The organism is Nitrospira tepida (genome assembly GCF_947241125.1).
In the GTDB taxonomy this organism is placed as follows: Bacteria; Nitrospirota; Nitrospiria; order Nitrospirales; family Nitrospiraceae; genus Nitrospira_G; species Nitrospira_G tepida.
This window is the reverse complement of the sequence record NZ_OX365700.1, coordinates 2,746,492-3,207,864: the sequence shown is the minus strand read 5'-3', so window position 1 is coordinate 3,207,864 and position 461,373 is coordinate 2,746,492. Positions and strand designations below refer to the sequence as shown.

Genomic DNA, 461,373 nt, shown 5'->3' with positions numbered 1-461,373 from the left:
CATCGGGCTCAAGCGGCAGGGGTTTACCAACGACCAACTGGCCGTGCTCAAGCGGGCCTATGATCTGCTGTTCCGGTCCGGCCACCGGTTGGCCGAATCCGTCAAGCTCGCGCGCAAGGAATTCGCGAACCACAAACACGTGATGGAGATGACGGACTTCGTGGACGGCACGAAGCGCGGGCTCTGCGCGTCCGTCGGGCGCGACGAAGAAACGGATGAGTGACATGAGCCGCGAGGCTGGGTCCGCGACCGAGGCGCGGCGCATCGGGTTGATCGCCGGCAACGGGCGCTTTCCGGTGATCTTCGCCGACAACGCCCGTCGGTTGGGCTATCAGGTCTACGCGGTCGCGCATGTCGGCGAAACGGAGCCGGAGCTGGCCGACCATGTCGATCGCATCCACTGGATCAAAATCGGCCAACTCAACAAGCTGGTTCAGGCGTTGAAGAGCGAGGGCGTGACGGAAGCGGTCATGCTCGGGGGAGTGAAGAAGACCCACGTCTTCACGACCGTGCGGCCGGACTTCCGCACGTTGGCCATGGCCGCCCGCCTGGCGATCTGGCGGGACGACGACATCCTGCGCGAGTTCGCCGCCGAGCTGGAGCGCGAAGGGATCATGATCCGGGAGTCCACCTTCGGCCTGGAAGGCGTGTTGGTGGAGGAGGGCGTCCTCTCCAGCCGGAAGCCGACCGACAAGGAATGGGAGGACATTCGATACGGTTGGGAGGTGGCGCGCGACATCGGCCGCCTCGACATCGGCCAATGCGTGGTGGTTAAGGACCGTGTTGTCGTGGCGGTGGAAGCCGTCGAGGGAACGGACGGGGCCATTCGACGGGGTGGCGAGCTGGCCGCGGGCGGGGCGGTGGTCGTCAAGCGAAGCAAGCCGCAGCAGGACCTGCGCTTCGACCTTCCGGCCGTGGGGCCGCGCACCATCGAGGTGATGCGGTCGGTCAAGGCGAACGTGTTGGCGCTCGAAGCGGGGCGCAGCGTGCTGTTGGACCGGGCAGAGATGCTCCAGGCGGCCAACCGCGCGGGTATCGCCATTGTGGGACTGCGCGGGGACGTTCATCGTTAAACGTTATTCGTTAACCGAGAAGATACTCTATAAGACAAGCTTCGCCTTCACGGTTCACGGTTGACGCTTCACGATTAACGGAGTCTATGCCAAAGATACGCACTGGAGTCATCGGGGTCGGGCATCTGGGACAGCACCATGCGCGGCTCTACGCCGCTCTCCCGGAGTCGCAACTGGTCGGCCTGTTCGATGCCGATCCGGAACGGGCGCGACTGATTGCGGAGCGTCACGGCGGCCTGGTTTTCTCCCGGCTGGATGAGCTGATCGACTCCGTCCAGGCGGTCAGCGTCGCGGTGCCCACCACCGCCCATTATGAGGTGACCAAACGCTGCCTCGACCGCGGCCGGCATGTCTTGGTCGAAAAGCCGATCGCGGCCCGCCTGGCAGAGGCCCGGGAGTTGGTACGGCTTGCGGCGGAGCGCGGCTGCATCCTGCAGGTCGGTCACAGCGAGCGGTTCAATCCTGTCATGCTCGCCGCGCGGCCCCACATCGATGCCCCGTCGTTCATCGAGTGTCACCGGCTCAGCTCCTTCGGAGAACGGGGCACCGATGTGGACGTCATCCTCGATCTCATGATTCACGACCTCGACATGGTCCTCTCTTTCAATCCCGGCCCGGTGGAAGAGGTGCGCGCCGCCGGCGTGCCGGTGCTGTCGTCCCATGTCGATATTGCGAATGCGCGCATTCAATTCGGCGGCGGGTGCGTGGCCAACCTCACGTCGAGCCGCGTCTCGATGAACCGCATGCGGCGCCTGCGCGTGTTTCAACGGGACCGGTATGTCTCGGTGGATTATCAGACCAGGCATGCGGTGGTGTACCGGCGGCGGACGGATCAGGGCGCGAAGCCCCAACTCGACATGGAACAGCTCGTCGGCTCCGATGAGGAACCGCTCAAGCTTCAATTGCAGTCGTTTCTCGCCTCCGTCATGACCGGCGCGCCGGCCGCCGTGTCCGGAGAGGCGGGCACCGCCGCGCTGGCCCTCGCCTATCAGGTCCGGGAGGCGATCGACTCGTTCTTGCGCCGTCAGCAGCAGGCATCTCCGTCCGGCAGCGCGTCGCGCGGAGCGGACGCGTAGGACTGAGGAACTTCGTCAGGAACGGGTCCGAACCATCGAATGGCCTCGCGGATGGCCCCGATCGCATGTCTCGACTCTTCATCGTGACAGGAGAAGCGTCCGGCGACGCGCACGGCGCGAATCTGGCCAAGGCCCTGCGCGCGTTGCGGCCCGATTCCGAATTGGTCGGGGTGGGCGGGCATCGCATGGCCGAGGCCGGCGTCGAGCTGGTCACGGGACTCAAGCGGCTGGACCATATGGGCCTGCCAGGACCTTCCGTGCTCCTCGGCGCCTACCACAACTACCGACGGCTTGCCGGCATCTTGAACAGGACCCGGTTCGACGCGGTCGTCTTCATCGACCATCCGGGATTGAATCTCCGGCTCGCCCGCGTCGCCAAGGCGGCGGGCCAGCGGGTGGTCTATTACATCGCGCCGCAGATCTGGGCCTGGGCGCCGGGCCGGATCACGCTGATTCGGCAGGTGGTCGATCAGATGCTGGTCATCCTGCCGTTCGAGCAGGCGCTGTATCAGCAGGCCGGTGTCCCCTGCGAATTCGTGGGCCATCCCTTGCTCGATCAGGTGGCGCCTTCATACAATCCACTGGAGCTCCGGCACCGGTTCGGCCTGGAGGGAGGAGGCCCGGTCATCGGCCTGCTGCCGGGAAGCCGCGAATCGGAGATTCGCTCGCTGTTGCCGATCCTGCTTGAAGCCGCGACCCTCATACTCAAACAGGAGCCGTCGGCCCGGTTCGTCCTGGCTCAAGCCGGGTCCGTTTCCGACGAGCTGCTGGCCTCGCAGCTTCAGGGTCGGGAGGTCCCGGTGACCGTGGTGAAGGATCAGGCGAGTGAAGTCATGGCCTGCGCGGACGTCCTCTTGGTGGCGTCCGGGACCGCGACGCTCCAGGCCGCGATCGTCGGGACCCCGATGGTGCTCCTCTATACGACCGCCTGGCTGACCTATTGGATCGTCCGGCTCAAGATTCTTGTACAATGGATCGGCCTGGTCAATATCGTGGCGGGCCGGAGCGTTGTGCCCGAGTTGATCCAACAGGAAGCGACCCCCGATCGTGTGAGCAAGGAGGCGATGAAGCTCTTGCGAGATCCGGAGGCGGCCATGGCGATGAAGGAGGCATTGCGCGAAGTTCGTGAATCCCTCGGCAAGCCCGGGGCCTCATCTCGCGCCGCCGAGGCGATTCTGAAGGTGTGTCGGGCATGACCCTGTACCTCCGGTTGCTGAAATATCTGGGCTCGTACCGGATCAGGCTGGCGGGGGCGATCGTCTGCGCGGCCATGGTGGCGGCTCTTTCGGGCGTCTACGCCTGGCTGGTTCGTCCCGTCTTGGACGGGATTTTCATCAGCAAGGATTCGACGCTGCTGATGGTATTGCCGCTCGCCATCCTGGCGGTGGCCGTGCTGAAAGGCCTGTTCAACTACGGGCAAAACTATCTGATGAACTATGTCGGCTTCCGGGTCGTGACCGATATCCGGCAGCAGCTCTTCGAGCAGATGGTCCGATTACCCGTGTCGTTTCACGACGCCAACAATTCCGGCCGGCTGGTGTCCCGCGTCGTCAACGATGTGATCCTGATGTCGAACGCGGTGTCCGGCGTCCTCAAGGACATCTTCCAGCAGGGACTCACGCTCGTCGTGATGCTCGGCGTCGTGTTCTATCAAAACTGGAAACTGGCCACGATCTCCCTGCTTGTGATTCCCTTCTCGATCTATACGATGACCAGCATGGGGCGGCGGCTGCGCAAGCTCGCAAGCTTCGGCCAGGAACGGATCGGGGACATGGCCTCGACGATTCAGGAGACCTTGGGGGCCATCCGCGTCGTCAAAGCCTTCAACCGGGAGCAGGTGGAGCGCGAGCGCTTTCGAACGCATAACCGGGCGGTGCTGGAAAACCTGATGAAATCCATCCAGGTGTCGTCCCTGGGCTCCTCGCACATGGAGGTGATCGGCGTGATCGGCATTGCCGGGATCATCTGGTACGGCGGGTTTCTGGTCATCCAGGGAGACATGACGCCGGGATCATTCTTCTCGTTCTTGACCGCCATGTTCATGGCCTATACCCCGATCCGCCGGCTCTCCGGAGCCAACAACACGATTCAACAGGCGGTCGCGGCGGCGGAGCGGGTGTTCATGGTATTGGATCTTGACGACGAGCACAAGGTGGATCGGGGCACGTTGACGCTGGAACCGGGCCCCCAGTCCATCGAGTTCCGACGGGTCACCTTTCGATATCCGGGCCATGCCATCGCCGCGCTGGAAGAGATCGACCTGCACGTGGCGGCCGGGGAGGTCGTGGCCCTGGTCGGAAGCAGCGGCAGCGGAAAAACCACCTTGATCAGCCTGGTGCCCCGTTTTTACGCCCCGACCTCCGGGACGGTCCTGATCAACGGACAGGACATCGCCTCCTATACGTTGCGATCGTTGAGGAGCCAGATCGGCATCGTCTCGCAGGAAGTGGTGCTGTTCGACGACACGATCCGCAACAACATCGCCTACAGCCGGGACGGAGCCTCCGAAGAAGAGGTGATGCGCGCGGCCCATGCCGCCCACGCCCATGAGTTCATCTCGAAGCTGCCGCAGGGGTATCAGACTATCGTCGGGGAACGAGGCCTCAAGCTGTCGGGAGGGGAGCGCCAGCGCCTGGCCATCGCCCGCGCGATCCTGAAGGACCCGCCCATTTTGATCCTGGACGAAGCCACGTCGGCCCTGGATTCAGAATCTGAACGAATGGTTCAATTGGCGCTCTCGAACCTCATGAAAAACAGGACGACGTTGGTCATCGCCCACCGGCTGTCGACGATCCAGAAGGCCGACCGGATCGTGGTCATGAGCCGGGGCCGGATCGTGGAATCGGGCACGCACGAGCAGCTTCTGGCCCATAACGGCACCTATCGCCGGTTGCACAGCATGCAATTCCAGGATGCCGACGTCATACGCTGATCGTGAAGCGGTATTCGTTCACCGCGCATGTTCGGGAGGCGAGGTCTTGCGAGTCACGAATCACGGCGCACGTTGAACGAGATGGTGAACTGGATCAAACTGTCGCTCGTGCCGCCTGTCGGCGCCTTCATCATCCGGCTGCTCGGGGCGCTGATTCGGTGGGACCGAATCGGCGATGAGGTCATGCGCGAATATTACGCCGGCGGGCGGGGGATGATCTTCGCCTTTTGGCACAGCCGGCAGTTGATGATGCCGCTGGCCTATCGGGGGCGCCGGATCCATGTGTTGATCAGCCGGCACCGGGACGGCGAGATCATTGCCCGGTTGATCGGCCGGTTCGGGTTTCACAGCGTGCGCGGCTCAACCACCCGCGGGGGGATGACGGCGCTCCGCAGCCTGATTCGAGCCGGCGAAGAGGGCGGCGATCTCTGCGTCACGCCCGACGGCCCGAAAGGACCGGCCCAGGTCGCCAAACCGGGCGTCGTGCATCTGGCCAAGGCCACCGGCCTCCCGATCGTGCCGGTGACCTTCGGCTGCTCAAAAAAAAACTCTGCGCGAGCTGGGATCGCTTTCTGATTCCTCTCCCCTTTTCCCGAGGGCTCTTTCTCTGGGGACAGCCGATCCTGGTTTCTCCCGATGCCTCAGATTCGGAGGTGGAGGCCAAACGGCGGGAACTCGAAGCGGCGTTGAACGAGTTGACGGCCCGCGCCGATGCCATGGTCTCCGGCCGTCCGCGCGCCTGAGCGGAAGGGCTGCCTGAGCGAGGGAATTCATCGGACAGGCGGGAGAGGCATCATGCTGGTGGCGTTGTACAACATGCTCTTCCTGTTGGCCTCGCCGGCCATCTTGCTGATCCTCCTGGCCAAACGGCGCTGCCGCCGCGGGTTGCCGTTCCGCCTCGGGTTGAAGTTGCCGGTCTTGCCGGCGGGGAGCACGCCGGGGGCCGGCTCCGTGATCTGGGTCCATGCCGTGTCGTTAGGGGAGGTGGTGGCGGTGACGCCGCTTGTCAAATCGCTGCATGCCCGGTATCCCGGCCGGCCGCTGATCGTCTCGACTATCACCGAAACCGGGCGTGAAGCGGTCGAGCAGCGGCTGGCCGGCATTGCGTCCCATTGTTACGCGCCGTTGGACTACCCCTGGGCCGTGGCCAGGCTGATCGACCATCTGCGGCCGGGCCTGTACCTGTTCGTCGAGACCGAGCTGTGGCCGAATCTCCTGACTTCGCTCGCCGCGCGCGGGGTGCCGACCGTCATGTTGAACGGGCGCATTTCGACCCGCTCGTTTATCAGGCAGCAATGGCCTGTCGTGCGGCAGATCTATCGGTTCATCCTGCGCCGGCTGTCACTGTGCCTGATGCAGTCCGACCGGGATGCGCAACGGATCATCGCCTTGGGCGCGGATCCGGAAAGGGTCCTGCGCACGGGCAACCTCAAGTTCGATCAGCCGCCGGTTTCCCTGCAAGAAGACCGGCTCGCGCCCTTGATCGGCTGGATCTCCCGGCAGTCGCATCCGCCGGTGTTGGTGGCGGGCAGCACGCATCCCGGCGAAGAAGAACTTTTGATCTCGGCCTGTGAACAGATCCGCAAGGAACGACCGCTCGCCCTGATCCTGGCGCCGCGGCACATCGAGCGGACGGAGGAGATCGAACGGATGCTTGTACAACGGGGCTTGCCGTCCATGCGGCGTTCGCGGCTTGCCATGGAAGCGGCTGGCCTCCAGGGAGCCCCGGAACCTTGGGTGCTGCTGCTGGATACGAGGGGCGAATTGGGAGCGGTGTATCACTATGCCGCGATCACCTTCGTGGGCGGGACCCTGGCTCCCGTCGGAGGCCATAATCTGCTGGAACCGGCCGCCTGGGGAAAACCAGTGCTCTTTGGGCCCCACACGGACCACTGCGAGGAGATTGCCGAGCTGTTGGAATCGGCCGGCGGCGGGATCAGGGTGCGGACGGTCGATCAGATGGTTCAAGTCTGCAGGCAGTTGTTGGACAGTCCCGTTGACCTGGATCGAGTCGGGCAGCGGGCCCGGTCCGCCCTCCAGGAGAACCAGGGGGCCTTGGAACGGAGCCTCAACGCGATGGAGGGCTTTCTCGACCGTCGCCCTGTATGGAGCGATGCGATGCCGTCGCCGACCTGCCCGGGCCATGCCGGAAACGGTTCGAGGTAAAAAGCGGTGGGAGCCCCGCAGTCACTGATGAGGCTGTTGTCGCTACCCTATGAACTGGCCTCCCGATGCCGGGCCGCCTGCTATCGTGGGGGACTGCTGCGCACCAACCGGTTGCCCGTGCGGGTGGTCAGCATCGGCAACCTCACGGTCGGCGGAACGGGCAAAACGCCGATGGTGATCTGGACCGTGCAACAGTTGGTGGAGCAGGGCCGGAGGGTAGCCGTGCTCAGCCGCGGCTATCGACGCAGTAGCCAAGAGGCTCATCTGTTGGTGTCCGACGGGCACCATCTCTTGGCCAACCCGCTGGAGGCGGGCGACGAGCCGTTTCTGATCGCCCGTCGGTGCCCAAGGGCCATCGTCGCCGTCGGCCGGGACCGGTATGAGCTGGGCCGTTGGCTGTTGAATCGCGTTCCGATCGATGACATGGTCCTGGACGACGGATTCCAGCACCTGTCGCTCTGGCGGGACCTCAATCTGCTGTTGATGGACGCGACCGACGTGGAGGGGCTGAAGGGCCACTTTCCGTTCGGGCGTCTGCGGGAACCGTTGACCGCCGCGGCGCGAGGTTCGACCCTGATCATCACCCGCGCCAGCGAGGGGAACGGAGGACAGAGGGTGGTCAGGCTCGTGGAAGAGGCGCTGGGCCATCGAATCGTTCCCGTGGAAGTCGATTTCGTGCCGGAGCGCCTCGTCAATATCCGGCAGGGCGCCGAGATGGACGGAACCGCCGCCAAGGGCAAGACCGCCGTCGCGGTCAGCGCCATCGGCAATCCAGCCTCGTTCGAGCGGGTGCTTCGTGAGATGGGCCTGGAGATCGTCCAGCACGTGAAGTTTCGAGACCATCACGCCTATCGCGCCGCAGAAGTCGAGGCTGCCCAGAGGCGGGCGGAGGCTTGCGGCGCCGACCTCATCGTGACGACCGAGAAGGACGCCTGCAAACTGGCGGAATTGGTCGGTCTCGGCCATACCTGGTGGGCCGTGCGGCTGGAACCTCGGTTCAAATCCGGCGAGGCGACCCTCCTGGCAATGTTGAACGAGCGGTTCTTCTGATGCCTGCCAGGACCATGACGTATCGCGATGCCGCGCAGATCCTGCTTCGCGTCCCCAATTGGCTTGGGGATGCGGTGATGTGTGAACCGGCGATCAGAGCCCTTCGCCGCATCTCTTCGGAGGCTCGCCTGACGGTACTTGGCCGGCCTTCCATCGTCGAGTTGCTGGACGGCCATCCGGATGTGGCGGAGTCGATGGTCTACGACCACCGGGGCCGGCATCAGGGGCTCTGGGGAAAATGGCAACTTGCCCAAGAATTACGCGGCCGGAAGTTCGACCTGGCGGTCCTGTTTCAAAATGCCTTTGAAGCGGCCTTCATCACGGCCCTGGCCGGGATTCCCAGACGTTACGGCTACGCGACCGACGGGCGGGGATGCTTATTGACCACCGCCGTGCCGAAGGTTCGCCATGTGCCTCATCAGGTGTCCTACTATCTGGAACTGCTGCGGCAACTCGGCTGTGAAACCGAACCCTGCGCGCCGAGACTCTATCTCAAGCCTGAAGAAGAGGCGGCGGCTGCCGCCCGGCTGGCCGAGTTCGGTCTGCAGGCCGGAGCAACCTTGATCGGGCTCAACCCCGGGTCAACCTATGGCACGGCCAAACGGTGGTTGCCGGATCGTTTTGCTGAAGCGGCGTCCAAGATCGCCGCGTTCTGTCGCGATCGCACCGGCCGTCCGGCGCAGGTGGTGATTGTCGGCGCTCCAGGGGAAGAGGAGCTGGGTGAGGCCATCGCGCGACAGATCGAAGCCCCGACGATGGTCCTGTCCGGCCGGACCTCGGTTCGGGAGCTGATGGCGATCACGAAACGATGCCGGCTTTACCTGACCAACGACACGGGGCCGATGCATATCGCGGCGGCCTTCGGCGTCCCGGTGGTGGCGGTGTTCGGCCCGACGGATTGGCGCACGACCGCGCCGTTCGGCGACGGTCGCGCGGTGGTGCGGACGTCGGTGGAGTGCGCGCCCTGCCTGTTGCGCGAATGCCCGATCGACCACCGTTGCATGACCGGCGTGACGGTGGAGCAGGTCGTGGCGGTCGCTCGACAGGCGATGATGTCCTGCCCCCAGACTGGCGATGTGACCACTCAGCACCCAGCACTCAGCACCCAGCACTCTGGACTTGATCCTGCGCACTCAGCGCCCAGTACTCAGCATTCACCTCTCAGCACCCAGCACTCAGCACCCAGCACTAATCTTCTAACCGGCGTGACCGTCTTCCTCGACCGGGACGGCACGTTGAACCGGGACACGGGGTACCTGAATGACCCGGAGGCGTTTGAGCTATTGCCCGGGGTCGGGGAAGCGCTCGCGCGCCTGTCTGCGGCCGGCGCCACATTGATCGTGGTCACCAACCAATCGGGCGTGGCCAGGGGCCTCATCACGGGACAACAACTCAAGGCGATTCACAAACGGCTTGGCGACCAGTTGGCGCAGCAGGGGGCGGTATTGACGGGCCTCTATGTCTGTCCGCATCATCCGGATGACGGCTGTCGTTGCCGCAAGCCCGAGACGGGACTGATCGAGCAGGCCTGTCGCGAGCACGACCTTGATCGGACGAGCCTGTATGTCCTCGGCGATCGTGCGCGCGACGTCATAGCGGGACAGAGGGTCGGAGCCGGAACGGTGTTGCTGTTGTCCGGCGAGGACAGCCGGCACGATCTGGCTCGGATGCGCGATGAGGGTCGGCCACCCGACCATGTCGCCGAGAGCATGGCCGAGGCTGCGGACTGGATTCTGCGCGATCGGCTCAGCCGCCGCGACCTGGCGCTTCAGCTCAAAGGAGAAGGGGATCGCTCCGGTGCCTGAGTCCATGAGAGAAGTCTCCCTCCCCGATGTCCGGCGCCTGCTGGTGGTCAAGCCCAGTTCGCTCGGCGATATTGTCCATGCCTTGCCGGTCATCCCATTGCTGCGCGCGCGGTTTCCCCAGGCGGAGATTTCCTGGCTGGTCAAGGAGCAGTGGGCCGGCATTCTTGAGCGGGTGGAAGGGATCGATCGCATCTGGAGGGTCAAGGATCGATGGACCGGCTGGCTGGCGATGATGCAACGGCTCCGATCACACCGGTTCGACCTGGTGATCGACTTGCAGGGGCTGTTACGTAGCGGTGTTTTGGCTTGGAGGACCGGCTGCCCGGTCCGGATCGGCTTCGAGAGCGCGAGAGAAGGGAGTCCCTGGTTCTATTCCCATCGCGTGCCGGTCCCCGATCCTGATATCCATGCGGTGGATCGGTATCTCTCCGTGGCGAAGTATGTCGGCTGTGTCGTTCCGGACCGGGTTCGCGTTCCCTTTGTGTTCCAGCCGGAGGATGAAGCAACCGTGAGGGCGCGACTCTCTCAAGCCGGCTTGGGACCGCGGAGCCGGTGGGCAGCCATGAACGTTTCGGCCCGCTGGCCCACCAAGCGGTGGCCGCGCGGGTCGTTTGTCGAGGTTGCGAACCGGCTGATACAGGAAGGTTGGGACGGGGTCATCGTGATCGGCGGGGAGGAAGATCGAGCCGAGGCCGAATCAGTCGTTCAGGCGGTGCGGGGTCACGCCGCCAACCTTGCCGGCGAAATCCCGCTGCGTCTGCTCCCGGCCCTGTTGCGGGAAGCCGGTTGCCTCGTCACGAACGATTCCGGTCCCATGCACGTGGCTGCGGCGGTCGGAACACCGGTCGTCGCCCTGTTCGGTCCGACGAGCGAGGTCCGCACCGGCCCCTATGGCCTGGGCCATCACGTCTGTTCAATCACCCTGCCCTGCCGCCCCTGTTTCAGCAGGACCTGTCGCCATACGGTCCATCTCGAATGTCTGACCCGCATCACGCCGGCGGAGGTTGCGCGGCAGGTGGATCGCGTGACGAGCGGCTCGGCGGTCTCGCTCACCTCATGAAACTGTTTGTCCTTGAATCGAGCACGACGGTCGGCGGGCAGGAACTGGCCGTGATCCTCCATGCCGAGGGTTTGCGGAAGCGCGGGCATCAGGTCACGATGATCCTGGAGCCAGGCAGCCCGATCATGGATATGGCCAAACGGGAGGGCATTCCCGTCGTGGGGCTCTGCATGAGGCGGTGGCGCTATCCCTCCGCGATCCTGACGCTCCGCCGGCTGTTGATGCAGGAACGGCCGGCCATCGTGCATGTCAACAGCTCGCGGGACAGTTGGATCGGATCGTTGGCCGCCCGGCTGGTGGCGCCGCGCCCGCCGGTCATCAGGACCAGGCATATTTCGACCCCGCTCAACCGCAACCTGACCACCGGGCTTCTGTATCAGCGGCTGCTCGACCTGGTCATCGTCACCGGCGGAGAGCTGACCCGCCGCGGGCTGATTGAGCGGGACGGGCTGGCGTCCGACCGTGTCGTGGCGTTCCCGATCGGCATCGACGTGGGGGTCTTCAAGCCGGGAGCTTCCACGAAGGATCTTCGGGAGGAACTGGGGCTCCCACGGACGCACCTCCTGGTCGGATTGATTTCTTATCTGCGCTCCTATAAAGGACATGAATACTTCATCGATGCGGCGGCCCGGATCGCGGCGCGCGATCGGGATGTCACCTTCGTGGTGGTCGGACAAGGGCCGGAAGAGGCGAGACTGCGGGCGCGCATCCAGGAACAGGGGGTCGGGCATTCGGTGCGGATGCTGGGCTATCGGGACGATCTGTTGAACGTCTTCCACTCGCTCGATGTCTTTGTCATCCCGTCTGTAGAGGGGGACACGATTCCGCAGGTGCTCATGCAGGCGATGGCGGTAGGGCTGCCGGTCGTGTCGACGACGGTGGGTTCCATTCCGGATGTCGTGAGAAACGGAGAAACCGGGTTCGTCGTGCCGCCCCGTGATGCCGCCGCGCTGGCGGACCGGATCCGCCTGTTGTTGAACGACCGCGAGCTGCGGGCGCGGCTGGGCGCGGCGGGGCGATCCCTCGTCGAGCGGCATTATTCCCTGGATCGGATGTTGGACGAGCTGGAGCGGGTGTACCGCCGCGCGGCTGACATGGCCGCTGCCAGGTCATGATGGAAACCGCGTCGCCGAAGGTTTCGGCCGTCATCATGGCCTACAACGACGAGCCGAACATGCGGGCCTGCCTGGAGTCGGTGACGTGGGCGGATGAAATCGTCGTGGTGGATTCCTTCAGCACGGACCGAACGGCGGTGATCGCGAAGGAGTTCACCGACAGGATTTTTCAACACGAGTTTCGAGGGTTCGGCCGGCTCCGGAACGAGGCCACGGCCCGAGCCTCGCACGACTGGATCTTCAGCCTCGATACGGACGAGCGCGCCACGCCGGAGGTGCGCGATGAAGTGCGGCGCACGATGGTTTCCGGTCAGGCCGATGCCTATTTCATTCCGCGCAAGAATTTTTTTCTGGGCCGGTGGATCCGCCACTGCGGCTTCTATCCCGACTACCGGCAGCCGCAACTGTTCCGCAAGGGGAGCGTTCGGTACCGGGAGGGGGATGTCGTGCACGAAGGGTTCGACATCACCGGCAAGGCGGGGTATTTCACCCAGGCGATCTTCCAATACCCGTTCCGCAATATCGATCACTACCTGGCCAAGATGGACCGGTATTCGGACCTGATGGCCAGGCGCATGGCCGCGCAGGGCCGCCGGTTCCGCCCGCACCAACTGGTCAGCCACCCGCTCTTTACGTTTCTGAAGATGTACGTCGGCAGAAGCGGCTGGCGTGACGGGATGCCGGGGTTGATCCTCTCCGGCTTGTACGGCTACTACACCTTCCTGAAGTACGCGAAGTTTTGGGAGATTCAGGTGAGTGGCTCAAGTAAATGTTTAGCTTCAAGTGGGAAGGGGTGAAGGCCAGCAAGTAATGAAGGTCAGCGGGTTCACATTCTGTCGGAACGCGGTCAAATACGACTATCCGGTGACGGAGTCCATCCGATCCATCCTGCCGATCGTCGATGAATTCATCGTCAATGTCGGGCGGTGCGAGGACGGCACCCGCGAGTTGATCGAGTCCATCAACGATCCGAAGATCCGGATCATCGACTCGGTGTGGGACGAGACCTTGCGGCAAGGCGGGCTGATCTATTCGCAACAGACGAACATCGCCTTGTCCCATTGCCGCGGGGACTGGGCGTTCTACCTCCAGGCCGACGAAGTGATTCATGAGGACCATCTGCCGGGCATCGTCCGTTCCATGGCCAGGCACGTGAACAATCCGGCGGTGAAGGGCCTCCTCTTTCGCTACCTGCATTTCGTCGGCGATTACTGGTCCCTGAACCCCTGGTACTACCATAAGGCGGTGCGGATCATCCGCAACAACGGCGAAGTCGAATCCTGCGGCGACGCGGTCGGCTTTCATGAGAAGGCGACGCAGCGCTATCTGCAAAACGGGCCGAAGGAATGGCTCGCCTCATCCGGCGCCCTGGTGTTCCATTACGGCTGGGTCAAGGCTCCGGTGACGATGACGGCCAAGAAGCGGGAACAGACCGCCGTCTACCACGGGGACGCGCCTCCGCCGTCGGAGTCACGTTGGTTTACGTCCGAGGCGGCCGAGTTCGAGCACTATGACATCCTCAAGGATTTTCGCGGCCGCCATCCGGCTGTGATGCAGGACCGGATCGCTGCGGCCCGGCGCTTGAAACCGAGGGTCAATCGATGGCTCAACTGGCGTTTTTATAGGGAGATTGCGCAACGTGGATTCCGAGGGTAAACCGATGCCGGCGGTCACTGCGCTGGTCATCGCCAAGAACGAGGCGCACAACATCCCGGCCTGTCTGGAGTCCGTTCAATGGGCGGGCGAACAGATCGTGGTGGACGCCCAGAGCACGGACCGGACGGTGGAGCTGGCTGAACAGGCCGGCGCCCGTGTCTTCGTCCGGCCTTGGCCAGGGTACGGGCCGCAGAAAAATTTCGGGATCGAACAGGCAAGCAGCGAGTGGGTACTGATCGTGGATGCCGACGAGCGGGTGCCGGACGCCCTTGCGCGCGAAATCCAGACGGTCCTCGCCGCGGAAGTCCCGGCGGACGTGGCGGCCTTCGAGGTCCCCAGGCGCAACTTCTTTTACGGCCGCTGGATCCAAGGGGGAGGGATGTATCCGGATCATCAAATCCGGCTGATCCGGCGAGCCGCTTGCCGGTACGACGATACCAAGTTGCATGAGCGGCTGCTGTTCCAAGGGCGCGTCCTCCGGCTGTCGAATCCGATGGATCACCACACGATGCCCACGGTGGCCCACCACGCGCGGAAGGTCGTCGCCTATTCCACGCTCGGCGCCGCGGAGAAGCTCAAACGCCGGTCCCGCGTGACGGCGGCTCAGATCGCCGGCCATCACCTCGGCACGATCGCCAAGACCTATGTCCTGCGGGGCGGATGGCGTGACGGGGTGCACGGCCTTGTGGTCGCGCTGTTTGCCGGCATGTTCACGTTCCTGAAATACGCCAAGGCCTGGGAGTCGATCGCGGCCGGCGACGGGGGGGACCGGTGAGGGTCGGAATCTATGCGACGCCGGCGGTGCGGGACCGGGGAGGGATCGGGTGGTACGTCTATTACCTCCTGCGCGGGCTTCTGCGGTTGAACGAAGATTTCGAGTTGGTCTGTTATGTCGATCGCGGCTCGCTCGATCTCGGCAGGCTCGATGCCTGGGCTTCCGATCCACGGGTACGCTGGCGCGAGACCCCGCGTTGGGCGATCAAATTCCGGGCGCAGCGGGACGGGCTGGACCTCTACCATGGGACCAACTTTCGCCTGCAAACGGTCGGGCGGTACGGAGGGGTCGTGACGATCTACGACGGATGGCTGGACCGCCATCCGGAATATTCCACGCGATTGTTCGGCCAGCGCAGCGCGGCCTCCCGGACCAGCCGCGCGGTCTGGCGGGCGCGCAAGGTCGTGACGATCTCGCAATTCTCGGCGCGGGAAATCACGGAGCTGTACGGCCTGCCTGCGGAGCGGATCGAGGTGGTCTATTGCGGCGTCTCGGAGGAGTTCCGCCCGCTGCGCGATCCTGCGGCGATGGCGATGTTGCGCGAAAAACTGGCGCTCTCCCCTGACGAGGGATTCGTGCTCTTCGTCGGAGGCGCGGATCCGCGCAAGAATCACCGGGTGTTCCTACAGGCGGCGGCTGGGCAAGCTGCGCGGCTGGGGCGGCGCAAGCTGATCCTGGTTGGGGACCCAGTCCACCGGTTCGGGAATTATCTGGAGACCGCGAAGGCCGTGGGGCTGGAGGGTCGCGTCATCTGTCCGGGACGGGTGTCGGGGATGGAACTTCGGCTGCTCTATTCCCACGCGGATCTGTTTGTCTTTCCGTCCCTCTATGAGGGGTTCGGCATGCCGGTGTTGGAGGCCATGGCCTGCGGGGCGCCGGTGGTGACCTCCGACCGCTCGTCCCTGCCCGAAGTTGCCGGGGATGCGGCCCTGTTGGCGAACCCGGACGACCCCGCGGAGTTGGGGCAGGCTATGGCGCGGGCCCTTGAGGATCGCGCCTTGCGGGACTCTCTGGTCGCAAAAGGCTTTGAGCGGGCCAAGCTGTTCAGGTGGGAGGAATCGGCCCGGCAGGTCATGCGCGTCTATCGGGAACTCTGCCCTCCGGCCTGCTCCTCCGGTTCCTGTTCGTCCGGAAACGCCGCGTCCGGCGACCCCCACCAGCACCGGCCGCGCATCGTGAGCCAGTCTCTCGCACCGGATCGTTCCGTTGGGCCTGCTCTGGTGCCGCGCCCGATGTCGATGCGGAATATTCTGCTCCTGAAGCTGCGCTACATCGGGGATGTCCTGCTCGCCACCCCGATCCTGCGGGCTCTGCGTCAGGCGCTTCCGGATAGCCGTGTGACGGTTGCGGTGTACCCCGGGACTGAAGACGTGCTGCGGCACAACCCTGACGTGGCGGAGGTCCTGCTCGTCGATCGAAGCCGCTTCGGCACGCAGGCGCAGTTCTATCACGAGGTCCGGAAGCGAGGGTTCGATTGCGTGATCGACATGACCGGCAACGACCGGGCCGAATTCACCTGCCTGTTGAGCAACATTCCGGTCCGCATCGGATTTCGTGAATCGCGGCGGTGGCGGGGCTGGCTGGCCTACACGCACGAAGTCGATTCGCCTCCGGAGGGCACCCATCGAATCAGCCGGGATCTGGCGCTGCTGGCCCCGCTCGGGATCACGGCCAAGCCGGAACCTCCGACGGTGTGGTTAACGAAAGAGGAAGAGGAGCAGGGCGGGCGGTTGCTCCAAGAATTGGGCATCTCACCGGATGGCCGGCTTCTCGTCATGTTCCATCCCGGCGCCCGATACTGGTTCAAGGCCTGGCCGGCCGAGCGGTTTGCCCAGTTGGCCGATCGGCTCTCTTCGGAGGCCGGTTGTAGGGTCTTGATCGGCGGCGGCGCGCGGGAGCAGGCCGTGGCGGCTCAGATACAGGAACTGGCCCGCTGTCGCCCGATCAATATCACCGGACGAGTCGATCTCAGGCAGTTCGCCGCCATCGTGAAATGCTGCGCCCTATACATCGGCAACGACAATGGCTCGATGCACCTGGCCGCAGCCGTCGGGACGCCGGTCATCGGGCTCTTTGGGCCGTCTTCCCCCTCGGAATGGACGCCGTACGGGACGGCGGAGGTGACGACCATCTACAAGGGGCTGGATTGCAGGGACTGTTACCATCCCACCTGCATGCGCGGCGAGCAAAGCTGCATGAGGCAGATCACGGTCGACGAAGTGTTTGAGACGGCACGACGCCTGTTGTCCATGCCGTCAGGAAGCCGGGCACAATCCGTCGGCGACGGCTCACAGGAGCGATCCGCATGACGGTCCGGCGCTTCATTGACTTGTTCGGGTAACGGCGAGCCAACCGGCCAAGGCGTGATTGGTAAAGATGACCAGGGAGAGCGGCAGGCCGGTGGTTCTCGATCTTGGGTGTGGAAAGAACAAAGTCGAGGGAGCCTGGGGAGTCGATGTGCGAAGGGAACCCGGCATTCATGTCGTGGCCGATATCGAGCACCGGCTTCCGATCAAGACCAGCTCGGTCGACGTGGTCTGGATGAGGCATGTGATTGAACATGTGCGCGATCTGATCGGTTTGATGGAGGAGGTCTCCCGCATTTGCCGGCCTGGCGGGAAGGTGGAAATCGTCGTGCCCTACTACACGTCCCGCGGCGCGTTTCGTGATCCCACTCACGTGCGGTACATCACCGAGGATACCTTTCAATACTTCGAGCCCCCGACTGACTATGGAATCAGGACCGATTTCCGGGTTGAGCGGATTGCCTATGATGTGCGCAAGCCGTTCCGGTGGTTGCCGGCCTACATTCAGAAACGGTGCCGCCGCTATCTGTGGAATGTGGTCGATAACATGCATGTCACGCTTCGCGTGGACAAAGTCGGGACGCCCTGAACGACAGGGCCGCCGGAAACAGGGGGCGGCGGAGGGGACGAAGCGATCCGGAGCGAGGCGATGGGAAGGGTGAGGGACTTTCTGGTGAAGATCGGATTGAGAGCGCCGCGGCCGTCTCGGACGATCATGGGCAACAATCCCGACTACCAGGGGTTCTCCATCGGCGAATGGAGCTACGGCCATCCCCGAGTCCCGCGGGGCGAGGACGGCACCACCTTGACAGTCGGACGGTTCTGCTCCTTTGCCTCCGGGGTGACGATCCTGACCGGGTTCAATCATCGGACGGATTGGGTTTCGACCTATCCGTTCCAAGTCATGGTGGGCGACAAGATGCGCTTGCCTTACCCATCGGTCTCGAAGGGAGATGTGGTCATCGGGAACGATGTGTGGGTCGGAACCGACGCGCTGATCCTGTCCGGCGTGACCATCGGAAACGGAGCCGTGATCGGGGCGAGAAGCGTGGTTACGAAGAATGTGCCTCCTTACGCAATCGTGGCCGGTTCGCCGGCCCGGGTCGTGAAATATCGATTCGATCAGCAGACGATCGAGGCGTTGTTGGCGATCGCCTGGTGGGATTGGCCGCCGGCGAAGATTGAGGAGGCGCTGCCGCTCCTGATGTCCTCCGACCTGAAGGCCTTTATCCGGCGCTACGGGGTGCCGCAACCGTGAAATCTCCGGCCTTGTTGTCCCGGCCCCGCGAGGGGCGACACACGAAGATCCTCTTCGTCCACGGCATCGGCGAGATCGGCGGGGCCGAGCGGGAGCTGCTGGCCTATGTCGAGCACTTGGGATCGTTCGGGTATGTTCCGGCCGTGATTTGTCCGGAACGCGGCCCCCTGGCGATGGAGCTGAAGCAGCGCGGCATCCCGGTCCACGGCGCTGATTTCCCCGCCTGGAGAAAGATGTGGAGCTTCCCTCGCCGAAAGCCGGCGGTTCGCCTGTTGCGGCATCTCATCGAGGACCTCAAGCCCTCCCTGATCCATGTCAACGATCTCTGGTGGGTCCCGCAGACCCTGCGCGCCCTCCATGCCGCTCGCGTTCCGGTGGCGGCGCATCTCAGGCAGGACCTGGACGTGTCCAAGGTCGCCCAATATGAACTGGCCAGGTTGGACTGTGTGTTGGCGGTATCCACCCAGGTGGCCGGCACGTTGGAGGCGGGCGGCGTGAAACGGGACCGCATCCGTGTGCTGCACAGCGGACTCGACGGCCGCTGGGTGGGCGCGGAGATGGACGGAGCCGGGTCCGCTGTACGGCGCCGGCTGGGGATCGCCGACCACGCCGTCGTGATCGGCACCGTGGGCAACATTTTTCCGCGGAAGGGCTACGACATCATGCTCCGCGCGCTGCCCGAAATCCTGGCCGCAGTGCCGGATGTCCATTATCTGGTTCTCGGACAGGGCGATGAGGAACATGAGCGGAGCTTAAGGCTCCAGTGCCGCGATTTGGGCCTGACCGGCCGCGTCCATTTCCTCGGGTTCGAGCGGCAGGTCCGAGCCCTTCTTGACGCCATGAACCTGTACGTGCAGCCCTCCCTCATGGAGGGATTCGGCATTGCGGTGCTGGAAGCGATGGCGAGGGAAAGGGCGGTGGTGGCCTCCCGGACCGGGGGCTTGCCCGACATCGTCGTGAACGGAGAGACCGGGTTATTGGTGCCGCCCGGGGATGTCGGCGAACTGGCGCGGGCCGTCACGGCCCTGCTGAAGGACCCTGACGGTCGCAAGGAAATGGGACGGAAAGGCCGGCAGCGGGTGATGAAGCAATTCACCGTGGAGGCCATGATGAATGGCCTGTCCTCCGTCTATGCCGGGCTCATCCAGGGGCCGGTGGAACCGTCTTCCATCGGAGCCCCGCTGTGAACCCCGGCCCGGTGGTTGCCGGGGAGCCGTCCGCGACGGCGGGCTCCGGCCTGATGACCAGTCTGGTGATCCCGGTCTACAATCAGCTCGACTATACGCGCCGGTGTCTGGATTCCATTCACCGCTGGACCGATGTTCCTATTGAGGTGATCGTCGTGGACAATGCCTCGGCGGACGGCACGCGCGACTATTTGAAGACGGTGCCGGCGCAGGTGATCGCCAACGACAGCAACCTGGGCTGCGCCAAGGCCTGGAACCAAGGGGTCCGGGCTTCCACGGGCCAGGTCATCGGCATCCTCAACAACGACATCGTGGTGACGCCGGGCTGGTTGAGAGGCTTGCTGGCGTTCATGCAGAGCGGCCGCTATGGCATCGTGTCTCCATCGGCCCGCGAGGGGCCGCTCGATTATGATCTGGAACGGTATGCCGCGGAGTTTACCCGCCGGTGCGCCGGGGCCATTCGAAAGGAGATCTACGGGGCCTGCATGCTGATCGACCGCCGGGTTTTTGAGCAGGTCGGACTGTTCGACGAAGCCTTTACCTACGGCGGCTGCGAAGACGTGGATTTTCTCTGGCGCGCCCGTGAAGCCGGATGGCAGGCGGCGATGACCGGCTCGGTGCTGATCCACCACTTCAGCATGGTGACGCAGGACGCGATCAAGAACAAACAGAGCCGGACCTATCCGACCGCCAACCTGGCCCATTTCACCGCCAAGTGGAACCGGACTGTCCGCGGCAATTGGCTGGAGCGCCGCTGGACCGGCTTGCGGAGCGTTGTGACCGCCCGCTATGAGCGGCTGAGATACGGCCATGCCTTGATCGAAAAACCGACGCCGGCGGGCGCGTCGGCCTCAGGGATCAAGCCGACGCCGTAGCCGGTCGCGACGGGGATTTTCTCCATCATGAAAATCGTCATCGCCGCATGGCACGTGAGGGACTTCAACGTCGGGTTGGGCCGCTACGCGCGGGAGCTGATCGAAGCCATCGGCCGCGTCGATCGGGAGCACGACTATCTGGTGTTGATGCCGCCTTCGGCCTGTGCCTTCACGGCCCGTCCCAACATGGTCTATCGCACCGTCCGCATTCCGTTCTTCCGGCGGCGCGTGTGGGAACAGGTGGCGCCGCTGGCGGCGGGAACCTACGACGTGTTGCATTTTCCCTATGATTCCTGTATCGCATGGAAGCGCGGGAAGTTCGTCGCGACGATCCATGACTTGAAACCCCTGGTGCTTGCCCATCATCGTCCTCGGCCAAGCTTCAACGAGCGGCTGTTTTCTCTGGTGATCGGAGATCGTTGGGCCCGTCTCGACCACGTGGTGACCGATTCCCTCTGCTCGCAGGGCGACATTCTCCGCCTCCTCCCGGTTGAGGAGGACCGGGTGACGGTCGTCTATCCCGGCGTGGACCAGCAACGGTTTGCGCCGGCGGCGCGCTGTGAGGAGAGGGAAGGGGCGAAGCCCTATGTGCTGTGCGTCGCGGGAAAGGATCCGACCAAGAATGTGGAGACGCTCATCGACGCCTTCGCGCGTTTGCCCCAGCCGATCCGCCAGCGCCACGATCTCGTGCTCGCGGGAGATGTGGGAAAGCGCGCCGACGTGGTTGACCTCGTGACCCGATTGGGCCTCACGGACTGCGTGCTGTTTCCCGGACCCGTGTCGGACGACCGGCTGTTGCGTCTCTATCGGCAGGCGCGGCTTTTCGTCTTCCCCTCCCGCTACGAAGGGTTCGGCTTGCCGGTGTTGGAAGCCATGGCCTGCGGCTGTCCGGTGATCTCCTCCAACGCCTCTTCCTTGCCGGAGGTGGTGGGCGATGCGGGGGCGCAGGTGGACCCGGACGACGTGGAGGGACTGGCTCGGGAGATGCGCAGCCTGCTGAGCGATGAGAGCCGCTGGGAAGAGCTCCGGAAGCGCGGTCTCGTCAGGGCGAGGCAGTTCTCGTGGGATGAGACGGCCCGCCGGATGGTCGAGGTCTATCGCAAGGTGGCGGCTCAAGCGTAAGCCGTCCGCGGAGATGGCCGTCCGAATCGCGGCCGGCTGGTCTCATCCATGAGTCTGATCAAACTTCGAGGGGGAAACTCATGAAAGGCGTCGTGCTGGCTGGGGGGCTCGGAACCAGGCTGCTTCCGTTGACCAAGGTCACCAACAAGCATCTGCTCCCGGTCTATGACCGGCCGATGATTTACTATCCGATTCAAACCCTCGTGAACGCCGGCATCAACGAAATCATGCTGGTGACGGGCGGCAACAGCGCGGGAGACTTCCTGCGGTTATTGGGAAACGGCAAGCAGTTCGGCCTCCGGCATCTGAACTATACCTATCAGGAGGGCGAGGGGGGGATTGCCGATGCCTTGCGGCTGGCCGAGCACTTCGCTGACCGGAACCCGATCTGCGTCGTGCTCGGAGACAATATCATCGAGCGCAATATCCTGAAGGCGGCGGAGGCCTTTCGCGCGCAGCGGACCGGTGCCAAGATCCTCCTCAAGGAGGTCAAGGACCCCCAGCGGTTCGGCGTCCCGGCGCTGGACGGCGACAAGGTGATCCGGATCGATGAGAAGCCGAAACAGCCGGCCTCTCCCTACGCCGTGACGGGCATCTATTTTTACGATGCGCAGGTGTTCGAGATCATCAAGACGCTGAAACCGTCGGGACGGGGAGAGCTTGAGATCACGGACGTGAACAACGCCTATATCCGACAGAATGAACTCACCTGGGACAAACTGGAGGGCTGGTGGACCGACGCCGGGACGATCGAATCGCTGTTCCTGGCGAACCAGTTTGTCGCCCAGACGGGAGCCAACAGGATGGGATAGCCGCGCGTCCGCGGACAGAAGAAGAGGCGGGATGGTGGAACAGGCTCAGGCTGACATACGTCGGATCAGCGCGCCGGGCATCTTCGAGAAGGTCATCGAAATCCTGTCCGCCCGGGGACCGTTGGACGGCAAGAGAATTCTGGACGCGCCGGCCGGTGAAGGGGCCTTTGCCCAAACCTTGCTGCGGCGTCGGCTCGGGCTGGAGATCTCCTGCGGCGATCTCGATCCGCAACAGTTCAAGCTTCGGGAGGTCGCCTGTGCGAAGGTGGATCTCAACCGGACCTTGCCCTTTGCGGATCGCAGTTTTGATCTGTACACCTGTATCGAGGGGATTGAGCATCTCGAAAATCCCTTTCATCTGGTGCGCGAAGCCAATCGGGTCCTGCGGCCGGGAGGCAGCCTCGTGGTGACGACGCCGAATGTGGCCTCGATTCGGTCTCGGCTCCAGTATCTTCTCTATGGAGCACCCAACACGTTCGATTACATGGCCGGGCCGGCGTGGCACATCAATCCGGTCAGTTACATCGAGCTCAGACATATCCTGGAGAACAACGGCTTTGTGGTTCAGACGGTTGAGACCAACGAGCTGTCCAAGACCGGATCGTGGCTGCATCAATGTCTCAAGCCCTTGATCCGATCGCGGGGGAGAAGCTGGGTGAAGAACAATCCCAAGGCGGCCCAGGTCCGGTCGGTCCTGTTGGACGACAAGCTTCTGTTCGGCGACATCCTCATCGTGCAGGCCGTCAAGATCGATGCCGTCCCGGGATTAGTGGCGGAAAAGGGTATAGTCGCCTCGGAGGTCCATGTCAGCCCGCATGATTCACGGTAACTTCTACTGTATCCTCCGAAGATGACCCTGAACACAGATACGTGGAGGTTTGAAGTATCATCCGAGCAGTAGATTCCCTCTTACACACGCCATCCCGCCTAAGCCGCTGAGGATCTCCCATAACGGCCAAACGACCACGTTCGTCTATGACGGGGATGGTGGGCGAGTGAAGAAGATTGCGGGCACCACGACGACCCGCTACATCGGCAAGCTCTATGAGTGCGACAATACGAGCTGCACGCGATTCATCTTTGCAGGAAATACGCGCATTGCGACTGTGGCGGTCAATACCGGTGCCATCCATTATTGGCATCAGGACCATTTGGGTTCCAGCAGCGTCATCACGGATAACACGGGCGCTTTGGTGCAGAGGCTGGCGTACTATCCGTACGGAGCGACGCGCACGAATCAGAGCAGCGCCAATCCGACGGTGGATGTCCCGTACAAATACACGGGCAAGGAGTTGGACAGCACAACGGGGCTCTACTACTATGAAGCTCGTTACTATGACCCGACCCTGGGGCGGTTCATCTCGGCGGACACGATCGTTCCGAATCCCCGCGATCCGCAGGATTTGAATCGTTACACCTATGCGGGGAACAATCCATTCAAATATACGGACCCAACAGGACACTTCAAACTCAAGAAGTTCCTCAACAAGACGTTAGGGGACAAGGGAATCACTGCATTAGGGCTTGCCATCCAAATCTTTGGCGGGCCAGTGTTTTCCGCTATATTGCCTAGCACATGCGGAATGCTAAACAGTTGCGGTTTTGTAGTTGGCGGGGCAGTTCTTACTCAATCACGATCGGGAAGATATGTTCTCGCTGGTGAAATCGTAGCTGGTTCCATTATTGCCTCAATACAGTGCGGGGGGTGTGGAGCAGGTCTCGGCATGGCACTCGGATCGACACTGGGAGGAGGATTTGGAGGGTATAGTGCAACAAAGAGGGGTGGAGATCTTAGTAGCGGCATTCTATTCGGGGCAGGGGTCGGGGCTATAACGGGAGCGATCCAAGGGATGGCGTGGGAAGTACCTTATGGAGATAGTTTCTTTGACTTGCTAACCATTGCCGCTGTTGGGAACCGTATCGGAGCCGGTGCACTGGTAGGAGGAGGGATGGGCGCCACCGTTGGATACGGCGGTGGAGCCGGGGACTGGGACACAATCTCTGTCAGCGCATTACGGGGTGCCGCTACCGGAGCTTCTCTGGCGGCGCTTCTTTCTGGGGCAGAGTACTTTTTAGCCAATACGATTCCAGCTGGCGAACCAATTCTTGGTCCCGGTAACGTTCTGCAAATCGAGCCGTTAACGAAATCAAGCGGAAGCAAACTCGCACTTGGCATCCCAGGAATGCCGGAGGCCGCGTTGGCGGTCGGTTCGGGGATGGAAGTTATGGAAAGTACATTGTCGAAATTTCTTTCTCGGGAGATACCAAAGTTTTTTGAGAAAGGCTATCATTGTATCTTGGGTATAGACGGATCGAAGTGCAGAAGTGGTTCTGGTGCAGTTGTAAACAGTCCTCCCCAGCAAAGAGGCGAGCCATTCTAGCCTTCTTAGCAAGGTCAAGTCCCCCGCTTGCTGGAAATTGGTGAGCGGGATGCGGATTGAGTGACTCGATGTTTCTCCGTGAATTCCCGGTCGAGTTCCTCCCGAAGCGTGAGCAATTGTTTTCGCTCGAAGTCGGTGAGCGCCACCCGTTGCCACGTGCCGCTGGCTCGCTGGAGCGCCGCATACATGAGCTTCAGGACGGCGCGTTCGCCAAACGCATGCGGGATCGTGTGGCTGCGGCGGCGTTCCTCCAGAAACAGTCGTTCCAGTAAATTGGTCGTGCGGGTCGCCCGCCGGTGCGCCACGGGCAGACGCAAATAGGTGATGCACGCGGCAAAATCATCATCGAAACATTTCACGCCGCTGGGCAGCTCGTTCGCGTAGGTGTGCCGAAACTCGTCGGCGGCGAGCTCGGCGGTCTTCGGGCTCGAGGCGTGATAGGCGGCCAGCGCCATCGCCTTCACCTCGCGCCACCGCTCGGCCGGCACCTTCGTTTCAAGGTTTCTGAGCTTGTGCGCCAAACAGCGCTGCCGCAGGGCGCGCGGCAAACATTCTTCCACCGCGCGAATCAGCCCGGGCGCGCCATCGGTGACGACGAGCACGGGATCCGCGAGGCCGCGGGCTTTGAGGTCTCGCAAGAAGTCGCTACAGCACACCGTGTCTTCCTTGGTCCCCGGTTGCAGTCCCAGGAGCACTTTGGTGCCGGTCATCGTAATCGCCCAGGCCGCCAGCACCGCCTCGCGAGGTTGCCCGAGATGGAGTCGCTCGGCGACGCCGTCGATGAACAGATAGGCGACCTCGATGCCGGAGAGATCGCGGCGGGCAAACTCCTGATAGTCGGCCCACAAGGCCTCGCACACGCGGCTCGCGGCGGAGCGACTGAGCAGGCAGCGCCCATCGGCGCCCGTGAACGCCGCTTCGATATCGCGCATGGAGAGCCCGCGGGCATACATCTCTACGGCGAGCCGTTCCAGTTCCTCGCTCTTACCGCCCAGCGCCGCGCGAATCTCTGATTGCCAGCCCTCGATGCCGCGCACTTGCGGGACACCATACTCAATGACGCCTTCGGCAGTTTTCAGCCGTCCGACTCGTACCCCATTGCGATACCCGCGCGGGGTTCCGGGGGCCTCTGCCATCGGTCCGCGCTCATAATAGCCCCGGCTCAGGCGCTCACTGACTTCGGCCTCCAACGCTTCTTCGATCATCAGGCGGACGGCTTGCCGCACAAACACACTGGTGTCGATCTCGCCCGGGTCGCCTGCCAACATCTCTTTCAGCCTCTTGCGCGTGCCGACGCTGCTCGGTACTCTTGCCATGGGGATGCTCCTTGTTGGTTGTGATTCGAACGCCGCCAGACGTTCAAACCGGTGAGGATGCATCCCTCTCACTTTTCCAGCAAGTCTAAGACTTCACCCTTAGCAACTCAAAATGGGCTTAACAAATGCCTTCGCGACCTTATGTTCTTTAGTCCTACTCGAAAGCACAGCTTGGTCTCTTTATTGGGTACCGTTGTTCAATCATTGAGCCTCCTCAAGCCGATTGTGGCCTTGCTGGTCGCCGTGCTACTGATGTCTAGCCTAGGTTGCGTAGGAATAGTAAATTCTAGTCGCAGCGTGCCCCATGTAAGCGCCCAAGGCAAGAGTACAGGCGTTCTGTCCTGTTCATTGAAGCTCAACGTGATTCCGCTCAATGCTGAGGTGTTCGGAATGATGGGTCTGATTCTGCCTATTATTCCAATCTGGCACAATCATGCCCAAGATCATTTTTGGGTTCTGCTAACATTGAATTCCACGGATGGAGCGATTCGATTTGACCCGAAAGACATCGTCCTGGTCACCGAAGAGGATAGGCATTTGGTCGCTGTCTCAATGAGCGGCCCTCATCCAGTTCAGAAAGGTCGTCATACCTCGCTTGAGGCGCTCCTTGACATGAAGAATCCATCCTATATCGTCGACTCACTCATTATTTCGGAGGAGGTGCTGGTCGGCTTGATGTTTCAAACCCCAACACTCCCCCCAGATCGACAATTTAAAGTGATCATAGACAGAACTCAGCGCCATGACTGTGCACACGATCCAATCCTGATTTCATTTGAAAGGAGACAAAGTAGGGAGTTCTATTTTTCGATTCTCGATCCCGTTACCATTCGCAAAGAATGGGTGATAGAGAATCCGTAGCACTGGTGCTAGGAGCTTGTCCGACATTGACCTGAGCACAGCATGGGCATTCCGGTTAATCCCATCTACGCACAGCTACAGACGGATTGACCTGGCGACTTTCGACTACCCCTGGGTTTTCCGCTCCGCCTTCCGGCTTCTGCCCAAGGCCCGCAGCCCCTCGCCGGGGCGTTGGCGACGATGGCGCAGGGCAGTCCAGAGTTTGAGCACATTATGCGTGGTACAGATGAGCGCCCATTCCCCGCGCACCTGCCGCATCCCGCGCAACAAGAACTGTCGATAGCCGCGGCCCTGCTTGATCTGGCCGAAGACCGGCTCGACGATCGCTTTGCGCCGGGCGTAGAGTCGTCGTCCGCGTGTGGTCCGGAGGGTGCGGCGCATCCGATCCGCCACCGACAGGCCCGCTGGCGGTCGGCCCCGGGGCGCGGCGGGTATCGCCTGGCTGTGGCGGTGGCGATCCGGCGGGATGAGTGGCCGACACCCCAGCGCCGTGAGGGCCGTGACGTTCGCCTCGCTGAAATAGCCCGCATCCATACTCACGGTCCGCGGGACCTGACCGGTCTGGGCCAGTACCTGGGTCAGCATCGGCTGCGCTTGCTGCTTGTCATTCGCTTCATCGGTGACGTCGGCCGCGACAATGATCTGCGTCCTCGCATCGACGGCCGCTTGGCAGTTGTACCCTTGGACGACGCTCCCCTTGGCGTTCGACGCCGGCATAATCCGGCTCTCGGGATCCGTGAAGTTGCGCTGCGCCTTCGGATGGGGCACCGGGCTGGGGGGCTGCGGCGGCCGTCCCCGGCGCGGTCTTTCTGCCTTGCGCCCCTCGTGTGCCGCCTATGTGAGGGCGGCCTCCGCCTGGGCCTCCTGCTCCAGCACCGCCTTGGCCGCCCGAATGGTCTCCAGCCGTTGCTCCCGGCGCGCCAGTTCGGCGGGCAGTTCATCACCCCGCCGGTCAGGGCCATACGCCGCATCATCCCGCGCATCCGCCGCCTCGGCCTGCGTCAACAGCCGCTGGACTTCCGCCGTGAGCCGCGCCTCTTCCGTCACCATCCGTCCATAGCTCATCGCCTTATGCTTCGACGCATTCGCCTTGATCTTCGTCCCATCCAGCGCGATATGCCCCAGCTTGACCAAGCCCGCCCGCTGGCAGAGTTTCAGGACCTGCACAAACAGATCGGCCAGCGCCGTCAGATGCTGCTTCCGAAAATCACTGAGGGTCCGGAAATCCGGCCGCTGATTCGCCGCCAGCACTCGAAAGGCCACATCCTCCTCCAACTTCCGCGCAATCTGCCGCGAGGCCGGAATCCCCACGGCATAGGCATAGAGCAGCACCTTCACCAGCAGCTGCGGGTGATACGGTGCCGTGCCGCGCGTCACCCCACCATAGGTCGCCAGGATGGGTTGGAGATTCAATTCCTCCACCAGATCAGCCAGGAAGTACGCCAGGTGGTCTTCCGGCAACCAGTCGCGGGGTGACGGCGGCAACAGCCACAGCTCATCGGGATCATAGGGACGAAAGGTCCGAGTCGTCATCACGCAGCCTCCTCGCTCATCACGATGCTGCATGGCTGATACACGAGTCAGAGCCTGCACACAAGTGCGTTGGGGCTAATGTCGGACAGGCTCCTAGTGCGGGAGAAATAAGGAAGCGGGGGTCCGCTCAGGTCTTGTAATCACGCATTGGCTCGAAGTGGGGTGGACCCTTTCCCCTCTCCCTCCTTCCTGAACTTCTTAACGCCGTCTATCACCTGACTGGTCGCGGTCATGCTCGTCATGGGTACTGGTCACTAGACCAGACTCTGTATTATCCAGATTTCCCTGCGGCCGCTGTTCGTCCCTATTCTTCAGTCTTCGATCCAGCCAGCCTAGACGCCTGCATCAACCGTGCTACTCTTTTCTAGGTGATTGCCCGATAGAGGTGGGATGTGCTGTGCCACCAAGTAGTCGACTCCATTTGGAAACGTGTGGCCACGTGTGTTGGGAAATCGTTTCGTATGCTGACGTGGTGTCTCCCAATACGAATCTTCCGGTGCTGGGCATGGCTCGTGATGATGAGCCTAGTCCTGTTGTCCTGCACGACCAGTCAAGTCCGCATGGCGGAGGACCTTGCGGCGGCTGGGCAATGGGACGAAGCCGTGGCGATCTATCGGCAGGCGGTCAAAGCCAACCCCTACGATCGCGAGCTGGTCGCTCGATTGGATGAGGCCAAGCAAGAAGCCGCGGCCGCACACTATGAGGTCGGGCGAGAGTACCTGGCCGAGAGACAGTTGCCTGAGGCGCTGACCGAGCTGAAGATGGCGATGGGCTACGATCCATCCAACCGCGACTATCAAGCGGCGCTCGCCGACGCGCTGCGGCTCAAACAAGCGCAGGATCAACTGCAGCTCGCCAGAAAGTTTCAGGGCATGGGGCGAACCGATGAGGCCTTGGCCATCTATGAACGAGTAGTGGAACTGGACCCGTCTTTGATCGAGGCTCTGACGGGAATCACGACGCTCAGCACACAACAGCGCGCGGCCCAGTCTGTGGGGCAATCGACCAAGCCGATTACGATGCGCTTCCAGAATGCGAAGTTGAAGGAGGTGTTCGAGATCGTGGCGCGGACGGCCAATATCAACGTCGTGTTCGATAAAGACATCCGCGATGACCCGATCACGATCTTTTTGAAAGACATGTCGTTCGATGAAGCCCTCACCTTAATCCTCAATACGAACGGACTGGTCTCGCAGAAGGTCGGACCGGACACGCTCTTGATCCTGCCGAACAACAAACAGAAGCTCGCCCAATATCAGGATCTGATGGTCCGCACGTTCTATCTCTCCAATGCGAAGGCAAAGGATGCCGTCATGGGCGTGATCTGAAGTTACCCCCGTTTTTTGGACAGGTCGTGAAGCCAAGAAATTATGGTAGAACGACCGTCGCAAAAACCGGGAGACACCTATGGCCCCAAAACGGAAGACCCATTCGGAGGAGTTCAACGCGCGGGTGGCAGTGGAGGCGATCAAGGGGGTGCGGACCCTGAGTGAATTGAGTGCCGTCCATGGTGTGCACCCGACGGTGATTGCCCATTGGAAGCGACAGTTGCTAGACGGGGCGCCGGAGGTGTTCCGGCGAGGTCTGGCGGGCACGGGGCGTAGCGAGGAGGTGGTGACGGCCCCGCTGTACCAGGAGATCGGCCGCCTGAAGATGGAGCTGGAGTGGCTGCGAAAAAAGCTCTGAGCGTGCCGCGGGAGACCCGCCGCGGATGGATCCACGCCGACCCGGGTGCCGTGTCGATCGTGCAGCAGTGTGTGGTGGCGGGCCTGGCGCGCTCGACCTACTACTACGAGCCAGTGCCCGAACGGGCCGAGAATCTGACGTTGATGCGGCTGATCGATGAACTGTACTTGCAACGGCCGTTTTACGGAGTGCCCCGGATGACCGATTGGCTGCAGCGATTGGGCCACGTGGTCAACCACAAGCGGGTGGCGCGGCTGATGCGGGTGATGGGGTTGCAAGCGGTGCTGCCGGGCCCGCACACGAGCCGCCGGCAGCCCGCGCATCCGACGTATCCCTATCTGCTGCGGGAGCTGGCGGTGGAGCGGCCGAACCACGTGTGGTGTGCGGACATCACGTATGTGCCGATGCGGCGCGGGTTCCTGTACCTGGTCGCGGTGCTGGACTGGTACAGCCGCTACGTGCTGGCGTGGGCGCTCTCCAACACGCTGGACGCGCTGTTCTGCCTGGAAGCGTTGGAGAACGCGTTGGGGAGCGGGCAGCCGGAGATCTTCAACACGGATCAAGGGGCGCAGTTTACAAGCGACGAGTTCACGGGGCGGCTGGAGGGCGCGGGCGTCCGCATCAGCATGGACGGGCGCGGCCGGGCCTTGGACAATATCTTTGTGGAACGGCTGTGGCGGAGCGTGAAGTACGAGGAGATCTACCTGCGGGACGACGCCGACGGAGCCGAGGCCTGGGCCGGGTTGCAGCGGTATTTTCTGTTCTACAACACCGAACGACGGCACCAGAGCTTGGGCCGACGGACCCCGGCCGAGGTGCATTTTGGCTGAGTCGAGGGGGCTACTCCGGTATGGACCGACAGGCGATCGCCCCGTATAACCGATCCTGGAGCGAAGTGTTGAAATGCCCCTGCACCCAAACCACGCATTGACGGTTTGTGGCCCGCGCCTCTGGGGAAACAGGAGTCAGAAGAACTCTAAAAGAAAGGAGGGAAGGAGGGAAAGATCCATTAGCTTAATTCAGATGAAAACCTGTCCAAACAATGGGGGGAAGCTCAATCGGACGGGGCGCACTCGGGCCTGCCCGGCTGGAAGGGCAGACACGAAGGGGTCGCGTCATGGCGGGCCCAGGGCGAAGGACGGCTGAGATCGGTGCCGCCGCGACGGCGTGACGCTCCGGCGTCGCCTCACAGTCGCGGTGGCTCAGCGTACGCCCAGGAACGGCATCCTGATGCCATCGCATCATGACGCAACCTGGAGAGTCTGTCCTTCGTCAGCCGGGGTCATCGATTGCACTCACACGATTTCCGGAAGAGCCATTCTTTCTTTGTCCGCGCATCATCATAGGTCGCCACTTTGCCAGCGGTGTTGTCAGTGAGCGCAGAGATTCAATTGATCTTTAGCGCGGAGGCGTGTAACCTCCACATTTATAGCGAGAGGCGGCCATGACGAAAACGCATGAACAGGCGCTTTTAGACAAGCTCAGGAACTTGCCCCCGGAACGACTGGCCGAAGTCGAAGATTTCGTCGACTTTCTGGCGCATCGTCAGGCGGAAGAGCGAGGTTTAACACAGGCCGCCGGACAACTTGCCACAGCGGCCTTCACACGTGTCTGGGATAACCCCGCCGACGCCGCTTATGACCGGCTATGAGTTCGGGGATCTCGTTTTAGTTCCCTTTCCCTTTACGGATCAGTCAGCCACCAAACGCCGCCCTGCCGTGGTCGTCAGCAGCTCCGCCTATCATCGGGCACGCCCGGATCTCCTCATCATGGCCGTCACGAGCCAACAGCCCTCGACACTGTCAGTAGGCGAGGTTCAGGTCCAGGACTGGCGGGGCGCGGGGTTGCTCAAGCCATCCGTCATCAAACCGGTGCTCACCACCATCGATCCAGCTCTCGTGCTCAAGAAACTTGGACGACTCATGTCAACCGATCAAGCCGCCCTCCGACAGGCCTTCACCACTATTCTGGGATAGCCCACTCCTGATTGTCAGAGGACATGATGTTGGCTCTGGCTCGGCGAATGCTAGCGCGCATTGTTCATGAGCGCTTCTGCTGCAATCGCGGATTCGCCGCTGCGCCAAGCCGGCCATGTGTGTGATGCCGTTGATCAGGTCGTCGCTCTTGTCGCCAATCAGCGCTAAGCGGTGGGCGACTTCGCTCTCTTCGTTTTCCTCGTCCTCATCCGTCAGCTTGCTGGTGAGGATCCGACACAGTCTTTGAATGTGGCGGACCTCCGCGAGGAGGGTCTCGGCTGCACTATTACGGCACGCGCTACGACGACCCGGCCTTGGGCCGCTTCCTCTCGCCCGGCACGATCGTGTCCGATCCGCGGCGGCCGCAAGATCTGAATCGCTTCAGCTATGACCGCAACAGTCCCTCCCCCGATACTGACCCAACCAGCCATGAAGGAGAACAGGTCTGTCAGAGATCCTCCGAAATTCTGGAACGACCCGTAATCAGTCCCTTAACTCCCACCGGCAGATGTTTTCAACCATTGCCGCCGGCATCATCGGTGTCAGTTGTGACGAGGAGCATTATATTCCTTTCTGGGGCTCGGCATGCTTGGTAGGATCAACCCTCGTCTGAAATCAAACCCCATTCCAGCGCCTTCTTTCAGATCAGATCTTCGCGGCTGTCGCCATGGTTGCGTCATCTCGGTAGGCCAGTGCATCGGCCTGGAAATAATCCCGTGACGTGTCGGTCGCGAGGCTCTTCAGCCACAGGTAGGTCCGGGAATATCGCTTGAGCGCTTCATTAAAGTTGAAATAGTTGTCATTTATGTAGCGGATCGTCCGGACGATGGGATTGGGATATCGGTCCTTGCTGACTTCGATCGGTCCCGGCTGAGCAAGTAGCTGAACCTTATCTTGTTCTTGTTGTTGCTTCGCCTGTTGCCCGGTTTGTGATGCCTGGTCCTGGGTCGGGCGGTGGTCTGTCTGTTTCGACAGCACGGTCAGGATATTGGCTTGGCTGGCGCCGATCACGTCGTTCAAGCAGAGGCCGAGGATGATCCCTTCCACCGGCTGTGTCGGCAGGATTGTTTCCAGGACATTGGCGTAATCGGCGAGGTTATAACCGGTGACCGAGGCGTTGAGGATGCGCACATCTGGCCATGCCTGCTACAACCGAGAGGGGTAGGTGTCACCGCCGGCTCGGGCACAGACGTAGCGGCATTAGATACGCCAGGTGCCCGAGCGAGCTGTGTAGGAAGCCGGGGCGGTTCGGATCTTCTTCCCAGCGGGCTCATGTATGTGCTAGAAGGACCCTACTCGCGAGGCATCTTCCGGTTGACTGTTTCTCCGTTGCTGCAACGGGTGCACACCACGAATATCGTGAATCATGCGGGCTAGCAGCGCTGGTGAGTGGAGATCTGTGCCACACCTGCATATGGAGAGATCATGCGCATCCTGCTGACCGGCGGGGCCGGGTTCATCGGCTCGCATCTGGTGCGGCGGTTGCTGAAGGGCTCGGACGACCAGGTCGTCAACCTCGACGCGCTCCGGTATTCGGGGAACCTCGAGAATCTGGCCGACGTGGCCTCCCATCCGCGCTATACGTTTGTTCACGGCGATATGGCGGACGCCCCTCTCGTCCGGCGCCTGTTGCGCGAGCATCGCATCGAGGGCGTCATCAACTGCGCCGCGGAGACCCATGTGGACCGGTCCATCACGGACCCACTGGCCTTCACCAGGACCGACGTGATCGGAACCGCCGTGCTGCTGGAGGAGGCGAAGCAAGCCGGAGTCCGCCGGTTTCTGCAGGTGAGCACCGACGAGGTCTACGGCAGCGTGGAGCAGGGGCATTCCACGGAGGCGGACCCGCTGGCCCCGCGCAGCCCCTATTCCGCGAGCAAGGCCGGCGCCGACCTGCTGGTGCAGAGCTACTGGACCACCTATCAATTTCCCGTGGTGATCACGCGGGGCAGCAACACCTACGGGCCCAACCAATACCCGGAGAAATTCATTCCCCTGTTCATCACCAACGCGCTCGACGACCAGCCGCTCCCGCTCTATGGAGACGGCCGCTACCGGCGGGATTGGCTCTCGGTGCTCGACCATTGCGCCGGCATCCACCATGTGTTTCTCCATGGCAAGCCGGGCGAGGTCTATAACCTCGGCGGGGGCAACGAACGGGAAAATATCGACGTGGCCCGCGCGATCCTCCACCATCTCGGCAAGCCGGCATCGTTGATCCGTTTCGTCCAAGACCGGCCCGGCCACGACCGGCGCTATGCGGTGTCATGCCGCCGCCTGGAGGCCTTGGGCTGGAAGCCGTCGGTGCCCTTCGAGGAGGGTTTGCGGGACACGGTGCGCTGGTATCAATCTAACGAAGCCTGGTGGCGGAAGATCAAGTCGGGTGAATTCGCCGCCTATTACCGGCGCATGTATGAGCGGCGAATTCAAGAAGGGGCCGGCTTGCAGGCCGAGCAAGGGACATCGCGATGAAAGTCAGCGGGTTCACGTTGATCCGCAACGCCATTCAATTCGACTTTCCCGTGCTGGAGTCGATCGCCTCGATCCTCCCGATGGTTGATGAGTACGTCGTCAATGTCGGACGGTCGGAGGACGACACGTTGAACCTCATCCGGTCGATCGGTTCCCCGAAAATCAAGATCGTCGAAACCGTCTGGGACGACAGTTTGCGCACGGACGGCAAGCTCTTCGGCATTCAGCAGGACATCGCCCTCTCCCATTGCACGGGAGATTGGGCCTTTCTGCTCCAAGGGGATGAGGTAGTGCACGAGGACGATCTGCCGGTGATCCGGCGGGCCATGGAACAGTACCTGCCCCAACAGGAGGTCTTGGCCCTGGTCTTTCGCGTGCTGCACTTCAAGGGCGATTATTGGTCGCTTGATCCCTGGATGTACCACCGCGCCACCAGGATCGTCCGGACCGACGGCCGGGTGCGGTCGGCGATCGACGGGTTCGATTTTGAAGTGCCGGGCCTGCCCGGCGTCATCAAGAACGGCAACCTTGGGAAACTGATCAAGGCCCGCATCTTTCACTACGGCTATGCCAGAAACCCGGGCGCGCTGCGTGAAAAGCGCCGTTACCAGATCCGCCGCCACGAGGGCGACCGGCTGACCGAGGAGCGGATCGACGCCTGGGCCGCCATGGATGCGGAGTTTCCGGACTACGGCATGTTGAAGAACTATTCGGGCTCCCATCCGAAGGTGATGGAGCAGCGCATTCAGGCCGCCAGGCGGCTGCGCCCCTTTCGCAATCGCTGGCTGAGCCTGCAGTTCTATCGGACGGTCATGCAAAAGGGGTTCAGGGGCTGACAAGAGATTTCGCGAGGATACCATGACGAAACGCGCGCTCATCACAGGCATTACCGGGCAGGACGGGTCCTATCTGGCGGAGTTTCTGCTCGAACAAGGCTACGAAGTCCACGGCATCGTCCGGCGGATTGCGATCGAGGACCCTGCCCACCGCCTGTGGCGCATTCTGGCGATCAAGGACCGGCTGCATCTCCATGCGGCGTCGCTGGAAAGCTTGCCGAGCATCTATCGGGTGTTTCAGGCGGTCAAGCCGGACGAGTGCTACCACCTGGCGGCCCAGAGCTTCGTCTCCTATTCGTTCGAGGACGAATTCTCGACGCTCAACGCCAATATCAACGGGACCCACTACGTGCTCGCGGCGCTCAAGGACTGCGCGCCTGCCTGCCGCTTCTATTTCGCCGCCTCCAGCGAAATGTTCGGCAAGGTGGCAGAGGTGCCGCAAAGGGAGACGACCCGGTTTCATCCCCGATCGGCCTATGGGATTTCCAAAGTGGCTGGGTTCGACTTGACCAGAAACTACCGCGAGGCCTATGGCATTCAGGCCTCCTGCGGCATTCTTTACAACCACGAGTCGCCCCGCCGCGGCTTCGAGTTCGTGACGCGAAAGATCACCTCCCACGCGGCGAGGATCAAGCTGGGGTTGATCCGGGAATTGAAACTCGGGAACTTGGAGGCCAGGCGCGACTGGGGCCATGCGCGGGAATATGTCCGGGCCATGTGGATGATGTTGCAGCAGCCGCTGGCGGAAGACTATGTGATCGCAACCGGCGAGCAACATACGGTCCGGGAGTTTGCGGAGGTGGCGTTCTCCTGCGTCGGCCTGGATTATCGGAACTATGTCACGATCGACCCTCAACTGCTGCGGCCGGCCGAGGTGGAGACCCTGCTGGGCGATGCGAGCAAAGCCAAGCGGGAGCTCGGGTGGACCTCGAAAATCTCCTTCAAGGAGCTGGTGGCGGAGATGGTCGAGGCCGACATGAAGCATTTTGCTGCCGGGAATGAGAAATGAGGAATGAGAAATGAGCAGTGGGAAAGGACCGGCACGATGCGCGTGTTCGTGACCGGTGCGAACGGCCAGGTGGGGCAAGAGGTCGCTCGCGTGCTCAAAGGTGAATCCCTCTATCTGGCAACCCATGGGACAGACGATGTGTCGGACCGGCGGATTGTCGAGACCATCGTGCGGGAACAGCCCGACCTCGTCATCCATGCCGCGGCGATGACCGACGTCGATGCCTGCGAGCGAGATCCTGATGCCGCCTATCGCGTGAACGAGGAAGGGACCAGGCTGGTGGCGAGGGGTGCGGCCCAAGCCGGCGCCTTTCTCATCGCCATCTCCACCGACTATGTGTTTGACGGAGACAAGGGAGCCCCCTATGTCGAGTCCGATCGGCCGAACCCGATTAATGTCTATGGCCATTCCAAGTTGGCCGGGGAGCAGGCCGCGTTGAGCGAAACGGACCGGGTCTGTCTCGTGCGGACGGCGTGGGTGTTCGGCCTTGGGAAGCATCACTTCATCACGATGGTGCTGAACCGGTTGCGCCAGGGGGAGCCGGTGAGGGCGGTGATCGACAAATACGGGAGCCCGACCTTGGCCAAGGACCTTGTCGCAACGATGCTGCGGCTTGCCGAACGGAAGGCTACCGGCATTTATCACGTGGCAGGAGCCGGCTCCTGCAATTGGTTCGAATATGCGGAGCACATTCTGAAGTCGGTCGGACGCTCTCACCCATTGGAGCCGATTCAGTTCGCCGACCTGAACCGGCCGGCCAGGCGGCCGGCCAATACCGCCCTGGCGAGCGAGCGGCTGCCGGCGCTTGGACTCTCGATGCGCGGGTGGCGGGAGATGGTGGAGGACTATCTGCTGACGCACGAATCGACCGCCGCCGGCCCTGTCGCGACTTAACCCACATTATTCATGACAGTTCGTCGCGAAATTGCGGAGTCGCCACGCGAGACGGGCGCGCGGAGCCGCGAGGAAGGGAGGCAGACTTGAAACAGTCTGTTGACCGATCGAGCGGCGAGCCCGCCCGCCAACGGGCCGTCGAGGCCGCATGTTGGCTAGTCGCAGCGGCGAATCCACAATTGCAGCAGAATTGCTCATGAATAATGTGGGTTAAGATGGCCGCGCCCGTTTTGACGCATGCGGAACTGCTCTGGCGGCATCGGGTCTGGACCGCGCAGGGCATCGGCCTGGCCGTCCTCACGTTCCTGAATTTCATCCCGCCGGCTCATGGTCCCGCGCGGTACCTGTTTTTTTCGCTCCTCCTGATCGCGGCGGCGGCACGGTGGAAGGAAGGGGCCTCGCTCTGGATTCGGACGCCGCTCGACCTGCCGCTGCTGCTGTTTCTCGGGTGGATTCTGCTGAGCATTCCGTTTTCGATCGATCCGGCCTACAGTTTTCGGGAATGGCGCAAGCTGGCAGGGCAGGCGCTGGTGTTCTACTGGGCGGTGGCCGTGTTCCGGGCGCAACCGGACCATCGTCTGGTGAGGCACGTCATGATCGCCGTGCTGCTTGGGACCGTGACGAGCGCCGGTTACGCGATCGTCGAATTCATCCTGCAGGGCGGAACCTGGCGGGATCGTCACGTGCGGGCCGGCGCGCCCGGCTCGGACTACAATTGGCTGAGCACTTACATGGTCATGGCGATTCCGATGGTGCTGGCGGCGGCGGTCGTCGTGCGGACTCGATGGATGAAAGGGCTCTCGCTCGTAGTGGCCGTCGTGGCCTTGGCCGCCGAGGTCGTGGCCTATACGAGAGCCGGCTGGGCCGGGCTCGCGGCCGAGGGCCTCGCGGGCGGTTGGCTCTCCGGGCGGCGCTGGCTGTTGGCCGGAGTGATCTTGGCCTTGACGGCGATCGGCTTCGGCTTCGTCCTCGCCTCGGATAGGGGATTTCAACGAAGCACGGCGGATCCCTGGACCTTGGAGGCCAGGGTAGCCGTGTGGAAACTGGCGGCGGAGGACCTCGTGCACCATCCGCTCGTCGGGATCGGCTACGGCAACAGCAACTTTGTGAAACGGTATGCCGGACGGCCTGAATTGGAGAAGGCCTATGGGCCGCACAGCACGTTCGTCGTGGTGGGGTTGGGCAGCGGGGTGCCGGCCTTGGCATTCTTCGCCTGGCTGTTGATCCGGATATTCCTGATCCTGACTCGCGCGGTCGGAGCGCTCTCGGACGGCGCGTCCCGAGCAATACCGTTCGGCGCAGCCCTGATGGTGGTGGGATTCGCCGTGCGGAATGTATTCGACTACATGTTCATCGGGAGCCTGGCCAATCTGTTCTGGATTCTGGTTGCCACCGGTTTGTTCTGCGTGAGCGATCAAGACCGGGCCGAGCGTCTCGCGTCGATCCCTCAGGACTCTCCCGCGACGGTACGCGCCTGACAAAGTCTTCGCCCTACCGTCTTATGGCCTGGTCCACTTTCTTTACAAGCGACTGGACAACGGGATCACACTTCCGCCACAATCGCCCTCGGGGTCCATTCAACTGTCTTTATCGACACAGCCCATTCTCCCATTCGGTTGAGCGCGGCACCGACTGCCAGCCGGAGGCGAGCCATCACCACGGCATCGGCGGACAATGGGAGTTGTGCTTTGACTTTGGAAACCATGTCGATTCTGCATGGAGGCGCCTCGGTGGCGGCGGTCATGCGAAGCGCCAGTGACGGCGATTCGGACCTGGAGGAATCTGCCGATTTGATGTAGGATCGGCCGACCAGGGGTGTCTTGTTCGAGTTGGACTAAAGAGACCAACCTCGGCGCGGTTCCTCCTCCTCGGCGGCGGAGAGAGTTTTCCACCATCGGTCGGTGCACAGCGTCCTGCCGATTCGGCGAGTTCCCTCTATCCAACCTCGCGAGGAGACGCTAAGGTCTGCGACTACATGGAGATGAATTGCCGGAGGTAACCTGATGCAAGCAGCACCGCCCAACGAATCTGCCGCGCGCCGGCCGCGCATTGCGGTCATCGGGTCCGGCTACTGGGGCAAAAATCTCGTACGCAACATGCACGATCTCCAGGCCTTGGAGATGATCTGCGACACGCATGACGAGACACTGGCCTCGCTCGGCGCCCAATACCCCTCCTGCCGGCTTGTGCGGGCGTATTCGGATGTGTTGCGGGACAAGACCATTCGCGGCGTCATGATCGCCACGCCCGCGGAGACGCACGCCGGGTTGGTGCGGGAGGCGCTTCTTGCCGGAAAAGACGTGTTTGTGGAGAAACCGCTCTGCCTGTCGGTCTCGGAAGGGCGGGCTCTGGTGGATCTTGCCAGACACCAGAACTGTATTCTCATGGTCGGGCATTTGCTCTGGTACCACCCTGCGGTCCTTAGGATTCAGCAGCTCATCGGGGACGGAGAGCTGGGGCGCATCCAGTACCTCTACTCGAATCGGTTGAACCTGGGGAAGATTCGGCGTGAAGAAAATATTCTGTGGTCGTTTGCCCCCCATGACCTTTCGGTGATCCTCGGTCTTGTGAAGGAGATGCCTGATACCGTGCAGGCCCAAGGCGGCAATTTTCTGCATCCGGGGATCGCGGACGTGACGACGAGCTTGCTGTCATTCAAAAGCGGGATTCGCGCGCATATCTTCGTGTCCTGGCTCCATCCGTACAAGGAGCAAAAGCTTGTCGTCGTCGGCGATCGCAAGATGGCCGTGTTCGACGATACGGAAAAGAAGGACAAGCTGCTGCTGTATCCGCACTCGATCGACTGGAAGGACAACTTCCCGGTCCCCACCAAAGCCGAGGCGCAGACCGTCGCCTTGGATCTCCGCGAGCCGCTTCGAACGGAGTGCGAGCATTTTCTTGATTGCATCGAAACCAGGAAGACGCCCCGGACGGACGGCGAGGAGGGACTGCGCGTCCTCGCCGTGCTCCAGCAATGCCAGGAGGCCTTGGAGCGCAAGCAGCCCCCGGCACCGGCCGCGAAAGCCAAGCCGGCCTACTTCGCCCATGCCTCGGCGTTCATCGACGAGGGGGTGGACATCGGGGAAGGGACGAGCATATGGCATACCTCCCATATCCTGAAGGGCACAACGATCGGGAGGAATTGCAAGATCGGGCAGAATGTCGTGGTGGGGCCCAATGTGAAGGTGGGGGAGGGGGTCAAGATTCAGAATAACGTCTCGGTCTATGAGGGCGTGACCCTTGAGGATTACGTGTTCTGCGGGCCCTCCATGGTGTTCACCAACGTGTTTAATCCGCGCAGCGAGATTCCGCGGATGAACGAATTGCGTCCCACCCTCGTCAAACGCGGAGCGACCCTCGGTGCCAACTGCACCATCATTTGCGGGACGACCATTGGCCGGTATGCGCTGGTCGGGGCGGGTGCCGTGGTGACGCGTGAGGTGCCAGATCATGCCCTGGTGGTGGGCAGCCCGGCTCGTGTGAAGGGTTGGATGTGCCGTTGCGGCGTGAAGTTGCGCCTCAAAGCGGGGCGGGCGATCTGCGAGGCCTGTAGATCGGTGTTTCGCAAGACTCCCCACGGGGTGGTACCAGTATCAGCCAACGCAAAGCATGGAGAGCGATAATGACGATTCCCTTGCTCGATCTCAGCGCCCAGCATCAACCGATTCAGGCGGAAATTATGGCGGCGATCGAACAGGTGCTGTCGAGCCAAGCGTTCATTCTCGGACCTGAAGTGACGAAGCTGGAGGAGCGGGTCGCGGCCTATTCGCAGGCCCGCGCCGGCATCGGCGTCTCCTCCGGGACGGACGCATTGTTGGTGGCGCTGATGGCGCTCGACATCGGGCCTGGGCACGAGGTCATCACCAGTCCCTATTCCTTTTTTGCCACGGCCGGCGCGATCGTCCGGGTGGGAGCCCGACCGGTCTTCGTCGATATCGAGCCCGAGACCTTCAACATCGATCCGGTCAAAATCGAGCGGGCGATCCGACCGAACACGAAGGCGATCATTCCGGTGCACCTCTACGGCCAGTGCGCGGAGATGGCTCCGATCATGGCCCTCGCGAAACAGCGAGGGCTGCACGTCATTGAAGATGCCGCGCAGGCGATCGGAGCGGACTATGCCGATGGCCGGCGGGCCGGAAGCGTCGGGACGGTCGGGTGTTTCTCGTTCTTTCCCAGCAAGAACCTCGGGGCGATGGGCGATGCGGGCATGGTCGTCACGAACGACCTCGATTTGGCCGAACGGATTCGAGTGCTCCGCGTCCATGGGAGCAAGCCCAAGTACTATCACAAGCTGATCGGTGGCAATTTCCGGCTCGACAGCGTTCAAGCCGCCGTCCTGAACGTGAAATTGAATTATTTGGACGAATGGACCAGGCGACGCCAGGAGAATGCCGAACGGTACCGGACGCTGTTCCAACAGGCGGGACTCACGGACAAGCCGGGCGTCGTCCTTCCGGAAGCCCGATATCGGCGCGCCGGGGTGAAGCATCATCACATTTACAATCAGTTCGTGATTCGGGCGCCCCGGCGCGATGAGCTGATGGCGCATTTGAAGCAGCAGGGGATCGGCAGCGAGATCTACTACCCGGTGCCGTTCCATTTGCAGGAATGTTTCCGGCCGCTGGGCTACAAGGAAGGGGACTTTCCGGAATCCGAGCGCGCCGCGAAGGAAACGCTGGCGCTGCCGATCTATCCCGAATTGACGCCGGAGCAGCAACAACAGGTCGTGCAGACCATCCAGCGGTTTTATTCATCTTGAACCGTGCGGGTTCTCATTCAGCCCTCTACCTTCTGAGCCATTTCGGCCTGCTTCTGCGCATCTCGCGGACGGAAATGGCCGCCCGTTACGCCGGATCTCTCTTGGGTGTGGGATGGGCGCTGGTCGCCCCGCTGGCGATCCTGGCCATCTACGCGGTTGTCTACCTGTATATCTTCGCGGTGCGTCCCACGCAGATGTCTCCCCTGGAGTATGTGTTGTACATGTTCGCGGGGCTGGTCCCCTTTCTCATGAGCGGCGAAGCGCTCAACGGGGGCGTTTCGTCGGTGGTGGCCAACCGGTCGGTATTGAACAATACCGTCTTTCCGATCGATCTGGCGCCGGTAAAGCCCGTGTTGATGAGTCAAGCGGTGTCGATCGTGGGATTTGCGACGATCGTGCTGCTGTCCGCCGCGACGGGCCGCGTGACATGGGCCATTCTGGCATGGCCGCTGCTGTGGGGGCTCCAAGTGTTGTTCCTGGTCGGACTCAATTGGATTCTGTCCTTGATCCATGTCGTGTTCCGGGATCTCCAGTACGCGATGGGCATTGTGCTCATGATCATGTTGATCGCGTCGCCCATCGCCTATACTCCCGACATGGTGCCGCTCACGTTGAAGCCGCTTATCCTCTTGAACCCGTTTGCGTATTTCGTCATTGCCTACCAGAAAGTCTTGGTCCTGGGGCAGTTGCCGCACTGGTGGGAGTGGGCGGCGCTGGTGATCCTTTCCTGCGGAATATTTGTCAGCGGAGGGTGGATTTTCGCGAAAGGCAAGCGAGTCCTTATCGACTATGCCTGACGCAATGGCCATACGCATGGCCGGGGTGGCGAAGATGTACAAGATCTTCCCGTCTCGGGTCGACAATTTTCTTGATGCGATTGGTCTTCCCCGATGGGGGTGGCGCGGACGCAAGCGGTACAAGGAGTTTTGGGCTCTGAAGGGGATCGATCTTGATCTGCCGGTCGGCAGCCGGACAGGTATTCTCGGCCGCAACGGCGCGGGAAAGTCGACGCTGCTCAAATTGATCACGGGCAACATCCCGGCAACCGAAGGCACGGTGGAGGTGAACGGCAAGATCCAGGCGCTGCTGGACGCGGGCGCAGGCTTTCATCCCGAGTTCACTGGTTATGAAAATATTCACGCCTCGCTGACCTATCAGGGATTGACGACCGCCGAGATCGAAGCCGCCGTCGAGGACATTGTGGACTTCACCGAATTGGGGGACTTTCTGGCACAGCCGTACCGGACCTACTCGTCCGGAATGCAGGCTCGCCTGGCGTTTGCAACGGCCACGGCGATCAAGCCGGAGATCCTTATTATCGACGAGATGCTGGGCGCCGGCGACGCCTACTTTGTGGGCAAATCCGCGGACCGCATTCGGCAGTTGGTCGACGGAGGAGCGTCGGTGCTGCTGGTGTCCCATTCGCTGGATCAAATCGTGAAGCTGTGCGACCGGGCCATTTGGATCGAGCGAGGCAAAATCGTGTGCCGAGGGTCCAGTCTCGAAGTGGTAAAGGAATATGAACGATACATCCGTTTCTTGGACGACGAACGGCTCAAAGCAAAAAACCGCGTTGCGCAGGACCCGGGATTGCACTCTTCGCAGCGCGGAGAGACGCGCGATGCGCTGGACGTGCAATTCACGGCGACGGCCGGGTCGACGTGCGATATATGCGAGGTGACTCTGTTCAAGGGCGAGGTTGCCGGTGCGGGGGTTCGGGTGGGAGACGCACAAGACGTCAACACGTCGCATCTGGCCTATGTCAGTCTGGAGGGCGGACATTGGTCTGAACCCCAAGAGTCGGGGGGCGTGCTGTTTCGCAGCGTGACGGATGCTGGAAAAGGCGCTACTTCCGGCACGGTCGTCTGCCGCGCCTTTCATTTGTACCCGGAGGAACGGTATCGTTGCCGAGTGGGATATCGTACTCGGGGAGCAGGCGAGGTCTCGTTGACGATCCGTTGGAACGGGACCGTTCATGGCCATTATATTCTACCGAAGGCTCTGACGTGGGGAACACACGACGTGGAGGTCAAGCCCTTTTCCGTAGCGGAGGCGGGCGGCCTTGATAGAGGTCCGGTGTCCACTCAAGCATCTCTCGGGCCGACCGGCGAAGTGCGCACGGTGAGCCGGTGGCCCGGGGAAGGATCCTTGGCGATCCAATCAGTGCGGCTGCTCAACGCCGAGGAGAAAGAGCAGGCTGTCTTCGAACCGGATTGTGAGCTGCGGGTGCGGATAAGGTTTCTCGCCAAAGCCGCCGGCAGCTATCCGGTAATACCCGTCGCCGTGCTCTTCAGGCTCGACGGCGTGGTCGTTTCGACCCACATCGGACCCACGATGCATCTGGAACTGAACCAGGGCGAGACGAGGCAAGCCGATCTCGACTACGGACCGATTCGCCTGGGCAACGGTAGTTACGTGTTCTCGGTGGCGCTCTATCGTCAGCTCTCTTCGGTCGGACCGACGGAAGTGTACGACCTGCTCGACCGGAGCTACGAATTCGCCGTGGTTGGGAATCCGCCGCTGGAGAGTGGCATTATCCGCCATCTTGCCACGTGGAGCATCCGGTGAAGCACGACTATACTGAGTTTTGTATCTGCCCCGCCTGTCGAGGATCGCTCACAGCCTCGGCGTCCTCGTTGCAATGCGCGACCTGTTCCGTTCGCTACGAGATACGCGACGGAATCCCTATTTTTCTTCCGACCTACGGCGATGCCGAACGCAGCCGCTATCTGTGCTGTTATCAAGGGCTCGCGCAGGACGATCTGGCGGTTCCGCTCGAGGGCAGGCGGGAGGCGAGGCATTCGGTGCTCCTCGATTTCGTGGGAGACGTCCGCGGTAAGCGCGTGTTGGATATCGGGTCCAGCAACGGCATCTATCTGCGACAGCTCGATGCGGCGTTCAAGGTGGCCTTCGACCTGGCGTGGCCATTTTTGGCCGCCATTCCAAAGTCGGAAGGCATGGCGCCCGTCTGCGGCGACGCCGAAACGCTGCCGTTCAGGCCCGGGTTCTTCGATGTCATCATCATCTCGGACATTCTGGAACATCTGCTCAAGCCGGAGCGTCTCGTGGAGCACCTCAGGACCGTCTGTACGGATGACACGCGGCTGATCGTGCACGTCCCGTGGCGCGAGGACATTTCGCACTACAAGCAATCCAAATACGAATTCGCCCATCTCCGCAGTTTCGGACCCTACACCTTTGCGCAGCTCTGGACCGACGGGTTCCGCATCGTGAAATCCAAGCCGACCTATCCCTCGCTGGAAGAGCCGATTCTGTTCCACTTGGAGGAGCGCGTACCGACGTGGTTATATAGCCTGCTGGTCCGGCTGTATTACCACAGCGCCTACCTCAGCCAATACGAAGCACAGAGGCGATCGGTATGGATTCATGAAATTCCCAAACGAGAACGGTGGCTCCTGCGATGGTATCCGGCAAAGTTTAAGATGTTTGAACTGAGGCGCTATCATGGCTCCTTGACGGCGCGGCTGGTCGACCGACTCTTCTTCCAGAGCGGGATGCTGAAGCTGCACTAACCCTATATGATGGGTGACGAGTGATATGCGAACGCGAAAAGTTACTCTTGTTCACATGGGCGACTCGATCACGTTCGGACAGTATATCGACCCGGCCTTGCGGTGGACCTCGCTGATCGCCGACCGACTCCGCCGGCACGCCGTATCCCGATGCCTGGAGATCGATTCGCACAATCGGGGGATCTCGGGGGAAACCACTCGGATGGGGCTCGAACGATATCCCAAGGATGTCCAAGAGCTCAGTCCAGACGTGATGACCTTGCAATTCGGACTCAACGACTGCAATTGTTGGCAGACTGATAGGGGGGTGCCGCGCGTCTCCGAGTCGGCATTCAAGGCCAACCTGTTGGAGATGATCGTCCGCGCACGGCGGTTCGGCGCTCGGCACATTATCCTGTCCACCAATCATCGGACGCTTCGGCGAGATCCAATGATCAGCGGCGAGGTGTACGAAGAAGCCAATGCGCGCTACAGCGATCTGATTCGAGCGGTGGCGCGTGAGGCGGCGGTTACGCTGTGCGACATCCAAGCGGTATTCAAGCCGTTTTCCGACGAGGAACTTGCGCGCATGTTGTTGCCGGCACCCGACCAACTTCACTTGAGCGTCGAGGGAAATCGGGTCTACGCCGATGCAATCTGGCCTTTCATCCTCGCCGCAGTGGAAGCCGCCGCAGAGCAGCCAACGAAAGGAGATCCCCGGATATGAAAAGCGCGACGGATGTGCATTGGAACGAGCGGGCGGCCACGGTCAAGGACGATGTCGAAGTCAATATCATGGACATCTTCCAACGCGAGATTGAATATGACTATGTGTGCCGCTATCTCACCGCGGAGATGAGGTTGTTGGAGGTCGGCTGCGGGAACGGGTTTTCGACCGCTCGCTTTCGCCCGCTGGTGCGACACGTCGACGCGTTCGACTACGCCGAAAACATGATTGATCGTGCACGTGCCAGGGTGGGTGAGACCAACAACCGGTTTTTCGTTGATAATGTGCTGGCTCCGGCGTCGATGGGCAGCGCGTACGACGGAGTGGTCTGTATCCGCGTACTCATCAATCTTCGCAACCTCTCCGAACAGCGGGCTGCCCTGGAAAACCTGGACCGTGTCCTGAAGCCGGGGGGGCTCTTCATACTCGCCGAGGGGTTCCGCGAAGGATTCGCCGCCTTGAGCGAGCTTCGGCAACGCGTCGGCTTACCGCCGGTACAGCCCGCCAGTATCAACGTGTACTCCGCGCAGGAAGAGCTGCTGCCATTTTTCCGCGCTGGCTACGAGCCCGTGGACGAATTTCACCTGGGATCGTACGACTACCTGACGCGTATCGTGTATCCGCTGATCGTGGGAGCCGAGAACGCCAAGCACAACACCGTCTTCAGCGAAAAATGTGCCCAGTTGGCTCGGCAGCACAATCCGGAGTGCATGAAGGAGTTCTCTCGGATGCGAGGGTTCGTGTTTCGAAAGCGCAGGTAAACATGTCTGACGCGAAGTAGGTTCATCCTGATGTCTCTTGCCGATATCACAAGGCCGGCCCGGCGGTTGTCCATTCTGTTGCTCTGCGACGACGATCGCGGTCACGCGAATACGATCCTGGATCACGTGTCGGCGTTTGTGGACTACTCGCGCCACGAGATTCATCTGCTCAATCCCCGAGGGCTGGAGCGAATGGGTGCCTTGAGGCTGGAGCAATTCGATGTCGTGATCATCCACTACTCGCTGTGCGTGCTCTATGAGACCTACCTGCCTCGGGTGATGAAGGAGGCTCTGCGCCGGTTTACCGGCTTGAAGGTGCAGTTCATTCAGGACGACTATCGATGGGTCGACGGGATCTGCGCAGTCATGCGCGACATCGGGATCGACGTCCTGTTCACCTTGGTGCCCCCGGCGGAAATCTCCAGGATCTGGAACGAGAACCGTCTCCCGGGCGTCTTGAAAGTGACGACGTTGGCCGGATATGTGCCGGAGCGTCTTGTAGGTCTGGTGACTCCGCCCGTCGAAGCGCGGCCCATCGACATCGGGTATCGCGGACGGATGCTGCCGTTCTGGTTGGGGCGAATCGCTCAGGAGAAAGCGTGGATTGCGCAGGGGGTGCTTGCGCGAAGTGCCCAGCACGGACTCCGGTGCGACATCGCGTGGCGCGAGGAAGACCGCGTGTACGGGAAAACGTGGGATGAGTTTCTCAGCTCCTGCAAAGCAACGCTCGGAACCGAGAGCGGCGCCACCATTGCCGATTTCGACGGCTCCATCGAGGCGGAGGTGCGGGCGTACCTGAATCGGAAGCCAGAGGCCGATTTCGAGGAGATCTTCGATCGGATTCTGCACAAGTACGAGGGGAACGTGCGGATGAACGTGATCTCTCCCAAGATCTTCGAATCGATTGCCTTGCATACGACTCTCATCCTATTCCCCGGCGACTACTCCGGAATCCTGTCCCCGTGGGTGCACTACATTCCCCTCGAAAAAGACTATTCCAATATGGCCGAGGTCGCGGCGAAGCTTCGCGACGGAGAGTTTCTGCGCGAGATGACGACGCGAGCCTACGACGACATCGTGGCGTCGGGACGATACAGCTATCGGACGTTCATCGGTCAGTTCGACGATCTGGTGGATTCGTGGCCGAAAGTCGGACATGTGGCGGCCGAGCGGAGACAAGGGGCGGGCGCTCGCGCCGCGGCGCGGGGCACCCGGGCCGAGCGGCACGTCCGAATCCGGGTGACCCTCGCCTGCCGATGTCTGGAAGACTATCGGCCCTCTCGCCTCCAGGGGCGAATCGGGACATTCCTCTCTGAAATCATGGCGGGGTCCCACGGCGAAGCGTTGCTCGTGCTGCGCGCCTTGGGCGGCAGCGCGCCGCTCCGAAGAGTCGTCCTGAGTTATCTGCGCGGAGGTCAGCGGAGGACGACTGTTTCTCTTAAGGGGTTGCTAAAAGAGGTACTCTTGTGGCGGGCCTTACAAATAGCCTATCGTGAGAGACCCTCGGTGCGCCGGCCCTTTCGGGTGCGTGCAGACGTGAAGTTGGAGGAGGGAGAGGTGTCCTTCACGAGTGTCCCAACTGATCCATCCCAGGACGAATTCGATGGGTCCGCGGCAACCCTGACGCAGTCGCCGGACGACCGGTGGTCCGAGATCTGCAACGCCTTGATCGATGGACGACTGAAACGCGTATTGTGGGATCACTCGCCCATCGGCGTCTATATATCCTGCCGGGTGGGACCGTTGGTGTCGATCGGGGTCGGCGTAGGCGATCGGGGACAGCGGATCTTCACCAACATGATTGAGCTCACTCGCGGCGAATGATGATCGAGGGGTAGAGGGGGGATCGATGTGCGGAATTGCCGGTAGCATTCAGCTTCAGCGCGAACGCATTCCGGAATTGGGGAAGCGCCTCGGATTGATGAACGACCTCATTCGTCATCGCGGGCCGGATGGCGACGGCAAGTGGGAGCATCCCAGTGGGACCGTAGGATTCGCGCATCGCCGGCTCAGCATCATCGATCTGCAAACCGGCCAGCAGCCGATGCGCGACGCCGGCGGCAACTGGATCACCTATAACGGGGAAATCTACAACTACCTCGAGCTGCGCAAAGAGTTGGGAGAGGAACACTTCCGAACCCAATCCGATACCGAGGTGATTCTGCATGCCTACCGCCGGTGGGGCCGCGAATGCCTTCTGAAGTTTCGAGGGATGTTCTCCTTTGCGCTCTGGGACGAAGCGACTCAGACGCTGTTCTGCGCCCGGGATCGGTTCGGCATCAAGCCTTTCTATTACTGCATCGCCGATGACGTGCTGTATTTTGCCTCGGAGGTCAAGGCACTCCTGCCTTTCTCCTTGGAGATCGACACCGATCTGGAGGCATTCAAGGAGTATCTCTCATTCCAGTTGTGTTTGGGGGACAAGACCCTGTTCAAGGGAATACGCGAGCTGTCCCCGGGACATTCCCTGATCGTCCGCAACGGGGCGTTCCGCGTGGAGCAATACTGGGAGATTTATTATCACCCCGATTTCCTGCATACCGAACGGTACTTCGAGGAGCGCATCCACGCCTTGCTCGACGAATCCGTCGCGCTGCACCTGCGGAGCAACGTTCCCGTAGGGGCCTACGTGAGCGGCGGCCTGGATTCCAGCATCGTGGCGTCGCTGGCGGCCCTGCACCAGGGAGAGGGGTTCAAAGGATTTACTGGAAAATTCTCAGGTGGAGACGCTTACGATGAGAGTCGGTATGCTCGTGAGCTCTCGCGGTTTCGATCATTCGAGCTGCACGAAATCGACATCTCGGATCGGGATTTCGTCGACGAACTCCAGAACGTGATCTACCACTTGGACTTCCCAGTGGCTGGGCCGGGGAGTTTTCCGCAGTTCATGGTCTCAAGACTGGCCAGCCAGTACCGCAAAGTGGCTCTGGGAGGGCAGGGCGGCGATGAGATCTTCGGCGGGTACGCGCGTTATCTGATCGCCTACTTCGAGCAGTGTATCAAGGCCGCCATCGATGGGACCATGCACTCCGGCAGCTTTATCGTGACGTACGAATCCATCATCCCCAACCTGGCGGTCCTGCGAAGCTATAAGCCGCTGCTGCAGGAGTTTTGGAAAGAGGGATTGTTCGAAGACCTGGATCGGCGGTATTTTCGGCTGATCAACCGGGCGCCGGATCTTGGCGACGAAATCAACTGGGTGGCGCTGGATCGATTCTCGCCGTTCGAAACATTCCGGGACATCTTTCAAGGCAGGAATGTCCGGAAAGAATCTTATTTCGATCGAATGACCCATTTTGATTTCAAAACGCTGTTGCCGGCGCTGCTGCATGTCGAGGATCGCGTGAGCATGGCGCACGGACTGGAATCGCGGGTGCCGCTGCTCGACCATCCCCTGGTCGAACTGGCCGCCACGATTCCATCCAACATCAAGTTCAAGGACGGCCGGCTGAAGCACGTGTTCAAGAATGCCTTGGCTCGTGTGCTGCCCGAGGCCATCGTGAACCGGACGGACAAAATGGGATTCCCCGTGCCCTTGCAGGACTGGTTGCGGCAACCCGGTCAGGTGCGTAACTTTGTGCTTGATGTGCTGAGTTCCTCCAAGGCGGCGACCCGTCCGTTGGTCGACAACCGGCGGGTCATCGACGGTCTGGGACGGGAGCCGAGATTCGGCCGGAAACTCTGGGGCCTGCTGTGCCTGGAGATCTGGCAGCAAACGTTCCACGATCGGGCGGCTCATTTCCGACAACTCTTGAACGCGGAGGTGCCTTCATGAAAGTGCTGATCACCGGCGGGGCCGGATTCATCGGCTCCCATCTTGCCGATCGCCTCGTGGCCGACGGAGCAGAGGTCTGCGTGATCGATAATTACGCGACCGGACGGCGGGATAACCTGGCGGCGCATCCGCGCCTGACCGTCATCGAAGGCACCATCGCCGATGCGGATCTGGTCGCCCGCGCGTTTGGGTCGTTCCGGCCTTCGCACGTCGTGCATGCGGCGGCCGCGTACAAGGATCCGGACAACTGGACCGAAGACGCCCTGACGAACGTGGCGGGGACCGCCAATATCGTGCGGGCGTCGAAGACTGCCGAGGTGCGGCGATTGATCTACTTCCAGACCGCACTGTGCTACGGCTTGCGGCCGCTGGAACAACCGATTACGCTCGGCCATCCCCTGCGGCCGGACGGCAGCAGCTACGCCATCAGCAAGACGGCCGGTGAGCACTACGTGATGTTGAGCGGGCTGGATGCGATTTCCTTTCGCTTGGCCAACGCGTACGGGCCCAGAAATCTCAGCGGGCCGCTTCCCACGTTCTATCATCGCCTGACGAACGGGAAGCCCTCCTTCGTGATGGATACGCGCCGCGATTTTATCTATATCACGGACCTCATTGAGGTGGTGATGCGGGCTTTACACGGGAAAGGGGAAAAGGGCGCTTACCACATCTCGTCCGGTTCCGACTTTTCGATCAAGGAACTCTTCGATGCGACGGTGAAGGCGCTGGGCGTCAAGTTGGAGAAGGAGGTCGAGATCAGGCCTCGCAATCCGGACGATGCCTTTACGATTCTGCTGGATCCCTCCAAGACCAACCGGGATTTCGGATGGCGGACCTCCACGGAGCTGGAGCCGGGGGTGCTGGCCGCCATCGAGTGGTACAAGAAATTCGGGATCGCGCAGACCTATACCCACCTGAAGCCGCTGGAGAGCAAGGGATAGCGGTTTCCGTGCGTCGGCGGAGGCCGGCTTGTGAGGAGGAATTCGATGAATGTATGGAACAAGAAGGACGTGTTGGTGGTCGGCGGTGCAGGGTTTGTGGGCAGCAACCTCGTCAGGCGGCTCCTAAGCGAAGGGGTGGGTCGGGTCGTGGTCGTCGACAATCTTCTCTCTGCGGAGCGCGAAAATCTGCCCGATCATTCAGCGGTAGTCTTCATCGAGGGATCGATCGCTGATGATGCCGTACTGAAGCAGGTGACCGACGAGTTCGACTATGTGTTTCATTTGGCCACCTATCACGGCAACCAAAGCTCCATTCACGACCCTTTAGCCGACCACGCCAATAATACGTTGACGACCCTCAAGCTGTTCGACTGGATCAAGAATCACCGCCGGCTGATAAAGGTCGTCTATGCGTCGTCCGGATGCACGGTGGCGGAGAAGACGTTCGATCAGGCGAGAGCTACGACGGAAGAGGCGCCGGTTTCGCTGTATCTGGACAGCCCCTACCAGATTTCAAAGATCATCGGGGAACTCTACGGCAACTATTACTTCAAGCAATACGGGTTGCCGGTGGTGAAGGCGCGATTTCAGAACGTGTATGGTCCCGGGGAAGTGCTCGGTGCCGGGCGATGGAGGGGAACCCCAGCCACCGTCTGGCGCAATGTCACGCCGAGCTTCATCTTTCGCGCCATTCGGCGGATGCCGCTCATCGTGGAAAACGGAGGAGTGGCCACGCGCGATTTCATTTTCGTGGACGACATCGTGGAAGGCCTGGTGCGCTGTGCCTCGCATGCCGACCCCGGTGAGGTGTTTAACCTGGCGAGCGGGGTGGAAATCTCCATCGGAGAATTGGCCAAGCTGGTCAACGACCTGACTGGGAATCCGGTTCCGGTGGAACTCGGTCCGACGCGCTCCTGGGATCTTTCCGGAAAACGGTACGGCAGCGTCGAGAAGGCGCGTCTCCGATTGGGCTTCCTGGCGCAGGAACCGATCAAGCGGGGCCTCGAGCGAACCATCGAGTGGACACGAGCCAATCTGCCGTGGATCGAGCAGTGCATCCGCAAGCATCGCCCGCATATGCCGGACCTGACGGTATGAAGGCCGCGGGATGAAGGCACCGAGTCGCCCGAGCCATTCCCACACGCCGCTTCTCCTCCGTATTCTTGGTCAGGTTGTCGGATGAATGTGATGTCCATTGTGGGCGCCCGCCCGCAGTTCATCAAGGCGGCGGTGGTATCCCGGGCGCTTCGGCGGTCGTCCGTGCTGCACGAAACACTGGTCCATACGGGCCAGCACTACGATGACAACATGTCGGCGGTCTTTTTCGACGAGCTCGGCATTGCCGCTCCGGACCATCATCTCGGGATCGGGTCTCACAGTCAGGGCGTGCAGACCGCGCGCATGCTGGAGGCGATCGAGTCCTTGATGGTGAAGGCGCAGCCGGACCGAGTGTTGGTGTACGGAGACACCAACTCTACGCTTGCGGGAGCTCTGGCGGCGGCCAAGTTGCACATTCCCGTCGCCCATGTCGAAGCCGGACTCCGGTCGTTCAACCGCCGGATGCCGGAGGAGATCAACCGAATCGTGACTGATCACCTATCGACGATCCTGTTCGCGCCGACGACGACCGCGGTCGAGCATCTGCGCTGCGAGGGAGTTCCGGGGTCGGCGATCAAGCTGGTGGGGGACGTCATGTACGACGCCGCGCTCTACTATGCGGAGCGGGCCACGGCCAAGAGTGCGATCCTGTCCATATTGGGGCTGAAGCCGGGAGAATATTGTCTCGTCACCGTTCACCGCGCCGAGAACACCGACGCGCCCGATCGATTGCGGGCCATCGTGGAGGCCTTGGCGGAGGTCGCGGGGGAGATGCGGGTGGTGGTGCCCCTCCATCCGAGGACACGGCAGGCCTTGGCTCGGATCGACTTGTTGGCAAAACTGGAAGCCGCAGTCACCGTTCTCGATCCCGTCGGCTACCTGGATATGATCTCGCTTGAAAAGCACGCGCAGGTCATCGCTACGGATTCCGGGGGGGTTCAGAAGGAAGCGTTCTTCTACCGCGTCCCGTGCGTCACCCTGCGGGATGAGACCGAATGGGTCGAACTCCTGGATCTGGGATGGAATCGGCTGGCGCCGCCGTCCAGCCCGGCGTGCATTCGGAACGCGCTGTTGGCGCCGGATCTCCGCGCGCGCGGACGCCAGGCTCCCGTTGATTTGTACGGCGGCGGGGAAGCCGTGGCGCGGATCGTGGCATGTCTGGAAGTGGCCGAGGGCTGGTCGCGCCCGTCAGGGCGGCGTCGCGAGGATCTGTTCTGACGTGAAGCCCACCAAGTCGATGGGGATTCTATCCCTTTCCGACATCGCGAATGACCCGCGGGTTCGCCGACAGGGGGATGCGCTCCATCAGGCTGGTTGGTCGGTGTTCGGCGTCGGGCTTCCAGGCCGGCCCGCGCCGCAACCTGCTTGGAAGATTTTCACGGAACCCGAGCTATCGTACGACGCCGAGCCTCAGGTCCCTTCCAGCGGGGCTCGCCTCGCCGGCATGATCCGTCGGGTCCGCAGCCGGTTCAAGCGCGTCCCGTTAGCGCGGAAGCTGTGGTCCGTCGTGCGCGCGGCCAAACGGCTTGCCGACCTTCTGGCGATATGGTGGCGGCCCGAACATGCGCAACGGCTCTATTGGACCTGGCCGGAACCGCTCCAACTCTACCGAGCCTGCCAAGGCCGGACCGCCGATATTTGGCTGGCGAACGACTGGATCACGCTGCCGTTGGCGGCGCGCCTCGCGCGTGAGTGTGGAGGTGTCTACGTCTACGACACACACGAGTTGGCCCTCCATGAATACTCGGAGCGGCTGCAATGGAGATTGTTCAAGAGACCGGTCATCGCGGCCATAGAGAGGGCGGGAATCCAAGGAGCCAGGCACGTCTCTGCCGTATCGAACGGCATTGCGGCGACGCTGAAAGCGGAATATGGTCTGGCCCAGCTTCCGACCGTGATCCGCAATATGCCGAGCTACCAGGAGGCCACTTTCCAGCCGGTCGGATCATCCATCAAGGTGTTGTACCATGGAATCCTGGTCCCGAACCGCGGTCTGGAGGAAGCGATCGAAAGCGTCCGGAGCTGGCGCAGCGACTTGTGCCTCACCTTGAGGGGGCCCGGGAATGCCGCGTATCTGGATGCCCTGCGCGCGCGCGCGGACGCCTTGGGGGTAGGGGACCGGGTGATCTTTGCAGCCCCGGTGGCGATGACAGACCTGGTCAGTGAAGCGCGGCGATTCGATGTCGGATTCTTTGCGTTGCCGGGCCATTCGCGACATAACCGATACGCGTTGCCGAACAAGTTCTTTGAGTATGTCATGGCCGGGCTTGCGTTGTGCGTGAGCGATCTTCCAGAAATGAGCGCCCTGCTCAAAGAACACGACCTCGGCGTCGTCATCCCCGACACCTGTCCGGACACCATCGCCGCGACGGTCAATGCCCTGACTCCCGCGTCGATCGAAGGCTACAAGCGGAACGCCCTCCGCGCGGCCCAGGAGTTGAATTGGGACTGCGAATCGCGGAAGCTCATCTCCGCCTATGATGCGCTCGTTGACGACGTGCGTCGAATGGAGGTGTAGCAGTGTGTGGGATCTGGGCTTCGGTTGGCATATCGGTGGACTCGGCGGTCATCGATCTGGTGGCGCATCGCGGCCCCGACGGATGCGGGTGGAAGGTCTTCCCCGGCCCCCTCGGCCCGGTCACGCTCGCTCATCGCCGACTGGCGATCATCGACACAAGCGTCCACGCCGCACAGCCCATGTGCGATGCGGGCGGACGCTATTGGATCGTGTACAACGGCGAGGTCTACAACTATCGCGAACTCCGGTCCGAATTGGAGACCCTCGGCCGTCGCTTCGCCACGCAATCGGATACGGAAGTCATTCTGGCCGCCTACGCCGAATGGGGAGAGACCTGCCTCGATCGGTTCGTCGGCATGTTCGCCTTTGTCCTCTATGATTCGCAGATGCAGAGGATCTTCGCGGCGCGGGATCGCTTCGCGATCAAACCCCTCTATTACATGGTGCGGGGTGACGGCCTGGCTTTCGCTTCAGAGATCAAGCAACTCCTCAGAGTGCCGGGGTTCGTGCCCCGGATGAACCTGCCGCGCCTCTATGATTTTCTCTCCACCGGGATTACCGACCATACGGCGGAAACCACATTTGCCGACGTGCGCCAGCTTCGCAACGGCGAATGTCTCACGGCGGATTTGCACACGTTCCGCTGGACCGATCCCCTGCCGGTTCGACGATGGTACCGGTTGCCTCAATCCGGGACGATCGAATGCTCGGCGGACGAAGCGGCCCGGAGGTTCCGTGAGCTGCTGACGGACTCCGTTCGCCTGCATCTGCGCTCGGACGTGCCGGTCGGCTCGTGTTTGTCCGGGGGACTGGATAGTTCGGCGATCGTAAGCCTCATCGATCGGCAGTTTCGGCTCGACGGAAGCCAGGCCGCCGTTAATACGGTCAGCGCCTGTTACGAGGAACGCGCAGTCGATGAGCGCCCGTTCATGCGCGCCGTCAACGCCGCAACTCGCTCGGCGCCGCATTATGTGTTTCCCAAGCCGGAGGATGCGTTCGGCCGTGCCGAGCAGATCACCTGGCATCAGGATGAGCCGTACGGCAGCACCAGCATCTTCGCGCAGTGGTGTGTCTTCGAGGAGGCGAAGCGACAGGAAATCAAGGTGATGCTGGACGGCCAGGGTGCCGATGAGCAGTTGGCTGGGTACCACGGGGGATTCGGCTATCACCTGGCGAGTTTGCTGAGGAGCGGCCGCTGGATGGCATTGGCCCGCACGATGTGGGAACGACGGCAGTTTCACGGTGTGGCTCTGAGACAGCAGATTCGTGCTCTCGTCGGGCCGATTCTGCCGGGACGGTTGGCGGGACTGCTTGCGCGGTCCCGGCAGACTCTCGTCGAGCACGATTGGCTGGCGTCGGGGCGCTTTCGAGGGGACGCGTTCCCGGCCAACCCCTTCGGGGCGATGCTCCGGGCCGAGGGGCTTGGACCTATTCGCGACATCGGCGACTTGTGCGTGGCGATGACGCAAGCCACCAACTTGCCGATGCTCCTCCATTACGAGGACCGCAACAGCATGGCGCACAGCGTCGAGGCTCGTGTACCGTTTCTGGACCATCGTTTGGTGGAGTTCTCGATCGGGTTGGGCGCCCGGCACAAGATTGTTGGGGGCACGACCAAGTTCGTGCTCCGACAGGCGATGGCGGGTGTGATGCCGGACGTGGTGTGCCAGCGCCGGGACAAGATCGGATTCGCGACCCCCGAACTCGAATGGTTCCGGGGGCCGTTGCGACGATCGCTTGAAGTCGCGGTGGAGGATGTGCTCTCGGGATACCCGGGACTTCTGAACACCGGAGGCACGCGCCTGTTGGTGAAGGAGATGCTGGACGGCTCCCGTCCGATCGACTTCCGACTGTGGCGAATCGTGAATGTGGGCATTTGGGGCCGGGTCTTCAACGTGAACCTATGAGAATGACCCAAGACTTCAGGCATTGGCACGGCGGCCGGGCGCCGGATGCAAACGAACCCCCGGCCGGGGGGACGCGTTCTCCCTCCATGGACGCCCAGGGGAGGCCATAGCTACTTGCGCATTCTGATTGTCTCCTATGCCTTTCCGCCGTACAACGACATCGGCCATGTGCGAGTCGGGAAGACGGCGAAGTACCTGGCCAGGTTCGGCCACGAAATCCGCGTGCTCACCGCTCGAAACCAACCCCATCAGACCTCGCTTCCGGTCGAGATTCCAGCCGAGTGGGTGATCGCCACGGATTGGTGGAATGTCAACAAGCCGGCCGAGTGGGCCTTTGGAGGGCGCGCGGCGGTCGCGGACCGGGGCCTCGTCGTCAAGGGTCGCCTGCGGCCGGCCATCGAGGCGATCCGGGCGCTCTATCGCAGAGTCTACAAGCAAGGCGTGGGTTTCCCGGACGATCAGATCGGATGGTTCCCGTTCGCAGTCCGCGCGGCGTCACGGCTCATGGCGGAGTGGAAACCAGATCTGATCTACGCCAGCGCGATGCCCTACACGTCGCTGCTCGTCGCCTGGCGGGTTTCGCGGCGGTGTCATATTCCCTGGGTCGCGGAATTGCGGGACCTCTGGGTGGATTTCCACCGCTATCGATTCGGGGCGCTTCGAAAGAGGATCGAGCGCCGGGTGGAACGCATGGTGCTGTCCTCCGCCGTCGGATTGGTGACGGTTTCTCCGCCGTTGGCTTCGGTGCTGGAACGGAAATACCGGAAGCCGACCTTGGTCATGCTGAACGGATATGATCCGGACGATAGTGGCGAGCCGGTTGAAACCCTATGTTCGTCGCAGCTTCGCATCGTCTACACGGGCATGATCTACGAGGGAAGGCAGGACCCCGCGCCGTTGTTCGAGGCCCTGAGAAATCTGAAATGGCAACGCCACCAGGTCAGCGTGGAGTTTTATGGACGCTACCTGGAAGTGGCCCGCGAGTGCGCGCAAGCCTACGGAGTTGCCGACCTCGTGCATCTCATGGGGCAGGTGACCCATCAGGACGCCCTCAGAATTCAACGGGAAGCGGATGCGCTGTTGCTGTTGTTGTGGCAGGATACAGGCGAGAAAGGGATCTATACCGGCAAGCTGTTTGAGTATATCGGGGCCGGCCGGCCCATTCTGGCCATCGGGCCTTCGGACAATGTGGCCGGGGACTTGATCCGGGAGCGCGGCGCCGGCACGGTCTGTCAGGATGCCAAGGAGGTCGGCCGACAGCTTTCAGCTTGGATGGCGCGGAAATGCCGCGGAGAACCTGTGGCGGCTGTGCCGCGACAGGCTCGGACAGGATTGACGAGAGAAGATCAGGTCAGGCGATTGGAAACGTTTCTGATGGAACTCGCGCCTGCCCGCACGAGATGACCATGCATGTCGTGATCGTCAACGACTTTGCCCATGTCGAAGGGGGGGCTAGTCATGTGGCGCTGCTCGGTGCGATCGGGTTGGCTTCCCGAGGCCATGATGTGACGCTGCTGGCCGCGGTCGGACCCATCATGCCGGAACTGCGCGCAAGCCGGGTCCGGGTGGTCTGCGCCGCTCAGCATCAAATCGCCCAGGACCCGAAGCGCCTGCGGGCCATGGTTCAGGGATGGTGGAACCTGCGGGCCCGCCGGCTGATGGAATCCATTCTTGCCGACCGTGACCCGCGCACGACGATCGTGCATCTCCATGGCTGGACCAAAGCGTTATCTTCGAGCGTCGTGGGCCCCGTCCTTCGCCGGCAATTCCCCCTGGTCTGCACGCTGAATGATTATTTTACGGCCTGTCCCAACGGAGGGTTTTTCGTCTATCCGAAAGGGCATGTCTGCCGGCTGACTCCCATGACCTCGGCCTGCATCCTGACCCAGTGCGACAAACGTGGCTATGGTCACAAGCTGTGGAGAGTCGCCCGCCAGGGCGTCCAGCGGCGGTGGGGTATGATTCCGAAGGGGATACGGCATTTCGTCGTCGTTTCCGAATTCAGCCGGAGGATTCTGGCTCCGTATCTCCCGCACGACGCCGTATGGCACGACGTGCCGAACGTCATCGATGTTCCGAGAGCGACCCCGATCGCGGTCGAGCGCAATGCCACCTACGCGATGGTGGGCCGTCTCAGCCGGGAGAAGGGCGCGGCGTTGCTGGCGCAGGCGGCGGAACAGAGCGGGCATCCGCTGGTCTTCATCGGCGACGGGGAATGCCGCGACGAGGTCAATCGGGTCAATCCAAGGGCCGTCGTGACCGGCTGGGGTCCCACGTCCGAAGTGCTGGAGCGCCTGCGCCAAGCCCGCGCGCTGGTGTTTCCCTCTCTGTGGTACGAGGCCCAGCCGCTGGCGGTGCGGGAGGCGGCGGCGCTCGGTATTCCTGCAATCGTGTCGGATGGCTGCGCGGCGCGGGACGAGGTTGCCGACGGGGTCACGGGCCTGTGGTTTCGGAGCGGCGACGTCAACGATCTGGCCGCGAAAATGTCCGTGCTGAACGACGATGAGACCGTTCGACGTCTGGGACGAGCGGCCTATGAGCGCTATTGGGCTCACCCGGCGACAATGGACGACCACGTCTCACGTCTTGAGGCGGTCTATCGGCAGGTCCTTGAGAAGCGGATCTCGTGACCGGTGCTCCTGTGGATCTCACGATCATCATCGTGAATTACAACAGCCGGAAGGACTTGGAGCGTTGTTTGCAGTCGATTGAGGAGGCAGGGCTCTCCTGCCCCCATGAAATCGTCGTGGTGGACAATGCCTCGCACGATGGCAGTCAATCCTCCGTGCGCGACGCCTATCGAAAGGTCCGTTTGCTGGCCAGTTCGACCAATCTGGGATTCGGACGGGCCGTGAACGAGGCCTTCCGGCAGACTGTGGGCGCCTATGTCCTGGTGCTCAACCCCGATATCGTCGTGCGTCCGGATTCCATCGAGCGGCTGCATCGTTATATGGCATCCCATCAGGATGTCGCGCTCTGCGCGCCCAAGCTGCTCAATGAAGACGGGACCTTGCAGTACTCCTGCCGCACGGACTACAGCCTCGGGGTGTACCTGTTCCGGCGGACTCCGTTAGGGAGATGGTTGCCCGGCCACCGTATTATCAGCGATCATCTGATGACCTCCTGGGACCACGCCGCTCCCAGGGATGTGGATTGGGTGTTGGGAGCAGCCTTCATGCTCCGTCGCAGCGCCTTTCAGGACAGTCTCGTCATGGACGAGCGGTTCTTTCTCTATTTCGAGGACGTGGATCTCTGCCTCCGGCTGCGGCGGGCCGGCTGGCGGGTCGTCTACAATCCGGAGTCGGTGATGGTGCATGCGCATCAACGGGCCAGCGCCGGCGGGCTGCTCAGCCGGGCGAAGGTCGAGCATCTCAAGTCGTGGCTGAAGTTCGAATGGAAACATCGGGTGGCCGGGCGGTTGAGCGGTCCGCCGGATCAGGGCATCGTCCGGTACGGGGGAGCAGGTTTCCATGCTTAGGGAACACTCGCGATTGCTGATCTGGCGTTGCGTCCTGGTCGATATCCTCGCCCTCGTGTTGTCGTTCGAAACGGCCTATTGGATTCGGAGCCATATCCTGTCCTCGGTCTTCGACCAGTGGTTTCCCGCTCCGCTCATGTCCGCGATGAAATATGATTGGATGTACGGGTTTATTTTCCCGATTTGGCTGGGACTCCTGTACTCGGCCGGGCTCTATCACCCGGCCAGGTTGAACACCTTCCGGCGGATGCCGATTGACCTGATCAAGGTGAGCGGGACAGGCCTCCTCCTGCTCATGGGGGTGACTTATGTCCTGAAGGTTCCGGATATCAGCCGGGCCTTTCTGATTCTGTTTTCCGCGCTGACGGCAGTGACGTTGATGGCGGGGCGGCTGGCGGTCCGGGCCTGGCTGCGCCGCTCTGGTCGGGAGGAACTCCAGTGGTGCAATGTCATCGTCGTGGGCACGAATGAGAAGGCCCTGGAGTTCGCCCGGCTGGTCGCGACGAACCGGAAATGGGGCTTTCGTCTTCTGGGCCTGGTCTCGGAGAACCGCGTGGGACCCTATGATCAACGGGTCGGGGGCTACGAGGTGATCGGAACCCTCGACGACCTCGAGCGGATCTGCAACCAGCGCGTGGTCGATGAAGTCATTTTTGTCGTGCCGGGCAAGATCGTGAGCGAGCTCGAGGACGTCTTTCTCATGTGCGAGGAATTGGGCGTGAATGCGCGGATCGCCGTCGGCATGTTCCCGCATCTGATCGCGCGGGCGTCGCTGGACGAGTTCGTCCACATTCCCCTGTTGACCTTCACCACGAAGCCGACGAGCTGGTTTGCCCTGGGCGTCAAGCGGGTGATGGATCTGGCTATCGCCTGGACGACGGTCTTGGCGGGACTGCCCTTGTGGCTGTTGATCGCCGTGATCATTAAGGCGGATTCGAAGGGTCCGATTTTCTTCTGCCAGGAACGGTGCGGTCTGAACGGACGGCGATTCACGATGTATAAGTTCCGGTCGATGGTCGTGGATGCGGAATCGAGGCTCCAGGAAGTGGCCAAGTTGAACGAACTGTCAGGCCCCGTCTTCAAGGCGAGGAACGATCCCCGCGTCACGCGGGTGGGACGCATCTTGCGGAAGTGCAGCCTGGACGAGATACCGCAATTGCTCAACGTCATCAAGGGCGACATGTCCGTCGTCGGCCCGCGTCCGCCGTTGGCCGTGGAGGTGGACAAGTACGAGCGATGGCAGCGCCGCCGGCTCAGCATGAAGCCCGGGCTCACCTGCCTCTGGGCGATTCGTGGGCGGACCTTGATCCCCTTCGAGCAGTGGATGGAAATGGATCTGGAATACATCGACAACTGGTCACTGGCGCTGGATCTTCAGATCCTCGTGAAGACGGTCCCGGCCGTCTTTTCCGGACGCGGAGCCAGTTGACGCGCCCCGCCCCCGTTCGCCCGCTCCTACGGTTACCCGATATCGGTCCATCCCCGGTGCAAGCTCCCGTCCTTTTTATTGTCTTGCGCGGCACGCATTGTTAAGATCACATCGCGAGCCACATGAACTGAATACTGACGATCATCATGCCCCACGCGCGTTCGCGAACCCGTTCGCCCAGCCAGACCCTGCTCAGGTCCATTCGCCTGGTCGCCACCGATGTGGATGGCGTATTGACGGATGCCGGCATGTACTACACGGAATCCGGCGACGAGCTGAAAAAGTTCAACACGCGCGACGGGATGGGGATCAAGCTGCTTCAGAAGGCGGGTTTGATTACCGCGATCGTGACGCAGGAGCGCACCAAGTTGATGGCGAGGCGGGCGGACAAGCTGGCGATACCGGAGCTCCATCAAGGGGTGATGGACAAACTCTCCTGTCTCCGCGAGATGGCCCACAAGTACGGATTGACGCTCAAGGAAGTCGCCTATATCGGCGACGACGTTAACGATCTGGAGGCCTTGCGGGCGGCGGGCTTTTCCGCGGCCCCGGCCGATGCGCTGCCGCCGATCCGGAAATCCGTGCAGTATGTCTGCCGAAAGAAAGGCGGGGAAGGGGCCGTGAGGGAGATCGCGGACCTCATCTTGGCGGCTCAGGCCGCCAAAGCCGTGAAGCGGTAGTCGTTCAACGTGAATCGGTCGGCGACTCAACGCCTGGAGAGTGGTTGCGATTCACGAATCACGGTTCACGTCGCACGAATCATGGGAGTGTTATGAGCGCACATCTCTATGCCGTCATCCTCGCCGGGGGAAGCGGAACCCGCTTCTGGCCGCTCAGCCGCCACCTCTATCCCAAGCAGTTGCTGCGCATCATGGGAGACGACACCTTGATCCAGCAGACCATGCGGCGGGTGCTCGGCTCCGTGGACCCCGGCCGCGTGTTGATCTCCACCAACCCGGCCCAGGCCGAATCGATCCGCGTCCAACTGGGCGAATGGAAGGATCGATTGGAGGGAAATTTTGTCATCGAGCCGGAAGGCCGCAACACGGCCCCGGCGATCGGCCTGGCCGCGCTCGAAGTCGTGCGACGGGATCCGGATGGGGTGATGGTGATTCTTCCCGCGGACCATGTCGTCAAAGGCGAAGCCAGATTCCAGGCGGCGGTGCGCCTTGGAGCTACGCTGGCCGAGGCCGGACACCTGGTCACGTTCGGGATCAAGCCGATCAGGCCGGAGACCGGCTACGGCTATATCCAGCCGAAACGCGCGCCTCGGCTGGGGAAGGAAGGCAAGCTCGCCGGCTATCCGGTCGCCCGGTTTGTGGAAAAACCAGACGCCAGAACAGCCGCCCGCTATCTCAAGGCCGGCACGTTCTATTGGAACAGCGGCATGTTCGTGTGGAAGGCGGCGACGATCCTTGAAGAGATCGACAAGCATCAGCCGGCCTTGGGGCGCGGGCTGGGCCGGATCAAGCAATTGTTGGATGCCGGGGCCTCCCGCAGCGATATTGATGGGCTCTATCGCGGGCTGCCGTCGGTCTCGATCGACACGGGCGTCATGGAGCGGTCGGCCCATGCCGCGATGATCCCGGTCGATTTCCAATGGTCCGACGTGGGCAACTGGAGCAGCATCGAGGAGGTGGCGCCGCAGGACCAGGCCGGCAATGTCATCAACGGCAAGGTCGTCGATCTGGACAGCCGCAACTCGATCATCTACGCCGATCGGCGGCTGGTTGCGACCATCGGCCTGTCCGACATGGTCGTGGTCGATACGCCGGATGCCACCTTGGTCTGTCCGAAAGAACGGTCCCAGGATGTGAAAAAGGTCGTCGAGATCTTGCGCAAGCAGAAGGCGCCCGAGCAGCTCGAACACCTCACGGTCTACCGGCCCTGGGGGTCCTACACGATTCTTGAGGAAGGATCCGGCTACAAGGTCAAGCGCGTGACGGTCAATCCGGGCGGGCGCCTGTCGCTTCAGATGCACCATCAGCGCAGCGAACATTGGGTGGTCATCGCCGGGACCGCCCGGGTGACGAGGGGGGAGGAGATCTTCGATTTGGTCGTCGGGCAAAGCACGGCGATTCCGACCCAGACGCGCCATCGGCTGGAAAATCCAGGGCGGGAGATCCTCCATATCATCGAGGTCCAAAATGGCCCCTATCTGGGCGAGGACGATATTGTCCGGTTCCAGGATGACTATGGCAGGAATGTTAAACGTTAAATGTGAATCGTTAAACGAGAGTTCACCGGGATCGTGGCAGAGAAGAATGATAACACACTCAAAGACAGACGAGGTCCGATTAAGACTTTTGAAGATCTCGACGCATGGAAAATCTGTCGCAAGCTCAGGTTCGAGATAGCCAATTTGGCACGTAGCTTTCCACGGCACGAAAGATTTCGCTTGTCCGATCAACTGATCCGAGCCGCCCGCTCAGCCACGGCTAACTTGGCGGAGGGATATGGCAGGTTTCATTATGCCGAGAACGTTCAATTTGCCCGTCAGGCAACAGGTTCGCTCTATGAGGTATTGGACCATTTGACTGTGGCACTCGATGAGGGATTGATCAAGGACGATCAATTTAAGTCCGTTCGAGAAGATGTGATTCGAGCTGTTTTGATTGTCAATGGGTACATCCGATATTTGGTCGAAGCGAAATCTCATTCCTGTGCTTCTTGACGGTTCACGATTCACTTTTAACGGATAGCGCCATCCATGGGACTTTTCCGCGAATATGACATCCGGGGCATCGTCGGGAGCGAACTGACCGACGATCATGCCGAACAGATCGGGCGGGCGTATGCCACGCTGACTCGTGGCAAGGGCCTCAAGACCGTCACGGTCGGGCGAGATGGTCGCCTCAGCTCGCCGGCCCTTCGCGAACGGTTGGTGAAGGGGCTGACGGAGGGGGGACTTGATGTCGTCGATCTCGGGGTCTGTCCCACCCCGCTGGTGTATTTCTCGCTGTTCCACCTGCCGGTGGACGGCGGGATCATGATTACCGGCAGCCACAACGCGGCCGACTATAACGGGTTCAAATTGTGCGTCGGCAAGGAGGCGCTGCACGGGAACGGCATCCAGGAACTGCAGCGGATCGTGGAGCGGGGCCAGTTTTCGTCGGGACAAGGCACCGTCACGAGCCGGCCGATCATCCCGGACTATCTGGCCTATCTCAAGCAAAGCTTCTCCCATGTCCAGGCCGGTCATCTGCGGGTCGTCGTCGATGCGGGCAACGGGGCCGCCTCGCTGGTGGCGGGAGAAGCTGTCGCGCAACTGGGCTGTCAGGTCACGGAATTGTACTGCGATCTGGATGGACGGTTTCCCAACCATCACCCGGACCCGACCGTGGTGGAGAATCTCAAAGATCTGATCCGAAAGGTCCGGGAAACCGGCGCCCACCTGGGAATCGGATACGACGGGGACGCGGATCGGATCGGCGCGGTCGATGAAAAGGGCAACATCCTGTGGGGAGACCGTTTGCTGGTGATCTATGCCAGAGATATCTTGGCCGCGCAGCCCGGCAGCACCATCATTTCCGAGGTCAAGGCTTCGCAGAGCCTCTACGACGATGTCGCGAAGCGAGGCGGGAAGGCCATCATGTGGAAGACCGGCCATTCGCTGATCAAGGCCAAGATGAAGGAAGAGCAGGCTGCGCTGGCCGGCGAGATGTCGGGCCACATGTTCTTCGCCGACCGTTACTTCGGGTACGACGACGCCGTCTACGCCTCCTGCCGGCTGATCGAGATCCTGGCCAAGGGCAGGAAGCCGCTGTCCTCGCTGGTCTCGGACCTCCCTCCCTCCTGCGTGACGCCGGAGATCCGGGTCGATTGCCCGGATTCGGTCAAGTTTCAACTCGTGCAACAGGTGCGATCCAAGCTCGTGGCCACGGCCCAGTCCCAACAGCCGTTGGATCACACGGGTTTGACGATTCGCAATGTGGTCACGATCGACGGAATTAGAGCGGTCTTCGACGACGGGTGGGGATTGATCCGCGCGTCGAACACGCAACCGGCCCTGGTTCTACGATTCGAAGCCAGTACAGACGCTAAGCTCCAGGCTATCCGCGCCGCCATCGAAGGAGAGGTGAATCAGGCGCGCCAGGCCCTGAGGTTGTAGAGGGGATGTGGGCGATGAGGGGACCCGTCTCTCCGCGATGGCCTCGTATTATCCTGGGGCCGGGACTGTGGCTCGTGCTCCTTCTGCTGTCGGTCGTTTTTCCTTCCACGTTTCGATCCGATTCGCTGGCGGCCCCTGATCGAGCCCTTCATCCCTTCACGGTGGGCGAACACCTGACCTATCGGTTGTCCTGGCTGGGTGTGACGGCCGGTACCGCTGCCCTTGGAGTGGAGGGTTCAGAGCCGATCCAGGAACGGCCCGTCATCAAGCTGGTGACGACCGCGCGATCGAGTCCCTGGATCACTCGCTTCTATCCGGTCGATAATCGGGTGGAATCCTGGGTGGACGCGGAACGCCTCGTGCCGCAACGGATGACGTTCCGCCGGCGGGAAGGGAAGCGGAAGAACGATTTCGAGTATCGGTTCCGTCACGAGGAGGGGAAGGTCTCGGTCGTCAAAGACGGTCAGCCGGTGGAATTGGATATTCCCGTCGACACCCAAGATGCCCTCTCGTGCCTGTATTTTGCCCGGTCTTTCGTGCCGCTGGTCCCAGGCCGGACGGTGTTCCTGAACGTCCATCACGATAAAAAGAACTATCAGCTCGAACTCCGGGTCGAGGGGATCGATCGCTTGGAAGGGCCTTGGGGCAAACGAGAGGCGGTGCGGGTGCTGGCCGTCATGCCGTTCCAGGGCATCTTTCTCAACGAGGGGAACGTGCGCGTGTGGTTTTCCAACGATGATCGGCGGGTGCCCTTGATGATGAAAGCCAAGGTGATCATTGGATCGGTGGTCGCCGAGTTGGTCGAGGGATTCGGCCCTGCGGACCTGTCGTAATGCCGCCTTGCAAATTGGACCAAATGGCGCCTCCCCCTATTCTCCGGCTAAGCTCCCAACCGTGATGGACACGGAATCGGTCTGGACGCATGAGCAGCAGGGGACCGCATGGCATCAGCCTTGCGAGGTGATTCACCCAATGGGTGATTCGCCAACCAAGGAGGAGGTTGATGCCTGAGAAGCCGTTTGCGAGTCCTCGGCTGCCGTTCGAGATTGACGACCGCATTGATCCCCGTCTGGTCACCGCGCATGCGGGCGTGCCCTTGGTGATCGAGCTGTTTCGCCGCGTCGGAGCGGCGCAGGTCGTCGATGAGCAGGTCCGGATCAAACAGCGGCAGCGCGGCGTGACGTCGGCGCAGTGGGTGGAGACGCTGATCGCGCTGTGGGCGGCGGGCGGGGACCGCTGCCAGGACCTCACGACCCTGCGCGCCGATGCCGCACTGGCCGCCCTGCTGGGCTATGAGCTGCCCGCGGCCACCACGATGCGCGACTTCTTGGAGGCGTGTCATGTCGAGGATCTCCCGTTGCTGCGTGCTGGCGAGCAGACGGCCGTGCCCGAGGAGTCGGCGCCCTTGGCGGGCGTGGGGGCCGCGAACCGGCGCATCCTCGCCGCGGTGCAGCAGCAGATGCCGCAGCGCACCGCCACGCTGGATGTGGATGCCACGATCCTGGAAGCCCACAAGCGCACGGCGACGGTGACGTACGAGGGCACGTCGGGCTATCAACCCGTCGTGGTCGTCTGGGCCGAGCAGGACCTGGTCGTCCACGACGAATTCCGGGATGGGAACGTGCCGGCGGGCTGCGGCAACGTGCGCATCCTGGAGCGGGCCGTGGCGGCGTTGCCAGCCGGCGTGGAGCAGCTCTTCGTCCGGGGCGACAGCGCCCTGTATGAACAGGAGGTGCTGGCGTGGTGCGAGGAGCCGGCGCGAGGGATCGGCTACGCAATCAGCGCGGACATGAGCCCGCCGTTGCGGGCCGAGATCGAGCGGCTGCCGGGGACCGCCTGGCAACCAGACCGCGACGAGCCGGATATGATCCGCGAGTGGGCCGAGGTGCCCTCTGTCCCCGATGATAAGGACTACCGGAAGGGTCGGCCTTGCGCGCGGCGCTACTTGGCGATTCGCGTGCGACACCGCCAAGGCGAGCTGTTCGCGGATGGCAGCACCGCGAAACACTTCGCGATCGTGACCAACCGGGAGGGCGACGGTCGCTCCCTGATCCGCTGGCATCGAGAGAAGGCCGGGACGGTGGAGCATGTGCATCATGTCCTCAAGAACGAGTTGGCGGCAGAGGCCCTGCCCAGTGGGAAGTTTGGCGCCAATGCCGCCTGGTTCCGGCTCAACGTGCTCACGTATAACCTGCTCAGCGCGTTGAAGCGCCTCGCGCTACCCGGAGATTTCTCCGACGCCCGGCCGAAGCGGCTGCGATTTCTGGTGTTCAATACGGTCGGCACAGTCATCCATCATGCCCGCCGCACGCTCTTGCGCCTCACAGCAGCGGTCCAACAGACCCTTTTGGCCTTGGCGCGAAGCAAAATCCTGGCGCTCAGCCCCGCTTAGCCGGAGAATAGGGCCTCCTCTCTTTCATTGCTCGTCCCATCCGAAGTCGCTATAATGAACCCCTTACGACGGATTTTGTTCAGCTATGAGTCGGTTTCCGGTCACCCTGACTCGGCATATTCTGGAGCAGCAGGCCGCCCATCCCGGGGCTAAGGGAGATTTCTCCCTGCTGATGGCCCACATCGGTCTGGTCGGCAAGATGATCACGAGCAGCCTGCGGCGCGCTGGGCTGATCAATATCCTCGGCCTCAGCGGCGAAACGAATGTGCAGGGCGAGGCGGTCAAGAAGCTTGACGTGCTCGCCAACGAGACCTTTATCAAGGTCTTTCAGACCAACGGCTTGGTCTGCGCCCTGGCTTCCGAAGAGGAAGAGAAGGCGCTGGTGCTGCCCGAGGCTTGGACGCAGGCCAAGTACATGCTGTTGTTCGATCCTTTGGACGGTTCGTCCAACACCGATGTGAACATGCCGCTCGGTACGATCTTCTCGATCCTCCGCCACCACGATCCGCGGCAATCTCCCCAAGAAACCGATCTGATCCGGCGCGGACGAGAGCAGGTGGCCGCCGGGTACCTGCTCTATGGGTCCAGCACGATGCTGGTCTATACCACCGGACAGGGGGTCCATGGGTTTACCTTAGACCCCCAAATCGGCGAGTATGTGCTGTCGCACGAATCGATCAAGATGCCATCCCGCGGATCCATCTATGCGGTGAATGAAGGGAATTATCACAAGTGGCCGGCCGGCATGCGGCGGTACATCGATCAATTGAAGGTCAAGGACAAGTCTAAGGGGCGGCCCTATACGGGGCGGTATTCCGGCTGTCTGGTTGCTGATGTGCACCGTGTGCTGCTTTCCGGCGGCATTTATTTGTATCCGGCCGAGGTCGAAAGGCCGGAAGGCAAGCTCCGGTTGCTGTACGAAGCCAGTCCGTTGGCGATGGTCGTGGAGCAGGCCGGCGGGCTCGCCAGCACCGGGACGGAGCGGATCCTGGACCTGGAGCCCTTGACCCTGCATCAGCGGGTGCCGCTGCTGATCGGAAGTCGGGAGGATGTACTGGAGGCCGAGGCAGCCGTCAAGGCGACGGCATAGGATGCTTTTCAACTGGAACATCGGGGCTTCTGCGGAGGGTGAACCATGACTAATCGTGTAGCGGACATACTGAGCTGGTACGAAAGCGACTCACCGGGCACCAAGGCCAATCTGGCCCGGATGCTGAACCATGGACGGTTGGCGGGAACCGGAAAGCTGGTCATTCTCCCGGTCGATCAGGGATTCGAGCACGGCCCAGCCAGAAGTTTTGCGCCAAACCCCCCGGGCTACAATCCGCATTACCATTTTGATCTGGCGATCGAGGCGGGATGCAATGCCTACGCGGCGCCGCTGGGCTTTCTGGAAGCCGGAGCCGGACAGTATGCCGGCCGGATTCCGTTGATCCTCAAACTGAACAATCATGATGTGCTGCATGAAGAGAAGGATCCGCTTCCAGCCGTGACCGGCAGCGTCAAGGATGCGCTCAGGTTGGGCTGTTCCGCCATCGGATTCACCATTTATCCCGGTTCCTCCCATTGCACGCACATGTATGAGCAGCTTCGGGCGCTGGGAGAAGAGGCCAAGGCCAGCGGCCTCGCCGTGGTCGTCTGGTCGTACCCGCGCGGCTCGGCCCTCAGCAAAGAGGGAGAGACGGCGATGGATGTGGTCGCCTATGCCGCGCAGATTGCCTGCCAACTTGGCGCGCACATCGTCAAGGTCAAGCTTCCGACCGCCCATTTGGAACAGGCCGCTGCTAAGAAGGTCTATGAGGGCGAGCAGATTCCGATCAAGACGCTCTCGGAACGGGTGCGACATGTCGTGCAGAGTTCGTTCAGCGGGCGGCGGATCGTCATTTTCTCAGGGGGGGCCAAGAGCGAAGACAAGAACGTCTTCGAGGAAGTTCGCGCCATCCGCGATGGAGGTGGGTTTGGTTCGATCATCGGCCGGAATTCGTTCCAGCGACCAAAGCCCGAAGCGCTCAAGTTCCTTGGCACGGTCATGGGTATCTACGCGGGAGAGATCCCGTAGGCCCCCTCGTCACACATGGTGCAGGGGCGACCGCGGCGTTCCGAGAATTGGTTCTAGGACGAAGCCAAGGGCTCGCGTCCGGGTTTGCCCTTTCCCCGCCGGTTCCCGACCTTCCGGACATGTTGCCATCCAGGTCCGCCTGTACCGGATCCGGGACACGCGCATCTCGTGGACGCAGAGCCAGGCGCGTTGCGCGATCGGTGTGTCGGCGGGAAGTCGTCCATTGGGTCGGAGAGCAGGAGGGGGCCGGAGGACGGGTTGGATCGATTCGGTATAGGGGTGATCGCGACGAATCGGGAGGAGGTGAACGTATGGTCACAAGAACCATCTTCGTCCTTCTCAGCGGGGTAGCTGGATTAGCCCTGTTTACTCGAGGGGGCGAGTATCAACCAGCGAGCTTACTGGGTGGGTTTGCCATCGGCGCCGTCACAGGATTGATCATCCTGCTGAGCGAGTACGTCTTACAGAAATTATCGTTTGGGATCATCTTGGGCGGAACGGCGGGATTGGGCGTCGGATTGCTGTTGACCGGTCTCACCGAATGGGTGGGCAGCGCGGTCTTCGACGTGCAGACCGTGCTCTTTCATGTCGGAGGGTTGGTCTTTCTTCTCGGATTTCCCTACCTCGGCATGGTGCTGGGCGCGCAGTTCGGAAAGGAACGGTTCGTGATTCGGCCGGACGGTCCCGTGTCCCATACGAACGGCTCCAAAATTCTCGACACCAGCGTAATCATCGACGGACGGGTGTCGGATCTGTGCGAAACCGGCTTCCTTGAAGGCCCCTTCATCGTGCCGCATTTCATCCTGCAGGAACTGCAACATATCGCCGATTCGTCCGACACGTTGAAGCGGGCGCGGGGCAGGCGGGGGCTGGATATCCTCAACAAGATCCAAAAGATGCCGGATTTGGAAGTACGGATCGTCGAAGACGACTTCCCCCACATTCGGGAGGTGGACGCCAAGATCGTCGCCCTGGCCAAAAAGGTCCGCGCCAAGGTCGTGACCAATGACCTCAACCTGAACAAGGTGGCCGAATTGCAGGGCGTGCGGGTGTTGAATATCAACGAGCTCTGCAATGCCCTGCGGCCGGTCGTGCTGCCCGGCGAGGCGATGCGGGTGTTCGTGCTCAAGGAAGGCAAGGAACCGGGCCAAGGCGTGGCCTATCTCGACGACGGTACGATGATCGTGGTCGACAATGCCCGGCGCTGGATCGGACGGAATGTGGATGTGGTCGTGACCAGCGTGCTGCAAACCACGGCGGGCCGCATGATCTTCACCCGGTTGAAGGACGAGAACGAGCGGGAGGAGCTGCAAGTCGCGCGTGGATAGGCGGAAGGTCGTCGCGCTGGTTCCGGCCGCCGGCCGCGGCCTGCGCATGGGCACCAAGACTCCGAAGCAGTTTCTGGGGCTCGGCGGGGTCCCCCTCCTGGTGCATTCCTTGCGGGTGTTCGAGGCGTCGAGGGTCATCACGGAAGTCATCCTGGCGGTGCCGGCCGAGGACCGGGACTATTGCCGGGACGAGATCGTCGCCCGCCACCGGTTCTCGAAGGTCCGGCGGATCGTGGCGGGCGGCAAGCAACGGCAGGACTCCGTGCGGCATGCGCTGGCTGAAGTCGAGCCGGATGCCGAACTCGTGCTGGTCCATGACGCCGTCCGTCCCTTCGTCACCGAGGACATGATCGCCCGCGTCACCGACGCCGCCGACCGGCACGGGGGCGCCATTATCGCCATTCCCTCCCGGGACACCCTCAAGCAAGTCGGACCCGACCATATCATCGAACGCACCGTCGATCGCGCGCCGCTCTGGCAGGCCCAAACCCCCCAGGCCTTTCGGCGGTCCGTGCTGCAGAAGGCGCACGACCATGCCGTGATCAAAGGGTATGTGGGGACGGACGAGGCGGATTTGGTCGAGCGGATCGGCGTGCCCGTCGTGGTCGTCGAAGGGAGCGGGGAAAACATCAAGATCACCAGACCGGAAGATCTCATCATCGGGGAGGCCATTCTGGCGGAGCGCACGAGACGTGACACGTGAATCGTCAAACGTCCCACGTGAATCCTTGGCGAAATGGCCGCCTCATGGTCCGTCTTGGTCTCAAACGCGGAACGAATAAGGACAACAATCAACGAGGCTAGCAATGAGGATCGGCATGGGCTATGACATCCATCCCTTGGGAGCGGGGAGAAAATTGATTTTGGGAGGCGTCGAGATCCCCCACGACAAAGGCCTTCTGGGCCACTCGGATGCCGACGCGCTGGTGCATGCAGTCTGCGACGCGCTCTTGGGCGCGATGGGGGAGGGTGATCTCGGCCGACACTTTCCCAGCTCCGATCCGAGGTACAAGGATATTTCCAGCCTGACACTGCTGAAGGAAGTGGCGGGTCTCTTGGCACGGCGGCAGTACCGACTGGTCAATATCGACAGCACGATCATCGCGCAGGCGCCTCGCCTCGGTCCCCATCTGTCGGCCATGGCCAAGACGATGGCCGAGGTGTTGGCTGTCGATCCGAGCTGCATCAACGTAAAGGTCAAGAGCGGCGAAGGCCTGGATGCGATCGGGCATGAGCAGGGGATTGCCGCGCAGGCGGCCTGTTTGATCGAGGGCCTGCCCGGCAAGTAAGATAGCGGCATCGTGCCGCTCGGAGGGGCGGCTGGCATGTTCAGGACCATCCGGCAAGATTTACAGGCGGTGTTCGATCGGGACCCGGCCGCCACCAGCAGGCTGGAAGTGCTCCTCACCTATGCGGGCTTCCATGCGCTCCTGGCCTATCGGCTGGCCCACTGGCTGCGAGGCAAGGGTGTCCCGTTCATCCCACGGGCGATCTCCCAGGTCGCTCGCTGGCTGACCGGCATTGAAATCCATCCCGGCGCCAAGATCGGCCAGGGGTTCTTCATAGACCACGGGATGGGGGTCGTGATCGGCGAAACGGCCGAGATCGGCGATTTCGTGACCCTGTTTCAAGGGGTCACGCTCGGGGGCACCGGCAAAGAGCGGGGCAAGCGCCATCCTACCATCGGCAACCATGTGGTGGTCGGGGCCGGAGCCAAGATCCTCGGCGCCATCCGGATCGGCGACAACGTGAAGATCGGAGCCAACTCCGTCGTGCTGAAGTCCGTGCCGCCCCATTCCACGGTCATCGGCGTGCCGGCCCGCATCATCAAGATGGAGGGCGAACGGGTGCCCGAAGCCACCATGGACCACACCAACATCCCCGATCCCGTCATCGACCGCTTCGAGGCGCTCGAACAGGAGCTGATCGAGTTGCGCAAGAAGCTGGAGAACCCGACCAACCCGCGGTCCTGATCAGACCTTTTTTAGTAGTCCACGCGGACCAGGTACAATCCGTGTGCCGGAGCGGTTTTGCCTGCCGCGGACCGATCGCGGGCCGCGAGGCTGTTCTGAAGGCTTGCCTCTGTCCGTTTCCCGAGCCCGACTTCCACCAACGTTCCGACCATGGCCCGAACCATTTGCTTGAGAAACCGGTCGGCGTAAGCTTCGATCCGGATCAGGTCCGATTCCGCTCGGATCGACAATTGCCGCAGGTGGCAGACGGGGTTCTGGTTGTCGGTCGGCGAGCCTTGAAAGGACGAAAAGTCCTGCCGGCCGATCAAACACTCCGCCGCCTTCCGCATCGCATCCTGGTCGAGTTGTTTTCTCACGTGCCAGGCCCGGTCGCGATCCAGCGCGGACCGATGGGGCCGGTTGAGAATGCGGTATTCGTAGAGTTTGCCGACGGCGGAGTACCGGGCATGAAACTCGTCCGGCACGAACTCTACGGAGCGGACGCAGATATCGTCGGGTAGGAGGCCATTCAAGGCTCGCGACCACTCCTCGGACGAGAGCTGTCGCTCTGTCCGAAAACTAGCCACTTGTCCCAGCGCGTGGACGCCTGAATCGGTGCGCCCGGCCCCCACGACTGCCAGGGTGGCCTGAGCCACTTGTCCGATCACCAGCTCCAGGGCCGCCTGAATGGTCGGTTGATCGGCCTGCCGTTGCCATCCGGCGTAATGCGTGCCGTCATATTCCAGCGTCAGTTTGATCGTCTGCATGGGCGGCTCTTGCGCGCATGACGTGGTGGGAAGACAGGCCTGCGTCGATTGAATGGCGGGCCATGGATCGGGGCCGCGCCCGCTATCGGGAGGTTGGCAGGACGGGATCGAGATAGGACTTGATGCCCTGGAAGAGGGCTTCTGCCACGTCGTCGATAAAGGAACTTTGGCGCATCAACTGTTCCTCCGACGCATTGGACATGAACGCGATCTCCGCCAGGATGCTCGGCATGGCGGTATAGCGCAGCACATAAAACGGCGCGGTCTTCACCCCGTGATCGACCGTTTGGTATTGCCCGTTGAGGTGCTTGACCATCGCCTCCTTGGTTTGCCAGGCCAGTTCCAGCGACTCCTCGATGCGTTTTGTCGTGAGGAGGTCGGCGACCAGATATTCCCACCCCACGCCGTTGCCGTTGATCGGAGTGCCGTTTTCCCGAGCCGCCACCTCCAGGGCCCGTTGATCCTTGGCCTCTCCAAAATGATAGATCTCGATGCCCTTGACCGAGGGTTGGGGGTGCGAGTTGACATGCACGGAAATAAAGAGGTCGGCCGCGTTCGCATTGGCAAATTTGGCCCGCTCTCCGAGTTCGATGAAGTCATCCCGGTCCCGCGTCATCAAGACCCTGGCGCCGAGCCTGGCTTTAATGAGGTCGCGCAGCCGGAGGCTCACTTTCAGCGTAATGGCCTTCTCTTCCAACCCGCGCCGGCTGATCGTGCCTGCATCTTTGCCGCCGTGGCCGGGATCGATCACGATCGTCCGGATTTGGTTGGCCGTCCGACGTGGAGTGGATGGAGCGGCGGGAGCGTCCGCAGCCTGCGGCGAAACAGCCGGAGACGAGACCGGCGGCGGCGTTTTGGCATGATCGGTCGATGCAGAGGGGGACGAATCTTTCGACGCCGGTGAGGCCACTTGAACCGGGGTGAAATCCAGCACGAACCGATTCGGCGTGCCGAGAACGAAGTAATTGAACCGGCTGACCGCCTTGCGATTCAGGGACAGTCGGAGGAGCGACGGCTGCTGCTGCAGCGTGATCCGCACGGTCTGGGGAATCATGGTCGCCTGGACAAGCTTCTCCGCCGCGGTCTTGGTCAGTTTGGTGTTGAGGAGGTCGATGATGAGCCGTCCGGAACTCTTCTCGCGGCTTTGCGTCACCCGAATCTTGCGATCCAGATCGAAGACGAGGCGAAACGACTCGTTCTCCTGGCTAACCCGCAAATCCTGGACAATCGCGGAAGTCGACGCATAGGTTGGCAGACGCTTGGCCGGGATGGTGTGATGGGAGGCCGGGCGGGTCTGGCGCGTGGCCGAATCCGATTCCGCAGAACAGGGGATGGCGGAGGCTCCGACCGCCAGCAGTCCGACGGCCAGCCAGGCTGAGACGTGAACCATAAAGCGTCGCATACAGTGACCGTTGATGGTCGAGAAAAGGGGAGTCTGGCGGTTGCTGCCTGTCATTTAGTCCCAGAAAACGAGGCTTGTCAAGGGAAAGCGGCTCGGGATGGGGCCTTCTGCCGCCGGTTTGACTCGCCTGTGCCCGTTCGATAGGCTCACCTCATCATGGCGCAACATGTGATCGTGGACGGGTACAATCTGCTCGGGTTTCTGTACGCGGGAGCCGCGAAGCCGGCATTTGCCGGCGACGCGGTCCGTGAGGAATTGGTAGGAGACCTGAGCGCCTATCACGCTCGGAAAGGCCATCCGCTCACGGTCGTCTTCGACGGATGGAAGGAGGGCATGCCGGTCGAGCGGCGGGAGTTCCGAAGCGGCGTGGAAATCGTCTACTCCCGCCGAGGCGAGCGAGCTGACCAGGTCATTCAGCGGCTGGCGATGCAGTACAGGCGGGACTGCGCCGTGGTCTCCTCCGATCGGGAAGTATCGGATTGCGCGAGGCAGGCCGGAGCCTTTGTCATGGGGGCGGCGGAGTTTGCCGCGAGGCTCCGGACCGGAAAGCCGACCCCGGCGTTTTCAGCTTGGCAAAAGGATGGCGATGGAGATCAAGACGATCGGCGGCGGCGCCCCAACGAGAAGAAGGGGAACCCGCGCAAGTTGCCTAAGGCGGTTCGGGTCAGACAAAGAAAGCTCAGGGGATTTTGAACAGGCGCCGGGCGTTGTCCGAGGTTAGGCGAGCCACGTCTTCTATCGACCGCTGGGCATCACTGGGTAGAAGCGACGCCAGTTGGTCGGCGACGTATCTCACGAAGGCCGGTTCATTGCGCTTGCCTCGATGGGGGACAGGGGTGAGATAGGGGCAATCGGTCTCGATGAGCAGACGATCGGCCGGCACGGTTTTGGCGATGTCGCGGAGCATCGTCGCGTTCTGAAAAGTCAGGATGCCGGAAAACGACAGGTAGAATCCAAGGTCCAAGGCGTCCTTCGCCAGCCAGGCGTCCCCCGAAAAACAGTGCAAGACTCCCCCGACGACTGAGGCCTGTTCCTCCCTGAGAATCCGAATCGTGTCTTCCTGGGCTTCTCTTGTGTGAATCACCAACGGAAGGCGGAGTTCCTTGGCCAGGTTCACCTGTTCACGGAACCGACGCCGCTGCTCCTCCAGCGGTGAGTTGTTGTAGTGATAGTCGAGCCCGATTTCTCCATAGGCCACAATCTTCTTGTTGCCGGCCAGCTTTCGGAACTCGTCATACCAGTGGTCCTCGATATGCTTGACCTCATGGGGGTGAACGCCCACGGATGCATAGACGAACTCATAACGGCCGGCCAGATCCAGGGCGGCCCGGCTGGTCTCCAGGTCGCAGCCGATCGTGATCATGGCCTCGACGCCGGCCTCGCGTGCCCGGGCGATCATCGCGTCCCGGTCGTCGTCGTATCGCTCGTCGTCCAGATGGGTGTGGGTGTCGATCAGCATGAGGGCCGCATCCTAGCACGCGCATAACGGCGGTGACGAGGGCGTTTCAGACCCGAGGGCTGCTTGACAGGTCTTTGTCTGAAATGTTAAATGCAAGTGAATTGCAATTAGATCTTTGTCGGCGATGGCGATCTCAATTCTTGACAGGCTCAAGTCCGGCGGCAAGAAACTCACGAAGCCGAGGAGGGCCATTCTGAACATTCTGGATCAGAGCACGCTTCCGATCACGGCGGCCGAGGTCCATGAACGGCTGATGAAAGCCCGGGCGCCGGTTGACCTCGTCACGGTCTATCGGAACCTGTCCATGCTGCAAGAGCTTGGCCTGGTCAGTCCGGTGGCCTCGCCTGATGGGCAGATGCGCTACGAAGTTCGGCATGGCCGAGCGCACCACCACCACATTCAATGCCGTGGCTGCGGGCGGATCGTCGATGTGATGTTGTGCCCGCTGAGAAAACTGACGGATCTCGTCGAACGGCAGACGAAGTTTGCCGTGGACGACCATGTCTTGGAGTTCTTCGGATGGTGCCCCCAATGTCGCTAGCGCGCCGCGCCGCTTCGGGAAGCCGGTTAGTCCTGGCGGCTTCCTACGTGCTCTTGGTACTGACCCTCCAGCCGTTGCTCCTGGATCACGTCTTCGCAACCGGCTCATCCCACACGCACTCCGATCAGGATGTCTGTGCCTGGTTGGACCATGCGGCCAGTGCCGGCGTCCATTCCTTGACCCCACCTGTCGCCCTTTGCCAGGAAGGCGCCTGCGCCATCAACGTGTCTGCCTCGTTTGTCCGGCCGGTTGATCGATCCCACGACCCAGTCCGCGGTCCGCCCCACCTTGACTAGATAAGCACACACGCAATCTCCGGCCTCTGCCGCGTTTGCGGCCTTTGTTCAGAAGGATCAGGCTGTTGCCTGCTTGCCGCATTCATGGCGCAGGCGTCCAGGGTCATCACCCGTTGGTCATGGCGGCAGCCGTCCTGATCTATTTCTGTGGACATTGCCGGCCTGGCACCAGGTCAGTATCCGAGCAGAACAGGGAGGAAGCTATGGGCACAGATGTCATGACGCCGGTTCCGGTGACGGTCTTAACCGGATTTTTGGGAGCGGGCAAGACGACCTTGCTCAATCGCATTCTAACCACCGAGCATGGCAAGCGCGTGGCGGTGATCGTCAATGAGTTCGGCGAGGTGGGCATCGACCATCAACTCGTGATCGGCGCCGATGAAGAGATTTTTGAGATGAACAACGGCTGCATCTGCTGCACGGTCCGGGGCGATTTGATCCGCATCATCGGGAACCTGCTCAAGCGCAAAGATCGGTTCGATTATCTGGTGATCGAAACGACGGGCTTGGCCGACCCGGCCCCGGTCGCGCAGACCTTCTTTGTCGATGACGACATGAAGCGGCGGTTGGCGTTGGACGGGATCGTGACCGTCGTGGATTCAAAACATATCCGGGGACATCTGGACCAGAGTCCGGAGGCCAAGGAGCAGATCGCCTTCGCCGACGTGATCCTCTTGAACAAGATCGACCTCGTGCCTCCGGCCGACGTGGACCGGTTGGAGGCACGCATCCGGGCAATCAACGCGGTGGCCACGATCCACCGGACCAAGGATGCCCAGATGGAGATCACCCGCCTCTTGAACATCGGGGCGTTTGACCTGAGCCGGAAGCTGGAGATCGATCCGAATTTCCTCGGCGAAGCGACGCATCAGCACGACCCCAGCGTGTTCTCCGTGGCCCTCGTCGAGGACGACCCGGTCGACGAGGACAGGATGAACGAGTGGTTCCGCGAGGTGCTGTCCACGATGGGGACGAAGATCTATCGCATGAAGGGCATTCTCAACGTCAAAGGCCGCAACCATCGCTTCGTTTTTCAGGGCGTGCATATGCTGTTCGACGGACGGCCTGACCGCCCTTGGAAGACCGGTGAACGGCGGCGTAACGAACTGGTCTTCATCGGCCGGGATCTGGATCGGGAACAACTCGCCAAGGGGTTCCGTTCATGCCTCGCCTGATCCGCTCGGCACCGAAGGTGCAGTTGAAGGCGCAGGGCATCCTTCGCCTTCAGGACTATGTTCACCGGGCGGCGTTTTCGCCGGATGGGCGCCACCTCGCGGCCTGTTCGGCCTCCGGGCAGGTTGTGGCTTGGCACATGCCGGGGCGGGCGCGCGCCTGCGGTTTCAAGGGGCACGACGGTCCGGCCTTGACGTTCGCGTGGGATCGCCGGAGCAGCCTGCTCGCCTCCGGTGGACAGGATGGAACGGTTCGGATCTGGGACGTGGCCACCGGAGCGGAACGGGCTGTGCTGCCGGTCGGCGCTCAAGGAAACTGGGTCGAACACCTGTCTTGGGACAGCAGGACGGATCGCCTCGCCGCCTCTGCAGGCAAGGCGGTCCAGGTCTGGTCGCAGGGGGAGGGCGGATGCTTCCTGCCCCAGACAGAGATTCCGAGCCATAAGACGACGGTGTCCGCGCTGGCCTGGATGCCGCAGGGAGACGGACTCGTTTCCGCCTGTTATGGAGGCGCCTGGCTGTGGCGGATTGGAGAGGAGCAGCCACTGCGCACGTTTCCCTATGCAGGCGCAGTGCTCTCGATCGCCGTCACGCCGGACGGGCAGTACCTCGCATCAGGAAACCTGGATGCGTCGGCGCACCTCTTCAAGATCGCCGACGACCGCAACTGGCACATGTCCGGCTATCCCGTGAAAGTCAGGGCGGTCGCGTTTGACCGCACCGGGTTGAACCTGTGGACGGTCTCCGGCCCTTCGCTGATCGCTTGGAACATGAAGCGGTTCGAAGGGAACAGCGGCCGCCTGTTCAAGGGGCATCTGGGCTGGATTCAAGATCTGGCTTGCCATCCGACGCTGCCGACCGTTGCGACGGTGGGGGAAGACGGGTTGTTGTGCCTGTGGGCGGCGGAAACGACCAAACCGCGTCTGTTGCAAGAGGTGAACAAGACCGGGGGCCTCTCCTGTGTCGCCTGGAGTCCGGACGGAACGTGGCTGGTCACCGGAACGATGGAGGGGACTCTCTCCCTTTTTCAGGTCGAGGGTCTGCCATGAGTCTCTTCAAGGACCGCCCACGTCTCGATCTGGATCATGCCGCCAGCATCAAGGCCTGGGTACGAGCCCGCTGGGGCTTGTCCGAAGACACGACGATTATGGTGACGGAATTGGATTGCCGCGAGCCCGGCTGTCCTCCCATCGAAACCATCATCGTCGTGCTCGAAGGGCCGGGGAGGACCAAACGATACAAGATTCATAAGGCTGCCGCCGAGGTCACTGGACAGGACGTTGAGGGACTCACAGATGAAAGTCACGCCGACCGGCACTGAGAGGCGGCGGCCGGAAGGAGGAAAGAATGACCAAAGCTATTGCCGACAAGGCTGGCCTCAAGGATTGTCCGGCCTTGATGGACCACCCGGTAGCTCGGGCATTGGTGCGAGACGCCCATCACCGCATGTACAGGTGGCCGGCTGGATTTGCCGGTTATCGAGCCGACCTGACCCTCAATGACGAGGGCCGGATTCTGAAAGGAGCGGTCCAGTTGATCCCGCGGAAAGACACGACGGTTGAGCTCCCGGGCGCCGATCCCGCCAACCAGGAATGGGTCCGGGAGCGCCTCTGGACGCAAGGCATGCATCTGGCCCATACGACCTTCGAGGAGGGCGATGGACGCTATGTCCTGTCGTTCGATCCGGAAGAAGATCCGGCTGGTCTCCATCCTCGCGGTCGACGGGTCCTGTTGACCGGAGGCCGGCTCGATTCCTGGTATCGCATCAAGCATTGTCAGTATACGCAGATCGGGCGGATCACCCCCATGACCGAACGCCGTGTGAACACGATCGAACGATACGGTCAGGCTCCGGACGGCAGGCAATACTCAAGCCATTACGTGATGACCTATTTCACGCTGGATGGGGCGTCGGTCGTCGGGATGGAAAGCTACGTGAATGAATACAAGGATGTGCAAGGAGTCTGGTTGCCGCTGTGCCGACGCGTGTCGTTCGGCGAACGGGGATTGGTGAGGACGCGCGTGATCGAGCTCTCAAACCATGAGGTGCTGGCATGAATGCCGAGGAGAACCGGCCGGACGAGCCGTTGCGCGAGCTGGGCATCGCGCCGATAGAACATTCGGCGATGGAGGATGCCGAACCGGATTGCCCTCGCTCGGCGTCCATCGTGCCTTTGTTGGTGCTCTATCAGCAGGCGTGGAACTTGGCGCAGCAAGGCGAGGTCTCGCTTGAACAGCTCGAACATGCGGCGGAAGCTTCCGCCTTGGCCCGGGCCGTGAGCTGTCTGCTTGCAGAGGTTGGAGATCCGGTCGAGCAGACCCGTTGGGCGGTCCGAAGCTCCGAAGCCGGGCATCTGATGGCCGTGATTCGAGACGCATTGACGCAATCGGAAGGGACAGGCCCATGACCGGCGTTCACGCAGGGGGGACGGCGGTGGGGGTGGCCGTCCTCACGGTGTCCGATACCCGCACCCGGGAGACGGATACCAGTGGAGCCGCGATTGTCGATCGATTGCTGCAGGCGGGGCATCGCGTGGTCGATCGTAAACTCTGCCGAGACGAGTACCAGCAGATTCGGCGGATCATCTCCGACTGGGTGGGCGACCCGGCCGTGGAGTTCGTGATCGTCACGGGCGGGACCGGTCTCACGCAACGGGACGTGACCCCGGACGCCGTCCGGTCGCTGTTCACGAGGCCGATTCCCGGTTTCGGCGAGCTGTTCCGTTGGTTGAGCTACGGCGAGATCGGCTCGTCCACGATTCAATCCAGGGCCGATGCCGGGGTATGCGGCGATACGGTCGTATTCCTTCTGCCCGGCAGCACCGGCGCCTGCCGGCTTGGGATGGACAAGATCATCCTGCCGCAGCTCGATCTCAACCATCGGCCCTGCAACCTCGCTGAACTCCTGCCGCGGATTAAGCAGGAGCACCCGCCTCGCCGAGATGAGGGAGGGGGAGGCGGGTCCGTGAGCGAGGAGATGAAACGGCCATGAGTGGGTGGGGTCTTACGCATGGCGGCGCGATGCAAGGTCCGCCACAGTGAGTCTGCCCGGCGAATCGACTTGGTGGTTTGTGTTCTGGATGGGCCTGCTGGGCAGCCTCGGAGCCCTGTTGCCCGCCTGTCTGGTTCTCTTCATCCCGGACGGCTGGCGCCATCGGGTCATGCCCTATCTCCTGAGCTATGCGACCGGGACGATGTTGGCCACCGCGATGATCGGGCTCATCCCCGAAGCGCTGGAACGAGCCCCGGTTCACGAAGTCGGGATCGCCATGCTGGCCGGTCTGGTCCTGTTTTTCGTCCTCGAATGGACGGTGATCTGGCGGCATGCGCACCATGATGAATCGGGCTGCCCCCACGGGCATGGAGGTGATCATGGCATGGAGAACAAGGCCGGCATGCTCGTGTTGATCGGGGATGCGGTCCACAACTGCGCCGACGGGATTGCCATTGGCACGGCCTGCGTGGCCTCGCCGGCGCTTGGATTGGTGACGACCCTGGCCGTGCTAGGGCACGAAGTGCCGCAGGAACTCAGCGACTTCACTATCCTGCTGTCGAGCGGATTCTCTCGCGGCCAGGCGTTGTTCTGGAACACCCTGTCCGGTCTCGGAACGTTGGTCGGTGTTGTGGCGTCCTTCGGGGGATTGGCCTTCGCAGAGTCGATTGTGCCCTATGCGTTGAGCGTCGCAGCGGCCAGCTTTCTCTATATCGGATTGGCCGATCTGGTGCCTGGACTGCACGGACGAATGGGGGCTGCCAAGGGGGTCTGGCAGTTTGCCATGATGATCGCCGGTATGGTGACCATCGGCGCCCTCACCATGTTGCCTCACTAGGATGCGCGATGACGCCAAGGGATGAGTCTGTAGGACGGAGCGCACGGTTGGGAGAGGAGCGGATATCCCTCTTGGGACGGATGCCGCGCCCCGGCGATCGGCTTGTGGCCGACTTCGTGATCCCGCCCGCCCGCCTTGCACAGGAGCCCTTGACGGCCTCATGTCTTCGACAAGGCCTCGTCGTCGTGTCAACACTCCCCAATATTCAGAAGCAGGCTTGCATCGCACAGATCGTTGATCTGGAAGAACAGGTGCATGAACAGCGGCCGGCGCTCCGGATCATGCACGTCTCGGCCGATCCAGCGGAGTATTGGCACGAAGTCGATCAGTTCCATCCAAGCATCCGTGCGGCGGGGTATTCGCTCGATCGTGCGGATCCGATCAGTCGGGAGGCATTTGTGCAGGCCTTTGGCGTGGGGGTGGCGTCTCAGCGGCGAATCGCCCACGGTCTGTTCGGGTTGCAGGAAGGCGTCTTTCTAGCGGCGGAGATTCCAGACGATCAGATGCGGCCGGTCGGAGTGCAGGACTTTCTCACGGTGTTCATGCAGCGAATTGGGGCGTCTCCGTCCGGGACGCCCCGTCACGATCCTGAGCGGTAAGTGCTACGCGAGTCGAACGGCGCCATGGTCGTCGCAATGCGCACCATGTGCAAAATGCAGGTGACCGTTGACGAGATAATCGACATGGTCTCCGTGCGGCACTGCCTCATGGCCGCAGCCGGACCCGTGACGATGTCCGGCTTCATGGCCGCGACAGGCGTGGGTCGGCGTGCAGTCGGCGGGGTTTTCCGGCCCGACGGACAGCACGTGCTCGTCCACATGGTCTTCGTGCAGGTGGTGCAGATGACCATCGTGCAGGTAATCCTGATGGTCATCATGGTGGATGGCGCGGTGGCCGCAATTGGGTCCGTGCCGGTGCGTATGGGCGTCATGCACGTGATGAGTCGCCATGCAAGCCTCCGGGGTGAAAGGTCAAAAACATGAAAAAATTGTAGGGCGGTCGAGGGCTGGGAATCAATTACAAATCATCGGCCGGCGTGGCAGGATGCGTTGGCACGAAGACGGAAGGCAGCGTTCGATGCGGCCAACGGCGGTTTGCGGGCGGCTGATGGATGGCCGATCACCACATTGTCAAGGCAACCAGCTACACTGGGCGGACGGCCGGGCTGGCTGCCAGATCATGCAGCAGCGCTTCGGTATCGCTCCAGGAGAGGCAGGGATCGGTGATCGACATCCCATACGTCAGCGGCTTGTTGGGTTCCCAAGTCTGGCGGCCAGGCTGAAGATGACTTTCCAACATGAGGCCCATGATGGACCGCCGGCCCTGCTCGAACTGTGCGACGACCTCACGGGCCACTTCGACCTGGCGTTGATGGTTCTTGCCGGAATTGTCGTGGGAGCAATCGACCATGATCGGCCGGGCCAGTCCCTCCCCGGCGACGGCCGCCTCGGCGCGCGCGATGTCCTCGGCGCTGTAATTCGTCCGGCCGCCCCCTCCGCGGAGGACGATATGACGGTCGGGATTGCCGGTGGTCTTGATGATGGACGTGGCGCCGTCGGCGTTGATGCCGACAAAATGATGCGGTGTGCGGGCCGCCACCATCGCGTTAATCGCCACCTGGAAGCTGCCTTCCGTCCCGTTCTTGAAACCGATGGGCATGGACAAGCCGCTCGCCATCTCGCGGTGGGTCTGGCTTTCCGTGGTCCTGGCGCCGATGGCGGCCCAACTCACCAGGTCGGCAATGTATTGCGGCACGACTGGGTCGAGCAGTTCGCTGGCGCAGGGCATGCCGCGGTGGTTGATGTTCAGCAAAATCGTCCGCGCCAGCTCGATGCCCAGCGCGATGTCGCAGGTGCCGTCGAGGTGCGGATCGTTGATGAGGCCTTTCCATCCGACCGTGGTGCGGGGTTTCTCGAAGTAGGTGCGCATGACGATGAGGACCCGCTCGCGCAGGGCGTCGGCGACAGTCTTCAGCCGGTCGGCGTATTCGTAGGCCGCGTCCGGATCATGGATGGAGCAGGGGCCGACGATGACAAGCAGCCGCTCCCGGTCGATGCCGTGCAGGATGTTCCTGATGGCCTGGCGGGTTTCATATACCAGCGACGAGGCCTGCTCGGTCAACGGCAGCTTGGTTTTGACTTGCCTCGGCGAGGGAAGGGGTTTGATTTCGATGACGTGCTGGTTATCAACCGGCCTGAACATGGCTCACAGTCCTTTCTCGTTCATGAAGGCACCCGTGCAACGTGCCGAACCAGGCGCAGAAGAACAAAGATAGCGTCATGACTCTACGGGCGCCGGACATTCGGTGTATGGTGTATGATGCGGCGCCCGTATATGAAGGCCGAGACCCTCAATGAACGGGTTAGGATAGCGAAACTTTTCAAAGAAGTCCAACAACGGTGGGCCTTTGACTTCCTCTAACCCTGTGCACGGCGATCCTTGTCGTTCATGCCGATCTATGAATACATAACGGAAGAATGCCGGCTGGCCCCCCCTTGCGCCGGGCGCCGGGCGTTTTTGCAGGGGATCAACGACGCCCCCAAACAGGCCTGCCCCGAATGCGGCGCGCCGCTGAAGCGGGTGCTTTCTTCATTCGCGACGGGTGGCGAGCGTCGTGACCAACGGGCGGAGGGCGGCGGGACCCAGCGGTCAAGCCAGCCGGGACCCACAAGCCCGGCAGGCTCGGCTACCTCGAAGGGAGAGGCGGCTCCTCCCCCGACCATGAAGAATATCTTCGGCGGCGGACTCGGCATCTCCGGATGCGGACATTGACAGACCCATGGCGACTAGGTTACGGTCCGGCCCCTCGATGATTCCCTCGATCACGTCTCGTCCCCGTCCCTTGGGTCGTCTGGCTGCGGGCGTCACCGCGCATGCCCTCATTCTGCTGCTGCTGGCGATCATGCCCTTTGCAGCGGCGCTGGGCGTGCACCATGAGCTGGCCGCGGCAGATCACGATGGGCATGAACATTCCGATTCGGACCTCTGCCAGTGGGTTCAGCACCATACTGGACAATCGGTCCTCGCTGTCGTCTCCCCCGTTCAACGGTTTCTGGTTCCGTGCGAGGCAGTCGTCTCTTCCATCGCCGTCCATGTCGAGTCGGCGCTAATTGTCACCGCTTCTCCCAGAGCTCCTCCGGTCCTCTGATTCCCGTCAACACAACCCAGTCCATGCTGTCGAATTCAGGCCGGATCGCGTCGCGATCGACCCTGACTCGCAGTCGTCCGTTGTGGTCGGTGATGAGGAGGACATCATGCATCGTGCTGCCAGACGTTCGTTCGGGATGGTCACCGTCTGTTGCCTGCTGGCCGGGGCCGTCATTCCGCTGTTGCCTGTTCACGCCCAAGAGCAGGCGACCGGTCCGCAGATGAGTCAGATCAACGGAGTCGTCCAAAACCAGGATCTGCGCCGAGTGCCGCAAGCGATCGTGCAGGTGAGAGACCAGGAGGGCAATACCGTATCCAGTGCGGTGACCAATGATGCGGGGGAGTTTCAAGCGGAGATCCCCGAGGAAGGCACCTTTTCGGTCAACGCGGTACTCGATACCTATCGGAGCGAGTACGTTGTGGTGAAGATGGGGACGGCCTCTCCTCAACCGGTCGTACTCACGCTCGCGCAGACCAAGGAAATTGCGCTGGAGATCGTGTCTCCCCTGGCCCCGATTCAGTACAAGGCTTCCAGCGAGACCTATGCCGTCAGCCGGCGGGAGATCGAGGAACTGCCGCGCGGCAACAATAACGAGTTGCACGACGTACTCCTGACCATTCCCAGCGCGGCCTACGGCGCACTGAAACAGGTGCACATCCGGCAGGACCATGCCAATCTCCAATTCCGGATTGACGGCGTGCCGATCCCTGATACGGTCTCCTCGACGTTTTCCGATGTGATCACGCCGCGGGCCTGGGAGCGGGCGGACATCATCCTTGGGGGTATGGAGGCCCAGTACGGGAACAAGACGGCGGCGGTGATCGACATTACGACGAAGAGCGGCACCAAGCCGGGATTTGGGTCCCTCCAGATGTTCGGCGGTTCCAACCAGACGATCAATCCGTCGTTCGAGTATGGGGGCACGGTCGGCGAGAAGTTCCGCTATTACATTCTCAACAGCCATACAGCGACCAATCGCGGCATCGAGCCTCCCACGTTGGGCCATTCGATTTTTCATGGCCAGAGCGAGCGCAACCAAACCTTCTTTCGCGGCGACTATCAGATGGATAACAAGAACAACCTCAGCCTGGTGTTCTTGAACTCCATCGCCAAATACCAGATTCCCACCTTGCCGGGCCAGGAGGTCGATCCGAGCGGTGAGATCCTTCCCTTACTAGAGGCCAGCCGTCCAGGATTCGTGCCTGTGCCGTCGCAAGCCATCGACGAGAACCAGAAGGAAAACAATCAATACAGCCATCTGGTCTGGCGGCATGACGTCAACGCGAGCAATTTTTTCAGCCTCTCGACCTATTTCCGCCATACCAGAGCCACGTTCAAGACCGATCCGTTCAATCTGTTGGCCTACACGGCCGATCCGGAGGAGCCCTTTTCGGCGGCCGATCAGGATCGGATGGCCTATTCAGCCGGTGTACGGTTCGACCATACCTACATTCCGAATAAGCACCACTTGATCAAGGTGGGTTTTCAGATCGATCGGACGCAGGCGGTCAACAAGACCGGGATCTATGCGTTCGATCGCGATCCCGCCACCGGCGAGCCGATCGGCGATCTCCGGAACATCCGCTCCGACAACCGGCTGATCGGCTGGAGGCAGGAAGTCTGGATTCAGGACCAGTGGTCGCCGGATGATCACTGGACCTTCAATATCGGCGTCCGCGGCGATGCGGTCCAATACCTGGTCAGCGAAGGCCAGGTCAGTCCGAGGATCGGGGTCACCTATAAGGCCAATCAGGCCAATGTCTTCCATGCCTTTTACGGCCGGCAGTTCACGCCTCCAAATCTTGAGGCGATCTCCTTCGCAAGACTGGGAGTGTTGGGTACGACGGCTGAGCCGGAGAACCTGACGAACAACAACGTGCGGGCGGAGCGGGCTCATTATTTCGAAATCGGCAGTTACCATGCGTTGACCAAGTGGGCCACGTTAGAGTTAACCGGATACTATAAGTTAGCACGCTATCTCTCTGATGCAGGACAATTTGGGACGACCCCGATGCTGAACTTTTTTGCCTTCGAGCGGGGCTGGCAACGGGGGATCGACGGGGCCCTCAAGGTCAAGTTCACCGACAACCTCACCGGCCGCGGCAACGTGGCCTGGGGACAATGCAAGGGCTACGGGCTCCACTCGGGCCATTTCCTGTTGGAGCAGAAGGAGATCGACGACATCAACTCGAAGGGCGGGGTCTTCTGCGATCACACGCAGATGGTCACCAGTTCGGCGGTGCTGAGCTATCGCTTTTTGCAGCGGACGACTATCACAGGGCAAATGTTGTACGGGTCCGGCCTGCGCACCGCGGAGAACGAGGAGGCCAAGACCAATTCAACTCATGTGCCCTCCTATACAATCTACAATCTGTCCCTGACCCACACGATTCCGTTGCCCTGGGATCGCCAGAAGTTATTGTTGGGGTTCGACGTGATCAATCTGTTGGATCAGAAATATTTCATCAACCAGGGAGAAGGGAGCATCGGCTTGGGCGTGTCCCATGCCGGGATGCCGCGATCATTTTTCTTCCGCGCGCAATGGTTCTTTTAGTACAGTGCTGATGGCTGAGGGGACCGCGGAACGCTCAGTTCAGACGAGAGGCCAGAGACCAAGATTCCCTCCGGATAAAGGAGCGTAGGAGGTCATGGGAGAAAAGGATCTCACCTTGTTGGCAGCGACGATTGGGAAGCTCGTCCTTTGCTGTGTGGCGTGCGTCTGTCTGTGGCCGGTCGCCGCGGTGGCGGCGACCGGCGCCGAGGCCACGCACGAGACCGACCATGCCGAGGACATGGAAGTGCTTGAACTCCAGGAGGTGCATGTCCATGGCCTGCCGCTGAACAAGGATCAGCAGCTCGGGCCGGTCCCGAAGTTGACCCCTTGGCCGAAGATTCCACCCCAGCTCGACGGGAAAGTGATCGACGACTGGATGAAGGCGCGGTTTCTGGTCAGCAAGGATGCTACGGCCACCGTCGTGGTGCTGGAACCCTGCAAGCACCGCGAGCTGACGCAAGCGGGCCTCCAAGCCCTGAACCGGTGGACCTTCGATCCGCAAATGAAGGGTGATGAGCCGGTGGACGGGGAGATCACGGTTCGTATTCATTTCCGGACGCAGTGAACCAAATACACGTCATTCGTCATTGGTCAACCGTCAATCGCCTCCTCTCCCAGCCCTCAAGGGGGATGCCGAGGTCCGCGATGGATTGCATCCGACGTTTGACGCTTGACGCATGACGACTGACGACTGACGAATGAACTGGGACGCCGCACTGTTCTATGCGATCAACGGCCTTGCCGGCCGCTTCGAATGGCTCGATGCCGCCATGCGGTTCTTCGCGCATCCCAGCCCTGGCTATCTCGGCATTGCCGTCGCGGTGGTGTGCTGGGTCTGGTGGTCCTGGTGGGAGGCGATGTTCGCCGTGCCGACCGTCGCATCGGCCGTGGGGATCGCCGATGCGATCGGCGCACAGCTCAAGCATTGGGTCGAACGGTTGCGGCCCTGCGTGACCCTGTCTGATGTGCACCTCCTCGGCGATTGCGGACGGCTCTTCGGTTTTCCGTCCAACCATGCGATCAACACGGCCGCCATGGCGGCCTTTCTCCATGCGCTCTACCCCAGGACCGGCTGGATCAGTTGGCCGATCGTCGCGCTGGTGGGGCTGGCCCGGGTCTATACCGGCGTCCATTATCCGGGCGATGTGATGGGAGGCTGGCTGGTTGGAACGATCATGGGAGCCGGGGCTGCGTTCTTGCTACTGCGCTGGCATCGCTTCCGACCGATGGTGTCAGCCCGGACCGCGCCGGACGCATCCCACCCACATTCCAACGAACAAAAGGACGAGGCCCTGTCTGGGCCTGTCCGCTGATCGATTGGCTTACTGTGCCGCTTGCTGGATGGCCCGTAGGTGCGGGAGCAGGGCCTGGCGCCAGACTAAGGCGATCCTCCGATTGCCTTCCCCGTTGGGATGGATGCCATCCCACGTCATGCCGGCATGGTCGAAGCCGGTGAAGTGATCCACAGCTTCAACGGGAGATGCCACGGTGCGCGCGGTGGCGGCCAGGGCCGAGATGGCCCTATTGAGTTCCAAAACATCCGGCGGGCCGTCCGCCCTCATCGGAATAATCTGGGCGAGTAGGATATGGATGTGCGGGTTGACGATGCGGAGCCGGTCGATGATGGTCGTCAAATCCTGAACCACGTCCGACGGGGGTTGGCCTTGAGCCAGGTCATTGGTGCCGAGATGGATGAGCACGAGGTCGGGCCGTGCTGATCCGGCCCAGCGCTCGATGTTGGCTGCCACTTCATCGGCTCGCCATCCGGGATGGCCTTCGTGGTCCGAGTCGAACTCCTCTGGGTTGGACACCGCTCCTCCGATGCCGGTCATCGATCCAACGAAGTCCACGGCGAATCCTTCTCGCGTCAACTCCTGCCACAAGTAATAGCGATAGCTGCCGAAACCGCTGGAGGCCTCGGTAATCGAATCGCCGAGCGGCATGATGCGAATCGCGACAGATGGAGCGGACGCGACCGGCATCAGGGGCGTCGTCGCCGGGGAAGAATGTTCGTTCAGCCGCTCGATGGGACTGACCTCTGAGGCCGGCATCCCGATCTGGAAGCCGAGGAGAACGGACAAACAGACGCCGGCAGCGTGACCAGCGCGTAGGTGCATGGTGAGGCCTTCAATCCGCAGCCCGTTCGGGCGCGGGGGATTCCGCACAACCCAGCAAGGCGGTCCGGCAGGCCTCTTGGTCGTAGTTCCGGCCGATGAGGACAACCGCATGGGGAGGCTCGTCCAACAGATGAAGCGGCTCCACCTGGCTGACCCCTGGCGGCGCATATTGAAACTCCTGGAGCGACGGATCATCTGTGAACCGCAAGAACCCCTTGGCCCGTTCCAAGCCGATCGGAAGCCGGTCCATCCAATCGAGAAACTTGCGCCGGTTCACCGGACCGGGCAGCCGTACGGTCATGACTAGCGGATGATAGGCGGCGCGTGTTTTGGATTGGGTCGAGGGCGGATGGGCGTCGACTGTCACGTTCGGTGACGGTTGGTGCAATGGCGACCGTTCGCGCGTTCGAAGCAGCTCGTCCGGGTCGAGGCGGGCATGGCTGGCCTCCCAGAGCCGGGCATAGGGATTGCGGGCCACGATGGCCTTGGCCGACGCGTCCCACATCGTGCTGAGAAACAGATCGCGCTTGTTCAAGATGATGTCGTCGGCACACCGAAGCGAATGGGCGATCACCGGATCGCTGTAGGCCTGTTCCGGGTCCGCTGTCGGTTGGACCAGCGCGATGGTTTGGCGCAGGGTCACCATGCGGGAAACGAACGCGTCCGTCACCGCATCGATGACTTCCGCCGGGTTGGCCATGCCGGAACATTCGAGCACGATCAGGTCGGAACGGAAGTCGGTGATCAGTTGTCCGATGCCCCAGGCCAGATCGTCCTTCGTGTCGCAACAGACGCAACCGCCGGCGAGATTCACCACCTGGCCGGCGACGGCGCCGGCCCTCGGCCCATCGATGCTGACCTGGCCGGACTCGTTCATGACGACCCCGACGGTGCGGCCCTGCTTCTTCCAATATTCCAGCAGGCGCAGCAGCAGCGTGGTCTTGCCGGTCCCCAAGGGGCCGGCCAGCATGTAAAACGGAACGGGCGAGATCTGGTGCATGTGATCCTCGCTGGCACAGAACGCGACAGGTGATCTGTGACCTGCCGTGGCGACAGTCTACACAATCGATGGGCTTAAGTGTAACGCTGGCACGGCTCCGGCAGGAGTTGATATGCTGGCCGTCTCCGGGAGATAGCCGACCGTAGACTTGTTCAGACTCCCGGGGGAACACCGACGGAGACTTCGATGAGCGAACCGACCATCATCTGTCCCACCTGCAAGACGGAAATCAAACTCACGGAATCCCTCGCCGCCCCGCTGCTAGAATCCACCAAGCGGGAATATGAGAAACGGCTCGCCCAGAAAGATGCGGATGCGGCGAAACGAGAAGCGGCCTTGCGCGAACGGGAAGAGGCCGTTTCGAAGGCACAGCAGGCGATCGAGGAGCAGGTGGCGGAAAAGATGCGCCTCGAACGAACCAGGATCGCGGCTGAGGAAGCGAAGAAGGCCAAGCTGGCCTTGCAGACGGATCTGGACCAGAAGACGAGGGATTTGTCTGATCTTCAAGTGTTGATTCAACAGCGTGATGCCAAGTTGGCGGAAGCCCAGCATGAACAGGCGGAGCTGATCAGGAAACAGCGAGAGTTGGACGACGCTAAACGTGAGCTGGACCTGACGGTCGAAAAGCGTGTGCAAGAGGGGTTGGCGGCCACGCGCGAACAGGCCAAGCGGGAGGTAGAAGAGGGACTGAAGCTGAAGGTGTTGGAAAAGGAACAGACCATCGCCGCGATGCAGAAACAGATCGAAGAACTCAAGCGCAAGGCCGAACAGGGTTCTCAACAACTCCAGGGGGAGGTGCAGGAACTGGAGATCGAAGCCCTGCTCGGCGCCACGTTCCCGCGCGATACGATCCAGCCGGTGCCGAAGGGCGAACATGGCGGCGATGTGCTTCAGATCGTGACAGGCCCGCTCGGCCAGTCCTGCGGGACGATCCTCTGGGAGTCCAAACGGACCAAGAATTGGAGCGACGGGTGGCTGACCAAGCTGCGCGAGGATCAGCGGGCGGCCAAGGCGGAGCTGTCGGTGATCGTCAGCCAGGTCCTGCCGAAGGGAGTGGAGATCTTCGAACTCGTGGACGGCGTCTGGGTAGTCCATCCCAAGGTCGTGCTGCCGGTGGCGGTGGCGCTCCGGCAGATGCTCATCGAAGTGGCGTCGGCCCGGCAGGCCACCGAAGGCCAGCAGACCAAGATGGAAATGATCTACGAGTACCTGACCGGACCGAGGTTCCGCCATCGGGTCGAGGCGATCGTGGAGGCCTTCTCCACCATGCGGGAAGATCTGGATAAGGAGAAGAAGGCCATCACCAAACAATGGGCCAAGCGCGAAGAGCAGATCGAACGAGTGATGCAAGCCACCGTCGGCATGTACGGCGATCTGCAGGGCATCGCGGGCAAATCGCTCAAGGAGATCGAGGGGCTGGAACTGACGGCGATCGAGGGGCCGGCAAGCGAGGGAGTAGGTCCACCTGAAGACAGGCAATAAATGACGGCCCGACTTGATTCTGCTGTTAGACCTTTCCATGAGGGATAAGAAAGATTTATATTTGATCGACAAAAATAAAGTGCACTTTATATTAGTTTCATCGGAGGTGCTCTGTATGATCAGGACAAGCGGGGCTGGCGGTTTGTCTTATGCAGAAGTTCCGCTCGTAAGCTGCGTCAGACGGGCGCGAATCTCTTGCCGGGCCGCAGTTTCCTGCATCGGCTTTATCCTTTGACCTTGGTCGAACATCCTCCTCTGAATCGCCCTCCTGCTCATGCCGATTCACCGCTCCCATGGCCGGGCGCCTTCCCATCCGAGCCGCTCTTCCCGGCCTGGGATCTGGAGTCTCGCCTGGCTCACGGTGCCTTGCCGGGCATAGTGGCGAGCGACGAGCCGGATCGAATCGAGTTGCTCCGCGCCTACTCGCACATTCACCTGGAGGAAGAAATCCGGCGTGAGGCGTTGGTTCGGGACTGGGGCGCGTTCGTTCGCTTTCTACAGTTGGCCGCGCGGGAATCAGGACAGATCTTGAACTATGCCGCGATCTCGCAGGAGACGGGCATCTCTCAGCCGACGGTGAAGAGTTACTATCAGCTCCTGGAGGATATGTTCGTGGGGTTCCAGATTCGGGCCTTCGGCAAGAGCCCACGTAAGAATCTGGTGTCCACACCTAAATTCCTGTTCTTCGACCTGGGGGTTCGGCACACGGCGGCCGGATTGTCTCCTTCCCTGGACCTCGCCCGAGCCAACCCTGGCCCGCTGTTTGAGCAATGGGTGGGCATTGAACTGTGGATTCGTCTTCAGTATCTCGGCAAGGGGGGACTCTTCTACCAGCGGACGCGTGGCGGGGCCGAGGTGGATTACATTTTCGAGTACAAGGGGTGCCTCACTCCCATCGAGGTGAAATGGACGGAGCAGCCGTCGCTCTCGGACACGCGGCACCTGCTGACCTTTCTTGATGAGCATCCCCGGCAAGCAAGACAAGGCTATCTGATCTGCCGGTGTCCCCGTCCTCTGCGCCTGCATGACAAGATCATGGCTCTTCCATGGTGCTGTCTCTGAGGGTGCCCGTGCAGGCGTGGCGGCCTGCGTCATCAATCTCAGTGCGATGATCGGTGGGAAAGATCGGATGCATCATGCAGGCTGGGTCGGCATGTACGGCGATCTGCAGGGCATCGCGGGCAAATCGCTCAAGGAGATCGAGGGGCTGGAACTGACGGCCTTGAATCCGCCCACAGAGGAAGAGCAAGACCCGCTACGCTTAGGGTAATGCATGTTCGCGCAACTATTGCCTCTTGGTGCCCTGCTCTTGCCGGCGACAAGAGTCTCAATGGTCTCATTTTTCAGAACAGGCGCTTTCACCGACCTGTCGGAACTATCAGTTGCGGCAGGAGCTGTTACGTCGTATAGGTTGCAACAGAACGGGATCATGGAACCGTTCTGTTGAAGTATTAAAGAAGGATACGTCTCGCAACACGCATTCCAAAGGTTTGGGCAGGTGTGGCAAACCATTTAGGTTTGATTCCAGAGATATAACCGGGAGCGCGACTAAATTAGACACTGGGATATCGGAGTCCCGCCCCAGTGTCGTGAACAACACTCAACGCGGTGGTTTGATTTCAGGGAAGTACTCCAGTCAGTCAAACAGGAAAAATATTGAATAAGTACAGGGTGCTTGAGTAGACTTGCCCACGATGCGATTTCAGGTTACTGGGTACTGTTGCGTGGGAAGGCCCCATGCCGACTTATAGTTAGCTACTCCTTATGCCTTGGTGCGTATCATTCGAGATTTGGGGCGACGAGTTTCGACCGAGTCGAGTCCCATTCCAATTTACGGACCAGCACGATCCAGGCATCATCGCAACGAGTGGGCGTTACCGAGGGCAGCCCTTTCCTTATGGGCGAGCGAGTTATGTCGTTCCACCGTCGGTTCCCAACGCCGACAGGATCAGGCATGTTGTTCATACCTTTGAACCACTTCTTGCACACATCCGCGCGGCCGGTGCGACCGATTGGCACATCAGCATTGGCCGTTTCTACCACACCAGGAATGCTAGAAGTTCTCCCTTTCCTATAGTCTGTACCAAACCCATCGAGTACGCTAACTTATGAGATTCACAAGGTCGGGTAATACTCGAACGTCAAAGTTTAGTGCTAGAACTTTTCACCTGCATCACGCGCTGCCACGAACAGACTGAATGAGTGGAAGCCGAGCGCACGTTATTCGGAGAAAGAAATGGGGATGGCCGTCGCGAAACACTCCGCTACCTACGATTCGTGTTTTTATGCGACGCACATCACCGATGCACGTGCAGCGGCTCGGTGGCGTGGTCGGTGGTGAGGTGGTGGAGGTTGCAGTGGACCTCCGTCCCATGGCAGCACTGGGTTTCCATTTGGATCGTCAGGTGCTGGATGCCGAATTCAGAGGCCACTTTTCGGCGAATAGTATGCAAGAGTTCGTTGGTGAGGGTGGAATCGTCGCCTTCGACCATGACATGACAGGTCAGCATCACCAGGCGCGGTTCGACGGCCCAGATATGCAAATCGTGCACGTTCTTCACGCCTGGAACCTTTTCAATCGCTTCCACCACGTGCGCGGTCTTGATGCCGGGCGGCGTTGACTCCAGCAGCACCTCCATCGATTCCCGCAAGATCGGCCAGGCACCCCGCACGATCACCACGACCACCAGCAGGCTCACCATCGGATCGAGCACGGTCCAGCCCGTCAGCAAAATAGCCCCGCCGCTCGCCACGACGCCAAGCGAAACCCAGGCGTCTCCCAACATGTGCCAGAAGGCGCCCCGAATGTTCAGGTCTTCTTCCGCGCCGCGCTGCAGGAGCAGGGCGATGGTCAAGTTGGCGATGAACGAGAGGAAGGCGACCCCCATCACCCAGCCGCCTGGGACCGGCACGGGGACAAGGATGCGCTTGACGGCCAAGGCCGCGATCGCCAGCGCCGTCAGCAGCAGCACGGCCGAGCTCACGAATGCCGAGATGATGCCGGCCCGGTGATAGCCGAATGTGCGGGCTTCGGTCGCCGGTCGCGCGGCCAAGAGGTGCGCGTAGAGCGCAAGAAAGAGCGAGCCCTGGTCGATGAGGTTGTGGCCGGCATCGCTCATGAGCCCGATGCTGTTGAGCCACCAGCCGGCCCCAAACTCGGCCAGAATCACGACGGCGTTGAGGCCGAGCGAGAGATAGAGGCGTTGCCTGAGCTCCGAATATTGAGGATGTGCAATCGTCATCGCTTGTAGTGTCGCATGAGCAGCGTTGCGGAGCAAGAAACGGGAGTCTCTTGTCTCCACTGTGCCAATAGTAAGAGTCGGCATCCGGTCAAGGAGCGGCGGTCGGCACGAATTCCAAGAAGTACTGCTTGGGCAGGAACGAGTGTTCCTTGATCAGTCGGTAGCCGGCCTTGGTCATCTCCTCGATCGTCGTCTCGCGGGGGACCAGATGCCGTTTGGGGAAACCCAGGTCGCCTGAACGTTCGTCGTGGTAAAAATCCACGATCGCGATGCGGCCTCCCGGTTTCAGCGCCGATTTCAGGTTGGCGAAATAGACAACTCGGTCCTCCAGGTGGTGAAAGGTGTTGCAGACGAAGATCAGATCCACGGATTCGACCGGCAGTTTGGGGTTGTCCGGCCTGGCCAGAATGAACTCCGCGTTGAACGCGACGTGCATGTGCTCGACGCTCTGTTTGGCGTACTCCAGCATCTCCGGCTCGACATCCACCGCATAGAGTTTTCCGGTTTCCGTGACCGCTTCGACGAACCGTCTGGTGAAGTAGCCGGAGCCGGACCCAAGATCCGCGACCGCCATGCCGGGCTTGAGTCCCAGCGCCTCAACCACCTGCGCAGGCTTCTGATAGGCGTCGCGTTCGGGCCGCTCCAGGTGTTCGAGGTAGTCCTTGATGTCGCGCGGCTGGCGATGCTGATGTCCCTCTTGGGCCAGCGCGCCGGACGCCAGAAGACAGGCGGCAGCCAACAACCCTGCAAGAAAACCGCGACGCGTGAAGCAGACGCTGTTCATGGAACGCCTCCTCTGTCGGTGCCGCCATCCATGCTACAGGCGGATCACAGCGCGATAGCGGATGCGATTCGCCCGCAGTTGCCGGATGGCCTCGTTGACCTGGTTCAAGGGAAAGGGCTGGATGACCGGCAGAATCCGATGGCGCGCCGCCAGAGAAAGCGTCTCCTCGATCATGGCCCGGCCGGCCGTGGGGCTGGCCATGATCCGTCGGCGGTGCGACAGGAGCCGGTCGACGTTGATGGAGACATTCTCGGCAGGGGTGGCGGCGAAGGTCAGGGTCCCGTCCGTGGCCAACAGCCCGAGCAGCTTGTCCCAGGCGAACGAATAGGGGACGGTCACGATGATGAGATCCAGCGGCTCCGACGGCCTGGTCGTCGGGCGGCCTTCCTTCATCAGGACCACCTCCGCCGCTCCGAGCGACAAGGCATCGGCCTCCTTGCTCCCGCTGGTCGTGAACGAAGTGACGCGATTGCCCAACCTGGCGGCGAATTGAATGGCCAGATGCCCAAGCCCGCCGAGCCCGATCACGCCGATGTTCTGCCCGGAGGTCATGCCGGCATAGCGCAGCGCCGCGTAGACCGTAATCCCGCCGCAGAGCAAGGGGCCGGCCCGTTCCATATCCAACTCTCTCGGCAGAGAAAAACAGAACCGGCTGTCGATCACCAGATGGTCGGCGAACCCCCCGTAGCCGTCGGCGATCAGTGCGCCGGACTGCGAACAGAGGTTCTCGTTCCCGCGGAGACAATCCCGGCAGGCCAGACAGGCGCTCTGTTGCCAGCCGATGCCCACCCGGTCTCCCGGCTTGAACCTCGTGACCTGTGGGCCGCAGTCGGCGATCGCCCCGATCACTTCATGGCCCGGGACCAACGGATAGCGGGAACTGCGCCAGTCGTTGTCGATCATGTGCACGTCGCTGTAGCAGAGCCCGCAGCTCTCCACCTTGACGAGACAGTCGAAGGGCCCCAATGGCGAGCATTCCATGATCCAAGGGGTCAGGTCGGCGCCGCGGCTCAATGCGGCCATTGCGTGGATCTTCATCGGTTGGTCACGGCATCGGCGGAGCCCAGGCGCAAGGCCTGGACGATCTCGCTCGGTGAGTCCAACAGGCGAGCCGCGCCCATCGCCAGGACCGATGCAGCGAACGACGCCTTTTCTTCCGGTCCCTTGGGCCAAACCGCGGCCCAGAAGGTCATGCCGATCGCCCGCGCGGCCTCGGCGTCGAGCAGGGAATCTCCGATGTAAAGGGTTTCGCCGATTTCTCGTCCGAGCAGACTCACGGCCTTCAACAGACCTTCCGGGTCCGGCTTGGGGGTGGCGATGTCGCTCTCGGTCACGACCGCGTCAAACGGCACAAGTCCGGCTTGAGTCTCGGTAATGGCCCAGGCTTCCCGGCTCTTTCCGGTCACGATCCCCAAGACATAACGGTGTGTCCGCAACTCACGCAACATGTCCAGGATGCCGTCATAGGGACCATCGAAATGCGATTGGTGCAGCGAGCGGTACTGCGACAGGAACAACTCAAAGGCATCGAGCTGGGCTTCCGCACCCAGGAGGTTGCGCAGCAACCAGGTCTCGGAGCGAGGTCTGCGACCGAGCAGTTCCAGTGTTTCTGACCGGTCAAATGGTCGGCCGTAGCATTCCTCGAAGGTCCGTGTGTAGGCCTCCATATAAAGGCGCCAGGAGTCGATCAACGTGCCGTCGAGATCGAACAGGACAGAGGTAATCATGCGGGCGCGCCTTGACCTGAATGGGATTCGCTGAGAATGGCTTTCAACTCGTCGCCGGAGATGACTTCTTTGGACAGCAGCACCTGCGCGGCCTTCCGCAGCGTGGGCTCGTGCCGGCGGAGCACGGCGCGGGCCCGCTCGAATTCGGCGTCGATGATTTCCCGCACCTCGCAATCGATCTCGCGCGAGGTTTCTTCGCTGTAATCGCCCTGGGACGTTTGGCCGGTCTGAAGGAACAAGGGCTGCCGATCCCTCTCGAAACTGACCTGACCCAGCTTGTCGCTCATCCCGTAGGACTTCACCATGCTCTTCGCGATGTCGGTGGCCTTCAGCAGATCGTCCTGCGCTCCCGTGGAGACTTCCTGATAGATGAGTTCTTCGGCGGCGCGGCCTCCCAAGAGCACGGCGATCTTATTCTTGAGCTCGCTTTTCGTCATCAAAAAGCGGTCCTCGGTCGGCAGTTGCATCGTATAGCCGAGGGCGGCGATGCCGCGCGGGATGATCGAGATCTTGTGGACGCTGTCGGCGCCGGGAATCGACAGCGCCACCAGCGCATGGCCGACCTCATGGTGCGCCACCCGCTCCTTTTCCATCTTGTTCAACACGCGGTTCTTCTTTTCAAGACCGGCGATGACCCGCTCGACCGCCTCCTGCAGTTCGGCCAGCTCGACGACATCCTTGTTGCGGCGCACGGCCAGCAGGGCCGCCTCGTTGAGGATGTTGGCCAAGTCCGCCCCGACGAATCCGGGGGTCATGGCGGCGATGACCTCCAGGTCCTGCTCCGACTTGAGACGGATGTTGCGCGCGTGCACCTTCAAGATCGCGAGCCTCCCAACCTTGTCCGGCCGGTCCACCAGCACTTGTCGGTCGAAGCGGCCGGCCCGGAGCAGCGCTGGGTCCAGAATCTCCGGCCGGTTGGTGGCGGCCATCAGGATGACGCCGACCCGAGGGTCGAAGCCGTCCATCTCGACCAGCAGTTGATTCAGGGTCTGCTCTCGCTCCTCGTGCGCCATCGGGCCGATGCCGCGCGCCTTGCCGAGGGCGTCCAATTCGTCGATGAAAATAATGCAGGGGGCCCGTTTCTTGGCCTGCTCGAACAGATCCCGCACGCGGGCGGCTCCCACGCCGACGAACATCTCGACGAACTCCGAGCCGCTGATGGAAAAGAACGGCACGGCTGCCTCGCCCGCCACGGCCTTCGCGAGCAACGTCTTGCCGGTTCCCGGCGGCCCGACGAGCAGAATGCCTTTAGGGATCTTGCCGCCGAGGCGCTGGAATTTTTCCGGCGTTTTCAGGAACTCGATGACCTCCTGCAATTCCTGTTTGGCTTCGTCCACGCCGGCCACGTCGGCGAAGCTGACCTTGACCTCCCGCTCCATGTAGATCTTGGCCTTGCTCTGGCCGACAGTCATGAACGTGCCCTGGCCCTGTCCCATCCGGCGGAGAATCAGCCACCAGAGCCCGACGAACACGAGCGCGGGAATGACCCAAGAGAGCACGTCTCGCCAGAAGGTGCTCTCGATCACGCCCGTGACCGTCACATGGCGCTGCTCCAAATCCTCCAAGAGCCGCGGGTCTTCCACCCGGATGGTCTTGAAGAGATCGCCGCCGTCGCCGAGCGCTCCCTCTTTGGCCCTGCCATGGATGAGCGTCTGGGAGATGGCGACTTCAAGAATCTTGTCCTCCGCCACCGCCTTCTTGAACTCGGTGTAGGGCAGCTCCTTGGGGCCGATGAGCGGGGTCACGAAGGTTTGAATCAGCAGCATCAGCCAGATGGCGATGAAGACGTACCAGATCGAGAATTGCCGTTGTTTGGGATCCATCGGGGTTCCCTTCCTTGCTCGATGCGGAGGAGGCGGCTTACCGGCGTTGCGGGCGAAGCCGTTCCGACAGCACCGGGAACTTGGCTTCGCCCACGGCCATGTTCCCATCGGTCGCATGGACGGCCACGACCCGCAGCGTCAGGCCGTCCGGCGCGTCCTTGGGAGTGGGGACGAAGAAGGATGACTCGAAGAGTCCCTTCTCGCCGGAATAAAACATCTGGAGCCGTTCGGTCACCTGGTCGCCGACCACCACTTCCCCGTAAATGTGCACCTGGCGAGCGTCCCAGTCTCCATGGGGCCGCACCGGAGTGCCGGCGAGCGTACGGACCGATACGCGCAGCGGCTGATCCTCCTTCGCGATCAACGAGTCCCCCGCCTTGGGTTCCACGATCTGCACGATGTAGCCGTAGAGGTGCAAGACGATCCCGTCGCCCGTCATATGTTGGCCGGGAATCAGCCAGACCGTCTTGGATGCCCGTTGCGAAGCGGCCGGATAGGAGAGCGGGCCCTGCGCCGTGATCTCGACCTGCGTGGGGTGGGTCAGGTACAGGGTTGTCGAGTAGGAGGCGGAGGGGCTGGTGCTATAGAGCGGCTCGCGCATGTAGTGCGGCGTGTGCATGATCTGGTTTTGATCCCCTGCCTCGCCCTGTTGCAGTCCGGACGCGAGAATCCGACCGGTGGCAAGGTCGGTGATGGTGACTCGCGCGCCCCCGACCTCCCGTCCGAGCACGAGCGATCCGTGCCCGACCACCCGGACGGTCACATTCGTGGCGAGCGCTTCGTTCAGGGGCTGATCGGTGGGGGGAGTCCCTTGGGAGAACGCCTGCGGGGGATGAACAAGCCAGAGAACGAGCGCGCTCCAGAACCAGACGATCCAATAGCGGCCGGCGTTCATTTGACCTTCGTGCCGGGGTCCACGTCTTCGGCGATCCCGACGAGTCCCTTCACCTCCGCATCGCCCGCCGCCAAGACCATGCCCTGTGACTCGATGCCCATGAGCTTGGCCGGCTTGAGGTTGGCGACGATCACGATCGTGCGGCCGACCAGTTGTTCCGGCTCGTACTTCTTGCCGATGCCCGCGACGATCTGCCGCTGCTCCGCGCCGAGATCCACCTGGAGCTTGATGAGCTTCTCGGAGCGTGGCACCCGCTCGGCCGTGAGCACCTTGGCGGTCTTGAGCTGAATCTTCTGGAATTCCTCGATGGTGATCTGGGCCGGCGCTGCGGGAGCCACGGGCGCTGCAACCGGTGTCGCGGCGGGCGTCGTCGGTTGGGTCGTGGCGGCTGCTGGTGTCGATGAGTCGGTCACGGGCTTGGCTCCTGTGAGTTTGTTCGGTTCGATGCGCGGGAACAGAGGGTTGCCTTTGTTCACTTTTGTGTTGGCAGGGAAACGATTCCAGAATAGCTCGGTGACCGGAGTCTTCTTAAACTTGTCCTCGAAGCTAATACTGAGTCCGAGTTGGCGCGCCATTTCCTCCGCTGTCTGTGGCATGAAAGGATAGATATGAATGCAGAGAAGCCGAAGCGTATCAGCTGCTCGGTAGAGTACTCGATTGAGTTGGACCTTCTTGTTTTGATCCTTAGCGAGAACCCAAGGAGCAGTCTTTTCTATATATTGATCGCAGGCTTGCACAATTTTCCATATGAGTTCGAGAACGCGGTTGAACTCCAGAGAAGAGAAATGGTTATCCGAATAAGCATGTGCGTCGTGGCCTGCTAAGTTGAGGTCTTCGGTGAATTGGTCATCTGGGAAACGGCATTCTGGGACTTGTCCTTCGGAAAAGCGCTCAATAAGAGTCAATGTACGGCTTAGGAGATTGCCGAGGCCGTTCGCCAAATCGCTATTGATGCGCCCAACCATGGCCGCTTCAGAGAAATCGCCATCCTGCCCGAATGGCACCTCGCGAAGCAGGAAATAGCGGAAGGCATCCGTGCCGAACCGTTCGATCATGACATTCGGGTCGACGACGTTGCCGCGGCTCTTCGACATTTTTTCGCCGTCCACGGTCCACCAACCGTGCGCGAAAATGGTCTTGGGCAGGTCGAGGCCGAGCGCCATGAGGATCGTGGACCAATAGACCGCATGGGTTGTGAGGATGTCCTTGCCGACCAGGTGTACATCGGCCGGCCAGAAGTGGTTGCCGGCCGGTTTCTCCTCCGGGAGATACTCCAGCGCCGAAACATAATTCACCAACGCGTCGAACCAGACATAGGTGACATAGTCGGGGTCAAAGGGCAGCTCGATGCCCCAGGAGAGCCGTGACTTGGGGCGCGAGATGGAGAGGTCGCCGAGCTTCTGGGATTCGAGGAAACCGAGCACTTCATTGCGTCGGGATGTTGGAAGAATGAAGTCAGGATGTTGCTTGATGTGCGTGATGAGTCGATCCTGATACTGGCCCATCTTGAAGAAATAATTGCGTTCGCTCAGTTGTTCAACGGGCCGCTTGCAGTCCGGGCAGAGTCCGTCCACCACGTCCTTCTCCGTCCAGAACCGCTCGTCGAAGGTGCAGTACCAACCGGTGTATTGATCGCTGTAAATCAATTTCCTCTCGAACAATTCGCGGAGATATCGTTGAACGATCTCTTGGTGCTGTTTGTCGGTTGTGCGGATGAAGGCGTCGTTCGAAATGTTGAGGCGCTGCCAGAGTCGCTCGAATTGCGGCGCGAGCTTGTCGCAGTAGGCCTGCGGATCGATCCCGGCCTTGGCGGCAGCCTGCTGGACCTTTTGCCCATGTTCATCGACGCCGGTGAGGAAAAAGACCTGTCTGCCACGCAACCGGTGATACCGCGCCAGCACGTCGGCGGCAATGGTCGTGTAGGCGTGCCCGATGTGCGGCACATCGTTCACGTAATAGATCGGCGTCGTGATGTAAAACGGGCGGTCCATGTGATGGATGGCCCAAGATAGCAGGACCGTCCTCGCGAAAGCTAGCACGCTGGTTTATCGTTTGGCCGGCGTCCGAGGGGGAATCGCAGCAGGGCCGGACGGCGCAGGGGCAACGGCCTCCCGGAGACAGAGCAAGAGGTGTTCGAGCACCAGTTGCGCATTCAAGTTGCGGTTGCTGTTCCGTTGGAAGGAATCGATCTCTTGTAGCAGGTCCAAGAGCCGATGACTGTCCGCTCGTTTGGCGATGGTCTCTAGCAGAGGCCGATGGGAGGCATAGGTCAGAGATTCGGCGCGGCCGCCGATCCCCACCAGGACGAGATCGCGCACCCACCTGGACAGCCGGTCCAGGCTGTCGCTCAACCGTTCCTCCTTGGAGAGGGCTTCCGCGGCGGTCAGGATCGTTGTGGCGGAGCGCAGGGCTTGGGGGGCAAGCAATGTTGCGAGACCATCGTGCCGCTCCTGAATCGACGCGAGGTCGGTCATGAGCGCTTCTCCCAAACGGCCCTCGGTGAGGGTCGTCATGAGGGTGGCGTCCTGCTCCGACCAGCCGCGCAGGCTCATCAAATGGCGCACGCTCTGATCGAAGGGCGGCGGGGTCAGCCGAAGGCTCTGGCAACGGGAGCGGATCGTCACCGGCATCGAGTAGGGCCGGCTCGACACCAGAATGAGCAGGCCATAGCCGGGCGGCTCTTCCAGCGTCTTCAACAGCGCGTTGGCGGCGGACAGGTTCATTGCGTCCGCGTCGTCGATCAGGCAAAACTTCCGCGGGGCGATCAACGGGCGATAGATCAGCCGGCTTTCCAACTCCCGGATGTCCTCAATCTTAATTTGCGGGCTGGCTTGCTCAGGATCGGGCCGGATCAGCGACAGGTCCGGATGGGTACCCTGGTCGAATTGATGGCAGGATCGACATCGGCCGCAGGAGTCCGGTTCACCGGACGGCGGGGAGGCCTCACAAGCCATGGCCTGCATGAATCGCAGCGCCAACAGCCGCTTTCCGATGCGGTCCGGACCGTGGAACAGATAGGCATGGGCCACTCGCTCGTTAAGAATGGCCGAGCGCAATAAGCCCTTGGCCCGCTCATGTCCGATGACGTCAGCAAACGGCATGGAGCTTCCCGATGTGCGGCGTGTTGGTGGAGGCTGTTGGCCGTTTCATCAGCCTGTTCTTCCTATCAAGCGGCCTACGAGCCAGTACTTCGGTCACCAGGTCTCTCACGTCGGCATGGATCTTTTCCGGAGTCTTCCCGGAGGGGATCACCTGGATGCGGGAGCGATACTTTCGCGCCAGGTCACGAAAGCCTCCTCGGACGCGATTATGAAACAGCTTGGTTTCTTCGTCCAAACGGTTCGTCTTCGTCCCCTCTTCCCGGCGGCGGCGCAGCCCCACTGCGACCGGGACGTCGAACAGCAACGTCAAATCCGGCATCAGATTGTCGGTCACCTGCCGGTGCCATCGCAACAGCACGGAAGCCGGCAGCCCCCGGCCGTAAGCCTGGTAGGCCAAGGTGGAATCGAGATACCGATCGCACAGGACAATGGCGCCTCGTTCGAGCGCTGGACGGATCACCTGCGCGACATGCTGCGCGCGCGCGGCCAACACCAGCAGCACTTCAGTCCAAGGGGTCACTGGTTCATCTGTTGCGTTCAACAACGAACGACGCAACGCTTCTGCGAGCGGGGTCCCGCCCGGCTCACGGGTCCGGACGACCTCATAGCCTTGCTTGGTGAGCCATTCAGCCAGCCTGACGGACTGGGTCGTCTTGCCGCTTCCTTCGATCCCCTCCATGGAGATGAAGAGGCCGCTTCGGCGACGAGGCCTGAGGCCGGAACCGGACGATGATGTGCGCCTGGATTTAGCCACGGAAGAGTGGCCGGCATCCTAGTCCAAGTCGTTGAAATTAGCAAGAAAAGGCTTGCGACGGCTCTTTCGATCTGGGTATGATGACCAGTCATCCCGCTGATCCCCGATGAAACCAGTTAAGGCCGCGATCAAACGCTACTTTTTGACCGGTCTCCTCGTCATTACGCCGATCTGGGGGACGATCCTCATCCTCAAGACCCTGTTCGTCACCGTGGATGGGATTTTGGGCGATGTGCTCGCGCGGTTGGTCATGCCCCAGTCCTATGTCCCGGGCTTGGGGATCATCACGTTGGTGCTGCTCATTCTCGCCGTCGGGCTCTTTACGACCAACGTTATCGGGCGGCAGGTGGTGAAGTGGTGGGAGGGCCTGCTGAACCGCGTGCCCGTCGTGCGCGGGATCTATTCGACGATCAAATCCATGATGGATGTCCTGTCCGTGAGCGAACGGGGGCGATATAACCGGGTGGTGCTGATCCAATTTCCCAAGAACGGCCAGTATTGTTTTGCCTTCGTCACGGGCACGACCCAGGGAGAAGCTCAGTCCGTGACCGCGGAGCCGCTGTTGAACGTCTATGTGCCCACCTCGCCCAATCCGACGTCGGGCTATTTCCTGTTGGTGCCGGAGAAGGATGTGACGTCGGTCGATATCTCGGTGGAGGAGGCGATGAAGTTGATCGTCTCCGGTGGACTCTATTCGCCGGAACAGCCCGGCGGGCGGGCGGGAACCGATGGCGCCTGGTCGAAGGTGCGACAGCCCGAGATCGGAGTGCCCATCGGATGAAGCGAGCATCCCTTTCCTCTTATCGCGATGCAGGTTCCGCTGAGATGCGGGACCGGCCGACGGGCCCAGGCGGCGTCGGGGTCATCATCATGGCGGCCGGCTTGGGGAAACGCATGCAGTCGAAGGTCGTCAAGGTGCTCCATCCCGTTGCCGGGCGGCCGATGGTCTTGTACGCCTTGGATCTCGGGCGGCGGTTCGGAGACCAGGGCGTGGCCGTGGTGATCGGGCATCAGGGCGATCAGGTGCGGGCCCTGTTGGAGACGCAAGCGAAGGGAAGCCTGGGCCAACCGCGGCTGCACATTGTGGCGCAGGAAAAGCAACTGGGCACGGGGGACGCCGTCCGGCAGGCGCGTCCGGTCTTCGTCTCCGATCGAGCGAATACACCTTCGACCTTCTTGATTTTGAATGGCGACACGCCGCTCTTGACGGAGGAGACGGTCGAGGAACTGCTCCGCGTGCACCGCCAGGACGGGGCGACCGTGACCCTTTTGACCGCCGTACTTGATGATCCGACTGGATATGGGCGGGTGGTCCGGGCCTTGTTCGAGCGAGGCGCCACGCATTTGCGGAACCAGGCGGTGTTGCGCATTGTCGAGGATCGGGATGCGACGCCGGAGGAAGCCGCGTTGCGGGAGATCAACGTCGGGACCTATGTCGTCGACGGCTCGTTTCTGTTCGACGCGCTGGATCAGCTTCGCCCGCAGAATGCGCAAGGCGAATATTACCTGACCGACATCGTCGGCTTGGCGGTCGCGCAGGGCCGTCCCGTGGCCGCGGTGCCACTGCAACAGGCTGTCGAAGGACTCGGCGTCAACACGCGGGCGCAATTGGCTGAGGCTGAACGGACGATTCGTGAGCGGATTCGAGACAAGTGGCTGGCTGCGGGCGTGACGATGAAGGATCCCGCCACGACCTGGATCGACACCGATGTGAAGCTGGGGCGCGACACCGTGCTCTATCCGCACGTGACACTGGAGGGCGGCACCACCGTCGGCGAGGACACGGTCATTCACTCGGGAACCCGCATCACAGATTGCACGATCGGCAGTGGAGTGGAGATTCTGGATCACTGTGTGCTGCGCGAGTCCCAGGTCGAGGACGGGGCCCACCTCGGACCGTTCGCACATTTGCGGCCCGGCACGGTGGTGGGCCGGCAGGCCAAAGTCGGGAACTTTGTTGAAATGAAGAAGGCTGAATTGGGAGAGGGATCGAAGGCCAACCACCTCAGCTACCTCGGCGATGCGGTGATCGGAAAAGGCGTCAATATCGGCGCGGGCACCATCACCTGCAATTACGATGGGGTCAAGAAATACCGGACCGTCATCGAAGACGGTGTGTTTGTGGGCAGCGATACGCAACTGGTCGCGCCCGTGAAAATCGGTCGCGGCGCCTTGATCGCCGCCGGCACGACAGTGACACAGGATGTGCCGCCGAATGCGCTGGCCATCGGGCGGGCCTCCCAGGTCAACCGCCCTGAATGGGCCGTCAAGCGTCGCATGCTCGCGGAGGGCAAGGCAGTGAACGGCGCAGGGCCATCCCTCTCCGGATCCGGTTCAACGCCTCATCGCGCGAAGTCTCATGCCTCAAAGTCCCAAGCCTCGAAATCCGTCAAGAGGAGGTAGCCCATCATGTGCGGAATCGTCGGATATGTCGGTGACAAGGACGCGGTCCCGATTCTGTTGGGCGGGCTCAAGCGGCTGGAGTACCGGGGATACGATTCGGCGGGAGTGGCGGTGCACCAGGGCGAACGGATTGAGGTGCGCCGCAGCGTCGGCAAACTGATGAAGCTCGAGCAGGCGCTGCTCGGCAAAGAACTGCACGGGCACATCGGCATCGGCCATACCAGGTGGGCCACCCACGGCAAGCCGTCGGAACAGAACGCGCATCCGCATCGTTCGGAAGGCTGCGTGCTGGTACATAACGGGATCATTGAAAATTATGTGCCGCTCCGCCAGCAGTTGGAACGGGACGGATACAAATTCGAATCGGAGACCGACACCGAAGTGGTCGCGCACCTCATCAACAAGTTCGTGAAGAAGGGGATGCGCTTGGGTGAGGCAGTCCGGGCCGCGACCAAGGAGATCCGAGGCAGTTACGCGATCGCCGTGATCTCGGAGCGGGAGCCCGACACGATCGTCGCCGCCCGCTCCGGCTGTCCGCTGGTCGTCGGGAAATCCGAGGGCGCCGCGTTCGTCGCCTCCGACGTCATGGCCATGCTCGACCATACTCGCGACGTGTTGTACCTGGAGGAAGGCGACGTTGCGGAGGTCGGTCCCTCCGGCATCATGCTGACCGACTGCGAGGGGCGGGCTGTGTCCCGCCAGACCATGAAGGTGACCTGGGACGCGGCGGCGGCGGAGAAGAGCGGGTTCCCCCACTTCATGCTCAAAGAAATTTACGAGCAGCCCCAGACCATTCTCGACACGATGCGCGGGCGCTATTCGTTCGAAGAGGGCGAGGCGGATCTGCCCGATATCGGCTTGACGAACGAGCAATTCGCCGCCGTCGGCCGGATTTGGATCGTCGCCTGCGGCACGTCCTGGCATGCGGGGCTGGTGGGGAAATATCTGTTGGAGGAAATGGTCCGGACGCCGGTGCAGGTGGATATCGCCTCGGAGTTCCGGTATCGGAATCCGCTGGTCGAGAAGAACGATCTGTTTATCACGATCTCGCAATCCGGTGAGACCGCCGATACGTTGGCGGCGGCGCGCGAAGCCAAGCAGAAGGGTGCCCGAGTCGTGTCCATCGTCAATGTGGTCGGCAGCACGTTGGCGCGCGAATCGGACGGTATCCTCTACACCCATTGCGGGCCTGAAATCGGGGTGGCCTCCACCAAGGCCTTCACGGGACAGTTGACCGCGCTTTACATGCTGGCCCTGCACCTGGGCCGTGTCCGGGGGGTCCTATCCAAGGCCGACGGGAAGGCCTGGCTGGAACGGCTGGTGACGTTACCGACTCTGGTCAAGCGCATTCTGGCGCGGGAAGCCGAGGTGGTGGCGATCGCCAAGCGGTTTTACAAGAAACGCAACTTTCTCTATCTCGGGCGGGGCATCAACTATCCCATCGCGTTGGAAGGCGCGCTCAAGCTGAAAGAAATTTCCTACATCCACGCTGAAGGATACGCGGCCGGAGAGATGAAACACGGCCCCATCGCCTTGATCGATCGGGACATGCCCGTGGTGGTGCTGGCTCCAAGGGACCGGCTGTACGAGAAGACCGTGAGCAATCTCATGGAAGTCAAGGCTCGGCGGGCCCCGGTCATTGCGTTAGTGGCCGAAGGCGAGCGAGAATTAGGGATGACGGCCGATGCCGTCTTTACGGTCCCGGATACGCATCCGTTGCTGTCTCCGATTTTGTTCGCGATTCCGTTGCAGTTGTTGGCCTATCATGTGGCGATCCTGCGCGGGGCCGACGTGGACCAGCCGCGGAATCTGGCGAAGAGCGTGACGGTGGAATAATCCGCAAGGAACGAAAGGAACGGAGGGAGGCCGGACGGTGTCAATCACGACGGAACAGGTCGAGCATGTGGCGAAGCTCGCTCGCCTTCGCCTGAGCGAAGAGGAGAAGGCCTTGTTCGCGGGGCAGTTGAGCAAGATTTTGGAATATGTCGAGCAGCTCAAGGCCATCGGCACGGAGGGCGTGGACCACACGGCCTCGGGGCTCGACCAACCCGGACTGTTGCGCGAGGACGAGGTTCGGCCGTCGTTGGGCGCCGAAGCGGCGACGGCGAATGCACCGGAGGCGGAGGGGGGGACGTTTCTCGTCCCCAAGGTCATTCAGGAGCGATAGGGAAACCGAAGCGCCGGCCGGGGCTGTTTGGGAACCGGCCGCGAAAAAAAGGATAGACGCATGTTTCGACAAATGCTGCGGTCCAAGATTCATCGCGTGCTGGTCACCGATGCCAACCTCGAATACGAGGGCAGCTTGACGGTGGACGAAGACCTGCTCGAAGCGGCCGGCATTCTGCCCTATGAGTTCATCATGATCTCCAACCTGAACAACGGGGAGCGGTTCTCCACCTACGCCATGGCGGGAAAACGGGGGAGCGGCGAGGTGGTGCTCAACGGTCCGACCGCCCGCAAGGCCGTAGTGGGCGATAAGATCATCATTTTCTGCTACGAGTATTACGGCGAGGAAGAAGCCAAGCGGCACCATCCACGGATCATTCTCGTGGATGAGAAGAATCGCATCGTGCACAAGACGAAACCGTCATGACGCCCCTCCACAAGTTGACCCTCCAACAGCTCCAGGCCAAGTTCACGGGTGGCGACGTGAAGGCCCGGGAGATCGTCCGCGCGTATGACCTCCGGATCAATCACGTCGAGCCGAGGGTCCACGCCTATATCACCCGCGCCGGCAAGGAGTTTCTGGCGGCGGCAGCCGAGGCGTTGGATGAGAGCCTCAAAGGCTGGCGCAAGACCCAGCCGATGATGGCGATGCCCATAGCGATCAAGGACAATATCTGCACCGAAGGGATGAAGACGACCTGCGCCTCGAGGATGCTTGAGAACTTCGTGCCTCCCTACGATGCCACGGTCGTGGCCAAGCTGAGGGCGCAGGGATTTCTGTTGATCGGCAAAACGAACCTGGATGAATTTGCCATGGGGTCGTCAACCGAAAATTCGGCCTTTGGCCCCACGCGCAACCCCTGGAACCCGAAATGCGTTCCGGGCGGGTCGAGCGGTGGGTCCGCGGCGGCCGTCGCGGCCGACGAATGCGTGGCGGCCTTGGGGTCCGACACGGGCGGGTCGATCCGCCAGCCGGCGGCGCTCTGCGGCGTGGTGGGGCTCAAGCCGACCTATGGGCGCGTGTCGCGGTACGGGCTGGTCGCGTTCGCCTCCTCGCTGGATCAGATCGGTCCGATCACCAAGGACGTGGCGGACGCCGCCATTCTGCTCAACGTGATCGCCGGGCATGACCCGTTGGATTCCACCTCCGCCGCGGTGCCCGTTCCCGACTATACGCGGGTGTTCAAGCGCAAGGATTTGCGGAAGGTCCGCATCGGCGTGCCGATGGAGTATTTTGCGGAGGGGCTCGATCCTCAGATCGAGCAGGCGGTCGGTGTCGCGCTCGGCGAATTACAAGAACTGGGGGCGGAGATCAAGGAGATCAAACTCCCGATGACGGGCGCGGCCGTGGCAACGTATTATCTTATCGCGACGGCCGAAGCCAGCTCGAACCTGGCCCGGTATGACGGTGTGCGGTTCGGCCTGCGCGGCTCATCGAGCAAGGACCTGCTCGACCTCTACCTGACCACGCGCCAGGAAGGATTCGGTCCGGAGGTCAAGCGCCGCATCATGCTCGGCACCTATGCCCTCAGCGCCGGCTATTACGAGGCCTACTATGGCAAGGCCCAGGCGGTTCGCACGCTGATCAAGCAGGATTTTCAGGCCGCCTTCAAGGAGGTGGACCTGATCGTCACGCCGGTCACGCCGACGCCCGCCTTCAAACTGGGGGAAAAGACCGCCGATCCACTGCAGATGTACCTGTCGGACATCTATACGATCTCGGTCAACCTGGCCGGACTGCCGGCCTTGGCGCTGCCCTGCGGTTTGAGTTCCACGGGGTTGCCGATCGGCATGCAGATCATCGGACGGCCGTTCGAAGAGGAAACCATTTTCCGCGCCGGCTACGTGTACGAGCAGGCGACTCCGTGGCATACCAAGCGGGCGAACGTGCGGTGACCAGACCAGGCTGGCCGGCAGGGAGGATCAGATTATGAGCGGAGTTGAAGTGGCAGCCATCATCGCAGCCGTGGCGTTCGCCGGGTTCGTGGCGTTTCTCGTGCCGACGCTGCTGCAACTCCGGGAGACGGTGCGGGAACTCTCGCAAGTGTTGGTTCGACTCAACACGGAATTGCCGACGCTGCTGAGCGAATTGCGGAAGATGACGGAAAACATCAACCAACTGACGGAACAGGCGCAAAGCGGCGTCTCCCATGCCTCGACCCTGTTGCATGCCATGGGCGAAGTCGGTGAATCAGTGCAGCAGGTTCATAATCTGGTGCGGGGCTCCGGCGGATCGCTGCTTTCCAACGTGGCCAGTCTGGTCGCCGGGTTTCGGGCGGCAACATCGGTGGTGAAAGAGCGGTTGCATTCACAAGGAGGGAATCCCAATGGCGGATGATCGTGGACCGACAGCAGGGGCGGTGTTGTTGGCGTTTTTGACCGGCGCGACGATGGGGGCGGTGGCGGCCTTGCTCCTGGCCCCTCGTTCGGGACAGGAGACGCGGGATCAGTTGCGCACCTATGCCCGCCGGACGGAAGGGGAGCTGCGGGACCTGGCGGGAAAGGCCGGCGAGGCTCTGGAGGAAGTGGCCGAGAAGGGCCGGCATTTCGTGGAGTCGCAGAAATCGCTCTTGACGGAGGCCTTCCAAGCGGGACGGGATGCGATGCGGCGTGAACGCGAGCGGGTCGAGGGAGGGAAAGGGAGCGCGTGACCTACGAAGTGGTCGTCGGGGTCGAGGTCCATGCGCAGTTGCGGACCCGCTCCAAGATGTTTTGCGGGTGCGGCACCACGTTCGGCGCCGCTCCCAATACATTGGTCTGTCCGGTCTGCCTCGGGTTGCCCGGCTCCTTGCCGGTCGTCAACCGAACCGCGGTCGAAATGGCGATCCGGGCCGGCCTCGCGCTGAATTGCACGATTGAGACGGCCAGCCGATTTGCCCGCAAGAACTATTTTTATCCAGACCTGCCCAAGGGGTATCAAATCTCGCAGTATGAGTCGCCCATTTGCGCCAACGGCTGGCTCGACATCCAGACCGGGACGGCGACTAAGCGGGTGCGCATCCGGCGGGCGCATCTGGAAGAGGATGCCGGAAAGAACGTGCACGAGACCGGCACCGTATCCAGCCGGATTGACCTGAATCGAGCCGGCACGCCGCTTTTGGAAATCGTCACCGAGCCGGATCTCCGGTCGCCCGACGAAGTCGTGGCCTACCTCAAGGCGCTGCGCGACCTGTTGGTGTACCTCGAGGTGTGCGATGGAAATATGGAAGAGGGCAGCTTTCGCTGCGAGCCGAATCTCTCCCTGCGGCCGGTCGGACAAGCGGCCTACGGAACAAAGGTGGAACTCAAGAACATCAATTCCTTCAAGTTTGCGAAGGATGCGATGGAATATGAGATCAAGCGGCAGGCCAAGGTGCTCGACGAGGGAGGAACGATCCAACAGGAAACGCGGCTCTGGGATCTGGAACGGGGCCAAACAGCGGTCATGCGGAGCAAAGAAGAGGCCCACGACTATCGTTATTTTCCGGACCCCGATCTGCTGCCCCTGACGATCGATCCGGCCTGGATCGAAGCCCTTCGCGCCACCCTGCCGGAGCTGCCGGAGGCCAAACAGATGCGGTTCGTGTCGGACTACGGCCTTCCCGAGTACGATGCTCAGGTGCTGACCGGGTCCAAGGCCCTGGCCGATTATTTCGAGGCCTGCGTCAGATTGTTCCCCCAGTCCAAGACGGTCAGCAACTTCGTCATGGGAGAGCTGCTGCGGGAACTGAACCAGTCCGGGCTGTCCGCCGACCGTTCGCCGGTCACCCCGGATCGCCTGGCCGCTCTGCTGCAACTGGTGGAGCGAGGGACGATCAGCTTGAAGGTGGCCAGAGATATTTTTCCCGATCTCTATCGTTCGGGAGCATCGCCGGAACGGTTCGTGCAGGAAAAGGGGCTCATGCAGGTGTCCGATGAAGGGGCGCTCGGGCTGATCATTGACGAGGTGTTGGTGAAGAATCCTGCCCAAGTCGGACAATACAAGAGCGGCAAGACCCAGGTGTTGGGTTTTCTCGTCGGGCAGGTGATGAAGGCGTCGGGGGGGAAGGCGAATCCCGGCAAGGTGAACGAATTGTTGCGGGAGAAGCTGGCGGGATGAGAGGTATGAGATTGGGGGATGCCTGAACTCGCGTGTGTGCTCGCAGAGCCCGCACGCTCAGAAGGTGCTCGCTCCAGGCGCGCAGTAGACGCGAGTTCAGGCATCCCCCAAAAAGGATTCGAAGGACGCCAACTTCAAGAGAGAATAGAACGCTGGTCAGGAAGAGAAGAATGAAAGGAAAAGGGGAATGAGTGCCATTCGAGAGATCAAGGGGCGGCAGGTGTTGGATTCGCGCGGAAATCCCACGGTGGAAGTGGATGTGGCGCTGGAGAGCGGGGCGCGCGGGCGAGCGGCCGTTCCTTCGGGGGCATCGACCGGAGCCAAGGAAGCCATCGAGCTTCGTGATGGGGACAAGAAACGCTGGATGGGCAAGGGCGTGTCGAAGGCCGTCGCCAATATCAGCAAGCTGTTGGCGCCCAAGTTGTTGGGGATGGACGCGCTGGATCAGGTCGGCGTGGATCGAACGATGATCGAGATCGACGGCACGAAGAACAAGGGGCGGGTCGGCGCGAATGCCATCCTCGCCGTCTCAATGGCCGTCGCCCGTGCGGCGGCGCAGGAAACGGGGCAGCCGCTCTATCGCTATCTGGGCGGGACCAACGCCCGGGTATTGCCGGTGCCCTTGATGAACATCATCAACGGCGGAGCCCATGCCGACAATCGGCTGGATCTTCAGGAATTCATGATCGTTCCGGTGGGCGCGGATCGTTTCAGCGAGGCGCTGCGGATGGCGACCGAAGTCTTTCATACCCTCAAGGGCATCCTGAAAAAGCGGGATCTGAACACCGCGGTGGGCGACGAAGGCGGGTTTGCGCCGGACCTCGGCTCCAACGAGGAGGCGTTGGCCCTGATCGTGCAGGCGATCGAGGAGGCCGGGTATAAAGCCGGCAAGGATATCGCCCTGGCGCTCGATGCGGCGGCCAGCGAGTTCTACGACAAGGGCGTCTATCACCTGGCGGCGGAGAAGAAGCCCGAACGGTCATCGGAGGAACTGATCGACTACTATGCCAAGCTGGTCGATCGGTATCCGATTCTCTCCATCGAGGATGGGGTCAGCGAGCACGATTGGAAGGGCTGGAAACTCCTGACCGAAGCGCTGGGCCGGCGGGTCCAGTTGGTGGGCGACGATGTGTTCGTGACCAATGTGGAGATTTTCTCCAAAGGCATTCGCGAGGGCATCGCCAACTCGATCCTGATCAAGGTGAACCAGATCGGGTCGCTCACGGAAACATTCGACGCCATCGAACTGGCCAAACGATCCGGCTATACCGCGGTGGTGTCCCACCGTTCCGGTGAAACAGAGGATACGACCATTGCGGATATCGCGGTCGCCATGAACACAGGACAAATCAAGACAGGCTCCTTGTCCCGAACGGACCGAATGGCCAAGTACAATCAATTGCTCCGCATCGAGGAGGAACTGGGGGCTTCCGCGACGTACCTCGGACGACGGGCGATCCCGGCCGGTTTGTGACGCATGCACGTGATTAAGCGCAACCGCGGGCGGTCGGATCTCGACCGCCAACAACGCGCGTCGGAGTGGGGCAAACTCATTGCGGTGGCGGTGGGGCTGTTGCTCGTGATGTCGTTTTTCTTCGATGACATGGGCATTCCGCAATATTGGGCCATGCGCAACCAGGAACAGCAACTGGAGCGGGAGATCCGTGAGTTGAAGGTCAAGAATGCGGAGCTGCACCTGGAGGTCGACCGGCTTCGCTATGATCCCGAGCGGCTGGAGGAACTGGCGCGCGAGCAACTGGGGTTCGTGCGCAAGGGAGAAACGGTCTATCAATTGGCGCCGTCCGTTCCTTCGGTTGGCGCCGGAAGCGTCGTACCGCGATGAAGTCGGGCACCGTCGTCATCATCGGGCGGCCGAATGTCGGCAAGTCGACGCTGCTGAACCGGCTGCTCGGCGAGAAGGTGGCGATCGTCTCGAACAAGCCGCAGACGACGCGAACCAGAATCTTGGGCGTGGCGCATTTGCCGGAGGCGCAAATTGCCTTTCTGGATACGCCAGGCCTGCACCGGCCGCAGGATCGGTTGAACACCCGCATGGTGCAGACGACGCTGGACACGGTCGATGCCGGTGACGTCGTGTACGTGGTCGCGGATGCGGCTCGACGAACCGCCCACCTTGACCAGGCGGTGGTGCAGGAAGTCCGCCGGGCGCTGAAGAACCATGAGCGCCAGGTCCTGCTCGTGCTCAACAAGATCGATATGGTGCGCAAGCCGCTGCTGCTGCCGTTGCTGGATGCCTACAATCGGTTGTATCCCTGGACGGCCTTGATTCCCATTTCGGCTAAGACTGGCGACGGGGTGGACCGGCTGCTGGCCGCCACTGTCGAGGCGTTGCCGGAAGGCGAGCCTCGCTATGAGGCCGACATGTTGACGGATCAAACCATGCGGATGCTCGCCGCCGAGCTGATTCGCGAGCAGATCTTGCACGAGACCGAGGAGGAAGTGCCTCATTCGGTGGCGGTGGACATCGAGGAATTCAAGGAAGAAGGGGGGCTCGCGCGAATCGGAGCGACGGTGTTGGTCGAGAAGGACTCCCATAAGGGTATTTTGATCGGCCAGCATGGAGCCCGCCTGAAACGGGTCGGCACGAATGCCCGCCTGGGGATGGAACGGTTGTTTGGAATGAAGGTCTTTCTTCAACTTTGGGTGAAGGTGCGCGAGGAATGGCGGCAGGATGAGCGCCTGCTGGCCGAACTGGGTTATTAGCATCATGTCCACACTCCCGACCGAGAAAGACACGGTTCGAGACACGCCCGCGCAGTCCGGGCAGGGCCCCGGATCGTCTCCCGCTCGGGAGGGCGGGGAGCGAGGGCCATCGAAGTTTGACCTGCTGCTGGCCAGCGTACAGAAATTGCTGCGGCGCGGGGCGATCACGAATCTCACCCGGATGTTGGGGCGCATGCACTCGGCGGACATTGCCCGGGTGATCGGCCATCTGTCTTCGCCCAAGGACAAGCGAACGATCTTCGAATTGGTGCGAGGAGAGAAGCAGCGCGGGCTTGTCCTGAGCGAACTCGACGCCGATAGCATCAACGCAGTCGTGGCGGACTTGCAGGCCCCGGATCTTGCCTGGTTGTTGAAAGATCAAGAATCGGACGACGTCGCCTATATCTTGGGCGTTCTGCCGCCGGAGCGGGCCCAAGATGCCTTGGCGTTGATGAAAGCTGACGTGTCGACCGAGGTCGCCGGCATTCTTCAGTATCCCAAGGATACGGCCGGCGGCATCATGACCACGGAGTTCTTCTCCTTGCCGGAGGACGCGACGGCTCAGGAAGCCATCCGTCGGCTCCAGCAGGCCAGCGACGCCGAGAACGTGTTCTATATTTATGTAACCGACAAGGACGATCATCTGGTCGGAGTCTTGTCACTGCGGCAACTCTTGACGGTCCCGCCCGGGACCCCGCTCAAGAACATTATGACGCGGGATGTCATGAGCGTGATGGTCGATATGGACCAGGAGGAGGTGGCGCGGCAAGTCGCGAGTTATAACCTCCTGGCGATCCCCGTGGTCGATCGGGAACATGTGCTCGTCGGGATTATTACGGTGGATGACGTGGTGGACGTGATCCGGGAAGAGGCGACGGAGGATATGTTGAAAATGGCCGGGGCGTTGGAAGAGGACGTGTTGTCCAAATCATCCAGCCTGGCGGCGGCGAAGCTCCGGTTTCCGTGGCTGTTTACCAATCTGTTCGGTAGTCTCTTGTCCGGCGCGATCCTCTGGTATTTTCGCTACACCATTCAGGAAGTGGTTGCGGTGGTCAGCTTCATCCCCGTCATTGCGGCGATGGGTGGCAATGTCGGTCTTCAGTCATCCACGCTGATTATTCGGGGGTTGGCGACCGGCTTAATCGAGCAGGCCGACGCCTGGAAGGTGTTTTTTCGCGAGATCCGTGTCGCAATTCTGTTGGGATTGGCCTGCGGCCTCCTTTTGACGTTTGTCGGGTGGGCTTGGCATGGACAGGGATATCTCGGAATGGTCGTGGGGATGTCGTTGATCGTCGCGTTCCTGGTCTCCACCAGCATGGCGACGTTCATGCCGATTCTTCTCAAGCGGAGCGGCGTCGACCCGGCGGTGGCGGCCGGCCCGTTTGTGACGACTGCCAACGACATTACGGGGATCACCATCTATTTGACCTTGGCGACGCTCCTGATCGATTACCTGCGCTAAGTCCGCCCATGTGCTTGCACCGTCCGGCGACTTGTGCCTGACCCATGCCGCTTGTTGATACCCTGGCCATCGCGCTCAAGAGTCGAAAGTGGGGTGAGGCGGACCGAATCGTCACGTTCTTTACCCTTCGGGTGGGGAAAATTCGCGGCGTGGCCCGCGGAGCCCGCCGTCAAAAGAGCCAGTTCGGAGGCGGGCTTGAGCCGTTCGTCTTGTCCCGCCTGTCGCTGTTCGAAAAACCGAACGACGCGCTGTATCGCATTCGGCACGTCGATATCGAAGAGCCGTTTCTCGCCCTGCGGGAGAGCCTCGATCGGATGGCCGCGGCGGCGCGTCTGGTGAATATCGTGGCGGCGGTGACGGCGGAAGGAGACGCGGATGCGAGAATTTTCGAAGCGCTGAAGGCCGGGCTTCAAGCCGTCCAGTTGAGCCGGGATCCGATGATGATGGCGGTCCTCTTTCAAATCCGGATCCTCGGGCAAACAGGATTTCGCCCCCAGATCGATCTCTGTGCCGGTTGTGGCAGGCGGTTGGAGCAAGTCAGCCGCCACTTTTCCGCCCGGTCGGGAGGGATGGTCTGCGCGGTCTGTCTCGCTCGTCAATCGGCCCCGTGCCTGCTCCTTTCTGCGGGTACGCTCGCCTTGCTGCAACAGGCGGTCAGGCTGCCGATTCCGCTCATGTCCCGCTTGCGAGCGGAAGGAGGAGTCCGCGCCGAGTTGGAAGCCGCGATCGACACGTTTGCCACCGTGGTCGCGGGGAAAAGATTGCCGGCGCTCGATGCATGGAGGCCTCGTGTGTGAATGCGTTGTGAGAGAAACTTCACGCTCATCACCGTGCGTCGAATCGTCGCGGAGTAAATAGGAATCAGGCTATGAGCGCGCTGGCTCTGGAACCGCGAGACATGCAGTGGCTGGAAAAGGGCGTGCTCGGGATCGAGTGGACCGACGGCCATCACGGTGTCTATCCCGTTCGTTTCCTGCGGCAACACTGCCCATGTGCGGCCTGTGTCGACGAGTGGACCGGTGAACGGCGACTCCAGCCGGATGATGTCCCTCTCCTCATCATGTTGCAGGATGCGGAGCCGATCGGGCGCTATGCGTTGAAATTCACCTTTAGCGACGGTCACGAGAGCGGGATCTATTCGTTTTCGCTGTTGCGTCGATTATGCCAGTGCGATATTTGCCAGCCGGTGAAGCCCGGAGAACCAAAAAGTCGCCGACTGCTGTAAACGACTCGATCGCGCAAGGACGAAGGAATGACACGTCAGAGGCTCCATGGTCTGCGACTCCATCCGATATGTTGGGTCATGGTCTTGAGCGTCGGTTGTCTGGGCTGCAGCGGTCTGCCGTCAATGAGCGAGCAGCGGCGTCTCATCGTCGAAGGTGGGCTACCGGTGCACAAAGTGTCGCGACAGGCGGTGCTCTTCGAGTGGGGGCCGCCGACCTATCAATCTGTCCAGCCGACTCAGTTCTTCGTGTTGTCCGATGCGAGTTGGATGCCTCATTTTCGTGTGAAGGTCGGCGAGTCTCCCCCCAATTGGGACCTCTCGACGGTGTACGGGGACGCCATCTTTTTGGCTTATGAGGAGCGGGAGACAGTGCTCGGGTTTTATCAGGAGCGCCTGGTGTATCGTGAGTCACTGGGGAGGGATCACATCCGAGCAATGGGAAAAATTTGGCAGCGAGAGGCCTTGTTCAAAACTCGTTTGGAATCCTCCGCGCCCTAACCATCCATTTCTGCAGGCGGACAGGCCGACCCAAACCCAATGAATATTCTTATGGTGACATCGGAGGCGGTACCCCTTGCCAAAACCGGAGGGTTAGGGGACATGGTCACCGGTCTTTCGAACGAACTGGCTCGTCGGGGACACGATGTCAAGATCATGCTCCCGGGCTATGCCTCGGTGGACGACCATGCGGTTTCGAAAGAGCCGCTCCGCACGGTCGACATTCCCATTCTCGGCAAGACCCAATCCGCGACCATTGAGCGTCTCCTGGTTCGGCGAGAACGGGCGGGCGGAGTCCTCAGCCCCGATTATGTGGTGGTTGGTCACGACGGGTTCTTCAATCGCCGAGGGTTGTATCAGGAGGGCAATCGAGACTATCCCGATAATCTCGCTCGTTTCGCCTTTTTTTCCCGGGCCGCGGTTGAATGGGTGCGAGCCTCCGCGGAATCTTCCGGATGGGTGCCGGATATTATTCATGCGCATGATTGGCAGGCGGCATTGGTTCCCTTGTACCTGCGTGCAGACAGGAAGCAGCGGGCCGGGCTAACGGAGATCCGGAATATTCTCACCATTCACAATCTTGGCTATCAGGGGATTTTCCCTGCCTCGGAATATGCGGAGCTAGGATTGCCTCCGAAGTGGTTCAGCCCGGCGTGGCTGGAATTTTTTGGATCCGTCAATCTGCTGAAGGGCGGCATCGTGGCATCCGATTGGCTTACCACGGTCAGCCCGACCTATGCCCGAGAGATTCAACTGCCGGAACTGGGTTTTGGGTTGGATGGCGTGTTACGTGAACGACACGATCGCCTTCTCGGGATCACGAACGGAATCGATATCGATCTGTGGGATCCGTCACGTGATCCGTGGTTGCCGTCCCGATACTCCGCCCAGGACCATTCAGGGAAGCGATTGTGCAAGACCGCGCTGCAACAGGAGATGCAGTTGCCGGTTGGCGACCACCCCTTGATTGGAGTCGTATCGAGACTTGTGGAACAAAAGGGGATCGACCTCGTTGTCGATGCTCTAGAGGACATGCCGTCCATTGATTTTCAGTTGGTCGTGCTGGGGACGGGCGACCCTCTCTTGGAGCGACGGCTAAGAAACTTGGAGGAAGCGCGTCCGACCCGCGTACGTGTCCGGCTTGGATTCAATGAGGAATTGGCTCATCGTATCCAGGCCGGCGCCGATATCGCCTTGGTTCCTTCTCGGTATGAACCTTGCGGGTTGACCCAATTGTGCAGTTTACGATACGGAACTGTTCCGGTCGTCAGGAAAACAGGAGGGTTGGCTGATACTGTGGCCGGATATCCGGGTGACGACTCTCAAACCCCGACGGGTTTTGTATTTGACGAGCCGACTCCTGATGCGTTTGCTCGAGCGTTGGGTCAGGCCCTACAGGTTTACAGAGAATCGGACTGGAAGAGATTAATCGAATCGGGCATGAAAGTGCAGGTCGGATGGGAAGAACCAGCTCGGCAGTATGAGGAGCTTTACAGGAAGTTGTGCGCTATCTAACGTACAATGGGCAATGGGAGACAGCCCGTAAATGGGTTAGTTGGGAAAAGATGAGGGACGCGACTGGTCTGCTGTTGCCTGCAAATCCTGATCGATCCGAAGAAGTCCGAATCGTGCCGCGTCGACATAATAACGCAACTCAGAGTTCTGAAGGTCTCTTAAGACTCGGCCAAACATGTCCTGCGCGAGGATAATGTGTCCTTGCCGATAGGCAATTTGTCCGGTGTGGAGGAGGCAATCTGCATTCATAGCGTGGGGATCGACAGCCAGCCTGGTTTTGAGTGGCTGGATGAATTTCGTCAACGTCCCCTGTGAAACTGAATCGTGATCGCCAGTTAGTACACCGCGGTCCCTGTGAAGGATCATCTCTTCCACCGTCCGAGCATGCCCGACAAGCTCATCTAGCCTTTCAGCCGACCGGCATGCCTGATAGGTTCTCCACATCTCCGCAAAGCTTGATCGATGGAGGAAGCTTGGGTCGGACTGACAGCCGGCAATGACGCCTACGAGCGACGCTAAAACGATGCACTGTATCCACATCCATTTGGAATTCGGGATCATGAGGGAAGAAGTGAGCAAGGTTCAGGCCATGGTGGATCATTCACAAGCCATTGAAATTAAATGACAATAAATACAACTGGCGCTGGATTAGCAATAAAGGTGGTGCGTTTGAACAACAGGTGTGGTTTATCGGAGACGGGGAACGAGTTACGAGCGGAAAACTTGGGCGAGGATACCGGTACGGGTGGTGGAATTTGTTTTGCGCATAATATGTTTGATGTGTTCTTTAACAGTTTGCTCCGTAATATTCAGGGCATTGGCAATCTCTTTGTTGGTCCAGCCCTTTGCCAAATGCTCAACTACGGCGTGCTCCCGGTTGGTTAATTGAAACCGTTCCTTGGCTTGCTCCGTATTAAATTGTTGACGGCGCCCAATTTCTTCCATCGTGATAACAAGGCGGGCGCTAGTAATGCCGCCTCGATCCGGGAGCCCAAAACCCCGGAGGAGAATTGGTTGCTCGGAGTTTCCGGCTACACGCTTCACTTCAAACTGTTCCCAGTCTTTGGCTTCGGTGCGAACCGTCAGTGCCTTAATGATCTCGGAAGACAGCTCGGTGAGCGCTGAAGGAAGGACGCCTTGTGCTTGCTTGCTGTTCTGTTTGCCATGTTCTGCTTCGTTAATCTTCCGGCACAGCTCCGATGCTTGACGGTTCATGTGGAGTAATTGCATTGATGAGGACAATACAATTATTCCGGGACCGGCTCGCTGTTCTGTGATCGCATCAATCTGGGGCTGCGATGTAGCGTTGCCTGGATAATCCTCAGGGGCCATGGGGATATTTGTTTACATTCGTTGTTGAAATGGGTAAGTTCGACTCTATGCCGAACATCAAGCATCTGCAGTGCCAATGGAAATAGTATCTAACACTTTCGAGGTAGTCAACTTGCTACTTTCGTATAGAACGGTATACATATAGGTTATTGTGCAGGATTGCCCCAGATCATAGTGTCTCCAATGTTTGTTGCCGCTTGACTCACACTACCTAGAAACCACAGATCATTAACCGATCTGTGGTATTGTGCGAATTTACTTTTTATATTCAATAACTTGAAAGGCGTTTCCACAAACCGTATTCATAAAGCTTCAATCGCGTCGCCTTGTCGTTCGATGTTATTTGTCGCACGCTTCTTGCACATTAATCAAGTTTTTAGCCATTTAGTAGAGTTTAGAGTTTATTCATTTGGGGAACCAAGAGAAATTAGAGGGAGTTATAGGCGTGGCTGCTGGTGATTGGGATTGGACAATACAGGATAACAATAGAGACCACAGCGAGCGAGTCGCCCTTCTGAGGCCCATTTCTTATGAGATCACGGCGCCCCTCAACGTTTCTCATGAAGGTCTGGTGCTTCAGGGGAAGGCCCTCTCACTGAATATCAGCTCCGGGGGCATGCTCGTTCTCATGGATCGAGAACCTCTCCTGGACCAGGTCCTCAAAGTATATGTGCCTACTCCTATTACTCAGGCAGAAACACCCACGCTGGCAGAAGTGCGTTGGACGCGACGGATGCCTTTTAGTAAGTCAACCGGCAATGGGGCTTTCTTCGTGGGGCTGAAATTTATTTTTTGATCGATCGTAAGGTTCACGTGCTGAAGAAAATTTACGGTCTTGGTGAGTCCGGATGGCTTTACGAACAAGGGCGCTTCACTGGTCATGGTTTTAGGCTTAAGGACTGAGCAGATCATCTGTGAAGGAATGCTTTCCTGCAATCGAAAGATGGGCAGAAAATTAGTAGGAAGGCATGACGTGGGGGATGCAATGAGGCTTTTGACAAGCGGTTTGATTTTCTTATCCCTTGCCGCATTCTGCGGAGTGGCGCATTCTGAAACCGGAGGAACCGCAGCGGCTTCAACAAGCCAAGCAGATGCTAAAACGCGGCATGTGAATGCTACGGCCGAGAATTCACAATTGATTGTGACCCCTGACTATATCTTGGGACCTGAAGATGTTTTGGAAATCGCCGTGTGGAAGAACAATGATCTGTCGAAACAAGTCCAAGTGAGGCCTGACGGCAGAATATCATTACCTCTCGTCGGCGATGTTTCGGCTGTGGGGAAGACTCCTTCCCAGCTAACCGATGAAATCTCGTCCCGGCTCAAGGCCTACATGGAGAATCCCACCGTATCGATATTGGTAAAGGAAGTTAAGAGTTATCAAATCTATGTCCTGGGCGAAGTGAATAAACCGGGAAAATATCCCCTGACGAGTAAATTGACTCTGTTGCAAGCAATTACCGTTGCCGGTGGATTCACACAGGTAGCGGCTCGCAATAAAATTGTAGTCTTCAGATACGGTAAGGATACCGAAGCGCTTACTAAAATAAAGGCCAGCTACGATGATATGGTGATTCGCGACGGGTCGAATCAGAATATCGAGCTAAGGCCTGGTGATTTGATTGTCGTGCCTTCGGAAACCATGGTCGTGCTCCCAAGCCGCTGATCCACTGTTTTTGTTGAGATCCTGTGCCAGCAATCGTCAAGGAGCAAGAAATAAGGTGATGCGAGTCGTAGCTATGATGCGCCTATGTGGTGGTTTTCGAGCGTCATCCAGGCTCGATGGGAGAGACCGGTGGTGTATTGCCCAGGTGAGTCTGCTGGTATGGATGCTTGTGCTCAGTGGGTGCTCGGGGACCCAGGTTGAGTACCCGGTGAAAGGGGCTACCCCAACAGAATTCCTCATTGGACCTGAAGACGTCCTGATCGTGAATGTGTGGCGCAATCAGGAGTTATCCAAGGAAGTTATTGTCCGGCCCGATGGGAAAATTTCGTTGCCGTTGATTGGAGATGTCCAAGCGGCAGGAATGACCGCACAAGCGCTATCAAAACGCATTGCAGACGGTCTTGCCGAATATATAGCGAGCCCAACAGTTTCCGTTCAAGTGAAGGAAATCAATAGCTACTATATCTATGTGCTTGGAGAAGTATCTAAGCCGGGAAAATACACCCTGAAGTCTTTTGCCACCGTCCTGCAGGGTATCTCCTATGCCGGAGGATTTACCACATTTGCATCGAGAAACAAGATGCATGTGCTCCGGATGGTCACCAATGGTCATGGAGAGCCGAAGCAGATTCAATTTCCTGTTCCATATGAGGATATCGTGCTCGGGAAAAACTTGGAGGCGAACTTCATACTCAAGGCTGGTGATGTCATTGTGGTTCCGTAGGCCAGCCTGGAGGAGGGCCGGGTGGATAATCGTCATTCAGTGCTCGGTGGCCTTGGCGACAATGATCGAGGTAGCAAGCGTGTCTGCGGAGACACGTCTGATTCCTCTGATTTCAATCACCGAAACCTACGATTCAAATGTGTGGTACGCGCCCAAGGAAGCGCTTGCCCCTGGTTTGAAATTGGACGATTTCGTGACCCTGGCGAATCCTCAGCTCTTGTTGGCCCATACCGGAAGATCCTTTAACGGATCCTTAACGTTGGCCGGAGTCTTTGCGAAGTATGTAAACAATTCGCAACTCGATTATGCCGGGTTTAATGCATCGGCCATGATGGATTTTCTCCAGTTGGGAAAGCGGATGTCTCCAAGAGTGAAAGCCTTGAATGTGTACGGAAGCTACCAATTCACACCGAGCGCCTCTGCTTTCGGAGGTGGAGGAGTCGGTTTTGCAGGGGTAGGGTTCGGTACAACCGGAACCGTGGGAACCTTAGGTCCGTTCGACAGCGGACTTGTCACCAATCGAGTGAGAATCACGTCATATACTGGGACGGCAAACACGGCCTATGCCCTGACTCCTCGAACCGACCTTCAGATGAGCTATTCGTATTCGCAGATCAGCTTCGGCGGTCAATTCGGTGTATCCAGTCCTGATGTCCAGAATCAATTGTTCAATACCACCACTCACATGGGACAGGTTGGGATCAATACGCGGCTCTCTCCAAGGGATTCTCTGACCACAAACTATTCGTACTCCATCTTCCAGCAACCACCGCTTGATGATTTTGACCTTCACACAGCAAGTCTCACCTGGTCTCGGACCTGGACCAGACAGCTCACGAGCAGCGTCGGTGGCGGTGCTCAGCTCATTCCTGGTTTTACCGATGTGAGTAGCGGCCGTCCTATCACGACCAAAGCCACCATTGGTCCGACGGCCACTGCGCTGATCACATGGAGTTCCTTCTCTTCCACCCTCCGCGACATTGGCCCTTATGGGGCATCGTTTGGTAGCGGATTGTTCGGTGGCTTGCCTCCGGTGCCTTGGAACGTCGGACAAGGGGGATCATTTAGGCCTGGCCAATACGCAATTTCGTTGAGTTACAACTATGCCGTCTTCCCAAGCTTTGTCGCGCAAGCTGGTCCTATGCACAGTCATGTGGCGGGCGCCCAGGCTCAAGTCGGAGTCATGGACAGAATGACCTTACAAGTGGGACTCAACTTTGCCAGAAGCGTTGGAACTCAACAGGCGACCACCTTTGCGTTCGATACATACGGAACAACGGCCTCGCTCAACTACTTAATTACTCCATCCTTTAGAGCGGCTCTTACGCACACCTGGCTTGAATTTGCAGATAAAAGTCCCGTGGTTATTTCGGAGCAAGGATTGTTCGCATTCTCCAAGCATATGGTGATGGTTTCGCTTTCCTATGCCTTTACTCCTGCGAGAGGTTTTTTCAGAAGCGGGGCTTTTCAGGATGTGGGATCCGGTAGTTCTGGCGGATCCCAGCGAGATGGCTCTCAATCGTCTCCCGGAGGAAGCAGCGGAGGAGAAAAATGAATGCCCGCTTGCTGACTCCTCAAGATTACATAAGGGCGCTCGCCAGTCATAAATGGCTGATAGTCGGCTCGGTGATCATGTGTACAGGCATCGCATGGTTGCTTTGCTTGTATCTCCCCAAAAGTTATCGCTCCACTACTCTGATGCTGGTAGAAGAGCCGAAAGTGCTGCATGTCCGGGGAGTGGATTCAGCTACTGATGGTCCATCCGCAGATAAGCTGGCTGCCCTCCACGAGCGTGTAACGGCCATGCGTCAAATTCTACTCAGTCGTAAGTTTCTAGCCCAAGTTGCGCATGAGCTTCACCTTTATGGATATGATAAGAATCTCACGACACCGATGGCTGAAGACGGTGTCGTGAAGGGTATGAGAGGGCTGATCAAAATCGAACTGTCCAAAGATCGGTCATTTTTGAATCTCTCCTTTGCTGACGAAAATCCGAAGATCGCCAGAGATGTGACGGCTCGGTTGGCCGAACTGTTTATTGAGGAAAATTCGCGCACGAAGGAGGAGATCGCGGAAACTTCCACCGAATTCCTGCAGCAAGAACTCGATGCACTCAAGATACAACTTGAAGCCAGAGAAAAGGCCATAGCGGAATTCAAAAAGGCCAATTTAGGCGAATTGCCCGAACAACTTGAGAGCAACCTCCGTGCCGTGGACAGACTTGAGGCTGAACAAGTTTCGCAGCGTGAAATGGTCAAAAGTTTTACGCTCCGGCTGGCCTCCTTGGAAAAGAGCATCCGAGATTATGAGGAGCAGGATGGTGATGAGGCTGGTCCGAGGCGGATTCGCGATCTCCGCTTGGCCCGTATCAAGGAACTAGAGAGAAGCCTTGTAGGGCTGACTGCCGTCTATAAGGAGACATATCCAGATATTGTTCAGATAAAAGAGGAAATTAGAAAGTTGAAGTCTATGACGACCGAAGAATATGTCGGGCAACTTCCCGAAGGAGATGATGGGAAACCGGAATCGGTCGGCAGGAAAAAAGGCAAGGGCAGGATTTTGGACCAACATCATGCCGACTTGTTACGGCAACGGGATGAATTGCTTCAACAAATCGAAATGGCGAAGACCAGGGAATCGCGCATCGCAGCGGAGATTCAGCGTTATCAGGTGAGACTTGATCGAGCCCCAATTCATAAGCAGAAGTTAATGGCGCTGGAGCGAGACTATGAGAATTTGCAGAAGAATTATCAGGCGCTATTGGAAAAGCAGTTGCATGCTGGAATTGCGGGCAATCTGGAAAAACGACATAAGGGCACTCAGTTTACTGTTATTGATCCTGCTAACCTTCCTGTCCTTCCCGAAAAGCCCAACATTTTTATGATCATGCTAGGAGGGATTGGGATCGGATGCGCTCTGGGGATAGGTGGTGCGATTGGTCTCGAGTTGTTGAGAAGAGGATTTTCCTCGGCTGACGAAGTGGAGTTGGTATTGGGATTGCCGGTTCTTGTTTCGATTCCCACCTATGAGAGCGCTTTGGGCGGAACCGTTCAACAGGTGGGGGGGGTGCTTCGTCAGCGTAAGAATCAACCTCTCTTGCATCAGAGCGGAGCTAGGCCACTATTGACTCAATATAAACTTGAGGGAGAGATTAAGAATGGGAAAATAAAAGGAGATCCATTGGCCGCAAGCAGAAATTCCCCAGGCCTCGAGTTGGTTACGATGTGGCGTCCCAGATCTCTTGTCGCAGAGCAGTTCCGAGTAGCGGCTACTCGCTTAGAGCTTATGGTCGGAGAGAGGAAAACGACCGTCATTGTGGTGACCAGTGCGCTCATGGGAGAAGGGAAATCATGTACGTCTCTCAACTTGGCCTATATTCTTGCACGTGATCTTGATAAGAAGACGGTCCTTGTTGACTGTGACCTTAAACGGCCCATGCAACATGTCTATGTCGGGACGGAATCGCGGCCGGGGCTCGTTGAGCTACTACATGGCGAAAGTACGCTGGAGGAGTGCCTCAAATTTCAGGAGGGGCTCGGATTTTGGATTCTTCCATCAGGTGCAGTTGGCGATGGCCCTCCAGCCTTATCAAAAATGCAGCAACTAGCGGATCTTCTGACCAACCTGAGGTCACAATTTGAATACATCATCGTTGATGCACCACCGATTTTGCCGTTGGCAGATATGAATGTGCTCGCCAGTATGGCTGATCTCGTGACCTTAGTCATTCGAGCGGGAACTACCGGTCGAGACGCGGTGCAGAAGGCGCTCAAGACAATTGGAGAGCAGAATCCATTGGCGATTGTCTTAAATGGCGTGGAGGTCCAGGACACTCCTTATTACATGCAACAGATGTACTATCACGAAGCCCCGCATGAGCAACTCAAGTAAGTCGGATCAAGGGCTAGAAATAGTCTCGCCTGATCTTTCGCACTCGTATCTGCCCGTCCCTCTTCGCTGGCCGGCTGTGAAGCGACGTGTGCTGATCCTTGGGGTTGGTCAGCTTGCCAAAGACCTATGTCAAGTTCTGGTTTCACGGGGAACCTGGTTCACTGAGGTTGTAGGATTTCTCGCTAAAGATCAGACACATGTGGGGGAATGTTTGGTTGATCTCCGGGTGATTGGGACATTTGACCAACTCTTTGAGGTTACTGAGCGATATCAGATCGATACGATCGCCGTGTGTCTTGAAGATCGACGGACTGTATTGCCCGTGCAAACTCTCCTTGATATGAAAGCTATGGGGTTGGATATCGTTGATGGGCATCATCTGTACGAGGAAGAATCGGGACGTCTCTCCATCGATCTGTTAAAGCCAAGCACGTTGATCTTTTCCACGGGCTTCAAGAGGCGTGTTGTCACAATGACCTTGAAGCGCTCTTTGGATGTCATGGTTGCCATAATGGGACTCATTGTGCTGTTTCCACTCATGGTGCTGTTAGGTCTACTTATCCGGATAGATTCGCCGGGTCCCGTTTTTTATAGACAGATGCGCGTTGGGCTGCGCGGTCAGCCATATATGATTTGGAAGTTTCGTTCAATGTCTCAGGACGCTGAAAAACATGGGGCAAGATGGGCGTCAGAAATGGATCCTCGAATCTCGCGTGTTGGGAGATTTCTGAGGAAATGGAGACTCGATGAGGTGCCGCAGCTCATAAATGTTCTGAAGGGAGAGATGAGCCTTGTAGGACCCCGCCCAGAACGTCCGGTTTTTGTTCAGGATCTCAGAAACGTGATCCCCTATTATGATTTGCGTCATACTGTGCGACCAGGAATCACAGGATGGGCGCAAACCCAATTTCGTTACGGCGCCTCTGCTGAAGATTCTCATGTGAAGCTTCAGTACGACTTATACTATGTAAAGAATCTTTCCCTGATGCTTGATCTGCGCATACTTGCCGGAACAGTGAAGGTTGTCATTTTCGGTGAAGGGGCACGATAAAGATCCTACTTATATGCCGAAGGAATTCAGGCCAGTGCACTGTCTTTCGTTTGACATCGAGGAGCATTTCCAGGTGTCAGCATTCGAGTCGCCGATACGAAGGCACAATTGGGATCTTTTTGAGAGCCGCGTTGAGAGGAATACGGATAAGATTTTGGACTTGATAGAGTTTAAGGGACTCAGAGCAACCTTCTTTATTTTGGGATGGGTGGCAGAACGTTGTCCTGCGCTTGTCAGGCGAATCTGTGCAGGTGGTCATGAGATAGCCTCGCATGGGTATGCTCATGAGCTGGTTACTTCGCAAGCTCCTCAAAAATTTCGAGAGGATATCAGGAAGACTAAGGCTATTCTTGAAGATTTGACCGGGCAGCATGTGTGTGGATATAGGGCCCCAAGTTTCTCCATTACAAACAAAAGCAGTTGGGCGCTGTCCATTCTTTGCGAAGAAGGATATGGATATGACACCAGTATAGTCCCGATCATTCATGATCGATATGGCATGCCAGAAGCTCCGAGCGTCGTGCACCAGCTTAAGACGGAATCCGGAATTATCTGGGAAATTCCACCTTCAACCGTTAGTATCTGTGGAATGAGAGTCCCAATAGGGGGGGGAGGATATTTTAGGATTTTCCCGTATTGGATGTTCAAGGCTCTTTTTCAGAAGGCCGAAGGAACAAATTCTCCACTTGTCACATATTTTCACCCGTGGGAAATTGACCCCGACCAACCTCGAATGAAGGGTTCACGCCTGTCGCGCTTCAGACATTATACCAACTTACATCGGACACATGAACGGCTTACGAGACTTCTAGACGATTTTGCATTTGCTCCGATCAAAGAAATAATCATCCCGGTACGTGAGATCTATGCGCGTATGGCGAAGAGGAACGAACCTAAGGGAATGGTCCGAGGGGAGCGGCAAGAAAATGATACTCTGTCTAATGTGGGTGCGATTCTGTGACCATCAATTGGGCACATAGCGTATTCAAAGCCACAATACGGACACGCATCTAGAACGAGTTGGCAGAGTCGTCTGGTGCCTAAATCAAGAGTGAAGTGATCCAGCTCGGCATGCAATTGGTGCAATTCATGCGCGAATATCGGGCTGCTGTGTTGCCGGCTACCCCACAGCACACCGCCAAGTAGCTACTGTCGAATTCTTCTCTCATCCTCATAATAATGTGTCGTAATTCCTGCGAGGAGTGGCTTCAACCTCAATAGGCTCAAGGGGCTACCGTATGGAGAAGGTCGAAACAATGCAAGTGCCCACCGTAATCATCGAATCCAATAAGCGTGTTCTAAGCTTCGGACTTGAGTCGCTGTGGAAATATCGGGAGCTACTCTATTTTCTGGCTTGGCGAGACTTGAAGGCGCGTTATGCCCAGACGGCAATCGGATTAGCCTGGGCCGTTCTCCAACCGCTCATCATGATGGTTGTATATACGCTCGTGTTCGGACGGCTTGCAAATATGCCATCGGATGGGCTGCCCTATCCGCTCTTTGCATATGCGGCGCTGGTTCCCTGGAGTTATCTTGCGAAGAGCTTAGATAGGAGCGGTTTCAGCGTTGTGGCAGAATCGAATCTCATCACCAAAGTGTATTTTCCTCGTATTGTGGTCCCACTCTCTGCCACGCTCGGCGGCCTCCTCGATTTTGCCATCGCGTTTGCTTTGTTGCTTATTCTGATGGCGTGGTTCGGTATCACTCCGACATGGGGCGTGTTGCTAGTGCCGGTTTTTATGCTGCTGACAGTCGGGACCTCTTTGGCCGTTAGTCTTTGGCTATCTGCCTTGTATGTGCGATATCGAGATGTCGGCGCAGCCGTTCCACTTATCACTCAATTATGGATGTTTGCGTCTCCTGTTGTTTATCCGTCCAGTCTCATCCCTGAGACGTGGCGGACGTGGTATGCATTGATCAATCCGATGGTAGGCGTGATCGATGGGTTTCGCTGGGCATTGCTTGGAACGCATCCGCCCCATATCGGAATGCTCTTGGCCAATGTGAGCACCATCTTTGTCGTGCTCTTGGGCGCCACTGCATATTTTAACCGCGTAGAACGAACATTCGCTGACGTCATCTAGCCCGCATTATTCATGAACGCTTCTACTGCAACCGCCGATATGCCGCTGCGACGAGCCAGCATGCGGCTTGCAGCGCATGCTGGCGGGCAGGCTCGCCCCTCAAGGCCTCGACATACTGTTTCAAGTATGCCTCACCCTCGGTGGGGCTCCGCGTGCCCGTCTCGCCTGGCGTCTTGTCGGTTTCGTCACGAACCGTCATGAATAATGCGGGCTAAGATGGACAAGGCAGCAGAGAACCTACGTGAAGTTGCCGGAGCTTGGAACGAGCCGCGCATAGAGCTGAGAATGCTATCTCAGTTCGGACGAAGTGAAAATTTGGATACCATTATGAACCGATTTTGAACATGGGCCGCTAGAGACTGAAATGGGAAACATTGCTGTCAAGGCCGAACGCCTCTGCAAGAAGTATTCGATTACAGTAGGACACCGCGCTGACCAATCTCTCGCCGGCCGTCTCGCAGACAGTGTGCAGCGGCTGATCTCCTTTGAACGATCCAGCCGGAGGATACATTACCAGAGAGAGGATGTGTGGTCGTTGAGGGACGTTTCCTTTGAGATTGCCAAGGGCGACGTGGTCGGAATTATCGGCCGCAACGGAGCCGGCAAGAGTACCCTGCTCAAGATCCTGTCCCGTATCACTGAACCGACATCTGGGAGAGCTGAAATATTCGGGCGCGTGGGCACTCTGTTGGAGGTAGGAACGGGATTTCATCCGGATCTGACAGGGCGCGACAATATTTATCTCAGTGGCAGCATTCTTGGTATGGGAAAATCGGAAATCACGAGGAAATTCGACGAAATCGTCGCATTCGCGGGGATTGAGCAATATATTGATACGCCGGTCAAGCGATATTCCACTGGCATGTATGTCCGGCTGGCTTTTGCGGTCGGCGCGCATCTGGAACCGGAGGTGCTTATTGTAGATGAGGTACTCGCGGTTGGTGACATGCAATTCCAGAAAAAGTGCCTGGACAGGATGCACTATATGGGTGAGCAGGGGCGAACCGTGATTTTTGTTTCCCACAATATGCAGGCCGTGACAAGATTGTGTAGGCGGGTCTTATACCTTGAGAGAGGGCAGCTTGTCGGAGATGGTCCGACTCATCAGGTTGTTAGTTCATACTTGCATTCAGGAGTGGGAGCACGATCAAGCCGAGAATGGATCGATCAGCGATCGGCTCCCGGCGATGATCGTGTTCGCCTTCGAGGGGTTCGCGTCAGGCTCAGTGACGGACGAATTGACGATGTAGTCGATATAAGGCAGGGATTTGCGATCGAGATTGAATTTGAGGTATTAGAGGAGAGCCCAGCACTCACACCGTCGTTGAAGCTGATAGGGGAAGACGGCATAACACTGTTTGAGGCACTGGACCTAGACCCAGACTGGCGTCGGCGCAGTCGACCGCAAGGTCGATACGTGAGTACCGCGTGGGTACCAGGGAACTTCTTGGGTGAGGGAACGTTTTTTGTCAGCGCTTGGTGTCTCTCATTGGACCCATACGTCATTCACTTCGGGACAGAAGAGGTGATAGCGTTCCAAGTCATAGATAATCTGGAGGACGGTTCAGCTCGCGGTGATTACATGGGAGAACTTGAGGGAGCGATAAGGCCTATGCTGAAGTGGAGTACTCAGTTCTTTCCTGTCATTCACAGTTGAAATGGTGTGAAATTGAAATGGAACATCTGAGACCCGCCGTCGATAAAACTGCAGTCGTAGGATGTGATCCACCATCAACAGAGCAAGAGTATTACGCGAGGAGACTGTAAATGTCTGCGAAGCGGATCGTAAGGGGGATCATCGGCGGTCTACGAAGCTGGCTTACTGAAGAACTGCCTCAGGCCAGGCCTTCCACCTCAAACAGCGAGATTCCATTTGACAATAGCTATACATGGCTCTGGGGGACAATGGATCGGCTTATGAAGGATCCATTGTGTTGCAAACGGCCCGCATATATATGGGGTATTATGCAAGGCGCAGCGCTCAGCAAGGTTCTTGGGCTCGAGCGGATTTCCATTTTGGAGATCGGGGTCGCTGGTGGAGCCGGATTGGTGTCGATGGAACGAACGGCTGAACTCTGTTCAGATATTGTGGGAATTAGCATAGACGTGTACGGGTTTGATACAGGGGTTGGATTACCGAAACCGCAAGACTATCGAGATAATCCCTTTAAGTGGCGGGAAGGATACTATCCATGCGACAAGGACGAATTGCTTAGGAGACTAAAGCGGGCCTCACTCCGATTTGGATTGCTCAGTTCTACGGTTCCTGAATTCTTAACGGGCTCTCCTGCCCCAATGGCTTTTGTTGCGGTAGATCTAGGGATGTATACCTCAACTCGGGATGCCTTACGATTATTTGATGGACAGCACAAACATGTGATTCCACGCATGCCCTGTAGTTTCCGCTGCGCGGTTGGTAAAGATTTCAGTGAATTCTCAGGAGAGGGTCTTGCTATTACAGAGTTCAACGAAAGTCATGCGATGCGCAAGATTTCCGCTATCAAGGGCTTAGCTCATTATGTCCCGGCTCACTACCGTTGGTGGTGGACGGACCAGATGTATACTCTTCATGTCTTCGACCATCCGCTCTACAATGAGCCGGATGCCTATCAGCTTTCTGCCGTCATTGATATCAACGACAACGAAGTGTTTCAACGGTCCTGATCGAGCTAGTGCCCGGTACAAGGGGGGCGGATCATGAAAGCCGTCATTTTGGCTGGAGGAATGGGGACACGTCTCAGCGAAGAAACGCAGTTGCGCCCGAAGCCGATGGTGGAGATTGGCGGGAAGCCGATCCTCTGGCACATCATGAAGATCTATGCGGCCTACGGAGTGAGGGAATTTATCATTGCACTCGGCTACAAGGGTGAAATGATTAAGGAGTATTTTCTGAATTTTTACGCATTCAATAGCGACATCTCGGTCGACCTGGGGACTGGCCGGACAATTATCCAGGATTGCAAACGTGCAGAGGATTGGAACGTTCATCTGGTCGAAACTGGTTTGCACACCCAGACGGGTGGTCGCCTGAAGCGCTTGAAAAAGTGGCTAGGAGAAGACGAAACGTTTTTGTTTACCTATGGAGATGGAGTGTCGGATCTCGATGTCCAGGCGTCGATCAAGTTCCATAAGGCTCACGGCAAGTTGGCGACGGTGACGACGGTGCTTCCACCTGCGCGGTTCGGCAGGCTTCTCTACGAACAGGATCGAATCACTGAGTTCAAGGAAAAGCCTCATGGTGAAGAGGGGTGGATCAACGGGGGATTCTATGTGCTGCAGAGAGCAGCGATTGATTACATCGATGGGGATGAAATGGCATGGGAACGTGAGCCCATCGAGCGGTTGACCAAGGCGGGCCAGTTGATGGGATATCGGCACGAGCGGTTTTGGTCCTGCATGGATACGTTGAGGGAGAAGAATTACTTGGAAGAGTTGTGGGCCTCTGGAAAGGCTCCCTGGAAGGTCTGGTAGCGTCCGCGGTACTCGATGCACACACCTTTTCGGAGTAAGGCATGAAGACAAAGCGGCGTTTCAAGTGGCATCTGTCGTCGAACAATCTCTCGGAGCTGTCTGCTCAGGCACGAGTCTGGCTGGCTGACGATTGGATGCGGGTCGAGCAAGCCTTGGGCGATCAGGCCAGACAGTTGCAGGGGAAGCGGATCCTGCTGACCGGTGCGGCGGGTTTTCTTGGCTTCAACTTTCTGCATTTCTTCTCCTATCTAAACGGGCTTGAGAGGTCCGGGGAAAGAGGGAGGAGCAAGGCCATCCGCGTCGTGGCGGCCGATAATTTTCTTCGTGGATATCCCCGGTGGCTTGCGGAACTGGCCATGGCTGACGCCAACATCGAAATCCGCCGACGGGATATTGTGAAACCTTGGCTCAAACAGGACTCGCGTTTCGACTACATTATCCATGGTGCCTCTGTCGCCAGCCCGACGTTCTACAGGCAATATCCATTGGAAACGCTCGACGCAAATGTGACGGGCCTCAGGAACATGCTGGAGTTGGCACTGCGTGCCCACGTGGACAGTATGCTCTTTTTTAGTTCGAGCGAGATCTACGGTGATCCTCCTCCGGACGAAATTCCGACAAAGGAGTCGTACCGCGGCAATGTTGCCTGTACAGGGCCTCGTGCGTGCTATGACGAATCAAAGCGGCTAGGGGAGACGCTTTGCTATATCTATGCTGAAAAGTATCACGTACCGGTTAAGATCGTCCGTCCGTTCAACAACTACGGGCCTGGTCTCCGAATAAACGACCGGCGAGTGCTGCCTGACTTTTGTTCAGATGTTCTTGCCGGCCGCAATATCGCCATTTATTCTGACGGAAGCCCGACTCGGACCTTCTGTTATTCTTCGGATGCCCTCACCGGATATCTGCTGACGCTGCTGTCTGTATGTAGCGGGGAAGCCTTTAACATCGGAACAGACGGCCCTGAAATTTCAATGCGGGACCTGGGCCGCCTTGTGGCCAAGCTTGCCGGCGAGGATAGAGGTGTGGAATGTCGCACGAGTACAGACGCGGCCTACCTGAAGGATAATCCTCAGCGCCGATGTCCCGATCTGTCGAAAGCTCGCCAATTGTTGGGATATCAGCCTCAGGTGTATCTGGAAGATGGGCTCGACCGCTTGCTGCAGTGGTACCGACGGTTCCTTCCTCTTGAGGAAAGTATTCAATGAGAGGGGGACCTGATCAATCGGTGACCGGGATAATGGAAACAGAATGAATCTCTCGATAGTCGGGACAGGGTATGTGGGGCTTGTGACGGGGACGTGTCTGGCCGCTGCCGGCCATCGTGTGGCCTGTGTCGATGTACGGGCGAACATCGTAGAAATGATTAACAGTGGCCGACCGCCTATTTATGAGGCGGGGCTGGAGCTTCTGTTGTCGCAGGTCATCCGGGATGCGATGCTGACGGCCACGACCGACCTGGATTCCGCAGTGGCGAATAGCGATGTCACCATGCTGTGCGTTGGAACTCCCACGGTCAATTCCCAGACGGATTTGTCGCAGATTCAGCTGGCGTCTCAGTCGATTGGCGGCGCGCTTCGGAAGAAGACCGCCTATCATGTCGTGGTGGTTAAAAGTACTGTCCTCCCCGGTACGACGGAAGATCTCGTGCAGCCGTCCATCGAAAATGCCTGTCAACGAAAGCTTGGTGAAGGATGGGGTCTCTGTATGAACCCTGAATTCCTGCGGGAAGGCCAAGCCGTGGAAGATTGTCGATGGCCGGACCGTATTGTCATTGGTGTGTCCGACGACCGCGCTGCGGAAGTAATGCGCCAACTCTACGCGGGCTCGCACTGCCCACTGGTGGTGACGACCCCAAAGACCGCAGAAATGATCAAATACGTGGCCAATTCCTTGTTCGCGACTCTGATTTCCTTCTCGAATGAGGTGGGCAATTTATGTGCATCAGTGCCAGGTGTGGACGCGAGGGAAGTATGGCGAGGAGTCCATCTCGACCGCCGCTTGACGCCGATGCGTGCCGAGCCAGGTAAGCCAGCGGAGGTCGTTCATTATCTCTGGCATGGGTTGGGGTTTGGCGGAAGCTGCTTCCCCAAGGATGTGGCTGCACTCCGTGGATTCGGGAAGCGCAATGGAGTGGCCACGGGTCTTCTGGATTCTGTCCTGACCACGAATGAAACTCAACCTCTTCGGATGATCGATCTTCTTGAAAAGGAAATGGACGTGCCTAACAAGAAGGTGGCCGTGCTGGGGCTGGCATTCAAGCCCGGCACCGACGACCTGCGGGATTCGCCCGCGTTTCCCGTTATCAGGGCTTTAAAGAAACGAGGGGCGAAGGTCGTGGTTCATGATCCCGTTGCCATGCCGCTCGCACGGCGACACGATGAGCTGAGCGGCGTCGACTTTGCTTCCGATTGGCAGGATGCTTTGAAAGAAGCCGACGCCTGCTGCCTCGTAACCAGTTGGTCTGAGTATAAGGCGATCACGCCCGAACACTGCCTCCAATTCATGCGCCAGCCGGTGATCCTGGATGGGCGCGGATTCTTTGACCCCACGAGCTTTACACGGGCGGGTGTGATCTGGCGCGGTATTGGATACACGCCGATTGTACCGTTGCCGGCAGTGCCCAAGTGGGACTAGATTCAACGGCGAAGTTGTGAAGAAACATCCCGTGAAGGGGAAAAGTATGTCCCGATCCAAATGCCGTTTGTGTGCGTGTGATCTCGAGCACACATTTGTCGATTTAGGGATGTCGCCCTTGGCGAACAGCTATTTGCAGCCAGCTCAGTTGGGTCACATGGAGCGGTTCTATCCCCTGCATGTTTACGTATGTCAACACTGTTTATTGGTCCAGTTAGAGGAATTTCAAAGTCCCGAGGACATTTTTGGCGACTATGCATATTTTTCTTCCTACTCTGACAGCTTCCTCCAACATGCCAGATCCTATGTTGACACCGCCGTGGAGCGTTGGGGCTTAGCCGCCAAGAATCTGGTCGTGGAAGTTGCGAGTAATGACGGATATCTGCTCCAGTATTTTGTGGAACGGTCTGTGCCCGTGCTTGGCATTGAGCCAGCCGTCAATGTGGCTGCGGTGGCCATGCGAAAGGGCATTCCGACCGTGACGAAATTTTTCGGGATGGAGAGCGCCCGCCAACTCGCGGCGGAAGGCCGGCAGGGGGATCTGATTATTGCAAATAACGTGCTGGCGCACGTCCCACAAGTGAACGACTTTGTGGCGGGCTTGAAGATCCTGCTCAAACCGACCGGAGTGGTGACGGTCGAGTTTCCTCACCTGGCGCAACTAATGGCCCGCAATCAGTTCGATACGATCTATCATGAGCACTTCTCCTACTTTTCCTTCCTTGTGGTCGAGCGCTTGTTCGCGCAGCACGGCATAAAGGTGTTTGACGTTGAGGAAATCTGGACGCACGGCGGATCGCTGCGTGTCTACGGCTGTCATGCCGAAGACGATGCCAAGCATGTAAATGTCAGGGTGGACGAGTTGCGGTCACGAGAACGGCAAACAGGGTTCGCCGACCTTGCGCACTACCTGGCGTTCGGACCACAAGTTGAGGAAACAAAGCAGAAGCTCTTGTCGTTTTTGATTTCGGCGAAACGGGAAGGCAAGACGGTTGTGGGCTATGGGGCCCCGGCGAAAGCCATTACGCTTCTCAACTATTGCGGTGTACGGACGGACTTCATCGAATATACAGTTGATCGGAGCCCGCACAAGCAAGGCCAGTATCTGCCCGGGGTCCATGTTCCCATTTATGCCCCGGAGCGGTTGCGGCAGACGAGACCGCACTACGTGCTGATCTTTGCCTGGAATCTTCGGGAAGAAATCATGAGCCAGATAGCATACATCAGAGAGTGGGGTGGACAGTTTGTGGTGCCCATACCGGAAGTCGCGGTCTATTCCTGATCTGTGGGGGTGTTTCCGCGCAGGAAGGAAGAGGAGAGAAGTGTGAGAAATTGCGGATGTCCCGAGGGTCTCCGTGATCTCTTCGCTGTTGTTCCATGTCCCGAGAAAAGGTCAACACAAAGCCAGCACCGTCCGCTGCGGGGTATTTTCTCGACCTTGTCATGGTGCTGGCCAGTGTCGGCTGTGTTGGCCTGACATTCTATCTGGTCCTCATCCACGGCTGGACCGCGAAATATACGATCCTGATTGGAATCGCCGGTTTGTAGATCTGGGGAACTGAACTCTCCGACGAGCGAAAGGGAAATGTCGTCCTGCTTATGTTGTCTGTGGCGATCGCCTGTCAGTTGCCGAATCTTCTCCTCGCGTTTATTGATAGGACTGAACTTGCGGATCCTCCGACACGGTGGGTGTCTTCGCAGTCGGGGGAAGAACGGGAAGACCATGCAAAAGTTGCCTCGCGGTGGGGCGTGCCCTTCGACACACGCTCCAGGTTGGAGATCATGCAGGATCTTCGCAAAAGTGGCGTTGATGCATGGCCATCCGTTTCCCCTCGATTCTTAGTCAAGCGATGGTGGGAGCACTACTGGGGACCCACGCCGTTGTCGAATCCAGAGCTGGTCCTAAGCCTGAACGGACGGGAGGGAATTCCGATAGGAGGGATTTCTCACAGAGTGACCGTCTATTGCAACGAAAATGGAGAATATGTGACCTACTACAGTGGTGAACACGGATTCTCCAACCCGAAGGGGATGTGGAATCGGAATATTGACATCGCGGTTGTGGGAGACTCGTTTGTCCATGGGGCCTGTGTGCCTCTTGAAGCCGGCTTTGTCAGCCTGATCCGGCAGCGGTATCCCGGGACCATTAACCTCGGGAACGATGGTATCGGGCCGTTGCTGGAGCTGGGGATCGTCAAGGAGTATCTGCCCGCCTTGAAACCCAGGCTCGTCCTTTGGAGCTATTTCGAGGGGAATGATCTCCACGATATGAGCAAAGAGAAATATACCCTCGCTAAGCACTATCTTGAATCCAGCTTCACGCAGTGGCTCATCAACCAGCAGGAGGACATCGATCGGGCCATCATGGCGCATATTGAATTGGCGGTGGCGGCTCGAACATTGACCGCCAAGTTCCTCGCGTTTTCTGATGTGTTGCGCCATCCCCTTCGCCATCTCAGCACCTGGGAGCGCATCATCAAACTGTCCTATCTGTCTGATGCCGTGAAGGTTGCGCTGAGCCGGATCGATCGGCGCAGCGAAGGGCTTGGGCCGGACATCCCATACAATCCTTACATGAGCGAAGGGGATTTGGAGCTTTTCCGGCAGGTCTTGACTCAAGCCTATGAGACAATTCGTGGATGGGGAGGGACCATGGTGTTTCTGTATTTGCCGCAATATGAGCGATATCAGCCAAGTGTGCAAAAAGGTCAGCCCGATCGGGAGAAAATCCTTGAGATCGTACGTTCCTTGAATATACCCGTCATCGATATCCATGCGGCGTTTGAGCGACTGCCCGATCCCCTTGAAGTCTTCCCGTTTCGCCTTCCAACGCACTACAATCAACAGGGATACCAACTCGTGGCCGATGAAATCGTCCGATTTCTGGACCGTGCGGAGTTTCCCGCTGCGGAGGTAGAGGGTTTCGCTTCTCGCCTCTGAAGAGTGGCCTCATGCTCGAGTTACGTTCCGCGCATACGGATTCTCCCACTGGAGTCGGGCATGAAGCCTATGAGTTGATCCGTGAGATCTATCCCCTGTGCCGCAGTATCACCGGAGAGGGGGTTCGCGACACGCTGCGATCGGTTCAGCGCCGTATTCCGCTGACCATTGTTGAAGTGCCGTGCGGAACGCACGTGTTCGATTGGACCGTACCGCCGGAGTGGAATATCCGGGACGCGTATATCAAGAATCGGAGTGGAGAGCGCATCGTTGATTTCCGGCAGTGTAACTTGCACGTCATGAGCTATAGCGCTCCCGTGCATCGGACGATGACATTAGGGGAATTGAAGCCGCACTTGTTTACGATCCCCGAGCATCCGGAATGGATTCCCTATCGGACATCCTACTATCAAGAGAACTGGGGGTTTTGCCTCTCGCAGAAGCAGCTGTCGCAGTTGACCGATGGAGAGTATGAGGTCTGTATCGACTCGACCTTCACGCCGTCGGGGACATTGACCTATGGCGAGTGTTACCTGCCCGGAGCAACCGAAGAAGAGGTCCTGGTTTCGACCCATATCTGTCATCCATCCCTGTGCAATGATAATTTATCGGGAATTTCGGTCGCGGCCATGCTGGCGAAGACAATGGCCCAGCGCGAGCGGCGCTACAGCTACCGGTTCCTGTTCATTCCGACGACGATTGGATCCATCACCTGGCTGGCGACACACGAGGATGTCGTGCACCGTGTGAAGCATGGACTCGTGTTGACAGGACTGGGAGATAGGGGAAAGGTCACGTACAAGAAAAGCCGGCGGGGGGTAGCGGAAATTGATCGTGTCATGTCGCATGTTCTGAAGCATTCCGGGCAGGATCACGTGGTCGTTGATTTCATCCCCTACGGATATGATGAGCGGCAGTATTGCTCGCCGGCGTTCGATTTGCCCGTAGGAGTCATCATGCGGACTCCGCATGGAGCATATCCCGAGTACCACACGTCAGCGGATAATTTGGATTTGATCGATCCCCAGTCGTTGGCAGGAGCCTACGATCACTGTCTGATCGCATTCGACGTGTTGGAGCAGAACGGCGTCTATCAGAACCTCAATCCCAAGTGTGAGCCCCGGCTTGGCAAGCGCGGCTTGTATCGATCCATTGCAGGCCAACAGGAGAAGCAGAATCGTGAGCTTGCCATCTTATGGGTGCTGAACCTGTCGGATGGAACGCATAGCCTGCTGGATATTGCCGATCGAAGCGGACGGTCGTTTGAAGAGATCCGGCAGGCGGCCGACGCCTTGACCGCCTGCGGATTATTAAAAAACGCGGGGAGGTAGAATCATTCCTGACATGATGGAGGCACAGATGAATAACACCGTATACTACGATTCCCTCCTCTCAGACGACAGGCGACGTCAGGAGATTTTCCAAGGGCAATTGTTTGTGTATTCACCGAGACCGAGTACACTCGCATTCATCGACCATGCGCGCAAGCTCATCAAAGAGGCGTTTGCCCCGTTGGATCCTGAAACGGCCCAATATCAGATGTCGGTTGAGCAATATGCGGAGATATTGGGGAAGTTGAAGCCGGCCTTTATCCATCATCCGGATTCCAAGCGGCATATCCAGGCCATATTGACTGAAATGGGGGCCGATTTGAGCAAGACATACTTCGACGTGCCGAAGATGCGTAGCTCGACCAGCGATAATTTTCTCACGACTGGCATCGCATATGCTTGGCACCCTCACCGCGACACGTGGTATTCGGCGCCACCGTGTCAGGTGAACTGGTGGATACCCATTTACGACATTCAATCCGATAACGCGATGGCCTTCCACCCCAAGTACTGGAACCGCTACGTCAAAAATGATTCGAGCAGCCATAACTACTATGAGTGGAATAAGCAGCATCGGGGAGGGCATGTCTCCCAATTCCTGAAGTCGGATCCGCGTCCGCTTTCTCGGCCAACCGAGCCCATCGAGATGGATCCGCAGATTCGCCTCATCGTTCCGGCCGGCGGGGTGCTCCTGTTCTCTGCGGCGCAGATGCATTCGAGCGTGCCGAATACGTCGGGGAAAACACGGTTTAGTATCGACTTTCGTGTCGTGAATATCGAAGATGCGGCGGCACAACGGGGGGCGCCTCGGGTGGATGAAGCGTGCACGGGAACAACGATGCGGGATTATCTTCGCGGTACAGATTTCGTCTCGCGCATTCCCGAGGAAATTGTGACGTTGTATGACGATAATACGACGACCAAGGGCGACCTGATTTATCGGGGCGATCAGGGGGACTGACGCGGGGAATGGGCGAAAGAGGAGATTCGGTCCGGACATCGGTGAAGCTCGGCAAGCGAGAAGTTGTTGGGGTCATACCCGCAGCAGGTCGTTCCAGAAGGCTGGGATTGTTGCCCTGCAGCAAGGAGATCTTTCCCGTTGGGTTCTCCGCAGAGAGAGGAAACGCCCCGTCACGGCCGAAAGTGGCGGCGGAATATTTACTCGACAAGCTCAGGGCTGCGAATGTACCGAAGGCCTACATCGTCATTCGGGAGGGCAAATGGGACATTCCAGCTTATTTTGGCGACGGTCGGAACGTCGGGATGGATCTTGCCTATCTTGTCATCCCAGATTCCTGTGGCCCGCCTGACAGCGTGGATCGTGCCTACCCCTTCATAAGAGACCAGATTGTTGCTTTCGGCTTTCCCGATATTCTCTTGGAACCTGCCGATATATTCGGACCGTTATTGGGACAATTGAGGAAAGGTGGGTGCGACATCGTCCTGGGGCTGTTCCCAGTAATTGACGATTGTCGGGCGATGGACATGGTTGAATACGATGCGCATTCCCGGGTCAAAGCTGTGTTTCTGAAGCCGGACACGACGCATCTGCGATTCGCCTGGGCCTGTGCTGTCTGGACGCCTGTATTCACACGCTTTCTACATGAATTTTTGCGCTCAGACGACATGAAAAGAGAGGTCGGGCTGGGAGGTGAGCGGCGTCTTGATGCACAGGGCGATGTGCCGGTTGGAGCCGTGATCAAGTCGGCAGTGGAGCATGGGATGCACGTAGAATGCGTACCGTTCTCCGATGGCAGCTACATCGACATCGGCACGCCAAAGGATCTCGCAAGAGCCGCAAGGGGTTATCGATAAATGTCCGAACGGCACGTCTGGAAAGGGGGAACTGTGGCGCAATTACAACGGCCAGAGCTGGCTTACATGAACGGAAAACTAGTTCGCTGGGAAGAAGCTGTCTTGCATGTAGGATGCGAGGCCGTCACGCGCGGCCTGAACGTGTTCGAAGGGGTGAAAGCATATTGGCAACCGGATGGATCATTGAGTATTGCCATGCCTCGCCAACATTACGAGCGGCTTGCACGGTCGGCAAAATTGCTCCATCTGCCGTGTCCCGTGACGTACGCGGAATATGTGGGGGCTATCGATCAACTGGCCGGGGCCTTGGCCAAATCCGATCGGGACCTGTGGGCCCGAACTACCTTGTTCGGTGTCAGCGGGCATTGGGGAGAGGACACGGTCGCGGATCTTATTGTTACGGCATACCATCAGGATAAATCGCCTGCCTGTCCGATCCACATGGGGGTGAGTACATGGAGGCGGAGTGCCGACATAGCTCTTCCTCCGAGGATCAAGACGGGGAGCAACTACGAGGTCTCCCGGCTGGCGAGAATTGAAGGACGGGCACAAGACTGCGACGACATGATCCTGCTAAACTCGGCGGGGCGTGTTGCCGAAGCGACGGCATCCTGTATTCTCATGGTGCGAAAGGATACGGTCTACACACCGCCTCCTACAGAAGGAGCCTTGGAAAGCATTACGGTGGATGTGGTAGAGGCTTTGGCGGCATCCCTGGGCATTGCCTTTGTGCGAAGACCCATCGACCGCACGGAGTTATTGATCGCTGATGAGCTGGCTATCTGCGGAACGCTCCACGAAATCACGTTAGTGAAGTCGATCGAAGCGTCTCCTATCTACGGAAAAACACCAGTTCTCGGTGCGCTGCAGAATCGATATTTAGCCGCGGTGCGGGGGGAGCAGCCACATCCTGCGGTCGAGATGGTTGCGCTGGCATCCGTCAAGTCAGCGGCCACTTAATCTCCTTGAAGATTGAGCCTGCGGTGCAGGCCTATCGCCGATCCAAAGCGCTCCTCGTACGGGAGGGGGATCCCACTTTAGCGAGCGGCTTCCATTCCGGAGGAGAGGATATGAGCAGGAGCCGGCATCCTGCGGTATGCTGGCCCCCAATGTAGCTATGGGATGGGTGGATGAGGATGCGATGAAGAAATTGGTGACGATCGCGCTTCCGGTCTATAAGCGGCTGGATTACGTTGTCAGCGCGTTGCAATCAATTGCAGAGCAAGATTATCCCAATATTGAGTTGATTGTATCCGACAACGGTGAGAATGGTTCACTGGTCAAGGATCTGGCGGATCAGTGGTATCCGAGACCCTACCGCTTTCGCCAGAATCCGAGCACACTGCCTCTCCCCATTCACTACAATCAACTGATCGAGGCGGCGACCGGCGAGTACTTTGCCTTCTTGGACTATGACGACGTCATCAGTCCCAATTACGTGTCCGAGCTGGTTCGTATTCTCGACGATCATCCAGATGTTGCCGTGGCCTTGTCTCGAGAGGAAATTGTGGATCCGTCAGGGCGTATCCTGCGCGCATCATCGGCTGACATGCCGGAGCGATTCTCGGGACCGGATTTTCTCCGGTCGTGGACGATGTATGGGTACGAAAGTTATGCGACGGTGCTGGGGAGGACAGCCTATATCAAGGCAGATGGAGGACATCCGTTTTTTCCTGGCGGAACCTATACCGATGATGCCATCCTGATCAAGCTCTGTCTGAGAGGTGCGGTGGGGATCAGCCAGCGCTGTGTCTTTCGATGGCGGTGGAGTGAGATCAGCCATGGATGGTCGTTGAAATGCGCGAGTCTCGCCGAGGATACCAGACGGTTCCTACGGTTTCTCGACCGTGACCCCGCCATCTTGCGATACCAAGCGAAGGAGCCAAAAGAATGGCTCGACATCAAAAAGCATTTGTTCCGAATGGCCTGGCACACCTACTATGAACGCTGGGCAGGCCTGTATCGGGAGAGAATGCCCCCCGCGTCGTGGGTAAGAGCGGGGTTTGCTATGCCCTTCATCCGTGACTATTACGGTATGGTGAGCGAGGTCTTATGGTACGCCGTAAAAGGGAAGTGCATCAAATGCATCAAGCGCCTGGGGGTCGGCTCGCGGGGCATCGATCGGTCTGTTCAGTGAGCACCGTTTGTTTTCGGAAAAAAAAGAATGGGGCAGCATGGCAGCATGAGTATTGTTCAGAGGGGAGCATCTGATTGCTAAACGAAAAAACGGCGGCGGACTATGGAGGAGGCTCAATCATGAAACGAATATTGGTGACAGGGGCGGGCGGGTTCATCGGCCATCACTTGGTGAAATATCTGAAGGCGAATCGATACTGGGTGCGGGGAGTGGACATCAAGCTGCCCGAATATGAGCAGACGGCGGCAGATGAGTTTGAACTATTGGATCTTCGGCGATGGGCCGAATGTCTTCAAGCGGTGAGAGGGATTGAAGAAGTTTACAATCTCGCGGCGGACATGGGAGGAATCGGGTTCATCGAATCTCACAAGGCGCAAATCATGCACAACAGCGTGCTGATTAATATGCACATGCTGGAGGCGGCGCGTCTTCAAGGGGTCGGCAAGTTTCTGTTTACCTCTTCAGCCTGTATCTATCCCGGCTATAAGCAGAATTCTCCCGATGTGACGCCGCTTAAGGAAATCGATGCATACCCGGCTGAAGCGGAGGATGGGTATGGGTGGGAGAAGCTGTTCACAGAGCGGCAGTGTCGGCATTATTGGGAGGACTATGGGTTGAAGACGTATGTGGTCCGGTTTCACAACATTTTTGGACCCTTAGGTACCTATGAAGGCGGGCGGGAGAAATCGCCTGCCGCAATCTGTCGGAAGATCGCCATGGCGAAACCTGATGATGAGATCGAAGTATGGGGAGATGGGTATCAAACGCGGTCTTACTGTTATATCGATGATTGCGTCGAGGGCATCTATCGGTTAATGCAGTCGGATCTTCATGATCCGATCAATCTGGGACAGGACCGCTTGGTGAGCATCAACCAGTTAGTGGATATCGTAGCGGGGATCGCCGGGAAGCGGATCCGAAGGCGCCATGATTTGACCAAACCGCAGGGAGTTCGGGGACGGAATGCGGACCTCACATTGATGAAGCAGACCTTAGGATGGGAGCCGCGCATCAGCCTCGAACAGGGGCTGACGGAAACCTACAAGTGGATCCAACAGCAACTCCAGGCGCAAGGAAGGATTTAGTCATATACGTGCGCATCCATTCCATCGATTGAACGAGCGACTCTCGAACCCTAGGCATCGATCTCTCTGTCTTGGTTGTGTTCATCCATGAGGATCGTCCATGTCAGCACTTACGACCTCAAAGGCGGTGCAAGTATGTCAGCCTATCGCCTCCATCGTGGTCTTCTGTTGCATGGTCATGAATCCTCCATGTTCGTTCTTGAGAAGTCGAGCCAGGATGAGACCGTGATGAGATTTCATCCATCGATGGATGTGACAAGCCGACTGAGGAGGCGGTTTCGAAGGAAGAGTATCGCCAAGGCTTGGCGGGCGTATGCTGCCACAAGACCGTCGGGGTATGAATTATTCAGCCAGGACCGCACTCCGATCGGTGACGCACTTGCTCGCCAGCTTGTTCCCTGTGATGTTGTACACCTTCACTGGGTGGCAACATTTCTCGACTATGAAAGCTTCTTCACCGCTGTGCCCAGAGAGAGGCCGGTGGTGTGGACTTTGCACGATATGAATCTGGTGACGGGAGGATGTCACTATGATATGGAATGTGGGCGTTATCGGTCCGGGTGTGAAGCCTGCCCTCAACTCGGTTCTCGTCATTCCCATGACCTTTCCGCGGAAGTCTGGCAACGTAAGAGGAGGATTTTTGCCGAGGTTCCTCCCTCCCGCCTGTGCGTGGTAACCCCGAGTCGATGGTTGACGCAGGTCGTCAAAGACAGCCCGATCTTTTCTAGGTTTCGGGTCGAAACCATCCCGTACGGGCTTGATCTCGATGCCTTTGCTCCGCGGGATCGGCTGGCCGCCCGAGAGGTACTGGGGATTCCGCAAGATGCCAATGTCGTACTGTTCGTGGCAGAGATGATAGATAACAAGCGGAAAGGCTATACCCTTTTAATGGATGCACTGACGGGTTGCTTGAGAGAAAACCGGCGATTGTGGCTTTTGTCAGTAGGCCACCGGGCACCTCTCGGGCCGGGTTCCATGCAAGCAGTTCACATGGGATATGTAAACAACGAGCGATTCTTATCTCTTGTGTACAGCGCGGCCGATATATTTGTAATCCCCTCGCTTCAAGATAACCTGCCCAACACTGTGCTTGAAGCAATGGCTTGCGGTGTTCCGGTTGTTGGGTTTGATGTGGGTGGTATCTCGGATATGGTGCGAGAATGTCAGACCGGTTGTTTGGTCGGAGTGGGGGATGTCGTTGGATTGCAGCGTGCGATTAGTCGCCTCATGCAAGACCAAGAACTCCGGACAGTTATGTCTAAGGCCTGCCGTCGGGTTGCATTAGACGAGTACGGATTGGAGCGCCAGGCGCAAGCGTACAGTGATCTTTACAGAACGCTTTCTTAGAGAAAAGGTATGAAGACAGGGCGGATCACGGCAGAGTCTTGGTTAGGTCCGAGGTATCGGCCGGGTCTGAATTGGCGACTCTTCGCAGCCCTGTGCGGGTTGGAAAGTAGCCTTGTGATCGTCGTGTTGACACTGTATCGGTTGACATATAAGCAGACTTGGTCTGCCTTCTTATTGAGTCTCCCCGGTGTGGCCTTTTGCGGAGCCCTTGTAAGCGCGGCATTCTTCGGACGAGCGGCCATGCACACATGGAGCAGAGGCAAGCGTGAGGATGTTTCATCCGCATCATTGACGCTGCTCGTGCACAGCCTAGTGCTCTTCGTTGCGTATGCGACAGCGGAGTATACTCTACGATCACGGGCTGTCATTCAGATATGGGGAGAAGAAGTTCACGGTAGGCTGCTTCTGCCGAGAAGATGGAATGTGGTTGTGGAGCGCTACGTACGTATGCTGGAAAGTTTTGAGAAACGGCCGAGTTATTATCAGGAAGACCCTCTACTCGGGTGGTCGATTGGTGCCAATCGAGTTAGCCAGAATGGATTGTTCTATAGCAGCCCCGAAGGTTTCCGAAGCATGAGGCCAGCGGTTTCGTATGATCGGTCTGCTCCCTGTCGAGTCGCTCTGTTGGGAGATTCCTTTACCTTTGGGGAGGAAGCAAGGTTTGAAGACACGTGGAATTACTATTTGCAGCAGAGGCTCGGACCGAACTGCCAGGTCATCAATTTTGCTGTGCCCGGCTATAGTATCGGGCAAATGTACTTGCGGCTGGAACGTGATATTCTGCCACACGACCCGGACTTGGTCATTCTTGGTTTTACTGACGGAGCGCTTGATCGCACATTGGGAATCTATTGTTTTCTGATGGGGCTGGAATGGCCGGATTGCCCATGGGTGGCACCGCGTTTTGCTCTCAGAGATGGCGAACTTGTCGTTGTTAATGCGCCACTCCCGCATCCTCACGAAATTTATGCAACAAAGGCAATCTACGACTTACCGTTTATAGCCTATGATCGATGGTATCACACTGCTGAGTGGGAACAACGTCACTGGGAGCATTTATACGCCTCCTATGTGTTTCGCTTCCTCACAACTTTGTATCCCATTTATAACGTTGTCGATCCCGAAGTGTTCGATACAGCGCTCCATGACGTCAATAGCGCACTCTTTAGGGCTTTCCTCGATCTGGCGGATAAGAACAGCCTGCGCGTTTTGATAGTCTACCTCCCGATGATGGAAGACTACGGATACAAGGTTCGCTATCGCGCACCTGTAAGTCATGGCGTTTTAAAAGACGCCGGTATCGACTTCATTGACGGCACCACCTGCATTGCCCAGTTGGAAGAATCGCGGCGTTTCTTGGCGACGGGGTTACACTATACGCCAGAAGGTGAGCGTCACCTGGCCGAGTGCTTGTTACCACACGTTCTAAAGCAGTTGTCGGCAGTGCGCCCCACTCATGGTAAGCCTACGGTGACGTTACGTTGTCCTTGTGAATAGCGGTATCGGCAGTCCAAGTGACGTTGATCAGGTGCAATCACGTTGAAGCGCTGTTGAATGGGAAGCGTCTTCAAGCGGCGAGATTCAATTTTGACGCGTATGCCTTGTGAGCACCTATAAAAGGCCAGGGTGCATTTGTGAAGTTGTTATTCATTAGTGCGGCCTTTCCTCCGATGCGGGCAGGGGAGGCCGACCACGCCTACCATCAATGCCGTTACCTGGCAAAAAAGGGGATGGATGTGCACGTCTTGACCAGTGAGGCCAATCAGTGGACACAAGACGTTCCGTTTGCCGTCCATCCGATCATGCGGGACTGGTCCTGGAAAGATTTGCCGCGGCTTATGCGGTTCATCACCCGCTCCCGTCCGGACGCCGTATTGTTGTTCTATATCGGATGGGTGTATCACGAGCATCCCATGATCACGTTCGCGGCCACGATATGCCGGTCGCTTCTCAAGGGGAAGCGGTTCGTGAGCATGCTGGCCTATCCGAGCGGAAGCAATCCCGGCCGGCGCTCACAACTGAGTCGAGCCGTGAGAAAACTCGTTCAAGCCTGGGCTTCCCCGATGGACTCCTCCTACGAGTTCGGGACGCTCTTGCGGGATAGCGATCGGATCATCGTCATGAGCCATGGGCATTGCGCGATGCTGACCGATCATTATGCGAACATCGAGAAAAAGAGCGTGCTCGTGCCGCCTCCGCCGTTGCTTACCATGACGACCGCGGTGGACGATGAGGCTCGTGCCGCGACACGCGCGAAGTTGCGGTTGTCTCCTTCGGATTTCGCCATCGTGTACTTCGGGTTTATTTATCCGCCCAAAGGGGTGGAAACGGTCATTCATGCGTTTCATCGGGTGAGCCGCCGATATCCCCAGACAAGGCTGGTGCTGGTGGGAGGGGTCATCGCCCGGGAATTTCCGGGGCGGCCGCGATTCGCGGAAGAGATGCGCGAGCTTCCGAAGCAGTTGGGCATCGACGAGAAGGTGATCTGGACGGGGGAATATGAAACCGACAGTGACGAGGCCTCGCGCTATCTCTACGCCGTCGATGCCTGCGTCTTTGCGCATGATCTCGGAGTCGCGATGAACAACAGCTCCTTTGCCGCCTGCGCGGCGCACGGATTGCCCGTTGTGGCGACCAGAGGAGCCACGCTGGACGAACAGTTCGTCGAGGGGAACAATGTCCTGCTGTGCCCTCCCAAAGATGCGGACGCGATGGCCGCCGGGTTGGCACGAATAATAGAGGACGAGGACCTGAGACGACGGCTGCGGGAAGGCTCCAGGAAGCTCGCCTCAGAATGGTTTTCATGGGATCACGCGACCGACCGGATCGTCGAGACGCTCACCGGGACATAGGGAAAGATTCGTGGTCTTGTCCGCTCCCGAAAACGACACTCGTGTCGGCCTCGACGAAACGGAGGAACCAACCCAGACAACGGGGCGCCCTGCTCAGCCGCTGCCGCTGATCCTTGTTCTGAGCCAGACACCAGAGTACGGAGGAACAGAAAAACATGTCGTGGAGCTGGTCCGCCGGCTGGAAGGCCGGGCCCGCTGCATCATCGTCTGCCTGGCGGAGGATTGTTATAGTCGATTTCTGGGCCAGTGCCCGCATGTGCGCGTGGTCGCGCATGCCAGGATCACATGGGCCAAGTTCCCCCGATACTGGCGGATTTTTACTCGTTATCGGCCTGATGTGATCGTGTTCGCGAAAGGGATTCCGCACCTCTTCCCGCTTTCAGCCTATATCGCGGCGAGGCTGTGCGGCGCCAGGCGGCTGGTCTGTATTGAGCAATTGATGTGGGACCCTGCTCCGCAATCGGACGGAGGGAAGGGCCTTGGGTCTCTGATCAAGCGACTGCTTGGGTGGCGGACCAGATTCCTGCTAGCCAAACGACTACAAGGACGGCTGGCTCACGCCACGATCTGTGTGAGCGAAGCCCTCCGCCGGCGCTTAACCATGGAGTACGGCTATCCGGAGCACCGGACCATCACTATTCACAACGGAGCTGACCTCCGGTGCTTTGCGTCAGAACACGGTGGAAGGAGAAAGCCGGCGGTCGATGCCGCCGGCTCTGATTGCTTCACGATCGTATGTATCGCCCGGCTGTCCCAGGTGAAGCGAATCGATCTTCTGTTGGATGCCCTCTCGATGCTCTCTCGATCCCAGAGAGATTGGCGTTGTTTCATTCTCGGCTCAGGGCCAAAAGAGAGGGAACTGCGCGCGCAGGCGACGACATTGAATCTCGAGACCCTTGTGACGTTCGTGGGCCATGTTGATGATGTCAGACCCTACCTGAGAATGGCCGACGTGGTGGTCCTGTCTTCTGAGAATGAGGGGTTGCCCCTGTCGCTTGCCGAGGCCATGGCCATGGGAGTGCCCTGTATCGCGTCGGATGTAGGCGGGACAGGAGAGATCGTCTGCCATGGCCGAACCGGGCTGCTGTTCACCTCCGGATCGGTGGAAGAACTCTGCCAGGCTATCGGCTATTTGCTGATTCATGAAGAGGAGCGCCGGAGAATGGGGGAAGAGGCTAAGCAATGGGTTCACGAACGCTTTGATATCGAGCGGGTCATGACTCGCGTGTCCGACGTCATTTTGGCGTAAGCTCTGAGGAGCAAAAGGCGGTCCGCGCCGGTCCGTTGAGATGAGCATGAAGATTCTGATGGTCAGCAATCTCTACCCGCCTTTCTACCATGGAGGGTATGAAGTCCGCTGCGCCCAAGTGGCCGAGGCGCTTCAACGGGCTGGACATGAGGTTCGCGTGCTGACTTCCGTCTATGGGCTTCCAGTAGGATTCGGCACACGGTATCAACGAGCCACGGAAATGATCGGAGGGGTGCGGGTGGACCGCTGGCTGCATAACGATGCCTTCGGACCTCAGCAACCGTTTCGTCCGTGGGTGGTCTTCCAGGTCAAGAGAGAACTCGCCGATGCCCGTCGATTTGTGGAAATTCTGGGTGAATTTCGCCCGGACGTGATCAATTGGTGGAACATGAACGGCATCACCAAGTTGCTGTTGCCGTTGCCGGAGCGATGGGGCATTCCCGACGTCCATTGGATTGAATATCCGTGGATGGTGGACGAATACGGCGCGACCGGGGAAAAGGCCTCACGGTTCTGGCGGCAAGTGTGGGATGGCGCATGGGGTCCGCCGATGGTCCGCCCTTTGTTGCGACGGCTGACCCGATGGTGGGAGGCCCGTGTGGAAAGGGAAGGTCTGCCCACCAGGGACTTCCCGAATCGCCCCGGCCTGGTTTGTTTTGTCAGCGACTATCTGAGAACGCTCTATCGAGAAGGCGGCCTGGACTTTCCCCGGTCCCAAGTCCAGTTTGGTGGTGTGCCGGCGGAAAGGTTTTTTTGCCCTGTTGCGGAGAAATCTCCAATCCCTGGCGTGATGCGGGTGTTGTACGCAGGACAATTGACGGCCGATCGCGGGTTGCATACCGCGGTTGAGGCGTTGGGCCAAATGGCGGCGCCGTATCGGCAGAGAATTCGGTTGTCAGTGGCAGGGCCGACGGAGGGGGCCTACCGTTCCTATTATGAGCGCGTGGTCAGACGAATCGAAGAGCTGGGGATGGGCAAGATAGTCACCTTTCTCGGGAAGGTCGACCATGACCGGATGCCGGACGTCTACAAGAGTCATGATCTGTTGATCTTTCTGAGCACCAGAGAGGAGGGGCTTCCTCTTGTGATGGTGGAGGCGATGCTGGCGGGCTGTGCCGTGGTCACGACCGGGAGCGGGGGCGCCATTGAAATTGCCGAACTGGCCGATCTGCCGGTGATATCGAAGGGTGACTCGCTTGAGCTGGCCAGGAAGCTGGAAGGGTTGCTCGAACAACCCGAGACGCTTCGGAAGTTGGCTGAGCAGGGACAAACCATCGCCTTGCGCGAGTTCAGTCTGGATCGCATGATCGAGCGGTGGCAAGCCACATTGCTGCAATTGTGCCGGCAACGCCGCGAGCCGATGGGAAAGGGCCGGGATTGACCGAAAGCCGATGGTGAACACTCGTCTCAATCGTGTGCTTCTGGTGCTCCTCGGAGCCGGATGTCTAGACGCCTGTGGGCTGGAGACGCCGCAGGTGCGGAAGGCGACCTTCGATGCGGAATCCGTAGTTCGTGTCGGTCCGGCCGAGGTCGTGCTCGCAACGAAAGACAAACCGTACTCTTGGCCGGATGGAACGATCGGGATCATCCATGAGCAAGACGCCTATTCGTTTTTTGCAGCCGGGCCGGGCAGACCAATACGCACGGGCGGAACACTGGACAATCCGGTAGCCAACGGGGCGCAGATTCAGGAAATAGCCGGCCTCCGGAACGATTACCCCTATGCGGCGGGGGGCCGCATCTATCAGGATCCCAAGACGGGCAGCCTGTTGCTGTTCTATCATGCGGAGATCCATACCTTCCCGCCGGGGTATATTCCTTTCTTTAGTGAAATTGGGCTGGCGCACTCGACGGATGGAGGTCGATCTTGGCATGACTTGGGGCCGATTGTGCGGCCCCATACCCCAGTCTCTGCGTCATATTTCCAGAAGGGAGGAACGTGGGATGTGGGGTGGGGCACGTATGCATTGGCGGGCGAGTATTTCTATCTGTATTTCGCCGACCTGCTCCAGGATGGGGACGAGTATGCGCGCGTGAATTTTGCCGTGGCGCGAGCCAAAGTGTCCGATGTGATCGAGGCGGCGGTGAATCAGCGGCAGGCGTGGCCGTGGATGAAGTATTACGACGGGGCATGGACGGAGCCCGGCCTTGGAGGCCGATCCACGGCGCTGGTTGAGCAGGGCGAAGATTCCTTTATGCCGAGTGATGTCGCATTTAACGCCTGCGCAAGAAAATACACGGCGGTCATTCTTGGGACGCCATTTCCCGATGCGGATCTGTACTGGAGCGAATCCGCGGATGGTCTCACATGGAACCCGGTAAAAAAAATAGTCGGAGACGAGGGGGAGCAGATCTACGCGACCTTGATCGGGATGGGCGAAGACCCTCACCTGACCGGAAGAGAGTTCTTTATCTATTACATCGACTCCAAAGAGGGCGGCAAGGCCGGTGACCGCAATCAAGATGCGGTCTTGATGCGGCGTCGGCTGTCACTGGAGAATATCTCCTGCTTCGGGAGTTCGCATGAATCGTAGGCATGCGGTTGGGGACGTCACGTCGGTTCACGATCGACTAGCCGGGAAATGTGCATGAATATTCTGCTCGTCACGCCATTCTTTACGCCGCAGACGGGCGGGGTCGCCACGTACCTGGAAGACCTGCGCCGGTTCTTGGGACAACGGGGACACCAGGTGCTCGTCCTGCGGCCCGGCGAATCCGATACCATCGTGCGCTGTCCCCTCAATGACGACGACAAGGTGTATGAATTCTATATGAGGGGACCCTGGTTCCCTGAAGCGCCGCTGCGGGGCATGGTAGCCACGGGACTCTATTTCATTCCGACCCTCTTCAGGCTGGCCCGTTTTCTGAGACAGCACCGGATTGATCTGGTCTGCGCAGAGTATCCGCTCCCCTATATGATGTACTTCATTCTGCTGCGGCGCTGGTGTCGCATCAAACTGTTGGTCGGCCTGCACGGGGACGACGTCCTGTCGCTGCATCTGCTGTCCAAACTGGATCAAGCCGTGGTCCGAGCCCTCGTGCGGCGTGGTGATCGGGTATTGGCCCATTCGGCAAGCCTTTTGGAGCAGGCAGAGCAGGTGTTCGGCAAAGTGAAGGTCAAAGGTTCCTACTTGCCCTATGGGGTCGAATGTGAGCGCATCCGGGAGCGGGCCATGGCGTCCCGCCGCCGAGAAATCCTCCAGGAGCGCCCCTATATCCTGACCGTCGCCAAGCTGTATGAGCGAAAGGGGCTCGATATCCTGCTCGAAGCGGTTTCCCGCTTGAAGGCGCGGCTGGACGGCCATCGATTCCTCATTATTGGAGACGGTCCGGAGGAATCACGATTGAAGCGTCTTGCGGCCGATCTGGGTATCGACCAGCATGTGGCCTTGCTCGGGGAAGTGCCGAGCCGGGAGATTCCGATGTGGTTTCAGCATTGTGAGTTTTTTGTGCTGCCGTCAAGGTCCGAGCCGTTCGGCATCGTCCTGCTCGAAGCCATGACGCTGGGAAAGGCCGTCGTGGCGACCAGGGTCGGCGGGATTCCGGAATTCATCAAGAACGGGGACACAGGACTGTTGGTCGAATCCGGCGACAGTCAGGCGCTGTCGGAAGGCATTCTGCGTCTGCTCCAGGATCATGAACTGCGCGCGCGTCTTGGAAAGAACGGGCTGCAATCTGTCGAAACACGGTACGACTATCGCCAGCTTGTGCTTCGCTATGAGGAGCTGTTCCAGAGCCTCTGTTCCGGAACGGCATAGCGTCCCGACGGGAACAAGATCCGAGGTGTTGTTGGGCCGCCCACAGATCAGACAGGAAAGGTGAGCGATGAATATTCTCGGTATCTCAGCCTATTACCATGACAGTGCGGCGGCCCTGGTTCGTGACGGCGACATCGTGGCGGCGGCGCAGGAGGAGCGCTTCACACGAAAGAAGCATGACCCGGGGTTTCCGCATCGGGCGGTCGAGTACTGTCTACAGGCCGGCGGAATACAATTGAAAGACGTGCACTATCTGGTGTTCTACGACAAGCCGCTCGTGAAGTTTGAACGGCTTCTGGAAACCTACCTGGGGTTTGCGCCCAAGGGCATCCAATCCTTCCTCGCAGCCATGCCGGTCTGGATGAAAGAGAAACTGCTCTTACGAAGCCTTCTGGTCAAAGAGTTCCTGGTCCATGGGAAGGGGATGACGAAGACGGAGTTGCCGCCAGTGCTGTTTTCCGAGCATCATGAATCTCACGCGGCATCGGCGTTTTTTGCGTCGCCATACGAGCAGGCGGTGGTGCTCTGCATGGACGGCGTGGGGGAATGGGCGACCACGTCGGCCTGGAAAGGGGAGGGCAACCGATTGACGCCCCTCTGGGAGATCCCGTTCCCCCATTCATTGGGGTTGCTCTATTCCGCCTTTACCTATTACACGGGCTTCAAGGTGAACTCCGGCGAGTACAAGGTCATGGGGCTGGCCCCATACGGCGAGCCTAAATACGTGAAGGCGATCTATGAGCACCTGCTTGATCTCAAGCCGGACGGCACCTTTCGGCTCAACATGGAGTACTTCAACTACTGCACCGGCTTGACGATGACCGGGCGGAAGTTCGACGAGGTCTTCGGCGGGCCGCCGCGCAAGCCGGAGTCCAAATTAACGCAGCGCGAAATGGATCTGGCCCGGTCAATCCAGGAGGTAACCGAAGAGGTGATGTTGCGATTGTCACGGACCCTGCATCGGGAGACCGGCGTGGAGAATCTCTGTTTGGCCGGCGGCGTGGCATTGAACTGCGTGGGAAACGGCCGGATTCTCCGGGAAGGGCCCTTTAAGGGATTGTGGATTCAGCCTGCGGCCGGGGATGCGGGCGGGGCGTTGGGCGCCGCGCTGAGTGTCTGGCACCAGTTCGAAGGGCATCCCAGAGTCGCCGACGGCAAACGGGACAAGATGCGCGGGTCGTATCTGGGACCCTCGTTTTCCAATGAGGAGGTTGAGCGCTTCTTGAAAGAAAAGGGGGCGCCGTATGTGCGGCTGGACGACACGGCACTGGCGGAGCGGGTCGCGGAGGAGTTGGCCGCGGAGAAGGTGGTGGGATGGCTGCAAGGCCGGATGGAGTTCGGTCCTCGCGCGCTGGGAGGGAGAAGTATTCTGGGCGATGCGCGGAGTGCGAAAATGCAGTCCGTGATGAACCTCAAGATCAAATACCGCGAGTCGTTCCGGCCGTTTGCGCCGTCCGTTCTGCGGGAGCGCGTGGCGGACTACTTCGACCTGAATGCGGACAGCCCGTACATGCTGATCGTGGCTCCGGTTCTTGAGCGGCGGCGCCGTCCGATGACCAAAGCACAGAAGGAACTCTGGGGGATCGATCTCTTGAATGTCCCGCGATCGGACATTCCGGCCATCACGCACCTGGACTATTCGGCGCGGGTCCAAACCGTCCATGAAGACACGAATCCGCGCTATTATCGCCTGCTCAAGGCCTTTGAAGCCAAGACCGGCTATGCCGTGCTGGTGAACACGTCCTTCAATGTCCGCGGCGAACCCATCGTCTGTACGCCCGAGGATGCGTACCGGTGCTTCATGCGCACGGAGATGGACGTGCTGGTGCTGGAAAACTGCGTCTTAAACAAGGTAGATCAGCCACGGCTGGAAAAAGACACGGATTGGAAAAAGGAGTTTGAACTGGATTAAGCCCATGAGGAAGCCGGCTCACGTGCCTTCTCCGAAACAGGCGGGACGAGGCCGGGGTGCGCATAAACCGCTGGGTGCCCGGGGCTGAGATATGCGCGGCCTGGTTCCTCGTAGACTGCTGTTCTGGACCTGTTCCATGCTGGTCGTCTCGCTCGGCACGATGGTGGTGTGTGAGGTGATATTTCGTGTTCTGTTGTTTTCTGGAGCGGACTTCATGCAACGCTTTAGAAATCCTGATCTCTACGGCGCATGGGATTCAGATGATGATTATTGGAAGCTCTATTATCTCTTTGGCGGCAGGTTCAAGCCGCCGGAACATCCCCATCCTCGATTGGGCTGGATCGGGACCTTTTCCCCCGAAACCTATCTCCATAATAATGCGGGAGAGGTAGGAGACAAAATCCCAATTCTTCTGTACGGGGATTCGTTCGCAGAATGCTCGACGATCGCGAATAAAAACGAATGCTTTCAGGGTATTGTGAACAATGATTCTGAACTGGGTCGCCGGTTCTTTCTGTTGAACTACGGTGTGGGAGGCTATGGAGTGGACCAGATGTATCTGCTTCTGAAAGAGTCCCTTCCTCTCTACCGGAATCCATTTGTCATTGTGGGTATCATGACCCAGGATCTTGATCGAAGCGCCCTGGCGGTTAGAATCGGACAGAAGCCGTTCTTCAGCGTGGAGGACGGGGCGCTTGCGTTGAAAGGTGTGCCTGTTTCGCCACATCCGGCCGTCTTTTTCGCGGAGAATCCTCCTCGGATTGTGTCCTATCTGGCCCGCATGTGGGCGAATCGCGATGGTCGCTTCTACAGAATTAGACAGCTCATCCTTGGGACGGAAGACCAGGTGAGGATCAAAAAAATGGTGAACGAGAAGATTATCCTTGCGATGGTCGCGGAGCTGAATCGGCGAAACATCCCCCATCTGTTTCTTATCTTCTATCCAGACTGGATCTATAACGATCCCGCCGACTGGAGGGAAATGTTCCTGCGTAACCTGTTTGAAGAGCACCATATACCCTACCTTTCCACCAAGGAAATCATTCAGGAAGATGCCAGAAAATCCGGGAAACAACCCATCGAGTACTACGACGACAGCCATCCGACAGCCGACGCCTATCGACTTCTGGCCGGGGTCCTCAAGGCACATATCCTGAACAGTTCAGTAAACGGCGGCCAGTTCCTGAGGCTGTGAGCGCAATGGAGTCATCGTCCTAGAGGAGGAAGCGTGCCATGCGTATTTTGATCACGGGCGGAGCCGGATTTTTGGGCAGTCATCTAAGCGACATGTTGATCGGGAAAGGCCATGAGGTCGTCGCCGTGGATAATCTCATCACGGGTCGCGCGGAAAACATCGCGCACCTGATGGGACACCCTCGCTTCAGCTTTATCAAATACAATGTCTGCGACTACCTGCACGTGGATGGCCCGCTGGACGCCATCCTTCACTTTGCCTCCCCGGCCAGCCCGCAGGACTATCTGGAAATGCCGATCGCCACCCTGAAGGTGGGAGCGTTGGGGACCCACAAGGCGCTCGGCCTGGCCAAGGCGAAAGGGGCGCGGCTCCTGCTTGCGAGCACGTCCGAGGTCTACGGCGATCCGCTGGTCAACCCGCAACCCGAATCCTATTGGGGCAATGTCAATCCGATCAGTCCCCGGGGGGTGTACGACGAGGCCAAACGATTCGCGGAAGCCATCACCATGGCCTACCATCGCTATCACGGCTTGGATACCAGGATCGTGCGCATCTTCAATACCTACGGTCCCCGCATGCGGCCGAACGACGGCCGCGTCGTCTCGAACTTTATCGTACAGGCCCTTCAGGGGAAGCCGTTGACGATATTCGGAGACGGCACCCAAACACGAAGCTTCTGCTATGCCGATGATCTTGTCCGCGGCATCACGGACTTGCTGGTGGCGGACTCGGACAAAACGGTCGATCAGCGGACCGACCGGTCCACCTTTCTCACCAAATCCTCTCAGCCGCTCCCGGAAACCATTCATGATCCCGTCAACATCGGCAATCCTCGTGAGTTGACGGTGAAAGACATTGCGGAGCTCGTGCTGCGGCTGACCGGGTCCAAGAGCGCGATCGAATACCGCCCGCTCCCGGCGGACGATCCCAAGGTCCGGCGTCCCGATATCCGGCGCGCCAAGATGCTCCTGGGATGGGAACCTCAGGTTGAGCTTGAGGACGGCCTGCGAAAAACCATCGAGTATTTCCGCCAAGTGGTTTAAAGTCGAGTGGGAGCGGGCCTGCCCTGCGGAGGTAGTCGATCCGGTGGCAGGCCGGCCAAGCCGCCTGAGGGGCTGGTTGGACGTGCCTCTCATGAGGCGGCCTGTCTTTGCGACGCCCACGGACTAGCCTGAACCCAAGGATCAAGAAGGCCAACATGTGCGGTATCGCGGTCATGTGTGGAATGGCAGGCAGGCCTGTCGATGAGGCGGCGCTTGACCGGATGACCCGGAGCCTTGTCCATCGCGGTCCGGATGACAGCGGCCTATTCCTTGACGGTTCCGTGGGGCTCGGGTTCCGGCGCTTGGCCATTCTCGATCTCTCCCCGGCCGGCCATCAGCCCATGGTCAGCGACGACGGCCGATTCGTGCTCGTGTTCAACGGGGAAATTTTCAACTATGTGGAGCTGCGTCGCGAGTTGGTCGATCTCGGATATCGATTTCGGTCGACGGGCGACAGCGAAGTTCTGCTGAATGCCTACCGCCAGTGGGGCGCGGAGTGCCTGCCGAAACTGAACGGCATGTGGGCGTTCATCATCTATGACAAGGGGAATCGACGCCTGTTCGGGTCGCGTGACCGGTTCGGGGTCAAACCGCTGTTCGTCCACCGGCAACGGGAGTACGTCCTGTTGGCGTCCGAGATCAAAGCAATCCGCGCCTCCGGGTTGTACCGGGGAGGCGTCAATTGGACGATCGCGTCCCGCTTCCTGATCGAAGGTCACCTGGACGACCGCGGCGAGAGTTTCTATGACGGGATCGATCCGATTCCTCCGGGGTCGGCCTTCGAGCTGGATCTGGAAGGCAGGTGGAAATCATGGACCTATTGGGATTTGGACCACCTGCCGTCCGTCGACGTCCATGACCCGCCGGCGGCCTTTGCCGACCTGTTCGAACAGGCGGTGCGGCTTCGCATGCGGAGCGATGTGCCCGTTGGCGTGTGCCTCTCGGGAGGCCTCGACTCGACGTCGATTATTTGCGCCGCGGCCAGGCAGCGGAATGAAGGCGACCAATCGGCCTCGGGGCCGCTCCAGGCCTTTTGTTACATGGCCAAGGAGTTTGATGAATCGAAGTACATCGCCGATACCTTGGCCGAGACGAAAGCCCAGCTACGGGAACTCCAGACGGATCCGATGGACCTGTGGCAGAATGTCCGGCGGATGTTGTGGTATCAGGATGAGCCGGTCCACACGATGACCGCAACGGTCGGCTATCGATTGATGGGCCTGGTCGCCGGCCATGGCATTCGGGTCGTGCTGAACGGACAGGGGGCGGACGAGACGATCGGCGGCTACTTCAGTTTTTTTCTCGACCACTGGCGTGAGCTGCTCGGCGAGGGACGGTTCAACAAGGCCTGGGCGGAGATCCGCGCCTATACCGAGGTGCACGGAGGAAGCCCGTTCCACTCGTTCAAGGAGGCATCCGTGAGTCTCCTGATGACCGTGCTTCATGGGGTCCCCCTCTATCGCGCGTTATCGGACCGGCGGTACGGCCGCAAGATTCTGAACAATCCGTGGTTCACGAAGGAGCTCAGTTCGCGCGTTCCACACGGAGAGCGGGCACCTGGCCTCAATCGTCTGAATGACGTTTTAAAACGCGGGGTCACCAATGCGCCGCTTCCGCTGTATCTCCGGATCGAGGACCGGAATTCGATGGCGCATTCGGTGGAAACCCGGCTCCCGTTTCTCGATTATCGGCTTGTGTCGCTGCTGTTCGGCCTCCCGGCGGAATGGAAGGTGCGGGGACCCTGGAATAAATTCATCCTGCGCGAGGCCATGCGAGGGCGCATTCCCGAATCGGTGCGGGCACGGCCGGACAAGATGGGCTTTCCGACGGCGGGGCGGAAATGGTTTGCTCATGATCTCTATGAGCCCATGGCGGACTTGCTGGCCAGCCGCGCGGTTCGGGAACGCGGCATTTACCATGTCAGCACCGTCGTGAAGGATCTCGAACGGCACAAGCGGGGCGAGATCGATGTGCACCATGATCTGTTCCATCTGGCTGAATTCGAGATGGTCGCGGATCTGATGGGAGAGCAGGCCGTTCGGCCGGATGATGGGCCTGTTGCGATCCAAACGAGGGGGGCCGATGGAGGACATCCGCAGGCGGCCGTGCCGGCCTAGCCCGGAGAGGTGAATGGTTCCTTTCGCGATGCGTGTGAGTCGTCTATGTCTGTGAGGATCGTATGAAGATTGTCAGTGTCGTCGGAGCGCGGCCGAATTTCATGAAAATCGCTCCTCTCATCAGGGCCATGCGCAGGCGCTCCGGGATTCAGTCGATCCTGGTGCACACGGGGCAGCACTACGATGCGAGCATGGCCGGGCGCTTTTTTGAGGATCTGGAAATTCCACGGCCGGACGTCTCGTTGGAAGTCGGGTCCGGCACGCATGCCGTGCAGACGGCGGAGGTCATGAAGCGGCTGGAGCCCGTGCTGGAGCGCGAGCGGCCGGACCTGGTGCTCGTGGTGGGCGACGTCAATTCAACCATGGCCGCCGCCCTCACGGCGGTCAAGCTCAAGATCAAGGTGGCCCATGTCGAGGCCGGGCTGCGAAGCTATGATCGGTCGATGCCCGAGGAGATCAATCGGCTCGTGACCGACGCGGTGTCCGATCTGCTGTTTGTGACCGAGGAGAGTGGAGAGAAGAATCTGAAGGCGGAAGGCATCGCCCCGGACAAGATCTTTTTCGTGGGCAATGTGATGATCGATTCCCTCGAATCGTCACGCCGGCTCTGGACCCGTTCCAACATTGTGGAGCAGCTCCAGCTCAACAAGGCCCAGTATGGGGTGGTAACGCTCCATCGCCCTTCCAATGTGGACGATGTCAGGATTCTGGAGGGGCTCATCGAGGCCCTCTGCGTGGTCGCCCAACGGTGCCCGCTCGTCTTTCCGGTTCATCCCCGGACGATCGGAGCGCTGAAATCGCTGGGCCGGTTCCGTGCCTGTCTTCATTTCGGGGATGGACCAGCGCCGGCCACGGGCATCCGGTGCATGGACCCCATTGGGTATCTCGACTTTATGGCCCTGGTGGCGAGCGCGAGAATGGTGCTGACGGACTCCGGAGGATTGCAGGAAGAAACGACGGTGCTGGGGATTCCGTGTTTGACGCTCCGGGAGAACACGGAGCGGCCGGTGACCGTGACGCACGGAACCAATCGGGTGATCGGGGCGAACCCTTCCCGAATCGTGTCCGAGGCCGCCAAGGTCCTCGATCACCCCGTCCAACCCCCGGCTCCTCCTCCTCTGTGGGATGGTCAGGCCGCGGAGCGCATTGTTACGATCCTGCTCGATCAGTTCAGCGGGCGGTGAGGGATGGGTGTCCGCCGCGCCGGACGTCCACGGCGCGCTTCCCTGTCAAGAGAATCGGATGCAGCATCGGGTGAAGATCTGAGCAAAAGGGATAACAAAGCCATGGATAGAGCAGACTTTTACGGCATGTTGTGTTGTCCGAAATGCAAGGGCGACCTGACCCTGCGAAACGACGAATCGGCGTTCTCGTGCGCGACCTGCGCGTTCGTGTTCCCGATCGTCGACGGCATTCCGGTGCTGTTCCCCTGCAATGTCGAAGTCGAGATGAAACATCTCTTTACGCGCTATTGGGATGCCGAAGACAAGGCGCACCTGTACGATGCGAATGTCGAAGGGGCCGGCTCGATCTTCGGCATCTATAACCACGAATCAGAGATCTACGGACTGACCTACTATTTCGATCAGAACAAGCTGGGTCTGTTCCTTGATGCAGGATGCGGAAACGGACGCTTCCTGGAAACGCTGCCTCCGACGACCGTGTCGGTCGGCATCGATGCCTCGCTCAATCTCCTGCGAGCGGCGCAACGGCGGAAACGCGGACATTTTCACGTCTGCTGCGAGCTGGAGCACCTGCCCTTCAAAGACAATCTCTTCACCACGGTCATCAGTTGCCGGGTGATTCAGCATTTGAAGAAGCAAGAGGAGGCCGTCCAGGAACTCTGTCGCGTCACGAAGGTTGATGGAGACCTCATTCTGGAGCTGTACAATACGTGGAACCTGAAAACGATCTGGAAGGAAATCCGCATGTCCAGACTCCAGCCGGTCTTCAACGCGCCGTTCAAGTTGCTGTTCCGGTCCCTGTCGCCGTTCTCCGAGTGGGGGCTGAACTACGACAACTACAACCACTGGTTTGAGGTCAAGGGCTGGCTCAAAAAGAATCGCATGCGCGACTTGCAAGGCCGGGGGGTGGGATTCGGATTTCACAAGTATCTCTTCGACACGTTCTTCGTCAACGGAATTCTGGAAAGGCATGCGCCCGGCCTGCTGCGCACCTACTATGCGACCGCGTTTGCCGGTGAAAAACTGTTCGGCTCCATGATTCCGCTTCGCTATGTCATGGAAAAGATCGTGATGAAGTCGACCAAAGCCGCCTCCTAACCGGAGCCTCGTCGCCATGATTCAACGGGTGATCCAGGGCCTTGAGCATCGCGTGAAGGTTTCCAGGTTCTACAACCAGGAAGCGTATCAAGAACTGCGCCGGGAGGCGGAGCAACGCGGGGTCGTGGTGAAGGAGAACCGATTTCATCTGCGGGAAGCGGTGGAATGGATCAAGCGGGCCCAGGATGCCACGCCAGACCGGGGGGTGTCGCGGGCCTACAGCTCCGCCTGGCATCCGTTCTTCCGCGCAAAAGGATGGCAGCAATCGTATCCCGAAACGACCGGTTACATCATTCCGACGTTTCTGGATGCCGGCCGGTATCTGCAGGATCCGGATCTCAAGTCCCGCGCGCTCGCCATGGCGGATTGGGAAATCCAGGTGCAGATGCCGAACGGAGCGGTCATGGGAGGCGTGCTCAACCACCACCCGACCCCTGCGGTGTTCAATACGGGGCAGGTGATCCTCGGTTGGGTCGCCGCCTTTCAGGAAACGCAAGATGCCAGATACCTCGACGCGGCCAAGAGGGCGGGCAACTATCTCCTGGCGGTGCAACAGAACGACGGCGGGTGGGTGAAGGGGAACTCGGAATTCGCCAATCCCACCTCCACCACCTACAATTCTCGCGTGGGCTGGTCGCTGCTCCTTCTCGGTCAATGTGCCGGAGACCCGCGTTATGTCGAGGGAGGGGAGCGGAACATCCGATTCAGCCTCAGTCAGCAGAATGCCAATGGATGGTTTCGCAACAATTGTCTCACGGATTCTGCCGCGCCGCTGTTGCATACCATCAGCTATGCCATTGAGGGCATCTGGGGGGCCGGGGAACTGCTGAACCGCACGGAGTATCTTCAAAGCGCCAAGATGAGCGCCGAAAGGTTGTTGGGGACGCTCCGCGAGGACGGAAGCGTGCCGGGGAGACTGAACCATCATTGGCAGGGAACCGTGGCCTGGAGCTGCCTGACCGGCAATGCGCAACTGGCAGGAATCTGGCTGCGCCTGTTTTTAAAAGAGGGCGATCGGAGATTTCTCGATGGGGCTCGTCGGCTTCTCAGGTTTTTGAAGGCCTCACAGAACTGCGTGAGCGAGAACGGAGGCCTCCGGGGGGGCATCAAAGGATCGAGTCCCTTCGATGGAGACTACGGCCGCTTTGAAGTGCTCAATTGGGCGACCAAGTTCTACGTGGATGCGCTCCTTCTCGACGAGCAGGCGGAGGGGGCGGCAGATGGCTTGAAGATGAAAGAGGTCAAGACCGCCGTGGCCGGCTAGTTCCAGACGGCCGCAGGTCCGGCAGCGCCCGCCGACTTGACCACACGCCGGGAAGGACGGCAGCCTCTCGCGGTGGTCTTGCCCGATCGATCCCCCCATGAAGAACATCTTGATCATCGCCTATTACTTTCCGCCGGTGGCCGCCAGTGGGGCCATGCGTCCGCTCTCCTTCTGCCGGTATCTCGAATCCTGCGGGTGGCTGCCGCGCGTGCTCACGACCGATCCGGCCTCCGTGCATCCGCCTCACCCGGTGGATCGGCAACTGATGGCCAAGCTCCCATCTACCGTGAAGGTTGAGACGGTCCCGCATGGCAACCCCCTCCGGCGGTTGGTGGCCTGGCGGGATCGATTGCGGACCGCCATGAGTTCGAAGAAGGACGGGCAGCCCGAGGCATCACGAGTCCAAGAGTCGAACGGAAAGAGTCCGGCGGAAAGCGGATGGCTCGGGACGCTCAAGGATGTGGTCTTGGACCGGCTATTTGCATTTCCAGACCCGCAATGCGCCTGGCTCAAGCCGGCGGCGGCTGTTGCCAAGGGATGGCCGCAGTCGGAGATTCCGGACATCGTATGGGCAACGGGAGGACCATGGACCAGTCACCTGGTCGGTCAGCATCTCGCGCAATACTGGGGAATTCCCTATGTGGTGGATTACCGCGATCCCTGGACCAGCAACCCCTACATATCGTTTTCGTCCTCGTATCTTAACGGCTCAGCAAGGCGATTGGAGCGCTCTATTTGCCAGGGCGCGAGTAGGGTGATGACCAATACGCATGAACTGCGGGTGCAACTGGAACAGGACTATCCTGGGCTGGCCGGCAAAACCCTGACCATCACCAATGGCTTTGATCCGGATTCGTTTGCCGTGGGCTCCGCCGGCACGGGGACGGCCGGTCGAAGTCTCGGGGAACGGGCGAGGGGATCGAGGTTGGAACTCTGCCATTTCGGGACGGTATACGGGAAGCGCACCCCCGCGGTGCTCTTTCAGACCCTCGCTTATCTCCATCGGGAAGGGCGGCTGTCCGGTGAACGGCTGCGTCTCAGGTTCATCGGCGCCTGGGAGGTCGCGGAGCCGCAATGCGAAGACCTGGCACAGCGGCTGGAAAAAGTCGGGCTGCTCACGCGCGAACCGCCGGTGCCATATCAGGAATGTCTCCAACAGATGCGCGAGGCCGATGCCTTGCTCGTGATCCAGCCGGATTCTCCGCTTCAGATTCCGGGGAAAATCTATGAGTACCTTGCGACGAGACGCCCGCTGCTGCTGGTTGGAGGGGAGGGAGCGACCGCCAACCTCGTCCAGCGGCACCGGCTCGGCCTGGCCTGCCGCAACGATAGGGACGAGATCCGGCGCGTGATCACCGATTTGCTTGAGGGACGGCAAGCCTTGTCGCCCCCGCCTCAGGAAGAGATCGACCGATTCAACTATCGAAGCCTGACCGCGGATCTTGCGCGCGTCCTGGACGACGTGTGGAACGAACATCGGGACGGACATCGAAGGAATGCGGGCTAGCGCAGGCTGGACGTCGAGATACGATGGAATGCCGGATCGAAAATTTGGACAGGGATCAAGCGGCCGGCGGCCTCTGGGACCGCTATGTGCTCGATTCTCCCACCGCGACCGGCTATCACCTGGCCGCCTGGCGGCAGGTGATCGAGCAGACCTGCGGCCATCGGACCGTCTATCTCATGGCCCGGGATGGTCACGGGGAGATACGCGGCGTGCTGCCGTTGGTCCTGTTGTCGAGCCGGCTGTTCGGCCGGTTTCTGGTCTCGATGCCCTTTCTCAACTATGGCGGGGTAGATGCGGCTGATCGAGCGGTCAGGGAGAAGCTGCTGGAGGCAGCGGCCCAAGAGGCGAAAGCGCTCGGCGCAAGCCACGTGGAAATCCGGCAAGCTCAACCGCTGCCGATCGCATGGCGATGCAAGGACCACAAGGTCTCGATGCGGCTGTCGCTCCCGAGCGACTTCCAAACGCTCTTCAAGAGTTTCCCGTCCAAGCTGCGGAGCCAGATTCGCCGGCCCCAGAAGGAAGGGATGACGGTGAAGGTCGGCGGGGCAGATCTGTTGGAGGACTTCTATCGCGTCTTCTCGCGGAACATGCGGGATCTCGGGACTCCGGTTTATGGAAAAGGGTTCTTTCGAACCATCCTGGAGACCTTTCCGAAGGAAACCGCCGTCTGCTCGGTCTCATGGAACGGGCATCCGGTGGCGGCGGGCTTGGTCTATTCGTTTCGGGAGATGATGGAGATTCCCTGGGCCTCCTCGGATCGGCGGTATGATCGGCTGGCCCCCAACATGCTGCTGTACAGTTCGGTCCTGGAATATGCCTGCCAACAGGGGTGCAAGGTGTTCGATTTCGGGCGATCGACCCTGGACAGCGGAACCTATCGCTTCAAGGAACAATGGGGAGCGAAGCCGGTTCCGTTGTATTGGTATTACTGGCTCAAGGACGACAGGCCGCTGCCCGAGCTGAACCCCCACAATCCACGATACCGACTGGCCATCTCGCTCTGGCGGACCTTGCCGTTGCCGATTGCCAACCTGCTCGGTCCGCGTATCGTCAAATATTTGCCATGAAGATCCAATCCACATTGCCGCCGACCGCCGCGCCGGTTCCGCTTCGAGGGCTCTTCGCGGGATGCGCCGCGCTCCTGGCGGGAGGCTCCCATCGCAACCGGCTGGAGCATGAGCTGCGCGACATGTTCGGCGCCGACCATGTGTTTCTCCTCTCGTCCGGCAAGGCCGCGCTGGCGTTGATTCTGTCCGGACTCAAGCGGTTGTCGTCGAACCGCAAGGTAGTGATGCCCGCCTATACCTGCTACTCGGTGCCGTCGGCTGTCGTGAAAGCGGGGCTCGAGGTCGCGCTCTGCGATGTCACTCCAGCCACGCTGGATCTTGACTTAGCGCAACTCGCGAGGACGCTCGATGAGGACACGCTCTGCGTGCTGCCGACCCATCTGTTCGGATTGCCAGCCGATGTCGAAGGGGTCAAAGCCCTGTGCCGGCCGCGAGGGATCACGGTGGTGGAGGATGCCGCCCAGGCGATGGGAGGCAGTCGGCAGGGGCGATGGCTCGGCACGACCGGAGACGTGGGATTTTTTAGCCTCGGTCGCGGCAAGAACCTGTCCAGCGGCGGCGGCGGGGTGATCGTCACGAGGTCGGCTGCCATCGCCGCAGCCATTCGGGAGGGGTATGACCAGCTTCCAGAGGAATCGCGATGGACCGCTGCGGTGAAGCTGGCAGAGTTGATGGCGACCGAGGTCTTCATTCGCCCGCCGCTCTATTGGTTGCCGGCGGGATTGCCGTGTCTCGGGTTGGGGGAGACGCGATTTTATCGAGACTTTCCGGTTGAACAGATGGCCGAGGCGCGCGCCGCCACGCTCGTTGGGTGGCGCCATCGGCTTGACGAATCCAACCGGACGCGCCGCGAGCAGGCTGAGGCGTTCATTCAAGAGCTGGCCGCCCTTGCCCCGGAGGCGCAGGCCGTAACCGATCCGGAAGCCTCCTATCTGCGCCTTCCCGTGCTGGTGCGAGACCGTGCGGTGAAGCAGGCCCTGTGCGCGCGCGCGGCTGCGCTTGGGTTGGGGATCAGTGGGGCGTATCCCGGCACCATCCAACAGATTCCGGAATTGCAGGATCGGCTGGCGGTTCGCGAATATCCTGGTGCGATGGAGGTGGTGGAACGGCTGGTCACGCTCCCGACCCATCGGTTTGTGCGACCAGCGGACAGGGCCAGGCTGTGTCAGGTCCTACGAGATCTGAGTGTGGCTGGACGCAAGACTGACGGCGGACCGGAGGCTTCTCTTTCGTCTCCCGCCGTCCGAGCAACGTCCAGAGCTGAGTCCACGTGGGCGTCGTCCCCTCGTTCTCATCGGTAAGCCGGCCATGCTGATAGCATTGCTCTTTTGGCTCTCGGTCCTATTCGTGTGGTACGCCTATGTGGGGTATCCACTATTGTTGTGGTGTCTTGGCACGGTTCGAAGACAGGTCGTGCGAAAGGGGCTGATTCAGCCGTCGGTGACCTTCATCATCACGGCGTACAACGAGGAGAAACGGATTCGGGAGAAGATCGAGAATACGTTGACGCAAGACTATCCGAAGGACCGGTTGGACATCGTGATCGCATCGGATTGTTCGACGGATCGCACCGATCCGATCGTACAATCATTTCAGCCGTCCGGGATCCGGCTGGTTCGGCTGCCCCACAAGGGCGGCAAGGAGGCGGCCCAAAAATTTGCCGTCGAATCGACATCAAGCGACATCCTGGTATTTTCGGATGTCGCCACCATGCTCCCGCCAAATGGCATCAGTACGATCCTCAAGAATTTTGCCGACCCCAGCGTGGGTTGCGTCAGCAGTGTCGATTGTTTCATCGACCAGGACGGACGGGTGAGCGGTGAAGGGGCCTATGTGCAGTACGAGATGTGGCTACGACGGCTGGAAACGACCGTGAACAGCCTGGTCGGGCTCAGCGGGTCTTTTTTCGCCGCGCGCCGCGAGGTCTGTCTGGATTGGGCCTCGGATCTGCAAAGCGACTTCAATACCCTCTTGAACAGCGTCAAGAAGGGGCTGAGAGGCGTGTCTGACGAGGAGAGCGTCGGCTACTATAAGAACCTGGCGGATGAGCGCAAGGAATATGAGCGAAAGGTGCGGACGGTGGTCCGGGGGATTTCCGTATTTATGCGAAGTCTCGCGTTGCTGAATCCATTCAAGTATCATCTGTTCGCGTGGCAATTGATCAGCCACAAGCTCTGCCGTTGGATGGTGCCCTTCGCGTTGATCCTCGCATTCGTCACGAACGGCCTGCTGGCCCTCAATCCGGGCTGGTATCGGACGCTGTTCTGGGGGCAGGCGGCGTTTTATGGCCTGGCAGTCCTCTATCTGTGGTCCCAGCGGCTGCCGAAGGTCGCCATGTTGCGGTTGCCGTCGTTTTTTGTGATGGTAAACCTGTCGATCCTGGATGCCTGGTTCCGGTATCTGCGAGGGGATCGCATTCTCTCTTGGGATCCTTCAAAACGCTAGGGGTCATATATAAGAGAAAGGGTGTACGATGAACGAGCAGACTGATGTGAAGCAACTCCGCAGTTTCGGGCTCACGGTGGGAGGCGTGTTCCTCGTCATCGGCCTCTGGCCCCTGGTGTGGCGTGGCGAGGCCATGCGGCTCTGGGCGGTCATTCCGGCTTGCGCGCTGATCCCGCTTGGTCTCATCCTGCCCGGTGTCTTGGCCCCCCTGTACAAAGGCTGGATGGCGGTGGGACATGTGCTGGGATGGATTAACACTAGGATTATTCTGGGCATTCTCTACTATGGGCTCGTGGTGCCGATGGGACTGGTGATGAAAATGCTCGGCCGAGACCCGATGCGGCGGGCTTGGATTCCCGGAATGGACAGCTACCGGGTCGTCCGGGAGCCGCGGCCGCCATCGCATATGAAGAACATGTTCTAAGCAAGGGGGGGACAATGGGAGAATTTCTGACCGAACTCTGGGCGTTCATGAAAGAACGAAAGAAGTTTTGGCTGCTGCCGATCATCGTTGTGTTGGTGCTCTTGGGAAGCCTGATTGTCTTTACGCAAGGATCCGCGGTGGCGCCGTTTATCTACACGCTCTTCTAGTGTGCGCTTCCCCCTCACCGCCCCCCTCCTCACGGGGGAGAGGGTAAGGAGAGGGGAGAATGCCCTAGGCCGCAGCGAGATCAGCAGGCTGAAGACGATGGTTGGATCGAGGAGGCACGTGTTCACACATGGGGGCGGCAGGACTCAAGCGATATGTCTGGCGAAGGCTCGCGGGAGCCTACCACTGGTCTGGTGTCTCTCGGGCCCGACACAAAGGGACCGTCGCGATCCTGAACTATCATCGAGTCTTATCCGCTGAAGACCTCGATGCGGGCATCGTGCAATCCGGCATGTATGTGCGGGATGAGGTGTTCCGGATGCACATGGAGTACTTGCGGGAACGGTTCGAGGTCCTCTCGCTTTCGGAGTTGCTCGACCGCTGGCGAACCGGACGGTGGAAGGCCGACACAGCCGCCTGCGTGATTACATTCGATGACGGCTGGCTCGACAATTACCGGCATGCCTATCCGATCCTGAGGCGGTACAGGCTGCCTGCCACCATTTTTCTGCCGACGGATTTTGTCGGCACGTCGCGCTGGTTTTGGCCGGAACGGCTGGGCTATCTCCTGCGGACAGCCGATGCCCCGTCGTGCGCGCCCGAGCGGCGAACAGCCTTCTATCAGGCTCTCACCGAGGCTTTACAGACCCAGGAGAGGGGATCGGTCTTTCCATGGGACGTTGCTGCGGGACCGGACTCCTATGATCGCTTCATCGAGGCCTGTAAAGAGCTGGAAGCCGGCCGTTTGGAGCGGCTGCTGGCGAGCTTGAGCGAGATTCTGGGGATCACGGTTCCGGAAACCCGTGTCGTGATGAATTGGGATGAAGTGCGCGAGATGTCGCAACATGACATCTCATTCGGATCGCATTCCTGTTCACACCGCTTGATGACGCTGATTCCGGAAAAAGAGGTACGGCAGGAGGTGAACTCGTCGTACGAGAGGTTACGCGAGAGTGGAGCAGCCACAGTTCCCGTGTTCTGCTATCCCAATGGCAACTACAACGATCTCGTGCAACAAATCGTGAGAGAGGCGGGATACCAAGCTGCGGCCTCATGCGATCCGGGTCTCGAACGGGAGACGCCGGTGAATCTGATGGCGCTCAGGCGGATCTCGATCCATCATGACATCAGTGAGTCCCCGGCCCTCTTGGCACTGGCGCTGTCCGCTCTGCGGTAATGAAGGCCCGGGTATGGAGAAAGACGAGGGAGCCCATGTGAGGTGTCTCTCCGGCCAACATATTCAATGAGGCGAAGAAAAGGCGCCGGTTTTAGCAAAGGTCGGTGTGGAGGAACGATGAGCGTGCTGGTGACAGACGGCAATGAGCGGGCAGCGCTCGCCGTCACGCGCGCGCTGGGGCGAAAACAGATCGATGTGCTGGTCGGGTCGGAAACCGAGCGCTCCCTAGCCGGTTCATCGCGCTATTGCCGGCGTGCGTTTCGTTATCCGTCTCCATACGAAGATCCGAAGGGCTACCTCGATGTTTTGTTACAGATGGTGACCGATCGGCAAGTCGAGATGCTTGTGCCGATCTCCGATCTGGCGATGCACCTGATCGGGGAACGCAGGGCCCAGTTCGACGCGCGTACCAGAGTTGCCGCGCCCGCTCCGGCCGTCTATGAAACGCTATCGGATAAATATCGGCTGATGAGGCTCGCGCAACAGCTTGACGTGCCAATTCCCGACACTCTCTTCGTGGAAGAGGGTCGTCTTCCCCAGGACCTGCGGTCGGTGGGAGAATTTCCATTGATCGTCAAGCCGGGCCGATCGCGCATACCGATCGACGGCGCCTGGACCAACACCAGTGTACGCCAGGTGGTGAATCGGGAAGAATTGGAGCAGGTGTATCGACAGACCCCCTATCTCAAATGGCCGTCGTTGATTCAGCGGCGCATTGAGGGGGAAGGGCAGGGCATTTTCGCGCTCTGTGACCATGGCAGACCCGTTGCCTTGTTCGCCCACCGACGCCTGCGCGAAAAACCGCCGGCCGGGGGCGTGAGCGTCCTGCGGGAGAGCATCGAGCTGCCGAAGCCGATGGCCGACCACGCCCTGCGACTCCTGCACCATGTCGGCTGGCACGGGGTTGCGATGGTGGAGTTCAAAGTCGAGCGCCGGACCGGCATACCCTACCTGATGGAGATCAATGGACGTTTCTGGGGGTCGCTGCAACTGGCCGTCGATGCCGGCCTGAATTTTCCGTTCTTGCTGCATCAACTCATCTGTGGCCGCCCGGTGCAGGCGCCGGTCGGGTACCGCGTCGGGGTGAAATCCAGGTGGCTCTTGGGCGACCTCGATCATCTGTTGGCGAGACTGTTCAAGTCCGAGGAGACGTTGCGCCTTCCGCCTGGGGCTCCGTCGCGAATGCGATGCGCGCTGGAGTTTGCTCGGTTCTTCCAGAAAGACCTGCATTACGAGGTGGAACGGTGGGAGGATCTCGGTCCGGCGTGGCAGGAGCTGCGCGCCTATGTGAAGGCCATGGTGAAAGGACGAGCATGAGCGATGCCGGGTCCGCGGGCGTAAGAAGCACGGTCGGCCTCTACTTCCACGCCTTGCGCGCGGCGGCGGGCCATGTCTACCGGCGTCTCAAATTCCTGCGCCTGGCCTATGAGCAGGTCACGGCATCCAAAGTCTTGCCGCATCCGGTGAGAAGCGTGCTCTTCGTCTGCAAGGGAAATGTGTGCCGCAGTCCGCTGGCTGAAGCCTACTTTGCCGCCCAGGTGCGCAAGCAAGGATTGGCCATCTCGGTCTCTTCCGCGGGAATTGAGACAACCGCGGGAAAGCCCGCGCATCCTTTGGCGCAAGAGGTTGCCCGGCAAGGGGGGATCCTGCTGGCGCGGCACGCTACGACGCCGCTCTTTCAGGACCTCATGCAGCGATCGGATCTGGTGCTGGTCATGGAGGTGGCGCAGAAGGATCGGGTGGCCAAACTGTACCCGCGGGAGAGGCACAAGATCTTCGTCCTGGGTCGGTTCTGCAAGAAAGGACCGCTCGACATCGACGATCCCTACAGCGGCACGCCGGAAGACTTCAGGCTGTGCTTCGAGCGAATCCGCGAGTCCTGCGATCAGGTGCTCCGGCAGATCGTGGAGCGGAGCAAGGCCCAGGCGGCGAATGCGGATGCGGCGCAGCCATCAGCCAGGCCGGCCAACTAATCCGGCCGCTCAGCCCTTATGAACACGGTGTTGCACCTGTCGAGCAGCAGCGGACCCGGTGGGGCGGAGCGGATCGTCTGCGCACTGGCCGCCTCGCTGGACAGGAGCCGGTATCGATCGATCGTCGGGCTGTTCCGGCCCGGATGGCTGAAAGACCAATGCGAGAGCCGGGGACTGACCACCTATGTGCTCCCGCATGACGGGTTCATGCAGTGGAAATGGATGCGGGACTGTTATCGCTTGATCAAGCGGGAACGGGTGGATGTGATCCAGGCGCATGAGTTCGACGCCATCGTGCATGGGGCGCTGGTGGCGAAAATCGCAAGGGTGCCCTTGGTCGCCACCATCCACGGGAAACACTATTTCTGGGAAAAGCGCCGCCGCCGATGGGCCTATCGGTGGGTGAGTCGCTCCGCGCAGATGGTGGCCGTGTCGGAGGATCTCAAGCGGTTTGTGGTGGCCCGGACCGGCATCGCGGAGGATCGGATACAAGTGATCTATAATGGAGTCGACGAGGCGCCGGCAGCCGACCAGGACCAGGCATCACAGTACAAAAGGGACCTCGGACTCCCCGATGATGAGCTGGTCGTAGGGGTCGTGGGGAACCTGTACCCGGTCAAGGGCCATACCCACTTGCTCGATGCAATCCCGCTCGTGCTGAAGGACTGCCCCAGGACGACCTTTCTGCTGATCGGCCGCGGTGAGCTCGAAGTGCCGCTGAAAACGAAGGCCAAAACGCTTGGGATCGAGGAAAGGGTCCGGTTCCTCGGCCTGCGGCACGATGTCCCGAAGTTGCTGGCGGTCATGGACGTGTTCGCCATGCCGTCGCTGTCCGAAGGATTGTCGATTGCGCTGCTGGAGGCGATGGCGGCTGCCAAGCCGGTGGTGGTGACCCGCGTCGGGGGAAATCCGGAGTTGGTGGTGGAGGGGGAAACCGGGTACCTCGTTCCGGCCGGAGAGGCCCCCCCGTTGGCGAAGGCGATTCTTGCGCTGTTGGGCGATCCGAGCCGGGCGGCCCTGTTTGGGTCGCGAGCCAAGCAGCTTGTGGAGGAACGGTTTACGCTGCGGCTCATGGCCGACCGGTATGGCGCGCTGTACCAACAGGCGATCAGTCGGAAACCGGCGCGAGCTGTGGTGGCCGCGTGACGACGGCCATGGACTAAAGGAGCAACAAAGGATGAGCCTGCGTGATCGCCTGTACAACGTGTATTGGAAAGCCCGGGATATGATCGTCCCGGAGTTCGAGTATTCGCAACATGTCTATGAGGCGGTCTTGAAACAGCACGTCCAGGAAGACACGCGCTGGCTGGACCTGGGCTGCGGGCATACGCTCCTGCCGTTCTGGAGAAGCCGGGGCGAGGAGGAATTGACGACGCGCTGCCGGTCCCTCACGGGACTGGATTTTGATCTCCCGTCGTTGAAAGCCCATCAACGGCTCAGGCGCAAAGTCCGGGGGGACATCGGCAAACTGCCGTTTCCCGACGGAGCCTTCGATCTGGTGACGATGAACATGGTGGTGGAACATCTGGACGATCCCGGCCGGCAGTTCGGAGAGGTTCGGCGCGTGCTGGCCCCCAAGGGCCTCTTTATCTTTCATACGCCGAACCTGTTCGGCTATGGCGCGCTGCTGTCCATGCTGGTGCCGGAGTTCATCAAGGCGCCGCTGGTGGCCCTGGTCGAAGACCGGGAAGAGCACGACATTTTCCCGACGCATTATCGCGCGAATCGCGAGAAAACAATTCGAGCGTTGGCCGGGCAGCAGGGGTTCACCGTGGCGGAGTTCAAGCTCTCGGTCACCGACGCCATTTTCAAGACCCTGCCGCCGCTGTTTGTTCCCGAGTTGGTCTGGATTAAGCTGCTGATGACGCGGTCGTTGAGATCGTTACGAACCAACATCATCGCCGTCCTTCAAAAGATCGGATGAGCAGCGCAGAGTTTCCGCAAGATCAGCGAGTCCCAAAGCAGGACCTTCCTGTGACACAACCAGATGCCGGGGATCATTCCCCATCGTGAGGGCTGGAGTGCGAACGGTCGCGGTTGATGCGGCTCAAAACAGAACAGGGCTTCAGGCTCGTAGTGCACAAGTGAGCAAGGGAAAGGGACCCTTCACCATAATCCTCCTGGCGCTCCTGTTCGAGTTCGGCCGTCCTCAGGAGATCATCCCGGGGATTAAGGTGATCCCCTTCGCGTCGTTGCTGGATGGCCTGCTGATCCTCTCCGTCCTCAATGCCGGGAAATTCAACCTGGCCAAAAAGCAAACCAAGTTCTGGGTGGCCCTCTTTGCCCTCATGGTGGTCCATGTCCCAATAGCCGTCAATAATTTTTGGGCCGCGATGTTGGTAAAGGACATGTTCCTGACGTTCGGGCTGTATTTGGGCATCATCACCTTCGTCGATAGCTTGGACAGGTTCAACCGGGTCATGAAGGTCTGGCTCGGGGTCCATGCGATCCTGGCAGTCCTCGGGGTGTTGAACCATGGCCAAGGGGTGGGCGGATGGCTCGGCGATGAGAACGACTTCTGCATGGAGATGGACGTAGCGGCCGCATTCGCCTTGTTCATGATGTCTTCAAAGGGGGTGGGGGTGTCGCGGCCTATGTATATTGGTCTCTTGTGTCTCTTTGTCCTGGCGGCAATGGCAACAATGTCTCGAGGCGGCTTCATCGGCCTGGCTGCAGTGGGGATCTATTGGTGGATCAGATCGCCCAACAAAATCATGCCGATTTTTCTGGGAATAATAGTGGTCATGTTCATGGCCTTGGCAGCCCCGGATGCCTATTGGGAACGGATTAAATCCACTACCGACGAAGAGAATCTGAGTAGTGAGGGAGGAGGAACAGGCGCGGCACGGCTTTATACCTGGGGCATCGGATTGGAAATGTTTTTCCATAATCCCATTATTGGAGTCGGACAGGGTAATTTTCCCTGGACGTTTGAGGAGTATCAGGGTGATAGGACCTGGGAAGGCAAATCATTGGCCGGTCGTGCAGCGCACTCGATGTACTTTACGCTCCTTCCAGAACTGGGTTTGGTTGGGCTTGCCATTTTTCTAGGCATGCTGGTGAACAGCTTCAAGGATTTGAAGTGGGTGAGTCATGCGGCCGTGGAATGTGAAGTGCCAACCAGACACAAAATAAGGGTGATCGAGACAACTGATGAGATCCGCAGGCGGAATGGAATACGGAGTGCTCTCTTCCTCGCGCGAGCTATTGAAGCAGGATTCATCGCCTATCTTGTCGCCAGTATCTTTGTGGCGACACTCTACTATCCCACATTTTGGGTGCTCGTAGCGTTTTCAGTTGCCCTACGGAATTGTGTGGCAAATGAAGTAGAATCGGAAGGTGAGCAAAGGGAACACGCGCTTGGAGCGAGATCTCTTGGGAAAGTGCGGAGATCAACATTCTCCTCCGGCGCAAAAGAAGAATTTCGTCCGAGCTAAACTTCTGGTCTGGCTCAATTCCTTGAGTGCGGTCTTGGTTGGGGGGAGCATTAGCCAACGACTGTGGAAAATAGAAACACGCGCAGAGCAAATATATTCTTAACTACTACGCTGCTGTTCGCTTCGCTCGTGATGTCGGCTATCGTGGGCGAAGTGCTGTTGCGGTCGTTGGGCTATGCGGGGGCACCAGAATCGCAAATTGGAAACATTCGTCAGGTTAACGACCCGATACTCAATTGGCGGTTTATTCCAAACTCAAGAGTCCAGGATGGGAAGATCGTCCTTGCTTATAACAGCGCAGGCTTCAGGGATCGAGAACATGCTAGGCAAAAACAGCCCGGAGTGAGGAGGGTGATTGTATTAGGGGATTCGGTGACCGAAGGCGCCGGGGTCGAATCGGAGGCGATGTTTTCGAGCCGCTTGCAAGACCTGCTTGGCTCCCAGTACGAGGTCATCAACCTCGGCATGAGCGGGCTGAATACGCCGCAGGAAGTCCATGTTCTGGAGGTCGAAGGGCTTGGCTATGATCCGGACCTCGTGATTGTGAATTTCGTGCTCAATGATTGCGATTTTTTTCCGAGTTCCATGCGGCCAAGCAGTTCATGGAGGACAAGGATGCAAAGATCGGCCTCTTGGGAGACATCGGTATCGATCCCAGAATCAAGCGGTGGCTCAAGTCGTCGGCGTTCGTGTACTTTGTGAAGAGCAGAATCGAGCACCTGGTCGGCATGGCCACGGGGAAGGGAGAGAGCAACTACTACCGACATCTATGGAGCCAAGACTATTGTTATCAGAGGATGACCGAAGGATTCGATAGGCTGAAAGACCTCCGTGCGAAGCACTCATTCGATGTCCATCTGATCATCTGGCCGCTGCTGGTCGACTACAAACCCTATGCCTTTGCTCCTATTCATGAACGAGTCAAGCGCGAGGCAGAAACACGTGGATTCAAGGTCTTCGACCTAGTCGAGACCTTCGCATCTCTGTCCTATCGCAAATTGCAAGTCACCGCTGAAGACAATGTACATCCAAATGGACTGGGACATCGGCAAGCAGCCGAGTCTTACGTAAGTTGGGTGTATGATCGGGGTTATTACAAACAGCACTGAGTTCGGACGTCTAGTGGGTCTACTTGGTGAGATAATTAGACATTATCGTCTCAGCTAAGGCAGTTGCCAATGCTTGGTTTCCTTCCTCGGTCAGATGGACGTAACTGGCAAAATATTCGGGATGTTGGTTAATGATGCGTATGTTGTCCACCACCGGAATAGAGAGTTGTTTGGCGATCCCATCCAACGTCTGTAGGAGTTCCGAATGAATTATAAGCGTCACCTCCTCGCTCGACAAAAACTCACCATGCTCTAATTTTTGTCTAGCGAAGTTCAAGTCCCCTTCGTAGGTCCATTTCATTTCAGGCGAGTTACCACGTATCTCTGGCATTCTGATGGGCTGTTTAATAAACAGCACGTGGATTCCTTTATCCCGGGCAAGGGCGACGATGTCTCGTAAGTTCTTATCAAACCTCTCTCTGTGGAGAGCAACCTGAGTCTTAATGTAGTCTTCATTCGAGAGATTAGCGTATTTGGCATACTTTGAGTGAAGCTCGGGGCCGCCAAGCATACTGCTTAATCGTTTCAGCGCTACATAAATAGCCAAATGCTCGTGCAGCCACCGAAGAGTGCGTTGTGTCACCGTCATATCTATGATGCGAACCGCATCGTTATACGCTGAGTAGACAGTAATAAGATCAGGGCTGTATTGCCATAGTTCATTCCTAAGAATGGAGACAAGGTTATCTGATGTGAAGTGGGGAATGCCAGCGTTGATGACCTCGACTCGGATTGGGCTTTCATGGAGGCGCTCATTTAGTAATCTTTGCAGGATAGAAGGATAGGTAAATTCGTCACGGTCAAAGAACCCGAACGTTGACGATCCTCCCAGACAGATGATACGAAATGAGTTCGGATCCTTTTGGGGAGAGAAATCTTCGCCGCGAAAACCAAGCGAATTGATTCGAATCGGTGTCGGTTTTTGAAACATGCCATACTGCTTCAGCGTTCTATTGGGAGGAAACTTGAAATATCCATCATAGGCAGCGGAGTGTCCTTCTGGATCATCGTCGGCCATGACCGACCGAAATCCATAAAACAGGAAATAGGGGCTTCTATTGTAGAGAAAGAATGCTCCAACTCTTATAGAGGCTTCTAGGAACACCAAACCAGCTAAAATCAATATAAGGGCGAACAGAATTTGCTTTTGAGCAGACAGAGCTTTCATCTCACCTGCTTTAAGAAGGAACTTTACTCGTTGAGTATTGTTGTTTGCTAATTTGGAAATTCAAAATGTTCTAAATGGATTATGCTATCGTTGGGCTTCACGCCGGGCACACACGGCGTAGTAGATGAATTCTGAAAGGCCCGCGTAGGCTTTCAGCTTGTCCTTCAAGGCTGCCGACTTGAGATCCTGCTCTTTCGCCTTCCGATAATCGTTGATGAATTCTTTCTGCACGGCAAAGCCATGGGCCGTCAGAAAGGCACGGATCGAAGCGGCCGTGAAGGTATAGGGATGGCCCCGATCGATCTTGAGGCGTGACAGGATTCGATGGAGGAATGCGCCCCAGGTCGTATGGATGTTCACGGCAAAGTACAGCAGCCCATCAGGTTTCATCACTCGTCCGATCTCGTGCAAGACCTCCGAGGCTTGATGCACATGGTCCAGGACGTTGTCGAGTACGACGAGCGAGAAGGTGTTCGATTCAAACTGGAGCCGCTCCCCGCTCCCCGCGGAATAGGTGACGGTCTTATCGCGAAGCTGGCAGAGCGCCTGTTCGGAGCGATAAAAATCCTCCAAGGGATCGACGGCGTAACGTGTGCCCCAGGGGAGAAAGCTCGCGATGCCGACCGGGCCGCTGCCCACTTCGAGCACCACAGCCGAGTCCTTCATCTGCGGACGAAGGAATTCCGAGAGATGCTCCTCCATGAGCTTGGCCTTCCATGAGTACCAGCTCATCTGGCCGACCGCGCCTGCAGCTATTTGGCGAGCTTGGTTCTGCCAAAACGACCGTTCGTACTCCTGCGCAACCCGCCATCGGTCTTGGGTGATCATGCGTCTGTCCTCGCCGAGGTTGAAGTGAAAGGTGTGTTTGGTTCACAGCGGGTGGACCGGGATCTTTGGCCCGGTCAAATTATAGGGTAGCGGAGGGAATTCTGTCTATCATTCGACGGGATACGGCGAGCGGTCAATCGACTATCGAGTTCTCCTGTAGCTCAGTGAGATGATCAAAGTCTGCCATGTCACCATGGGCGATCTCTGGGCTGGGGCCGAAGTTCAGTTGTTAGCCCTGGTCGATGCACTCGTCAAGAGGCCCGATCTCGAATGCTCCATCGTCCTGCTCAATGAAGGGCGGCTGGCCTCGGAGCTACGGGCTCTTGGAGTATCGGTAACGGTATTCCCCGAGACGAAGTGGCATCCGGGGAGGCTGTTGAGAGAATTGACCGCCTACTGTCGAGCCGGCAAGTTCGATCTGCTCCATACCCATAAATACAAGGATACGATTCTGGGGACAATCGCCGCGGCCCGCTGCGGAATTCGGCATGTCGTCAGGACGGTGCACGGCTTGACGGAGCCGTTTCGGGGAGTCCAATCGTTCCGCATGGGGCTGTATGAACTGTGCGACAGTCTGGCGATCAGGCTGAAGGTAGGTCGATTGATTGCCGTGTCTTCGCAGATCGAACAGGTACTGAGTCGGCGATATGGTCCAGAAAAGGTCGTGCAGATTCACAATGGCGTACAAATCGGTCGGATTCAGAGAATTAGGATGCCCCAAGAGACGCGGCAACTGTTGGGGATCGATCCTGCCCACCGTCTCATCGGAACGGTAGGCCGGCTGACGGCAGTGAAGGGTCATGAGCACTTCCTTGAGGCAGCCCAACGGCTCTTGCGGGACAGGCGCGACCTGCGTTTTGTGATCGTGGGCGACGGTCCCCTGCTCGATCATCTCCAAGACCAGGCGAGACAACTCGGTGTCGCCGATTACGTGACTTTCCTTGGCCATCGTGATGACACCTACGATTTAATAGGCGCGATGGATCTGTTCGTGCTACCATCGCTGCACGAAGGGATTCCGATGGTGCTCCTCGAGGCCCTGACCTTGGCGAGACCCGTCGTGGCGAGCAGGGTCGGAGGGATCCCGGAAGTGATCACAGACTCCATCCAGGGGTTGCTGATCCCGACGGCCGATCCCACGGCATTGGCCGAGGCCTGCCGGAGGTTTCTTGATGACGAACGCCTCGCCGAGCGCTGCGGCCGAGCCGGGCTGCTCAGAGTCCAAGAAGACTTTTCGGCTGAATCCATGGGCGAGAAGGTGGCGGCCCTCTATCGCGAGCTGGTGAGGAGGACCCCGGCTGGATAAGCGGAAACGCCGTTTGGGGTGAGAGAGGTGACTCCTGCTCCCTTTATGATCATGCTGCTTGCCGGTCCGCAAGCCAGTTCCTCAGCCAGAGCGTGAAGGTCCGTGCCCTGCCGATCGATCCGTGGCTGATCATGATGTGTATGGCCTGAGACCGTATGAATAACGTGATTGGCATTTTTACCGTCCTCCTCCTCTTGCCGCTCAGCTTGCTGGTCCTGTATCAGTGGGTGCTGGGCCTCATCTCCTTGTGGTTCCGTCGTCCGGACATTCATCCGCCCAATGGACATCACGCTCGGTTTCTGGTGCTGATTCCGGCTCATAATGAGGAGTTGGGAATCGAGAGCACGTTCCAAAGCTTCAGGCAACTGGATTACCCTGCGGACTCCTATCGGGTCGTGGTGATTGCCGATCGCTGTACGGATGCCACGGCCGCCGTCGCTCGGCAGCATGGGGCTGAGTGTTTCGAACGGTTCGAGGGAATGCCGGGAAAGGGGGCGGCGATTGCCTGGGGCATTCAGGAAGCGCGTGAAGCCAAATTGGCGTTTGACGCGGTGGTCATTGTCGATGCCGATACGGTCGCAGATCGAGAACTCCTGCGTGCCTTCCATTGGGGCCTCCAGGCCGGCCATCAGGTTCAACAGGGCTACAATTACATTTCCAACCCCTGGGCGACGCCGTTCACCCGCATCATCGCGGTCACGGGCGCGCTCCGAAACGGCCGCTACTATACCGGGAAAACCGTCTTGGGCTTGTCGGGCATGTTGACGGGGACGGGCATGTGCATCGGGGCAACGGTACTGGAACGATATGGATGGACGGCCTTCTCGGTCGGGGAAGATTGGGAATTTTCCGTCGCGCTACTCTTAAGCGGGCAACCGATCTATTTTAATCCTCTCGCCAAGACCTACGCGAAGGAGTCGCAGGGTCTGAAACAGGCCTCGCGGCAGCGGTTGCGGTGGGCCAGCGGCAGATATGCGATCATGGGAAAGAAGGTCTGGGCTCTCATTCGGGAGGGGATTCGGACCGGGTCCCTCTCCCTCCTCGATTCGGCCGGGACGCTGGTGGCGCCCAATTATTCGAGCCAGGCTTCGCTGTCGATCCTTTGTCTGATTACGAGCGCGGTGAACGCAGGCGATTCTGTCTGGGGCTTTACCTTTTCTTGGGCTGTCGCCTTGTTCACGGCGGTGGCAGGGTATTTTGTGCTGGGGGTCTGTTCCACCGAATCGCCGGCGAAAGCCTTGGGGGGCTTGCTGCTCATCCCTGTGTTTTTGCCCTGGCGGCTCACGATTGAACTGCTGGGCATGCTCGGCTATGGGCGGCGACATTGGGGGCGCATGTCTCGAAGTACGACGTCCTCGCAACAGGTCAATCGCTGAGGCTGGACCATGTGCGGTATTGTCGGATCTGTACAACCGAAGGTGGAAGGGGTCGATCAATCGCTGGTCCGCCGGATGTGCGGATTGATCACGCGGCGCGGCCCGGACGACGACGGGTTCTATTTCGGAGATCGGATCGGGTTGGGGATGCGCCGCCTCTCGATTATCGATCTGCATGCCGGCAAGCAGCCGATTCACAATGAGGACAAGACGGTCTGGGTGGTCTTCAACGGAGAGATCTACAACTACCGGGAGCTACGCCGTGATCTTGAGAAGCGGGGCCACCGGCTGCTCACGGCCTCGGATACCGAATGCCTCGTCCATCTCTACGAGGATTTTGGGGAGGAACTGGTCTCCCATCTGCGGGGCATGTTCACGTTTGCGATCTGGGATGATCGGCAGAAGAAACTCTTGCTGGGACGGGACCGTTTGGGCATCAAACCCTGCTATTACTGGCAGCATAAGGGGGCGCTGTACTTCGGTTCGGAACTCAAATGCCTGCTCGCCATTGAAGGACTGGAACGGAGCATCAACCTGCCAGCTCTCTCGGATTATCTGACGTTCAAATACGTGCCTGGTCCGCAGACGATCTATGAAGGCATTCGCGAGTTGCCGCCGGCCCACATCGGCCTGTGGAGCGACGGATCCTTTCACGTCAAGCGGTACTGGCAACTCAAGCCGCCATCCGGCGAACCCCGGTCGCTCGACTACTATGCCGAGGGGCTGCTGCACGAACTTGAGGAAGCGGTCCGGCTCCATCTGGTCAGCGAGGTTCCGCTGGGGGCGTTCCTTAGCGGCGGCATCGATTCCAGCGCGATCGTCGCGCTGATGTCTCGGGCTGGGCAGGGCAAGGTGAAGACCTTTACGATCGGATTCGAGGACGGGCAGGTGGGGGTCGATGAACGGCCCTTTGCAAGGACCATTGCCACTCAGTACGGCACCGACCATTCCGAATATGTCTATGAAGACCCGCAACGGCAGGTTGGAGACATGTTGCCGGCGATCATGCAGTCGTTTGACGAACCCTTCGCCGATTCATCGGCCATTCCCAATTACATGATTGCCGAAGCCGCGCGGAAATATGTGACCGTCGCCTTGTCAGGTACGGGCGGCGATGAGCTCTTCGCGGGCTATGAGCGGTATCGTGGGGCCTTGGCGGCGGAACGGTACCGGCACATTCCGCGCGCTGTGCGGCAGGGCCTGCTGAGTCCCCTCATCAATAGGCTTCCCGAGTTCCGGGCTGCGGGCCCCTGGGTCGATCGGCTGAAGCGGTTTACTCAAGGGGTAGACCTTCCATTGCCTGAGCGGTATCAGCGGTTCCTGGCGGCGTTTGATGAGGATGAGAAGACCCAACTCTTCAACAAAGAGGTGCTGAACTGTCTCAAGCGAGAGAGGCATCAGGCGACCCCGCTGGCGATGGACCAGGTGCCGGCGTCCGACGATCCGTTGGAGTGGATGCTTCGCGCGGACCTGCACACCTATCTCCCGGATGATGAGTTGCGGAAGACTGATCGGCTGAGCATGTGGCATTCGCTCGAGGTGCGGGTGCCGTTTTTGGATCACAAGGTCGTCGAGTTTGCGGCGGGGATTCCGGCCAAGTACAAGTTGCATGGCATGACGAAGAAGTATGTGTTGATCCAGGCCCTGGACGGCATCATTCCGAAACACATCTTGGGACGTAGAAAACAGGGGTTCTCAATTCCGCTGAGCGACTGGCTGCGGGGACCGCTGCGGGATTTTGTTCGAGACCATCTCTCTGTTGCTGCAATTTCGAGGGCAGGATACTTTGATGCGGCCGCCGTCGAAACGCTATTGGATCAGCATGATCGCCAAACGCACAACCATGAAATAAAGATCTGGACCCTGTTGGTCTTCATGGTGTGGCATGGGTTGTACGTGAATCGGTGAGACGAAGCGAGGCGATGAATGCACAATACTGAGAAAGGAACTATAGCATGGTTGTTCCTAGTGGCGGTGATCGTTCGATTGGCGGCGCTGTGGATCGTCCCCGCTCCTCCGATTGACGATAGCGCGCAGGCCGCCTATTTGGCCGGGGCTCACAAGCTCCTCCATGGAGAAGGCTTTCGGGACCCCTCGTATCCGATCTACGCTCCTCCTCTCTACGGGATGTTCATTGCATTTTTGCAATCCATCTTCGGGGAGGATCTTGGGCCTGTGAAAATCGTGCAGGTCATGGTTGACTCGGTCACGGTGATCTTAGTGTTCTTGATCATGCGGGAAATTTTTAATGCGCGAACGGGCCTTTTGGCTGCTGCCGTCCTGGCCGTGTATCCATTCGCCATCTATCTGGCAATCTCGATTGCCGCCGAACCGCTGGTCACTTGCTTGTTAGCGGGGTTTGTTCTTCTGGTTATCTATGCCGTGCGCTTACAGGATCTGAGGTACTTTGCCGCCGCTGGCATTGTGTTGGGTTTAGCGACCTTAACTCGCGGGGCCACACAGTTCCTTCCATTTCTCCTTGTCTTTGTGTTGGTATTTCTTATCAGGGGTGGAAAGCAAGTCTTGATCTCTTACATGGTCTGTCTTGCTGGTTTTGTGCTTGTCATCTCACCGTGGACAGTAAGGAATCTCGTAGTGCTCGATGACGTGATCCCTGTGGCCACCGCCGGAGGCATTGTCATCCTGATGGGATCGAACGAGACGTACCTGACGATTCCTGGAAAGACGGAAATGAATGAGAAGTATCCTCCTCCTCAGGGAATCAAGCCCTCCGAAGTCGATAGATATTGGAGAAACGCAGGCATAACCGAACATCTGCGTCATCTACAGGCGGATCCGATAGGTTTTGTCACATTCAATATCGCGAAGTTTTTCAGGCTGTGGTATGCAACCGAATCCGGAGACAACCATCAATGGACGCTCGGCGGAAACCTGCCGCTCTATCTTCTCGCCTGTGTGGGGTTAGTCATTGCGCTGAGAACGCAGCAGTATCTCGTACTGATCCCCCTGTTTGTCATCGGGTATTACGCGTTGCTCCATTGGGCCAGTCTCCCGTTATTCCGCTACATGATGCCGGTCATGCCCTATGTCATTGGATTGGCATCGTTCGGGGCTTTAGGATGGGCCAATCAGATCGGCTTCGTTCAAAGATTTCCCGAAACGTTGCTATCAGCGACTTCCAAGCAACCGTCCCTTGATTCTCATCCTGAGCGCTAAGGGCGAGATTGGTCACGGTTGGTGAGCCCTGTAAAAAGGATAATAGGTGCCGATCTCTGAGTGGGATGTAACCTGTGGGTGAAGACTGGTGGAGGCTCGCATGAAACGACAAGAGCAACCTGTTGAAACGGAACATACTCTGGTGGAAACCGCCGCTCAGATTGAAGTCACGATTGTCATGCCTTGTCTGAATGAGGCAGACACCCTTGAAACATGCGTGAAGAAAGCTCAGCGGGCACTGCGAGACAGCGGGATCGTCGGTGAAGTGATTGTGGCTGATAATGGCAGCACGGATGGATCCCAAGCCATCGCCTTGGCCATGGGGGCGCGGTTGGTTCCTGTGTCTGCCAAAGGTTACGGCAACGCGTTGATGGGAGGCATTGCGGCTGCCCGCGGCAAATACGTCATTATGGGAGATGCCGACGACAGCTATGACTTCCTTGAGGTCCCCAAATTCGTCGAGAAACTCAGGCAGGGGTATGTTCTGGTACAGGGATGTCGACTCCCCTGGGGCGGAGGCACAATCGCAAAGGGCGCGATGCCCTTTCTGCATCGATGGTGGGGCAATCCGATGTTTACGTTGATGGCCAAATCCTGGTTTTCATCGCCGATTCACGACGTCTATTGCGGATTGCGGGGGTTTTCGAAGGAACTCTATGAACGGTTGAATTTGCGCTGTACAGGGATGGAATTTGCCACGGAAATGATCATCAAGGCCAGTCTGTACGGAGAGAAGATTGCCGAAGTTCCCATTACACTGCACCCGGATGGCCGCAAGTCGCATCCCCCCCATCTCAAGACGTTTCGCGACGGGTGGAGGACTCTCCGCTTCTTCTTAATCTATAGCCCGCGGTGGCTCTTCTTCGTTCCGGGGCTTGCGCTCATCGTGCTCGGGCTTGTGGGATATGGATTGGCGATGCCAGGAGTGAGGATACAGGGGGTGACTTTTGATGCCCATACCCTGCTCTTTGCGAGTCTTGCCATCATCTGTGGCGCTCAGTCGATCTGGTTCGCGTTGTTCTCGAAGACCTTTGCGATCAGCGAGGGACTGCTCCCAGAGGATCCCCGGCTTAATCGTTTCTTTCAAGTCGCAACGCTTGAACGAGGGCTTATCCTGGCGTCGGGCGCCCTGTTGCTTGGAGTAGGGCTGCTATTGGCAGCAATCAACGAATGGAGGATAGTCGGTTTTGGAAGTCTGGATTACGCGAAAACGATGCGAATGGTTGTGCCTGGCTCGACGCTTGTAGCCCTCGGGTTTCAGACTATTCTGTCGAGCTTCTTTGTCAGCATTCTGGGTATGCGGAGAAGATAATGCACACTGATCCGCGCAAAGAGGACTTCGACGACTATAGCGAGGACTATGACCGAGCGCTGGCTGAAGGTTTATCGGTGGCGGGAGAGAACAAGGAGTATTTTGCAACCGGACGAATTCAGTGGCTAAGAGGGCGGTTGGATGAATTAAGGGAACGTTCAGATAGGGTTCTTGATTTTGGTTGTGGTGATGGCTCTGCGTCAGAGTTGATTTTAAAGTATCTCGGAGCCAGAGAGACTATCGGCGTGGATACCTCCTCCCGTATGGTGGCTCTTGGCCGAAGGAAGTACGGGAGCGACTGCTCACGCTTCTTCCACATGAACGAGTATAGGCCAAACGCAGACGTGGACTTGGTCTATTCAAATGGAGTCTTTCATCATATTGCACCGTCCGAGCGGCCTCAAGCGCTCGACTATGTCTATCGGTGCTTGCGGGCTGGAGGACTGTTTGCTCTTTGGGAAAATAATCCATGGAATCCGGGCACGCGCTATGTGATGAGCCGGATTCCGTTTGATCGAGATGCCATTCCCCTTACCCCCCGCGAGTCGCGGGTGTCAGTGCAGGCTGCTGGATTTGAGATAGTCTATTCAGACTTTTTATTTCTCTTCCCGCATGCGCTCCGGTTTCTCAGATGGCTTGAACCGTTTGTCTCGCGGTACCCATTCGGTGCCCAGTACCTTATTCTTTGCAGAAGGCCATCTTAGGGAATCTCGCATGTTGTTATGCAGGGCGTGACCCTACTGAGCACGCAGATTCACTGGTGATGAAGGGGGGGTGGTATCTCCCTTCGGGGCGCTTCCGCCTCCTCCCGGCGCGCTGACTCTCACGTGATCGAATCGCCATTCAGATGGATGAGTCCAGTGTTCTTCCTTGAACGGGGCCCAGGCAGGTGTGAAGTTGATCATAGCCAGTGCTCCGCCAAAATTAACGTTCGTCAAATAACCTTGCTGTACTCCATCCATCCACCAGCGCAAAATTCCGTCCCGTGAGGTGTCGGATGTACTTTTTTTGGCATACACCTCCATGCGATGCCAAACACCTTTCGTGATCGTGGTGCCAGTCGGGCTAGGGAGAGATAATGTGCCTGGGCAATCGCCATAACCGGGCAAGTGGCAGTTGTTGAGGTATGGCTGATTAGGCCGTGTTGAAAGTGCCCAGTGAGGTTTAAAAGGTCCACCATAGCAATAGTCGCAGTAAGCCCCAGCTTCCAACCAGAAATAACTGCCGTCGGACTGGATGAACGCGACGATCTTGTTGGTCTGACTAGCAGTCCCCACAAAATTGGGATCCATCCAGACCCAGAAACCCGTATACCACTCGCTCAGGTTGTTCACCTGAATGTACGGATCTCCCCCACCCCCACCGATTGATGGATTATAGGTAAAGCTCAAGACACTGTTTGGCGAATGCGGGGCCGTCGAATCGGACTTGATCGAGCCACAGCCGTAGGCTGGCTGCCAGCCCCCGCCAGGGCAGCTATTCCAGTTATAGTCGTTTATCACGGTCGAGCCGGCAGGTTCGTTCGGCCAGGATTGCGCCCAGGCGCTCGGAGCGATTGCCATTGCCAACAATAGTGCAAACATGACCCGTTTCATTGAGTTCCTCCTGTCCGTTCGTGTCGTTCCGATGGTCTGTCTGTGCTCGTTCGGCGTCTCTTCTTCGATGGTGCTCGATCAGTACAGGCTCTTGCTCACTTCGTTGGAATACGAGCTTTCATTGCCGCTGTTGTCGAACGCGGTGACGACGAAGAAATAGGTCGTCCCCGTGGGCAGCCCGCTGGCCACGTAACTGGTCACGTTCCCGTTGATCGTGGCGATGGGGGCGCCGTAGGCTCCGGACGAGGTTGCACGATAGATCTTGTACCCGCCCAGATCCTGTTCAGTGTTGGCGTTCCACGTGAGCGTGACCGATCCTGTTGTTGTTGAGCCGGAGGCAGTCACCGTCAACGCCACTGGAATAGTCTGCGGCGTGTTGGTGGCCCCGGTGGCCGAGACGGTGATAACTCCGTTATAGGTGCCGGCCGCCAACCCGGAGAGGTTCACACCCGCCACGATGGAACTGCCGGATTGGGTGGCGGTGAGCCAGTTTGCATTGTCCGCGACCGTCCAGCTCAAGGTCCCGCTGCCGGTATTGGAGACGGTGATGGTCTTGCTGCTCGGGTTGCTTCCTCCTTGTGTTCCAGTGAATGCGAGACTCGTGGGACTCAATCCAATGCTCGGTTGCGTCGGTTGAGTCTGAGACCCCGTGACAGTCAATGTGACTGGAACTGAAATAGGGGTGATGGCGGAGCTGGACGGAGTAATTGTGAAGGTGGCGCTGTAGGTTCCGGCGGTCTTAAAGAACTCCGGGTATACATAACCATGCATTTTGGACGGTGTGCTTCCCGATGAAGGATCTCGAAGGATCCAATAGGCGGGATCATTAATGGACCAACCCGTACTTCCCCCGGAACTGTTGATATCGAAAGTAAACTCTTGAACGGCGGTGGTTCCTGCTGGAACCGTGATCGAAATACTAGCGGGGGTCGCACTGATGCTCGATGCGGGAGTAGGCGCTGGGGCCGGTGCAGCCGTGACTGTTAATGTTACCGGGATCGTCTGCGGTGTGTTGGTGGCTCCGGTCGCGCTCACGGTGATGGCGCCATTGTAGGTCCCGGCCGCCAACCCGGAGAGGTTCACGCCTGCGACGATGGAGCTGCCGGACTGGGTGGCGGTCAACCAGTTGGCATTGTCGCTGGCGGTCCAAGTCAGGGTGCCGCCACCGGTGTTGGAGACCGTCACGGTCTTGCTGGCAGGGTTGGTCCCGCCTTGGGTTCCGCTAAATGCCAAACTCGTCGGACTCAGCGCGATTGTCGGCGAAGCCACGGGTGCGGCGGCCACGGTCAAGCTGACCGGGATCGTCTGTGGCGTATTGGTGGCGCCGCTGGCGCTTACGGTGATGGCGCCATTATAGGTCCCGGCGGCCAGCCCGGAGAGGTTCACACCTGCGACGATAGAGCTGCCGGACTGGGTGGCGGTCAACCAGTTGACGTTGTCCGCGACCGTCCAGGTGAGGGTCCCGGTGCCGGTGTTGGTGACGGCGACGGTTTGATTGGCCGGATTGGCCCCGCCCTGTGTTGCCGTAAAGGCCAAGCTGCTGGGACTCAAGCCGATCTTGGGCTGCACGGTCACCTGTGCAGCATTCACGGCCAAAGACACCAGTACCGTCTGGGGAGAGTTTGAGGCCCCTGAGGCGCTGACTGTGATCGGAGTGGAATAGATGCCGGCCGGGAGTCCGCTGGTATTGACGGAAACCGAGACCGTCTGATTATTGCCGCCTGAGGAGCTGCTCAAGGAAAGCCATGCGGCATTCTCGCTGGCGGTCCAGGAGAGCGGTCCACCTCCGCTCTTCGAGACGGAAAAGGCTTGGCTGGGCGGATTCCCCGAGCCGGCTGTCGCTGAAAAGACCAACGCCGTTGGCGAGACATTGAGGGTTTGGGGCGGACCATTCGACCCCTTGCCTTTTGTCTTGACCGCTTCCTCCACCTCCGGGAATTGCGACAGGACCTGCGAAAACTTCCGGCCGCTCCCTTTCGGGGTCTCAGTTGAAGATGTGGACGTGGTGGTGCTCGTCGCCGCCGTCAGGGATGTCGTGGTGGTGGTCGTTGAGGCCGTGCCGACGGTCACCCCACCGGTCGTGCTGCCCAGCAGGGAACGTGGAGCCACAGTCGAGATCGACGATGATGGCATCGAGCGGGTTTGTGTGGTGGTAGTGCTCTGAGTCGGAGCGGGCGACACCGTCGAGGACGGAACCGTTGTCACGGTCGGTGCCGAGGTGGTGACGGTCGCCTGGGAGGGAGCAACCGGTCTCGTCTTCTGCGTCGATGTCGTACTCGGCCGTTTCAACAAGGTCTTTGACCGTTTCTCGGTGTTCGTTTCCTCTGAGAGGGTATCCGTGGATCGCTCTGTGCCGGTCGAACTTTTGGCGGATGGTCTTCGGATCAACGAATGGCGATGGTCCCGATCGCTGACCAATCGAACCAAGGATCGGTCTCCCTGCTGTCTCGCTCCCGTCCAGTCTTGCGCAAGCACGGCATGATTGCCGAATGCCGGCGAGGAGAGGACCGCCGTACTCAAGACAAGCCCACCCAGGGAGAGTGTGAACACCTCACTGAAAGTGAAACACGTGGGTCTATGATCTGTGCGAGGCATGGTTCCGGTCCTCCTTGGTTACATCTGGCGCCGGCTACCACGCTCGTTTGGGTAACTGCAGGGGAAAGACACATGCAGGTTACCGAAGTCACCCATCGAGCCAGCGTGGCAGCCAGACTGACCGTCGGGTCTCTCGTGATCCCGCTGGGGTCTCTTAGCTTTGCGTCCCGCCTTTACAGGCGGTTTGCCCTTGTCACGCGACGAAGCTCGCTATGCGTTCTGCTCGTTCAATCTGTCGTCGTCCACATGCCCCGCAGGTGGATGAGGTTGTCTTTCTTTTCTTTGCTTATTAGATGACACATTCACGAGGACGAAATTTTGTCTGAAATACTTCCATTTTTCGTTGTGTGTAAAGCAAAACAAGTGCCGCTGACTCGTTCTGAACCTTGTCCGCGAATGCGAGAAGGGGTCGGTTTAAGATTCGGCAATATATCAATCGGTTACCAAAAATTGCCAGGGGATTTTTGGCTGGGATGGAACTGTTGGTCGGGAGGACCGAGGGGCTTGCTCCCGTACATCGCTGTACGACCTGTAGGCTGGAGAGTTCAATGGGTCTCTGCTTCAAGCCGAACGAATCAAAGCGGTTCGAGAGACCGTCCCCTGAATGGCCTCCTTTGCACAGCCGGCCGGTCCAGCGCAGGGATTGGGACTGTGAATCGTCCATTTCGCTTCCACTCGTCTTTGGGCTGTGCTATGTGTTGCTCCTCGGACGCAAGCCGTCTCGTCTTGTCGGCGTTGGTATATTGGCACCGGTTCAAGCAAAGCTTGGTATGCAGGCGTTTCTCCGGCAGCATATGAAAAAGAACGGAACCATGTAGGGTGCTTCTCCGCCGGCCCAGTTACAATACAACGATGAATAGCCGGCGGATCAAGCGAAGCTTGGTATAGAGGGGCTGCGCCCGATGAGCCGCCGGGTCAACCGAAGGTTGGTATGAGGAAGGCGAAGAGAAGCACTGAAGGTGTTTCTCCGGTGCCGGCAGATACGATAAGACGATAAAGAGGCACCGGTTCAAGCAAAGCTTGGTATGGAGGATATGGGAATGAGTCAGTCGCGGGTTGCTCGGCAGATTGCGGTGGTCGGCCTGGGGTACGTCGGGTTGCCGATTGCGGTCGCGTTCGGCAAGCAGACTCCTGTCATCGGCTTTGACATCGATAAGACGAAAATCGAGGAGCTGCGCCGCGGCATCGACCGAACACGCGAGGTCTCGCCGGCCGACCTTCAGGCCTCACGAGTGACCTATACGGCTGAACCGTCGGATTTGAAGGCCGCCGACTTCATCATTGTGGCGGTGCCGACGCCGATCGACGACGCGCTCCAGCCCGACATGAAGGCGTTGCGGATGGCCTCGGAACTGATCGGCGACAACCTGTCGCGGGGCGCGATTGTCGTCTATGAATCGACCGTCTACCCCGGGGCGACCGAGGAAATCTGCCGGCCCATCCTGGAGAAACGTTCCCGACTCACATGCGGCGTTGATTTCAAGATCGGCTATTCGCCCGAACGCATCAATCCGGGAGACAAGGCCCATACGCTGGAAACGATCGTCAAGGTCGTCTCCGCCCAGGACGAGGAGACGTTGGAGATCGTGGCCAACACCTATGCCCTGGTGGTGAAGGCCGGCATTCACCGCGCGTCGAGCATCCGCGTGGCGGAAGCGGCCAAGGTGATCGAGAATACCCAGCGCGATTTGAATATCGCCCTGATGAATGAGCTGGCGTTGATCTTTGACCGGCTCGGCATCGATACCAAGTCGGTGCTCGAGGCGGCCGGAACCAAATGGAACTTCTTGAAATTCACGCCGGGCCTGGTCGGCGGCCACTGCATCGGGGTGGACCCCTATTACTTGACGGCCAAAGCGGAATCGGTCGGCTACCATCCCCAGGTGATTCTCGCCGGACGGCGCATCAACAATGGGATGGGTAAATTCGTGGCCGAAAAGACGATCAAACTCTTGGGCCGGGTCGATCGCCCCATGAAACAGCTCCGTGTGGGGGTGCTGGGCCTCACCTTCAAAGAGAACGTGCCGGATCTGCGGAACAGCCGCGTGCCGGATATCATCCGCGAGTTGCGCGATTTCGGCGTGGAGGTCCTGGTGCATGACCCGCTGGCGGAGGCCGAGGAAGCGGTGGCGGAATACGGCATTCATTTGATGCCGTGGGAGCAGATCACGAACGTGGATGCGCTGATCCTGGCCGTCGCGCACACCGCCTATCTGGACATGGGAGCGCCGAAGCTCTTGGCGGTGCTGCGGGCGCCGTCGGAGGGGGTGTTGATCGACGTCAAGGCTTGTCTCGATGCGAAGACGATCCCGCCAACCATTGCCTACTGGCGGTTATAAAGGAGGTGGATTCGCTCTTTCCTCCTCTGGTTCTGCGCCCTCCTCCCTCTTCATTCTTCATTCTTCATTCCTCATTTCTAATTCCTCATTCCTCATTCCCCATTCTCGTCCTCGCCTCACTTCTTCCGATCGCATCAAAGTCGGCATTCCTTGCGAGCCGGGAGTGATTTGTTAGAATTCGAAAATGTCGATTCTGTTCCGTTGACACTCGGTTGAGGTGTGTCTTGCCCGCTCGCCGTTCGACGCGACCCATCCCGGTCCTTTCGACATCGGCCCTCCTGATGCTGACCCTGTTCGGCTGCGCGTCGCTGACGGCGGTCGATCCGCGGCGCGGCGACCAGTTCATGGCCTCCGGCAGTTGGGAAGAGGCCATGACCGCCTATCAACTTGCGCTCAAGGACGATCCGTTCAATGCCTCGCTCCAGCACAAATTTGAGCTGGCGCGGGAGCGCACCGCGGCGAAGTATGAAGAGCAGGGCCGGACCTATTTGAAGGAGCGGCAGATTGAACCGGCGGTCGAGGCGTTCAAGCGCGCGCTGACGCTCGAGCCCATGAACCGCGCGCACCAGGACGGGTTGACCGAAGGATTGCGGCTCAAGGAAGCCAGAGACCGGGTGCGCGAAGCGGAGAAGCTGGTCCAGCTCGGCCGGAGAGAGGATGCCTTCCAGGCCTATACGCACGCGGCCGAGTTGGACCCGGCTTCGGATAAGGCCTCGGAAGGCATCTCCCGGCTCAGCGAACAGGAGGAAGCGGACAAGCGGGATGATCCCCTGGCGCAACCGGTGACGCTTAAGTTCAAGGGCGCGGGGCTGAAGGAGGTGCTGGAAAGTCTCGCGAAGATCGGCGGCATGAACATCGTGTTCGACAAGGACGTGCGCAACGATCCGGTCAGCATCGCCATCGAAGCCACGCCGTTCGACGAAGCCTTGGAGCTGATCCTGAACAGCAACAGCCTCTTCTCGCGCCGCGTCGGCCCGCAGATGTTGCTGATCAGCCCGAATACGAAGCAGAAGCAGGAACAATATCAGGATCTCATGATCCGGACCTTCTACCTGTCCCACACGAAGGCCAAGGACATGCTGGCGCTGCTCAGGACCATGCTGGACACGAAGCGCCTCCATGCCAACGAGCAGATCAACACCATCGTGATCCGCGACACCCCGGAGAAGGTGGAGCTGGCCGAGCGCATCATCACCGCCAACGACCGCGAAGAGCCGGAGGTCATCTTCGATGTCGAGGTGCTGGAGGTCAATCGGACCAAGGCGGAAAAGTACGGGCTCACGTTTCCCAAGCAGGCGGGCATGGCGATCGTCCCGCCGGGCTTCACCGGGTCGATCGCGGGGGACTTGGCCCAGCAGTTCACCTACCGGCAACTGACGAGCCTCGGGCAGGACAGCTTCCTGTTCAAGCTGCCGACGAACATCGTCCTGGATTTCTTCAAGTCGGTGACGGACGCCAAGACGCTCGCCTCGCCCAAGCTGCGCGTGGTCAACAACCGCAAGGGCGAGGTCAACATCGGCGACAAGCAGCCGATTCTCCTGTCCACGACGAACGTGCTGCCCGGCCAGGCCACGACCGGCGCGGTGCCGACGACCTCGACCGTCACCTCGGTGGAATTCCGCGATACCGGCGTCAAGCTGACCGTCGAGCCGTCGATCCGGCTCTCGCACGACCTCTCCTTGAAGATGAAGATCGAGGTCATCCGGATCGGCGACAAGGTGTTGCTCCAGGCCTCGCCGCCGATCGAGCAGTTTCGGTTCGGCAATCGAAGCGCCGAGACGACCTTGAGCATGAAGGACGGCGAAACGATCGTGCTGGCCGGGCTGATTCAGGAGGAAGACCGAAAGGTGCGCGTGACCGTTCCCTGGCTGGGGGACCTGCCGGTCATCGGCAACTTCTTCAGTTCCTTCCAAACCGAGCGCGTGACCACGGAGGTGATTCTCACGATCACCCCGCGCATTCTCGATCCGGCGCACGTGCCGGGCCTGCACAACCAGGTGTTCTGGTCCGGCACCGACAGCATCTACACGACCAAACCGATGTTTTCTTCGGCGGCCCGCAGGACCTCCCTGCGGATGGATCTGCCGGGCGACCCCACGCGGCCGGCGGTCCCGCTCGAGGAGGGGGCGCGGCCGAGCGTCGCGCCGCCGTCCACCGGGACGGCGGCGCAGGAGCCGTCGCGGACCGGAATCAGGGTGAAGGATGTGACGGCGCGCGTGGGCGAGGATATTCGGTTGAGTCTGGTGGGACAGGACGTCAAGGCGGCGGCGTCGGAATCGGTCAAGATCCTCTTCGACCCGGCCATCCTGACCTTGCGGCTCATTCAGGAGTCGCAGGCGTTCAAGAACCGGGGAGGCTCGGTCTTGCTGGATGATTCGTCGCCCGGAGAAGCCGGGATGGTGGCGGTCAAAGTCTTGCCGCCGTCCAAGGCCGGAACGGCCGCGGGCGAGGTCGCGCTGTTGACGTTCGCGGCCAAGGCCGCGGGCGTGTCCTCGGTGCAGGTCGAATGGCCGTCGGCGGGGGCCGCCGAACGCATGGCCATCGTCCGGGTGCGATGAAGGATTCCGGCGTCACATTGCTGGAATTGCTGGTGACGGTGACGATCCTCTCCGTGCTGGCGTCGGTGGCGGTGCCGCTGCATCGGGTCTCCGTGAAGCGCGGCAAGGAACTGGAGCTCCGGCAGCACTTGCGCGTCATGCGCGCGGCGATTGATCTCTTCAAGACCGAATGGAACCGCGAGGGCGACACCTTGCTCGGGGTGCAATGCATCAAGAACAAGCTGACCTGCCGGGACGTGAGCGGCCCCTATGGGTATCCGAAATCCCTGCGCGCCTTGCTCGGGGTCGAGTTGACGAGCCAGGAGGCGACCGTGAAGGGGGTGGCGGTGCGGCGGTACTTGCGGGCCATTCCGGTCGATCCGTTGACGGGCAAGAACGAATGGCGGCTCCGTTGCTACCAGGACCCTCCCACGGCCGATTCGTGGTGCGGCACGGACATCTATGACGTCTCCACGAAGAGCGAAGAAGTGGCGCTGGATGGCACCAAGTATAAAGATTGGTGACGCCGGGGCCGGTGATCCACGGCGGCGCGCGGAGCGTGGCTTCACCCTGATCGAGCTCATGACGGTCTTGTCGGTCGTGGGGATCTTGGCGACGCTCGCGGCCCCCTCCTATCAAGCGGCTTCCGTCAAGGCGAAGGAAGCGGCGTTGCGGCAGGATCTGTTTACGATGCGGGATGTGCTGGACCAACATCGAGCGGACCAAGGCAAATATCCGGGATCATTGGATGAGCTGGTCCGAGCCGGATACCTGCGAGCGGTTCCCGTCGATCCGTTCACGCAATCCTCGTCCACCTGGCAGCAAATTCTCGAGCCGGTCGAGGGAGGCGTCTTCGATGTGTATTCAGGATCGGATCTTATCGGCAGCAACGGCGTGCCGTACAACCGTTGGTGAACCGCCGAGGTTATCCACCTCCATGTCGCATGATCCCCGGCCATCACGCTCGTCCTCGCCACCGGTCGCGCCGCCCGATCGAGGGGCCGGCTCCTTCTCATGCCTGGTGCGGCTGTTGGTCGGGGGCTTGATCCTTCTGATGAGCGGCTGCGCGGATCTCGAACCGATGGAAGATCCGGACGTGGCGGATTACCACCTCACCATCGATACGATGCGGGCCGCGGCCCGGGAGGCCGAGCGGAACCTGGCCGATCTGCGGTTGGAACTGGACAGCCAACGGCAGGAGTTGAGTTCGGCGCTGATCGCCCGGGCGCAGTTGGAAGGCCGGCTGCGCGAAGTCGAACGGCGCCTTGCGGATGCGCGCCACATCATCGAACTCCAGCGGGAAGAACTGGCCGGCATCAGGGTGGAACGGGAGCGGTCCTCCAAACTTGAGGCCCCGCCGGCTCCTCGGACCAAGCTTCGGTCCAAGCGACAGGCCCAGCCGGTCCCTCCTTCCATCGGGCAAGCCATGCCCAGTCCCCCAGTCCCCCCGGTGGCGTCTCCGGTTCCTCAGGTTCCGGAGCCCCCTCCGCCTGCTGCTGTCTTGCCGGACCAGTCTCCATCGACGGACCCGATGCCTGAACCAACTGCGCCGGTCCTGCAACCGGACGGAGGTGGGTCGCCCGTTTCGTTCCGCCGGGAATCTGGAGGCACGGCCGAGTCCTTCGTGCGACGCATTGCCGTTCAGGCCGGCGATACCCTCTGGCGGCTGGCGAGGCGGTACGGGGTGGACGTCGAGGCGCTCCGCGCTCTGAACGGCCTGTCGGGCGATCTGATCCAGGTAGGACAGGCGCTGATGATTCCTGACACCGGGATCCGTTGATCCGTAGAAAGGGCTCTGGCCATCCCGATGCCGCTGTTCGCTTACAAGGTGGCGCGCGCCGACGGCACGACGTTCGTCGGCGAGATCGAAGACGACAATGAAATGGCCGTTCGCACCAAGCTCGAAGGGCAGGGTTTCCTGGTGTTCCGCGTCCGCCGGCAGGGGGCTTGGTCGGTCGGCCCTTCTGTCGGATCGATCGGCACCATCGGATTGTCGGGACGATGGACCAAGCTGCCGCCGCAGCAGTTCTTGATCTTCAACCAGGAGCTCCTGGCGTTGATCCGGTCCGGCCTGCCGGTCTTGAAGGTGTGGGACCTGTTGATCGAGCGCGCGCCACATGCCGGATTTCGGGAGACACTTCGCGCGGTGCGCCAGGAGATTCGCGGGGGCGCATCCGCCTCCGATGCGTTGGCGCAACATCCGCTCTATTTTTCGGATCTCTACGTCGCCACATTGAAGGCTGGAGAGCAGGCGGGCAACGTGCCGGAGGTGCTCCAGCGCTATGTCGCCTATCTGAAGTTGATGATCGGCCTTCGCCAAAAGGTGTGGAAGGCGCTCACCTATCCGCTCTTCCTCGTGGTGGTGGGGATCTGTGTCGTCGGGTTTCTGTTGACCTATGTGATGCCGACCTTCATCGCGGCCTATGGCGAGCAAGCCCGCACCTTGCCCGCGGCAACACAATGGCTGCTCGGCGCCATTCACACGTTGCGCGCGAACTTCCCATTGTTCGCGGGGAGCTTCCTCGCGGCGGCCGTCGCGGCGCGGTCCTGGTATCGGACGGAGGCCGGGCGTCTGGCGACCGATCGCGTGCTCTTGCGAGTACCCCTGCTGGGGGCGGTGCTGTGGCGGCATTACACGGTCCAGTTGACCCGCACGCTCGCCACGGTCCTCGGCGGAGGCACGCCGCTCGTCGAGGCCCTGCAGATTTCCCGCAGCGCCGTCTCGAACCGGGCCGTCGGCGAGGGCCTTGCGCGCACCGTCGAGCAGGTCCGCGAAGGCTCCAGTCTGACGGCGGCCCTGCGGCATCCGCCGGTCATTCCCTCGCTGGCCGTGGAGATGCTGGCCGTCGGCGAGGAAACCGGATCGCTCGAAACGATGCTCAAGGACGTGGCAGAGTTCTACGAGGCGGAGTTGGATATTCGGCTGACCCAGTTGACGACCTGGATCGAGCCCGCCCTCTTGCTGCTGATGGGCGTCCTGGTCGGGGGCATCGTCATCATCATGTATCTGCCGGTGTTTCAGATGGCGGGGAGCGTGCAATGAGGGTGAGGCGCGCGCATCTATCCGACCCCGCTCACCCTGGCTTCCGGCAGACCGGCGGGAGCTGAGCGCACTTGTCCATGCAGACGAAATTCGACCGTCCGTCATTGATCGAGGTGCTCGTGCGGCAGCAGGCCGTGACCGACAGTGCCGCCCATGAGGCGATCAGCACACGAGGCAATGAAGCGGGCGAGATCGGCCCGCTGCTCGTGTCGGCCGGCCTCATCACCGACGAACAGTTGGCGCAGGCGACGGCCGAGCAATATGGGCTGCCCTACGACTCGCTCTCCAATGTCGAGGTCGATCCCAAGTTCTATCAGAGCATTCCGGTCAAGCTCATGCAACGGTACCCGTTTGTCCCGATCGCGGAGCAGGACGGCGTGTTGACGATCGCGGTGGCCGATCCGGCCAATCTCCTGGCCCTGGATGAGCTGGAACTCCTGTTGAACCGTTCATTGCGTTTGGTGGTCAGCCCTCGTCCGGCCATTCAAGGCGCGCTGGGGCGGGGAGAGGGGGCCAGCCATGCGTTGCGGGAGTTGGAAGCCGAGTACCGGTCCGTCCTGGTCAAGGAGGATGAACGGGGCGAAGAAATCCTGACTGCGGACCAGGTGGTGGAGGACCAGAGCCCCGCGGTCAAGCTGATGGACACGATCCTCCACAGCGCGTTGCAACGGCGCGCGAGCGACATCCATATCGAAGCCACGGACCAGGCGACCTTGGTGAAGTTCCGGATCGACGGCATTCTGCTCCCGGCGATGGATCAGCTCGATCTCAAGGTCCATGCCCCGCTGGTCTCGCGTCTCAAGGTCATGTCGGATCTGGACATTGCGGAGCGCCGCGTGCCGCAGGACGGTCGGTTCCGCATGCGCATCGACCGCCGCACGGTGGATTTCCGCGTGTCCATTCTCCCGAGCGTGTTCGGCGAGTCCGTAGTCATCCGGATTCTCGACCGCGACTCCATCACGGCCGGGCTGGCGTCGCTCAAGCTGGACCGGCTCGGGTTCAATCCCGAAGACCTCAAGCGGTTCCGGCGCGCGATCCTGGCGCCGCACGGCATGGTGCTCGTGACCGGTCCGACGGGAAGCGGGAAAACAACCACGCTCTATGCGGCGATCGCGGAGCTGCATACCCAGGAGGACAAGCTGATCACGATCGAAGACCCGGTCGAGTATCAGTTGCCTGGGGTCGTGCAGATTCCGGTCAACGAGAAGAAAGGCCTGACGTTCGCCCGGGGCCTGCGGTCGATCCTGCGGCATGACCCGGACAAGATCATGGTCGGCGAGATCCGTGATGCCGACACGGCGCAGATCGCCATCCAATCCGCCCTGACCGGCCATTTGGTGTTCACGACCGTCCACGCGAACCACGTGTTTGACGTGATGGGCCGGTTCGTGAGCATGGGCATCGACCCCTATAACTTCATTTCCGCCTTGAACTGCGTGCTGGCCCAGCGGCTGGTGCGGACCATCTGCCCCACCTGCCGCGAGCCGGTCAAGCTGGACCATGAATTGGCCGAGGAGTCCGGGTTGGATTTCGACCGCTACCGCGATGCGATTCTCTTCCAGGGCCGCGGCTGCCGGGAATGCCATGGGACGGGCTATCGCGGGCGCAAGTGTCTCACGGAACTCTTGAACCTGACGGATGAGATCAAGGAGATGCTGCTGGCCAGGCGGCCGGTCTCGGAGATTCGCTACCGGGCCATGACCGACGGCATGACCACGTTGCGTCAATCGGCCTTGATCAAGGTCCTGCGGGGCGAGACGACGTTGAGGGAAATCAATCGGGTGACGTTCGCCGAACGTTCGTGAGGGGCCACTATGTGGTGGGGGGCGCGCCCGCAACGTTGTCTGAAGATCGGAGCCGAGGAACTGGTCTGGGTCCATGCGCGGAGCCGCTGGGGGCGCCGGCGTCCCCACCGTTGTTCGGTGCGCCCCTTGGCGCCGGGGCAGATCCGCCTCTCGCCGATGGAGCCGAACCTGATTGACGAGTCCGCCGTCGAAACCGCCGTCCGGGAATTGATCGCGCCCCCGCGGTTCATGCGGGTCCTGCGTGGCGACCGATTCTCGCGGGTGCCTCGCCCCATCACCTTGCTCCTGCCGGACCTCTGCGTCCGTACCGTGGTGTTCCGTCTGGACCGTATCCCGGCGAAGCGGAGCGAGCGTGACGCGCTGATCCGCTGGCGATTCGGCCAGGACCATCTCTTCCCGCTCAACGGCGCCACGGTCTGTCATCAACTATTGCCCTCCCTCGATCCTCGGTCGAAAGGACAGGGCGCGACCGTCTTGGCCGTCGCGATTCAGGATGCGGTGCGCCGGCAGTACGAAGGCCTCTGTCAGGCTGTCGGGTTGGTGCCGATCGACGTCACCACGCCGAGTTTTCAACTTTGCAACGTCTGGCTGGCCTCGCAGGACCAGGCGACGCCGGCGCGGCCGGTCGCCGATTTCCTCTGGCTGAGCCTGCTGGATCGGACGTTCACTCTCTGTGCATTTCACCGGGGGCAACCCGTCTTCACCCGGTCCAAGCTGCTGGGACCAACCGGCGCAGCCGGACCCGATCGCCGCCTGGACGCCGAACAGCTCGAATGGATCGCAAGCGAGTGCGAAGCGTCGCTGCGCCTGTACGAGGAGCAGGGAGTCCCGGGCCAGCCCTCCCGGCTTGTGGTCGTGGCGGACGAAGGGTCTGAGACCTTGCAGGCCGGCCTCCAGGAACGGTTGTCCCTTGAGGTGGTGTCTTTTGATTGGACGGTCTGCGAGCCGATGCGATGGCGGATCAGGGGGAAGGACCTGCCGGCCAGCGCGATGGCTGCGATCGCCAGCGTCTGTTGAGCAAGATGAAGATACGGAATCTGATCAGTCTCAGGAATGCCATCCAGGATTTGCTGGCGGCGCCGCTGTCGTTCCGGATCAACCTGAGTTCCTATTCACACCCGGCGGTGTTTCCGATCCGCTGGGGCTTGATGGGGGCCGCCTGTCTCTTGGCGGCCTTCATCGCGTGGGATCTCTTAGACGGCTATCATCTCTACGGGGAGATCGCCGAGCTGCGCGCGTCGGTCGCCCGGTTGCAGGAACAGGACCGGCAATTGTCGGCGGCAGCCCAACACGAGGGCATCGATCTGACCGACTCGGCTCTCCAACGGCTCCCCGCCGAAGTGGCGTTCGTCAATCGCCTGGTCGAGCAGCGCGAGTTCTCGTGGACCTCCTTCTTGAGCGAGCTGGAGAAGGCCGTGCCCGCGCGGGTCGGGATTTTGTCGATTCGGTTGGACCCGTCGAGCGCCGTCATCCGACTTTCCGGTTCGGCCGTGACGTTCGAAGACGCCACGAGTTTTCTCACGACCCTGCAGGACCATCCCCATTTTCGCGATCCGGTGCTGATTCAGCACCAGAATCGGGAGGATGGGTTGGTGGAGTTTCACGTGCAAATCCACTATCGAGGCCATGCCAAAGACCGCGCCACCTGATCTCTGGACCAGGCTCTTTTACCACCCCTATGCGCTGCTGGTGCCCTGGGTTGGGTTGGTCGGTGTCCTGCTTGGCATCTGGTCCGGACTCCATCTGGGCCTGCTGGAGCGGCTGCGGGATGAGCGGTCGGCGCTGGAGCAGGAACGGACATCGGCGCGGCAACAGCTCAACCGCCACGTCGATGCGAAGCAGGCGCGCAAGGACATGGCGCGGGTGCTGGCCCGCCTGCCTGACCAGCGCGACTTTGCCCCCTTGGCGCTTGGGCTGACCGAGCAGGCTCGCGCGCAACATGTCCGGGTGCCGGGCCTGTCCTATCAGGTGGAGAAAACCGAGATTGCGCTGGTGAGGAAGGCGGTCCTGCAGGGAGCGGTCAGCGGACGATACGAGGATTTGCGCCGGTTTATTTACAATCTCGAAACAGCGCAGGAACTCCTGCTGATCGAGGATCTCCAGGTCGCGGGGACAAGGGTCCAGGATCAATCGGTGACCTTCAATATGCGGATCGTCACGTTTCTCCGGACGGACCGGGAGCAGAACCGGCCCTCTGTCGGGGCTCCCTCATGAGTCGACGGACGAGCATGCGCGCGCTGGGCGCCCTGTTGGGCCTCTGGGTGGTGGTGGCCTGGGGGGTCTTTGGCTTTTCCGATGAGCCGTCGCGCGTGCCCCTGGTCAATGTTTCCGGACCGGCTGCCGGTCCGGCTGGCCAGAGCGGGGAGCGAAATTCCGCCGCGCAGCGCGGGCTTCACGTCAACCTGGCGCAATTTGAAGCGACCCGCAGTCAACGCGAAGGAGGGTTTGCGCCGCCGAAGAATATCTTCGCTCCTCCGACCTCTCCGGTTGGAGGAGGAGCGGCCGCCGCGACTCCCATGACCGCCGACGAGGACCCAGCCGAAGTGGCCGAGCCGGTTCCGCCAATCGATCCCGTGAATCATCCTGCCTCCCGCGGGTCTTCCTGGCGCTACCTGGGCTATGTCGTGATGGGGGCTGCCAACCCCGACAAACCTCTGGCCGTGCTGGCCCTTGAAGACGACCTGCACATCGCGGCTTCCGGCGGTCGCTTGGACGACCATCTCATCGTGAAGGCGATCGAGCCGGACCATGTCACGCTGTTGGAGGTGCCGGCCCGGGTCGAACGGACCCTTCCGCTGGTGGATGTCGTTCCGACGGAATAGGCCATGGGACCACCCAGGAACCGCCTGATCGCCTCGCAGCAGGGGTTCACCTACCTCACCCTGATGTTCTCGATCCTGTTGATCGGGGTGGCGGTCGTCACGGCCGCCGAGCCCTGGAAGACGGTGATCCGGCGCGCGCAGGAGGCCGATCTGCTGGCGCGCGGGATCGAAATTCAGCAGGCGCTGGCCGCCTACTCCGCATCGAGAAAGGGCGGGCGAGTGATGCCGGGCGAGATCTATCCGGCCTCGCTGGAGGATCTCACCAGGCTGCCCCGGCCGTTTCTGCGGAAGGTCTATCGCGATCCGATCACGGCGCGAGACTGGGAGCTGATCCGATCGCCGACCGGCGGCATCATGGGGGTGCGGAGCCGGAGCACGAAGAAACCGCTCAAGCAACATGAGTTCCCGCCGGCCGTCCGGCATTTTGATGGGCTGAAACGGTACCGGGATTGGGTCTTTCAACATCCCAATCAGTCCAGCGTGAATCTCTTGAATCCGTTGGGCATGGTCCCGACCGGCACGATGCCGCCGGCCGCCGGGCCGCAGGCGGGACCTCGGCCTGGCGCCGTCTCGCCGGGAGCCAGCCCGTTCGCCACGGGGCAAGCGGGGGCCGGCGCCTTCGGAGGGTTTTCATCCGGTTCCATCGACCAGCCGGAGGACGGGACCGTGCCCTCTCAACCGGGAGATCAGCCGACCGGATCATCTTCCGCCGTGCCGTCCGAGACCGGCGGCTCCGGTCCGGCTGAGTAGTCCGTGATCCGTTAGTCCGTGATTCTCTCGCCAATTCCTTCGCGCTGATCCTGTCAGGATCGCCGGCCTCCGCCCTTCGTTGGCCTGCGTCGCCGCTCTTGACCCTTTTTCAAAGGCCACGGTATTCTGCTGCACTTGATTGTTTGAACGACGCCGTCTTGTGAGAGGAGCCCTGACCCCATGCCGGAGCAGCAGGATCAGCAAAACGATCTGGAACGGACCACGTCGCAAACTTCGACGGTCAGCGTTGAAACCCCTCAAGGCGAGGCGCAGCAGGAACCGGAGCTGTCGGTCCCCGAGTATGTGCGGACCCTCGTCACCCGCGCCCGATCGGCCTCATCAAAATTGGCCTCCCTGTCCAGCCACGTCAAGAACCAGGCGCTCCTGGCCATGGCCGAGGCGCTTGAGGCGAAGGTCGAGGACATCTTGGCGGAGAACGAGAAGGATCTGGCGGCCTACGGGGAGAACCCGGAGAAACAGGCCTCGGCCGACCGGCTGAAACTGACACCGGAGCGGATCGCGGAGATGGCGCGCGGCGTCCGAGCGGTGGCGAACCTGCCCGATCCGCTCGGATCGATGCCGAAGATGTGGACCAGGCCCAACGGCATGCAGGTCGGGCGGGTGCGGGTTCCGATCGGGGTCATCGGCATCATCTACGAATCGCGCCCGAACGTCACCGTGGACTCGGCCGTTCTCTGTCTAAAATCCGGGAACGTCTGTGTGCTGCGGGGCGGCTCCGACGCGATCCAGACCAATCGCATGCTGGCGAAGATCCTGTCGGACACCGCCGATGCGCAGGGCATCCCGCCGGGAGCGATTTCGTTCGTCGATCGGCCGGATCGGGAGGTCGTGGAGGAGTTGCTCAAGCAGGATCGCGACGTGGATCTCATCATTCCGCGCGGCGGTCCGTCCTTGATGAAGACGGTGGCCGAGCATGCCACGATCCCGGTCCTCAAACATGACGAAGGCGTCTGCCATGTCTATGTGGATCAGGACGCCGATCTGGCGATGGCGGAAACCATTTGTCTGAACGCCAAGGTGCAGCGGCCCTCGACCTGCAATGCCATGGAGGGGCTGCTCGTGAACCAGGTGGTGGCGCGCACGTTTCTGCCGGCCCTGGTCAACAAGCTGCATGAGGCCGGGGTGGAGGTCCGCGGCTGTCCGAAGACGTTGCAATTGTGCCCCGATGTGAAACCCGCCGCCGAGGACGATTTCGGCAAGGAGTTCCTGTCGCGCATTTTGGCCGTCCGCATCGTCAAACACCTCGACGAGGCGTTGGACCATATCGCCAAATACGGGTCGCGCCACACGGAAGCGATCGTCACGAACGACTATGCGCGGGCCATGCGGTTTCTCCGCGAGGTTGATGCGAGCGCGGTGATGGTCAACGCCTCGACCCGCTTGAACGACGGCTATCAGTTCGGGTTGGGGGCGGAGATCGGGATCAGCACCTCCCGCATCCATGCGCGGGGTCCCATGGGGCTCGAAGAACTCACCTGTTCCAAATTCATTGTGATGGGGAGCGGGCAGATTCGCGAATAGATGGCTCTCGACGCCCGCATTCAGGCTCTTCTCGGCAGGCCCGGCACGTTTGTTTTCCCTTCCAATCTTCCCTACGCCACCGATCTGGCAGAGGCCGGCGGGCGGGCGCTGCGCCAGCCCGCCGGACATCTCGTGCTCTACGGCGGACACGGCCGGAGGATTCTCTATGCCGATCCGGACGGCCAGCCTCTGCACGAATGCGACTGGGAGCCGGCTGAGGGCGGCGCGATACGGCTGCGGCGGGCGCGGGTCTGGCTCGACTGGGGTCAGTGGGTCGGGATCCGTCCGAGCGGGCTTGTCACCAGCACTACGTTGGATCTGTCCCGCAAACCGGGCTGGCAGCACATTCGTCCCGATGACCTCCGGCACATGGCCGCCCAGGCCCTTCGCGTGCCGCTGAGTGAAATCCAGTTCTTCTATACGGATGACGATCTGCGCATCGACGAGCGAGGCCTTGCCACGATCCGGCACCGGAAGGATGCCTTCTACCTGCTTGATCAAGGCCGGTTCGACGGGGCCCGCTTCATGGCCTGCATGGGGGCGATGCATTGGGACCGGATCGATTTTCTCCCGGTCGTCGAGCTGTTTCAGTCGCTCGTGCCCGGCACCGGCTCGGCCGTGCTGGAGCTGATCCGCGAGCTGTATGACGACCAATGTCCGGCCGGCGACCGGTTGCTCCGCTATCGGGGGATTCCCACCTATCCGTCGGAGGCCGCCTATAAACTGTTCGGCGGGTTCTTTACCGCGCGAGGGCCGCAGGGGCCCGATCCTTTTGAACTCTTCATGGACCCGCCGCGCTCACACGAAGTGACCTGGGTTCCGCATACGACGCCGTTGCGCCGCTACTGCGACCAACCCCGCCGCCTCTGTGTCACCGTCCGAGGGGAACAGGCGGTCAAGGCGACCGTGGCCGACGATCCCGCAGGACTCTCCTACATGGCGCCGGACGCCAAGGGCTTCGCACCGGGGGGCCGCGGGCTGCTGGTGGAGCAGGGTGAGTTGGTCCTCAAGGACGGGGATCATGAGACGAGGCTGGCCTGGCCAAGCTCCTGGGGGGCGGTCAAGAATTCCACGGTCTCATTGATGTCTGTGGTTGGGCCGAGTTGGCGGGACCTGTTTGCCGAGGGTGTGCCGCCGGTCCCGCCGGCTGAGGCCTTTGGGGCCGTGTTGCTCTATCCGGAGGATGAGCGGGAGATCGACGAACTGGGCACCCAGGCTTTTGTGGTGGACTATCTGACCGATCTGCTGGAGCAGGAAGCCTCCTTGCGCATGATGATCGACCGGGCGAAAACCGTCCTGATCCATAATATAGATGCGGGCCTGACCTCGCTGCTGTCCCTGGGGCGGGCCAATAGCGCTCTCGTGCTCTTCCGCCATCCCGCGCACATTCAACGACAGGCCCAATCTCTCTGGACCAATTGGACCAGGGAAGGGCGCACGACAGATCTTACTTCCGTTCGCCTGTACCAGGCCGAGCCCCACCTCGACCGGGCCTACCAGGGGCGCTATGACCTGATTTACGATGGAGTGCCCTTTGCCCAGCATGACCAGCCCGGCGAACTCGTGCGATCCCTGTCTCGATTCGCTGCGGCGCTGGCTCCGAGAGGACTGGGGTTTCTCTTCGGACCCCGGATGCCGGAGGAGAGCCATCGGGAGGCGGGGCTGCGCGTGGCCGGGCAATGGCCGGTGGCGGAGCTGCCTCCCTTCCGCATGCACCAGACCATCCTGGCCAAGGCGAGGATCAAGACCGGGCTGACCTTGGCGCTGCTGGCCAAGGGCTGAGGCCACGGGAAACCATTCACCTATCGCTTGAAGAATCATCACGGAGATTCAGGAGAAGAGAAGGAGACAGGTCAATCAAGGCGTGACTTCCGCCAAGCTTGACAGGACCGGGCGGACTCGGTAAGGTGAGGCAACCTTTAATGCCCATCCTGTGAGGTGGGCAAGGAGTTGGTCGATCGTGATCGGACAGAGTGGCGCGGGGATGCGCCACGCGACCAGTGGAGACCTTCTTGCCCGGCATCGCAGGGTGGGAAGGTTTTTTTATGCCTGAAACAAGCCAGGTCAAGCCGAACCACCGGCGCGACGAGAAGCTGGTGATGGATCACAGCGAAATCGCCAGGGCCCTGAGCCGCGTTGCGCACGAAATTTTGGAACGCAATAAGGGGACCGAGCGCCTCGCGCTGGTCGGCATCCGGACTCGCGGCGTGTATCTGGCCCACCGGCTGGTGAAGCGCATTCACGAGATCGAGCAGGCGCAGGTGCCGAGCGGAGAGCTGGATATCACGCTTTATCGGGACGACCTCGGGCTGCGCAAGGGCACGCCGACGATCCGGAAGACCTCGATCCCGTTCAACATCACCGACATGCGAGTCGTATTGGTGGACGATGTCCTGTTCACCGGACGGACGATTCGGGCGGCGATGGATGGGCTGATCGACCTCGGGCGGCCGGAGGAAATTCAACTCGCGGTGCTGGTCGACCGTGGGCACCGCCAACTGCCGATTCGGGCCAACTACATCGGCAAGAACATTCCGACGGCGCAGGACGAAGAGGTGCAGGTCTTTCTGGAGGAAGAGGGGGAAGACGACCGGGTGGTACTTCGCAAGCCGTCGCGCGGAGGCGCCCCATGAGCCTGAAACAGAAGGATCTGGTCAGCTTGGCGCCCCTCTCGGCTGATGAGATCCTGCGCATTCTCGACACGGCGGATTCCTTCAAGGAGGTCAGCGGGCGCGACATCAAGAAGGTGCCGGCGCTGCGCGGGAAGACGGTCGTCAACCTGTTCTTCGAGCCCAGCACCAGAACGCGCACCTCATTCGAGCTGGCCGCGAAGCGGCTGAGCGCGGACGTGATCAACTTCTCGCCCTCCTCGAGCAGCGTCGTGAAGGGCGAAACTCTGCTCGACACGGCCCGCAACATCGAGGCCATGCAGGCGGATATCATCGTGTTGCGGCACCCGTCGGCCGGGGCGGCGGAGCGGCTCGCGAGCGGGGTGAAGTCGTCCGTGATCAATGCCGGCGACGGATGGCACGAACATCCCACGCAGGCGTTGCTGGATCTCTACACGATGCGCGAGCGCAAGCTGGACTTCAAAGGGCTCAAGGTGGCGGTGGTCGGCGACATCACCCATAGCCGGGTGGCCCGTTCGAACATCCACGCGCTGATCAAACTGGGGGCGGAGGTGCGAGTGGTCGGTCCGCCGACGATGATTCCGCTGGGAATCGAGCGGCTCGGCCCGACGGTGTATTACCGCTTCGACGAGGCGCTCCAGGACGTCCATGTCGTGATGATGTTGCGGCTTCAACTGGAACGGCAGGGGCGGGGGCTGTTTCCGACGATCCGCGAATATTCGAGGCTGTACGGCTTGACCGCGGAGCGTCTGAAGCTCGCGGCCCCCGATGTCGTCGTCATGCATCCGGGCCCGATCAACCGCGGGGTGGAGATCGCCTCGGACGTGGCCGACAGCCTCTCGTCCGTGATCCTGGATCAGGTGTCGAACGGGGTGGCGGTGCGGATGGCCATTCTCTATCTGCTGTCCGGCGGCGAATAGCACGAGCGAATAATAAATTGGGCAACGAGGAGAAAGCGAGCGCGCTATGGCATTGTTGATCAAGGGAGGAACCGTGCTCGATCCGGGGCGGTTTCACGGGCGGGCCGATGTCCTGATCGAGAACGGCCTGATCGCCGCCGTCATTCGAATGGAGGGACAGGCCCGCCGGCAGCCCTCTCCAGCGTCCGGCGAATTGGTCGTGCTGGAAGCCACGGGCAAGCTGGTCCTACCGGGCTTCGTCGACCTGCATGTCCATTTCCGCGAGCCGGGGTTCGAATACAAGGAAACCATCGAGAGCGGCGCCACGGCCGCGGTGGCGGGGGGCTTCACGACGGTCTGCTGCATGCCGAACACGAAGCCGGTGAACGACAGTCAATCCGTGACGGAATTCATCCTGGATCGGGCGCGGGCGGCGGGCATGGCGAATGTCTATCCGATCGGCGCGATCACCAAGGGCTCGGAGGGAGTGGAGTTGGCCGAAATCGGCGAACTTCGCGCGGCCGGCTGCGTGGCGATCTCGGATGATGGGAAACCCGTGACCAACAGCGCCGTGATGCGGCGGGCCATGGAATATGCGCGGGCCTTTGACTGCCCGGTCGTGGACCACTGCGAAGACACGGCGCTGGTCGACGGCGGCTGCATGAACGAAGGCGTGGTCTCGACCGAACTCGGATTGCCGGGCATCCCGGATGCGGCCGAGGAGGTCATGGTGGCGCGCAATATCATGTTGGCCGAGCTGACCGGCGCACGGTTGCATCTTCCCCACGTGAGCACGGAGGGATCGGTGCGGCTGGTCCGCGAGGCCAAGCAGCGCGGGATCGCGGTCACGGCCGAGGCCTGTCCGCATCACTTCACGCTGACGGAAGAGGCTGTGCGCGGGTACGACACCCACGCCAAGATGAATCCACCCCTGCGCACCTGGAACGATGTGCAGGCGATCAAGGGCGGGCTCAAGGACGGCACCATCGACATTATCGCGACCGACCATGCGCCGCATGCGGCCCATGAGAAACAACTTGAGTTTGTGGATGCGCCCTTCGGCATCATCGGCTTGGAGACGGCCTTTCCGCTCACGATGGCCTTGGTGGAGGAGGGGGTGCTGTCGTTGGAACAGGCCATTGCCAAGCTGACCGTCGAGCCGGCGCGGGTGTTCGGACTGCGAAAGGGCACCCTGGCGCCCGGCGCCGATGCGGACCTGACGATCGTGGATCCGAACGAAGCCTGGGAGGTGGACTCGGGGCGATCCTATTCCAAAAGCCGAAACACGCCGTTTGCCGGTTGGAAGGTCAAGGGACGGGTTCGGGCGACGATCGTCGGCGGCCGCGTGGTGTGGACCGCCTGATGAGCGCGGAGGGCTGGACAAGGCCGCGATGGCGCCTGCTGGTGCTCTGCGCGACGGTCGAAATGCTCTCGCTCGCCGTGTGGACCGGCGGACTCATCATTATCATTGCGGATGTGATACCCGCGGTGTTTAATTCGTTCGGAGGCACGGAACCGGGCGGGCGATTTCTGACGAGGGTCTTCAGCGGGTACAATGGGGCCACGTTCGTGTGCCTGGTCTCACTTGGATTGGCGACGGCTGGGCGGGCTCGAATCAATCGAACGGCGGGGGGCCTGTCAATGGCTCCGAGAAAAACGGAGGTGGTCTTGACGATCGGCATCATGGTCATCGCGCTCTTCATTGGCTTGTGGCTCCATCCTACGGCGGTGACGCTCCAGGAGCTGGCCTTTACGGCGAAAGACGAGGCCGCACGGAAGTCAGCCTGGGATTCGTTCTTTTTCATGAGCCACACGGTCGCGCGCCCCGTCTACATGGTGAATCTGGCGGCGGGGATGGCGTTGATGGTCCTCAAGGTTCGGACCTGGTTGTCGGCGGTGCCGCCCACGGGCCGGCTCCCATCGGTGACGGTGGCATGATGAAGCCGGCCATTTTAGCGTTGGCGGACGGAACGGTCTTTCGCGGGCGGGCGCTGGGCCATGAAGGGGAGACCGTCGGCGAAGTCGTGTTCAATACGGCCATGACCGGGTATCAGGAGATCCTGACGGATCCCTCCTATAAGGGACAGATCGTCACGATGACCTGTCCGCACATCGGGAACTACGGGATCGCCAAGGACGACGTTGAATCCCGCCGGATCTGGGCCGAGGGCTTCGTCGTGACGGAAGGCAGCCGGCGACCGAGCAACTGGCGCAGTCATCAGTCGCTGGATGCGTATTTGTGCGAGGCTCGCGTCGTCGGCATTCAGGGGATCGATACGCGGGCCTTGACGAGGCACTTGCGCGAACATGGGGCCCAGCAGGGGGTGATCTCGCACCTCGATCTGGAGCCAGATCGGTTGATCCGGAAGGCCGTCTCCGCGCCGAGCATCGTCGGACGCGATCTGGTCAAGGACGTCACGTGCGATCGTCCCTATGACTGGACGGCCGGGTCCGATCCCTGGCTGCCGGATGAGTCTGAAGGGGGAGCGAGGTCCCAGGCCCCGCGCAAGAAGCCGGACGGACCGGGCCGGTATCGGGTCGTGGTCTATGATTTCGGGGTGAAGCAGAATATCTTGCGTCGGCTGGTGGATGTCGGCTGTGCCGTGACGGTGGTGCCGGCGGCGACGCCGGCTGAGGAGGTGCTGCGATTGAATCCGGACGGGGTGCTCCTCTCCAATGGGCCCGGCGATCCGGAAGGGGTTCCTTACGCCAGCGCGGCGGTGAAGGAATTGATCGGGCGACGGCCGGTCATGGGCATCTGCCTGGGCCATCAACTGGTCGGGTTGGCCCTGGGATTGAAGACCTACAAGTTGAAGTTCGGCCATCACGGGGCCAACCATCCGGTCATGGACCTGCGGGCCCGCACGGTCGAGATCACCTCTCAAAACCATAATTTTGCGGTGCAGGTGCCGGGGACGGTCACAGCCCAGCAGCCGCCTCGGGTCGTGGACACGGCGATGGGACGGGTGCAGATCAGCCACCTCAGTTTGAACGACGACTCCGTTGAAGGATTAGTCGGGCTGGATCAGCCGGTCTTCTCGGTTCAGTACCATCCGGAAGCCTCGCCGGGGCCGCATGACTCAGCCTACCTGTTTCGTGAGTTCACGCAGATGATGGAGAAGCGTCATGGATAGAATCGGATCGGGCCTGATCGTGCCGATCATGTTGGCGGCCGTGCTGGCGGTGATTCCGGGCTGCGTGACGATCAATCTGCCGCCCGGTCCCGGTCCTCTGAAGGAAGAAGTCTTGAGCGGGACCGGTGGCGACAAGATCCTCCTGGTGGATCTCTCCGGCGTGATTAGCTCCCAGGAAAAGGACGGGTTCATCAGCCAGCCGAGCATGCTCTCGGATCTGAAGGAGCAACTGGAGTTGGCGGCCAAAGACGATCGGATCAAAGGCTTGCTCCTGCGCATTAACAGCCCGGGCGGCACGGTCACCGCGTCGGATATCCTCTATCACGAGATTCTCTCGTATAAGCGGCAAAAAAAAGTACCGGTCGTGGCCTCGATCGTGGATGTCGGCGCCTCCGGCGGCTATTACGTGGCGGCAGCCGCCGATGCCATCATGGCGCATCCCTCGTCGGTCACCGGGAGCTTGGGCGTCATCATGTTGACAGTTAACGCCCGCGGCCTGCTGGAAAAGGTTGGGGTGGAAGCCAACGCGGTCACGTCGGGGCCCCGCAAGGATATGGGCTCGCCGTTCCGCGCCATGAGCCCGGAGGAGCGGGAGATTTTTCAAGGCGTGATCGATCAGCTCTACCGGCGATTTCTCACGGTGATTCATGAAGGCCGGCCGAATCTTTCGCCGGAGCAGATCCGCAAGCTGGCGGACGGCCGGATTTACACCGGTGAACAGGCGAAAGAGGCCGGGTTGATCGATGCGATCGGTTATCTTGATGACGCGGTGGAGTTGGCCAAAAAGCGGGGGAAGGTCTCGAACGCCCGGGTGGTCACCTATCGCCGGCCCGGGGACTACCGAAACAATATTTATTCTCGATTGGCCGGTCAACCGAACGCGCTTTCGGCGCTGCCCTCCCTGGACCTCTTCTCGTTGGTGCGGGGCGGGACGCCGCAGTTCATGTATCTCTGGATGCCGTGAGGCTGTTGCGCCTCAACGGCTGAAGATAGAATTGCTGGGAGAAATCGAGCAGGGGCGGGAGCGAGAAGTCTGGGAGGCGAGAGGGCCGTTCGGCGCAGCGGTGGGACCCCGAGAGACGGCAGTGGAGCGATGGAAACCGGGAACAGGCTGGATACATGGTTGGCGACTCCGCTCGACCGGCGCGCCCTGCTCGCGCTGCTCGGGAGAGCAGGGGTGGTGTGCGCCGCCGGCTTCGCGCTCGGCGGCCTTCAGAGCTGTTATAAAGCGCCGGGCACGGCCCGCGATCAGTTCATCTTCATCTCCGAAGAGAAAGAAATTGCGATGGGAACGGCGGCGTTCCGTGACGTGCTGCGGGGCGCGCCGCTCAGCCCCAGCGTCGAGAAAAATGAGCTGATCCATCGGGTGGGGGAGCGTATTGCCAAGGCCGCGAACAAGCCGGAATACCATTGGGAATTTGCGGTGATTCAAGAGGACCGGATCGTGAATGCCTTCGCTCTGCCCGGAGGCAAGGTGGCGGTGTTCACCGGACTGCTCAAATACACCCAGAACGAAGCGGGCCTCGCAACCGTCATGGGCCACGAGGTGGCCCATGCGCTGCAACGGCATGGAGCCGAACGGATGAGCAGGGGCGTGTTGGAGCAGATCGCGGCGCTCGGCACCATCGCTGCCGCGGCCACGGGGGCGGTCCCTCCGGGCGCCATGATCGGGCTCCAGAGTGCCTATGGCGTGGGGGTGTCCCTGCCCTTTAACCGGAAGCAGGAATCCGAGGCGGACTATATCGGACTGAGATTGATGGCGCAGGCGGGGTACGATCCGCGCGAGGCCCTTCCCTTTTGGGAGCGGATGAGCGGATGCCCCCGGAACATGATCGGCAAACTCTGCTTTCGATCGGCGGCGGCCATCCCGGAGTTCTTGTCCACGCATCCCTCGGATGTCACCCGCATGAATCAGATCGAAGCCTGGTTGCCGGATGCGCTCCGTCACTACCGGCCGGACGGGAGCCCGCCGGTTCCGTCCGAGCCGATCCAACTGCCCCCGATCATCAATTCGCCGCCCATGCTGGGATGAACCGTTTGACCAGGAGACCCCGTGCCTAAACGAACCGACATCAAGACCATCCTCCTGATCGGCTCCGGGCCGATCATCATCGGTCAGGCCTGCGAGTTCGACTATTCCGGCACGCAGGCCTGCAAGGCGCTGCGGGAAGAGGGCTATCGCGTGGTCTTGATCAACAGCAATCCCGCCACGATCATGACCGACCCGGAGCTCGCCGACCGGACCTATGTCGAGCCCATCACGCCGGCGGTCGTGGCGCAGGTGATCGAACGGGAGCGGCCGGACGCGCTGCTGCCGACGATGGGCGGTCAAACGGCCCTCAACGTCACGATGGAGCTCGTCCGCTCCGGCGTGTTGGAACAGTTCGGGGTCCGGCTCATCGGGGCCTCGGCCGACGCGATCCATAAGGCCGAAGACCGCGATGCCTTCAAGCAGGCGATGCGGCGGATCGGGCTCGCGACGCCCACGAGCGGGGTCGCCAAGTCGCGCGACCAGGCGTTGCAGATCCTGACCGAGGTGGGCTTTCCCGCCATCGTCCGCCCGTCCTTCACGTTGGGCGGCACCGGGGGCAACATCGCCTACAACCGCGAGGAGTTCGAGCGGGTGGTGGACTGGGGGCTGGCGATGAGCCCGGTGGGCGAGGTGTTGGTCGAGCAGTCCGTCATCGGGTGGAAGGAATACGAGCTGGAGGTGATGCGCGATCTGAAAGACAACGTCGTGATCGTCTGCCCGATCGAGAATTTCGATCCGATGGGCGTCCACACCGGCGACAGCATCACCGTGGCCCCCGCGATGACGCTCACGGACAAAGAATACCAGCGGATGCGGGATGCGGCCCTGCGGATCATCCGCGAGATCGGCGTGGATACGGGCGGGTCCAATATCCAGTTCGGCGTCAATCCGAAGGACGGCGAGCTGGTCGTCATCGAGATGAATCCCCGCGTGTCGCGAAGCTCCGCGCTCGCGTCCAAGGCGACCGGATTCCCCATCGCGAAGATCGCGGCGAAGCTCGCCGTCGGCTATACGTTGGACGAGATTACGAACGACATCACGGCGGTCACCAAGGCCTCGTTTGAGCCGGCAATCGACTATGTCGTGGTCAAGATCCCGCGGTTTGCGTTTCAAAAGTTTCCCGGCGCGGATCCGACCTTGACCACGCAGATGAAATCGGTCGGAGAAGCCATGGCGATCGGGCGGACCTTTCGCGAGGCGATGCTCAAGGCGGTGCGCTCGCTCGAAGTGGACCGGTACGGGCTGGTGTCCCGCTATGGATGGGACCGGGGGGTGCCGCCCGACGCGGACCGGGCCAAGGCCCGAGAGCAGGTCGTGGCCTCATTGAGGACGCCGCATCCCGACCGGCTCTGGCGCGTGGCGGACGGCCTGCGGTTGGGGATGACGGCGGAAGACCTGTTCGGGCTGACCCAGATCGATCCCTGGTTTCTGGATCAACTCCGAGACCTCATCCATTTCGAAGCCGTGCTCGCGCAGGACGCTCCGTCCTGGGCCTCGGTTGCGACGGGAGGAGCCGGGGCGCCGCCCCGCTTGCCGGATCAGGCGGTCGAGCACCTGGCGCTGGCGAAGGAGCAGGGCTTCGCCGACGAACGGATCGCGACGCTCGTGGGGGTCAAGGCCGCCCTTGTGCGGGCCGTCCGCACGACACAGATGGGGGCCTCGTCGGGCCGGCGGGTCGTCTATAAGCGAGTAGATACCTGCGCCGCGGAGTTCGAGGCCCACACGCCCTATCTCTATTCGACTTACGGGCAGGAGTGCGAGGCCCGGCCGACGGATGGACGAAAGGTCATGATCCTGGGCGGCGGCCCGAATCGAATCGGGCAGGGCATCGAATTCGACTATTGCTGCGTGCATGCCGCCATGGCCCTGCGGGAAGAAGGGGTGCAGACCATCATGGTCAACTGCAACCCGGAGACCGTCAGCACGGATTACGACACCTCGGACCGGCTCTACTTCGAGCCGTTGACCGAAGAGGACGTCTTGAACATCGTGGAGCGGGAACGGCCGATGGGCATCGTGGTGCAGTTCGGCGGGCAGACGCCGCTGAAACTCTCGGTGCCCCTGGCCCGCGCCGGCGTGCAGATTCTGGGCACCGGTCCCGATGCGATCGACCGGGCCGAGGACCGGGAGCGCTTCCGAGACCTGCTGATGAAGCTCAACCTCAAGCAGGCCGACAGCGGGATGGCCAGGTCGGCGGACGAGGCGCGCCTGGTGGCGCAGCGGATCGGCTATCCGGTGATGGTGCGCCCTTCCTATGTGCTGGGGGGACGGGCCATGCAGATCGTCTATGATGAAACGGGTCTGCTCACCTATATGGAGTCGGCGGTACAGTCCTCCGGGAACCATCCGGTGTTGATCGACAAGTACCTCGACGATGCGATCGAAGTGGATGCGGACGCGATTTCGGATGGACGGCGGGTCGTGGTGGCGGGAATCATGGAACACATCGAGGAGGCCGGCGTCCATTCGGGCGACTCCGCCTGCTCCCTGCCGCCCTATACGTTGCCGCCCTCCGTGGTGGCGGAGATCGAACGGCAGATGACGGCCTTGGCCCTGGAATTAGGCGTGGTCGGGCTCATGAATGCGCAGTTCGCGGTGAAGGGCGAGCAGGTCTACGTGCTCGAAGTGAACCCGCGCGCGTCGCGCACCGTGCCGTTCGTGAGCAAGGCCATCGGCGTGCCGTTGGCGAAACTCGCCATGAAACTCATGGTGGGACGGACGCTCGATGATCTGGGCTTCACGGCGGTGCGCAGGCCGGGCTATGTGTCGGTCAAGGAAGCCGTGTTTCCCTTCAGCAAGTTCGCGGGGGTGGACGTCCTGCTCGGGCCGGAGATGAAATCCACGGGCGAGGTCATGGGCATCGATGCGGACTTCGGCTGGGCCTTTGCCAAGTCGCAGAGCGCCGCCAACGCGCCCTTGCCGCGCCGGGGCACGGCGTTCGTGAGCGTGACGCAGCGCGACCGCCGCCTGCTGCTGGAGGTGGCGCGCCGATTGTTGGTGCTCGGCTTTCGGCTCGAAGCGACGGACGGCACCGCCCGATTTCTCCGAGAGCGGGGCCTTGGCGTCGAGACCGTCAACAAGGTCCACGAGGGACGGCCGCACATCGTCGATCACATCAAGAACGGGGAAATCAGCCTGGTGGTGAACACAGTCGGGAGCGTTTCCGCCAAGGCCGACTCGCTGTCGATCCGGCGGGAGGCGCTGCATCGCGGGGTGCCCTACTTCACGACGATGCGGGGCGCGCTGGCCGCGGTCATGGGCATCGAGGCGGAGATCCGCCGGCCGCTGTCGATTTGTTCGCTGCAGGAATATCATCACCGAACCTCGAACTAGGGACGCAGGACGTTATGCCGACACCGATCACGAAGAAAGGCTACGAAGCGCTCAAGGCGGAACTGGACCGGTTGCGGAAAGTCGAGCGGCCGAAGGTCATCGAAGCCATCGCCGAGGCCCGCGCGCATGGAGACCTGAGCGAAAACGCGGAATATGACGCCGCAAAAGAGCGGCAGGGCTTCATCGAGGCGCGGATCGCGGAGCTGGAGCGCAAACTGGCCGATGCGCGCATTGTAGAGATCTCGGGTCGCACGAGCGACACGATCGTGTTCGGCGCGACGGTGGTCGTGGTCGAGCAGGAATCGCAGCAGAAAAAACAGTACATGCTGGTCGGGCAGGATGAGGCCGATCTGAAAGACGGCAAGATCTCGGTGCAATCGCCGGTCGGGCGCGCGTTGATCGGGAAGCGGGTCGGGGAATTGGTGGAGGTGACGACCCCCGCGCGGATCGTCGAATACGAAGTGCTCGAGATCCGGTTCGAGGAAACGTGAGATGCCCCAGGCCATCTCGGTCGTGACGCTGCTGACGGATTTCGGAGACCGGGATTATTTCGTGGCCAGCATGAAAGGGGTGATCCTGGGCGTGAACCCGCAGGCCCGGATCGTGGACCTTTCCCACCAGGTCACGCCCCACAACATCGAGGAAGCCGCCTATCTGCTCAAATCGGCCTACCACTACTTCCCGGAGGGCACCGTGCATGTGGCGGTCGTTGATCCCGGGGTCGGCACGACACGGCGCCCGTTGCTGGCGACGAGTTCCCGCTATCATTTTCTTGCGCCCGACAATGGCTTGCTGACCTATGTCTTGAACGACGAGGTCGGAGTCGAGGTCCGGCAGATCGAGAACAAACAGTATCGATTGGACTCCGAAGGCGCGACGTTCGACGGGCGCGATCTGTTTGCGCCCTCGGCGGGGTGGCTGACGCGGGGACAGCAGCCCGGCTCCTACGGCCGGCTCGTCCAGGACTATGTCAAGCTGCCCCTCAGCCAGCCGGAGATTCGGGGCGGAGTCTTGCGCGGCCGTATCCTGTACATCGACCGGTTCGGGAACGTGATTTCCAATCTGACGCGCTATCACTTGCGGGAAATTTCCGGCGTGACCAAGACCGCGGTCGAGGACCTGCGCATTTGTCTGGGGACGATGACGACCAGGGGGCTGGCCGCGAATTATCAGGACGGCGAGGCCGACGTCCCCCATGCGCTCATCAACAGCAACGGTCAAGTCGAGATTTTTCTCAAGGAAGGCAGCGCGGCCAAGGCGCTGAACGTCGCGGTCGGCGACCCGATCGAGGTGTCGTGATCCGTTCGTCTGCTCAGTGACCGCCCGGCCACGCCAATCGGCCGCGAACCCGCGGTACCGCTAAAACGTCGTCAGTTTCAGCTTCAGCAACCCCGACAGGTCTTCCGTGATCATTGGAACCGTTCCGTTGACGGTCGTGCGGCTGTAGCCGGTTTCGAACGACACCTGCGCGATCCTTGTGTCGAGCGGATGCCAGGTCAGGATGCCTTTGCTGTTCAGGGTTTCGTGCTCGATGAGGCCGTCGCTGGAGCGGGTGCTGCCGTAGCCGCCGAGCGCGCTGAGTCGGACCCGTGCGGTGCAGTCATAGTTGAGCGAGAGCGAGGCCATCGGCTGATGGATCCGCACCCCGGTCCATTCTTGGACATCGCTCCGATACATCAGGACCGACGTGAGGGTGACGGGGGCAAGAGGCCGGAACGTGCCCGAGAGCATCTGAACGTAGGACACCGTATCGGCTCCCGATGCCAGTTGGTCGTTGGTCACCACGTAGCTGGAGGACAGGCGGGCGTTCCAGTTGGGACGCGCGATGGACACCGCGCCTTCGAGGCGGTCCGCCAGGCTCTTCTGCGGGACCAGACCGGTGACCGTTCCCGATCCTTCGATCAGGCTTCTGGCATAGCTGAGGCTGAATTCCGGCCAGGACGGACGGGCATAGGTCAGCATCAGCGCGCCTTGGGTCTGAATCGTGCGAGGACGCGCGGGGTCGGCGTCGACATTGTTGGAGAACTCCCCGACCGATGTGCGCAATCTGGCATGCCCGTGGCTCCATTCTCCCCAGAGTTCCTTGACCTGCTGATCGGGCGCACTCACGAACTCTTTGCCGGCCAGACGATAGGCGAGGCCGTACCGGATTGACCCGGCGGCGCTCATCAGCGCGAAGCGCATCATGCGCTGGTCCGACGTCTCGCCGCGGATCGACGCGGCGCTGCCGGGGAGATTTCTGGAGAGTTCGCTCTCCGCGACAAACTTGCCACTGAGCAGGAGCGAGGAGGAACGGAGTCCGTTGCTGCCGGGCATTTCGGAATCGGGACGCAGATCCTTCAACCGGAAAAACGGACTGACGAGCGTGACGGAGGTGGTGGTGATCGTGGTGTGGTTCACCAGATCGGAGAACCAACTCGATGGCGCGGTGGCGCCACGTTCGATCGTGGGAGATAAGGTGCGGGGAGCCAGGCTCGACAAGTGACTTGAGGGACCGAACGCCCGAGCCTGCGAGGGAGTCAGAAGGGCGCCCAGGAGCGCCAGGAGACAGAACAGCCGTATCCGTTGCGCCGCAACATCCTCTGGATCGGCCGTGGGAGCCATTCTAGCGGGCATGGTCTCAGCAAGATGTGCACCTGATTCCCCGGTTGAATGGCGGCCGTCCGGTTTCCGTGCCTCTGCCACGTGACGACAAAATGTCGCCCAGAGAACCTGTTGGCAATTCTCAGGGATCGAGTCCCGTGAGGCTGGTAGAGCCCAGGAAGGGACGAAAATGATCGTGGATTCGGGAGTCCGGCAGGTTCAAGCCGGCGCTGGAGCTGGAGAAATTCGTACAGCGGCTGTGGCGGATGGAACACGGCCGTGCCGTGACGGTCGGCGGAGGGCGAGACGTCAGGCTGCGGCGGTGACGGTCCGAATGCTGGCGGAGACGATCCGGACGAGCCTGGTCAATTGAGGCAGGGTGATGGACAGCGGCGGCATCAGCACGATGACGTTGCCCAGCGGACGCAGCAACAGCCCCCGCTTGCGGGCTTCCTGCGCCACCCTGTGGCCGATCCGGTCTGCCAGCGGATAGGGCGTTTTGGTGGCCCGGTCCTGAACCAGTTCGATCCCCACCATGAAGCCCCGCTGGCGGATCTCGCCGACGTGCGGCCAGGTGTTCAACGGGTCGAGCAACCGGCTCAAGGCCCGGATCTTGGGCTGGAGCCTGCGCAACGTGTGTTCCTTCCGAAAGACTTCCAGGTTGGCCAAGGCGACGGCGCACCCGAGGGCGTTGCCGGTGTAGCTGTGGCCGTGAAAGAACGTCTTGAATTCATCATAACGGCCGAGGAACGCACGGTAGATCTCGTCGGTCGAGAGCGTGGCGGCCAGGGGAAGATAGCCGCCGGTCAGGCCCTTGCTGACCGCCATCAAGTCGGGCGTGACGCGCTCATGCTCGCAGGCGAAGAGCCGGCCGGTTCGTCCGAAGCCCGTGGCCACTTCATCCGCGATCAGGAGGACGTGGTAGCGTGTGCAGAGTTCCCTGATTTTCGACAGGTAGCCGGGGGGCGCGGTGATCATGCCTGCCGCAGCCTGCACGAGCGGTTCAATCACGACCGCGGCGATCTCGCGGTGCCGCGTCTTGAGCAGTTTCGCCACCGGGTCAAGGCAGCGGAGGTGGCAAGTTGGATAGGACAGGGACAACGGGCACCGATAACAATAGGGCGGCTCGGCCGTGAATGTCGGGACCCGCAGGGCGCGGTACCGCTTGTGGAACAGATCGATGCCGCCGATGCTCATGGCGCCGGCCGTGTCGCCGTGATACGAGAGCGTGAAGTGCAGGAACCGATTCTTGGGTTGGATCCTCGGCCGGCGCTGCTCCCAATATTGGAGAGCCATCTTGAGCGCCACCTCCATGGCGGTCGAGCCGTCATCCGAATAGAACACCTTGGTGAGACCCGGCGGCGCAATCCGCACGAGATCGCGGGCGAGCAGGACGGCCGGCGGGCTCGTAAGCCCGAGCAAGGTGCTGTGGGCGATCCGATCCAACTGCCGACGGAGCGCCCGATTCAGATCCGGATGCCGATGTCCGTGGACCGTGAGCCAGATGGAAGACACGCCGTCGAGGTAGCGCCGCCCGTCGGTGTCGTACAGATAGGCGCCCTTTCCCGATTGAATGACGAGCGGCGGGTCCTGCTCCCATTCCTCCATCTGGGTGAACGGATGCCAGACGTAGCGGCGATCCCACCGTTGAAGCTGAGCGGGCGTGGGCGTGCGGTGACTGGTCATGGACAGAGGCGCGATGATCGGGACCTGCGGGATGGCGCATCTCGTCGTGCGCGCCGCGATTATAGTGACCGGGCTTCGCTTTGACAACGCGAAGGGCAGTTACTATAATGACCTGTCTCTCCGAGGACGAGCTGGGATGTGCAAAGCTTCATCCGAAACTTCTCTATTATCGCCCACATCGATCACGGCAAGTCCACGCTAGCCGACCGCATCTTGGAGCTGACCGGGGCCATCACGTCCCGAGAATCTCGCGAGCAGATTCTCGACGCGATGGACTTGGAACGCGAGCGCGGGATTACGATCAAGGCCCATTCCGTGGCGTTGAAATACCAGGCCAAGGATGGGCAGACCTACGTGCTGCACGTGATCGATACGCCCGGCCACGTCGATTTCACCTACGAGGTGTCTCGAAGCCTGGCCGCCTGCGAAGGCGCGCTGTTGCTGGCCGATGCCAGCCAGGGGGTTGAAGCGCAGACCATCGCCAACGCCAATCTGGCCATGGCCAACCGCCTGACGATCGTGCCGGTGATCAACAAAATCGACCTTCCGAGCGCCGACGTCGAAGGGACCAAGCATCAGATCGAGGAAGTGCTCGCCCTGGATGCGTCCGATGCGCTGCTGGTCAGCGCCAAGACGGGGATCGGCGTGCAGGATGTGTTGGAGGCGATCATCCAGCGGATTCCGGCGCCGTCCGGCGATCCGGCGAAGCCGCTCAAGGCGCTGGTGTTTGATTCCTGGTTCGACAACTATCAGGGGGTGATCGTGCTCGTGCGGGTGGTGGACGGGGCGATTCGGCCGGGCCAGAAGGTCGTGACCATGTCCACCAAGCGCCCCTTCGACATCCTGGAGGTCGGGAAGTTTACGCCCAAACGGGAGAAGTTGGCGTCGCTGCAAGCCGGCGAGGTCGGCTATGTCGCGACCGGGACGCGCGATCTCGGCGAGACGAAGATCGGCGACACCATCACCGATGCCTCCCAGCCGACGGAGTCTCCGTTCCCGGGATACAAAGAAGTCAAGCCGCTGGTGTTCTGCGGGTTGTACCCGACGGACACGGCGAAGTTCGAGGACCTCCGCGAGGCCTTGAAGAAGCTGCGCCTGAACGATTCGTCGTTCGTGTTCGAGCCGGAAACCTCGCTGGCCCTGGGGTTCGGATTCCGCTGCGGGTTTTTGGGATTGCTCCACATGGAGATCATCCAGGAGCGATTGGAGCGCGAGTATCAGTTGTCGTTGATCACCACGGCGCCGACGGTCGTCTATCGCGTGTTGACGACCAAGGGCGAGGTGCTCGAAATCGACAACCCGGCCAAGCTGCCGCCGCCCTCCGCGATCGAAAGCTGGGAAGAGCCGTTCATCCAGGCGACGATCATCACGCCGGAGCGGTTTGTCGGCAACCTGTTGCAGTTGTGCCAGGACCGTCGCGGCATTCAAAAAGGCATGCACTACCTCGACCCGACCCGCGTGATGCTGGTGTACGAGCTGCCGTTGAACGAGGTGATCCTGGATTTCTACGACCGGCTCAAGTCCAAAACCCAGGGCTATGCATCGCTGGACTATGAATTCCTCGGCTACCGCGAGTCCGATTTGGTGAAGCTCGACATGCTGCTCAACGGCGAGGCGGTCGATGCCCTGTCGTTCATCACCCATCGCGAGCGGGCCCAGATGCGGGGCCGGCAACTCGCGGAAAAGCTCAAAGAGTCCATCCCGAAGCAGATGTTCGAGATCGCCATTCAGGCCGCGATCGGCAGCAAGGTCATCGCGCGGGAGACGGTCGGGGCCATGCGCAAAAACGTGACGGCGAAATGTTACGGGGGCGACATCTCGCGCAAGCGCAAACTGTGGGAGAAGCAGAAGGAAGGCAAGAAACGCATGAAGCAGGTCGGCCGGGTCGAAGTGCCCCAAGAAGCGTTTCTGGCTTTGCTGCGGGTGCAGGACGAATAGGCGCGGGACGCCGCGGACAACTCCCATGGATTCCAACCGCCCCACGACCAGCGATCCGCAGCGAACTCCGCTTGATCAGGGCAGCCCGCCGGCCGCCGCAGAGGCGACCGTGACGCGGGAGGCGGCGCCGTCCGGCAAGTCGGTTCTGCGGGAATATGTCGAGGCGATCGTCGTGGCGATGCTCCTGGCGTTCGCCATTCGCGTGTTCGTCGTCCAGGCCTTTAAGATTCCCTCCGGGTCCATGATCCCGACCCTGTTGATCGGCGACCACATCCTGGTCAGCAAGCTGGCCTACGGGATTCAATGGCCCACGAACTGCAAGTTTCAGATGAATCTGCCGCCGATCAGTTGTTATTCGTCGGTGACGGTGGTGTCGTTCGGGGCGCCGCAACGCGGCGACGTGATCGTCTTCCGGTACCCGGAGGATGAAGAGAAGGATTTCATCAAGCGGATCATCGGGCTTCCGGGCGACACGATTCACATTCGGAACAAGACGATCCTCGTCAACGGCCAGCCGTTGGACGACCATGCCTTTACGCAACGGGTGGATCCGGGCATCATCGACGGCCACATCAATCCGCGGGATAACTTCGGACCGGTGACGGTGCCGGAGGATTCGTATTTCGTGATGGGCGACAATCGGGATCAAAGTTTGGACAGTCGCTTCTGGGGATTTGTGCGCGCGGAGAAGATCCGGGGCAAGGCGTTTCGCGTCTATTGGTCCTGGAGCGGGCAGGGGAGTTGGAGCGAATGGGTCCGATGGGAACGGCTCGGAAAGGCCATCCGCTAGCACGCACGGGAAACGTCGGGCGCCGGCCGTCCGGCGAGGTCCAGGCCGCGCTGGATGTGGACGGCCGCGCGCGCGAGTTGCGGCAGTACATCGAGCGGTTTCCGCAGGCGTCGGTGTTGGTCCTGGGCGACCTGATTCTGGACCATTATGTCTGGGGGCGCGTCACGCGCATCTCGCCCGAAGCCCCCGTGCCGGTCGTGCATGTCGAATCAGAGGAATACAAGCTCGGCGGGGCGGCAAACGTCTTCAACAACATCCATGCGCTGGGCGGGCAGGCGGATATCTGCGGCGTCGTCGGGTCGGACGACGCGGGCCGCTGCCTCTTGCGTGAATTGGGTCTGAAGCGGAAGGGGCGGGGCGGGGTGATCATCGACCCCGAACGCCCGACCACGCGGAAGACGCGCGTGGTCGCCCACAACCAGCAAGTCGTCCGGTTCGATGTGGAACGGCGGCATGAACTCACCGCGCTCTATCAGCGGCGCATCATCCGGTATGTCGAATCGCGGCTGCGGCACCTGTCCTGTCTGGTCGTGTCGGACTATGCCAAGGGCGTGGTGACGGGGCCGTTGATGGCCGAGTTGACGCGGCTGGCCGCGGAACGGGGCGTGCCGATCCTGGTCGATCCGAAGGTGGAGCATTTCAGTTTCTACAAGGGCGTGACCGTGGTGACGCCGAATCATCTGGAAGCGACGCAGGCCGCGGGGGTCCGCGGCGACGACGACCAGGCGATCGTGGAAGCCGGCACGGTGATCCGGCAGCGGCTGGGCTGCCAGGCGGTCTTGGTCACGCGAGGCGAAAAGGGCATGAGCCTATTCGAAGGGGATGGCGTGCAATGGCACATTCCCACCAGGGCGCGGCAGGTCTATGATGTGACCGGCGCCGGCGATACGGTGGTCGGGACCTTGGCCCTGGCCCTCGCAACCGGAGCCAATCTGCGGGACAGCGCGCTGTTGGCCAATCAAGCCGCAGGCCTCGTCGTCGGCATGGTCGGGACGGCGACGGTCACGGGCAAGCAACTGGGCGCCTCGCTGGAACATGGCTGACTCGGCGGTTCGCGTCACCGTGGTCATTCCCGCGCGGTACGGGGCGTCCCGGTTTCCGGGGAAACCCGTGGCGCAGCTCCTCGGAAAACCGATGATCCAGCATGTGTATGAGCGGGCTCAGGGCGCCCGCTTGGTCGATCGGGTCGTGGTGGCGACCGACGACGAACGGATTCGCGACGCCGTCCGGGGATTCGGCGGGGAGGTCATGATGACCCCGGTTTCCTTGCGGACCGGGACCGATCGCGTGGCGCATGTGGCCGCGGCCTGCGACGGAGACTACTTCCTCAATCTGCAGGGCGATGAGATCGTCTTGGCCCCGGATCTGGTGACCGACCTCGTGGAGCCGTTTCTCTCGTCCGGGGCCTCGATGGGGACCTTGCAGCGGGCGATCGAGTCCGAGGAGGACCTGGCAAATCCAGCCGTCGTGAAGGTCGTGACGGACTTCGAGGGCTACGCCCTCTACTTCTCACGGGCGCCGATTCCTCATGTGCGGGATGCGCAGGCGGGGCGCCGCCTTGCGCCAAAGCTCCACGCCGTTCATCTGGGTCTCTATATGTTTACGCGCCGGACGTTGGAGCAGATCGCGGCGCTCCCGACCGGACGGCTGGAAGAGGTCGAAAAGCTCGAACAATTGCGCGCGTTGGAGCAGGGCATCCGGATCCGCGTATGGGAGACGGTTCACCGGTCGCTCCGCATCGACACGCCGGCGGATCTTCGCGAGGCGGAAGCTGTCCTACAGCAGGAGACCGGAAGAGTCTCGTGATGGCTCGACAAAAGAGGAGGCCATGAGCAAATTCATTTTCGTGACGGGCGGCGTCGTGTCCTCGCTGGGGAAGGGCTTGGCCTCGGCCTCCATTGCGAATCTCCTGGAAAGCCGCGGCCTGCGCGTGACCTTGCTGAAGCTCGATCCCTATATCAACGTCGATCCGGGCACCATGAACCCCTACCAACATGGCGAGGTCTTCGTCACCGACGATGGGGCCGAGACGGATTTGGACCTCGGCCATTATGAGCGGTTCACCAGCCTCACGCTCACCCGGGAGAACAACTACACGACCGGCCGCATCTACCATGCCGTGATCACGAAGGAACGGCGCGGCGACTATCTCGGCGGCACCGTGCAGGTCGTCCCGCACATTACGGACGAGATCAAGCAGGCCATCCTGCGCGTGTCCGCGGGGATGGACGTCACGATCGTGGAGATCGGCGGGACCGTCGGCGACATCGAAAGCCTGCCGTTCCTGGAAGCGATCCGGCAGATGCCCTACGACGTCGGGCGCGAAAACGTCCTGTACGTCCATCTGACGCTCGTGCCGTTCATTTCGGCGGCCGGGGAGTTGAAGACCAAGCCCACGCAACATTCCGTGAACAAACTGCGGGAGATCGGGATCCAGGCCAACATTCTCCTCTGCCGCACCGACCGGTACTTGCCGCCGGATCTCAAGGGCAAGATTGCGCTGTTCTGCAACGTCGAAAAGGACGCGGTGATCACGGCCAAGGACGTCGAGACGATTTATGAGGTGCCGATCGTCTTCCGCAAGGAGGGGTTGGATGAGCTGATCGTGAAGCTGCTCCGCCTCGATACCGGGCCGCCGGATTTGCGGCAATGGGATGCGATGGTCCAAAAGATCAAATATCCCAAACACGAGGTCATGATCTGCCTCGTGGGCAAGTATGTCGGGCTCAAGGAATCCTACAAGAGCCTCACCGAGGCGTTGGTGCACGGCGGGATCGACCATGAGACGCGCGTCCAGATTCGCTGGGTGGAATCCGAGGAGGTGACGCGCGCCGGAGCGGAACAGTTGCTCCGCGACGCCGACGGCATCCTGATTCCCGGCGGATTCGGGGTGCGGGGGATCGAAGGCAAGATCGAAACGATTCGCTACGCGCGGGAGCGCGGCATTCCGTTTTTGGGCCTCTGCCTGGGCATGCAATGCGCGGTGATCGAACTGGCCCGGCATGTGGCGGGCCTGGCCGGCGCCAACAGCGCCGAGTTCGATCCCGCCACGCCGCATCCGGTGATCCATTTGATGGCGGATCAGGAGGGCCTGGCGGAGAAGGGGGGCACGATGCGCCTTGGCGCCTATCCCTGCCGGATTCAAGACGGCACCCTGGCGCACAAGGCCTATGGGGTGCACGAAGTCCGGGAACGGCATCGGCACCGCTATGAGTTCAACAATGCCTATCGGGAATCGCTGACCAAGCACGGGCTGGTCTTGAGCGGGCTCTCGCCGGACGGGCGGCTGGTCGAGATCGTCGAACTGCCCGGCCATCCCTGGTTCCTGGCGACCCAGTTCCATCCGGAATTCATGTCACGGCCGCACCATCCGCATCCCCTGTTCAGCTCGTTCGTGGCGGCGGCCTTGCGGCGCAAGTGCGGACGATGACCGGGCCGGTCCGTTCCGCCATCCACGCGGGATACGAAGGATAACACCCATGCACGTCGTCGAGATCGGCGCCATCAAGGTCGGGGGGGCGCACCGCCATGTACTCATTGCCGGTCCCTGCGTCATTGAAAGCGAAACGCTGGCGCTGGAGACGGCGCACCGGATTGCCGAGATCGCGCAAGCCGTGGGGATGCCCTACATTTTCAAATCGTCATATGACAAGGCGAACCGGAGTTCGATCACGTCGTTTCGCGGGTTGGGCATCCAGGAAGGACTGGGGATCCTGCGCAAGGTCAAGGAGCGGGTCGGCGCCCCTTTGTTGACCGATGTCCATTCCGTCGAAGAGGCGCGGACGGCCGGCGAGGTGGTGGACGTGCTCCAGATTCCGGCCTTTCTCTGCCGCCAGACGGATCTGCTCGTGGCGGCCGCGAAAACCGGTCGGGTGGTGAACGTGAAGAAGGGACAGTTTCTCTCCCCTTGGGACATGGCGAACGTGGTGAAGAAGCTGGAAGAGAGCGGGACGCGCCGCATCCTGCTGACCGAGCGGGGCGCCACGTTCGGTTACAACAATTTGGTCGTGGACATGCGGGCGTTGCCGGTCATGCGAGGCCTGGGGTATCCGGTCATCTTTGATGCGACGCACAGCGTGCAGTTGCCGGGCGGGGGCGGCACGACCTCGAGCGGGCAACGGGAATTTATCGCCCCCTTGGCGTCCGCCGCGGCGGGCGCCGGCTGCGACGGATTTTTCATGGAAGTGCACCCGCGGCCGGATGAAGCCCTGTCGGACGGGCCCAATATGGTCCCTTTGTCAGAGCTCAAACGGTTGCTGGAGCGGGTGAAGCGCCTGTGCGACGCGTCGGGCAAGGGACCGGAGTTTGTCCTGTGAGCATCCAGAGCGGCAAGCGAGTCTTGGAGATCGAGGCCCGGGCGATCACCGGCTTGATCGGGCGATTGGACCGGCAGTTCGACCGGGCGGTCGAGCTGCTCTACGGGTGCGCAGGCAAGGTGGTGGTGTCGGGGATGGGAAAATCCGGCATCATCGCGCAGAAGATCGCGGCGACCTTGGCCAGCACCGGCACCCCGGCGTTTTACCTGGACCCGGCGGCGGGACTGCACGGCGACCTCGGCATGGTGAGCCGCCACGATGTATTGGTGGCGCTCTCCAACAGCGGGGAAACGGAAGAGATCGTCAAGCTGCTGCCCTTCATGAAGCGGCTGAACATTCCGGTCGTGGCGATCACGGGGAAAATCCACTCGACCTTGGCCAAGCACAGCGATTCGGTGCTGGACGTGTCGGTCGCCGAAGAGGCCTGTCCGTTGGGCCTGGCGCCGACGGCCAGCACGACGGCGGCGCTGGCCATGGGGGACGCGCTCGCGATCGCGCTGCTCGAACAGCGCGGCTTCAAGGAAGAGGACTTTGCGCTGGTCCATCCGGCCGGGACGCTGGGGCGGCGGCTGCTCCTCAAGGTGCGCGATCTCATGCACCAGGGCGAGGCGATTCCGCTGGTGCGGGCCGATGCGTCGGCGCGGGATGCGATCATGGAAATGACCGGCAAGAAGCTCGGCATGACGACGGTCGTCAATGCCCGGGGACGTTTGGTCGGGGTGGTGACGGACGGCGACCTGCGGCGGGCCTTTGAAAAGGGACTGGACCTCCGGCGCATCAAGGCCGGCGACTTGGGGAGCAAGCGTCCCAAATCCATCGGGCCTGATGCCCTCGCCACGAGCGCGCTGGAGATGATGGAGCGGTTCTCGATCACGTCCTTGGTGGTCCTGGACGAGGGGGAGCGTCTGGCCGGCGTGGTGCATCTGCACGATCTGTTGAAAAACGGGTTGGCCTAAATGAAACGGCTGGAATCCATCGAACCGCGCGGGTGGGTGGTGGAATGCACGAACCTCCCCAACCTGCTCACGCTCGGCCGCATCCTGCTGATTCCGATTTTCGTGATCCTGTTTGCCGATCCGACGCCGGCGCGGGCCGTCGCGGCGGCCAGCGTCTTCGTCGTGGCCTCGGTCACGGATCTGCTCGATGGCTATCTCGCCCGCCGGCGCGGTCAGGTCACGCGGCTCGGCAAGCTGCTGGATCCGATCGCCGATAAACTCCTCGTGCTGTCGGGCTTGATTCTCTTGGTCCAATTCGATCGGGTGCCGGCGGTGATTGCGATCTTGATCCTCGCCCGCGAAGTGGCGGTGACCGGCGTCCGGGCGGTGGCGGCGGCCCAGGGGATCATTCTGCCCGCCGAAACTCTGGGCAAATACAAAATGGTCTTCCAGGTGGTCGCGATCGTATTCTTGATTCTGGAAGGCAGCGGGATCTCGCTGTTCCTCCTGGACCTGCATCAGGTGGGCACGATCCTGCTCTATATCTCCTTGGCGATGGCGTTGGTCTCAGGTGGGTATTACCTGGCCAACTTCTGGCGCCAGATCACGATCCGGGGCTGGTAGCGACCGGCTCGCCGGCCTGGTCCGGACCTCGATCCGCAGAAAGCAGACGGCGCGATGCTGTTTCCGTTGTGGCTGCTGGGTGGCTATCTCTTGGGAGCCGTTCCCTTCGGGGTGGTGGTGTGCCGCGCGCTGGGTCGGCCCGATCCGCGAACGACGGGAAGCCGGAATATCGGCTTCACGAACGTCCTCCGGGTGGCGGGCAAGGACGCGGGGCTTTTGACGCTCCTGGGCGATATGGGCAAGGGGTGGGTGGCCGGCTGGGGCGCGGGGCAGGTCTTCGGCGAAACCTGGATGGTGCTGGCGGTTGCGCTCGCTTCGGTGGTGGGGCACCTGTTCTCCCTGTTTATGCGGTTTCGAGGGGGCAAGGGCGTGGCGACGGCCCTGGGTGCGGTCTTGGGCGTCGAGCCGGTTTTGGGAGGGATCCTGCTTGCCGTCTGGCTGGGCACGGCGGCGCTCTGGCGTTATTCATCGGGTGCCGCGATTGCGGCCTTTGCCGTGTTTCCGCTGTTGGCGCTGGTGCGAGGCGATGGCCTGCTGGTGGTGTTTGCGTGCGTCGTGAGTGGGTTGATTCTTCTCCGGCACCGGGAGAATATGCGCCGTCTCTGGCATGGTACGGAGCCCAAGATTGGAAAGAGGGAAGGGAGCGGGCCGAGTCACGCAGAGTCGGCCTCGAGAGCGTAGGATTTGGTCTTGAAGAATTTCGATATAAGTTTACATAATAGATCTTATACGACATATTAACTTGATCCGGCCATGGTCCATCTCGATTTGCTGACCCGTCTCCGCCAGGAACTCCGGTTTACCCTGGCGACCATCGAAGAAGGCACGCTTGCGGTGGCCGAACGGGTCAATCGCAAGGTGCAACTGATGCGGCTCCATTGGCAAGCGTCACAGGTGCAGGCGGCGCTGTCGCGAGTCCACCGTCACCTGGGCGAAGCCGTCAGTCGCGAGGCCATCGAGACCGGCTTCTCATCTCCGAATGAGGGTCGCCTGTCGCCCTCCGCCGCAGAGGACCTCCTGCGTCACTCCCTCCCCCAGGTCCAGTCCTATAAAGAACAGTTGGAGCGGATCAATGGCCAGGTCGGCGTCCTGCGGTCGGAATTTGTTCACGACGATCTGGTGCGGTACTATCGTGATATCCAGATCCGGGGTGAAACCTTTGCCTATGTGCCGGTGGCCAGAGGATCGTCCTGCATCGGGCTGTCGTTCGAGGTCCTGGCCTCGCGGTATGGGGTGCGGGTGCTGATGATCGTCCGTGGGGCCGTCTTGCTTAATCCGGCGGAACGGTCGATGCTTCGGGCTGGGGATCTGGTGGCGCTGGTCGGGCCTGAATCGGCTCTGACGCCCTGTGTGGCCCACCTCACGGCCAGCCGATCTCTGGAACGTCTCGCATAAGGGAAGTCGATGGGGTCATGGGACTGACGGACACGGGAGATCGTCACCAATCCTCGTCATGGGACGCCCGATGTCGGCGACATCTCCCTGTCGCCGTGGCCCTGCTAGGCCTGGGCGTGCTGCCCGCCCCGCTCCTTGCCGCGGCTCCGGCCGCAACACCAGGGGGGCCGACGCACGATGTGTCCTCCGGACTCAAGCTGCTGGAACAGATCCAGGACGTGATCACGGATTTGGCCGAGCGCGCCGGGCCGGCAGTCGTGAACATCTTCCCGGTGCAAGCCTCCGGGACGTTGGATCAGGGACGCGAGCGCCAGCCGGGCGGGACGGGATCGGGCGCGGGCGTGATCATCGACCGCCAGGGCCATATCGTCACCAACAACCACGTGGTCGGCGACGCAGCCGAGGTCGAGGTCCGGTTTTCCGATCGCACCAAGGCCATTGCCCAGGTGGTCGGACGGGACCAGGATACCGACCTCGCCGTGTTGAAGTTGGCGGTCCCGCGGGACCTGCCCTACGCCAACTTCGGCGACTCGTCCACGGTGCGCGTGGGCCAATGGGTGCTGGCGGTGGGGAATCCGTTCGGGCTCGAGCGGACGGTGACGCTCGGCGTGGTCAGCGGCGTGGGGCGCGAGAACATCAATCTCTCGCGATACGAGAATTTCATTCAGACCGACGCCTCGATCAATCCCGGCAATTCGGGAGGGCCGCTGTTCAATCTGCGCGGCGAAGTCATTGGGATCAACACGGCGATCATCAATTTTGCCCAGGGGATCGGGTTTGCGATTCCGTCGAACATGGCCAAGCAGGTCGTGCAGCAACTGCTGACGCGGGGACGCGTGGTGCGGGCTTGGCTGGGCGTTGGGATTCAACCCCTCACGGCCGAATTGGCCAAGAAGTTCGGCGTCACCGAAACGGACGGCGTGCTCGTGAACGAGGTCTTCGACGGCGATCCGGCGGCCGCCTCGGGGATTCATCCCGGGGATGTGATCACCAAGATCAACCGGACCGCGATCGATTCGCCGAACCGCCTCTCGCGCGTCGTGGCGACGCTGGACCCCGGCAGTACCGCGAAGGTGGAGATCATTCGGGACGGGCATCGGCGGGAGATCGAGGTGGCGCTGTCCGAGCGGCGCGACGGGGCCGTGCTGGCCTCCGTGCCGCAGGTGCATGCCGATGGCAAGCTCGGGCTGGATGTCCAGGATCTGACGGCCGCGCTCGCGGAGAAGTTCAAGCTGAAAGAGACGCACGGCGTCCTGGTGTCCAAGGTCGATCGCGGCACCCTGGCCCATGCGGAGGGCCTGCGGGAGGGCGATCTGATCAAGGAGGTCAATCGGACGGAAGTGAACTCAGTGGGCGAGTTCACGGCCGCGGTGGCACGCGCCCGCCGCGGCGAATCCCTCCTCTTGCGCGTGATCCGAGAGAGCCGGGCCTTCTACGTCGTCCTCAAGACCGGCTGATCGCCCTCGCCGGACCTGCTCCCCTCCTCACCGGTCAGGCCACCGCATGCCGTGAGGCCTTGGCTTCCTCGATCACCTTGGCGGCCTGGTCGCGCGGCACCTCTTCGTACCCGGCGAGTTCCATCGCATAATCCGCGCGCCCGCCGGTCAGGCCGTTGAGGCTCGAGGCGTAGCGGAGCATCTCGGCGAGCGGCACGATCGCTTCGATGGATTCCGTATGGCCCTTGGCCGTGACGGTGATGATGCGGCCGCGCCGCCCGTTCAAGTCGCCGATCACCGCGCCGACGAATTCGTCGGGACAGCTCACCTCGACGTGCATCAAGGGCTCCAAGAGAATCGGGTGCGCCGCCTCCATCGCCTTCTTGAACCCCATCGACGCCGCGATTTTGAAGGCCAGTTCCGACGAATCGACGACATGATACGACCCGTCATAGACCGTGACCTGAAGATCGACCACGGGAAAGCCTGCCAGCACGCCCTCATGCATGGCTTCGACGACGCCCTTTTCCACCGCCGGAATGAAATTGCGGGGGATCGCGCCGCCGACGATCTTGTTTTCGAACTTGAAGCCGGCGCCGCGTTCCAGCGGGGTGAGCTGCAGCCAGCAATCGCCGTATTGGCCGTGGCCCCCGGTCTGTTTCTTATACTTGCCCTGCGCCGAGGCCGCGGATCGGATGGTCTCTTTGTACGGCACGCGCGGAGTGTGCAGCTCCACTTCCACGCCGTACTTGCGGCGCAGCCGCTCCACGGCCACGTCGATATGGACCTGGCCGAGGCCGCTCAACACGAGTTCCTTCGTTTCATCGTTGCGCAACAGGGCCAGCGTGGGGTCCTCCTCAACTAATTTGTGCAGGCCGAGGCTGACCTTTTCAATGTCGGCTTTCGACTTTGGCTCCAAGGCGTACGACAGCACCGGGCGCGGCAACGACAGGGCCGGAAACAGGACCGGCTCGGTTTCATCGCAGAGCGTATCCCCGGTCTGCGTGTCCTTGAGCTTCCCGATGGCGCCGATCTGGCCTGCGGTGAGGGTCGGAACCGACTGATACTTTTTCCCGATGACCGTGAAGAGGTGCCCGCCCCGCTCCCGGACTTGCCGGCTGGCGTTGAAGATCGGGGTGTCGGCTTGGAGGGAACCGGAGTACACGCGGACATACGTCATGCGCCCCATGAAGGGATCGATGATCGTCTTGAAGGCGAGCGCGGCGAACTTCTCGTCGGGGAGCCCTTGTCTGGACACAGGAGCGGAGCCGTTGGAATGGGCGGCTTGGGCGAACGGCTCTGCCTGCCGCTCGGTCGGGGCGGGAAGAAACCGCACGATCGCGTCCAAGAGGCTCTGGATGCCGATCTGCCGAACGGCGGATCCGCACAACACCGGCAGCATCCGCCCGCTCTGCACCGCGGCCGCCAGCCCGCGATGAATCTGGTCCATCGACAGCTCCCCGCCGCCCAGGTAGGCCTCGAGCAGGGCATCGTCCGTCACGGCCGCCGCTTCGATCAATTGCCGTTTGGCCTCTGCCACGGAGGCGGCGCAGGCCTCCGGCAGCGGGAGGGTCTGCACCCGGTTCGACTCCGGCCCTGATTTCAGCATCGAACCGGCCAAGACGTCGGCGACGGCGTCGAACTGTTCCCCTTGGCCGACGGGCAGGACCAACGGCAACGCCACCGTATCGAGGGCTTCGGCACAGTCGCGGATCAGCGAGTCGAGCGGCCCCTGGGCCTGTTCCACGTCGGTCACAAACAAGAGGCCGGGGAGTTTGAGCAGACGGACATGCTCCCAAAGACGGGTGAGTTGCGGCCGGATGCCCATGGCCGCGTTGACCACGACGATCACGGCATCCACTGCCCGCAGGGCCGCCAGCGTTTCCCCCTGAAAATTACGCTCGCCCGGGGTATCGAGAATGGATAGCGTATGGTGCTGATAGGAAAATTGCAGGAGAGCGGTGCTAAAGGAATGCTGGCGATGCTGCTCTTCGGGTTCGAAATCCGACAGGGTCGTGCCGAGGGAGACCGATCCCGGCGCGGGAATCGCGCCGGCGCCGAAGGCAAGGGCTTCAGCCAGGGAGGTTTTCCCGGCTCCGGTGTAGGAAACGAGCGCGACATTTCTGATGACAGCTCCTGGTCCTGCGCTCATGCGGTCCTCCTTTCGTTCCATCTCACGACGGTTACATGGCCACGGTTCGCTCCTCCATCCATCCCCGATCGGCAAAGCTGACGTAACGCCCGTCCCCGATCACGACATGGTCCAGCACCGGGATCCCCAGCAGCTCGCCGGCGTCCTGGAGGCGGCGGGTGAGGGCCCGGTCCTCGGGACTGGGGGTCGGGTCCCCGCTGGGATGATTGTGCACGCAAATGACGGCGGCCGCGGATTCCCGGACGGCCAGAGAAAAGACTTCCCGGGGATGCACGAGACTCGCGGTCAGGGTGCCTTCGGAAATGGTGGTTTCCCGGATCAGCGCATGCTTGGCATCCAACAGCAGCAACCGGAAGGTTTCATGGCGAAGATCCCGAAGCTGGGGCGCGTAGGCCTGGAACACGTCCCCGCTGGAGCGGATCGGCTGTCCGGTCGACAGCGGTTGAGCCAGAGCGCGCTTGCCGATCTCGACGGCGGCTTTCAATTGCGCCGCCTTGGCCGGCCCGATGCCGGGCACCCGACAAAGGGCGTCCGTCCCTATCCGGGCAATCCCCTGGAGCCCATTGGTTCGGGACAGGAGATCCATCGCCACCTGGACGGCTGAGGCCTCCGGCCGGCCGACGCGCAAGACGATGGCCAACAGTTGCGCATCGGAGAGACTCTCGGCTCCGTCGCGCAGCAGCCGTTCCCGTGGTCGCTCCCGTTCGGGCCAGTCGCAGATCCGGATGACGGCGGACTTAGGGTGTGATCCTCGCGGCACCGAAGTCAGGTTCCCCTCTCCGTGAACGTTTTTGTACAGCGGCCCTGGATAAAGTTGAGCACTTCGCGCCATTTCTGACCGACGTGAAAACGATAAGCCATTGATAAGTCTTGATCATTCATGCTGGTTCGTGACTTGCTTCCATGGCGCGTCCATCGCGCAACGCACCGAGCTGAGGAGGCTCCCATGGAATGTCCGAAGTGCAAAGGGCTCATGATGCTCGAACGGTTCTCCGACTTCTTCCTGATCTTCTATGCCTGGAAGTGCATCAATTGCGGCGCCATCATCGATCGCACGATCGCGGCGAATCGGAAAAAGAGCCTGACGCTGCGAGAAGTGCAGCCCGCCGCGACCCGCTGACTCGCCCGCCTCTTCACCCTCGCGCGCCGGCTGCCGCTCAGCAGGCCGATGATCGACCCGCAGTCGTTCACGGTGACGGCTGAGCTCCGGCCGGTGCGCGGGCTGATTATAGACAATCCCCGTAAAGTCCGTCAAAACACAGCCTCGACCGACGCCGAGGCTGCCCTGTCGCCAGGGTGCCAGTCCGCCTGGTCGTTGCCTTGACCCTCTGAAAATCCCTGTGTTAGAGTCCGCGGATACAAGTGGTTCTGGCGTGCGGGTTATTGCGGGCAAGCGAAAAGGGCGCCGGCTCAAGACTCCCCGCGGGCTGACGATTCGGCCGACCACCGATCGGGTCAAGGAAGCCCTCTTTTCCATCCTCGGCAGCGAGGTGGAAGGCGCACGGGTCCTTGACCTCTATGCCGGCAGCGGGGCGTTGGGCATTGAGGCGCTCAGCCGAGGGGCAACCCACGTTACGTTTGTCGAAGCCGATCCTCTCTCAATCCGCCTCATCCGAGAGAATCTTCAAGCCTGTGGGTTGACGGACAGTGTGGAGGTCCACGTGCGTCGGGTGGAAACCTTTTTGTCGCGTGTGGCCGATACCCTGCCGCCGTTCCGCCTTGTGCTGGCCGATCCGCCCTATCGCGCGACGGAGGAGGTGACCCGGCTCGCGGCCCGATTTCCTCCGCGCCTGCTGGAACCGCGCGCGATCGTGGCGGTCGAGCATGACGCGGACTTCGTCCCGCCGCCGGGCTTTGGCCCGTTGGCCAGGGCGCGGACGTATCGGTACGGGGACTCGGCGGTCACGCTGTATCGTCAGGAGGCCTGCTCAATGGTTGCATCGGCGGAGTCCGCATGAAACTCGGCATCTACGCAGGCACCTTCGATCCCATTACGCATGGGCACACTGATATCATCACCCGGAGCCTCTCCGTGTTCGACCAGGTCATGGTCGCCGTGGCGCCCAATCCCGCCAAACGGCCGTTATTTACGCTGGAAGAACGGATCGAGATGGTGCGGGTGGTGACGAAGGAGTTGCCCGGGGTGCAGGTGACGAGTTTCGAGGGCCTGCTCGTGGAATTTGTCCGCCGCATGGGGGCGCGCGCCGTGATCCGAGGGCTGCGCGCGATTTCGGATTTCGAATATGAGTTTCAAATGGCGCTCGTCAACCGCAAGTTGGACAGTTCGATCGAGACGGTATTTTTCATGCCGCGCGAAGAGTATTCCTATTTGACCTCAAGTCTCATCAAGGACGTCGGCCGCCACGGGGGCGACCTTAACAAGTTTCTCCATCCGGACGTCGCCCGGCGACTCCAGGCACGATTACGGAGCGGATCGTCATGAAACTGGCTGCTCGGGCCGCTCGGGTGGTCCCCTCCCCGACCTTGGCGATTACCGCCCTGGCCAAGTCTATGGCCGCGCAGGGCGTCGACGTGATCGATTTCGCCTCCGGAGAGCCGGATTTCGATACGCCGCAGCCGGTCAAGGAGGCGGCGCAGGCCGCCATCGACGCCGGCTTTACGAAATATACGCCCTCCTCCGGCATCGACGACTTACGCGGGGCGATCGTGGACAAGCTGCGCGCCGAGCAGGGGCTGTCCTACGAGCGGACGCAGGTGCTTGTGTCCTGCGGGGCGAAACACTCCCTGTACAATCTCTTCGAGGCGCTGATCGAAGCCGGCGACGAGGTGATTATTCCCACGCCGTTCTGGGTGTCCTATCAAGACCAGGTGCTGCTGAACGACGGGACGCCGGTGTGGCTGAAGACCCGCGAAGAGGACGGCTATGCGATCGATCGGCAGCAACTCGAAACGTTGGTCACGCCGCGGACCAAGGCCATCGTCGTGAACACCCCGTGCAACCCCACAGGCGCCACGTACGACCGGCGGACGCTCGACGTGATCGCGGAGGTAGCCTGCCGCCATGATCTGCTCATCATTTCCGACGAGATCTATGAAAAGATCATCTACGACGGGGTCCGCCACCTCAGCATCGCCAGCCTGAGCCCGGAAGTCGCCGCCCGCACCGTCGTCATCAACGGTGTGAGCAAGTCGTTTGCCATGACCGGCTGGCGCATCGGGTACGCGGCCGGCCCGAAAGATCTGCTCACGGCGATGGCCAACATTCAGAGCCAAAGCACCTCGAACCCCTGCTCGATTTCGCAGAAGGCGGCAGTGGCGGCGCTGAAGATGGGGGTTCGGTTCGTCACGGAAATGGTGACAGAATTCGAGCGGCGGCGCCGGGTCATGGTCGAACGGCTCAACAAGATGCCCGGAGTCCATTGCCGGATGCCGACGGGGGCCTTCTATGCCTTTCCCAATCTTGCCGGCGTGCTGGGCGCCCGTGCGGATGACACCGCGCTTCGGACGCCGAGCGAGGTGGCGCAGTATCTCTTGAAGACGGCTCAAATTGCGGTGGTGCCGGGTGAGCCGTTTGGGAGCCAGGATCACATCCGATTGTCCTATGCCACCGGGCTTGATGCGATCACCCGCGGGATGGATCGCATGGAGACGGCTCTCCGGAACCTGAGCCGGTAGTCGCGGCCGCCGTTCCGTCCACTGGTTGCCTCGCCCCCACCTGGCAGCAGTTCGAGTGAGGCCGGGGCTTGATTTCAGGCCATCCAGCGTTATCTTGGTTGAAGTTGTGTCGCGTGAGAAGGGAGGCCATCCGTGCCGATTTACGAGTATGTCTGCCAGGGTTGTGACTACCGATTCGAGGTGAAACAGCGGGTGAGCGACCCGCCGATTGCCACTTGCGAACGGTGCGGCCACGCCGTGAACAAAGTGATTTCCTCGCCAGCGATCATGTTCAAAGGCAGCGGGTGGTACATTACGGACTATTCCAACAAGCTGAAGCCCTCCGAGAACGGCAAGGGCGACAGCAATGCCGCGGCTCCGGCCAAGGCAGGCACAGGCACCGCAGCCACTGGTCCCTCGGGCGGCGGTGGCGCCCCCTCGTCAGCCTCATCGGCCTCGACCGCCGCCCCGGCCTCGTCCGGGTCCAGCGGAACGTCGGCGTCCAGCGGTGGCAGTTCGTCTTCTTCCTCCAGCTAGCGGCCGTTCCTTCCGATTCCATGACCGACTATCGGGGGCTCGTCAGGGACGCGCCTTCGGTTTGGTTGCTGTCGGCTTCTTCTTCGTCGTCTTCTGCACAGTGGTCTTCGCCTTGGTCGGGTGACCTGTTTTGGCCTTGACAGTGCTCGATTTCGCCGGGGCCGCCTTCTGCTGGCGGGCGGCCTTCAGCGACCGCTCCAGGTCGGCGATCATCGCCCCTCGCTCTTTATTGACCTGCGCCAATTGATCCACCCGGACCTGAAGATCTTCCCGCGCGCGGGTGAGGGCCGAGACCTGCTGTTCGAGCCTGGTGCGTTCCGCGGTCAAGGTCTGCAGATCGGTCTTGAGCTGCTCGATCTGCGATTGCAGCGCCGGCGGCCACCAGTCACAGCCCGTCATCGCAAGCAACAAGATGCCGAGACCAACCGGGGCGATGGTCCGCGACCAGGTCCAACCACAGCGGGACAATGTTCTCATTTCTCCTTCTCTCCTGTTTGGTGTGAGGTGAGTACGACTGTGCCAGCCGGTCCGCGTCAGGCGAGGTCACCGGCTGCCGGCTCAATCAGCGCGATACCAAGTGGCGCCAGCAATGTCCGGAGCTCGGGCGCGGCGACCGGTCCGGCCCGGAGCAGTCGCACGGCGTGGGCCTCGATGTGCACGACGGTCGAGGGTGCGCCGCCCGGTGTCGGGCCCATATCCAGCACGACATCGAGGTCGGAGCCGAATTCCTTCTGCACGGACTGCGCGTCGGTCAGCGGTTCGTGCCCCGATCGGTTGGCGCTGGTGCCGGTCAACGGCCCGACGGCCTCCAAGAGCGGAACCAGCGGCCGGTAGTCGGGCCAGCGAATGCCGACGGTCTGCGTGCCGGCGGTGAGCCCCGGTGGCAACGATGGATGGGCCGGCAGCACGATGGTGAGCGGACCAGGCCAGCAATGCCGCATGAGGACTCGAGCCGGCTCCGGAATGTCCCGCGTCAGACGTACCAGCTCCTCAGGACGATGGATGAGCACCAGCAACGGCTTGTCCGGCGGCCTCCCCTTGAGCCGGTTGATCCGCGCGACCGCGGGTTCGCTCCAGGGCGAGCCGCAGAGGGCATAGGAACTTTCGGTCGCCGCAGCCAGGATGCCGTCGTGCCGGATGATGGAGCGCAACTCCGTCAGCAGCGCGGGCGAGAAGCCGTCAACACAATCGATGAGTGACACGATGAGTCGGCGGAGGCATCCTGGTTTACGCGCGGGACTGGCGCAGCGCGCGCATGGCGATGTCGGTGCGGAAATGCCGCCCGTCGAACTGAATCGGCCGGACGGCGGCATAGGCCCGCTCCCGAGCCTCCAGCAGCGTCGACCCCAATCCCGTCACCCCTAAGACCCGGCCTCCGGCGGTGACGAGCGAGCCGTCCGTGACCGCTGTGCCGGCATGAAAGACGATGGTATGGTGTCCGTCATCCTGCCGCGCGGCCGCGAGACCGCTGATCGGACAGCCGTGGCGATAAGAACCGGGGTAGCCGCCCGAGGTCAGCACGACACAGACCGCGGTCAACGGATGCCACTCAATACGGCATTGATCCAGCCGATGTTCGACCACGGCTTCGATGACATCCACGAGATCGGTCTTCAACAGGGGGAGCACCGCCTGGGTTTCCGGGTCCCCCAGGCGGGCATTGAACTCCAGCACGTAGGGCTCACCCTTCACGATCATCAATCCCGCGTAGAGCACGCCCTGAAACGGACGGCCCATGCGCGAGAGCGCGTCCACGGTCGGTTGCAGGACCGTGCGCTGCACCCGCTCGATCAACGCCGCGCTCCCGAGCGGCGCCGGGGCGTAGGCGCCCATGCCGCCGGTGTTGGGTCCTGTGTCGCCGTCCCCCACCCGCTTGTGGTCCTGCGCCGGCAGCATCGGAATCACGGTCTTGCCGTCGGTCACGGCCATGACGGTGAGCTCCTCGCCGTCGAGAAATTGTTCAATCAGCACCCGCCGGCCGGCAGCCCCGAACAGGTGCCGTTCCAAACTGTCGCGCACGGCATCCTCGGCTTGGGCGGCGGTCGTGGCGACCACCACACCCTTGCCCTGCGCCAACCCATCGGCCTTGATCACGATCGGGAGCGGTTGGTCGCGCAAATAGGCTAAGGCGGGCTCCACCTGATCGAACGATTGGGCGCGCGCGGTCGGAATCTGATGGCTGGTCAGCAGCTCCTTGGTGAAGATCTTGCTGGATTCGACTTGGGCGGCAAGCGCGGTCGGCCCGAAGATCTTCAGCTTGGCTTTGCGGAACTCATCCGCGATCCCGGCGGCCAACGGGGCTTCGGGACCGACCACGGTGAGATCGATGCCCTCGCGCTGGACAAAGGCCTTGAGGCCGGCCACATCCTCCGCGGCGATCGGGACGCAGGTGGCCTGTTGCGCGATCCCGCCGTTGCCGGGGGCGCAGTAGAGGCGGGTCAGCCGCGGACTCTGCGCGAGCCTCCACACCATCGCATGTTCGCGCCCGCCGCTCCCGATGACCAGGATGTTCATCAGAACGCCGTTGCTCGATTGGTCTTGGAGGTGAGACGGATGCTCAAACCGGTTCTCCAACAAGGCCGCAAGGCGCGAGGGCTCTGAGGCGTACTCTGTCTCTGTCTGTCGAAGGGCACGAGCAACTGAGAACGACGTTGGGGACCGGTTTCAGCATCCGTCAGTGGCGGAAATGGCGCATGCCCGTCAGAATCATCGCCATCCCATGGTCGTCCGCCGCCTTGATGACCTCGCTATCGCGGATCGACCCGCCTGGTTGGATCACGCAGGTGATGCCGGCCTGGGCCGCCGCGTCCAGTCCGTCGCGGAACGGGAAGAAGGCGTCCGAGGCCATCACGCAGCCCTTCACGGGCAATTGCGCCTTCATGCCGGCGAGCTTGACCGAATCTACGCGGCTCATCTGCCCCGCGCCGATGCCGACCGTTTGTCCCGGCCTCGCATAGACGATGGCGTTGGACTTCACATGCTTGCACACGATCCAGGCGAAGCCGGCCGCCCGATATTCCTCCTCCGTGGGCTTGCGCACCGTCGGCACGGACAGGGCCTTGAGGTCGGAGAGGACGCCCAGGTCGCGGTCCTGGACGATCAGACCGCCGACCAGTTTTTTGAGATCGTAGCCCTCGGGGCCGGCCTTGCGGAGCGGGCCGACTTCCAACAGCCGAATATCCTTCTTGCGCTTCAACTCGGCCAGGGCATCCTCCGCGAAGCTCGGCGCGATGACGACCTCGACGAAGGTGGCGGTGATCTCCTTCGCGGCGGCCAGGTCGACCGGTCGGTTGAATGCAATCACGCCGCCGAACGCCGAGACCGGGTCGGTCTCGCGGGCTTTCACGTAGGCCTCGACGGGCGTGGCGCCCAAGGCGGCGCCGCAGGGATTGTTATGCTTGATGATCGAGACCGCGGTCTGATCGAACTCTTTGACCAGTTCCAGCGCAGCGTTCGCGTCGAGGAAATTGTTGTAGGACATCGCCTTGCCGTGCAGGATCTTCCCGCGCGACACGGACGGTTCCGTGGCCTGGAGGTCACGATAGAACGCGCCTTGTTGATGCGGATTCTCGCCATAGCGGAGCGTTTCCACCCGCTCAAACTGCAACGACAGGACGGATGGAAACTTCGTCTCCGTGCCCTGCACCTGCCGTTCCAGATAGCCGGCAATCAGGCTGTCGTACCGGGCGGTGTGTTGAAAGACTTTCAACGCGAGTTCGCGCCGGAGGGAGGACGGCACCGATCCGCTTTTCACCGCCTCCAACACGCGCGGATAGTCCGCGGGATCGACCACCACCAGCACGTCCTCGTGGTTCTTGGCTGCCGACCGCAGCATTGAGGGGCCGCCGATGTCGATCTGTTCGATGGCCTCCTCGAACGGGCAGTCGGGCTTGGCGATCGTGGCCTCGAACGGATAGAGGTTCACCACGAGCACGTCGATAGGGCCAATCTGGTGCTGCCGCATCTGCTCGACATGCGCCGGCAGGCTGCGCCGGCCGAGGAGGCCGCCGTGAATCTTGGGATGGAGCGTTTTCACGCGGCCGTCGAGAATCTCCGGCGATCCGGTGTAGGCTGCGACATCGACCACCGTCACGCCCGCCTCGCGGAGCGTTTTGGCCGTGCCGCCGGTCGAAAGGATTTCCGTGTCGAGGGCCTCCAGCCCCCTGGCGAGTTCGACAATGCCTGTCTTGTCAGACACGCTGATCAGCGCCCGCTGCATGCCGGCCATATGCCACTCCTTGGAATCGATGTGTCAGGATAGAGACGACCGTGTCGTGGTGAAAGAAGCACGAAGAATAGCAGATGAATTCGGGCGACTGCAAGGCGAGGAAGCGGGCGGGTGGCCTGCGTACTGGCGGAGACCCTGCCAGACCTGGCGGCTTCGATCCGTGTCCTCGAGAAGGCCGGTTTCGTGCCGGCGCATCAGAGTCCTGAATCCGGCGTGATTCGATTCCGCCATCGTCGATCATGAAGGCTCGGCGTTGGAAAGATCGTGTCGCCCGCTCGTATGGCTTGGCTTTGTCTCAACCGCATGCTAGCATCCGGCTCCTTCGCATCAGGGAGAGGCCGACAGGTCTTCCTGGTTCGTCTTCTTGGTTGGTACGGCAGACAACGGCGGTGTGTTGACCACCATTCACAAGGAGGGACGAGATGATGCAGAACGTCATGAGTGCGACGGGCGGCGGGCGGTGGATCGGCTGGTCGCTTGCGGGCGGAGTGGCGCTAGTATTGAGCGCCACGACGGTCCTGGCCGCAACAGATCAAGAGATTACGGACAAGGTCAAGAGCGCGCTGGCCTCTGATCCGGTGCTCAGCCAGCGGGGGATCAGCGTCTCGACCTATAAGGGCCGCGTGTTGCTGAAAGGGCAGGTTCCCTACGAGCGGGAGGCCGACAAAGCGATCGACTTGGCCAACAGCGTGGAAGAGGTACGCTCCGTCCAGAATGACCTCGTCGGCTATCTGATGCAGGCCCCTCGCAACACGGCAAAGGACAAGGAGATCGTCGACAAGGTCAAGCAGGCGCTGGCCTCGGATCAGACCCTCAGCCAGCGAGGCATCACGGTGTCCGCCTACAACGGTCGTGTGCAGCTCAAAGGGAAGGTAGAGAATCAGCGAGAAGCCGACCGGGCGGTGGAATTGGCAAAGAACGTCGAAGAGACGCGGGCCGTGCAAAACGACCTCGTGGGCTACCTCCCGCCCGTCGTCTTCACCACAACGGGGGATAAGGACGCGACGGAGAAGGTCAAACAGGCCCTTGCCGCCGATTCCACCCTGAGTCAGCGGCCGATCAAGGTCAACACGATCCAGGGTCGGGTTTATCTGACGGGCCAGGTGCAGGCTCAGCGCGAAGCGGAGAAGGCGGTCGAACTGGCGAAAAGTGTAGAAGAAGTCCGGTCGGTGCAAAACGACCTGACCGGCTATATTATTCGTCAATAGTCTCTCTCGATCTCATTCCGCGGCGACCCAATCGGGTCGCCGCGGAGTCTTCTCTTCCCCTTCCTCTTGTAAGCCCGAGCGCTTCCCTGTACCGGTCAAGGCCGGTATTCATCTGCCTACCAAGGGTTGTCGATGGGGCATGGCCCTACCCGCCTGCGTCGGGCAAGGGTGTCGAGGGCCGGGTCAGGAGCCGAAACAGGGTCGAACTGATGAGGGGTTGTCGCTCGCAGGAAGGGATGGCGGGATGCGCCGGCTCTGGCCGGCCTCTCTTGGATTTGCGTCGAGCGCATGGTAGCATTCCCGCATCTCTCCTCGGGGGCTTCCATGCTCCGTCCTGATCCGTCCTCTTCTTTCGTCTTCTTCACTGATATGGCAGGGAACCAGCGTCGGCTGACCACCATCTCACAAGGAGGGACGAAACCATGCAGAAGGCAATGCGAACAGGGGTGCATGGGCATGGCACCGGCCTGATCCTCGCGATCGGGCTGGTCTGTGTGTTTGGGGCGGGTTCCGTCGCCGTCGCCGCGACGGACAAGGAGATCGCGGACAAGGTCAAGAGCGCGATCGCGGCCGATCCCGTGCTCGGCCAGCGAGGGATCACGGTCTCCAGTTACAAAGGCCGGGTGTTGCTGCAGGGCGAGGTGCTCCATGAGCGGGAGGCGGACAAGGCCGTGGCGCTGTCCAACAGCGTGGACGGGGTCCGCTCGGTACAAAACAATCTTGTCGGGTATCTCCCTCATGTGACCGACACCACGGCTCGCGATAAGGAGATTACCGATCAGGTGAAGGCCGCCCTGGCGTCGGATCCCACGCTGCGCGAACGAGACATCAAGGTGACCACCTACAAGAGACGCGTGCAGTTGCTGGGCACGGTCCCGACGCAGCGGGAGGCCGACCGAGCCGTCGAGTTGGCCAAGCATGTGGAAGAAGTGCAGTCCGTTCAGAACGATTTGCTCGGGTACCTCCCGCCCCTGGCCTTCGGCACGGCCGGCGACAAGGCCGCCACAGAGAAGGTAAAAAATGCCCTGGCCGCCGATTCGGTGCTGAGCCAGCGCAAGATCACCGTCAACACGCTTGAAGGGCGCGTCTTCCTCACGGGCAACGTCGAAGCGCAACGTGAAGCGGAGAAGGCTGTCGAATTGGCGAAGAGCGTGGAAGAAGTTCGGTCGGTCCAGGACGATCTGACCGGCTATCTGAGTCCATAGGCAGGTAGACACGGGTCCGTGGCGGCCCCGCGCCGCCGCGGACCCGCTCGCACCTTCCCTATCACCAGTCGTCGGCGCGGCTCGCGCGTCCGTCCCCGATCATTTCACCACTGTGAGCTTGAGATTCCCGTCAACCACGAGGTGAATCTCGAGGCCCTGCTCTGTGGGGTAAATGCCACGGGAAACCAGTTGCGTCACCGAGCCTTCCAGCCAGGTGTCCGGGACGAGTTCCCGCGTGAATTGCCGCTCGATCCGGTTGCGCAGGTCCTCGAATCGATCGCGCAGGTCGATCGTGGTCTCCGGGAGCACCTTCTCCAAGATGGCATCGTGCATCATGCGGTCGGTCGCCTTCGCCAGCACATTTCTCGTCTCCATCGTAAAGTCGAATCCACGAAACTCCAGGGCCTGTGTAACCGGGGCGAGTGAGGGGCGGCCGGCTAGATAGAGCGTGCCGTTCACGCCGCCGGTCACGGTGACGGCCGCAATCAGCCGATCACCGCTGCCGTACACCTGCAAGCCGGTCACCTTGATTGGGGCGCCGACGGGCGGCCGGATTTCTTCTCCCATCACCTGCGGAGCCAGTCGCCGGTTCAGTTCCTCATAGGACACCAGCATGGGGATGCCGAGGTGGAAGCCTTCGGCTGCCGCCGGCTGGCCGAGTTGCAGCGGCGGCAAGGGCGTGGGGGAGAGGACCGGTTTGGCCCCGAGCGTGACGAGGGGATGGAACGCCAGGCTCACGATCGACCGCAGGGTCGCCTCGCCGTCGGCCGCAATCGGTCCGGCTCGCGCCAGAGTCGGCCGATACGCGAGCCACATCCCCCGCTTGAGTTCGACCGGGTCTTGGAGCCGTTGCCAGATCATTTCGGCGCGCTGCTTGGCCTCGGCCTGCTCCGCCACGGTTCGATCAATCGCCGCCGCGAACGGCGGTAATCGTTCATTCAATCCGGCGGCCAGCAGCGGACCCACGTCCGCAATCAACGGGGTGAGGCGGCAGTCGTCTGCCAGCGCCGGGGGTCTGAAGGTCGTGGTGGTATGGAGCCGCCAGGATTCGGTCCATGTTAAGAGAGAAGTGGCCGTAAGACGTAAGCGTCGCGGCCATTGGTCACCGTATCCGCAGGTGCCGATGCGGGGTTGGCCATCGGCCTGTGCCATGCGTGCGGCAACACGGTATCGCACGTCGGGAAATTCCGTGACAAGCTGATTCCCGGTCAGCGTGAATTGCGCCGGCCCCCGCCACAGGTAATACCGGTACTCGAAAGGGGCTCCCTCCAGGAGCCGTTTGCCCGGCAGCCATTCCTCCTCATGCTGGTGGTGGATGGGAAAGGAGGCTTGCACCGCCTGCGCCACGTGCTGCAGCGAGGCGCTCACGGCCAGGTTGACGACCGACGGCTCGATGGCCGGAGGAGGCGGAGGAGGGAGCAACGGGTCTGTGGGCTTGGGGATCGCGAGCGGGGCGCCCGCCGGCGATGACGTGAGCCCGAGGAGGAACACCAGCGAACCGGCGAGCACACCCCACATCGTGGGCGAACGGCGCGTCATACAGGACCCTCCTCTCTGGTGGTGGACGGTGATCGTGTGGTGAGTGGTTTCTCGGCTGAGTCAGGGCGCCGACTCTCACGCTAATGCAATCGGCAGGGCCGCCTACTCTACTCCAGCGTCCTACAAATGTGAATAGATTGGAGGCTCCAATTGCTTGTTGCTCGACTCGCGTTGTTTCTGCTCGCGCGCCTTCAGGGTGGCGAGCGTCTGCTACTGAAACGCGCGTTGCAGAGCCAGCAGGGTCTGTCCCACGCCGGTCTTCACGGCTTCCTGGACCAGCGGTTCAGCGTCGGTGAATGGCGCCTCCTCCGACGGTGTCGGCGGCTGCACCGTCACGACGTGATGAAAGACGACCTCTCCGCTCTCGACCAGGGTCACTTTGCTGAATACCCGCACCGGCGGCACCTGTCCGGAGAAACGAGCCCGGAACTGGTCGTGCAGCGTGGGACGTTCCACGCGGTATGACAGAATGCTGTCGGCTCCGAGCAGATGGCCGATGCGCGCCATGCTGTCGTCGGAAACCAGGCCCGAGACTTGGAACCGCTGCTCCTCCAGGACACTTGTCAGATGAGTCCGATCGATGATCTGTAATGAGGGCCGGGAGAGCTTGAGGAGAAAGGTCCTGGCTTCGAGGTGCGCATAGATCGCGGCGAGCGTTGGATCAGCCGAACGGGGATAGATAATGGCGAGCCGTTCGACGGACGCAGGAATTTGGGTTGGGTTGTGGCTGGCTTCCACCGCAAGGGGTGGAGGTGGGCCGGGACCGGAGGCGATGCAGGCTGGCAGTAGTGCAAGACCAATCGCCGATGCGATGAGAACGAGACACTCCCCCCGCTGACCATAGGCCATGGCGTGGCCTCCGGGACCGTGAGTGCCACGGACTGAGTCGAGACCCTCGGAAAGATCCGCTGCCTCCCAGATTCTTCATCATACCAAGCGCCGGCCATGGAATGGGACGCTCCTCGGTTACGGTTAGAGCTTCTGCCGTGACGGCTTCCCCACCGGCAAATTGTATGGGGTGGGACGGACCGCCTGTCCTTCCGCCAGGCTGCCTTTCCCCACCACAATGACGTCCTCGTGGCCGGCCAGGCCCTGTGTGACCTCCACCCACAGCCCGTCGTCCAGTCCGACCGTGATCGGGACCCGACGCGCCTGACCGTTCACGACGGTAAAGGCGGCCATCTCCTTGCTGGCCGATCCGGACAGGATCGCCGCCGGTGGAATCGCCAGCACGTTCTGATGGGTTTCCAGGTCGAACGTCGCCGTCAGGTACATCCCCGGCTGCAAGCGTCGATCGTCATTGGGCAAATCAACTTCCACGAGTAGCGTCCGAGTCGCCGGATCGAGCACGCCCGTCGTTCTCGTGATGGTGCCGTGCCATTCCCGGTCGGGCTGCTCCTTCACCTGGAGCCGCACGGAAACGCCGGGCTTGGCGAGGGCGGACACTTCCTGGGGAAGATTGGCGTAGATGCGGACCCGGCTGAGATCCATGATTGTGTAGAGCGGGGCCGCCTGCGTGGCCGACCCTGTCGCCGACTGAATGAGGGCTCCCGGGTCGGCGAAGCGCGCGGTAATGGTTCCGTCAAACGGCGCCGTCACCTTCGTATAGGCGACCATGGTCCGGCGGCTGTCACGCAAATGCCGGGCCTCTTCCGCCGCTCCTGCCGCCACATCGACATCCTGTTTCGCGATGACATCGGGATTCTCTGTCCAGACATTGTGTAATCGCCGCGCGGTCAGTCGTTTCATCTGAAAGTCCGCTTCCGCCTGGCGGTAGAGCTGTTCGACTTCTGGCGCGTCGATGGTGGCGAGCAACTGGCCTTTCCGAACTGTATCGCCTTTGTCAGCCGTGACCTCCTTGAGGTAGCCGGGCACCTTGGCGTAGAGCGTGGCCTGGTACCAAGGGGAAATGTTGGCCGATACCGTGAGCTGTCGCCGAATGTCCCGCCGTTGTGGCGTGACGACTTGGACCGCGAGGGCCTGCGGTTCCGGAACGGATGCCGTGGCCCCCGCCGACGGGCCGGCGATCGGTGAGTCGGAAGGGTACAACCCATGTAACGCGAGTACGCCGATGATGACGATGGCTGCCGCGACCACCGCCCCGCCCATGAGCCGGTGGAGGCGTCGCGCCGTTGCGCGGCGCGGCTCGTCGGGTTCCGGAGTGCGCTCGGGCGGCAGATTCGACATCAGGTCTGCTCCCCCTGCGGTTGCGGCCCGTTCGCGCCCTTGCGCCTGACGATCGCATGCATGACCGGGATGAAGAACAGGGTCATCACGGTCGAGACGAGCAATCCCCCGATGACGGCCCGGGCGAGCGGCACATTGGCCTCGCTCCCCTCCCCCAACCCAAGCGCCATGGGGGCCAATCCCAGAATCGTGGCGAGCGAGGTCATGAGGATCGGCCGCATGCGGAGCCTGCCTGCCAGCACGACCGCTTCTTCGAGGGGGATGCCCGCTCGCATCTGGCGGTTGGCGAAATCCACCAACAGCACGCTGTTGGAGACGACGATGCCGATCATCATCAAGGCGCCGATCAGGGACTCCACATTGACCGACGTGTGGGTCGCCAACAGCATGCCGATGACGCCGATGAAGCCGAGCGGCACGGCGAGCATGATGACCAGTGGGTCGAGATAGGAGCGGAAGAGCCCGACCATCACGAGATAGATGAGCACGATGGCGAGCGGCAGCACTCCCCCGAATCCGGTCAAGGCCGCGCGCATCGCATCGACCTCGCCTTTAAGGCTGGTCAATACGTCGCCCGGCAGGGAGACGCCCGCGAGGGCGTGCTCAACCAGTCTGGCGGTTCGCCCCAAGTCATTCCCCAGGACGCTGACGAGGACATCCATGCTGCGTTGCAGGTTGTAGTGATCCACAGTCTCCGGGCCCGTTTGACGCTTCACTGTGACCAGGTCCCTGAGCAGAACGGGGGCGGCGTCGGTGTGGGATGGTTGCAGAACGGCGGGGACCTGGGCGAAGGCCGTTTGCTGGAGAGACAGGGCGCTGCCGCGATCGAGACGGGCGACCGTGCTGACGGCGGCGGGGCGGTCGATCTTGGCACCGATCAGCGGCGTGTCCAGAAAGTCCTCGAACCGGGTCAGGGTCTGCTCGGGATACTGGGCCACGACGAAGTAGGCGTTGTTGGACTTCGGATCAATCCAGTAGCCGGGACTCAATTGGAGGTTCGAACTGAGCGCCGTCGAGAGATCCGTCACGACTTGGCGCTCGGTGAGGCCCACATAGGCCGCCTTTTGGCGGTCGATCTCCAGGCGCAATTCCGGATAGTCCATGCCCTGCCGTACCTGCACGTCGGCAGTGCCAGGGACCCCGCTCACGGCGTTTCGGATGGCGGTGGCGGCTTGAGCGACCTGCTGGAGATTCAGTCCGCTGACCTTGATGTCGATCGGGGCCGGCAGGCCGAAGTTGATCACGTCACTAATGATGCCGCCCGTCTGAAAGGCCACCTTGAGGCCCGGCAGTTCCCGATTCAGCCGTTCGCGGAGCCGCACGACGATCTCCTCGGTCCTCGTCCCATGCCCGCGCGCGAGGCTGACGACAAGGAAGGCTTGGTGTGGGCCGATGACCGGGGTGAACAGGACCATCCAGCCTTGAGGGAGTCCGATGTTCGCGACGACTTGATCCAATTCGTTCGGCGGGACGATGTCTTTGATGATCTGCTCCACCCGGGCCACCAGGGCTTCGGTGTTTTCGACCCTGGTGCCCTCTGGCGCGGCGATCGAGAGCACGAACTGGCCGGCATCGACTTTCGGGAAGAATTCCGTCGCAAGTCGAGGCGTTAGGAGCAGCGAGCCAATTAACAGAAAGGTGACGGCGAGCACCAGCCCGAGCTTGCGGCGCAGACAAGCCCGCAGCAGCGTTTCATAGGCGCGGGTGAGCCGGTCGAACAACCGGTCGAAGAGCCGGCCCGATGGGGCCTGTCCCTCGTGGGGCTGGTGAGGTTTCAAAGAAGTGGCCATGGCCACCGGCGCCACCGTCATGGAGGCGACATAGGCGGCGACCATCGTAAAGGCCACCGCGACGGCCAACGGCACAAACAGAAATTTCACGATGCCGGTAAAGAAGAAGATGGGCAGGTACACGATGAGCGTGCTCGTCATGGCGACGAGCATGGGCAGCGCGACTTCGCCGGCTCCGTCAAGCGCCGCCTGCCAGGCGGATTTGCCCATTTCGAGATGCCGGTGCACGTTCTCCAGGACCACGATGTTGTCGTCCAACAGGGTGCCGATGACGAGGGCCAAGCCGCCCAGCGTCATCAAGTTGACCGTATGGCCGGAGAAGTACAGCAGGACGAAGGCGGCCAGAATCGAAATCGGAATGGCCAGGGCCACGATGAAGGTGTAGCCGAGACTGCCGAGAAAGAGAAACACCATCAGGCAAGCGAGCCCTCCTCCGAGGAGCCCTTCATGCTCCAGCGTCCGGATCGATTGCCGGATATAGAGCGATTGGTCGAAGATCAGTTTGACCGAGAGGTCCTTGGGCAGGCCGATCAATTTGGGCAACGCCGCCTGAATCCCGTCGATGACCTGAATCGTATTGGCGCCGGCCTGCTTCATGATCGGCAGGTACACCGCCCGCCGCCCGTTGATCCGCACGACGTTCGATTGGACCATGGTCGAGTCCACCGCGGCGCCGACATCCTTCAAGCTGACCGGCACGCCGTTCACCACCTTGACGGGAATCTCGTTCATGTCCTGGATCAGTTTGATCATGCTATTGGTATAGACGTTGTAATCGAACTGCCCGATCTTGACGTTGCCCGCCGGAAGCAGGAGGCTTTGCGCATTGACCGCGCCGACGATCTCCTGCGTGGAGATGCCCCGGGCCACCATGCGTTCCCGGTCAAGGAACACGCTGATTTGCCGCACAGTCCCGCCGAAGCTCGGCGCCACGAAGACGCCGGGGACGTTCGCCAATTGTGGACGGACGCCGAAATAGGCCAGATCTCGGACTTCCTTTTCCCCCAACGTCTCGCTGCTTACCGTGAGCAGGCCGATGGGCATGCTCGCCGCGCCGAACTTGACGATGATCGGCGGGAACACTCCTTGGGGGAGGTACCGGAGCGCCGAATAGGTCAGGCTCGTGATCTCGGCGATCGCCGCATTCACGTCGTAGGACGGCTGGAAATACACCTTGATGAGGCTGACGCCGGGCAGCGAACGCGACTCGATATGTTCGACATAGGAGGCTTGCAGAAAGATCTGCTCCAGCCGGAGCGTGATCGCGCCTTCGATCTCGGACGGGCCCATGCCTTTATAAAACGTGGCGACGGCGACGACCGGCAGGTTGATCTCGGGGAAGATGTCCACCACCATGTTCTGATAGGAGACCATGCCCAGGATCATAACGATCAAGCTGATCGCCACGACGGCATAGGGATTATTCAGGGCCCCCTTGATCATGATGAGAGGCGCGGTTACGTCTGCCTAAGGCATTCCTTTCGGTCGAACTCGTCAGGAGGTGACGTGGCAGGACCGCTCCCCTTCTCATAGTGCAGACCCTGGGATTCAACAAGGAATTTCGCTCTTTGGGTGGATCTCCGATGAGCCATCCTGGCGTGAGGGACCTCGGCTGATCGACCGTCTCGTGGTGTGACGGTTCAGGGCTTCGCCATCGCGCTGGGGAGTGAGCGTGGAGTGACCGGATGCACCAAGAGAGGAGAAGGGGGAAGGGGTGAGAGGGGGAGGCTCGAGTCGGATGCTGGCTCGAGCCTCAGATGAATGAGATATAGCTAGAACGGTCTTCCATGGCCTTTCAGTTTCGCTTTGCCCCGTCCGTTGTTCCCTTTGAACTTCACCCTATGCTCTTCGTAGAAGAGGTAGGGCCGATCCGTGTCCAATTCAAGGCTGACATAGTCGCCGGTGTCGATGACGACGCTTGAGGGAAGGCTCATCGCCACCTGCCAGTTCCCTCCGTTGAGATAGAAATAACTCCTGGTGCTGACGTTATAGTAGACGCCGGCGGCGGGATAGTAATAGTACCGGTAGCTCGCTTCCTTGGCCCGACGTCCGTGAGCCGGCGCCCAGGGAGGCGGACCACCTTGCGGAGCGGGTGCCGGCGCCGGTGCGCCACCGATGGCGACCCCCACCCCGATGCTGGGATTCCGGCCCCGGTCGGACGTGGTGCAACCAGCCAGCAAGAGTCCTGCGAGAGCCCCCACGATTAGTTTGGTCATTGTGACACTCCTTGTGTGAAACCTGAGCCTTTCGGTGTGTTGCTTCTGCCCGGGGAAGGAGCAAAGGGGGTGCCATTGGGTCCACACTGGCGCAAACGGTTGCCGGACGAATCGGCATGAGACTATTGGCCGTGACCTCAATAGGTACAAGCCTTTCCACACAGAAACGGGCAAACAGCAAGCGGCGTGAACGATGGTTACGTGTGGTTGAGGCTGAGGAGTGAGGGCGGGACCGTGCGCAGGTTCCGAAGATTGTCACTCACCTGTTCACGTAGGTTCACCGGTTCGAGCCGTCTCTGATCCGTAGTCAGGTCGGACGCTCTTGAATCCTGTACTCTGAAGAGTCAATAGGTAGGTAGGCAAAGAGATCATCCACTCGCGGAGCTGGACTAAGAAGCAGCGGGCGTGAGAGCGCGGAGAGAGGACCTGGATAAGGACAGCGCGAAAAACGCAGAAGCCAAACGGCGTGATGGCCGCCCCCACCCAACCGCGACAATCATGACTTGCGCCGGAGTCATCACACATCAGCCAATCAGCAAACTACCTCCTCGAATAGGCATCTCAGTAAAGAGCACTGATGCCTGAGGAATCTCCGCCGGGCGCGAACAGAACTTGACAGCCAGAAAATGACTCTTTTGTTCGGTCACGTCCGCCTCTGCTGGGAAACGATGACATAGCGGTGAGCTATAGGGCCTTCACTCTCAGAGTGCGCGGCCAAAAAATAGGAGTATTTCGTAGGCCGATCATCTATGTGGCACTTGACGGACTGGGCGAATCGGCGGAGAATCTGCCGCGCTGGTTCAGGCGTTTCCCATCAGAGGTGTGGACAGATGGAAGAGCTGGCGAGAGCAAAGAGAAATGCGGGGCCCAGTGGCGGTGAAGGATTGAACATGCCGCCAGCGCCGATTCGGATAAGGCCAGGGGCGGAAGGAAAGCTGATCGTGTATGTGCCTTATTCTGCCGACCGTGTCGCCAAGATCAAGACCGTCGCCGGCCGCCGCTGGCACCAGCAAGAAAAACACTGGACCGTTCCTCACACAGATCACATCATCGCTCAGGTGTTGGCCCTCTTTCCAGGAGAGCCAGTCGAGATCGACCCTCTGCTGCGTCCAGTGAATGGCACTCACTGTGAAGCTTCGGCGAGTATCCCGGTGGTTCGTCCCACTGTTCCGGGAGACCATCCGCTCTTCGATCGGATACACCTTGCCGCCCGTGCCCGGCACCTCAGCCACCACACCGAGCAGGCCTACTGTCACTGGATCAAGCGTTTCATGAGCTTTCATGAGTTACGGCCCGTCGCCGACATGGGCGAGCCGGAAATCGGTCGGTTCTTGTCCAGCTTGGCGACGGCGTCACAGGTGAGCGCCTCGACGCAAAACCAAGCGCTCCATGCCCTCCTGTTTCTCTATCACGAAGTCCTAGAGAAAGAGATCGGCCTCATTCAGGGTGTCGTTCGAGCGAAGCGAGGGAAACGGCTGCCTGTCGTGCTGACGAAGGAGGAAGTCAGACGACTGCTCGGTTGTTTGAGCGGCACGCCCTGGCTGATGGCGATGCTATTATACGGTGGCGGACTGCGCCTGATGGAATGTTGCCGTCTGCGCGTGAAGGATCTCGATCTCTCCCGCAACCAAATCCTTGTCCGGGGCGGCAAAGGCGACAAAGATCGCTATACGACGCTTCCGGCAGCCGCAAAAGAGCCCCTCCTGCACCATCTCCAATCCGTGAAATCGCAGCACGAGGACGATCTCCGACAAGGGCTTGGCCGGGTGATCCTGCCCCACGCGCTGGAACGCAAGTATCCCCACGCCAACACAGAGTGGGGCTGGCAGTGGGTGTTTCCGGCATCGAGTCATTACAGTGAGCGGGGGACGGGGGAACGACGCCGGCACCATCTCCACGAGTCCGTCATGCAAAAGGCGATGAAGGAGGCCCGGCTCAAAGCCGGGATTGCCAAACCGGCGAGCTGCCACACGCTCCGGCACTCGTTCGCCACCCATCTGCTGGAAGATGGCTACGACATCCGCACAGTGCAGGAGCTGTTGGGCCACACTGACGTCAGGACAACCATGATCTATACACACGTCTTGAATCGGGGCGGCAAAGGGGTGCGGAGTCCAGCCGATGCGCTGGTCCAAGGGTTGAGTCCTTCGCAGCTATAACGGAATTATGCCGGTCTGTATAACACGCCAACGCGGCGCTGGGGATGGAGGTCTTGTCAAGAGGTGTGTAAATGGAATCAGGCGGCGACCTCCTCGTGGGCGACAGTGGCCTGCTTCACTCCATCGACATAGCCGGTGCCGGCATACACGGCTGGTAGCAGCTCCGGCGCATTCAGGCACCGGAAGTGCGACTCCGCCACTTGGAGGAGCTTCCAGATCAACGCGGTGGCGCTCTCCACCCGTTTGAACCGCTTGCCGTCCGGCGTCCGGAGCCGCACGGCGGCAAACGGGGACTCGACCACGTTCGTCGTGCGCAGATGGCGCCAGTGCTCCTTCGGGAACTGATAAAAGGTGAGGAGCCGCTCCCAATCATGATGGAGCCGTTCGACCGCCTTCGGGGCCAGCGCGCGATACCGGCGGCTGAACTGGTCCCGGCGCCGTTCGCACTCCCCGCGGGTCTCCGCATACGGCAGGGTCTTGAGCCAGGCACTCGCCTCAGCCTGGTGGGCCTTCGGGATGGCATCCAGCACATTGACAAGCCGATGGTTCCAGCACCGCTGTTCGGCCGCCACGGGCTGCTGCTCGGCGAGCGCCGCCCAGATGCCGAGATGGCCATCGGCGATGGTGCAGCGCCAGGGCTTCAGCCCTCGCGTCCGGAGATCCCGCAACACCGCGCCCCACGACTCCTTCGATTCGCGTTGCCCGCTCTCCACGGCCAAGACAACCTTGCGACCATCTGTCAGCGCTCCCATCAGGACCAGCAGCGCCGCCTTGCTCTCCTCCAGCCCCGCCTTCACATACAGCCCATCCGCCCACACGTACACGACCTCCAGGTCATCAAGTCGTCGCCGCTTCCAGGTCTCATAGTCGTCCTGCCACTGCGCCTTGAGCCGCTGGAGCGAGGCCACCGACAACGGCGCCCCGTCGCCCAGCAAGCCCCGTAAGGCGAGCTCGAAATCCCCGAGCGCCAAGCCGTGCAGATATAACCGGGGCAACAGCTCGCCCACTTCCTGGGTCCGCCGCTTGAACAGCGGGAGCACGCGGCTGACGAACCGCTCCGCCAGGCCCCGCACCCGCGGCCGTCGCAGGGTGATCGTGCCACAGGTCAGCGCCAGCTTTCGGAGCTTGCCGTACCCGTTGCGATAGCCTTCCGGCGCATCGACCGCGGCCCGCCGCTCCGACTTGGCCCGACCGAGTCGCAGGGTGACCTCTTCCACTAAGAGCCGTTGGACGAACTGTTGGATGTGGGCCCGCACAAACTCTTCCAGATGGGTCCAGAGATTCCTTGACTCGACTCCTGTCCCTGTGCTCTGCTCCGACATGGCGGTGCCTCCTTTCATGGCCGGGCGTCAGCCCGGTGGGTTTGGTCACCCGAAAGGTTGCCACCGCCTTTCTCCTATTTCCACACCTTCTGTTTATACCTCTGGGGATGGCGTGGAGAAGTCTTTGAACCAACACAAGAATTGCGTGGGAGTTGGCACTCAGTATCGGCGTACTATGCCGGTCAGTATACTCAATAGTTAGGCCCCTACAGGAGCATCAATGTGATTGACCTTCAAGCAAGCGATCTTCGAACCTTTGTCCCAGCCCAGGATTTCGCACTATCCAAGGATTTTTACTCAGCATTGGGTTGCGATCTGGAATGGTCAGACGAGAATCTGGCACTGTTCAGCCTCGCAGGATCAAGGTTCTACCTGCAGCGCTATTATGTGAAAGAGTGGGCGGAGAACAGCATGCTTCATATATCCGTTCAGGACGCAGCTGGTTGTTTTGCTGACATCACGGGACTCATAGAGTCTGGGCGCTTTCCTTCGGCTCGTGTGGCTCCACCTAAACAAGAGCCTTATGGTGCGCTGGTCACTTACGTCTGGGATCCATCGGGTGTTCTACTGCATCTGGCTCAGTGGGACGGGGCCTAACAATTCATTCAAGCCGACGCCGCTTCGCGGCGCGGCTTAACTCAGGCGTTAGGCCGTTTGAGGTCCAAAATGAACCGAACTCAAATCATGATCAGCGTGGGCAGTGCACTGGTCGTCCTTGCGGCCACAGGCCTGTTCGGCAAACTTGCGCCAGACAGCTATCGGTACTGGAAGGACATCCTCGAGGAACTCTCCTTCCTCATCGTTCTGGTTGGCGTACCGATTGGTCTAATCCAGTACTTCCGGGCGGTGAAGAAGGAGCAGATCGACCGCGAGTACGGGACCTACAATGCGTTGGATGAGAAGTTCCTTGAGTTTCAGAACATGTGCTTGGCGCATCCCGATCTGGACATATTCGACGTGCCCGATAAGACTCCTGGAACGCTCACTGCAGAACAGCAGAAGAAGGAGCTGATCGCCTTCACGATCCTCTTCTCGATCTTCGAACGTGCGTACCTCATGTACCACGACCAATCGACCGCCATACAGCAAAGGCCGTCACGACCCGTTGCAGTAGGAAAGCGCAACGGGTCCCCGGCGCTTGCTGAAGCCCGGCCTTCGCGAGCGCAGAGGACCTTACCGATCCAGCCTCCATTCTGCGCCGTTTAACTTCTCCTCTCTGTGGCAAGGACCGTGGGGTGCGTCGATATCAATGCTCCTTCCAAGCTTGCTGATTACTTCTTCCCTCCGCACTGGTGAAGATGGCAGAGTTCGTCTCCCACGACGCGCCGATACCAATGCTCCTTCCGAGCTTGCTCGTCGTCCCGCTCCCCGTCCGGAGAGGAGGCGGTGGGGTGGGTCTCGAATCGCGCGCATCACGACCCGTTGCAATTGATAAGCAACAGGTGCCCCGGCACATTCCGATCGTGCGGACTTTATGATGCTCCCTCCGCTGTTTGTTCTCTCCCCTTCGGATTTGAGACCAATTGATCTAGCGAGGCCTGCCCGTGTCGGTCTCATTGCGGCCGTCGAGGGAGCATGTTTCCGAGCATGCGGCCTCCGGGAGCACAAGACTGACACGGGCATGCCTCGCCTCCTCTGCTCCGTTTGACTTCCCCTCCCTCCCCTCCTACAATCCGTTTCACGTTTTCACCATGCCACCGCAATTCGTCCACCTGCACCTCCATACCCAGTACAGCCTCCTCGACGGCGCCAACCAAATTGATCCGCTCATGAAGCAGATCAAAGGCTTCGGCCAACCGGCGGTGGCCATGACCGACCATGGCAACATGTTCGGGGCGGTCGAGTTCTACCGCAAGGCCAAGGAGGCCGGGGTGAAGGCCATTATCGGCTGCGAGGCCTACATGGCGCCGGGAAGCCGCTTTGCCAAGGACAGTGGGCTTGCCCACAACGACTACTACCACCTGATCCTGCTCGCGCGGAACCTCACCGGCTATCAGAATCTGATCAAGTTGGTCAGTAAAGCGTATCTTGAAGGATTCTATTATAAGCCACGGATGGACAAGGAATTATTGCAGCAACATCACGAGGGATTGATCGCGCTCTCCGGCTGCTTGAGCGGAGAGGTGGCCTATCTGATCGGGCAGAAGGACCTGGAGGGAGCCACCCGCGTGGCCGGCGAATACCGGGAGATCTTCGGGAAGGACCATTACTACCTCGAAGTACAGGCGAACGGGTTGGAGCACCAACGCATCGCGAACCTTGGCTTGCTGGACATTCATAAGAAACTCGACATTCCGCTCGCCGGCACCAACGACTGCCACTACCTCAAAAAGGAAGACTCCCGTCCTCACGATTTGATGCTCTGCCTGCAAACCGGCAAGACGATCAACGATCCAAACCGCATGAAGTTCGATACGGATCAACTGTATGTGAAGTCCACGGACGAAGTCGTCCGAGAGTTTGCCGAGTTGCCGGACGCGGTGACCAACACGGTGCGGATTGCTGAGCAGTGCGATCTTCAATTGACGTTGAACAAAACCTACCTGCCCCAATACAAGGTGCCGGACGGTTATACCCGTGAGACCTATCTCGAGCACCTGGCGATCGAGGGCCTGGCGGCGCGATTGAAAGAACGGCCCAGCAGTTTGCCGGCCCTGCACTATGAGGTCCGCCTGCGCGAGGAATTGGCCATCATCTGCACGATGGGGTTCGCCGGCTATTTTCTGATCGTCTGGGACATCATCAAGTTTGCCCGTTCGCGCGGCATCCCTGTCGGGCCTGGCCGCGGCTCCGCGGCGGGAAGTCTGGTCGCCTATGCCTTGCGGATTACCGATTTGGATCCGCTGGTCTACAGCCTCCTGTTCGAGCGGTTCCTGAATCCTGAGCGCGTCTCCCTGCCCGACATCGACATGGATTTCTGCATGGACCGCCGTGGCGAAGTCATCAACTACGTGGTGGACAAATACGGCTCTGACCATGTGGCGCAGATCATCACGTTCGGCACGCTCGGCGCCAAGGCCGCCATCCGCGACGTGGGGCGCGTGATGGAGATCCCCTACGCGGAGGTGGACAAGGTCGCCAAATTAGTCCCGAACCAACTCAATATCACGTTGCAGCAGGCGCTGGACCAGGAACCCAAGCTCAAGGAGCTGGTCGAGACCGAGCCCAAATTCAAGGAGTTGATGTCGATCGCGCAATCGCTGGAAGGATTGGCGCGTCATGCCTCGACCCACGCGGCGGGCGTCGTGATATCTGAGGAACCGCTGACGGATCATGTGCCGCTCTACAAGGGGGCCAACGACGAAGTCGTGACCCAATATTCGATGGGCGACGTCGAAAAGATCGGGCTGGTGAAGTTCGACTTTCTCGGTCTGAAGACGCTCACGATGATCCGCCACGCCGAACGGCTCGTCAACGACACGCATCCCGACCTCTCGTTTTCCGTCGAGCGGATTCCGTTCGACGACGCCAAGACCTTTGCGCTGCTTTCCTCCGGCAAAACGACCGGCCTGTTCCAGTTGGAAAGCTCGGGCATGCGCGATCTGCTGACCGGGCTCCGGCCGGACCGGTTCGAGGACATCATCGCCATCATCGCGCTCTACCGGCCGGGGCCGATGGACCTGATCCCGGACTTCATCAAGCGCAAGCAGGGCAAGATCGCGATCTCCTACGAGATGCCCGAACTGGAGCCGATCCTGAAGGACACCTACGGGATCATCGTCTATCAGGAACAGGTCATGGCCATCGCCAACAAGGTGGCCGGGTTCTCGCTGGGACAGGCCGACATTCTCCGGCGGGCGATGGGGAAGAAGAAGCCGGAGGAGATGGAGAAGCTCAAGGCCAAGTTCCTGGAAGGCGCCAAGGGCAAAAAGGTTTCGGAGAAGAAGGCCGAGAAACTCTATGACCTGATCCAGAAATTCGCCGGGTATGGATTTAACAAGTCGCACGCGGCGGCCTACGCGGTGGTCTGTTACCAGACCGCCTACCTCAAGACCCACTACCCGACCGAATTCATGGCGGCGCTGCTCACGAGCGAAATGGGGAACTCGGACAAACTGGTCGGCTATTTCACGGAATGTCGGGACCTCGGCATCAAGATCCTGCCGCCGGACGTGAACGAGAGCCAGAAGAGCTTTGCGGTGGTGGACGGCAGCATCCGCTGCGGGTTGGCGGCGATCAAGAACGTGGGGGAAGGGGCCGTCGAATCGGTCATTGAGATCCGGAAGGACGCCGGACGGTTCCGGTCCTTCTTTGATTTTTGCCGGCGCGTGGACCTGCACAAGGTCAATAAACGCATGATGGAAGGGCTGATCAAGGCCGGCGCCTTCGATTCGATGGGGGCCAAGCGGGCGCAGCTCATGGCCGTGCTGGACCAGGCGATGGAGGAGGGGGCGGCGGCGCAACGGGAACGGGCGAGCGGGCAGACCAGCATCTTCGGCGACATGGGGGCCGAGGACGAACCCTCCGCAGTCAGCGATCCCCCGCTCCCGACCGTCCCGGAATGGGACCAGGCGCAGCGGTTGAAGTTCGAACGGGAGTTGACCGGGTTCTATATCACCGGGCATCCCTTGGCTCGATACGAAGCCGCGGTCCGAAGCTTCGCCACCGCGACAACCCAGACCCTCGTGGAGATCGGGGATGGCAAGGAAGTCCGGCTGGCCGGGATCATTGCGACGGTCAAGAATCTCGTGACCAAGAAGGGCGATAAGATGGCCTATGTGACGGTGGAGGACCTCCAGGGGACGGCGGAGATCATCGTCTTCCCGGACCTCTATAAGACCGCCTCCGAACTGCTGGTGCCGGAACGGGTGGTCCGGATCACCGGCACCGTGGACCGGGGTGAAAAGGGGACCAAGATTCGAGGGGTCAAGGTCGAGCTGTTGGCCGAGCTCCAGGCCAAGGCCATCAGCAAGGTGAATATCAAGGTCATGGATACGCCAGAGGCGGGCCTCCAGCTCAGCCGCCTCCAGGAGGTGTTTCAGCGGCATCCCGGCTCCACTATGGTATATTTGACCTTCAGGGTCGGGTCGGATTATGAAGCCGACACGGCCCCCCTCCCCACAATCAAGGTCACCCCCAGCGAGTACTTCGTGGCGGATGTTGAAGAAGTACTAGGCAAAGGGGTGGTCGGTTTGGTAACATGACGCGCTGACGCTCGCCACCTGAAGACCACCATACCTCCTACCTTGAGGTCTCCCTATGCGCGATTACTTGGAGTTTGAAAAGCCCCTCCGCGGCATCGAAGAACGTATCGAAAAGCTGACCGCCGCTGGCGCCACTCCCAAGTCCTCTGCCCAGGAGGAGATCCGGAAGCTTCGAGCCAAGTTGGCCCAGACCGAGCATGAGCTCTATCAGCACCTGACCCCCTGGCAGCGGACCCAGGTCGCCCGACACCCCCAACGACCTTCCACCCTCGACTACATCACCCAGTTCTGCCAGGACTTTGTCGAGCTGCACGGGGACCGGCTCTATGGGGACGATCGGGCCATTATCGGCGGGTTCGCCCGGTTCGAGGGCCGGTCGGTGCTGGTCATCGGCCACCAAAAGGGAAAGACCCTCAAAGAGCGGATGCAACGGAACTTCGGCATGCCCAACCCGGAAGGGTACCGGAAGGCGCTCCGGCTGATGCGGCTGGCGGAAAAGTTCGGCCGGCCCATCCTGACCTTCATTGACACGCCCGGCGCCTATCCAGGAATCGGCGCCGAGGAACGGGGCCAGGCCGAAGCGATCGCCCGAAACCTCCTCGTGATGTCCCAATTGAAGGTGCCGATCGTCTCGGTGATCATCGGAGAAGGCGGAAGCGGGGGGGCGCTGGCGCTCGGGGTGGCCGACCGTATCCTCATGCTGGAACACACGGTCTACTCGGTGATTTCTCCGGAAGGCTGCGCCGCAATCCTGTGGGATGATCCGGCCAAGGTGCCGGATGCGGCCGTTGCCCTCCGGATGACAGCCAAAGACCTCCGGGAATTCGGCATCGTGGACGACATCGTGCCCGAACCGATCGGCGGGGCCCACCGGGACCCTTCTCTCATGGGCACCAGGCTGGGCAAGGCATTGGCCCAGACTCTTCAGGAATTGCAGGACCTGTCGCCGGCGGCGTTGATCCAGCAACGGGAGCAGAAGTACCGGGCCATGGGCCGGGTCAGCGGCATGGTTGCCGCCCCTGCATGATTGCCTTTTGCTATTCCTCCTACATCCTTCATCCGTTGGTTTCCTCACACCCCAGGCTTTTTTAATAGGTTCTTGGATGCCGCCTTCAGGAGGCGGGCGTTAATCCTTTGCGATCATGACGCCGCTCGGAGGATCGACATGGCATCGGCCTCCCTGCCATCCTCGTGGCTTTACTGAGCTATGCACGCTGTCGCGGATATGGATGAACCGCGCCAGGTCCTTGGTCGAATCGCCAGGTTGCGAGATCGGCGCCTCCGGATCGCACCATTCTTCATATTGCCGAAGCCTGCCCTCATCGAGCAGGACACCCTGCTCCTTGGCCCGCCGCAGCATCCAACAGAGCGCGATGCTCGATAACCCCGGGGACCGACCGCCCCCCACATCGCCGTGTACGCCGCGGAACCAGACTTCCTGCAGCCGGCCTGCGTCAGATTGGCCTTCCCTCGATGGCCGGACGCGGGTCATGGAAAACCGCTCTCGCCGTTCGTCCAAGGCCATGGCATGGCAACAGCGCCGCACATTGTCCGGGAGCGTCAATTGCCAGGCGATGGGGAGGTCCTGTTCCGGCGGCCCGAAGGAGGCCACCAAGTCCCAGAGGCCGAGAAACCGTACCTCCGCCGCAAACCGCTCCTCGTTGATCTGGTTGGCGAAATGCAGGGCCAGGGCCGCCCCTCGGCTGAAGCCGACGATGTCGATGGTATGGTCGCCGCAGGCCACGTTGCGGTCGAGTTTCCTGAGCATCTCATGGAGCCGGAGCCGCCCCCCGACCCGGGCCATCCCGCCCAGGAGTTTCCCGACAAAGGCTTCGCGGGTACCCACCCCTTCCATCCTACAGACCGGCCCACGATAGGCTTCTTGAAATCGGATTACGTTGCTCTCTTGACCAGCCTCTTCCTCTCCGTCGTTCCACGTGCCGTCAAATGCGTAGAGCGCCATAGGGGCTCCTTCTCTTCAGTCACCACTGCGCGGGCCTGGGTTCGTGCCCTTGTGCGCAAGGCCGTCGGCGATAGCCGGTGGTCTTGTTGCAAGGCGTTCTAGCAAGCCGGAGGCCAGAAATAGGACATCGGGCTGTCGTGAGATAAGTGGCCGAGATTATGGAAGTTAGGGTCCCATGTCTCTTCTTGGGACGCTGGTATGGAAAGGAGGGCGTATCCAAATGTCACGGAGACTGTATCCAGAACGATACGGGATGTCAGCCACGATCGGTAGGTATAAATGCTCCTAAGTAATGGAGCGCGGCGGATGGAGTTGAATCTACCAGTGAGTAGGGTTGAGCAGGGGTGGACGCTGCTGAGGCCGGCCGGTCAGCGGGCGCGAAGGTCAGGGGTTATGCCAGCGGGCTCCGTCATAACTGAAGACCGCTTGATGGGTGAACTTCACCGCATCGCCGTCTTTGACGATCGTGTCGGCCGTTCCGATCTTTCGGTTGACCGTGATCAAGAGCCCGGCGTTTTCCAGCAAGGGCGAGAGGGGGCCAAGCTGCGCGGGATAGGCTTCCATTAAACTCTTCACGGTCATCGGAGCGGTCAGTTCCAGCTCCATTTCCGGTTCTTGGACCAACTGATGCAGGGCCGGTCCGATAATGGAGATCCTGATCATCGAGGCTGTCCTCTCCTTCTCAACCAGCCGAGCCCTCGCCGTCGGCGGCTCGGTGACAGTGAAAACAATCCGGCCGTTTCGGGTGCCGTACCGGCAGCGGACGGCTGCCGCCGGAGGCGTGGCAGGAGAGACAATCGGCTTCCGATTTCAGGTTGCGGTGGTTCGCTGTCGCCGGAACCATAGGATTGCGATCCCGCGGGGAGGGCAGCAGCGACACTCCGATCACCACGGTCAAGGCCCCCAGGACGAACAGCAGGTCGAATTTTCTCAGCCTCACGCGGACCCGTCTCCTCCGTCTCCATGAGGCTGAAGCCTCTCTCCCAGCGTGTCCGCCACCAGTTGAGCCACGTGCTGCACATCAGCCCGCCCCTTTAGTCCCGTCCGCAATTGGATCATGCAGGCCGGGCAACTGGTCGCGACCACCTCCGCGCCGCTCTGTTCTACGGCGCGCCGCTTACGTTCGACGATGCGTTGCGAGGTCTCATAGTCCTTGACCAGATACGTCCCCGCCCCTCCCGCGCATCGATCGGCATCGACCATCTCCACGTACTCGATTCCAGGAAGCTGGGTCAAGACCTGCCTCGGCGGCTTGGTGACTCCGGCGGCCCGCAGGTGACAGGACGAATGGTAGGTGACCTTGCGTCGGCCTGCGCGAGGGGCTTGACCTGATGCTGATGCCGACAAGAGCGGCGCCTCGGCGGCGACCTCGGAGATATGTTTGACTCGGCCAGCCAACCGGAGCGCTTCCTCCTCTTCCGGTTCTCCCGCGAAGAGTAGGGCATAGTCCTTGAGCATTAGGGTGCAGGAGGCGCAGCCGGTCACCACCGTTTCATAGGGAGCCAGGGAGCGCAGATTAAACCGAGCCCCCTCTTTAGCCAAGGCTCGATGGCCGTAAGTCTCAATCGGTGTGCCGGAACAGCGTTGCGGCGGCAGGTCCGGTTCCAGGTTCAAATGCCTCAAGACCGAGATCACCGCCTCCCCCACTCCGTCGTCGAAGTAGTTGGCCGCGCAGCCATGGAAGTAGGCGACGCGCCGCGGGGCTTGGCCGGGCCGAGGGATCAATGTTTGATACCGGTCTCTCAGGTGGCGGCGAGCCAAGGTCGGCAGCGCGATGTCTGGGGCGAGTCGGGCCGTCTCGGCGATCCGTCGCAGAAACGGCCTGGTCATCCGGTCGATCCAGGCACGCAGGGCCGGCCGATCCCACCAGGGTTGCGTCCAGGCCAGCAGCTTCAGCAAGGGCTCGAACCATCTCGGGCGCGCGTGCAACCGGAAGATCCAGCCGGCGGCCTGATTCGGCTGCTCCGCCCGCTTCCGGAGGATCAATTCGGACACGTCCACGCCGGCCGGGCAGACCGTGCGGCAGGACTTGCAGTTGAGGCAGGCTTCCACGACCCGCTTCGATTCAAGGTAACTGTAATCCGAAGCCGTGACGATCTCATACCAGCCGCGGGAACTCATGTCTTCCGATTGAAAGACATCGTAGACCGGGCAGACCGCATTGCATTTGGCGCAGGTCGCGCAGCTCTTCGAGAGGCGGGTATAGTCGATGTGCTCGGTAAAGGGCGTCTCGCTGAGCTTGACGCCGGGATTCAAGAGTCCGGACGGATCGAGGGCCCGCTTCACTTGGACGAACAGGTCATAGAGGTCGTCGCCGAACATGCGCCGAACGTAGCCGGCCCGCACCCGCCCATCCCCATGTTCACCGCAGATGGACCCGTCGAAATTGGTCAGGACCGCGTTGTGAATCTCATGGTAGGTCTCGACCATCCGCTCGAAATCCTTGGGATCGTTGACGTCGAGGAGCGGGACGATATGGGCGTTGCCGTTGCCGATATGGCCGAAGATCGCCACCGGCACCTGCTCGCCGGTAAAGACCCCACCCAGATAGCGGATCAGCTCGCTGATGCGCTCGGCCCGAACCACCACGTCGTCCACATAGTTGATCGGCTTCTTTTTCGCGTCGAATCGATAGAGCGTCGGGTAGAGGGCTTTGCGAGCTTTCCACAGTTGGTCCCGCTCCTCGCGGTCGAATGCCAGCGCGATCTCGCCGGCCAGGTTGAAGCTCCGGCACAGGCTCCGGAGGCGGGCGCTGCGTTCCTGAACGGAAGGCTGCCCCGGCTCCTCATCGAGCTCGATGAGCAGGGTTGCGGCGGCCTCGCTCGGAATCCCATGGCGGGAACGGCCGATCAAGTCCAACGTGTGGGCGTCCATGATTTCGAGGGCGCTCGGACGAAGCGTCAGCAACTGCGGCACGGCCTCGCCGACTTTCTCCAGATGGGCAAAGTGAAGGAGGGCCGTGACGGTGGCCGTGGGCCGAGGCACCAACCGGATTGTGGCCTCGCTCATCACGCCCAGCGTCCCCTCGCTGCCCACGAACAATTTGGGGAGATCAAACAGACCGGCTTCAAGCCCGTCAACCAACCCAAAGAGGTTGTAGCCGGAGCTGTTCTTGCTGACGCGCGGAGCCTTGCTGTGAATCAGGGCACGGTGCCGGTCCACGAGCGTCCTAACGATCTCAAGGCCTGGGTGTCGGGCCAGCAGCGGTGGAAGCAGAGGGTCTGTCAACCGAAAGGGCTGGGCATCAAGCCACTCGCCCGATGAAAGGCAGAGCCGCAGGCTTCGAACATTGTCCTTCACGGACCCGTAACGCAACGTGTGGGGACCGGACGAGTTATTGGCCAGCATGCCGCCGAGCTTGCACATCTCCCCGCTGGAGGGGTCCGGGCCGAACATGACCTGTTGCGGCGCCAGTTGCTTATTCAACTCGGCCAGCACGATGCCTGGCTGGATCCTGGCCCAGCCTGCTTCCCGATTGACCTCCAGGATCCGGTTCATCGGCGACACGTCCAGGATGATGCCGGTTCCGATGGCCGAGCCGGTGAGGTTGGTGCCGGCCGCCCGTGGGGTCAAGGGGATGCCGCGCTCGACCGCGTATCGGACGACCGTGGAGATGTCCTGCTCGTTGTGGGCCAGCGCGATCGTATCCGGCGTCAGCCGGTAGATGCTGGCATCAACGGCGTAGGCCCTGCGCGACGACTGGTCGTCCTTGACCTTGTCGCTGCCCAGCCGCTGCCGAAGATCGTTGGCGATGGAGGAATGGGCATCTGGCAGGATCAATGGCATGATGGTTCGTCAGGCTCTCTGTGCATTCTAGACGCCCGTGTTTCAGAAGGACAAGCGGGCGTCAGAAGGCAGGCTCGACCGTCTGCGGAGCCCTGCGCGGAGTCATTGAGGTCGCAGACTGCTCCCGCTAGGATAGCGAGTCGATGGATTGCCTGAAGGAACGGTGCCGATGATGGAGGCCTCGTCACCTCTCGTGTTTGTCGCGCGCCGGCTGCCGGAGCCGGTGATGGCACGTCTGCGCGAACGGTACCGGCTGACGGACGAGCCGAGCGACGAGCCGCCGGGACGTGAACGGTTGATCGCCGGACTGAGCGAGGCGGACGCGGCCATCTGCACGCTGACGGAACGGATCGACGACGACGCGCTTCGAGCAGGATGCCGGCTCAAGATCATCGCCAACTACGCCGTCGGGTTCAACAACATCGATCTCGACGCAGCGAAGCGCCGACGCATCATCGTCACGAACACGCCTGACGTGCTGACTGATGCCACCGCCGATGTGACGTGGGCGCTGTTGCTGGCGGTGGCCCGGCGGGTGACGGAAGGTCATGCACTGGTGCAACAACGGTCTTGGAGCGGCTGGGCGCCGACGCAATTGCTGGGCGCGGATGTCACGGGGCGCACCCTCGGGATCATTGGGATGGGCCGCATTGGCCGGGCCGTGGCGGAGCGGGCGGCCGGCTTTCGGATGCCTGTTCTGTATACGGCTCATCAGGAAGTCGTTCCAGCAGTGCCCGGCACCTGGCAGCGAGCATCATTCGAACAGGTCTTGGCGCAATCGGATTTCGTCAGCCTCCATGTGCCGCTGACCGACGAGACGCGTCATCTGATCGATGCCAGGGCCCTGTCCCTCATGCGGCGATCGGCCTTTCTGATCAATAGCTCCCGCGGGCCGGTGGTGGATGAGGCGGCGCTGGCTCATTCGTTGAAACAAGGGCGGATCGCCGGCGCGGGCTTGGACGTGTATGAACGGGAACCGGCCATTCACCACGATCTGTTGGGTCTTCCCAACGTGGTGACCCTGCCCCATCTCGGTTCGGCGACCTGGCGCACCCGTGTCCGCATGGGCGAGATCTGCCTGGAGAATATCGACGCGGTGGTCAACGATCGCCCGGCCCCGAATCAAGTAACCTGACGCGGCTGAAGCGGACTGAAACCTATGGTGTGGCGAGACGAATGGAAGAAGATTGGTGTTGGGTCGAGGGGGCTGTTTGCTGGTGGCGGAGGTCTTCCAGATGGTCGCGGGCGTCGGCAAAGTCGGCGATCGATTCAAAAATTTGAAGGGCCTGCTCGACGTGGGATTCGGCCTTGTAGAGGAGTCCCAGCTCGTATCGCGCCAGGCGGGCCTTGTCTCCGGTGCAGTCCGGGTGTTGCACGGCCTCTTCCAGTTGGGCTATGGCCTCCTTATGGCGTTTCAGGGCCCGAAGGCATTGGGAGACCATGAGGCACGAATCCAGATAAAACGAAGGGTTCTTGGCTGACACCTGAAACTCTTCCAATGCCTCTTCCGGAATTCCCATGTTCTTGAACGCGAGGCCCAGTTGGAAATGGGCCTGATAATCCACCGTGACAGGCTCCGCCGTCGCCGCTGGGTCCGCCGCGGATGGAGGCGGGGTTCCAATTGCATGGGTTTGGTTGCCGTCCCATGGGGCCGGAGTGCTGGCCGAGTGGCTGGCCGCCGCTTGCGAGGCTGGACGCGCGTTCGGTTCAAAGAGAGGGGCAAACTTTTTCCGAACCGGTCCGTCCGGATCGAGCCCCTTCACCTTTTCATACAGCTCGCTCGGGAGCGAGGGCAGGCTCGGGTCCGGCTGGTCCAGCAGGACCGCAATCGCGGTTCCGAAATGTTGCGCCGCCGCGGGACCATCCCCCTTTTCCTCGAAGAGCTCGCCGAGCAATTCTAACAGCGCGACCGAGCGCGGCTCGACCGCGAGAAACTCCTGAATCAGGGATTCGGCCAGGTCGTATTCCTGGGACCGGAGCGCGGAGCCGGCGAGAAAACGGTATTCGTTCAAGGCGACGTTGAGCTGTCCTTGCTTGAGGTGCAGGCGCGCCAAGAGCCGGCAGATCTCGGGATTGCCCGGTTCCCGGGACAGCATCTGGCTCAGCATCGCCTCGGCGCCTTCGTACTGCCCGGCGTCCATCCGGCGCCGCGCTTCGCTTAACAGATCGCCGGGAGCGGCGGTATTCGAGATGCCGCGGGCGCCCCCCTCCCCTCCGGCGGCCTGCCCTCGCTTCAGCGCGCCCTGAGTCACTTGCTTTTCCGCATTGACGAATTGTTCGGCCTCCCGGTTGTTCGGATCGATCCGCAGGACCGCCGCGTAGGCGTCCCGGGCTTCGGCCGTCCGGCCCTGCGCCGACCGTTCCCGTCCTAAGTGCAGGTAGACCTTGATCGCCTCGTCCTGCATGTTTTCCTGGAGGCAGAGCTCCGCGACCCGTTCCTGCGCATCGAGATTGGACGGATCCTGTTGGATGATCAGGCGGTAGACTTCCAAGGCCTCCCTGTTTTTTCGTTCCTTCAGATACCATTTGGCCAGCGTGAGGTAGTCGGATACGGCGCTGCTGAGCAGGCCCCGCTCGGCATTGAGGTCGCCCAAGAATCGATAGATGTCGTAGCGGGACGGATCGATCTTCAGGATTTTCTTATAGGCGGCGATGGCCTTGAGCGGCGCGCCGTCATCACGAAAAGCCTTGGCGGCCTGGAGGTAGGCGTTAATGGCTTCGGCTTTGGCGTTGCGCTTGAGCTGGAGGTCGCCGATCGAGTTATAGATCGTGCCGTCGTTGGGGGCGTCCTGGGCCAGCTTCTTCCATTCCCCGATGGCCGCGTCGAATTGGCCTTTGGAGGCATAGATCTGCGCGTTGTGAAGAATCGACGTGCGGTCGGCAGCCAAGATCAGGCTCCGGGATACATGACCGAATCACCCTATCGGCGCGGCCCCAATTTGTCAACGAATGGCGCTATTCCTGCCCGGGAACGGCGGCGGTCGGTCGGGAAGCCGGCTGCCGGAGCCCCAAAACACGACGAGCCTCCCGGCCGACCGGGAGGCTCGTCGCCAACGACGTGCTGTTCGGAGCGCGTCACGCGTTCAGGGCGGTTTTCAGCACATTGGCAGCTTGCGGCCCCTTGGCTCCCTGGACGATGTCAAACTCGACACTCTCTCCTTCTTTGAGGGTCTTGAATCCCTCGCCGAGCAGGGCCGAGTAATGGACGAAGACATCGTCTCCGTTGTCCAACCGAATGAACCCGAACCCCTTTCGATCATTGAACCATTTGACTGTCCCCTTACTTTTCACACAGCCCTCCTTTCCTGTGTAGCCACGCGACAGGGTGCTGCCTGGGCCGATGATAACCGACGGTTCAGGACTGCCGACACACAGCGTTGAAAGTGATCAATAACGGAGAAGCGAAGGGCCGGCGCCGAGGTGAAGTGAGAGGCGTTCATCTAAAGGCCAAAAAATCCGCGGGCATGTTACCTACGGCTCCGTGGGTTGTCAAGCCGGTGTTGCAGGGCCTGTTTCACGACCGTCGTTCGTGGGCCATGGAGAAGACCGGGCGAAGACCGTCCTTCAGGTTTACATCCAGGGCAGAGTCGATTACTATGATCAGTTGCCGCTACGCATGAGTTCCCACACGTGTTTCTAAGAACCCTACTCGATCGCTATATTTTCGCCGAGCTGTTGTCCCCTTTTTCGGTCAGTCTGGCGGCCCTGTGCTTCGTCATGCTGACCCGCGAACTGTTGCGGCTGGTGGAACTGCTGGTCTCGAAAGGCGTGGGGCTGTGGGCCGTCATGAAAGTGTTTCTGCATCTGTTGCCCTCGTTCCTCGTGTTGACCCTGCCGATTGCCGCGATCATCGCCTCGATCACCGCCTTCGGCCGACTGTCGTTCGACAAGGAACTCGTGGCGATGCGCGCGGCCGGCTTGAGCCTGTTGCGGTTGGCCCAGCCGGTCTTGCTGTTCGCCTGCCTGGTGTTCGGATTTACGCTGCTGCTCGCGCAATGGGGGCAACCCTGGTCGAATTTCAACCTCAAGAAGGTGGCGCTGAACCTGTTGCGAGATCAACTGGTCCTGGCACTCGACCGAGGGGTCTTCAACGAGCCGCTTCCGAAGATGATCGTCTATGTGCCGGCCGGCTCGAACGGAGAAGCCGCGCCGGGCATCTTTGTCTCGGATGAACGGAATCCCGACGACCCCCGCATCATCGTCGCCGGTGGCTATACGGTCTTTACGGACCAGGCAAACCAACAGGTGTCTCTGCGGCTTGAAAACGGCGTCGTGCACAGTCGCCCAGAACAGGCGGAGCGGTATCAACAGGTGTCCTTCGAGACCTACGACATCCGCATGAATCTGAATCAGGGGGCCGCCCTCGCCGACGATCGTCCCTCCTATCAGGAGGTGCTGAAGGTCCTGGAGCAATCCCAGTGGCGCAATCCGATCGCCCTCCGCCGGCTGATGGAATACTACAAGGACTTGGCCTTTCCCACCGCCACCCTCGTGTTTTGCCTGTTGGGCGTTCCGACCGGCATCGTCTCCAAACGTTCGGGACGGATGGGCGGCTTTGCCGTCGGCGTGGTCATCGTCGTGGTCTATTACATGCTGAACATGCTCTGTGAGTTCCTCGTGACGACGTTGGTCATTCCGCCCTTGGCCGGCGCCTGGCTGCCCAACCTGGTCTTTGCCCTCATCACGATCGTGGCGTTCTATCGAGTCAGCCGGCGGTGAGAGGCATGACGATTCTCTTCCGTTACATCGGGCTGGAATTCGCGAAACTGTTCCTGATGTGTTTTTCAGGGTTGATGACGATCTATCTGGTCATCGATTTCTTTGAAAAATTAAGAAGATTTTTGAAGTTTGACGCCCAAATGTCCGACATTCTGGCATTTTTCCTCCTCAGAACTCCGGGAATTACGTTTCAAATTGCGCCGTTGGCGGTTTTGATGGCGACGCTGTTGTCGCTGGGACTCCTGTCCCGCAACCATGAGATCACGGCCATGCGGAGTTGCGGCGTCAGCTTGGGCCGGCTCGCCGCTCCTTTCCTGGTGATCGGCGGCGTGATCTCAGTCCTGTTGCTCGGCATGACCTCCGTGATCATTCCGACGGCCACCGCGCGGGCGGAATACGTCAAGAACACCTTTATCGAAAAGAAACCCCAGAATCTGGCCCTGAAGGCCGCGCGGCCCTGGCTCCAGATTCGCGGGCCCGCCCTGCTGAACGTGGAATTGGTGGAGCCGGGCGGCCGGGTGCTCCAGGGTGTGCGCGTCTATCAGTTGGGGCCGCAGTTTCGTCTCACCCTCCTGACGGAAGCCAGACAGGCCGTCCATACGGAACGAGGCTGGCTGCTGCAGGACGGCATCGATCGCCGCTTTCTCCCCAACGGCAACGTGACGATGGAGCCGTTTATGGAAAAGCCGCTACCGCTCTCGCAAGAACCGCAGGATTTTGATTCCTGGTTGGCGGTCGAATCGGAATCGCTGACCCTGCGCGAACTGAAGGCCTATATCGATCGACTGAGCCTCGATGGGTATAATTTTTCCCGCGTGCTCACCGACTACCATGGCCGGATGGCCTTTCCGTTCGTCAGCGTCATCATGGTGCTGGTCGGCATCGCGCTCAGCCTCCGCAAAATGGGCACGAGGGGCACTGGCCTCGCGATGGGGATCGGCCAGGCCATGGTCGTGGGATTCTTTTACTGGATGACCCATTCGGTCGCGATTGCGTTGGGTCGAAGCGGCGTCCTCCTGCCCGTGCTGGCCGCCTGGATGGCCAATATCATGTTCCTGAGCGTGGCGCTATATCTGCTGCTCCGGGTTCGGTATTAACCTTGGTGTTCGTCCACGACCTCCGCAAAAACGTTGACTGCTTACCACCCTTCAGGTACAAGCAAGCGATTTGATTCCGGTATAATGTGAAACCCATGGCATCTCGCGTCGTCGTCACAGGTCTGGGGATGGTCTCGCCGATCGGCATCGGGGTCGGCGAGTTCTGGAAGGCCGCCCTGGAAGGTCGAGCTGGCATCACGGCCATCGAATCCTTCGATCCCTTTCCGATGGATCTCTATCGCTGTCGCGTGGCCGGCCAGGTCCGCGAGTTCAACCCCGCGCAGTACCTCGAAGGACCGATGGTCGAACGGGTGGACCGCTATGCGCAGTTTGCGCTGGTGGCGGCTAAAGAGGCGCTGGCGGATGCCGGGTTGCGCATGGACCAGGTCCGCGCCCACCGGGTCGGCGTCATCATGGGAGCCGGCATGGGCGGGATGGTGATGGGCGAGCGGGAAATCACCCAGTTGTACCAGACGCAGCGGCCCAATCGCGTGCATCCTAATTTCATTCCGACCATTACCCTCAACTCCGCTTCCGGCATCGTCGCCATGGTCTATGGGGCCAAGGGGCCGAACCTCACGATTTCAACCGCCTGTTCGTCGAGCGCGCACGCGGTCGGCCAGGCGCTGAACGCGATTCGCACCGGTCAGGCCGATGTCGTGATCACGGTCGGAGCCGATGCCAGCATCACCCCGCTGGTCTTCGCCGGATTTTGTTCGCTGCGGGCGCTCTCGACCGGGTTCAATGATCGGCCCGAGGCCGCCTCGCGTCCGTTCGAACGGCAGCGGGACGGGTTCGTGATGGGCGAAGGCGCGGCCGCGCTCATCTTGGAATCGCTCCCGCATGCAAGAAAAAGGAAGGCCCGGATCTACGCGGAAGTCGCCGGCTATGCCGCGACCAGCGAGGCCTACCATATGGTCATCCCCCGCGAGGACGGGGTCGAGGTGGCCACCACCATGAAATTGGCGCTGGATGACGCCGGGGTCACACCGGCTCAGGTGGACTACATCAACGCCCATGCGACGTCGACCGTGGTGGGCGACGCCGTGGAGGTGAAGGCGATCCGCCAGTTGTTCAAATCCAGGGCCGATCGATTGGCGGTGAACGCCACCAAGTCTCTGGTCGGCCACACGCTGGGGGCGGCCGGCGCCATTGGGTCCGTGGCCTGCGCTCTCGCGATCGACACCGGGATGGTGCATCCCACCCGCAATTATGACGATCCGGATCCGGCCTGCGCGCTGGCCGGCATTTCCACCCAGGTCCAGCAGCGGCGGGTGCGGGTTGCGATGATGAACGCCTTTGGCTTCGGCAGCAACAACGCGGCAGTCGTCTTCAAGAAATTCGCCGCCTGAGGGGGACGCATCTCATGGTCGAGGCATCCGTCCAGACACGCATCCTCCAAGCGCTGGCAGCCTATCTGAAACGCGATCCCGGCGGGATTCCGTCCGACGCCCATCTTCGCGACGATTTGGGATTGGATTCCATGGCCACGATCGAGCTGCTCTATCGGGTGGAGGAGGCGTTCGATATCCAGATTCCCGATCAGGACCTGCAAGGCCTCGTCACGGTGGCGGACGTCGTCCACTACGTGGACCGGCGGCTCGCCCCGCCGGCGTCGGTCGAGCCCCGTGCCGCGAAAGCCAAACTGAAGCCCAAACCGAAATCCCGGCCGACCCGAGTCGCAGCGAAGAGGAAACGAGGCTAGCGCGTCGTGGCGATTCCCTCCCCTGCCATTTCACTCGCGGACATTGCCGAGTTTGTTCAGGGGCGGATCGAAGGCGATCCTGCCCGGGTCATTCGTGGCGTCGCGAGCTTGCAAGAGGCCGGACCGACGGACCTCAGTTATATCGCGCAGGATCGGTTCCTCTCACAGACCCGGGAAAGCCGGGCGGCGGCCTTCATCGTGGCCCATCGGTTTGCGGAGGTCCCGCAGCCGCAAATCGTGGTGCAGAATCCCGCCTATGCCTTTGCCCGCGTCGTGCAACAGTGGTTTGTGCCCGCCTACCGGGCGCGCGGCATTGCATCGGACCTGGTCAAGGGCTCGGAAGTCCGCATCGGCGCCGATGCATCGATCTGGTCCTCGGTGACATTGGGCGATCGGGTGACGATCGGGGCCAGAGTGACCCTGTACCCGGGCGTGTTCATTGGCGAGGAGACCGAGATCGGCGACGACTGCGTCCTCTATCCGAACGTGGTCGTGCGCGAGCGCTGTACCATCGGGCGCCGGGTGGTGATCCACAGCGGGACCGTGATCGGCAGCGACGGGTTCGGGTATGTGCAGCACGACGGGCGCCATCACAAGGTCCCACAAATCGGCGGGGTCGTACTCGAAGATGACGTTGAACTCGGCGCCAACGTCACGGTCGACCGGGCGACCTTCGGCATGACGCGGATTCGCCGCGGGACCAAGGTGGATAATCTGGTGCAGATCGCGCACAACGTCGAGATCGGCGAGGATACGATTGTCGTGGCGCAGGTCGGGATCGCCGGCAGCACGCGCGTGGGGAGCCACGTCATGATTGGCGGCCAGGCCGGGTTGGCCGACCATCTTCAGATCGCGGACCGGGTGTTGATCGCGGCGCGCTCCGGCGTGAACCGCAGCGTGACCTCGGACCAGATCGTTTCGGGAGCCCCCGCCATGCCGCATGAACAGGCCCTCAAGGCGCAGGCGCTGATCCCCCACCTGCCTGAGATGCGGCAACGGTTGCGCGAATTGCAGAAGCGAGTCGAAACTCTCGAGCGGGCAGGAGTGGTTCGCACCGGACGGGCCAAGAAGGTCCGCTGACTGGTTTCTTCAGCTTATCGTAGCGCGGCCCGCGCCGGTCCCCAAAGTTCCCTCCAGGCGTAAATCCGCGAGCAAAAAAATCCAGACCAGGGCAGTAGGTAGGCGGCGACGGCATACACATGCCCGCTGGCGGTGGCAAGAGACGAAGCCCCCACAAGGACGGCGGTCGCCAGGCCATACCACAGCGGCACCCATTTTCTACCCGGATGGTCGACGGCGACCATCACAGGCTCCTTTCGCTTGAACCGCCGGTCATGACTGGCAAAGGCCCGGAGTCGCCCTGCGAAATATTCCGGCGCCTCTTTGAGCAGGTACCGGTGATACCGGGATTGCCCCCATCCGGCGAGCGCGCCGAGCAAAAACAGGGCCGTGCTGTAGATGAACGTCCCGCCTCCGTAAATATCGGCAAGGTACTGGTAACCCAGCGCCATGGTGCCGGCGATCAGCAGAATGAGCCCGAGCAGGGCCGAAGGGAACAGCAGGTGCACCCGGATATATTCCTGGGCCCGTTCCGTGAGGTTTTCTTCCCGTCGTGGCGTAATGAGTTTGGCCATCGCCTTCGCTCCCTATGAGGAGGTGGGTTCGGCCGATCGGCCGCCCCCTTTCCTCCCCGACTGCTTTGAAACGGGCTCGGGCGATTATACGAAGATCCCGTTCAGGAATCACGGACGCTGATTGCTCCATCACAGATCGACCACGCGCACCTGCGCTTTCCACAGAAATTGTGCAAGCCCTGTGGGTAACCATGTGGAGATGATCCCGGCGATCAGACGGCGCGGCCTCTTCATGCAAACTGCCCAAGATTTAGGCGGATGGCGTCTCGACAGTTCAAGGACATCCTCGGACATACACGACGGCCCTGGTTGGTGCGTGGCAGGAAATCGACAGGCTGTCTTGGCAAGGGGGAACAGAGGTTGCGGTGGCAACAGGGGGATGTTATGGGACAGACGAAGAGCCGGATTCCGGGGATTCTCCTTGAGACTCCACCACCTGTTGAATAGTGGAGGCGATCTCATCAAGCCCTTCCAGCAGAGCCGAGAAGCGATCGGAAAAGGATTGGGGTTCCTCTTCGGAAAGAATCGGTGAAGGTTTGTCCGGCGAACGCGACAGGTAGTGAGGTTCCGGCGGGGCGACGGCATCCAGAATACACAGGTCCGGCGTTGAGCTTAGGTCGATCACGGTCGTGAGCTCGCTTCCCGAGTCTTCATCGCCGATCTGGACGACGGGTCTCATGGGAAACCGTGGATTGAGGCGGATGACGAACCCCTCATCCCCTGAACTCAGGCGGACCTTGGTTCCCAGGGGATAGACGGACAGTTGTTCGACGAGCGCCTTGAGGACCGTCCGCGAGAAGGCGCCTCGCTCGTGCCGCAACAGTTCACGCATGGCTTCGTGCGGAAGCATGCGGCGGCGATAGGGTCGCGGGCTGACCAACGCTTCAAACACGTCCGCCAACCCGATCACCTGGGCGAAGGGATGAATCTGGCTGCCTTTGAGCCGCTGCGGATACCCCTGGCCGGACCATCGTTCATGCGCCTGGCGCACCACGGTCGCCAACCAGTCATAGTCCGGCCCCAGTCGCGTGATCGTCTTGAAGCCGGCCTCGGGATGCTGTTCCAGGACGGCTCGTTCCTGCGGCGTCAGTTTGCCGGGTTTTTGAATCAGCGACGGCGGCACCGAAAAGATGCCGATGTCGTGCAGAAGGCCCGCGAGGGTGAGTTGCTCCAATTGGCGGCCGTTGTAGCCGAGACCTAAACCGATTCGTGCGGCCAGGATGCCCACGTGCACGAGATTGGCGATCAACCGGTCTCCCAACGGGGCCGACAGCGCCTGGACGACGAGAGCCTCCGATCGGTCGAGCGATGTGGTCATGCCTTTCGCGATGTCCGCCAACTTGGTGAGATCCAGCGGGTCCTGCAATCGGACTGTCCGGCTGAGGCGGGACAGTTCCCGTGTCGCCGCTTGATACCAGCCGTCTGCGTCGGCCTGTTGATTGATCATCGCCTGATGGTCTGCCATCGGCTTGCCTTTACAATACCTTCAGCGCCTGCTCGACCAGGAGCGGTGTGATGCAATCCACCGCGTCCAGAGATCCGAGCAACAAACAGAGATCGCAGATGGAATTGATCACGCGGCACACGCCGCCGGACTGCCGGTGAATCTCGGACTGGGCATCCTTGGAAAACAGGTCGCGGGACGTTCCCGCAGATCGGAGTCTGGCGGTGATATAGGCCCGCGTCTCCTCTTCGTCGAACGGCAGCAGGTGGCAGCGCAGCGCAATGCGTTGATCCAGTTGCAGGATGCCGCGCACCCGGTCGGCCAATTCCGGTTGGCCCATCAGCAGCAGCGTCACGAGACATTGATGGTTCAACTGAAAGTTCAGGAGGAGCCGCAGTTCTTCGAAAATGCGGTCTTCCGTGATGCTTTGGGCTTCGTCGACGATCAACACCGTGGTCATACCTTGTTGATGGTTCTGGAGGAACCGGTCATGCAGTCGGTGCATCAGTTCCCGCTTGCTGCCTTCAGGACTCAGGCCGAACTGATACGCAATCTCCGCCAGAAATTCCACGACGGGCAGCGCCGGGTTGGTCACGAGCGCCATGTCGTAGCGGGACGGATGAAGGGCGAGGACGAGCGCCCGGCTCAGCAGGGTTTTTCCCGATCCGATGGCGCCCGTCAACAACAGGGCTCCCTTTCGCGCCTCGATTCCATAGAGCATGCGCTGGCGGGCGGTCTCGTGCTTCGCGGATGGAAAGTAAAACCTCGGATCGGGAACATTGTCGAACGGTCGAGTCTGCAAGCCCCAGAACTGCTCATAGGCCATCGGGTTGCCTCAATGTCCGACGGTCGCCGCTTGTCTTGTCCACATGGTTCGGTGCGGTCCGACAGGACGGAAGGCCGAGAATTTCATAAGAGAAAGGCCGTTGATCAGGCCGCTAGGAGTTCGACGATCGCCGTTCGTTCCTCTCGCTCGGCTTCGAGCCATGCCTGGGCGGTTGCTCCCAGGGCGGCCAAGCGAGTCTCCACCGCTCCGAACCGCTGGGCAGATATCGCCAACCGGCGCTCGGTTGCAATCTTGATGAACGAGGACAGGCCCTGAAAGAAATGCAGCAATGGCACGGCGTCGCGTTGCCGTGCTTGATCCACAAGCTGATCCACCGTCTGGAGACATTCCGTAGTCCGATCAACAGGACGGTTCGAGGCCGGCTGGCGGGACATGGATTTCAAGGCCGCCACGGCTGCACTCAGGAATGGAAGCGCGGACTGTACCCGGCGGACAAAATCGTCATGATCGCGACAGACCTCGTCCACTTGCGCGACGAGGGTCGGCGGATCCACTTGGGAGTATCCCCGCTCCAGGTCCTGCTGCACCAGTCGGATCACGCTGTCTATCACGGAACGGGGAGCAGGCGCTGTGCGCATCTGCGTCCGGCGCAGCGTATGGAGCGCGTGCAGCAACTCTTTGGCGTGGCGCAGGCCCGGCTGCTGCGCTTCAAAGGTGACGGTCGCGGGGATGCCGGTATTGGACGCCACCAGTTCCGTGATGTTGGCGAGCGAGTCGCGTAGCTTGGCGAGCGTCTCGCTGGCGCCCATCGAGTCCGCTCCGCGGAGCTGCTCCAGCAATGGCAGAAGACTGAACACCAGTTCCTGGATGGCCGGAAGATCGATTGTGGCTGCGGACCCTCCCAGGCTGGTAATTCCGCGGGCGATGACGTCCAAGGCGTCGGACCTCACGGAGGGATCCAGGGAAGCTTGGAAGCGGGCGAGCGCCTGTTGAATCTGCGCGAGCCACTCGTAGGCTTCGGCGGCGAAAAGTTCAAGGAGTTCGCGCTGAAACTCATCGCCTGCGACCGCCGGTTCTGCCATGGTTAGAGAGGGGATGTCACAGGGTTGCCGGTTATCGACCGGGGCCGCTTCCCAGTTTTGATGCGAGCCCCGCAATTTCTCCGAGCTTTCTGGCCATGTCTTCCAAGCGCTTGGCGGATTGCTCGGCGGCATGTTCTGCCTCACCGATACGGCGGATGAGCGCATCGTTGCGTTCCCGCTCCGCGGCAAGGGCGCGTTCGAGGTCGGGAAGACGATCCGCCTTGGGCTTGGCTTCCGCAAGTTCCGCGGCCAATTGCTCCGCGCGTTCCTGGACCGTCGCCAGCGTCTGTTCCAACTCCGGCACGCGGGAGGCCTGAGGTTTCGCATTGGCGAGATCGGCGTCCACCTGCTCGATGTGCTGGCGGGCGTCCGCCAAGGCGGCGTGGGCGGCGCGCAGTTGATCTCGGAGTTGCGTCGCTTCGTTCGTCCGCATGCCGAGTTCGGCTTCGGCTGCGGCGCACTGTTTGCGCAGGCCGTCGCGTTCGGCGCTGGCCTCCTGGAGGTCGGATTCAACTTCCGCCAGACGTGTCGCTTTCTGTTCAAGCTCGGTCATCTGCTTGACCAACTCAGCCTGTGCCGCCCGCTCGGCCACCAGTGTTGCTTCGAGCTCCTGTACTTTTTGTGCGGTCTCTCGCGCTCCGGCGAGGGCCTGGGTCAGTTCCGCCACCCGGACCCGGTGTTCTTCGAGGGCCTGTGCGATCTCCTGAGCGTGCTGCGCTTCCGATTGAGCCGCTGCTTGCGCTTCCGACAACGCGGTCGTCAGTTGGGCGATTCGTTCGCGTTCGGCCGCCAGCGCCACCTCGGCTTCCTGCCCTCGCTTGGCCTCCAATTCTAAATCGGAGGCGCGTTGCATCAATTGCGCGACATGGTCACGCTCGGCGCGCAACTGATCTTCCAGAGAGCCGGCTTGCGCCTGTTGACGTGTGGCCTCCTCCAGTTCGTGGGCCAATGTGGAGGAACGCGCTCGTTCTTGAGCGAGTTCGTGTTCGATTTCTTTCAGGCGGCTGGCCGCCAGACGGTAAGAATCCAGCTCATGGTCCGCAATGTGCTGGGCCGGTGCGGCGGAAGCAGCTCGTGCCGATTCCGTCGGTTTGAGATCGGCGGGCGCAGAAGGCGGCGCCGGAGCCGGAGCAGGCGGGGCGGCTGGTTGGCGTTTGTGCAGGAGCGCGGAGACACGGTCCTGGAGCGAAGTCCCTTGAAACGGCTTCTTGAGCACGCCGTCCGCGCGACAGGATTCCGCCTGCTTCGTGACGTCATCATTGACGATGCCGGAAATCAGAAGGACGGGAATAGCCGCAAACTTTGAGTGCGAGCGGACATAGCCGCAGACTTCGTAGCCGCTCTTATCGGGCATGATGACGTCGGACACCACGATGTCCGGCGGGTCATGCTCCAGCAAGGTGATGGCCTCTTCGGCGTTGGCAGCCAGGGTGACATTCAGCCCCGCCTCCTTCAACAGGCGTTCCGCCACCTTGCGTACCGCGATGCTGTCGTCTGCAACTAAAACACGCGGCATAGGGTTCTCCCTGGTGAGGTCATGCGGTCACACTCTCCTGTGTCGTCCCAAGCGTCCGAAGCGACAGCATCGGGACCTCGAGGTGGGTCAGTCGACAAACCTGCCTCACCCCGGGATAGAGTCCGGACGCAGGCCGAATCATATCAGCCCCGACCGTTTCCAGCGAAGGAATTTCAGAATCAATTCGTACGATCAGCGGACCCAGTGCATGTTTAACCAAAAGGGCCAAGGGAGCTGAGTCCCGAATTGAAAGGGAAAGCTGTCCGGCCAAGTCGTAGACGGGCAGGACTTCATCGTGCCGGCGGGCGATGGCGGTGAGGAATCGCGAGGAACTGGGAACCGGCATCGTCATCGGCCAAGGTTGGACCCCGCCGACCTCCTCCGCTCGGGCGGCGAAGGTGTGTCCTCCGATCCGGAACACCAGAAGTTGGATGGTGGCGGCGACCGGAACGGGCTTGCCCGATGGCTGGGTATGTTTGAGCATGTTTTGATCGCTCCGTCAACGGTCTCGGATGCCGGCGCAGGAGCACGCACGGCTTCATCATCCATGGCATCGCGCCCAACAACGCCCGCCCTACGATCCGACCGCATTGGCAAGCCGCCGGCCTGTCTGGTCCTCTTGAACAAGCCAGTCGGGGTTGACCAGAAGGGCGACCGCCTCCTGAAACAAGAACAGTCCTCGGAACCACATCCGTTCCTCGCCGCTGAATAGACGGGGCAGCGGCAGAATGTGCTCCCGACGGATATCGGTCAATCCGATGACCTGATCCACCGGGCTGGCACAACGCCAGCGATCCCGACTACAGAGCACGATTCGGGTCTCCGGGGTCGGTCGTGGATCGGGCAACCGGAATCGTGCAGCCAAATTCATCGGCGTGTAGTGCTCCCCGAGCAAGACGATATCCCGTTTGGGATCACACTCCCGTTCGGTGAACACGCCACGAACGCTTTCCGCCCAAATGGCCAGATACGTGCGGTGAAGACGAACGACCAAGAAGCGCGCGGTGTGGGAATCGGCGGTCGGAGTGGTCACACGTTGGCGAAAGGCCATGCGGTTTGCGAGCGCGCCGGGCGCCGCCTCCGGGTTTCACGTTCGCATCGACTGGGGCAGTTGCAACCAGCGCTCTACTTCAGCGATCAGCGCCCGTTCTTCAACGGGCTTGGCGATATACCCGCTGGCGCCGATGTTCAGCGCCAGTTGGCGATGCTTGTCGCCGGCTCTGGTCGTCATCACCACGATCGGGAGCGTCTGGGATTGAGCCCGACCTCGAAGCGCTTGGATCACTTCGTATCCGTTGAGTTTCGGCATCTCCAAATCCGTAATAACCAGGCGATAGCGGTTGGCGGCGGCCTTGCGCAGGCCGTCCTCCCCGTCCACCGCGGTATCGACGGCATACCCGGCATTCTCCAACATGCGGGCGACGAACTTGCGGATGCTGAGCGAATCGTCGATCAAGAGAATGGCAGGACCGGTAGGGGCCTCTTCCTGGGCAGCCGCACCGGAGAGCGATCCCTGGTCGCTGAGTTGAGGCGGGTCGGCCGCTTCTACGGCGGAGAGCGCTGCGACTCGGTCCCCTTGCCCAAGTCTGGTGACATCGACGACCAAGATCACGCGGCCTTCGGGGTCGATCGAGGCGCCTCCAAAACTGGATCGTTCGAGAACCTTGAGCGAGCCGAGTGATTTGACGACGATTTCCTGCCGGCCCAACAACTCATCGACGGCCAGACCGAGCGAGCCGGTGGGCGCCCGGACAATGACGATCGGCGACAGCTCCGGCACCTCCGCGGGAATGCCGCTTAAGGCGTGCGTCAGCGACTGGACAGGAATCGCTTCATTGCCGGCGTGCAAGACCCAATCCGACGCAATCCGTTGCAGTGTGTTGTCGGTGGGGATGGTGACCTCTCGGACGCTCGGCAGTGGGATGGCGTACCGTTGGGTGCCGGCCCGCACAATCAAGGCTGTGGCGATCAGCAACGTGAGCGGAAGGCTCAGGGTGAACTTGGTGCCGACTCCTTTCGCCGTTTCAATCTCAACGAAGCCGTTCATGCTTTCAATGACTTTCTTGACGGCATCGAGGCCGACGCCCCGTCCGGCCTGGTCTCCCACCTCGTCGGCCGTCGAGAAGCCGGGCAGAAAAATCAGCTTCATGGCCTCTGAATCCGGCATGGTCTTCGCCAGCGCGGCAGAAACGAGTCCTTTGGCAACGGCCTTGGCCTTGACCTTGTCCGTGTCAATCCCCGCTCCGTCGTCTTCGACTTCGATAACCACGGCGTTGCCGCGATGGGCGGCGTGCAGATAGACGGTTCCGACCGCGGGCTTGCACTGGGCCACGCGGACTCCTGCCGGCTCGATGCCGTGGTAAACCGCGTTGCGGACGAGGTGCACGAGCGGTTCGACCAAACGTTCGACGATGCCGGTATCCACCTCCGTATGCTCGCCCGACGTGACCAACGTCACTTCTTTTCCGGTGGCGCGGGCCATCTCCCGAACGGCTCGGCGGAAGCGGGTGAACGGGGTTCCGATCGCCACCATCCTGGCCCGGGCGATTTCGTCCCGCATGCCGAGCGTCAGATGTTGAAGCTGGCTCATGTCCTCGCGCGCTTGGCGGATGGACCCCGAGAGTTGTGCCATCGCCTCTGTAACATCGGCGGTCACTTCAGAAATGCGCCGCGCCAGGATGTTGAAGTCGTCATATTTATCGAATTCCAACGCGCCAAAGTCCTGCAGGCCGGGGACGTGAGCGGGACTTGACGGAGGGCCGGCAGAAGGGGTGGCGGTCGGAAGGGTGAAGGAGTGCTTTTCCTCGAAGCTCCTGACCGTTTCGAGCATCTTGCCTTTGAACGACTGGACCTGATTCGACAGATGCTCGAGGACGAGCAACCGCTGTTCAAGGCGTCCCCGTCCAATCACCAACTCACCAACCAGGTTCAGCAGCCGCTCCAACCGTTCGCGATTGACGCGAATGACGTCGTGTCCCTGTGATCCGGAGGACTCTTCCGACTGCGGCGCCTCGCGCGCCTCCTGAGCCGCTGGCGAGGCCCGCTCGGCCGGAGGCGAGGCCTGCGCCGGTGCCACCGCTCCCGCAGCGCTAGGGCTCGCAAACGCCTGCAGTTCTTTGGCGACGGCGCGGAAGCGTTCGCGGACTTGCGGCAACGTCGAAGGATCGCGACGCATGAGGAGCCGGACGACGTCAATGGATCGCAGAATGAGGTCCGTCATCCCGGCGAGGAGCTTCATGCGCCCCTCGCGCAACGCGCCCATGAGATCTTCCACATAATGGACAAGATCGCCAATGCAGGTAAAGCCCACCGTGAGTGCCGACCCCTTGAGGGTGTGGGCGCTTCGGAACAACTGATGGATCAAGTCCATGCTGTGCGGCGCCTTCTCAAGCTTCAACAGCAAGGCTTCGAGCGCATCGAGATGTTCCTGGGCTTCGGGAACAAAATAGGAAAGCACCTCTGGGTCGAGTACAGGACAGAGGTATTCGGCCGTGAGCTCATCCGGATGGTGGGCCGGCTCGACAACAGTGCCGGTCTCAAGCGGGGCGACCGTGGTGCTGGGAACCGATATGGGCGTCGAAGACGGGACCTGCCGTCCTCCGTCGGGCTGCAGGACGCTTGCCGGTCGGGACGCCTGAAGTCTCGACAGGAGCGCCGGCACGTCCCGTTGGAGTGAATCAAGCTGTGCGGTGTCTCTGGCGAGCAGCCGGCGGACCACGCGCATGGTTTCCGCGGTCAATTCCAACAAGGACGCGGAAATCGCGCTGCGATCGTCTCGGGTTTCGCCCAACCGCTCTTCAAGTGGAAGGGCGACATCTCCAATGACCGTGAATCCGACCGTGTGTGCGGACCCTTTGACGGTGTGGACCGACCGGAACAACTGATGCATACGATCAGGGTCGTCGGGGTTGGCGGACAGATGCTCCAGATGCGCCTGAATTCTACCCAAGTGTTCTTCCATCTCGGGAAGAAAGTAGGACATGACCTCATCGTCAATGGCCGGCATGAGATACGAGGCGTCTGGTAACTCAGCCTGCTGAGGCTCCTGAGCCGCTTTCAGCAACATCAGGGCTTCGGCGTACTCGGCCTTGACGGCCGTCAACGAATCATCCTGCTCCTGGTGGCTATGGGCGATGGCGTTGATCTGCACCTGCGCGGCATCCACCAACGCACGAAGCGTCCCCACGACGCGCGGCCAGTCCGAACTGGAGAACTCGGTGGCCCGCTCAAAGAGGTGCTCCAGCATGTCGCACAGCTTGCCGAGTGTGGGAAACTCATAGAGGAGCGCCGCCCCCTTCGTACGGTGAGCCAGGGCCTTCTGTTCCTGGGCCACCTGAGGGCTGGGCAGCGACTGGTCGGCGGGATTCAGCGCCGCCTGCATGCTGGAGACGGCATCGCTGGATTCGGCGACAAAGATGTCGACGAGTTGATTTTTATCGAACTCGTTGCCCATGTTGCACGGTCCTTTTATCCGCGCCTGATCGCCTGCTCATGCCGTATCGGTCACACGAGCTTGAACTGACTGACTTGCGCGGTCAGACCTTCGGCGAGTTTCGCCATCTCTTCGATGGTTTGCCTGGTCGTATCGGTCGCTTTCTGCGTCGCCACGGCGCCGCCGGTAAAGTCCTTCAGCGACCGGCCCACGCGCTCCGTTGATTGAGTCTGCTCGGTGGCGGATGTTGCGATGGCGACGGCCAGCTCGGCCGACCGCTTGGCGATATCCGAAATTTCCGAGAACACTTCACCCGTTTTCAAGGCCGATTGCGAGCCGGCTTCCACAGCCTGGGTCTCGTGCTCCATGGCGACCACGGCGTCCTGCGTTTCGGATTGGATGCCCTTGACCAGCTCCGTGATTTCACGGGTGGCCTGCGTCGAGCTTTCCGCCAGTTTGCGGACCTGGTCGGCGACGACCGCGAATCGGGCTCCTGCTTCGCCCGCGCCCGCCGCCTCGATCGCGGCGTTCAAGGCGAGCAGGTTGGTCTGGGACGCGATGTCCCGAATGGTGGACACGATCTGGGAAATCTCCAACGACCGGTCACCCAGCGCTTTGACCTGTTTGGACATCCGTTGCACGGCGGCGCGGATGTTCTGCATGTCTTGTACCGTCTCCTGCACGGCTTGCCGGCCTTTCTCAGTGGCGGACAGCACTTGTTTGGCGCTTTCGGATGAGGCGGTTGCCGTATCCGCGACCTGCCGCATCGACGACGTCAGGAGCTCGACCGCACCCAACGTGCGGACGGACTCTTCCGCCTGGTGTTTGGCCGTTCCCGACATTTGAGAAGCTGTCTCCCGCAGCGAGCCGGCTGAACGGTTGACTCGTTCGGCCGCATCACGCACCTGACCGAGCAATTTGCCGAACCTGGCCAACATCAGGTTCAACCCGTCGGCCAGGTTTCCGAACATGTCGGCCGTCACCTCGCCCCGTTTAGTCAAGTCGCCTTTCCCCACCTCGGAGACCATGACGAGGAAGGCCATGAGGCGCTTTTGCATGGTGTCGCGCTCCTCCTCCGTTTGCAGGAGGGTGGTCAAACGGTCCAACATGGCGTTGAACGCCTTGGCCATCTGACCGAACTCGTCGTGGCTTTCGACCTTGGCGCGGGCTTGGAAATTTCCGCCCGCAGCCTGGGTGGCGACTTCCGCGATGTGGATGACGTTTCGCGAAAAGAATCTGGCCAGGCGGTATCCAAACCACAAGCCGAGGGCGACGGCCACCACACCGCCGATGAGGAGCAGCTTCTCTCCGTTATTCGCGATGGCTTTGGCCTCTTCGTTCAGATCATTGGCAATGTCCTTCATGGTGGTGACCTGTTCGCTGTGCCGAAGGACCGCCTGCTCGAAGATGGGTGTCAGGTTGACCGTGAGGGCCAAGATGCCGAGATCGCGGAGTTGTTGAGACTGCTCGGGCGACAAGGTCCGGTCGAAACTATCGAGGTACGCGTGCGTGGAATTCTTGGCTTCGGTGAAATAGCGCAGGATAGCCGGCTTGAGCAGCGCCAGATCCGCGGCTTCATCGCGCCCGGCCCGCGACACCCGCAGGGTCGTCGATTCGTATTCGCGCAGCACCCTCATCACGGTGTCTTCATGCTTCGCGAGTTTCGGGGTTTCCGCTTCCACATCGCTCTTGCGCGATGCCGAGGCCATCTGAAGCAGGATCTGGTGATGATCGGTCAACGCGGTGCCCATTTCCGAGAACTCGGCCAACGGCACGACGTAATCCACATAGGTCACCTGTGATTGGCCTGCGAGTTGGCGGAGTTTGAAGAAACCCAGTCCCGCGACGAACATGATGATGAAACTGACCAGGCCGAATCCCACGATCAATTTCGCTTCCGTGCGCAGGTCGCGAAACCAGCTCATGGATTCCAGGCCGACGCCCTTGCTCTTTTTCATGACTGCCTCCTCTTGCGACGACACGGCTTGTCTGGGGAAACCCGTTTCCGGAGATCACCGGAGTGAATGGAATCGATGACCATAGAGGTAAGGCCTAACCTCGCTCGACGATGGAGAGCAGCGCAGGGACTTCGATGAGTCCGCCCATCTTGCCATCGATCGGGAGCAGCGCGGCAATGAACGGCTGTGCGCTCCGGTCTGCTTGTGACGGTGGCGTGAGCAAGGCGTCTGCCGACACGGTGCGAATCTCGGGCACGTCGTCGATCAAGAGACCGGCTTGTTGAGGGCCATGCTTGATCACCACGGCGAGTTTTTGGGGAACAGGCGCGGGCGGCAACCCCAACGCCGGCCGTATATCCACCAGCGGCATGACGGTGCCCCGCAGGTTCGCCACGCCGACGAGGACGGACGGCATTTTCGGGACGGGGGTTACGGACTCGACGGGGAACACCTCCCGTACATATCGCAGATCAATCGCGAGCCATTCACCCGCGATGACGAAGAGACAGGCGCGGAAGGTGTGCGCGGCCGCGGCCGCCGTGGAGAGAACGGGGACGTCAATCTGTGCCATGGCTGTTCAAAACCGCTCCTGCGCTGTCAGTACACTGCTGGTTGGCGCCGGTCAATGCATCGCTCGTTTCACGGCGGCCAAGAGATCTTCCGCTTTGAACGGTTTCACGACGTAGCCGTTGGCCCCCTGTTGTTCACCCCAAAACTTGTCGCTGTCCTGTCCTTTGGAGGTGCAGAGGACGACGGGAATGTGTTTGAACCGGTCGTCGTTCTTTAGGTCGCGGCAGGCTTGGAAGCCGTTTCGGCCCGGCATGACCACATCGAGGATGACCAGATCCGGCTTCTCCGCCGCCAGCTTGTCCTCGAGCTTATCGGTATTGGGATACGTAACGACGGTGTGGTTGGCGGCTTTCAGATACCCCTCGATGATTTGCAGTTCGGAGTAGGAATCATCGCAGACCACGATCTTGCTCATGAATGCCTCCTTCGTGAATACACGTGGTTAGAAAATCATGCGCACAACGGCTATCAGATGGCGGTTCACGCTTATCTCATGGGATAGACGATACTCAGGGCGCCTGCCAGTTCTCCTTCCTTCCAGCCTTCCTTTCGCATGCCGGTGATGTCCCGTTCGCCCTTTGGATTGCCGTGACAAGACAGGCACGATGGGCCGGCATATTCCGGGTCCATCAGCCGATAAACCGGTTTGCCGTTCAACATCGTCGCCTTGGCATAGGGTTGTCCCTTCGGATGCCGGCTGTCGGAAAACAGTTTGAGCACCTCCGACTCGAACTCATCGGGACGGTTGTTCGGATTGCGATAGTCGATGCCGGTCAATTTGATGCGGATGCCGGTCTTCCGATAGAACCGTTCTCCGGTCTTGCGCGCAAAGACGGCGGGCAGGAAGCCCTTGAATCCGACGCCCTGCTTGTTGATGACGATCTGTGCTTCGTCCACGACCTCTCGTTCGGCTTCAAGCAGACTCAGCAGCACATTGGCCTGGGGCAGATTGGTGGGGCGCGTCAGGTCGATCTTGGTTTGGTTCCGGAAGCGGGTGATGACCTGTTCCGCCAGAAAATCTCCTGTAAATCCCTTGTTGCCCTTGGAGGCGTCGTTGATCAATTCCTGATGTTCGGAGACGGTCGCCCGGCCAGCTTTGACCATCTTGATAAGCAGTTCGCTCGTTTCGGCTTCGTCAGTGGCCCATGCCGGTGAGCCGGCTCCAACGACGGCGGCCCAGACGATCAGACAGGCACAGAGCATTGCGCGCGGGGTGATCATGGAATCCTCCATACAGGCCTTCGGTTGAACCGGCCGCCCTTCAGATTGCTCTTGGCGGCCGGAGGCCACGCCTCAAGAGATTCTTTTTATTTGCCCCCTTCACAGGACGACGATGGCCACGATAGGCACCAAAGCGGTCAGGAGCGGCGGTAATGGGGTTCAACGCACAACGACGTCACTAGACTTGATTATCAGATAATCCGTATCTGTCAAATACGTGGACGGCGTTCGCTCACGGCTCGATGAGCCGTCCGCCTATCCGGTCACGCGCCGGACGTGGCCCGGACTGAGCGGATAGAGCACCGAAGAGGTGACTCAGAATCGGGACAGGAGCGGCTGGGGATCTACGGAGTCCGGGTTGGTGGATGGCGATCCCAGAGGACCTCGGGTTCGCGGCGGCGGTGGGCGACCCACCGGGCCAGCACAAAGAACGTGTCGCTCAGCCGGTTGAGAAAGATGATGGCCATGCCGTCGGCGGGCTCCTCGCGGGAGAGCCGAACACAGTGACGTTCGGCCCGTCGGCAAATCGTCCGCGCCAAATGCAGCAGGCTTGGCACGAGACTGCCACCCGGAAGGAGAAACTCTTTGAGCGGCGGCAAGTCCTTTTGGCAGGTATCGATGAGCCGCTCGAGACGAGTGACATCCTGTTGCGCAATCTGAGGCATGTTCGGAAAGGTCTGGCCCGGTGCCGTCGCGAGCAGGGCACCGAGGTCGAACAGTTTGTGTTGGACCCACCCAAGTTCCTGATCCAGCCGCACAGGGTCAGGATTGGGCCCCTGCCCGGATGGCATACAGGAACGGACCACGCCGATGGCCGCATTGAGTTCGTCCACCGTCCCGTAGGCCTCCACCCGCGCGCTGTCCTTCCACACCTGCTGCCCGCCGGCCAACCTGGTCCGCCCCTTATCGCCGGTGCGGGTATAGACCTTGGTGATCCGCATGCCCCCTTTTCTCGTCTTCATCGGTCTCCCCCTTGGTTGGACCTCAGCCACTGGGAAAAGATCGCTCGAAGCCTTCTATGATGGATGCGAGATTCATATGGCGCTCGAGGTGATCGGCCCATCGGTCTAAGGCGCTGTCGAGAGAGGCGGAAGCGGAAAGATGGGTGGCAAGGCCAATCGCCGGGAGGCCCTTTCTGGTTCTGGCGCGGTTCATCCATCCCAACCGAAACGACGCATGGTCGAACAGGCCGTGGATGCTCGTGCCCCAGACCCGGCCTCCGAAGGCCCAGGTCCCTTCTTCCTCGGACAGGCTGGGATCGCACGAGCGAAATGCTTCATCGGTTGCGGGACGGTGGAGCGTAAAACAGGACGACCTCGTACGTCCGGTGATCCGACCCATGTGGATTTCATAGCCCTCGATCACGCAATCGTCTAGTCCTTCGAGAGCCGATACCCGTCCCCGGACACGCCGGCAGATCTTGGGCGATTTCAGTTCTGTCTGGATGTCCAGGAAGCCGAAGCCTGGCGAGGAACCGCCTGCTTCGAGGCCGTCCGGATCGTGAATGTGCCGGCCCATCATTTGATAGCCGCCGCAAATGCCGATCAACTCCCCTCCCCGGTCCACGTGGGCCTTCAAAGCGGGCCCGAATCCCCGCTCAACGAGATATCGAAGGTCGTCGAGGGTGTTTTTCGTGCCCGGAAGGATGATGACATCGGCGTGGCTCAGGTCCTCTGGGGTGGCGACATACCGGAGGCTCAGACCCTCCTCGCGGGCGAGCGCATTGAAGTCGGTGAAGTTGCTCAGGCGGGGCAGCAGCACCACGGCGACATTCACAGAGGAATCCAAGAATGCTCGCTGAGCGGAGGCGGCCAGGTCCAGGCGGTCTTCCTGGTCGAGATGCGCATCCGGGAGAAAGGGCACGAGCCAAACGGGAAGCCCGGTGCGCGCTTCAAGATACTGTTGGCCATCGGCAAACAGTCTGGGGTCGCCGCGAAACTTGTTGACGACAAGCGCGATGACGCGGCGGCGTTCGTCTGGCGCCAAGAGGTCCAAGGTGCCCAGCATTTGCGCGAATACGCCGCCGCGATCGATGTCCGCGACGAGCAGGACCTTGGCATCGGCCCAGCGGGCCGTCCGCCAGTTGACCACGTCATGCTCGCGAAGGTTCACCTCCGCGGCGCTGCCCGCTCCTTCGATAACAATCGCCTCGTAGGCGCCCGCAAGGCGATCGTAGCTCTCGCGCACGATGGCCCAGATCTCCTCCCGCCGGTCAAAATATGCCTGAGCCTCCAGTGACTGGATTGCCTGACCTCGAACAATAACCTGGGAACGCCTGTCGGATTCCGGTTTCAGCAGAATGGGATTCATATCCACGTGAGGGTCCAATCCACAGGCCCGCGCCTGCAACGCTTGGGCGCGCCCGATTTCCCCGCCCTCCGGCGTGACGAACGAGTTCAGCGCCATGTTCTGGGCTTTGAAGGGAGCGACGCGGATGCCGTGACGAACCAGAATCCGGCACAAGCCCGCCGAGACAGCGGTCTTTCCGACATCGGAGGCCGTTCCCAGCACGGCGATGGCCCTGGCGCGAGGTTGTATGGACTTCATGGTTCCGTTGCAACGATGTGACGTTGATCGGGCCAGGCCGTCAATAGGTGAACTTGATGCCTCCGAAGACGGAGCGGATCGGCGTCCCAAAGGTTAAAATCTCTTCATAGTCTTGGCCGAGCAGATTGTCGATGCGACCATAAATCTGCCAGCGTTTGGTGAGGTCATAGCTCGCGGCGACGTTCACCACGCCGAAGGAGCCGAGGCGCTGTCCCGGCGAGTTGGCAATGTCATTGTTCCGTGCGCCGACAAACCGGTAGTCGATAAACACGTGAAGCGGCGCGATCGGTTGATAAGCCAGCCCGACGCTGGCCTGGTCAACCGGCCAGCGGGCCAGGCGTTTGCCGGTCGTCAGGTCCCGCGCATGGGTGTTCGTGTATTGCGCTTTCAACTCCAGGCCGTCCATCAGGCTGATCTTGCCGGAAAACTCCCACCCCTGCGTTCTGGCTGCGGCGATGTTCACGGGGCAGAAGCCAAACGTCTCGGGCGGGCACAGGGAGGGCGCGCCTAATAATGGGAATTGGATCAAGTCGCGGAAGTGATTCCAGAAGTATCCGCCGCTCAGCAGAACGCGCCCTTTCCATAAGCTTTGATCGAGACCCGCATCCAAGCTTTGGCTGCGTTCCGGTTTTAGATTCGGGTTGCTGACCGGAAAGCCGCCCGATTGAAAGAACAAATCGTTCAGGGTGGGAGCCTTGAACCCTGTGGCATAACTGCCGCGGAGCTTCGTCCCGGTTTCATGGATGTGATATCCGGCAGTCACCCGGTAGGTGGTGGCGTCGCCGAAGGTGTTATAGCTGTCGTATCGGATGCCGGCGGTCAGCAACAATCGGTCCTGGAGATTGACCTGCGCCTGCGCGAATCCGGCATTGGAGGCGATCCGCCGTTTGGCCGAATCGGCGCCGAAATCCTGCGCGTTGTCTCCGAATTCCTCGCGGAACTGGTATCCGGCGGTTAGGAGGAGCGGTTTGCCGATCTGAACATTGTGTTGCCATTCCAACCGGCGATTGATGGTTTTGAAGTCGGCGGCGAAGGGGAAAAAACAGGATCCGGCCGGAGCGGGAAAGCCACAGAAGGGATCCGGGACAATCGGCTGGCCGGTCGTGACGTTGAATCCGGCCGGGCCGCTCTGCGACATGAACCGTTCGGTCCCTTGGGCCAAGGTCAGCTTCTGACTCCACCAGTCCGTGATCGGTTGCTCATAGACACCGCTGAGAAGCAGGTTCCTGGTCGTCTGGCGGCTTCCGAACATGTCCGCCGGCTCGCTGTTGCCTGTCTGTCCGTCGAAATCGACATCGGCATTCCACCAGCGCACGGTGAGGTCCAGCCGGCCGTGGTGCGGCAACGCCGCCCCGATCCTGGCCGAGGTATTCCAATTATGGAAGCCGTCCCGTTCGTAGGCCCCACGCTGGTAGTTGGTCGAGGAGAAGCTGCTGGTGTCCCAGCGGGTCAATGTAAAGGAAAAATCGAAGGGTCCCCTGGCTCCCGATGCCGATAGCCCCTCCCGCAACGTGGCGAAGGAACCATATTCCAGAAAAGCATTGGCCGTGGGAGCGCCGCTTCCCTTCTTGGTAATGATATGGATCACTCCGCCCATCGCGTCGGAGCCCCATAACATGCTCTGGGCGCCGCGGAGGATCTCGATCCGTTCAATGTTATCTGCCGACAGGTTGCCGAAGTTGAACAGGCCGGAGTTGGGGCTGTTGGCGATGACCCCGTCGATCACCACCATGGTGTGAGCGCTCTTCGTCCCTCGCATTTGCACGGTAGCAATGTTGCCGGGACCGCCGGATTGGAAGGCCGTGATGCCTTGGGCCAGGCGCAAGGCATCCAGGACGGATCTGAATTTCTTCCGCTCCATCTCCTCGCCGCGAATCACCTCGACGGCGCTCGTGGCCTTGCTGGCATCAATTTCGGTTTTCGTCGCGCTGATGATGACATCCCGCACCGGCACCGGCTCCTCTTCTGTGTCGGCTGCGGAGGCCTCCGGTGCTCCCCAGCCCATGACGCACATCCCGATCATCAGGGCCATTGGGCCCCAACGATGATCCTGCATGGTCCGCCTCCCTTTACCTCGAAGGGTGTTGTGGCATTCAGCAGCAGCCGGATCTCCTGACTCGCGGATCCCTGCTCCCTTCCGCCTTCCCATGTACGTGTCGTACACAGTGGCCTGTCTGGAAGGTCACTCCCCGCATACAGTGGCGGTACCGTGATGGTGTCTCACCATCTTCCCCGTGCTGCTCTTCTGGTCCCTGACTCACTTCCTCCTGTTAAATTGAATCTGCACCAATCGGCTTCGGGGGACCGGACGCGGTGCAGGCGTTCAGGTCGCCGCATTGTCTATGGCGGCGACTGACTCCCTGTTTCCATCCGCAGATCGGGATAGGCGGTGACCATCGGACGAGAGGTCAGGGGATGGGGCTCGACAAGGACCCGAACCCGACAGTGGAACACCGATTCGAGGCGGTCGGCCTGAAGCACCTCATGCGGCGGTCCCAGCGCCGCCGTCAATCCATGGCTCAACAACAGGATGCGATCACAGAGATGGCCGGCGAGATGCAGGTCATGGGTGACGATCACAATCGTCTGTTTCCGCGCGAGCTGCAGGCGGTGCAAGATCCGGAAGCAGGCGACCTGGTGATGGACATCAAGATAGGCCGTCGGTTCGTCCAGAATCAGCACCGGTGTCCGCTGCGCCAGGGCTCTGGCGAGATAGGCCCGCTGTCGTTCCCCGGCCGATATTGAATGGAGGGGGCGATCCGCCAGGTGGGCAATTTCGACCTCGTCCATCGACTGCCGAACGATCTCATGATCCTGCACCGATTCCCATCCCCAACCGGAAAACAGCCCGGTCTCGGAACGATGGGGGTAGCGCCCCCTCAGGACGAGTTCCCGGATGGTCATTGGAAAGGTGATAGGCGCATCCTGGAACACGACGGCGATGCGCCGAGCCCGATCCCGGGGAGTAAGCTGGCTGAGATCCGCTCCGAACATCTGTATCGCGCCGCGTTGCGGGCGGAGCAGGCCCGCCAGGATTTTGACGAGAGAGCTCTTCCCGGATCCGTTTGGACCAAGGACGCCCAGGATTTCTCCTGACCGGACGTCAAGCGACAGATCCTGGATGACCCAGGGAACGGCACGATGAAGCGCGGGATGTGAGGCTGGGTAGTGAAACCAGAGATTCCGGATGGTGTAGGGGCAGGATCGTGGTTGTTCGCTCACCGCAGTCGCGGCGGGCAATGGGCTTGGCATGGAGGTCACCGGCCGAAGAAATGCTCGTGGTGTGCGGATAACAGGAGCCAGACGAAGATCGGCCCGCCGATCAGTGCCGTCACCACTCCGACCGGCAACTCAGAGGGGGCGATCACGGTGCGCGCAATCGTATCGGCGATCATGAGAAACAAGCCTCCTGCGAGGGCCGTGGCTGGCAACAGCCTGCGGTGGTCCGGTCCGATGATGAAGCGGAGGGCATGCGGGATCATCATGCCGACAAAGCCGATCATTCCGCTGACGGCCACGACGATACCCGTTACCACGGCGGTCAACACAAAGAGGCGCCGCTTGGTCCGCTCGATGTCGAGTCCCAGGCTCTGGGCGGTCTCCTCTCCAAGCAAGAGGCAATTGAGGGGCTCGGCATGGAGTGTCAACACGACGGTGCCGAATAGTCCGACGAGGATGGTCAGCCCCATTTGCAACGACCCGGCCGGATGCAAGGACCCCATCAGCCAGGCCATCACGCGGGACAGATGGTCGGGACTGAGCAGCGAGGTCAGAAACATCGTCAAGGCCGAACAGATCGCGTTCACGATCACCCCGGCGAGCAACAGGGTCTGCACCGGCAAGCCTGATCCGGATGAGGAGAGACGATAGACGACGATGATGGACATGACGGCGCCGGCCAATGCCGCGGCCGAAATGCCGGTTCCATCCAGGGCGGTCGTGAGCCAGTCGGACGTCATCGCCAGCGTGGCTCCCAAGGTGGCGCCGCTGGAGACGCCGAGCACGTAGGGGTCGGCGAGCGGATTCCGTACCAGCGCCTGAAGGGTGGCGCCCACGATGGCTAAGGTGCTCCCGACGCAAAAGGCCAGCAGCAGGCGTGGAGCCCGCAAATGGAGCAGGATGGCGGCCTCGGCATCAAATTGACCCTCTCCCTGATGAGTCGGAAACCAGGCGGCGAGCAGCACCTGAACGGATTTGGCGAAAGGAATTGCCTCGGCGCCGAATTGTAGGCAGAGCAGAAAGCCCAGAACGGTGCAGAGGGCCAAACTCCCGATCGTGATCCAAGCACGGTATGGCGAGGAAATGACTGGTTCCTGGTTGGCGGCGGCCAAGTCTTGTTCGCCCAGCGGCGGCGCCATCGGACGATCTGTGGCGTGATCGGACGGTGTCGTGACCACGTTCATGGTCCGGGATTGGAAGAAACGGGATCGGAGTGGAATATTTGAGCCAGGTGTTCCAACCCTTCGACGATGCGCGGACCAGGACGGTCCAGGAGGTCGCTGGCCACTGGCACAAGCCGGTTGTGCCTGACCGCTGACAAGGCGGACCAGGTTCGCCACTGGACCAACTGAGATTCGGAAACCGCTTCCGACTCGCCTGCAGGAAAGAGCAGAACGTCCGGGTTTCTCTTCAGCACCGTCTCCATTGAAAGCCGTGGATAAGCAGTCCCTGTGTCCGCGGCGATGTTGGCGCCGCCCGCAAGTTCGATGACGTGGTGGATAAAGCTGCCGGGTCCGACGGTGATCAGGGGGTCGCTGTTCAGTACGTAGAGCACTGTTGGTCGGGGGCGGCCGGCGGAGGGTGTACTTACCCGCTTAATCCGTTCGCGCAGACGCCCCACCAACGCATCCGCCGTCTTGCCGCGATCAAGAAGCCGGCCCAGCGTCGAGAGATGTCTGAGCACGTCATCCAGGGTGTGGGTCTCGAATGTGAAGACGGGAATTCTTAGTTGTTCCAGCTCTCGAACGGCATCGGCATTCAAGAACCCGCGCGGCGTCAGTAGAAGGTCCGGATTGAGGCGAATTACACGTTCTAGATTCGGCGTTGCCCCGCCGACCTTGGGCAGGGCTGCGGCCTCCGGCGGAAAATTGCAGAACGAGGTCACCCCGACCAGGCGGCTGCCTGCATCCAGCGCAAACAACATTTCCGTGATATTGGGAGCCAGCGAGACGATCCGCCGCGGCGGGTCAGCGAAAAAGACCTTGCGTCCGGCGTCATCCACAAAGGTCCGCGAGCTGACGTTGGCCATGAACGGCATGCCAGTCAAAATGCCGGGTTGGCGGCGTTTCATGTCGAGTGCTCCGGGAGAATCCGCGTATCCAGGCGGCAACACGGACTGGATCGCAAGCCACCACAGGATGGTCGCCGAGAGGGATGAGAACGGACGGGACCGGCTCACAAACAAAAAATCCCCAAGGCCACATCTGACCCTGAGGATTGCACCCGCGTCTTCACCCTCACCGTTCCCCACCCCACGAGGGAACGACAGTCAGTGTCCTGGGTAGGTCTTCTGGCTTCTGGGCTGCCTCCTATGCTCCGCGCCTTCCCGCCGATCGGCAGTGGTCTGTGCGGAGTTCGTTCCCAGTTACAGCGGCGGGACCACGAGGGATTTTCACCCTCTTCCCTTTCCCCAGGCGGCCGTAGTTGTGGCCCGCACTCTAGGAGACAAGTCGAAACGATGTCAAGTTCAATTTTGTTCCGTTTGCTTCGGTCGCGGGCAGTTATGTCATGAGCGCAAAACGGCTTCCTGAGCCGATTCTGGTCAAGCCTGCATTCGGCCAAGCGTTTCCTACGGCGGGCCCAAGTGACCTATGATGGAAAGAATGGCACATCGCTTGCTCCTTCTATCCAACCGGCATCGTGCGCGTCACAGCGATGGGTCGATTGTCGAACATGGCATTGGGCCGACACCAAGTTGGCAGGAGATGGGATCCAAACCGATGAGAAATATGTTGATTACGATTTGCCTCCTGGCGGTGTTCCTGGAGGTGTCCGGTCTGATTTTTTCCGTGAAGCGCGAGGGGCCGAGCGAGGTCTTCCGCCGGCTTGCTCAAATGCCGGACGTTCGTTTGGAAAGCCCTTTGCAGAACGGTTATTTTCTTCTGGTCGGGTTTACGGCCGATACCGCCATGGATCCGGTCCAGGTCGGCTATGAAATCTGGTTGGAGGCGGAAGCGCATCGCGGCCTTCGGCATTTCGACCTGGAGAAAGGCGCGCGATCCGCCCTCCACATCACGATCGGCCCGGATGACGTCGTGCCGGAGTGGTTCGCAGCCGATCCGGTTCGGTCGTTTCAGGAACAGGGCGTGACGATGCGCACGTCCATGACACGATATGCGGTCTTGGTCGATCGATACCGGCAATGGTTGAGCATGCCGTTCGAGGATTGGGGGTTCGGCCATCCGGCCAGCCCGCGGTTCACGGAAATCATGGCGGCCCACCGGCTGTTTATTGGAGAAGGATTCGCGCATAGTGCGGCGAAGGGGTCCTCCCGCCTGCAACAGGATACGATCGCCTGGCGGCGTGTGCTGGCTGACGCCAAGACCATTCCCATGAAAATTATGGCCGCGACGATGGTGGACGACAATGTGAGCCTCCTTTCCAAGGCGCTCGCCAAGCCGGACCCCGATTCCGCGGTCCTGGCCACGGCCAAACAAATCAGCCATGCGCTGACCCGCGAAGAAGGCGCGATGCGCTGGCCGATCCAGAATGAATTCGTGCTGGGACTGGCCCGGCGGGATGAACTCTTATCGGTCGAGAATTTTATCGGGGCCGACGATGCCGATCACAATCGGCGGTGGTTGGCGCAGGCGGCCGGCCTGCACGCCGACGCGTTCACGAGGGTCCAGCACCCTGCCTCCAAGACCTTGTTCGGCATGACGTTGGAAACCCAACGGACCTGGGACGCCTATGCGACCTATTATGACGCGCTCATCACGTCGTCGGCAGTCCTGCATAGTCCCCTCCCCCGTTTGCACGACGTGACCAAGGGGTCGAATCGCACGTTGTTCGAGCACTTGCTCAACCCAATCGAGTTTGATCCCTCTTGGGAGTCGTTCACGCAGAGATTGTTGGCGACCGATGCCAAGCTGCGGCTGACGGCGCTTCAAGTGCTTATGCGAAGCGTGCGCGGCACGGAGAAGATTGCTGAACGGATCAGTCAGGCCGGACCGGAATACTTCGACCCCTTTTCGGGACTCCCGATGTTATGGAGTCCTTCCCATCGCCGGTTGTACAGTGTCGGGAAAGACGGGCTGGACGACGGCGGAGACAGCACCTTCGATATCGTCACCCCCGCGCTTCCTGAGCCGACACAAGCGTCCGGCGGTCCAGATCGCAGTCGTCCTCGTGGTGTGCGGCACGGTTGAATTGACCTCGCGCCGTCCGGCCACTCGATCTTCCTGACCAGAGGACCAACCGAACCGCTGAGAACCGTTGGGACTTGTCCGTCAGCCTGGCCGCGTGATAACATGTCACAATTTCAGACCGGCGAAACCAAGGAGTCTGCCGTGGCCTATCGTTGTGATGTGTGCGGAAAGGGGCATCGGACCGGCAACAATGTCAGCCATGCCAACAATAAGACGAGGCGGGTGTTTAACCCCAATCTGCAGCGCGTTCACGCGATCGTGAATGGATCTCGCACGCACCTCCGTGTCTGTACCCGTTGTTTGCGATCCGGCGTCGTGAAGAAAGCCGGGTGAAGGCCGTCGCCGTTCCTTCCTCACTGCCCTCCGACTGCTGATCCGTTGTTATCCGCCGGGTTGATCGATCCGGCGGATGTCCGCTGTTCCAGCCGTTTCACTGCCTGTTGGAGTCGAACCCATTCTTCCGGTTGGAGGGAAACAAACTCGACGCCGAAGAACTTTCCCCTGGTCCAGCGGACAATGGCCTGGTCGATGCCGAGGGGCGCCTCGTGATCGGAGACGTAGATACGGAGTTCCAGCACCGTTCCCGCCAAGGCATGGGTGGAAGACTCGATCCGGCATCCGCGCACGGACAAATCGACCACGCTGCCTTCTCCTCCCGTGACATTGGTCGAGGTAAACGAGCTTCTGAATTGAACGGGAAAGCGGGGGACTGCTCTGGCGTCATTCATATGAGATCGGTGGGCGCGGGTGTTGCGCTTGGTATTCTGCCGAGGCGGAGATCGATTCTCCAATCTTTTTTGTGATTCGTGCGTCCTGCCCGACGATTCCTGCCCGTGATGAGGAAGCCTCGACATTGACGGCCGGGTGGCGTAGCCTGTCCGAAGCACCGTCTCTCAACTCGATCCTTTGAGCTGGTGAACATGACCCTTTCACGGTCCAGACCAACCGCGCCGGCTGAAGCCAACCATTCCAGGCCGTTATGGGAGCATTTCCCCCATCAAGCCGATATGGGCGTGCGCGGAATCGGTCCGACCAAAGAGGCGGCATTCGAAGCCGCGGCGATGGCGCTCACCGCCGTCACGACCGACCCTCAAGGGGTGAGCCCCGTGGAGGCCGTCACCGTCCGCTGTGAGGCGCCCGACGACGAGTTGTTGCTGGTGGATTGGCTGAACGCGCTGGTGTACGAAATGGCCACGCGCAGGATGCTGTTCAGCCGCTTTGAAGTCCGTCTGTCGGATCATCGGTTGGAGGCCACTCTATGGGGAGAGCCGGTCGACCCGGCACGGCACAGTCCGGCCGTCGAAGTGAAGGGCGCGACCTATACGAGCCTCGCCGTGGCCCAGGATCGCCAGGGGCTGTGGACGGCGCAATGTGTGGTGGATGTCTGACGATGAAGTCTCTGCGAGAGGAACATGGATCTCAATTGGCTGACGCGCCAATCGGCGTGTGAGTGGCAGATTCGTCCGTTCGGGGCCATGCGCGTGCCGGGCATCATCTATGGAACCGAGGCGCTGGTACGGGAGATGGATGACAAGGTCTATGAGCAGGTGACGAATGTCGCCACGCTCCCCGGCATCGTCAAGGCGTCCCATGCCATGCCGGACGCCCATTGGGGCTACGGATTTCCCATCGGCGGCGTCGCCGCGTTCGATCCGGATGAAGGAGGGATCATTTCAGCCGGCGGGGTCGGGTTCGACATTTCGTGCGGGGTCCGCACGCTCATCACCGGGCTCACAACCGGGGAGGTCGAACCGGTCAAGGAGCGGTTGGCAGACAGGCTCTTTCAACACGTGCCGGCCGGTGTCGGCAGCACCGGCCTGTTACGCCTGAAGCCGGCGGAGATGGACGCGATGTTGACGGGCGGCGCACGATGGGCCGTCAGGCAGGGCTATGGCCGCACCGCCGACCTGGAACGGACGGAAGAGCAAGGCTGCATCGCGGGAGCCGTCCCGGCCGCCGTGTCGGATCGTGCCAAGAAACGACAGCAGGACGAAATGGGCACGCTCGGGTCCGGAAACCATTACCTGGAAGTTCAACGGGTCGCGCGGCTGTTCAATCATCAGATCGCCGCAGCCTTCGGGCTTCGGGAGGGCGATGTGGTCGTCAGCATTCACTGCGGCTCCCGCGGACTCGGCCATCAGATCGGGACAGAATTTCTCAAGACCATGGCGGTCAGCGCCGCCCGGTACAAGATTCACGTGCCGGACCGGGAGCTGGCCTGCGCGCCGATCCATTCTGAGGTGGGACAGGAGTATCTGGGGGCGATGCGCGCGGCCATGAATTGCGCGCTGGCCAATCGACAGATCATCACCCATTTGGTCAGGCAGGCGTTCGCCGAGGTGTTGCCGCAAGCCGACCTGAACCTCCTGTATGACGTATCGCACAACACCTGCAAAATTGAGGACCATGTTGTCGACGGGGTCGCCAAGCGTGTGTTTGTCCATCGGAAGGGAGCGACGCGAGCATTCGGTCCCGGCCATCCGGACCTGCCTCCGCCATTCAGAGACATCGGACAACCGGTGTTGATCGGGGGAACCATGGGCACCGCCTCGTATGTGCTGGTGGGGACGCGGGAAGGGATGGCGTTGGCCTTTGGCTCCGCCTGTCACGGGGCGGGCCGCAACATGAGCCGGCATCAGGCCCTTCGCCAATGGCAGGGCCGCGATGTCGTCAAGGAACTGGGCCTGCGTGGGATCGTGATCCGCAGTCCGTCGCTCCGAGGGGTCGCCGAAGAAGCCCCTGGCGCCTATAAAGATGTGACTGAGGTCGTGCAAGCAGCCGATGCGGCGCGTCTGGCTGGTACCGTTGCGCGTCTGGAACCGATGGTCTGTATCAAGGGGTAGCAGCGAGTCAGGTTGCAGAGGCCGCCCTGGGTGATGGTCTTGTCGGCTGTGAAACCCGCTGCCGCTGTCCGACCGTTCGGAAAATGGCGCGCACCTGTTCGATGCCGGGGATCGCATGGCCGAACGGGCTGGGCACCTTCCCTCGCACGAGCATCCGCAAGCCCAACGGGCCGACTTGAACCAGCCGGTTGATGTCGAAGCCGACGACCTTTAACGGCATCAGAGCTTCGTTGAGGCGTCCGTCCCGTTCGATAAGCTGCCGGAATCCGACGATGTGCCTCGCGCCGCCGGTCTCTGTGGCGCCCTGCTGCAGCGATGCGCGACGAAGCCGGATGATCGCCTCCATCGGTTTCACGTCCTTCGGGCAAACCTGCACGCAGAAATTGCATCGGGTGCAGTCCCAGATGCCGTCGGTATCCTGAAGCTGTTCAATCCGAAACCGTTTGACGTGCAGCGGCTCTCGGGGGTCCGCAAGGAACCGCTCCGCCTTCGCCAAGGCCGCCGGACCTAGAAATCCTCGTGAGACCTCATGAGTGGTGCAGGCGGCCACACAGGCTCCGCACATGATGCAGGCGTCCACATTGTGGAACTGAGCCTGGCTGGGGAAGATAATCATTTGCCCGCTTGGACCAGACGCCACCGCGCTCTTCGAGGACAGCCAGGGCGCCACCGATCGGATCTTGTTCCAGAACGGCGACATGTCCACGACCAGATCCTTGATGACCGGCATGTTGCGGAGCGGTCCGACCGCCACCTGTCCGTGGCGCTCAAACTCCTGACGCACGGACGTGCGACAGGCGAGCTTCTCGGACCCGTTGATGTCCATGGCGCAGGAGCCGCAAATCGCGGACCGGCAGGAATAGCGCAAGCTCAACGTGCCGTCGACTTCATTCTTGATGCGGATCAGGGCTTCCAACACGGTCATGCCGCGGTGGATGTCGAGGCGAACGTCCTGCCAGGAAGCACGGTCGCCGGTTTCAGGGTTGAACCGGAGGAGGCGGAAGGTCAGGCGCATAGAAGGGAGTTACCCGATCTCAAACACTTTGGGATACTGCGTGAGGTTGCGGCAGCCGTCGGAGGTCACGAGGACCATGTCTTCGATCCGCACGGCGCCGAGTCCGGGATAATAGAGCCCCGGCTCCACCGTGACCACATGGCCTTCCTGGAGCCTGGATCCGTTGCGGCTGATCCGGGGCGCTTCATGGATGTCCAATCCGACCCCATGGCCCGTGCCGTGGAAATAGCCTTGCATGCGTCCGTTGACGAGGCCGGTGCGGTAGCCCGCCGCTTCGAACCGTTCGCAGATCCGCTGGTGGATCTTGACGCCATCGGCTCCATCCCGGATGGTGTCGATCGCTTCCTCCTGCGCATCCAGGACGGTTTGGTACAATCGCCGCAGCTCCGGCGAAACCGTGCCTCGCACGACGGTTCGCGACATATCGGCGAAATAGCGGCTGGTGGCGGACCGCGGGAACACGTCGAAGATGATGCTCCGATCGGCCGGCAACGGCCCGCTGCCCTCGTCGTGCGGATCGCAGGCCTGCTCACCGCCCGCCACGATCGTATGTTGCGCGACACAGTCGTGCTCCATGAGCCGCACATTGATCAGTTTTTTTACCCGCTCGGACGTGAGCGGGTCGCCGTCAATCCAGAGCATCCCGTCCCGCGGAGTCGCCCGGCGGAGCAGGTCATGGGCGGCGGCGACCGCCTGTTCCGTGGCGCGTTGAGAGGCCTCGATGTGGAGGACTTCCTCCGCCGTCTTGATCACCCGCTGTTCAAAAAACGGCTCTTTCTTGCTCTCCAGGCGATATCCCAACTCCTGCAGCCGCACGGCATGACCGAAGGGGAAGTTTGACGGCACGAGGACCTGATCCACTCCCCGCTCCCGAAGCAGCACGTGGGCGACGTCCATCGGGCCCGGCTGGTGAGAGGCCTCGGCCTTGGCTCGTCGCTCGAATTCCGAGTAAGACAGGACCTGGTCCACCTTGGCTTGGTGGCGCGCCCGATCCATTTCCAGATCGCTCATGACGAGCAGGCGCTCACCCTTGATGTCAACGTATAAGAACGGATCCGGGGCGATGAACCGGGTGGCATAATAGAGGTTGGAATCGGCTTCGCTGGCTGCGTAGAAGAGGGTCGCCCTGGTGCTCATCTGGGCTGTCCGTTCGTGAGACATGTGTACGCCTGTCTGAAAATCACGACCAATTCGATGCTAGCATGCAGGGGGGGTCAATACAAGTTGCCGCCGGGAACGCGGCTCGGCGCGTCGATCTCTGACGACGGGGCGGGAGCCGCTTCGTCGGAGCCGGTGATGAACTCTTTCGGCATTTTGAACGTATTGCGCAGAACATCGTAGGCCAGAGATGCGAGGCTGGAGAGGCCTTCTCCCAGGGACTTCATCGGCAGATAGGTGACCTCCGGATCGTCCATGGATCCTTTGGCTTCAAAGAAGGCCGTGGCGATGCCCGTCCGGTCTCCCGCAAAAAGACGCCCGAACAACGGAATGTTTTTGACGAACTTGGAGTAGGAGCCGAAGGGGCTGACGGCGTACACCATCTCGAGTTGATCCGTCGGAAGGTCGTAATGCCCCGCGCCGCTGATCTTGACCACGGGACTGTCCAGCACAAGCCGATCGCTGTCGCAGCGGCCGTTCTGCATGACGATGGACGCGGTGAGCTTGTCGAACGGCAAGCCGTCCTTTTCAAGATCGATCTGGCCCTGGAGGACGGCGGGCAGATTGAGGATGCTCAGAATTTTCCACAGAGCCCGCTTCTGGGATTTGAAGATGCGGCCGCCGGTGACGAGCACCTCGGCGTCTCCGGACAAAGTCGGAAGCATGCCGTGCGGGTTGCGTCCATGGCCGCGGAGGGTGCCGGTCAGGCGGACTTCCCCGGTCATGAAATGTTCGCGCACGCCGACCAGGTGCGAGAGCTCTTCGAGCGGGACGCCGGCCACGCGAAACGAGGCTTCGGCGTCGGCCGGCTCCTCCTTGGGAAGGTGGACGACCAGGCGTCCCGTGATATGCCCGCCCTCCGACCGGGCATTCACGCGATCGATGTCGAGAACGCCGTTCTCGATGTTGATGCGGCCCGAGAGGCCGCCGACGCGAAACTGCTTGTAGACCCCCCGTTCGATCAAGGCGGTGGCCGTCACTTGGCTGGTGGCCGCCAGATACTCCAGCAGATCGCGAACCGGCGAGCGGCCCTCCTTGGGGATGATCAAGTCGATGTCCAGGTGGGACGACTCGATCTTGGCCATGATCGTCGGTTTCGTGCTCCAGTTGCGCAACGTGCCGGAAAGCGACAGGTCGCTGTCCAAAACCTTGAAACTGAGTTGCTTGAGTTCCGCACCGTCGCGGACCAGCCTGACGCGGGCGTAGAGATCTTGGATCGGCCCCTCCACGCCCTTCAGGCTCATTAGACCGTTGGTCAAGGCGATCCAACCGGTTGTGCGCCAGGTGGACCAGTCGGGCTGGGATCCTTTCACGTCGAGGGACACTTCCACCTGTCCCGCTTCGAGGCCGCCCCGATTCAACCATTCCGGCAGACCGGAGACGGCGACCGTTCCCGTCGCCAGCGACGCATCGATGCTGAAGCGGCGGCCGAACACCAGTTTACCTTTCAAACCGATCCGCGCCGGCGGGACTACCGCGTCGACCTGCGTGATCGTGAATCCTTCTGGGGCGATGGCTCCCTCCAGCTCCAGCGAGGCAGGAATGCCGGCCGGTTTTTCGCCGACCCAGGGCAGGCGGAGCAGGGCTTCTGCCAGATGGACCTGTGTCCGGAGGCGCGGTCTCTCGGACGGACCGGACAGGATGACCGACAGCGACACTGGCCCCTGCATAAGCCTGGTGGTCATGGCCATGGCCTGGCTGGGCAAGAGCACAGCCAACTCCGCCACCTCGCCCTTGGCCTGGATCGCAACATCCTGAAAGGCGCCGGATGCTCCGGCCGTCACGGTTCCGTGGATGCTGAAGCGGGTCGAGCCCACTTGGCCGGTCACGCTGTCAAATTCGGTCCCGCTCTGGGAATAACGGACACGACCGGTGACATGGTGTACGCGCTGTGGCAATGCCGGCGTGTCGAAGCTGAGGTCGTCGGCCTTCACTTCTCCGCCAACGAACGTAATCCCGCCTGGCTGGTTGAGCGCGCCGACCAGTCGAAACGTCGGGACCGCCACGCCTTGGATATTGCGGATCGAGGTGAGAAACTGCGAGACGCTCGGAGCGCGAAGCGAGTTGGCCAGATAGCTGACGAGATTGGCCGCCGTCATGTCGCCGGTCAGATCCATTTCCAGCCACGGTCCTGCGTCCAGAAACGAAATCAGGGCCTTCCCCTGGCTGATATGGAGAGCCCCGTAGTCTCCGGAGAACGAGGGGATACGGATCCGTCCTGCATCGACAAAGACCGTCCCCGTCAAATGTTGCGTGAGGACCCGGTCGGCGCCGAGGAGCGCCCTTCCATCGGTAATGCGAAACTCTCCGGTGATGCCGAACTGCGGGGTGGGATCGGGAGAACCGATCACGGTGGCATTGGCAATTTCCACCGTGCCGTCGATCTCACGCTCCTCCAGGACCGTTTGGATCACGGGATGGATCCAACGCAGCGGCACATAAGTCAAGAGATCATGGAGCTTGATGGGAGAGGAGCTGAACGTGATGGACACGGTTGGCTGAGGGGACAAGATCCCGGCGAGGCTCGCGCGCGCGGTCAGGGCAAGCTTATCCAACCGCACTGCGACCTCGTGGAACAGCACATCATATCCATTCACCCCCGGCACGACCCGCAGGTGCCCTTGGAGGTCGAGCGTCCCGGTGAGTTCTTGCGGCAGCGGCCTGGGGCCCAGCAGATCGGCCAGTTGCCGAACCTGGAGCTTGGTGGCCTGCATCCGGCCTTCGAATTGATACAAGGGGCCGGCCCGGCCTGCGTCGTCGGACCCAAATCCCGCGGAAGGCGCGCTTTGCCCGACGGTTCCGGTCAAGGACAGGGCGGCCAGACCAGGATCGTTGGGCCAGCGCGCCGTCATCGCGACGTCGGCCTGCTGAAATTCCGGACGGACCATGAACGACCCGTTCACCTCGTGCAACTGTACCGTGCGGGTCCCGTCCGGACGCCCGTCGTCGATCAGCTTGAGCGTCCCCTGTCGAATCGTCGTCTCCTTGACGAACATCAGCCAATCCGTGGGCTTGTGGCCGCCTGAGGGTGCGCCGGACGCCGAGGCGATGGCGGCGATGTTCCATGAGCCCGGGGCCGTCCGGTGCAGGGTGATCTCCGGCCCTTCGATGGCGAGGCGTTTGCCGATGACCTGGCGGCGAAGCAGCGGAAGCAATCGAAGCACGGTATCGATCCGCTGGGCCTTGACGAACACCCGCTGGCCGTCCGGCTCATAGATCGTGACATCGCGCAGGTCGAGATGGAGGCCTGGGAACAGCACGATGCGGACCATCCCCACTTCCAGCTTGCGGCCGATGTTCTGTTCGATTTGATGGACGAAGAAATCCTTGACGTAGTCGCGCCCGGTCGCGGAACGGATCAGGAAGAGGCCCGCGACGGCGAGCAGCATCACTGCCACCACGGACAGCACGGCGATTCGAATGAGACGGCGCATCGGGGCGTGGTAAGGGCAATCCCCCCTTCATTCTCATAGTACTGAAAGGGTGATCGGAAATCCAATTCTCTTGCCGGAATCGCGGCGTTCGCCTGTCGAGCTGTCCAAACAAGCCGGCTTTCCTCTGGAGCATCCCATCCGCGATCACTATAATGCGCCTCACCCTGAGCGCCGATGAATGGTCCCGTGACTCCCGCGTCTTCCGAGTCAGATCCTGTCGAGCCTCCTACGACGGTGCGCCGGCGCCTCCTCGCCCTGCTGTTCGCGATCAGCGTGGTCACCTACGTGGATCGGGTCAATATCTCCATCACGGCCAGGCAGATGATGCCGGCTCTTGGCTTGACGGACCAGCAGATGGGCTACGTCTTCTCGGCCTTCGTCGTCGGCTATGCGCTCTGTCAGGTTCCCGGCGGCTGGCTGGGAGACCGTTGGGGCTCGAGGCGCGTGTTGGCCGGGGCGATCCTCTGGTGGTCGGTGTGGACGGCGCTCACGGCGACGGCTCCCGCCATCGGGGTTGCGGCCGGGGTCGGAGTCTTGAGCGCGCTGATTGCGGTCCGGTTCCTGCTCGGCGTGGGGGAATCGGTGGCGCTGCCGAATTTCAACCGCACGGTGGCCGACTGGCTCCCTCAGAAGGAGCAGGCGCTGGGGATCGGCGTGGCGATCGGCGGGATCGGCGTCGGCGCCGCCGTGACGCCGCCGGTGACCGCTTGGATCATGGTGAACTGGGGATGGCAGACGGCCTTCTACCTCGCGGCCGGGATCGGCGTGCTGGTCGCCTGGCTCTGGTACTGGTACGCGCGCGACCGCCCAAGCGATCACCCGGGAATCAACCAGGCCGAAGTCAGGCTCATTCTCGACGGCAGACCGGCCGCCGCATCGGATGGCGTCACGCCCTGGCCTCGGATCGCGCGCACGCCGACGGTCTGGTGGCTTGTCCTCAGTTATACCTGTCTCGGCTATGTGGCCTATGTTTATATGAGCTGGTTTTATCTCTACCTGGTCAACGTCCGTGGGTTCGGCGAGCTGCGCGGCGCGGCGTTCGCGATGGCTCCATTCCTGGCGATGCTGGTCGGTTGTCCGGTCGGCGGCTGGCTGACGGATCGGCTGACTCTGCGCCTCGGTGTCACGAAGGCCCGATGCCTGACCGGCATGGGCGGAATGGGACTGTCGGGCGCATCCATTGCGCTGGGGGCCTGGGTGGACCATCCCGTGCCGGCCGTGCTCTGGCTGTCCTTCGGCGCCGGGTGCCTGTACTTCACGGTGGGGGCCTATTGGTCCTCGACCGTCCATCTGTCCCGGCCCTTTGCCGGCACCCTGTCGGGGCTGATGAATACGGGGGCCAACCTCGGCGGAAGCCTCTCCCCGACCTTGACCCCCTGGCTCGCCGATCAGTTCGGCTGGGCTGTGGCGCTCGGCGCCGCGGCCGGCGCCGCCGGATTCGGCGGCCTGTTATGGTGGTGGATCAGGCCGGGCGACGGGCTGGCGAAGTGAATCAGGCTCGCACCGGTTGCAGAGTGGCTCGCGACTTCGCTAAAGTCTGCGCATGGCGACGTTAGGATTCGAGAAAAAGGACCCGCGGGTCACGATCACGACCAAGTTCGGCGAGATCAGGATCCGATTCTATCCCGATGAGGCGCCGCGTCACGTCGAAAACTTCATCAATCTGGCGAAGATGGGGTTCTACAACGGCACGACCTTTCATCGCGTGGTGCCGGGATTCATCATCCAAGGCGGCGACCCGCTGAGCAAGAGTCCCGACCGGACGAAGCATGGAATGGGAGGCCCGGGCTATTTTCTGCCCCCTGAGCCGAACGATCGCCCCCATAAGCGAGGCGCCGTCGCCATGGCCAAGATGCCGAGGGAGAGCAACAGCACGCGGGATTTCAACGACAGCGGATCGCAGTTCTACATTTCTGTGGCGGACAACAGCGGGCTGGATCGGACCTACACGGTCTTCGGCGAGGTGTTTCGCGGGATGGAGATCGTGGACAAGATCGCGGCTCTGGCCCGCGATCAGGCCGACAATCCGCTCGAACCGGTTCCGATGACCATCACCGTGAAGGAGTAGCGAGCGGGCGTCATTCGTCACTCGTCATTGGTCAATCGAGAAAAATCGGAGCCTTCGTCCATACGATTGACGCATGACGATTAACGATTGACGGTTTCAAAAGAAGACCATGCTGGCGTACGTCACCGTGCTGTTGTATTGGTCGGTGATCCCCCGGTCGTACCGCAAGACCTGTCCCGCCTCCGCCGTGATCAACCGCAGCAGGGTATAGATAGAGGCAAACCCCGTGATGCGGCGGCTGTCACCTTCCTTCCGAATGAATGACGCGAACTCCTCCGGCTTCAGCTCTTCCACAAACTTCAGCATGGCCAGATCCTGCTGCATGCAGCGGTGAAACGAAAAGTCCGTCGGAGGGGCCGAATCGCCATACCGCATCCCGATGTGCGCGAGGTCGCCGCTGGCAATCAGGCAGGGCTCGACCCCGGCTGCGGCGAAGGCTTGCCGGAGCAGGTCGAGCAATCGGTCGATGCCGGTCCTGACCGTCTGCTCTCCCAGATCCTGGGCTGAGAAGCCGCAGAGGATCGGCACCATCGTGCAGGGCTTCTGTTTGCCGACCGCGTCCAGCAAGAACGGAAGCTGGAACTCCAGCGCATGTTCCTGTTCATGGGCCACGTCGTCGGCAAAGAATTCGCCGCCTTGCCGCTTGAGATAATCGAGAATCGGCTTGTTGACGGAAACGGTTCCGAGCGGGGTCTCGAAATCCTTGTCGGTGAGGGCGAACAGCGAGTCCATGCCGGCGTGGCAGGGGGCGAGCAGCACGAACAGGTCCGGGCTCTCCGCCTCGTTGAGTTCCTTATAGGCCCAGGCGTAGATTGGGCCGGCCTGCTTCACCTCATAGGCCGGAGCCACCAGCCCCTTGATGCGCTTCCCTTTGTTGGGAGAAGGTTTCTGCTCGGGGCCTTCCTTCGACTGATAGAAGCTTTCGATCTGCCGGCGGAGTTTGAAGCCCTCCGCTTCATAGCTCTTGCCCGCGAACGCGGCGGGACGGACCGGGGATTGCCGGAACGCCGTTCGCCGGGCTTCCTTGGCAGCTTCCACCGCGGGGCCTTCCAGAAACAGTTTAGCCTCGAGGTCGGCGACCAGCCGTTCAAGCTTGTCCGGAAGCAGGAACTCGCCAAATCGGTTCAGATACAGGGCCCCGATTTGTTCCAGCGAATGGTGCCCGTCCAGGTGTTGCACGACGAAGAAATAGTTCAGCGGGAGCACGAGCTTTTCTCGGCTGAGCCCGGACGGATCCCAGAGCACGATATAGTGCTCGTCCTGCTCCTTGATCGGAGAGTACTGTAGGTTCCGGAGAACCGGATGGGCCTGTCCTCTTTCTGATTCTGTCGAGGAGGTCATATCCATACAGGTGGAATGTTAGTCGAAAGAACCGCCGGCGCATTCTACCGGAGGTCTGCGCGAGCCCGCAACCGAGACAGGGCGCTCAATGGGAAGGCGGAACGTCTTTCCGTCTGGTCGCCCACAGCGCGAGCGTGGCGATGGTCGCCGCCGCGAACCAGAGGCTCGCATAGTGATAGGAGGGAGAGGCGAATTCGATCAAATCGGTCAGGCGGCCGATCAGGAGGGACATGCGAGCCATGACCGTGTAGCCGAATGCCGCACCGAACGAGATCATCAGGAACAGGATCCCCATGCGGGCCACCGAGCGGCCCAAGCCCGCATGTTCGACGGTGAACAGAAAGTAGTACAGGACGCTTGCGACCCCGATCAGGATGATCACGGCATTAAGATTGCTCGCCGGATTCAGCAGGCTCAAGGAGAAGCTCGCGCCTTCCACGGCATCGAGGGTCAGGAGCGGACGAACGGTGTCCTCAATCTGCTTGAGAATGAACGAGGAGATCGTACGCGGGATCGCCAGCCCCGCTCCAACCCCCACGATGAAGGCGAAGGCATAGCGGGACAGCCAGGAGACCTTCGGCACGTACCGGGTCAGCATCAACAGCCCAATCCCGACCGGGATCAAAAGCGACCATTCGCCGTTTTCCGCAATCGGTTTGATGATCAAGCGCAGCAGGACCGTATCCGTCGCCTTGACGATCTCGTACCCCACCGACACCCCGACGTAGAGATGTTCGGCCGCCTTGAACAGCGGGTTATCCTGATAGAGGAAGGTCATGATGAACAGGGTCAACCCTGTCGCGACCCAGGCCCCGAACAGCATCTCGACCGGCACGCCAGGCTCCTTTCGGTTGATCAGCGCCGCTCGCTCTGGCTGCGCTGGTGCCGCAGCGAAAAATAGAACAGGTTGCACATGATCACGAGCACGATGATGGCGAGATGGGTGGCCGACTGTGCGTCCATCCCGGCCACGGCCCGCCCCTTCTGCCCGATCAAGCTCTCGTACTCCGCCGCTCCCCGGAGGCCGCCGATCAACCCGTTGATCTGGCCGCTCCGCAGCAAGGGATAGAGGCCCGGCGCGATGACGCCGGTCGATCCCCCTCCCAGCTCGAACTTGTACTTGTCCTTGCCGAAGACATACCAGGCATCAACCCCTGGATTGCCGGCGCCGAGGCAGACGGCATAGTCCACGTCGCGGAGATTGCGGACTCCGGCGAGCACCGGCAACCCCTCTGTGGGGCGGCCGCTGTAGTCGGTCGGAAACGTCGTGTAGAGATCCTGTCCCAGATTGATGATGACGGCGGTGCCGCCCGGACTCCACCCGAGAAAGACATAGTCCTTGCCGCTCGTCTTCCCCGCTTCGTTGGCCATCTGGGTGACCACCTGGTCCGCCATGCCGGTGCCAGTCACCCAGAGGGTCATCGCCACTACGCGCAGGTTCTTCTTGAAGGCATGGCGCAAAATGGCGACCGCCTGGGGGTATAGTTCCGGCTTCGAGGCCGGATCAAAGTCCAGCGACAGGAGGAACACGGAACCTTCCGGCAGTGCTTCGATATAGTCATAGATGCCCTTGACCTCCGGGGAAATCCTGATCGGGAGCCCAACCGGATAGAGCAGCGGCAGCAGGGTGCAAAGGCCGATCACGATAAAAATGATCCGCCGGTCGATCGCCAACATCCGTTCCGCGAAAGTCATCGGGAGACCGCGATTCATGAGACGTGAAACGTGAGACGGCCTGCTTCTTCGTTGAACGAATAACGGTGAACGGTGAACCCACAATATTCATGACGGTTCGTGACGAAACCGCCAAGACGCAACGCGAGACGGGCATGCGGAGGCGCGAGGAAGGAAGGCATACTTGAAACAGTATGTCGACCGACCGAGCGGCGAGCCTGCCCGCTTGGCTGCGGGAGCCTGGCAGCCATGCTTGTCGCAGCCGGGGCACCTGTTGCTCTTTGACCGCAACGGGTCGCACGGCGGTTGCAGTAGAACCGGTCATGAATAATGTGGGTTGACGTCATTCCTTCCCGCCACCCAGATATGACCGTTCGATGCCGAAGATGATCTTGAAGGACAGGGCCACGGCTCCTAAGCTCACTCCGATGAGAATCGCCCGGCGCACGGACGCGTTCAGCACGTTCAAGATCCATTGCGACAGATCGCCGCTGACCGGAATCAAGTATTCGCCCAGCGGGACCCGCCCCATCATGACGATCACGGCCGCCGTCAGGAGCACGGCCGCCTCGCGGCTGCGGGCGCGGAACGACCGATAGGCGGCAGAGGCGATGAAAAAGGCCAGCAGCGAGAACATCGTGCCCTGCAGCGGCACCATCATGTAGCTGTAGACCCATCCGAACGCGGTCGTCGCTCCGTCCACGGCTTCCTTGCCCTCCGACCAGAGTCCCATCGCCACCGTGCCCAGCATTCCCGCGTAGAGAATGACGCTATAGCCCCAGCCGGCCTCCTTGCGGCGGATCTTGGCCGCGTGGACCGTGAACAGGCTCGTGATGCCGAGGACCAGGGCGAAGCCGCCGATGATTTGCATCCACTTCGTCACGGAGGTGAGCATCTCCTCCGAGGCCGGATGGGGGACGTAATATTGCCCGGCGAAGAGGAGGCCGGTGACCATCGCGACCATGAGCGGCAGTTGGCGGCGGAGCAGGTTCATTTCACGTCGCGCAGGGTGTCGAGCAACAGTTGCGCCCATTCAATCCCGAACCCCAATTTAAGGGTGGCGGCGATGCTGCCGAGCGCAATCAAGCTCAGCACCGTGAGCTTCCCGATATCCTGTCCCAACAGGGTGCCGACCTGTACCGGTTCCCGGGACAGGTAGGCGCTGGCGGCGTACAGTTCCTCGCCGATCAACGTGTAGTCGCAGGTGGTCACGAAGAACGGCAACTGGTGATCCGAATCGGTTCCGGCAATCTGGATTGCGCCGGTGCTGGCGCCGGTTTCCGTCAGCAGCAGGGCCTCGGCAAAGTAGGCGCCCATGAAAAAGTTGGCGGCCGGCTTGGTCCGAAGCATGATGCCGTCCACGGAGGCGGTGTAGCTGAACTGGTCGGCCGTGATGAAGAAATTCGCGTCTTCGCGGAACAGGTCCGGCTTGCCCGCTTCGAAATAGGCCTGGCGCGTAATCTCCTGGCAGACCGCCATCGTGATCGGGTTGCGATGGGGGACCATGAGGTCGGTCTCGTAGGCCGCGGTGCGGGTCGCCACTCGTCCGAGTATCACGGCCGCCGCGACGGTGGAGGGATCGCTCATGTCATGCGCGCCGGTCAGATACATCACCGGCTTTCCGAGTTCGGTGGCCCGTCCGATCGCCTCATCGACCGCGTCCAGGCCCGGAATATAACGAAGAAAGATCGGTCCCCGATGGGCTCGTCGGATGGCGTAGAGCACGAGGAGGCCGAACGAGAGCGCGATGACGAGATTGTTCAGCGCATTCCAGTTGAACCAGTTGGGCGACGCGACGGCCTGGACGGGCGGCGCAAACACCCGGTGCCCGCCCTGCGCCGACGCGACCGTAATCGAATAAGACACTCCGTTCTTGACCTCGACGCCCCTGCCGCTTCGGATCTGATACAGATGAGAACCGGCTCCATCGCGCCTGGTCCACCAAGGCTCTTTGGAGTCTTTGACATAATGGGTGTTCGAGGGAAATTCCGCGAGCACCTTCATGTGCGACGGGTCCGTAGGTGGCGGCCCCTCCTGGATCAACACCTGATAGTGGAGGTCCGGGCCGTCCAATGGGGAGGGAGCCCAGAGCACCGTGATGCGGCCACCCCCGTCGCTGGGCGTGTCCAAGGCCTGGAGCTGCTGCGGAATCGGCAGAACCGGTTCCATAGCGGCAGACCCATTTGCCGCCGCAAACGGGACCGTGGATAGGAGTATGGCCAAGGCCAGCCTGTCGCCGGAAGAAAACCTCATGTTATCCTTCAATCACCTCGATGTTGGCCCGCGGAATCAAAATCTCCTTCCCATCTGGAAATCGGACGCCGAGCACCCGGACCAGGCTTTCCGTGGCGATCCGGTAAGGCTCGGAGGGCAAGGTCGAGACCTCGCCGATACGGCCGAACAACGGATCGCGGATGATCCGGACATGGTCGCCGATCTGAATCCCTTCCTTCGAGCCGGGGCCGGGAACCCCGTTGCGGACCCCGTCGCCGATCGCCTGGGCGATGATGATCTCCGGCCTGATCACGCCGGCGCGAATTTGCGTGGCGCCGGACACGGAGGCCTGCCGGCCGGCATATTTGGATAACAGGTCGAAGGTGCGGGCGGCCATCGGAATGGTTCCGAATCCTTCGGTGAGGATGAGCGTAAACCCGATTCGCTCGGTTCCCGTGATCGCGACGCCAAGGTCGTACCCGAGCAGGGTCCGGATATCCTTATCGTGCACGCCCCCGACCACCAATCCAATAATCCCCAGCTCCTTCGCGCGCTTCATCGTGTCGTAGGACAGGAACGATCCGCCGACGACCACGCAACCCTTCATGGAAGGCGTCAGCCGATCCGGAGACAGAGGTTCTTCGGGAGAGGACACGCCCATGACGATCGGCCCCCAGGTTTCGCCGCCGACCCCGAAGATGCCCTGCACCAGCGTGCAGGTGGCTTCAATCGTGACGCCTTCACGACCGTGGACTTCGGCGACGACCCCATCCAGATAGGCCAGCAAATCGAGCACCAGCGGAGGCTCCCGCAAGAGGATCTGTCCGGTGATGGGAGAGGCCGCATCGACCGTTCCACGGATCGGTGAGGGAATCTCCGTCCTGAGCCATTTCAAGAGCGGCTTGTTTTCGGCGATGATCTCGTCCTTCTCCACCGGATCGCCGACCTGTTTGGTCAGGTACTGCAGGATCTCATCGGGCGCGATGCCGAGCTGGTTGGCGACGTTGACCGGATAGACCTTGCCCGGAAGACTGGTCCGCGCGACGACCTGTTTGGCCGCCACCTGTTGTCCAGCCTGGACAATGACTGTTCCGGCGAGCGGCAGGAGGCGGCGCCGGCGCACCCTCGCCTGCTCGGTGACGGTCAGGCCTGGTGTGTAAGCATGTGCCATGATGCGGCGGGGTAGAGATCCAAGGTTTGATACCACCGTTCCAACTGTGTTTGTCTGATCGACGGGTCCAACGGCAACTGTAACGGCCGCCCCCGCCCGTCGAGCAACAGCCCCACGACGCCGCCCCGCACCTCTCTGGTGACCGGCTCGCCCTTCCCCGCTCCGACATCGACCGAGGGAGCGGGCGTCAGCGAGATTGCCGCCGGCTGCTCGTGCTCCAAGGGAATCAAGGTCAGGTCGCCGAAGGCCAAACGTCCGGTCTCGGGCGGACGGCCGTCGGAAAACGTGATGTGATACTCGGCGCAGGGCTCTCCCGGTTTTCCCTGGCCGATGGGAGCCACGCAAGTGCCGAGATAGATCAGGCAGTCGCGCAAAAACACGTCGGTCGCGGCCTGCTCGTTGACCGTGGAGAGGACGCCCAAATGCGGCATCATGAAGATGCTGTCCACGGACAGCAGCGTGAACCCCAGCGGTTCGTAGGCATCCACCATCATGAGCATAGACTGCACGCGACGCGGGGCGTGGGACAGGATGCCGCCGCTGCCGACGATCAGGTCGAGCCGCAGCATATCGATCAGCGACCTGCCGGTCTGCCGCTGTTCGAAGATATCCGAAATCGTGCGTTGCTGGCGAATGCCCTTGAGGCCGGTCGCCAGGGACTTGTGATGGGCCAGGGCCAGGCGCAGCGCCTCCCGCGCGATCGCATGCTCGATCATCAGTTCATCGAGCGTCTGTGGGATCGTGGTCGGACGGATCATTTTGTTCTTGATCCGGTTCCGGAGGGTCTGCTCGTCGATCGTGAAGGGCACCCAGCGCATGATGTTCGGGATGCCGGATTCGACCAGCACATTCGACACGCTGTAGGACATGCCCAGGTTGGCGCTCACCGTGCGGTTGAAGACGCCGTCGAAGACGGAAAACACGTCCGTGGTGGCGCCGCCGATATCGACGCCCAGCAGATTGATCTGTTGGCGCTTGGCGATCTTTTCCATGATGAGGCCGACGGCGGCCGGCGTCGGCATGATGGGCGCCCCAGCCATGTCGATCAACTTGCGGTAGCCCGGCGCCTCCTTCATGACGTGGTCGAGGAACAGCTCGTGGATCTTGTCCCGAGCCGGCGCGAGGTGCTCTTCTTCAAGCCTCGGCCTGATGTTCGGCGCGAGCACGAGGGCGGTCTTGTCGCCGAGCAGTTCCTGCACCTGCGGACGGACGTCCTGATTGCCCGCATAGACGACCGGGAGCGTAAAGCCGCTGCCGAACCGGGGGCGCGGCTCGGCGGCGGAGACGTATTGGGCCATCGCGACGACGTGCTTGACCGTGCCGCCGTCGGTGCCGCCTGCCATCAGGATCATGTCGGGCCGCAGCGAGCGGATGCGCTCGATCTTTTCGTGGGGCAATCGCCCGTCGTTCGAGGCCAGGACGTCGATCACGATCGCGCCGGCCCCGAGCGCGCAACGTTGCGCGCTTTCCCCGGTCATGTTGCGGACGACGCCGGTCACGACCATCTGCAAGCCGCCTCCCGCGCTGCTGGTCGAGACATAGATGTCCACGCCGGCCGGCCGTCCGTCCGGTTCGAACCGGCTCGGGATGATGAGACGGTCGCCGTCCAGAATCTTTCGGCCGGAGAGTTCTTCGATCTCGGCGAACGAATTGAGGACTCCCCTGGTGACGTCCTCGAACGGAGCCTCGACGGTGGTCGGAGCCTCGCCCCGGAACGTCTGTCGATACTCCCCGCCGATTTTTTCGATGAGGATGGCTTTGGTGGTCGTGCTGCCGCAATCGGTGGCGATGATGACGGACAGCGGCTGGTCCGCGGCGAGGTGAGTGGACGGCTGCTCCGTCATCGGGTCGCGACGACCGAAGCCTTGGCCTCGATGAGGGCGATCAAGCGGGGGATGGTGTCGCGGCGCTCCAACAGGCGGGCGGCGCGGTCGAACTCCGTGGCACGGCAGGTCAGGTTGAGCAGGGGCGTGAGGAAATGGAGGACTTGACTGCCGAGAAAATTCATCGGGCCCACCGACTCAAAAAACAGGAGCGCCGGCGTGGCCATGCGGCGGTCGATGATGGTCTCGGCCAACCGTTCGAGCAGAGCCTGGTCTTCCTGAGGCAGCGGCCGATTCTCCTGATGAACGGCAAAGGCATGCGCCAACTGAGGACGGAGTTTCCGAAGCCGTTCTGCGAAGGAAGCTTTCGGGCGCGGAATCATCGGCGTCAATCGCAACGTTGGGGCGTCACGCTGGGGCGAAGTCTGACAACAGGCAAGGACGATGATGGGTGATTATAGTGACGGCTCAAGGGAGAGTCAATTTTAGGCGAGATCAGGAACGAATGTCGCCGAGGTTGTACCGGACATGGGCTGACGATCGACCCGTCGCTCAGGCGGTCTCGCCGGCATCGGATGCGAAGCCCTCGACCTGCTCAGCGGCATGGTAGGAGCTGCGCACCAGCGGCCCCGATTCCACATGCGCGAAGCCCATGGCATAGCCGTCGGCTCGGAACGTGGCAAAGTCGTCCGGATGGTAGAAATGGGCGACCGGCAGGTGCTGCGCGCTCGGCTGGAGGTATTGCCCGATCGTGAGGATCTCGCAACCGACTGCCCGGAGATCGCGCATGACCTCGCGGATTTCATCGGCAGTCTCGCCCATCCCCGCAATCACGCCGGACTTGGTCCTGGCGCCCAGCCGCTTGGCGCGGTCGAGCAGTTGGATGGACCGGTCGTATTTGCCCTGCGGCCTGATGGAGGGAAACAGACGCCGGACCGTTTCGATATTGTGGTTGAGGATGTCCGGGCGCTCGTCGAGCACGGTCTCGAGCGCCGCCTCGCTGCCTTCGAAGTCCGGAATCAGCACTTCGACCGCGCAGGAGGGCGTGAGTTGTCGAATCAACCGGATCGTCTCGGCGAAGATCGAGGCGCCTCCGTCCGGAAGCTCATCCCGGTTTACCGAGGTAATCACCGCATGCCGGAGCCCCATCGCCTGCACCGCCTGCGCCACGCGGCGCGGCTCGTCTCGATCGATCGGGAGGGGCCTGCCGGTGCTGACGGAACAGTAGTGGCAGCGCCTCGTGCAGATGTCGCCCAGAATAAGGAAGGTGGCGGTGCGGTGGTTCCAACATTCCCAACGGTTCGGGCAGCGGGCTTCTTCACAGATCGTGTGCAGCCCCAGCCGGTCCACGATCCGCCGGACCTCCTGATACTCGGCCCCGGTCGTCAAGCGCACTTTGAACCAGTCCGGGAGGCGCCGGCTGGATTTCGTCAACTCTGTGGCGGGAATCAGCCTCATCGACCCTCGTGCGCACCGCGGAAGCTCAGCCGGCCGAGCAGCCGCGAGAACCAATGGCCCCGTTCGGCTGGCTGCGGCGGGTCCGGGTACTCGATCCAGGGATCCTGGCTTCCCAAATAGGCCGCGCCACGAAAGCTTGCGCGGCTCTTGAGCTGACGATAGCCGCGATCCTGTAGCAATTGTATCAAGTCGCCGATGGTTCCGTCATGCGCGGGATGCCAGGCGGTAGACAGGACAAGCCGCTCGTATCGAAGGAGCGCGCGGTATCGGCCCTGTTCGCAGCGGACTTCGACCGTCCGATTGAAGCCCCGTTCCCGCTCGTCCAGGCCGGCCACTTGATACCGGGCCACGACCTCTTCAGCCATGGGTCACACGGCGCGAAAGACGGCCAACAGATCGCTCAGCGCGATCACCTTGTTCTTCAACATGGCCCGGGAGGTCTGCACCTGCTCGCCGGCGTTGGGTTTGGTCTTGCCCTCCCGAAGGCAGACCTCGCCCAAGCGGAGGATCTCTTCGCATTCGGCCTCGACCTTTTGACGAACGACCGGATTGATGGAGATGATGTCACGCAGGTGCGAGCGCGTGTCGGCGAGATGTTTCTGCAGTTCCTCTTCCGGGTAACTCCGCCTGAGTCCTTCGTCCAGACAGCGATCGAGGTATTGGCTCAAGAAGACGTACAGCCGGACGAACGTTTCGGTCAGGTCGATGTGCGTGGGCGACTGGGAATTGTGACTCATGACGTCGATGGTCCTCTCGTTAAGGATAAAGATGGATGATCATGGTGAGGAGGCGACGAGGCTACAGCAGGACTTTGATGTCCGTTCCTTCCACCTTCACCTGATAGGTGTCGATCTTGGCCGCGGGATTGTTCACGCACCCTCCGGTCTTCACGTTGAACTGCCATCCATGCCAGGGGCAGGTCACGACCTCGCCTTCCAAGTCGCCCTCCCCCAGCGGGCCGCCCCGATGCACGCAGGTGTTGTCGATGGCATAGATGGTGCCGTCGAGATTGAACAGGGCCAGGGCCTTGCCGTTCGTTTCCGCGACGATGCCAGTGCCCGGTTTGACATCATCAGTACTCGCGACTCTCACGAACTCCGCCATGTCATCCTCTCTTTGGGTTGGTTGCTGCCGGTGCGATGCCGACTACCCCTTGCCGAACGGCGCCTTGATCTTTTTCAACAGGCTTTCGAGCGGCGGGGCCGTCGTTGGTTTCGCCTCCTCGACTTCCTCCCGGATCTTCCTGGCGATGTCCAGAAATGCCTGCGATTGGGGAGAGTCCGGGTGTCCGACGACGATCGGCAGCCCGCTGTCGCCTCCGGTGCGGATCGCGGGATCGATCGGGATGCGGCCGAGAAACGGGATGCCCATGGCCTGGGCGGCGCGCTCTCCTCCTCCATAGGAAAAGATTTCCGTCTTCTCGCCGCAATGGCCGCAGACGAAGTGGCTCATGTTCTCGATCAGCCCGAGCAGTGGCACATTCACTTTCTGGAACATCATGATGCCTTTCCGGACGTCATAAAGGGCGACGTTCTGCGGCGTGGTCACCGTGATGGCGCCCCGGAGCGGAACCAGTTGGGTCAGGGTCAATTGCGCGTCTCCGGTGCCGGGCGGCAGGTCGATGAGCAGGTAATCCAGGTCTCCCCACAGCACGTCGCGGAAAAACTGTTGAATGGCCGTATGCACCATCGGACCCCGCCACACGACCGCCGTTTCCTCCGGCACAAAGAACCCCATCGAGATCAGTTTCACACCGTGGTTTTCGGCCGGGATGATTTTCCCGTCCCGCTGCTCCGGCGGCTTGGTCACGCCCATCATCATCGGGATGTTGGGCCCATAGATGTCGGCATCCAGCAGCCCCACCGCCGCGCCGGACTGCCGGAGCGCAACCGCCAGGTTGACGGCCACCGTGGACTTGCCGACCCCGCCCTTCCCGCTGCTGACGGCCAGGGCATACTTCACGCCGGGGATCAGGCTGGATCGGGCCGGCCCGTCGCCCGCTCCGGGCTGTTCTGTGTGTTCTTGTGCCATCAGAGATCCTCCACAATCTATGCTGATCCGACGTGGACCCTTGGCCTACAACTCGGGCGGCAGAGCCACACGATTGGCCCCATGAACTATCAGGCATCGACGAGTCCCATCATAAGCGATCTCCAGATGGAATTGAAATGGTGCGGGCGCCCCAGTGACCGGCCCGATGGACCCACGGCGTCTCCGCGATCTCGTCCCGGAAAACGCAGCGTCCGAGTTCGGCCCGTTGCCCGGCTCGGTGTATACTGAAATCAGCACCTCATCCCACGCGCGGGGCTGCGATGCCGATCGATCCCCTCTCGCTCGAACCGCTGATTCATCAAATCGGAACCGCTATGACGCAGGAGTCGGCCGGCGCGGCGCCGGCGCTCTTCGACCGCCAGCGCTGGTCGCACCGGCTGCTGGATTGGGCGATGAGCGACCCCGAGTTTAAGGTCCAACTGTTCCGGTTCGTGGATGTGTTGCCGGTGTTGCGCCATGACGAGCAGGTTGCCCGTTTACTGGATGAATATTTCAGCGATCAGGAACGGCTGGGCCGCCTGCTCCAATGGGGCATGAAAGCCATGGCCGGCTCGACCTTGGGGGCCAAGCTCGTCGCGCGGTCGCTTCGCAAGCAGGTGGAACAGATGGCCGGGCTGTTCATTGCCGGGGAGACCGTCGCGCAGGCCGCTTCGATCCTGACGCGACTCTGGAACGACGGCCGCGCCTCTTCAGTCGATCTGCTCGGAGAAGCGACTGTCTCGGAAGTGGAAGCCGACCGGTATCGGGACCGGTGTCTCTCCGCCTTGCGCGAGCTGGCGGAGACCGCCGCCGGTTGGCCCGCCTCTCCCTTGCTGGAGCGGGACCAGATGGGACCCATTCCCCGCGTTCAACTCTCCATCAAGATTTCCGCGCTCTATTCGCAACTCGACGCCATTGATCCCGAGGGCAGCTATCGGGCGGTCGCTGATCGATTGCGGCCCTTGCTGGACCTGGCCCAATCCATTCCGGCCGGCATCATCTTCGATATGGAACAGGCTGAGCTCAAGGACCTCACCCTGTCCATCTTCACGCGACTCCTGTCGGAGCCGGCCTATCGTACGTTTCCCCATGCCGGCCTTGCGATCCAGGCCTACCACCGGGAAACGGCCCGGGATGTGGAGAGGCTGATCGGTTGGACTCAACAGCGAGGAGCGCCGATCACGATCCGGCTCGTCAAGGGCGCCTATTGGGATTCCGATTCGATCCGCTACCGCCAGCGGGGATGGCCGGTCCCCCTGTTCGTTCACAAGGCCGAAACCGATGTCGCCTACGAATCCTTGAGCAGGGTGCTGCTGGACCATCACCAGGTGATTCGACCGGCCTTCGGCACGCACAACCTGCGCACACTGGCCCATGCTGAAGCCTGCGCAAGCCGGCTGAATCTGCCGGCCCATGCATGGGAATACCAAATGATCTACGGCATGGCCGAGCCCCTTCAAGCGGCCGTCGTTCAGCGGGGGCGGCGGCTCAGACTCTATGCGCCCGTGGGCGAATTGCTGCCGGGCATGGCCTATCTGGTCCGGCGGCTGCTCGAAAATACCTCGAACGAATCTTTCTTACGGAAGGAATATGTCGAATCCCAGCCGCTCGACCAGCTCTTGGCCAAGCCGGAGCCGTCTGGCTCTCTTGCGTCGGAACAACCGGAGACACAGGCTGAGCCGGCCGATTTTCGGAACGAACCCCATTCCGATTTCTCGCTGGCGTCGGTCCGTGCCTCGATGGCGGAGGCGATTCAGTCGGTCCGCGGCAGGCTCGGACAATCAGTTTCCGTTCCATTCGCTGCCAATAGGCCGCCCTCCGGTCTGCCCCTGGTCGTAAGAAATCCCAGCCGGCCCGATGAAATTCTGGGAACCGTGTCGACGGTGTTGCCGGCCGACCTTCCTGCGGTGATGGAAGGCGCGAAGCAGCGCATCGGACCATGGAAAGACAGGCCAGCTGCCGAGCGGGTCGAGATTATGAGACGGGCGGCGGCCCTGATGAAGCAGCGGCGGTACGAGCTGGCAGCCTGGGAAGTGTTGGAGGAAGGAAAGCCCTGGCGAGAGGCGGATGCGGACGTGGCGGAGGCCATCGACTTCTTGCTGTTTTATGCGCGCCGGATGGAACAGTTGGGAGCGCCTCGCCGGCTAGGCGGTGAACCGGGAGAGGCCAATCATCTCAGTTATACGGCCCGAGGGATCGCGGCAGTGATCGCGCCCTGGAATTTTCCGTTGGCGATTCCGACCGGGATGGTCTCCGCGGCGTTGGTCACCGGCAATGTGGTCCTGTTCAAACCCTCCGAACGGGCGCCGATCGTCGGCTGTCTCCTGGGACAGATCCTTGCGGAGGCCGGCTTGCCGGCGGGGGTCTTACAGGTGTTGCCGGGCGGTCCGGATCTCGGCCGGGCCCTGGTGCAACATCCGGACAGTGGGATCATTGCCTTCACCGGCTCGAAGAATGCGGGATTGTGGATTCTCGGGCAAGCGGCGCAAGTGGGAAAGGGACAGCGGCATGTCAAGCGCGTGATCGCCGAAATGGGCGGGAAGAACGCGATCATCGTCGATGAGACGGCGGACCTCGACGAAGCGGTCTCGGGCGTCGTGGCCTCGTTCACCGGCTATCAAGGGCAAAAGTGCTCGGCCTGTTCGCGCGTAATCGTGCATGAGGCCGTGCACGATCTGTTTGTGCAGCGATTGACCGACGCCGTCCAGGCCGTCACGATCGGTCCCCCCGAAGATCCCGGCTCGCGGATGGGGCCGATGATCGACGAGCGGGCGCTGAAGACCGTCCGCGAGTATGTGGAGATCGGCCGGCGCGAAGGCCGCGTGATCGTCGACCGGATCATGTCCGGCCCCGGTTATTTCCAAGGACCGGTGATCGTGGCCGAGATCCGCCCCGGGCATCGGCTCGCGCAGGAAGAGATCTTCGGTCCTGTCCTGGCCGTGATGCGGGCGTCGGATTTTGTGCAGGCGTTGGATCTGGCCAACGAGACGGACTATGCGCTCACCGGCGGGGTCTATTCGCGAAGTCCCAAGAATCTCCAGCTTGCGAGGGAGCGGTTCGACGTGGGGAATCTTTACATCAACCGTCCGATCACCGGGGCGCTGGTCGGCCGGCAACCATTCGGAGGACACAGACTGTCCGGCGTCGGCGCCAAGGCGGGCGGCGACGACTACCTACTCCAGTTCATGACGGCGCGCGTCGTGAGCGAGAACACCCTTCGGCGGGGATTCGCGCCGCTCGAATGAGTGGGCCGGCGGCTTCACCTTGTATTCCACCAGCTCCTCCTGAATCTCACTGACCAGCCCTCGGTCCCGCCGCAGAGGCGGCAGTTCCTGGCGCTCGATATACTTCACCATCCCGACGCCCTTCGCGAACCAGGCATTCATTACGTCCGTGCCGACCACGGCATGGTTGTCGGCGGACAGCGTGATCCGCAGCATCATGCGGGCTTCGAGATGGACCGAGTCCGGGAACTGTCCGGCCGGCACGGTCACATGGTCCCGTCCCACCACCGACACCGTGCCCAACACGTCCACCCGCTCATTGACGCCGTCGCCGTCCAAGTCGTTTCCGAAATCCAACTGTTTCCGGTCGAACTGTTGAAAGCTCGACGGGTACCGAAGCGGAAACTGCACGATCTGATAGGGAACCAATTGCCGTTCGAGCGGCGTGCCAGGCTCGGAGCCGTGGTAGACGATGCCCACGGCATCCCGCCGGTAGAAACTGTCGGACGGACCATGGTTGCCCGCATTCGAGTCATGGAACACCGTCACCTGCACACCCTTCCGCTTCTCGGTGCGGAGGACCTTCGACTCGTTGACGAACACCTTATGGTCGATCGATTGGACGGGGCCTTCAGTCACTTCGCCCCGGTATGACCAACGGTTGCCGATGTCGTCGGGAAAATAGGCCGGCGAATCCTCGACGGTCTGCATCGGATCGGCCCAACCGGGCCCGGCAGAGAGCGTCAGTAGAGTGAAGCCGAACGACAACCAGATGCGAGGGACTGAACAAGCCATAGGGATTCCTTTCGACAATCGTCGGACGGTATCACAGGGGCCGACAGGCGGGCAAGGCAATCGACGGCCGCGCGATGAAACGCTGAGGTGACGGCGCGATAGAGTAGGACGTTCAGGCCCCGCACGTTGCCTTTCGTCCGCCGGCTACCCATAATCCTCCAGCCTGACAAAAGGATCAAAGGATCAGCCGTGAAGCGACAGGGATCACAAGGGCGTAGCCCTGAGTCCGCCGGGTCTCCCTGCCTCTGGGTGACGGGCGGTTCGCGGGGCATCGGCCGCGCGGTTGCCCGACGATTCGGCGAAGCGGGCTGGCGGGTGGCGGTGCAGTATTGCCGGCGCGAGCCGGAGGCGAAGCGCACCGCGGATCTGGTCAAGGCCGCGGGAGGCGAGGCCTTCATCGTCCAGGCCGATGTGCGCGACGCCGGACAGGTGGCCAAGGCCGCACGATCCATCGAGGAGCGGTGGCATCGGTTGGACGCGCTGATCTGCTGCGCCGGCGTGGCCGAGGACGGACTCATCGTCCGGACCGCTCTCGATCGATGGAACACGGTGATCGACACGAACTTGACCGGGGTCTTCCACTGTCTGCGAGAGGCTGCGAAGCTCCTGGAGAAACATGGCGGCAACATCGTGGTCGTCGGGTCCTTCGCGGGATTCCACGGAGCCGGCGGGCAGGCTGCGTATTCCGCCTCCAAGGCCGGTCTCCTGGCCCTGGCCCGGTCCGCTGCCTGGGAATGGGGGCCGAACAACATCAGGGTGAATGTCGTGCTGCCCGGCTGGCAGAGGACCGATCTGGCAGGACAGGCGATGCCGGAAGGGCCTTGGCTGGCCGACCATGCGTTGGGGCGGACGCCCGATCTCGATGAAGTGGTTGGGTCGATCTACCGCCTGGCCACTGTGGAAGATACCTCCGGGCAGGTCTGGAATCTCGACAGTCGTCTCCTCTGACTATGCGAGATGCGCCTCCGTCATCGACCGACGAGCGTTCCATGTCCAATGGAGCCGCCACCCTCTTTGTCACTGGGACCGACACGGGAGTCGGCAAGACGGTCGTGACCGCTGCGCTGGCCCGCTGCTTGAGACAACGCGGTTATCAAGTCGGCGTGATGAAGCCGATCGAGACGGGCGTGCCGGCACACCGGCCGGCCGAACCGGATCGGAGCGATGCAAACCGCCTAAGGCGGGCCGCCGCCAGCTCGGACGACTGGGCCCTCATCAACCCCTATCGGTTCGCGGCCCCCTTGGCGCCTGTGGATGCGGCCAGAATGGAAGGCCAAGTGGTGACCTTGCAGCCCATCCGCGAGGCGTTTCAGACCTTGAAGCAGCGCCATCAGATTCTGCTCGTGGAAGGGGCCGGCGGCCTGCTCGTGCCGATTTCGGAAGATCGCGACATGAGCGACCTCATCCGCGAGCTGGCCTGTGCAGTGCTTGTCGTGGGGCGTGTCTCTCTGGGCGGTTTTAACCATGCCCGTTTGACGCTGGAATCGCTGGCACGGAGGACACTGCCGGTCCTGGCCTTGGTGCTCAATCAGATTCGGGAGGCCAGCAATGAAGAGGAAGAGGGGCAACAACGTTCGACAGCCCGGCTTCTGCGGGAGCGGAGTCGAGTACCGGTGCTGGGGCCCCTTCCCGTCGAGCGACGACTCAACGCAGACTGGGATGCGGGGATCGAACAGCTCTCGGCCCATCCGGTCATCGAGGAGTTGGCCCGCCTGCTTGCGCCGCCGCCTGCATGAATGTCTCGATCGCGCGGCCGATGTCGGGAGCGTTGAGAAGGGCCGACATGACTGCGGCTCCGTTCGCTCCCGCCGAGAGAATCGCGCCATAGGTGCTCGGCTGAATGCCTCCAATCGCGAAGATGGGCAGCGGCGTCAGCGGACGGATTGCCTTTAGCCCTTCCACTCCCACCACCGGTTCATGGTCCGGCTTGCTCGAGGTGGCGAAGATCGGACCGAAGCCCAGATAATCAGCCCCCTCCCCTGCTGCCGTTCTAACCTGCTCAGGGTTGTGCGTAGAGATGCCGATCAGCCTGTCAGGTCCCAGCAGCGCCCGCGCATCAAGAAGAGCCAGGTCTTCCTGGCCGAGATGCACCCCGTCCGCCTCCAGGGCCAATGCCAGATCGCATCTGTCGTTCACGATAAAGCAGGCCTGCGCCTGTCGCGCGGCCTCCCGCAGCCTGACGCCTTCCTCGTAAGCTTCCCCCATGGAGGCCTGTTTGTTCCGATACTGAAACAGCCGGACGCCGCAGGCCGCCGACTCCCGTAACACCGCGAGCAGGTCGCGGGCGGGATTGATCGAGGGGTCCAGAATCAAATAGAGGCCGGAGAGCGGGGGGCGGGGGCTTGTCACGGAACGTCGTCGTCGGGAGATTCGATCGGCCGGGCCGGCCGATGGGTTACGGCGATTGTTGCGCCAGAAAGCGCTCCAGGAAGCTCGTGGATACGTAGCCCTTTTCGAAATCGGGATTGCTCAGGATGCGCAAGTGCAGCGGAATCGTGGTCCTGATCCCCTCGATGACGAATTCACTCAATGCCCGGCGCATGCGGGCCAGCGCCTCCTGGCGGTCGCGTCCGTGGACGATGAGTTTGGCGATCATCGAGTCGTAATGCGGCACGACCATCGTGTTGGATTCCATGGCGGAATCAACCCGCACTCCGAACCCGCCGGGCGGCCGGTACCTGGTGATCAGTCCGGGCGAGGGGGTGAAGCGCTCCGGGTCTTCCGCGTTGATGCGGCATTCGATGCTGTGGCCGGAAATCTGAATGTCCTGCTGCTTGAGCGTCAGCGGAAGCCCCGCCGCGATCCGGATCTGTTCCTTGATCAGGTCGATGCCGGTGACCATCTCCGTGATCGGATGCTCGACCTGGATGCGGGTATTCACTTCCATGAAAAAGAAGTTCTGGTCCTTGTCCAGCAGAAACTCCACGGTCCCCGCGTTCCGGTACTGGATCGCCCTCATCGCCTCGACCGCGACCCGCCCGATCTCGCGGCGCAGCCGGTCGTCCACCGCGGGCGAAGGCGTCTCCTCAACCAGCTTTTGGTGGCGTCGCTGGATGGAACAGTCCCGCTCTCCCAAGTGGACGATCCGTCCCTTCTGGTCGGCCAGAATTTGGACTTCGATGTGCCGGGGCTCGATGAAGTACCGTTCGAGGTAGACGCCGTCGTTGCCGAACGTCGCCTTCGCTTCCGCCTGCGCGGCCTGAAAGGCCCGTTCAAGTTCGTCGGTTTTGTTGACAACGCGCATGCCCCGCCCGCCCCCGCCGGCTGCCGCCTTGATGATGACGGGGAACCCGATCTTCTTCGCGGCCTCTAGGGCGTCCTGCTCGTTGTTCAGCACCCCCGGGCTGCCCGGCGTGACGGGAAGCCCGCGCTTGGCCACGATTTCGCGCGCCTTGGCCTTGTCGCCCATCAGCGCGATGTTTTCCGAGGTCGGCCCGATGAACTTGATGCCGATCGATTCGCAGACCTCGGCGAAGTGGGCGTTCTCGGAGAGAAATCCATACCCGGGGTGGATGGCGTCGACGCCGGTGACCTCGGCCGCGCTCAACACATTGGGGATGTTGCGGTAGCTGAGCGAGTCTTCCGGCGGGCCGACGCAGATATGCTCGTCGGCGAGCCGCGTATGGAGCGCGCCCGTGTCGGCTTCAGAATGGATGGCGACGGTCTTGATGCCGAGTTCCTTGCACGCGCGGACGACCCGCACCGCGATCTCTCCCCGGTTGGCGATCAGGATTTTCTTGAACACGGCTGCCTCCGAAATTCGTGGATGGGCGCGTCAGGCAGCAGGCGTGGGTTCGATCAGGAACAAGGGTTGCCCATATTCGACCGGCTTGGCGCTCTCCACAAGAATCTTGACGACGCGGCCGTCGACTTCCGATTCGATTTCGTTCATCAGCTTCATGGCTTCGACGATGCAGAGCACCTGCCCCTTCTTGACCGTGTCCCCCTCCTCGACGTAGGGATCGGCATCGGGCGAAGGCGAGCGGTAAAACGTCCCGACGATCGGCGAGGTGATCGTGACCAACCCGCCCGTGTCGGCCGGCGGCGCCGCGGCATAGGAGGGAATCGCCGGCGCTTGGCCGGCGACCGGCTCTTGCGCGACCGGGCCGGCCGGTTTCGCGGTCAGTTCCTGGCGGAGGCGCACCCGCAGGCCCTCGCGCTCGAACTCCAACTCGCTGAGGTTGTTCTTCCTGAGCAGGTCGGCCAGGTCCTGGATCAGCTTCGCCCGGTCCTCTGTCGGCTGGGAACGGCCAGATTCCAGGAACCGGTCCGGCACCAGAATCGGCGCCTTGCGGCCGGAGGCCGCTCCTGTCGAAGAAGGTTTCTTCTTGCTCACCGCACACGCTCCACATAAGCGCGGGTTCGCGTGTCGATCTTGATCGTTTCGCCGACTTCCAGATAGAGCGGCACCTTGATCGTGGCGCCGGTTTCGACCTTGGCCGGTTTGCTGCCGCCGGAGGCCGTGTCGCCTCTGATGCCGGGATCGGCATCGACGACCTTCAGTTCGATGAAGATCGGCAACTCGACGGCCAGGGGCGCATGGTGATAGACGAGGATTTTGACCTGCATGTCTTCTTTCAGCAAATCCGCGTTTTCACCCAGGTGGGCCTTGTCGTAGGTGAACTGCTCGTAGGTGTCCGTATCCATGAAGGTATACTGGTCCCCCGAGGCATAGAGGAACTGCATCTCGCGCTCTTCCAATTCGGGCTCGTCGAATTTCTCCCCGGAGCGGAAGGTCCGATCGAGCACGTTCCCGGTCTTGTAACTCTTGAGCTTGGTCCGGACGAAGGCGCCGCCCTTGCCCGGCTTCACGTGCTGGAATTCCACGATGTAAAAGGGCTCTCCGTCAATCTCCAGCCGGACCCCGTTGCGAAAATCTGCGGTCGAAATCACGATGGATACTCCTCATGCGTTCAGCAGCGGACTTGGTTCCCGCGTTTATGCGATGCGGGTCCGCTTGGCTGCAGGTTTGCGTTTGGCGTGACGGGTTGCGGAGCCTGTCGCTCGAGCTCCGTTTCGCCCGCTCAGTCCGTTCAGCCCGTTCAGATGGTCCAGCAGGCCGCGCAGCCCCAGGAGGTAGCTGCCCGGGCCGAAACCGGCGATCTGGCCCACCGCCACCCCGGCGATATACGAATGACGCCGGAACTCTTCCCGCTGATGAATGTTGGAGAGGTGCACCTCGACCGTCGGGACCTGGACGGCCGCGATCGCGTCACGGATGGCGACGCTCGTATGGGTGTAGGCCGCGGGATTGATCACGATGCCGTCGAACCGACCCCGGGCTTCCTGAATCCAGGTCACCAACTCCCCTTCCACGTTGGACTGCCGGCATTCGAGCCCGATCCCCTCCTGCGTTGCCAGCCGGCGGAGGGCCTGGTTGATGGCGGCCAAATCCGCCATTCCGTACAGGGACGGCTCGCGGGTTCCCAGCAGGTTCAGGTTCGGCCCGTGCAAGACCAGCACTCGAAGCATGCGCACTCCACTGGTTGTAGCCGGGGTTAACGGGCTAAGCGACGAAGTATCCCTGTGTGGCGATCTGAAGGCGGCGGTATTGTAACAATCCATTGGCGGGGGGTCAAACAAGGAACCGGATCCCGGCCGGTGAGCGTGGGCTGGCGGACGATTTGTCCGCGAGACGCCGTTCAATCGGCCTGTGACCTGTTCGTTCCCGGCGGTGGTGGACTCCTACGTCTTTGTCTTTGTATTGAACACGGTCGCGTCGCAGGAGACGTACTTGATCGAAAAAACGCCGATTTCCTTGATATTTGATTGAGTGGGATTAAATGCTACTGAGAGGGCTTAACTTACTGACTTGTCGGCAGTTTTCCCCTCTTTTGCCATGTGCAGGAGTGGGATTGAGTATGATTTTGAACCGGGAGTAAAACCGGGATCAGGGTTTTTCCCTGGTTCCGTGAAGGCCAGACCGCCGCATTTCGAATATGAGCCACGATCTCGGAGCGGGACAGGGGGCAGGTAGGGTCCGGCGTTGATTGTGGCGAGCCGTGGCGGACAGCACGGCGGGCGAACGGGTTCCGTGAACGGGGCGCACGATGAACCGGCAGGATGAACAGGTCTCTCCCGCGCTGAGCCGCCTGGTCGAGCAGTATCCGGTCCTGTTCCGCAAGCTCGTCGGCTGGCTCAATGAACCGGACCTCTACGGCCGGTTCACCCTTTCCCGTCACGGGACGGCGAAAGTCACCTTCGAAGTCACCCGCAGCTCGCAAGAAACGGCATCGGGATCTGACAACGCTCCCCGATCGCGGTAAGAGCCCCGGCCTTCATTCCTCGCGAAGCAGCCTGTGTCGTGTCATCCGCTGCAACAGCATGGCAAACAGGGGGAAGGCCAGGCTTCCCCCCGATCGTAGGCCACGGCCTCAGTCCTGAAACGCCAGCGTCCCCAGGATCCTCGCCACCGCCTCCCGCTCTTTGGCCGTCGCGCGTTCAATCCGATACCCGCAGCCGACCCAGGACATGAGATCCAGGACTCCGCCATCGGGCAGGACCATGACGGGTTGGCCGTAGCTCGATTGACTGTGCTCCGTCGATAGTGTGACTGTGACCCTCTTGCGCGCTGGGGACTCTCCAAATGGGTCCACTCGGTATGAGCATGTCATGATTCCCCCTCCTTGGTTACGGCCACCAGGCCGGCAGTGAGTATTCAATCCCTCCGGTCTCTCGGTTCCGGTCCCGCGTCAGTGGGGCTTTCAACAGGCGAAGCGCCTGGAGGTAGCGATAGAATTCCCGATGCGGGATCCCTAAGACCTGCTCCACGTGCGCCCGGCTGCTCGGGCGCCGTTGGAGGAGCCAGATCAGTTCCAGCCCTTCCGCCAGGATGCGCTTTTTGATCTCAACCCCGTTCGGTAGTCTCGGGCGTGGCCGGCGCCGTCGCATGGCTCCCTCACGCGCGCGAGCGTGCGGCCGCAAGCAAGAATTCCAGCCGCCGTAAGGAAATGGTCTTGCCAAGTTTCGATTGCAGCCGGTAGCCCCGGCCCTGGCTTCGTCTGTGCCCGTTGGCCGGGCTTCTGAATTGCTTCAGATTCATCGGCTCCCCCCTTCCGTCCGGCCGGCGGTCAGCGTCGGGATACCTTCGATCACGTAGACGCTATTCCCATCCATCGAATTCTGGAGTTCGCACAAGACTTCACGGTCGCATGTGAGGATGAAGTCTTCCAGCACGGCGAGCGCCTCGGCCCTACTGGGAAATGGACCGACCCGCCGGGGATAGAGCCCGGTGATACACAGTCGCAGGAACCAGCCCTCACAGCCCCGCTCATCCGTGGCCTGGAAGAGCCAGTCTTCCGAAAGGGGCTGCTCGCGCCAGATGCGCGCGGGCTTCTCATCAGTCCGAACCGGATTGTCTGCGACGACCTGAAGCGTATTCATGGCGTCCCCCTGGTTGTTGGTTAGGTGACCTTGCGGCTGTTGAAATGCTGCTCCAGCAAGTGGCGAATCAGGCCCGCCGCCGTGGTCCCGCGTTTGCGTTCGGCGTCGAGCTTGGCTTTGAGGTTCTTCGGCAATTGGACAACGAGGCGAGTCATTTTCATTGTCGTCCCTCCTGATGACAGCAGGCTATCAAATAACAGCATAGCATGTCAATTGTCATATCCTTGAGATGCCGGGCTGTGATACCTTTGGGCACTATGTCAAAAGGAAAAGCCGAGAAGGGCTCTTGGGTCTTCCGGGATATTCCCCGGGATCTGATGCATCGAATGAAGATCGCCGCCGCCGTTCAGCGAAAGTCGGTCAAACAGCTCCTTATGGACCTTTCAGCCGCGCACCTTGAGGAGATGGAGAAGAAGGGGATGTTGCCGAAAGGGAAGGGCTAATCGAGATTCTTCCGGTGTTTGACGATGGCCGCGAGGAGCCGGCGCCTGAACATCCGGGAAAAAGTGGGGGCTCTTGGCGCGGCGAGAGTGTCCCGCGGGCTCCGCGCCAAGTTTGTGCCGCCGTGGCCGCCCCCAAGCCGCCGGTGGAGGCCCGCGAGCCGCTTACGCCATCTGCAAGGCTTTGACCGCCCCGCCGCCGCCGTCCACCAGGTCGCCATCCGCGCGGATGAACGCCAGGAAGCCCAGTTGCAAGTAATCGGCATACCGTTCTTCCAGCCGCAAGACCCGCGGTTCCTTCACCAGGCGGACGTAATAGGCAGACAGATCACCGAACAGAATCGCCTTGTTCCCTGTGGCCATGCTCGGCATGTTCGGATCAATGACGACCGGCTTGCCGAGGAGCGAATCCGGCGTGCCGGCGGCCAAGTCGCCGTACAAGGGACGATTCTGGCTATCTTTCAATTTTCGCAGTGCCCCGAACGTGGTGTCGTTCATGAGCCACTTGCCGTTCTGGCGATACAGCGGATCGACACTGTGCATGTGGTCCACCAGCTCGTCATAGGTGACCGCCGTGGCACTGGCCGCCGTCTTGCCCACCGTGGCCGCGGTGACAATCCCGCGCGGTTTGGAGCTGCCGTCCCCCGTCACCCAGTGCTTCGCCGTGATCCGCCCCAAGCGCTCCCCGAGCTTCTTCATGACGTAGGCCGCGAAGTCAAAGCCGGCATCGTCCATGAGTTGGATCGAGACACGCACGATTTTCGAGGAATAGAGGAAGCTCTGCAACACGACTTGCGAGAGCACGACATCGCCTTCGTTGTGCGTCGTGTTCTCTGAGATGATCTCGCCCTCAACCGCCGTTTCGTTGTCCGTGGGAATGGGAAGATCGGCCCCGGTCTGAGACTGTACGATCGTGCAGTTCGGCAACACCCCGCCGATCTGTTTCAACGCTTCCACCAGGGGGGCCATCCCGGCATCCGGCACGGCATACCCGCCTGCCGACCCCGGCGACGTGCCTTGCGCCATCCGAATGTCCGGATCGTGACGCAGCCGCTTCGTCATGATCGCCCGCTCATCTGGATCGAGCCCGTTGATCCCGAATTTCAGGAAGTTCGAAAAGGCCCGGACCTCCGGTTCCCCCTCATCCTCCGACAGTCCCGGCCGTGAGGACAGCCCGCGTAGGATGCGATCCATCTTCGGATCGCGCCGGCCGGCATCGGTCAGCGCATCCCCGAGTTCCGCTTCTCGAATCTGCGCGGCCAGACGATCGACTTCCACCATAATCCCGTCAAAGCGCGCCTCGATCTGCTTGGTAAAGGGCTCGCGTTTGAGGAGCGCTTGGGCCTCGTCGAGCAAGCGCCCGCGCTGCTCCCGAAGTTGCTGTGCACGTGTGAAGGACGACATAGCGAAACCTCCGTTGTTGAAAATCCCCGGAGGTTCGCCGTTCTGGCGGGTGGTCCGCCGCGGCGACATGCGGAGGCGGACAGCGTGCGGGGGTGAATGTGTCATTTATAAGTTTACAGTATCGTTCCTAGATGAATCAACCTTCTCGCGCGTTTCACGCGCCGCGCGTTCATCGCGCACCGCGGCTTCTATCTTTGCATCAATCCAGGTCTGATAGATCGAGCAAATCCCTTTCAATTGCCGCAACAGCGCGCGATGGAATTGCACATCGAGACTATCCACGGCGCGGCCTCTGCGGTTCGAAGAACTTTGCGATGCCCTTCGGCTCGCTGTCGTTCGGAAGCGGCGACACGCGGGCATGCTGGGCCGGTGTGGCACCCAGTTCGGCCAAGGCCGCTTGATAGGCGCGGCGTTCTTGCTGCATGATCCGCACTTCCGGCCGCGGTCTCGTCATCTTCAGCCCATCGCGTTCCGTTTCATAGGTGGCGCCGTGCTCGGCAATCGCCCTCTCGGCCCTCTTGAACATCGAATATGCGGTCGCGGCAATAAGTAGAATGCCATAGTCCGCTTCGCACAACACCCCATGTTCTCCACCGAGCAGGCGAACCAAGCGGTCCCATTCGGCGCTCGCGTCGGCATCGAGATCAGCCGGCTTCTGCGGAGTGCCGGCCACGAAGGGAGAGGTTCGCGCGGAGGTCAGCGGGCGTTTGCCCGGGTTTCCACGTAGGATGCGAAGACGCTGCGGATTCGGCTTTCTGCCTCTCATAAGGCCTCCCTAAAAAACAGTTGCGAATTTCGCGGGGAAATCGCGAATGGGGACCGCGCGGTCTATACGTAAAGGCCCCAGACTTTTCACCCGCCTTCCCCTCATGCGGGCAGATGTCCGCGAATGTGTTGCGGATCGACCAGCACGGGACCAGGTTGACCAAACAATTCCACGGCCACGGCCAGGCGGTACCCGCCAAAGACTTCTTGCACAACACCGAGCCGGTCCCCGCCCTCAGTCAGCACGATTACACTGTCACCAGGCCGGTACCTCGCTTCCGCCGCCGGCTGGTATTCCTCTCCGATCAACTCCCCGGCTTCGCCGTCGTCGTCCAGCAGGTCGCACGGCGGGAGCTGCGCCGGCTGTGCTGGCAGGCGCGAAGTCGGCTGTCGGCGCCGCCGGAGGTTGGCCAACCTGGCCAACTGGCGCGCGCGCAGGTCTGCAACCATGGCCAGCAGGCGTTGCCGTTCCGCCGAATCTTCCGCATTGATCCACGCCCAGCGGAGTTCGGCCGCTTCACGGGCGAAATCCTCACTGCCCGGCATGTCATTTCCTCCTCGTGTGAGATGAGAGGCGATCAACTCCATCCTTCACGCGCGTCAATGTCACGCATTCGCCAGACCGCGTGATGCGGTAGGTTTCGCCCTGTGCGTTCGCCAACTCTTTCAATGCCCGCCCAGAGTAGCGGACGCCTTCAATGATCCACGTATCTGTCCCCACCTGATAGCCGCGCGTGCTGTTCATCCACCAGTAAAAGAAGTCGCAGGGGTACAAAATAGCACGGACCATCAGTAACCAGGTTGGCAGCATCGCCCCTTCAGTTTGCCTGGAGGTTGCCAAGCGCCACAGTCTGGCACGCAACGATCGGGCCTCCCTCATCGTTCACACGCCGGTTGATAGGTCCGGCCAGCCGGCGCAGGCGGCTCGGCCTGCTTCGATGTCAAGGGTCACCCAAATTTCCCCAGTTATGGTCATCGAAAACTCCCCACCCTGGTTACGTGGTCGTGGCGGCTTCTTCGACGCGCACCAAACCGGCTTTAAGTTTCTCCTTGAGCCGGTACGAATGACCACGGATATTGATGGTGATGGCGTGGTGCAGGACCCGATCCAGGATCGCGGTCGCCAGCACCCGGTCCCCGAAGACCTCCCCCCAGGCCCCGAAACTCTGGTTACTGGTGAGAATCATCGGCCCCTTCTCGTAGCGACGCGAGATGAGTTGGAAAAACAAGTTGGCCCCGGTGCGGTCAATGGGCAGATAGCCGATCTCATCGATGATCAGTAACCGCGGGATCGTGTAGAGCTTCAGCTTGTCCTCCAGCCGATTCTCCGTCAGGGCTCGAGTCAGTGTGGCGATCATGGCGGCGGCCGTCGTGAACAACACCCGATAGCCTCGCTCGATCGCTTTGAGCCCCAGCCCGATGGCCAGGTGGCTTTTGCCGACCCCGGGCGGCCCCAAGATCACGAGATTCTCGCCGTGCTCGATGAAGTGGCAGGTGGCCACTTGCTGGATCTGCTTCTTATCCAGCGACGGCTGGTAGGCGAAGTCGAAGACCTCCAGACTCTTCACAAACGGAAACCGCGCGAGACTGGTGCGCATCGTAATGTTCTTCTCCGCTTTGGCGGTCACTTCTTCACTGAGGACCTGATCGAGGAAGTCCGCATACGACAGGTCCTTGGCCGCCGCCTCCTGTAAGAGGGCGTCGAGCCGCTCGCGGCTCTTCAGGAGCCGCAGCCGCGTCAGCTGTTCACGGAGCCGTTCCAGTTGCGCCGGGTTCATGGCTGCACCTCGTGCGCCGCCGCGCTCCCGCACACCGCCTCGTAGCACGCCAGATCCCGCACTTCGACCTCCGGGACCGCACCGGGGTGAGTGGCCAGTTCGCTCAGGGTTGACCGGCGCTGGCGCGCAATGCGGGCACTGGCGCCGGGGCCGTGCTCCGGCAGAATGCGGAATTGGTGGCGGCCGGGTAACACGGGATGGGTGGCCACCTCGCGGTCGCGATGGAAGATATGGATGGTGTCGCCCCGCCGTTGCGCCTCAACCCGTTGCCCAATCAGGCGGAAGGGCACGGAATACCGATTCGTGTCGAAGCTGACCAGATAGTCTTCAGCCACGATCCGCGAGACCCGCGCCTCCTGCTGGAAGCCGCGCTGGCCCGCCAGTGGCACGAGGTGCTCGCGTTCTCGCTCAAACCGCGCGATCGGTCGCTCATGAGTCGTGCCGTGCAGGCGCTGGTCGGCGATCGTCACGTTCCATTCGTCGAGCTGGGCCTGGAAGTCCACCACGTCGACAAACGTCCGCCCGGGCAGAAAGTTCCGCTTCACATACTTCACGCCCGATTCCACTTTGCCTTTGGTCTGCGCCCGGTAGGGCCGACACACGCGGGGCTCAAAGCCCCAATAGTCGGCAAAGGCTTTGAACGTGGGATTCCAGAGGCGTCGGCCGGTCTCATCCGCATAGCACACGGTGCGCGGACGATCATAGAGATGCTCGCGGGTGTGCCCGCCGAAATGGGCAAAGGCCCGTTCATGGGCCTCCAGAAATTGCGCCAGGCGCTCATCGGCACACGCGTGATAGAAGCCGCGGCGACTGAACCCTAAGGTGAGCACGAACACGTGCACCACGACGGGACCGGTGCGGAAGGGCACGGTGGCCTGGCCCCAATCAATCTGACTTTGCTGCCCCGGCGGGGTCTCAAAGCGGAGGAGGGCCCGCTCCGCTTGCAGCTGGACCTCGCGCAGCGGCGCCACACACCGCTTCACCGTCTCATAACTGCCGGTGTAGCTCCGGCTCGCCCGCAGTTCCTGGTAGAGAATCCGCGCCGAGTACCCCACCTGCGGGGCGCGGGTCCGCACAAAGTCGGCATGGGCGGTGAGCAGCGTCTCCGCCACCGCTGCCCGGCGATAGGGGTGCCACGTCGTCTGCCGCAGACTGCGCCGGACCGTCTTGCGATCCAGATCCAACCGCCGCCCAATCGCTGAAATGGACACCCGCTCCTCGTGAAACAACCGTCGAATCTCCGCCCATCGCTCCTGATCCACCATGCATGCCTCCCCAGATTGGTCCCCCTGGGCACGCATGATCGCCGACGCTCCCGTCTCGTCAAGTCCCATCTCCCTCCTCCTTCAGTTAGGAGGGTGGGGAAAATTCAATGACCACACCTGGGGATTATTGGATGACCGCTGACACTTCGAAGCTTCGTTGAGCAAACTGGCCAGGTTCGCCGCAGCCACCCAGGTCAGGCGGGCCTCGTACCGGCCGTCCGCTCCGATGAGCCGGACTTCATGCGCTTCGTGGTCAACGGTGATGCGAAGCTCACCCATGCGGCGATCATCGCTCCTATTCGAATCCTGGCGGCCCGTTGGTCGGGCTGGGCAGTCGTAGGCGCCATGAGCATGCGCCCGGTCATGCAGGTACGTTGCCCCACAGGCCGGACAGCGGTAGGTCTTCCGTTGCAGCCAGGGGTTCATGTCCGCCTTCCTTCCGGGCCAGGGACAAGCAGGTCTTCCCGAACCCACACCAGCCGGCCACGATAGGACAGGCACAACCACACCCTTTCAACCCCCATGGCATCCGTCGCCAGGTGCAGATGATCGAGGGTCGCCGGCCCGCGGACTTTCCCATCCATGGACCGCCAGTAGATCCGCTCCCTTTTTTCGTATTTCGTACCGCCAGGGGCTGAGCCTTTGTCCTGATGGATGCGAGCATCAGGCTGGGGGCTTTGCCCCAGTCCAACCCGCCGGAGAATGTCCAAATAGCTCATGGTTGCGTCCTTCACGGGTTACGAAATAAACGAAAGAAACGAAAGAAGCCCCTCACACCATCCCCTTTTTTCGTTTAATTCGTTTATTTCGTACCTGGTCGCCACACATTCCGTGACCGTCCATCAGTCTCGATCTTCTCGCAGCGAATCAGCTTCGCATCGACAAGGACCTGCTTCGCTCGTTCCAATCTGGAACCCGGCACGTTTCGAGAGAACAAGTCTGAGATTTGCGAGTCTGAGAGCCCGCCCGTCGTGCGAACGGCACGGAGAATCGTGTCAGCCACGTGGTCCCCGGTTGAATCACCGAAGATCGTCAGAGTCGATGCCTCGGCGAATTGCCACAGCGCGGACGCGGCTTGCAGATGCACAAGGTCAATCTCGACTTTCTCGTCCAGAACGGCATAGAGCCCGGCGAGGCGCATCACGTGGGCCTCACCCCGCGCGAGGAGAGCGCCAGCCAGGCCAGGCCGATCCGCCGAGAGTGCTGAATAGATCGCCCGCCAGCCCTCGCGCGCCGATGGTGACAGACCGATCAGTCCCATCGTCCGGCCATGGCGGATCGCGCGCCCAAGTTTGTCCGCTAGATCGTGAAGGTCCGCGTCGTCGGGAGCGGATGGGAAGGGTAATTCCTTCGACCGCCTGACGGCAAACCAGGTGAATCGGTTCCCGAAACCGTTTGAACATTCGGTGTCGGTCAAGTTGCGGAGTAGTTCGTCCTTCGTCACATGTCCAACGATGCAGATGTGGGGATTTGTCGCACGAATCCGGTTCGCTTTCGTCATCGGCGCAAGGTCGAGTCCGTCCCAAGCATCGCGCAAGACTCCTGAAAGCGAGTTCCCTTCGCGGGCCATGACCCGAAGCACGGCGCCGAATTCGTTCTGAACCAGGAATAGCCGCTTATCCTCGACCCCAGGATCAACACAAATCGTCACCGTCTCCCCGGTTAATCGCCCTTTTTCTTTGATGGGCTCTTCTCGGTATTGCGGATCGCGCACGGCGTAGGCGAGTCCCTCCCCGCTCGAAAGTGTGCCCTTGTACTCGCCGCGAGACCACATAGGATCAGCGAGACTCAGCACTGCGTTGACACGTTTCCCGGCCGTACCCTTTCGGCTCTTACTCGTCTGTCCGACCAGTACCGGCCAAAACAGCAGCGGGTGATAAGAACCATCAAGGATCAAGTGAGGGGCTCGATTGAGCATCACGCCCACTTCAGCGAGACACGAGACCAATAACGCTACAGGATCGGCTTCGGTGTGCGGCTCCAAGACCTTCACCACTTCACCGGCCAGACCATGCATCGCGGCAGGATCGAGCACCGGCCACTCATCAGCGACAGGTATGCGAGCCGACCCGCTGTCCTGTTCGGGCTCAGGGGCGATCATGCCCATCGCCGCGTTGGCTCGTCGCAGCGAGTCGCGAAATTGCCCGCACGCGTCCTCAAAGCGTTCTAACCCGTTCATAGTAGTCTCCCTCTTCGCTCAAAACCGCATGCGCCGCCGCGATTGCGCCCATCGCTTGATCAAGTTGTTCGTTGCTCCAGCGCGCAATGTCGAGCCCGCGCGCTGCGAGGATCACTTGCTCCGCGTCACGCAACGTCTCTGCGTGACAGCCAGCCGCCCGATCTTTGTGCTCACGTGCTTCCCGCCGCCGTCGCGCCTCCGCCAGTGCGGCTGGATCTGGCCGGCGATCGTAGTACAGATCCGCGACCCGGAGCACGAGCGCAGCGCAGATCTCGTCGAGCGAGCAGCCCGCGAAGCACTTAAGTAGTAGTCCCCTCTCCCCCTCCGAGATCGAGAGCGATGGGGTACGGTCCGCATGCGCCGGACACCGGGCCGACCATCGGCCGTTCCCGCGCGCGCGGACGGCATCCAGCCGTGGCAGCAAATCCGCGAGCGTCACGCCGACTCCTTGAGCCCCACCGGCGGGCGGTACTCGCCGAGGAGGCGGGCGACTTCGCTTTCCGGGATCGAAACGATCCTTCCCGTTTTTCTAAATCCCACTTCCCGGCGCGCGCATTTCTTCCGCAGTGCGGCGACGCTGTAGCCCGTCAAGCGTGAAACTTCTGGTAAGCGAAACTGTTTTTCGAGCATCTGATTAACCTCCTAGTAGTTGACTATCACGCTATTTCTGAATACACTGCTACCATGGTTTGCGATATGAGTAAATATCGCAAACACTAATCGTGAAATTGCGTTAAGAGCGCAAACTAAGCGAGGAGACTACCCTATGAGGAGCCAGCGTCACCCGGATGTCGCGACCGGCAAGGTCGATCTGAAGCGACCGACGCCTGAGCCACTACCTGAGTCTGTTCGGTTTGCGATGGAATTCGTCAAGGCCGGCGGCCGGATTACCTCGGAAAGTGGTGTCTATGGTGGGGCCGCGCAAAGCGCGATGGTTTGGCTCTTGAAGTTCCGGGGCACCGATGTCGCGTCCCTGAGTACCGGAGGGTTGACAGACAAGTTAATGGAAGTCATTCGCTTCAGTTTTGATGGTGGGCTCATTTTCAACCCTGGGCTCGGAAATTATGATGAAGGCAGAGACAAGAGGCTTACGATTGCGCCACTGACAGCGGTTACGATGGCGCCACTGTCAGTGGCGCCCAGTGATTTCCTCTCCGAGCTACAGCGTAAGGTCCGAGGCCTTCTCGACCAGTATCTTCGCGACGGACACCTTCCTATTGAGAACCTAACTGTGAGCCTCGAAGTCTGCCGCACGCGTCCAGGCGTCACCATCCATGCTGACGATTTGACTACAGGGTTTCTCTACCACATGGGGCAGCTCCTTGGGATGCTCGGGCACCGCCTCGGCACCTGCCGGCATTGCAAAACCTGTTTTCTCGCAGGACGCACAGACAAGGCCTATTGCTCAAGGCCATGCCAGGCCTTGCAATACAAAGTGGATCACCCGCCCAAGAAGGGAGGCAAGCGTCATGGCACGAAAAAACGGCAAAGATCGCGGCATCGTTGAGAAGCCGGCCGGGAGCGGGCAATGGTGGGTTCGGCTCTATGAAAACGGTCGAGAACGATGGACGCGCTGCGACTCGAAGTCGCAGGCCAGTGCGCTCTATCATCGGCTGAAGGAGCAAGTCCGGCAGGGGGTCCTGTTGCCAAAGCCCGCCGCGGTCCCTGTGGTCCGGCTGAAGGAGTATGTCCCGCGATACCTCGAACAACTCCCACTTCGAGGGGTGAAGGCGTTGACCGTGGCGACCTATCGCGCGCGGATCACCAAGCACCTTGTCCCGGCCTTTGGAGGCAGCCCGCTCCACGCGATCACGCGCCCCGCCGTCAAGGAGTGGGCCGCGGCCTTATTACAGCACGGACTTGATTTCAACACGGTGAAGGGGCTTGCGCTGACGCTCTCCGGCATCCTCACGCAAGCCGTCGAGGATCAGGTGCTCTCGCATAATCCCCTGTTGCGTCTTGGCACGATGTTGAAACGGCCGTCCACCATCGCAGACGAGGAACTGCCCTGTTTCACGCCAGCAGAAGAGGATGTCATCTTGACCGCGGCGAAGGCGAAGCCGGGGCCGGCCTATCCGATGATCTTGACCCTCTTCCGCACCGGGGTTCGGATCGGTGAACTGCTCGCGCTCCATCGAGAGGATGTCAATACGGTTTCCCGGACGCTCCATGTTCGCCGCACCTGGTCGAAGTGGCGCCTGAGCACCCCCAAAAGCGGCAAGAGCCGCAAGGTCGATCTGTCGCCGCACCTGTTGGACGTGTTGCGGGCCTGGATGGATGTCTCACAATTGGATGCCGCGATGGGAGAGCACCCGTGTCCGCCGATGCTGTTTCCCGGCGGACTCGGCGGGACCCGGCAAGCCCCGTTCTACTACTCCGAAAATGCCTTCCGCTCGACCATCTGGTTCCCGGTTCTCGAACAGGCGCAGGTCTCCCGCTTGCCTGTCCATGCCGCCCGGCACACGTACGCCAGCCGGCTCCTCGCCGCAGGAGTCCCGATCAAATACGTGCAGGCTCAACTCGGCCATGCGTCTATCACCGTGACCGTCGATACCTACGGGCATTGGCTCCCCGCCACTGGGTCCCATCGACCGGTCGATGTGCTGGATCGAGAAGAAATGGCGGCCGCGACCGGGAGTAAAACCGGGAGTGACCGCCGTGAGAATGTCTAAGTAGTTGATTTCTTATTGAACACGGTCGCGTCGCAGGAGACGTACTTGATCTGTTTCACCGGAATGATCGTGACCTCGCGCGGCGTGTCGATCTCCAATACCTCCATGTCCTCGCTGATCGTGTGGCGGACGGCATCCTTGACCATCAGTTCTTGGTTGTCCGTGAAGACGACTTTGACCCAATACTGCACGGTATGCTCCTAGCGTGAAGGTGGTTCGCAGCCAAGTTCTGTCGATCGCTCGGCCGCGGCTTCCACGGCCGACATAAGCGCGGCCCTCAAGCCGCCCTGTTCCAGCGCATGCAGGCCGGCGATCGTGGTGCCGCCGGGCGATGCCACCCGGTCTTTCAACTCCGCCGGATGAAGGCCGGTTTCGAGGACCATCGTGGCGGCGCCCAGCACCGTTTGAGCCGCAAGGGCCGCGGCCACCGGACGAGGCAACCCGGCTTTGACGCCGCCGTCCGCCAGGGCTTCGATGATCAGGAACACATAGGCCGGCCCGCTGCCGCTGAGCCCCGTGACGGCGTCCATCAGGCGCTCCTCGACCACGGTGACCGACCCGACCGATTCGAAGAGAGCCGTGGCGCGCGCGATGTCCTGAGGCGACAGATCCGGTGACAGGGCCAGAGCCGTGGCCCCGCGCCCGACAATCGACGGGGTGTTGGGCATGGCACGGACCGATCGCCCGGTTCGGGCCAGCACCCGATTGAGGCGGGACAGGGGATAGCCGGCCGCCACCGACACGATCAACACGTCGGGGTCGAGGGAGGGGGTGAGGCCCCTGAGCACCTCATCGAGGATTTGCGGTTCGACTGATAACACGATCATGTGGGCCCCGGACACGGCGCGCGCATTGTCGGAGGACACGCGAATCGAAAAGGAGCGAGCGAGGTACTCCAACCGCTCGGGCCGGATGTCGGTCGCGATGATCTGGGCGGGAGCGACCTGCCCGGTCTTGAGAAGACCCGACACCAGGGCCTCGGTCATATTGCCGCCGCCGATGAAGGCGATCTGCTGTCCGGTAAACATGGGGCGCGATTATACTGTGGCCCATGCGGGCCTTCAACTTGCACCGCCTTTGCCGGAGCAGTACAGTACTGTGGCAGGCGATGATGCATTGAACCTCAGCCTGCCGGTAGAAAGGAGGAGTCATCGATGATCAACAGGGGCATGAGGCCTATTTATGGTGTGACGTTGGTTCTCGGGGGAATCTGTGTCGTGGGTTTGCTGGCCGTCGAGGCGGAGGCGCGCCGGGCGAGTTTGACGGAAGCGGAACGGCAGGCGCTGGAGAAGATCCAGAAGGTCCAGATCCAGGCGCTGGTGCTGACCGACCAGGGACAGGAGGATGCCACAGCGGTCCGCGATCTTGTCGCCAAAAAGTTGGAGGAGTTCGAGTATGAGATCGTCAAGGAGCCGACCGATCCGAGCGATGCCGTGTTTCGCGTGAAATGCGAGCAGCGGAAGACCTGGGAGGGAACGGTCGCCGCCGGCGGCGATGCGGATCTCCCCGACTCCCCCTCTCGAGTCTGGAAGGGACCGGCCTGCCAGTTACGGTACCTGTTGGACGGCAAGCCGATGGCCTGGGCCAAGGAAGTACGCACGGACTTTGAGGACGCCCTCAAGGCGGCCAATGAAGCGGGCGAACGCGACCCAGGAGCCTTTGCTATCGCCAAGCTGAAAGAGAGGCTGGCGAAGTATGAATTTCCAGTGTTTATCACCACCGAATGGGGTCAGGAGGCGAGACTGCTCAAGATGCTCCAGAAGCCGGACCTGACCTCGAGCCGGAAGATCGCGCTCATCCAGGCCTTGGGAGATCTCTTTGCCGGATCAGCCGTCCCGTATCTGAAGCCTCTCCTGAAGGATCCGGATGTGGAAGTGGCCAAGGCCGCGATCATCGCCCTGGGCAACATCGGGCACCGGGAGAGCATCGCGATGCTCGTGGACGTGCTGCAAACCGGGTCGCCCGAGTTGCAGATCGAAGCCTGCCGCGGGTTGGGCAAGGTCGGAGCGCTCCATGGCGACGCCACGGTGATCCCGCCGCTGATCCATGCCATGGAGACCGGCGACATAAAGTTGCAAACGGCCGCCGTCTGGGCGCTTGGGCAACTCCCCGATCGACGGGCCTTCGAGCCCTTGCTGAAATTGCAGGCCTCGATGGGCGATAAGCGGGTGTCCGATCGTGAATCACCGGAGGGCAAGCTGTACGACGCGCTGCACTACACGCTCAAACAGATTGATGGGATCGAGCACTAAGACGGCTGGTTCATCCAAGGAAAGACCGCTTCGTGAGGCAGGCCTTCGATGGCGCGGAGTCCTGTCCGTCTTGGTGCTCTGCTCGGGGATGGCAACCGGGCTGCCGGCGCAAACCATCGGGGAGGAAGCCGAACTGGACCGGTTGCAGGCGCGGGCCGAGGAGTCCATGGCCAACGGCGACGCCGAAGGCGCGGCGATGAGCATGGGACGGGCGGCGCTGATGGCCCAGCAGTTGGGCAAGCGGTTCGGCACTCAGCCGACAGCCCTGGTCTACCGCAGCGCCGAATCATTGTTTCGCGCGCAAGAGCAGGGGTACCGGGCCCTCGCCCTGTTTCACCGGGCTGGGGGACAGGCTCCGGCCTCGCGCGGCGTCTGCCACACCCTCCGATCCGCACACCTCGGCTTACGCAAGGCCATGGCGAGCCTGAACCTGGACGAGCAGACGTTGCAGGCCCTCTCTCCCGCCGAGACAACGCGGATCAAACAGTTGCGAACCTCTGCGGATGACTGGACCACCGTCCTCGCGTCGATGACGGCGGACTTTCAATGTCCCGAGCCGAGCCCGTCTACTGATCATCCTCCGGATTGATCTGTTTGATGCCGTAGGGGCGGCAACATTCCAGCAGGGCCGTATCGGTGCTCACCATCGTCAGGCGGAGCGGTTTCAACTCGATCGCCAGCGCCAAGTGCAGCAGTTGGCCCGCGCGGAGTTGCGGATGGTGCAACGAGAGTTCTTTGACGGACAGGTAGGTCTCATGCGTGGGCGTGACGAAGTGATAGAGCCCCTGTAACGTTTCCTGCTCGAAGCGAAACACCGCCGAATACCAGTCGTCCCGGGTCAGCAACTCCTTCTTGGTCTGATTGGCCAGGATCGCATAGAGTTCCACCAGACTCTGGCTGGGTACCAGGATGACCTTCCCGCGTTTGACCAGGAGCTTATTGACGATGCGGGTGCCGCGTTCGCGGCTGTAGCGTTTGATGAGCGCGGTTGAATCAAAATAAAAATACGGCATCGGTTATCCTCTCCCGGCTACGATCAAGGGTGCCAATTCATCGCGCAGCTTCGACAGCCGATCCTGCAGCTCCTCCAACGGGACTTCTTCATACCCCTGCTTCTTCAGCATGTCCAGGAACGAGCCGTCCGTCATGGATGCGCTGTCGCGGCGGATGCGGTCGCGCAGATTGGCCTTGGCGACCCGGCTGGGGCCGCGCCGTTTCGTCACCGAAATCACGCCGGGCCTGGGGTCCCGCACACTGCCCCGCCCGGTGGCTCTGGGGCGGGCATCGGGCTTCTCGGTCTGTTTTGGCATCTCTCCTCCTTGGTGTAATGGGTGATCCGGATCAGGGCGCGCGTCGGGGGCCATCCGCTTCGGCGGAACGAGGGCAGGCCCCTCCTGAAGACGAAGTCCCCGACGGTTCCAGGTCTCCATACATATAATCTGTGAGGCGCCTCGTCAATTGTGCGGACAGATCCTGCTGCATCAGGCGCAAGGCTTTGGCCGTCGCCTCCTTCGTGGACACATGGCCGACCCGGTCGCCTTTCGAGAGGGCGCCGAGGACCCGGCCGGTCTCCGTCTCCACGATCAGGAAGTCGCTGCACCAACGGACATACCGGAACGCCGGGTCCTGGACTTCAGTGGGCCAGAGACGGACGAGTCCTTTGATGAGCAGGACCGGCCGCAGATCGGACGGTTCGCGCCGTGCCGGCACGCCGCCTGTCGAGAACTCGGTGACAGAAAGTCCCTCGCGGGCTAGACCCTCGATCAGCGCGCGTCCGATGGGTTCCGCATAGTCCCCTGACAGAGCGAGTCCGAGCGGGAGACCGGTGGTGAGGAACCGTTCTAATTCACCCGTCAATTCGGCGACCCGGTAGGACGACGCCAACCCCTGTCCGCTCGGCCGGATCACGCGCAGGTCGGCGTTGTGGGCTTCCCGCACTATGAGCGTGGTGATGGCCCGCTTCAGGCTGCGCGCATGCGCGAGGGGATCGGCGACCTGTCGGGCCTCCTCGACGTGATGCGCGATCGTCGCATCGAGCTCATTGATCCGTTCGAGTGTGGCCGCTTCGGCCTGGCTCCGGTTCATCCCGGCCAGCGCATGGTGCAGGCGGCGCTGATCGTCGTACCATTCGTCAAGCACCCGGACGTTTGCCAGGACCTTATCCGTAGAAATGCTGGTGACGTTGTCGAGGGTCAGCCGCCGCTCGTCCCGGCTTCGCCCCTTGTTCTCGATGACGAGATAGGATTCCCATTCCTTGGCCTGCGAATTGATCTCAGCCTTGAAAATCTTCGCGACCGCCGCATAGGCCCGCTCGGCCGCCACGGTCCGCGATTCTCCCTCGCCATGGCCGACCAGATACTGAGCGGGGGGAAAGGCTTCGTTCGTCCGTTTCATCCAGTCCGTGTCGGACGAACTGCTCCACCAGCCGCAACCGGAGAGGATGAGCGGCACAAGCCAGGCGGTTGCAGAAATCTCTCGTCCTACGCGTGTGACTCCGTTCATTGGAGTGCGCGCTCCACGAAGAACCGGGTATCCCCGGCGCGCAGGGTGACGTGGGTCGCTGTTTCCGGTTTGGCCAGCCCTCCCTGCATGGTCAGCGATCGGACCCGGAGATCGTACTCACCGGCCGGCACCCATAGCCGCGCCACCTGAATCTGGGCCGGCAGGGTTTGCCAGCAGCGCTTGTCCGCTTCTTCCGTCGCGACCGCCATGGTCTTCAGGAGGGAACCGACCACGAATGCCACCCATTCCAAATCATCCCGTTCCCCGTTCCGACTGCGTGGTCTCGTGGCGGATCGCACGCCTTGCTCGATGCCTTCGGCCAGCCCGTACTTCACGGCGGCGCGGGCTGCGGCGCGAACCATGATCCCGGGCAGTTGATCCGATAGGCTTTTTTCCGCCAGGGCGGTCAGGTCGTGGACGATCTCGGTTCGCGCCGTGAACGTGCCGGATTCCCCTGTGAGCGACAGGTGCCCGGCCGTCACCTGACTGCGTTGCGGGATGAGTCGTGGGATCGCCACGCGCACGATGCGGCCGTTGAGTCCATACAAGAGACTGTCGGCGGCGCGTGTCCGCTGGGAGCCGCCTCCGTACCCTCTGGCCAGCAGGACCAGCCGGGCGGCGTCGAGGCCGAGCGGAACGTCCAGGAACTGGTCCAGCCGGAACGGAGCGCGGCCATTATAGCTAATCAGGATGACCTGGGCGAGGTGCTCTCGGCTGCTGACTGGCTCCCAGGTGGTGTCCGGAAACTGCCGCCGATATTCCTCCGCCTCGGCCGTCAGATGCAGACCGTCGGCCGTTCGCAGGAGATCGGATTTGAGGCTGGACGGAGCAGCGGTGCGGGCCCAACCGCGGTTGGCCTGATAGGCGTCGTAGGCGCGGCGATAGGCGACGAAGGCATTGTTCTGATCGCCGCCGATTTCGTAGAGCATGCCGGTGAGATACCGGGCGAACCCGTCGTCGCGATAGGCGGTCTTTCCGGTCTCCCGGTCGGCGATGACGTTCAAGCGATGATCGATGCGGCGGGCTTCGACCAGGGCGCCGGACCAATCTTGCAGGAGCGCGTAGTTCACCGCCTTCACGACGTTGAGCATGACCTGTTCATAGGGATCTCCCTCGAACGGCAACTCATTGTCGTTGAGCAGAAAAGACAGGGCTTCGTTGCGGATCTTCCTCGTGTACAGCCGCTCGATTTCGTCTTCGGCTAGGCTCAGCAGCCGGTTGCTGTCCTCGTACCGGCCAGCCAATTGCAGCACTACCCCGCGATCCATGCCGTATAGCACAAGGCTCTTGGACCCGTAGTCTTCCTCGGCCTGTTGCAGCACGGCGTCGGCCTGAACCGGATTGCCGGCCAGCAGGTTTTGCTCGACCAACTGATACCGGTTGGGTCCAGAGGCGCAGGCCGGGGCGAGCAGGCAGAGGATCAGCAGCAGGAGCACGGAAGCGGTTGTGGGGAAGCGACGAAACACAAGGCTCCGGCCAGGCGGAGAGCAGGCAGGCACAGCAGGGGAAAAAACAGTCAAAGGACTGAATGGGAAAACGGTGGCTAGAAGACGGTCCGTTTGCGTTCGACGACCTTTTTAATCTTCCGCTGACCGATCCAGGATTTTTCGTTGCTCTCCAGATCCACCAACTCCAGATCGACCTGGTAATAGACGGCCTTGGCGCCGTCCGCCTCGTCGAGAATCGTGGAGATACTGCCCTTCATCATATAGTCGGCGCCCGTTTCCTTGCCCGGCGCCTTCTGGGTGTCTTCCCTGGCATGGATGGCCTGGTCCCGGCGTTCCTCTCGGATCTCGTCCCGTTCTCCCTTGGATGAGACGAACTTCACTTTGCCCGAATTGATGAGTTCGCGGGAGAGGTCGTTGATGAAGGTCTGCACGTTGATGTGCTCGTGGCTGCGGTTGACGATAGTGCCCACGATCACGACCGGTTGCCGGTGCTTCGCCTGCTGGTAGGAGGCAAGCCAGGGGCTGCCCAGGGAGGTCTTGATCATCTCTTCGGCGACCATGCGGGAATCGGTGTCGTTCCACCGACCACTGAGATCGGTAACGACGCCGGTATCGACCCGCGTCACCCTCGTCTCATGCCCGCAGCCGGTCAGCAGCGCCGAGAAAAGGAGGCCCGACCAAAGCCCATAGCCAATCCGCCGTGCGAAACCGTCCATCATGAAAGGATTTGTCGGCCCGCGTCGGTCGGCCCTGCCATCGCTCGCGTCATCTGATGCCGCGCTTCTCTTCTTCCTTTTCCAGTCGCTCGAACAGACGATCGGCGTTCTTGCGCACATAGTCCCGGACCTCGGCATTCAATTCCTTGGCCTTCATCATGTTTTCTTTCATGTCGTCGAGGCTGAGCTTCGTGAGGACGTAGTACGTGGGAGGGTTGGTCTTGTCGTCCTTGTATCGGTCGATGGGGCGCACGCCGGACAGGGTGGTGGTCGTGATGGTCTTGATCGCCCGTTCGACGTTCTGTTCTTCGGTGTTGCGGGTAAAGTCCCCGGCGGTCGTCGAGGCGGCATAATCCCGCATCAGATAGCCGGTGTAGGTGTCGAATGTTTTGGCAATCTCGGCCCTGGCCCGGTTCTCGGCCGTATCCCAGGCCAAGGGTTCGTTGCGGACGCCGGTCACGGCCCCCACTCCATAGAAGTTTTTCGAGTCCTTTTCATTGTACGCGCCGGACCCTTGTTTGACCCACTTGGGAGGGCCGCCGCAGGCCGCCAGCCCCAAGGCCAGCAGAACCACGAACAGGGCCCTCAGTCGTCGCGCGAGCGGGATCTCATGTGTTACCATTGGCTTCCTCCTTGCTCAATAAGCCGGATCAGGGAGCGATCGCCGCATCCGTATTTCCAAGTATAGACACAGGCGGATGCTAGCATGCGATTGGAGGGGTGTCAACGCAACGCAGACAAAGTGACAGGCTGATGTCAGGCGGCATTGGTGATCGATCAGGAGGAGGCGTTCCCGTGGCCGAGATTAAAATCGAAGACGGCATCATTCGCGTGGTGGAACTTGATGTTCAAGACCCGAAAGCGGCGGCAGTGCTGGCCGAGTACCCGGCCGCCCGATGGGCGGAAATCACCAGGCGGGCCTTGAAGATCGGATTGGGCTACATGAAGGGAGGGGCGAAGGAGTGACCGGTGGAACCTGTGCGAGAGGAGCCGAGCGTCACTGAGAACCGGGGGGCTGTGGATGCCCTTCAAGGAACCTGGAGGCCCGTCTATCGGTTCCGCCCAATTCATTGTAGCGGCGGTAGGCGTCGGCGGCCTTCTCGTCCTGCTTCAAGTGGTCTTCATACAATGTGCCAAGGGAAAGCAGCACGTCTGCATAGTCGGGATTGACCTCCAAGGCCTTGAGGTAGGCCCGTTCTGCCTCTTGGTACTGTCCTTTCTTTTCCTGAATCAGCCCGAGCGTATAATGGGAATCCGGATTGGCCGGGGCATGGGCCACGGCCAAGTTCGCGGTTTTTAACGCCTCGTCCACGTTTGGGAGGACTTCCAACTGCATATAGCTCTTCAGGACGTAGGCATCGCCGAAGGAAGGGGCCAGGGATATAGCCTTGTCCAACCGGGCCAAGGCTTCTTCCGGATTCTTACGGGCCTGCAAGAGGTTGAAGGCTTCCTCATAATGGGCCTTGGCTGCCGCCGTCCGTTCTTCCTCGGTCTGGGGGCCAGCCCCGACCGTGAAATCGACTTTCCTTCCCTCGATGAGGATCGTGTCCCCATCTCCGTCGAGCCTTGCATATTGCGGATGTTGGCTTCCCTTCGATCGGGTTTCGACCTGCTCCTGCACGTACGCGGCCAATTCGGTGGCCATCAACCAGCCGTTCTTGTTGCGATCGGCTCGTCCTGACAGGCCTTCCTTCAAGACCTGCATAAACAGGCCAATGCTGTCGGAACGGACGACCTCTTCCCCGTTCTTGGCCGCTGTCAACACTTGGACGGCCCGCTTTTCCGTATCCTGTTCAGGGGCCATGCGCCCTTCCAGCGAGAGCTGCTGGGGCGCGGTCACGTCCCAGCCGGTCACCGGGGTATCCAGAATGAGGAGGATGTGTTTGGCCATGACCCGCCGGCTGAACTCTTTCAACTGATCCAACGTGACGGATTTGGCCACGCTGCCCACCTGAGCGTCCCACGGCACCAAATAACCCAACGGGGCTCCACTCACGTCCGTGGTCTGGCCGGCATGTCCGGCAAAGTACAGCACCAGCCGGTCGGCTCGTCCGAGCTTGCGCGGCAATACGTCGTTCAAAATGTAGTTGAATTGTTTGAACGTGACTTTCTTATCGTAGAGCTCGATCACTTCCTCGAAGCCGAGCGTCCGCAGGAGATCTGCCATGGCCTTGGCGTCGCTGGCGGCGCCGGGAACCTTCGGCGCGACCAGATAATCTTCGATGCCGAACACGACGGCCCAGGATTTGTAGTAGAGCCCTTCGGGCTTCCCCGCTTGTGCCTGTGCGGAATCGGGGGTAGCGACAAGGGCGACCCATACGAGGAAGAAGAGGCCAGAGCGAACGGTCCGGGCGGTCAGCGAGAGCAGACGGCGGGCGACGGGCACCATATGAATGAACCCTACTCTTCGCGCGGCTGGCCTGTCAAGAAACCTGCTGCCCGTTGGTCGATTGACCGGCTGCAGGAGGCGGCCACGGGGTTGCGCTCGATCGAGACCTTGCGCATAATGACGCCGTTTCGACGCAGAAGGCGCAGGCGTCACATCATTTTTTGAGCAGCGACAGCCGAAGGAGCAAGGAATGGCCGACGATAAAGTGGATTCGCTGTTGAAGGAAGGCCGCGTCTACCGGCCGAGCCAGGAGACAGTCGCCTCGACCTACATCCAGGACTACGAGACGGCCTATCGAGAATCGATCCAGAATCCAGAAGCCTTCTGGGGCCAGGCCGCCAAGGAACTCGACTGGTTCACCCCCTGGAACAAAGTACTGGAATGGAACTATCCCTGGGCCAAGTGGTTCGTCGGCGGAACCTGCAACATGGCCTACAACTGCCTTGATCGTCACGTCAAAACCTGGCGCCGCCACAAAGTGGCCGTGATCTGGGTCGGTGAAAAGGGCGAGGAGCGAATCTTTACCTATGCCGAGCTCTATCGCCAGGTCTGCCGCTGCGCGAACGCGCTGAAGTCCCTCGGATTGCGCAAGGGCGACCGGGTCACGATCTACCTGCCCAAGATTCCCGAGCAGATGGTAGCGATGCTCGCCTGTGCCAGGCTGGGTCTGATCCATAGCGTGGTCTATTCCGGGTTCAGCGCCCCGGCCCTCGAAAGCCGTATCCAGGACGCCGAGTCGCGATTGGTGATCACCGCGGACGTCGGGTATGACCGCGGCAAGGCGATTCACCTCAAACCGGTCGTGGATCAAGCAGTCGCCCATTGCCGAACCGTCGAGCACGTGGTGGTGGTCCGGCGTGAGCAACCGGGCGTGACACTCTCTGCGCCCAAGGAAATCGATTGGGAGGACTGGCTCAGGGATCAACCGGTTGCTTGCGAGGCCGAGCCGCTGGATTCGGAAACGCCGCTCTACATTCTCTATACATCCGGCACCACCGGCAAACCCAAGGGCGTGGTCCATGTGCACGGCGGCTACATGGTTGGGACTTACTTGACGACGAAGTACGTCTTTAATCTCAAGGAAGACGATCTGTACTTTTGCGTGGCGGACCCAGGCTGGGTGACGGGGCACAGCTATATCGTCTATGGGCCGCTCTTGAACGGCGCCACGATCCTCACGGCCGAGGGCAAGCCGGACTATCCGAACCCGGGCCGCTGGTGGGACATCATCGCGAAGTACGGCGTCACCGTATTCTATACGACGCCGACGGCCATCAGGTTGCTGATGCGCTACGGCGAGGATTGGCCGAAGAAGTACGACCTCACCAGCTTGCGGGTGCTCGGCAGCGTGGGTGAGCCGATCAATCCCGAGGCCTGGGAATGGTTCCATCGGGTCACGGGCGGAAAAAAGCCGATTATGGATACCTGGTGGCAGACAGAGACCGGCATGATCTTGGTGACTCCCCTCCCCTCGGTACCGCTCAAACCTGGCTCGGCGACGAGGCCGTTCCTCGGGGTGGAGGCGGACGTCGTGGATCGCGAGGGGAAGAGCCTCCCGGCCAATGCCGGCGGTTTTGCCGTGGTGAAAAAGCCCTGGCCGGCCATGATGCGCACGATTTACAAAGACCCGGACCGCTACCAGGTCTATTGGAACACGATTCCCAATTGCTATACGGCGGGGGATGTCTGCCGGAAGGATAAAGACGGGTATTTCTGGTTCATGGGCCGCGCCGACGATGTGATTAAAGTGGCCGGCAACCGGATCGGCACGGCGGAAGTGGAAAGCGCGCTCGTGAGTCATCCGGCCGTGGCGGAAGCGGCGGTGATCGGCAAGCCGCACCCGACGGTCGGCGAATCGATCAAGGCCTTTGTGATCCTGAAACAGGGCCACCAGGAGAGCCCGGAGTTGATTCAATCGCTCAAGAATCATGTGCTGACCGAGTTGGGCAAGATCGGGGTGCCGGCGGAGATCGACATCGTGCCCTCGCTGCCCAAAACGCGTTCCGGCAAGATCATGCGGCGCGTGCTGAAGGCGAAGGAATTAGGCCAGGACGCGGGGGATATTTCGACGCTCGAGGATTAGGTGGTGGCGGAGCGGCTGGAGCAATCTCCTTGCTCCCAGAACGCGCACGCGGGATCAATCAGAATTTTCAGCGTCGGGCGGTGCTCGTTCGATGGGCGCAGTCGAGATTCCCCCAGCCGCTCGCCTTGGTGAATGATGGGCGAGAAACGGGAACTCGACTTGTCCGATGCAAGCCTGCATTTGTTATGAGTTGTAGCCCATCCGTTCCAGCCAATGAAACATCTGAGATCCGAGCTGTGGCACGGCCTATCAGATTTTGCCGAGGTCCATCACATGTGTTACACTTTTCTCATGTAACAGTGGTTTAGGAGAGGCGATATGCCGGCAATCAATCCTCGTGTCAATGTTGTTCTCGAAGAACCCGTCTATGAGGGCCTCCGTCGCTGGGCTAAGCGAGAGGGAGTCTCGCTCTCGCTCAAGGTGAGAGACCTCGTCAAGGAGGCGTTGGAAGCCGAGGAAGATCGCGCGCTCGCGCAACTGGCGGAATCTCGGGAGCAGACGTTCGACCGACACAGAGCCAAGACCCACTTCCAGGTCTGGGCGCATCTCAAGCGGCGGAAACGGTAAGTGCCTTTCGAGCTTCGGTACCATCCTGCTGTTGCTGACGAGGACATTCCCCTTATCCCACATAATCTTCATCGAAGAATTGCCACGGCCATCGACACGCGGCTCACGCACGCCCCGCAGCAGTATGGGGCTCCCCTTCGCAAGACTCTGAAGGGCTACTGGAAACTGCGCGTCGGGGACTACCGAGGGTCTACAAGATCGAAAGAAGTCAGGCATGGATTCTGGGCATCCAACACCGCAAGATGGTGTATGAAAATATCCTGTGGCGACTTGATGAGCAAGGCTAGTGGTCAGTCTTCAACGGATAGCGAAGTGGGATGATCTCGCCGTGCGTTTATTTTGGCCGACCATATGCGTCATGTCGGTAGGCCGGGGATATTTCGACGCTGGAAGACTAAAGGTGGTCGGCTGACGAACGGTGCGCGGGTTCGGTCGCGCCATGATGCATTGCGTCTGGACGGCTCCCGCGAGTCTTTCTGTTTGGTCGAGTGCTCCTGTAATACTGCGACGCGACGTCGCGATGCCGTCGCACTCGGAACTAGTGGAGCTACCTCGGCGGCAGCACCTGCCATGGAGCAATCCTCACCGCGCATCCGTTCCAGCCGATGAAGTCCTGTCCAAGCAAGCGTCCGCTTCCTGCTCCTGCAACGCGCACACGGGATCAAGTAGAATTGTCAGCGTCGGGCGGTGCTCCTTCGATGGGCGCAGCCGAATGGTGAAAGAGAAAGCAAACTGAAGCATTCAACTTTCAGGGATTTATCGGCTCAAGTTACTTCCGACCCCGTTTTGACCCCTCAAGCCTGTGTTGGGTTACAACGTGGCGCATTACCGGGCAATCACCAGTCGATGGCTAAAAGTCTGGTTGTCTGTCCAGTTGAGGCCGGTAAGGAGATACCGGTCTCCAGGTTGAGATCGGGAGAAAACGGAGATCTGGTTACTGAGGAAATCGAACACCTTCTCCACATCAGAGAGGGTCCTCTGCTGGAAGATCATCACTCGGTGCTGCGCACGCGCAAGCAGAAGCTTACTGAAATCTTCGTCGATGTTCTTCAAATCGATGGCCCACTCGGACTCCAGCACCAGTGGAACATCGACGATTGATTGACCACGGATAGAAAGCCACACGAGATCGTAAAGCCACTCGCCCTGCCCATCCGGTAGCCCCCATCCGCTCGCACAGATATAGTAGCCATGGTTTTTACCAAGTAGTCCGATTTTGAGTTTTAGCTCGGACGTCCACGTCCGATCCGATTTCCACCCACCTTCGAGGACACTTAGCGGGAGAGAGTGGAGGATTTTGAGGATGTCCGCCTCAATCTCGTCTAGCCTGTCTTCCATTCGATCCATCCAAAAAACAGAGTCTAAAGAATACAGAAATAGCGTCGGGCCTTGCATTGATGTATTGGCTCTGCGCCAAACGGCCGTCCGCTCTGCCCGTCTTGCCGTGACTTACTTCCCTCCCTACCTTCGATCGCACGCGCCTGTCCAGGTCACGCCGCCCTTCCGGATGCGGTCTTCGCTCGCACGAGCAGATCAACATCGCAATCCAACACGTGCAGCAGGGCCAAGAGTTAATCGATCGACTTGCGATAGTTGGTTTGGTCGAGCAATAGAGTTGCGTGGCAGAGGTTCCAAGTCTCCGGATGATCTCGCGCTTTGACAAAGGACTAGCCTTCGCTCTTCGCTGCGCCTCAACCGTCAACTTATACAACAGCGCATCTCGCAGATAGTTCGGATCCTGGTTGTACTCCAGGACCTGCTCAATATGGACTGTCCCTTCTTTTCCCGATGCCAGCACATAGGTGAATCCTTCCCGCCCAAGTTCCTTGTCCACGTAGAGTTGAGCAATGGGATCGTCGGCGCTGGGTTGAGGATCGATCTTCGAATAGGAGCAGCATCGTCTTCTTGGTCCCTCTCACCGGAAATACCTTTTTGCTGTTGTTATAGGTCACGGATTGGATCTTCATAGTGACCCCTTGGCTCCCAACTCCTCGATCAGCTCACGAATACGGCGCAACGTGGCGACAGATCGTTAGCTTTCGAACTTTGCCAGGAGTCGAATTCGCTTCCGGAGAGCCGTGCGGGATACGGCTGCGAAGAGCCGTGCGTCATCCGTGATCAGCTCGACTGCCTCGCTTTCCGCCAGCGCGAGGTAGAGACAATCGTACACCGGATGATTCAACTGATTGGCCAAGACATAAGCTCGCGCGGCCAACGAGCCGGAGGGCGTCAGGCGATCAAAAAAGAGCGGGATGGCTCGTACCATCGCCTCCCCTTGCTCCGACGTCATCTCCTGTCGCTTCACCTTTTTCCATGCTGTGTTGCTCGCTTCCACCACGATCAGGTCTGGTGCCAGAAGGGATTCGCCCCTTGCGAGGACCGCGCGCGCTGCCGGCCAGCCTGGCTCCTCGATAAACCATTTCACGGCCACGCTGGCATCGACTACCCACATTACCGGTCTCGATCCTCGCGAATGAGAGCGGTGGAATCCGTCTGGCGTCGTTTGGGCGTCAGACTACGGATACGGTCTGCCAGTGCGACTCGCTCTTGCGCGTTGGGTAGCGCCGCCTTCGAGAGAATGGACCGCAACTCCTGTTCCAGCGAATGGCCGTGTAATTCCGCCTTGGCTTTCAAAGCGTCGATGACGCGATCATCCAGATTGCGGACAATGACCTGTCCCATAGGTCCCTCCAAAATGCTAGCAAATATGCTAGCATGATCACTAAGTCTCGTCCAGTCCAGACTCTGTGAGCACAGAGACCACACCCGTTACCTTGTGATCCTCTTGTTGCGCGTTCCCGGATCACCGGACTGAGGCAGGCGCGATTCGCAGATGCCCCTCAAATCAGCCCGCGCTTCTTGAGATAGTCCAGGTCGATGGCGGGGGCCGGCTTGGCGGGGAGCACGCCGCGTTCCTGCAGGAGCCGTTCGACATACTTGCCGATCAGGTCCGATTCGAGGTTGACGTGATCCCCGACCTGTTTGAGACCCAGGGTCGTGACCTTGGCCGTGTGGGGGATGATCGCGACGGCAAACGACCGGTCGGCGACCTGATTGATCGTCAAGCTGATGCCGTCCATCGTGATCGAGCCCTTCGGCACGCAGTACCGCAAGATCTCCTTGGGCGCTTCGCATTCGAGGATGATTGCGTTGCTGTCCGGCTGTCTGGCGAGGATCGTGCCGATGCCGTCCACATGCCCGGCCACCATGTGCCCGCCGAGCCGTTCGTTCAGTCTCATGGCCCGTTCGAGGTTCACCGGCGCGCCGGCGGTCAACTGGCCGAGCGTCGTCACCGCCAGCGTTTCCGGCGAAACCTCGACCGAGAACTCCCGCTCTCCCCTGCTCACGACCGTCAAACAGGTTCCGTTGACGCTGACGCTGTCGCCGATCTTCAAGTCGTTCATCACGGTGGACGCCAGAAAGGTGAGCCGCGTGCCTGCGAGGGATTTCTCAATTGCACTGACCGCGCCCATCTCTTCCACGATGCCGGTAAACATGATCAGTAAGAACTCCCGGAGAGGGATGCGCTTATCTCTGTCCTCTCACCACTTCTTGATCACCTGCCGAACCACCAGCACGAACACCACAATGAGCACCAGCACGCCGAGCGAGGCGATCACTCCGATGACAATATCCTCGGCCGCATAGTCACGCATACATCGATGTCTGTCTGGCGCGGCTGCATTATAGCATCAGTCCGGAGGCTCAGTTCGCTCCGGATGCGATGAGGCCCCAATTTTGGTGGAGCGTCGTTCGTATCCTGTGCGAGAGCGGATGGGAGCCCATCAACGGGCCGGCTTAGTTGCGGCAGGCGATTTCTTGTGCGGTTCGGATAGTACCGAGAGTGGACTGCGACAGGGTGGATGCCGTACCGCATGGTCGGTGAGCAGCCATCCGGCGATTGATAGGCGCGCATGGTCACCCGCCGCAGGGTTCACCCGGCAGACGCGGTGATAGCGAGGGACGGTAAACAGTGCAAGCGAGCCTGGCTCAGGCGCAATGCAGTGGCTGATGCCCAGCTTGGGCCGGTCTGTTCCTGTCTGCCGGTCGGCCTTGTAGATGATCAACTCCCCTTCCCAATCCGCTTCCCATTCTTCATGCACATAGCTGACCAGAGCCAACCTGTGCCTGCCGACCCTGGAGTTATCCAGGCTGGAGGCATTCGCTTGGGCCCTGTCCTCGTGCGTCAGCAGACCATCGCCGGATTTGATCTAAACCTCAAGCTGCGCCCGACAATCCCGGGGAAGGCCTCCATAAACCGCTTAATGCAGGGAAAAGGGAGCCGTTCGAGCAGCCGGCCGACCTTCGGAAAGGCCATGCGCCCTTTGCGCCAGTTCCCGCAGTTGGGGAAGGCAGCGTGGACGCCAGGCACGTTCGTGCAACAGTTGCCACGACGATCGCTCCATGGCGTCACGAAACTGCCTTCGCTCAACTGCCGTCCAGCAGTTCTCGACGACCAGCACCGGATCATCGTGGAACGAGAACGTCGCGGGTGTGAAGTCCGGCCAGGAGACCTGCATCACCTCTCTCCGACATGCCGAGGGATGGCCACGTCCGTGACTTTGTTTTCGTCGTCCATCAGCAACACCGCTTCATCGCCTTTCGATAACTGTGCCATCCGCCTTTGAACGAGCGGACGAACTTCGTATCGGCGCTCGTCCCCCCTCTCGGTCTGAACCGCAATCGTGTCCGCTTCCAAGGGTTTTAATATCACCACGTTGATGCGGCTGAAATTGCCCTTCAGCGGCGTCTTCTTTTGCCAGAGTTCGGCCGCACGATGGACGGCTTCCTGGTTGTCGAACGTCACGTCTACGATCCGGTTCAATTCGTCGATGAGAAAGACTGCATCCACGCCCACCGGGATGGAAGCCGTCTTGCTCCTTGCGACAGGCCGCACGAAATGCGACTCCTCTTGTCCGTCAGGGGTCCGGATGACCGCCTTGTCGTGGCCGGTGATCAACGGCTGGGCCAGTTGGCCATGCAAGACCAGATGATAGCTCGATTCGCCGGTCACGTGGACATCCACCAGGAGGTTCTGATCATTGACGGTGATTTCGAGGCGATCGCCTATTTTCAGGTCCGGCAGTCCCTTGGCCTTGCGTACCCCAAGGGGCACGAACCGCGGCTGCAATTCGCCGGTGTGGACTTGGGCCTGGTCGCTTCTGATGCTCTCAACGGTGCCGATGAGAACCCGGTCTCCCGGCAACAGTTGGCGATCATCCGCGTCGGCCCCGGGAGCGGTACCGGCAAGGGTTGTCGATGCGGACAACCCGATGACACCGATTGCGAGAACGGCTGCCTGCCATAGAGTCTGGCGTCTCATGATGGACTCCCTTCTGTGAGAGGGTTGAAGCGCGTCTCAGGTTTAACCCACATTATTCATGAGCGCTTCTACTGCAACCACCGATACGCCGCTGCGACAAGTTGGCATGCAGCTTGGCGGCATGCCAACGGGCGGGCTCGCCCTTCGCGGCCTCAACGTACTGTTTCAAGTACGCTTCGGCCTCTCGGGGCTCCACGCGCCCGTCTCACTTGGCGTCTTGGTGGTTTCGTCACGAACCGTCATGAATAATGTGGGTTAAAGATCCTTCCGTAACCGGACCACCCTGCCCCACAGAAAGTGGTCATGGGTCAGCAGGGTGTCCTTCCGCCGCCGATTGAGAGGATGGAGCACATACTGGGTTCCGATCGTTCTCAGTTCTCTTAAGACCGCCTGCTCCGGAGTTCGGCGCGGGCCGGCGACGACATAATGGCCCGGCTCACATTCGAGATCCGGGTTCACAAAGATGATCTCGCCCTCGCCGAAGAGGGGATTCATCGAATCATCCTTCACCCGCAGGGCAAAGGCGCGGGGTCCTTGAACGTCCGTCTCAAGCATCGCATCGCTGTCATGAACGGTCGCATTGGCTTCGCCCGCGGCCATTCGTCCGATGGCCTCCCAACTCACCAACGGAACTTTTCTCATGGGAACGGTCGGGCCGATGCCGGCCTTCCTGGAACGCCCGGGCGTCTTTCTTGGAGCGCCGGCCCGAAGAAAATCCGCGTCCATCCGAAAGTACTTGGCGAATTGATGCCAGACGGCCGGTTCCTTCGGCGACTTATTCGCGAGAATCCTGTCGATGGTTCCCGGAGACACACCGACCGCGGCCGCCAGCTCTTTTTCCGTCAGTCCCTCGCCCAATTCACGATAGATCAGGCCCTTGAGATTCATAGGGTCCTCGCCGGCTCGTTGAACGCTGTGAACTCATGAACTAACGAGGTTACGTTGCAACAACCAAGCCCGTCGGATGCCCCAAGGGCGGACGAAATGCCTTGCCGAAAATCGCTGCTGTGAATTTCGCCTCTCGCAAAGGTGATGCAATTCTGCTGGCTTATGCATCAGGCTCGCGCATCCATCCAGGCTGGTGCCGATGCGCTGTCAAGGAAGGTGGGCGCGGTCGTGGCGAGTCCGGGAAATATAACGGTGGATCGTTCTCAGACACGATGAGCTGAAGGTGTGGCCGACGATGCAGAGGTTACGAAGCGGCGGGGGCCGGGCGAACGGTCATCCAAAAGACTCCGGCCGCGACAAGCTGCAATGCAGCGATCACGGCGAAGGTTGCCGGATAGCCGAAGAAGGTGATCAGGAATCCGGCCAGCAAGGGGCCGCTCGCGTGGCCGATGTCCATGATCGTGCCCTGCATCCCCATCCCGGCCCCAAGCCGCTTGATGTCGGAGACGTCCGCGACGAGCGCGGAGGTTGATGACGAGACCACCGCCTCGCCGTAGCCGAACAGCGCAGCCAAGAGAATGAGAGTGGGAAAGGCGGCGACCTGGGGAATCAGGACGAACGAGACGGCACAGAGCAGCAGTCCGATCAGAATCAACGGCCGCCGGCCGATGCGGTCGGAGGCCCGGCCCATGATCGGTTTGGACAGGAACGACGTGACGCCCTGGACACCGAACAGGATGCCGACCTGCCCCGGATTCAATCCGACCGAGGTGCCGTAGATCGGAAGGAACGCCATCAGGGCGCCGTTGGCAATCATCTTGGCGCCGTCGGTGACGCTCGTGACCAGGACGGCCCGGTTGTTGGCGACGATCCGGAATCCTTGCCACATGTCCTGTGCGACGCGTCCCAGACTCTTCTCGCCCAGCGGCGGAGCGGGATTGAGCCGGAGCGCCAGAAAGCAGATCAGGCCGAGACCGCCGAAGAGGCCTGCCGTGACGAAGGTCGTGGGAAAGCCGGCCGCATAGACCAGCCAGCCGCCGAGGACCGGGCCAAGCAGGGCCCCGGCTTGGGTGGATGCGGTGTAGCCGCCCAAGGCCGCGCCGCGCCGTTCCTGGAAGAGCTCCGCCACCGTGGCCAGCGCGGCCGGCGCAAAGAGCGCCGTGGCCAGGCCGTGTACGAAGCGCAACCCCGTCAAGGTCCCGGTCTCGGTGATGAAGGGATAGACAAAGGGCGGAAGTCCGAAGGCCAGGACGCCGATGCGAAGCAACAGGCGTCGTCCGTAGATATCCGACAGGGCCCCGCCCGGCAGTTTCAACAACACACCGGTCAAGGTGGAGACGGACACGATCAGGCCGATTTCCTCCGGCGAGGCTCCGAGCGACTGTGCAAACAGGGAGAGGACCGGCATGCGGACGAGGTTATAGCTGATGAAACAGCAGACCCCGACCGCGCAGAGGATGGCATAGCTCTGCCGGCGGGTCATGGAAGGTCCGGGTTGGGAGAGGGCGAGGCCGGTGCGCTTGGCTTGACCGGTTCGGTCCGTTCAGGCCGATCGGCTGGGCCGGCCGAAGAGGTGGTTGTAATCGTGACCTGGGCGGAAAAGGTTCGGGGGGGATCGCCGCGGCGACGGGCCTGCCGCAGCATCGTCTCGACAGAGGGTGTGAGGAGTCCGCGGAAACTTTCTGTCCCGTTCGTGATGACGACGACCGGCCGGGAGAGATCAATCAGTTCGTCATTCAGGAACAACGAATAACGCAGCACATGGTCCGTCCGGACCTCGATTCGGTTCCCTTCGACGATCTGTACGTCCAACTTGGCGTAGACACGGTCTGTGATGAACCGATCCGTGCCGTCGAAGAGATTCTCGCTGAAGACCGCGATCCGGTCGGTCGCATCGATGCGAACCCAGGCAAACGCATCCAAATGACTGGCGTCCCGCGTCAGCGAGAGATGCGACGGCAGGACCCTGCGCCGCTGCCGGTTCATCCAATCCACCAACGCCGGCAATTCCTCCCGGGGGAAAAAGTGACCTCCGGCCATCGGATGGGTGCGGTCATGTTCGCGATAGACGAAGTCGTATCCCAGTTTGGTCAGCTCGGCCGCCAGCTCTCGGCTCAGCCGTACCGGCATGACTTCGTCCTGCGAGCCGTGGATTATGTAGACCGGCGTCGTGCGCAGATTCGACAGAAACGGATACAGCACGTCGTCGATGCCGGAAGCCATGGGCGCAAGGCCGGCGAAGAGATCGGCGTGGTGCATCCCGATGATCCAGGCCCCGATCCCGCCGTTCGACATGCCGGTAAGGAACACTCGGTTGCGGTCGATGCGATAGCGGGACCAGACCGCGCGTATCGTGGCGAGCACGAGTTCCTCGGCGCTCCGATTCCACCAGGCGCCCCTGCCGTAGGTCGGGCAGGCCAGGATGTACTCGTCTCCCAGGCGCGGTTTCCAGCGATCGAGATAGGCTTCGCCGGTGAACCCGGCACCGTGCAGGCAGATCACCAAGCCATAGTCGCTGGACGGTTGATAGTTCTCCGGCACGGACAGGGCGAAGCTGTAGGGCCTGCCTCCGACCGAAAGCGGCAGGTTCGGTTGGACGCCGGTGGCGGCCGGGCCATAGTCCCGAGGGCGCAGGATCAGGTCGCGGACCACCGCGGGGCTGTACCGATCATCTGCCAGGATCGTGGTGAGCAGGTGGTCGGCCCGCTCCGCGTCCGGCGTGTCAAGATATTCGCGGACAAGGTTGTCGGAAGGTGGCGGACTCTCTTCCGCGCTGCCGGGACTCGCCGCAACGAGCAACAAGAAGCCTAACCAGAGGGAGATGATCGAGAGCGATGTGTGACGATCGTGCGGTCGCATTCTGATTTCAATGGCGGCGGGACGTTGATTGTGGCGGGACCAATCCCTGCACGAGGAAATCCGATCCTACCTGACGAACACGCAAGCCCTGTAGCTTGACCGCGTCGGCCAGCCGGGCCGGCGAGGCACCGCCGATGACCGACTTGGCATCCTGTCCTCCGAGCAGCAGCGGCGACACAAAGAGCCGCACCTCATTCACCAGGCCTTCCTTCCAGAGAGCGGCGTTGAGTGTGCCGCCTCCTTCCACGAGGAGGGACGCAATCCCGCGCCGGCCCAATTCCCGAAGCAGATTTCCCATCGGCACGCGCCCCTGTTGAGGCTCCAGTGGCAGCACCTCGATGCCGGCGTTCCGGAGATTCCGTACCCGCCGGAGCGGAGCCTTCGTCGTCGTGGCGATCAAGGTTTTGGCCAAGCTTCGACGCGAGAGAACCGCCGCGGTCGAGGGAATCGTTAGGTTGCTGTCCGCAATGACCCGCAGCGGCTGCCACGGTCGAACCATGTCGGTCATCCCTGCCCGCCTTGGCACTCGCACCGTGAGCTTGGGATCATCAGCCTGCACGGTCCCCACTCCCACCAGAATCGCGTCCACCTCGCCGCGGAGCCGGTGTGCTTCGCGGCGCGCCTCCGGGCTGGTGATCCATTGTGATTCTCCGCGGGCCGTGGCGATCTTGCCGTCAAGCGTCATGCCGGCCTTGAGGATGACCCAGGGTCTGCCGGTTGTCACCCAATGACAATAGATCCTGTTGAGCGCTGTCGCTTCTTCTTCGAGGCACCCGACCGAGACGGAGATCCCGGCTCGCCTGAGGGCTTGGAGGCCCCGTCCATGGACCGACGGGTTCGGATCCTTCATGGCCACGACGACGCGGCGAAGCTGAGCGGCGATCAGCAGCGGCACGCAGGGCGGCGTGCGTTTGGCGTGGTGGCAGCAGGGTTCGAGCGTGAGATAGAGGGTGGCGCCTCGCGCGCGCGGGCCGGCCTGATGCAGCGCCAACACCTCGGCATGGGGCTCGCCGGCTTTTCGATGGTAGGCCCGCCCGACGATGCGTCCGCCGGAGACGACCACGGCCCCCACCATCGGGTTGGGACTGGTCCGGCCCTTCCCGCGCGTCGCGAGTCTGAGGGCCAGACCCATGAAGCGACGGTCGGTCTCCGAGTGAGTCACCGCTTTGCGGCACGCGCCTTTTTGGCACGGCTGGCCGGTGTCTTGGCGCGAGCGGGCGCGCCGCTCTTTCTCTCTTTGGCCTGTGTCTTTCCGGCCGACCGGCCGTTCAAGGCCGAGTGCGCCGCCGCCAACCTGGCTATGGCGACCCGGTAGGGAGAACAGCTCACGTAGTCGAGCCCCAGTTGGTGGCAAAACTCAATCGATCTCGGATCGCCGCCGTGCTCTCCGCAGATGCCCAGCTTGAGATCCGCTCGGGTCTTGCGTCCCGCTCCGATGGCCAGGCGCATCATCTCGCCGACACCCTCCCGGTCGATCGTCTCAAAGGGATCAGCGTCGAGGATCTTTTGATCCTTGTAGATGCCGACGAACTTCGCGGCATCGTCGCGGGAAAATCCGAACGTGGTTTGTGTCAGGTCATTCGTCCCGAAGGAGAAGAACTCGGCTTCCTGGGCGATCTGGCCGGCGGTGACGGCCGCGCGCGGCAACTCGATCATCGTGCCGACCAGGTAGTTCAGCTTGACCCCGTGCCGTTTCATGGTTTCTTGCGCCACTTCGCGGACGAGATCCTTCTGCGCCTTCATTTCCGTGATCATGCCGACGAGCGGGATCATGATCTCGGGCACGATCTTCTTGCCTTCCTTGGCGATTTCGCAGGCGGCTTCGATGATCGCGCGCACCTGCATGCGCGTGATCTCCGGCATGGTGATGCCGAGTCGGCAGCCGCGGAGTCCCAGCATCGGATTGAACTCGTGCAGTTCTTCGACGCGGGCCAGCAGCTTCCGCTTCTCCTCCAGCACCGCGGGGTTGCCGCCGGTCAGTTCATGTTTCGCGATCTCCACCATCAGTTCCTCCCGCTTCGGCAGGAACTCGTGCAACGGCGGATCGAGCAGCCGGATCGTCACCGGGTAGCCCTTCATCTCCCGGTAGAGCCCGAGGAAGTCCTGCTTTTGCAGCGGCAGCAGTTGTTCCAGGTACCGTTCTCGGTCCTGGGACGACCGGGCCAGGATCATCTTCTGCATGATCGGGATGCGGTCCTCGGCGAAGAACATGTGCTCCGTACGACAGAGGCCGATCCCTTCCGCGCCGAAGCCGCGCGCGATGCGGGCCTGATCCGGGACATCCGCGTTGGCCCGGATCTTGAGCGAGCGGATCTCGTCCGCCCATTTCAGGATCGTCTCGAACCGCTGGTACTTGTCGGACTGAGCCGGAGCGAGTTTCCCTTCCAGAACTTGAATCACCTCCGACGCGACGACCGGAATATCGCCCTCGTAGACGTTGCCGGTCGATCCGTTGATCGAAAGGTAGTCTCCCTCGCGGAACACTTTGTTGCCGATGCGCACGCTTTGACTGCCCTCCACCTCCACGCCCTCGCAGCCGGCCACGCAAACCTTGCCCATCTGCCGGGCGACGACAGCGGCGTGGGACGTCATGCCGCCGCGCGCGGTGAGAAAGCCGAGCGAGGCGTTCATGCCGTGAATATCGTCCGGGCTGGTTTCCTGCCTGACCAGGATCACCCGGTTGCCCGCCGCCTGCATTTCGACGGCGCGATCCGGCGTGAGCGCGATCTTTCCCGCGGCGGCCCCTGGCCCGGCCGGCAAGCCCTTGCCGAGCGGCGAGCGCTTGGACTCTTCCGCCAGGTCGAAGATTGGATAAAGGTATTGCGAGAGATGGTCCGGCTCGACCCGCCTGACCGCCTCCTCCTTCGTGATCAGTCCTTCCCTGACCATGTCGGCGGCGATCCGGACCGCGGCGATGCCGGTCCGTTTCCCGACCCTGGTCTGCAACATGTAGAGCTTGCCCTCCTGGATCGTGAACTCGATGTCGAGCATGTCGCGGTAGTGTTTCTCCAGCTTCTTATAGGTCGCTTCCAGGTCCCGAAAGGCGTGCGGGACCGTTTTTCCCAATTCGGCCACCGGCAGCGGCGTGCGGATGCCGGCGACCACGTCCTCGCCCTGCGCGTTCATCAGGCATTCGCCGAAGAACCGTTTTTCCCCGGTGGAGGGATCTCTGGTGAATGCCACGCCGGTGCCGCTCGTTTCGCCCATGTTGCCGAACACCATCGCGACCACGTTGACGGCGGTGCCCCAGGTATCGGGAATGTTGTAGAGCTTGCGGTAGGTGATGGCGCGCGCCCCGTACCAGGATGAAAACACGGCATTGGTCGCCATCCGCAATTGCTCGATCGGATCGTCCGGGAAGGTCTCGCCGGTATCGTGCTGGATCAGTTCCTTGAAGCTCGCCACCAGTTCGCGGAGCGCTTTCGCGTCCAAATGGGTATCCTGGGTCACGCCCAGCTCGGCTTTCTTATGGGCCAGGATTTCCTCGAAGTGCTCGCGCGTGACGCCCATCACGATGCTGCCGAACATCGTGACAAACCGCCGGTAACTGTCCTGGGCAAATCGTTCGTTGCGGGTCTTGGCCGCCAGACCCTCGACTGTCTTGGTCGTCAAGCCGACGTTCAGCACCGTGTCCATCATGCCGGGCATCGAGGCTCGGGCGCCGGACCGCACCGACACCAACAAGGGATTCACGGGATCGCCGAATTTGGCTCCCATGGACCGCTCCACCCGCTTCAAGGCCTGGAGCGCCTCCTCCCACATGCCCGGCGGATAGGTCTTGCCTCGCTTGTAGTACTCAACGCAGGCCTCGGTGGTGATCGTGAAGCCGGCCGGCACGGAAATCCCCAGGTTGGTCATCTCGGCCAGGCCGGCGCCCTTGCCGCCCAGCAGGTTCTTCATGTCGCCCTTGCCTTCGGCCTTTCCATCGCCGAAAAAATAGACGTATTTCTTCTTGGCTCCCACGGTCTTGTGCTCCTTCCCTCTTAGCGCGCATTATTCATGGCCGCTCCTACTGTAACCGCCGATACGCCGCTGCGACAAGCTTGGCTGCCAGGTTCCCGAAGCCAAGCGGGCAGGCTCGCCGCTCGGTCGGTCGACATACTATTTCAAGTATGCCTTCCTTCCTCACAGCTCCGCGTGCCCGTCTCGCATGGCGTCTTGGCGGTTTCGTCACGAACCGTCATGAATAATGCGCGCTAGGACCAATGCATGATGGATGTCTGTCGGGCGGCGGATTCGAGCCGCAGACGGTATCGGGCGACGAGGTAGCGCCGTACGAACCACCCGAACGCGAGGATCGCGACCACCAATCCGACATACGCGAACAGCCGCCAATCCGTCAACGAACCATAATCGAAATAGAGCTTGCCGTCCGCTCCTTCCCGTATCGTCGTTTCCTGCTTCAATCTGTGAGTTTCTCCGGAAGGATCCGCCAGGCGAATCCACTCGGAACAGACCTGGACGAGCTCGTCCTTGCCTAAGACCTGTTGCCAACCCAACCGGAGGCAGACATCGCTGGTTGGATGAAACACGTCGGGAAGCCGGAACAACTGGTCGGTGCGGATGCCGCTGACCCAGAGGCCGAACAAGAACAGGGCGGGACAGAGGATCATCAGCGCCACCGTGACGCGGGTTGCATACCGCCGGACGAGACGGGCCCGCCGGTCTCCGTCGGATGACTGAGATGCGTGCGGCGGCGCTGGATGCGGCGCGTCATCCGGCGCCGGGCGCGGATTGACCGAGGCGTCGCGCGAATCCATCCCCGACCTCCCTCGACCTGGTTATCTCGTCAGGTCCCTCGCTCGCTTCCCTGCGCGGCGATCAACGACAAGTCGGCATACGAGAGAAACAGCACGTCGATCACGTAGAGCAACGACAGTCGATTCGATCGTAACCCAGAATGCTCCGTGTTGACCATCACTCCGGCAAAGAATTCATCGATGGAGGGTTTGAGCGCGACCAGTTCGCCCAGGGCCTGTGCGTAGTTCTGGGCTTGGAGCAAGCCCGGAACCCGCTGCTTTGCCCGAAGCAAGGCCTCGTACAGCCGCCTTTCGGCGTCGTGCTCGAACAGGTCGGGATTCACCTGATCCGACGTCCAGCGCTCCTTTTCGACGAGCCGATGAGCTCGCTTGAATCCGACGATCAGCGGATCGAAATCGGGTTTGACCGTCAGGGCTTGCAACGATTTGATCCGTGCGAGCAGGTCGCTCAGGTCATACTCCTTGAGCCCGGGCGTCTTCACCACCGCCTGCATCACATCATCCCGGAGCCCCTCCGCCGTCTGCCCATAGTAGCGGAACCGTTCCAGGACGAATTCCAGCGGGTCGGCCTGGAGAGTTTCGGTCCGCCCGGCCTTGGCGGACCCCAGAGCCTGCGAGCCGAACCCCTGCTCGCGGACAAGATCGGTTGCCTGCGCCAGCGCCTGGGCCAGATCGAGGCGCAGGTCTCCTTCGACGAGGAGGCGGACCAGCCCCGCGGCCTGGCGTCTCAGCGCGAAGGGGTCCTCCGATCCCGTCGGGATCAGGCCGACGGAGAAAAAAGCCGCGACGTTGTCGAGCCGGTCTGCGAGCGCGAGAATTTGTCCGGTGGCGCTGGCGGGACCGGTGTCCTCCATCGTGCGGGGCCAATACTGTTCCTGTAGGGCCAGGGCGACCTCCGGCGACTCCCCGTCGTGCGTGGCATACTCGCGGCCCATCAGTCCCTGCAAGGTCGGAAATTCGCCGACCACGCCGGTCAGCAGGTCGGCCTTGCTCAACAGGGCCGCGCGCCGGCAGGTGTCCACCAAATGGTTCCGTCCGAGACGCTCGGCCAGATAACCGGCGAGCGCGATCAACCGTTGGGTCTTCTGATAGAGCGTGCCCAGCTTTTGATGGAACACGACGCTCTTCAGTTTCTCGACCCGATCCGCGAGCTTGGTTTTCTGATCTTCGGTGAAATAGAACGCCGCGTCCGCGAGGCGCGCGGCCAGCACGCGCTCGTTGCCCTTGCGGATCAGCGACGGGTCGCGCGGCCTGATGTTCGTCACCGCGAGGAACTGCGGCCGCAGGCCCCCCTGCTGGTTGCGGAGCGTGAAGAAGCCCTGGTGTTCCCGCATGGCGGTTTCAATGATCTCGGGCGGCAGTTTCAGATAGCGCGCATCGAACTCGCCGAGGATGGCGGAAGGATATTCGACGGCATAGGTCGCCTGTTCGAGCAGTTCGTGGTCCATGCGCAACTCCGCCTTCGCCTTGCGGGCCAGGCCCTGAAGCTGCTCCTCGATCAACGAGCGGCGCCGGCCGGGATCGGCGACGACGCCCTGTTTCTCCAACAACGACCGGTAGGAGGAGGCCTGTTTGACCACGATGCCGGATGATCCTGCCGTCGCCGGTCCGCCGAGAAAGCGATGGCCGTAGGTCAGCCGGCCGGACTCGATGCCGCCGACCTCGAACGGAATCACCTTCTCCCCGAAGAGGGCCAGGGCCCACCGGATGGGCCGGGCGAAACGGAAGCCGGTCTCGTTCCATTTCATCGCCTTGGGAAACGACAGGCTTTGAATCAGATGGGGCAGTTGTGCACGCAGGACCGATTCAGTCGGCTCGCCCGTCTCCTGTTTGACGGCGAAGAGATACTCGCCCTTGGGCATCCGGCGCACTTCAAGATCCGAGACGGAAACACCCTGAGAAGCCGCGAAGCCCAGCGCGGCCTTGGTCGGTTGCCCGGTGCTGTCATAGGCGGCGGATTTGGGCGGTCCCATGGCTTCCTTGACGGCCGAGGCTTGTCCGGTGGCCAGGCCCCGCACTTCCACCGCCAGCCGCCGCGGGGTGCCGGCGGTTGAGAGGGCCTCGAAGGCCAGCCGTTGCTCGGCGAGCAGCCGCTCGGTCAGATCCTGGAGCAAGCGGAGCGCCGGCGCAATGAATTGATAGGGCAACTCTTCCGTGCCGATTTCCAGCACGAAGTCTCGACGCGACTCCGTCACCTTTGGGCGCGAACGCTTCCGTTGAGATGATGATCGGGATGAGGAGGCCATGAGTCCTGTGCGTTGAAATTCAGTCGGTTGTCGGCTTTATCGGTCTGACCTTGGTCGTTTGCGCGATGGACGCGAGCGGCTCCGGTCTTTCGCGCCGCCCCCTGCCGGTCCCCGCTCCGCGCGGGCCAGCAGTGGAAAGCCCATCGATTCCCGATCCTGCACATATTGTTCCGCACATTGTCGGGCCAAGGCGCGGACCCGCGCGATGTAGCCGGTCCGCTCGGTCACGCTGATTGCGCCTCTGGCGTCCAACAGATTGAACAGGTGCGACGACTTGATGCAGTAGTCATAGGCGGGCAAGGTCAGTCGCTTTGCCAGCAGTGACCGGCATTCGGCTTCGTAGGCCTGAAATCCAGTCATCAGCATGGAGACGTTCGCCTCCTCGAAATTGTGCTTGGAGAACTCCACCTCGGTGCGATGGTGAATGTCTCCGTACGAGACCGACTCGTTCCAGGCCAGATCGAAGACATTGTCCACGCCCTGCAAGTACATGGCGATCCGTTCCGTGCCGTAGGTCAACTCGACGGTGATCGGTTGAAGCTCGATGCCGCCGATTTCCTGAAAATAGGTGAACTGGGTGATCTCCATGCCGTCCAGCCGGACTTCCCAACCCAGCCCCCAGGCCCCCAATGTCGGCGATTCCCAGTCGTCCTGCATGAAGCGGATGTCGTGTTCTTTCGGGTCGATCCCTAAAAAGGCCAGGCTCTTGAGGTAGAGATCCTGAATGTCGGCGGGAGCGGGCTTGAGCACCACCTGATATTGATAGTAGTGCTGCAACCGGTTGGGATTCTCACCATATCGCCCGTCGGTCGGGCGGCGGCAGGGCTGCGCGTAGGCCGAGCGCCAGGGCTCCGGTCCCAGCGCGCGGAGAAAGGTGGCCGGATGGAACGTACCGGCCCCCATTTCGAGGTCGTACGGTTGATGGACGACGCAGCCTTGATCGGCCCAAAAACGGTGGAGCGAGAGGATCACGTCCTGGAAGGTCACAGACTCACAAAATCCTTCAAAAACCCTTGTCGATCAACGTGTTTCAGAGCAGCGAACGTAACAAGAACGCACTACCCTGTCAAGCGGGCGATCAATGACCTTCGGCAAGAAGCAGGACCGCCGCCCGTCCGGGAGCAAGGGCATCGAATCTGTGGCCGGCGGCGGCGAACCTTGTCGGGCGCACGTCCTGCGGCTTGACAATGGCAGGGTGATGGAGTACTTCTCGTCCAAGTTGACTAACTCACTCTAGTTATAGCTTCGGCGATGAAGTTCTCCAAGAAAAGCGAATACGGATTGCGGGCCTTGCTGGAACTGGCCCTGCACTATAACGAGCGGCTGATCCAGCGCCATGAAATCGGCCAGCGGCAGCGGATTCCGGTCGAATTTCTGGAGCAGATCCTGTTGGCGCTCAAACGGGCCGGATTCCTGGCCAGCCGGCGGGGGATCCATGGCGGGTACGAGCTGATCAAGCCGCCGAAAGACATCACGTTGGGGCAAGTCATCCGGTTGCTGGACGGTCCCTTGGCGCCGATCGGCTGCGTGAGCAAGACGGCCTACCAGAAATGCCATGACTGCCCCTATGCGAGAAAGGAATTCTGCCCTCTGCAGGACGCGATGGGCGAGGTGCGCAATGCAATCGCCTCGATCCTCGACAACTACACGCTCCAGGATTTTGCCAAGGGCGTGAAAGGAGGCCGCTGAGATGTCAGGTGATTTTCCCGTCGGGCGCGGTCGGCATGGAGCCTGGTTCGGGCTTCTCTGGGGCATCGGCCTGCTCCTGTTCTCCGACACCATGGCGATTGCCGAGACAAGGGAACTGGTCATTGCCTCCTACAGCGTTCCCAAGGAAGCCTATGAAAAGCAGATCATTCCGGCATTCCAGGCTCATTGGAAGGCCAAGACCGGGCAGGACCTTCGAATCCGGACTTCCTACAGCGCCTCCGGCGCGCAAACCAGGGCCATCCTCGGCGGGTTTGAAGCCGATGTCGCCGCCCTCTCGCTCGAAGGCGACCTGGCCCAGATCGTCAAGGCCGGCCTGATCACGCACGACTGGAAAAAAGGCCCCAACCGCGGCATCGTCACCACGTCGCTCGTGGTATGGGGAACCAGAAAGGGGAATCCCAAGGGGATCAAGACGTGGGAGGATCTGGCGAAGGGCGGGATCGACGTGCTCTATCCCAACCCCAAGACCTCCGGCGGCGCCATGTGGGACATCCTGGCGATCTACGGTGCGGGTCTTCGGCAGCCTCCGCCTGGGACGGCCAACCCGCCATCCTACGCGGCGGATCTGCTGAAACGGATTCAGAAGAACGTGAAGGTGATGGACAAGAGCGGACGCGAGTCGGTGACGACGTTCGAACGGGGCATCGGAGACGTGATCGTGACCTATGAAAACGAGCTGGTGCCTCGCGTAAAGATCGGCCGCCCCTACGAGATCGTCATGCCGCCCGCCACGATCCTGATTGAAAACCCGGTGGCGGTCGTGGACCGGTATGCCGACAAGCATCGGGCCAGGGATGTCGCCGAGGCCTTCGTGGCGTTCTTGCATGAAGCGCAGGCGCAACGGGCCTTCGCGGAACTGGGATTCCGCTCGGCGGCCGAACGTCCTCTTGACCAGCCTTCTGCCGGCAAGGCCACGGCCGCTGCGCCGCAGATCTTCTCTATCGAAGACTTGGGAGGCTGGGAGTCCGCCTCTGCCCAGGTGTTCGGTCCACAAGGCGCCTGGACCAAGGCGGTTGAAGAGTTGGCCCGTTCCCGATGAATCGGCGCGGCGCTGCCTCGGGACGATCCTCTCCCGGCGAAGAATCGAACAGGTGTTTTTGAAGCGACCGTGAGGGTTGAATGCCGTCCCGCTCCCTCGTCAAGATTGCGCTCCGCGTCACGAGCATCGGCTATGTGTTCGCCTTGATCGTGCTCCCCCTGGCGGTCATTGTCCAGGCCTCGTTCACGAACGGCTTGGTCGGTTTTCTCGACGATATCTTTCAGCCCCAGGCCTGGGCCGCGGTGAAGCTGACGATCGGCGCCGCCCTTCTGACTACCGTCATCAACGCCGTCTTCGGCACGATGACGGCCGTCGTCTTGGTGCGCTATGAGTTCCCCGGCCGCTGGCTGCTCAATTCTCTGGTGGACCTCCCGTTCGCGATCCCGACCCTGGTGGCCGGTCTCATGATCGTGGCCGTGTACGGCCCGACCAGTTTCATCGGGAGCGGATTGCAGCCGCTCGGGCTGTCCGTTATTTACGAACGGCCCGGCATCGTGCTCGCGATGGTGTTCGTGACCATGCCCTTCGTCGTGCGCGCGCTTCAGCCGGTCTTGATGGAGCTGGAGCGGGAGCAGGAGGAGGCGGCCTTCACTTTGGGAGCGAGCGCCTGGGTGACGTTCTGGAGGGTCACCGTCCCCGCGACCTTGCCGGGCCTGTTGACCGGAGTGTTTCTGACTTTCGTGCGCGCGCTCGGGGAATTCGGCGCGATCGTGATCGCGGCAGGGAATATTCCGATGAAGACACAGGTGGCCTCGGTCTACGTCTACGGGGAGATCGAAAGCTATAACCCGCGCGGAGCCACGTCGGTCTCCGTCCTGATGCTGATCCTGTCGTTTGTCGCGCTCCTGCTGCTGGAGCGTCTGGTCAGGCCTCCGGGCGAGCGGCTCCCGCCCTGGCTCCGGCGGCTTCCTTTCCGCATCGAAGCTGCAGCCCCTTCCCGGGTGCTGCCGTCGTGACCATGCGCCGCCTGCTCATCGCGCTCGTATGGGCCTACTTCCTGGTGCTGTTGGTGGGGCCGATCGTCTATGTCTCGTCGCAGGCATTCGGCGACGGGCTCGCCGCGTTTTGGAACGAAGTGACCAGACCGGAGGCGCTGCATGGCTTCGCGTTGACCGCGGAAATCACCGCCATCGTCGTCCTGCTCAACGTCCTGTTCGGCACCATCACCGCGTTCGTCCTGGTCCGGCAACGGTTTTGGGGCCGCGCGTTCCTGAGCGGCGTCATCGACCTGCCCTTTGCCGTGTCTCCGGTCATCGCGGGCTTCATGCTGATCCTCCTGTTCGGGCCCGAAACATTGCTCGGACAATTCTTTGGAGCGGCGGGCGTCCAGATCCTCTTCGCCAAGCCGGCGATGGTGCTGGCCACGCTGTTTGTCACCTACCCGTTCGTCGTGCGGGAGCTGACTCCGGTGCTCCAGACGATCGGGACCGAGAGCGAGGAGGCAGCCAGGACGCTGGGCGCCAAGGAGTGGCAGGTGTTCCTCAAGGTGACCCTGCCGGCGATTCGCTGGGGCTTGATCTACGGCGTAACGTTGACCGTGGCCCGGGCGATCGGCGAGTTCGGCGCGGTCCTGGTTGTGTCGGGCAATGTCCTGATGCTGACGCAGACCGCGACCTTGCATATCTATCAAAGTTACGTCGATTTCAACTACGCGGGAGCCTATGCGGTGGCCACGACCTTGCTGGCGGTGTCGTTCCTCATCCTGATCGTGCTGGAGATCGCCAAGGCGCGGGCCGCCAGGGCGACCTTGTAATCAATCGATGAAGATCGATATTCGACATCTGTCCAAACGTTTCGGATCGGTGGAGGTCGTTTCCTCGGTCTCCTTTGCCGTCCGCGAAGGCGAATTGATGGGTATCCTGGGCCCCAGCGGCAGCGGGAAAACCACGGTGCTGCGGATGTTGGCCGGGCTGGAAACTCCGACCACGGGAGAAATCTACATCGACGGCAAGCTGGTCAACGATCTGCCGGTCCAACAGCGGAATATCGGATTTGTTTTTCAGCACTACGCGCTGTTCAAACACCTGACCCTGTTCGAGAACATCGCGTTCGGTCTCAAGATACGCAAATGGCCTCGGAAGAACCAGGCGGAGCGCGTCAACGAGCTGATGCATCTCCTGGGGCTCTCCGGCCTCGACGCGCGCTATCCCGGCCAACTCTCCGGCGGGCAACGACAGCGGGTCGCGATCGCAAGGGCCTTGGCTCCCCGTCCGAGCGTGCTGTTGCTGGACGAGCCGTTCGGCGCCGTCGATGCGTTGGTGCGGCAGGAGCTGCGCGAATGGCTCATCCGGCTCCACGATGAATTGGATGTCACCAGCCTGTTCGTGACCCACGATCAAGAAGAGGCCATGGAAGTCTCCGACCGCATCCTCGTGTTCTCGAAGGGCCGGCTGGAGCAGATCGGCACGCCCGCGGAGATTTACGAGGAACCGGCCACGGAGTTTGTCGCCCGGTTCATCGGCGCGATGAATATCGTCTCCGGGCAGGTGCGGGGCGGACTTATCCGCATCGGCGCGCTGGAGTTCCCCGCGCCGGGGTTTCAGGATGGCAAGCAACTGCAAATCGGTTTCCGCCCCTATTACGTCAAGGTCTCCGAGGACCCGGCGCTCTATCGGCTGCAGGCGCGCCTCCGGCACATCTACTTCCTTGGCGTCGCCTACCGGTTGGAGATCGAAACGCCGGAGGGGTTGATCCTTCGTTCTCGCCTGAACAAGGAAGACTTTCGCCGAAGCCGGCTCGAAGTCGGCAAGCCGGTCTCCTATGCCATCACCCAGTTTCGCATCCTGCCCGAGGCAGGCGCAGGGCCGCTCCCGGAGGCTGGCGACTTGTTCGGCAAGGTGTTGCTCCCGCCGTGATCCTTGCGGGACCCCTCGTCATTGTACGGTGGGCGTCGTCATTCCTTTCGTCCGATAACGGTGGCCATCACAACCGTCTGATACGAAGTCTGTTGCGCAGGCCTCTCGTGATCGGTACAGTGCGAACCTTGCGCGTCTGTCCCTCTACTACGGACTATTGGAGCCCATGAATCCCACGACACTCGCCCTGCTCATTTTCGGCGCCTGTTACCTCGCGATCGTCACCGAACGCATCCACAAGACGATCGTGGCGCTGTTCGGCGCAGCCTTAATGATCAGTTTGGGCGTGGTCACGCAGGAGGAGGCGTTCTACTCGCACGAATTCGGCGTCGACTACAACGTGATCTTTCTCCTGATCGGCATGATGGTGATCATCAACATCACCCGCGAGACCGGGCTGTTCGAGGTCTTGGCGATCTGGTCTGCCAAGCGGGCCAAGGCTCAGCCCTTTCGCATGATCCTGCTCCTGTCGGCGATCACGGCGGTCCTGTCGGCCATGCTGGACAATGTGACCACGGTGTTGCTGATGGCGCCGGTCACGTTGGAAATCACCAAACGGCTGGAGTTGAACCCCATTCCCTTTTTGGTTCCTCAAGCCATGGCGTCCAATATCGGCGGCACCGGCACGTTGGTCGGTGATCCGCCCAACATCATGATCGCGAGCAAGGCGGACTTGAGTTATCTCGAATTCCTGTTTGTGTTGGGACCGGTGGCCATGATCATCATGGCGGTGTTCCTCGGCGGGCTCTGGTTCATCTTCGGACGCACGCTGACCGTGGCGCCGCACCTGCGCGAGTCCATGATGGCGCTCAAGGAGCTGGAGGCGGTGCGGGACCGCTCCCTGTTGCGGCGATGCGTCTGGTTGCTCGCGCTGGTGAACGTGGGCTTTTGCTTTCACGGCTGGCTCCATCTGGAGCCGGCCACCGTGGCTCTGTTGGGAGCGAGCCTCTTCATGCTGGCCGGCCATGCCAAGACCAAGGAGAAGGGCCTGGAGGACCTCCACTACCTGACGGACGTGGAATGGAAGACGATTTTTTTCTTCATCGGGCTGTTCATCCTGGTTGGGGCGCTCGTGAAGGTGGGCGCGATTCGGGAACTGGCGAATCAATTGGTCGAATTCACGCGAGGCAATACGGCGGGGACGACGTTCGTGGTCCTGTGGGGGTCGGCGGTCCTCTCGGCCATCGTGGACAATATCCCCTATGTGGCGGCCATGAATCCCTTGATCGTGGATTTGGCCCGCTCGCTCCATCCGACGGTGACGGAGTATACGGATCTGGTCCATCAACCAGATGTCATGCCGATCTGGTGGGCCTTGGCCCTGGGCGCCTGCCTTGGCGGCAACGGGACGATCATCGGCGCATCGGCCAACGTCGTGATTGTCGATATCGCAAGGCGGGCCGGCTATCCGATCAGCTTCTGGCGATTCTCGCTCTTCGGCCTGCCCGTGATGTTCGGCTCGATCCTGATCAGCCATCTGTATCTCTGGCTGCGGTTTTTCTGAGAATGCCGCATGGCCACGTTCGGATCTTTGGCGCGCCAACGTCGATGAGCATGCCGTGGAGATCGTCGCGTTGACTCATTCGCTCCGCTTTTGCTAGCCTTTGCTGACCACCTTCATGTCGCGTTGAGTTGTCGATCATCCGCCTCCACCCATCCACGAAAGAGGATTGTTCATGTCTGGGAGCACGACCCTGTCATCGGATCTCTTGACCATGCTTCGAAATAAGGCGACCAGCCTGCGGATCGAGAGCGTGCGCGCCACCACCGAGGCGGGAAGCGGCCATCCGACGAGCTGCTGTTCGGCCGCCGACATCGTCGCAACCTTGTTTTTTCATGTGATGCGGTACGATCCCAAACAGCCACGCCATCCCAATCGGGACCGGTTCATTCTCTCGAAGGGCCATGCCGCCCCGCTGCTCTATGCGGCCTGGGCCGAGGCAGGCCTGTTTCCCAAGAGCGAGCTGCTCACGCTCCGGTTGCTGCGCTCTGATCTGGAAGGCCATCCGACTCCCCGGCTGTCCTTCGTCGACGTGGCGACGGGTTCGCTCGGTCAGGGGTTGGCGGCCGGCGTAGGCATGGCCTTGAACGCCAAGTATCTCGATCGCAGCGACTATCGGACTTATGTGGTCCTGGGCGACGGCGAGTCCGTCGAGGGATCGGTCTGGGAGGCGGTCGAAATCGCCCGGCAGCACCAGTTGGACAACCTTTGCGCGATCGTCGATATCAACCGGCTCGGACAGAGCGATCCAACGATGCTCCAGCACGATCTGGAGGCCTATCGCGCCCGTTGGTCCGGTTTCGGCTGGCATGCGATCGTGGTGGACGGGCATGACATCGCGGCGTTGGTTCAAGCCTTCGGCGAAGCGGTTGCCACCAAAGGGCGTCCGACGGTGTTGCTGGCCAAGACCCTCAAGGGCAAGGGCATTTCGTTCATTCAAGACAAGCCGGATTGGCACGGCAAGCCGCTCAAGAAGGGCGAGGAGGCCGATCGCGCCATCGCCGAATTGTCGCAACAGTTCGTCTCGGGGAATGGGGCGGCCCCGGTCATTCCAAGCCCAACTCTGGCCAAAAAGGAAGAGGCGGGCAGGAAGACGCTGGCCGCGCCTTCTTACAAGATCGGCGACATGGTCGCGACGCGAGAGGCGTTCGGCGTGGCATTGCAGGCGTTGGGCGAGGCTGATCCGAGCGTTGTCGCGCTGGATGCAGATGTCAAAAATTCGACCTATACCGACAAATTCGGCAAGCAATTCCCGTCGCGGTTCTTTGAGAACTTCATCGCGGAACAAAACATGATCGGCGCGGCGGTGGGGCTCTCGACCTGCGGGAAGGTTCCCTTCGCGGCGACCTTTGCGGCGTTCTTGACCCGAGCCTATGACTTCATCCGCATGGCGGCGATCAGCCAGGCCAATGTAAAGCTGGTCGGGACGCACGTCGGGGTGAGCATCGGCGAGGACGGGGCCTCTCAAATGGGACTTGAAGACCTGGCGATGATGGCGGCCCAGCCGGGCGTCACGGTGCTGTATCCGTCCGATGGGACGAGCATGTACCGCTTGGTCGAGGCGGCGGCGAGGCAGAGCGGGATGGTCTATCTGCGGGCCGGCCGTCCCAAATCGCCGGTCATCTATGGACCGGATGAACCGTTCTCGATCGGCGGATCGAAGGTGCTGCGCAAGAGCCAGCAGGATCAGGTGACGATCGTGGCGGCCGGCGTGACGTTGTGTGAGGCGCTGAAGGCGCATGACCAGTTGAAGGCGCAAGGCATTCAGACCCGCGTAGTGGATCTGTACAGTGTCGTCCCGGTCGACCGCGCGACGTTGGCGGACTGCGCGCACGCCACCCAGAAGCGGGTGGTGACGGTCGAGGACCACTATGCCCATGGCGGACTCGGCGACGCGGTGCTGGGGGCCCTGTCCAACGAAGGCGTGCGGGTCACGAAACTCGCCGTCCGCGATATTCCGCGCAGCGGCAAGCCCGATGAACTCATCGACCATTTCGGCATCGGGGTCCGGTCCATCGTGCAGGCCGTCAAGGACCTGTTGAAGCTGTAACCAACTCCGTGAACCCTCCCCCTTCCCGGCGAGAGTTGCCGCTCATCGACCTGCTGCAAGAGCAGGATCGCCGCGAGATTTGGAAACAAGTCAAAGAAGAGCACTACCGAAAGGGCGAGTACATCTTTCGGGAGGGTGACCGCGCCGAGTACTTCCATATCCTGAAGGAAGGGACGGTCAAGTGCGTCAGAGCAACCTCCGCCGGCAAGGAATGTACACTCAAGGTGTTGATGCCGGGCGATTTGTTCTGCTGCGAAGCGGCGGTGTTCGACGGAGGGCAGCATCCTGGGACGGCGGCACCCATGGGAGATGTCAGCATTCTCCGGCTAAATAAGGAACAGTATTTCAATATCTTGAAGAAGAATCCCGAGGCGGCGCTTGAAGTCATCAAATATCTCGGCAAGCGGCTGACGGAAGTCCAGGAACGCGCCAAGATCCTTGCGCTGGACCGTTCCGATCAGCGGCTGGCCTCGCTGCTGGTCGGTCTGGCCGAACGCATCGGCGTGAGCGAGCCGCAAGGCATCCGACTCGATGTCCGGTTGACCAGACAGGACCTGGCCGACATGGTGGGGATCACGCCGGAGACGACGATCCGCATCATGAGCCGCTTTAAGCAGGCCAAGCTGGTCTCGGGAACCGCCAAACAATTGATGATTCTCGATCTTCCCGCGCTCCGCTCGTTTGCCTCCGATCCCTCCAGCGTCCTTCCGTAGCAGATTCTCTCAAAACATGACGTGAATCATATTTTTAGTTTGGGATTCTTCGTATAGTCCCTCCCGTTCCTGACAGGTCTACAGTCGTTCTAACCAATTCAGAAGGGAGCGCAACATGATGAAGAGAGACAGAGGTCTCCGTAAGCACGATGGCTCACGGTTCTTGCTAGCGGGAATCGCGGCCTTGCTGATGGGGACCGGGTCGGTGCTCCCGGCATCGGCCAAAACCCATGAGGTCAAGATGACGGCGGTGGAAACCGACGTGATCATCGACGGCAGCGGCGAAAAGTATGCCGCCTGGACGTTCGACGGGCAGGTTCCGGGCCCGGTTGTCCGCGTGACCGAGGGCGATACGATCAAGTTTACCTTGACGAATCCCGCCACCAACAAGAGTCCCCATGCGATGGATTTCCACGCGGCGGAGATCGACTTCCTCAAGAATTACCGGGCGATCAACGCGGGAGAATCGATCAGCTTCACCTTTGAGGCGCGGAAGCCGGGGATTTTTTTCTATCACTGCGGGGCGCCGCCCATGATTCAGCATGTGGCGCGCGGCATGTTCGGCGCAATCATCGTCGATCCGAAGGACGCCAAGGTATGGCCAAAGGCCGACCGGGAGTATGTGCTCGTGCAGTCCGAGTATTACAAGAATCCCAACGACGTCCAAGCGATGTTCGATCGGAAGTATGACGGGGTGATGTTCAACGGCGGCATCTTCAAGTACCATCCGTTCGTCACCAACGGGGGGAAGCTGGATGCCAAGCCCGGCGAGCGCGTGCGGATCTATTTCGTCAACGCGGGGCCGAACGAGTTCTCCGCCTTGCACCCGATCGGCGAAATCTGGGATCACGTCTACGAGAGCGGAAACCCGGCCAACAAGCTGACGGGCGTCCAGACCTATGTCGTGGGTCCCGGCAGCGCAGCCACGTTCGATGTGGTCGTGGAATCGGCCGGCGCCTACCCGGTGGTCACCCATTCGCTCACGGGAGCCTTGCGGGGGGCCATTGCGGTGCTGGTGGCGTCTCCTGATGCCAAGCCGATGCCGCTGATGCCGATGGTGCCCTGGAAGTTGGCCACGCCTCCAACGGAGATCACGCCTGTTCCGGTGCCGTAAGGATGCCGGAGCGGCCGGCCATCAGCGGCCAGCCGCTCCGCAGCGCCTCGTCCGGCCTGTCTCCGTTTCGGCTTGTTGTGCGAGAAAGCGACGATCCATGATGAAGACGTGCCTGGCTCTCTTGGCCGTTTGCCTTCTGGCCTCGGTTTGGAGCAAGAGCGGCTATGCTGCGTCCCCGCTTGAGCGGGTGACCTTGATGGTGGCCGGCGACGAGTGCGACTCGCTCAGCCGGGACATTGAGACCGCGCTCAAGGCACATCCGGGAGTCCGGTTCTTCGATGGGCGGAGCCTACCCGGACATCTGCTGATCGACGTCGATCCCGAGCAGGTGACAGCAGACGATTTGGCGCGTCGCGTGGCCGAGCTGGAGACGACGGTGCAGAGAGCCTGCCGGGCCAGCTTGATGCAATCCTGCATCACCGCCGGCATCGCTCCTGTCGCTGTTCAATAGGTGTTCGGACATCCGACGCACCTGCCAAAATGGACGGAGGGGAGCCGTGGTCTCTGGTCCCCTGTCCGGTGGTATCCGGTACACGGTACCGTTCGTCTTGGGCCTCCTTTTGGCCGTGGCCGGCCCGGCCTCGGCGCAGGATGCGCTCTTGGATCTCCTGCCGATCAAGCCGATCAACCTGGACATCGCCATCCGAAAACAGACCTTTGCCCCCAAGGACCGCGAGATCGGCATACAGGCCGGGTTCACGGCGCTGCGCTATGGGGATCTGGAGCTTCGCGCCACCTATCAGTTTTTCAGCATCCGGACCGAAGAGTTCACCACCGACCAGCATTCTGTGTTCCTCAATCCCCGTTGGAATAATTTTATCGACGTGCTGGACTTTCCGAAGCGGAAGCCGATCAATCGGGTGATCCGCCATGTCCTGTTCGGCCCGTTGGCGGACCGCGCCGTTCCCTACCTGGGCGCGATCGGCGGCATCGTGTTGCCGAGCTCCGGCAACGATCGGACGGGACATCTGGTCGGAGGCCAAGTGGGCGTGCGGTTTCCGGTCGCCCACGGAATCGCCGTGGATTTTTCGTTTCAGTACACGCAGTATGAAATCGACTTTCGCGAGGAACGAGGGCTGGCGCAACAGTGGGTCTTTCTCACGGGGGTGCGGTTTTGACATGCGATCGACCGGCTCTCCGATGATCGCCCGGATCGTCCTGACGGCAAGCCTTCTGGCCTTGACCGGATGCGGCCTGGTCTATGATGCCGTGCAATGGATCTATCCGATCGCCAAGGACGACCTGCAACGGGTCTGTGCCCGCAAACGCCTGCGGGTTGGCATCTCGGTCGAGCCCTTTCGCCCCTTCGTGTTTCCCGCGGTGTTCACCGACGAGGGCCTGCGCATCACGGGCATGGACGTGGACCTGGTGCGGGAACTCGCCTCGGCCCTGGAGCGCCGGTGCGGCCGGGAAGACCCGGTGATTCCGACCCTGCATCTGGTCCGCGTGCGCGATCAATTCGTGGAACTGAACGAGAATAAACTGGATCTCATCGTCTCCGCGGTGACCGCCAATGTCCCGTTGGAGCAGGCCGCCGGCATCGCCTACTCCATCCCCTACTATGACGACGGCGCGATCGGGGGCATGGCCAGAAGCCGGGAGCTTGCCCAGTCGATTCGCACGAGATTCGGAGCACCGGCGCAAAACGGCGAGGGCGGAACGCCGGCGAGCCGTGCATTCGAGGGACTGCGCGTGGCGGTCCCCGAATTGAGAAGCCCCTATGTGTACGCGAAGGAGTATCTGGAGAGGAGCGAGCTGATTTTATGTGATTCGCTGCCCGCGGCCTTCGAATCGCAGAATCCTCCGGTTGACGTGATCCTTGGAAAGTTGCCGGTCCTGCGCTACATCGTGACGCGGGTCAGGAAAGATTGGCATCTAATCGAATGGGCTGACGGAGTCCCCTTAAGATTGATGCGCGAGCAATATGCCGTGGCCATGGCGGAGGAGAATTACCGGTTGCGACTGTTTGTCAACGACACGCTGTTCCGCCTGAGGGAATCAGGACGGTTGGAGGAACTGCGCCGGAAGTGGCATGATGACTTCTATGCCTATCCCCGGCGGGCCGCGACGGAGGGTCTTCCCTTTTCGGTCGAGGACCTTCCGCAACATTACGACCAGGGCACCTGTCGATGGATGACCTCACGATGAATCCCGCCCGGGTCTCCGCCGCACAAGTCCGGCGTTCCGCCCTCGTCATCCTCTGTTGTCACGCCGTGGCGGCCTGGTTCCTGCTGACGCCGTCCGGTCTCGTCTGGGGCGCCTCCGAAACCGAAGCCCGCAGGACGGCGCAACTGCTGGCCTTGCTTCTTGATTCGGGCCGGGTGGTCATCGACCGCAATCAATCGCTGATCGACGATCCGCACAGGGGGGCGAAGGGGTTCACGGCCGAGGTCTTCGAGCAACAGCTCAAGACCGAGTTCAAGGTTCGTAGTGGGGTCGATTTGAACGACGTCTCGACGGCACACCTTCCTCACGGCGCCCTGGGGCTCCTCTTGGCGCTCGTGCAGGCCAGCAAGGACGTCGTCAACGACGCGCAGTTCGTCATCAACCAGCGGGGCATCGGATACAAAAATTTCATTCCGGCGACCTTCGGCAGCCAGGCGGCCAGGCGCTTTTCCGCCAATTCGCCGGTCCGTCTCAAGCAGACGGCCCTTTCGCCCCGCAATCCCAAGAACGAGCCCGATCCCTATGAAGAGGCGGTTCTTCGGCAATTTGCCGCTGCGCCCGGGAGCCGTGAGCCATCGAGCGAGCTGGCGGATGGAGGCCGCACCCTGCGACTGCTCGTGCCGATTTACTACGAGACCGAATGCATGGGCTGCCATGGCGAACCGAGAGGCGTCGAGGATATTTCCGGCTACCCGAGGGAAGGTCGGCAGGTCGGTGAATTGGCCGGAGCGATCAGCGTCACGATTCCGCTGGACGCGGAAGATCGCTAACCCGCATTATTCATGACAGTTCGTCGCGAAATTGCGGAGTCGCCAGGCGAGACGGGCGCACGGAGCCGCGAGGAAGGGAGGCAGACTTGAAACAGTCTGTTGACCGACCGAGCGGCGAGTCCGCCCGGCAACATGCCGCCGAAGCCGCATGTTGGCTTGTCGCAGCGGCGAATCCACAATTGCAGCAGAAGTGCCCATGAATAATGCGGGCTAAGCGTCAAACGACAACCGTCAACCGGCGGAGGCCGTTGCAGGTTGACGGATGGCGATTGACAATGACGCTGATCATGACGGATTCGGCGCGACGAACACGAGCACTTTCAGCCGTTGGTCGGTATGGTTCAGGACTCCATGCGGTTCTCCGGCTGGAGCCATGGTTCCCTCCCCTGGACCCAGCACCTGCCGGTCATTCCCGACCTGAAACGTCCCCTGCCCTTCCAAGACCAGATAGACCTTGTCCTGCTCGCCGTGCACATGGCCCTTCTGTTCCTGGCCCGGCTCGAAACAGTACACATCGCAAAAGAACCGCGGCGTCTGAAAGATATTGTTCTTTTTCATCTTATCTGAGCTAAATATTTGATAATCCGACAACTTAATCGTCTTCATGAACCGGCTCCTTCGGGAAGAGCGGCCGCCTGGGGCCGCTCGATTTTACGCACCAGCGATTCCACCGAGATGAGATGGCGGGCCAGCCCCAGGTCCTTGGCCGGGAGTCCCATCGCCAGCCCGAGCAACTGGGGCAGGTGGAGAATCGGCAGATTCAAGGTGGTGCTTACGGCCAGGCCGGCTCGCTCCTGATAGATATCCAGGCTCATGTGGCAGAGCGGACAGGGGGTGACCATCGCATCGGCTCCCGACTCCTTCGCCTCCTTCATATTCTGTCCCGCCATCGTCACGGCGATGGCCTCCTTTTCCAGGATGATGGGAAAGCCGCAGCATTTGGTCCGGCCGGCATACACGACTGGTTCGGCGCTGACCGCGCGGATGACCCGTTCCAGCGAGGTGGGGTTCTCAGGGTCGTCGAAGCCCAGATGCCAGGAGGGGCGCAGGATGTAGCAGCCGTAGAACGGCGCGATGTGCAGTTGCTGGAGAGGGACGCGCACTTCCTGGCGCAGGCGCTGAAGCCCCACGTCCTTGACGAGAATCCAGAGCAGATGTTTGACCTGCACCGTGCCGCGGTAGGTGATTCCCTCCGGTCCGAGAATCCCGTTGATGCGGTCGAGCAGCCCCGGCTCGGTCTTGAGCCGGCGATTGGCGGCGCTCATGACACCTTGGCAGGTGCCGCAAATGGTCATGATGTCGAGACCAAGCTGCTCGGCCTGGGCAAAGGTGCGCGCGTTGAGCGCCAGGGCCGCATCCGGGTCCTCCTCGGCCAGCACCCCAGCGCCGCAACAGGAAGCGGCGGCCAACTCAACCACCTTGAGATCCAGCCTCGGCAGGATCGCCATCGTGGATTGATACAGTTCCGGAGTCGCGCCCTTGGCGGCGCACCCGGGATAGAGGGCGTAGGTCAGTCTGGTCCGCGGTTCAGCCGCCATGGTGCGATGTCTCCCTCTCGGTCATTACCATACTGGCATGGCCGGCACAAGGGACCGGCTCAGGGCCTCTGGTAAAGTTTGCGGCCGGAATCGCCGATAAGACAGAGGGTTGCTACTCCTCAATCACCTGAACCGGCACGAGGTTATCATGAGCAGTCCCCCGACAGACGGATCCACCGCCTGCGAGCCGATCGAACAGGCGCTGCTCGAGCGCATCGGCAACGGGAAGATCGAACTGCCGCTGCTGCCGAGCGTGGCGACAGAGATCCTGTCGATGGTCAACAATCCCGATTCCGATGCAGCCAAGCTGGCGAGCCTGATCCATCGCGACCAAGCCCTGGCCGCGCACGTGTTGCGGATCGCCAATTCGCCGGCCTACATGCCGCGGATGCCCATTGTCTCGCTCCAGCATGCCGTGTCGATGCTGGGCTTGACCCTGCTGTCGGAAATCGCCTTCACCGTCTCGCTCAAGGCCGGAACCTTCGCGGCGCCGGGCCACGAACGCCGCATGCAATTCCTCTGGAAACACTCGCTGGCGAGCGGCGTCTATGCGAAGGAGGTGGCGAAGCTCAAGCGGCTGAACATGGAAAGCGCCTATGTGTGCGGCCTGCTGCATGCGGTCGGCAAGCCGGTCGTTCTGAACACCTGCGTCGGCCTGAGCGCGGAACTGAAGGTCGCGCTTGAGCCGGATCTGCTGGATATGTTGATCGACGCGCATCATGTGCCGCTGGGGATGCAGTTGGCCGACAAGTGGCAACTGCCCAAGCAGGCGCGGGAATCGATCGCGCACTACCGGCAATACGACCAGGCGGAATCGTTCAAACAGGAAGTCATGATGGCCTGCGTGGCGGACCGGCTGGCGACCTTCCTCCTCGATCCGGCCGCGCTGGACGACGTCTCGCTCAGGGAGCATCAGGCCTTTGCGGATCTGAACCTCTATCCGAAGGACCTCGATGCCCTGGTCGCCGCGAAGGACCAGGTGGCGAAGGTCGTGGACAGTCTGGCGCTATGAGCCGCGTCGCCACATACGACGTCCTGGTGATCGGGAGCGGACCCGCCGGCCAAAAGGCCGCGATCATGGCGGCCAAGTCGGGAAAGCGCGTGGCGGTCATCGAGCGGGAACAGGGATTGGGCGGAAGCTGCGTCTACCGCGGAACCATCCCGAGCAAGACGTTGCGGGAGGCCGCCTTGAGCCTGGAACGGGTCAAGCGGGGCGCCGCCGTGTTCGACTGCAAGCTGCGCGAGGGCGTGGAAGTCGGCATGCTCATGCAGCGGCTCGATGAGGTGGTGTCCGCCCACAGCCGCTACATGGGCGATCAATTGCGCCGCAACGGCATCGTCTTGCTGCATGGCTGCTCGCGGTTCCTGTCCGACCATCGGCTCGAATTGACGACCGTGGACGGCGTCACCCAGGAGCTGACGGCCGGCCTCATCGTATTGGCCACTGGCTCCCGGCCAAGGCATCCGGCCAAGATTCCCGTCGATCATGAACATATCCTGGACAGCGACTCCATCCTCTCGATGATCTATCTGCCGCGGTCGCTGACGATCGTGGGAGCGGGCGTGGTCGGATGCGAGTACGCCTCGATCTTTTCGCTCCTGGGCGTGCCGGTGACGATCATTGATGCGGCACCCCGTCCCTTGCAGTTCGTGGACGCCGAGCTCACGGAGCGGTTCGTCGCGAGCTTCGAGGGCTATGGCGGACGCTACTGCGGGCGGCAGCGGATCAAGAATGTCCGGTGGGACGGGCTGCTCTCCGTGGTGACCACCCTGGAGAACGGCGAGGAGATCGCCACCGAGAAGATGCTGGTCGCGTCGGGCCGGCAACCGAATCTCGAAGATCTCAATGTCGGCGCGGCGGGCCTCGAACCGAATGCCAAGGGCTACCTCCCGGTCAATCAATACGGCCAGACGGCCGTGCCGCATATCTATGCGGTGGGAGACATGGCCGGCCCCCCATCCCTGGCCTCCTCCGCCATGGAGCAAGGCCGCCGCGCAATCTGCCATGCGTTGGGGATGGCGGTGGGGTCCGTGGATCATTTGATTCCGATGGGCATTTATACCATCCCCGAGCTGTCCTCCGTGGGGTTGGACGAATCACGAGCCCGCGAACGGTATCGGAACATCGTCGTGGGGCGGGCGGATTTTTCGGAAGTGGCCAGGGGCCAGATCGCCGGCTCCGACCAAGGGTTGCTCAAAATGATTGCCGGCCCGGACGGGCATCAGTTATTGGGCGTCCAGATCATCGGGGACCACGCCACGGAGTTGATTCACCTCGGCGAGTTGGCCTTGATCAACGGCAATCCCGTCGAGACCTTCGTTGAAGGCATCTTCAACTTTCCCACCTACGCGGAAGCGTACCGTATCGCCGCGCTCGACATCGTCAAGCAGCGAGGGCAGCGGCCGGTGCTGGCCAAGGCCGGATAGTTCATTTCCTCTGCCTCAAACGATCCTTGCCCTCCTCCAAAACGGTTTCTGGCGGACGGGCCTCGCGGCTTTGACCGGCCGCACCGGTTTGCGCTAGGCTGTCGTTCCTTTGATGATAGGGTTGGCATCCGGGGAGGCGGCCATGAACCGGGCGGACCGGCGGCGCGAAGACAAGCTCCAGCGCGAAGGGGGGCGAATCACGCAGGCCGCTCTGTCCCGGCTGCTCCAGGAAGGCCGCGCGCATCACCAAGCCGGTCGCTTGACGGAAGCGGCCACCATCTATCAGACCGTTCTGGAACAACAGCCGGATCATGCCGAAGCCGCTCATTTGCTCGGGCTCGTGGCCTACCGGTCGGGGCGTCTCGATGAGGCCTGTGAGTTGATCCGGCTGGCGATCCGATCGGACAACGCCCAACCGACCTACTACTTCAATCTCGGCGTCGTGAGTCAGCGAAAAGGGGCTATTGCGGAGGCCGCGGAAGCCTATCGCGAGGCGATTGCCCGGCAGCCTCGTCATGTCGATGCCCTCGTGAATCTCGGCAATCTGTTGCGGGAGCAGGGGCAAGCGGCGGAGGCGGTCGAGTTGTACCGCCGGGCCCTGGCGGCGAATCCGGCTGCGGTGGAAGCGCATAACGGTCTCGGCGTGGCGCTCAAGGAACAAGGGCTGGCGCGGGAGGCCATCGAGGAGTACCGGGAGGCGCTGCGTCTCAAGCCCGGGCATGTGGAGGCGCAGAATAATCTCGGGCTTGCTTGGATGGAAAGCGGCCGCCTGGACGAGGCGGTTGCGGCCTTCGAACGTGCCGTTCACACCGAGCCGGCGAACCCGAAAGGGCACTACCATCTGGGGTTGGCCTATCTGTGGAAAGGAGAGATCGAGGCGGCGGTGGCGAGCCTCAAACGTTCGGCGGACATCAAGCATGACCACGGCCGGCCGGTCGCCGGCGGGACCATCTCGCGCGCAAGGCTGAAACACGAAGCGGAGCAGGTCGGATACCTGATCAAAGAAGGGCTGTTGGGGCCCGATTCAAGGGACTATCTGGATCGGCTGAGGCGGATTCGCGAGAAGGTCGATGCGGCGGCGCCCCACTCAACCTGGGTGTCGCTTCAAGCGGACGAGACGGCCGCCATCGCGCCGTCGTTGAACCGCATCCTCTTTCCGAGCCGGGCGGATCGGCTGGAGGCCGGCGCGTTGAACCCGCATCTGGACGTGGCCGCGATTGAAGCGGACTATCATCGGCAGAAACCGGAGATCATGTACGTCGATCACCTCCTCACCCCGGAGGCGCTGGCGGCCATGCGGCGCTTCTGTCTGGAGGCCACGATCTGGAAGAAGGAATACGAGAACGGGTATCTCGGTGCGTTTATCGGCGACGGCTTTGCCACTCCCCTGCTCTTTCAGATTGCGGAAGAGTTGCGCCTCCGGTTCCCCGGCATCTTCAAGGAGCACCGGCTGACGCAGGCCTGGTCGTTCAAGCACGACAGCGCGAGGCGCGGTCTGGGCATGCATGCCGATGCCGCGGCCGTGAACGTCAATTTCTGGATCACGCCGGACGAGGCGAATCTCGATCCGGAGACCGGCGGGTTGGTGGTCTGGGACAAGGAAGCGCCGCGCGACTGGAACTTCAAGGCCTACAACAGCGAGAAGAACCGCGGAAAGATCCTGGACTTTCTCGAACAAGGCGGCGCCAAGATGGTCCGCATCCCCTACCGGTGCAATCGGGCGGTCATCTTCAATTCAGACCTCTTCCACGAAACCGACGACGTTCGGTTCCAAGACACCTATCTGAGCCGTCGGATCAACATTACCCTGCTCTACGGATTCCGCGCACAGAGCTGATAGTTTCTGGTTCACGGTGCATGGCTCCAGCTGGCCTGACAGGCAGGACCGCGGCCGGTGTGCGGATCTCAGGTGTCAAGGGTCATCGGCGCGGCGGGCGTCGTCCGTTGACGATGGAGGATCACCGGATCGAACAGGTGCCCGCAGTTGATGCAGCGCCACCCTTGAATGTGATCGCCTCGCCGACGGTCGTAGAACTCGGAAAACCATTCTTGCACCATGTACCCGCTGCACCGTTGGCATCGCATGGAATCCCTCCTCGGTATGCCGCTCGCGCGCCCCTGGCCCGATGAGATTTTTGCCTCGAACCCCGGTCGAACTTCGTTGCCTGACGTGCGTCAGGACATGACGGTCTGGGTGGCCATCGCGGGGATGGCGTGCGGGGTTCCGCGACCGTTCAGCAAAGGCCTCGCCCCGCGCGCCTCGGCCAATTGCTCGTACACGTTGAGATACCCGCGTACCATCCGTTCAATGGTGAAACGCTGTTCGAAGGCCTGCCGGCAGCGGGTCCGGTCGATCAGCGCCACCTGTTCGACGGCCTCCGCCATCTCGCTGAGGTATTCGGAAATGAAGCCGGTGACGCCGTCGTCAATGATTTCCGGGACGGAGCCTCGACGATAGGCCAGCACCGGCGTGCCGCAGGCCAACGCCTCGATCAAGACCAGTCCGAAGGGTTCCGGCCAGTCGTAGGGCGCCAACAAGGCATAGGCCTGGCCGAGAAAATCGTCCTTCTCCGGATCCGTGATTTCGCCGATGTATTCCACCAGCGGATGGTCGAGCAGCGGCTCGATCTCGGTCCGGAAATATTCCCGATCAGCCGGATCGACCTTGGCGGCGATGCGGAGCGGCATACCCACCCGTTTGGCGATTTCGATGGCATGATCCGGTCTCTTTTCCGGCGCGATGCGGCCGAGGAACGCCAGGTATTGTCCGGGCTCCGGGTGAAACGTGTAGAGGTCTTTTGGCAAACCGTGGTGCACCGTCGCTTGCCAGTTTAGCCAGGGGACGGGCAAGCGTTGCGCGTCCGAGATCGACACGACCGGGAGTTCCGCGAACTCGTCGAAGACCGGTCTCATTTCGGGGAGGTCCAACCGACCATGGAACGTCGTCACCACGGGCGTGGGGCAGCGGCGGGCCAAGGGAAACCCGATGAAGTCCAGATGGGAATGGATGACATCGAAGTCGGAAGCCGATCCGAATGCGCGTTCCATTAATGAGATCAAGGGCGCATCACGATTGAACACCCCTTCAATCAGTCGCAACGCCTGGGGACAAATCGCTTCCAAACGGGCGGCGGTGACCGAGTCGCCGCTGGCGAACAACGTGACATCGTGACCCAGACGAACCAACTCCTCGGTGATGAACGAAACCACCCGCTCGGTGCCTCCGTAGAGGGTCGGCGGAACACTTTCCCAGAGTGGCGCAACCTGTGCGATTTTCATGAATCAGTCTCCTTGGTTAAGTGAAGCGCCCATCGAGGCGTGAAAGTGCCCTCTCGCTTCCTTCGTCGTCAGTTCCCGCTGATCCTATGGGCGCCACGCGGCTGTAACGGATCGGTCCGACGCGGCTGCCTGGAGTATCTGCAAACAGCGGACCCAAGTCTCCAGGAGGCCGGCTCCCTAACCAACTGATTTCTTGGCGTTGAACCGGCTGAGCCTGAGTTCCACCTCACAGACGGGTCGCCGAATGGACCTGCTGTCGTGAAAGACTGGTCTCGCGAGAGAGATTCGTGTGGGTTATCCAGGGGTTTGGCGAGGGGATACTTTGTCTATTCCGAGTACATTTCGTCCGTCGGCATTGTGGAAGGCGCAGGCGTGAACAGCTTGCCTTGCTGGTGCGATCCAAGCAGAGGGTGGGAGAGGGTTGCTTCGAGCCTGAGCCGCGGTCGCCCATTCGGAGGGGCAAGGCTCGCGCAAGCAGGGGTTCGTTTCAGCAGGCGCCCGTCTTAGATGGACTCCTCCTGTTCGACCGCCGCTTCGTCGGCCGTGGAGCCCTCTTCGATGGCGCCGGCCTCCGCCAGCCCATACTTGCGAAGCTTGCGCTGGAGGGTTTTCCGATGAATGCCAAGCAGGTCCGCCGTCTTGGCCTGGTCCTGTTGGTGAGCGGCCAAGGCCCGCAGGATGTAGTCCCGCTCCAACTGATCCAAGGTGACCCAGCCGCTGCGCGGCTGGCTGTCCGCGATGGGTTTTTCGCGGAGCGCTTCGGGCAGATCTTCGGGAAAGATGACGGGATGCGGGGTGAGCACGACCGCTCGCTCGATGACGTGCTCCAGTTCCCGCACGTTGCCGGGCCAGACATACTTGGTGATCAGGTCCATCGCGTCCGCGGAAATGCCGATCGCGGGCTTGCCTTGGGCGGCGCCGTATTTCTGCGCGAAGAACTGGGCCAGCAACGGGATGTCATCCGCCCGTTCCCGGAGCGGGGGGATCGAGATGGTGACGACGTTCAACCGATAGTAGAGATCGCCGCGGAATTTTCCGGCGTCCACCAGGCCTTTAAGGTCTTTATTGGAAGCGGCGAGAATGCGGACGTCCACGCTGATGGGATCGCTGCCGCCGACTCGCCTGATCTCGCGCTCCTGGATCACCCGGAGGAGCTTGCTTTGGAGGGTCGGCGAGATGTCCGCAATCTCGTCTAAAAAACAGGTGCCGGAATGGGCCCGTTCCAACAGGCCCTTCTTGGTGGTCAATGCGCCGGTGAACGAGCCGCGCTCATGTCCGAACAACTCCGACTCCAGCAAACTTTCCGCAAGCGTCCCGGCGTCCACGGCGACGAAGGGGCCGGCGCTCCGAAGGCTGTTGGCATGGATCGCGCGGGCGACCAGTTCCTTGCCCGTTCCGCTTTCTCCCTGGATGAGCACCGTGCTGTCGCTCTGGGCCACCCGGGCGATCATCTTATAGACGGCGATCATCCCGGCCGAACTGCCCACGAAATTGTCGAACCGGTAGCGTTCCTTGAGTTGTTCGCGCAGCGCCGCGTTTTCGTTGATGACCCGCTTGTGTTCAATCGCCCGCCGGACGACCAGACGGATATCGTCGACCACGAAAGGCTTGCCAAGGTAGTCGAAGGCGCCGGCCTTGATGCCGTCGACGGCGGTCTTCAGCGAGCCAAACGCCGTGGCCAGCACGACCAATGTCTGGGGAAGACGCCGCTGCAATTCCGCCAGCAGGGCCAATCCGTCCATCCCCGGCATCTGGATGTCGGTGACGACGACATCCGGCTCCTCCTGCGAGGCGAGGCTCAACGCGGCTTCGGCATGTTCGGCGGTCCGGACCCTGTATCCTTCCTTGGTCAGGATCTCTTCGAGCAGCAGCAACGTGTCGGCGTCGTCGTCAACGACCAGAATGCGAGGCGGATCCGGCATCAGGCACTCCTTCTGCGATCGGGAGCAGCACTTGAAAACGTGTTCCTTTCCCCAGTTCGCTGTGAACGTGAATGGTCCCGCCGTGCGCCTTGACGGTGTCGTGGGCGATCGCGAGGCCGAGCCCCGTGCCTCGTCCGGCGGTCTTGGTGGTAAAGAAGGGCTCGAAGATCTTGTCCGTATGCTCGGGCGCGATGCCCTGCCCGGTATCGGCGATCTCGATCGCCACCTGATCGCTCGTCTCCCCAGCCCGGCGCAATCTGGTGGGGGCCGTCCGGATCGTCAGCGTGCCCCCTTTCGGCATCGCGTCCAACGCATTCTCGATCAAATTGCAGAACACTTCCTGAAGCTGTTGCTGGTCTCCCTCCACCTTGCCCAAGGCAGGACTGCATTGCAGGATCGTATCCACTTTCCGCCGGTCCATTTCAGGCCGCAGGAGCGCCAGGCATTCTTCCACGCTCTCGTTGACGTCGAGGAGCGTTTTCACCAGTTCCGGCCGGCGCGCGTAGATAAGCAGATCTTGGATGATCTTGATCGTCCGGTCAATCTGGGCTTCCACCGTGCGCAGACGCGCCCGGGCCTCGGCGCTCAGTTGAGGATCTTCCTGCAACAACTGAATGTGGCCGGACAGCGCCGTCAACGGGGTGCCGATCTTATGGGCCACGGAGGCCGCGAGTTGGCCGATGACCGACAGCCGTTGCGCGCGCGCGGCCTCGCGCTGCACGGTCGAGAGCAGCTCATTGGTGCGGGCCAATTCCTGGTTCTTCTGCCGGAGTTCGGCCGTGGCTTCCCGCACTTTGCGCACGAGGCTTTCGTTGGCGTGCTTCACCTTCTCGTAGAGGTGGGCGTTCTCTTCCGTCGTGAGCCGGATTCGCTCGACCATCCGGTTGAACTCCTGGCCCAACATCCCGATCTCGTCCCGGCTGGCCACGGGCACCGTGGTCGTGAGGTTGCCGGAGGTGACCGCTCTGACGGCGGACAGCAGGGATCGGGCCGGGCGATGGACCGCCAGGTACACGAAGAAATTGATGGCGAGGACCACGCCGACCCACGTGAGCAGCCTGAGGGAAAAGGACAAGCGCCGGATCAGGTCCAGTAGGTTGTCGAAATCCAATGTCGAAAATTCGGCATAGGTGGCCCCGACCCGCCGGCCGTCGACGGAAATAGGCGCCGCGATCTTGAGCCGATGGTCGGTCGCCCAGCTTTGTCGATCGCTCAGGGACAGGTCTTGCTCGATGGCGCGCATGGCGAGAGAAGGCGCCTGTGCCAGCATCGTAACGGGTGTCTGGCCCGCGTGGGCCAACAGGGTGAGTCCAAGCTCCGACAGGGCATAGATGCTGATATTGACCAGATCGGGCCGGCTGGCCCGCAGTTTGACCAATTCCAATTCGCGGGCAGATTGGTTGGCAAAGTCGGTCCGTGCGGTGATGCCGGCGCCGACCTGTCGCACCACGCCCATGACTTCGTCCTGATAATGTTCTTGGATCACGTGTTGGACATAGTAGCGATCAACGGCCTCCATCGCGACCGCCGACAGGCCGACGATGAGCAGAATAACCAGCGAGGCCTTCGCCGCCAATCCCATTGGAGAACGATCGTACGCCATGCCGATACTATATACTGCCCCTGTTTTCCATTGTGCAAACGACGCGACGGCCGCATGAGTCCGGGACGATCCAGCGCGATCGCCTCGCTTGCCCGTCTCATTTACTCTCATCTTGAATCAGGTCCCGGCAGACGTGCCTTCAGAGCACGGCAGGGACGACGGGCCACTGTTGGTAGAATTCTTGCATGGAACAATCGGATGGTTGCCGGTCTCTCCAACCGTGCGAAGCCGGCAGACCGGTTGTCCCAATTGTTTTTTCGGGGGAAGTCCATGAAGTGCAAAACTCCATCTGGCGATCAAACCGGCTCAGCCAACCGGACGGCCAGCGGCGAAAGGACCCTCCGCCGCCGGAGCGATCCCGATCGCCTTGTCTTGATCGTCGAGGCGGATGCGACGCTGGCCGCCATGATATCCGAATTGCTCGACCAGGCGAGCATCAAGAGCGAGGTGGTCGCGACGATCAAGACAATCGTTGCCCGTTGCCGTCCGAGCCGCGTCCGCTGCCTCATCATCGATGTCGATACGGTCTCCTTGGAATGGAACGACGGGTCGCTGGATCAATTGAATACCTGGTTGCGTGTGAGTCCACGGTCCATTCCCCTGCTCTTGGCGAGCGTCCACGGCCCCTCCGACGGGCCGCATGCCCCGAATGTGCATCTGCCGTTTGCCGCGCCGGTGCGGTGGATTCGCAAGCCGTTCTGCAACCGGGACTTTCTGACCTGCCTCCGCGCCATGCTGCGTGAAACGGACCCGCTTCCTCCCGCATCATGCGACCGTCCGTGACGCCGCGCTCCCGCTTCGATTCAGCGCGCGTGATCCGTTCGCGGAAACGCGATCGCCGCTGCGCGACCCTCTGCGCCGGCTGGTGGCATTTGACCATCGCAAGGCGCATAATGGGTTTCGGCACGGACGCGCGGTGAATCATGCGTGTCCGCCGCAGGAGGAGAGACCGACATGAATGTCCGAATCGTGCTGGCCGCGGTCTACGCAGGCGGACTGCTGGCATCCGGCTGTGTGCCGAGAGAAACCCATCAACAGTTGTTGACCACTCTCGAAGAGGCGCGCAAAGCCGAAGCCGAGGCACGCAAGGCGGAGGCCGAGGCAAGAAAAAGCGAAGCGCAGGCGGCAGCGGCCTGTGAAAGCTTCAAAAAGAAGGCCATGGCCGAACTCGACGCCGTGCATCAGCAGAAGGCGAAACTCCTGAACGAGCTGACGGAAGCCCGCAACGGCGCCAAGGATGTAGAAACTAAATTGGCGGTGGAACAGGTCAAGGTCGCCACGCTTCGGGAGGAGAAGCAAAAACTGATGACCGGCACCACCACGACCAAAGATGAAATCGCGCGGATTCAAAAGCGGATGGGCGAACTGGAAACGTCCGCCGCGCGGGCGTTCGAGCTGGAAAAACGGTTGGAGGAGCAGGAGCAGGAGATCAGCCGGCTGCAGGAAGCGGCGGCCGAGCGGGATGCGCTCAACACCAAAGTCGCCGCGCTGATGCAGGAACGCGAGCAGTTGAAAGCCGAACTCCAGCGCCAGCGGGACGCCTTGAAGCCTGCGAAATAGGTCAATCAGCCGCCTGCGCGCCGAGGCCTGCGACGTTCCGCTTGAACCAGGACGAAGCCGCGGCCAGAACAGCCAGCACCATGCCGATGCCGATGACGCTCGCCGATTCGTCGAACGCTTCCGTCACCCATCCGAAGAACGTCATGCCGGCCATCGCGGTCGCGGTGGCCACCGCGGTGTAAATGGCCATCACCCTGCCGAGCAAGGGAGCGGGACAGAGTTCCTGAACCAGGCTCCAGGCGATGGGCGTCCAGGCGCCGAGTCCCGCGCCGATCACGAGAACCAAGAGGGTGGCGGCGGCGAAATCCTGCGCCCACACCAGGCCCCAGAGCGCCGCTCCGCCCAGGAGGCTGCTCACTGTCACGGCCTGAAGACGGGTTGCAATGTCCCGGTTCGAGAATCGGACCAGCCCCAACGACGCGATCAGCAGGCCGACCCCCAGCCAGGACCACAGGTACCCGACCTCGATAGGTCCGAGATCGAGCAGCCGTCGTCCGTAGACGGGAAACAGGGTCGTAAAGGCGCCGGCGCCGAACGTATACAGCGAGGCGAGCAGGATCAACACGAGGACGGCGCGGCGCGAGACGAGCGCATAACGCAGCCCGGCCAGGAGGTCTGCGAATACGCCTGGCGCGGCATGCCCGGCCGGGGCGCCGGCCGAGCCCGGGAATCGAATCGGCAAGAGGCAGAGGACGGAGGCGACGTAGGTCACCGCGTTGAGGCACAGCACTTCTTGCGAACCGGCAAAGGCGATGCCGAGCCCGCTGAGAGCCGGCCCGGCGATGATGCCGATGCTGGTGGTGCTCTGGAGCAGCGCATTGGCCGCGGTGAACCGCGATCGGTCCACCAACGATGGAACGGATGCGGACAAGGCGGGCACGAACATGGCGCTGGCAATCCCGTACCCCAGCGTCAACAGATAGAGCATGCCCGGCGTGAATCGTTCGACGGACAGGACGCAGGGGATCAGACCGATCAGGAGCGCGCGGGCGAGATCGCTTCCGATCAACACGGCTTTCTTGGGAAGCCGGTCGACGGTGACGCCGATCAACGGACCCAGGACGATGGCCGGCAGGGTCTGGAGCAATCCGATAATGGTCGTTTTGATCGCGGACCCGGTGACGGAGTACACGAACCAGAGCAGGGCCAACTTGCTCACTCCGTCGGCGATCTGAGACAGAATCTGGCTCGACCAGATCAGGCTGAAATCACGGGTCAACAGCCAGCGGCGAGTCTCGGGGCGGACGCGGGCGGCGGACAGGACCGACGCGTCGTCGAGGCGGCCGACCACGTTCTCCCCCGGCATCGGGTCAGGCTCCTGTATCCCGGGTCGGCCCGAGACGGGGCGTGACGGCTGAGGCGTCCGCGAACTCATGCCGGGCGCATGGGAGAGAACGAGGGGTGGAGCCAGCCGGAAACGAGGCGCCGGTCCGAACGAGGGTCATGAGACGGCCGGGCTCATGGCCGCCGCGTGACGTGCCGTGGTGTGGCGGGCGATTTGGAGAGCGACGACGGCGGTCAACAACAGCACGAGCCCGAGGCCGATCAGGCTGGCGGCCGGTCCGACGGTATCGGCGACGAACCCGAATCCGGTCATCCCTGCCATCGCGGCGGCCATGGAGCCGGTGCTGAACGTCGTCAACACCCGCCCCATCAGGTGCGAAGGAGTCTGTTCCTGCAACAGGGCCCATACCACGGGGTTGAGCACCGCCGTGCTGCCCCCGACGATGACCACGAGCGCGCCCGCGATCAGCGGCGTCTCCAACAGACCGAGCGTGCACAGCGCCAATCCTCCTAGCGTCATTCCCCGGACCACGATGCGCAATCGATGTTGAGGATCGCAATGGCGTCTCCAGGCCAGCCAGGTGGAGGCCACGAGCATGCCGATGCCCAACGCCGACCAGATCCACCCGAGCTGAACCGGTCCGACCTGGAGCAACTCCTTGGCATAGACCGGCAGGACGAACACGAAGGCGCTCGTCCCGAGATTATACAGGGCGGAGATCACCGCGAGGGGGAAAATCGTCGACTGGTTGCCGAACACGAAGCGGAACCCGGTCATCAACTCCTGGAATATTGTCACGGAGGCGCCTGTGTCGGACACGGACTTCTGGAGGCGCTCGTCCATGCGGATCGGGATCAGACAGATCGTGGAAATCAAGAAGGTCAAGGAATTCACGTACAGGACATTGTCCGCGCCGATCAACGCGATCATCAGGCCGCTCACGGCCGGCCCGATCAACATGCCGATGTTGTTGGTGCCCTGGATGAGCGCGTTGGCCGACACGAGTTCGGCTTCGCGGACCAGCAACGGGACGGAGGAGACGAGGGCTGGTCCAAAGACCGTTGAGACGACAGATGTGGCGAAGATCAGGACATACAGACCGGGGAGCGTCAGCAAATCGGCGGCATAGAGGGCCGGGATCAAAAAGGTTAAGACCGAGCGGATCGCGTCCACCCACATCATGACGCGCTTCTTGGACAGCCGATCGAGGTAGACGCCGATCAAAGGCCCGAATACCAACGGCGGAACCGTTTGCAGCAACCCCACCATGGTCATCTTGAGTGCGGACCCGGTCAGTTCGTACACGAACCAGAGCAACGCGACCTTGTTCAACCCCTCCCCGATCTGAGAAGTCACTTGTCCCCACCAGAGCAGGCCGAAGTTCCTGGTCGTTACGAGCTGCCAACCTCTGCTTCGATCATGTGGGGGATGGGATCGCATAGATAGTCCTTCTTCTTGATGGTTCGGAGATCGATCTGTTCGCTGCCCAACCTGCTCGGTGATCATGGTCGTCGTCATCTTTCGTGAGCGTGATGACCCTCCGTGGCAGGTAGGAGAGCAAACGGCGGGCCAGATTGGTATGCATCTGTTCATCTGCCGCAACCGGTTGCGCGAATAGAGGTTTTTCTGCGGACGGCCACGGCGGCTCCATCGGAAAGCTCCGAAAAGCTCCATGACCGAGAATGACTTGGCGTGAACCTGGAGGGGGAGAGAAAGAAATCTTTGGGAATCCAACACTTAGCTGGGAGCAACTTGTCCGGTCCTTGGCATAGGTTATCCGGGGGAGCAAGCGGAGCCGCGCCGGTTCGGCCTCAGGAGGAGGCCATGAAACCGGAGGGCTGCGCGGACCGGCCCTGCTCCGAACCGTCCTTGTTGTGTTTATCTTGGTTGTCGTGACGGTGCTCATCGTAGACCTCATACGCTGCTTTCCGGTTGGCGCTCGGCTCGATCAGGCGCATGATGGCCAACCCCTCCTGTAGTCCCAGTTGATAGCGCGCCACATGTTCACCGAAGGATTCCGGAGAAGAAGACGGGCTTGGCCTTCCGCGCAAGGCATCGACGAGCCCGGCCTCTTCCGCCCACCATCCCTGTTTCTCCTGCACGTTGGTGGCGGCCCTGCCCTGCTGTTGACACCATTCGATGCGCGCTTTGAGATAAATCAAGAGTTCTTGCATGGTCAGCCTCCTCTCTTTTCTTTGGCTTCATCAGATTGCGCGTCGTCCTGCTTACTGCTTAGGCAAAGGCATTCGCTGGCTGCGAACGGCCGTTGGAATGCCGGAATGTTGATGGTAGCGACCGATGATAGGAGGACCGCGCTGCCCCCGCAGAGCGCACGAAACGCCCTGCGTGCTAACAAGCACACCTCATGGAACGAAGCGGATCGAGCCGGCCGATGCGGATGGCGTTACGACGGCTTCTCGACTTTCAGCACCTTGATCTGCATCACGAACCGCTTGCCGGCCAGCGGATGGTTGTAGTCCATCACGGCGCCTGTGTCCGAGATCGTCGTGATGGTGGCGACGCGGCCGTTCTGGTCTTCCACCACATCACCTTCCTTGACCCCTTCGGGTAAGGACGCGCGAGGGACGTTCGCTTTTTTCTGTTCGTCGTAGGGCCCAAACCCTTCTTCGGGCGTCACCTCCACGGTTTTTTCATCGCCCGGATGCAGGCCCGCCAACTCTCGCTCCACGACCGGAAGAATTTGATGCTTGCCCTGAACGAAGGTGCCGACGTCGCTATAGATCGTCGGAACGGTTCCGGGGACCGTAAAACTGTAGGAGAAGGTGACCGTCGCGCCCTCCTCAATCGTCGCCTGGTCCGCGGCAACGGCCGGTCTTTCCAGCCAGGTCACCCATGCGCAAGCCGCGCAGATGGCTGCGATCAACACAAACAGGATGGACAACCGGTTTGTTCTGGCTCGATGATGGGGTCGGCAGTTCATAACGCCTCCGTAACGTGCCTATGCATGAGGGGTGGTGGTCTGTTCACAGCCGGACAAGACGCGTTTCAGCGAGCCGACCTGGTTATTTTGTCTCCGCCCGGTCCGGCTCATGGGGTTGCGACAGTTTGAGGATCGTCTTGACCTCGTCGTTGGGATTCACTTCGATGGTGACTTGATCTCCCTTGGCCAGCGAATCCTTTTTGAGAAGATCGGGGTTCTCCACACGAAGCGTCCAGGTTTGCCCGTCGCGGGCTTGAAAGGTAATGGTCTGCTTCGAGAGATCGATGCGCTCGACCGTGCTTCGCACGAACGTGGTGGTCGCCTCAGCAGGAAGCACAGCGGCACCGGCAAAGGCGAGAGTCGCGACGATTGCGAGGACAAGCTTGCTCATGACGCCACCTCCTTGAAGAAGAAATGATTCTCCCCGGTCGCTCGATTCCGTTTCTTTTCTTGGCTTGGCCGGCGTGGCTCGATCGGCTAGTCGGAATAACCAGCAAATCTTTTGCCAACAGGCAGGGATTTCATAAGCGATTGATTTGTCGCCGGGTTGATGAGGCTGGCGCCGAATAGGCCACTATCCCGACTGGATGGATAAAAGAACACGTCGATGCAACAGCTTGGTTTTACGGAATATTGTCGTTTGACAGGTTGTCCAGAGCGGAATAACTGTCTTGGTCCGCTGAGAGTTCGTTGGAACTGATGGAATTATAAGGTAATTTTAGGCCGTGACGATCGACAGACCTTGTCTGGAAGGACAGGCTGCTCCCTGAGGATACGGAGCCAGAGGAGGGCTATCGAGGTGAGACTAGGAGAAACCCTAGGTCATAACGGACGGATCTCTCGGCGACATCCGTCATGGTTCACAGAGGAGACAGGATTACAGACGATTCGCTTCGACGGAGAGAACAGCACCGGTCATGACCTAAGGAGCAGCCGGTTCACACGAAATGCTATGTAAGTAAGAGTAGAGAAGCCACGCTGCAGGATATCTCCGCGATGCACTATGACGATCAGCCTAAAAGTAGCCTCGCGGTTCAACCGAAGATTGATATGAAGAGAAAAGCGAGAAGAATCACTTGAGGTGTTCCTCCGGCGGCGCAATAAAGAGGGGCTATGCCCGACGAGCCGCCCGCTCACACGAAGGTAAGAGAAAAGGGAAGCACTAACCCGCATTGTTCATGAACGCTTCTGCTGCTTAGGCCCATTGCAACAAAGGAGCAATGGGCACCCCGATTTGCCCCGGGGCACCCGTTGCTCCCAAATTGTAACGGGTCCCTGGCCAACATGCGAAGTCGCAGGCAAAGTACCTCTCCGCCGCGATGTGATCGAACGCGGCGGTTCAAGCGAAGCTTGGTATGGCGGGCGTGCTCGCCGCTCAGGTCCGGCCGCCTCACCAACTCGGCGGCGCGCACAGACATGGCGCTCTTTATTCAATCGCGCCGTGCGCCCCTCGACGTACTGTCTCAAGTACGCCTTGTATCTTGGAATTGTGGTACATGAGACATACGGAATGTGACAGATCGATACGCCTCCGGTCCGAAGAGACCGCGGCCGAGCCGGGTCGTCACATTCCCTATTCCATAAGCCCGCACAGTTGCCTGGGCCACCGAGCCCGCATCAAGACAAGGACGGGCTTCACCAAGGAGGAGGCGATGCAGACATCGTCGGTGTGTGTCGGAATTGATATCTCGAAAGCGCAGCTGGACGTCGCCATGCGGCCGGCTGGCACGCCGCTGAGCGTCCCGTATGATGCCCAGGGAATCAGCACGGTGATCGCACGGCTGAGCCAGGTATCGCCGATACGGATTGTCGTGGAAGCCACCGGGGGCTTGGAACGGCCGTTGCTGCGGGCGCTGGTGGACGCCGCCTTGCCCGTGATCGCGGTCAATCCGCGCCAGGTCCGGGACTTTGCCAAAGCGACGGGCCGGTTGGCGAAGACCGATACGCTGGACGCGCAGGTGTTGGCCCGCTTCGCAGAGGTCATCCAACCGGAAGTGCGGGCGCTCCCCGATCCGCAGACCGCGGAACTGGCGGCCCTGTTGGCGCGACGCCGCCAAGTGCTGGCGATGCAGCGGGCCGAGCAGAACCGGTTGGACCGAGCTCCAGCCCGCGTGCGGAAGCGGATTGAAGCCCATCTGCGCTGGTTGCGCACCGAACTGGCCCGGCTCGACGAGGACCTCGATGACATGATTGAAGAGAGCCCCATCTGGCGTGCACGCGAAGATTTGTTGCAGAGCGTGCCCGGCATCGGACCGGTAATGAGTCGCACGGTCTTGGCCGAGCTGCCGGAGTTGGGCTTGCTGAATCGCAAGCAAATTGCGGCCTTGGTGGGCGTCGCGCCCTTCAATCGGGACAGTGGGCGGCTGCGCGGCCGACGCACCATCTGGGGTGGGCGGGCCCCCGTCCGCACCGCGCTGTACATGGCGACCTTGGTGGCGACGCGCTGGAACCCCGTCATCCGGCAGTTCTACCAGCGACTGCGTACCGCCGGCAAAGCATCCAAGGTCGCGCTGGTCGCCGCGATGCGCAAGCTGCTGACCATTCTCAATGCGATGGTACATCATGGGACTCCATGGCAACCGGCCGCTGCACGGAGAGCTTGACATTCAAGACAGTTGCTTGGTCCTTCGCGGCTGCGCCTGGAGGCACCCATTGCTCTTTTACTGCAACGGGTGCAACGCGACGAACCGTCATGAATAATGCGGGCTTGCGGATTGGGCGGGTCACATCATTATGTCTAAAGGTGTCTCTCTGGGCGCAGCATATTGCGAACACGCGATGGAGAGCGCCCGGTTCATGCAAGAGAATGATCTACGCGGAGGGAAAAACTGGAGGTGTGTCTCCGCCGACGTCAAGGAAGAAGGCTGCGCCTGAGGAGCCGGCGGTTCACACGAAGTGCGGTATGGAGGTTTTTTATGGGGAAACGCGGGAGGGGTTTCTCCGCCGGCGTCCAAGAAGAAGGCTACGCCTGAGGAGCCGGCGGGACCAGCAAGCTTGGTATGGAGCGGGCGAGGGGATTTGAACCCCCGACAACTAGCTTGGGAAGAGCGACTAAGTAGTTTACCCCATAGACTTAGTGGACGATATAGACGTGAGAGCACAGGATATGGTAGGTAATAGACGCAATGGACGGTAGAACACAAATGAGACCGTGACTAAATTCGGAAGGGCTCGACGCCGGGCTGATCCCCTGGCGTGACGCGATCGTCCTCGCGGTCGCGGCCCTTCCCTCCCCACGCGAGGCCCCACGAGGAGGGGTTATGCCACGAGTACCACGACGCGACGCCTTCGATACCTATCTTCGTCAGGTAATGGCGCTCAAGGGTCCGCAAGACTCTGAGTATGATCGCATTCAGACTCAGTGGGCGAAGGCACGGCAACGGCGGGATGAATTCTTCAGGCGTGTCCAAACCCTCGAACGGCGCATCGGCGGGCTTGAAGTTGATGTGAGGCCGGTCTTGGGCCACACCCCTCCCCGCCTGAAATTGATCGTCACCATTCCCGAGGGCATCACGGCCCGGAAAATCCAGAAGGCCGAGGCAACCATTGCGGCCTGGCGCACTGAGCTCACCAAATTTCAAGGGCCGACCGCCTTTGTCGGAATTGAACCCTTCGGGAAGGTAGAGCCCAACGGCGCCGGTCAGACGGATTCACACCGGTTTGTGCTGTCGAAAACACAAGGTCCCGCCGCCATTGCTGAAGCCCTGAACCGATCACTGGCCGACCACCTGACGGAGGCCGTAGCCCTAGAAAACGTGGTCCCTCCTGATGACCCACCATTCAATTCTGAATGGCGGCTGTCGGAAGCGCGCGACCTGATGCAGGCCTGGAAGATCAACCCGGCGGACCAGGAGATCTGGATTCGGGAGGCTCTCCAGAGACTCAGAAATAGAAAGCCGGCCTTTGCCAGTGTTCAGCGCGGGCGTTCGCCTGCCCGTCTCGACGGTCCTTTCACAGACACTCACGTCAAGAACTACCTCGACAATTGGCGGAACCGCAACCGATCGCACGGCATGTAACTCGACCGAGCCCCGCCCTTATCCGCTCTCCTCCTCACGAGTAAGTATTTATACCAGTACTGCAAATAACGTCATATCCTAGCTTCGCACACCTTCGTGCGTTGTGTACGCTGTGGAGCATAGACAACGAGGAGGCGCTCCATGCACACAGACACCCCCCACGGACAGATCCTGAAAGCGGATGAACTAGCTCGCCTACTCCGTTGCGGCAAAAGTACGATCTACAAGCTTGCCAAGACCGGCAGAATTCCCTGTCTTGGCATCGGTGACATTGGCGTCCGCTTTGATCGCGCGGCCGTACTGGCCGCGCTCCAACAACCGCGGACGCGGCCCCATCTCGGACGCGAGGCGACGAAGTGACGCATCGATGAGCGTAGTACTACGTATGCTCATCTCATCGATACTTGATCGACTCGATGCGATGCTCGCGCACAGAAGAGGCAACAGATGACGACGGTTGCTGAACTGAAAAATCTTGTTTCTGTCGCAGATCTGCTCAGACGCTATGGTAGTACCCCTGATGCGCAGGGGCGTTGGCGATGCCCGTTTCCGGAACGACATCGCAATAGCGATGCGCACCCATCTGTCACGATCAAGGACGGCCGGGCCTTCTGTTGGTCCCGGAAGTGTCTCGGCGAGAAGGGCGCCGACGTGTTTGAGTTGATCGGGTTGCTGGGAGGCCTCCAGACATTCAAAGAACAGCGGCGGCGCATCGAAGAGCTTGCCGGCGTGACTCACGCGAACGGAAAACCGAACAGAGAGGGTGCATCCGTGACAGCATACGAGATCTGCGACCGCAGCGGAGAGTTCGTCGCGATCCATGAACGCATCGATCGCGACGGGGAGAAAACGTTCACCTGGCGGCGCCTGGACGGCACCCCGGGCTTGAACGGTCGGAAGACGGCGGATCTCCCCCTCTATGGCTCAGAAGTCGAATGGACCGACCCTAACCATCGCATCGTGGTCGAGGGCGAGAAAGCAGCTGAAGCGCTCTGGTGGGCGGGAGTCCCAGCGCTGGGGACGGTGACCGGAGCCAACAGCGCTCCGTCGCTTGCCTCGCTGGACGTGCTTCGCGGAAGAGATGCGATTCTGTGGCCTGATCACGACGAACCAGGACGCGCGCACATGCAGCGGATCGGTGAACGTCTCGCCGGAGTGGCCCGAAGCGTTCGCTTCGTCGAATGGCCGGAGGCTCCGGCGAAAGGCGATGCGGCGGATTTTGTCGCGCAGTATCGACGGGACCCCGCGTTCAGTGAGCGACTCGAAACGTTGCTGGCGAGCGCGCGGCCGTGGGGCATGGATGATGGACCGATGCTCTTCACGTCTCTTGGTGACTTGCTCAATGAGCCGGAAGACACGCGCCCATGGGTGCTGGAAGCTCGCCTGCCGGTGGGCGGCCTTTCGCTCCTCGCTGGCAAGCCGAAAGCGGGGAAATCGACCATGGCTCGTTGCCTTGCGTTAGCTGTAACGCGGGGAGATACGTTTCTGAGCTTCCCCACTTCGCGCGGGCCTGTCCTGTACCTTGCGCTGGAAGAAAAACGGTCGGAGGTGAGGCGCCACTTTCGAGAAATGGGGGCGACGGTGGACGATCGCATCTACATTTTCTGTGCGCCTTCCCCCGCTGATGGGTTGCCTCTGTTGCGAAAAGCCGCGGGTCGCTACGCGCCAGTGTTGATCATCGTGGACCCACTCTTTCGCTTCACGCGCGTAAAAGACGCAAATGACTACGCAGCTGTGACGATAGCCTTAGAACCGCTCGGGACGCTGGCGCGGGAGACGGGTGCTGGTGTGTTGGCTGTTCATCACTTGGGGAAGGGTGATCGAGAGGGCGGAGACAGTATCTTAGGGTCAACCGCAATCTTTGCAGCGGTGGACACTGCACTGCTCCTGAAGCGCACGGAGAAGTACCGCACGTTGAGCAGCGTTCAACGCTACGGCGAAGACCTAGAAGAAATCACGTTGGCGTGGGACCCAACAGCGCGGACCATAGCAGCCGGACCAAGCCGGGATGTGGCGGATCAAGCCGCAATGGGTGACGCGATCCTCGACTACCTGGCGATGACCAAGGAACCCGTCGAAGAGAAGGTCATCCTTGACCAAATGGAAGGCCGACGCGGGGTCAAGGTCAAAGCGCTTCGAGCGCTGGTCGGAGCCGGAAAGGTTGTCAAGACTGGCCGGGGTGGCAAGGCGGACCCGTTCAAATATGCCCGATCCTGTGAACACCGGGAACAAGAATCCCGGCCGGAACTTGGGAACAAGAACCCTGACGCGACAAGCTCACCCCAGTCAAGGAGTTCTTGTTCTGTTGTTCCCCCATATATAGGGGAACAAGAAAACAAGAATCAGAAAACGAACGTAAGCGCGCGAAATATCGTCAATGATTCTTGTTCCCGCGATTTTGGGCTTTTCGCCTCCATGCGAGAACAAGAAAACGGTCCTCTGGAACAAGAATCTTGGGAGATAGGGGCGGAGATCATCGACGATGAGACTTGAGGCGGTCGGACAGCCGATCCGTTACCGCTGGCCTGGCGGGGAAATCGTGCTCATCCCCGGGCAACCGGTGGAGGTCGAACCGGACCGGGCGCGCCGGATTCTGGCGAAGCTGGGGGACCGGGTGCGCCCGGTTGGATTGCCCCAGCCTGGCGATCCGATCCGCTGGGACAGCCCGCTCTTCGGAACCTGTGAGGGTGAAGTCCTCGCGACCTACCCCGATGGCTCGGTCCTGGTTTGGCATCCCGCGACCGACCGGCTGGCGAAGATTCCGGCGGAATGGATGACGGAGCGCGGCCGATGACGCCTGCATGCCTGACGGTGAGCGTTGACCACGAGCGGCACGAGGTTCTGTTGACCGGTTCGGGCGGTTCCGAAATCCGCCTGACCTGGGTGGCTGCGGCGAACCTCGCCAGTCTGCTCAACGAAGCGAGCCGCCAGGCCGAGCCGCCTGCGCCGGCTGGCCGGACCTATCAACCGGCGTGTGAACGATGACGGAGGCCCGATCGTTGCGTGCCAGACTGTGGCGCTTGGCAACCTCCAGGCAAACTGAAGGGGCGATTCTGCCACCCTGGTTACTGATGGTCCGTGCCATTTTGTACCCCTGCGACTTCTTTTACTGGTGGATGAACAGCACGCGCGGCTATCAGGTGGGGACAGATACGTGGATCATTGAAGGCGTCCGCTACTCTGGGCGGGCATTGAAAGAGTTGGCGAACGCACAGGGCGAAACCTACCGCATCACGCGGTCTGGTGAATGTGTGACGCTGGAGCGCGTGGAGAATGGAGTTGATCGCCTCTCATCTCACACGAGGAGGAAATGACATGCCGGGCAGTGAGGATTTCGCCCGTGAAGCGGCCGAACTCCGCTGGGCGTGGATCAATGCGGAAGATTCGGCGGAACGGCAACGCCTGCTGGCCATGGTTGCAGACCTGCGCGCGCGCCAGTTGGCCAGGTTGGCCAACCTCCGGCGGCGCCGACAGCCGACTTCGCGCCTGCCAGCACAGCCGGCGCAGCTCCCGCCGTGCGACCTGCTGGACGATGATGACGGCGAAGCGGGGGAGTTGATCAGAGAGGAATACCAGCCGGCGGCGGGAGCGAAATACCAGCCTGGAGACACTGTGATCATGCGAAGTCTCAACGGGGACTTGCTCGGTGTTGTGCAGGAAGTCTTTGGCGGGTACCGCCTGGCCGTGGCCGTGGAAGTGTTTGGCCAGCCTGCTCCGTTGCTGGTCGATCCGCGGCAGATTCGCGGACATCTGCCCGCATGAGGGGATGGCGGGTGAAAAGTCTGGGGCCTTTACGTATAGACCGCGGGGTCCCCATTCGGGATTTCCCCGCGAAATTCGCAACTGTTTTTTAGGGAGGCCTTATGAGAGGCAGAAAGCCGAATCCGCAGCGTCTTCGCATCCTACGTGGAAACCCGGGCAAACGCCCGCTGACCTCCGCGCGAACCTCTCCCTTCGTGGTCGGCACTCCGCAGAAGCCGGCTGATCTCGATGCCGACGCGAGCGCCGAATGGGATCGCTTGGTTTTGCTCCTTGGCGGAGAGCATGGGGTGTTGTGCGAAGCGGACTATGGCATTCTACTTATTGCCGCGACCGCATATTCGATGTTCAAGAGGGCCGAGAGGGCGATTGCCGAGCACGGCGCCACCTATGAAACGGAACGCGATGGGCTGAGGATGACGAGACCGCGGCCGGAAGTGCGGATCATGCAGCAAGAACGCCGCGCCTATCAAGCGGCCTTGGCCGAACTGGGTGCCACACCGGCCCAGCATGCCCGCGTGTCGCCGCTTCCGAACGACAGCGAGCCGAAGGGCATCGCAAAGTTCTTCGAACCGCAGAGGCCGCGCCGTGGATAGTCTCGATGTGCAATTCCATCGCGCGCTGTTGCGGCAATTGAAAGGGATTTGCTCGATCTATCAGACCTGGATTGATGCAAAGATAGAAGCCGCGGTGCGCGATGAACGCGCGGCGCGTGAAACGCGCGAGAAGGTTGATTCATCTAGGAACGATACTGTAAACTTATAAATGACACATTCACCCCCGCACGCTGTCCGCCTCCGCATGTCGCCGCGGCGGACCACCCGCCAGAACGGCGAACCTCCGGGGATTTTCAACAACGGAGGTTTCGCTATGTCGTCCTTCACACGTGCACAGCAACTTCGGGAGCAGCGCGGGCGCTTGCTCGACGAGGCCCAAGCGCTCCTCAAACGCGAGCCCTTTACCAAGCAGATCGAGGCGCGCTTTGACGGGATTATGGTGGAAGTCGATCGTCTGGCCGCGCAGATTCGAGAAGCGGAACTCGGGGATGCGCTGACCGATGCCGGCCGGCGCGATCCGAAGATGGATCGCATCCTACGCGGGCTGTCCTCACGGCCGGGACTGTCGGAGGATGAGGGGGAACCGGAGGTCCGGGCCTTTTCGAACTTCCTGAAATTCGGGATCAACGGGCTCGATCCAGATGAGCGGGCGATCATGACGAAGCGGCTGCGCCATGATCCCGACATCCGCATGGCGCAAGGGGTGGGCTCTGGCGGCGCAGGCGGGTATGCCGTGCCGGACGCGGCGATGGCGCCCCTGGTGGAAGCGCTGAAACAGATCGGCGGGGTGTTGCCGAACTGCACGATCGTGCCATCCGCGACGGGCGCGGACCTGCCCATCCCAGCGGATAATGAAACGGCCGTCGAGGGCGAGATCATCTCAGAGAACACGCAACACAACGAAGGCGATGTCGTGCTCTCGCAAGTCGTGTTGCAGAGCTTCCTCTATTCCTCGAAGATCGTGCGCGTCTCAATCCAACTCATGGACGATGCCGGCTTTGACTTCGCGGCCTACGTCATGAAGAAGCTCGGGGAGCGCTTGGGGCGGATTACGGCGAAGCACTGGGTGACGGGGGACGGCAGCTCCAAACCGCGCGGGATTGTCACCGCGGCCACGGTGGGCAAGACGGCCGCCAGCGCCACGGCGGTCACCTATGATGAGCTGGTGGACCACATGCACAGCGTCGATCCGCTGTATCGCCAGAACGGCAAGTGGCTCATGAATGACACCACCTTCGGGGCGCTACGGAAACTGAAGGATTCACAGAACCGCCCGCTGTATGGGGACTTGGCCGCCGGCAGCCCGGATTCACTCCTCGGCAAGCCGGTCGTCATTGATCCGAACATGCCGAGCCTGGCCACCGGGAACAAGGCGATTCTGTTCGGTGATCTGTCGGCGTACTATGTCCGGCTGGTGAAAGAACCGCGCGTGTTGCGGCTGGAAGAACGGTATGCCGATTACTTGCAACTGGGCTTCCTGGCGTTCATCCGCGCGGATGGCGACCTGGTGGACGGCGGCGGCGGGGCGGTCAAAGCCTTGCAGATGGCGTAAGCGGCTCGCGGGCCTCCACCGGCGGCTTGGGGGCGGCCACGGCGGCACAAACTTGGCGCGGAGCCCGCGGGACACTCTCGCCGCGCCAAGAGCCCCCACTTTTTCCCGGATGTTCAGGCGCCGGCTCCTCGCGGCCATCGTCAAACACCGGAAGAATCTCGATTAGCCCTTCCCTTTCGGCAACAGCCCTTTCTTCTCCATCCCCTGCAGATGTTCGTCCAGGGCCTCCAAAATGAGGGCCTTGATCGACTTGCCCTCTACTGCGGCGGCAATTTTGGCACGCTTCATAAGCTCTCGCGGGATGTCCCGGAAGATCCAGGACCCGCCTTTTTCTTGATCTGTTTTCTTTGGCATGGTGGCGAAGATAGCACGGTGTCGGCGATGGGTAAATAGCACTTGACAGCATATGATATGCGTACATATCATAAATATCACGATAGGAGATTAGCCATGAAAATGACGCGCCTCGTTGTGCAACTGCCGAAAACCCTCAAGGCCAAGCTCGACGCCGAGCGCAAACGCGGCACGACGGCGGCGGGCCTGATTCGCCACTTACTGGAACAGCACTTCAAAAGCCAACGTGGCGCCTAGCCCGCCACCACGGAGGGAGCCATGCGACGGCGCCGGCCACGCCCGAGACTGCCGAACGGGGTTGAGATCAAGAAGCGCATCCTGGCGGAGGGGCTGGAACTGATCTGGCTCCTCCAACGGCGCCCGAGCAGCCGGGCGCACGTGGAGCAGGTCTTAGGGATCCCGCATCGGGAATTCTATCGCTACCTCCAGGCGCTTCGCCTGTTGAAAGCCCCACTGACGCGGGACCGGAACCGAGAGACCGGAGGGATTGAATACTCACTGCCGGCCTGGTGGCCGTAACCAAGGAGGGGGAATCATGACATGCTCATACCGAGTCGATCCATTTGGAGAGTCCCCAGCGCGCAAGAGGGTCACAGTCCGCCTCAGCACGACGCATAGTACGAGCAGTTACGGCCAACCCGTCATGGTCCTACCCGATGGCGGCGCCTTGGACCTGATGTCCTGGGTTGGCTGCGGGTATCGGATTGAACGCGCGACGGCGAAAGAGCGGGAGGCGGTGGCGCGGATCCTGGGGACGCTGGCGTGTCAGGACTGAGGCCACGACCCACGATCAGGGGGAAGCCCGGCCTTCCCCCTGGTCTTGCTCCAGATCGTGGCTCATATGCGAAATACGGCGTTCCGCCTTCACGGAACCAGGGAAAAACTCTCTGAAAGGAGGAGCGATGGCACGAGCAGGACGAAAAGATCGGGGCTTGCTGTCGAAGCAGGACGCGGCCGGGAAGACGATATGGTACGTGCGGCTCTACCACGATGGCCGAGAGCGGCGGTTCGGAAGCTTCTCGACGAAGACGGCTGCGCGGGATTTCTACGAGAAGGCGAAACAGGAACAAAAGGCCGGGCGCTTCTTTCCTGAGCGATACCAGCACGGCGGCTATCCCTTGATGACAGATCTGATCACGGCGCATGTCGAGACCTCGACCGTGAAGAATCAATGGGCCGAGAAGCACTATGGGGAATGGTGGAAGGCACGGCTACAGGGTCTCCGTGTGAATGCCGTCACCCCTGCCCTCCTGGAAGCGGCACAGCGGGAACTGTTGACCGAAAACCTCGACCCAAAGCACGAAGCGACCCCCGTGACCAGGGCTCCGCAAACCGTGTTGCATTACATGAAGTTTCTTCGGCATGTGCTGAATAAAGCGAAGCGCGATGGGCGGATCGATCGTAATCCGTTTGAGCGGGTGACGCTGGTGAAGATACGGCCAAGCCGGATGCGGTTCTTGACCCCAGAGGAAGAAGCCACACTGCTCGACAAGCTCGGGCCTGATCATGCGCCCTGGGCGCGCTTGGCGATTCTGACCGGCCTTCGCCTTGGGGAACAGATGCGGCTCCGCTGGCGGGATGTGAACCTTGACCTGGGCTTGCTCACGTTACCGGAAACGAAAGCCGGCGGGGTGCAGTACGTGCATCTCCCGGAGGAAGCCCGGCAGATTCTCGCCAACATGAAGGCCATCGCAGAGGCCCGGGCGATTGCTCACCCCAAGCGCGCCTCTCCCTGGGTCTTTCCGTCAGAGAATCCCGCTCGCCCGATGGATCAACGCAACGTCTACTCGCGAATCTTCTGCCCGGCGGTGCGGGACGCGGGATTGCTCGATGTGCGATGGCACGATCTCCGGCATACCTTCGCCAGCCGGTTGGCGATGGCGGGCCACAATGAAGGCACCATCGCGGCCTTGCTGCGCCACTCCTCGACGGCCCTGGTGAAGCGCTACGCCCATCTCAGTCAAGCGCATCTCAAGGCCGCGGTGGAAACGGTTGGCCGCTTCGGATTGTTCTCCCCGACTCCCTCACAACCGAGTGCAGATCGATTGCTTTCTGGAACCGTGACTGAAACCGGAACGGAGGTCAGAGAGAGTGAAGAGAGGGTAACGGAACCGGTTGAAAAATTGGAGCGGGCGATGGGATTTGAACCCACGACAACTAGCTTGGGAAGCTAGGACTCTACCACTGAGCTACGCCCGCTCGCTTCGGTTTGTCGCGCACTTACAATTTCGGCTCCTACCGCCACAGGCTCAGGTGTTATTACAGTGTTAGCCTGGAACACGGCAAGCTTTGAAACGGCTCGGTGCAGGTCTTCCGGCTGAATGGTGTTGTACCGCCGATGCATCCGCTCGGACTTGTGGCCGACGATCTTCATAGCCGTGGCCGTGTCTACCCCTGCCCGCCTGAGGTTCGTGCTCGCCGTGTGGCGAAAATCGTGAATCCGAAGCCCGACGATTCCCGCTCGACGGCAAGCCGCATTGAACGCCGTATTGAGTCGAGAAATCAGCCTCTCTTTATACAGGAAAACTCGTTGCGTGTCGAGTCGGCGTTCCTTCCAGCACTCCTTAAACACTTCGTACACCTCCTCTGTCATGGGAACCATGCGGCTTTCCCCATTCTTGGTGTCTCGAAGTGTAACCTCCCTCCGTTTCATGTCTACGTCCGACCATTCGAGCTTCAGCAGTTCTCCCTTTCGAGGACCGACCGCATAGGCCACCGTGAGGACTCGGCGCAGATGCGGCGCTGCCGCTTCCTTCAACCGAAGCCATTCGTCCGTGCTGGCGATCCTGTCCCGCTCGTTCTTCGGGTCTGGCTTCTTCACGTGGCTCGCCGGATTGTCCAGGATCACCTTGAAACGCGGACTGCGCGCCACATTCAGCATGTGAGTTAACGCCGTATGGTCATGGTTGATCGTCTGCAAGGAGACCGGACGCGGGGCATCCTCGCGCTTCCAACCACACGCAGGGCAGACCTCCTGCCCGACAAACCGCCTCTCTTTTCGTTTCTTGCATTCAGGACATTGAATCCGCCTGTACTGGACTCGTTGCGCCCGATACGCAGCAACCTCCTCCGGGGTGATCGCGGCCAACGGTTTGTCCCTGAAGAACTTCACCAGATTCCCCACATACAACTTGCGAAGGGGGTAACTCTTCAGCTTCTTCACTTCCTCAAGGTTCAAATAAATCTCCGCCCACTGCCGAAACGTCATGGCTTCGGCACGGGCCACCGCCGGACTAGGTATCTGGCCGGACAGGAGGCGTGTCTTAATGATGGCCTCTTGATCCTTAGCATAGCGCCGGTTCAGCGTTCCCACCTTCCACCGTTTCAACTTGCCTGTGCCCGGTGGCGCTAGCTTGAGCACCTTGCCATCATCCAGTACAGGGAACTCGACATAGTAACTGTCCTTCCGTTTGGTCAGTCCCATTGGACTACCCCTCCTTTCGCTGAGTTAATGCGGTTTACTGAAACCTTACTCCGATGATCTTGAATCGGCCCCCTTGAGGTTGGTCAAAAGAAACTTTAGTAGCTTAGTTGCTTGGTCTACCTGGTCATATTCATAGTTCCAGACAAATGGTCCAAGACCTTTTACAACGTATTGTCTTCGCCATTTCTCAAAGGCGCTGACCGCATTGCTAACTGCCTTATCCTTTCGCTGGACGCTGTACCTCTGAGCCATACTTGCCCCCTTCCTTGTGATTGTTGAATTGGGAAATGGCCTGCCTCTTTCACCTATCAGATCAGCGATCGATACGTTCAGGGCCTTCGCCAACTCACGGAGCGTAGAGAGCCTCGGATCAAAGGCACCTAGCTCCACTCTCTGTAGTGTGGAAAGGGCAATTCCCGTCTCCAGACTGAGACGGCGAAGGCTTACGTCTTGTCTCTGTCGTATCTCTCTGAGCCGTAACACGACGATAGTCTACTGTACCCATAAGTGGGTACACACGTCAAGTTTGCAATTTGTTGGGCATCGGCATCACGGTATGCTGTTTGATCCATTTGTCCAACAGGTCAAGATCGAACTTGACCAACCGGCCCACCTTCACGAATGGTATCCGCCGCTGACTGACCATCGTGTAGAGGGTATGGGGTGACAGGCCCGTGTATTGAGCCGCCTCTTTTATGTTGATTAAATGCTGCATAGCTCAATACCTTTTGCCTCCTGGTTTGTTTGGGGTATCTGATTTGGTCGTTTACCCATCCGGTAGGGCCATAACGGACAGGTGATAATACGGCACTCACGGATTTCCTTGGGTTGATGGCATGTACAGTCCATGCACTTGGCTCTTATGGCCTTAATAGGCGTTAGACGCTCCATAAAATACCTCCAGAAATAAAAAACCCCAGGGCTAGCTCACGATTCCCGTGAGAAACCCAGGGGTCTGTAGGTTAACCTAGGGAAGCTATTAGCCTGTCCTAGTCTCTATTGTTTAGATTCGTTAGTACCCTCGTATTTAGGAAACAAGAGCCTCGCACTCGCTCCGCTTCAGGCTACGCTCGTGCTCGGAATTGGCCCCCGTTCACGTGGACAGTGTTCTCCCGTGTATTTCCAGTCTCGCCGCCTCGGTGGTCTTTGGCCCGGCGGTCCACAAAAGACCGCCGCCACCGCCGACTTATATAAGTAAGGCGGTTTGGCGGATCAGTTTGTGACACTGGCAACCTCCTGTTGAGTCGCTATACGGTAGGCTCCGTGCACCGGCTGGGTAACTCTGCCAGTCTCTCTAAGCCTCCTAAGGGCTTTCTCGCATCTATCGCTTGATACACGATGTGCCGTGTCTAGATTCTGCCGGATCTGTGCAGTCGTCGCCTGCTGATCTTGCTGATCCCTCAGATACTCCTCTATCCAGTTGGCCACCTCCTCAACCCGGCTCTGTGGCACTACTAGAGCACCGCCTTGGCCCTCAAATCGCATTGAAGCCGGTGTTTCCGGCCCTGTGTCATGTAGGGAAACATAAAACGGTGATGCCTCAGGTGTATTGCGAGCTCTAACGCATGTCACACAGACCTTATTGGCTTGTAGTTTTTCTACTGCAAAGGCTGAGTCTGACCCTCCCAACACATCAGTGCTACCGCTAGCTCTATAAACGGACTCATTGGCACCATGCATTGAAGGCTTTTTCATGTGGTGGGTGATAATTAGACTCCTCCCTTCTTTCCTGAGCAAATCAACGCATCTCCAGAAGGCTCCTACTTCATCGGCGTTGTTCTCACTCCCATGTAGAACCCTTCTCATGGTCTCAATGATCACTACCTCCGGGCTAAACCCGTGAGTAGCGAGCCCAGCTAAGAGGGTTGTCCCCACACTCTCATCGGTGAACCTCACCCCACAAAGGGTCAGTGCCTTGAAGGGCAAGGAGTCCGTCTCTAGGTCTGACCCTTCGATCAGCCTCTTTACTCGTCGAATTAATGTGCGTGGGCTCATTTCCTCGTCTATGTAGAGAACCCTCTTCCTTTCTGGAATCTCGAAATGTCCCAGCCAGGGAGTCCCAGCAGCGATATGTAAGCCCAGGTCGAGCATCAACCATGACTTCAGTGACCCAGGCTCACCATAGACCAGTACTCGGTCACCCTTCGCTATGAGCCGATCAACCACCCAATCTACCGCTGGTAGCTCACCGTCAATGATCGTTTGAACGTCTAGCAGACTTGCTCCTATTGTCACTGCACTTAGAATCGGCATGTTCGATCTCCTTGCTTATTGTTCAATAGTGTGGTCACTGTGTAATCCCATCGCCATCTGTTCGTACTGTCTCTCCTATACCTGGCTAGACCTATCCCTATATGGGTGAAGTCCTGTATACAGAGGGCATAGAAATAGACCGTGTTACTACTCGCCCTATGGATTCCTGTTATGTGCATACATCCTCCCTATGGTTAATGAGTGAAGTTGACCGTCCCTACACAAAAAAAAAGGGACGCCTATAACAAAGAGGGCCTCCTCCCTAGGTGGGGAGAGGCCCTCGAAGTAACGAATGCACTGCTATGGAGCTATAGATATATAGGGAGTATGTATATAGGGAGGACGAGGACTGATACTGTGGAGAGGTAGCTGCTACCTAGTGAGTAGGTAGACAGAGTACGTTTAGCGGCACTCAGGACACACAAAGCCTACGCGAGCATTCCCCACACCCATATTGCATTCAGCGCTCAACCGCGCCTCAGACTTCTTTCCGACTGTCAAACCGGCAAAATGACACGTAGGTGTTTTATTGCCATCGTGATTCCAGCTAATCATGGGCCATGCCCATTGTCAAGAGCGCAACGGCCAATTGGAAAAAATTTTTCCTTTTCCATGGTTCACTTATTCGCGTGTTGCAAATCCTCTCCGGCTGATGTCTTGAAAGCAAATCCTGGGTTTGCCAGGCTGGCGCTATTTCGTTTACTCTTCCAATGGAATAAACGGTTTTTGGCCGTGTTTTTTAACGACCCCTCCCCCACTTTTTTTTCTCGCCGACGGGTTGGAGAATCGCCTGCGTTCGCGGTAGATGGGTGACCCATTTATCGCTGCCGTGGCCACCAATGCGGACGGCCCCCCACCCCTAGACCCCCATTGTCGGAGAGGAAGAGCATCTACCTGCTATGCCCGCCCGCCCTTAAGGGCGGGCGGGAGCATGCTGTTAACACCTGTATAGTAGGACTACTGCTCAATCGCCGCAGGGGCTTTGTAAGAAGGGTATTTATCTAACGCCTTTGTGGGCCTAAAAACAACCGGGTCAGGACGTTAATTTTGTCTAATCTAGCGGGAGTTCCCCATCAGGAAGGATGGGGGTGAGAGCCGGGAGCCGCGAAGCGGCTCATGCGATGCATGAAACAACGGAGACCCCGCCTGTCAGGGCGGGGACCTCTCGCTAAATAGAGACATCTGTAGCTTCCAGCAACCGCCTGCTGATTCTGGCAAAATACCACCATTTCTCACTTTCCGTTCTTGTCATACCTTCTTGCGGGTTCCTAGAATAGCGCCACATCGGGGGCCGGAATTGGGTCAGGGGTTTTACCGTTGAGGGAGGAGGCCACCATGAACATCTTCCTACTTCATGCCCTGCGATTGGTTGTTCTGAGCATCCCACTTTGTTTCTTGCTCGGGTGCGGTGGTGGTGATGGTGGATCGGCATCTGTCAATGCGCAGAATACCACTACCGAGCAACAGATTTTGGACAAACTCAACGTGCTCGAATCCAAGATAGACGGCCTGAACCTTCAGGGAGTCACTCAGAACTGGGACAAGAATTTCCCGAGTGCTTCGCGGTTTACCGTCTTAGCAAACTTTGGGGGAGTAGTAGCGGTAAGAGACAACAACACTGGATTGGTTTGGGAGAAGCAGCCTGTCGCCATCACCCGCTCTTGGGTCGAAGCGATCCGCGATTGTGTTAATAAGAGCGTTGGCAGCACGGTTGGGTGGCGGCTACCCTCGGCAATCGAATTGAAGAGCCTCCAAGACGCCGGGCTACCATCACCTTTTGTGCCAACGAGCACCTTTACAGGGGTCCAGTCATTCCCTTATTGGTCGGCGACTACCGTTGCCGAGAATTCTACGCTCGCATGGCTCGTGGACTTCGCAGGTGGCAACGTGGGCTGGGGAGGGAAAACCGACACCCAACATGTCTGGTGTGTGCGTGGTCCGATGAACGCGGATGCCTATTGAATCTTCAAGCTAGCTTGGTTTCTTACCGAATAGGGACTAACAAGGTCCTGCCCATCCTGGTGGACAAGCTGGCCTCACAGGTCGTCCATATTGGTCCATACCAACCCCAAGGCCGTAGGCATCGGGTTTCACTGTGCTAAAGTGGTCTGGTGGACCGAAACCCGGATCTGGCTGCCATATAAATGGTCTACCCGTGGCGTCGGCATTCATTCCTGGGCCGTACGCGTTGGGTGTGTATGGTCCGAGCAACGCCCTGCCGCCTGGTGTTGGGATGAGTTGTTGAGGTGGCTGAAACACTGAATATTGCTGCTGGTCATTCCGAGTCTGGGAAAAGTCCGATGTTTCGTCTCGCTGGCTCGATTTGATCCCTTGGGCCTCCGGTTCGCCTGTCCACACTTTCGTCTGAAACGGAGTCAACCGAGCGTGTGGACATAGGGCCACTCCAGCCGGTTTCTGCCCTGGCGCTGCTGGCGTTGGGGTAAGTCTCACCGATGTCACTGGCTCGCCTTCGGCGGTAAACTGGAGAGGCTCAGCAGGAATCAAGTGCCCATAAAGTGCCTGGGTCTGCTCACCTGGGATGAGCCACTCAATGGGGAAACCGTGCTGTACCGCATCAACGACACGTGGCATCCGCATCTCGTTCATGACCACATCAGCGGCCAGTTTAGACGCATACGCTCGCTGACGAGCTTGTATGCCAGTCCTAAAATAGTTATCCGCAAATCGCTGTCCCCATGTCATGCCAGTTTCACTAAGGAGGCCAACAAGTTTCTCATAGCCTTTTGAATGCCAGCTTGGTCCCCAGCAGCCACAGCCCGTCGAATGTCCTCAACAGGCCCCATGACTTTCTCGTCGGCATGCCCCGCGCATGGATTCCATGTAGCCTCATCTGCCACAACCGATTCCGAGGCTACCTGCTCTCCGTCAACTGTGGCGCATCCTGAAAGCAAGAGAAGAAGGGGCAGGGCAGGAAGTAGAATTCTCATCGTGCACCCCGCGCTTGGCTGGACGGCTGTATTCTACGACAACAGCGACACCCGTGTCATTGCCGGGCCGATAGGGTTCCCCTTCACTCAGCTTCGACACAAGTTCTCCAGGTAATTTCCGTCCCGATCCCTATGCACCCGAGGCCGGACGGAAATCCAGGCAGGGTCTATCCACCGGAGGTTTCCCGCCGAGTCACCGCCGAGTCCACGCGGACATTGCACATACTAAAGACTACGTAAGCTAATGAAATCTACAGCTTTCTCGTTAAACTGCCCCAAAATCCTTCCAAAATCCTTTTTTATGGCAAATCAGCCCCCTTTCCACCTACCTTTTGCCACCCGCTAAAATTTCCGGGGCCTTTTCCCTGAGCACTGTCAGCCCTGGCACATGGACCACCACCCCCACCCCCGGCACCTGCCCCAAGGGTGCACCCCCTGAGGGGGGCCTGAGCAGCGTGAGTCAGCGGGGTGGCTCAGCGTGAAGCAATCTGGTTGCACGAGGGTTGCAGAGTCGCTTTGGGGAATGACCCCTATCCGGCATGTTCCTACCCGGCATGACCACCAGGACTCATGGAGCCTTCCCGTGGAGCCTGAAACCGTGCTCTCTGTCAGGTGTTATTACGGTGTTAGGAAGACCAACGAAATGGGCAGAAGAGCAGGATGAGGAACCAACGCGGGATGAACAGGCAATGGTGTGTTTCGCCAGGAATGACAAGGGGATTACTCAAGCCAACAACGACTTAAGTAATCCCCCTTTGTCAGCTTGGGAAGCTAGGACTCTACCACTGAGCTACGCCCGCTCGCTTCGGTTTCTTGCGGAGACAGTTAAGGCTCCAAGCGTCCGGCGGTACGGATGCGCCGGATAGGATACTCTTTATACAGGAATGCCAGATTGGTGTCTAGACGGCGCTCTTGCCTCAGAGGGCTTCCTCTCAACACTCACTCCGGGGAAGCGTACCCTGGCAGCTTACTATTCCTCCTGTGACCATGTTCCGAGCCGCTACACGGATGTCGCAAATTGAGCAACCAATCCGCTCAGCGTCATATTCTCCGCGATCACATCGTGTGGGATGAGGACATACTTCCACGGTTTGCCGCCGTTGCCGAGGGCATGGGTGGTGGCGCGGGCGCACCAGGTGACGGCTGCCTCCTTCTTGGCGAGGACTTCAGAGCTGGTCATTTCGTTTCGCGCTTTAGGCTCCAACATGTAGATACAGTCCGTGGTCTCAGCCACAAAGTCAGGCACGTATTCACGCTGGTCCACACCTACCTTGTAGGAAATCTGAAACTGCCCCTGTGCCGGCTTAAACCACTTTTGCGCATCCCGGTCCAGAATCACCGACAGCTTCCTCTCTGAGTCAGACTGAAACTTCTGTTGCTTAAAGAGACATCGCTGAAAGCCTCCAAAGAGAACCTGGGGAATGCAGCTCTTGTCCTCGAAGGTTTCGCGGAAATCGTGAATGGGTTCTCCGTCTTTCGCGGTATAGGCAGGCTTTCTCAGTTTGGTGAAGCCCTTGCTCACTTGCACATCGTAGCCCGTCGCCTTCTCCCATTGATGGTCTTGCATCTGAGCATGGACGAAGGCGGAAAGCGGCTTTTGGTAGTAGATCAGCACATTGCGCGCATCTTCTTCGGAGAGGTAGGAGCGCAGATGCCGGACGAGTTGTCCAGCCAGGTCATAGAGCAGGTCCGCATGTTGATCGTAAGAAATATCGTCGAAATCGATGAGGCCTCGGACCACATAATCCTCCAACCGTTGTTCTGCCTGCAGAGATCCACCGCAGCTCAGCGTCTCCTGTTGATTGGTCCGAAGGTGCTGGATCAAGAGATCTCGCGCAACTGGCTGGTAGTGGATGCCCGAACAATCCAACGTGAACGCATGAAAGCCTGTGGTCACTTCACCTCTTGGCACCACCAGAACGCGGGGAATATCGATCGTCTGTTGCACGACTAGTTCAGCGGTCTTTGCAACGACATCGGCAATGCTCGGTGTCGCGGCCATTCCCGGAAGCGCCTGCTGGCTTGGCGTCACATATTCTTTCACTTCTTCGGCAATCCTGGCTTGGACTTCCGGCTTCAGGAGATAACTGGAGGTCGGCAAGTTCTCGTATTTGTTGATGACCTGATAGGTCGCCTCGGCAATCCTTCGCTCCACCTCGCTGGTGAAGACGGCAGAGTCCGCGGCAGCAATCTGTTCCTCAATCTTTGGCTGAGCCACGACGGTCTTCGTTTTCTGGAGATCCGTCGCCGGATCGAGAATCACCTGGGTCAGCCGGACCAGTGAGTCCGGCCGATTGGCCTCATCCACAATCTCCTGGAAGCGGTCATGCACCACGATGTTGAGCCGATCCACAGTGTTCACCCCGGTGCGTCTGCCGTAGGGAAGGCGGAGGCCGCGTCCGATAGATTGCTCAATAAGGGTGCGCGCATTGGCGGCGCGGAGCGGGACGATGGTGTAGAGATTCCTGACATCCCACCCCTCCTTCAGCATGTTCACATGAATCACAATCTCAGTCGGCTCATCTGAACTCTCAACAGCCAGGAGGCGCTGGACCATCTCATCTTCTTCCACGCCGGTCCTGCTGGAGTCCACCTGAATGACCTTGTCCTTGTACCGGCCTTCAAAGAACTGCGGTGACTGAATCAACTGCAGTTGGTTGGCTGGCATAGGTCGTATCGCGGGCAATGATCAGCATGAAAGGCTTGACCACTCGCTGCCCGGTCTGCCGCGCATAGGTTTCCAGCTCGACCTTGGTGTTCTCATGCAAACGGACTCCATCCTCCAACTTGATCTGCTCAAGTTGAGGCGGGGTAAACTGGCTGGGGTTGAAATTCTTCTGTGTCACCACCGCCGGTTCTTTCACAAAGCCATCGGCCATTGCCTTGGCCAATGGGTAGTCATAGATGACGTTCTTGAATTGCACGGGGCCTTTGCTCGATTCAACAAACGGTGTTGCGGTCAGTTCCAGCCCGAGGACAGGTCTCAACTCATTGATTGCCCGGACACCGGCCGAAGCTCGATACCGATGGGACTCATCCATAAGCAGAACGAGGTCTGAAGTTACCCCCGTTTTTTGGACAGGTCGTGAAGCCAAGAAATTATGGTAGAACGACCGTCGCAAAAACCGGGAGACACCTATGGCCCCAAAACGGAAGACCCATTCGGAGGAGTTCAAAGCGCGGGTGGCAGTGGAGGCGATCAAGGGGGTGCGGACCCTGAGTGAATTGAGTGCCGTCCATGGTGTGCACCCGACGGTGATTGCCCATTGGAAGCGACAGTTGCTAGACGGGGCGCCGGAGGTGTTCCGGCGAGGTCTGGCGGGCACGGGGCGTAGCGAGGAGGTGGTGACGGCCCCGCTGTACCAGGAGATCGGCCGCCTGAAGATGGAGCTGGAGTGGCTGCGAAAAAAGCTCTGAGCGTGCCGCGGGAGACCCGCCGCGGATGGATCCACGCCGACCCGGGTGCCGTGTCGATCGTGCAGCAGTGTGTGGTGGCGGGCCTGGCGCGCTCGACCTACTACTACGAGCCAGTGCCCGAACGGGCCGAGAATCTGACGTTGATGCGGCTGATCGATGAACTGTACTTGCAACGGCCGTTTTACGGAGTGCCCCGGATGACCGATTGGCTGCAGCGATTGGGCCACGTGGTCAACCACAAGCGGGTGGCGCGGCTGATGCGGGTGATGGGGTTGCAAGCGGTGCTGCCGGGCCCGCACACGAGCCGCCGGCAGCCCGCGCATCCGACGTATCCCTATCTGCTGCGGGAGCTGGCGGTGGAGCGGCCGAACCACGTGTGGTGTGCGGACATCACGTATGTGCCGATGCGGCGCGGGTTCCTGTACCTGGTCGCGGTGCTGGACTGGTACAGCCGCTACGTGCTGGCGTGGGCGCTCTCCAACACGCTGGACGCGCTGTTCTGCCTGGAAGCGTTGGAGAACGCGTTGGGGAGCGGGCAGCCGGAGATCTTCAACACGGATCAAGGGGCGCAGTTTACAAGCGACGAGTTCACGGGGCGGCTGGAGGGCGCGGGCGTCCGCATCAGCATGGACGGGCGCGGCCGGGCCTTGGACAATATCTTTGTGGAACGGCTGTGGCGGAGCGTGAAGTACGAGGAGATCTACCTGCGGGACGACGCCGACGGAGCCGAGGCCTGGGCCGGGTTGCAGCGGTATTTTCTGTTCTACAACACCGAACGACGGCACCAGAGCTTGGGCCGACGGACCCCGGCCGAGGTGCATTTTGGCTGAGTCGAGGGGGCTACTCCGGTATGGACCGACAGGCGATCGCCCCGTATAACCGATCCTGGAGCGAAGTGTTGAAATGCCCCTGCACCCAAACCACGCATTGACGGTTTGTGGCCCGCGCCTCTGGGGAAACAGGAGTCAGAAGAACTCTAAAAGAAAGGAGGGAAGGAGGGAAAGATCCATTAGCTTAATTCAGATGAAAACCTGTCCAAACAATGGGGGGAAGCTCAGTCTTCGAGACTTGCCAAATAATCAAAATAACTCTGGCCAATGTATTCCGACAGTCGTTTAATCCGTGGCGCTTTGCCGCCTCGCACCTCCGAGTTGATCTTCGAGATATTGAAAATGTTGATGTGCACCTCTTGGCCGAAGCCAGGTAACGAAGTAAGGCGAGCTGCAACCCCGGACTCATAGTTGTCCCCGGTGATGATCGTAGGTGGCTCTGTGGCAAACTCGGCAATACCGGTGAAGACGTACTTCGGTGTATTCGGTGTAAAGTCGGTCATCAGCTTGATGTAGATGGTCAGGTTCGGTGCCAGCACGAAGAAGTGATTGATTCCGTGAGCGAGATGCAGATAGCTGATGAAGGCGCCCATGAGTCGCGTCTTCCCGACTCCGGTGGCCAAAGCGAAACAGAGCGAAGGGAAGTCGCGCTCGAAATCCGTCACCGTTGGGAACTCGCGGTGGATCACCTCCAGCGCCGAGACCAGGTCGGTTCCCTTCTTCGGCGGCACGATCTCGGTGACCCGGTCCAGGATCTCGAGCGACTGCCGCTGCGGAGGTCGGAGGCTTAGGCGTCCGGCGATGGCATTGACGTGGCGGTTCATGGTGAGACGGCTCAAAAGCGCGCGCCTATTGGGACCGATTCCTAAACTGATGGAGGACCTGCTCAGCCGATTGGCTGAGCAGCGGGAGTTTCGTTTGGACCACGTCCCCGATGACGTGCAGGTCCAACCCAAAATACCCATGAGCGATCACGTCACGGAATCCGGCGGCCTTCGACCAATCCACATCGGGTGTCAGAGTCTTCGCTTCCTCAGGCAGATGCTTCGCGGCTTCTCCAATGATCTCCAGATTGCGGACAACCGCGTCAACAACCATGTCCTGCGAGCGAAACTGCACGAAGGTCAAGCCGTCTGTGTAACGTCGAATTTTCCGTGCACTCTCGACGATGTCCTCAAGGTAGAACAGCCAGTTACGCGACACGAACCAGGTCCTTCTCAACGAGAGGGCCCATGCGCGGCTTCAGGGCATCTTCCGTGACGAGATCGACGGTCGTCCCGAGCAGGGTCTCGAGATAGGCTTTCAGGTCCATGTATTGATCGAACGTCGCGGGGGCCTGAAACTCGACCAGAATGTCCACGTCGCTCCCGCTTCGCATGTCATCCCGGGCGGCCGATCCGAAGATGCCCAGTTTTCTCACGCCAAACTTCACAAGAATGTCTTCTCGCCGGCTGGCTAAGAGGGACAGGATTCGCTCTTTGCTCATGCGTAGTCCTCCAGGGAGCTTGTCTCGGTAGAGAGCGTCGCTCCAAGCCCGAATGTTACGCTACCGCGTATTCGACAGACTTGGGATTCTGCACCCGCTTCGAGGCGTTGAGGATCTCCATACCTACGATGTTCCCATCCTTGTCATAGTCCAGAATGACACCAGGCTTGTCCTCGTCGCTCTCCTCGACTGGGGCATCACTGAATTCGATCGTCAGCACGTCCACTTCTTCGTCATATTTCACCTTCATGGCTTCCTCCAAGTCGGTTCAGGTCGGAGGCATTCCGTCATTCCCGCGCAAGCGGGAATCCAGAGACAAGAGAGGGGGCTCCGCTTGTTTGGACAGAATCTTTCAGTTCTTAAGTGGCGCCTCGCGGTGTTTTGCCTACGCGGCAGTGTGCCGTGCGGGCAGGTTGTCAAAGTACACGCGATCCGGCGTCCGCCCGTCAAGAGCCCGATGGGGTCTCGTCTGGTTATAGAAAGTCAGGTAGCGTCCTAACCCCTGTTGGGCCGTGGTAACGGTCTCGTAGGCGTGGAGATAGACCTCTTCATATTTGAGGCTCCGCCACAGCCGTTCGACGAACACATTGTCGCGCCAACGCCCGGTTCCATCCATACTGATCTGAATGCCGTGGGCTGTCAGAAGCCCGGTGAATTCCTGACTGGTGAACTGACAGCCTTGATCGGTGTTGAAGATCTCCGGGCAACCATACCGGGTGATCGCCTCCCGCACGGCTTCCACGCAGAAGTCCGTCGTCAACGTATTGGACAGCCGCCACGCCAGCACCCGGCGACTGGCCCAGTCCAGGATGGCACAGAGATAGACGAAGCCGCGCTGCATCGGGATGTAGGTGATATCCGCCGCCCACACGTGGTTCGGACGCGTGATCGTGAGCTGGCGCAGCAGATAGGGATAGATCCGGTGGGCGGGATGCCGGTGACTGGTGCGGGGTTTGCGGTAGACTGCCGTGATCCCCATGCGCCGCATCAGCGTCGCCACATGGCGCCGTCCGACTCCATGGCCCTCGCCCCGGAGGACATCCCGGAGCATCCGGGCGCCGGCAAACGGATACTGCAGATGCAGTTCGTCAACCCGGCGCATCAGGGCCAGCGTCTCCGACGACACCGGCACGGGCTGGTAGTAGACCGTGGACCGGGCCAGCTTCAGCAGTTGGCATTGCCGCCCGATTGGTAATTGATGCGTGCGATCGATCATCGCTTTGCGCTCAGCAAGCCCGCCTTGATGAGCGCGCCTTCTAAAAAATCATTCTCCAACGCCAGTTGCCCGATCTTCGCATGAAGCGTCTTGAGATCCGGTGCCTCCGACGACGGTTTCGTCCCGCCAAACACGTCCGCCGCCCGGCCCACCAGGTGCTGCTTCCATTCGGTGATCTGAGTGGGGTGGACGCTGAATTGCTCGGCCAACTCGGCGAGCGTCTTGTCGCCTTTGACCGCGGCCAATGCGACCTGCGCCTTGAAGGTGGCGCCATGATTCCGTCTCGTGCGTTTCATTGCCTCGCTCCTCTCGTCGGCCACCTCGCGGTGGCGGTGGTGAAGCCAGGCTACCACTTACCACACTGTCCGAATTTCCGGAGCCCCCTCTATCTCCAATAGCCTCGCTAGCCTTCTCATCAAAGCGAATGTCTTCCCCGTACCTGGCCCAGCCGCTACCCAGAGAGGCGAATCGTTCGTTTGTGCGATATGAAGCGCTTGGCCAGCTAACCCTTCATTCCAACTCATTCAAGTGGCTCCCCACAAATGTGGTTGCAGATTACATCAATCTCCAGCGAAGAGAAACCAACGGTTCAGTGAAAACTCGTTGTTGGAGCTTGCCCTCAATCTCGGCGATGAACTGCTCCCGCCGGCGGTCGATCTCGTCCTGGGCGTCGAAGAGGGCCCTGCGGTGCTTGCCTCGTTCAGTTTCCAGGGCTTTGATCTGTTTTTGACCGGCCAGTTTCTCTTCTAACGTGAGGGATGCGACCGCCGCCTTTCGGGCTTCTTTGATCTGTCGGTCCAGTTCCTTGATTTCCCGCTCTAACCCCAGTTTTAGGTCATCGGCCCAGGCATCGAGCTTCTCGGCTTCGGCCTCAAAGAAGTCCGCATTGCGCTGCGAAATCTGGCGCCTGATGGCGTTCTGCCGCTCTTCCGTTTGTTTCCGGATTATTGGATGTTCAGATAACGCGGTCGTGGAGTGATGGACGCGAGCCGGCAGAGTGAAGAGCCTGTGGATGATGTCTTCATCCAAGACCTCTCCGTGATCAGTCACTCCTGCACAGATCAGGTAGTCCTCGGCTTGGTCCAGCGCTTCGACAGTAAATCGTGAGATGCTCAGGACGCCGGATTTGCCGATCAGCGGTTGGATGAGGCTCACCTTACCGTCATGCTTACTGTACTCAAATGAGAGTTCTGTCGGGTCCAGCACACGGTTCTTAGCCTGGGCGAGGACCTGCTCTGCCAAGGGATGAGCAAGCCGATACAGATGGGCTTCGCCAGACCGGCGAGGCAATTCATAGAGGCCAAGGGGAATGTCTCCCGAGAACGGACAGGATTTGAGCCGGAACGAGGAATCCGTGAGGAATTCGGCATGGTCGCCTAATTCATAGCGGGTGAGCTGCATCAAGATCCGCTCATAACGATTGAGATACAGCCGTGAACGTTCATCGCTCGCCCGCAGCTTCTCGCGCACTTCGTCGTCAAAGTGCTCGAAGAGAAGCTGCCGGGCGCGCGTCATGGCCTCGTCGATTTGAGCGCCGAGTTCGCTCTGGAGTTGGTCAAATGAGGCCTTGATTTCCTCCGGAGTCCGGCAGCGCTGATAGATGTCGGCGATCCGTTTTTCAAAGTCCATGCCGGACTCAATGGCCCCAAGCACTTCATCGCTGGTACCGAAGACACCTTCGAAGAGTTGAAACTTTTCGGAGAGCAGGCGGAAGACGTGTTGGTCGGCTTCATTGGTTTGATTCAGAAAGTTCACCACGACGACATCGTGCTTCTGCCCATAGCGATGGCAGCGGCCGATCCGTTGTTCGATGCGCTGAGGGTTCCAGGGAAGATCGTAGTTCACGACCAGCGAGCAGAATTGGAGGTTGATGCCCTCGGCTCCTGCTTCTGTAGCGATCATGATCTGGCCCTGGTCTTTGAAGTAGTCCACGATGGCCGAGCGCATATCGGCGGAGCGAGACCCTGTGACACGGTCGGTTCCCTGATGGCGCGAGAGCCATTCCAAATAGATCTGCTTCGATTTCTCGTCGTTGTTGGAGCCATTGAAGAGGACGATGTGGTCTTTCCAGGGACTGTCTGTGAGGACTCTGAGGAGATATTCCTGCGTTCGTCTCGACTCGGTAAAGATGATGGCTTTCTGTGCCGCACCGAGTTCTGCCGCTTTGGCGAAGGCTGTTCGCAACGCCGTGAGCAGGGCCTGCCCCTTCGCATTGTGGGTGATGGAGACGGCCAGTTTCCGAAATCCTTCAAGGTCGTCGATTTCCTGTTGGATGGCCTTGCGGTCGGCTTCGCTCAGCGGCTCAGGTGGAGCCTCGTCCTCTTCCCATTCTTCCGCAATTTCATCGAGCGCCTCAAAGTCTTCTTCGAGCGCTTCTTCGAGTGGTTTAGGACCTTCGGCCAGTCTGAGCCGGTCACGTAGGCGCCCGCTCATCGATTCCAAGGCCCCTGCAATCGCAAAGGACGATGAGGCCAGGAGCTTCCGCAGCACCAGGATCATGAGCGACCGTTGGCTGGCCGGTAACGCCTGAAGATTGTCTCGGCGGAGATAGTCCGAGACCAGATGGTAAAGGCGGTCTTCGCTCTCCGCCGGCGTAAACGGTTGCACAATGGGCAGCCGTTTCGTGTATCGCACATAGGGCAACACCTGGCGCCGCAGAGTTCGTTTACAGAGCGGTTGCAGGCGTGCTTTCAGAACGTCGAAGGTCGCGTTGTTCTGGAGGTTCGCAAACTGTTCCTTGAAACTCTTGAGGTCGCCGAAGATGCGGTCGTCTACTACGCTGACCAGCCCATAGAGTTCGAGAAGCGAGTTTTGCAGAGGTGTGGCGGTCAAAAGAAGCTTCGGCGCTTCTTTCAACGACTGTTTCAGCGTGTTGGCGATGACATTGGTCGGCTTGTAGACGTTTCGCAAGCGATGGGCTTCGTCAATGACAACGAGATCCCATCGCACGAGGCTGATCTCTCCGGCCTTTGATCGGGCGAATTGGTAGGAACAGATGACGACGTCGCTGCATTCGAACGGGCGGACATTCCCCTGCCGCACAGCGGCGTTGTAGGACTTCGTCTCCAGAATGCGGCACGGTAGGAAGAACTTCTCTTGGAGTTCCTGATGCCACTGCTTGCGGAGATTTGAGGGCGTTATGGCGAGCACGCGTCGCTTCCGCTCGGCCCATTTCTGAGAAAGAACAAGCCCCGCTTCGATTGTTTTTCCAAGGCCAACTTCATCCGCGAGGATGGCGCCTTTCGAGAGCGGTGATCGAAACGCGAACAGCGCAGCTTCAATCTGGTGCGGATTCAAGTCAACCTGGGCATCGACCAACGCCCCGGCCAGCTTCTCCATGCTGTCCGACGGACAACGCTTGGTAAGTTCATGGGCGAAGTACTTGGCGTGGTAGGGCGTGAGCGTGTGAGAATTCATTCCGTTCGTCGCGACATTTTCAATCCGAACCAACCCCACCTGGGGAAGCAAACCATTGCGGCAAGCCCCGCCGAAGGGCCTGTTAAATAAGCGAGATTATGCTCTAAAGTTTGATTGTTTCCGCGATCAAAGTAGTCCATCACCGAGATAGGCCCGCAAACGGAACGAAGAGGACAAGGGAATACCTTCGCGCAGGAACGAATCCTTCCATTGCTCGAAGCACCTGCTTCTAATTGGAACTGGGGAAGGGACCAGAAATCTCTTGCGGTGTGAGGAGGATTAGCATAGAGGTCCGGGCAGTAGTCGAGGAGCCCGCGAAATGTGCCGGATGAAGATATGATCTTTGCCGGATAAGCCGCCGTCCATGGGCGATGAGTCCCTGTATCGGTAGGAAATATTGGCTAGCCTCGTCATTTTCTAGACCGCAACCACAATTCGTTCTTGCCCGGGCTTTAGGGGAAAGGCCTTCAGCGCCTTCTGGTCTTCGGCCCACAGCCACGCCGTGATAGCTTCCTTGATATTGTCAAGAGCTTCCTTCTCATCCTTTCCCTGGGAGACACAGCCGGGAAGCGCTGGGCACTCTACGACAACCCAGCCATCTCCCGCTTGCTCCAACATCACATGGAAAATCATCGCGTATTACATCCCTCCTGTCATTTTGTTGATGGCCCCACTCTATTGCGAATATGGCTCCTCATGCGATCTAACAGGTTTCTGGCATTTTCTGTGTCATTCTTCAATGTCCCACATCATCCTAAGTGCATTACGAGCGCCATGTATTTTAAGACACTGTAACTTAATGATATTAGAGTCATGACATTGTCTTGACATGATATGATTCTTGCGTTATCTTTATCCGCAACAGAGGTGACCTATGCCAGCCCGTGCACTTCGGACTGAAAAATTGGATCTTCGGGTAAGTTCCGCAGCCAAGCGAACGCTGGAGGCTGCTGCCTCTGTCTCTAATCGTACAGTAAGCGCGTTTGTCCTTGAAAGCGCACTGGCTCGGGCAGATGAAGCCTTGGCAGATCGCCGAACGTTCCCTTTGAGCAAGGCCAAGTGGACTGAGTTCTTGGCTGCACTGGATGCTCCGACTCGCCCCCTCCCTCGGATGCAGCGTCTCCTCACAGAACCAGGCTTCTTTGATGCTACGCCGACACCAAACGCTCAAGAAAAGCGTTGACGAGGCGCATCGAAAAGCTTCAACCGCATCACGCCGTTGAAGCATTCGACTGTGGACAGGAAGCTCTCACTCGCTTTCTCCAGAAGTACGCCCTCCACAATCAACACAGCGGAGGGGCGCAGACCTATGTAGGGTTGGCCGATGAAACGGTGATCGGTTATTACGCTCTCGCTGTGGGCTCTGTAGAGCAAGAACATGCCCCAGAGCGAGTGAAGAAGGGGCTGGCCAAGCATTCCATTCCCCTTATGCTGCTCGCCAGGTTAGCCGTCGATCTCCGCTGGCAGAAACAAGGGGTCGGTGCTGCTCTGTTGAAGGACGCGATGCTCCGGACTCTCCAGGCTGCCGACATTGCAGGAATTCGTGCCTTGGTGGTCCATGCCAAAGATCAGGCGGCCAGAAAATTTTACGGGCGCTTCGATTTCCTTCCGTCGCCAACTGATCCCTTGCATCTCTTCATGCTCCTTAAAGATGTTCGAAAGATCCTCTCATAATTCCTACATCATCAACACCGTCCCTTCATAATGTCTCCAGCCAGAGCAAGTGTTATTACAGTGTTAGAAATTCCGACGAATGGGCCGGATTTCAGACAAAGAGCGACAAAGAGAAATGAGCAAAGGAAAGCGTGAAACGCCAGAAATGACAAGGGGATTGCCCATGTCATTGATGACTTGAGCAATCCCCTTTGTTCCGCTTGGGAAGCTAGCCCACATTATTCATGACCGCTTCTACTGCAACCGCCGATACGCCGCTACGACAAGCCAGCATGCGGCTTGGCGGCATGCTGGCGGACAGGCTCGTTGCTCGCTGCCTCAACGTACTGTTTCAAGTACGCCTTGTATCTTGGAATTGTGGTACATGAGACATACGGAATGTGACAGATCGATACGCCTCCGGTCCGAAGAGACCGCGGCCGAGCCGGGTCGTCACATTCCCTATTCCATAAGCCCGCACAGTTGCCTGGGCCACCGAGCCCGCATCAAGACAAGGACGGGCTTCACCAAGGAGGAGGCGATGCAGACATCGTCGGTGTGTGTCGGAATTGATATCTCGAAAGCGCAGCTGGACGTCGCCATGCGGCCGGCTGGCACGCCGCTGAGCGTCCCGTATGATGCCCAGGGAATCAGCACGGTGATCGCACGGCTGAGCCAGGTATCGCCGATACGGATTGTCGTGGAAGCCACCGGGGGCTTGGAACGGCCGTTGCTGCGGGCGCTGGTGGACGCCGCCTTGCCCGTGATCGCGGTCAATCCGCGCCAGGTCCGGGACTTTGCCAAAGCGACGGGCCGGTTGGCGAAGACCGATACGCTGGACGCGCAGGTGTTGGCCCGCTTCGCAGAGGTCATCCAACCGGAAGTGCGGGCGCTCCCCGATCCGCAGACCGCGGAACTGGCGGCCCTGTTGGCGCGACGCCGCCAAGTGCTGGCGATGCAGCGGGCCGAGCAGAACCGGTTGGACCGAGCTCCAGCCCGCGTGCGGAAGCGGATTGAAGCCCATCTGCGCTGGTTGCGCACCGAACTGGCCCGGCTCGACGAGGACCTCGATGACATGATTGAAGAGAGCCCCATCTGGCGTGCACGCGAAGATTTGTTGCAGAGCGTGCCCGGCATCGGACCGGTAATGAGTCGCACGGTCTTGGCCGAGCTGCCGGAGTTGGGCTTGCTGAATCGCAAGCAAATTGCGGCCTTGGTGGGCGTCGCGCCCTTCAATCGGGACAGTGGGCGGCTGCGCGGCCGACGCACCATCTGGGGTGGGCGGGCCCCCGTCCGCACCGCGCTGTACATGGCGACCTTGGTGGCGACGCGCTGGAACCCCGTCATCCGGCAGTTCTACCAGCGACTGCGTACCGCCGGCAAAGCATCCAAGGTCGCGCTGGTCGCCGCGATGCGCAAGCTGCTGACCATTCTCAATGCGATGGTACATCATGGGACTCCATGGCAACCGGCCGCTGCACGGAGAGCTTGACATTCAAGACAGTTGCTTGGTCCTTCGCGGCTGCGCTTGCCCGTCTCGCCTGGCGTCTTGGCGGTTTCGTCACGAACCGTCATGAATAATGTGGGCTAGGACCCTACCACTGAGCTACGCCAGCTCGCACGAGTGTGTGGATGCGCGATCCTGTGACGCGCTTGCCGGTCAAGTCAAGGTAACGGCCGGGAACCTATCTCGCCGGAGACGACCAACGCTTCCATCACGGTTCCGGCATGGATGGGGAAGGCGACTTGCCATTGCCGCGCATTCGTCAGGCCGCCCTCCTCGCGATGGCAATAGAGGTACGAGGCGTTTTGCTGCCCGTTCCATATGGCATGCCACTGGAAGACGCAGGCAAAGCCATTGGCTTCCATTCGCTGCTTGGCATCGATGAGCGGGGTGCCGACCGGCACCACGCTCAGCACCCTCTGCTGGACGGCAGGCTCCGATTCCAACCCGGAAGGAATATCCCAGTCGGGCTTGGAGCAGGCGACGAGGAACAACAGGAAGACGAGCGATCGTAGGAAACGCTTCACGCCGGTGAGGAGGTGAATTCGATCAAGGCAAATTTCCGCTTGCCGACGCGGAGCCGATATTGCCGGCCCGACTGGAGCGCGAGCATCCCGTTGATGTCCGTCAGTTTCCGTTCATCCAATTCGACGCCGCTCTGCGCCAGCAGCCGCCGCGCCTCGCCCTTGGAGGAGACTAAGCCGGTCTTCGCGATGAGGTCCGTGAAGCTGATCGCAGGAGCAGCCGGGTCTTTGACGTCCGCGAGTGTCAGGGTCAGGCGCACGTCCGGCTCGTCGGGGAATTCCCGCTCGCGGAACTTCAGTTGAAACGATTCACGGGCCTGCCTCCCCGCCTCGGCTCCATGGTAGCGGGCCACGATCTGCTCGCCGAGGGCGAGTTTCGCCTCCATCGGATGGCGGGCGCGGATTTGTGCCAGGTCTTCCGTCGTCAGGAGTTCGTAATAGCGCCACATCAGCGGGTCGCTGATCGACATGAGCTTGCCGAACATGTCGGCCGGCGTATCTTCCAACGCGATGTAATTGCCGAGGCTCTTGCTCATTTTCTTGACCCCGTCGGTCCCTTCCAAGAGCGGCATGGTCAGGACGATCTGGGGCTCCTGCCCGTAGTCGCGCTGCAACTCCCGCCCGACCAGCAGGTTGAACTTTTGGTCCGTCCCGCCGAGTTCCACGTCGGCTTTCAGCGCCACCGAGTCGTAACCCTGAACGAGCGGATAGAGAAACTCGTGGACGCTGATCGGCTTCTGCTCCTGATAGCGTTTGTGAAAATCGTCCCGTTCCAGCATGCGGGCCACCCGGTAATGGGCGGCCAGTTGTATGAGCCCCTCCGCCGTCATCCGCCCCATCCATTCGCTGTTGAAGACGATGGAGGTCTTCGCGGGATCGAGGATCTTGAAGATCTGCCGCTGATAGGTCCCCGCGTTCTCCAGGACCTGCTCTTTGGTCAGGGCCTTGCGGGTCTCGGAGACGCCGGTGGGGTCGCCGATCAGTCCGGTGAAGTCGCCGATCAAGAACAGGACCTGATGGCCGAGGTCCTGAAAATGTTTCAACTTGTGGATCAGCACCGTATGGCCGAGATGGAGGTCCGGCGCCGTGGGGTCGAAGCCGGCTTTCACGCGTAAGGGGCGACGCTCCTTGAGCGAGCGGGCCACCTTGGCTTCGAGTTCCGTCCGCTGGATCACTTCCACGGAGCCCCGGAGGATCAACTCCAATTGGCGCGAGAGTTCGTTCATCAGGTTTGCCCGTTCTTGGGATCGGTGCCCTTGTGCGAGCCAGAGGACGCCGGAGGAGCCGTGGTCACTACCGTCAACAACGGTTCGAGCTTCCTCCATCGTTTTTCGCCGATTCCCTTCACTTCCCGCAATTCTTCCACGGTCTTGTATCGGCCATGTGACTGTTTATAGTCCAGGATACGTTTGGCCAATCCCGGTCCAATGCCCGGGAGCCGTTCAAGCTCGGCCTGCGTCGCCCGATTGAGGTCGAGCCGCTGTGCAAGCGCCTCCCCCCTCACCGTTGGCGAGGGAGCGTTCGCGCCGGCGGAACGGCCTGCTTGCGGTTGCGCGGCCGTCCGAGCGGTTAGCGCATTCGCTGGCGGCGCCGTTGGATCCGTTTGGACGGCGACAGTGTTTGCGGGTGGAGCGGGCTCTGCCGGGAGAGTCACGATGATCGGATCCGGCGAACGAGGTGCCAGCTCCGACAAGGTAAACGGAGTCGGCATGTGGATCGACAGCCAACTGATCGCCCACGTCGCACCCGCGAACAGAAACGCCTTGATCAGCAGCGAGCGGCCAAGCGTGATGGACCGACCGGGCGAAGAGGATGGCGGATTGATCTCCATCGAAGGTCACGCCTTTTTGCGGGCCAAGTGAATCGCCAACCCATCGACATCCTCGGCCGCCTCCATGAGGCCTTCGGCCAAGGTCGGATGCGCGTGGATCATGCGGGCCAGTTGCGCGACGGAAGCTCCGACCTCCATCGCCAATGCGGCCTCATGGATCAAATCGGCGGCATGGGCTCCCATGATATGGGCGCCCAGGATCCTGCCGCTCTCCGCCTCACTGATGATTTTGTAGAACCCGGCCGTGTCGCCGACCGCCTGGGCCTTGCCCAAGCCCGCGTAGCGGAACCGTCCAACCTTGAGCGTTTTGTCCGGGTCTTGTCCCAAACTCTGCGCCCGCTCGCGGGCCTGTTGTTCCGTCAACCCGACCCGCCCGATTTCCGGCAAGGTAAAAATGCCGGCTGGAATCACATTGTAATTGATCTCATGGATCTGCCCCAGCGCGTTCTCGACGGCCACCTTGCCCTGTGCCGACGCGACATGGGCCAACATGGCCTTGCCGGTCACGTCTCCGATGGCATAGATCCCGGGCACGCTGGTTTCGAGCCGCTCATTGACGAGGATCTCGCCGCGCCGCCCAAGCGCAACCCCGGCCTGCTCCAGTCCGATCCCCTTCGAATTGAATCCCCGCCCCACCGAGACTAGCAATTTCTCTGCGGAGAGGGGTGTGCCGTCAGCAAGGATGGCGGTCAGGACGGAGTCGTCACTCTGGAATTCGGTGATCTGCGTGCCCGTGTGAATGGTCACGCCCCGCTTGCGAAGCTCGCGGTCCATCGCGGTGGAGATTTCTTCGTCTTCCAACGGGAGGATGCGGGACAGCAGCTCCACCATTATCACCTGGGTGCCGAGCCCGCTGAAGAGAGAGGCGAACTCGCAGCCTTCCACGCCGGCCCCGACGATCAAGAGACTCGACGGTCGCTCGGTCAGCTCCAAGGCCTCGCGGCTCGTGAGGATCCGCTTGCCGTCGATCGGAAACAATGGAAGGTTGGGCCAGGAGGAGCCGGTGGCAAGGAGGATCGCATCCGCAGAGATCTGTTGTTCCCCCCCCGTGTTCAAGGCTACGTGAACGGTGCGCGCGTCGAGCAATCGCGCGGTCCCCTCCAGATAGTTGATGTTCCAATGTTTGAAGAGGGTGGCGATGCCCTTGACGAGTCCGGTGACGACCTTATTTTTCCGGGCCACCATGCGCGCGAGATCATAGGTCGCGGGACCACCGAAGGAAAGTCCCAGGTCGGCGGCCTTCTTGGCCTTGTCTCCCAGGTCCACGACAGAGAGAAGGGCCTTGCTGGGGATGCAGCCCCAGTTGAGACAGACGCCCCCCAGCGCCTCGCGGTCCACGACCGTGACCGTTGCGCCAAGCTGCGCGGCGCGGATGGCCGCCACATAGCCGCCGGGACCTGCGCCGATGATAACAATGTGAAGGTTCGACGACATGGAGGGTCTAGCTCAAGTTAAGGCTTAGGTTTAGACTGAGGGGAGCAGCGACTCCTCAACCTCAACCTCGGCCTTAACCTTTCTTTTGAGAGGCCAGGAAGGTGTCGTACTGGGCGGCGGTCATCAAGGTCTCGACCTCGGCCGGTTGGCTCAAGTCGATCACGACCATCCAGCCCTTGCCATAGGGGTCGCTGTTGACGACTTCGGGATGGTCCTTCAATTCCGGATTCACGCTCGTGACCGTGCCGCTGACGGGCGTGTAGATGGTGGAGGTCGTTTTAGTGGATTCCACCTCGCCGATCTGCTGGCCGGCCTTCACCTGCAGGCCGACCTTGGGCAGGTCGATGAACACGATGTCGCCCAATGCGTCCTGCGCAAAATGGCTGATGCCCAAGGTGGCCTGCTTGCCGGCGACACGGATCCATTCATGTTCTTCATGGTAGCGGAGGTCTGGTGGATTCATGCGTCCGTCCTTCCGGTTCTCACCGATTCCCTGTCTGCGTCCGTGATCGCGCGTCGCGCGCACGTGAACGCGGGATCGTAGTGCAGCCCTCCCCGTTTGTCAAGAAATCACCGGCCTCGTGGCGGCTGCGGAACGAACAGCACATTCAAGCCTCTCGTGCGGGCGAATTCCACGACGGAGGTGTGCAGTTCGCGAACGACGCTCGCGCGGTCCGGCGCCGCGACCGGGACGATGATCCAGATCCGTTCGGGCGAGCCGATCACATTGACCAACCGGCTGAGGTATTCGAGCCGCCAGCCTTCATCGGGATCGGCGGAAGCCAACAGAGTCCGTGACGAGGGGAAGGGAAGCGCCACCGGCAGGCCGCGGGTCGTCGTTTCCAACAGATCCTCGCCGTGGTCGATCAAGGCGTCGAGCGGCTTGGTCACCGCCGTATCGTGAAGCGCCACGACGACCTGGAGGCCGCTCTGATAGCGGCGGAGCGACGCACGGAGGGCCAACAGCATGGCCAGACGCTCACGCGCCTGCCACCCAGCCCATCGCCAGAAGATGGCCGCCTGGTCTGGGGGAGTCGCGGGAGCCGGCTGCGGGGCGGAGGGCGAGCCAGAACCGGATGGCGGGAGACTGCGGCCGACGATCAAGATGGTTTTCGGATCGAGATTGGCCGGCAGTTGGGAGCCGAACTGATCGAGCCCGCGGCCGCTGACATGGTAGCGGGGGCCGGTGCGTTCCCCCACGCGGAGAAAGAGTCCGTCGATTTGCAGCCGGGCCAGGTCGGTCAACAGTCCCGTCAAATACTCCTGGATGGCCGGGTGCAACGGATCGAAGGCCGTGCTGGGCACGAGCTGGCGCGTGTGGTCGTCATAGACATACGTCGTCCAGCCCAGTGTCGGATCGAGCCAGGGAATCGTGGTGATGTCCATCGAGGCGAAGACCGTGAGGCCGAGATCACGGGCCAGCGGCAGCATTTCTCCAAACAGGTCCCGCTTGAGAGACGCCCAGGTCGTGCGGAAATAGACTCCGTGCGTGGATTGAGCGCCGGGCCGCTCGTGGTTGTTTCCGGGAACGTCGCCCGGCCCCAGGGGGCCGACGTCGAAGACCAGCGTGGTTACGCCTTCGGCAATGAAGGTGGTGAGCCACTGTGCGCGTAGAGCCGGCTCCGGCAGCGCGGACGGGTCCACCCACACCGCGATCGATCCGGCCGTGCCCGGCGCCGCCCGCCCAAGCCGTCTGGTGAGCAGGCTCAGCCGATCGCGCACCTGGGTGTTCATGGCCGGCGAGAGGCCCGGCGGGCGCGTGGCCTCCGCCGCCACCAGCCGGTATTGAGTCAACGCCGCATGCCATTCCCCGAGTTCTTCATAGGAGCGGCCGAGCAGCCAGCGCGCTTCGGGAATCGCCGGCGAATGGGTGTGCAGCTCAAGGAAGTGACGGAGCAGCCGGACTGCCACCCCGTATCGTCCCGCGTCGAAATGAGAACGGGCTTCGGCCAGCGCGCGCACTTCGGCTTCGGTCTGGGCTGTTCGCGAGACCGGGGAAGGAACCGGGGCGGTCGCTGGCGTCGGCCGTTGAGCCGGACAGCCGGTCATGAACAGGGTCAGCAACAGGAGACAGGGTGCAACCAAGGGAAAGAACCTTCTCGGCGGACGCCGCCTCCGATGATGGTGCGGCTTGAGAGGGGCCGCTCCGCTCGTACGGAGCGGCCCTCCCTGCCGATCTCTGCTGGGCGTGGTGCGGTGCGTGGGCGAAACTCTATCGGGTGACGAGGTCCATGCCGGGGAAGAAATAGCCGATTTCGAACTGTGCCGTGTCGGGGCCGTCGGAACCATGGACGGCATTATACTCGATGTTGGTTCCATAGAGGGCCCGCAAGGTCCCCTTGTCGGCCTTGGCGGGATCGGTCGCGCCCATCAAATCGCGATGCTTCTTGATGGCATTCTCCCCGGAAAGGACCAGGACGACGACCGGGCCGGAGGACATGAAGGTGGTCAAGCTGTCGAAGAAGGGCCGGGCCTTGTGGACCGCGTAGAACCCCTGCGCCGCGGATTTCGACAGGTGCATCATCCGGATCGCGACCGGCTGCAGGCCGACCTTCTCATAATGGCTGATGATGTCCCCGATCACGTGCTTCTTCACGGCGTCGGGTTTGATGATCGCAAGCGTAAGTTCGCTCATAGTCTGTGCGTCTCCTCTGTCGTCAGACGAGATAAGGTTGTGGCTGCGGACCTGTGAATGGCCGCGTGGACGCCATCGATCAAGCTGGCTTGATCGTCAACGGGTCGATGACCTCCAGGAATGGGAAGCGGTGAAAGTCGGTGTCGCGCGTATAGATGCGGCGTATGCCGTGTTCCTTCATCAAGATGGCCGTATGGGCGTCGTGAACCACGTTCCCATTAAGATGCGGAACATCCCGGAGGACCTCTTCGACGATGGCGGCGTGACGGTCGGTTTCCACTAAGAGACTCAGCGCCGCCGAGCCGAGCAGGGCGTCGACAAAGGTCCAAGCCTTGCTCGCGGTCCATGGCATTCGCAGGACGCGGGGATGTGTTGCGATTCGGAGGAACTCATACAGCACACCCCAGGTGGTGTACCATGCGGACCGCTGAGAACGCCACTCCTCGAGGAGCTGCCGGCAACGTGCATGCCCAGGGGCATCCTCGTCCGCGGCATACACCAGCACATTGGTATCGACAACGAACACTACCGCCCTTCCATGGCTTGATACAGCGCTTCACGGTCGGCGATATCCACCAGGTATCCGCCGCTCTTGAAGGACGGTAATGGAGGAAGGGGCCGCCGGGGTTTCTGAGTCTGAAAGAGCAGGCGTAATGCCATCTCGACCAACTCGGACATCGTACGGCGCTGTTTGGCCGCCTCGCGCTTGAGTTGAGCCATAATGGTATCGTCGATGTTCAAGGTCGTCTTCATAGTATGGAAAACCATATCAAACTGATGGGAGTAAGGCAAGAGAGTTGCTGTGTGCGTTTATTGCGGTGTGGGTCGACGGCCAGAGTCCGGCCAACCATCTACTCACATTTTCGGCAAGACAGTAAACCCCTCTCGCCGGGCCGCTTCTCTCAGCCGTTGATCGAGGCAAATGAACTCGCGCTGCAGCGGATCGCCCTGACTCCACACCAATGCCGCTGCCAGTTGCAGCGCGTCTGCGGCTCGCAAGGGATGAAGACGTAAGACACGGCTCGCCTGTTCGCGCACCACATTCGCCGGCTCCACTTCTGTCCAGGTCCTTTGAATCGTCCGCAAGATCAAGCCCGCTTGCTCTTCCTCGACCTCACTAAGCGTCGCCTCCCGCCGAAGACGGGCAAACGCCGAAAGGCACTCCACCGGTGATCCCCACCAGGCGACAAGCGCCTCATCCTCCTGGGCAAGCCGTTTGAGCGCGGACGAGTGCCGCTCATGCAGGCAGAGCGGAATCAGAGCGGAGGCATCCCAGAACTTCACCGTCCCTCGGCGCGGTCAGCCACCAGAGCCGCAAGGGCTCGTCCTCTCTTGTCCCGCGGTCTGGCCATTTTCCAAAAGTTCGGAGGCAACTTCCCTGTTCCCGCTCGCACAAGGCCCGCACGCGATAACTCCCGCAACTGCATAGCGGTCGCCTCTCCACTTGCGTCTTTCGGAATCGGCACCAACTTAGCAACCGGCTTGCCGCGCTCCATCACCAACAGCTCTTCGCCGGCTTTTACTTTCGCCAGGCACGCACTGAATGTTGCTTTAATCGTGGACACAGCCGCACGCTTCATGAAGAGATCTCCAAGATCATTGAATAATGACCAGTATAGTCCGATACAAGAGGTCCTGCAACCCGAGAACGGAGAGGCACGAGGTCTACCTCTCCAGGCCATGCTATCCGGAGACATACAACACAGGGTGCAGCGGCTGGAACAAGTTTTCGGTGCAGATCAGTTTGTCCTTGCCAGAAGCGTTTTTTGCCCGCGCTGGCCATCAAGAGCGGAAGCGAGTAGATCACGACGGACTGCGACTACCACCGCTTTCCCGGTCTTCGCGTCGGCCATCCGCGGCGTAAGACATAAGCGCTCAGGCAGGGTTGGCAGGATGATTCTGCCGTCATGGCTGGTTCAGGGTGCGATCCCTTGCCACATATCCTAGAGAGTTCGTCCGCAGTTTCGAAAATGCGTCACAGGTCCCCATTCCTACCGCAACTGAGACCCTTCGTAAGTGTGATGAGGTGGTCGATCCGCGTTTTTACGCCATTGATGACGTCTGCATCCCTGTTCAGCCGTCGATCATCAGGAACGGAGGCGCGAGCAACATGAAACAGTCGCCGTGCGGTTCGCACGTCTTCTGCCCGCTGTGGACAATCTTTTTGAACGGCATGGATCAGAACGACCAACCCGTAGACGTCAGCGCGCTGCCAGAGATAAAGGTAGTGAGGCGATGTAACCTCTTGGGATGTAACCTCTTGGTCTGATTGAGACTGTTCTTGCTTCGAAAAAGATTCATAGATCCTCCGGGCCTGCGCCCGAGCATAGTTTAAGGCGGTCCTGGGAGCCAAAAGCTGTCGAACACTGTGCCGGAGCTTCGCAAATGCCTCACAAACCGCTTTGGCATTCCTTGAATCGATGCTCACGACTGTGTTGTGGTCGTTCACATCTCCACAAGGTGCATCCTGGAAACGGACGTGTTCGTCAATGAGCAGGGGGTCGCCGAGAAGCGGGCTGTCATCGTTCTGTTGACATTCGAAGTGACCAAAATGAGCGAGGAAGGCTTTGATGGCCTGCCTGACTTCCATAGGGAGAGACAATCTGTCGAGTCTGTGAGTCACGCCGCACCACGCAACTGTTATATCCGTTTTGTGACGTTCTCTTGTCTGCTCCGCGAGCAGGGCTAGAGTCGAGAACGCATTGCCGCCATGGCCATCAGGAAAGGTACGATTGAGCCAGGCATCCACCTCCTCGCCAGTCACAAACTCGGCGCGGCCTTCAACTGGAAACGGAGATAGGGCAACATACTTGGCATATTGCAGCATGAAATAGTCTTCAGCTCTTGCGAAACGCTCTTGGGTGGCAATCTTCCAGTCCGTCTTCTCTCCCACTTGCGGAGAAGCAACGGGAAGCCATTCGATCCGCTTCTTTCTGTCTTCGGCCTTTTCTCTGGCTTGAAACAAGTGTTTCAGGCCCCCATGAAAGTCGCGGTTCACGTGAATGGCGTAATAGCCCAGCAGGAACGAGAGGTTGGTATCGTCTGGAAAGGCGGTGGCGCCTCGATAGAGGTAATGAAAGCCTTCCATCGTTTTCTCCTGCAGCATCGAGAGCCTGGCAAGGAGGTAGTCATACCAAGGCGATTCCTGCCAAGGAGGCTTCCCCAGCTTCTCCGGATCATTTGCGATAGTTGATAGCTGTGCTGCGAATTTGGCTGCCCAATTATCCAACTCTTGCTTCTTGTTCTTCAACTCGGCGAGGTCGGCATTTTGCTTGAAGTCGGCATTTTGTTTGAATAGTAACGAAAGATAATCATTGCGATCCTGGTTAGGCAGGACGTTGCCGTCAAGAGCCGCTTCCAGCGGTGTAAGAGTTGGGTTAATGCTGCCTAAGCGATGTTTTGTAATCCGCTCAGGTTCGCAACTAGGAGCGGCTTGAGGGTTTGTGAATACCGACCGCACACAGTCATCATAGGCGATGTCGCGTTTCAATTGCGCGAATGAGTTATCAGTCTGTGCAAAAAGATCCAATGCCCTGGTCTCATACTTGTACAGTTCCCATAGGCGTTCTTTAATCTGAGCCAGTTGAGCGGATCGATTCTCGGCCGTGGTCCGCGAAAAATCTTCGCCGGTCTTGGTGAGGACGTCGAGCAGGACGCCGATCTTGTTGGCGACCACATGTGGCGTCTCAAGGCTGGCTGGCCAGCAATAGCTCCGTTGCGGATTGATAATGCTGTCGCAGCTTGCCTCAAATCGTTTATCCGCCAATTCTTCGTACCTGTGTTTGATGGTGTCCGACAGTTCCGCCACCACGGCCCGTCCTGCCAGGATCAAGGTATCGATCTCGTCCTTGGTGGGAAGCAAGCTGATATTATTGAGGTCGCTGAGGACCTTTCGCTCCATCTCGGTGAAGTCGAAGGCCTGTGCGACCTTGCGAATCGACTCGGGCGTCGACTTCGTCTTGTTCTGAATCGCCAAACCCTCCTTGACGATTCTGGTCACGACTCGGTTGTTCTTGACGAGATCGCGCATGTTCAATTCGACGAGGCCGAAGCCGAAGTTGTCCAGCAGATGTTCGGCGATCACGCGGGAAAGGTCGGTGCGGTCTCTCATGAGGACGTCAAAACTGTTGTCGAGATGGCCGCCCAACCTCGGTAACGAGGATGTGGAGCTGACTCCCGCATTGACGACGAGCAGGAATGCCTTTTGAGATTTCGGGTTCGCCCGCTGGATCGTAGTGATCTCCGTTGTCTGAGCTTGGGATACCGTCGATCGAGATGAGCGAACGATCTCGTCTGGGTTCAAGGGCAGCCCGCGTCCCGTTGCTAGCATCCGCTCGTCAGGTGGAAAGGTTATCCCGTTTTTCCGTTCCACAATGGTTCGGAGCAGTCCGGTCACGCCTAAATTGTCGCTGACGCCGCCGTCCACCAATAGAGGTGATCGGACTTGATCGCCCAGAATGAGCGGACAGTTGGTGGGAATGCGTGCCCCCTCGATCGTCTTGAAATGCGATTTCAACCGCATCGGGGAGAAGACGCCTGGTAGACTGCTTGAGGCGGCTACGGCTGCCGCCAGGTCGAGGTCTCGGAAGGCTTCGACGTCGCCCAGGCAGGCGAACGTCTCCTTGTCGAACGTGAAGATTCTGCCGTTGGCGATATCGGTGGCATGAATCAACAGGTGAGCGCGTCCGATGGCATTCCGCTTCGTATTGGCCGCGTGGCCGAACAAGGACTCTGTCAGCGTCTCGGGACGGTGGGTCTGCTTTTCGAGCTCGCCGAACGTATAGTCCTCCAGGAACAGATCGTTATACACCTGCGTCAACTGTTCGCTCTCGAACAAGCCGTCATAGAGCCACATCGTGGCAAACGGAGCCACCTCTATCTCAGGGATCGGGATGATTGGGAGCTTAAAGGTCTGAAAGACCGTGTCGAACAATGAGGCGAGGAGCATCACCGGAGGACGCCAAATGGGTGTCTTCTTCTTGCCGGAGAAGAGTTCACTCGCCAATCGCGCGTCCTTGAGCAACTGGCCGAATTCGGTCACGCGTTCCGGATGGGTTTTATAGTAGGCGGCGGTGATGGCTCCGCCGGACACCCCGGACAGGAAATGGGTGTTATCCAAGAAAGAGGCGCCTCCGTGTCGACCGCAGGGGTTCGAACGGTCGTCATCCGAGTAGTCCGTCTCTTCGAGGTAATAGAGAGAGAATTGCGTTGAAGGGGTGTCGTGGTCATTGTGGTTGTCTGCTTCTGTGGAATCTTGCGGAGATCTAAGCAAGCACAGTTTTCGCAATTCCAGCATGACCCCGTGCGAAAAGGCCGCGGCACGGATCCCTCCGCCCGACAGCGCGATGCCGATCCATGGGGCTGCGTGAGGATTCTCTTGCACGTGTGGATGACCTGGATAGGCAGGCATCGGGCTGAACAGGGCGCATGGGAGGACAAGCCAACAAAGGATGGAGAGTTTCTTCCACATGGGGGTATCCCCTCTTATCTTTCTGTTCAGGTCTTGATGAGCATTGATAACGAATATATTCCGTCGCCCCCTATGAGGTGCCTTTGGCTGGCACCTTAGCCTTGACCTGATCGAGGAGTGTAAGGACGTTTTCGAGTGTGTCCTGCGCATCCTTGATCAGAGCCGCCACGTCCGGCGCACTGCCTTTGAGATTACTGACTAGCTTCTCTGCGCTTTCCTTAGTCTGTTTGGCGCCGGGACGAACCTCTTCTGTGTTCATTGCCTGTTCGGCCTTGTGTTGAGCGCTCTCGGCCTTGTCTTTGGCTTCTTCAAGGCGATTAATACCGTTCAACTCTGATTTAAGCCTTTCCGCTGTTTGTTGCCATTCTTTCGCTTTCTCGCCCGACTCTCTGAGCTTCTTCTCTCGTGTTTCTTTTTCTTTCTGTGTGGATTCGCCCGCAAGCTTGCCTGCATCATCTTCAATTTTCTTCTTGAGCTCCCGAGCATCATTTTCAAGTTTTTCGGCGTGTTTCTTGAGCCGTTGGGCTCCTTCTGTGGTGGTTTTGACCAATTCCTCAGCTTCCTTGAGGTTCTGCCTCGCTTCCTCCGCAAGCCTCTTGTCTTCTTCCTCTTCCGTCAATCCATGAATGAGGTTTCTCGCCGCGCAGCCGGTTGCAAAGTGCTGCTCAATCTGGGCCGGCCCGAACCAGTTCACGGCCAAATGAAAGACAGCCAACACGGAGAAGGCGTCGACCTTTGTTGTCTGCCGGGGTTGCGCCTTGCCATCACCCGAGCCCCCTGTATCGGCGGTTCCCGTCTGGTTGTGAGGCTTGGCGTCATTCTTGGTTTCTGAACAGCCGAGATCGGATGATTTGGCTGTGAGCTTGGCCTGACCATCGGACGGCGGGTTAAACTCGACCACCGGGACCAATGCCAACTCTGCTCTTTTGTAACCAAATGTGATGGCTGGGGGCGTCTCGCCGGTCGGTGGAGTGGCTTCAAGGCCCACCGTGGTGCCGGTAGAAAAGTAAATGGAAGGGTTGCAACCAGCCGTCATCAGCAGTGGACCCAGCATGAGTAACCATCGATGTGCGCGCTGGCATGAGAGCCGCATGGCATCATTCCTTTCTGCAATCAATATCGGCTAGAGACACCGTTTCTCTTTGCGCTTGTCGATTGTTCGTTCGAGAACGTTGTCTCGAAAATAGTGTCGTGTCTCGACTCTATCGGCGGCCTTATTTGCCGCCATCCCGGTCGCGAAGAATGACCGAATTTGCAACCCGTCCGGCACGTTGCGACTGGTCGGCGAGAGCCCCTGGAAGAAGTCCCACAGGGAGGGATTTGCCATCACGCAAAACTCGGCGAGGACTGAGTAGGTATCGGTGTTATGAGTGCCGTCTGGTTTTATGGTGTCGTCCGTTGCATTCCGGTGTTCGGCTGGGATGATGGCGGTTTCCTCGCGTTTGTAGCCGATTACGACCTTGGGAGGCTCTTTGGCCACCTGCGAGACCTCCAGCCCGAACTTCGTGGCGGTGGTGACGACGAGATAGTCCTTGCAGCCGTATGATCCGCAGACGGACGCGATCAAGCCGAGGACTGGTACTATCCGGAGACACGTGAAGGCAGTCATCGGAAAACCTCCTCTAAGCACCGATCAATTGAGGCGTTCTGCTTCTCATCGCAGACAAGAAATTGCAGCGCGAGCGGGTGGGTTCCGCAAAATTCCAAGAGATAGACCGCATCGGGATGTGGCCAAAAACCGGTGGTTCGTGACGCACCGACGGTGAGATTCGACCCTTCCTTGTCGAAGCTGGCTGAGAGTTGGAGGCCAATGACCAGTTTCGCCACGAATTCGGCCTCAACTTCACGTTCGATCGAGAGATAGAAGGGGCTGATTCTCCAGTCTCCGATTGGGATCGCTGCCGGGGAATGCCATGAAAACGGATGTCTTGGTTGCGCGGTGGCATCTGGGCTCTGCAGGGCCATCGGAAGACTCAGGAGCTTGCTAAAGTAGCCGATGGTGATCCCCCACCGTTTTCCACCTTCAACCAACAGCGGCAGCCAGACTTGTTCCGCAAGAAAGGCTTGGCTCTCAGGCGGGCCCGCGACACGGAAGACCGTTGGTCCCCACAGGTGATCCGCTGATTCAGCATGCCATGCACATCCTGTATGCATGGCCAGGGTCCAAGCCAATAGGCTCGTGCTTGACAGGAAGTTCCAAGATGGATTCCGCCTGAAGCCCTTCAAGATCATCCTCGCCTTCACTCTCTGGCACGGATCCTTGCCGTCCGCGAGCGAAAGAGTCACGGATAGGATGTCTTTCCGAGAAGAGGGTTGATCCCATTCAACATAACTTCGTAAGCTTCACGCCCACATCGCCCACGGATCTTTGGCAGAGACTCGAAGCAAGCTGTATGCCTCAGGAGTGTGGGGATGGTAAAATGTACGTATTATTTTGAGAATGCGCTGTAGAAGCGTAGTTGCGAGTTCCGGCGGGCAGTCGGCAAGGCGATGGGCGGGCAGCAAATACGTGTAATTTCGCCGAGGGTGAATCCAAACTGATTCAATGCTGAATCATTTCCGATTCTATGGACAGCGGCCACGAAACTCGGCTTCGGGTTGCCCTGCGTCTCCTTTGAGGGTCCGTGCGATACAAACACACCTGGTCATTACTGTGTCTGTGGTCACTCCCCTGACAAGCCTGATGTTATGTTGTTGGCCCGATCCTTGCTCCGCCGAAACCAGGGTTGCCGTGCCGGAACGGTCCTCGCTGCTGGCCGATGAGATTCGCCAGGAGATCGATTTTCTTAAAGAGGAGACGGTCGTGACCCCGATGTGGAAGGAACAGCCGATTTCCGAAGCGCCGTCCAACGTCTACGTCATCACGGCGGAAGACATTCGCCAGTCCGGGGCGACAGACATTCCTACCCTGCTCCGGCGCGTACCCGGCATGTCGGTCATGGAGTTAAGCGGCGGAGAATTCGCCGTCAGCGCAAGGGGCAACAATCAACTGTTTGCCAACAAGATCCTCTTGCTCATCGATGGACGCTCCGCCTACATCGATGCACAGGGCGTCATCCCCTGGAAAACGCTGCCGGTCTCGCTGGTCGAAATCAAACAGATCGAGGTGGTGAAGGGACCGGCGGCGGCCGTCTACGGATTCAACGCCTTCGACGGAGTGGTGAACATCATTACCAAATCGCCGGAGGAGATGAGGGGCGCGACGATCCAAGCTGGAGCCGGCGAATTCGCCACGATCCGAAGCGCAGCCGTCTACGCCAACCGCCACGAGCAGATCGGGTATCGTCTCTCCCTTGGCCACGATCAGAACAGCCAATGGCGCGATCGAAACGCCTTGGCCCTGCGCACATCCCGATTCAACGGGCTGATTAATTATCATCCGAACCAGGACGCCATGATCAGGATCGAGGGCGGGGTCGTCGATACCAACCGGATGGACTTGGCCTCAGGAGACTTCCTGCGGGTGGACAGTCCGAATACGATCAGCTATGCCCGCGTGAGTTACGAACGGCCGGACTTCTTCATTCGGGCGTTTTGGAATCAACAAGATTTGACGATCAATAACGGCTCCTATCCGGTCCTTGCGCCGATCTTCACCGTGTCCGATCGGTTCGGGCGTACGACGGGCATTCCGTTTCTGACCAACTCCTATGATGTTGTCTCCCAATACACTGCGTGGATTTTCACCACGCACCGCCTGAGCCTCGGCGCCAATTACCGCTACAACACCCTGTCGGGCACTGAGGTGTTCCAGTACGGACAAGAACATCGCTTCGGCCTCTATGTGCAGGACGAGTGGCGCCCCCATGAGAAGTTCTGGGTGGTGGGCGGCGTGCGGATGGACCTGCAATCGGGGATTAATCCAACGTACAGCCCTCGGGTGGCGTTGTTCTATGCGCCAGCCAAAGACCATACCTTCAGATTGTCCGGCTCGGTCGCTTATCGCCCACCGACCCTTGTCGAGGCGAACCATGAGGTCTTGACGACGACGACGCTGTTCGGATTCTCGTCCACAGATGTCCTGCGCGGCACGTCGCAGGCCGATCCTGAGCAGATCACGTCTTACGAAGCCGAGTACCAGGGCTGGTACTTTCACCATCGGCTGAGGGCCCGCGCCGCCATCTTTCATAATCATATTTCCAAGCTCATCACGGCGGTCGATAGCGGTCCCGGGATGGCAGAATGGCGGAACCAGCCGGGGGTGGCCGATATCCGAGGAGCGGAAGTCGGCCTCGAAATCTTGGTCGCCTCTTGGCTGCGCGGGTTCGCCACCTATGCTTATCAGGACATCAACCAGTCGTTCACGGATATCATCCGGCGAGGAGGGCCGCGCCATGCCGCCAATGCGGGCGTGACGGCCGATTGGGAGAACGGTGTCAATCTCAGCGCGGTGGTGCACTATGTCAGCTCGGCCACTTATCCCGTCCGGGCCGAGCTTTCCACCCTCGCGAACTTTGGGATCATCCCGGCTTCTGCGGTTCCGGCGGAACAACTTCCGTCCTATACCCTGGTGAATCTCTGGGCCGGATATCGATTTTGGCATCGGAAGGCGGAAATGGCGGTCTCCGTCTACAATGCGTTGAACGATCAGCATCGGGAACATCCGCTGGGGGATGTCATAAGCAGCCGGGTGATGGGTTGGCTGACGTTGCGGCTGTGAGAGGCCTAGCTAGGCCCTCAATTACGTCGGTGATAGGATAACGTCGCCATGAGGTCTCTGATGGCATTAGTAAGCGCCTGGGGGTTGGCCTCGTTGTGCTTTGCGACAAGCGGGTACGCGTACGCCGGGGACATTGTTATCCTGAAGTCGTCGGAGCAACTGTTCTATACCCAGGCGGTCGAGGGGTTTCAATCCTCGGTTCCGCGGCAGACTTCGCTGAAAGAAGTCGTGGTCGATTCAGCCGACGTCGATCCACGCGCACTCGGGCGGCGGGTTCGCGCGTCGAATCCTGATCTGGTCTTTGCGGTCGGGTTGAAGGCCGCCTTACTGGCCAAGGTTGAGCTTCCCGACTCCCCGGTGGTGTTCTGCCTGGTGCTCAATCCTGAAGTGCATGGCCTTCCGGCTGACAATATGGTCGGCATCGTCACGAGACTCTCTCCGGAAGCCCAATTAACCGCGATTCGAAAGCTCGTCCCTGCCGCCAGCCGGATCGGGCTGCTCTACGGCGATCCACGCATTGATTCCTTCGTCACGGATGCGCAAAAACAGGCGGCGCGCATGGGGCTCGACCTCGCCGTCGCGCAGGTTGCCGGTCCCCGCGACGTGCCGGATCGGGCGCGTGGGCTGATCGCGTCCATCGATCTGCTGTGGTTGATTCAAGACCCGACGGTGATCAGCGAGGAATCGCTGGCGTTCCTGCTTCAAACGTCGATGGATGCCGCGATTCCCGTGTTCGGATTTTCCTCGGCTACCGCGCAACAGGGGGCCTTGGGCGCCCTATTCGTCGATCCGCGCCGGATCGGCGAGCAAGCCGGCCGCCTGGCACGGGATCTGCTCAAAAGCCAACGGAATCGTTCGCGATTATTGGTGCCTCCAGATCGTCCCGAACTGGCGGTGAACCTCAATACGGCAGAGTATCTTGAGTCGCCGGTCGATCAGGCGGTCGTCCGGACGGCCTCGGTCTTGTTCGGCGGGCCTGGTGCGACGGCCCAGCATCGCAACCGGTAGCATCCTGGTTTTCATCCACGGTCAAGTATGGAAACCATTCATCCCACGGTTCAGGCCAGGGATGGCCTCTCCTCCGCTCGCCTCTCACGCTTCCGGTCATGGACCTTTAAACTGATCGTCCTGGCGGGAGCCGTGCTGGTGCTGGCGTGCGCGGCCGTCGGATGGTTTTTCTCGGACCGGTTGGCGCAGATGACCACGCAGGGGCTATTGCGAAACGGGACGTTGTTGGCCGAGACCATCGCGGGGTCCGGTCGGTACAGCGTCATTGCGAGGGATCTGCCGCGATTGGAACAGTTGGTCGAAGGGGCCTTGATCGATCCCGATGTGGCTTATGTCCTCATCGCGGAAATGGATGGAGAGCCGTTGGTCGTCCGCGGAAAGGCCGTCTGGACGCTCGGGACGAATCAGGAGCCGTGGTCCGTACCATTGCCTCGCGTGTCCGCAGAACGACGCAATCTGCTTGAGTCCAGCCGTAGCGAAGGCCCGTCGGTCTCCGCCTTCTTTCTTCGTGAAGGACAGCTCTTGCCGGCTCCGAACCCCGGCTTCTGGGACGTCCTGTTCCGCGGTGATGCGCTGCATTACGACGTGCTCTTCCCGATCAGGCGCGATCCGGGCCGGTCTCCGCCGGATTTGACGTTCGGGCTGGCCCAAGATGAACAAGTGATCCTCGGTGGTCCACGGTCGCGGAGTGTCGATCATCCGTTGGGATTAATCCAGATCGGCCTATCGGCAAAAAATCCTCAACGGCTGCTTCGCGGATTGCTGTCGGAGCTTGCCTGGCTCACGCTCCTGATCATGGGCGGCGGGATTGCGGCGGTTGCCTTCCTGTCGCACCGGCTGACTCAACCGCTCGTGGCATTGCGTGACGCCGCTCGGCAAATCTCACGCGGGGATTATTCCGCCTCGCTCGCAACGCCCTCCGCCGATGAAGTCGGGGATCTTTCGGAGAGTTTCAATGTAATGGCCCGTTCGCTGCAGGAACGCGACGGCGCCTTGCGGGAGCTGTTGCAGACGTTGGAGGAGCGGATTGAAGCCCGCACCCGTGAACTCCGGCAAGCCAACGAGCGGTTGCAGCAACTGGATCAACTTAAAACCTCCTTATTGTCGAACGTGTCGCATGAGCTGCGGACCCCACTAACCTCGATGAAGGTCCACCTCGAAAATCTGCTTGACGGGGTGGACGGAACCTTGGACCAGAAACAACGCTTGTCGCTTGAGAGGGTACAGGGGAATCTGGAGCGACTGCGCCGCATGATTGACGATCTCCTGGACTTGTCACGCCTCCAGGCCGGCCGGTGGGCGTTGTCTCTCACTGCCGTGCATCCTCTGGATCTGGTGGCCGACGCCATGGCGACGCTCCGGCATTTTGCCGTCGAGAAGAGGGTGGATGTCAGGTTGGATGTGCCGCTGTCCATGCCGGAGGTGTCGGTCGATCGCGACAAGCTGGTTCGCGTCCTCACGAACCTGGTACACAACGCCCTCAAATTCACGGAGCCCGGAGGACACATCATCGTCCGCATACTGGAAGACCATGGCGAGTGCGTGGTCTTTTCGGTGGAGGACACGGGCTGCGGCATCGCCGTCCAGGACTTGGACTCGATCTTTCTCCCCTTCTATCGCACCCCATCCTCGGCCACGCAGGTCCGGGGATCCGGGTTGGGTTTGTCCATCACCAAACATCTGGTTGAACTGCATCATGGACACATTGCGGTCGAAAGCGCCGTCGGTCGTGGCAGTCGCTTTACGGTGACCATTCCTCGCCATTCAGATAAGGGGGTCGGGATCTGACGAAGGACATCGGTTGCTGGCGGCGCGGATGGGTCGAAGGCTTGGAGGGCTATGAGTCGGACGAATAGGACGGAATGTTCTTGTGTCTGAGGAGCTTCGTGAGGTACGTCCGCTGGAGGCGCAGCAATTCCGCCGCCTTGGTTTGATTCCCGCTCGTCCGGTTGAGGGCTTCAAGGATCAAGTACCGGCTGTAGGCTTCGATCAAGTTGTGGTACGGTAACTCTTCCGTCTCACTGATGAATGGGAACGGGCCGCCCTCCCCGCTGGTTCCGCCGAGCGCGAGCTGAACCGGTCCGATCTCCTGACGGTCGGACAAGATCACGGCCCGGGCAAGGACGTTCTCCAGCTCCCGGACGTTCCCCGGCCACTTGTAGGTCATGACCGCGGCCATCGCGTCGGACGTGAGCTGCTTCGGGAGCCCGCCTGTCCGCCCGGCTTCGCGGGCAAAAATGTGCTCCACCAGGACCGGAATGTCCTCGCGCCGATGGCGCAGCGGCGGCAACGTAATCGGCACGACGTTCAGCCGATAGAAGAGGTCTTCTCGAAACGTGCCGGCCTTGACCTCCGCCGCAAGCGCCTTGTTCGTCGCAGCCAGGACTCGTATGTCCACCTTGACGAGGCGGGTTCCTCCCACGCGGTGAAATTCCCGATCCTGCAACAGCCGCAAGAACTTCGCCTGTAAGGAGAGCGGCATCTCGCCGACTTCGTCGAGAAACAGGGTGCCTCCCTGGGCCGCCTCGACCTTGCCCTCGTGCGGGCCGGTGGCCCCCGTGTAGGCGCCCTTTTCATGGCCGAACAACTCGTTTTCCAGGAGGGTCTCGGGCAGGGCGGCGCAATTGATCACCACAAACGGACGATCCCGCCGCGCGCTCCACTGGTGGATCGCACGAGCCAGCACTTCTTTACCGGTCCCGGTTTCCCCAAGCAGCAAGGTTACGATGTCGGTTCCGGCCACTCGTTCGGCCGTCTCGACGACCATCCGCATCTTGGGACTTGGCCCGACTATGAGCCGGTAACGCGTATCCACTTCGGTTCGCAGGAACCGGACTTCCTGACGCAATTGCTCATGTTCAAGTGCTTTTTGAATCACCAGCACCAAGTGGTCTATTTCGAACGGCTTGGTGATGAAATCGTAGGCGCCCATTTTAACGGCTTCGACGGCCCGGGGAATCGTCCCGAACGCCGTCATCATGATGACGGCGGGGCGAGGAGATGCTTGCCGTCCATTTGCGGAGCCCGACAGTGGCCTGCAGTCACTGTGGAGTTTCTTCAGGAGGTCCAGGCCTGACAGGCCCGGCAATTCGAGATCCAAAAGGACGACATGAGGGCGTGAGGATTCGACTTCCTTGAGGGCCTCCGCTCCGTCCATTGCCGTAGCGGTATCGTATCCAAGCCACGAGAGGCGGCTCTTCAACCCGCTGGAAATATCCGGATCGTCGTCGACGATCAGTATTTTCTTCGACATGGAGCCGGGCCTCGGGGGGAGCCAGAGGATACATCCGATTGAGACGTAATTCCAGTCCTTGTGGTGACGGCTGATTAAAGAGAGAGCCGTGCGGGTTCCACCACTCCCCGCTCCGTGATGATGCCGGTGATGAGATCAGCCGGTGTGACGTCGAAGGCGGGGTTGTAGACCTCGACCTCGGGCGGCGCGAGGTGGGTGCTGCCAAGCGCAGTGCGCACCTCTTCAGAGCTCCGTTCTTCAATTGGAATCTTGTCACCGGAAATGGTGTTCAGGTCGATGGTGGAGGACGGCGCCGCGACGTAAAACGGAATGCCGTGGGCTCTGGCCAGCACTGCGACAGAGTATGTCCCGATTTTGTTGGCGACATCGCCGTTCGCGGAGATCCGGTCGGCGCCGACGATACATACGTGAATTTTGCCCTGTTTCATCAGGGCGCCGGCCATATTGTCGGTGATCAAGGTAACGGGAATCCCGTCCTGCATCAGTTCCCAGGCCGTGAGCCTGGCTCCTTGCAGAACCGGTCTGGTTTCGCCGGCGATCACGCGGATCTTTTTCCCCTGTTCCCAGGCCGCGCGCACGACCCCCAGCGCGGTCCCGTAGCCGCCGGTCGCGAGCGCGCCGGCGTTGCAATGGGTCAGGATCGTCTGATCGTTCTTGATCAGTAATGCGCCATGATACCCGATAGAACGGCACATCCGGATATCTTCTTGAAGGATCGCTTGAGCTTCATCGATCAAGGCCATTTTGATCTCGGGGATGGGGCTGCCCTGATGCCGGTCCACGACCCGCTTCATCCGCTCGATGGCCCAGAAGAGGTTTACGGCGGTCGGTCTCGTTGCAGCCAGATGGTCGCAAATGGTCCAGAGCTCCGCTTTGAAGCGGTCAAAGTCGGTAGCAACAAGGGCCTGGGCCCCCAGAGCCACTCCCATCGCGGCCGTGATGCCGATGGCGGGAGCGCCGCGCACACGGAGTTCTCGTATCGCCTGCGCGACTGCAAAATAATCGCGGCAATCCAGAAATTCGACATGGAGCGGGAGCTTGGTTTGATCCAGCAGGCGGACGGCGCCGTCTTTCCATTCAACGGTCTGAACCATGGAGGCGATTGTAACAGGACGCGGGATGGAACGTCATGCGTCAAAGGTCAACCGTCAATCGTCAACCGTCAACCGTTTCGGACCTGTGTCCTTGATGTTCACGAATGACCATTGACGAGTGACGATTGACGCTTGTCGTCTTCGGGCTAACGATTACCCCGCTGCTCCAGCACGGTGACCATGAGGATGATCATGGTCGCTTGGGCCAGTAACAGCAGCGCTTCGGTGGTGTCGGCCTTCCGGAGCACGATGGCGGCGATGCCCAAGGAGATGGTGAGGCTGTAGATGAAGAGCACGCTGGCGACACGGCTGCCCAGAACCCGCTCGAGGCGGTGATGGAGGTGATCCTTCCCGACGTATTCCAGCCACGAGCGTAGCGATGTCACCTTCCCCGTGGCGATGCGCGCGATCGTGATGTGGACCATGTCATAGATCAGCACGCCGAAGATCAGCAACGGGTTGCTGAAGGACACGATGGGATTTTGGTCCGCCCAGTGGCCCGTGACCGCCAGGCAGGCCAGGGTGAAGCCCAGGAAGGTCGAGCCGCAGTCGCCGAGAAAGATGACGGCCTGGCGGCCAGGACGGAAATTGTACGGAAGAAACCCGAGGCAGGCGCCGACGATGCCCACGGCGAGCCAGCCCAATCCGGCCTGATCGGTATCGAAAGCCACAAAGCCCATGAAGCCGGCGATCAGCACCGCGAGGCCGGCGGCCAAGCCGTCCATGCCGTCGAAAAAGTTGAAC

The 461,373-nt window shown here is 60.8% G+C and carries 428 protein-coding genes, 1 tRNA gene, 4 pseudogenes and 3 riboswitches (2 of these 436 cut by a window edge); of the genes and pseudogenes, 265 read left to right on the top strand and 168 right to left on the bottom strand.

Annotation, left to right across the window (positions count from 1 at the left end; translation table 11 throughout):
- The 23 genes from lpxA to QWI75_RS15065 form a co-directional block, all read left to right on the top strand.
- Nucleotides 1–223 carry the 3' portion of an acyl-ACP--UDP-N-acetylglucosamine O-acyltransferase gene (gene lpxA, locus QWI75_RS15175; protein WP_289269428.1) on the top strand. It extends 584 nt beyond the left edge of the window, so the window shows 223 of its 807 coding nt (coding positions 585–807); the start codon falls outside the window, past its left edge; its stop codon occupies nt 221–223.
- Nucleotide 224: 1 nt separating this feature from the next.
- On the top strand, nt 225–1,073 hold the full coding sequence (locus QWI75_RS15170; protein WP_289269427.1) for an LpxI family protein: 849 nt from the start codon (nt 225–227) through the stop codon (nt 1,071–1,073).
- 86 nt (nt 1,074–1,159) lie between these two features.
- Nucleotides 1,160–2,149 (top strand): Gfo/Idh/MocA family protein, encoded by a 990-nt coding sequence (locus QWI75_RS15165; RefSeq protein WP_289269426.1) that lies wholly within the window; start codon nt 1,160–1,162, stop codon nt 2,147–2,149.
- Between the two features lie 65 nt (nt 2,150–2,214).
- Nucleotides 2,215–3,345, top strand: coding sequence for a lipid-A-disaccharide synthase (gene lpxB, locus QWI75_RS15160; protein ID WP_289269425.1), 1,131 nt, complete (start codon nt 2,215–2,217; stop codon nt 3,343–3,345).
- Nucleotides 3,342–5,081: a lipid A export permease/ATP-binding protein MsbA gene (msbA, locus tag QWI75_RS15155; protein ID WP_289269424.1), complete on the top strand. Its 1,740-nt coding sequence runs from the start codon at nt 3,342–3,344 to the stop codon at nt 5,079–5,081. The genes lpxB and msbA overlap by 4 nt, the downstream gene beginning before the upstream one ends.
- An 81-nt stretch (nt 5,082–5,162) precedes the next feature.
- The gene (locus QWI75_RS15150; RefSeq protein ID WP_289269423.1) at nt 5,163–5,657 is read left to right on the top strand and encodes a lysophospholipid acyltransferase family protein; all 495 of its coding nucleotides are present in this window, start codon (nt 5,163–5,165) and stop codon (nt 5,655–5,657) included.
- A gap of 219 nt (nt 5,658–5,876) precedes the next feature.
- Entirely contained in the window at nt 5,877–7,247 is a 1,371-nt protein-coding gene (locus tag QWI75_RS15145) for a 3-deoxy-D-manno-octulosonic acid transferase (RefSeq protein ID WP_289269422.1), read from the top strand.
- A 27-nt stretch (nt 7,248–7,274) separates the two neighbouring features.
- The gene (gene lpxK / locus QWI75_RS15140; protein WP_289269421.1) at nt 7,275–8,297 is read left to right on the top strand and encodes a tetraacyldisaccharide 4'-kinase; all 1,023 of its coding nucleotides are present in this window, start codon (nt 7,275–7,277) and stop codon (nt 8,295–8,297) included.
- Nucleotides 8,297–10,102: a lipopolysaccharide heptosyltransferase II gene (gene waaF, locus QWI75_RS15135; RefSeq protein WP_289269420.1), complete on the top strand. Its 1,806-nt coding sequence runs from the start codon at nt 8,297–8,299 to the stop codon at nt 10,100–10,102. The genes lpxK and waaF (QWI75_RS15135) overlap by 1 nt, the downstream gene beginning before the upstream one ends.
- Before the next feature lie 4 nt (nt 10,103–10,106).
- Complete coding sequence (gene waaF / locus QWI75_RS15130; protein ID WP_289269419.1) at nt 10,107–11,162, top strand: lipopolysaccharide heptosyltransferase II; 1,056 nt, start codon at nt 10,107–10,109, stop codon at nt 11,160–11,162.
- Entirely contained in the window at nt 11,159–12,277 is a 1,119-nt protein-coding gene (locus QWI75_RS15125; protein ID WP_289269418.1) for a glycosyltransferase family 4 protein, read from the top strand. Before waaF (QWI75_RS15130) ends, QWI75_RS15125 begins: the two co-directional genes overlap by 4 nt.
- On the top strand, nt 12,274–13,074 hold the full coding sequence (locus QWI75_RS15120; protein WP_289269417.1) for a glycosyltransferase family 2 protein: 801 nt from the start codon (nt 12,274–12,276) through the stop codon (nt 13,072–13,074). Before QWI75_RS15125 ends, QWI75_RS15120 begins: the two co-directional genes overlap by 4 nt.
- A gap of 13 nt (nt 13,075–13,087) precedes the next feature.
- Nucleotides 13,088–13,933, top strand: coding sequence for a glycosyltransferase (locus tag QWI75_RS15115; protein WP_289269416.1), 846 nt, complete (start codon nt 13,088–13,090; stop codon nt 13,931–13,933).
- Nucleotides 13,934–13,937: 4 nt separating this feature from the next.
- Nucleotides 13,938–14,708: a glycosyltransferase family 2 protein gene (locus QWI75_RS15110; protein ID WP_289269415.1), complete on the top strand. Its 771-nt coding sequence runs from the start codon at nt 13,938–13,940 to the stop codon at nt 14,706–14,708.
- A complete protein-coding gene (gene rfaQ / locus QWI75_RS15105; protein WP_289269414.1) occupies nt 14,705–17,017 on the top strand; it encodes a putative lipopolysaccharide heptosyltransferase III in 2,313 nt (770 codons plus the stop codon). Before QWI75_RS15110 ends, rfaQ begins: the two co-directional genes overlap by 4 nt.
- Before the next feature lie 67 nt (nt 17,018–17,084).
- Nucleotides 17,085–17,603 carry a class I SAM-dependent methyltransferase gene (locus tag QWI75_RS15100; RefSeq protein ID WP_289269413.1) on the top strand — a complete coding sequence of 173 codons (519 nt, stop codon included), beginning with the start codon at nt 17,085–17,087 and terminating at the stop codon, nt 17,601–17,603.
- A gap of 60 nt (nt 17,604–17,663) precedes the next feature.
- Nucleotides 17,664–18,272 carry a CatB-related O-acetyltransferase gene (locus tag QWI75_RS15095; protein WP_289269412.1) on the top strand — a complete coding sequence of 203 codons (609 nt, stop codon included), beginning with the start codon at nt 17,664–17,666 and terminating at the stop codon, nt 18,270–18,272.
- Nucleotides 18,269–19,459 (top strand): glycosyltransferase family 4 protein, encoded by a 1,191-nt coding sequence (locus QWI75_RS15090; protein ID WP_289269411.1) that lies wholly within the window; start codon nt 18,269–18,271, stop codon nt 19,457–19,459. The genes QWI75_RS15095 and QWI75_RS15090 overlap by 4 nt, the downstream gene beginning before the upstream one ends.
- The gene (locus QWI75_RS15085; RefSeq protein ID WP_289269410.1) at nt 19,456–20,334 is read left to right on the top strand and encodes a glycosyltransferase family 2 protein; all 879 of its coding nucleotides are present in this window, start codon (nt 19,456–19,458) and stop codon (nt 20,332–20,334) included. Before QWI75_RS15090 ends, QWI75_RS15085 begins: the two co-directional genes overlap by 4 nt.
- Nucleotides 20,335–20,361: 27 nt before the next feature.
- Nucleotides 20,362–21,456 carry a glycosyltransferase family 4 protein gene (locus tag QWI75_RS15080; protein WP_289269409.1) on the top strand — a complete coding sequence of 365 codons (1,095 nt, stop codon included), beginning with the start codon at nt 20,362–20,364 and terminating at the stop codon, nt 21,454–21,456.
- A gap of 80 nt (nt 21,457–21,536) precedes the next feature.
- A complete protein-coding gene (locus tag QWI75_RS15075; RefSeq protein ID WP_289269408.1) occupies nt 21,537–22,268 on the top strand; it encodes a sugar phosphate nucleotidyltransferase in 732 nt (243 codons plus the stop codon).
- A 31-nt stretch (nt 22,269–22,299) separates the two neighbouring features.
- Nucleotides 22,300–23,097 carry a class I SAM-dependent methyltransferase gene (locus tag QWI75_RS15070; protein ID WP_289269407.1) on the top strand — a complete coding sequence of 266 codons (798 nt, stop codon included), beginning with the start codon at nt 22,300–22,302 and terminating at the stop codon, nt 23,095–23,097.
- A 166-nt stretch (nt 23,098–23,263) separates the two neighbouring features.
- Nucleotides 23,264–24,649, top strand: coding sequence for an RHS repeat-associated core domain-containing protein (locus QWI75_RS15065; RefSeq protein ID WP_289269406.1), 1,386 nt, complete (start codon nt 23,264–23,266; stop codon nt 24,647–24,649).
- 14 nt (nt 24,650–24,663) lie between these two features.
- On the opposite strand, the gene QWI75_RS15060 is transcribed toward QWI75_RS15065, so the two are convergent.
- Nucleotides 24,664–25,965 (bottom strand): IS256 family transposase, encoded by a 1,302-nt coding sequence (locus QWI75_RS15060; protein WP_289269405.1) that lies wholly within the window; start codon nt 25,963–25,965, stop codon nt 24,664–24,666.
- 390 nt (nt 25,966–26,355) lie between these two features.
- Between QWI75_RS15060 and QWI75_RS15055 the strand changes: the two genes are divergently transcribed.
- Nucleotides 26,356–26,826: a hypothetical protein gene (locus tag QWI75_RS15055; RefSeq protein ID WP_289269404.1), complete on the top strand. Its 471-nt coding sequence runs from the start codon at nt 26,356–26,358 to the stop codon at nt 26,824–26,826.
- 189 nt (nt 26,827–27,015) lie between these two features.
- On the opposite strand, the pseudogene QWI75_RS15050 reads toward QWI75_RS15055, so the two are convergent.
- Nucleotides 27,016–28,359, bottom strand: a pseudogene (locus tag QWI75_RS15050) (IS1182 family transposase); the annotation flags it as partial.
- Between the two features lie 515 nt (nt 28,360–28,874).
- Between QWI75_RS15050 and QWI75_RS15045 the strand changes: the two are divergent.
- The 4 genes from QWI75_RS15045 (at nt 28,875) to QWI75_RS15030 (ending at nt 32,021) form a co-directional block, all read left to right on the top strand.
- Nucleotides 28,875–29,687 carry a DUF4974 domain-containing protein gene (locus QWI75_RS15045; RefSeq protein WP_289269403.1) on the top strand — a complete coding sequence of 271 codons (813 nt, stop codon included), beginning with the start codon at nt 28,875–28,877 and terminating at the stop codon, nt 29,685–29,687.
- Between the two features lie 79 nt (nt 29,688–29,766).
- A protein-coding gene (locus QWI75_RS15040) for an IS3 family transposase (protein WP_289268921.1) occupies nt 29,767–30,875 on the top strand; the annotation gives its coding sequence in 2 pieces (ribosomal slippage) (nt 29,767–30,043 and nt 30,043–30,875; 1,110 coding nt in all).
- A gap of 614 nt (nt 30,876–31,489) precedes the next feature.
- Nucleotides 31,490–31,696, top strand: a complete 207-nt coding sequence (locus tag QWI75_RS15035; RefSeq protein ID WP_289269402.1) for a DUF2281 domain-containing protein — start codon at nt 31,490–31,492, stop codon at nt 31,694–31,696.
- Complete coding sequence (locus QWI75_RS15030; protein ID WP_289269401.1) at nt 31,683–32,021, top strand: type II toxin-antitoxin system PemK/MazF family toxin; 339 nt, start codon at nt 31,683–31,685, stop codon at nt 32,019–32,021. Before QWI75_RS15035 ends, QWI75_RS15030 begins: the two co-directional genes overlap by 14 nt.
- Before the next feature lie 645 nt (nt 32,022–32,666).
- On the opposite strand, the gene QWI75_RS15025 is transcribed toward QWI75_RS15030, so the two are convergent.
- Entirely contained in the window at nt 32,667–33,152 is a 486-nt protein-coding gene (locus QWI75_RS15025; protein ID WP_289269400.1) for a hypothetical protein, read from the bottom strand.
- 294 nt (nt 33,153–33,446) lie between these two features.
- Between QWI75_RS15025 and rfbB the strand changes: the two genes are divergently transcribed.
- From rfbB to cysE, 35 genes are all read left to right on the top strand, one after another.
- The gene (gene rfbB / locus QWI75_RS15020) at nt 33,447–34,493 is read left to right on the top strand and encodes a dTDP-glucose 4,6-dehydratase (protein ID WP_289269399.1); all 1,047 of its coding nucleotides are present in this window, start codon (nt 33,447–33,449) and stop codon (nt 34,491–34,493) included.
- The gene (locus tag QWI75_RS15015; RefSeq protein ID WP_289269398.1) at nt 34,490–35,329 is read left to right on the top strand and encodes a glycosyltransferase family protein; all 840 of its coding nucleotides are present in this window, start codon (nt 34,490–34,492) and stop codon (nt 35,327–35,329) included. The genes rfbB and QWI75_RS15015 overlap by 4 nt, the downstream gene beginning before the upstream one ends.
- Nucleotides 35,330–35,351: 22 nt before the next feature.
- Nucleotides 35,352–36,338, top strand: a complete 987-nt coding sequence (locus tag QWI75_RS15010) for a GDP-mannose 4,6-dehydratase (RefSeq protein WP_289269397.1) — start codon at nt 35,352–35,354, stop codon at nt 36,336–36,338.
- A gap of 3 nt (nt 36,339–36,341) precedes the next feature.
- The gene (gene rfbD / locus QWI75_RS15005) at nt 36,342–37,232 is read left to right on the top strand and encodes a dTDP-4-dehydrorhamnose reductase (RefSeq protein WP_289269396.1); all 891 of its coding nucleotides are present in this window, start codon (nt 36,342–36,344) and stop codon (nt 37,230–37,232) included.
- A gap of 215 nt (nt 37,233–37,447) precedes the next feature.
- The gene (locus QWI75_RS15000; protein WP_289269395.1) at nt 37,448–38,710 is read left to right on the top strand and encodes an O-antigen ligase family protein; all 1,263 of its coding nucleotides are present in this window, start codon (nt 37,448–37,450) and stop codon (nt 38,708–38,710) included.
- Nucleotides 38,711–39,235: 525 nt separating this feature from the next.
- Entirely contained in the window at nt 39,236–40,855 is a 1,620-nt protein-coding gene (locus QWI75_RS14995) for a Gfo/Idh/MocA family oxidoreductase (protein ID WP_289269394.1), read from the top strand.
- On the top strand, nt 40,855–41,994 hold the full coding sequence (locus QWI75_RS14990) for a DegT/DnrJ/EryC1/StrS family aminotransferase (RefSeq protein WP_289269393.1): 1,140 nt from the start codon (nt 40,855–40,857) through the stop codon (nt 41,992–41,994). The genes QWI75_RS14995 and QWI75_RS14990 overlap by 1 nt, the downstream gene beginning before the upstream one ends.
- A gap of 74 nt (nt 41,995–42,068) precedes the next feature.
- Nucleotides 42,069–42,791, top strand: a complete 723-nt coding sequence (locus tag QWI75_RS14985; protein WP_370693580.1) for an ABC transporter permease — start codon at nt 42,069–42,071, stop codon at nt 42,789–42,791.
- Complete coding sequence (locus QWI75_RS14980; protein WP_289269391.1) at nt 42,784–44,562, top strand: ABC transporter ATP-binding protein; 1,779 nt, start codon at nt 42,784–42,786, stop codon at nt 44,560–44,562. The genes QWI75_RS14985 and QWI75_RS14980 overlap by 8 nt, the downstream gene beginning before the upstream one ends.
- Nucleotides 44,559–45,527, top strand: a complete 969-nt coding sequence (locus QWI75_RS14975) for a methyltransferase domain-containing protein (RefSeq protein ID WP_289269390.1) — start codon at nt 44,559–44,561, stop codon at nt 45,525–45,527. The genes QWI75_RS14980 and QWI75_RS14975 overlap by 4 nt, the downstream gene beginning before the upstream one ends.
- A 25-nt stretch (nt 45,528–45,552) precedes the next feature.
- Nucleotides 45,553–46,233: an SGNH/GDSL hydrolase family protein gene (locus tag QWI75_RS14970; protein WP_289269389.1), complete on the top strand. Its 681-nt coding sequence runs from the start codon at nt 45,553–45,555 to the stop codon at nt 46,231–46,233.
- The gene (locus tag QWI75_RS14965) at nt 46,230–46,994 is read left to right on the top strand and encodes a class I SAM-dependent methyltransferase (protein WP_289269388.1); all 765 of its coding nucleotides are present in this window, start codon (nt 46,230–46,232) and stop codon (nt 46,992–46,994) included. The genes QWI75_RS14970 and QWI75_RS14965 overlap by 4 nt, the downstream gene beginning before the upstream one ends.
- Before the next feature lie 30 nt (nt 46,995–47,024).
- A complete protein-coding gene (locus tag QWI75_RS14960; protein ID WP_289269387.1) occupies nt 47,025–48,818 on the top strand; it encodes a hypothetical protein in 1,794 nt (597 codons plus the stop codon).
- Between the two features lie 25 nt (nt 48,819–48,843).
- Nucleotides 48,844–50,769: an asparagine synthase (glutamine-hydrolyzing) gene (asnB, locus tag QWI75_RS14955; protein ID WP_289269386.1), complete on the top strand. Its 1,926-nt coding sequence runs from the start codon at nt 48,844–48,846 to the stop codon at nt 50,767–50,769.
- Nucleotides 50,766–51,710 (top strand): NAD-dependent epimerase/dehydratase family protein, encoded by a 945-nt coding sequence (locus QWI75_RS14950; RefSeq protein ID WP_289269385.1) that lies wholly within the window; start codon nt 50,766–50,768, stop codon nt 51,708–51,710. The genes asnB (QWI75_RS14955) and QWI75_RS14950 overlap by 4 nt, the downstream gene beginning before the upstream one ends.
- Nucleotides 51,711–51,755: 45 nt before the next feature.
- Nucleotides 51,756–52,808, top strand: a complete 1,053-nt coding sequence (locus tag QWI75_RS14945; RefSeq protein ID WP_289269384.1) for an NAD-dependent epimerase/dehydratase family protein — start codon at nt 51,756–51,758, stop codon at nt 52,806–52,808.
- An 81-nt stretch (nt 52,809–52,889) separates the two neighbouring features.
- Nucleotides 52,890–54,026 (top strand): non-hydrolyzing UDP-N-acetylglucosamine 2-epimerase, encoded by a 1,137-nt coding sequence (gene wecB, locus QWI75_RS14940; RefSeq protein ID WP_289269383.1) that lies wholly within the window; start codon nt 52,890–52,892, stop codon nt 54,024–54,026.
- A 1-nt stretch (nt 54,027) separates the two neighbouring features.
- Entirely contained in the window at nt 54,028–55,326 is a 1,299-nt protein-coding gene (locus QWI75_RS14935) for a glycosyltransferase (RefSeq protein WP_289269382.1), read from the top strand.
- Nucleotides 55,327–55,328: 2 nt separating this feature from the next.
- Nucleotides 55,329–57,233 (top strand): asparagine synthase (glutamine-hydrolyzing), encoded by a 1,905-nt coding sequence (asnB, locus tag QWI75_RS14930; protein WP_502890223.1) that lies wholly within the window; start codon nt 55,329–55,331, stop codon nt 57,231–57,233.
- A gap of 114 nt (nt 57,234–57,347) precedes the next feature.
- The gene (locus QWI75_RS14925) at nt 57,348–58,637 is read left to right on the top strand and encodes a glycosyltransferase family 4 protein (protein ID WP_289269380.1); all 1,290 of its coding nucleotides are present in this window, start codon (nt 57,348–57,350) and stop codon (nt 58,635–58,637) included.
- A gap of 2 nt (nt 58,638–58,639) precedes the next feature.
- Complete coding sequence (locus QWI75_RS14920; RefSeq protein WP_289269379.1) at nt 58,640–59,863, top strand: glycosyltransferase family 4 protein; 1,224 nt, start codon at nt 58,640–58,642, stop codon at nt 59,861–59,863.
- Nucleotides 59,860–60,711 carry a glycosyltransferase family 2 protein gene (locus QWI75_RS14915; protein ID WP_289269378.1) on the top strand — a complete coding sequence of 284 codons (852 nt, stop codon included), beginning with the start codon at nt 59,860–59,862 and terminating at the stop codon, nt 60,709–60,711. The genes QWI75_RS14920 and QWI75_RS14915 overlap by 4 nt, the downstream gene beginning before the upstream one ends.
- A complete protein-coding gene (locus QWI75_RS14910; protein WP_289269377.1) occupies nt 60,704–62,140 on the top strand; it encodes a sugar transferase in 1,437 nt (478 codons plus the stop codon). The genes QWI75_RS14915 and QWI75_RS14910 overlap by 8 nt, the downstream gene beginning before the upstream one ends.
- 146 nt (nt 62,141–62,286) lie before the next feature.
- Nucleotides 62,287–62,820 carry a KdsC family phosphatase gene (locus QWI75_RS14905; RefSeq protein ID WP_289269376.1) on the top strand — a complete coding sequence of 178 codons (534 nt, stop codon included), beginning with the start codon at nt 62,287–62,289 and terminating at the stop codon, nt 62,818–62,820.
- 92 nt (nt 62,821–62,912) lie between these two features.
- Entirely contained in the window at nt 62,913–64,358 is a 1,446-nt protein-coding gene (locus tag QWI75_RS14900; RefSeq protein WP_289269375.1) for a mannose-1-phosphate guanylyltransferase/mannose-6-phosphate isomerase, read from the top strand.
- Nucleotides 64,359–64,391: 33 nt separating this feature from the next.
- Nucleotides 64,392–64,814, top strand: a complete 423-nt coding sequence (locus QWI75_RS14895; protein WP_289269374.1) for a four helix bundle protein — start codon at nt 64,392–64,394, stop codon at nt 64,812–64,814.
- 36 nt (nt 64,815–64,850) lie between these two features.
- Nucleotides 64,851–66,251: a phosphomannomutase/phosphoglucomutase gene (locus QWI75_RS14890; RefSeq protein ID WP_289269373.1), complete on the top strand. Its 1,401-nt coding sequence runs from the start codon at nt 64,851–64,853 to the stop codon at nt 66,249–66,251.
- A gap of 14 nt (nt 66,252–66,265) precedes the next feature.
- The gene (locus QWI75_RS14885) at nt 66,266–67,084 is read left to right on the top strand and encodes a DUF3108 domain-containing protein (RefSeq protein WP_289269372.1); all 819 of its coding nucleotides are present in this window, start codon (nt 66,266–66,268) and stop codon (nt 67,082–67,084) included.
- 170 nt (nt 67,085–67,254) lie between these two features.
- Nucleotides 67,255–68,643 carry an IS1380 family transposase gene (locus tag QWI75_RS14880; protein ID WP_289269371.1) on the top strand — a complete coding sequence of 463 codons (1,389 nt, stop codon included), beginning with the start codon at nt 67,255–67,257 and terminating at the stop codon, nt 68,641–68,643.
- An 85-nt stretch (nt 68,644–68,728) separates the two neighbouring features.
- A complete protein-coding gene (fbp, locus tag QWI75_RS14875) occupies nt 68,729–69,733 on the top strand; it encodes a class 1 fructose-bisphosphatase (RefSeq protein WP_289269370.1) in 1,005 nt (334 codons plus the stop codon).
- 45 nt (nt 69,734–69,778) lie between these two features.
- Nucleotides 69,779–70,702 (top strand): class I fructose-bisphosphate aldolase, encoded by a 924-nt coding sequence (locus QWI75_RS14870; protein WP_289269369.1) that lies wholly within the window; start codon nt 69,779–69,781, stop codon nt 70,700–70,702.
- Nucleotides 70,703–71,013: 311 nt separating this feature from the next.
- Nucleotides 71,014–72,030 (top strand): PIN/TRAM domain-containing protein, encoded by a 1,017-nt coding sequence (locus tag QWI75_RS14865; RefSeq protein ID WP_289269368.1) that lies wholly within the window; start codon nt 71,014–71,016, stop codon nt 72,028–72,030.
- The gene (gene ispD / locus QWI75_RS14860; protein ID WP_289269367.1) at nt 72,023–72,733 is read left to right on the top strand and encodes a 2-C-methyl-D-erythritol 4-phosphate cytidylyltransferase; all 711 of its coding nucleotides are present in this window, start codon (nt 72,023–72,025) and stop codon (nt 72,731–72,733) included. The genes QWI75_RS14865 and ispD overlap by 8 nt, the downstream gene beginning before the upstream one ends.
- A gap of 103 nt (nt 72,734–72,836) precedes the next feature.
- The gene (gene ispF, locus QWI75_RS14855) at nt 72,837–73,319 is read left to right on the top strand and encodes a 2-C-methyl-D-erythritol 2,4-cyclodiphosphate synthase (protein WP_289269366.1); all 483 of its coding nucleotides are present in this window, start codon (nt 72,837–72,839) and stop codon (nt 73,317–73,319) included.
- 36 nt (nt 73,320–73,355) lie between these two features.
- Nucleotides 73,356–74,003: a serine O-acetyltransferase gene (gene cysE, locus QWI75_RS14850; protein ID WP_289269365.1), complete on the top strand. Its 648-nt coding sequence runs from the start codon at nt 73,356–73,358 to the stop codon at nt 74,001–74,003.
- An 11-nt stretch (nt 74,004–74,014) separates the two neighbouring features.
- Here cysE and truA read toward each other — a convergent pair whose 3' ends face one another.
- Nucleotides 74,015–74,749 (bottom strand): tRNA pseudouridine(38-40) synthase TruA, encoded by a 735-nt coding sequence (truA, locus tag QWI75_RS14845; RefSeq protein ID WP_289269364.1) that lies wholly within the window; start codon nt 74,747–74,749, stop codon nt 74,015–74,017.
- An 82-nt stretch (nt 74,750–74,831) separates the two neighbouring features.
- Nucleotides 74,832–76,151: an N-acetylmuramoyl-L-alanine amidase gene (locus tag QWI75_RS14840; protein ID WP_289269363.1), complete on the bottom strand. Its 1,320-nt coding sequence runs from the start codon at nt 76,149–76,151 to the stop codon at nt 74,832–74,834.
- A gap of 156 nt (nt 76,152–76,307) precedes the next feature.
- Here QWI75_RS14840 and QWI75_RS14835 point away from each other — a divergent pair, with 156 nt between their 5' ends.
- The gene (locus QWI75_RS14835; protein WP_289269362.1) at nt 76,308–76,844 is read left to right on the top strand and encodes an NYN domain-containing protein; all 537 of its coding nucleotides are present in this window, start codon (nt 76,308–76,310) and stop codon (nt 76,842–76,844) included.
- Here the strand turns inward: QWI75_RS14835 and QWI75_RS14830 are convergent.
- Nucleotides 76,831–77,610, bottom strand: coding sequence for a TatD family hydrolase (locus tag QWI75_RS14830; RefSeq protein ID WP_289269361.1), 780 nt, complete (start codon nt 77,608–77,610; stop codon nt 76,831–76,833). The genes QWI75_RS14835 and QWI75_RS14830 overlap by 14 nt on opposite strands.
- A gap of 124 nt (nt 77,611–77,734) precedes the next feature.
- Here QWI75_RS14830 and QWI75_RS14825 point away from each other — a divergent pair, with 124 nt between their 5' ends.
- From QWI75_RS14825 to QWI75_RS14780, 10 genes are all read left to right on the top strand, one after another.
- Nucleotides 77,735–78,151: a Fur family transcriptional regulator gene (locus QWI75_RS14825; RefSeq protein WP_289269360.1), complete on the top strand. Its 417-nt coding sequence runs from the start codon at nt 77,735–77,737 to the stop codon at nt 78,149–78,151.
- A complete protein-coding gene (locus QWI75_RS14820) occupies nt 78,142–78,447 on the top strand; it encodes a hypothetical protein (RefSeq protein WP_289269359.1) in 306 nt (101 codons plus the stop codon). The genes QWI75_RS14825 and QWI75_RS14820 overlap by 10 nt, the downstream gene beginning before the upstream one ends.
- Nucleotides 78,448–78,650: 203 nt before the next feature.
- The gene (locus QWI75_RS14815; RefSeq protein WP_289269358.1) at nt 78,651–79,622 is read left to right on the top strand and encodes a CobW family GTP-binding protein; all 972 of its coding nucleotides are present in this window, start codon (nt 78,651–78,653) and stop codon (nt 79,620–79,622) included.
- Nucleotides 79,610–80,668 (top strand): WD40 repeat domain-containing protein, encoded by a 1,059-nt coding sequence (locus QWI75_RS14810; RefSeq protein ID WP_289269357.1) that lies wholly within the window; start codon nt 79,610–79,612, stop codon nt 80,666–80,668. Before QWI75_RS14815 ends, QWI75_RS14810 begins: the two co-directional genes overlap by 13 nt.
- The gene (locus QWI75_RS14805; RefSeq protein ID WP_289269356.1) at nt 80,665–80,940 is read left to right on the top strand and encodes a hypothetical protein; all 276 of its coding nucleotides are present in this window, start codon (nt 80,665–80,667) and stop codon (nt 80,938–80,940) included. The genes QWI75_RS14810 and QWI75_RS14805 overlap by 4 nt, the downstream gene beginning before the upstream one ends.
- A 26-nt stretch (nt 80,941–80,966) precedes the next feature.
- The gene (locus QWI75_RS14800; RefSeq protein WP_289269355.1) at nt 80,967–81,677 is read left to right on the top strand and encodes a DUF3386 family protein; all 711 of its coding nucleotides are present in this window, start codon (nt 80,967–80,969) and stop codon (nt 81,675–81,677) included.
- Nucleotides 81,674–82,027 carry a hypothetical protein gene (locus QWI75_RS14795; RefSeq protein WP_289269354.1) on the top strand — a complete coding sequence of 118 codons (354 nt, stop codon included), beginning with the start codon at nt 81,674–81,676 and terminating at the stop codon, nt 82,025–82,027. Before QWI75_RS14800 ends, QWI75_RS14795 begins: the two co-directional genes overlap by 4 nt.
- Entirely contained in the window at nt 82,024–82,611 is a 588-nt protein-coding gene (gene moaB / locus QWI75_RS14790; RefSeq protein ID WP_289269353.1) for a molybdenum cofactor biosynthesis protein B, read from the top strand. Before QWI75_RS14795 ends, moaB begins: the two co-directional genes overlap by 4 nt.
- 46 nt (nt 82,612–82,657) lie before the next feature.
- Nucleotides 82,658–83,449 (top strand): ZIP family metal transporter, encoded by a 792-nt coding sequence (locus QWI75_RS14785; RefSeq protein ID WP_289269352.1) that lies wholly within the window; start codon nt 82,658–82,660, stop codon nt 83,447–83,449.
- Between the two features lie 8 nt (nt 83,450–83,457).
- Entirely contained in the window at nt 83,458–84,048 is a 591-nt protein-coding gene (locus QWI75_RS14780; protein ID WP_289269351.1) for a hypothetical protein, read from the top strand.
- 3 nt (nt 84,049–84,051) lie between these two features.
- Here QWI75_RS14780 and QWI75_RS14775 read toward each other — a convergent pair whose 3' ends face one another.
- Both QWI75_RS14775 and QWI75_RS14770 read right to left on the bottom strand, forming a co-directional pair.
- Nucleotides 84,052–84,399: a hypothetical protein gene (locus QWI75_RS14775; RefSeq protein ID WP_289269350.1), complete on the bottom strand. Its 348-nt coding sequence runs from the start codon at nt 84,397–84,399 to the stop codon at nt 84,052–84,054.
- Between the two features lie 193 nt (nt 84,400–84,592).
- Nucleotides 84,593–85,651 carry a 3-deoxy-7-phosphoheptulonate synthase gene (locus QWI75_RS14770; RefSeq protein ID WP_289269349.1) on the bottom strand — a complete coding sequence of 353 codons (1,059 nt, stop codon included), beginning with the start codon at nt 85,649–85,651 and terminating at the stop codon, nt 84,593–84,595.
- 246 nt (nt 85,652–85,897) lie between these two features.
- Between QWI75_RS14770 and QWI75_RS14765 the strand changes: the two genes are divergently transcribed.
- The 5 genes from QWI75_RS14765 (at nt 85,898) to QWI75_RS14745 (ending at nt 90,464) form a co-directional block, all read left to right on the top strand.
- Nucleotides 85,898–86,221, top strand: a complete 324-nt coding sequence (locus QWI75_RS14765) for an FmdB family zinc ribbon protein (protein WP_289269348.1) — start codon at nt 85,898–85,900, stop codon at nt 86,219–86,221.
- Between the two features lie 7 nt (nt 86,222–86,228).
- A complete protein-coding gene (locus tag QWI75_RS14760) occupies nt 86,229–86,597 on the top strand; it encodes a hypothetical protein (RefSeq protein ID WP_289269347.1) in 369 nt (122 codons plus the stop codon).
- A 106-nt stretch (nt 86,598–86,703) separates the two neighbouring features.
- Nucleotides 86,704–89,151, top strand: coding sequence for a TonB-dependent receptor (locus QWI75_RS14755; protein ID WP_289269346.1), 2,448 nt, complete (start codon nt 86,704–86,706; stop codon nt 89,149–89,151).
- A gap of 94 nt (nt 89,152–89,245) precedes the next feature.
- Nucleotides 89,246–89,716 carry an energy transducer TonB gene (locus QWI75_RS14750; protein WP_289269345.1) on the top strand — a complete coding sequence of 157 codons (471 nt, stop codon included), beginning with the start codon at nt 89,246–89,248 and terminating at the stop codon, nt 89,714–89,716.
- Between the two features lie 133 nt (nt 89,717–89,849).
- Nucleotides 89,850–90,464: a phosphatase PAP2 family protein gene (locus QWI75_RS14745; protein WP_289269344.1), complete on the top strand. Its 615-nt coding sequence runs from the start codon at nt 89,850–89,852 to the stop codon at nt 90,462–90,464.
- Between the two features lie 9 nt (nt 90,465–90,473).
- Here the strand turns inward: QWI75_RS14745 and QWI75_RS14740 are convergent, their stop codons facing one another.
- On the bottom strand, nt 90,474–91,268 hold the full coding sequence (locus QWI75_RS14740) for an SGNH/GDSL hydrolase family protein (protein WP_289269343.1): 795 nt from the start codon (nt 91,266–91,268) through the stop codon (nt 90,474–90,476).
- A gap of 10 nt (nt 91,269–91,278) precedes the next feature.
- Entirely contained in the window at nt 91,279–92,268 is a 990-nt protein-coding gene (locus tag QWI75_RS14735; protein ID WP_289269342.1) for a CobW family GTP-binding protein, read from the bottom strand.
- Nucleotides 92,269–92,454: 186 nt separating this feature from the next.
- On the opposite strand from QWI75_RS14735, the gene QWI75_RS14730 reads away from it, so the two are divergent.
- The 3 genes from QWI75_RS14730 (at nt 92,455) to QWI75_RS14720 (ending at nt 95,020) form a co-directional block, all read left to right on the top strand.
- The gene (locus tag QWI75_RS14730) at nt 92,455–93,750 is read left to right on the top strand and encodes a DUF2130 domain-containing protein (protein WP_289269341.1); all 1,296 of its coding nucleotides are present in this window, start codon (nt 92,455–92,457) and stop codon (nt 93,748–93,750) included.
- 195 nt (nt 93,751–93,945) lie between these two features.
- The gene (locus QWI75_RS14725) at nt 93,946–94,812 is read left to right on the top strand and encodes an ATP-binding protein (protein WP_502890221.1); all 867 of its coding nucleotides are present in this window, start codon (nt 93,946–93,948) and stop codon (nt 94,810–94,812) included.
- A gap of 16 nt (nt 94,813–94,828) precedes the next feature.
- Entirely contained in the window at nt 94,829–95,020 is a 192-nt protein-coding gene (locus QWI75_RS14720) for a hypothetical protein (RefSeq protein WP_289269339.1), read from the top strand.
- A 1,027-nt stretch (nt 95,021–96,047) separates the two neighbouring features.
- Here QWI75_RS14720 and QWI75_RS14715 read toward each other — a convergent pair.
- The 9 genes from QWI75_RS14715 to tmk form a co-directional block, all read right to left on the bottom strand.
- Nucleotides 96,048–96,992, bottom strand: a complete 945-nt coding sequence (locus QWI75_RS14715; RefSeq protein ID WP_289269338.1) for a cation diffusion facilitator family transporter — start codon at nt 96,990–96,992, stop codon at nt 96,048–96,050.
- A gap of 88 nt (nt 96,993–97,080) precedes the next feature.
- Entirely contained in the window at nt 97,081–97,776 is a 696-nt protein-coding gene (locus QWI75_RS14710) for a class I SAM-dependent methyltransferase (protein WP_289269337.1), read from the bottom strand.
- Between the two features lie 33 nt (nt 97,777–97,809).
- Nucleotides 97,810–98,814 (bottom strand): NAD(P)-dependent alcohol dehydrogenase, encoded by a 1,005-nt coding sequence (locus tag QWI75_RS14705; protein WP_289269336.1) that lies wholly within the window; start codon nt 98,812–98,814, stop codon nt 97,810–97,812.
- Nucleotides 98,811–99,503, bottom strand: a complete 693-nt coding sequence (locus QWI75_RS14700) for an HAD family hydrolase (RefSeq protein ID WP_289269335.1) — start codon at nt 99,501–99,503, stop codon at nt 98,811–98,813. The genes QWI75_RS14705 and QWI75_RS14700 overlap by 4 nt, the downstream gene beginning before the upstream one ends.
- Entirely contained in the window at nt 99,500–101,326 is a 1,827-nt protein-coding gene (gene ftsH, locus QWI75_RS14695; protein ID WP_289269334.1) for an ATP-dependent zinc metalloprotease FtsH, read from the bottom strand. The genes QWI75_RS14700 and ftsH overlap by 4 nt, the downstream gene beginning before the upstream one ends.
- A gap of 37 nt (nt 101,327–101,363) precedes the next feature.
- Nucleotides 101,364–102,221 (bottom strand): hypothetical protein, encoded by an 858-nt coding sequence (locus tag QWI75_RS14690; RefSeq protein ID WP_289269333.1) that lies wholly within the window; start codon nt 102,219–102,221, stop codon nt 101,364–101,366.
- Nucleotides 102,218–104,212 (bottom strand): methionine--tRNA ligase, encoded by a 1,995-nt coding sequence (metG, locus tag QWI75_RS14685; protein ID WP_289269332.1) that lies wholly within the window; start codon nt 104,210–104,212, stop codon nt 102,218–102,220. Before metG ends, QWI75_RS14690 begins: the two co-directional genes overlap by 4 nt.
- Nucleotides 104,213–104,266: 54 nt before the next feature.
- Complete coding sequence (holB, locus tag QWI75_RS14680; RefSeq protein WP_289269331.1) at nt 104,267–105,322, bottom strand: DNA polymerase III subunit delta'; 1,056 nt, start codon at nt 105,320–105,322, stop codon at nt 104,267–104,269.
- Entirely contained in the window at nt 105,309–106,076 is a 768-nt protein-coding gene (tmk, locus tag QWI75_RS14675) for a dTMP kinase (protein WP_289269330.1), read from the bottom strand. The genes holB and tmk overlap by 14 nt, the downstream gene beginning before the upstream one ends.
- 106 nt (nt 106,077–106,182) lie before the next feature.
- Between tmk and QWI75_RS14670 the strand changes: the two genes are divergently transcribed.
- From QWI75_RS14670 to glgA, 17 genes are all read left to right on the top strand, one after another.
- Nucleotides 106,183–106,857 carry a DUF502 domain-containing protein gene (locus QWI75_RS14670; RefSeq protein ID WP_289269329.1) on the top strand — a complete coding sequence of 225 codons (675 nt, stop codon included), beginning with the start codon at nt 106,183–106,185 and terminating at the stop codon, nt 106,855–106,857.
- A gap of 44 nt (nt 106,858–106,901) precedes the next feature.
- Nucleotides 106,902–108,479: a bifunctional UDP-N-acetylglucosamine diphosphorylase/glucosamine-1-phosphate N-acetyltransferase GlmU gene (glmU, locus tag QWI75_RS14665; protein WP_289269328.1), complete on the top strand. Its 1,578-nt coding sequence runs from the start codon at nt 106,902–106,904 to the stop codon at nt 108,477–108,479.
- A gap of 6 nt (nt 108,480–108,485) precedes the next feature.
- Nucleotides 108,486–110,315: a glutamine--fructose-6-phosphate transaminase (isomerizing) gene (gene glmS / locus QWI75_RS14660; protein WP_289269327.1), complete on the top strand. Its 1,830-nt coding sequence runs from the start codon at nt 108,486–108,488 to the stop codon at nt 110,313–110,315.
- Between the two features lie 37 nt (nt 110,316–110,352).
- Nucleotides 110,353–110,646 (top strand): Asp-tRNA(Asn)/Glu-tRNA(Gln) amidotransferase subunit GatC, encoded by a 294-nt coding sequence (gene gatC / locus QWI75_RS14655; protein WP_289269326.1) that lies wholly within the window; start codon nt 110,353–110,355, stop codon nt 110,644–110,646.
- Nucleotides 110,647–110,706: 60 nt separating this feature from the next.
- On the top strand, nt 110,707–111,072 hold the full coding sequence (panD, locus tag QWI75_RS14650) for an aspartate 1-decarboxylase (RefSeq protein ID WP_289269325.1): 366 nt from the start codon (nt 110,707–110,709) through the stop codon (nt 111,070–111,072).
- Complete coding sequence (gene gatA / locus QWI75_RS14645) at nt 111,069–112,541, top strand: Asp-tRNA(Asn)/Glu-tRNA(Gln) amidotransferase subunit GatA (protein ID WP_289269324.1); 1,473 nt, start codon at nt 111,069–111,071, stop codon at nt 112,539–112,541. The genes panD and gatA overlap by 4 nt, the downstream gene beginning before the upstream one ends.
- 34 nt (nt 112,542–112,575) lie before the next feature.
- The gene (locus QWI75_RS14640; protein WP_289269323.1) at nt 112,576–112,983 is read left to right on the top strand and encodes a DUF948 domain-containing protein; all 408 of its coding nucleotides are present in this window, start codon (nt 112,576–112,578) and stop codon (nt 112,981–112,983) included.
- Nucleotides 112,973–113,296, top strand: a complete 324-nt coding sequence (locus QWI75_RS14635; RefSeq protein WP_289269322.1) for a YtxH domain-containing protein — start codon at nt 112,973–112,975, stop codon at nt 113,294–113,296. The genes QWI75_RS14640 and QWI75_RS14635 overlap by 11 nt, the downstream gene beginning before the upstream one ends.
- Nucleotides 113,293–114,723 carry an Asp-tRNA(Asn)/Glu-tRNA(Gln) amidotransferase subunit GatB gene (gene gatB / locus QWI75_RS14630; RefSeq protein ID WP_289269321.1) on the top strand — a complete coding sequence of 477 codons (1,431 nt, stop codon included), beginning with the start codon at nt 113,293–113,295 and terminating at the stop codon, nt 114,721–114,723. The genes QWI75_RS14635 and gatB overlap by 4 nt, the downstream gene beginning before the upstream one ends.
- Nucleotides 114,724–114,910: 187 nt before the next feature.
- The gene (gene eno / locus QWI75_RS14625) at nt 114,911–116,197 is read left to right on the top strand and encodes a phosphopyruvate hydratase (protein ID WP_289269320.1); all 1,287 of its coding nucleotides are present in this window, start codon (nt 114,911–114,913) and stop codon (nt 116,195–116,197) included.
- A gap of 9 nt (nt 116,198–116,206) precedes the next feature.
- A complete protein-coding gene (locus QWI75_RS14620) occupies nt 116,207–116,566 on the top strand; it encodes an FtsB family cell division protein (protein WP_289269319.1) in 360 nt (119 codons plus the stop codon).
- Entirely contained in the window at nt 116,563–117,447 is an 885-nt protein-coding gene (era, locus tag QWI75_RS14615) for a GTPase Era (protein ID WP_289269318.1), read from the top strand. The genes QWI75_RS14620 and era overlap by 4 nt, the downstream gene beginning before the upstream one ends.
- Nucleotides 117,448–117,451: 4 nt before the next feature.
- Nucleotides 117,452–118,909 (top strand): magnesium transporter, encoded by a 1,458-nt coding sequence (mgtE, locus tag QWI75_RS14610; RefSeq protein ID WP_289269317.1) that lies wholly within the window; start codon nt 117,452–117,454, stop codon nt 118,907–118,909.
- A gap of 44 nt (nt 118,910–118,953) precedes the next feature.
- Nucleotides 118,954–119,706, top strand: a complete 753-nt coding sequence (recO, locus tag QWI75_RS14605; RefSeq protein ID WP_289269316.1) for a DNA repair protein RecO — start codon at nt 118,954–118,956, stop codon at nt 119,704–119,706.
- Nucleotides 119,707–119,777: 71 nt separating this feature from the next.
- Nucleotides 119,778–120,134 (top strand): gamma-butyrobetaine hydroxylase family protein, encoded by a 357-nt coding sequence (locus QWI75_RS14600; protein WP_289269315.1) that lies wholly within the window; start codon nt 119,778–119,780, stop codon nt 120,132–120,134.
- Nucleotides 120,135–120,299: 165 nt separating this feature from the next.
- Complete coding sequence (locus QWI75_RS14595; RefSeq protein ID WP_289269314.1) at nt 120,300–120,632, top strand: hypothetical protein; 333 nt, start codon at nt 120,300–120,302, stop codon at nt 120,630–120,632.
- A gap of 51 nt (nt 120,633–120,683) precedes the next feature.
- A complete protein-coding gene (gene glgA, locus QWI75_RS14590; RefSeq protein WP_289269313.1) occupies nt 120,684–122,147 on the top strand; it encodes a glycogen synthase GlgA in 1,464 nt (487 codons plus the stop codon).
- Between the two features lie 708 nt (nt 122,148–122,855).
- Here the strand turns inward: glgA and QWI75_RS14585 are convergent.
- Nucleotides 122,856–123,479 (bottom strand): response regulator transcription factor, encoded by a 624-nt coding sequence (locus QWI75_RS14585; RefSeq protein WP_289269312.1) that lies wholly within the window; start codon nt 123,477–123,479, stop codon nt 122,856–122,858.
- A gap of 445 nt (nt 123,480–123,924) precedes the next feature.
- On the opposite strand from QWI75_RS14585, the gene QWI75_RS14580 reads away from it, so the two are divergent.
- From QWI75_RS14580 to QWI75_RS14340, 50 genes are all read left to right on the top strand, one after another.
- On the top strand, nt 123,925–124,275 hold the full coding sequence (locus tag QWI75_RS14580) for a PilZ domain-containing protein (protein ID WP_289269311.1): 351 nt from the start codon (nt 123,925–123,927) through the stop codon (nt 124,273–124,275).
- A 42-nt stretch (nt 124,276–124,317) separates the two neighbouring features.
- A complete protein-coding gene (locus tag QWI75_RS14575) occupies nt 124,318–125,145 on the top strand; it encodes a polysaccharide biosynthesis/export family protein (protein ID WP_289271654.1) in 828 nt (275 codons plus the stop codon).
- A 208-nt stretch (nt 125,146–125,353) separates the two neighbouring features.
- Nucleotides 125,354–125,869, top strand: a complete 516-nt coding sequence (locus QWI75_RS14570; protein WP_289269310.1) for a polysaccharide biosynthesis/export family protein — start codon at nt 125,354–125,356, stop codon at nt 125,867–125,869.
- Nucleotides 125,870–125,948: 79 nt separating this feature from the next.
- Entirely contained in the window at nt 125,949–127,424 is a 1,476-nt protein-coding gene (locus QWI75_RS14565) for a porin family protein (RefSeq protein WP_289269309.1), read from the top strand.
- Nucleotides 127,421–129,760, top strand: coding sequence for a GumC family protein (locus QWI75_RS14560; RefSeq protein ID WP_289269308.1), 2,340 nt, complete (start codon nt 127,421–127,423; stop codon nt 129,758–129,760). The genes QWI75_RS14565 and QWI75_RS14560 overlap by 4 nt, the downstream gene beginning before the upstream one ends.
- Nucleotides 129,744–130,811 carry a TIGR03013 family XrtA/PEP-CTERM system glycosyltransferase gene (locus QWI75_RS14555; protein WP_289269307.1) on the top strand — a complete coding sequence of 356 codons (1,068 nt, stop codon included), beginning with the start codon at nt 129,744–129,746 and terminating at the stop codon, nt 130,809–130,811. The genes QWI75_RS14560 and QWI75_RS14555 overlap by 17 nt, the downstream gene beginning before the upstream one ends.
- The gene (locus tag QWI75_RS14550) at nt 130,795–131,772 is read left to right on the top strand and encodes an XrtA system polysaccharide deacetylase (protein WP_289269306.1); all 978 of its coding nucleotides are present in this window, start codon (nt 130,795–130,797) and stop codon (nt 131,770–131,772) included. The genes QWI75_RS14555 and QWI75_RS14550 overlap by 17 nt, the downstream gene beginning before the upstream one ends.
- A gap of 277 nt (nt 131,773–132,049) precedes the next feature.
- Entirely contained in the window at nt 132,050–132,895 is an 846-nt protein-coding gene (locus QWI75_RS14545; protein ID WP_289269305.1) for an ABC transporter permease, read from the top strand.
- A 364-nt stretch (nt 132,896–133,259) separates the two neighbouring features.
- On the top strand, nt 133,260–134,552 hold the full coding sequence (locus QWI75_RS14540; protein ID WP_289269304.1) for an ABC transporter ATP-binding protein: 1,293 nt from the start codon (nt 133,260–133,262) through the stop codon (nt 134,550–134,552).
- 110 nt (nt 134,553–134,662) lie between these two features.
- The gene (locus QWI75_RS14535) at nt 134,663–135,559 is read left to right on the top strand and encodes a hypothetical protein (protein ID WP_289269303.1); all 897 of its coding nucleotides are present in this window, start codon (nt 134,663–134,665) and stop codon (nt 135,557–135,559) included.
- Between the two features lie 33 nt (nt 135,560–135,592).
- Nucleotides 135,593–136,366: a glucose-1-phosphate cytidylyltransferase gene (gene rfbF / locus QWI75_RS14530; protein ID WP_289269302.1), complete on the top strand. Its 774-nt coding sequence runs from the start codon at nt 135,593–135,595 to the stop codon at nt 136,364–136,366.
- Nucleotides 136,367–136,407: 41 nt separating this feature from the next.
- Nucleotides 136,408–137,574 (top strand): NAD-dependent epimerase/dehydratase family protein, encoded by a 1,167-nt coding sequence (locus QWI75_RS14525; RefSeq protein WP_289269301.1) that lies wholly within the window; start codon nt 136,408–136,410, stop codon nt 137,572–137,574.
- A gap of 43 nt (nt 137,575–137,617) precedes the next feature.
- Nucleotides 137,618–139,003, top strand: coding sequence for a UDP-glucose dehydrogenase family protein (locus tag QWI75_RS14520; RefSeq protein ID WP_289269300.1), 1,386 nt, complete (start codon nt 137,618–137,620; stop codon nt 139,001–139,003).
- 46 nt (nt 139,004–139,049) lie between these two features.
- Entirely contained in the window at nt 139,050–140,285 is a 1,236-nt protein-coding gene (locus tag QWI75_RS14515; RefSeq protein WP_289269299.1) for a class I SAM-dependent methyltransferase, read from the top strand.
- Nucleotides 140,286–140,380: 95 nt separating this feature from the next.
- Nucleotides 140,381–140,551: a hypothetical protein gene (locus tag QWI75_RS14510; RefSeq protein ID WP_289269298.1), complete on the top strand. Its 171-nt coding sequence runs from the start codon at nt 140,381–140,383 to the stop codon at nt 140,549–140,551.
- Between the two features lie 438 nt (nt 140,552–140,989).
- The gene (locus QWI75_RS14505; RefSeq protein ID WP_289269297.1) at nt 140,990–141,943 is read left to right on the top strand and encodes an SGNH/GDSL hydrolase family protein; all 954 of its coding nucleotides are present in this window, start codon (nt 140,990–140,992) and stop codon (nt 141,941–141,943) included.
- Nucleotides 141,944–141,954: 11 nt separating this feature from the next.
- Entirely contained in the window at nt 141,955–143,274 is a 1,320-nt protein-coding gene (locus tag QWI75_RS14500) for a DUF4910 domain-containing protein (RefSeq protein WP_289269296.1), read from the top strand.
- Nucleotides 143,275–143,302: 28 nt separating this feature from the next.
- Nucleotides 143,303–144,235: a phytanoyl-CoA dioxygenase family protein gene (locus QWI75_RS14495; RefSeq protein WP_289269295.1), complete on the top strand. Its 933-nt coding sequence runs from the start codon at nt 143,303–143,305 to the stop codon at nt 144,233–144,235.
- A 41-nt stretch (nt 144,236–144,276) separates the two neighbouring features.
- A complete protein-coding gene (locus tag QWI75_RS14490) occupies nt 144,277–145,089 on the top strand; it encodes a nucleotidyltransferase family protein (RefSeq protein WP_289269294.1) in 813 nt (270 codons plus the stop codon).
- A complete protein-coding gene (locus QWI75_RS14485) occupies nt 145,090–146,049 on the top strand; it encodes an aminotransferase class IV (protein ID WP_289269293.1) in 960 nt (319 codons plus the stop codon). It abuts the gene before it with no gap.
- A gap of 181 nt (nt 146,050–146,230) precedes the next feature.
- On the top strand, nt 146,231–147,226 hold the full coding sequence (locus QWI75_RS14480; RefSeq protein WP_289269292.1) for a glycosyltransferase family 2 protein: 996 nt from the start codon (nt 146,231–146,233) through the stop codon (nt 147,224–147,226).
- A 119-nt stretch (nt 147,227–147,345) separates the two neighbouring features.
- The gene (locus tag QWI75_RS14475) at nt 147,346–148,311 is read left to right on the top strand and encodes an NAD-dependent epimerase/dehydratase family protein (protein ID WP_289269291.1); all 966 of its coding nucleotides are present in this window, start codon (nt 147,346–147,348) and stop codon (nt 148,309–148,311) included.
- Nucleotides 148,312–148,446: 135 nt separating this feature from the next.
- Nucleotides 148,447–149,658 carry a glycosyltransferase family 4 protein gene (locus tag QWI75_RS14470; protein WP_289269290.1) on the top strand — a complete coding sequence of 404 codons (1,212 nt, stop codon included), beginning with the start codon at nt 148,447–148,449 and terminating at the stop codon, nt 149,656–149,658.
- Between the two features lie 624 nt (nt 149,659–150,282).
- A complete protein-coding gene (locus tag QWI75_RS14465; RefSeq protein WP_289269289.1) occupies nt 150,283–151,155 on the top strand; it encodes an SGNH/GDSL hydrolase family protein in 873 nt (290 codons plus the stop codon).
- A gap of 137 nt (nt 151,156–151,292) precedes the next feature.
- Nucleotides 151,293–152,510 (top strand): glycosyltransferase family 4 protein, encoded by a 1,218-nt coding sequence (locus QWI75_RS14460; protein WP_289269288.1) that lies wholly within the window; start codon nt 151,293–151,295, stop codon nt 152,508–152,510.
- 16 nt (nt 152,511–152,526) lie between these two features.
- Nucleotides 152,527–153,759 (top strand): glycosyltransferase family 4 protein, encoded by a 1,233-nt coding sequence (locus tag QWI75_RS14455; RefSeq protein ID WP_289269287.1) that lies wholly within the window; start codon nt 152,527–152,529, stop codon nt 153,757–153,759.
- 46 nt (nt 153,760–153,805) lie between these two features.
- A complete protein-coding gene (locus QWI75_RS14450; RefSeq protein ID WP_289269286.1) occupies nt 153,806–155,140 on the top strand; it encodes a glycosyltransferase family 4 protein in 1,335 nt (444 codons plus the stop codon).
- Between the two features lie 10 nt (nt 155,141–155,150).
- Complete coding sequence (locus QWI75_RS14445) at nt 155,151–156,293, top strand: hypothetical protein (RefSeq protein WP_289269285.1); 1,143 nt, start codon at nt 155,151–155,153, stop codon at nt 156,291–156,293.
- A gap of 54 nt (nt 156,294–156,347) precedes the next feature.
- The gene (locus tag QWI75_RS14440) at nt 156,348–157,517 is read left to right on the top strand and encodes a glycosyltransferase family 4 protein (RefSeq protein WP_289269284.1); all 1,170 of its coding nucleotides are present in this window, start codon (nt 156,348–156,350) and stop codon (nt 157,515–157,517) included.
- Between the two features lie 67 nt (nt 157,518–157,584).
- Nucleotides 157,585–159,429: a carbamoyltransferase family protein gene (locus tag QWI75_RS14435; RefSeq protein ID WP_289269283.1), complete on the top strand. Its 1,845-nt coding sequence runs from the start codon at nt 157,585–157,587 to the stop codon at nt 159,427–159,429.
- 136 nt (nt 159,430–159,565) lie between these two features.
- Complete coding sequence (locus QWI75_RS14430) at nt 159,566–160,624, top strand: SGNH/GDSL hydrolase family protein (protein WP_289269282.1); 1,059 nt, start codon at nt 159,566–159,568, stop codon at nt 160,622–160,624.
- A 38-nt stretch (nt 160,625–160,662) separates the two neighbouring features.
- The gene (locus QWI75_RS14425) at nt 160,663–161,667 is read left to right on the top strand and encodes a UDP-glucuronic acid decarboxylase family protein (RefSeq protein WP_289269281.1); all 1,005 of its coding nucleotides are present in this window, start codon (nt 160,663–160,665) and stop codon (nt 161,665–161,667) included.
- Nucleotides 161,668–161,822: 155 nt separating this feature from the next.
- The gene (gene asnB, locus QWI75_RS14420) at nt 161,823–163,784 is read left to right on the top strand and encodes an asparagine synthase (glutamine-hydrolyzing) (RefSeq protein ID WP_289269280.1); all 1,962 of its coding nucleotides are present in this window, start codon (nt 161,823–161,825) and stop codon (nt 163,782–163,784) included.
- 62 nt (nt 163,785–163,846) lie between these two features.
- Nucleotides 163,847–164,968, top strand: coding sequence for a non-hydrolyzing UDP-N-acetylglucosamine 2-epimerase (gene wecB, locus QWI75_RS14415; protein ID WP_289269279.1), 1,122 nt, complete (start codon nt 163,847–163,849; stop codon nt 164,966–164,968).
- A gap of 102 nt (nt 164,969–165,070) precedes the next feature.
- The gene (locus tag QWI75_RS14410) at nt 165,071–166,066 is read left to right on the top strand and encodes a methyltransferase domain-containing protein (RefSeq protein WP_289269278.1); all 996 of its coding nucleotides are present in this window, start codon (nt 165,071–165,073) and stop codon (nt 166,064–166,066) included.
- A 16-nt stretch (nt 166,067–166,082) separates the two neighbouring features.
- The gene (locus QWI75_RS14405; RefSeq protein WP_289269277.1) at nt 166,083–167,330 is read left to right on the top strand and encodes a glycoside hydrolase family protein; all 1,248 of its coding nucleotides are present in this window, start codon (nt 166,083–166,085) and stop codon (nt 167,328–167,330) included.
- A gap of 97 nt (nt 167,331–167,427) precedes the next feature.
- Nucleotides 167,428–168,837, top strand: coding sequence for a glycosyltransferase (locus QWI75_RS14400; RefSeq protein WP_289269276.1), 1,410 nt, complete (start codon nt 167,428–167,430; stop codon nt 168,835–168,837).
- A gap of 23 nt (nt 168,838–168,860) precedes the next feature.
- Nucleotides 168,861–169,904 carry a FemAB family XrtA/PEP-CTERM system-associated protein gene (locus QWI75_RS14395; RefSeq protein WP_289269275.1) on the top strand — a complete coding sequence of 348 codons (1,044 nt, stop codon included), beginning with the start codon at nt 168,861–168,863 and terminating at the stop codon, nt 169,902–169,904.
- The gene (locus QWI75_RS14390; protein WP_289269274.1) at nt 169,901–171,205 is read left to right on the top strand and encodes an aminotransferase class V-fold PLP-dependent enzyme; all 1,305 of its coding nucleotides are present in this window, start codon (nt 169,901–169,903) and stop codon (nt 171,203–171,205) included. Before QWI75_RS14395 ends, QWI75_RS14390 begins: the two co-directional genes overlap by 4 nt.
- 7 nt (nt 171,206–171,212) lie before the next feature.
- Nucleotides 171,213–172,349 carry a glycosyltransferase family 2 protein gene (locus QWI75_RS14385; RefSeq protein WP_289269273.1) on the top strand — a complete coding sequence of 379 codons (1,137 nt, stop codon included), beginning with the start codon at nt 171,213–171,215 and terminating at the stop codon, nt 172,347–172,349.
- 28 nt (nt 172,350–172,377) lie between these two features.
- A complete protein-coding gene (locus QWI75_RS14380; RefSeq protein WP_289269272.1) occupies nt 172,378–172,773 on the top strand; it encodes an SxtJ family membrane protein in 396 nt (131 codons plus the stop codon).
- Between the two features lie 14 nt (nt 172,774–172,787).
- On the top strand, nt 172,788–172,940 hold the full coding sequence (locus tag QWI75_RS14375; RefSeq protein WP_289269271.1) for a DUF5989 family protein: 153 nt from the start codon (nt 172,788–172,790) through the stop codon (nt 172,938–172,940).
- Between the two features lie 128 nt (nt 172,941–173,068).
- Nucleotides 173,069–174,115: a polysaccharide deacetylase family protein gene (locus tag QWI75_RS14370; RefSeq protein WP_289269270.1), complete on the top strand. Its 1,047-nt coding sequence runs from the start codon at nt 173,069–173,071 to the stop codon at nt 174,113–174,115.
- Between the two features lie 117 nt (nt 174,116–174,232).
- The gene (locus QWI75_RS14365; RefSeq protein ID WP_289269269.1) at nt 174,233–175,432 is read left to right on the top strand and encodes a carboxylate--amine ligase; all 1,200 of its coding nucleotides are present in this window, start codon (nt 174,233–174,235) and stop codon (nt 175,430–175,432) included.
- On the top strand, nt 175,429–176,088 hold the full coding sequence (locus QWI75_RS14360; RefSeq protein WP_289269268.1) for a low molecular weight protein-tyrosine-phosphatase: 660 nt from the start codon (nt 175,429–175,431) through the stop codon (nt 176,086–176,088). The genes QWI75_RS14365 and QWI75_RS14360 overlap by 4 nt, the downstream gene beginning before the upstream one ends.
- A gap of 18 nt (nt 176,089–176,106) precedes the next feature.
- Nucleotides 176,107–177,234, top strand: a complete 1,128-nt coding sequence (locus tag QWI75_RS14355; protein ID WP_289269267.1) for a glycosyltransferase — start codon at nt 176,107–176,109, stop codon at nt 177,232–177,234.
- 31 nt (nt 177,235–177,265) lie between these two features.
- Entirely contained in the window at nt 177,266–178,012 is a 747-nt protein-coding gene (locus tag QWI75_RS14350) for a class I SAM-dependent methyltransferase (RefSeq protein WP_289269266.1), read from the top strand.
- A gap of 97 nt (nt 178,013–178,109) precedes the next feature.
- Complete coding sequence (locus QWI75_RS14345) at nt 178,110–179,525, top strand: O-antigen ligase family protein (protein WP_289269265.1); 1,416 nt, start codon at nt 178,110–178,112, stop codon at nt 179,523–179,525.
- A 132-nt stretch (nt 179,526–179,657) separates the two neighbouring features.
- Nucleotides 179,658–180,227: an SGNH/GDSL hydrolase family protein gene (locus QWI75_RS22890; protein ID WP_370693644.1), complete on the top strand. Its 570-nt coding sequence runs from the start codon at nt 179,658–179,660 to the stop codon at nt 180,225–180,227.
- The gene (locus QWI75_RS14340; protein ID WP_289269264.1) at nt 180,128–180,634 is read left to right on the top strand and encodes an SGNH/GDSL hydrolase family protein; all 507 of its coding nucleotides are present in this window, start codon (nt 180,128–180,130) and stop codon (nt 180,632–180,634) included. The genes QWI75_RS22890 and QWI75_RS14340 overlap by 100 nt, the downstream gene beginning before the upstream one ends.
- Nucleotides 180,635–180,653: 19 nt before the next feature.
- Here the strand turns inward: QWI75_RS14340 and QWI75_RS14335 are convergent, their stop codons facing one another.
- Nucleotides 180,654–181,802: an SGNH/GDSL hydrolase family protein gene (locus QWI75_RS14335; protein ID WP_289269263.1), complete on the bottom strand. Its 1,149-nt coding sequence runs from the start codon at nt 181,800–181,802 to the stop codon at nt 180,654–180,656.
- Nucleotides 181,803–181,886: 84 nt separating this feature from the next.
- Nucleotides 181,887–182,630 (bottom strand): class I SAM-dependent methyltransferase, encoded by a 744-nt coding sequence (locus QWI75_RS14330; RefSeq protein WP_289269262.1) that lies wholly within the window; start codon nt 182,628–182,630, stop codon nt 181,887–181,889.
- A 169-nt stretch (nt 182,631–182,799) separates the two neighbouring features.
- On the opposite strand from QWI75_RS14330, the gene QWI75_RS14325 reads away from it, so the two are divergent.
- The 6 genes from QWI75_RS14325 to QWI75_RS14300 all read left to right on the top strand — a co-directional run bounded on the left by QWI75_RS14325 (nt 182,800) and on the right by QWI75_RS14300 (nt 190,505).
- Complete coding sequence (locus tag QWI75_RS14325; RefSeq protein WP_289269261.1) at nt 182,800–183,936, top strand: glycosyltransferase family 4 protein; 1,137 nt, start codon at nt 182,800–182,802, stop codon at nt 183,934–183,936.
- Between the two features lie 155 nt (nt 183,937–184,091).
- Nucleotides 184,092–185,312: a glycosyltransferase family 2 protein gene (locus QWI75_RS14320; protein WP_289269260.1), complete on the top strand. Its 1,221-nt coding sequence runs from the start codon at nt 184,092–184,094 to the stop codon at nt 185,310–185,312.
- A 9-nt stretch (nt 185,313–185,321) separates the two neighbouring features.
- Nucleotides 185,322–187,220, top strand: a complete 1,899-nt coding sequence (gene asnB, locus QWI75_RS14315; protein ID WP_289269259.1) for an asparagine synthase (glutamine-hydrolyzing) — start codon at nt 185,322–185,324, stop codon at nt 187,218–187,220.
- 60 nt (nt 187,221–187,280) lie between these two features.
- A complete protein-coding gene (locus QWI75_RS14310; protein WP_289269258.1) occupies nt 187,281–188,489 on the top strand; it encodes an ArnT family glycosyltransferase in 1,209 nt (402 codons plus the stop codon).
- 100 nt (nt 188,490–188,589) lie between these two features.
- Nucleotides 188,590–189,801: a glycosyltransferase family 2 protein gene (locus QWI75_RS14305; protein ID WP_289269257.1), complete on the top strand. Its 1,212-nt coding sequence runs from the start codon at nt 188,590–188,592 to the stop codon at nt 189,799–189,801.
- Nucleotides 189,801–190,505, top strand: coding sequence for a class I SAM-dependent methyltransferase (locus QWI75_RS14300; RefSeq protein WP_289269256.1), 705 nt, complete (start codon nt 189,801–189,803; stop codon nt 190,503–190,505). The genes QWI75_RS14305 and QWI75_RS14300 overlap by 1 nt, the downstream gene beginning before the upstream one ends.
- A gap of 33 nt (nt 190,506–190,538) precedes the next feature.
- Here QWI75_RS14300 and QWI75_RS14295 read toward each other — a convergent pair whose 3' ends face one another.
- From QWI75_RS14295 to QWI75_RS22885, 3 genes and pseudogenes are all read right to left on the bottom strand, one after another.
- Nucleotides 190,539–191,396 carry a hypothetical protein gene (locus QWI75_RS14295; RefSeq protein WP_289269255.1) on the bottom strand — a complete coding sequence of 286 codons (858 nt, stop codon included), beginning with the start codon at nt 191,394–191,396 and terminating at the stop codon, nt 190,539–190,541.
- A gap of 78 nt (nt 191,397–191,474) precedes the next feature.
- On the bottom strand, nt 191,475–192,986 hold the full coding sequence (locus tag QWI75_RS14290; protein WP_289269254.1) for a BACON domain-containing protein: 1,512 nt from the start codon (nt 192,984–192,986) through the stop codon (nt 191,475–191,477).
- 78 nt (nt 192,987–193,064) lie between these two features.
- A pseudogene (locus tag QWI75_RS22885) lies at nt 193,065–193,529 on the bottom strand (BACON domain-containing protein); the annotation flags it as partial.
- 566 nt (nt 193,530–194,095) lie between these two features.
- Nucleotides 194,096–194,190, bottom strand: a riboswitch (cyclic di-GMP riboswitch).
- A gap of 841 nt (nt 194,191–195,031) precedes the next feature.
- On the opposite strand from QWI75_RS22885, the gene QWI75_RS14280 reads away from it, so the two are divergent.
- From QWI75_RS14280 to QWI75_RS14165, 24 genes are all read left to right on the top strand, one after another.
- Complete coding sequence (locus QWI75_RS14280) at nt 195,032–196,330, top strand: nucleotide sugar dehydrogenase (RefSeq protein WP_289269252.1); 1,299 nt, start codon at nt 195,032–195,034, stop codon at nt 196,328–196,330.
- A gap of 281 nt (nt 196,331–196,611) precedes the next feature.
- The gene (locus QWI75_RS14275) at nt 196,612–198,888 is read left to right on the top strand and encodes a secretin GspD/PilQ domain-containing protein (RefSeq protein WP_289269251.1); all 2,277 of its coding nucleotides are present in this window, start codon (nt 196,612–196,614) and stop codon (nt 198,886–198,888) included.
- Nucleotides 198,885–199,391, top strand: coding sequence for a type II secretion system protein (locus tag QWI75_RS14270; RefSeq protein WP_289269250.1), 507 nt, complete (start codon nt 198,885–198,887; stop codon nt 199,389–199,391). The genes QWI75_RS14275 and QWI75_RS14270 overlap by 4 nt, the downstream gene beginning before the upstream one ends.
- Nucleotides 199,366–199,782, top strand: a complete 417-nt coding sequence (locus QWI75_RS14265; RefSeq protein WP_289269249.1) for a prepilin-type N-terminal cleavage/methylation domain-containing protein — start codon at nt 199,366–199,368, stop codon at nt 199,780–199,782. The genes QWI75_RS14270 and QWI75_RS14265 overlap by 26 nt, the downstream gene beginning before the upstream one ends.
- Nucleotides 199,783–199,804: 22 nt before the next feature.
- Complete coding sequence (locus QWI75_RS14260; RefSeq protein WP_289269248.1) at nt 199,805–200,647, top strand: LysM peptidoglycan-binding domain-containing protein; 843 nt, start codon at nt 199,805–199,807, stop codon at nt 200,645–200,647.
- A gap of 27 nt (nt 200,648–200,674) precedes the next feature.
- On the top strand, nt 200,675–201,910 hold the full coding sequence (locus QWI75_RS14255; RefSeq protein WP_289269247.1) for a type II secretion system F family protein: 1,236 nt from the start codon (nt 200,675–200,677) through the stop codon (nt 201,908–201,910).
- 77 nt (nt 201,911–201,987) lie between these two features.
- Nucleotides 201,988–203,715: a GspE/PulE family protein gene (locus QWI75_RS14250; protein ID WP_289269246.1), complete on the top strand. Its 1,728-nt coding sequence runs from the start codon at nt 201,988–201,990 to the stop codon at nt 203,713–203,715.
- A 9-nt stretch (nt 203,716–203,724) separates the two neighbouring features.
- Complete coding sequence (locus tag QWI75_RS14245; RefSeq protein ID WP_289269245.1) at nt 203,725–204,732, top strand: type IV pilus biogenesis protein PilM; 1,008 nt, start codon at nt 203,725–203,727, stop codon at nt 204,730–204,732.
- Nucleotides 204,733–204,737: 5 nt separating this feature from the next.
- Nucleotides 204,738–205,364 (top strand): PilN domain-containing protein, encoded by a 627-nt coding sequence (locus QWI75_RS14240; protein WP_289269244.1) that lies wholly within the window; start codon nt 204,738–204,740, stop codon nt 205,362–205,364.
- The gene (locus QWI75_RS14235; RefSeq protein WP_289269243.1) at nt 205,342–205,929 is read left to right on the top strand and encodes a type 4a pilus biogenesis protein PilO; all 588 of its coding nucleotides are present in this window, start codon (nt 205,342–205,344) and stop codon (nt 205,927–205,929) included. Before QWI75_RS14240 ends, QWI75_RS14235 begins: the two co-directional genes overlap by 23 nt.
- Nucleotides 205,926–206,537 carry a hypothetical protein gene (locus tag QWI75_RS14230; protein WP_289269242.1) on the top strand — a complete coding sequence of 204 codons (612 nt, stop codon included), beginning with the start codon at nt 205,926–205,928 and terminating at the stop codon, nt 206,535–206,537. The genes QWI75_RS14235 and QWI75_RS14230 overlap by 4 nt, the downstream gene beginning before the upstream one ends.
- Before the next feature lie 3 nt (nt 206,538–206,540).
- On the top strand, nt 206,541–207,287 hold the full coding sequence (locus QWI75_RS14225; protein WP_289269241.1) for a type II secretion system protein: 747 nt from the start codon (nt 206,541–206,543) through the stop codon (nt 207,285–207,287).
- A gap of 180 nt (nt 207,288–207,467) precedes the next feature.
- On the top strand, nt 207,468–208,829 hold the full coding sequence (locus tag QWI75_RS14220) for a glutamate-5-semialdehyde dehydrogenase (RefSeq protein ID WP_289269240.1): 1,362 nt from the start codon (nt 207,468–207,470) through the stop codon (nt 208,827–208,829).
- Nucleotides 208,830–210,611 (top strand): hypothetical protein, encoded by a 1,782-nt coding sequence (locus tag QWI75_RS14215; protein WP_289269239.1) that lies wholly within the window; start codon nt 208,830–208,832, stop codon nt 210,609–210,611.
- Between the two features lie 263 nt (nt 210,612–210,874).
- Complete coding sequence (gene pyrR, locus QWI75_RS14210) at nt 210,875–211,462, top strand: bifunctional pyr operon transcriptional regulator/uracil phosphoribosyltransferase PyrR (protein WP_289269238.1); 588 nt, start codon at nt 210,875–210,877, stop codon at nt 211,460–211,462.
- Nucleotides 211,459–212,379: an aspartate carbamoyltransferase catalytic subunit gene (locus QWI75_RS14205; RefSeq protein ID WP_289269237.1), complete on the top strand. Its 921-nt coding sequence runs from the start codon at nt 211,459–211,461 to the stop codon at nt 212,377–212,379. The genes pyrR and QWI75_RS14205 overlap by 4 nt, the downstream gene beginning before the upstream one ends.
- 46 nt (nt 212,380–212,425) lie before the next feature.
- The gene (locus QWI75_RS14200) at nt 212,426–213,721 is read left to right on the top strand and encodes a dihydroorotase (protein ID WP_289269236.1); all 1,296 of its coding nucleotides are present in this window, start codon (nt 212,426–212,428) and stop codon (nt 213,719–213,721) included.
- Entirely contained in the window at nt 213,721–214,296 is a 576-nt protein-coding gene (locus QWI75_RS14195) for a DUF4149 domain-containing protein (RefSeq protein ID WP_289269235.1), read from the top strand. The genes QWI75_RS14200 and QWI75_RS14195 overlap by 1 nt, the downstream gene beginning before the upstream one ends.
- The gene (gene carA, locus QWI75_RS14190) at nt 214,296–215,492 is read left to right on the top strand and encodes a glutamine-hydrolyzing carbamoyl-phosphate synthase small subunit (protein ID WP_370693643.1); all 1,197 of its coding nucleotides are present in this window, start codon (nt 214,296–214,298) and stop codon (nt 215,490–215,492) included. The genes QWI75_RS14195 and carA overlap by 1 nt, the downstream gene beginning before the upstream one ends.
- Complete coding sequence (sppA, locus tag QWI75_RS14185; RefSeq protein WP_289269233.1) at nt 215,485–216,456, top strand: signal peptide peptidase SppA; 972 nt, start codon at nt 215,485–215,487, stop codon at nt 216,454–216,456. Before carA ends, sppA begins: the two co-directional genes overlap by 8 nt.
- A 129-nt stretch (nt 216,457–216,585) precedes the next feature.
- Complete coding sequence (locus QWI75_RS14180; protein WP_289269232.1) at nt 216,586–217,524, top strand: M48 family metallopeptidase; 939 nt, start codon at nt 216,586–216,588, stop codon at nt 217,522–217,524.
- A 21-nt stretch (nt 217,525–217,545) separates the two neighbouring features.
- The gene (gene carB, locus QWI75_RS14175; RefSeq protein WP_289269231.1) at nt 217,546–220,857 is read left to right on the top strand and encodes a carbamoyl-phosphate synthase large subunit; all 3,312 of its coding nucleotides are present in this window, start codon (nt 217,546–217,548) and stop codon (nt 220,855–220,857) included.
- A gap of 14 nt (nt 220,858–220,871) precedes the next feature.
- Complete coding sequence (gene greA / locus QWI75_RS14170; protein ID WP_289269230.1) at nt 220,872–221,348, top strand: transcription elongation factor GreA; 477 nt, start codon at nt 220,872–220,874, stop codon at nt 221,346–221,348.
- Between the two features lies 1 nt (nt 221,349).
- Nucleotides 221,350–222,156, top strand: coding sequence for an SAM hydrolase/SAM-dependent halogenase family protein (locus QWI75_RS14165; RefSeq protein ID WP_289269229.1), 807 nt, complete (start codon nt 221,350–221,352; stop codon nt 222,154–222,156).
- Nucleotides 222,157–222,216: 60 nt separating this feature from the next.
- On the opposite strand, the gene QWI75_RS14160 is transcribed toward QWI75_RS14165, so the two are convergent.
- Both QWI75_RS14160 and bioA read right to left on the bottom strand, forming a co-directional pair.
- Nucleotides 222,217–223,473 (bottom strand): hypothetical protein, encoded by a 1,257-nt coding sequence (locus QWI75_RS14160; protein WP_289269228.1) that lies wholly within the window; start codon nt 223,471–223,473, stop codon nt 222,217–222,219.
- 276 nt (nt 223,474–223,749) lie between these two features.
- Nucleotides 223,750–225,126: an adenosylmethionine--8-amino-7-oxononanoate transaminase gene (gene bioA / locus QWI75_RS14155; RefSeq protein ID WP_289269227.1), complete on the bottom strand. Its 1,377-nt coding sequence runs from the start codon at nt 225,124–225,126 to the stop codon at nt 223,750–223,752.
- A gap of 138 nt (nt 225,127–225,264) precedes the next feature.
- Between bioA and lepA the strand changes: the two genes are divergently transcribed.
- The 11 genes from lepA to QWI75_RS14100 all read left to right on the top strand — a co-directional run bounded on the left by lepA (nt 225,265) and on the right by QWI75_RS14100 (nt 236,581).
- On the top strand, nt 225,265–227,064 hold the full coding sequence (gene lepA / locus QWI75_RS14150; protein WP_289269226.1) for a translation elongation factor 4: 1,800 nt from the start codon (nt 225,265–225,267) through the stop codon (nt 227,062–227,064).
- A 25-nt stretch (nt 227,065–227,089) separates the two neighbouring features.
- Entirely contained in the window at nt 227,090–227,854 is a 765-nt protein-coding gene (gene lepB, locus QWI75_RS14145) for a signal peptidase I (protein WP_289269225.1), read from the top strand.
- The gene (rfaE1, locus tag QWI75_RS14140; protein WP_289269224.1) at nt 227,824–228,897 is read left to right on the top strand and encodes a D-glycero-beta-D-manno-heptose-7-phosphate kinase; all 1,074 of its coding nucleotides are present in this window, start codon (nt 227,824–227,826) and stop codon (nt 228,895–228,897) included. Before lepB ends, rfaE1 begins: the two co-directional genes overlap by 31 nt.
- A complete protein-coding gene (kdsB, locus tag QWI75_RS14135) occupies nt 228,890–229,660 on the top strand; it encodes a 3-deoxy-manno-octulosonate cytidylyltransferase (RefSeq protein WP_289269223.1) in 771 nt (256 codons plus the stop codon). The genes rfaE1 and kdsB overlap by 8 nt, the downstream gene beginning before the upstream one ends.
- 22 nt (nt 229,661–229,682) lie before the next feature.
- The gene (gene pyrG / locus QWI75_RS14130) at nt 229,683–231,284 is read left to right on the top strand and encodes a CTP synthase (protein ID WP_289269222.1); all 1,602 of its coding nucleotides are present in this window, start codon (nt 229,683–229,685) and stop codon (nt 231,282–231,284) included.
- A gap of 49 nt (nt 231,285–231,333) precedes the next feature.
- A complete protein-coding gene (gene kdsA, locus QWI75_RS14125; protein WP_289269221.1) occupies nt 231,334–232,170 on the top strand; it encodes a 3-deoxy-8-phosphooctulonate synthase in 837 nt (278 codons plus the stop codon).
- Nucleotides 232,167–233,126, top strand: coding sequence for a KpsF/GutQ family sugar-phosphate isomerase (locus QWI75_RS14120; RefSeq protein WP_289269220.1), 960 nt, complete (start codon nt 232,167–232,169; stop codon nt 233,124–233,126). Before kdsA ends, QWI75_RS14120 begins: the two co-directional genes overlap by 4 nt.
- Nucleotides 233,127–233,729, top strand: a complete 603-nt coding sequence (gene pgsA, locus QWI75_RS14115) for a CDP-diacylglycerol--glycerol-3-phosphate 3-phosphatidyltransferase (RefSeq protein ID WP_289269219.1) — start codon at nt 233,127–233,129, stop codon at nt 233,727–233,729.
- A 54-nt stretch (nt 233,730–233,783) separates the two neighbouring features.
- A complete protein-coding gene (plsY, locus tag QWI75_RS14110; protein ID WP_289269218.1) occupies nt 233,784–234,410 on the top strand; it encodes a glycerol-3-phosphate 1-O-acyltransferase PlsY in 627 nt (208 codons plus the stop codon).
- 72 nt (nt 234,411–234,482) lie between these two features.
- Nucleotides 234,483–235,124: a TrkA C-terminal domain-containing protein gene (locus QWI75_RS14105; protein WP_289269217.1), complete on the top strand. Its 642-nt coding sequence runs from the start codon at nt 234,483–234,485 to the stop codon at nt 235,122–235,124.
- A gap of 17 nt (nt 235,125–235,141) precedes the next feature.
- Complete coding sequence (locus QWI75_RS14100) at nt 235,142–236,581, top strand: Do family serine endopeptidase (RefSeq protein WP_289269216.1); 1,440 nt, start codon at nt 235,142–235,144, stop codon at nt 236,579–236,581.
- Between the two features lie 34 nt (nt 236,582–236,615).
- On the opposite strand, the gene fusA is transcribed toward QWI75_RS14100, so the two are convergent.
- Complete coding sequence (gene fusA, locus QWI75_RS14095; protein ID WP_289269215.1) at nt 236,616–238,712, bottom strand: elongation factor G; 2,097 nt, start codon at nt 238,710–238,712, stop codon at nt 236,616–236,618.
- A gap of 31 nt (nt 238,713–238,743) precedes the next feature.
- Nucleotides 238,744–239,472, bottom strand: a complete 729-nt coding sequence (gene radC / locus QWI75_RS14090) for a RadC family protein (protein WP_289269214.1) — start codon at nt 239,470–239,472, stop codon at nt 238,744–238,746.
- Between the two features lie 186 nt (nt 239,473–239,658).
- On the opposite strand from radC, the gene QWI75_RS14085 reads away from it, so the two are divergent.
- From QWI75_RS14085 to QWI75_RS14065, 5 genes are all read left to right on the top strand, one after another.
- Nucleotides 239,659–239,832 carry a hypothetical protein gene (locus QWI75_RS14085; protein ID WP_289269213.1) on the top strand — a complete coding sequence of 58 codons (174 nt, stop codon included), beginning with the start codon at nt 239,659–239,661 and terminating at the stop codon, nt 239,830–239,832.
- A 253-nt stretch (nt 239,833–240,085) separates the two neighbouring features.
- The gene (rsmD, locus tag QWI75_RS14080) at nt 240,086–240,670 is read left to right on the top strand and encodes a 16S rRNA (guanine(966)-N(2))-methyltransferase RsmD (protein WP_289269212.1); all 585 of its coding nucleotides are present in this window, start codon (nt 240,086–240,088) and stop codon (nt 240,668–240,670) included.
- Nucleotides 240,667–241,155 carry a pantetheine-phosphate adenylyltransferase gene (gene coaD / locus QWI75_RS14075; protein ID WP_289269211.1) on the top strand — a complete coding sequence of 163 codons (489 nt, stop codon included), beginning with the start codon at nt 240,667–240,669 and terminating at the stop codon, nt 241,153–241,155. Before rsmD ends, coaD begins: the two co-directional genes overlap by 4 nt.
- On the top strand, nt 241,152–242,348 hold the full coding sequence (locus tag QWI75_RS14070; RefSeq protein ID WP_289269210.1) for a pyridoxal phosphate-dependent aminotransferase: 1,197 nt from the start codon (nt 241,152–241,154) through the stop codon (nt 242,346–242,348). Before coaD ends, QWI75_RS14070 begins: the two co-directional genes overlap by 4 nt.
- Nucleotides 242,349–242,480: 132 nt before the next feature.
- Nucleotides 242,481–242,864 (top strand): FmdB family zinc ribbon protein, encoded by a 384-nt coding sequence (locus QWI75_RS14065; protein ID WP_289269209.1) that lies wholly within the window; start codon nt 242,481–242,483, stop codon nt 242,862–242,864.
- 42 nt (nt 242,865–242,906) lie between these two features.
- Here the strand turns inward: QWI75_RS14065 and QWI75_RS14060 are convergent, their stop codons facing one another.
- The 4 genes from QWI75_RS14060 to purH all read right to left on the bottom strand — a co-directional run bounded on the left by QWI75_RS14060 (nt 242,907) and on the right by purH (nt 247,092).
- The gene (locus tag QWI75_RS14060; protein ID WP_289269208.1) at nt 242,907–243,341 is read right to left on the bottom strand and encodes a hypothetical protein; all 435 of its coding nucleotides are present in this window, start codon (nt 243,339–243,341) and stop codon (nt 242,907–242,909) included.
- A 56-nt stretch (nt 243,342–243,397) separates the two neighbouring features.
- On the bottom strand, nt 243,398–244,066 hold the full coding sequence (locus QWI75_RS14055; protein ID WP_289269207.1) for an L-threonylcarbamoyladenylate synthase: 669 nt from the start codon (nt 244,064–244,066) through the stop codon (nt 243,398–243,400).
- A gap of 25 nt (nt 244,067–244,091) precedes the next feature.
- Complete coding sequence (purD, locus tag QWI75_RS14050; protein ID WP_289269206.1) at nt 244,092–245,378, bottom strand: phosphoribosylamine--glycine ligase; 1,287 nt, start codon at nt 245,376–245,378, stop codon at nt 244,092–244,094.
- 160 nt (nt 245,379–245,538) lie between these two features.
- Nucleotides 245,539–247,092, bottom strand: coding sequence for a bifunctional phosphoribosylaminoimidazolecarboxamide formyltransferase/IMP cyclohydrolase (gene purH, locus QWI75_RS14045; RefSeq protein ID WP_289269205.1), 1,554 nt, complete (start codon nt 247,090–247,092; stop codon nt 245,539–245,541).
- A 422-nt stretch (nt 247,093–247,514) separates the two neighbouring features.
- On the opposite strand from purH, the gene QWI75_RS14040 reads away from it, so the two are divergent.
- Together QWI75_RS14040 and QWI75_RS14035 are read left to right on the top strand one after the other, a co-directional pair.
- Complete coding sequence (locus QWI75_RS14040; RefSeq protein ID WP_289269204.1) at nt 247,515–248,300, top strand: BON domain-containing protein; 786 nt, start codon at nt 247,515–247,517, stop codon at nt 248,298–248,300.
- Nucleotides 248,301–248,722: 422 nt separating this feature from the next.
- Nucleotides 248,723–249,505, top strand: coding sequence for a BON domain-containing protein (locus QWI75_RS14035; RefSeq protein ID WP_289269203.1), 783 nt, complete (start codon nt 248,723–248,725; stop codon nt 249,503–249,505).
- A 99-nt stretch (nt 249,506–249,604) separates the two neighbouring features.
- Here the strand turns inward: QWI75_RS14035 and QWI75_RS14030 are convergent, their stop codons facing one another.
- The 5 genes from QWI75_RS14030 to QWI75_RS14010 all read right to left on the bottom strand — a co-directional run bounded on the left by QWI75_RS14030 (nt 249,605) and on the right by QWI75_RS14010 (nt 257,237).
- Entirely contained in the window at nt 249,605–251,044 is a 1,440-nt protein-coding gene (locus QWI75_RS14030; RefSeq protein ID WP_289269202.1) for a DUF4403 family protein, read from the bottom strand.
- Nucleotides 251,045–251,254: 210 nt separating this feature from the next.
- On the bottom strand, nt 251,255–251,893 hold the full coding sequence (locus QWI75_RS14025) for a hypothetical protein (RefSeq protein ID WP_289269201.1): 639 nt from the start codon (nt 251,891–251,893) through the stop codon (nt 251,255–251,257).
- Nucleotides 251,894–252,016: 123 nt separating this feature from the next.
- A complete protein-coding gene (locus QWI75_RS14020; RefSeq protein ID WP_289269200.1) occupies nt 252,017–253,231 on the bottom strand; it encodes an efflux RND transporter periplasmic adaptor subunit in 1,215 nt (404 codons plus the stop codon).
- Nucleotides 253,231–256,464, bottom strand: coding sequence for an efflux RND transporter permease subunit (locus QWI75_RS14015; protein ID WP_289269199.1), 3,234 nt, complete (start codon nt 256,462–256,464; stop codon nt 253,231–253,233). The genes QWI75_RS14020 and QWI75_RS14015 overlap by 1 nt, the downstream gene beginning before the upstream one ends.
- A gap of 329 nt (nt 256,465–256,793) precedes the next feature.
- Complete coding sequence (locus QWI75_RS14010) at nt 256,794–257,237, bottom strand: hypothetical protein (protein ID WP_289269198.1); 444 nt, start codon at nt 257,235–257,237, stop codon at nt 256,794–256,796.
- A gap of 890 nt (nt 257,238–258,127) precedes the next feature.
- Here QWI75_RS14010 and QWI75_RS14005 point away from each other — a divergent pair.
- Complete coding sequence (locus tag QWI75_RS14005) at nt 258,128–259,396, top strand: integron integrase (RefSeq protein ID WP_289269197.1); 1,269 nt, start codon at nt 258,128–258,130, stop codon at nt 259,394–259,396.
- 77 nt (nt 259,397–259,473) lie between these two features.
- Here QWI75_RS14005 and QWI75_RS14000 read toward each other — a convergent pair whose 3' ends face one another.
- Nucleotides 259,474–260,718, bottom strand: a complete 1,245-nt coding sequence (locus QWI75_RS14000) for an IS256 family transposase (protein WP_289269196.1) — start codon at nt 260,716–260,718, stop codon at nt 259,474–259,476.
- Between the two features lie 222 nt (nt 260,719–260,940).
- On the opposite strand from QWI75_RS14000, the gene QWI75_RS13995 reads away from it, so the two are divergent.
- The 4 genes from QWI75_RS13995 (at nt 260,941) to QWI75_RS13980 (ending at nt 266,889) form a co-directional block, all read left to right on the top strand.
- Entirely contained in the window at nt 260,941–261,315 is a 375-nt protein-coding gene (locus QWI75_RS13995; protein WP_289269195.1) for a VOC family protein, read from the top strand.
- Between the two features lie 87 nt (nt 261,316–261,402).
- Nucleotides 261,403–261,924: a hypothetical protein gene (locus QWI75_RS13990; protein WP_289269194.1), complete on the top strand. Its 522-nt coding sequence runs from the start codon at nt 261,403–261,405 to the stop codon at nt 261,922–261,924.
- Between the two features lie 485 nt (nt 261,925–262,409).
- On the top strand, nt 262,410–265,862 hold the full coding sequence (locus tag QWI75_RS13985; protein WP_289269193.1) for a DNA polymerase III subunit alpha: 3,453 nt from the start codon (nt 262,410–262,412) through the stop codon (nt 265,860–265,862).
- Nucleotides 265,863–265,917: 55 nt separating this feature from the next.
- Complete coding sequence (locus QWI75_RS13980) at nt 265,918–266,889, top strand: acetyl-CoA carboxylase carboxyltransferase subunit alpha (protein WP_289269192.1); 972 nt, start codon at nt 265,918–265,920, stop codon at nt 266,887–266,889.
- Between the two features lie 99 nt (nt 266,890–266,988).
- Here QWI75_RS13980 and QWI75_RS13975 read toward each other — a convergent pair whose 3' ends face one another.
- The 4 genes from QWI75_RS13975 to QWI75_RS13960 form a co-directional block, all read right to left on the bottom strand.
- The gene (locus QWI75_RS13975) at nt 266,989–267,825 is read right to left on the bottom strand and encodes a phospholipase effector Tle1 domain-containing protein (RefSeq protein WP_289269191.1); all 837 of its coding nucleotides are present in this window, start codon (nt 267,823–267,825) and stop codon (nt 266,989–266,991) included.
- Nucleotides 267,826–268,209: 384 nt separating this feature from the next.
- Entirely contained in the window at nt 268,210–268,488 is a 279-nt protein-coding gene (locus tag QWI75_RS13970; protein ID WP_289269190.1) for a MoaD/ThiS family protein, read from the bottom strand.
- A gap of 19 nt (nt 268,489–268,507) precedes the next feature.
- Nucleotides 268,508–268,765: a hypothetical protein gene (locus QWI75_RS13965; protein WP_289269189.1), complete on the bottom strand. Its 258-nt coding sequence runs from the start codon at nt 268,763–268,765 to the stop codon at nt 268,508–268,510.
- Nucleotides 268,762–271,611 (bottom strand): FAD-binding and (Fe-S)-binding domain-containing protein, encoded by a 2,850-nt coding sequence (locus tag QWI75_RS13960; RefSeq protein WP_289269188.1) that lies wholly within the window; start codon nt 271,609–271,611, stop codon nt 268,762–268,764. The genes QWI75_RS13965 and QWI75_RS13960 overlap by 4 nt, the downstream gene beginning before the upstream one ends.
- Before the next feature lie 169 nt (nt 271,612–271,780).
- Between QWI75_RS13960 and QWI75_RS13955 the strand changes: the two genes are divergently transcribed.
- On the top strand, nt 271,781–272,746 hold the full coding sequence (locus QWI75_RS13955; RefSeq protein ID WP_289269187.1) for a 2-hydroxyacid dehydrogenase: 966 nt from the start codon (nt 271,781–271,783) through the stop codon (nt 272,744–272,746).
- A 22-nt stretch (nt 272,747–272,768) separates the two neighbouring features.
- On the opposite strand, the gene QWI75_RS13950 is transcribed toward QWI75_RS13955, so the two are convergent.
- Together QWI75_RS13950 and QWI75_RS13945 are read right to left on the bottom strand one after the other, a co-directional pair.
- Nucleotides 272,769–274,499 carry a tetratricopeptide repeat protein gene (locus QWI75_RS13950; protein ID WP_289269186.1) on the bottom strand — a complete coding sequence of 577 codons (1,731 nt, stop codon included), beginning with the start codon at nt 274,497–274,499 and terminating at the stop codon, nt 272,769–272,771.
- Between the two features lie 187 nt (nt 274,500–274,686).
- The gene (locus QWI75_RS13945; protein WP_289269185.1) at nt 274,687–274,902 is read right to left on the bottom strand and encodes a cold-shock protein; all 216 of its coding nucleotides are present in this window, start codon (nt 274,900–274,902) and stop codon (nt 274,687–274,689) included.
- A 339-nt stretch (nt 274,903–275,241) separates the two neighbouring features.
- Here QWI75_RS13945 and lptF point away from each other — a divergent pair, with 339 nt between their 5' ends.
- The 5 genes from lptF (at nt 275,242) to lpxD (ending at nt 280,212) form a co-directional block, all read left to right on the top strand.
- Entirely contained in the window at nt 275,242–276,330 is a 1,089-nt protein-coding gene (lptF, locus tag QWI75_RS13940) for an LPS export ABC transporter permease LptF (protein WP_289269184.1), read from the top strand.
- A gap of 5 nt (nt 276,331–276,335) precedes the next feature.
- A complete protein-coding gene (gene lptG, locus QWI75_RS13935; RefSeq protein ID WP_289269183.1) occupies nt 276,336–277,427 on the top strand; it encodes an LPS export ABC transporter permease LptG in 1,092 nt (363 codons plus the stop codon).
- Nucleotides 277,428–277,522: 95 nt separating this feature from the next.
- The gene (fabF, locus tag QWI75_RS13930; RefSeq protein ID WP_289269182.1) at nt 277,523–278,779 is read left to right on the top strand and encodes a beta-ketoacyl-ACP synthase II; all 1,257 of its coding nucleotides are present in this window, start codon (nt 277,523–277,525) and stop codon (nt 278,777–278,779) included.
- 14 nt (nt 278,780–278,793) lie between these two features.
- Entirely contained in the window at nt 278,794–279,132 is a 339-nt protein-coding gene (locus tag QWI75_RS13925) for an acyl carrier protein (protein WP_289269181.1), read from the top strand.
- A gap of 6 nt (nt 279,133–279,138) precedes the next feature.
- Entirely contained in the window at nt 279,139–280,212 is a 1,074-nt protein-coding gene (gene lpxD / locus QWI75_RS13920) for a UDP-3-O-(3-hydroxymyristoyl)glucosamine N-acyltransferase (RefSeq protein ID WP_289269180.1), read from the top strand.
- 14 nt (nt 280,213–280,226) lie between these two features.
- Here the strand turns inward: lpxD and QWI75_RS13915 are convergent, their stop codons facing one another.
- The 18 genes from QWI75_RS13915 to QWI75_RS13830 all read right to left on the bottom strand — a co-directional run bounded on the left by QWI75_RS13915 (nt 280,227) and on the right by QWI75_RS13830 (nt 301,613).
- The gene (locus QWI75_RS13915) at nt 280,227–280,766 is read right to left on the bottom strand and encodes a hypothetical protein (RefSeq protein WP_289269179.1); all 540 of its coding nucleotides are present in this window, start codon (nt 280,764–280,766) and stop codon (nt 280,227–280,229) included.
- A gap of 382 nt (nt 280,767–281,148) precedes the next feature.
- Complete coding sequence (locus QWI75_RS13910) at nt 281,149–282,231, bottom strand: HD-GYP domain-containing protein (protein ID WP_289269178.1); 1,083 nt, start codon at nt 282,229–282,231, stop codon at nt 281,149–281,151.
- Between the two features lie 10 nt (nt 282,232–282,241).
- Entirely contained in the window at nt 282,242–283,036 is a 795-nt protein-coding gene (locus QWI75_RS13905) for an ExeA family protein (protein WP_289269177.1), read from the bottom strand.
- Nucleotides 283,037–283,140: 104 nt separating this feature from the next.
- On the bottom strand, nt 283,141–284,079 hold the full coding sequence (locus QWI75_RS13900; protein WP_289269176.1) for an Hpt domain-containing protein: 939 nt from the start codon (nt 284,077–284,079) through the stop codon (nt 283,141–283,143).
- Nucleotides 284,080–284,110: 31 nt separating this feature from the next.
- Nucleotides 284,111–285,595, bottom strand: a complete 1,485-nt coding sequence (locus QWI75_RS13895) for a response regulator (RefSeq protein ID WP_289269175.1) — start codon at nt 285,593–285,595, stop codon at nt 284,111–284,113.
- A 19-nt stretch (nt 285,596–285,614) separates the two neighbouring features.
- A complete protein-coding gene (locus QWI75_RS13890; RefSeq protein WP_289269174.1) occupies nt 285,615–286,079 on the bottom strand; it encodes a chemotaxis protein CheW in 465 nt (154 codons plus the stop codon).
- A 90-nt stretch (nt 286,080–286,169) separates the two neighbouring features.
- Entirely contained in the window at nt 286,170–286,646 is a 477-nt protein-coding gene (locus QWI75_RS13885) for a chemotaxis protein CheW (RefSeq protein WP_289269173.1), read from the bottom strand.
- A gap of 36 nt (nt 286,647–286,682) precedes the next feature.
- Nucleotides 286,683–290,048, bottom strand: coding sequence for a hybrid sensor histidine kinase/response regulator (locus tag QWI75_RS13880; RefSeq protein ID WP_289269172.1), 3,366 nt, complete (start codon nt 290,046–290,048; stop codon nt 286,683–286,685).
- Between the two features lie 50 nt (nt 290,049–290,098).
- Nucleotides 290,099–291,985 carry a HAMP domain-containing methyl-accepting chemotaxis protein gene (locus QWI75_RS13875; RefSeq protein WP_289269171.1) on the bottom strand — a complete coding sequence of 629 codons (1,887 nt, stop codon included), beginning with the start codon at nt 291,983–291,985 and terminating at the stop codon, nt 290,099–290,101.
- Between the two features lie 94 nt (nt 291,986–292,079).
- Nucleotides 292,080–292,556, bottom strand: coding sequence for a chemotaxis protein CheW (locus QWI75_RS13870; protein ID WP_289269170.1), 477 nt, complete (start codon nt 292,554–292,556; stop codon nt 292,080–292,082).
- Nucleotides 292,557–292,607: 51 nt separating this feature from the next.
- On the bottom strand, nt 292,608–292,970 hold the full coding sequence (locus tag QWI75_RS13865; RefSeq protein ID WP_289269169.1) for a response regulator transcription factor: 363 nt from the start codon (nt 292,968–292,970) through the stop codon (nt 292,608–292,610).
- 71 nt (nt 292,971–293,041) lie between these two features.
- Nucleotides 293,042–293,776: a Tll0287-like domain-containing protein gene (locus tag QWI75_RS13860; RefSeq protein WP_289269168.1), complete on the bottom strand. Its 735-nt coding sequence runs from the start codon at nt 293,774–293,776 to the stop codon at nt 293,042–293,044.
- 344 nt (nt 293,777–294,120) lie between these two features.
- The gene (locus QWI75_RS13855; protein ID WP_289269167.1) at nt 294,121–294,738 is read right to left on the bottom strand and encodes a cob(I)yrinic acid a,c-diamide adenosyltransferase; all 618 of its coding nucleotides are present in this window, start codon (nt 294,736–294,738) and stop codon (nt 294,121–294,123) included.
- Nucleotides 294,739–294,760: 22 nt separating this feature from the next.
- Nucleotides 294,761–296,323 carry a cobyric acid synthase gene (locus QWI75_RS13850; RefSeq protein ID WP_289269166.1) on the bottom strand — a complete coding sequence of 521 codons (1,563 nt, stop codon included), beginning with the start codon at nt 296,321–296,323 and terminating at the stop codon, nt 294,761–294,763.
- Between the two features lie 40 nt (nt 296,324–296,363).
- Nucleotides 296,364–298,379, bottom strand: coding sequence for a TonB-dependent receptor plug domain-containing protein (locus tag QWI75_RS13845; protein WP_289269165.1), 2,016 nt, complete (start codon nt 298,377–298,379; stop codon nt 296,364–296,366).
- A gap of 28 nt (nt 298,380–298,407) precedes the next feature.
- Nucleotides 298,408–298,603, bottom strand: a riboswitch (cobalamin riboswitch).
- Between the two features lie 60 nt (nt 298,604–298,663).
- Entirely contained in the window at nt 298,664–299,575 is a 912-nt protein-coding gene (locus tag QWI75_RS13840) for an ABC transporter ATP-binding protein (protein ID WP_289269164.1), read from the bottom strand.
- A gap of 5 nt (nt 299,576–299,580) precedes the next feature.
- Entirely contained in the window at nt 299,581–300,720 is a 1,140-nt protein-coding gene (locus QWI75_RS13835) for a FecCD family ABC transporter permease (protein ID WP_289269163.1), read from the bottom strand.
- 2 nt (nt 300,721–300,722) lie between these two features.
- Complete coding sequence (locus tag QWI75_RS13830; protein ID WP_289269162.1) at nt 300,723–301,613, bottom strand: ABC transporter substrate-binding protein; 891 nt, start codon at nt 301,611–301,613, stop codon at nt 300,723–300,725.
- Between the two features lie 192 nt (nt 301,614–301,805).
- Nucleotides 301,806–301,999, bottom strand: a riboswitch (cobalamin riboswitch).
- A gap of 272 nt (nt 302,000–302,271) precedes the next feature.
- On the opposite strand from QWI75_RS13830, the gene QWI75_RS13825 reads away from it, so the two are divergent.
- Both QWI75_RS13825 and rpmB read left to right on the top strand, forming a co-directional pair.
- Entirely contained in the window at nt 302,272–303,690 is a 1,419-nt protein-coding gene (locus QWI75_RS13825) for a hypothetical protein (RefSeq protein ID WP_289269161.1), read from the top strand.
- A gap of 141 nt (nt 303,691–303,831) precedes the next feature.
- Nucleotides 303,832–304,023, top strand: coding sequence for a 50S ribosomal protein L28 (gene rpmB, locus QWI75_RS13820; protein ID WP_306417595.1), 192 nt, complete (start codon nt 303,832–303,834; stop codon nt 304,021–304,023).
- A gap of 20 nt (nt 304,024–304,043) precedes the next feature.
- Here the strand turns inward: rpmB and QWI75_RS13815 are convergent, their stop codons facing one another.
- Nucleotides 304,044–304,418, bottom strand: coding sequence for a PilZ domain-containing protein (locus QWI75_RS13815; RefSeq protein ID WP_289269159.1), 375 nt, complete (start codon nt 304,416–304,418; stop codon nt 304,044–304,046).
- Nucleotides 304,419–304,610: 192 nt separating this feature from the next.
- Here QWI75_RS13815 and QWI75_RS13810 point away from each other — a divergent pair, with 192 nt between their 5' ends.
- Both QWI75_RS13810 and QWI75_RS13805 read left to right on the top strand, forming a co-directional pair.
- Complete coding sequence (locus QWI75_RS13810; RefSeq protein WP_289269158.1) at nt 304,611–305,078, top strand: archease; 468 nt, start codon at nt 304,611–304,613, stop codon at nt 305,076–305,078.
- 24 nt (nt 305,079–305,102) lie between these two features.
- Nucleotides 305,103–306,533 carry an RtcB family protein gene (locus tag QWI75_RS13805; RefSeq protein WP_289269157.1) on the top strand — a complete coding sequence of 477 codons (1,431 nt, stop codon included), beginning with the start codon at nt 305,103–305,105 and terminating at the stop codon, nt 306,531–306,533.
- Nucleotides 306,534–306,540: 7 nt separating this feature from the next.
- Here the strand turns inward: QWI75_RS13805 and QWI75_RS13800 are convergent, their stop codons facing one another.
- The 3 genes from QWI75_RS13800 to QWI75_RS13790 form a co-directional block, all read right to left on the bottom strand.
- Nucleotides 306,541–307,548 (bottom strand): succinate dehydrogenase/fumarate reductase iron-sulfur subunit, encoded by a 1,008-nt coding sequence (locus QWI75_RS13800; RefSeq protein WP_289269156.1) that lies wholly within the window; start codon nt 307,546–307,548, stop codon nt 306,541–306,543.
- 9 nt (nt 307,549–307,557) lie between these two features.
- Nucleotides 307,558–308,685, bottom strand: a complete 1,128-nt coding sequence (locus QWI75_RS13795; RefSeq protein WP_289269155.1) for a M24 family metallopeptidase — start codon at nt 308,683–308,685, stop codon at nt 307,558–307,560.
- 77 nt (nt 308,686–308,762) lie between these two features.
- Nucleotides 308,763–312,140, bottom strand: coding sequence for a YhdP family protein (locus QWI75_RS13790; protein ID WP_289269154.1), 3,378 nt, complete (start codon nt 312,138–312,140; stop codon nt 308,763–308,765).
- Between the two features lie 186 nt (nt 312,141–312,326).
- On the opposite strand from QWI75_RS13790, the gene QWI75_RS13785 reads away from it, so the two are divergent.
- Nucleotides 312,327–313,631, top strand: coding sequence for an MFS transporter (locus tag QWI75_RS13785; protein ID WP_289269153.1), 1,305 nt, complete (start codon nt 312,327–312,329; stop codon nt 313,629–313,631).
- Between the two features lie 52 nt (nt 313,632–313,683).
- Nucleotides 313,684–314,208, top strand: coding sequence for a peptidylprolyl isomerase (locus QWI75_RS13780; protein WP_289269152.1), 525 nt, complete (start codon nt 313,684–313,686; stop codon nt 314,206–314,208).
- 96 nt (nt 314,209–314,304) lie between these two features.
- On the opposite strand, the gene amrB is transcribed toward QWI75_RS13780, so the two are convergent.
- From amrB to QWI75_RS13715, 13 genes are all read right to left on the bottom strand, one after another.
- Nucleotides 314,305–315,549 (bottom strand): AmmeMemoRadiSam system protein B, encoded by a 1,245-nt coding sequence (amrB, locus tag QWI75_RS13775; protein WP_289269151.1) that lies wholly within the window; start codon nt 315,547–315,549, stop codon nt 314,305–314,307.
- Between the two features lie 85 nt (nt 315,550–315,634).
- Nucleotides 315,635–316,384, bottom strand: coding sequence for a hypothetical protein (locus QWI75_RS13770; protein WP_289269150.1), 750 nt, complete (start codon nt 316,382–316,384; stop codon nt 315,635–315,637).
- 20 nt (nt 316,385–316,404) lie between these two features.
- Nucleotides 316,405–317,262 (bottom strand): hypothetical protein, encoded by an 858-nt coding sequence (locus QWI75_RS13765; RefSeq protein WP_289269149.1) that lies wholly within the window; start codon nt 317,260–317,262, stop codon nt 316,405–316,407.
- A gap of 304 nt (nt 317,263–317,566) precedes the next feature.
- Nucleotides 317,567–318,217, bottom strand: a complete 651-nt coding sequence (locus QWI75_RS13760) for a hypothetical protein (protein WP_289269148.1) — start codon at nt 318,215–318,217, stop codon at nt 317,567–317,569.
- Nucleotides 318,214–319,476: a DUF6754 domain-containing protein gene (locus QWI75_RS13755; RefSeq protein ID WP_289269147.1), complete on the bottom strand. Its 1,263-nt coding sequence runs from the start codon at nt 319,474–319,476 to the stop codon at nt 318,214–318,216. Before QWI75_RS13755 ends, QWI75_RS13760 begins: the two co-directional genes overlap by 4 nt.
- Nucleotide 319,477: 1 nt before the next feature.
- Nucleotides 319,478–320,608: a hypothetical protein gene (locus QWI75_RS13750; protein ID WP_289269146.1), complete on the bottom strand. Its 1,131-nt coding sequence runs from the start codon at nt 320,606–320,608 to the stop codon at nt 319,478–319,480.
- The gene (locus QWI75_RS13745) at nt 320,581–322,452 is read right to left on the bottom strand and encodes a glutamate mutase L (RefSeq protein ID WP_289269145.1); all 1,872 of its coding nucleotides are present in this window, start codon (nt 322,450–322,452) and stop codon (nt 320,581–320,583) included. The genes QWI75_RS13750 and QWI75_RS13745 overlap by 28 nt, the downstream gene beginning before the upstream one ends.
- A complete protein-coding gene (locus tag QWI75_RS13740; RefSeq protein ID WP_289269144.1) occupies nt 322,449–322,814 on the bottom strand; it encodes a hypothetical protein in 366 nt (121 codons plus the stop codon). Before QWI75_RS13740 ends, QWI75_RS13745 begins: the two co-directional genes overlap by 4 nt.
- Nucleotides 322,815–322,983: 169 nt before the next feature.
- Complete coding sequence (gene lipA / locus QWI75_RS13735) at nt 322,984–323,889, bottom strand: lipoyl synthase (RefSeq protein ID WP_289269143.1); 906 nt, start codon at nt 323,887–323,889, stop codon at nt 322,984–322,986.
- Nucleotides 323,886–324,254: a hypothetical protein gene (locus QWI75_RS13730; RefSeq protein ID WP_289269142.1), complete on the bottom strand. Its 369-nt coding sequence runs from the start codon at nt 324,252–324,254 to the stop codon at nt 323,886–323,888. Before QWI75_RS13730 ends, lipA begins: the two co-directional genes overlap by 4 nt.
- Nucleotides 324,255–324,257: 3 nt before the next feature.
- Nucleotides 324,258–324,626 carry a hypothetical protein gene (locus QWI75_RS13725; RefSeq protein ID WP_289269141.1) on the bottom strand — a complete coding sequence of 123 codons (369 nt, stop codon included), beginning with the start codon at nt 324,624–324,626 and terminating at the stop codon, nt 324,258–324,260.
- Nucleotides 324,627–324,687: 61 nt separating this feature from the next.
- The gene (locus QWI75_RS13720; RefSeq protein WP_289269140.1) at nt 324,688–324,993 is read right to left on the bottom strand and encodes a Rieske (2Fe-2S) protein; all 306 of its coding nucleotides are present in this window, start codon (nt 324,991–324,993) and stop codon (nt 324,688–324,690) included.
- A 42-nt stretch (nt 324,994–325,035) separates the two neighbouring features.
- Nucleotides 325,036–325,920, bottom strand: coding sequence for an Mrp/NBP35 family ATP-binding protein (locus QWI75_RS13715; protein ID WP_289269139.1), 885 nt, complete (start codon nt 325,918–325,920; stop codon nt 325,036–325,038).
- Nucleotides 325,921–326,201: 281 nt separating this feature from the next.
- Between QWI75_RS13715 and QWI75_RS13710 the strand changes: the two genes are divergently transcribed.
- Entirely contained in the window at nt 326,202–329,165 is a 2,964-nt protein-coding gene (locus QWI75_RS13710; protein ID WP_289269138.1) for a proline dehydrogenase family protein, read from the top strand.
- Here the strand turns inward: QWI75_RS13710 and QWI75_RS13705 are convergent.
- Nucleotides 329,094–329,939 carry a hypothetical protein gene (locus QWI75_RS13705; RefSeq protein ID WP_289269137.1) on the bottom strand — a complete coding sequence of 282 codons (846 nt, stop codon included), beginning with the start codon at nt 329,937–329,939 and terminating at the stop codon, nt 329,094–329,096. The two genes, QWI75_RS13710 and QWI75_RS13705, sit on opposite strands and share 72 nt — an antisense overlap.
- 189 nt (nt 329,940–330,128) lie before the next feature.
- On the opposite strand from QWI75_RS13705, the gene QWI75_RS13700 reads away from it, so the two are divergent.
- Both QWI75_RS13700 and bioD read left to right on the top strand, forming a co-directional pair.
- Nucleotides 330,129–330,887 (top strand): SDR family NAD(P)-dependent oxidoreductase, encoded by a 759-nt coding sequence (locus QWI75_RS13700; RefSeq protein ID WP_289269136.1) that lies wholly within the window; start codon nt 330,129–330,131, stop codon nt 330,885–330,887.
- A gap of 41 nt (nt 330,888–330,928) precedes the next feature.
- A complete protein-coding gene (bioD, locus tag QWI75_RS13695) occupies nt 330,929–331,675 on the top strand; it encodes a dethiobiotin synthase (RefSeq protein WP_289269135.1) in 747 nt (248 codons plus the stop codon).
- Here bioD and thiE read toward each other — a convergent pair.
- From thiE to aroQ, 5 genes are read right to left on the bottom strand one after another with little or no spacing between them, the layout of a single operon-like run.
- Nucleotides 331,632–332,288 (bottom strand): thiamine phosphate synthase, encoded by a 657-nt coding sequence (gene thiE / locus QWI75_RS13690; protein WP_289269134.1) that lies wholly within the window; start codon nt 332,286–332,288, stop codon nt 331,632–331,634. The genes bioD and thiE overlap by 44 nt on opposite strands.
- Before the next feature lie 46 nt (nt 332,289–332,334).
- Complete coding sequence (gene accC, locus QWI75_RS13685) at nt 332,335–333,684, bottom strand: acetyl-CoA carboxylase biotin carboxylase subunit (RefSeq protein ID WP_289269133.1); 1,350 nt, start codon at nt 333,682–333,684, stop codon at nt 332,335–332,337.
- A 30-nt stretch (nt 333,685–333,714) separates the two neighbouring features.
- A complete protein-coding gene (gene accB, locus QWI75_RS13680) occupies nt 333,715–334,275 on the bottom strand; it encodes an acetyl-CoA carboxylase biotin carboxyl carrier protein (protein WP_289269132.1) in 561 nt (186 codons plus the stop codon).
- Entirely contained in the window at nt 334,272–334,832 is a 561-nt protein-coding gene (gene efp, locus QWI75_RS13675) for an elongation factor P (protein ID WP_289269131.1), read from the bottom strand. Before efp ends, accB begins: the two co-directional genes overlap by 4 nt.
- Nucleotides 334,833–334,877: 45 nt before the next feature.
- Nucleotides 334,878–335,411, bottom strand: a complete 534-nt coding sequence (aroQ, locus tag QWI75_RS13670) for a type II 3-dehydroquinate dehydratase (protein WP_289269130.1) — start codon at nt 335,409–335,411, stop codon at nt 334,878–334,880.
- A 578-nt stretch (nt 335,412–335,989) separates the two neighbouring features.
- On the opposite strand from aroQ, the gene QWI75_RS13665 reads away from it, so the two are divergent.
- Nucleotides 335,990–336,205: a hypothetical protein gene (locus QWI75_RS13665; protein WP_289269129.1), complete on the top strand. Its 216-nt coding sequence runs from the start codon at nt 335,990–335,992 to the stop codon at nt 336,203–336,205.
- 108 nt (nt 336,206–336,313) lie between these two features.
- On the opposite strand, the gene QWI75_RS13660 is transcribed toward QWI75_RS13665, so the two are convergent.
- From QWI75_RS13660 to QWI75_RS13590, 15 genes are all read right to left on the bottom strand, one after another.
- Nucleotides 336,314–336,553, bottom strand: coding sequence for a hypothetical protein (locus QWI75_RS13660; RefSeq protein WP_289269128.1), 240 nt, complete (start codon nt 336,551–336,553; stop codon nt 336,314–336,316).
- Nucleotides 336,554–336,569: 16 nt separating this feature from the next.
- Nucleotides 336,570–336,830, bottom strand: a complete 261-nt coding sequence (locus QWI75_RS13655; RefSeq protein WP_289269049.1) for a hypothetical protein — start codon at nt 336,828–336,830, stop codon at nt 336,570–336,572.
- A 147-nt stretch (nt 336,831–336,977) separates the two neighbouring features.
- Nucleotides 336,978–337,322 (bottom strand): hypothetical protein, encoded by a 345-nt coding sequence (locus QWI75_RS13650; RefSeq protein ID WP_289269127.1) that lies wholly within the window; start codon nt 337,320–337,322, stop codon nt 336,978–336,980.
- Between the two features lie 20 nt (nt 337,323–337,342).
- Nucleotides 337,343–337,483 (bottom strand): hypothetical protein, encoded by a 141-nt coding sequence (locus QWI75_RS13645; RefSeq protein WP_289269126.1) that lies wholly within the window; start codon nt 337,481–337,483, stop codon nt 337,343–337,345.
- Nucleotides 337,484–337,927: 444 nt separating this feature from the next.
- Nucleotides 337,928–339,166 carry a phage major capsid protein gene (locus tag QWI75_RS13640; protein WP_289269125.1) on the bottom strand — a complete coding sequence of 413 codons (1,239 nt, stop codon included), beginning with the start codon at nt 339,164–339,166 and terminating at the stop codon, nt 337,928–337,930.
- A 105-nt stretch (nt 339,167–339,271) separates the two neighbouring features.
- Nucleotides 339,272–339,448: a hypothetical protein gene (locus tag QWI75_RS13635; protein WP_289269053.1), complete on the bottom strand. Its 177-nt coding sequence runs from the start codon at nt 339,446–339,448 to the stop codon at nt 339,272–339,274.
- A complete protein-coding gene (locus QWI75_RS13630; RefSeq protein WP_289269124.1) occupies nt 339,441–339,932 on the bottom strand; it encodes a P27 family phage terminase small subunit in 492 nt (163 codons plus the stop codon). The genes QWI75_RS13635 and QWI75_RS13630 overlap by 8 nt, the downstream gene beginning before the upstream one ends.
- Nucleotides 339,933–340,033: 101 nt before the next feature.
- Complete coding sequence (locus QWI75_RS13625) at nt 340,034–340,477, bottom strand: hypothetical protein (RefSeq protein ID WP_289269123.1); 444 nt, start codon at nt 340,475–340,477, stop codon at nt 340,034–340,036.
- Between the two features lie 449 nt (nt 340,478–340,926).
- Nucleotides 340,927–341,709 (bottom strand): IS21-like element helper ATPase IstB, encoded by a 783-nt coding sequence (gene istB, locus QWI75_RS13620; protein ID WP_289266911.1) that lies wholly within the window; start codon nt 341,707–341,709, stop codon nt 340,927–340,929.
- Nucleotides 341,706–343,043 (bottom strand): IS21 family transposase, encoded by a 1,338-nt coding sequence (gene istA, locus QWI75_RS13615; RefSeq protein ID WP_289266912.1) that lies wholly within the window; start codon nt 343,041–343,043, stop codon nt 341,706–341,708. The genes istB and istA overlap by 4 nt, the downstream gene beginning before the upstream one ends.
- Nucleotides 343,044–343,055: 12 nt before the next feature.
- Nucleotides 343,056–343,400: a hypothetical protein gene (locus QWI75_RS13610; protein WP_289269122.1), complete on the bottom strand. Its 345-nt coding sequence runs from the start codon at nt 343,398–343,400 to the stop codon at nt 343,056–343,058.
- Complete coding sequence (locus QWI75_RS13605; protein WP_289269121.1) at nt 343,397–343,693, bottom strand: hypothetical protein; 297 nt, start codon at nt 343,691–343,693, stop codon at nt 343,397–343,399. Before QWI75_RS13605 ends, QWI75_RS13610 begins: the two co-directional genes overlap by 4 nt.
- Nucleotides 343,694–343,776: 83 nt before the next feature.
- Nucleotides 343,777–345,153 carry a DUF3987 domain-containing protein gene (locus QWI75_RS13600; RefSeq protein ID WP_289269120.1) on the bottom strand — a complete coding sequence of 459 codons (1,377 nt, stop codon included), beginning with the start codon at nt 345,151–345,153 and terminating at the stop codon, nt 343,777–343,779.
- Nucleotides 345,131–345,592, bottom strand: a complete 462-nt coding sequence (locus QWI75_RS13595; RefSeq protein WP_289269119.1) for a hypothetical protein — start codon at nt 345,590–345,592, stop codon at nt 345,131–345,133. The genes QWI75_RS13600 and QWI75_RS13595 overlap by 23 nt, the downstream gene beginning before the upstream one ends.
- Nucleotides 345,589–345,783 carry a hypothetical protein gene (locus QWI75_RS13590; RefSeq protein ID WP_289269118.1) on the bottom strand — a complete coding sequence of 65 codons (195 nt, stop codon included), beginning with the start codon at nt 345,781–345,783 and terminating at the stop codon, nt 345,589–345,591. The genes QWI75_RS13595 and QWI75_RS13590 overlap by 4 nt, the downstream gene beginning before the upstream one ends.
- 136 nt (nt 345,784–345,919) lie before the next feature.
- Between QWI75_RS13590 and QWI75_RS13585 the strand changes: the two genes are divergently transcribed.
- Together QWI75_RS13585 and QWI75_RS13580 are read left to right on the top strand one after the other, a co-directional pair.
- Nucleotides 345,920–346,660, top strand: coding sequence for a hypothetical protein (locus QWI75_RS13585; RefSeq protein WP_289269117.1), 741 nt, complete (start codon nt 345,920–345,922; stop codon nt 346,658–346,660).
- Nucleotides 346,623–347,825 carry a tyrosine-type recombinase/integrase gene (locus QWI75_RS13580; protein WP_289269116.1) on the top strand — a complete coding sequence of 401 codons (1,203 nt, stop codon included), beginning with the start codon at nt 346,623–346,625 and terminating at the stop codon, nt 347,823–347,825. Before QWI75_RS13585 ends, QWI75_RS13580 begins: the two co-directional genes overlap by 38 nt.
- Here the strand turns inward: QWI75_RS13580 and QWI75_RS13575 are convergent.
- Together QWI75_RS13575 and proC are read right to left on the bottom strand one after the other, a co-directional pair.
- Nucleotides 347,822–348,016 (bottom strand): cupin domain-containing protein, encoded by a 195-nt coding sequence (locus tag QWI75_RS13575; protein WP_289269115.1) that lies wholly within the window; start codon nt 348,014–348,016, stop codon nt 347,822–347,824. The two genes, QWI75_RS13580 and QWI75_RS13575, sit on opposite strands and share 4 nt — an antisense overlap.
- A 9-nt stretch (nt 348,017–348,025) precedes the next feature.
- Nucleotides 348,026–348,853, bottom strand: coding sequence for a pyrroline-5-carboxylate reductase (gene proC / locus QWI75_RS13570; protein WP_289269114.1), 828 nt, complete (start codon nt 348,851–348,853; stop codon nt 348,026–348,028).
- A 126-nt stretch (nt 348,854–348,979) separates the two neighbouring features.
- Here proC and QWI75_RS13565 point away from each other — a divergent pair, with 126 nt between their 5' ends.
- Both QWI75_RS13565 and QWI75_RS13560 read left to right on the top strand, forming a co-directional pair.
- Nucleotides 348,980–350,077 (top strand): HEAT repeat domain-containing protein, encoded by a 1,098-nt coding sequence (locus tag QWI75_RS13565; protein ID WP_289269113.1) that lies wholly within the window; start codon nt 348,980–348,982, stop codon nt 350,075–350,077.
- A gap of 88 nt (nt 350,078–350,165) precedes the next feature.
- Nucleotides 350,166–350,666, top strand: coding sequence for a hypothetical protein (locus QWI75_RS13560; protein ID WP_289269112.1), 501 nt, complete (start codon nt 350,166–350,168; stop codon nt 350,664–350,666).
- Here QWI75_RS13560 and QWI75_RS13555 read toward each other — a convergent pair.
- The 6 genes from QWI75_RS13555 to QWI75_RS13530 all read right to left on the bottom strand — a co-directional run bounded on the left by QWI75_RS13555 (nt 350,644) and on the right by QWI75_RS13530 (nt 355,365).
- Nucleotides 350,644–351,090, bottom strand: a complete 447-nt coding sequence (locus tag QWI75_RS13555) for a type II toxin-antitoxin system VapC family toxin (RefSeq protein WP_289269111.1) — start codon at nt 351,088–351,090, stop codon at nt 350,644–350,646. The genes QWI75_RS13560 and QWI75_RS13555 overlap by 23 nt on opposite strands.
- Before the next feature lie 3 nt (nt 351,091–351,093).
- Complete coding sequence (locus tag QWI75_RS13550) at nt 351,094–351,387, bottom strand: hypothetical protein (RefSeq protein WP_289269110.1); 294 nt, start codon at nt 351,385–351,387, stop codon at nt 351,094–351,096.
- Between the two features lie 31 nt (nt 351,388–351,418).
- The gene (locus QWI75_RS13545) at nt 351,419–352,579 is read right to left on the bottom strand and encodes an LPP20 family lipoprotein (RefSeq protein WP_289269109.1); all 1,161 of its coding nucleotides are present in this window, start codon (nt 352,577–352,579) and stop codon (nt 351,419–351,421) included.
- The gene (locus tag QWI75_RS13540; RefSeq protein ID WP_289269108.1) at nt 352,576–354,045 is read right to left on the bottom strand and encodes a COG3014 family protein; all 1,470 of its coding nucleotides are present in this window, start codon (nt 354,043–354,045) and stop codon (nt 352,576–352,578) included. Before QWI75_RS13540 ends, QWI75_RS13545 begins: the two co-directional genes overlap by 4 nt.
- Before the next feature lie 77 nt (nt 354,046–354,122).
- Nucleotides 354,123–354,653 carry a penicillin-binding protein activator LpoB gene (locus tag QWI75_RS13535; RefSeq protein ID WP_289269107.1) on the bottom strand — a complete coding sequence of 177 codons (531 nt, stop codon included), beginning with the start codon at nt 354,651–354,653 and terminating at the stop codon, nt 354,123–354,125.
- Nucleotides 354,654–354,792: 139 nt separating this feature from the next.
- Nucleotides 354,793–355,365 (bottom strand): hypothetical protein, encoded by a 573-nt coding sequence (locus QWI75_RS13530; protein ID WP_289269106.1) that lies wholly within the window; start codon nt 355,363–355,365, stop codon nt 354,793–354,795.
- A 173-nt stretch (nt 355,366–355,538) separates the two neighbouring features.
- Here QWI75_RS13530 and QWI75_RS13525 point away from each other — a divergent pair, with 173 nt between their 5' ends.
- Nucleotides 355,539–355,709 carry a hypothetical protein gene (locus tag QWI75_RS13525; RefSeq protein WP_289269105.1) on the top strand — a complete coding sequence of 57 codons (171 nt, stop codon included), beginning with the start codon at nt 355,539–355,541 and terminating at the stop codon, nt 355,707–355,709.
- Nucleotides 355,710–355,740: 31 nt separating this feature from the next.
- On the opposite strand, the gene QWI75_RS13520 is transcribed toward QWI75_RS13525, so the two are convergent.
- A complete protein-coding gene (locus tag QWI75_RS13520) occupies nt 355,741–357,132 on the bottom strand; it encodes a caspase family protein (protein ID WP_289269104.1) in 1,392 nt (463 codons plus the stop codon).
- Nucleotides 357,133–357,322: 190 nt separating this feature from the next.
- Here QWI75_RS13520 and acs point away from each other — a divergent pair, with 190 nt between their 5' ends.
- On the top strand, nt 357,323–359,215 hold the full coding sequence (gene acs, locus QWI75_RS13515; RefSeq protein ID WP_289269103.1) for an acetate--CoA ligase: 1,893 nt from the start codon (nt 357,323–357,325) through the stop codon (nt 359,213–359,215).
- A gap of 318 nt (nt 359,216–359,533) precedes the next feature.
- Nucleotides 359,534–359,782 carry a ribbon-helix-helix domain-containing protein gene (locus QWI75_RS13510; protein ID WP_289269102.1) on the top strand — a complete coding sequence of 83 codons (249 nt, stop codon included), beginning with the start codon at nt 359,534–359,536 and terminating at the stop codon, nt 359,780–359,782.
- Between the two features lie 825 nt (nt 359,783–360,607).
- Here QWI75_RS13510 and QWI75_RS13505 read toward each other — a convergent pair.
- The 14 genes from QWI75_RS13505 to QWI75_RS13440 form a co-directional block, all read right to left on the bottom strand.
- A complete protein-coding gene (locus tag QWI75_RS13505) occupies nt 360,608–361,120 on the bottom strand; it encodes a hypothetical protein (protein WP_289269101.1) in 513 nt (170 codons plus the stop codon).
- A gap of 694 nt (nt 361,121–361,814) precedes the next feature.
- On the bottom strand, nt 361,815–362,234 hold the full coding sequence (locus tag QWI75_RS13500) for a type II toxin-antitoxin system VapC family toxin (protein WP_289269100.1): 420 nt from the start codon (nt 362,232–362,234) through the stop codon (nt 361,815–361,817).
- Nucleotides 362,234–362,464, bottom strand: a complete 231-nt coding sequence (locus QWI75_RS13495; RefSeq protein ID WP_289269099.1) for a FitA-like ribbon-helix-helix domain-containing protein — start codon at nt 362,462–362,464, stop codon at nt 362,234–362,236. Before QWI75_RS13495 ends, QWI75_RS13500 begins: the two co-directional genes overlap by 1 nt.
- A 158-nt stretch (nt 362,465–362,622) precedes the next feature.
- On the bottom strand, nt 362,623–363,279 hold the full coding sequence (locus tag QWI75_RS13490) for a riboflavin synthase (protein ID WP_289269098.1): 657 nt from the start codon (nt 363,277–363,279) through the stop codon (nt 362,623–362,625).
- Nucleotides 363,280–363,567: 288 nt separating this feature from the next.
- The gene (locus QWI75_RS13485) at nt 363,568–363,972 is read right to left on the bottom strand and encodes a 2OG-Fe(II) oxygenase family protein (protein ID WP_289271653.1); all 405 of its coding nucleotides are present in this window, start codon (nt 363,970–363,972) and stop codon (nt 363,568–363,570) included.
- A 329-nt stretch (nt 363,973–364,301) separates the two neighbouring features.
- Nucleotides 364,302–365,105: a hypothetical protein gene (locus tag QWI75_RS13480; protein WP_289269097.1), complete on the bottom strand. Its 804-nt coding sequence runs from the start codon at nt 365,103–365,105 to the stop codon at nt 364,302–364,304.
- 255 nt (nt 365,106–365,360) lie between these two features.
- A complete protein-coding gene (locus QWI75_RS13475) occupies nt 365,361–365,993 on the bottom strand; it encodes a LexA family protein (RefSeq protein ID WP_289269096.1) in 633 nt (210 codons plus the stop codon).
- Nucleotides 365,994–366,297: 304 nt separating this feature from the next.
- Nucleotides 366,298–367,476 carry an MFS transporter gene (locus QWI75_RS13470; protein ID WP_289269095.1) on the bottom strand — a complete coding sequence of 393 codons (1,179 nt, stop codon included), beginning with the start codon at nt 367,474–367,476 and terminating at the stop codon, nt 366,298–366,300.
- A complete protein-coding gene (locus QWI75_RS13465) occupies nt 367,473–368,852 on the bottom strand; it encodes a carboxylesterase family protein (RefSeq protein ID WP_289269094.1) in 1,380 nt (459 codons plus the stop codon). The genes QWI75_RS13470 and QWI75_RS13465 overlap by 4 nt, the downstream gene beginning before the upstream one ends.
- Nucleotides 368,853–368,859: 7 nt before the next feature.
- Nucleotides 368,860–370,014, bottom strand: coding sequence for a bifunctional diaminohydroxyphosphoribosylaminopyrimidine deaminase/5-amino-6-(5-phosphoribosylamino)uracil reductase RibD (gene ribD / locus QWI75_RS13460; RefSeq protein WP_289269093.1), 1,155 nt, complete (start codon nt 370,012–370,014; stop codon nt 368,860–368,862).
- On the bottom strand, nt 370,011–372,815 hold the full coding sequence (gene ppdK, locus QWI75_RS13455) for a pyruvate, phosphate dikinase (RefSeq protein WP_289269092.1): 2,805 nt from the start codon (nt 372,813–372,815) through the stop codon (nt 370,011–370,013). The genes ribD and ppdK overlap by 4 nt, the downstream gene beginning before the upstream one ends.
- A gap of 233 nt (nt 372,816–373,048) precedes the next feature.
- Nucleotides 373,049–373,612: a hypothetical protein gene (locus tag QWI75_RS13450; RefSeq protein ID WP_289269091.1), complete on the bottom strand. Its 564-nt coding sequence runs from the start codon at nt 373,610–373,612 to the stop codon at nt 373,049–373,051.
- A 29-nt stretch (nt 373,613–373,641) separates the two neighbouring features.
- Nucleotides 373,642–375,807: a glycine--tRNA ligase subunit beta gene (glyS, locus tag QWI75_RS13445; protein WP_289269090.1), complete on the bottom strand. Its 2,166-nt coding sequence runs from the start codon at nt 375,805–375,807 to the stop codon at nt 373,642–373,644.
- 87 nt (nt 375,808–375,894) lie between these two features.
- The gene (locus tag QWI75_RS13440; RefSeq protein ID WP_289269089.1) at nt 375,895–376,845 is read right to left on the bottom strand and encodes a glycine--tRNA ligase subunit alpha; all 951 of its coding nucleotides are present in this window, start codon (nt 376,843–376,845) and stop codon (nt 375,895–375,897) included.
- Nucleotides 376,846–377,109: 264 nt separating this feature from the next.
- Between QWI75_RS13440 and QWI75_RS13435 the strand changes: the two genes are divergently transcribed.
- The 13 genes from QWI75_RS13435 to QWI75_RS13375 all read left to right on the top strand — a co-directional run bounded on the left by QWI75_RS13435 (nt 377,110) and on the right by QWI75_RS13375 (nt 389,776).
- Nucleotides 377,110–377,547 carry an RrF2 family transcriptional regulator gene (locus QWI75_RS13435; protein WP_289269088.1) on the top strand — a complete coding sequence of 146 codons (438 nt, stop codon included), beginning with the start codon at nt 377,110–377,112 and terminating at the stop codon, nt 377,545–377,547.
- 1 nt (nt 377,548) lies between these two features.
- Entirely contained in the window at nt 377,549–378,607 is a 1,059-nt protein-coding gene (locus QWI75_RS13430; protein ID WP_289269087.1) for a sulfate ABC transporter substrate-binding protein, read from the top strand.
- An 80-nt stretch (nt 378,608–378,687) separates the two neighbouring features.
- Complete coding sequence (cysT, locus tag QWI75_RS13425) at nt 378,688–379,563, top strand: sulfate ABC transporter permease subunit CysT (protein WP_289269086.1); 876 nt, start codon at nt 378,688–378,690, stop codon at nt 379,561–379,563.
- A gap of 2 nt (nt 379,564–379,565) precedes the next feature.
- Nucleotides 379,566–380,360, top strand: coding sequence for a sulfate ABC transporter permease (locus tag QWI75_RS13420; RefSeq protein ID WP_289271652.1), 795 nt, complete (start codon nt 379,566–379,568; stop codon nt 380,358–380,360).
- 7 nt (nt 380,361–380,367) lie between these two features.
- Nucleotides 380,368–381,462 (top strand): sulfate/molybdate ABC transporter ATP-binding protein, encoded by a 1,095-nt coding sequence (locus QWI75_RS13415; RefSeq protein WP_289269085.1) that lies wholly within the window; start codon nt 380,368–380,370, stop codon nt 381,460–381,462.
- A gap of 166 nt (nt 381,463–381,628) precedes the next feature.
- Complete coding sequence (locus QWI75_RS13410) at nt 381,629–382,966, top strand: ArsB/NhaD family transporter (protein WP_289269084.1); 1,338 nt, start codon at nt 381,629–381,631, stop codon at nt 382,964–382,966.
- 172 nt (nt 382,967–383,138) lie between these two features.
- On the top strand, nt 383,139–385,013 hold the full coding sequence (locus tag QWI75_RS13405) for a transketolase (protein WP_289269083.1): 1,875 nt from the start codon (nt 383,139–383,141) through the stop codon (nt 385,011–385,013).
- Between the two features lie 8 nt (nt 385,014–385,021).
- Entirely contained in the window at nt 385,022–385,726 is a 705-nt protein-coding gene (locus QWI75_RS13400) for a Crp/Fnr family transcriptional regulator (protein ID WP_289269082.1), read from the top strand.
- Between the two features lie 118 nt (nt 385,727–385,844).
- Nucleotides 385,845–386,840, top strand: a complete 996-nt coding sequence (locus tag QWI75_RS13395; RefSeq protein WP_370693642.1) for a multicopper oxidase domain-containing protein — start codon at nt 385,845–385,847, stop codon at nt 386,838–386,840.
- 97 nt (nt 386,841–386,937) lie between these two features.
- The gene (locus QWI75_RS13390; RefSeq protein WP_289269080.1) at nt 386,938–387,291 is read left to right on the top strand and encodes a heavy-metal-associated domain-containing protein; all 354 of its coding nucleotides are present in this window, start codon (nt 386,938–386,940) and stop codon (nt 387,289–387,291) included.
- Nucleotides 387,292–387,337: 46 nt separating this feature from the next.
- Nucleotides 387,338–387,958, top strand: a complete 621-nt coding sequence (locus QWI75_RS13385; RefSeq protein ID WP_289269079.1) for a hypothetical protein — start codon at nt 387,338–387,340, stop codon at nt 387,956–387,958.
- 1 nt (nt 387,959) lies between these two features.
- Nucleotides 387,960–388,988, top strand: coding sequence for a substrate-binding periplasmic protein (locus QWI75_RS13380; RefSeq protein ID WP_289269078.1), 1,029 nt, complete (start codon nt 387,960–387,962; stop codon nt 388,986–388,988).
- The gene (locus QWI75_RS13375) at nt 388,985–389,776 is read left to right on the top strand and encodes a Tll0287-like domain-containing protein (protein ID WP_289269077.1); all 792 of its coding nucleotides are present in this window, start codon (nt 388,985–388,987) and stop codon (nt 389,774–389,776) included. The genes QWI75_RS13380 and QWI75_RS13375 overlap by 4 nt, the downstream gene beginning before the upstream one ends.
- Before the next feature lie 285 nt (nt 389,777–390,061).
- Here QWI75_RS13375 and QWI75_RS13370 read toward each other — a convergent pair whose 3' ends face one another.
- A complete protein-coding gene (locus QWI75_RS13370) occupies nt 390,062–390,382 on the bottom strand; it encodes a cupin domain-containing protein (protein WP_289269076.1) in 321 nt (106 codons plus the stop codon).
- The gene (locus QWI75_RS13365) at nt 390,379–391,314 is read right to left on the bottom strand and encodes a CoB--CoM heterodisulfide reductase iron-sulfur subunit B family protein (RefSeq protein ID WP_289269075.1); all 936 of its coding nucleotides are present in this window, start codon (nt 391,312–391,314) and stop codon (nt 390,379–390,381) included. Before QWI75_RS13365 ends, QWI75_RS13370 begins: the two co-directional genes overlap by 4 nt.
- Nucleotides 391,315–391,462: 148 nt before the next feature.
- Between QWI75_RS13365 and QWI75_RS13360 the strand changes: the two genes are divergently transcribed.
- From QWI75_RS13360 to QWI75_RS13350, 3 genes are all read left to right on the top strand, one after another.
- Entirely contained in the window at nt 391,463–392,326 is an 864-nt protein-coding gene (locus QWI75_RS13360; protein WP_289269074.1) for an HDOD domain-containing protein, read from the top strand.
- Complete coding sequence (sthA, locus tag QWI75_RS13355; RefSeq protein WP_289269073.1) at nt 392,323–393,741, top strand: Si-specific NAD(P)(+) transhydrogenase; 1,419 nt, start codon at nt 392,323–392,325, stop codon at nt 393,739–393,741. The genes QWI75_RS13360 and sthA overlap by 4 nt, the downstream gene beginning before the upstream one ends.
- A 142-nt stretch (nt 393,742–393,883) precedes the next feature.
- A complete protein-coding gene (locus QWI75_RS13350; protein WP_289269072.1) occupies nt 393,884–395,578 on the top strand; it encodes a tetratricopeptide repeat protein in 1,695 nt (564 codons plus the stop codon).
- 68 nt (nt 395,579–395,646) lie between these two features.
- On the opposite strand, the gene QWI75_RS13345 is transcribed toward QWI75_RS13350, so the two are convergent.
- The 4 genes from QWI75_RS13345 to QWI75_RS13330 form a co-directional block, all read right to left on the bottom strand.
- Nucleotides 395,647–395,826 carry a hypothetical protein gene (locus QWI75_RS13345; protein ID WP_289269071.1) on the bottom strand — a complete coding sequence of 60 codons (180 nt, stop codon included), beginning with the start codon at nt 395,824–395,826 and terminating at the stop codon, nt 395,647–395,649.
- Nucleotides 395,827–395,916: 90 nt separating this feature from the next.
- Nucleotides 395,917–397,020, bottom strand: coding sequence for a glycosyltransferase family 4 protein (locus tag QWI75_RS13340; RefSeq protein ID WP_289269070.1), 1,104 nt, complete (start codon nt 397,018–397,020; stop codon nt 395,917–395,919).
- A gap of 503 nt (nt 397,021–397,523) precedes the next feature.
- A complete protein-coding gene (locus QWI75_RS13335) occupies nt 397,524–398,942 on the bottom strand; it encodes a sigma-54-dependent transcriptional regulator (RefSeq protein WP_289269069.1) in 1,419 nt (472 codons plus the stop codon).
- A complete protein-coding gene (locus QWI75_RS13330; RefSeq protein WP_289269068.1) occupies nt 398,911–400,545 on the bottom strand; it encodes a sensor histidine kinase in 1,635 nt (544 codons plus the stop codon). The genes QWI75_RS13335 and QWI75_RS13330 overlap by 32 nt, the downstream gene beginning before the upstream one ends.
- Before the next feature lie 270 nt (nt 400,546–400,815).
- On the opposite strand from QWI75_RS13330, the gene QWI75_RS13325 reads away from it, so the two are divergent.
- Both QWI75_RS13325 and QWI75_RS13320 read left to right on the top strand, forming a co-directional pair.
- A complete protein-coding gene (locus QWI75_RS13325) occupies nt 400,816–401,328 on the top strand; it encodes a hypothetical protein (RefSeq protein WP_289269067.1) in 513 nt (170 codons plus the stop codon).
- A 171-nt stretch (nt 401,329–401,499) separates the two neighbouring features.
- Nucleotides 401,500–402,105, top strand: coding sequence for a hypothetical protein (locus QWI75_RS13320; protein WP_289269066.1), 606 nt, complete (start codon nt 401,500–401,502; stop codon nt 402,103–402,105).
- A 1-nt stretch (nt 402,106) separates the two neighbouring features.
- Here the strand turns inward: QWI75_RS13320 and QWI75_RS13315 are convergent, their stop codons facing one another.
- From QWI75_RS13315 to QWI75_RS13295, 5 genes are all read right to left on the bottom strand, one after another.
- A complete protein-coding gene (locus QWI75_RS13315; protein WP_289269065.1) occupies nt 402,107–403,411 on the bottom strand; it encodes an MFS transporter in 1,305 nt (434 codons plus the stop codon).
- Nucleotides 403,412–403,546: 135 nt separating this feature from the next.
- Nucleotides 403,547–404,830: an MFS transporter gene (locus QWI75_RS13310; RefSeq protein ID WP_289269064.1), complete on the bottom strand. Its 1,284-nt coding sequence runs from the start codon at nt 404,828–404,830 to the stop codon at nt 403,547–403,549.
- 371 nt (nt 404,831–405,201) lie between these two features.
- The gene (locus QWI75_RS13305; protein ID WP_289269063.1) at nt 405,202–405,564 is read right to left on the bottom strand and encodes a hypothetical protein; all 363 of its coding nucleotides are present in this window, start codon (nt 405,562–405,564) and stop codon (nt 405,202–405,204) included.
- 230 nt (nt 405,565–405,794) lie between these two features.
- A complete protein-coding gene (locus QWI75_RS13300; protein ID WP_289269062.1) occupies nt 405,795–406,331 on the bottom strand; it encodes an FKBP-type peptidyl-prolyl cis-trans isomerase in 537 nt (178 codons plus the stop codon).
- A gap of 82 nt (nt 406,332–406,413) precedes the next feature.
- Nucleotides 406,414–406,722, bottom strand: coding sequence for a DUF3592 domain-containing protein (locus QWI75_RS13295; protein WP_289269061.1), 309 nt, complete (start codon nt 406,720–406,722; stop codon nt 406,414–406,416).
- 1,261 nt (nt 406,723–407,983) lie between these two features.
- Here QWI75_RS13295 and QWI75_RS13290 point away from each other — a divergent pair.
- The 10 genes from QWI75_RS13290 to QWI75_RS13245 all read left to right on the top strand — a co-directional run bounded on the left by QWI75_RS13290 (nt 407,984) and on the right by QWI75_RS13245 (nt 416,218).
- Nucleotides 407,984–408,934, top strand: coding sequence for an IS110 family RNA-guided transposase (locus QWI75_RS13290; RefSeq protein ID WP_289266904.1), 951 nt, complete (start codon nt 407,984–407,986; stop codon nt 408,932–408,934).
- A gap of 657 nt (nt 408,935–409,591) precedes the next feature.
- Nucleotides 409,592–410,350 (top strand): hypothetical protein, encoded by a 759-nt coding sequence (locus tag QWI75_RS13285; protein WP_289269060.1) that lies wholly within the window; start codon nt 409,592–409,594, stop codon nt 410,348–410,350.
- A gap of 141 nt (nt 410,351–410,491) precedes the next feature.
- Entirely contained in the window at nt 410,492–410,710 is a 219-nt protein-coding gene (locus tag QWI75_RS13280) for a helix-turn-helix domain-containing protein (protein WP_289269059.1), read from the top strand.
- An 87-nt stretch (nt 410,711–410,797) separates the two neighbouring features.
- Nucleotides 410,798–412,843, top strand: a complete 2,046-nt coding sequence (locus QWI75_RS13275; RefSeq protein WP_289269058.1) for an AAA family ATPase — start codon at nt 410,798–410,800, stop codon at nt 412,841–412,843.
- A complete protein-coding gene (locus QWI75_RS13270) occupies nt 412,833–413,144 on the top strand; it encodes a hypothetical protein (protein ID WP_289269057.1) in 312 nt (103 codons plus the stop codon). Before QWI75_RS13275 ends, QWI75_RS13270 begins: the two co-directional genes overlap by 11 nt.
- Nucleotides 413,141–413,335 carry a hypothetical protein gene (locus QWI75_RS13265; protein WP_289269056.1) on the top strand — a complete coding sequence of 65 codons (195 nt, stop codon included), beginning with the start codon at nt 413,141–413,143 and terminating at the stop codon, nt 413,333–413,335. The genes QWI75_RS13270 and QWI75_RS13265 overlap by 4 nt, the downstream gene beginning before the upstream one ends.
- Before the next feature lie 330 nt (nt 413,336–413,665).
- The gene (locus QWI75_RS13260) at nt 413,666–414,112 is read left to right on the top strand and encodes a hypothetical protein (RefSeq protein ID WP_289269055.1); all 447 of its coding nucleotides are present in this window, start codon (nt 413,666–413,668) and stop codon (nt 414,110–414,112) included.
- A gap of 101 nt (nt 414,113–414,213) precedes the next feature.
- Nucleotides 414,214–414,705, top strand: coding sequence for a P27 family phage terminase small subunit (locus QWI75_RS13255; protein ID WP_289269054.1), 492 nt, complete (start codon nt 414,214–414,216; stop codon nt 414,703–414,705).
- Nucleotides 414,698–414,874, top strand: coding sequence for a hypothetical protein (locus QWI75_RS13250; RefSeq protein ID WP_289269053.1), 177 nt, complete (start codon nt 414,698–414,700; stop codon nt 414,872–414,874). The genes QWI75_RS13255 and QWI75_RS13250 overlap by 8 nt, the downstream gene beginning before the upstream one ends.
- Before the next feature lie 105 nt (nt 414,875–414,979).
- Nucleotides 414,980–416,218, top strand: a complete 1,239-nt coding sequence (locus tag QWI75_RS13245) for a phage major capsid protein (RefSeq protein WP_289269052.1) — start codon at nt 414,980–414,982, stop codon at nt 416,216–416,218.
- 162 nt (nt 416,219–416,380) lie between these two features.
- Here QWI75_RS13245 and QWI75_RS13240 read toward each other — a convergent pair whose 3' ends face one another.
- On the bottom strand, nt 416,381–416,506 hold the full coding sequence (locus tag QWI75_RS13240) for a hypothetical protein (RefSeq protein ID WP_289269051.1): 126 nt from the start codon (nt 416,504–416,506) through the stop codon (nt 416,381–416,383).
- Between the two features lie 162 nt (nt 416,507–416,668).
- Here QWI75_RS13240 and QWI75_RS13235 point away from each other — a divergent pair, with 162 nt between their 5' ends.
- From QWI75_RS13235 to QWI75_RS22880, 4 genes are all read left to right on the top strand, one after another.
- Nucleotides 416,669–416,809 (top strand): hypothetical protein, encoded by a 141-nt coding sequence (locus tag QWI75_RS13235; protein WP_289269050.1) that lies wholly within the window; start codon nt 416,669–416,671, stop codon nt 416,807–416,809.
- Nucleotides 416,810–416,830: 21 nt separating this feature from the next.
- Entirely contained in the window at nt 416,831–417,091 is a 261-nt protein-coding gene (locus tag QWI75_RS13230) for a hypothetical protein (protein ID WP_289269049.1), read from the top strand.
- 16 nt (nt 417,092–417,107) lie between these two features.
- Nucleotides 417,108–417,347, top strand: a complete 240-nt coding sequence (locus QWI75_RS13225) for a hypothetical protein (RefSeq protein ID WP_289269048.1) — start codon at nt 417,108–417,110, stop codon at nt 417,345–417,347.
- Between the two features lie 127 nt (nt 417,348–417,474).
- On the top strand, nt 417,475–418,746 hold the full coding sequence (locus QWI75_RS22880; RefSeq protein ID WP_370693641.1) for a tyrosine-type recombinase/integrase: 1,272 nt from the start codon (nt 417,475–417,477) through the stop codon (nt 418,744–418,746).
- Here the strand turns inward: QWI75_RS22880 and QWI75_RS13220 are convergent.
- The 5 genes from QWI75_RS13220 to QWI75_RS13205 all read right to left on the bottom strand — a co-directional run bounded on the left by QWI75_RS13220 (nt 418,697) and on the right by QWI75_RS13205 (nt 422,249).
- A tRNA-Gly gene (locus QWI75_RS13220) sits at nt 418,697–418,771 on the bottom strand. The two genes, QWI75_RS22880 and QWI75_RS13220, sit on opposite strands and share 50 nt — an antisense overlap.
- Nucleotides 418,743–419,996: a tyrosine-type recombinase/integrase gene (locus QWI75_RS13215; protein ID WP_289269047.1), complete on the bottom strand. Its 1,254-nt coding sequence runs from the start codon at nt 419,994–419,996 to the stop codon at nt 418,743–418,745. The genes QWI75_RS13220 and QWI75_RS13215 overlap by 29 nt, the downstream gene beginning before the upstream one ends.
- A 45-nt stretch (nt 419,997–420,041) precedes the next feature.
- Nucleotides 420,042–420,479 (bottom strand): helix-turn-helix domain-containing protein, encoded by a 438-nt coding sequence (locus QWI75_RS22875; RefSeq protein WP_370693579.1) that lies wholly within the window; start codon nt 420,477–420,479, stop codon nt 420,042–420,044.
- Nucleotides 420,480–420,516: 37 nt separating this feature from the next.
- Nucleotides 420,517–420,711, bottom strand: coding sequence for a helix-turn-helix domain-containing protein (locus tag QWI75_RS13210; protein ID WP_289269046.1), 195 nt, complete (start codon nt 420,709–420,711; stop codon nt 420,517–420,519).
- 497 nt (nt 420,712–421,208) lie between these two features.
- Entirely contained in the window at nt 421,209–422,249 is a 1,041-nt protein-coding gene (locus QWI75_RS13205; protein ID WP_289269045.1) for an AAA family ATPase, read from the bottom strand.
- Between the two features lie 1,335 nt (nt 422,250–423,584).
- Here QWI75_RS13205 and QWI75_RS13200 point away from each other — a divergent pair.
- Nucleotides 423,585–424,211, top strand: coding sequence for an Lcl C-terminal domain-containing protein (locus QWI75_RS13200; RefSeq protein ID WP_289269044.1), 627 nt, complete (start codon nt 423,585–423,587; stop codon nt 424,209–424,211).
- 1,986 nt (nt 424,212–426,197) lie between these two features.
- Here the strand turns inward: QWI75_RS13200 and QWI75_RS13195 are convergent.
- Nucleotides 426,198–428,304 (bottom strand): annotated as a pseudogene (locus tag QWI75_RS13195) (DEAD/DEAH box helicase); the annotation flags it as partial.
- A 31-nt stretch (nt 428,305–428,335) separates the two neighbouring features.
- Here QWI75_RS13195 and QWI75_RS13185 point away from each other — a divergent pair.
- Nucleotides 428,336–429,444, top strand: a protein-coding gene (locus tag QWI75_RS13185) for an IS3 family transposase (protein ID WP_289269041.1) whose coding sequence is annotated in 2 segments (ribosomal slippage) — nt 428,336–428,612 and nt 428,612–429,444 — 1,110 coding nt in all. Because the reading frame shifts where the segments join, the coding sequence is not laid out codon by codon here.
- Nucleotides 429,445–429,671: 227 nt separating this feature from the next.
- On the opposite strand, the pseudogene QWI75_RS13180 reads toward QWI75_RS13185, so the two are convergent.
- From QWI75_RS13180 to QWI75_RS13150, 8 genes and pseudogenes are all read right to left on the bottom strand, one after another.
- Nucleotides 429,672–430,268 (bottom strand): annotated as a pseudogene (locus QWI75_RS13180) (DEAD/DEAH box helicase family protein); the annotation flags it as partial.
- A gap of 25 nt (nt 430,269–430,293) precedes the next feature.
- Complete coding sequence (locus tag QWI75_RS13175; RefSeq protein WP_289269039.1) at nt 430,294–430,647, bottom strand: HepT-like ribonuclease domain-containing protein; 354 nt, start codon at nt 430,645–430,647, stop codon at nt 430,294–430,296.
- The gene (locus QWI75_RS13170; protein WP_289269038.1) at nt 430,637–430,930 is read right to left on the bottom strand and encodes a nucleotidyltransferase family protein; all 294 of its coding nucleotides are present in this window, start codon (nt 430,928–430,930) and stop codon (nt 430,637–430,639) included. Before QWI75_RS13170 ends, QWI75_RS13175 begins: the two co-directional genes overlap by 11 nt.
- A 55-nt stretch (nt 430,931–430,985) precedes the next feature.
- Nucleotides 430,986–431,180, bottom strand: coding sequence for a DUF2283 domain-containing protein (locus QWI75_RS13165; RefSeq protein WP_289269037.1), 195 nt, complete (start codon nt 431,178–431,180; stop codon nt 430,986–430,988).
- A 135-nt stretch (nt 431,181–431,315) separates the two neighbouring features.
- Nucleotides 431,316–432,442 (bottom strand): IS3 family transposase gene (locus QWI75_RS13160; RefSeq protein WP_289269036.1). Its coding sequence is split into 2 segments (ribosomal slippage): nt 431,316–432,196 and nt 432,196–432,442, totalling 1,128 coding nucleotides; the frame shifts between segments, so codons are not numbered across the junction.
- 57 nt (nt 432,443–432,499) lie between these two features.
- Nucleotides 432,500–432,670, bottom strand: coding sequence for a UvrD-helicase domain-containing protein (locus tag QWI75_RS22870; RefSeq protein WP_370693578.1), 171 nt, complete (start codon nt 432,668–432,670; stop codon nt 432,500–432,502).
- Between the two features lie 31 nt (nt 432,671–432,701).
- Nucleotides 432,702–435,563: an SNF2-related protein gene (locus QWI75_RS13155; protein ID WP_289269035.1), complete on the bottom strand. Its 2,862-nt coding sequence runs from the start codon at nt 435,561–435,563 to the stop codon at nt 432,702–432,704.
- Nucleotides 435,564–435,980: 417 nt separating this feature from the next.
- Nucleotides 435,981–436,196 (bottom strand): type II toxin-antitoxin system HicB family antitoxin, encoded by a 216-nt coding sequence (locus QWI75_RS13150; protein WP_289269034.1) that lies wholly within the window; start codon nt 436,194–436,196, stop codon nt 435,981–435,983.
- A gap of 241 nt (nt 436,197–436,437) precedes the next feature.
- Between QWI75_RS13150 and QWI75_RS22865 the strand changes: the two genes are divergently transcribed.
- From QWI75_RS22865 to QWI75_RS13140, 3 genes are all read left to right on the top strand, one after another.
- Nucleotides 436,438–436,746: a type II toxin-antitoxin system TacA family antitoxin gene (locus QWI75_RS22865; protein ID WP_370693577.1), complete on the top strand. Its 309-nt coding sequence runs from the start codon at nt 436,438–436,440 to the stop codon at nt 436,744–436,746.
- On the top strand, nt 436,743–437,237 hold the full coding sequence (locus tag QWI75_RS13145) for a GNAT family N-acetyltransferase (protein ID WP_289269033.1): 495 nt from the start codon (nt 436,743–436,745) through the stop codon (nt 437,235–437,237). The genes QWI75_RS22865 and QWI75_RS13145 overlap by 4 nt, the downstream gene beginning before the upstream one ends.
- Nucleotides 437,238–437,757: 520 nt before the next feature.
- Nucleotides 437,758–438,708: an IS110 family RNA-guided transposase gene (locus QWI75_RS13140; RefSeq protein ID WP_289266904.1), complete on the top strand. Its 951-nt coding sequence runs from the start codon at nt 437,758–437,760 to the stop codon at nt 438,706–438,708.
- A gap of 173 nt (nt 438,709–438,881) precedes the next feature.
- Here the strand turns inward: QWI75_RS13140 and QWI75_RS13135 are convergent, their stop codons facing one another.
- The 15 genes from QWI75_RS13135 to QWI75_RS13065 all read right to left on the bottom strand — a co-directional run bounded on the left by QWI75_RS13135 (nt 438,882) and on the right by QWI75_RS13065 (nt 452,846).
- Nucleotides 438,882–439,247 carry a hypothetical protein gene (locus tag QWI75_RS13135; RefSeq protein ID WP_289269032.1) on the bottom strand — a complete coding sequence of 122 codons (366 nt, stop codon included), beginning with the start codon at nt 439,245–439,247 and terminating at the stop codon, nt 438,882–438,884.
- Nucleotides 439,244–440,470 (bottom strand): tyrosine--tRNA ligase, encoded by a 1,227-nt coding sequence (tyrS, locus tag QWI75_RS13130; RefSeq protein ID WP_289269031.1) that lies wholly within the window; start codon nt 440,468–440,470, stop codon nt 439,244–439,246. Before tyrS ends, QWI75_RS13135 begins: the two co-directional genes overlap by 4 nt.
- Complete coding sequence (locus QWI75_RS13125) at nt 440,470–441,075, bottom strand: ComEA family DNA-binding protein (RefSeq protein WP_289269030.1); 606 nt, start codon at nt 441,073–441,075, stop codon at nt 440,470–440,472. Before QWI75_RS13125 ends, tyrS begins: the two co-directional genes overlap by 1 nt.
- Nucleotides 441,076–441,081: 6 nt before the next feature.
- On the bottom strand, nt 441,082–442,509 hold the full coding sequence (gene lpdA, locus QWI75_RS13120) for a dihydrolipoyl dehydrogenase (protein ID WP_289269029.1): 1,428 nt from the start codon (nt 442,507–442,509) through the stop codon (nt 441,082–441,084).
- Between the two features lie 73 nt (nt 442,510–442,582).
- Nucleotides 442,583–442,972 (bottom strand): glycine cleavage system protein GcvH, encoded by a 390-nt coding sequence (gene gcvH / locus QWI75_RS13115; protein ID WP_289269028.1) that lies wholly within the window; start codon nt 442,970–442,972, stop codon nt 442,583–442,585.
- 107 nt (nt 442,973–443,079) lie between these two features.
- On the bottom strand, nt 443,080–444,594 hold the full coding sequence (locus QWI75_RS13110) for a tetratricopeptide repeat protein (RefSeq protein ID WP_289269027.1): 1,515 nt from the start codon (nt 444,592–444,594) through the stop codon (nt 443,080–443,082).
- Nucleotides 444,595–444,721: 127 nt separating this feature from the next.
- Nucleotides 444,722–445,144, bottom strand: coding sequence for a nucleoside-diphosphate kinase (gene ndk, locus QWI75_RS13105; RefSeq protein ID WP_289269026.1), 423 nt, complete (start codon nt 445,142–445,144; stop codon nt 444,722–444,724).
- Nucleotides 445,145–445,223: 79 nt separating this feature from the next.
- Nucleotides 445,224–445,670: a type II toxin-antitoxin system VapC family toxin gene (locus QWI75_RS13100; RefSeq protein WP_289269025.1), complete on the bottom strand. Its 447-nt coding sequence runs from the start codon at nt 445,668–445,670 to the stop codon at nt 445,224–445,226.
- Nucleotides 445,670–445,897 carry a ribbon-helix-helix protein, CopG family gene (locus QWI75_RS13095; RefSeq protein WP_289269024.1) on the bottom strand — a complete coding sequence of 76 codons (228 nt, stop codon included), beginning with the start codon at nt 445,895–445,897 and terminating at the stop codon, nt 445,670–445,672. Before QWI75_RS13095 ends, QWI75_RS13100 begins: the two co-directional genes overlap by 1 nt.
- 102 nt (nt 445,898–445,999) lie before the next feature.
- A complete protein-coding gene (locus QWI75_RS13090; protein ID WP_289269023.1) occupies nt 446,000–446,428 on the bottom strand; it encodes a PIN domain-containing protein in 429 nt (142 codons plus the stop codon).
- Nucleotides 446,425–446,724, bottom strand: a complete 300-nt coding sequence (locus tag QWI75_RS13085) for a type II toxin-antitoxin system Phd/YefM family antitoxin (protein WP_289269022.1) — start codon at nt 446,722–446,724, stop codon at nt 446,425–446,427. Before QWI75_RS13085 ends, QWI75_RS13090 begins: the two co-directional genes overlap by 4 nt.
- A gap of 395 nt (nt 446,725–447,119) precedes the next feature.
- The gene (locus QWI75_RS13080; RefSeq protein ID WP_289269021.1) at nt 447,120–450,614 is read right to left on the bottom strand and encodes a patatin-like phospholipase family protein; all 3,495 of its coding nucleotides are present in this window, start codon (nt 450,612–450,614) and stop codon (nt 447,120–447,122) included.
- Nucleotides 450,615–450,684: 70 nt separating this feature from the next.
- Complete coding sequence (locus QWI75_RS13075; protein WP_289269020.1) at nt 450,685–451,668, bottom strand: hypothetical protein; 984 nt, start codon at nt 451,666–451,668, stop codon at nt 450,685–450,687.
- Nucleotides 451,669–451,737: 69 nt separating this feature from the next.
- Nucleotides 451,738–452,223, bottom strand: a complete 486-nt coding sequence (locus tag QWI75_RS13070) for a hypothetical protein (RefSeq protein ID WP_289269019.1) — start codon at nt 452,221–452,223, stop codon at nt 451,738–451,740.
- Entirely contained in the window at nt 452,220–452,846 is a 627-nt protein-coding gene (locus QWI75_RS13065) for a hypothetical protein (RefSeq protein ID WP_289269018.1), read from the bottom strand. The genes QWI75_RS13070 and QWI75_RS13065 overlap by 4 nt, the downstream gene beginning before the upstream one ends.
- Before the next feature lie 499 nt (nt 452,847–453,345).
- Between QWI75_RS13065 and QWI75_RS13060 the strand changes: the two genes are divergently transcribed.
- From QWI75_RS13060 to QWI75_RS13050, 3 genes are read left to right on the top strand one after another with little or no spacing between them, the layout of a single operon-like run.
- Entirely contained in the window at nt 453,346–455,274 is a 1,929-nt protein-coding gene (locus QWI75_RS13060) for a TonB-dependent receptor plug domain-containing protein (RefSeq protein ID WP_289269017.1), read from the top strand.
- 60 nt (nt 455,275–455,334) lie between these two features.
- Nucleotides 455,335–456,282: an ABC transporter substrate-binding protein gene (locus QWI75_RS13055; protein WP_289269016.1), complete on the top strand. Its 948-nt coding sequence runs from the start codon at nt 455,335–455,337 to the stop codon at nt 456,280–456,282.
- Nucleotides 456,283–456,309: 27 nt separating this feature from the next.
- Nucleotides 456,310–458,070 (top strand): sensor histidine kinase, encoded by a 1,761-nt coding sequence (locus tag QWI75_RS13050; protein ID WP_289269015.1) that lies wholly within the window; start codon nt 456,310–456,312, stop codon nt 458,068–458,070.
- A 49-nt stretch (nt 458,071–458,119) separates the two neighbouring features.
- On the opposite strand, the gene QWI75_RS13045 is transcribed toward QWI75_RS13050, so the two are convergent.
- The 3 genes from QWI75_RS13045 to QWI75_RS13035 form a co-directional block, all read right to left on the bottom strand.
- Nucleotides 458,120–459,535, bottom strand: a complete 1,416-nt coding sequence (locus QWI75_RS13045) for a sigma-54-dependent transcriptional regulator (RefSeq protein WP_289269014.1) — start codon at nt 459,533–459,535, stop codon at nt 458,120–458,122.
- A gap of 74 nt (nt 459,536–459,609) precedes the next feature.
- Complete coding sequence (mtnA, locus tag QWI75_RS13040; RefSeq protein WP_289269013.1) at nt 459,610–460,629, bottom strand: S-methyl-5-thioribose-1-phosphate isomerase; 1,020 nt, start codon at nt 460,627–460,629, stop codon at nt 459,610–459,612.
- A gap of 146 nt (nt 460,630–460,775) precedes the next feature.
- Nucleotides 460,776–461,373: the 3' portion of a glycosyltransferase family 4 protein gene (locus QWI75_RS13035; RefSeq protein ID WP_289269012.1), read on the bottom strand. It continues 566 nt past the right edge of the window; only the last 598 of its 1,164 coding nucleotides appear in the window; its start codon lies off the right edge, out of view — the gene reads right to left on this strand; it ends in the stop codon at nt 460,776–460,778.

Bases quoted from the DNA above. Each gene is read 5' to 3' on its own strand.
- QWI75_RS15170 (WP_289269427.1), top strand. From the start codon at position 225: ATGAGCCGCGAGGCTGGGTCCGCGACCGAGGCGCGGCGCATCGGGTTG.
- QWI75_RS15165 (WP_289269426.1), top strand. From the start codon at position 1,160: ATGCCAAAGATACGCACTGGAGTCATCGGGGTCGGGCATCTGGGACAG.
- lpxB (WP_289269425.1), top strand. From the start codon at position 2,215: ATGTCTCGACTCTTCATCGTGACAGGAGAAGCGTCCGGCGACGCGCAC.
- msbA (WP_289269424.1), top strand. From the start codon at position 3,342: ATGACCCTGTACCTCCGGTTGCTGAAATATCTGGGCTCGTACCGGATC.
- QWI75_RS15150 (WP_289269423.1), top strand. From the start codon at position 5,163: ATGGTGAACTGGATCAAACTGTCGCTCGTGCCGCCTGTCGGCGCCTTC.
- QWI75_RS15145 (WP_289269422.1), top strand. From the start codon at position 5,877: ATGCTGGTGGCGTTGTACAACATGCTCTTCCTGTTGGCCTCGCCGGCC.
- lpxK (WP_289269421.1), top strand. From the start codon at position 7,275: ATGAGGCTGTTGTCGCTACCCTATGAACTGGCCTCCCGATGCCGGGCC.
- waaF (WP_289269420.1), top strand. From the start codon at position 8,297: ATGCCTGCCAGGACCATGACGTATCGCGATGCCGCGCAGATCCTGCTT.
- waaF (WP_289269419.1), top strand. From the start codon at position 10,107: ATGAGAGAAGTCTCCCTCCCCGATGTCCGGCGCCTGCTGGTGGTCAAG.
- QWI75_RS15125 (WP_289269418.1), top strand. From the start codon at position 11,159: ATGAAACTGTTTGTCCTTGAATCGAGCACGACGGTCGGCGGGCAGGAA.
- QWI75_RS15120 (WP_289269417.1), top strand. From the start codon at position 12,274: ATGATGGAAACCGCGTCGCCGAAGGTTTCGGCCGTCATCATGGCCTAC.
- QWI75_RS15115 (WP_289269416.1), top strand. From the start codon at position 13,088: ATGAAGGTCAGCGGGTTCACATTCTGTCGGAACGCGGTCAAATACGAC.
- QWI75_RS15110 (WP_289269415.1), top strand. From the start codon at position 13,938: ATGCCGGCGGTCACTGCGCTGGTCATCGCCAAGAACGAGGCGCACAAC.
- QWI75_RS15100 (WP_289269413.1), top strand. From the start codon at position 17,085: ATGACCAGGGAGAGCGGCAGGCCGGTGGTTCTCGATCTTGGGTGTGGA.
- QWI75_RS15095 (WP_289269412.1), top strand. From the start codon at position 17,664: ATGGGAAGGGTGAGGGACTTTCTGGTGAAGATCGGATTGAGAGCGCCG.
- QWI75_RS15080 (WP_289269409.1), top strand. From the start codon at position 20,362: ATGAAAATCGTCATCGCCGCATGGCACGTGAGGGACTTCAACGTCGGG.
- QWI75_RS15075 (WP_289269408.1), top strand. From the start codon at position 21,537: ATGAAAGGCGTCGTGCTGGCTGGGGGGCTCGGAACCAGGCTGCTTCCG.
- QWI75_RS15070 (WP_289269407.1), top strand. From the start codon at position 22,300: ATGGTGGAACAGGCTCAGGCTGACATACGTCGGATCAGCGCGCCGGGC.
- QWI75_RS15060 (WP_289269405.1), bottom strand. From the start codon at position 25,965: ATGGCAAGAGTACCGAGCAGCGTCGGCACGCGCAAGAGGCTGAAAGAG.
- QWI75_RS15055 (WP_289269404.1), top strand. From the start codon at position 26,356: ATGATGGGTCTGATTCTGCCTATTATTCCAATCTGGCACAATCATGCC.
- QWI75_RS15045 (WP_289269403.1), top strand. From the start codon at position 28,875: ATGATGAGCCTAGTCCTGTTGTCCTGCACGACCAGTCAAGTCCGCATG.
- QWI75_RS15035 (WP_289269402.1), top strand. From the start codon at position 31,490: ATGACGAAAACGCATGAACAGGCGCTTTTAGACAAGCTCAGGAACTTG.
- QWI75_RS15030 (WP_289269401.1), top strand. From the start codon at position 31,683: ATGACCGGCTATGAGTTCGGGGATCTCGTTTTAGTTCCCTTTCCCTTT.
- rfbB (WP_289269399.1), top strand. From the start codon at position 33,447: ATGCGCATCCTGCTGACCGGCGGGGCCGGGTTCATCGGCTCGCATCTG.
- QWI75_RS15015 (WP_289269398.1), top strand. From the start codon at position 34,490: ATGAAAGTCAGCGGGTTCACGTTGATCCGCAACGCCATTCAATTCGAC.
- QWI75_RS15010 (WP_289269397.1), top strand. From the start codon at position 35,352: ATGACGAAACGCGCGCTCATCACAGGCATTACCGGGCAGGACGGGTCC.
- rfbD (WP_289269396.1), top strand. From the start codon at position 36,342: ATGAGAAATGAGCAGTGGGAAAGGACCGGCACGATGCGCGTGTTCGTG.
- QWI75_RS15000 (WP_289269395.1), top strand. From the start codon at position 37,448: ATGGCCGCGCCCGTTTTGACGCATGCGGAACTGCTCTGGCGGCATCGG.
- QWI75_RS14995 (WP_289269394.1), top strand. From the start codon at position 39,236: ATGCAAGCAGCACCGCCCAACGAATCTGCCGCGCGCCGGCCGCGCATT.
- QWI75_RS14990 (WP_289269393.1), top strand. From the start codon at position 40,855: ATGACGATTCCCTTGCTCGATCTCAGCGCCCAGCATCAACCGATTCAG.
- QWI75_RS14985 (WP_370693580.1), top strand. From the start codon at position 42,069: ATGGCCGCCCGTTACGCCGGATCTCTCTTGGGTGTGGGATGGGCGCTG.
- QWI75_RS14980 (WP_289269391.1), top strand. From the start codon at position 42,784: ATGCCTGACGCAATGGCCATACGCATGGCCGGGGTGGCGAAGATGTAC.
- QWI75_RS14970 (WP_289269389.1), top strand. From the start codon at position 45,553: ATGCGAACGCGAAAAGTTACTCTTGTTCACATGGGCGACTCGATCACG.
- QWI75_RS14965 (WP_289269388.1), top strand. From the start codon at position 46,230: ATGAAAAGCGCGACGGATGTGCATTGGAACGAGCGGGCGGCCACGGTC.
- QWI75_RS14960 (WP_289269387.1), top strand. From the start codon at position 47,025: ATGTCTCTTGCCGATATCACAAGGCCGGCCCGGCGGTTGTCCATTCTG.
- asnB (WP_289269386.1), top strand. From the start codon at position 48,844: ATGTGCGGAATTGCCGGTAGCATTCAGCTTCAGCGCGAACGCATTCCG.
- QWI75_RS14950 (WP_289269385.1), top strand. From the start codon at position 50,766: ATGAAAGTGCTGATCACCGGCGGGGCCGGATTCATCGGCTCCCATCTT.
- QWI75_RS14945 (WP_289269384.1), top strand. From the start codon at position 51,756: ATGAATGTATGGAACAAGAAGGACGTGTTGGTGGTCGGCGGTGCAGGG.
- wecB (WP_289269383.1), top strand. From the start codon at position 52,890: ATGAATGTGATGTCCATTGTGGGCGCCCGCCCGCAGTTCATCAAGGCG.
- QWI75_RS14920 (WP_289269379.1), top strand. From the start codon at position 58,640: ATGCATGTCGTGATCGTCAACGACTTTGCCCATGTCGAAGGGGGGGCT.
- QWI75_RS14910 (WP_289269377.1), top strand. From the start codon at position 60,704: ATGCTTAGGGAACACTCGCGATTGCTGATCTGGCGTTGCGTCCTGGTC.
- QWI75_RS14905 (WP_289269376.1), top strand. From the start codon at position 62,287: ATGCCCCACGCGCGTTCGCGAACCCGTTCGCCCAGCCAGACCCTGCTC.
- QWI75_RS14900 (WP_289269375.1), top strand. From the start codon at position 62,913: ATGAGCGCACATCTCTATGCCGTCATCCTCGCCGGGGGAAGCGGAACC.
- QWI75_RS14890 (WP_289269373.1), top strand. From the start codon at position 64,851: ATGGGACTTTTCCGCGAATATGACATCCGGGGCATCGTCGGGAGCGAA.
- QWI75_RS14885 (WP_289269372.1), top strand. From the start codon at position 66,266: ATGAGGGGACCCGTCTCTCCGCGATGGCCTCGTATTATCCTGGGGCCG.
- QWI75_RS14880 (WP_289269371.1), top strand. From the start codon at position 67,255: ATGCCTGAGAAGCCGTTTGCGAGTCCTCGGCTGCCGTTCGAGATTGAC.
- fbp (WP_289269370.1), top strand. From the start codon at position 68,729: ATGAGTCGGTTTCCGGTCACCCTGACTCGGCATATTCTGGAGCAGCAG.
- QWI75_RS14870 (WP_289269369.1), top strand. From the start codon at position 69,779: ATGACTAATCGTGTAGCGGACATACTGAGCTGGTACGAAAGCGACTCA.
- QWI75_RS14865 (WP_289269368.1), top strand. From the start codon at position 71,014: ATGGTCACAAGAACCATCTTCGTCCTTCTCAGCGGGGTAGCTGGATTA.
- ispF (WP_289269366.1), top strand. From the start codon at position 72,837: ATGAGGATCGGCATGGGCTATGACATCCATCCCTTGGGAGCGGGGAGA.
- cysE (WP_289269365.1), top strand. From the start codon at position 73,356: ATGTTCAGGACCATCCGGCAAGATTTACAGGCGGTGTTCGATCGGGAC.
- truA (WP_289269364.1), bottom strand. From the start codon at position 74,749: ATGCAGACGATCAAACTGACGCTGGAATATGACGGCACGCATTACGCC.
- QWI75_RS14840 (WP_289269363.1), bottom strand. From the start codon at position 76,151: ATGCGACGCTTTATGGTTCACGTCTCAGCCTGGCTGGCCGTCGGACTG.
- QWI75_RS14835 (WP_289269362.1), top strand. From the start codon at position 76,308: ATGGCGCAACATGTGATCGTGGACGGGTACAATCTGCTCGGGTTTCTG.
- QWI75_RS14830 (WP_289269361.1), bottom strand. From the start codon at position 77,610: ATGCTGATCGACACCCACACCCATCTGGACGACGAGCGATACGACGAC.
- QWI75_RS14825 (WP_289269360.1), top strand. From the start codon at position 77,735: ATGGCGATCTCAATTCTTGACAGGCTCAAGTCCGGCGGCAAGAAACTC.
- QWI75_RS14820 (WP_289269359.1), top strand. From the start codon at position 78,142: ATGTCGCTAGCGCGCCGCGCCGCTTCGGGAAGCCGGTTAGTCCTGGCG.
- QWI75_RS14815 (WP_289269358.1), top strand. From the start codon at position 78,651: ATGGGCACAGATGTCATGACGCCGGTTCCGGTGACGGTCTTAACCGGA.
- QWI75_RS14810 (WP_289269357.1), top strand. From the start codon at position 79,610: ATGCCTCGCCTGATCCGCTCGGCACCGAAGGTGCAGTTGAAGGCGCAG.
- QWI75_RS14805 (WP_289269356.1), top strand. From the start codon at position 80,665: ATGAGTCTCTTCAAGGACCGCCCACGTCTCGATCTGGATCATGCCGCC.
- QWI75_RS14800 (WP_289269355.1), top strand. From the start codon at position 80,967: ATGACCAAAGCTATTGCCGACAAGGCTGGCCTCAAGGATTGTCCGGCC.
- QWI75_RS14795 (WP_289269354.1), top strand. From the start codon at position 81,674: ATGAATGCCGAGGAGAACCGGCCGGACGAGCCGTTGCGCGAGCTGGGC.
- moaB (WP_289269353.1), top strand. From the start codon at position 82,024: ATGACCGGCGTTCACGCAGGGGGGACGGCGGTGGGGGTGGCCGTCCTC.
- QWI75_RS14780 (WP_289269351.1), top strand. From the start codon at position 83,458: ATGACGCCAAGGGATGAGTCTGTAGGACGGAGCGCACGGTTGGGAGAG.
- QWI75_RS14775 (WP_289269350.1), bottom strand. From the start codon at position 84,399: ATGGCGACTCATCACGTGCATGACGCCCATACGCACCGGCACGGACCC.
- QWI75_RS14770 (WP_289269349.1), bottom strand. From the start codon at position 85,651: ATGTTCAGGCCGGTTGATAACCAGCACGTCATCGAAATCAAACCCCTT.
- QWI75_RS14765 (WP_289269348.1), top strand. From the start codon at position 85,898: ATGCCGATCTATGAATACATAACGGAAGAATGCCGGCTGGCCCCCCCT.
- QWI75_RS14760 (WP_289269347.1), top strand. From the start codon at position 86,229: ATGGCGACTAGGTTACGGTCCGGCCCCTCGATGATTCCCTCGATCACG.
- QWI75_RS14755 (WP_289269346.1), top strand. From the start codon at position 86,704: ATGCATCGTGCTGCCAGACGTTCGTTCGGGATGGTCACCGTCTGTTGC.
- QWI75_RS14750 (WP_289269345.1), top strand. From the start codon at position 89,246: ATGGGAGAAAAGGATCTCACCTTGTTGGCAGCGACGATTGGGAAGCTC.
- QWI75_RS14745 (WP_289269344.1), top strand. From the start codon at position 89,850: ATGAACTGGGACGCCGCACTGTTCTATGCGATCAACGGCCTTGCCGGC.
- QWI75_RS14740 (WP_289269343.1), bottom strand. From the start codon at position 91,268: ATGCACCTACGCGCTGGTCACGCTGCCGGCGTCTGTTTGTCCGTTCTC.
- QWI75_RS14735 (WP_289269342.1), bottom strand. From the start codon at position 92,268: ATGCACCAGATCTCGCCCGTTCCGTTTTACATGCTGGCCGGCCCCTTG.
- QWI75_RS14730 (WP_289269341.1), top strand. From the start codon at position 92,455: ATGAGCGAACCGACCATCATCTGTCCCACCTGCAAGACGGAAATCAAA.
- QWI75_RS14715 (WP_289269338.1), bottom strand. From the start codon at position 96,992: ATGACGATTGCACATCCTCAATATTCGGAGCTCAGGCAACGCCTCTAT.
- QWI75_RS14710 (WP_289269337.1), bottom strand. From the start codon at position 97,776: ATGAACAGCGTCTGCTTCACGCGTCGCGGTTTTCTTGCAGGGTTGTTG.
- QWI75_RS14705 (WP_289269336.1), bottom strand. From the start codon at position 98,814: ATGAAGATCCACGCAATGGCCGCATTGAGCCGCGGCGCCGACCTGACC.
- QWI75_RS14700 (WP_289269335.1), bottom strand. From the start codon at position 99,503: ATGATTACCTCTGTCCTGTTCGATCTCGACGGCACGTTGATCGACTCC.
- ftsH (WP_289269334.1), bottom strand. From the start codon at position 101,326: ATGGATCCCAAACAACGGCAATTCTCGATCTGGTACGTCTTCATCGCC.
- QWI75_RS14690 (WP_289269333.1), bottom strand. From the start codon at position 102,221: ATGAACGCCGGCCGCTATTGGATCGTCTGGTTCTGGAGCGCGCTCGTT.
- metG (WP_289269332.1), bottom strand. From the start codon at position 104,212: ATGGACCGCCCGTTTTACATCACGACGCCGATCTATTACGTGAACGAT.
- holB (WP_289269331.1), bottom strand. From the start codon at position 105,322: ATGCCGTTTGCTGACGTCATCGGACATGAGCGGGCCAAGGGCTTATTG.
- QWI75_RS14670 (WP_289269329.1), top strand. From the start codon at position 106,183: ATGAAACCAGTTAAGGCCGCGATCAAACGCTACTTTTTGACCGGTCTC.
- glmU (WP_289269328.1), top strand. From the start codon at position 106,902: ATGCGGGACCGGCCGACGGGCCCAGGCGGCGTCGGGGTCATCATCATG.
- glmS (WP_289269327.1), top strand. From the start codon at position 108,486: ATGTGCGGAATCGTCGGATATGTCGGTGACAAGGACGCGGTCCCGATT.
- panD (WP_289269325.1), top strand. From the start codon at position 110,707: ATGTTTCGACAAATGCTGCGGTCCAAGATTCATCGCGTGCTGGTCACC.
- gatA (WP_289269324.1), top strand. From the start codon at position 111,069: ATGACGCCCCTCCACAAGTTGACCCTCCAACAGCTCCAGGCCAAGTTC.
- QWI75_RS14640 (WP_289269323.1), top strand. From the start codon at position 112,576: ATGAGCGGAGTTGAAGTGGCAGCCATCATCGCAGCCGTGGCGTTCGCC.
- QWI75_RS14635 (WP_289269322.1), top strand. From the start codon at position 112,973: ATGGCGGATGATCGTGGACCGACAGCAGGGGCGGTGTTGTTGGCGTTT.
- eno (WP_289269320.1), top strand. From the start codon at position 114,911: ATGAGTGCCATTCGAGAGATCAAGGGGCGGCAGGTGTTGGATTCGCGC.
- era (WP_289269318.1), top strand. From the start codon at position 116,563: ATGAAGTCGGGCACCGTCGTCATCATCGGGCGGCCGAATGTCGGCAAG.
- mgtE (WP_289269317.1), top strand. From the start codon at position 117,452: ATGTCCACACTCCCGACCGAGAAAGACACGGTTCGAGACACGCCCGCG.
- recO (WP_289269316.1), top strand. From the start codon at position 118,954: ATGCCGCTTGTTGATACCCTGGCCATCGCGCTCAAGAGTCGAAAGTGG.
- QWI75_RS14600 (WP_289269315.1), top strand. From the start codon at position 119,778: ATGAGCGCGCTGGCTCTGGAACCGCGAGACATGCAGTGGCTGGAAAAG.
- glgA (WP_289269313.1), top strand. From the start codon at position 120,684: ATGGTGACATCGGAGGCGGTACCCCTTGCCAAAACCGGAGGGTTAGGG.
- QWI75_RS14585 (WP_289269312.1), bottom strand. From the start codon at position 123,479: ATGGCCCCTGAGGATTATCCAGGCAACGCTACATCGCAGCCCCAGATT.
- QWI75_RS14560 (WP_289269308.1), top strand. From the start codon at position 127,421: ATGAATGCCCGCTTGCTGACTCCTCAAGATTACATAAGGGCGCTCGCC.
- QWI75_RS14555 (WP_289269307.1), top strand. From the start codon at position 129,744: ATGAGCAACTCAAGTAAGTCGGATCAAGGGCTAGAAATAGTCTCGCCT.
- QWI75_RS14545 (WP_289269305.1), top strand. From the start codon at position 132,050: ATGGAGAAGGTCGAAACAATGCAAGTGCCCACCGTAATCATCGAATCC.
- QWI75_RS14540 (WP_289269304.1), top strand. From the start codon at position 133,260: ATGGGAAACATTGCTGTCAAGGCCGAACGCCTCTGCAAGAAGTATTCG.
- QWI75_RS14535 (WP_289269303.1), top strand. From the start codon at position 134,663: ATGTCTGCGAAGCGGATCGTAAGGGGGATCATCGGCGGTCTACGAAGC.
- rfbF (WP_289269302.1), top strand. From the start codon at position 135,593: ATGAAAGCCGTCATTTTGGCTGGAGGAATGGGGACACGTCTCAGCGAA.
- QWI75_RS14525 (WP_289269301.1), top strand. From the start codon at position 136,408: ATGAAGACAAAGCGGCGTTTCAAGTGGCATCTGTCGTCGAACAATCTC.
- QWI75_RS14520 (WP_289269300.1), top strand. From the start codon at position 137,618: ATGAATCTCTCGATAGTCGGGACAGGGTATGTGGGGCTTGTGACGGGG.
- QWI75_RS14515 (WP_289269299.1), top strand. From the start codon at position 139,050: ATGTCCCGATCCAAATGCCGTTTGTGTGCGTGTGATCTCGAGCACACA.
- QWI75_RS14510 (WP_289269298.1), top strand. From the start codon at position 140,381: ATGTCCCGAGAAAAGGTCAACACAAAGCCAGCACCGTCCGCTGCGGGG.
- QWI75_RS14500 (WP_289269296.1), top strand. From the start codon at position 141,955: ATGCTCGAGTTACGTTCCGCGCATACGGATTCTCCCACTGGAGTCGGG.
- QWI75_RS14495 (WP_289269295.1), top strand. From the start codon at position 143,303: ATGAATAACACCGTATACTACGATTCCCTCCTCTCAGACGACAGGCGA.
- QWI75_RS14485 (WP_289269293.1), top strand. From the start codon at position 145,090: ATGTCCGAACGGCACGTCTGGAAAGGGGGAACTGTGGCGCAATTACAA.
- QWI75_RS14480 (WP_289269292.1), top strand. From the start codon at position 146,231: ATGAAGAAATTGGTGACGATCGCGCTTCCGGTCTATAAGCGGCTGGAT.
- QWI75_RS14475 (WP_289269291.1), top strand. From the start codon at position 147,346: ATGAAACGAATATTGGTGACAGGGGCGGGCGGGTTCATCGGCCATCAC.
- QWI75_RS14470 (WP_289269290.1), top strand. From the start codon at position 148,447: ATGTCAGCCTATCGCCTCCATCGTGGTCTTCTGTTGCATGGTCATGAA.
- QWI75_RS14450 (WP_289269286.1), top strand. From the start codon at position 153,806: ATGAAGATTCTGATGGTCAGCAATCTCTACCCGCCTTTCTACCATGGA.
- QWI75_RS14445 (WP_289269285.1), top strand. From the start codon at position 155,151: ATGGTGAACACTCGTCTCAATCGTGTGCTTCTGGTGCTCCTCGGAGCC.
- QWI75_RS14440 (WP_289269284.1), top strand. From the start codon at position 156,348: ATGAATATTCTGCTCGTCACGCCATTCTTTACGCCGCAGACGGGCGGG.
- QWI75_RS14435 (WP_289269283.1), top strand. From the start codon at position 157,585: ATGAATATTCTCGGTATCTCAGCCTATTACCATGACAGTGCGGCGGCC.
- QWI75_RS14430 (WP_289269282.1), top strand. From the start codon at position 159,566: ATGCTGGTCGTCTCGCTCGGCACGATGGTGGTGTGTGAGGTGATATTT.
- QWI75_RS14425 (WP_289269281.1), top strand. From the start codon at position 160,663: ATGCGTATTTTGATCACGGGCGGAGCCGGATTTTTGGGCAGTCATCTA.
- asnB (WP_289269280.1), top strand. From the start codon at position 161,823: ATGTGCGGTATCGCGGTCATGTGTGGAATGGCAGGCAGGCCTGTCGAT.
- wecB (WP_289269279.1), top strand. From the start codon at position 163,847: ATGAAGATTGTCAGTGTCGTCGGAGCGCGGCCGAATTTCATGAAAATC.
- QWI75_RS14410 (WP_289269278.1), top strand. From the start codon at position 165,071: ATGGATAGAGCAGACTTTTACGGCATGTTGTGTTGTCCGAAATGCAAG.
- QWI75_RS14405 (WP_289269277.1), top strand. From the start codon at position 166,083: ATGATTCAACGGGTGATCCAGGGCCTTGAGCATCGCGTGAAGGTTTCC.
- QWI75_RS14400 (WP_289269276.1), top strand. From the start codon at position 167,428: ATGAAGAACATCTTGATCATCGCCTATTACTTTCCGCCGGTGGCCGCC.
- QWI75_RS14395 (WP_289269275.1), top strand. From the start codon at position 168,861: ATGGAATGCCGGATCGAAAATTTGGACAGGGATCAAGCGGCCGGCGGC.
- QWI75_RS14390 (WP_289269274.1), top strand. From the start codon at position 169,901: ATGAAGATCCAATCCACATTGCCGCCGACCGCCGCGCCGGTTCCGCTT.
- QWI75_RS14385 (WP_289269273.1), top strand. From the start codon at position 171,213: ATGCTGATAGCATTGCTCTTTTGGCTCTCGGTCCTATTCGTGTGGTAC.
- QWI75_RS14380 (WP_289269272.1), top strand. From the start codon at position 172,378: ATGAACGAGCAGACTGATGTGAAGCAACTCCGCAGTTTCGGGCTCACG.
- QWI75_RS14375 (WP_289269271.1), top strand. From the start codon at position 172,788: ATGGGAGAATTTCTGACCGAACTCTGGGCGTTCATGAAAGAACGAAAG.
- QWI75_RS14370 (WP_289269270.1), top strand. From the start codon at position 173,069: ATGGGGGCGGCAGGACTCAAGCGATATGTCTGGCGAAGGCTCGCGGGA.
- QWI75_RS14365 (WP_289269269.1), top strand. From the start codon at position 174,233: ATGAGCGTGCTGGTGACAGACGGCAATGAGCGGGCAGCGCTCGCCGTC.
- QWI75_RS14360 (WP_289269268.1), top strand. From the start codon at position 175,429: ATGAGCGATGCCGGGTCCGCGGGCGTAAGAAGCACGGTCGGCCTCTAC.
- QWI75_RS14355 (WP_289269267.1), top strand. From the start codon at position 176,107: ATGAACACGGTGTTGCACCTGTCGAGCAGCAGCGGACCCGGTGGGGCG.
- QWI75_RS14350 (WP_289269266.1), top strand. From the start codon at position 177,266: ATGAGCCTGCGTGATCGCCTGTACAACGTGTATTGGAAAGCCCGGGAT.
- QWI75_RS22890 (WP_370693644.1), top strand. From the start codon at position 179,658: ATGTCGGCTATCGTGGGCGAAGTGCTGTTGCGGTCGTTGGGCTATGCG.
- QWI75_RS14340 (WP_289269264.1), top strand. From the start codon at position 180,128: ATGGAGGACAAGGATGCAAAGATCGGCCTCTTGGGAGACATCGGTATC.
- QWI75_RS14335 (WP_289269263.1), bottom strand. From the start codon at position 181,802: ATGAAAGCTCTGTCTGCTCAAAAGCAAATTCTGTTCGCCCTTATATTG.
- QWI75_RS14330 (WP_289269262.1), bottom strand. From the start codon at position 182,630: ATGATCACCCAAGACCGATGGCGGGTTGCGCAGGAGTACGAACGGTCG.
- QWI75_RS14325 (WP_289269261.1), top strand. From the start codon at position 182,800: ATGATCAAAGTCTGCCATGTCACCATGGGCGATCTCTGGGCTGGGGCC.
- QWI75_RS14320 (WP_289269260.1), top strand. From the start codon at position 184,092: ATGAATAACGTGATTGGCATTTTTACCGTCCTCCTCCTCTTGCCGCTC.
- asnB (WP_289269259.1), top strand. From the start codon at position 185,322: ATGTGCGGTATTGTCGGATCTGTACAACCGAAGGTGGAAGGGGTCGAT.
- QWI75_RS14305 (WP_289269257.1), top strand. From the start codon at position 188,590: ATGAAACGACAAGAGCAACCTGTTGAAACGGAACATACTCTGGTGGAA.
- QWI75_RS14300 (WP_289269256.1), top strand. From the start codon at position 189,801: ATGCACACTGATCCGCGCAAAGAGGACTTCGACGACTATAGCGAGGAC.
- QWI75_RS14295 (WP_289269255.1), bottom strand. From the start codon at position 191,396: ATGAAACGGGTCATGTTTGCACTATTGTTGGCAATGGCAATCGCTCCG.
- QWI75_RS14280 (WP_289269252.1), top strand. From the start codon at position 195,032: ATGAGTCAGTCGCGGGTTGCTCGGCAGATTGCGGTGGTCGGCCTGGGG.
- QWI75_RS14275 (WP_289269251.1), top strand. From the start codon at position 196,612: ATGCTGACCCTGTTCGGCTGCGCGTCGCTGACGGCGGTCGATCCGCGG.
- QWI75_RS14270 (WP_289269250.1), top strand. From the start codon at position 198,885: ATGAAGGATTCCGGCGTCACATTGCTGGAATTGCTGGTGACGGTGACG.
- QWI75_RS14265 (WP_289269249.1), top strand. From the start codon at position 199,366: ATGGCACCAAGTATAAAGATTGGTGACGCCGGGGCCGGTGATCCACGG.
- QWI75_RS14260 (WP_289269248.1), top strand. From the start codon at position 199,805: ATGTCGCATGATCCCCGGCCATCACGCTCGTCCTCGCCACCGGTCGCG.
- QWI75_RS14255 (WP_289269247.1), top strand. From the start codon at position 200,675: ATGCCGCTGTTCGCTTACAAGGTGGCGCGCGCCGACGGCACGACGTTC.
- QWI75_RS14250 (WP_289269246.1), top strand. From the start codon at position 201,988: ATGCAGACGAAATTCGACCGTCCGTCATTGATCGAGGTGCTCGTGCGG.
- QWI75_RS14245 (WP_289269245.1), top strand. From the start codon at position 203,725: ATGTGGTGGGGGGCGCGCCCGCAACGTTGTCTGAAGATCGGAGCCGAG.
- QWI75_RS14240 (WP_289269244.1), top strand. From the start codon at position 204,738: ATGAAGATACGGAATCTGATCAGTCTCAGGAATGCCATCCAGGATTTG.
- QWI75_RS14235 (WP_289269243.1), top strand. From the start codon at position 205,342: ATGCCAAAGACCGCGCCACCTGATCTCTGGACCAGGCTCTTTTACCAC.
- QWI75_RS14230 (WP_289269242.1), top strand. From the start codon at position 205,926: ATGAGTCGACGGACGAGCATGCGCGCGCTGGGCGCCCTGTTGGGCCTC.
- QWI75_RS14225 (WP_289269241.1), top strand. From the start codon at position 206,541: ATGGGACCACCCAGGAACCGCCTGATCGCCTCGCAGCAGGGGTTCACC.
- QWI75_RS14220 (WP_289269240.1), top strand. From the start codon at position 207,468: ATGCCGGAGCAGCAGGATCAGCAAAACGATCTGGAACGGACCACGTCG.
- QWI75_RS14215 (WP_289269239.1), top strand. From the start codon at position 208,830: ATGGCTCTCGACGCCCGCATTCAGGCTCTTCTCGGCAGGCCCGGCACG.
- pyrR (WP_289269238.1), top strand. From the start codon at position 210,875: ATGCCTGAAACAAGCCAGGTCAAGCCGAACCACCGGCGCGACGAGAAG.
- QWI75_RS14205 (WP_289269237.1), top strand. From the start codon at position 211,459: ATGAGCCTGAAACAGAAGGATCTGGTCAGCTTGGCGCCCCTCTCGGCT.
- QWI75_RS14200 (WP_289269236.1), top strand. From the start codon at position 212,426: ATGGCATTGTTGATCAAGGGAGGAACCGTGCTCGATCCGGGGCGGTTT.
- QWI75_RS14195 (WP_289269235.1), top strand. From the start codon at position 213,721: ATGAGCGCGGAGGGCTGGACAAGGCCGCGATGGCGCCTGCTGGTGCTC.
- carA (WP_370693643.1), top strand. From the start codon at position 214,296: ATGAAGCCGGCCATTTTAGCGTTGGCGGACGGAACGGTCTTTCGCGGG.
- sppA (WP_289269233.1), top strand. From the start codon at position 215,485: ATGGATAGAATCGGATCGGGCCTGATCGTGCCGATCATGTTGGCGGCC.
- QWI75_RS14180 (WP_289269232.1), top strand. From the start codon at position 216,586: ATGGAAACCGGGAACAGGCTGGATACATGGTTGGCGACTCCGCTCGAC.
- greA (WP_289269230.1), top strand. From the start codon at position 220,872: ATGCCGACACCGATCACGAAGAAAGGCTACGAAGCGCTCAAGGCGGAA.
- QWI75_RS14165 (WP_289269229.1), top strand. From the start codon at position 221,350: ATGCCCCAGGCCATCTCGGTCGTGACGCTGCTGACGGATTTCGGAGAC.
- QWI75_RS14160 (WP_289269228.1), bottom strand. From the start codon at position 223,473: ATGCCCGCTAGAATGGCTCCCACGGCCGATCCAGAGGATGTTGCGGCG.
- bioA (WP_289269227.1), bottom strand. From the start codon at position 225,126: ATGACCAGTCACCGCACGCCCACGCCCGCTCAGCTTCAACGGTGGGAT.
- lepB (WP_289269225.1), top strand. From the start codon at position 227,090: ATGGATTCCAACCGCCCCACGACCAGCGATCCGCAGCGAACTCCGCTT.
- rfaE1 (WP_289269224.1), top strand. From the start codon at position 227,824: ATGGGAACGGCTCGGAAAGGCCATCCGCTAGCACGCACGGGAAACGTC.
- kdsB (WP_289269223.1), top strand. From the start codon at position 228,890: ATGGCTGACTCGGCGGTTCGCGTCACCGTGGTCATTCCCGCGCGGTAC.
- pyrG (WP_289269222.1), top strand. From the start codon at position 229,683: ATGAGCAAATTCATTTTCGTGACGGGCGGCGTCGTGTCCTCGCTGGGG.
- kdsA (WP_289269221.1), top strand. From the start codon at position 231,334: ATGCACGTCGTCGAGATCGGCGCCATCAAGGTCGGGGGGGCGCACCGC.
- pgsA (WP_289269219.1), top strand. From the start codon at position 233,127: ATGAAACGGCTGGAATCCATCGAACCGCGCGGGTGGGTGGTGGAATGC.
- plsY (WP_289269218.1), top strand. From the start codon at position 233,784: ATGCTGTTTCCGTTGTGGCTGCTGGGTGGCTATCTCTTGGGAGCCGTT.
- QWI75_RS14105 (WP_289269217.1), top strand. From the start codon at position 234,483: ATGGTCCATCTCGATTTGCTGACCCGTCTCCGCCAGGAACTCCGGTTT.
- QWI75_RS14100 (WP_289269216.1), top strand. From the start codon at position 235,142: ATGGGACTGACGGACACGGGAGATCGTCACCAATCCTCGTCATGGGAC.
- fusA (WP_289269215.1), bottom strand. From the start codon at position 238,712: ATGAGCGCAGGACCAGGAGCTGTCATCAGAAATGTCGCGCTCGTTTCC.
- QWI75_RS14085 (WP_289269213.1), top strand. From the start codon at position 239,659: ATGGAATGTCCGAAGTGCAAAGGGCTCATGATGCTCGAACGGTTCTCC.
- coaD (WP_289269211.1), top strand. From the start codon at position 240,667: ATGAAACTCGGCATCTACGCAGGCACCTTCGATCCCATTACGCATGGG.
- QWI75_RS14070 (WP_289269210.1), top strand. From the start codon at position 241,152: ATGAAACTGGCTGCTCGGGCCGCTCGGGTGGTCCCCTCCCCGACCTTG.
- QWI75_RS14060 (WP_289269208.1), bottom strand. From the start codon at position 243,341: ATGAGAACATTGTCCCGCTGTGGTTGGACCTGGTCGCGGACCATCGCC.
- purD (WP_289269206.1), bottom strand. From the start codon at position 245,378: ATGAACATCCTGGTCATCGGGAGCGGCGGGCGCGAACATGCGATGGTG.
- purH (WP_289269205.1), bottom strand. From the start codon at position 247,092: ATGGCCGGCATGCAGCGGGCGCTGATCAGCGTGTCTGACAAGACAGGC.
- QWI75_RS14040 (WP_289269204.1), top strand. From the start codon at position 247,515: ATGATGCAGAACGTCATGAGTGCGACGGGCGGCGGGCGGTGGATCGGC.
- QWI75_RS14035 (WP_289269203.1), top strand. From the start codon at position 248,723: ATGCAGAAGGCAATGCGAACAGGGGTGCATGGGCATGGCACCGGCCTG.
- QWI75_RS14030 (WP_289269202.1), bottom strand. From the start codon at position 251,044: ATGACGCGCCGTTCGCCCACGATGTGGGGTGTGCTCGCCGGTTCGCTG.
- QWI75_RS14025 (WP_289269201.1), bottom strand. From the start codon at position 251,893: ATGGCCTATGGTCAGCGGGGGGAGTGTCTCGTTCTCATCGCATCGGCG.
- QWI75_RS14020 (WP_289269200.1), bottom strand. From the start codon at position 253,231: ATGTCGAATCTGCCGCCCGAGCGCACTCCGGAACCCGACGAGCCGCGC.
- QWI75_RS14015 (WP_289269199.1), bottom strand. From the start codon at position 256,464: ATGATCAAGGGGGCCCTGAATAATCCCTATGCCGTCGTGGCGATCAGC.
- QWI75_RS14010 (WP_289269198.1), bottom strand. From the start codon at position 257,237: ATGACCAAACTAATCGTGGGGGCTCTCGCAGGACTCTTGCTGGCTGGT.
- QWI75_RS14005 (WP_289269197.1), top strand. From the start codon at position 258,128: ATGCCGCCAGCGCCGATTCGGATAAGGCCAGGGGCGGAAGGAAAGCTG.
- QWI75_RS14000 (WP_289269196.1), bottom strand. From the start codon at position 260,718: ATGTCGGAGCAGAGCACAGGGACAGGAGTCGAGTCAAGGAATCTCTGG.
- QWI75_RS13990 (WP_289269194.1), top strand. From the start codon at position 261,403: ATGATCAGCGTGGGCAGTGCACTGGTCGTCCTTGCGGCCACAGGCCTG.
- QWI75_RS13985 (WP_289269193.1), top strand. From the start codon at position 262,410: ATGCCACCGCAATTCGTCCACCTGCACCTCCATACCCAGTACAGCCTC.
- QWI75_RS13980 (WP_289269192.1), top strand. From the start codon at position 265,918: ATGCGCGATTACTTGGAGTTTGAAAAGCCCCTCCGCGGCATCGAAGAA.
- QWI75_RS13975 (WP_289269191.1), bottom strand. From the start codon at position 267,825: ATGGCGCTCTACGCATTTGACGGCACGTGGAACGACGGAGAGGAAGAG.
- QWI75_RS13970 (WP_289269190.1), bottom strand. From the start codon at position 268,488: ATGATCAGGATCTCCATTATCGGACCGGCCCTGCATCAGTTGGTCCAA.
- QWI75_RS13960 (WP_289269188.1), bottom strand. From the start codon at position 271,611: ATGCCATTGATCCTGCCAGATGCCCATTCCTCCATCGCCAACGATCTT.
- QWI75_RS13955 (WP_289269187.1), top strand. From the start codon at position 271,781: ATGATGGAGGCCTCGTCACCTCTCGTGTTTGTCGCGCGCCGGCTGCCG.
- lptG (WP_289269183.1), top strand. From the start codon at position 276,336: ATGACGATTCTCTTCCGTTACATCGGGCTGGAATTCGCGAAACTGTTC.
- fabF (WP_289269182.1), top strand. From the start codon at position 277,523: ATGGCATCTCGCGTCGTCGTCACAGGTCTGGGGATGGTCTCGCCGATC.
- QWI75_RS13925 (WP_289269181.1), top strand. From the start codon at position 278,794: ATGGTCGAGGCATCCGTCCAGACACGCATCCTCCAAGCGCTGGCAGCC.
- QWI75_RS13915 (WP_289269179.1), bottom strand. From the start codon at position 280,766: ATGGCCAAACTCATTACGCCACGACGGGAAGAAAACCTCACGGAACGG.
- QWI75_RS13910 (WP_289269178.1), bottom strand. From the start codon at position 282,231: ATGGCAGACCATCAGGCGATGATCAATCAACAGGCCGACGCAGACGGC.
- QWI75_RS13905 (WP_289269177.1), bottom strand. From the start codon at position 283,036: ATGGCCTATGAGCAGTTCTGGGGCTTGCAGACTCGACCGTTCGACAAT.
- QWI75_RS13900 (WP_289269176.1), bottom strand. From the start codon at position 284,079: ATGGCAGAACCGGCGGTCGCAGGCGATGAGTTTCAGCGCGAACTCCTT.
- QWI75_RS13895 (WP_289269175.1), bottom strand. From the start codon at position 285,595: ATGCCGCGTGTTTTAGTTGCAGACGACAGCATCGCGGTACGCAAGGTG.
- QWI75_RS13890 (WP_289269174.1), bottom strand. From the start codon at position 286,079: ATGCTCAAACATACCCAGCCATCGGGCAAGCCCGTTCCGGTCGCCGCC.
- QWI75_RS13885 (WP_289269173.1), bottom strand. From the start codon at position 286,646: ATGGCCTTTCGCCAACGTGTGACCACTCCGACCGCCGATTCCCACACC.
- QWI75_RS13880 (WP_289269172.1), bottom strand. From the start codon at position 290,048: ATGGGCAACGAGTTCGATAAAAATCAACTCGTCGACATCTTTGTCGCC.
- QWI75_RS13875 (WP_289269171.1), bottom strand. From the start codon at position 291,985: ATGAAAAAGAGCAAGGGCGTCGGCCTGGAATCCATGAGCTGGTTTCGC.
- QWI75_RS13870 (WP_289269170.1), bottom strand. From the start codon at position 292,556: ATGGCACAGATTGACGTCCCCGTTCTCTCCACGGCGGCCGCGGCCGCG.
- QWI75_RS13865 (WP_289269169.1), bottom strand. From the start codon at position 292,970: ATGAGCAAGATCGTGGTCTGCGATGATTCCTACTCCGAACTGCAAATC.
- QWI75_RS13860 (WP_289269168.1), bottom strand. From the start codon at position 293,776: ATGATCACCCCGCGCGCAATGCTCTGTGCCTGTCTGATCGTCTGGGCC.
- QWI75_RS13855 (WP_289269167.1), bottom strand. From the start codon at position 294,738: ATGAAGACGAGAAAAGGGGGCATGCGGATCACCAAGGTCTATACCCGC.
- QWI75_RS13850 (WP_289269166.1), bottom strand. From the start codon at position 296,323: ATGAAGTCCATACAACCTCGCGCCAGGGCCATCGCCGTGCTGGGAACG.
- QWI75_RS13845 (WP_289269165.1), bottom strand. From the start codon at position 298,379: ATGCAGGATCATCGTTGGGGCCCAATGGCCCTGATGATCGGGATGTGC.
- QWI75_RS13840 (WP_289269164.1), bottom strand. From the start codon at position 299,575: ATGCCAAGCCCATTGCCCGCCGCGACTGCGGTGAGCGAACAACCACGA.
- QWI75_RS13830 (WP_289269162.1), bottom strand. From the start codon at position 301,613: ATGAAACGCCGCCAACCCGGCATTTTGACTGGCATGCCGTTCATGGCC.
- QWI75_RS13825 (WP_289269161.1), top strand. From the start codon at position 302,272: ATGTTGATTACGATTTGCCTCCTGGCGGTGTTCCTGGAGGTGTCCGGT.
- QWI75_RS13815 (WP_289269159.1), bottom strand. From the start codon at position 304,418: ATGAATGACGCCAGAGCAGTCCCCCGCTTTCCCGTTCAATTCAGAAGC.
- QWI75_RS13810 (WP_289269158.1), top strand. From the start codon at position 304,611: ATGACCCTTTCACGGTCCAGACCAACCGCGCCGGCTGAAGCCAACCAT.
- QWI75_RS13805 (WP_289269157.1), top strand. From the start codon at position 305,103: ATGGATCTCAATTGGCTGACGCGCCAATCGGCGTGTGAGTGGCAGATT.
- QWI75_RS13800 (WP_289269156.1), bottom strand. From the start codon at position 307,548: ATGCGCCTGACCTTCCGCCTCCTCCGGTTCAACCCTGAAACCGGCGAC.
- QWI75_RS13795 (WP_289269155.1), bottom strand. From the start codon at position 308,685: ATGAGCACCAGGGCGACCCTCTTCTACGCAGCCAGCGAAGCCGATTCC.
- QWI75_RS13790 (WP_289269154.1), bottom strand. From the start codon at position 312,140: ATGCGCCGTCTCATTCGAATCGCCGTGCTGTCCGTGGTGGCAGTGATG.
- QWI75_RS13780 (WP_289269152.1), top strand. From the start codon at position 313,684: ATGGCGACGTTAGGATTCGAGAAAAAGGACCCGCGGGTCACGATCACG.
- amrB (WP_289269151.1), bottom strand. From the start codon at position 315,549: ATGACCTCCTCGACAGAATCAGAAAGAGGACAGGCCCATCCGGTTCTC.
- QWI75_RS13765 (WP_289269149.1), bottom strand. From the start codon at position 317,262: ATGAATCGCGGTCTCCCGATGACTTTCGCGGAACGGATGTTGGCGATC.
- QWI75_RS13760 (WP_289269148.1), bottom strand. From the start codon at position 318,217: ATGAACCTGCTCCGCCGCCAACTGCCGCTCATGGTCGCGATGGTCACC.
- QWI75_RS13755 (WP_289269147.1), bottom strand. From the start codon at position 319,476: ATGAGGTTTTCTTCCGGCGACAGGCTGGCCTTGGCCATACTCCTATCC.
- QWI75_RS13750 (WP_289269146.1), bottom strand. From the start codon at position 320,608: ATGGCACATGCTTACACACCAGGCCTGACCGTCACCGAGCAGGCGAGG.
- QWI75_RS13745 (WP_289269145.1), bottom strand. From the start codon at position 322,452: ATGACGGAGCAGCCGTCCACTCACCTCGCCGCGGACCAGCCGCTGTCC.
- QWI75_RS13740 (WP_289269144.1), bottom strand. From the start codon at position 322,814: ATGATTCCGCGCCCGAAAGCTTCCTTCGCAGAACGGCTTCGGAAACTC.
- lipA (WP_289269143.1), bottom strand. From the start codon at position 323,889: ATGAGGCTGATTCCCGCCACAGAGTTGACGAAATCCAGCCGGCGCCTC.
- QWI75_RS13730 (WP_289269142.1), bottom strand. From the start codon at position 324,254: ATGGCTGAAGAGGTCGTGGCCCGGTATCAAGTGGCCGGCCTGGACGAG.
- QWI75_RS13725 (WP_289269141.1), bottom strand. From the start codon at position 324,626: ATGAGTCACAATTCCCAGTCGCCCACGCACATCGACCTGACCGAAACG.
- QWI75_RS13720 (WP_289269140.1), bottom strand. From the start codon at position 324,993: ATGGCGGAGTTCGTGAGAGTCGCGAGTACTGATGATGTCAAACCGGGC.
- QWI75_RS13715 (WP_289269139.1), bottom strand. From the start codon at position 325,920: ATGGCACAAGAACACACAGAACAGCCCGGAGCGGGCGACGGGCCGGCC.
- QWI75_RS13710 (WP_289269138.1), top strand. From the start codon at position 326,202: ATGCCGATCGATCCCCTCTCGCTCGAACCGCTGATTCATCAAATCGGA.
- QWI75_RS13705 (WP_289269137.1), bottom strand. From the start codon at position 329,939: ATGGCTTGTTCAGTCCCTCGCATCTGGTTGTCGTTCGGCTTCACTCTA.
- bioD (WP_289269135.1), top strand. From the start codon at position 330,929: ATGTCCAATGGAGCCGCCACCCTCTTTGTCACTGGGACCGACACGGGA.
- aroQ (WP_289269130.1), bottom strand. From the start codon at position 335,411: ATGCTTCGAGTGCTGGTCTTGCACGGGCCGAACCTGAACCTGCTGGGA.
- QWI75_RS13665 (WP_289269129.1), top strand. From the start codon at position 335,990: ATGAACCGGCAGGATGAACAGGTCTCTCCCGCGCTGAGCCGCCTGGTC.
- QWI75_RS13660 (WP_289269128.1), bottom strand. From the start codon at position 336,553: ATGACATGCTCATACCGAGTGGACCCATTTGGAGAGTCCCCAGCGCGC.
- QWI75_RS13655 (WP_289269049.1), bottom strand. From the start codon at position 336,830: ATGCGACGGCGCCGGCCACGCCCGAGACTACCGAACGGGGTTGAGATC.
- QWI75_RS13650 (WP_289269127.1), bottom strand. From the start codon at position 337,322: ATGAATACGCTTCAGGTCGTCGCAGACAATCCGGTTCGGACTGATGAG.
- QWI75_RS13645 (WP_289269126.1), bottom strand. From the start codon at position 337,483: ATGAAAATGACTCGCCTCGTTGTCCAATTGCCGAAGAACCTCAAAGCC.
- QWI75_RS13640 (WP_289269125.1), bottom strand. From the start codon at position 339,166: ATGTCGTCCTTCACACGTGCACAGCAACTTCGGGAGCAGCGCGGGCGC.
- QWI75_RS13630 (WP_289269124.1), bottom strand. From the start codon at position 339,932: ATGAGAGGCAGAAAGCCGAATCCGCAGCGTCTTCGCATCCTACGTGGA.
- QWI75_RS13625 (WP_289269123.1), bottom strand. From the start codon at position 340,477: ATGCCGGGCAGTGAGGATTTCGCCCGTGAAGCGGCCGAACTCCGCTGG.
- istB (WP_289266911.1), bottom strand. From the start codon at position 341,709: ATGAACCCGGCGCAACTGGAACGGCTCCGTGAACAGCTGACGCGGCTG.
- istA (WP_289266912.1), bottom strand. From the start codon at position 343,043: ATGGGACTTGACGAGACGGGAGCGTCGGCGATCATGCGTGCCCAGGGG.
- QWI75_RS13610 (WP_289269122.1), bottom strand. From the start codon at position 343,400: ATGAACCCCTGGCTGCAACGGAAGACCTACCGCTGTCCGGCCTGTGGG.
- QWI75_RS13605 (WP_289269121.1), bottom strand. From the start codon at position 343,693: ATGAGCTATTTGGACATTCTCCGGCGGGTTGGACTGGGGCAAAGCCCC.
- QWI75_RS13600 (WP_289269120.1), bottom strand. From the start codon at position 345,153: ATGAACGGGTTAGAACGCTTTGAGGACGCGTGCGGGCAATTTCGCGAC.
- QWI75_RS13590 (WP_289269118.1), bottom strand. From the start codon at position 345,783: ATGCTCGAAAAACAGTTTCGCTTACCAGAAGTTTCACGCTTGACGGGC.
- QWI75_RS13585 (WP_289269117.1), top strand. From the start codon at position 345,920: ATGAGGAGCCAGCGTCACCCGGATGTCGCGACCGGCAAGGTCGATCTG.
- QWI75_RS13580 (WP_289269116.1), top strand. From the start codon at position 346,623: ATGGCACGAAAAAACGGCAAAGATCGCGGCATCGTTGAGAAGCCGGCC.
- proC (WP_289269114.1), bottom strand. From the start codon at position 348,853: ATGTTTACCGGACAGCAGATCGCCTTCATCGGCGGCGGCAATATGACC.
- QWI75_RS13565 (WP_289269113.1), top strand. From the start codon at position 348,980: ATGATCAACAGGGGCATGAGGCCTATTTATGGTGTGACGTTGGTTCTC.
- QWI75_RS13560 (WP_289269112.1), top strand. From the start codon at position 350,166: ATGGCAACCGGGCTGCCGGCGCAAACCATCGGGGAGGAAGCCGAACTG.
- QWI75_RS13555 (WP_289269111.1), bottom strand. From the start codon at position 351,090: ATGCCGTATTTTTATTTTGATTCAACCGCGCTCATCAAACGCTACAGC.
- QWI75_RS13550 (WP_289269110.1), bottom strand. From the start codon at position 351,387: ATGCCAAAACAGACCGAGAAGCCCGATGCCCGCCCCAGAGCCACCGGG.
- QWI75_RS13545 (WP_289269109.1), bottom strand. From the start codon at position 352,579: ATGAACGGAGTCACACGCGTAGGACGAGAGATTTCTGCAACCGCCTGG.
- QWI75_RS13530 (WP_289269106.1), bottom strand. From the start codon at position 355,365: ATGGTAACACATGAGATCCCGCTCGCGCGACGACTGAGGGCCCTGTTC.
- QWI75_RS13520 (WP_289269104.1), bottom strand. From the start codon at position 357,132: ATGGTGCCCGTCGCCCGCCGTCTGCTCTCGCTGACCGCCCGGACCGTT.
- acs (WP_289269103.1), top strand. From the start codon at position 357,323: ATGGCCGACGATAAAGTGGATTCGCTGTTGAAGGAAGGCCGCGTCTAC.
- QWI75_RS13510 (WP_289269102.1), top strand. From the start codon at position 359,534: ATGCCGGCAATCAATCCTCGTGTCAATGTTGTTCTCGAAGAACCCGTC.
- QWI75_RS13505 (WP_289269101.1), bottom strand. From the start codon at position 361,120: ATGGAAGACAGGCTAGACGAGATTGAGGCGGACATCCTCAAAATCCTC.
- QWI75_RS13500 (WP_289269100.1), bottom strand. From the start codon at position 362,234: ATGTGGGTAGTCGATGCCAGCGTGGCCGTGAAATGGTTTATCGAGGAG.
- QWI75_RS13495 (WP_289269099.1), bottom strand. From the start codon at position 362,464: ATGGGACAGGTCATTGTCCGCAATCTGGATGATCGCGTCATCGACGCT.
- QWI75_RS13490 (WP_289269098.1), bottom strand. From the start codon at position 363,279: ATGTTTACCGGCATCGTGGAAGAGATGGGCGCGGTCAGTGCAATTGAG.
- QWI75_RS13480 (WP_289269097.1), bottom strand. From the start codon at position 365,105: ATGAGACGCCAGACTCTATGGCAGGCAGCCGTTCTCGCAATCGGTGTC.
- QWI75_RS13475 (WP_289269096.1), bottom strand. From the start codon at position 365,993: ATGAATCTCAAGGGCCTGATCTATCGTGAATTGGGCGAGGGACTGACG.
- QWI75_RS13470 (WP_289269095.1), bottom strand. From the start codon at position 367,476: ATGACCCGCCGGCAGAGCTATGCCATCCTCTGCGCGGTCGGGGTCTGC.
- QWI75_RS13465 (WP_289269094.1), bottom strand. From the start codon at position 368,852: ATGCGACCGCACGATCGTCACACATCGCTCTCGATCATCTCCCTCTGG.
- QWI75_RS13450 (WP_289269091.1), bottom strand. From the start codon at position 373,612: ATGGATTCGCGCGACGCCTCGGTCAATCCGCGCCCGGCGCCGGATGAC.
- QWI75_RS13435 (WP_289269088.1), top strand. From the start codon at position 377,110: ATGAAGTTCTCCAAGAAAAGCGAATACGGATTGCGGGCCTTGCTGGAA.
- QWI75_RS13430 (WP_289269087.1), top strand. From the start codon at position 377,549: ATGTCAGGTGATTTTCCCGTCGGGCGCGGTCGGCATGGAGCCTGGTTC.
- cysT (WP_289269086.1), top strand. From the start codon at position 378,688: ATGCCGTCCCGCTCCCTCGTCAAGATTGCGCTCCGCGTCACGAGCATC.
- QWI75_RS13420 (WP_289271652.1), top strand. From the start codon at position 379,566: ATGCGCCGCCTGCTCATCGCGCTCGTATGGGCCTACTTCCTGGTGCTG.
- QWI75_RS13415 (WP_289269085.1), top strand. From the start codon at position 380,368: ATGAAGATCGATATTCGACATCTGTCCAAACGTTTCGGATCGGTGGAG.
- QWI75_RS13410 (WP_289269084.1), top strand. From the start codon at position 381,629: ATGAATCCCACGACACTCGCCCTGCTCATTTTCGGCGCCTGTTACCTC.
- QWI75_RS13405 (WP_289269083.1), top strand. From the start codon at position 383,139: ATGTCTGGGAGCACGACCCTGTCATCGGATCTCTTGACCATGCTTCGA.
- QWI75_RS13395 (WP_370693642.1), top strand. From the start codon at position 385,845: ATGAAGAGAGACAGAGGTCTCCGTAAGCACGATGGCTCACGGTTCTTG.
- QWI75_RS13390 (WP_289269080.1), top strand. From the start codon at position 386,938: ATGATGAAGACGTGCCTGGCTCTCTTGGCCGTTTGCCTTCTGGCCTCG.
- QWI75_RS13380 (WP_289269078.1), top strand. From the start codon at position 387,960: ATGCGATCGACCGGCTCTCCGATGATCGCCCGGATCGTCCTGACGGCA.
- QWI75_RS13375 (WP_289269077.1), top strand. From the start codon at position 388,985: ATGAATCCCGCCCGGGTCTCCGCCGCACAAGTCCGGCGTTCCGCCCTC.
- QWI75_RS13370 (WP_289269076.1), bottom strand. From the start codon at position 390,382: ATGAAGACGATTAAGTTGTCGGATTATCAAATATTTAGCTCAGATAAG.
- QWI75_RS13365 (WP_289269075.1), bottom strand. From the start codon at position 391,314: ATGGCGGCTGAACCGCGGACCAGACTGACCTACGCCCTCTATCCCGGG.
- QWI75_RS13360 (WP_289269074.1), top strand. From the start codon at position 391,463: ATGAGCAGTCCCCCGACAGACGGATCCACCGCCTGCGAGCCGATCGAA.
- sthA (WP_289269073.1), top strand. From the start codon at position 392,323: ATGAGCCGCGTCGCCACATACGACGTCCTGGTGATCGGGAGCGGACCC.
- QWI75_RS13350 (WP_289269072.1), top strand. From the start codon at position 393,884: ATGAACCGGGCGGACCGGCGGCGCGAAGACAAGCTCCAGCGCGAAGGG.
- QWI75_RS13345 (WP_289269071.1), bottom strand. From the start codon at position 395,826: ATGCGATGCCAACGGTGCAGCGGGTACATGGTGCAAGAATGGTTTTCC.
- QWI75_RS13340 (WP_289269070.1), bottom strand. From the start codon at position 397,020: ATGAAAATCGCACAGGTTGCGCCACTCTGGGAAAGTGTTCCGCCGACC.
- QWI75_RS13335 (WP_289269069.1), bottom strand. From the start codon at position 398,942: ATGCCGGATCCGCCTCGCATTCTGGTCGTTGACGACGACGCCGACACG.
- QWI75_RS13330 (WP_289269068.1), bottom strand. From the start codon at position 400,545: ATGGCGTACGATCGTTCTCCAATGGGATTGGCGGCGAAGGCCTCGCTG.
- QWI75_RS13325 (WP_289269067.1), top strand. From the start codon at position 400,816: ATGAAGTGCAAAACTCCATCTGGCGATCAAACCGGCTCAGCCAACCGG.
- QWI75_RS13320 (WP_289269066.1), top strand. From the start codon at position 401,500: ATGAATGTCCGAATCGTGCTGGCCGCGGTCTACGCAGGCGGACTGCTG.
- QWI75_RS13315 (WP_289269065.1), bottom strand. From the start codon at position 403,411: ATGCCGGGGGAGAACGTGGTCGGCCGCCTCGACGACGCGTCGGTCCTG.
- QWI75_RS13310 (WP_289269064.1), bottom strand. From the start codon at position 404,830: ATGCGATCCCATCCCCCACATGATCGAAGCAGAGGTTGGCAGCTCGTA.
- QWI75_RS13305 (WP_289269063.1), bottom strand. From the start codon at position 405,564: ATGCAAGAACTCTTGATTTATCTCAAAGCGCGCATCGAATGGTGTCAA.
- QWI75_RS13300 (WP_289269062.1), bottom strand. From the start codon at position 406,331: ATGAACTGCCGACCCCATCATCGAGCCAGAACAAACCGGTTGTCCATC.
- QWI75_RS13295 (WP_289269061.1), bottom strand. From the start codon at position 406,722: ATGAGCAAGCTTGTCCTCGCAATCGTCGCGACTCTCGCCTTTGCCGGT.
- QWI75_RS13290 (WP_289266904.1), top strand. From the start codon at position 407,984: ATGCAGACATCGTCGGTGTGTGTCGGAATTGATATCTCGAAAGCGCAG.
- QWI75_RS13285 (WP_289269060.1), top strand. From the start codon at position 409,592: ATGCCACGAGTACCACGACGCGACGCCTTCGATACCTATCTTCGTCAG.
- QWI75_RS13280 (WP_289269059.1), top strand. From the start codon at position 410,492: ATGCACACAGACACCCCCCACGGACAGATCCTGAAAGCGGATGAACTA.
- QWI75_RS13275 (WP_289269058.1), top strand. From the start codon at position 410,798: ATGACGACGGTTGCTGAACTGAAAAATCTTGTTTCTGTCGCAGATCTG.
- QWI75_RS13270 (WP_289269057.1), top strand. From the start codon at position 412,833: ATGAGACTTGAGGCGGTCGGACAGCCGATCCGTTACCGCTGGCCTGGC.
- QWI75_RS13265 (WP_289269056.1), top strand. From the start codon at position 413,141: ATGACGCCTGCATGCCTGACGGTGAGCGTTGACCACGAGCGGCACGAG.
- QWI75_RS13260 (WP_289269055.1), top strand. From the start codon at position 413,666: ATGCCGGGCAGTGAGGATTTCGCCCGTGAAGCGGCCGAACTCCGCTGG.
- QWI75_RS13255 (WP_289269054.1), top strand. From the start codon at position 414,214: ATGAGAGGCAGAAAGCCGAATCCGCAGCGTCTTCGCATCCTACGTGGA.
- QWI75_RS13245 (WP_289269052.1), top strand. From the start codon at position 414,980: ATGTCGTCCTTCACACGTGCACAGCAACTTCGGGAGCAGCGCGGGCGC.
- QWI75_RS13240 (WP_289269051.1), bottom strand. From the start codon at position 416,506: ATGAAGCGTGCCAAAATTGCCGCCGCAGTAGAGGGCAAGTCGATCAAG.
- QWI75_RS13235 (WP_289269050.1), top strand. From the start codon at position 416,669: ATGAAAATGACGCGCCTCGTTGTGCAACTGCCGAAAACCCTCAAGGCC.
- QWI75_RS13230 (WP_289269049.1), top strand. From the start codon at position 416,831: ATGCGACGGCGCCGGCCACGCCCGAGACTGCCGAACGGGGTTGAGATC.
- QWI75_RS13225 (WP_289269048.1), top strand. From the start codon at position 417,108: ATGACATGCTCATACCGAGTCGATCCATTTGGAGAGTCCCCAGCGCGC.
- QWI75_RS22880 (WP_370693641.1), top strand. From the start codon at position 417,475: ATGGCACGAGCAGGACGAAAAGATCGGGGCTTGCTGTCGAAGCAGGAC.
- QWI75_RS13215 (WP_289269047.1), bottom strand. From the start codon at position 419,996: ATGGGACTGACCAAACGGAAGGACAGTTACTATGTCGAGTTCCCTGTA.
- QWI75_RS13210 (WP_289269046.1), bottom strand. From the start codon at position 420,711: ATGCAGCATTTAATCAACATAAAAGAGGCGGCTCAATACACGGGCCTG.
- QWI75_RS13205 (WP_289269045.1), bottom strand. From the start codon at position 422,249: ATGCCGATTCTAAGTGCAGTGACAATAGGAGCAAGTCTGCTAGACGTT.
- QWI75_RS13200 (WP_289269044.1), top strand. From the start codon at position 423,585: ATGAACATCTTCCTACTTCATGCCCTGCGATTGGTTGTTCTGAGCATC.
- QWI75_RS13170 (WP_289269038.1), bottom strand. From the start codon at position 430,930: ATGAGCAAAGAGCGAATCCTGTCCCTCTTAGCCAGCCGGCGAGAAGAC.
- QWI75_RS13165 (WP_289269037.1), bottom strand. From the start codon at position 431,180: ATGAAGGTGAAATATGACGAAGAAGTGGACGTGCTGACGATCGAATTC.
- QWI75_RS22870 (WP_370693578.1), bottom strand. From the start codon at position 432,670: ATGAGTTGGAATGAAGGGTTAGCTGGCCAAGCGCTTCATATCGCACAA.
- QWI75_RS13155 (WP_289269035.1), bottom strand. From the start codon at position 435,563: ATGAATTCTCACACGCTCACGCCCTACCACGCCAAGTACTTCGCCCAT.
- QWI75_RS13150 (WP_289269034.1), bottom strand. From the start codon at position 436,196: ATGATTTTCCATGTGATGTTGGAGCAAGCGGGAGATGGCTGGGTTGTC.
- QWI75_RS22865 (WP_370693577.1), top strand. From the start codon at position 436,438: ATGCCAGCCCGTGCACTTCGGACTGAAAAATTGGATCTTCGGGTAAGT.
- QWI75_RS13140 (WP_289266904.1), top strand. From the start codon at position 437,758: ATGCAGACATCGTCGGTGTGTGTCGGAATTGATATCTCGAAAGCGCAG.
- tyrS (WP_289269031.1), bottom strand. From the start codon at position 440,470: ATGAACGAACTCTCGCGCCAATTGGAGTTGATCCTCCGGGGCTCCGTG.
- QWI75_RS13125 (WP_289269030.1), bottom strand. From the start codon at position 441,075: ATGGAGATCAATCCGCCATCCTCTTCGCCCGGTCGGTCCATCACGCTT.
- lpdA (WP_289269029.1), bottom strand. From the start codon at position 442,509: ATGTCGTCGAACCTTCACATTGTTATCATCGGCGCAGGTCCCGGCGGC.
- gcvH (WP_289269028.1), bottom strand. From the start codon at position 442,972: ATGAATCCACCAGACCTCCGCTACCATGAAGAACATGAATGGATCCGT.
- ndk (WP_289269026.1), bottom strand. From the start codon at position 445,144: ATGAGCGAACTTACGCTTGCGATCATCAAACCCGACGCCGTGAAGAAG.
- QWI75_RS13095 (WP_289269024.1), bottom strand. From the start codon at position 445,897: ATGAAGACGACCTTGAACATCGACGATACCATTATGGCTCAACTCAAG.
- QWI75_RS13085 (WP_289269022.1), bottom strand. From the start codon at position 446,724: ATGAAGCGTGCGGCTGTGTCCACGATTAAAGCAACATTCAGTGCGTGC.
- QWI75_RS13080 (WP_289269021.1), bottom strand. From the start codon at position 450,614: ATGTGGAAGAAACTCTCCATCCTTTGTTGGCTTGTCCTCCCATGCGCC.
- QWI75_RS13075 (WP_289269020.1), bottom strand. From the start codon at position 451,668: ATGCTGGGTCCACTGCTGATGACGGCTGGTTGCAACCCTTCCATTTAC.
- QWI75_RS13070 (WP_289269019.1), bottom strand. From the start codon at position 452,223: ATGACTGCCTTCACGTGTCTCCGGATAGTACCAGTCCTCGGCTTGATC.
- QWI75_RS13065 (WP_289269018.1), bottom strand. From the start codon at position 452,846: ATGATCTTGAAGGGCTTCAGGCGGAATCCATCTTGGAACTTCCTGTCA.
- QWI75_RS13055 (WP_289269016.1), top strand. From the start codon at position 455,335: ATGGCATTAGTAAGCGCCTGGGGGTTGGCCTCGTTGTGCTTTGCGACA.
- QWI75_RS13050 (WP_289269015.1), top strand. From the start codon at position 456,310: ATGGAAACCATTCATCCCACGGTTCAGGCCAGGGATGGCCTCTCCTCC.
- QWI75_RS13045 (WP_289269014.1), bottom strand. From the start codon at position 459,535: ATGTCGAAGAAAATACTGATCGTCGACGACGATCCGGATATTTCCAGC.
- mtnA (WP_289269013.1), bottom strand. From the start codon at position 460,629: ATGGTTCAGACCGTTGAATGGAAAGACGGCGCCGTCCGCCTGCTGGAT.